The following is a 455,285-nucleotide window of genomic DNA, read 5'->3' as shown; positions in this document are numbered from 1 at the left end:
TCGAATGGGACCATTTCGGCGCGTAGGTCGCACTGCGGTTCGACGCGCGGTATCGCCACGCGAACAGCAGCGTGAGCAGGATCACCGGCACCACGACGAGCAGCATGGCCCCCGTCGCGGTGGCGATCAGCGACTTCTCCGCGACGCCGACGCTGCCTTTCGGGTCCAGGACCGTGAGATTGCACCCCGAAAGAGAAACGACCAGTCCGGTCCCGAGAGGTATTAACAACCTTTTGAAGGCTTTTCTGTCTAGCATGTTTGCCCGATTTCCGTTGAACCACCTTGGACATACTTCCAACACATTCGCATCGCAAAAAATCGCCACGCAAAATGCACCCGTATAGCGTATGCCGCGCAATTCTACGGAACGGCCGACGGGCCAAATTTGATCCGCGCCAAGGAAATCCCTACCGCGACAAATATCGCTTACGCAGGGCGACGTTACGACGCGGCTTTCTTTCAGTTTTCTTTCGAAGAACAAGAACATCCCGCTGCGGGCCGCAGCACAAGGTCGCGGAATGGGCTGCCAACGGCCGCCGGAGACGCCGGACAGCCATTCGCGAGCATCCGTTTTAATCGCCCGGATTAATACGGCAGGACGAATAATTACGACAGTCCGGGATGAAATCCGGACTCGAAAAATCCGATAACGCAATAAACAAGATTCAGCGCCGTTTCATAAACAGACGCGAATAGACCATTCATTGTCAACGCCTGTTTTTTATTCACAATTTGTCGCAGATCAATATCAATATATTTTTATCCGGTTGACCATTCTCGCGTCATCCGTCGCCTGCATCATCGTCGGACGACCGCCACCCTGGCCGTCTGGCCGGTTGGCGAAACAAAACGCTTGCGCTATCGTCACGGATTCCCGACGCGCCGCCCCTTCCCGACGCCCATGAGCCCCGCTTCCCGCGCCCCGTCCTCCCCGCCCGCCGACCAGCCGGAAATCCCCGACAAGCCGGGTGATTCGTACGTCCAGTCGTTCGCGCGCGGGCTGTCGGTGATCCGCGCGTTCAACGCGGACCGGCCCGAGCAGACGCTGACCGACGTCGCCAGCGCGACCGGCCTCACGCGCGCGGGCGCGCGGCGCATCCTGCTGACGCTGCAGACGCTCGGCTACGTCGAGACCGAAGGCCGGCTGTTCCGCCTGACACCGAAGATCCTCGACCTCGGCTTCGCGTACCTGACGTCGATGCCGTTCTGGAATCTCGCGGAACCGGTGATGGAGGAACTGTCCGCGCAGGTGCACGAAAGCTGCTCGGCGGCGGTGCTCGACCGCACCGAGATCGTCTACGTGCTGCGCGTGCCGACGCACAAGATCATGACGATCAACCTGTCGATCGGCAGCCGGCTGCCCGCGTACTGCACGTCGATGGGCCGCGTGCTGCTGTCCGCGCTCGACGGGCCGACGCTCGATGCGACGCTCGGCTCGTCGCCGCTCTATGCGCACACGCCGCGCACCGTCACCGACAAGGACGAACTGAAGAAGGTCATCGCGCAGGTCCGCGAGCAGGGCTGGGCGATCGTCGATCAGGAACTGGAAGGCGGCCTCATTTCGCTGTCCGCGCCGATCCGCAACCGCCAGGGGCGCATCATCGCGGCGATGAACATCAGCGGCAACGCGCAGCGCACGTCCGCGAAGCAGATGGTGAAGGCCTTCCTCGAACCGCTTCAGCAGGCCGCGGCGCGCGTGTCGGGCATGATCGCGCTGCGCACCTGAAGCCGCAGCCGCGACGTCACACGCGCAGTCGTTTCAGCCGGCCTGCGCGAACACCTGCACGAGCCAGTCCGCGAACGTCCGCACGCGCAGCGACAGTTGCCGGTTCTGCGGATACAGCACGGACACCGGCATCGACGGCGGCGGGCAATCGGGCAGCAACTGGCGCAACTCGCCGTTCGCGAGCCGCTCGCGGATGGGGTAGCGCGGCACCTGCACGATGCCGAGCCCCGCGAGCGCCGAGCCGGTATAGAGCGCCGCGCTGTTGACCGCGACCGGTCCCGGCAGCGTTACGCGCCGGATGCCGTCCGGCGTCGCGAATTCGAGCGGATGCGGCCGGCCGCTCGCCGGCGACAGGTAATTGACCGCGTGATGGCCGTCGGCCAGTTCGTCGATCGACGCCGGATCGCCATGGCGTTCGATATAGACCGGGCTCGCGCAGGTGACCTGATCGAGCAGCGCGACGCGCCGCGCGATCATCGACGAATTCGCCAGTTCCCCCGCGCGCAGCACGCAATCGACGCCCTCGCGAACCAGATCGACGTACTGGTCGCCCGAGCCGATGGACACCTCGATGCGCGGATAACGCGCGAGAAACGCCGGCAGCCGCGGCACGACGAAGTGATTCGCGAGCGTCTCCTGCACGTTCACGCGCAGCAGGCCCTTCGGGTCGGTGTCGCGAAAGCCCTCCTCGGTTTCCTCCAGGTCGGCGAGCAGCCGCACGCAACGCTGGTAATACGCGTCGCCGTCGAGCGTCGGCTTCACCTGGCGCGTCGTGCGTTCGAGCAGCCGCACGCCGAGCCGCGCTTCGAGACGCTTGATCGAGTTCGTGACGGTCGCGCGCGGCAGGTTCAGATCCTCGGCCGCCTGCGTGAAGCTGCGGCGATCGACGATGCGCGTGAATATCTGCATCTCCTGGAAGCGGTCCAATGGCGGCCTCGGGCGGGATCGTGAAGGGCTGACCTGGTCGGGTCCATGTTCTCACGATCGCCCGGCCGCCAAAAAACCCTGCGCCCCTTGGACCGCCCAGCGTTCGACCACCGTCGGGTCAACCGCGCGCGATCCGCCGCACCACGTCGACGAACGCGCCGCCCGCATCGTCGAGCTTGCCGCCGTTCTCGACGGTCACGAGCGACGCGCCGTCCGGCAGCACGAACGGCGCGCTGCGCGCGAGCCGCGCCGCGATCTCGTCGCGCGTCTCCCGCGCGCGCGCGGCGAGCCGCGCGGCCAGCACGTGCGGCGGCGCGGTCACGTGCACGACGGTCATCCGCGGATAACGCGCGAGCGCGTCGCCGACATACGCGCGCGACCCGTTCACGACGACCGTGCAGCCGAGCGCGAGCCACGGGTCGATCTCGATGCCGATCCCGTAACGCAGCATGTGGCTGCGCCATTGCAGCGCGAACAGCCCGCACCGCGAACGCGCGTCGAACTCCGCGTCGGTCAGCGCGACGTGGTTCTCGCCGCCGCCTTCCGGACGCGTGATGTAGCGATGCGCGAACACGACGCCGTCGTCCGCGACGCGGCCGCGCGCATAACCCAGCAGCGAATCCTTGCCGACACCGGACGGCCCCATCACGTAGATCAGCCGTTCGCTCATGCGTCGGCCTCCGTGGGCAAGCCGAACGGCACGCGACGCCACAGCACGAACGGCGCGCCCGGCTCCGGCTCGACATACAGCGCCGCGCCATGCACCGGCAGCGCGCCGGGCGGCTGCATCCGCGTGTTCCATGCGTCGACTAGCAATGCGCGCTCGCGCGCGTCGTCCAGCGAATCGGACAGCGTCATGTGAAACCGGAACTCGTCGAATACGTACGGATAGCCCCATTGCTCGACCAGCTCGCGCTGCCGCGCGGTGAGCTTCGCTTCGAGCCGCCGCGCGAGATCGGCGGCGGTCGGCGCCGCGCGCAACGGCGCGAGCGCGCGCAGCGCAGCGGACGCCAGTTCGCGCAGCGCGGCCTCGCCGTCGTCGTCCGCCGGCCGCAGCGCGACGAACGAGCCGATCGTCGCCGCGTCGACCGGTACGTCGAACCGGCCGCGCGTCGCGGCCCAGCGCGACGCCGCATCGAACAGCGCATCGGGCGTCACGCCGGGCGCGAGACGGAAGGGCGCGACGAGCGTCGCGTGCCAGCCGTAGCGTTGCGGCGCGACGGTCAATGCGGATAACGAACGGTCGAGTCCGTCCAGTTGCGGCGGAACGAGCGTCGCGCCGCTTTCGGGATCGCGGCCGAGCCACGCGCAGCCCGCGCGCCACCATGCCGAATCGCGCGGCGGCGCGTAGTAGAGCGCGAACCGCGCGCACTCCGGCCAGTCCGCGACGGATGCAGCCATCGATGCCGTCGCGCTCACAGGTCGTGCTCCACCATCAACTGCACGCGATCGGCCGCGAAGTGCGTGATCCCGTACTTGATCGGCACGCCGTCCAGATCGACGTCCACGTTCTCGACCCACAGCACCGGCTGCTGCCGGTTGATGTTCAGCCGCCGCGAGACTTCCGGCTCCGGCAGCACGCTGCCGATGCGGCTCCACTTGCGCAGATAGTCGGTGACGCCGAATTCGGCGAGCGCCTTCGACGTGCTGTCGACCTTCTCCATCACGGCCGGCAGGTCCGCGAAGCGCGCCGCCGGATACCAGCTGCGCGCATACGTGAGCGGCACGCCGTCCGACTCGTGCAGCGTCTCGACCCGATAGACCAGTGCGCCCGCACGCAGCCCGAGCGCCTTCGCGACGGTCGGGTCCGCCTTCACGCGCGACGCCGCCAGCAGCTTGCCCACCGCCGAATGCTGCTGGCGCTTCAGGTTCTCGGTAAAGCGCGTGCGCTTGCCGATCGAATAATCGATCGCGCCGGGCTGCACGAACGTGCCGCGCCCCTGCTCGACGCTGACGAGGCCGAGCGCCGCGAGGCCGAGCATCGCGCGACGCACCGTATGGCGGTTCACGTCGAAGCGCTTCGCCAGTTCGCCTTCGCTCGGCAGGCGGCCATCTTCTCCGAAGCCGCTCGCGGCGATCTCCGCTGCAAGGATCTGCTCGATCTGACGCCACACCGCCACGCCTGCGCCGCGCTCCAGTTGCGTGCTGCGCGGCGCTTCGTCGTTCGATGTCATGGTGCTGTCATTCCCCTCGGTTTCAATTACGGTTCCCTCGCATTGTAGTGCGCAGGGCGTGATGGAAATATGAAAACGTCCGCCGCGTCCGCGCGGGTCGATTGTATCTCTAGTCGTCTAGACGTTTAGATGAATAGATGGTCAAATAGCGGCGTTCGCGCAACACGTTCGACACGCCTTTTTGACCCGTTCACGACACAGGAGCTCCGATGAACGCAACTTCCGGTCCCTCCTCCGCAGCGGCGCGGCGCGCGTGGATGGCCGTCTTCGCGCGCACGCCGCGCGCCGAACTCGAAGCGGCGCTCGACGCCGCGCTCGAAGGGGCCGCGCCGCCCGCCTTCGACTGGCTGCGCCCGCCGCAAACCGGGCTCGCGATGGTGCGCGGGCGCATCGGCGGCACCGGCGATGCGTTCAACCTCGGCGAGGCGACCGTCACGCGCGCGACGCTGCGGCTGCGCGGTGACAGCGAGGCCGGCACGGTCGGCGTCGCGTGCCATCTCGGCCGCGACAAGCGCCGCGCGGAACTGGCCGCGCTCGCCGATGCGCTGCTGCAAATGCCCGAACGTCATTCTCGTCTGCATGAGCGGCTCGTCGAGCCGCTCGCGGCGCGCATCGCCGATGCCCGCGCGGCGCAGCGCGAACAGACCGCGAGCACGCGCGTCGAATTCTTCACGATGGTCCGGGGGGACGCATGAACCAGCAACCGACCCAACCCGCTTCGCGCGTGTCGCTGGACGCGCTCGCGCCGGGTTTCGCGGACCCGGTCCACGACACGCAGGCGGTGTTCCGCGCGTTGCTCGACGCGCTCGCGCGGCCGGGTTCGATCGGCACGATCGAGACGCCGCTGCCGGCCGCCGATGCGAACGGCGTCGCGCGCGCCGGGCTCGCCGCGTGCGCATCGCTGCTCGCGCTGTGCGATTACGCGACGCCGGTATGGCTCGCGCAGCCGGACCCGGCGCTCGCCGCCGCGCTGCGCTTTCACGCGGACGCGCCGTTCGCCGCGAGCGCGGCCGACGCGGCGTTCGTCTACGTACACGATGCCGCCGCGCTGCCGCCGCTCGATGCGTTCCATTGCGGCACGCCGGAATCGCCGGAAACGTCCGCGACGGTGCTCGTGCGCGTCGACGCGCTGACCGGCGGCGCGCCGCGCACGCTGAGCGGCCCCGGCATCGACGGCACGCGGATCATCGCGCCGGCCGGCCTGCCCGCGCGCTTCTGGCCGGAGCGCGCGGCGCTCGCGCCGCTCTTTCCGTGCGGCCTCGATTTTTATCTCGTCTGCGGCGCGTCGCTGATCGGGCTGCCGCGCACGACTCACGTGGAGATCCGCTGATGTACGTCGCCGTCAAGGGAGGGGAGCGCGCGATCGAAGCGTCGTGGCGCGCGCTCGACGAAGCGCGCCGCGGCGATCCGCGCGTGCCGGAACTGAGCGTGGCGCAGATTCGCGGCCAGTTGCGCCTCGCGGTCGCGCGGGTGATGACCGAAGGCTCGGTGTACGACGAAGAACTCGCCGCGCTCGCGATCAAGCAGGCGGCCGGCGATCTCGTCGAGGCGATCTTCCTGCTGCGCGCGTACCGGACGACGCTGCCGCGCTTCGGCTACACGCAGCCGGTCGATACGGAGCGGATGCACGTCGAGCGCCGCATCTCCGCGACGTTCAAGGACGTGCCGGGCGGACAGGTGCTCGGGCCGACCTACGACTACACGCAGCGGCTGCTCGATTTCGCGCTGCTCGCGGAACGCGGCGATGCGGCGGACGAGGTGGCCAGCACCTCCGCGCCCGACGCACGCACCCAACCCGAACCGATGCCGCGCGTCGTCGCGCTGCTCGACAAGGAAGGGCTGATCGAACAGGAAACGCCGACCCCGGACGCACCGGAACCCGGCGACCTGTCGCGCGAGCCGCTGTCGTTCCCGGCCGACCGCCCGACGCGCCTGCAAAACCTCGCGCGCGGCGACGAAGGTTTCCTGCTGTCGATGGGTTACGCGACGCAGCGCGGTTACGCGCACACGCACCCGTTCGCGGGCGAGATCCGCTTCGGCACGGTCGCGGTCGAGATGGAACTGGACGAACTCGGCGAGGCCGTCGAGATCGGCGAGATCGAGCTGACCGAATGCCAGATGATCAACCAGTTCGCGGGCAGCAAGGCACTGCCGCCGACGTTCACGCAAGGCTACGGACTCGCGTTCGGCCATGCGGAGCGCAAGGCGATGGCAATGGCGCTCGTCGATCGCGCGCTGCGCGCCGACGAACTGGGCGAGACGCTCGCGTCGCCGACCCAGGACATCGAGTTCATGCTGTCGCATAGCGACAACGTCGAGGCGTCCGGTTTCGTCCAGCATCTGAAGCTGCCGCATTACGTCGATTTCCAGTCCGAACTCGAACTCGTGCGCCGCCTGCGCGCCGAACATCGCGCGAACGCGCTCGACGGAGAAGCCGCATGAACGCCCCCGACCACGCGCTCGCGCCGGCCGCGCAGCCCAGCCCGCCACGCGACACGCAGGCCGAAGGCTACAACTTCGCGTACCTCGACGAACAGACGAAGCGGATGATCCGCCGCGCGCTGCTGAAGGCGGTCGCGGTGCCGGGTTACCAGGTGCCGTTCGCGTCGCGCGAGATGCCGCTGCCGTACGGCTGGGGCACCGGCGGCATCCAGGTGACGGCCGCGATCATCGGCGCGAACGACACGCTGAAGGTGATCGACCAGGGCTCCGACGACACGACGAACGCCGTGAACATCCGTCGCTTCTTCGCGCGCACGGCCGGCGTCGCGACGACGCGCAGCACGCGCGACGCGACCATCATCCAGACCCGCCACCGGATTCCCGAAACGCCGCTGACCGAAGCGCAGATCCTCGTGTACCAGGTGCCGATGCCCGAGCCGCTGTACCGGCTGGAGCCGCGCGTCGCCGAGTGCAGGAAGCTGCACTCGCTCGCTGATTACGGCCTCATCAGCGTGAAGCTGTACGAGGACATCGTACGCCACGGCAGCATCGCGACCACCTATGATTATCCGGTCACGGTGAACGGCCGTTATCTCACGTCGCCGTCGCCGATCCCGAAGTTCGACAACCCGAAGCTGCACATGAACCCCGCGCTGCAACTGTTCGGCGCGGGCCGCGAGCGGCGCCTCTACGCGATTCCGCCGTACACGCCGGTGAAGAGCCTCGATTTCGACGATCATCCGTTCGAGGTGCAGCGCTGGCAGCACGCGTGCGCGCTGTGCGGATCGCGCGACAGCTTCCTCGACGAGATGATCGTCGACGACGCGGGCAAGCGGATGTTCGTATGCTCGGACAGCGACTATTGCCACGAGCGCCGCGAACAGGCGGACGCGGCATCGACCGGAGAAAACGCATGACGCCCCTGATGAGCGCACGCCATCTGACGAAGCAGTACGGCGGCCGCAACGGCTGCCGCGACGTGAGCTTCGACCTGTATCCGGGCGAGGTGCTGTGCATCGTCGGCGAGTCCGGTTCCGGCAAGACGACGCTGCTTAACACGCTCGCGCTGCGCACCGAGGCCGATGCCGGCGAATTGCGTTATGCCGATGCGAACGGCGGGACACTCGACCTGCTGACGCTGTCCGAGCCGCGCCGCCGGATGCTCGCGCGCACCGAATGGGGCTTCGTGCAGCAGAATCCGCGCGATGGACTGCGCGCGGGCGTGTCGGCCGGCGCGAACATCGGCGAGCCGCTGATGGCGGTCGGCGCGCGGCACTACGGACGCATCCGCGAAACCGCGACGCAATGGATGCAGCGCGTCGAACTCGACGCCGCGCGCATCGACGAATTGCCGGCCGCGTTCTCGGGCGGCATGCAGCAGCGGTTGCAGATCGCGCGCAATCTGGTGACCGGGCCGCGCCTCGTATTCATGGACGAGCCGACCGCCGGCCTCGACGTGTCGGTGCAGGCGCGCCTGCTCGACCTGCTGCGCACGCTGACGACCACGCTGCATCTGTCGGTGCTGATCGTCACGCACGACATCGGCGTCGCGCGGCTGCTCGCGCACCGGCTGATGGTGATGCAGGGCGGCGCCGTCGTCGAATCCGGCCTCACCGACCAGGTGCTCGACGATCCGCAGCACCCGTACACGCAGACGCTGGTGGCCTCCGTGCTGCCGGTCTAGGACGAGCGATCACGATGACCCACGACACTGCACCACTCACCAGCAACGTCGCCGCGACGCGCGCGTTCGTCGAACGGCCGGCGCTGATGCTGCGCGCCGAGCGCGTGCGCAAGACCTTCACGCTGCACGGCCAGGGTGGCATCCGCATCGACGCGCTCGCGGGCGTGTCGCTCGACGTCGAGCGCGGCGAATGCGTAGTGCTCGCCGGCCCGTCCGGCGCGGGCAAGAGCACGCTGCTGCGCTGCCTGTACGGCAACTATCTGGCGAGCGGCGGCTCGATCGCGATCCGCGACGACGACGCGCCGCTCAAGCATCTGGAGATCACGACCGCCGCGCCGCACGACGTGCTGCGGCTGCGCCGCAACGTGGTCGGCTACGTGAGCCAGTTCCTGCGCGTGATCCCGCGCGTGCCGACGCTCGACGTCGTGGCCGCGCCGCTGACCGTGCGCGGCATCGCGAATGACGAAGCGCGCGAGCGCGCGGCCACGCTGCTCGCGCGGCTCAACGTGCCGCAACGGCTGTGGCCGCTCGCGCCCGCGACGTTCTCAGGCGGCGAGCAGCAGCGCGTGAACATCGCGCGCGGGCTGATCGCCGGCCATCGCGTGCTGTTGCTCGACGAACCGACCGCGTCGCTCGACGCGAAGAACCGCGAAGTGGTCGCGCAACTGATCGACGAGGCGCGCGAACGCGGCGCCGCGATCGTCGGCGTGTTCCACGACGAGGACACGCGCAGCCGCGTCGCGACGCGTTTCATGACCCTGAGCGCGCCGCATGCCGAAGCGGCGCTCACCGAACCTGCCTGACTGCCCCTGATACGGAGCCCTGCGATGTTGATCAAGAACGCTCGCATCGTGACGCGAGACGAAGTTTTCACCGGCACGCTGCGCGTCGAGGACGGCCGGATCGCCGACCTGTCGCGCGGCACGACGTCCGCGCGCGAAGCCGAGGACTGGGATGGCGACTATCTGCTGCCCGGCCTCGTCGAACTGCACACCGACAACCTGGAGAAGCACCTCGCGCCGCGTCCCGGCGTGTTGTGGAACATCGACGCGGCGTTCGTGATCCACGACGCGCAGGTCGCGGCGGCCGGCATCACGACGGTGTTCGATGCGCTCGCGATCGGCACGCGGCTGTCGGTCGGGGTGCGCGGCCGCGACGTGCAGATGCAGTCGGCGGACGCGCTCGCGCGCTTCTCGCAGAAGAAGCTGCTGCGCGCCGACCACTTCCTGCATCTGCGCTGCGAGATTGCGACGTCCGACGTGGTCGAGCTGTTCGACACGCTGAGCCCGCATCCGCTGATGCGCCTCGCGTCGGTGATGGATCACACGCCGGGTCAGCGCCAGTGGCACGACCGCACGCAATGGCGCCGTTATCAGGAACGCCACGGCAAGTGGACCGACGAGCAGGCGGAGACGACGCTCGCCGAACTCGCGGACGAGCAGCAGCGTTTCGCGGAGATGCACCGGCGCGAGATCGTCGAACGCTGCGCGGCGCGCGGCATCCCGCTCGCGAGCCACGACGACACGCTGGTCGAGCACGTCGAGCAGGCGGCCGCCGAAGGGATCGCACTGGCCGAATTCCCGACCACCCGCGCCGCCGCCGAGGAAGCGCACCGGCGCGGCATCGCGACGGTCATGGGCGCGCCGAACGTCGTGCGCGGCGGCTCGCATTCGGGCAACGTGTCCGCGCTCGAACTCGCACAGGCGGGGCTGCTCGACATCCTGTCGTCGGACTACGTGCCGTCGAGCCTCTTGACCGCCGCGTTCGACCTTGTCGGCAAGGTCGACTGGACGCTGCCGCGCGCGGTCGCGACGGTGTCCGCGGAGCCCGCGCGCAAGGCCGGGCTGAACGACCGCGGCGCGATCGAGCCGGGACTGCGCGCGGACTTCGTGCGCGTGACCATGCTCGACGCGCTGCCGGTGCCGCGCGCGACGTGGCGCGAAGGGACGCGGGTCGTCTGACTCACGCCTCGCCCTGTCCCCTCTCCTCATCCGGATGGGGGCGGCGGCAGCCCTCGCGCCGTCGCCGGCCGGCCGCCGCTTCCAGCCTCGGGGACGACCCGGCGGACAAGGCCGGCAGACGCCCCGACGAGCGGCCCTGCGAACGGCCTCATACGCGGACCGACCGTGCTTTTTTTCATGTCATAATGCCCCGCCTTTCGCGCCGGCCCCCCGGCGGCGGCGCTGCCGGCTGTTGTTGCGGGGCATCGGACCTCCCGTTCGCGCACCCCGAACGACGGCGCGGCGCCGGGTCGCGTCGCGCGTGGCGGAGCGCGGCCGGGCGGGCATCGGCGGCCTGGGCCGCAACGCCCGCTAGAGGCCTTGCTCGGGCGCTATCCGGTATTACACTAGCTACGCCGCATTTTTGGCCTGGTAAGCTTGGCGCGCCGCCGACCACTGGCCGGCGGCGCCGAAGAAGTCCAGACGCAAGCTGCGCCGGACCATGCGCTGCGGCGGCCGTGGCCGCACGCGGCGCTTATTGAACCATCCCGAGGAGTACACATAGTGAAGAAACTGCTTGCCGCCCTGTCGGTTGCCCTGCTTGCCGTGTCGGCGGGCGCCGCCCATGCGAAGGACTGGACCACCGTCCGCTTTGGCGTTGACGCCAGCTATGCGCCGTTCGAATCGAAGGCGCCGGATGGCAAGGTAGTCGGCTTCGACATCGACCTGGGCAACGAAATCTGCCGCCGCCTGAACGCCAAGTGCGTGTGGGTCGAGCAGGATTTCGACGGCATGATCCCCGCGCTGAAGGCGAAGAAGTTCGACGGCGTGCTGTCGTCGATGACGATCACGCCGCAGCGTTCGGAACAGATCGCGTTCTCCGCGAAGCTGTTCAACACGCCGACGCGCCTCGTCGCGAAGAAGGGCACGAGCTTCCAGCCGACCGCTGATTCGCTGAAGGGCAAGTCGGTCGGCGTCGAGCAGGGCACGATCCAGGAAACCTACGCGAAGACCAACTGGGCGCCGAAGGGCGTGAACGTGGTCCCGTACCAGAACCAGGACCAGGTCTATGCCGACCTGCTGTCGGGCCGTCTGGACGCTGCGCTGCAGGATGAAGTGCAGGCCGACCTCGGCTTCCTGAAGACCCCGCGCGGCGCGGGTTACCAGTTCGCCGGCGCGGAAATCCCGACCGGCGCGGCGGCCATCGGCCTGCGCAAGGAAGACACCGACCTGAAGACCAAGATCGACAAGGCAATCGCCGACATGATCAAGGACGGCACGTACAAGAAGATCGAAGCGAAGTATTTCGACTTCGACGTGTACGGCGGCTGATCAACGCTGCATCGGCGTGTCGCGCGGCGCTTCGTGCCGCGCGCCCTCCGTCTGACGGGCCTCGCATCGCGAGGCCCGTTTGCATTCCGGCCGCACCGCTTTGTCGGCTAAGATCGGGGGAACCGGCCCGCGACGGGCTTCGCCCACCGTCAACCTCCACGCGTTTCGCGGCCTCGTTCCGCGGCGCGCCACGACCATGCACATCCGCAACCATCCGCTGACCGCGCCCACCCTCGGCACGAGCCGCCAGATCACGAGTTTCCACTATGGGCCGGGCGGCGGCCAGAAGGTCTATATCCAGTCGTCGGTGCACGCGGACGAACTGCCCGCGATGCTGGTCGCCTGGGCGCTGCGGCGGCGCTTCGCGGCGCTCGAAGCGCAGGGGCGGATACGCGGCGAGATCGTCGTCGTGCCGGTACCGAATCCGATCGGGCTGAACCAGCATCTGTTCGGCCATCTGTATGGCCGGTTCGATGCGGGCAGCGGGCAGAACTTCAACCGCAACTTCCACGACCTGGCGTCGCTCGTGCCGGCGCAGATCGATTCGCAACTGGGCAGCGACGCGAACGCGAACCGCGACGCGATCCGCGCGGCGATCGGCGACGCGCTGCGCGCGCTGCAGCCGGTCAGCGAACTCGATTCGCAGCGGGTCGCGCTGCAACGGCTGTCGTACGACGCGGACATCGTGCTGGACCTGCATTGCGACCTCGAAGCGGCGCTGCACCTCTATACGACGCGCGATCTGTGGCCGGACGTCGAGCCGCTCGCGCGCTACCTGGACGCGAAGGCGTCGCTGCTCGTGCTGAACTCGATCGGCAATCCGTTCGAGGAGATCCACAGCTTCTGCTGGTCGCGGCTGCGCGAACGCTTCGGCGCGCGCTTTCCGATTCCGCTCGCGACGATTTCGGTGACCATCGAGTTTCGCGGCCAGCGCGACGTGTCGTATGACCTCGCGGAACGCGACGCGCAGGCGATCGTCGAGTACCTCACGCAGCGCGGCGTGATCGACGGCGAGCCGGCCGCATTGCCGCCGCTCGCGTTCGAGCCGACGCCGCTCGCCGGCACCGAGCCGATCGTCGCGCCGGCGAGCGGCGTGCTCGTGTTCCGCGCGGAGCCCGGCGCATGGATCGACGCGGGCCAGCCGGTCGCTGACCTCGTGGACCCGCTGACCGACGACGTCGTCACGCTGTGCGGGACCGTCAGCGGCGTGCTGTACGCGCGTCACGGCACGCGCTTCGCGACGGCCGGCATGGAAGTCGCGCGCATCGCCGGCGACCGGCCGATCCGCACCGGGTCGTTGCTGTCGCAATAGCGCGCGGCCGGCGGCGGACTCGCTCATGTCCGCCGCTCATATAACGCGGCCGATAATCAGTAATCCGGAATCAGGCGAATTGTCGAATCGCCATTGCGCCTAATTCCGGATCGCGCCACACCCCGCATGCACGCGTCATTTGATGACACCGATCAATCAATTTCATTCACTATTAAAAGGCAATCAAAGAACAGGAATTCCGATAAGCCGACAAGAAGAATGAAAAGGCGAAAATCTTATAAAGAAAAACCCTCGAATCGCCGCTATCCCGGCTGCTTTAAATCCTCTTTAAAGCCACGTGCGACAAGGCATTGCACCAATTCCCACGCCGACAATCCCCCTGTCGCGTCCGCACCACAGTATCGAGACATTCCCGAACGTTAGCCTTACTGTCACATTCGTTTCGCTGATCGCCCTTACATTCAGCCCGTCGCGCAACCGGCCATCCCGTCATGGGCGGAGCCGCAACATTCATCAACCCCGGAGAATGAGTTGAAAAAGAAAATCCTGACCACCGCTATTCTTGCGTCAATCGCGGGCGCCGCCCACGCACAAAGCAGCGTCACGCTGTATGGCCTCATCGATGCCGGTATCAGCTACGTGAGCAATGTGAAGACCGCCACGGGCAGCAGCCACGCATTCCAGTACGGCGACGGCGTCGCATCGGGCAGCCGTTGGGGCCTGCGCGGCTCGGAGGACCTGGGCGGCGGCCTGAAGGCGATCTTCGTGCTCGAAAGCGGCTTCAACAGCGGCAACGGCACGTCGGGCCAGGGCGGCGCGCTGTTCGGCCGTCAAGCGTTCGTGGGCCTCACGAAGGACAACATCGGTTCGATCACGTTGGGCCGTCAATACTCGCTCAGCACGGACGTGCTCGGTTCGAACTACTCGACCGGCGGCAACACGGCCGCGGGTAACTACGCTTACCACGTGAACGACGTCGACCAGCTGACGTCGAGCCGTATCAACAACTCGGTGAAGTTCCAGAGCGCGAACTTCGCGGGCCTCACGTTCGGCGCGTTGTACGGCTTCTCGAACACGGCAGGCGCATTCGCGGGCTCGCCGGGCACCGGCGCGACGCTGACGGGCGGCTCGTCGCGCACGTACAGCTTCGGCGCGAACTACGCGTACGGTCCGTTCAGCGTCGGCGCTGCGTACACGGACATCACGTACCCGGGTCAAGTCACGCCGGCGTTCTCGACGTCGCTCGCGAACTTCGCGACGGCCGCGGGCACGGGCAACCAGATCCGCGAACTGCGCACGTTCGGCGTCGGCGGCCGTTACGTCGTCGGCCCGGCAACCCTGTGGGCGTTGTGGACCAACACGCTGTTCTCGCCGGTCATCGGTTCGTCGACGCTGTACAACGCGTACGAAGTCGGCGGCAAGTACGCGGTCACGTCGGCTCTGTCGGGCGCGCTCGGCTACACGTACTCGCGCGCTTCGGGCCTCGCGAACGGCCACTGGAACCAGGTCAACGCAGCGATCGACTACGCGCTCAGCAAGCGCACGGACGTGTACCTGCTCGGCATCTACCAGGAAGCGTCGGGTTCGGCCAACGGCACGCCGCTGCAAGCGCAGATCGGCTCGTCGGCTTCGAGCTTCTTCCAGCCGTCGGGCACGGGCTCGGACAACCAGGTCGCTGTCCGCGTCGGCATCCGCCACAAGTTCTGATCGCCATGCAAAGGCCGGCGAAGTCCGCCGGCTCCGCGAAAAAGCGCCCCTCGGGGCGCTTTTTTCATGTCTGCGATCTCCGTGCGGCGGCGCGGCGCTTCCTCTGCCACGCGCGCTTCTGGTACGCTGCGCGCTTTCCCCCGCACGGCTCGAATCGATGGAACTCCCCTTCAACGAACGCGGCGTCTCGGTCACGCGCACCGCGCTGTCCGTCGCCGGCCAGGTCTTTCCGCTGCGCGACGTCGAGGACCTGCGCGTCGTCACGGTCCCGCGCAACCGCACGGTGCCGACGATCCTGTCTCTGATCGGCGTCGCGGGCTTCGCGGCCGGCATAGGGTTCGGCTCCGCGGTCGCGATCGTTTGCGGCCTGATGATGATCGTCGTCGGCTGGCTCACGTGGATCACGCAGGACGTCACGCACCGGCTGATCGTCGTGTCAGGCGGCGAGCAGCGCGAGGCGCTGTCGAGCGTCGAACTCGCGTTCGTCGAACGCGTCGCGGACGTGATCCGCGGCGCAATGGCCGGCAAGGGCGACGCGGCGGCGCGGCCCGCGCAATAAGCGCGGCGGGCCACGCGCGCCGCACTGCGGCAGGCGGTTCCGGCTAACCGAGTTCGACCGGCTTCACGCGCCAGATGTCGCGCGCGTATTCGGCAATCGCGCGATCCGACGAGAACATGCCCATTCCCGCGACGTTCTCGATCGCGCTCGCGGTCCACGACGGCACGTCGACGAAACGGCGGTCGACCGCCTCCTGCGCTTCGACGAACGCCGCGAAGTCCGCCAGCACCATGTAGTGATCGCCCCAGTCCACGAGCGTGTGGAAGATGTCCGAGAAGCGCGCGGGGTCGCCCGGCGAGAAGAAGCCGGTGCGGATCTGGTCGAGCGCCATGCGAAGCTCGGCGTTCTGCTCGTAAAACTGCCGCGGACGATAACCGGCCGAGCGCAGTCCGTCGACCTGATCCGCGGTATGCCCGAAGATGAAGATGTGCTCGGGGCCGACCGAATCGCAGATCTCGATGTTCGCGCCGTCGAGCGTGCCGATCGTCAGCGCGCCGTTCAGCGCGAGCTTCATGTTGCCGGTGCCGGACGCCTCGGTGCCCGCGGTCGAAATCTGCTCGGACAGGTTCGCGGCCGGGATCAGCAGCTCCGCGAGGCTCACGCCGTAGTTCGGCACGAACACGACCTTCAGCCGGTCGCCGACGATCGGATCGTGATTGACCTTCGCGGCGACGTCGTTGATGAGCTTGATGATGGTCTTCGCCATCCGGTACGCGGACGCCGCCTTGCCCGCGAACAGCACGACGCGCGGCGTCCATTCGCGCTGCGGCTCCGCGCGGATGCGGTTGTAGCGGACGATCACGTGCAGCACGTTCAGCAGTTGCCGCTTGTATTCGTGGATGCGCTTCACCTGCATGTCGAACAGCGCATCGGGATCGAACGTCAGCCCCGTGTGATGCGCAAGCCGATGCGCGAGCCGCACCTTGTTGCTGCGCTTCGCGGCGCGGAACGCTTCCTCGAACGACGCATCGCCGCGCAGCTTGCGCAGCGCGCCGAGTTCGAACAGGTCGGCGCGCCAGCGCGGGCCGATCGCGTCGTCGATCAGCCCCGCGAGCGACGGGCTCGCCTGCGCGAGCCAGCGGCGCGGCGTGATGCCGTTCGTCACGTTCGTGAAGCGGTCCGGAAAGAGCCGCGCGAAGTCGCTGAAGATGTCGCGCGTCATCAGTTGCGAATGCAGCTTCGACACGCCGTTCACCTTGTGGCTCGCGACGATCGCGAGGTACGCCATCCGCACGCGGCGCTGCCCGTATTCGTCGACGAGCGAGATGCGGCGGATCATTTCCGGATCGTGCGCGCCGCCTTCGCTCGCCTTGCGCAGGAACTCCGCGTTGATGTCGAAGATGATCTCCAGATGCCGCGGCAGCATCCGCGAGAGCAGTTCGACATCCCAGGTTTCGAGCGCCTCGGGCATCAGCGTGTGATTCGTGTACGAGAACACCTGCTGCACGTGCGCGAGCGCCTTGTCCCACGGCACGCGATGGATGTCGACCAGCAGCCGCATCAGTTCCGGAATGGCGAGCACCGGATGCGTATCGTTCAGATGCACGGCGACCTTCTCCGAGAAGCGGCCGAACGTGCTGTGCGTGCGCAGATAACGGCGGATCAGGTCCTGCATCGTTGCCGACACGAAGAAATATTCCTGGCGCAGACGCAGTTCGCGGCCCGCCATCGTCGAGTCGTCCGGATACAGCAGCCGCGACACGTTCTCCGACGCGTTGCGCGTCTCGACCGCGCGCTGATAGTCGCCCTGGTTGAACGCGGAGAGGTCCAGTTCCTCGGGCGCGCGCGCGGACCATAACCGCAGCGTGTTCGTCGCGCTGGTCGCGAAGCCGGGAATCACGGTGTCGTAAGCGGTCGCGTTCACGTGCTGCGTGTCGACCCATTCGACGTGGCCGTCGCGCTGCACGGTGCGGCCGCCGAAGTGCACCGGATACTGGATCTCCGGACGCGGAAACTCCCACGGATTGCCCGAGCGCAGCCAGTAGTCCGGCGTCTCGACCTGCTCGCCGTCGACGATCTGCTGGCGGAACATCCCGTACTCGTAGCGGATGCCGTAGCCGAAGCCCGGCACGCCGAGCGTCGCCATCGAATCGAGGAAGCAGGCGGCGAGCCGGCCGAGGCCGCCGTTGCCGAGCGCGGCGTCCGGTTCGAGATCGATCAGCGCCTCCATGTCGACGCCGACGCCGGCGAGCGCCTCCTTCATCGGTTCGTAGATGCCGAGCGCAAGCAGCGCGTTCGTGAAAGTCCGGCCGATCAGGAATTCCATCGACAGGTAATACACACGTTTGACGTCCTGCTCGTACTGGCGGCGCGTGGTGGACATCCAGCGCGCGACGAGCCGGTCGCGAACCGCGAGCGCGGCCGCATGCAGCCAGTCCTGCGGACGGGCCGCGACGGCATCCTTGCCGACGCCGTACATCAGGCGGTTGGAGAGGGAGCGGCGCAACGCGTCGACGCTGCTGTTGAGCTGATCGACCTCCAGATCCACTGCTGTCATCGATTGACTCCGGGAAAAGCGGCGCGGATGCGCACGTGTTCTCGGCTGCGCGGCCGGTTCGGGGGCGGAGGACGAGCTGGCCCGGCGCGCAGGTGAGCTTGCAGAGTAGGACATTTTGGCGGTACACGGCGCTGCGGCAAAAAACGGCGGGGGCAAGGTGAGTCGAAGTGGGGGCTCACCTGGGGGCTTAGGACGTGGCGGCGGCGGTGCCGGGGCCGGCGGCTGCCGGCCTGGTGACTGAAGCCGGCAAGCGGCAGCAGCGCCGGAGTCGCGCGGCCGCGATGGGGGTGGCGACGGTCACTCCAATTGCCGGCGGCAGGCACAGCCGGTTTCGTCGTGAACGACACCGCTTGTGACACGCGGCAAGGGCCAGCCCCTTCGATTTTCAGGTCGCATTTGCGTTCGACTACGCGGCGCGGGGTGGACAGTTAGTTGCATAAAAACCGCGTCCCCCTCCGGTGCCGTCTTACATTTCCCCCACGCACTTCAGCAACCGCTGCAAAATTGGCCGTCGTCTGCAACAATCGCGGGATCGAATGATCCACGGCGTCCGCCCGACGCGGACGCCCGCACGTCGCCCCGCCGCCGCGCCTGGCGCGCGCGGCGGCGCCTTCCGACCAGAGTCCGCCTTGTCCGAAACCTGCACCCCGTCGCGCGAGACCCCGCTCGCCGATGCGCCGATGTCCGCCAGGAACCGCCGCGCGATGGGCGCGGTGATGCTCGCGGTCGCGCTCGCGACCCTCGACACCGCGATCGCGAACACCGCGCTGCCCGCGATCGCCGCCGATCTGCACGCGGCCCCGGCCGCCTCGGTGTGGATCATCAACGCGTACCAGCTCGCGATGGTCGCGACGCTGCTGCCGCTCGCCGCGCTCGGCGACATCATCGGCCACCGGCGCATCTACATCAGCGGGCTCGCGATCTTCACGCTCGCGTCACTCGCGTGCGCGGTCGCGCCGACGCTGACGACGCTGACCGCCGCGCGCGTGCTGCAAGGGCTTGGCGCGAGCGCGATCATGAGCGTGAACACCGCGCTGATCCGCTTCCTGTTCCCGCCGCACCGGCTCGGGCGCGGCCTCGGGCTGAACGCGCTGGTGGTCGGCGTGTCGTTCGCGATCGGGCCGACGATCGCGTCGCTGATCCTCGCGACGGCAAACTGGCCGTGGCTGTTCGCGATCAACGTGCCGCTCGGCGCAATCGCGCTCGCGTTCGCGATGCCCGCGCTGCCGCACACCGCGCAGGGCAAACACGCGTTCGACCCGGTCGCCGCGCTGCTGAACGTCATCACGTTCGCCGCGCTGATCTTCGCGCTCGGCGAGGCGGCGCAGCGCGCGCCGGGCGCGGAGGTGCTGATCGCGGCGGCGATCGCGCTCGGGTTCGGCGCGCTGCTGATCTGGCGCGAGGCGGGCCACCCGGCGCCGATGCTGCCGGTGGATCTGTTCCGGCTGCCGGTGTTCACGCTGTCCGCGGTCACGGCGGTCTGCTCGTTCGCCGCGCAGGGGCTCGCGTTCGTATCGCTGCCGTTCTACTTCGAGGACGTGCTCGGGCGCAGCCAGGTCGAGACCGGCTTCCTGATGACGCCGTGGCCGGTCGTCGTCGCGGCCGCCGCGCCCATCGCGGGACGGCTGTCCGACCGTTATCCGCCGGGACTGCTCGGCGGCATCGGGCTCGCGATCCTGTCGGCGGGGATGGCGTCGCTCGCGCTGATGCCCGCGCACCCGTCGGTGACGGACATCGCCGTGCGGATGGCCGTCTGCGGCGCGGGTTTCGGATTCTTCCAGTCGCCGAACCTGAAGGCGCTGATGGCGAGCGCGCCGCCAGAACGCAGCGGCGGCGCGAGCGGCATCATCGCGACCGCCCGGCTGCTCGGCCAGACGACCGGCGCGGCGCTGGTCGCGCTGTGCTTCGGGATTGCCGGCAAGCATGGGCCGACGCTCGCGCTGAGCGCCGGCGCGGTGTTCGCGGGCGCGGCAAGCGTCGCCAGCGGGCTGCGGCTCTTCGCGCCGTCGCATCGCGCGGGGGTGTTTCAGAAGTAGCGCCGGACAAGGCGGCGGGAATCGCCGCTCCGCAGCGCCCCGTGAAACCGCCGCCCGTATCCGTCGCGCGGGCGGCCCAGGGATCAACGACGGTGCAAGCCGTCGTGCTTCAACGCGCGAAATACGCCTTCACGGCCGCGACGACCGTGTCGATCTCGGCCGCCGACACGTCCAGATGCGTGACGAACCGCGACGCATACAGCATCTGCGTGAGAATGCCCCGCTCCTTCAGATACGCTTCGAGCGGCGCGCAATGCGCCTGCGGGAACTGCGCGAACACCATGTTCGTCGCGTGCGACAGCACCTTCACCTCCGCGATGTCCGCCAGCCCGGCCGCGAGACGCGCGGCGTTCGCGTGGTCGTCCGCGAGGCGTTCGACGTTGTGGTCGAGCGCGTACAGGCACGCGCCCGCGAGCACGCCGGCCTGCCGCATCCCGCCGCCGAGCACCTTGCGCCAGCGGTGCGCGACGTCGATCAGCGCGCGGCTGCCGACCAGCACCGAACCGACCGGCGTGCCGAGCCCCTTCGAAAAGCAGATCGACACCGAGTCGAAGCCGGCCGTCAGCGCCGCCAGCGGCTGCCCGGACGCGACCGCCGCGTTGAACACGCGCGCGCCGTCGAGGTGCGTGGACAGCCCGCGGCCGTGCGTGAAGCGCGTCGCCTCGTCGACGTATGCGGCCGGCAACACCTTGCCGCCGATCGTGTTTTCGAGCGCGAGGAGGCGCGTGCGCGCGAAGTGATCGTCGAGCGGCTTGATCGCGGCGGCGATCCGGTCGAGCGGGATCGAGCCGTCGTCCGCGTTGTCGATCGGCTGCGGCTGAATGCTGCCGAGCACCGCCGCGCCGCCGCCCTCGTATTTGTACGTGTGCGCGGCCTGGCCGACGATGTATTCGTCGCCGCGCGCGCAGTGCGCCATCAGCGCGGCGAGGTTGCTCTGCGTGCCGCTCGGGAAGAACAGCCCGGCTTCCTTGCCCGCCAGCTCGGCGACGCGCGCCTGAAGGCGCAGCACGGTCGGGTCGTCGCCCCAGACGTCGTCGCCGGTTTCGGCGCGGGTCATCGCGTCGAGCATCGCCGGGCTCGGGCGGGTTACGGTGTCGCTGCGCAGATCGATCATGCGATGGAGTCCTCGTAATGGAAGCGGCGCGCGAAACGCGTCGCGGCGAACATCGCCGCGCGCGGGCTGCGCCGCCCGGAAAGCGTCGAGTGTATTTTCAAATGCGGGGGGCGCGCAATTCGCGAACGAAATGCAATGGCGGAAATTCGCGCGGCGACGGCGCGACAGGAACGGCTCACGTAAGAGCCGCGGCACGGCCGCCCGCCGAAGCGACCGTTATTTCGGCAGCAACGCGAGCGGATCGACCGGCTTGCCGTCCGCGCGCACCTCGAACTGGACGCCCGCGACGCCGCGCGAATCGACGCCCATCTCGGCGATCGGCTGCCCCTGCACGACGGCTTCGTCCTCGTTGACGAGCAACTTGCCGTTGTGGCCATACGCGGTGACGACCGAATCGTTGTGCTTGATGATGATGAGCGGCCCGTAGGCCTCGATGCCGGTCCCCGCATAAACGACGCGGCCTGCGGCGGCGGCCTTCACCGGCTGGCCGGCGACGCCGCCGATCAGGATGCCGGTCGATTTGCCCGGCACGAAGTTCTGCACCACCGGCCCGCGCACCGGCCACTGCAACGGGATGGACGGCACGGGCACCGGCGCCGCGACGCCGGCGACGCCCGACGCGGGTCCGGGCACAGCGGCCTGCGGCGCGGGGAGGCGCAGCGGCACGCCCGCGACCGGCGGCGCGACCCGCAGCACCTGGCCCGGCACCACCGGCGCGTCGGTCGGCAGCTGGTTCCAGGCGGCGATGTCCTGCGGCCGCTGGCCGTACGCGCCGGCGATCCGCGACAGCGTATCGCCGGGATTGACCCGGTAGTAGCCCGCCGGCACGCCGGTCGACGAGACCGGCTGCGGCGCCGTGCTGCCTCCCCAAGGGGTCAGCGTGCAGGCGCTCGCCAGCAACGCCACCGTGGCCAGCGCCGCATATGCGCCCAGCTTTCGCCGTTGTCGATTCATGTTGCTGATCCTCGCTACGTGTCGATGCGGGTTCGATCACGGGCCGCGGACGTTCGTTCGCGCGAGCCTCACGCCGCACGCCGCGCCCGGCGTTGGCAGCCGTGCAAAGGGAGAACGGCCCCCATTATATCGTCGCCCCTCGCGACGCCCCCGCTTCCGGCCGCTGCGGCCCGCCAACATTGATTACCCGGCATGCTGGCCTATACTCGGTCGTGCTGCCCTTCGAACAATGACATCTCTGGCGCGTCCCACCGCTGCGGTCCCACATTCGTGAGGAATCGAGGATGAACAAGGCCACCTTCCTGTCAGTGCAGCTCAATGTCGAAGACGTCGCAGCATCGCCGGGCCTCGTCGAGTTGTTGAACAACCATCTGGTCTTTGCGGCGGACGTCGCCGAGGCGGCCGACGAGCTGGTGCAGTTCGCCAGCGTTGCGCGGCTCGCGAGCGGCGTCGAGGCGACCGTCGAAATTCCGGCCGTCGTGATCGAACGCCTGCGGGACGCGCTCGACACGCTGAGCGGCTATGACGAAACCTGGCTTTTCGCGCTCGAACCGAGCCGCGCGCTGTTCGACGACATCGCACGTCGGCAGCGCATGCTGCATTAGGTCCGCTCAAGCCGTCGGACCCGGCGCCGGCCCGCGGCCGCGCCGCCGTCCGCGTCGTTCCGCACGCCAGCCGCCGCCCGCACTCCGCGCAGCCGGGCGACATCGCCCGTTGGCGTGCCTTTCTGGGGGATTTGCCGTGAAAACATTCCTGAACCGCCGTCATGTCGCGCTCGCCGGCACGCCGTCCCACCTCGTCGCCGTCGCTCAGCCGCCGCAACCCGCCGCCGCCGAACCGGCGGTCGAGCCCGCCGCCGAAGAAGAACCTCCGGACGAGGCCGCCGAATCGGCCCGCCCCGTCCCGACGCTGCGTGCGGTCGCGGTCGTGCCGTCGCAGGTGAACGGGCGGCCGGTGCGCATCGCGGACGGCAACGAGTTCGCGGCGCTCGCGGCCGGCAACGAACTGACGACGTTTCGCGTGTTCCGCAGCTTCGATTACGCGGTCAGCCTGCAATTTCACGCGAAGGAGCTGACGTACTACGTCGCGCTGCATCAGGACAGCGTGCTGTGGCGCGCGCTGAAAGCCGCCGACCTCGACGCGGCCGGCGCCGTGTTCCGGCATCTGGAGGAGCAGGCGACGCGCCTCGCGGACGGCGAAGCGCGCCGCGCCCAGCTGCTCGCGCAGAACGAGCAGTTGGTGAAGCAGATCGAGGAGTCCGAGGCGCTCGCGGAGCGGCTGCGCAACGACTTGCAGCGCCACGCGTCGCAGGAGCATCTGGTGACGGCGCGTCAGCATCAGGTGCGCAAGGAGGTCGCGCAACTGGAAGCGCAACGGATCGCCGCGCAGGCACAACTGAACAAGGCGCACCGGATGATTCACCAGTTGAGCGTCGCGACGAACGAAGGCGTGCCGCACCTGCCCGGACGATGACGCTGCGCGTTGCGCACGAAAAAACGCGGGCCGGATAACCGGCCCGCGCTTGGGTGTCGATGCGCGGCGAACCGCGCGGATACTGCTTCGTTACCGCTTAATGGCCGAAAAACACGGCCTGTTGCGGACGAACCTGAGCCGGCTGCACCGCCTGACCGGCTGCCGACGTACCAGCCGCCGGGGCGCCGTAACCGCTCGTGTTCGCCTGGGCCAGCTTCTGCTCGTTGACGCGCTGTTCCGCTGCCTGCAGATCTTCCGGGTAGTTGACCTGGTTTTCAGCCGGCGAGTACCCCGCCTTTTCCAGTTGGACCAGTTCTGCGCGGACTTGCGCACGCGTCAGCGGTTGCGCGGTCTGCGCGAACGAAATTGCCGGAACGACGAGCGCGGCTGCAACGACAACTGCGGGAATGAACTTGCTCATGATCCTTACCTCCGTCTGTTTTTGTAGGCTTAGAACACCATGTCCGTCAGCCGTTAACTACAGTTTAAGGATCACCGTCACTAGGTACAAACCCTATTTCCGCTATATACCGTTACAAAATCCGTAACAAAGGCCGTCGGCCCACAACCTGAATCCACGATTCGCCCGCGCCGCGCAACGACTCGCTCGCCCGCTCAGGCCCACTCGGCGTGGAAACTGCCCGGCTTGTCGGTCCGCTCGAACGTGTGTGCGCCGAAGAAGTCGCGCTGAGCTTGCACCAGGTTCGCCGGCAGCCGTTCCGACCGGTAGCCGTCGAAATACGCGACCGCCGACGAGAACGCCGGCACCGGCACGCCCGCCGCGATCGCCGCCGTCACCACGTCGCGCAGCGCGGCCTGGTAGTTCGCCGCGACGTCGCGGAAATACGGATCGAGCAGCAGGTTCGCGAGTTGCGGATCGTGCGCATACGCGTCGGTGATCTTCTGCAGGAAACGCGCGCGGATGATGCAGCCGGCCCGGAAAATCTTCGCGATCGTCCCGTATTGCAGGTCCCACTTGTACTCGTCCGATGCCGCGCGCAGTTGCGCGAAGCCCTGGGCATACGAGATCACCTTGCTCAGATACAGCGCGCGCCGCACCGCTTCGATAAACGCCGCCCGGTCGCCGGCGAGCGGCTTCGCGGCCGGCCCCGACAGCACCTTGCTCGCCGCGACCCGCTGCGTCTTCAGCGACGACAGCACGCGCGCGAACACCGACTCGGTGATCAGCGGCAGCGGCACGCCGAGGTCGAGCGCGTTCTGGCTCGTCCACTTGCCGGTGCCTTTCTGCGCCGCGCGATCGAGAATCACGTCGACCAGATCGTTGCCGGTCTCGTCGTCCTTCTTGCCGAAAATTTTCGAGGTGATCTCGATCAGGTAGCTGTCGAGTTCGCCGCTGTTCCACTCGGTATAGACGTCGCCGAGTTCCTTGTTCGTCAGCCCCGCCACCTGCTTGAGCACCGCGTAGCTTTCGGCGATCAGCTGCATGTCGCCGTACTCGATTCCGTTGTGCACCATCTTTACGTAATGGCCCGCGCCGTCCGGTCCCATGTACGCGACGCACGGCTCGCCGTCCGGCGCCTTCGCGGCGATCTCGGTGAGGATCGGCGCAACCAGATCGTAAGCGTCGCGCTGGCCGCCCGGCATGATCGACGGCCCCTTCAGCGCGCCTTCCTCGCCGCCCGACACGCCCGTGCCGATGAAGTGCAGCCCCGCCTTCGCGAGTTCCTGGTTGCGGCGGATCGTGTCCGTGAAGTGCGTGTTGCCGCCGTCGATCAGGATGTCGCCCTGGTCGAGCAGCGGCTTCAGCGACGCGATCGTCGCGTCGGTCGCCTCGCCGGCCTTCACCATCAGCAGGATGCGGCGCGGCTTTTCGAGCGACGCGACGAATTCTTCCAGCGTGTAAGCCGGCACCAGCTTGCGATCGGGAAACTCCGCGATCAGCTCATCGGTTTTTTCGCGGCTGCGGTTGAACACCGACACCGCATGACCCCGGCTTTCGATGTTGAGCGCCAGATTGCGACCCATCACGGCCAGTCCCACCACGCCGATTGCCTGCTTGCTCATGTCGATTCTCCACTAAAACGGTGACGCGATTCGCGTCGGGTCGTGCAAGGATAAGGGAAACGGCCGCGAAGCGTCGGCGGCTGTTTCCGCCGCGCGCTAGCGCTTCCTGAACACGAGGCTGAAATTGTTCGCCGGCATCGCGATGCACGGTTCGCTGTCGAAACCGGCCGCCGCCGCGAGCGCCTCCACGGCTTCCATGTTCCGCACGCCCCATGTGGGATTGCGCATGCGCAGGTCCTCGTCGAACGCCGCGTTGCTCGGCGCGGTGTGCTCGCCGTGACGGCGGTACGGCCCGTACAGCACCAGCACGCCGCCCGCGCCGAGCAGCGCGCCCGCGCCTTCCATCAACGCTTCGGTGGCCGCCCACGGCGCGATGTGGATCATGTTGATGCAGACGATCGCATCGGCCGCGCCGACCGGCCACGGCAGATGGCGCACGTCGAGATCGAGCGGCTCGCGCAGGTTCGCGAGGCCGCTGTGTGCGCGCCATGCGGAAATCGACGCCCGCGCGCGCGGATCGGCGTCGCTCGGCTGCCATTCGATCGCGGGCAGCGCGGCCGAGAAAAAAGCCGCGTGCTGGCCGGTGCCGCTCGCGATCTCCAGCACGAGGCCGGTTGGCGGCAATGCGCGCCGCAGCACGTCGAGGATCGGCGCGGCGTTGCGCTCGACGGCGGGCGCGGCCTGGCGCGCGTCGGAAGAAGAAGTCGTCATCGCGGTGAACTCAATAGAGACTGGTTTTCATGCGCTGCGCGAGGTCGGCGTCATACGCGCGCGCGTCGAACGACTCGCCGTTGATGCGCCGGTGCATGTCGCCCGCGCTCGGCAGTTGCGAACGCTCGACGTGCCGCGCCGGGTCCCACAGCTTCGAGCGCGCGATCGCCTTCGAGCAGTGGAAGTACACCGAATCGACGTCGATCATCAGCACCGAGCGTGGCGGCTTGCCGTCGACGGCGAAGCTTTCCAGCAGCGCCGGATCGTTCGCGATGCGGCCGCGCCCGTTCACGCGCAGCGTCTCGCCGACGCCAGGCACGACGAACAGCAGCGCGACGTGCGGCTTTGCGACGACGTTGCGCAGACTGTCGATCCGGTTGTTGCCGATGCGGTCCGGCAGCGCGAGCGTGCGCTCGTTGACGATCCGCACGAAGCCGGGCGCGTCGCCGCGCGGCGAGCAGTCGAGCCCGTCCGGCCCTGCGGTGGCTAGCACGACGAACGGGGAAAGCTCGATGAAACGCCGGTAGTCTGCGTTTACGTAGTTGATTTCCTTGCGCACTGCCCGCTCATGCGGTTCGCCGTAGAGGGCTTCGAGTTCTGTGATCGTTGTCAGCATGGCCGCTGGTCTCGTGTGTCGATCCGAGTTAGCGCTTCAGCGCTTACTCGGATCCCATGCAAAGCTGTCGACCGGAGTTAGCGCTTTAGCGCTTATTCCGGTCCCATGCAAAGCTGTCGACCAGAGTTAGCGCTTTAGCGCTTACTCCGGTCCCATGCAAAGCTGTCGACCCGAGTTAGCGCTTCAGCGCTGACCCGGATCCCATGCAAAGCTGTCGACCCGAGTAAGCGCTTCAGCGCTTACTCGGGTCCCATGCAAAGCCGTCAATCGAAGCCAGCACTTCGGCACCCACTCCGATCCCATGCACGATGGTTGCTGCTGCTGCGGCGGCCCACATCGACGAAGCCTCCGGCCGAACGACGAATCGATCCAGCATTGACCACGCACACCGGCAAAGCCGCGGCCAGTGCACCCGCACCGAACCTCACCCCGCACCCGTAACGCGATCAACAAGCGCATCGAGCGTCGCCGCGCACGGCGCCTCGACCTTCAGCGCAAGCATCGGATCGGCGCGGGTCCGGCCGAGATTGATCGCGGCGACCGGCTTGCCGAGCTTCTGCGCCCACACGCAGAAACGATAGCCCGAATACACCATCAGCGACGAGCCGACGACGAGCACCGCGTCCGCCGCATCGAGCGCGCCGGACGCCGCCGCGACGCGCTCGCGCGGCACGTTCTCGCCGAAGAACACGACCGACGGCTTCAGCATCCCGCCGCACACAGCGCAGGTCGGCACGTCGAACGCGTTCGCGCCGTCGAAGTCGAAATGCGCGTCGCCGTCCGCGGCCGGCTCGGCGTTCGCGCCGGCCAGTTCGGGATTGCGCGCTTCGAGCATCGGCTGGATCGACTCGCGCGTGTACTGCGCGCCGCAAGCGAGGCAATGCACGTGGCCGATGCTGCCGTGCAGTTCGATCACGTCGCGGCTGCCCGCGCGCTGGTGCAGCCCATCCACGTTCTGCGTGACGAGCGCCTGCACGCGCTGCGCCGCTTCGAGCCGCGCGAGCGCGCGATGCGCGCCGTTCGGCTGCGCGAGCCCGACGGTCGGCCAGCCGATCAGGCTGCGCGCCCAGTAGCGCCGGCGCGACTGCTCGGAGCCGAGAAATTCCTGCAATGTGATCGGCGGCGAACGTTTCCACTCGCCGTTCTCGTCGCGATAGCCGGGGATGCCCGAGTCGGTGCTGATGCCCGCGCCGGTCAGCACGAAGAGGCGCGGGTGACGCTCGACAAACGCATGGAGCGCGTCGAGGGATGCGGAATCGCGGATGGCGGCGGACAACGTGGCTTCGGTCATGGCGGCGGCAATGCGGTGAAACGGTCGGCCTCGCGGGTCGTCGGGCGGCGCGCGCGACGCGAGGCGGTACGTGTGGCGTCAGCGACGCGGCTTGCGCGTCCGGCCGACGGCGCTGTCGCGGCGCTCCGCAGCGCGTGCTTCCCACGCGGCCAGCGCGTCGCGATAGCGGTCGAGCGCGTCTTCATACAGATCGAACACGCACGGTATGCAACCGCTGTGACAGCACTCGTCGTCGCCTGGACGCACGGGCGGCTGCGGGCGCGGATCGTCGTCGGGACAGGAACGCGGTGGCATCGTGGAGAAAACGGGCGCGTCGCGGCGGGCCGGGGTCAAGTATACGGGAGCGCGAAAAAACCGGCTGGCCGCGTGTTGCGGCCGCCGGCGCATCGTTCGCGCAGCATCCGGCCCGCCGGAACGGACGGCGGATCAGCCGCGGCCGACAAACGGCATCTTCGTCGCCATGATCGTCATGAACTGCACGTTCGTCGCGAGCGGCAGTTGCGCCATCTGAAGCACCGCGTCGGCGACGTGCTCGACGTCCATCAGCGGCTCGACCGCGATTTCGCCGTTCGCCTGCGGCACGCCGCGCGCCATCCGCTCGGCCATCTCGGTCGCCGCGTTGCCGATGTCGATCTGCCCGCACGCGATGTCGTAGCGCCGCCCGTCGAGCGACACCGACTTCGTGAGCCCGGTGATCGCGTGTTTCGTCGCGGTGTACGCGATGCTGAACGGCCGCGGCGCATGCGCGGAGATCGAGCCGTTGTTGATGATGCGGCCGCCGCGCGGCGACTGCGTCTTCATCAGCGCGAACGCCGCGCGCGTGCACAGGAACACGCCGGTCAGGTTCGTGTCGACGACCGAGCGCCAGTCGTCGATCGACAGCTCGTCGATATCGACGGCCGGCGCGTTGCGCCCCGCATTGTTGAACAGCACGTCGAGCCGGCCGTAGCGCGAGCGGACCGTGTTGAACAGCGCGTCGACGCTCGCCGCGTCGGCCACGTCGCACGGCACCGCGAGCGCGTCGTGGCCCTCGCCGCGCGCTTCGTCGGCCAGCGCGTCGAGCGGCGCGGCGCGGCGTCCCGCGAGCACGACGCGGTAGCCGTGCCGGTACAGCTTTTTCGCGCAGGCGCGGCCGATGCCGCTGCCCGCGCCGGTCACGAGCGCCACCCTGGTCTGCGGCTGGCCGCTGCTATCGCCAGTATCGTTGCTCATCGAATCGGTCCTCGTCGTGCGCGACCGCCGCGCTCAGTCGAGCGGACGGTCGTTCGGGTTGTCGAACAGTTCCTTCAGCCGCGCGGACATCGGCAGCCCGAGCACGATGCCGCGCGACGGAATCGGCGACTCGAACCACTGCCGGTACAGTTGCGCGGCCTCGCCGGAACGCTGCATCTTCGCGATCGTGTCGTCGGCGATCTGCTTCAGGGCCGGGTCGCCGCGCCGGAACATGCACGCATAGACCTCGAACACGGTCGGCGCGCCGACGATCGCATAACCGCCCGGATCGGGCGCGGTGGCCTTCGCACCATACAGCAGCGGTTCGTCCATGACAAACGCGACCGCGCGGCCGTTCTTCACTTCGTCGAACGACGCCGCATGGCTCTTCGCGGCGAGGATCGTCATGTTCATCCCGCGCGCGGCGTTCCATTGGCGCAGCATCCGCTCCTGCGACGTGCTGGCGGTCGTCACGACCGTGCGGCCGGCGAGGTCCTGAAAGTCCTTCACCGGCGAGCCCTGCTTCACGAGCATCCGCACGCCGTATTCGAAGATGCTGTTCGAGAACGCCATGTACGCGTCGCGGTCGCGCGTGTGCGCGGTCGCGCCGCATTCGAAGTCGATGGTGCCGTTCTGCACGAGCGAGCTGCGCGTCTGCGGCGTGACGATCACCTCGCGCACCGTCAGCGACGGCATGCCGAGCGACTCGCGGATCGCGTCGACGATGCGCAGCGCGATCGCATGCGAATAACCGACCGCGCGATGGCTGCCGTCGTAATACGAGAACGGCACCGCCATCTCGCGCACGCCGATCGTCACCGTGCCCGTTTCGCGGATCCTGCGCAGCGCCGGGCTGCCGGATTCGTCGTAATCGTCCGCGTGCGCAGCCGGCAGGCAGGCGCACGCCAGCGCGAACAGCGCGGCTTTGACGGCCAGTTTCAAACAGCCTCTCCTTGTGATGCCCTTTTCGTTGGCGGGATTCGTTGCAAGACGACGCGGCGGGTCCGTGACTGGCCGCCGCCGTCAAAAAACTGTCGCATTGTACTGGCGACGCCGCGCATCGCGAACCCGGCGAAAGGCGCCGCCCTTTTATCGCGAGGCGGTCGCGCGGCGGCGCGCCGGTGAACGCGCGGTCGCCCCTTCGAGGCAACGCAGCTTTAGCGACAGCGCCGGTCGGTCAGCCACGCGCATCGTTCCTTTCGTCGTACTGGCGAGTGCGCGCCGGGTCGATCCGTGCGTGCGCGTACCGGGACGTTCAGATGCGAAAGTCCGCCGCCATGTCGTCGTCGGTGCGCGCTTCGAGCGCGCCGCTGCGCACGGCCTTCAGGAACGCGTCGTAATCGCGCTCGACCTGGTCCGCGTACGCGAACGCATAACCGGTCAGCGCGTCGGCGAACTGGTCGCTGCGCCCGATGTATGCGGCGATCTCGACCGCCGCGTTGCCGGCCCTCGCATGCGCACGCGCGAGCGACCAGCCGCACAGCCGCGCGTAGTCGGTCAGCAGCGCGCTGTCGAGCAACTCGATGTCCGCCGACAGCTTCATGTCGCGCAGATGTCTGAAGTAGAAGTGCCGGCCCGCCGGCCCCGTGGACCAGCCGAGGAAGGTGTCGTTCGCGGCCTGCAGCAGCCGCTGCCCTTCGACGACGCGCTCGCCCTCGTGCTTCGGCGCGGGCGAGCGGAAGTACTGCGCGATCACCGAGCGGCGCGCCTCCTTGATCTGCAGGAACAGCGGATGTTCGCGGCGATCGACCGCGAGCAGCACGAAGCAGCGCGTGCCGACGCTGCCGACGCCGACCACCTTGAACACGAAATCCTGCACGACGAAGTGGCCGAGCAGTTCGCGGCGATCGTGCAGCAGCGTCTTCAGATAACCGTCGTACAGCTTGCCGACCTGACGCCGGCCGTTGCCAGGCCCGAACCAGTCGTCCTCCGCGTCGAACAGCGCGCTCACGCCGTTCACATGGAACAGCGACGGCGGCGCGTCACGGAGCGTCCAGTGATCGCCGCTGCGCTGCGTGAGCCGGTCCAGCATGCTTTCGTGCGTGCGGCCGGCCGCCTTTTCCATGCCGCGCCGGATCAGCCGGCGCGCCTCGGGCGTCAGCGCGGTCTCGATCATCCGGTCGAACGTGATCTTCTCGTACCAGAGTTCGAGCGCGCCGTATTCCGCGTACTGCCGCATGCGGTCGCGATACTCGTTGACCGCCGACATCACGAGCGTCTCCGCGACGCCGCGCGAATAACGCATGTGCCGCGCAGCGACCACGAAGCTCGCGACAAGCCGCTTCAGGTCCCATTCCCACGGGCCGGGCGACACTTCGTCGAAGTCGTTCAGGTCGAACACCAGTTGCCGTTCGGGCGTGGCGAACGCGCCGAAGTTCAGCAGATGCGCGTCACCGCAGATCGGTATCGCCATGCCGGTGTTCGGCACGAGGCTCAGGTCGTGCGCCTGCATGAGCGCGCTGCCGCGAAAGAACGCGAGCGGCGACGCGAGCATGCGCCCATAGCGCAGCGGCACGAGCTTGCGCACGCGGCCCTCGCTGCTCGCGCGCAGCAATTCGAGCGGATCGCGTTCGAGCGGCCCGATGTGCCGGTGGACCGACCGCTTCGCGTGTTCGCGCGCCGCGCGGCCGACCGCTTCGCGCTCGGCAATGATGCCCATCTTCATGCGCTGCTTCTCCGTTCGTGTGAAAACGATGGACCGCCCGGCAGCGACGCGCCGGCGACGGCCGCCGGCTGCGCCGCGGACTGCCCGCGTATTTAAGCGTGCGGACCCGGTTCGCGCAAGCCGCAGGCTCGCCGCGATGCCGCGGGCATGCCGATCGCATGCCCGCGGCGCACGGTCCGTCGCTTCGCCGCGACAACGGACGCCCGACAACCGCCCATCCGGACGGCCGGTCGTGTACCGTACGGCGATGGCGTCCGCCCGCGAAACGCGTTGCGCGCTCCGGCTCCGTCTGCCCGCCCTGGTGAGCTTAGTGAGGCCATCGATGACCGTCAGCGTCTATGCCACCCTCGTCGCCGCGTCGCTGGTGCTGCTGCTCGGCAACCGCCTGCTCGCGTGGATTCCGCAACTGCGCGCATGGACGATCCCGGAGCCGGTCGCCGGCGGCCTCGTCGTCGCGCTGGTACTGCTCGCGTTGCATGCGTTCGCGCATTTCGACGTGCGCTTCGACACCGCGCTGCAAACCCCGCTGATGTTCACGTTCTTCGCGACCATCGGGCTGAACGCGAAACTCGCGAGCCTGAAGCAGGGCGGCCCGGTGCTGGTGCGGTTCCTCGCAGTCGTGGTCGGGCTGCTGATCCTGCAGAACGTCGTCGGCGTCGGCCTGGCGCTCGCGTTCGGCATCGATCCGCTCTATGGCCTGCTCGGCGGCTCGGTGTCGCTCGCGGGCGGACACGGCACCGGCGCCGCGTGGGGCGCGGTGTTCACCGAGCACCACGGGCTGCAATCGGCGACCGAGGCCGCGATCGCGTGCGCGACATTCGGGCTCGTGATGGGCGGCATTCTCGGCGGCCCGGTCGCGCAGCGGCTGATGAAGCGGCTCGGCAGCGCGAGCGCGCCCGCCGATACCGAAACACACGCGCCCGACGCCTATGCGTTCGAGGAGCCGCGGACCGAACAGGCGACGACGCCGGCCGCGTTCATCGACACGGTGATGCTGATCGCGTTCAGCCTGTGGGTCGGCGAACTGATCTCCGATGCGATTGCCGGCTCGGCTTTCGAACTGCCGACGTTCGTCTGCGTGCTGTTCGTCGCGGTGCTGGTGTCGAACGGCCTCGCGTGGGCCGGCAAGCCAGTGGCCGCCCATGCGGTCGCGCTGATCGCGAACGTGAGCCTCGCGCTGTTCCTCGCGATGGCGCTGATGACGCTGCGCCTGTGGGACCTCGCGGCGCTCGCGCTGCCGGTCGCGACGATCCTGCTCGCGCAGACGGTGATGATGGTCGTCTATGCGTTCTACGTGACGTTCCGCGCGATGGGTTCGGACTACGACGCGGTCGTGCTGACGGCCGGCCACTGCGGTTTCGGCCTCGGCGCGACGCCGACCGCGATCGCGAACATGCAGGCGGTGACCGCGCGCTTCGGCCATTCGCACCTCGCGTTTCTGATCGTGCCGATGGTCGCCGCGTTCTTCATCGACATCGCGAATGCGATCGTGATCCAGCTATTCCTGAGGCTTCCGGTGTTCCATTGACGCGACGGCGTTTGGCTAGAATCGCAGCGTCCACGCCGCGCGCGTCCCGCCCTCCGCGTCGAACCTCATGTCCGTCACCGCCTGGCTCTTTTTCCTGCCCGCGTGCTTCGCGCTCAACATGGCGCCGGGGCCGAACAACCTGCTGTCGATCAACGTGGCCGCGCGTTATGGCTTCATGCGCGCGTTCGTCGGCGGCGCGGGACGGCTCGTATCGTTCGCCGCGATGATCGCGCTCGCGGCCACCGGTCTCGCGGTCGTGCTGCGCGCGTCGGAAGCGGTGTTCTTCGCGATCAAGCTGGCAGGCGCAGCGTATCTGGTGTGGCTCGCGATCCAGTTATGGCGCAGCGACGCCGCGCCGGCCGGCATCGCGCTCGACGGCGACGCATCATTCGCGCGGATCGCGTGGCGCGAGTGCCTCGTCGCGGCCGGCAACCCGAAGGCGATCCTCGTGTTCACCGCGTTCCTGCCGCAGTTCGTCGACGTCGCGAAGCCGATGGCCGCGCAGTTCGCGGTGCTCGGCGCAAGTTTCCTCGCGCTCGAAGGGGTCGCGATCGCGCTGTACTCGCTCGCCGGCGCGTTCCTCGGCCGCTGGCTCACGCAGACCGCGGTGCGCCGCTGGTTCAACCGCTGCTGCGGCGCGTTCCTCGGACTGATCGGCGCGGGCTTTCTGCTCGTGCGCCGCGTGTGATCGTGCACGCCGTTTCATAAGCGATCGTTAATGCTCCTTTCGATAAACTTTAACTGTCGTTAATCGACGACGCCCCCTATGCTGGAATCATCGCCCGCCTGACCGGCGAGCGGCCGCGTTTTGGCCGTTCGCCGCGCGGCCGGCACGCGGTTTCCAACGTCATTGGGGTTTCACCATGAAGATCTGCATTTTCGGAGCCGGCGCGATCGGCGCGATGATGGGCATCCAGCTCGCACGGGCGGGCGCGGACGTGAGCTTCGTCGCGCGCGGGCCGCATCTCGCCGCGATGCGCGAACGCGGGCCGCGTCTGTTGATGGACGGCGAGGAATACACGGCCAACGTGCGCTGCACATCGGACCCGCGCGAACTCGGCGTGCAGGACGTCGTGATCGTCACGCTGAAGGCGCATTCGGTGGCCGGCGTGATCGACTCGATGCAGCCGCTGCTCGGCAAGCACACCGCGATCGTCACCGGCACCAATGGCATTCCTTACTGGTACTTCCACCAGCACGGCGGCAGGTTCGCCGGCACGCGGCTCGAAAGCATCGATCCGGACGGCTCGCAATGGACCCGTCTCGGACCGGAACGCGCGATCGGCTGCGTGCTGTATCCGGCCGCGGACATCGTCGAGCCGGGCGTCATCCGGCATGTGTACGGCAAGAAGTTTCCGCTCGGCGAGCCGTCCGGCGAACGCACGCCGCGCATCCAGCAACTGCACGACGCGATGCAGGCGGCCGGCTTCGACGCGCCGATCCGCGACGACATCCGCAACGAAATCTGGCTGAAGCTGTGGGGCAACCTGTGCTTCAACCCGATCAGCGCGCTCACGCACGCGACGCTCGACGTAATCACCGGCGACCCGGCCACGCGCTCGGTCGCGCGCACGATGATGCTGGAAGCAAAGCAGATCGCCGAGCAGTTCGGCGTGCATTTCCGCGTCGACGTGGAGCGGCGCATCGACGGCGCGGGCGCGGTCGGCGCGCACAAGACGTCGACGCTGGTCGATCTGGAGCACAAGCGGCCGCTGGAGATCGATCCGCTGCTGACGGTCGTGCAGGAGATGGGCCGCCTCGTCGGCGAACCCACGCCGACGATCGACGTCGTGCTCGCGCTGGTCAAGCAGCGTGAACGGATCATGTTGCAGGCAGCGTAAACGCGGAAAAGGATGGCGGCTCGCGCGGCCATCCCTCGGTGGACTTCGCCGGACAAAAACGAAAGCGGACCGTCTGGAGCGGTCCGCTTTCGTTTTATGGGCTGACGTGGATCGTCGGATCACTACGTTGACCGGCGACGGCGGACATTTCATCCGCCAGCCGCTCGCTACGCCGTCCGCGCCTCCGGCTGCGCGCCGCAGGCTTCGCGATCCTGAAGATCGTCGTCTCCCGCGTGCAACGCCGGGTCCGAAGCAACCGGCGCGCGCGCGCCGTCCGCGACGAACTGCGTCCACGCGGCCTGCGCGCACGGCCGCAGCGAACGGTAGCGCCGCCGCACCAGCATCGTCGTCACCATCACCGCCGGCTGGATCACGCGCGCGACCAGCGGCGCCTCCGGCGCGGGCCAGTGGCACCACGGCGTCTGCGGCGCGTCGCCGGCGCAGACCGGCAGGATGCCGACGCCGAGCCCGAGTTCCGCCATCCGCATGACGCCCGCCACGTGCGCGAATTCCTGTAGCGGCCGGCCGTCGGGCCGATGCATCGCGAGCGCGCGCATCACCGCGTTGCGGCAACCCGCGTCGCGATTCAGCGTGACGAGCGGCACGTCCGCGAGATCGCTCCACGCGAGTCCGCCGCGTTGCGCGAGCGGATGCTGCGCGGGCAGCACCGCGCACAGCGGGGTCGCCGCGAGCGGCTGCACGTCGAGGTTCCCGCAGGCAAACGGCACGGTCTCCGCGACGATCCCGAAGTCCACCTCGCCCTGCTCGACCGCCTGCAGCACCGCCGCCTGCGGAAGATCCTGAAGCTGCATCGTCAGCGAAGGAAACGCGGCCGCGCAGCGCGCAAGCGCGGCCGGCACCCAACCCGACGACAGCACCGGATTGCTCGCGACGACAACCACGCCGGTATGCGCCTGATGCGCGTCGCGCCCTTCGTGCAGCGCCATGTCGATCTCGTCGAGCAGGCGGCCGATGCGCCGCTCGAAGCCGCTGCCCGCGAGCGTCAGTTCGACCTGGCGCGTCGTGCGGTCGAACAGCTTCAGATCGACGGCCTCTTCGAGTTCGCGCACGCAGCGGCTGACCGCCGACTGCGTGAGCCCGAATTCGCGCGCGGCGCGCGTGAAGCTGCGCGCCCGCGCGACCGCGACGAACACCTTCAGTTGCTGGAGCGACACGTTCATCGTCATACGCCGGCTCCGCTGGTCATGTGCGCCGCGTCACTCGCCGGTCTGCGACAGTCGGGACGACGCGCTCGTGCCGATGGTCGCGGCCGCCGCCGTTGACGCGATCGGCGAATCGGCCGATTCGATCAGGCGTTGACGCATCGGCGCGAGGATGAACTTCGCCGACACGCCGGCCGCGATGGTGATGACGGCCGCCGCGATGAACACCGCGCTCCAGCCGCCGGTCGTCGCGAGCACCGACGCGATCGGCACCAGCAGCGACGCGGTCCCCTTCGCGGTGTACAGCGTGCCCGCGTTCGACGCGGCGTACTTGCTGCCGAACGTGTCCGCGCAGATCGCCGGGAAGATCGAGAAGATCTCGCCCCAGAACAGGAAGATCAGCGCGGCGAAGAACATGAACGCATACGGATTCGTGCCGAAGTGCATCATGCCGAGCAGCGCGACGCCCTCGCCGACGAAGATGATGAACATCGCGTTCTCGCGGCCGATCTTGTCCGACACGAAGCCGCACAGCGGACGCGTGAAGCCGTTGCAGATGTTGTCGATCGACAGCGTCAGCGTGAGCAGCGGCAGGGTCGTCAGGCCGAACACGCTCATCGGAATCCGCGCGAGGCCCCAGTCCTTCGCGATCGGCCCGATCTGCGCGGTCGCCATCAGGCCGCCGGCGGCGACCGCGACGAACGCGACATACATCACCCAGAACACCGGCTGCTTGACCATCTGGCCCGGCGTGTAGTCGATGCGCGTCATCAGGCGGCGGCCCGGCGCGACCTTCATGCGCGGCGACGGCTTGACCAGCAGGAACGCGAGCACGAAGATCGCGATGCCCTGGATGATGCCGAACACGAAGAACGCATGCTCGTAACCGGAGCGCGTGATCATGTTCGCGATCGGAATCACCGTGACGGCCGCGCCCGCGCCGAAGCCGGCCGCGGTCAGACCGGCCGCGAGGCCGCGCCGGTCCGGAAACCACTTGAGCGCGTTGCCGACGCAGGTGCCGTAAACGCCGGCCGCGCCGATGCCCGCGATCACCGCCGACACGTACAGCATCGGCAGCGTCGTCAGGTACGAGTTCATCACCCAGGACAGGCCCGCGCAGATCGCGCCGACGGCCACGACGGGACGCGGACCGAAGCGGTCCACGAGCCAGCCTTCGAGCGGCACGAGCCACGTCTCGGTCAGGATGAAGATCGAAAACGCTAGCTGGATCGACGCTTCGCCCCACTGGTGCCGCGCGTTCATCGGCGCGACGAACAGGGTCCATGCGTACTGCAGGTTCGCCACCAGCGCCATGCACAGCATGCCGATGACCAGTTGCCACCAGCGACTCGTCCAGAACGGGCCGTTGTCGCTCCGCTGACTGATTGCATTCATGTCACTTGTCTCCGCTATCCATTCATCGCAGCCAGCGTGATTGCCGGTCTGCATAGACTCCGACTTATGGTTTTAATTTCCACCTTTTCCTGCGTATTTTTTTATTCGTCTGCCATATCGAAAATCCGCATTGAAATTCCCGATCCAGCATTCATCCCACTTACTGCGTTTTTTCTTCTACCTCCGTTGTCCCGCTGACCCGATCAGCTTTTTATCCGCTGTTTTAAGGGCTTTTTCCTAGGCGTTAACCCGAACGATCGCATTGCATTCGGACTCCTTTCAACTCATGCTAGGGTCATTGCTCAATTACTCATAATTAAAGTTTGTTATTATGTCGATTCACGTTCCTTTATGGATCGGCCATGACAATGAGAAACGCGACGCTGCGCCAGTTGAAGGTTTTCGAAACCGTGGCGCGCCATCTCAGTTTTTCCCGCGCCGCGGAAGAACTGCATCTGACCCAGCCGGCCGTCTCCACCCAGGTTCGCCAGCTCGAAGAACACGCGGGGCTGCCGCTCTTCGAGCAGCTCGGCAAGAAGATCTACCTGACGCCGGCCGGCACCGAGATGCTTCATTACAGCCGCGCGATCATCCAGCAGTTCCACGAAGCCGACGAGGCGATGAGCCAGTTGAAGGGCGTGTCCGGCGGCAAGCTGAACGTCGCGGTCATCAGCGCGGGCGATTACTTCTTTCCGCGGCTGCTCGCGGAGTTCACGCGCCGCTACGCGGGCGTTACGCTGAATCTGTCCGTTCATAACCGCGAGGAACTGCTGCACCAGCTGGCGACGAACCAGACCGATCTCGCGGTGATGGTGCGGCCGCCGCACTCGACCGACGCGGTCAACGAGCCGTTCGCGCCGCATCCGTACGTGATCGTCGCGGCGCCCACGCACCCGTTCGCACACAAGCGGAACATCAAGCTCAGCGCGCTGGCGAACGAGGCGTTCATCGTCCGCGAACGCGGCTCGGACACGTGGAATTCGATGGAGGAAGGCTTCGCGGGCCGGCTCACGAACCTGAAGATCGCAATGGAGATCAAGAGCACGGAAACGATCAAGCAGGCCGTGATCGCGGGGATGGGAATCGCGTTCCTGTCCGCGCATACGATCAGCCTCGAACGGCAGGTCGGACACCTGACCGTGCTCGACGTCGAAGGCTTTCCGGTGATGCTGAACTGGTACGTCGTGCACCGGAAGAACAAGCGCCTGCCGCCGGTCGCGCTCGCGTTCAAGCGGTTCCTGATGGAAGAAGGCGCGCCGCTCATCCAGCACATCACGCGCGTGACGGAATCGAGCTTCCATAAATAAGTGCCTATGCATCCGCTGTGATGCTTTAGCCATTGTGAATCCAGCGTGCCGACGCCCGCCGCGAAAGCGGTTCGGGGCGACGTCGCCGGCGACTCGTCCTCATTGCTCCGCGCCCGCGCGAACACCTGCGCCAGCTGCCACGGCGTGCGGGCAGCGCGCTGCGATGCGGCTTCTTGGTTTGCGAGCGTCATCGTCCGGGCGGTCAACGCGCCCTCCCGCCGTCGTGCCGCGCCGTGCCGCCGTAACGGTTCCTGCGACGGCGCGGCAAAGCCGGCGCCCCTGCGTGATGCGCGTCGAATCGGCCGGGACCGTGCGCCGCGACGGGCAGCAGGCACGCGGCGTCGAACGTTTCGCCGCCGCACGCGGCCACCAGCAGTTCCTCCGGAATACCCGCGAGACCCGGGCGAACCCACGAAACGCCGTCCGTTCGCGGAGTGCCGATGCGCAAGCCGGCAGCCGGCAGCGAACGCAGCGCGGCGCCGACGTGCGGTCCCGCGATCCACCGGACGCCGACCGCCGCCGCGAGTCCGGCTGCCGCGATCAACGCGGCGAACCGGAATTGCGGGGACGCTTCCGCCGTCACGAAACCGTATGCGAGCGCCACGCCGAGCGTCAGTGCGAGGCCGTACGTGATGCGATCGTCGAATGTCGCGCGCGTCGCCCGGCGATATGCGCCGTGGCGGCGGTCGCGGTCGATCCCGACGAACCGGACGCTCGCCGCCGCCGCGAGCACGAATGCGCCGAACGACACCGCCAGATAGAGTGCGCCGCGTTCGAGGACGTCGGCTGGCGGAAAGGAAAGCTGAACCGCGAGGCCGCCGGCCAGCACCGCACTACCGGCGACGCAACCGGTGATCGAAACGGGAAGCCCATGAACGCGCGCCGGACGAGGCCGGCGTGCGAGCCACGCGCCGCATAACGCACCCGCGCCGGTCGAGGCCGCCGCGTGCGCGAAATGCGAAGCCCCCGCCTCCGAGAGAATCAGCGGCGCGGCGAGCAGCATCGCGACGCACGTCACGCGCGTGCGAACCGCCTGCCGTCGCGCTGCGTCCCGGCGATGACCGCAGCGCGGCTTCGGCCCGCGAACGTCGCGCGGCGCACGCGGCGCAACGGCTGTCGCCAGTTGCGCAAGCGCGCCGAGCAGCCACGCGAACAGCAGCGCGCCGCCCAGCCATCCGATGTCGCCCGCCAGCAGCTCCGGCATGTCTCCTCCTCGCCGTGTCGTCGTCTCGTCGCCGCGCGGCGGGCTCAGGCCGCGCCTTCGACGGCCGCCGCCGCTTCGGCTTCGCCGCTCGACACGGCCAGCGTGTTGACCAGCGCGCCGATCCCGTCGATCGACACCTCGACCGTTGCGCCGTCTCCGATCGAGCCGACGCCAAGCGACGTGCCGCACGCGATCACGTCGCCCGGTTCGAGCGTCATGTCCCGCGAGATCAGGCTGACCTGCTGCGCGGGCGTGAACACCATGTCGTCGAGCGGATAGTTCTGCCGCTCGACGCCGTCGAGCTTCGTCACCACGCGCGCGCTGCGCCAGTCGAAGCCCGACACGATCGCCGGGCCGATGCAACAGAACGTATCGAAACCTTTTGCGCGGCACCATTGCGGGAAGTGCGGATTCTCGTTCAGCAGTCCTGCGGCCGTGACGTCGTTGACGATCGTGTAGCCGAAGATCGCGGCCTCGGCTTCGTCGAGACTCGCGTTGCTGCAACGCTTGCCGATCACGATGCCCAGTTCTCCTTCGAACACGATCTTTCCCGCATAGTGGGCAGGACGGCGAATCGGCTGCTGCGAGCCGATCACCGATTCGGCCGGCTTCAGCAGAAAAAGCGGATGCTCGGGCACCGGCTTTTCGAGCTTCGCGGCGAGCGCGTGGAAGTTGTTCCACAGTGCGACGACCTTGCCGGGCGCGCACGGCGCAACCGGCGTCAGCGTGCGCAACGACAGCACCGCGCCGGTCGGCACCGGCGCATGCAGGCTTTCGTACTCGTGCAGATAACTGTTTTCGACGCGGCCGAACACGATACGGCCATCGTTCGACATCAGGCGCATCCAGGTAGTCATGCTTCGCTCCATCGGAACCGTGAACCGCGCGATCCCGCATCTTCGTCGTTCGCAACAGGCGCCGCCGCGGGCAACGCGGCCGGCGCCGCGTTCCTCAGATCGCGCCGGCCTCCTTCAGCATGCGGATCTCGTCGGCGGAGTAGCCGAACTCGGCCATCACCTCGTCCGTGTGTTCGCCGAGCAGCGGCGAGCGCGTGACGTCGGTCGGGCTGTCGGACAGCTTGATCGGATTGCCGACGGTCAGATACTTGCCGCGCACCGGATGATCGACCTCGACGATCGTGCCGCTCGCGCGCAAAGACTCGTCGGTCGCGATCTCCTTCATCGACAGGATCGGGCCGCACGGAATGTCGTAGCGGTTCAGCACGGCCATCGCGTCGAACTTGGTCCGCTGCATCGTCCAGTGCTCGATCTCGGCGAAGATTTCCTTCAGATGCGGCAGCCGCGCGCCCGGCGTCGCGTAGCGCGGATCGTCGATCCACTCCTCGCGGCCGATCAGCTTGCAGATCCGGTCCCACACCGGCGCCTGCGCGATGAAGTAGATATAAGCGTTCGGGTCGGTCTCCCAGCCCTTGCACTTCAGGATCCAGCCCGGCTGGCCGCCGCCCGACGCGTTGCCGGCGCGCGGCACCGCCTCGCCGAAACCGTCGTTCGGATATTGCGGGTACTCCTTCATGACGCCGGTGCGTTCGAGCCGCTGCTGGTCGCGCAGCTTCACGCGGCACAGGTTCAGCACGCCGTCCTGCATCGCGGCCAGCACCTTCTGGCCGCGGCCCGTCTGCACGCGCTGGTACAGCGCGGTGACGATGCCGAGCGCGAGATGCAGCCCGGTGCCGCTGTCGCCGATCTGCGCGCCGCTGACGACCGGCGGACCGTCGTGGAACCCGGTCGTCGACGCCGCGCCGCCGACGCACTGCGCGACGTTCTCGTACACCTTGCAGTCCTGGTACGGCCCCGGGCCGAAACCCTTCACCGACGCGACGATCATCCGCGGGTTCAGCGACTGGATGTGCTCCCACGTGAAGCCCATCCGGTCCAGCGCGCCGGGCGCGAAATTCTCGACCAGCACATCGGACTCGCGGATCAGCCGTTCGAGCACCCGCTTGCCGAACGGATTCTTCGTGTCGATCGTGACCGAACGCTTGTTGCTGTTCAGCATCGTGAAATACAGGCTGTCCGCGTCGGGAATGTCGCGTAGCTGTTCACGCGTGATATCGCCCGCGCCCGCGCGCTCGATCTTGATCACGTCGGCGCCGAACCATGCAAGCAGTTGCGTGCAGGTCGGGCCGGACTGTACGTGCGTGAAATCGAGAATGCGCACGCCATCCAGTGCCTTGCCCATGGGTATGTCTCCTTGTTCGTCGTGGCCGGGCGAGTTGTGGGGCAGTCTTGGGGGACGTTCCTGTGATGCTTGCGGCGTCCGCTTGCACGAACGTCGCCTCGTTGGACAATACGGTATGTGATATATCAAAGTCAGGCAAGCTGGAATTTGCCCTTGCCCAATCCGCTGAAAAACGGCTGAAACGTCCGTGGTGTAAGGGATTGAAGGACTACGCGCGGCTTTTGCGCGACGCACACAAGGGAAAACCCCGACCGACTGATATGCCAGATGGGGTGTGTGTCGGAATGGGCGGCGTCTGCCGCGATGGGCACCGGCGGATTCGGTGGCGCAAATAAAAACGGGGAGCCTCGCAAGGCTCCCCGCTTCGATACGGCGCTGCTGATGACGCTATGCAATCAGTCCAGAAAATCGCAATGCGCCTCGACGTGCGCGGCGAGATCCAGCGAGTGCTGCCGGACGAGCCTTTCGGCCAGTTCGGTGTCGCGCTTTTCGAGCGCCTCGATGATCCGCAGGTGATCAACGATCGAACGCGACGCGCGGTCGCTTTGCGAGATCGTCATCCGCCGGATCGCCCGGACGTGAATGAAGATGTTCTTGATGGTCTCAAGGATCAGTTGCGACTTCGACAGTTCGACGATCGCCTGATGGAACGCGATGTTCGCGTCCGAATACTCGGCGATGTGCTCGGCCGGCGTGCTGTCGCGGAAATCGTCGAACATGTGGCGCAGTTTCGCGATTTCGGTGTCGGTCGCATGGATCGTCGCGAGGCGCGCGGCCATGCTTTCGAGCGCGGCCCACATCTGGATCATCTCGACGATCTCGCGCTTGCTCTTGCGCACGATGTAGATGCCGCGCCGCGGCACCATGCGCAGGAAGCCTTCCTGTTCGAGCAGCGTCATCGCCTCGCGAACCGGCGTACGGCTCACGCCGAGCGTTTCGCTCAGCACGCGCTCGTCGAGCCGGATCTCGTCGCGAGACTGATAGATGTCCGCGTCCGCGATCGCCTGGCGCAGCATCGCATACGCCTGGTCACGCAGGCTCGCGCTCGCGTTGATCGGCTGGAGCGCGAGCGTGAGCGTCGGGCTTTGCGAGCCCGCGGTGGGAACGACTACTTCAGTTGGAAGTTCTGACGACATTCATTGCCTCTTTGCGGACCTTCGGGCGGTACGCCGCCTGAGTGACCGGCCGCGCCTCGCCCAGACCGACAAACCGGCCGTTCCCCGCTCGCTCGACGACGGACTGCGGCAGCCACTTCGCGAGCAATACGGTTGCAGCCGAACCCAAACCAATGACAGCCACGCTGAATACAGCAAGAGATACGAGATCCATTTGAAACTCCGCACCATTGAGTGATCGAATGACTCAATGATATGGTGCGGCGCGACAAAAATCAATATTTCGTATGTGATATATCAGATGCTGTCGCTTCTGCGCAACGCGGGCTCCCGGCGCTCACCCCAAGAAAACGAAGCGCCCCGACGATTGCCCGAAAACAAACCATCCTAGATACAAACCTGGCACGCCGGCAAGTCCGCCGACTGGCACATCCGCCGATTCGTGCGATTCGTGCACCATTTTCCGTTGACACGGATCAGGATTTCACCACACACTAGGTTCATGCGCACCTCCACCCTCATCGCCATCGCGATTAATAACCCGATGCATGCCCGACCGGGCAGGCCATCGGGGACGTGTGCGCATTAGCAGTCTTTTGTAGTGATGCAAACACAAGGCCCCACCGGCATGGATGGGGCCTTTGTCGTATCTGGGGGTGAGGCTCCGTCCCTGTCGGTTCAATATCGACGGAGAACAAGATGGACGAAGCATCCCAGCAGCAGCCCGGCTCGCGTTTCCGCGCAGATCAATCCGTTCCCGCTTTCGTCGCGCGCGACGCGGTGGCCAACGCGCGCCGAATCGCGCCGGCCGCTCACGCGTCGTCGCCGGAAAACGCGGCGGAGCGTGCGCCGCATCCGGGCCACGGCATCGACCCGCGCGGCCTGCCGCGCAACGACAACACGATGCCGACGCTGTCGATCCGCTTCTCCGTCCATCCGAACAGCACGATTACGTGGAAGATTTCGGCCGACTCGACGCTGCTGGTCTGCCACGAGCGGATCTGGCTCACGCGCGTGCGCTCGCCGTACGACCACTGGCTCGGTTCCGGCGACACGATCCGGCTGCAGCGCGGCGAACGCATCTGGCTCAGCACCGACGCGGACGAACCGGCGCGCGTGTCGCTGACGAGCGCATGGAGCCGCAGACGCTCGACGGCGCTGCACTGGGTCGAATGGCTCGCCGGATGGCCGGCCGCGCTGATGTGGCGCCGCGCGCGTTGACGGCGCGGGCGCCGGCGCGTCGCGAGACATCCCGCGCCGACGCTGAAACGACGACGCCGGGCGTCCGCTCACGCGGCGCGCCCGGCGTCTTTCCCCTGGTTCGCAGCCAGCTCCGGCAGCGTCCAGAATCTCAGAATTTGTGCCGCAGCCCGAGATTCACCATCGTCTGCGAGCCGGTCCCCGCGTACCCGTACGAGCCGATCGACGCCTGCGCGGGCGTCGAGCCGCCCGCGCCGTCGCCCGTTTCGCCGCTCGCGTGCTGCCATGCGGCCGTCAGATACAGATCGGTCCGTTTCGACAGGTTGTAGTCCGCGCCGATCGACACCTGGTGGTAGGTCGCCGTCGTGTCGCCGTTCGCGTGCGTGTAGCTGTAGCCGACCCCGAGCAGCATCGCCGGCGACGCCTGATAGTTCAGGAAACCCTGGCCGGTGTTGTACTTCTGCGTGCTGAAGAACCTCGAACTGCCGTCCGGCGCGTACTGCGCGTTGCTGTAGCCGAGGCCGAACGTAAACGGCCCGAGCGCGTACTGCGCGGCCGCGCGCGCGATCGACAGCGAATGCGCGGACGCATACCCCGCGTTGATCGGCCCGTCGAACGTACCGTCCGACGTGCTGGTCCAGCCGTCGGTCCGCACGCCGGCGACCGCCTGGCTGTTCGCCGCGAAGAAGTAGCCGCCCGCCAGCGCGAGCGGGCCGTTCGTGTACGCGACCGCCGCCGAATACGATTGCTGCGAACCGGTCGAGCCGGCGATGCCGCCGAACGAGTACATCGCGGCGATCTGCAGGCCGTTCCAGACCGGTGTCGTGTATTTGACCGCGTTGTTCACGCGGAAGCTGTTGTCGTAGTTGTCGACGTCGCCGGCCGTCGCGAACGCGGACCCGAAGTAGTTGTCCGCGGTGATCCCCTGCACGAGATCGATCAGCGGATCGTACTGGCGGCCGAGCGTCAGCGTGCCGTACTGGTCGGCCGCGAGCCCGACGAACGCCTGCCGGCCGAACATCCGGCCGCTCTGGCCGGACGCGCCGGTGGACGGATTGAAGCCGTTTTCCAGCTGGAAGATCGCTTTCAGGCCGCCGCCGAGGTCCTCCGCCCCCTTGATCCCCCAGCGCGACCCGGACAGGTTGCCGAAACTGCTGTTGCCGAGCGCCCACAGGTTGTCGCTGCCGGCCGCGTGGTGAACGTAGGTGATCGACGTGTCGATGGTGCCGTAAAGCGTGACGCTGGTCTGCGCGTGGACCAAGCCTGCCGCCCCCAGCGCAGCGAGCGAGAACGAAGTCAAGACTGATCGTTTCATCTGTTTCTCCTGACGCCGAAAGACGGTTGACGAAAAGAGACTAGTCCCGCGCCCGAATAAAAGAAAAACAATCAAATACGGGCGTATCGGATTGGTAACAGTCGATTAAATTAGTCAGCATCTGTTTCATAAGCCTTTGTTTCATATGGGGAAGTAATTTCCACCCATCCGTTCCCGCCTGAAAATGAATCCCTAATTTCCTCGCTGCGATTCCGACGATTTGCAGCGCTGTTCGTCACTTCAATTCGACCCCGAAAAACTCATTGCCGCAAAAATCCGGATAATCGGGCACCGGCGACGCCCCCCACCGGTGCTCACGCCCCACTTCGGCGAGCGTTCGGCACCGGATCGGCGCGCGGCCGGTCAACCGCCTCCCCTGCCCAAACGTTTGTGCTTTACCAAACGATTACGTTTGCCTGCACGGTTGCTGAAGCAGCCGGCCGAACAACGACAAACAAACCGTGATGCCGCCGCCGGGGACGCCGTTTCGGTGCCGCCACGGCATCGAAAGCTCGCCTCGCACATGCTTGATCCTTTTCCCTCGCGCACGGCTCGCCTAGCCGACGCGCTGCGGCGCCGGACAGACGCGCTGCGTCTGCAACGGTTCGCCGCGCCCGCGGTCGCCATCGGCATCTGCGCGCTGCTGCTCGTGGTGTTCCAGCACCTGTCCCAGACCGTCGATTACCGCTCGGTGATCCGCCAGTTGTGGCAACTGACGCCCGCGCAATGGATCGGCGCACTCGCGGCCACCGCGCTCAGCTACGCCGCGCTGATCGGGCGCGACGCAGTCGGCCTGCGCCACCTCGAAGCGCGCGTGTCGCGTGCGGCGCTGTTCGTCGGCGCGACCGCCGGCTCCGCGCTCGGCAACGTGACCGGCTTCGGCGCGCTGACCGGGGGGGCGGTGCGCTGCCGGGTGTACGGGGGCGCGGGCGTCACGCCCGCGCAGGTCGGCAAGATGACGGTGTTCACCGGCGTGACGCTCGCGCTGGCGCTCGCGTTGATGACCGCGCTCGGGATGATCGGCGCGGCCGATACGCTGTCCGGCCTGCTGCGGTTGCCGCCGGCCGCGCTGCGCTGGATCGGCGGCGCGACGCTCGCGCTCGGCGCGGCGATGATCGCCGCGTGCCCGGCCGCCGCCCGCGAGGTCCAGTTGTCGAGCCGCCGCTGGCTGCGCTTCACGGTGCCCGCGCGCCGCGATCTGGTCGCGCAGTTGCTGCTCGCCGTGGTCGACGTGGCCGGCGCGGGGCTCGCGCTGTGGGCGGTGCTGCCGCACGCGCAGGTCGGTTTCCTCGACTTCCTGACCGTCTATTCGGCCGCGATGCTGCTCGGCCTGATCGGCCACACGCCCGGCGGCATCGGCGTGTTCGAGGCCGCGATGGTCTTTGCGCTCGGCGGCAGCGTGCCGACGCCGCACGTGTTAGCCGCGCTGCTCGCGTACCGCGCGATCTATTTCGGCGCGCCGCTCGCGCTGTCCGCCGCGCTGCTCGCCGGCTTCGAGGGCCGCGCGCTGAAGACACCGCTCGGCGCCGCGCTCGCCCGGCGCGGCGCGGACGGCGTGTCGCAACTCGCGCCGCTGTTCCTCGCGATCGTCACGTTCGTCACCGGCAGCATGCTCGTGATCTCCGGCGCAACGCCCGCGTTCGCGCGCCGCATCGCGCTGCTGCAAACGTTTCTGCCGCTGTGGGTGCTCGAAAGCTCGCAACTGCTCGGCAGCCTGTTCGGCGTGCTGCTGCTGTTCGTCGCGCGCGGGCTGCTGCGCCGGCTCGACGCCGCGTGGTGGTTCGCGCTGATCCTCGCGGTCGTGAACCTCGCGCTGTCGCTCACGAAGGGACTCGCATTCGTCGAGGCCGGCGTGCTGACCGTGCTGATCGCGCTGCTGATCGCGACGCGCGGCCGCTTCGACCGTCATTCGTCGCTGTTCGCCGAACGCTTCACGCCGGGCTGGCTCGCATCGGTCGGCTGCGTGATCGCGCTTGCCGTCTGGGTGCTGCTGTTCGCGTTCCGCGACGTCCAGTATTCGCAGCATCTGTGGTGGCAGTTCGCGTTCGACGGCCGCGCGCCGCGCGCGCTGCGCGCGACGCTCGGCGCGGGCCTGTTCGCCGCCGCGCTCGCGTGCTGGCAGTTGCTGCGGCCGGCCGCCGGCCGCTTCGTGATGCCCGCGAGCGAAGACCTCGTCGAAGCCGCGCGGATCGTCCGCGCCCAGGAACGCAGCGACGCCGGCCTCGCGCTGATGGGCGACAAGAGCTTCCTGTTCTCCGCGTCGCGCAACGCGTTCCTGATGTACGCGAAGCGCGGCCGCACCTGGGCCGCGCTGCACGATCCGGTCGGCCCGCGCAGCGAATGGGCGGCGCTGATCCGCGAGTTCGTCACGCTCGCGCACGCGCACGGCGGCCGCGCGGCGTTCTACCAGGTGCGCGCGGACGCGCTGCCGCTCTATCTCGACGCGGGCCTCACGCTGATGAAGCTCGGCGAGGAGGCGCATATCGCACTGCCCGAATTCGATCTGAAAGGCTCGCACCGCTCGCATCTGCGTTACGCGCTGAAGCGCGGCGAGCGCGACGGCTTCTCGTTCGAACTGATCGACCCGGACCGGATCGCGGCGAACCTGCCGGTGCTGCGCGAGATTTCCGACGCGTGGCTCGAAGGCCGCGACGCGCGCGAGAAAAGCTTCTCGGTCGCCGCGTTCGACGACAACTATCTCGCCGCGCAGTCCGTGCTGCTGGTGCGCCAGAACGACAGGCCGCTCGCGTTCGTCACGTTCATGACGACCGATCTGCATACCGAAGCGACCGTCGGCGTGATGCGCCATCAGCCGGACGCGTCGCCGTATGCGATGGAATATCTGTTCACGCAGCTTGCGCTGCATCTGAAGGCGGCCGGGTTCCAGTCGTTGAGCCTCGGCATCGCGCCGCTGTCGGGGATGCAGCCGACTCCGCTCGCATCGCCGTGGCACCGCATTGCGGGTTTCGTCTGGCGCTTCGGCGGCCGTTTCTACAATTTCCGGGGGCTGCGCGGCTTCAAGAACAAGTTTCAGCCGCGCTGGGAACCGCGTTATCTGGCCGCCTCCGGTTCGATCGGCGTGTTCATCACCCTCGCCGATCTTTCGTTGCTGGCTGGAGGCTGGCGTTCATGACTCTTCGTTCTCTCGCGCTGCCGTGGATCGCCACGGCAGCGTTCCTCGCATGCGCGCTCGATGCGTCGGCCGCAGCCGCCGCGACGCCGTCCAATGCGCCCGGTGCAGCCGGTATGTCCGAACAGGCAGCCGTCGCCGGCGGCCGCTACGGCAACGTATCGGTGACGAAGCCGGCCGGCCCGATGCTCGGCTTCGCGGTGCTGTTCTCCGCCGGCGACCACTGGACGCCGGCCGACCAGGCAAACGCCGATGCGCTCGCACAGCGCGGCGCAATGGTGGTCGGCGTCGATACGGCGCGCTACGCGGCCAATCTCGCGGCGGTCAAGACCGAAACCTGCCACAAGCTGTACAGCGACGCCGAAGCGATCAGCCACCAGCTCGAACGCCAGCAGGAGTCGAGCCGCTACTTCGCGCCGATCGCGATCGGCAGCGGCCAGGGTGGTCTCGTCGCCGCGCGGCTGCTCGCGCAGGCGCCGGCGAACACGGTCGCAGGCGCGGTGTCGCTCGATCCGGCCACGACGCTCGATCCGCGCTTTGCGCCGTGTCCGGCCGACCCGACGCTGAGCCGCGGCGCCGGTCTGCCCGGCTTCTTCGAACAGGGCGTCACGCGCGTGGGCACGCAGGCGGCAACATCCGCATCGGCGCCGCGCGGGTTCGCGCCGAACCTGCCGATCGCGGACAAGCTCGTCGCGCTCACCGCGCCGCATCTGCGCGAGCTGACGGAAACGGACGGCGACGTGTCCGACCTGCCGCTCGTCGAACTGCCGGCCGCGCACCCGACCGACATGCTCGCGGTCGTGATCTCCGGTGACGGCGGCTGGCGCGATCTCGACAAGACGATCGCGGAGGCGTTGCAGAAGGACGGGATCTCGGTGGTCGGCTGGGACGCGCTGCGTTATTTCTGGAGCGAGAAAACGCCTGCGCAGACGAGCCACGACCTCGCGCGCGTGCTTCAGGCATATAGCGCGCGCTGGCACGCGAAGCACATCGCGCTGGTCGGTTATTCGTTCGGCGCGGACGTGATGCCGTTCGCGTACAACCGCTTGCCGGAAGCGTTGCGCGCGAAGGTGTCGTACATGTCGCTGCTCGGCTTCGCGCCCGACGCGGACTTCCAGGTTCGCGTGACCGGCTGGCTCGGGATGCCCGCGAGCGAAAACGCATTGCCGGTGAAGCCGGAACTCGCGAAGGTGCCGCCGTCGATCGTGCAATGCGTGTACGGCGAGAACGAGACCGATACGCTGTGTCCGTCGCTCGCGAACACCGGCATCGACGTCGTGCGCACGACCGGCAGCCATCATTTCGACGGCGACTACAGCGCGCTCGCTGCGCGGATCATCGCCGGCTGGAGAAAGGAAATCGCCGCGCGAAGCTGATTGCGCAGGCCACGTCGATACTTACAGTCCATCCCCACGAAATGAAGCCAGCAATCCATTCAGAAAAATAACTTTGCATTACTTTTAGCTTTCTAATATAACGAAGGCACATGTCGCGATCTCCGCTATCTCGCACATGCCTCAGCCCGCAATCTTCAGTATTGGCGGGCTTTTTTTCGTCCTTTCGGCGCATCAACGAACAGCTTTCAAAAACCATTCGAATCAATAAAAAGGCTGGTGAAAACCCCACTGCGTCTTTCGCTTGACTTACTTGATATATCACATACTGTGTAAACCGCTGTTAGCAAAACGACAGTAGAAACGGTTGCGGAGAAGCCGCTTCGGCCCCGCGGACAAGCGAGTGCAATGCGAAGGCAATGCCAAAGGAGACAACTCATGGAACAGCGTCACGGAGAGGCGTCGCGGTTTGCGTCGCCATGGGTGCAGTTGGTGTTCGGCGTCATCTGCATGGCGATGATCGCCAACATGCAGTACGGATGGACGTTGTTCGTCAATCCGATCAATGAAAAGCATCAATGGGGACGCGCGGCCATTCAGGTCGCTTTCACGATCTTCGTCGTGACGGAAACGTGGCTCGTGCCGGTCGAAGGTTATCTGGTCGACAAGTTCGGGCCGAAGCCGGTCGTGGTCAGCGGCGGCGTGTTGTGCGCGCTCGCGTGGGTGCTCAACTCGATGGCGTCGTCGCTGTCGATGCTCTATGTCGGGGCGGCGGTCGGCGGGATCGGCGCGGGCGCGGTGTACGGCACGTGCGTCGGCAACGCGCTGAAGTGGTTCCCTGACCGGCGCGGACTCGCCGCCGGGATCACCGCCGCCGGCTTCGGCGCGGGCTCGGCGGCGACCGTGATCCCGATCGCGAACATGATCAAGCACCACGGTTATGAAGCGACGTTCCTGTGGTTCGGGCTCGGCCAGGGTCTCGTCGTGTTCGTACTCGGCCTCGCGCTCGTCGCTCCGCCTTCGACGCTGCTCGCGCCGGTGAAGAACGCGATGAAGCGCATGGTCTATAACGCCGGTCCGCGCGAGGTCCTTTCATCGCCGATCTTCTGGGTGATGTACGCGATGTTCGTGATGATGGCCGCCGGCGGCCTGATGGCGACCGCGCAGCTCGGGCCGATCGCGAAGGACTTCGGCCTGCAGGACACGCCCGTGTCGCTGATCGGCCTCACGCTGCCCGCGCTGACGTTCGCGCTTGCAATCGACCGCGTGCTGAACGGCCTCACGCGGCCGTTCTTCGGCTGGGTGTCCGACCGCATCGGGCGCGAGAACACGATGTTCGTCGCGTTCGCGATCGAAGCGTTCGGGATCGTGCTGCTGTCGCGCTACGGGCATTCGCCGGTCGCGTTCGTGGTGCTGACCGGCATCGTGTTCTTCGCGTGGGGCGAAATCTACAGCCTGTTCCCCGCGACCTGCGGCGACACGTTCGGTCCGAAGTTCGCGGCGACGAACGCCGGGCTGCTGTACACCGCGAAAGGCACGGCCGCGCTGCTGGTGCCGCTGTCTAGCGTCATTACCGCGGCGACCGGCAGCTGGCATGCGGTGTTCATGCTCGCGTCGGCGATGGCGGGCCTGTCCGCATTGATGGCGCTGTTCGTGTTGAAGCCATTGCGCAACGCGCATCGGCAAAAACATGCGAACGACGGAGAAGCACCGGTCGAACTGCCGTCTTATGGCGGGCCGGTCGTTCAGAAGTGACGGCGACGGCCGGTTATCCGGCAACGTCGTAAACGAAAAAAGCGCCGGCTTGTCGAAAGCCGGCGCCTTGTTTTGTGCTGCCACTGCGACAGGCGGCTACACCGCCCGTCTTGCGCGCGATTACGCGACCGTCGCGTTCGCCGCCGCCGTCGCGTCTTCCTCGCGCTCGGCCGACGAGCGGATCAGGTACTCGAACGCGCCGAGCGATGCCTTCGCGCCTTCGCCGACCGCGATCACGATCTGCTTGAACGGCACCGTCGTCACGTCGCCCGCGGCGAACACGCCCGGCACCGACGTCTGGCCCTTCGCATCGACTTCGATCTCGCCGTGCTTCGACAGCGCGAGCGTGCCCTTCAGCCATTCGGTGTTCGGCACGAGGCCGATCTGCACGAACACACCTTCGAGTTCGACGTGGCGACGCTCGCCGGTGCTGCGTTCGAGATAGGTCAGGCCGGTCACCTTCTGGCCGTCGCCGATGATCTCGGTCGTCTGCGCCTGGGTATGCACGGTCACGTTGGGCAGGCTGCGCAGCTTGCGTTGCAGCACTTCGTCCGCGCGCAACTGGTCGCCGAACTCCAGCAGCGTCACGTGACTGACGATGCCCGCGAGGTCGATCGCCGCTTCGACGCCGGAGTTGCCGCCGCCGATCACCGACACGCGCTTGCCCTTGAACAGCGGACCGTCGCAGTGCGGGCAGTACGCCACGCCCTTGTTGCGGTATTCCTGCTCGCCCGGCACGTCCACGTTGCGCCAGCGCGCGCCGGTCGCGAGGATCACGCTATGCGCGCGCAGCGTCGCGCCGCTTTCGGTCTGCACTTCGACGACCTTGCCCGGCACGAGCTTCGCCGCGCGCTGCGTGTTCATGATGTCCACGTCGTAGGCGCGCACGTGGGCTTCGAGCGCCGCCGCGAACTTCGGCCCTTCCGTTTCCTGCACCGAGACGAAGTTCTCGATCGCCAGCGTGTCGTTCACCTGGCCGCCGAAACGCTCCGACAGCACGCCGGTGCGGATGCCCTTGCGCGCCGCGTAGATCGCCGCCGCCGCGCCCGCCGGGCCGCCGCCGACCACCAGCACGTCGAAAATTTCCTTCGCGTTCAGCTTGTCGGCTGCACGCGCGCTCGCGCCGGTGTCCAGCTTCTGCAGGATTTCCTCGACGCCCATCCGGCCCTGGCCGAACACTTCGCCGTTCAGATAGACGGTCGGCACGGCCATGATCTGGCGCGCTTCGACTTCGCCCTGGAACAGCGCGCCGTCGATCGCGACGTGGCGGATGCGCGGATTCACGACCGACATCGCGTTCAGCGCCTGCACGACGTCCGGGCAGTTCTGGCACGACAGCGACATGTACGTTTCGAACACGTAGTCACCGTCGAGGTGGCGGATCTGTTCGATCACATCCGCTTCGATCTTCGCCGGGTAGCCGCCGACCTGCAGCAGCGCCAGCACGAGCGACGTGAATTCGTGACCCATCGGGATCGCCGCAAAGGTCACTTCGACGTCGCTGTTCACACGGCGCAGCTTGAACGACGGGACGCGCGCGTCGCCGGCTTCGGCGCCACGGCTCTCGACGTACGCAATCTGCGCCGACGATTCTTCGATGTCCTTCAGCAGCCCGCGCATTTCCTGCGACTTTGCGCCGTCGTCCAGGAACGCAACGATTTCGATCGGCTGCGTGATCCGCTCCATGTAGCTTTTCAGTTGCGTCTTGAGGTTGGCGTCAAGCATGATTATTTTCCGACTTGTAGGTAACAGGAAGAAACCGCGACTGCTCAATACTGCTAATCAACTTTCGTGGCTGGCGAACCGGGATTCGCCGGCCGGGCCGGCCCTGGTGGGCCGGTCCGCAGCGGCTGGAAACCGGTGCGAAGCAACTGCCATCGCGCCGGCCTCTCGTTACAACCCGCTTAGATCTTGCCGACGAGGTCCAGCGACGGCTTCAGCGTTTCCGCGCCTTCTTGCCACTTCGCCGGGCACACTTCGCCCGGGTGCGATGCGACGTATTGCGCTGCCTTGACCTTGCGGAGCAGTTCCGACGCGTCGCGGCCGATGCCGTTGTCGTGGATTTCGCACAGCTTGATGTCGCCTTCCGGGTTGATCAGGAACGTGCCGCGCAGTGCGAGACCTTCTTCCTCGATCATCACTTCGAAGTTGCGGGTGATCGCGCCGGTCGGATCGCCGATCATCGTGTACTCGACCTTCTTGATCGCGTCCGACGTGTCGTGCCATGCCTTGTGGGCGAAGTGGGTGTCCGTCGAAACCGAGTAGATTTCAACGCCCAGCTTCTGGAATTGGGCGTAGTTGTCAGCGAGGTCTTCCAGCTCGGTCGGGCACACGAACGTGAAGTCGGCCGGATAGAACACGAACACCGACCACTTGCCCTTCAGATCCGCATCGCTAACGTCGATGAACTTGCCGTTCTTGAGTGCGGTTGCCTTGAACGGCTTGACTTTCGTGTTGATCAGAGACATGCGTTGTTTCCTTACGCTGGGTTGGAAAAGGTATGGACGAAGATTAAGGGAATCACGTCCATTTGAAAAATTGGTTGCTTGTATGACGGGCATTGGCTGTCACTATCGCCCGCTTGCCGCCGCGGCCCCGGCCCCGCGCAACCCCCGGGGCGTCGAGCATACAACGAAAGTGCGACAACGCGCGTCACGCGCCGAAACCCGCATCGGACGGTCGCCGCGGCGTTCGCCGACCCACGCGCCCACCCGGGCCGCATCTGCCGTTCCAGATAGCGGCCGCGCGCCCGATTTGCAACAGGGCCGCATCACGCGTCGGCGGGGCGAGAATTCGCGTCGCCATTCCCGAGCCGCGCGCGCAAAAACTGTGCGAATGCACGGATTGTCACCGATCCCTCGCGGTGCTGGGGATAAACGACGTGCAGCGCGCTCGGCGGCGGCCGCCACTCCGGCAGCACCTCGACCAGTTGCCCGGCCGCCATCGCGCCGCCGACGATGAAGTCCGGCAGCAGCGCGATCCCCAGCCCGGCGATCGCGGCGTCGCGGATCAGCTCGCCGTTGTTCGCGCGCAGCGGCCCGTGCACGTCGAACGTCGTATTCACGCCGTCGACGACGAACGTCCACGCGGCCCGCCCCTCCTGCCCATAAGGCAGGCACGCGTGGCGCTCCAGTTCCGCTGGCGTCGCCGGCGCGCGCCGCCGCTTCCGGTAATCGGGGCTGCAACACGCGATCATCCGCACGTCCGCGAGCTTCTGCGCGATCAGCGTCGAATCCGCAAGACGGCCGATCCGCAGCGCCATGTCGAAACCCTCGCCGACCACGTCCACGACGCGGTCGCTCAGATCCATGTCGAAGCGGACGTCCGGATGCGCGCGCAGGAACTCCGCGACCAGCGGGGACAGATGCGTCATCCCGAACGACATCGGCGCGCTCACCCGCAGCAGGCCGCGCGGTTCCGAGCGGCGCGCGGACATCGCCTGCTCCGCGTCCGCGACGTCCGCGAGAATCCGCTTCGCCCGCTCGTAGAACGCCTGGCCGAGGTCGGTCACGGCGAGCTTGCGCGTATTGCGCACCAGCAGCCGCACGCCGAGGCTCGCTTCGAGCGCGGCCACGCGCCGGCTGACGAACTGCTTCGACAGCCGCAGCCGGTTCGCGGCGGCCGTGAAATTGCCCGCGTCGACCGTCGTCACGAAAATCCGCATGTCGTCGAATTGCATTCGGGTAAAGCCCCCGGGGTTAAGCCTCTATTGTCCACTTCAGCGTGACGCTGATTCCATATTCGACGTCATTATAGTCATCCGGATTGACCTACACTGCTTGACATCCAATCCACACAGATCCACGGAGGTCGAGATGGTTGAAATCAGGCAGGCATCGCAACGCGGCCGCGGCGAACACGGCTGGCTCAGCTCGCGCCATACGTTCTCGTTCGCGAACTACTACGATCCGAAGCAGGTCGGCTTTTCGGACCTGCTCGTGATCAACGACGATCGCGTCGCACCGGCGCGCGGCTTCGGCAAGCACCCGCACCGCGACATGGAGATTTTCTCGTACGTGCTGGAAGGCGCGCTGGAACATAAGGACTCGATGGGGACGGGTTCGGTGATCGTCCCCGGCGACGTGCAGCTGATGAGCGCCGGCACCGGCGTCGCGCACAGCGAGTTCAACCACTCGCCGAGCGAAGGGGTGCATTTCCTGCAGATCTGGATCGCGCCGGCGCAAATGGGCGCCGAACCGCGCTACCAGCAGAAGCACATCGCGGACGACGAGAAGCGCGGCAAGCTGCGCCTCGTGCTGTCGCCGGACGGCGCGGAAGACTCGCTGCAACTGCGCCAGGACGCGCGCGTGTATGCGGGCCGCTTCGACGGCGCGGAGACCGCGGCGCTCGAACTGGACGCGGGGCGCTACGCTTACGTGCACGTCGCGCGCGGCAGCGTGACGGTGAACGGCGTCGCGATGACCGAAGGCGACGGCGCGCGCCTCCGCGACGAACGGCTGCTGACGTTCACGGACGGCCACGACGCCGAAGTGCTGGTGTTCGACCTGCGCAACAACGAAGTCTCGGAATTGTGGTCATAACCGGCCGCATCGACTGACCGGAATGAGCGACGGCGGGACGCAATCCCCGCCGCCGCCCGGACATACAAGGGCGCATCGCCCAGACACAGACATACGGAGAGAAAACATGAGATACAACCTGTTCGGTCGAGGCAACGACGTCGTGCTGCTCGTTGCCCGCGTGCTGCTCGCGGCGCTGTTCGTGCTGTTCGGCTGGAGCAAGCTGACCGGCTTCAGCGGCACGGTCGGCTACATGGCGTCGGTCGGCGCGCCCGCGCCGATGCTGTCGGCGATCATCGCGGTCGTGATGGAGTTTTTCGTCGGCCTGCTGATCGTGGCCGGCTTCTATACGCGTCCGCTCGCGGTGCTGCTCGCGCTCTACACGATCGGCACCGCGCTGATCGGCCACCATTTCTGGACGATGACCGGCGCCGACCAGATGGCCAACATGATCAACTTCTACAAGAACGTGAGCATCGCGGGCGGTTTGCTCGCGCTCGCGGTGACCGGTCCGGGCCGCTTGTCGGTCGACCGGCAGTAACAGGCCGCGCGCCGGCCGCGGCGACGCGAGGCGAAACAAAGCGGGACGCCCGACGCGTCCCGCTTTTTCGTTGTCCGCCTCTCCGGCGATGCGGCGCGGACGGCGGGACTTGTTATGCTCCGGTATCGCATCCCGCCTGCCGCCGCCCGATGAACGAGCCTCAAGACAACCTGATCGCGTACCTGACGACGCTGCAACATTCGTGGAGCAGCGCGCTCAAGCGCCTGCCGCTGAAAAGCCGCGCCGCGCAGGGCGTGCTGATGGCGATCCGCGTGGTCAGCGGCGCGGGGCTCGCTTACGGAATCGGCCTCGCGCTGCACACCCAGCAGGCGTTCTGGGCGGCGATCACCGCGATCGCCGTATCGCAGCAGAACTACTCCGACATGTTGAGCCAGTCGCGCGACCAGGTGATCGGCGCGGCGGCCGGCGGCGTCTGCGGGTTCGCGGCCGCGACGTTCGGCGCGGGCAATCTCGGCGCGTACCTCGTCGCGCTCGCGGTCGTGATCGTCGGCTGCTGGCTGCTGAAGGTCGGCACCGCCGCGCGGCTCGGCGGCATCACGACGACGATCGTGATGCTCGTCCCCGCGCAAGGCCCGGCATGGGACATCGCGCTCGTGCGCTTCGCCGAGGTGACGATCGGGATGGCGTGCGCGCTGCCGGTCGGCTGGCTCGTGTCGTACGCGGAGCGCCGCTGGCTGGAGGCGGTCGGCGCGCTGCCAACCAGCGGGAAATAGTCCATCTCCTGACGCGCGCCAATCGGCACGGCTGGCGCGGCGATAATCGTCGTCCGGCGTGCGGCCGATCGCAGCAAGCGGCTTCGATCCGGCCCGCGCCCTGCGCGCGGTCAACCAGCCGGCGCGCCGGTCCGCGCGAAATCGTGCGACACTCGCGGCCCGCGCCGCCACGCATTTGCATGCGGACGGCGCCCGATCTTTCGACCACGACCGCACGAACCGCACCATGACTTCCTCGAATCAGACTCCGGCCACCGTTTCGTCCTCCTCGCGCAAATCGCTGACGCTGATCCAGTTCCTCTCGCTGATCGCGTTCGGCGGCGTCGCGGCGTCGCTGCTGCTCAAGCTGTTCGTCTGAACGCGCGACGCGACAGGGCGGCGGCCATCACCCCGATTTACCCATGTACAAAAAAGGCGTTGCCCTCGAAATCCAGTTTTCCCCCGAGCGTCTGAACGACGGGGCCGGCGATCCGTACTGGATCGACCTCAGCGCCGACGAGGCCGCCGCGCTGCTGAACACGCTGCAAACGCAGCTCGGCAGACACGCGGCCGGTACCGCCGCGCCACTCGTCGTCACGCTGGACGAACCGAAGGACGCGTCGGCGGAAACACCCGCCGACGCGAGCACCCGCAACGAAACCGCCTCGACCGCAGCCGACGACGGCTTCAAGCAATGGGTCTGCGTGATCTGCGGCTGGGTGTACGACGAAGCGGCCGGCGCGCCCGACGACGGCCTGCCGCCCGGCACCCGCTGGGCCGACGTGCCAGACGACTGGCGCTGCCCGCTGTGCGACGTCGGCAAGGAAGACTTCGCGCTCGTCGAGTTCTGAACGGGCTGCACGCACGCCGACCGCACGGCGCATCGGGCCGCGCCGCGCGTCTCGACGATGTTCAGGTACAGCGTCGCCGGTTCGAGGCACGCGCCAGTCGCCTGCTGCCCGACCATGCTCCGGTAGATTTCCTCCCACGGCGTCTGGTTCTTCAGCGCGGGCGGCTACCACGCGGCGCGGCGCGCGGTCATGCCGGAATCGGACGGGTCGTCGAACCAGCGGCGGCTGCGCAGCCGGTGCGGCGGACTGGACCAGGCGGTGGAAGCGGGAACGTGAGCGGAAGCGGATGCGTCGGGAGCGGCTTTGGGCTGCATGTCGTGCGTCTCCTCGTATCTCGTGGCGGACCGGTCGGAACCCGCCGACGCTCCCGCGACGCGGCGCATCTTGCAAGCCGGCGCCGCCGGCGCGTCAGCCGTGCGGCGCGGGTCCCGAGGTCGGCTTCGCGCCGCCGGGCGCAAGCTGCGTGTAGACGCTCTCCGCGATCGCGAGCAGCTTCGCGCTGTCGATGCCGCCCGACACCGAATAGCCGAAATCGCCGTCGATCCAGTAGAACACGTTGACCGGGCCGTCCTTGTACAACTGGAACGCGGTCACGTCCGACGGCGCCTTGCGGTGCGAGATGCACAGCGTGACGCGCATCCCGCCGCGATCGCGATACATGTACTGCGCGACCGGCCCGTCCTTGCCGGGCAGCATCCGCCCGCCCATCAGTTCGAGCCCGACCGACGTCAGCACCGGCGCGGGCATGCTGGTGCCGAGCTGCCGCGACAGCCACGACGGCATCTCGTGCTCGCGGTCCGCGCCGACCTCGACCGGCCGCACCACGTCCGGCGCGTAGACGACGTGCGCGAGCGCGGACTGCCGCGCGAACATCCGGACGTTGTCCGCGTCCATGCTCGCGACGCGCACCGCCGGATCGCCGCGCTGCGCGACCACCGTGTCGCGCATCCCGTTGAAGCCCGCGCCGAGCCCGATGCCGAGCGCGAGCGCCGCCGCGAGGCCGCCCGCCTGCATCGCGAAGCGCGGCCAGTTGACCGCGTCGCGCCAGCGCCGCTTCCGCTCGATCCGCAGACGCGACGGCACCGGCTCGTCCAGCACGCGATCGTAGCGGTCGCGCAGCATGCCGTTCAGCGCGAAATAATCGCCGACGCGCGCGGCCTCGGCCGGATTGCGTTCGAGCCACGCCTCGACCTGCGCGCGCCGCTCGCCGGCGAGCGTGCCGTCCACGTACGCTTGCAGGTCCTCTTCGCGGACCGTATCGGGCTGTTCGTTCATCACTTCACCTTCGGTTTCGCGCCGGGTTGCGCGCCGCCCTTCCCCCATCGACCGCACGCGCCGCGCCGCTGTGTCCCCGCGCCGATGGACTCGGGGACGCGATGCCGCACGACGGCCGGGAACCGCCCTGGCGCGGCGGTTTAAAACCCGTCGTCGATCCGCAAACACGCGGGCGCATCATTTTATTCCGTCGGCCGTCGCGCGCGCGAAACGGCCGTTCCGTCGCCGCCAGCGGAACCGCACTACAATGCATGCCGTCCGATGTACAGGTGTATGGTCCGGTTCCAACATGTCCCTCTTTAAGCGCGTTGCCCCTCTTCTGCTGTTCCCGCTCGTCGTCGCGCTCGGCGCGTGCTCGTCGACGAAGCCGAAGTTCCAGGACGATCAGTTGTTCAGCAACTCGTCCGGCCCGTTCGCGCGCAACTTCGACTTCGCGAGCACCGACGCGTGCGAGGCCGCGCGGCGCGCGCTGCTGAGCCAGGGCTACATGACGACGATGACGCGCAACGACACCGTCGACGCGAGCAAGAACTTCCAGCCGGCCAGCGATTCGCACATCGTCGTCGAGGTCCATGTGGTCTGCACGGCGGGCGATGCGTCGAATACGAGCGTCGTGTACGTGAACGCGGTGCAGAACGGTTATGCGCTGAAGAAAAGCGATACGTCGGCGAGCGTGGGGCTGTCGATCTTCGGGTCGCTGTCGCTGCCGATCCGCTCGAACAGCGACGCGATGGTCAAGATTTCGAGCGAGACGATCCAGTCGGGCTCGTTCTACGACCGCTTCTTCGACCTGGTGACCCGTTATCTGCGCACGTCCGCGCGCAGCGAGCCGGTGCCGGGACAAAGCGGCGCGATCCAGATCACGCCGCTGCCGCCGCCGGTGAGTCCCGCGCCGGCCGTCGCGGTGGTCACGCCGCAGACGCCTGCTGCCGCGCTCGCGAGCCGGTCGGTTGCGCCGATCGTGGGGGTTGCTGCGGGTTCGGCTGAGGTAAATACGCCGGTGCGCGACGACAGCCACGGTGCCACGCCGACCGCTTCCGCAATCACTGCGAATGCGGCAACTCAAACGCCTGCAACGAACGACGGCCACAACGCCGCACCGCTACCGGCCCTCGCCGCCGAAACCACTACGGCACTGCAACCGGTTGCCGGCACGACCGGCGCGGGGCTGCTCCCCGGCATCGGTGAACCGCCGATGCTGACCGCGCCGGCGACCCTCGCCACGACGACCGTTGCGCCGGCACCGACTTCCGCGCGGGCATCCGCCGGACAAGCGCTTAACGCGCCTGCCGCTACGGCAAATGGCACGACCACCGCCGCAACGCCGACGCCGGGTCCTTCCGCGACCGCCGCTTCGTCAACCACGCCGTAACAGGCACGCAGGCAGGAACGCGCTTCGCCTTCGACACGCGCGCTTCGTCAACCTCAAAGTAGATAACGGCCGGTCCCGGCAATCAATCGCCGCCGGCCCTCACGGCGTCCCCATTGCCCGACGACCGCGCCCCAGCCGCGCGCAGAATCATCTTCACGACCTCTTCGGTCGTCGCGTCGAACGCCGCCGCCGTCAGCGCGCGTTTACCCGCAAGCGCGCGGATCTGCGCATCGAAGTCCGCGTAGTGCTGCGTCGTCGCCCAGATCATGAACAGCAGCGTGCGCGGCTCGACCGGCGCGAGCAGCCCCTGCGCGATCCACCGGTCGATCAGCGTCACGCGCGTTTCCATCCACGGCTTCACGCGTTCGAGCAGGATGTCCTGCATGTGCGCCGCGCCGCTGATGATCTCGTTCGCCCACACCTTCGAGCCGAGCGGCCGCCGCCGCGCGAGCGCCATCTTCGCGCGCACGTAGCCGCCGAGCGCGGCGACCGGATCGTCGCTCGCATCGAACGTGTTCGCCGCCGCGTTCCATTCCGCGAACACGTCGTCGAGCACGCGCCAGTACAGCGCGAGCTTGGTCGGGAAGTAGTAATGCAGGTTCGCCTTCGGCAGCCCCGCGCGCTCGGCGATCAACGCGGTGCTCGCGCCTTCGAAGCCGCGCTCCGCGAACACCGCCTCCGCGCATGCGAGCAGTTGCGATTCGTTCGACGCGCGGATCGACGCCTTGCGGCGGCGCGGCGCGCGCGGCGTTGCGTCGCCGTCCGCGCGGGAAGCACTCGCGACGCTCGCTGCGGGCATGGTCGAATCGTCGTCGCGCATGGCTTTCGTTCCGGTCTCAGTAGGTCTTCGCATCGGGGCGGCGCGCGGCTGCGCGGCGCGATGCCGGCTCCATTGTAGTCGCACGCCCTGTGCGCACGCGCGCAACCCATGCCGGTCGCAGGGCGGTTCCGTTCGCGTGGCGCAGCATCGATGGCACGGTTCTCGCTCGTATTACCGCATTGAATTCGCGTCGTTTATCGCCTACAACCTGTCCAATCGGACAGGATACGGGAAAGCGGCCGGTGAGCTTTCGAACCGCTGTCCGGCTCATGCACCGCCTACGCGCGACACGCCCCAGATGATGACGGAGATGCACTCTTTCTGAACACGACTCAAGCGTTGCGCGAGTTGTCGCGCGACGCGTCGACCTTGACGGAGAACCGCATGAACGCAGTAACCGAAGCCGCGCTGACGACCGCGATCCACGTGAACGGGCAGCGCCTGTGGGACAGCCTGATGGAGATGGCGAAGATCGGCGCGACCGACAAGGGCGGCGTCTGCCGGCTCGCGCTGACCGATCTCGACAAGGCCGGGCGCGACCTGATCGTCGGCTGGGCGAAGGAAGCCGGCTGCACGGTCAGCATCGACCAGATGGGCAACGTGTTCATGCGCCGCGCCGGCCGCAACAACGACCTCGCGCCGGTGATGACCGGCTCGCACGCGGATTCGCAGCCGACCGGCGGCCGCTTCGACGGCATCTACGGCGTGATGGGCGGCCTCGAAGTGATCCGCTCGCTGAACGACCACGGCATCGAGACCGAGCGCCCGATCGAAACCGTGATCTGGACCAACGAGGAAGGCTCGCGCTTCGCGCCGGCGATGGTCGCGTCCGGCGTGTTCGCGGGCGTGTTCGATCTCGACTACGGGCTGTCGCGCAAGGACGTGGACGGCAAGACGATCGGCGACGAGCTGAAGCGCATCGGCTATGCGGGCGACCTGCCGTGCGGCGGCCGCCAGATCCATGCGGCGTTCGAACTGCACATCGAGCAGGGGCCGATCCTCGAAGCGGAGAAGAAGACCATCGGCGTCGTCACCGACGCGCAGGGTCAGCGCTGGTACGAAGTCGTGCTGACCGGCCAGGAGGCGCATGCCGGCCCGACGCCGATGCCGCGCCGCCGCGACGCGCTGCTCGGCGCGTCGCGCGTCGTGCAGCTGGTCAACGAGATCGGGCTGCGCCACGCGCCGCTCGCGTGCGCGACGGTCGGCATGATGCAGGTGTACCCGAACTCGCGCAACGTGATTCCGGGCCGCGTGTTCTTCACCGTCGATTTCCGCCACCCGCTCGACGACGTGCTCGCGAAGATGGACGCCGAACTGCGCGAAGGCATCGCGAAGATCGCGGAAGCCGGCAAGCTGGATGCGCAGGTCGAGCAGATTTTCTATTACGCGCCGGTGCCGTTCGACAGCGCGTGCGTGCAGTCGGTGCGCGCGGCGGCCGAACGCTTCGGTTATCCGCATCGCGACATCGTGTCGGGCGCGGGTCACGACGCATGTTATCTCGCGACGGTCGCGCCGACGTCGATGGTGTTCGTGCCATGCATCGACGGCATCAGCCACAACGAGATCGAGGACGCGACGATCGAGTGGATCGAGGCCGGCGCGAACGTGCTGCTGCACGCGATGCTCGAACGCGCGAACGAGCCCGGATAAGCGCCGCACAGGCGCAACGCCGGGCCGCCGACACCGGTCCCGGCGCCAACCGCATCGCTCATAGCGTGATACCCGGTCCCGGCTGCTTCGATGCAGCCGGGTGGTCCGTTGCATTCGTCAATTCGTTCGTCGATTCATGTTCCCAGACTCACGCCCCGACAGGAGCCCCGGATGTCCCAGCCTCTGAACGACAACAAGCGCAGCGCCGGCATCGCAGCCGGCCGCCTGAGCGCGGAGCAGCTCGGCTGCAACTTCGCGGACGTCGCGCCGCCGCTGTCGGCCGGCGAGGCGCTCGCCGCCGCCGACCGCTGCCACTACTGCTACGACGCGCCGTGCGTCGCCGCGTGCCCGACCGGCATCGACATACCCAGCTTCATCCGCAAGATCGGCAACGACAACCTGCGCGGCGCGGCGCGCGACATCCTTTCCGCGAATCCGCTCGGCGGCATGTGCGCGCGCGTGTGCCCGACCGAGATCCTGTGCGAAGGCGCATGCGTGCGGAATCATCAGGATCGCAAACCGGTGCAGATCGGCGCACTGCAACGTTATGCGACCGATCATCAGATGGCGCGCGAGGCGGACGGCGCGCCGCCGTTGTTTCGCCGCGCGCCCGACACCGGGCGCAGCGTCGCGGTGGTCGGCGCGGGTCCGGCCGGGCTCGCGTGCGCGCATACGCTCGCGCTCGCCGGCCATCGCGTGACGGTGTTCGACGCGCATGAGCAAGCGGGCGGCCTCAACGAATACGGGATCGCCGCGTACAAGACCGTCGACGGTTTCGCGCAGCGCGAAGTGCAATGGCTGCTGTCGGTCGGCGGCATCGAGATCCGCAACGGCCAGCGGCTCGGCGCGGACCTCACGCTCGACCAGCTTCAGCAGGCGTTCGACGCGGTGTTCGTCGGCGTCGGCCTCGGCGGCACGCATGCGCTCGCGATCGAAGGCGAAACGCTCGACGGCGTGCAGGACGCGGTCGATTTCATCGAGCGGCTGCGCAGCGCCGACGACCTGGCGACGCTGCCGGTCGGCCGCAACGTGGTCGTGATCGGCGGCGGCAACACCGCGATCGACGCGGCCGTGCAAAGCCGCAAGCTCGGCGCGGAAAACGTCGCGCTCGTGTACCGCCGGGGCGGCGCGCAGATGAGCGCGACGTGGGCCGAACAGGATTACGCGCGCAGCGAAGGCGTGACGATCGTCGAGTGGGCGAAGCCCGCGCGGATCGTCGGCGACGCTGGCCGCGCGGTCGCAGTCGAGTTCGAACGCACGGCGCTCGATGCGGGCAGCAAGCTCACCGGCACCGGAGAGACGCTGCGGATCGACGCGGACATGGTGTTGAAGGCAATCGGCCAGAAACTCGTCGCAGCCGGGCTCGACGGCCTGCAGACGACGGCGGACGGCGCGCGGATCGCGATCGACGCGAACGGCGCGACGTCGCGCAACGGCGTGTGGGCGGGCGGCGACTGCGCGGGCCACGGCGCGATAGACCTGACCGTGCAGGCGGTGCAGGACGGCAAGCTCGCCGCGCGTGCGATCGATCGCTGGCTCGCGTCGCAGTCCGCGCAGGCCGCATAGGCACGATAAGAACGCTCCCCCGCATACCGACATAACGAACGAAGCCCCCACAACAACCATCCTGCATGGGACCTGGGTAAGCGCATGGGACCGGAGTAAGCGCTGAAGCGCCAACTCCGGTCGACACGCTAACCCGGGTCGACACGGAGTCAACATCATGGCCGATCTGCGCTGCACCATCGCCGGCATCACGTCCCCGAATCCGTTCTGGCTCGCATCCGCGCCGCCGACCGACAAGGCCTACAACGTCAACCGCGCGTTCGAGGCGGGCTGGGGCGGCGTCGTCTGGAAGACGCTCGGCCTCGACCCGCACGTCGTCAACGTCAGCTCGCGCTACGGCGCCACCACCTATCGCGGCCAGCGCATGGCCGGCCTGAACAACATCGAACTCATCACCGACCGGCCGCTCGACGTGAACCTGCGCGAGATCGAGCAGGTAAAGCGCGACTGGCCGGACCGCGCGCTGATCGTGTCGCTGATGGTCCCGTGCAACGAGCACGACTGGAAGGGGATCCTCAAGCAAGTGGAAGACACCGGCGCGGACGCGGTCGAACTGAACTTCGGCTGTCCGCACGGGATGAGCGAGCGCGGCATGGGCGCGGCGGTCGGCCAGGTGCCCGAGTACGTCGAGATGGTCACGCGCTGGGTGAAGGAAGGCACGCGCCTGCCGTGCCTCGTGAAGCTCACGCCGAACATCACCGACATCCGCCTCGGCTCGCGCGCCGCGCACGCGGGCGGCGCGGACGGCGTATCGCTCATCAACACGATCAACTCGATTGTCGGCGTCGATCTGGACGCGATGTCGCCGCTGCCGATGGTGGACGGCAAAGGCACGCACGGCGGCTACTGCGGCCCCGCCGTGAAGCCGATCGCACTGAACATGGTCGCGGAAATCGCGCGCGACCCGCAGACCCACGGCCTGCCGATCTCCGGCATCGGCGGCATCTCGGACTGGCGCGACGCGGCCGAATTCATCGTGCTCGGCGCGGGCAGCGTGCAGGTCTGCACCGCCGCGATGCACTACGGCTTTCGCATCGTCGACGACATGATCGACGGCCTGTCGAACTGGATGGACGACAAGGGTTACGCGAACCTCGACGCGGTGCGCGGCCGCGCGGTGCCGAACGTGACCGACTGGCAGTACCTGAACCTGAACTACGACATCAAGGCGCGCATCGACCAGGACCGCTGCATCCAGTGCGGCCTGTGCCACATCGCGTGCGAGGACACGTCGCACCAGGCGATCACCGCGACGCGCGAGGGAGCGCGCCACTTCGAGGTGGTCGATGCGAACTGCGTCGGGTGCAATTTATGCATGCACGTGTGCCCGGTCGAGCAGTGCATCACGATGGAACGCGTCGACACCGCGCGCTACGCGAACTGGACCACTCACCCGAACAACCCGGCGCGCGTCGCCGATCCGAAGGCCGCCTGAGCCCCGGCTAAACCCCATAAATCCCACCCAACGACAAAGGCACGGAGAATCCCCACCATGAGTCAGCCAGCGATGACCGGCGACACCGCCGCGCGCCATAGCGACAGCGATCTGTACAACGACGACCTCGCGCCGACCGGCGTCGCGCAGCGCACGTGGCGCTGGTATCACTTCGCGGCGCTGTGGGTCGGGATGGTGATGAACATCGCGTCGTACATGCTCGCGGCCGGCCTGACCGAGCAGGGCATGTCGCCGTGGCAGGCGGTGGCGACCGTGCTGCTCGGCAACCTGATCGTGCTCGTGCCGATGCTGCTGATCGGCCACGCGGGCGCGAAGCACGGCATCCCGTACGCGGTGCTGGTGCGCTCGTCGTTCGGCACCCAGGGCGCGAAGCTGCCCGCGCTGCTGCGCGCGATCGTCGCGTGCGGCTGGTACGGCATCCAGACGTGGCTCGGCGGCAGCGCGATCTACACGCTCGCGAACATCCTCACGGGCAACGCGCTCGTCGGCGAGGCGCTGCCGGTGATCGGCATCTCGGTCGGCCAGGCCGCGTGTTTCCTCGTGTTCTGGGCGCTGCAACTGTACTTCATCGTGCGCGGCACCGACTCGATCCGCTGGCTCGAAAGCTGGTCCGCGCCGATCAAGGTGGTGATGTGCGCGGCGCTCGTCTGGTGGGCGTATTCGCGGGCAGGCGGCTTCGGCGCGATGCTGTCGCAGCCGTCGCAGTTCGTCGCGGGCGGCAAGAAGGCGGGCCTGTTCTGGGCGACGTTCTGGCCGGGACTCACCGCGATGGTCGGCTTCTGGGCGACGCTCGCGCTGAACATCCCCGACTTCACGCGCTTCGCGAAGACGCAGCGCGACCAGATGATCGGCCAGGCGATCGGTCTGCCGATCCCGATGGCGATGCTGTCGGTGGTGTCGGTCGTCGTCACGTCGGCGACCGTCGTGATCTACGGCCGCGCGATCTGGGACCCGATCGACCTGACGAGCCGGATGGAAGGCATCGGCGTCGGCACCGCGCTCGTGATCCTCACGCTCGACACGATGTGCTGCAATCTCGCGGCGAACCTCGTCGGCCCGGCGTACGACTTTTCGAGCCTGTGGCCGAAGGGCATCTCGTACAAGGTCGGCGGCATCATTACCGCGACCATCGCGATCGTGATGATGCCGTGGAAGATCCTCGCGACCACCCAGGGCTACATCTTCACGTGGCTCGTCGGTTATTCGGCGCTGCTCGGGCCGGTCGCCGGCATCATGATGGTCGATTATTTCCTCGTGCGCGCGACGCGACTCGACACCACGCAACTGTTCGACGAAAACGGCGAATACGCGTATGTGAACGGCTGGAATCCGGCCGCCGTCGTCGCGCTGATCGCGGGCGTGCTGCCGAATCTGCCGGGTTTCCTGAACGTCGCGTTCCCGACCGCGTTCCCGTCGGTGCCGGATGCGTTCAAGGGGCTCTACACGTATGCGTGGTTCGTCGGCCTCGCCATCGCGGCACTCGTGTACGGCGTGCTGATGAAGCTCGGCAAGAGCCGCAGCCCGAGCATCGCGAGCGCGTGAACACCGTGCATCACCCCGCATACGGGCGCGGCCTTCGTACTGGCCGCGCCCGCAATGGCGGAATCATTCACTGAAGGAGACAACCCATCATGGCGATCCTGATTCGAGGCGGCACGGTCATCGACGCGGACAAGACCTGGCGCGCGGACGTGCTGTGCGACAACGGCGCGATCGCGCAGATCGGCGCGGACCTCGACGCGCCGGCCGGCGCGACCGTCGTCGACGCGGGCGGCCAGTATGTGATGCCGGGCGGCATCGACCCGCACACGCACATGGAACTGCCGTTCATGGGCACGACCGCGAGCGACGACTTCTACACCGGCACTGCGGCGGGCCTCGCGGGCGGCACGACGTCGATCATCGACTTCGTGATTCCGAACCCGAAGCAGCCGCTGATGGATGCGTTCCGCGAATGGCGCGGCTGGGCGGAGAAGGCCGCGGCCGACTACGCGTTCCACGTCGCGGTGACGTGGTGGGACGAATCCGTGCATCGCGACATGGGGCTGCTCGTGAACGAGCACGGCGTGTCGAGCTTCAAGCACTTCATGGCGTACAAGAACGCGATCATGGCCGACGACGAGATCCTCGTGAACAGCTTCACGCGTTCGCTCGAACTCGGCGCGCTGCCGACCGTGCACGCGGAGAACGGCGAACTCGTGTTCCAGTTGCAGCGCCAGTTGCTCGCGCGCGGCTTCACCGGGCCGGAGGCGCATCCGCTGTCGCGGCCGCCCGAGGTCGAGGGCGAGGCCGCGAACCGCGCGATCCGCATCGCGCAGGTGCTCGGCGTGCCGGTGTACATCGTGCACGTGTCCGCGAAGGATGCGCTCGAAGCGATCGCCCGCGCGCGCGGCGAAGGGCAGCGCGTGTTCGGCGAAGTGCTCGCCGGCCATCTGGTGATCGACGAATCGGTGTACCGCGATCCCGACTGGACGCGCGCCGCCGCGCACGTGATGAGCCCGCCGTTTCGCTCGAAGGAGCATCGCGACGCGTTGTGGCGCGGCTTGCAGGGCGGCCTGCTGCATACGACCGCGACCGATCACTGCGTGTTCTGCGCGTCGCAGAAGGCGATGGGCCGCAGCGACTTCACGAAGATTCCGAACGGCTGCGGCGGCGTCGAGGACCGGATGGCGGTGCTGTGGGACCAGGGCGTCAACACCGGCCGCCTGACGCCGAACGAGTTCGTGCGCGTCACGTCGACGAACGCCGCGCAGATTTTCAACCTGTATCCGCGCAAGGGCGCGGTCGAGGTCGGCGCGGACGCGGACCTCGTCGTGTGGGACCCGCAGGCGACGCGGACGATCTCGGTGAACACGCATCATCAGAACGTGGACTTCAACGTGTTCGAGGGAATGACGGTGCGCGGCGTGCCGACCCACACGATCTCGCAGGGCGAACTGGTGTGGGCCGACGGCGATCTGCGCGCGCGGCGCGGCGCGGGGCGGTATCTGAAGCGGCCCGCGAATCCGGGGTACTTCGCGGCGTCGCGGCTTGCGAAAAGCCTGAAGGAAACGCAGCCGATCCGTCGCGAGGGTGACTGATCGGGCTCGCTGCGGGCGCGCCGTCGTTCACGCAACGGTGCGCCCGACGCGTCGCATGTCAGGCGGCCGCGAGCCGCCCCGCCTCGCGTTCGCCCGTCTGCGCGACCGGCGCAGGCGCGCCGCGCAGCGCGCCTTCGCGCGCGTGGCGAATCGCATCGAGCAGCACGTCGTGCGCGCCGATGTGATTCGCGAGCAGCAGGATCAGTTGCGCGTTCGCGGACTGGCTCTGCGCATCGTCGAGGTCGCGGTGCAGGTCGATCAGCGCCTCGTAGAAATCGTCCGGACGCGCGAGGTTCGGTTCGATGTTCAGCATCGTGTCTCCTTGTCCGTTCATGCGGTGCCGGCCACGCACAACGCGCGCTTCAGCGCGCGTTCGACGCGTTCCGCGTCCGCGTCGCGCCAGCGCGCGCAGACGTGCTGGTCCGGGCGGATCAGATAAAACGTGCCGGGCCGCGCGTCGTAACGCGATGCGGCCAGGCCCTCGCGATCGCGCACGACCGTCGCCGCATCGGGCAAGCCTTCCGGCTGCGCCGCATCGTCTTCGAGCACGACGACGAGCCGCAGCGGCGCCGCTTGCTGCGCGATCCGTTGCAGCGTCTGCGGATCGGGCCGCGTGGACGCATCGCAGAACAGCAGGCCGGTGAACTGCTGCCCGAGCTTCGACAGCAGCCAGCCCGGCGTTCCGTCGATCGCTTCGACCGGCGCGTCGCTGCACGGCGCGCCAGGCGTCATCGGCCCGGCGAACGCGTCGTCGTCCGGCGTGTTGAGCATCGAATCCGCCAGCACCGCCGGCACCGACAGCCGCCCGCTGTTCACCAGTTGCCGCGCGAACGGATGCTCGCGCGCGAGCGTCAGCACCGCGTCGCGAAACACGCGGCTCACCGGACTCTTCGGCGTGATGAAGTCGGTCGAGCGCGTCGAGTTGCGCAGGTTCTCGTCGGCCGCGTATTCGCGTTCGCTCGCATACGTGTCGAGCAACGCGTCGGACGCACGGCCGTCGAGCACCATCGCAAGTTTCCACGCGAGATTCTCCGCGTCCTGGAAGCCGCTGTTCGCGCCGCGCGCGCCGAACGGCGACACGAGGTGCGCCGAGTCGCCCGCGAACAGCACGTTGCCGTGCCGGAAGCGATCCATCCGCAGGCACGAGAACGTGTAGATGCTGACCCACTCCAGTTCGAACTTCACGTCGGGGCCGAGCAGCGCGCGCACGCGCGGAATCACGCGCTCCGGCGTCTTTTCTAGCACCGGGTCCGCATCCCAGCCCAACTGGAAGTCGATGCGCCACACGTTGTCCGGCTGCCGGTGCAGCAGCACCGACTGGTTCGGATGGAACGGCGGATCGAACCAGAACCAGCGTTCGGTCGGGAAGTCCGCTTCCATCTTCACGTCCGCGATCAGGAAGCGGTCGCGGAACGTGCGGCCATGGCTGTCGAGACCCATCGCCTTGCGCAGCGGACTGCGCGAGCCGTCGCACGCGACCACGTAGCGCGCGCGCAGCGTGTACGGGCCGTCCGGCGTATCGACGGTCAGCGCGACGTGCGCGTCGGCCGCGCCCGGCTCGCCGCGCTGCGCGATCTCCGTCACGCGGTTTTTCCAGCGGATTTCGAGGTTCGGCAGTTCGCGCGCGCGCTCCAGCAGAAACCCTTCGACGTAATACTGCTGAAGGTTCACGAACGCGGGCCGCCGATGGCCGCTGTCCGGCAGCAGGTTGAACGTGTACACGAGTTCGTCCTGGCGGAACACCTTGCCGACGTTCCAGCTCACGCCCTTGTCCACCATCCGGTCGCCGCAGCCGAGCCGGTCGAAGATGTCGAGCGAACGCTTCGAAAAGCAGATCGCGCGCGAGCCGGTGGACAGCGTGCAGTCGTCGTCCACCAGCACGACCGGCACGCCCTGCTGCGCGAGGTCGATCGCGGTCGCAAGGCCGACCGGCCCCGCGCCGACCACCGCGACCGGATGCGTGAACGCCGCGTCCGCCGCTGCCGCGTGCTGCTGCTCGCGGCAGCGCGCGTAGTCGAACGTCAGCGTCTGATAATCGATCATTCGTTTGTCTCCTGCCAGGGTCGCGGCCGTTTCTAAAACCTCGGCCGTCGGGGCTTCGCGTCAGTCCTGCAACGCGGCCCACATCTCCTTGTCGCGCTGCGCGGTCCAGATGCGCGGATGCACGATGCCGCTCGCCTCATCGTAGGCGCGCGACACGTCGAACGGCAGGCAGTGCTCGTAGATGAACACGTGGCCGAACTTCGGGTCCATCGCTTCGCGCGCGAGCGCCATCGCGTCCTTCAGGTCGAGCTTGCGTTCGACCGCGCCGCGCGCCTGCGCGAGCAGCGTCGTCACGAAGTCCTTCGTGTAGTCGAGGCCCTGGTTCACTTCGTCCGGCGTCAGGAGCGCGGGGCCGCGGCCCGGCACCAGCTTCTGCGCGCCGAGCGCGCGCAGCGCTTCGAGCGTCGCGGGCCATTCGGCCAGTTGCGCGTCGCCGCAGTAGCACGCGGCTTCGTATTCGACGAGGTCGCCGGAGAACAGCACTTTCTGCGACGGCAGCCACACGATCGTGTCGCCCTTCGTATGGCCCGCGCCGACGTGCGCGATCTTCACTTCGAGCTTGCCGAGATAAAGCGTGATCTCGCGTTCGAACACGAGCGTGGGCCACGTGAGGCCCGGCACCGTCTCGACGCCCGCGAACAGGCGCGGGAAACGCTCGATCTCCGACTTCATGTCGGCCTCGCCGCGCTCGACGATCATCTCGTACGTGCCGCGGCTCGCGATGATCTGCTGCGCGCCCTCCGCGAAATACGCGGACGCGCCGAGCACGCGCACCGCATGGTAGTGCGACAGCACTACGTACTTGATCGGCTTGTCGGTAACGGTGCGGATCTTCGCGATCAGGTCCTGCGCCATCGCGGGCGTCGCGGTCGTATCGACGATCAGCACGCCATCGTCGCCGATGATGACGCCCGAGTTCGGGTCGCCCTCGGTCGTGTACGCGTACGCGTTTTCAGAAAGCTGCGTGAACGTGACCTGCTTTTCTTCGAGGTCGGCCTGGGATGCGAACGCCTTTGCCATCGTCTGTCTCCGTGGGGAACGCGAGGCGAGCGCGCGGCATCGCGGGGTCGATGACCATGCCGGTTTTGTCTCGCCCCGTTTCGATTAGTGACCGCTGTTCTGCCGGGGTGAGGCCATCATAGGCCGTCGCCGTTTTATTTGTCAATGACGAACTGTATCGTCATACACTAATCATTCGACGACGCACGGCCGCCCGGCCGGCGCTCCGGTTCGGCTAACATGGAGCCCCTTTTCAACTCATCTGCCCGAGACCTCGCGTGAAGAACCGACGCAGCCCGCCCACGCCCGCCGCCGCGCCGCCAGCGAAGCCGCAACGCGGCATCCAGAGCGTCGAGGTCGGCGGCCGGCTGCTGCGCGCGCTCGCAGCGGCGCGCGCGCCGCTCGCGCCGTCCGACCTCGCGGCGAGCGGCGAACTGGCGCCGGGCCAGGCGCATGCGTATCTGGTGAGCCTCGCGCGGCTCGGGCTCGTGAAGCGCGACGCGCTGTCCGGGCGTTACGAGCCGGGGCCGCTCGCGCTGCGGCTTGCGCTGCTGCGCGTCGAGCAGCAGCCGGCGCTGCGCGCCGCGGTGCCGCGCGCGGCCGCGCTCGCGCAGAGACTCGGATGCAGCGTCGCGCTGTGCATCGCCGGGCCGCAAGGGCCGACGATCGTCCGCTACGAGCACGCGAGCCTGCCGCTGCATGTGAACCTGCACGTCGGCACGGTGATGTCGCTGCCGGCAACCTCGACCGGCCGCGTGTTCTGCGCGTTCGCCGCGCCCGACGCGCTGCGCGCGATGTGGGACAACCAGGCCGCGCAACCCGCGTATTCGGGCGAGCAGGACGTGTCCGCATCGCATGCGGACGATGCCGCGTTCGCGGCGGCGCTCGACACGATCCGCGCGCGCGGCCTCGAACGCAGCGTCGATGCGCCGAGCCCGGGCGTCAGCAGCGTATGCGTGCCGGTGCTCGACGATGAACGCGGACTCGCGATGACGCTGACCGCGATCGGCGCGACCGGCTCGCTCGACGTGCGCTGGAACGGCGACGTCGCGCGCGCGTTGCGCGATGCGGCGCGGGAGATCGCAGCGAACGCGTCTGCCGATGCGATGGCATTCGACGGTGGCGCGCGACGCGGCGCGCCACGGTGGACGACGCCAGCGGATAACGACGGCGCGACGATCGAAAACGAAACCGAAACCGACGTTTCGAACAAACCGCAACGCGGAATCCAGTCGCTCGACATCACCGGCGAGTTGCTCGCCGCGCTCGTCGCGGCCGGCGAGCCGCTGACGCTGCGCGACCTCGCGGCGCGCGCGGGAATGCCGCCGGCGAAGGCGTTTCCGCATCTCGTGAGCCTGCAGAAGACCGGCCTGCTCGGCCGCGACGACGCGGGCCGCTTCGAGGCCGGACCGCTCGGCCTCGAACTCGGCTTGCTCGGCCTCGCGCGGCTGTCGCCGGTGCGCGAGGCCGATGCGGAATTGACTTCGCTCGCGGCGGCGACCGGCATGAGCGTCGCGCTCGCGGTGCCGGGACCGCTCGGGCCGACCGTCGTGCGGCTCGAAGAAGCGGCGCGGCCGCTGCACGTGAGCCTGCGCGCGGGGACGGTGATGTCGCTCGTAAACACCGCGATCGGGCGCGTGTTCGCCGCATATCTGGACGACGACGTGCGCGCGGCGCTGCTCGCGCAGGACGGCTTGCGGCTTGCGGGGCTTGCCGGAAACGATGCGATTCCGGACGACTATCCCGCCACCCTCGCACGCATCCGCTCGCGGGGCGTCGACACCGCGCTCGACAAACCGGTGCCGGGCATCAGCACCATCGCCGCGCCGGTGTTCGACCACACCGGCGACGTGTGTCTCGTGATCGCGGTGATGGGGACTTCGCAAAGCTTCGACAGCGCGGTCGACGGGTCGCCCGCGCAAATGCTCGCGGCCGCCGCGCAGCGGTTGTCGCGAAGGTTCGGGTTCATCTGACCAGGCGTTCGGCATCTTGAACCGCGGGCGAATCGGGCTATGCTTGCGTGCCATGCCGGCTTACCGGCCACCCGCAAAAAAACGCGTCAACCCATCGCCAGCCCGACCATGAGTCAACAACGCCCATCGCACAAACCGCTGCGCCCGCGCAAAGCGCCGAGCCAGACGCGCTCCGGGGAGACCGTCGCGTCGATCATCGAGGCCGCGGCACAGGTACTCGAAACGGAAGGCTTCGAGGGGTTCAACACGAACGCGGTCGCGCGGCGCGCGGGCGTCAGCATCGGATCGCTGTATCAGTATTTCCCCGGCAAGGACGCGTTGACCGTCGCGCTGATCCGGCGCGAAGCACAGCGGTTCTATGACGACGCGGCCGTCGCGCTGACGAAGCGCAGCGGCAAGGCCGCGCTCGAATATTTCATCAGCGCGTCGGTGCGGCAGCAGTTGCAGCGCCCGATGCTGGCGCGGCTTCTCGACCTCGAAGAAAGCCGCCCCGCGCTGCGCGACGAAGTGGGCGGCCCGGCATTCAACGCGCTGGTCGTCACGATCATCAAACGCGCGCGACCGACACACAAATGCCCGGAGATCGCGGCGGGCGACCTGCTCGCGATCATCCGCGGCATGGCCGATGCCGCCGGCGAACGCGGAGAGCGCGACATCGAGCATCTCGAACACCGCTTGCGCGCAGCCGTTTTCGGCTATCTGTCGCGGACCGGCTCGGACTGAACGCGCGGCAGCGCAGATCGAAATGCGAGCAATGCGACGCGCCGGCCAGGGCGATCCCTCGAACGGCCTGCGGGCCGGCGCGGGTTTCCGGGCCGCTCGCCGCGCGCGTCCAATGCGAGTTGTTGAATGTGAGCTATTGCTTATATTCTGACGTCATCGGGCGGGGCATCGGGCCGCCGCCGTTCTTTCCGTGAGAAACCGACGATGACTGACGTTATCAAGAGCATGAAGCTCAATCACCTGAGCTTCCCTTCCGCCGACACTGCCGCCACCGCGCGGTTCTTCGAGCATTACCTCGGCTTCACGATCGCGGGGACGTGGGACAACTCGTATATCCTCAAGCGCCCCGGCTTCGACGTGGTGATCGACCACGTGAGCGGCGACGAGCCCGCGTGGCCGAAGGCGTTTCATGCCGGGTTCGAATTGCCGAGCTTCGACGCGGTCCGCGAACTGTACGAGCGTTTCAAGGCCGACGGCGTCGAGATGGAAACCGACATCTTCAACAACGGACGCGGCTCGCGCTTCTTTTGCCGCGCGCCGGGCGGCGTGATGTTCGAACTGAACACGCGCTCGGACGCCGCGCCGGAATATCGCGGCACGTTCGACGATTGAACGGCGGCGGCGCGGCTGGCAATGCGCGCGTGACAAAGACCTCGAACGCCATGGGGCGCCGCCATCGAAAGGCGGCTCCCCATGCCTCCCGCTTCCTCCACCACGGCGGCAAGCAGGAGCCTGAACGCGGCGCAACCGATTCCGCCACTCGTGCGATCATCCTCCCCACGCGCCGCGTCGCTTCCGCTCCTGTCTCACGCACCCGGCCGGTCCCACGAACGCAGCCCCCTCGCCCAACCCACGCCGAGCCGCAACAGACAGCCAACGCGCACCGACCGCCCCATGACCGCCCCTGCCGCCGTTCCGACATCGAACCGTCCGCGCCAGATCGCCGACCTGCCGAGCCCGCGAGGCGTCCCGCTGCTCGGCAACCTGCTCCAGCTGTCCCCCGCGCGCCTGCACCTGATCCTCGAACGCTGGGCCGAACAGCTTGGCACGCCGTACCGCTTCCAGGTCGGCGCGATCCCGATCACCGTATGGACGGATCCCGAACTGATCCAGTCGATCATGCGCGAGCGCCCGCACCGCTACCGCCGTTATCAGCCGATCGAAACCGTGCTCGAAGAGATCGGCTGCAACGGCCTCTTCTCGGCCGAAGGCGCGGCGTGGGAGCCGCAGCGCAGACTCGTGATGCAGGCGCTGTCGATCCCGCACGTCAAGGCGTTTTATCCGACGCTCGCAGACATCACCGAACGGCTGCGCCGCCGCTGGCTGCGCGCGGCCGAACGCGGCGACACCGTCGAGATGACCGACGACCTGAAACGCTACACAGTGGACGTGACGAGCGCGCTCGCGTTCGGCGAAGACCCGCGCACGCTGGAGCAGGAGCACGGCGTGATCCAGGAGCATCTCGAACGGATCCTGCCGGCGGTGATGGGCCGCATCAACGCGCTGTTTCCGTACTGGCGCTACGTGAAGCTGCCGCGCGACCGCCAGCTCGACCAGTCGCTCGTGGAAATCCATCGCTACGTGCGCGCGATGATGCAGCGCGCCCGCGACCGGATGCGCGACGAGCCGTCCGACACGCCGCGCAACCTGCTCGAAGCGATGCTCGCGCAGCAGCAGGAGCCGGGCTCGACGATCACCGACGACCACATCTCCGCGAACGTGCTGACGCTGCTGCTCGCGGGCGAGGACACGACCGCCGATTCGATCGCATGGACGCTGCCGTATCTCGCCGCCGACGCGCCGTTGCAGCAGCAGCTGGGCGACGAAGCGCGGCGCGTGCTGGGCGGCGCGCCGGTCTGCCCGGACTATGCGGCGCTGAAGGACCTCGACCTGTTCGAGGCGGTCTGCATCGAGGCGACGCGTCTGCGGCCGGTCGCGGCCGTGCATTCGTTCGAGCCGCTGGAGGACGTGTGCGTCGGCGGCGTCGCGCTGCCGAAAGGCACGCGGATGTTCTTCGTCGCGCGCCCCGCGATGCTCGATCCGAAGCACTTCGCCGATCCGCAACGCTACGACCCGGCCCGCTGGCTGCATCGCCACGAACGCGACGGCAGCGAGGCGCACGACGTGCGCGCGTACCTTCAGTTCGGCGCGGGGCCGCGCGTGTGTCCGGGCCGGCATCTCGCGACGGTCGAAATGCGGCTCGTGCTGTCGATGCTGATGAACGAATTCACGATCGAACTCGCGACGGACGTCGCGAACATCCAGGAAGTGTCCGCGTTCACGATGGTGCCGGACACGATGCCGGTGAAGCTGAAGCGGCGACGCGGCTGACGTTTCGCGTCACATCGCGTCACGCGCCATCCGGCGCGCTGGTCTCGCGTTCGTCGCCGCTGCGCTCCTGCGCGTCGCGCATCTTCTTCAACGCGTTCGGCGCGAGCCTTAGCGCGATGCCGATCGCGAGCGCGTCGATCACGGAAAGATGCACGAGCCGCGACACGCCCGGCGCATGCGGCTCGGATGGCGCGGGCACGCGCAGCAGCAGCGGAATGTCGACGACCCACGCGAGCCGCGAGCCGGCGTTCGTCAGCGCGATCGTCGTCGCGCCGCGCTCTTTCGCGATCTGGATGCTCTCGTTCACCTCGACGCTGCGCCCGGACTGCGAGATCGCGAACGCGACGTCGCCCGGCTCCATCAGCCCCGCGTAGAGCCGCTGAAGATGGCCGTCGACGAACGCGCTCGCCGCGATGTCGAGCCGCAGCATCCGCAGCGCGGCGTCCTGCGCGACGATGCCGGACCCGGTGCCGACGCCGAAGAAATACACGCGCCGCGCGCGGCCGAGCGCGGCGATCGCCGCTTCCACGACCGCCGGGTCGAGCGACGCGCGCGCGTGCGCGATGCCCTGCACGACCGCGTCCGCGACCTTGTCGAGCAGCGTGCCGATCCCGTCGTCGCTCGCGACTTCCGCCGACGCATACGGCAGCCCGCCCGCCGCGCTCTGCGCAAGCTGCATCTTGAAGTCGCGCAGCCCGTGCGCGCCCACCGCGCGGCAAAAGCGCGTGACCGACGGCTCGGACACGTCCGCGCGCTGCGCGAGTTCGGTGATGCTCGCGCGCATCGCGAAGTCCACGTCGCCGAGCACCATGTCGGCGACCTTGCGCTCGGCGGGCCGCAGCGACTCGGCCACGTCGCGGATGTGATGGATCAGATTAGAGACCGGCAACCTGGATTTCCCGTTGGTTTCCTGAGGCGTCCCGCGCGGCGGCGGGCGGGCTTTCAGCGGCGCGGGTCCGCGTGCGGGCCGGCAGCGCGTCGGGCCATGCCGCTCATTGGAGCCGCGCTTCGGGCCGCGCTTCGGGCCCCGCTTCGGGCCCCGCTTCGTGCTTCGTTTCGAGCCGCTTTCCGCTGTCGGTGTCGAACAGGTGCAGGTGCGCCGCCGGCAGGCCGAGCATCATACGCTGCCCCGGCTCGATCGCCGGGCGCTCGCGGGTCGTCACGCACCAGCTTTCGCCGCCTATTTTCCCGTACAGGTGCGTCTCCGCGCCAGTCGGCTCGATCACGTCGACGCCGAACGGCACGTCGCCGCCCGCGACGACGTGCTCGGGCCGGATGCCGAGGGTCACGCGCGCGCCGGCCGGCGCCGCTCCCTCCGGCAGCGGAATGCGCACGCCGTCGGGCAGCACGAGCGCGAGGCCGCGCGCGTCGCTCATCGCCTCGCCCGCCGCGAAGTTCATCGACGGCGAGCCGAGAAAGCTCGCGACGAACAGGTTGCCGGGCCGGTCGTACAGTTCGAGCGGCCGGCCGATCTGTTCGATGCGGCCCGCGTTCATCACGACGATGCGGTCGGCCATCGTCATCGCCTCGATCTGGTCGTGCGTCACGTAGACGACGGTGTTGCGCAGCCGCTGATGCAGCGCCTTGATCTCGGTGCGCATCTGCACGCGCAGCTTCGCGTCGAGGTTCGACAGCGGCTCGTCGAACAGGAACAGCGCCGGCTCGCGCACCACCGCGCGGCCCATCGCGACGCGCTGCCGCTGGCCGCCGGACAGCGCGCGCGGCAGCCGCTCCAGGTAGTTCGACAGGTTCAGCATCTTCGCGGCGGCCTCGATGCGCGGCTTGAACGTCTCGCTGCGCTCCTTGCGGATGCGCGGGCCGAACGCGATGTTGTCGTACACCGACAGGTGCGGATACAGCGCGTAGCTCTGGAACACCATCGACACGTTGCGCTGCTGCGGCGGCAGCCCGTTCGCGCGCGTGCCGCCGATCGTCAGGTCGCCGCCGCTGATCTCCTCCAGCCCCGCGATCATCCGCATCAGCGTGGTCTTGCCGCAGCCGGACGGGCCGACCAGCACGACGAACTCGCCGTCGTCGATGTCGAGGTCGACGCCGTGCACGACCTGGGTGTCGCCATAGCGTTTGAAAATGCCGTTCAGTTGTACCGCTGCCATGCTGTCCTCGTTGACCTTGTTGCCGCGTTTATGCCGCTCGCCTTTGCCTTCGACGCTGCGCCTGCCCGGCCCGCCGCCGCGCTCACAGCGGATCGAGCGTGAGTTCGTTCGCCATCAGCCGGTTGCCCGCCATCAGCCCCGCGTCCACCGGCAGCGCGACGCCGGTGATGACGCGCGCCAGCGGCGACGCGAGAAACTGCACCGCGTCCGCGATGTCGTCGGGCGTCGCGACGTCGCCGAGCGGATACCACTTCTTCAACTGCTCGAACACGTCCGGGTTGCGCTCGACGCGCGCGCGCCACGCGGGCGTCTTCACGGTGCCGGGGCACACGATGTTCGCGCGGATCCCGTACTGGCCGAGTTCGATCGCGAGCGCCTTCGTGAAGCTGACCAGCCCGGCCTTCGCGGCGCTGTACGCCGGATGCCCGAGCGCAGTCAGTCCGTTCACCGAGCCGACCAGCACCAGCACGCCGGTCCGCCGTTCGATCATCGACGCCCGCACCGCCTCGACCGTGTAGTAGGTGCCGTTCAGGTTCAGCTCGACGTCGCGCCGCCACGCGGCCGCGTCGGTATGCGCGAGCGTCGTGCCGAGCGCGCCGCCCGCGTTCGCGACCGCGACGTCCACCGGCCCGCGCGCGGCCACCGCGCGCGCGACGGCGTCGTGCACGGCCGCCGCATCCGCGACGTCGGCTGCAAGCGGCTCGACCTGCGCGCCGCCGAGTTCCGCGGCGAGCGCGTTGACGCCCGCCGCGTCGCGGTCGAGCGCGAGCACCGTGTCGCCGGCGTCGACGAACCGCCTGCACAGCGCACTGCCGATCCCGCCGCACGCGCCCGTCACCAGCACTACCCGGCCCATGTCCGTTTCCCTCGAAAAAACGCGCGGCGCCGAACGCCGCTGCGCTGTAAATTTCCAACATCGCCGCTGCCGGCGGCCCTGCCCGATCTGTCGCCCCGCCGGCCGGCGCTTTGCTGCGGCGCGTGAATTACCCCTGTTTTACAGCATGTTAGGCAAAACACGCACACAAAAACAATATCGTGATTCCCAGGTGACAAGGTTTTTTTCGTCCTGTAGGATTTTTTCAAACAACGTAACCCAGCGGCCGGGGCAACGGCGCGGATCCACCACCCAGCAACCATCTTGCATGGGATCGGAGTAAGCGCCGAAGCGCTAACTCCAATCGACACAGGAGATAAAACAATGGCGTTTCAGGCACGTGCATCCTCAGCGCTCGGCAAGCTCGCCGCCGCGCTCGCGCTCGCGGGCATCGCCGTCGCGGCGCACGCGGACACGATCCGCGTGACCGTCGCGCACTACAGCGACGCGACCGCACCGTACTTCGAAAAAATGGCGAAGCAGTTCGAGGCCGCGAACCCCGGCACGACGGTGAAGATCGAGGACGTGAACTGGGACACGCTGCAGCAGAAGCTGCAGACGGATATCTCCGGCGGCGCGAACGCCGACCTCGCGATCGTCGGCACGCGCTGGCTGCTCGACTTCGTGAAGGACGACATCGCCGAGCCGCTCGACGGCTACATGGACGCGAACTTCAAGGCGCGCTTCATCGGCCCGTTCCTCGCGCCGAGCCAGATCGACGGCAAGACCTATGGGCTGCCGATCGCCGCCTCCGCGCGCGGGCTGTACTACAACAAGGAGCTGCTCGCGTCGGTCGGTTATCCGAACGGCCCGAAGACGTGGAACGACGTGATCGACGCGTCGAAGAAGCTGAAGGCGAAGGGCGTCGCCGGCTTCGGCCTGCAAGGCAAGGAGATCGAAACCGACGTCTACTATTACTACGCGCTGTGGACGAACGGCGGCGACGTGATCGGCAAGGACCACAAGGCCGCGTTCAACTCGCCGGCCGGCATCAAGGCCGCGACGCTGTACAAGACGCTGATCGACGACGGTCTCACGCAGCCGGGCGTGACCGGCTACAGCCGCGAGGACGTGCAGAACCTGTTCAAGCAGGGCCGCGTCGCGATGGTGATCTCCGCGCCGTTCCTCGCGAAGCAGCTGAAGAAGGAAGCGCCGAACCTGAAGTACGGGATCGACCCGCTGCCGGTCGGCACGAACGGCGCGACCTACGCGGTCACCGACTCGATCATGATGTTCAAGAACTCGAAGTCGAAGAAGACCGCGTGGAAGTTCCTCGATTATCTGTTCACGAAGGCCCCGCGCGTCGAGTTCACGAGCACCGAGGGTTTCCTGCCGACGACGAAGGCGGAAGCGGCCGACCCGGCGTTCAACGATCCGGACACGAAGGCGTTCATCGCGCTGTTGCCGCAGGCGCGCTTCGCGCCGACGGTGACCGGCTGGGAGGACACCGCGAAGGCCGTGACGAGCGGGATGCAGGCGGTGTACCTCGGCAAGGCGAAGCCGGCCGACGCGCTGAACCAGGCCGCCGCCGACGCGAACAAGTCGCTCGGGCAGTAACGGGCGCCACGGGGCGCGGCGCGCGCGGCGCAATCCGCGCGCGCCGCGCCCGCAGCCCCTCGGCCCCTCAGCCCGGATACGCAACAGCAGTGAAACCAGAAGCACCGACATGACTACGGGTCCCCTCCGGCGCGCCGGCCCGCCGGCCGCCGACGCCCCCGATCCTCCCCGCGAGCGCCCACGCATGAGCCGTTCCCCCCGCGCCGCCGTCGCGCCCCGCGCGCCGTGGCTGCTGATCGTGCCGAGCCTCGTGCTCGCGCTGTTCATCATCAGCTATCCGATCTTCAACATCGTGTACCAGTCGCTGCATGAGGTATCGCGCTTCGGCGCGATCCGCGGCTTCTCCGGGTTGCAGAATTTCTACAACGTATTCGAGGACCCGGGCTTCATCGGCTCGCTGAAGCGCACCGTCGTGTGGACCGTGTTCGTCGTCGGCGGCACGGTGCTGATCTCGGTGCCGGTCGCGCTGGTGCTGAACCAGGACTTCTACGGCCGCGGCCTCGCGCGCACGATCGTGATGCTGCCGTGGTCCGTGTCGTTGACGATGACCGCCGTCGTATGGCGCTGGGCGTTCAACGACGACTATGGGATGGTCAACGTGACGTTGCAGCGCCTCGGCCTCACGTCGGGGCCGATCCACTGGCTCGCGACGCCCGAACTCGCGTTCCCGGTCGAGATCGCGGTCGGCATTCTGGTGTCGATCCCGTTCACGACGACGATCCTGCTCGGCGGGCTGTCGTCGGTGCCGGGCGACATCTACGAAGCCGCGCGCATCGACGGCGCGAGCGCATGGCAGCAGTTCCGGCTGCTCACGCTGCCGCTGCTCAAGCCGTTCATCAACATGACGATCCTGCTGAACGTGATCTACGTGTTCAACTCGTTCCCGATCATCTGGGTGATGACCCAGGGCGGCCCCGACGACAGCACGCACATCCTCGTCACCTACCTGTACGAACTCGGCTTCCGGCTCGGCCGGCCCGGCGAGGCGGCGGCCGTGTCGCTCATCATGCTCGCGGTGCTGTTCTCGTTCTCGCTCGTGTATCTGCGCGTGCAGGGCAGACGCGGCGGCGAACAGGGAGAACCCGCATGAACCGCAAGCTCAAACGCTCGCTGTGGTGCTGGCTGGCGCTCGCGCCGCTCGTCGTCGTGATCCTGTTTCCGTTCGCGGTGATGTTCTTCACGTCGGTGAAACCCGCGTCCGAGGTGTTCGTCTATCCGGCGCGCTGGCTGCCGGTCCAGTGGCGCTGGCAGAACTACGTCGACATGTGGGACGCCGCGAATTTCGGCGTCGCGCTGCGCAACAGCACGGTCATCAGCCTGCTGTCCACGCTGCTCGCGCTCGCGGTCAGCCTGCCGGCCGCATATGCGCTCGCGCGCTTCCCGTTTCGCGGGCGCGGCCTGTACCGGCAGTTCCTGCTGATCACGCAGATGCTGTCGCCGATCCTGCTGGTGGTCGGGCTGTTCCGGCTCGCCGCGATGATTCCGTACGGCGACGGCAACCTCGTCGATTCGAAGCTCGGCGTGATCGTGTCGTATGCGGCGTTCAACATCGCGTTCGCGGTGTGGATGCTGTCGTCGTACTTCCAGACGGTACCGCGCGACCTCGAAGAATCCGCGTGGCTCGAAGGATGCAGCCGCACCGGCGCGGTGTTCCGCGTGTTCCTGCCGCTCGCGGTGCCGGCGGTCGTCGTCACGTCGATCTTCACGTTCATCAGCGCGTGGAACGAGTTCGCGGTGGTCTATACGCTGATCCGCTCGCCGGAGAACAAGACCCTGACCGTGCAGGTCACCGACATGGTGGCCGGCAAGTACACGGTCGAATGGCAACTGGTGATGGCCGCGACGCTCGCCGCCACCTTGCCGGTGTCGATCGTGTTCGCGTGGCTGCAGCGTTACATGGTGAAGGGGCTCGCGCTCGGCGCGGTGAAATGAAGAAGCGGGGCCGCGCGGCCCCGCTTCTGTGCGCCGCTGCGTCGGACACGGCGGCGGGGAAAACCGGATGCGGCGTCGCAACGACGCCGATGGGTGACGCGGTCAATCAAATGCCGCCGTGTAAATCCCGGCGACTACTTCCCGAGTTCATGACCGATCACGCCGCCGGCCACCGCGCCGCCGACCGTGCCGACCGCGCTGCCGTTGGTCGCCTTGTTGCCGACATAACCGCCGGCCGCCGCGCCGCCCAGCGTGCAGGCGCCCAATGCGGCAAGGCTGACGAGTGCGATTGCCGCGCTGCTGCGTCGAAGCCAGTTCATCGTTCGTGCCTCCTGAGTCGTGAGCCAACGCCAGGGGTTCAGCAAGCGTCGTGCCGCGCGGCCGGCGTCGGCACAATCAGCTGCCGTGGTGCAGGTGCAGCAGCAGCACGGTCAGCGTGACGAGCGAGCCGACCGTCGACAGCAGGATCGTGCGCGACGTGATGTGCGCCTCGCGCCGGTAATACTCCGCGAGCATGAACGGCCCGGTGCCGGTCGGCAGCGCGGCGAGCAGCACCGCGATCTGCGCGAGTTGCGCCGGCAATGCGAACACCCGCACCGCGAGCCACCATGTGAACAGCGGCTGCACGACGAGCTTCACGCCGGTCAAGCCCCACGACTCGCGCCGCACCGGCGCGCCGCCGCCGCGCTCCGCGAGAAAGAGGCCAAGGCTCACGAGCGCGCACGGGCTCGCCGCGCCGCCGAGCAGCTTCAGGAATGTCTCGGCGCTCGCGGGCAGCGTCAGATGCGCGCCGGACACGACCGCGCCGAGCGCCGGCGCGACGAGCAGCGGATTGCGCGCGAGCGAGCGCGCGACCTTCAGCGCGAGCCGGTGCACGCGGCGCTCGTTTTGCAGCCCGGTTTCGATCAGCACGATCGCCACGGCGAACAGCACGCAGACGACGAGGATCGTCGCGATCGTCGTCGGCGTGAGGCTCGCGGGGCCGAACGCGATCATCGCGAGCGGGAAGCCGACGTAGCCGGTGTTCGGATAGGCGGCGGCGATGCCGTCGATGCTCGCGTCCGCGAGCGGCCGGCCGCTCGCGAGCCGCACGGCGAGCACGACGACGAACACGACCGCGCACGCTAGGCCGAACGTGGCGACGAACGCCGGCTGATACAGCTCGTGCCATGTCGCGTGCGCGAGCGTGTCGAACAGCAGCGCGGGCAGCGCGAGCCACACGACGAAGCGGTTCAGTTCGGAGGCGGAAGCCGGCCCGAGCACGCCGAAGCGGCGCGACGCGAAACCCGCGAAGATCAGCCCGAACACGGGCAGCAGGATCGAAACGGTGGAGAGCATCGAAATACGGTGATGGCGCACGCCGTCCGTTCGAGGACAGCGCGCGTGGCATTGCAGGAGGCGCGACGCGGGAAAAGGCGGCGCTCAGTCCATCGCCGCATGGCCCGCATCGGCCGAACCGCCGCCCGATGGGCGGATCAGCATCAGCAGCGGAATCACGACCAGCGTGGCGACGAACATCATCTTGAAGTCGTTCAGATACGCGATCATCTGCGCCTGCTGCGTGATCTGCTGGTTCAGCAGCGCCATATCGTAACGCGAACCGTCCGCGAGCATCGGCTGGATCGCGGGATTGAACACCGTCACATTCGCGGCGAGGTCCGAATGCGCGATCTGCGTGCCGCGCGTGACGAACGTCTGCACGATCGAGATGCCGATGCTGCTGCCGATGTTGCGCATCAGGCTGTACGTCGCGGTGCCGTCCGCGCGCAGTTGCGGCGTCAGCGTCGAGAACGTCAGGGCGGACAGCGGCACGAACACGAAACCGAGCCCGAAACCCTGCACGACGCCGGGCCACACGATGTCGGACGGCGACAGCACGATCGTGTACTGCATCATCTGCCACAGCGCGTATGCGGACACGAGGAAGCCGAACAGCAGCAGCACGCGCGCGTCGATGCGCCGGAGCAGCCGCCCGGCGATCAGCATCGCGATCATCGTGCCCGCGCCGCTCGGCGCGGTGACGAGGCCGGTTGTCGCGACCGGATAACCCATCAGGTTCTGCAGCATCGGCGGCAGCAGCGCGCGCGTCGCGTACAGCACCGCGCCGATCACGAAGATGAAGAACGTGCCGGTCGCGAAGTTGCGGTCCTTCAGCAACTGATAGCGAAAGAACGTGTCCGGCCCGGACGTCGCCGTGTGCACGATGAAGAACGCGAAGCTGATGACCGTGACGAGCGCCTCGATGCGGATTTCGAGCGAGTTGAACCAGTCGAGCTGCTCGCCGCGATCGAGCAGCGCCTGCAGCGCGCCGATCGCGAGCGCGAGCGTCGCGAAGCCGAACAGGTCGAAGCGGATCTGCTTCAGCGGCTCGCGCGCCGGCAGGAACGTCGAGACGCCGAACAGCGCGAACGCGCCGATCGGCACGTTGATGAAGAACACCCAGCGCCAGTTGTAGCTGTCGGTGAGCCAGCCGCCGAGCGTCGGGCCGAGCACCGGTCCGACCATCACGCCCATCCCCCACACCGCCATCGCCTGGCCCTGCTTCTCGCGCGGGTTGATGTCGAGCAGGATCGACTGCGACAGCGGCACCAGCGACGCGCCGAACAGCCCCTGCGCGAGCCGCGACGCGACGATCTCGCCGAGCGTTTCGGACAGCCCGCACAGCGCGGACGCGACCGTGAAGCCCGCGATCGCGACGCCGAGCAGCCGCTTCACGCCCATCTGGTCCGCGAGCCAGCCGGTCAGCGGCGTCGCGATCGCGGCGGCGACGATGTACGACGTGAGCACCCACGTGATCTCGTCCTGCGACGCGGACAGCGCCCCCTGCATGTGCGGCAGCGCGACGTTGGCGATCGTGCTGTCGAGCGTCTGGATCAGCGTGGCGAGCATGATCGACAGCGTGATCATGCCGCGATTGAGCGGCGCGGCCTCGGCGGCCTGCGGGACTGCGGTCATCGTGATCAGGAGTGCGCGCGAAAATGATAAGCCGGCTTATTATACGGATCGACCCTGCGCGCGCAATCGGTAAAGGCGTTATGGGGCTGCACGCGACGGCCCGGCTTGCCGTCCCATGCTTTCAACGGGCTGTCGATGCGCGCGGCTTGCGCCCGATAGGCGCGTGCCGCCGCCGCGACGCCGCTTCGCGCGCCGCCCGTATAATCGGCGCATGACTTTCGACCTCGAAAAACGCTTCGGCTTCTTGATCGCCGAAGTGGGCCGGTTGTACGGCAAGCGCTACGACGACCTCGCGCGCGCGTCGCTCGAACTGACGCGCGCGCAGTGCCGCGTGATCGCGTATCTCGCGCATTACGGCGACCTGAACCAGGCGAGTCTCGCGGAGGTGCTGGACGTCGCGCCGATCTCGGCGGGCCGGCTGGTCGAGCGGCTGGAGGAAGGCGGCTGGGTCGTGCGCACCGAGAACCCGAACGACCGCCGCGAGCTTCAGGTGAGCCTGACGAAGAAAGCGTCGGCGGTGCTGACGCGCGCGAGGCGCGTCGGCGACGAAGTGGCGGCGGAAGCCCTCGCGGGCTTCACGCCGGAAGAGGCGGACCAGTTTTCGGCAATGCTCCAGCGGGTGCGCTCGAATCTCGGGCCGCTGGTCGAACGCTGACGCGCGCCTGCTCTCCCATGGCTCGTTCTATCGAGAGTCGAAGCCGGGGGCGCTACCCGGCCATTCCCGCCGGAAAAAAGTCCCGAATGTCGGCCACCTCCGCGCCGCCGATCTGGGCGGCCAGCAGATGCAGCACGCGCGCATCGAAAAGCGGGAGCGGGACCAGATGGTCGGGCTGCGGTTCACAAAGCTTGTCCGAAGCAGCCATGCTCAAACAGCTTCGGCACACCATCGGGCGGTGCTCGTAGATTCCGCATTTGCCGCCCTTGCCCGATGGAAGGCTCGCGTCTTCGACCAGAAAAGGGCAGGGCCACGCGTAACCGTGCCCGATCTTCGGCCGTAACGGGGTGGGGGTGGCGGAAGCCGCATGGCGGGCCGTCTGCGCCGGCGGCGCCTTCGGCTCAACGCCGATCGCTGCGCCGATCAGCTTTGCCTCCAGAAACGAAAGAGAGACGGGCGCGTAGCAGCAATGCGAACAATGGTTCGTCGCACAGGCCGATAGCGACTGCGCAAGCTGGTTGATGCGATCGGCCAGCTTGCGCAGCCATGCCATGCGGGTTTCGCGCGGCAGTTTCCCGTCTTGCGTCGCATTGACCAGCATGGTCAGTGTTGGACGGTCGGCATCCAGCCTTTGCTGGACTGTTTCCTCCTGCGAGCGGGCAAAGGCAACGGCTTTTTCATGCTCGGCGCGCAACTCTTCAGGCAGGTCGGGCAAGGCCCGCGCCGCCTGTGCGTCGGCACGTTGACGTCCTTCAGCAAGGATCTGCTCGATATGTGCGATGGTCAAAATAGTTCTTGTATAAGGTTTCGCCTGCGAGACCCACGCCGACCTGTCGGCGTTTGCAGGTTATAGGGGGCGCGGATAGCATGCTCCGGACATCTTTCATCAGTTTGAAAACCGATCGAAAGCGTACCCAGACAGATCGTCCCAGGCAAGGCTCCAGCAGGAGCACCGAGAACTATTTCGGGGGATGCGGGATAGCTGCCGGTTCAGCGCCGGCAAGCACCGGACGATCGTCGTCGGCGCTCCGAAAATGCTGATGGCACGGGCAGGTCGCGGTGACTGCCTGACACGCGCTAACGCAGGCGGATCAGCGTGGACTTCAGTTCCGTGTATTTTTCGAGCGCGTGCAACGACTTGTCGCGACCGTTGCCCGACTGCCTGTAGCCGCCGAACGGGAAGTTCATGTCGCCGCCTTCGTCGTAGCAGTTCACCCACACGGTGCCCGCGCGCAGGCGGCGCGAGATTTCATGCGCGCTCGTCAGGTTCGACGTCCACACGGCAGCGGCAAGACCGTATTCGCTGTCGTTCGCGATGCGCACCGCGTCGTCGACCGAATCGAACACGATCACCGACAGCACCGGCCCGAAGATTTCCTCGCGCGCGATCCGCGTATCGTGCGGCGTCTCGAACACGGTCGGCTCGACGTAATAGCCGCCGCTATTGATGCGCACGCGCTCGCCGCCGAACAGCAGTTTCGCTTCCTTGCGGCCCGCTTCGATATAACCGAGCACGCGGTCCAGTTGCACCTTGTCGACGATCGCGCCCATCGACACGTCCGGGTCGAGCGGATTGCCCGGCTTGTACGAACGCGCGGCTTCGGTGAGCTTTTCCAGGAGGGCGTCCTTGATGTCGCGATGCACGAGCAGACGCGAACCCGCGGTGCACATCTCGCCCATGTTGTAGAAGATCGCGCTGGCCGCGGCCTTTGCGGCACGATCGAGGTCCGGGCAATCCGGCAGCACGATGTTCGGCGACTTGCCGCCGAGTTCGAGCCAGACGCGTTTCAGGTTCGACTGCCCCGCGTATTGCATGATCTGCTTGCCGACCGCGGTCGAACCGGTGAACGCGAGGCAATCGACGTCGCTGTGCAGCGCGAGCAGCTTGCCCGGTTCGCCGCCGCCCGGCAGCACGTTGAACACGCCGGACGGAATGCCCGCTTCGTGCGCAAGCTGCGCGATGCGGATCGCGCTCAACGGTGACTTCTCCGAAGGCTTCAGCACGACGCTGTTGCCCGCCGCGAGCGCGGGCGCGAACTTCCACGACGCCATCAGGATCGGGAAATTCCACGGCACGACCGCCGCGACCACGCCGATCGGCTCGCGCGTGACGAGGCCGACCAGATGATGATCGGCCGGCACCACTTCGCCGCCCACCTTGTCGATCGCTTCGGCAAACCATTCGACGCAATAGGCCGCGCCCGGCACGTCGACGGTCGTCGTGTCGCCGATCGGCTTGCCTGCATCGAGCGTTTCGAGCAGCGCGATTTCGTCCCGATGTTCGCGTATCAGCGCGGCCCAGCGCAGCAGGATCGCCTTGCGTTTGCGCGGATTCAGCCCGGCCCACACCTGCATATCGAATGCGCGGCGCGCGGCGGCCACCGCTTCGTCCACATCCACTGCGCCGCAGTCCGCGATGTTCGCGATCGTGCGGCCGTCGATCGGGCTCACGCAGTCGAACGTGCGCCCCGAATAGGCGTCGCGATACGCGCCGCCGATGAACGCGCGCCCTTCGATGCCGAGCGTCGCGGCCTTGTCCTGCCAATATGCAAGCGTTCTCTTTTCCATCGGGATGCCTCGATGCGGGCAGACTTCCGTTCGAACAGACAGCGATTCGCAAGCCGTGTCACTGGTTGCGGCATTCGTCATTCTAGACAGCTTCCGTGTCGTTCCATCGACGGGAAAACCCGTGCGCGGCGGCAACGCATGCGGCAATGCGCGATGAATCCGGTTCGGTAAGCCAGTTGAAAAAAACATTGACGCAACGACTGGCTCGTATATCCTGAACGGCAGGTCAACATCGGTTCGCGCGATGTTTGCATCGATGCGAACCTGATGGATCTCGCCTCGGCTCATGAAGCATCCGCTGCATTCTTCGCGGCGCGCGAGCCGGGCATCCCGAGCACAACAACCAGCGAGTGTAATCGTGAGAGTCCGTGGCCTTCTGGTCGGGTGGAATCGTAGCCATGCGAGGTGTCTTCGCGATGACTGCGCCGCCTTCGCCGACGGCAGTAGCGGCAGGCTTGCCTCTCGCCTGTACCCGTCGTCATCAGCGTCTGCCGTCCTGTCGCGCCGGTTCGTCCGGCGTCGCAATGCCCTGTTCGCGCGCGCGTTCGTCGCGATCCATGCAGACGGCGTTGCATCGCTGTTGCCCTAGCGCCTCTTTCTTCATTGCGGTTCGTCGCCTGCGCCGGCTGGTTCGCGCAGCGTCGGCACTCGTCCGCACGCGGCCCGCACGCGCACGCCTCGATACCGTCGCGCCGCATCACGGCGCGAAACGCACCGCCTACCTGATCTCCACGCGCAGCGCGATGCGTTAGCGTCGCTCACGCGTCGTAACGGCACGCGGCGCTGCGTATGCACGGCCGCAAGCCCTGTCGAGTCCGCAGCGCGATCGCGACGCCATTCGCGTCACTTCGCATTGCGGGTCATGCAGACCCTCGCAGAAAGAAAACGTTAGCCATGCAAACCACCCCGCTGGTCGGCGTCACGGCCGACCGCACCGTGATCGGCGCGCACGCGTCGCACGTTGCCGGCGAGAAGTACCTCGCCGCCGTCACCGACGGCGCCCACGCGCTCGCCTTCGTGCTGCCCGCGCTCGGCGAGCGCCAGCCCGTCGCGAACGTGCTCGCCGCCGTCGACGGCCTGCTCTTCACCGGCAGCTATTCGAACGTCGAGCCGCACCGCTACGGCGGCGCACCGGGTGAGCCCACCCTGCACGACCCCCACCGCGACGCCACCACCCTCCCGCTGCTGCGCGCCGCCATCGACGCCGGCATCCCCGTGCTCGCCATCTGCCGCGGCTTCCAGGAGCTGAACGTCGCCTTCGGCGGCACGCTCCACCAGCAGGTCCACGCCGTCGACGGCCTCGCCGATCACCGCGAGAACAAGGCCGATCCGCTCGACCTCCAGTACGCGCCTTCGCATCCGGTCTCGCTCGTGTCCGGCGGCCTGCTGCAACGGCTGGCGGGCGGCGCGGCCGACGCCCGCGTCAACTCGCTGCACGGCCAGGGCATCGACCGCCTCGGTGCCGGCCTCGCCGCCGAAGCCGTTGCGCCCGATGGCCTGATCGAAGCGGTCAGCGTCGCCGGCTCGCCCGCGTTCGCGCTCGGCGTGCAGTGGCACCCCGAGTGGCAGCACGCTCGCGATGCGCTCTCCACCGCGATCTTCCGCGCCTTCGGCGACGCCTGCCGCGCGCGCCTCGCGCAGCGCCTGCGCACCGCCGCCCATGTATAGGCCCGCGCCCCCCGAACTCCCGAGAACCGACATGCACGACATCGACGAATTCCTCCGCAAGCATCACATCACCGAGATCGAGGCCATCATCCCCGACATGGCCGGCATCGCCCGCGGCAAGATCATCCCGCGCAGCAAGTTCGAGTCCGGCGAATCCATGCGCCTGCCCCAGGCCGTCATGATCCAGACCGTCACCGGCGACTATCCCGACGACGGCAGCCTCACCGGCGTCACCGACCCCGACATGGTCTGCGTGCCCGACTCCTCCACCATCCGCATCATCCCGTGGGCGGTCGATCCCACCGCCCAGGTCATCCACGACTGCGTGCACTTCGACGGCACCCCGGTCGAGATCTCCCCGCGCCGCGTGCTGCGCCGCGTGCTCGAACTCTACGAGGCCCGCGGCTGGAAACCGGTGGTCGCCCCGGAACTGGAGTTCTACCTGGTCGACATGAACAAGGACCCGGACCTGCCGCTCGCGCCGCCCATCGGCCGCACCGGCCGCCCGGAGACCGGCCGCCAGGCCTATTCCATCGAGGCGGTCAACGAGTTCGACCCGCTGTTCGAGGACATCTACGAGTACTGCGACATCCAGGGGCTCGAAGTCGACACGCTGATCCACGAGGTCGGCGCCGCCCAGATGGAGATCAACTTCCTGCACGGCGATCCGCTCAACCTCGCCGACCGCGTGTTCCTCTTCAAGCGCACGGTGCGCGAGGCGGCGCTGCGCCACCACATGTACGCGACCTTCATGGCCAAGCCGATGGAGAACGAGCCCGGCTCCGCAATGCACGTGCACCAGAGCCTGGTGAGCGCCGAAACCGGCCAGAACCTGTTCACCGGCGCGGACGGCCAGGCGACCGACCTCTTTCACGGCTACATCGCCGGGCTGCAGAAGTACACCCCGGCGCTGATGCCTATCTTCGCGCCGTACATCAACTCGTACCGCCGCCTGTCGCGCTTCATGGCCGCGCCGATCAACGTCGCGTGGGGCTACGACAACCGCACGGTGGGTTTCCGCGTGCCGCACTCGTCGCCGGCCGCGCGCCGCGTCGAGAACCGCATCCCGGGCGTCGACTGCAATCCGTATCTGGCGATGGCCGCCACGCTCGCGGCCGGTTATCTCGGCATGACGCAGCACCTGAAGCCCTCCGAGCCGCTGTCGAGCGACGGCTACGCGCTGCCCTACCAGCTGCCGCGCAACCTGGAGGAGGGGCTCACGCTGATGGGCTCGTGCGAGCCGCTCAAGGACATCCTCGGCGAGAAGTTCGTGCGCGCGTACCTGGCGCTGAAGGAAACCGAATACGAGGCGTTTTTCCGGGTCATCAGCTCGTGGGAACGCCGTCACCTGCTGCTGCACGTCTGAACCGGAGACCGGACATGAACGACCGTACCCAAACGACGCCGCGCACTACCGCCGGCTACCGCGCGCTCGACGCCGCGCATCACATCCACCCGTTCTCGGACATGGGCGCGCTCAACCGCGACGGCAGCCGCGTGATCGTGAAGGCCGACGGGGTCTATCTGTGGGACTCGGAGGGCCAGCGCATCATCGACGGCATGGCCGGGCTGTGGTGCGTGAACGTCGGCTACGGCCGGCGCGAACTGGCCGGGGCGGCCTATGCGCAGATGCTGGAACTGCCGTACTACAACACGTTCTTCAAGACCACCCATCCGCCGGTGATCGAACTCTCGGCGCTGCTCGCGCAGGTCACGCCGGCGGGGTTCAACCGCTTCTTCTACTGCAACAGCGGTTCGGAGGGCAACGACACGGTGCTGCGCATCGTGCACCAGTACTGGCTCACGCAGGGCAAGGCCTCGAAGAAGTACGTGATCTCGCGGAAGAACGCGTATCACGGCTCGACGATCGCGGGCGCCACGCTCGGCGGGATGGGCTACATGCACGAGCAGATGCCGTCGAAGGTCGAGCACGTCGTGCATATCGACCAGCCGTATTACTTCGGCGAGGCGGCCGAGGGCGTGACGCCGGAGGCGTTCGGGCTGGAGCGGGCGCGGCAGCTCGAAGCGAAGATCCTCGAACTGGGCGCGGAGAACGTCGCGGCGTTCATCGGCGAGCCGTTCCAGGGCGCGGGCGGGGTGATCTTCCCGCCGTCGACGTACTGGCCGGAGATCCAGCGGATCTGCCGCAAATACGACGTGCTGCTGGTGGCCGACGAGGTGATCGGCGGGTTCGGGCGCACCGGCGAGTGGTTCGCGCACCAGCATTTCGGTTTCGAGCCGGACCTGATGACGCTCGCGAAGGGACTCACGAGCGGCTACGTGCCGATGGGGGCGGTGGCGCTGCACGACCGGATCGCGGACGCGATCATCGCGCACGGCGAGTTCAATCATGGCCTCACGTACTCAGGGCATCCGGTGGCGGCGGCGGTGGCGGTCGCGAACCTGACGCTGCTGCGCGACGGCGGGATCGTCGAAAAGGTGAAGTCGGATACCGGGCCGTACTTCCAGCGGGTGCTGCGCGAGACGTTCGAAGGCCATCCGGTCGTGGGCGAGATCGCGGGCGCGGGGCTGGTCGCGGGAATTCAGCTCGCGGCCGATCCGAAGGCGCGGAAACGCTTCGAAAACGGCGGCGAGGTCGGCACGCTGTGCCGCGACTTCTGCTTCAACGGCAACCTCATCATGCGCGCCACCGGCGACCGCATGCTGCTCTCGCCGCCGCTCGTCGTCACCCGTGCCGAGATCGACGAGATCGTCGCGAAAGCGAAGAGCGCGATTGATTCGACCGCGAAGGCGCTCGGCCTGCTGTAACGCCGACGCTGTCGCAGCGATTCAATGCAGCGTCAGTGCGCGCACCGGCACGCAGACAGGGGCGCCGACCCAGCGGCCGGCGTCCGGATCGTACACGGCCCAATGCTCGACGTCGGGCGCGTCGCGCGTCGATGCCGTATCCGCGAGCACCGCTTCCAGCATGCGCGCGAATGCAACGTCGCTCATCGCGTCGATCCGGTCGAACGTCGCGTCGAGCGACGTCGCGCCGATGCCGAGCCACTCCGCGCGCATGAATTCGAACGCCCACTGGTTGAAGCTGAACGTGGTTTCGCCGACGTCGTCGCCGACTTCGAACGACACCTCGAAGAACCGCACGCGCGGCGCGCCTTCCGCGACGACGAGCGCGCCCGCGTCGTCGGTCGCGAAGCCGAATGCGAGTTCGCAGTTCATCCTGCCGCCGAGTTCGCGGATGTGCTCGCGCAGTCCGAACGCATGGAGCGGCACGCATTGCCAGTTGTTGCTGTCGTCGCGGCCGTGATGCCGGTTGCGCAGCGCCGCGTACTGCGTCGCTCGGCAACAAGGCCGGTCTGGTGACGCCTGCGAAGGCGCGCGGAAACGGAAACCTGGTTGAAGCGCTCGCGCTGCATCTGTGGCCGACGCCGACCGCCGGCGATACCGGTGCGCGTTCGGGGCGTTACGCGCAGGGCGGGACGCCGCTTGGTTACGCGGCGCGCTTTCCCGCGCCGATGAAAACGGACGCGGCCGGCGCGTCACCCGGCCGGTATCGACGGAAAGCCCCGCAACTTTGCTGTTACGCGGACGGCGGCCCGCTCAATCCTGCATGAGTCGAATGGTTGATGGGCTGGCCGAACGGCTGGACCGACCTGGCACCGCTCGATGCCGCGCATTTCGATGCGTGGAAACGCGAGAACGGCCCACAAGCCGCTCGCGCGGTTGATCCGTGGTTCAGCGGCGACGCGGGACGCCAGCGGCGCCGGATTCGTGCCGCGCATGGCGCAAACGAAGGTTCCGCAGCGGGCGAAGCGAATCGAAGCGCTCGGCAATGGACAGGTTCCGCACGTCGTCGTGCAGGCGTGGGCGGCGCTCCGCGACGGTGCTGCGGCGAATGACGACGCTTGCGGACCGGACGCGCCGCAGCTTGCGGCCGGGGAGCAATCATGAACCATCGGCAACGCGACGAACGCCTGCACCACGCGGACCATCTGCGCGCGCGAGCACTGCACGACCTCGCACGGGCGCGCGAAGCGCTCGCGCTCATTCGCGACATTGCGGAGTGTCCGCCCGTGGCCGACAGCCTGCCGAATATCGCACGAGTTGCGCGCGCGGCGCTCGCGGGCGCGACGCCGCCCGATCCGTGCTTTCTCCACGGCGAAGAACACCAGGAGCGTATGCCGTGAACGATCACGAAACAGGTACGAAGCGCGCGCACGCGCACCGCGTCACACTCAGCGACCAGGTACGCGCCGAAGCGCTGCGCCGCGGGGGTGCGTGGCCGTCCCTCGCGGATGAATGCGCGCGACAGGCCGAACGCTGGTACGGACACAAGCCATGCAGGGGCGAAGACCTCGCGCTGGTGTTCTCGCAGGTGTTCCGCGCGGAGTAGTCGCGATGCGTGCAGACCTCGTGCCATTTATCATCCACGGCCCGGCGCAAATCTGTTTCAGCGGCGGGCGGACTAGCGGTTTCATGCTGCATGAAATCCTGTGCGCGAACCACGGTTTGCCGGCGGACTGCTTCGTGGTGTTCCAGAACACCGGCAAGGAACGTGAGGAAACGCTGGCGTTCATTGACGAGTGCGCGCGACGGTGGGGCGTGCCGGTAACGTGGCTGGAATGGACCGGTTCATTGAGGGTAAGCCGCAACGTTTCTGTACGTATCGCATCGTGACGTTGGGAACGGCGGCTCGTCATGGCGAGCCGTTCGCCGCGCTTACGCGTGCCGTGAACATGCTGCCGAATCCGGTTGCGCGGCTCTGCACGATCAATCTCAAGATGCGCGCGAGTAGCGCATTCATGCACACGCATGGCTTCGGAGAGTGGGACAGTGTAATGGGTATCCGCGCCGATGAACCGCGACGCGTGGCACGCATGCTCGATCCGGCGCGGGACAACTCAAACGGTATTCCGGTATTACCGCTCGCGCGTGCCAACGTCACGAAGGGCGACGTACTCGCATTCTGGCGCACGCAGCCTTTCGACCTCCAGCTCGATCCGCAGGGCGACTTCGGTAATTGCGATTGCTGCTTTCTGAAAGCGCGTCACAAGATCGTGCGCGCGCTCATCGCGGAGCCGTGGCGGGCCGATTGGTGGATCGAACAGGAAAGCGCGGAACACGGCGCGACGTTTCGCAATGACAGGCCGCCGTATCGCGACCTGAAACGCGAAGCGCTTTTCTACGCGCGCCAGATTCCGCTGGATCTGGAAGACGCCGACGAAGCGCCGCTCGTTGACTGCTTTTGTGGTGACTGACGCAATGGCAAGCGCGCCCGTTATCATCGGTAGCGCGACGCTGTATTGTGCCGATTGCCTCGATGTGCTGCCGACGCTTGCGCGCGTCGATGCCGTGATCGCCGATCCGCCGTACTGCATCCCGCATAGATTCGGCATGCAGAAACATAGGGATGGTGGACTGCGGACCCTTCAGTTTGCGTGGGACGATGCGGCCTTGCGTGAAACAGTAATTGAGGCGGTGAAAACCTGTGCGCGACTGTCCGATACTCAATTCTGGTTTTGTGGACTGCATCAGGCGTCGCTCGTGGCGGATGCACTTCTCGAAGCTGGCATGACCCCGAAGCCTGCCGCATGGGTCAAACTGTCCCCGCCACCCGCGATGAAAGGTAACTGGTGGCCTAGCGGATTCGAACTGGCTGTGTATGCCTATCGACGCGGTGCGTGGTTCGGTGACGCGAACAGCAGGCGTTCGAACGTCTTTAGGTTCGATAGCTACCGGTACGGCCAGCCGGGAAAGGAAGCGCACCCGACACAAAAATCGCTAAAACTCATGCGTTTCATTGTCGGTTCACTCGCAAGGCCGGGCGGCATGGTGCTCGACCCATTCATGGGTTCGGGAACAACGGGCGTAGCTGCGGTCGAACAGGGCCGCGCATTCGTCGGTATGGAACGCGAACGGCCATACTTTGAAATAGCTTGCAGGCGCATCGAAGACGCGCAGCGCCAAAGAATGCTATTCGAGCACACAAGTGAACGGCAATCGTGAATGCCCCTGTCATCATCGGCCCCGCGACGCTGTATTGCGGCGACGCGCTCGCGATCCTGCCGCAGTTATCGGGCGTAGACGCACTGCTCACCGATCCGCCTTACTCGTCGGGCGGCCAGTTCCGTTCCGACCGGATGGGCGACCCGCGCCGGAAATACTTCCCGAACGATTCGCGCGCGCGAACGCTGCCGGATTTCAGCGGTGACAACCGCGATCAACGCGCGTTCTCGTATTGGGCGGCGCTATGGTCGGCCGCTGCATTGCAGGCGTGCAGGCCTGGGGCGTTCGGCATGTTCTTTACCGACTGGCGACAGCTTCCGGCGTCAACGGATTACATGCAGGCAGGCGGATGGGTATGGCGCGGCATCGTGCCGTGGTGCAAGCCCGACGCACGGCCGCAACTCGGCCGCTTTACGGCTCAATGTGAATACGTGATATGGGGAACGGCGGGCGCGTTACCGCCCGATGCTTCGGGAAAAGCGATACCCGGATTTTACGAGTGCGTCGCGCCACGCGACCGGGTACACGTCACGCAGAAGCCGTTACCGTTGCTGCGCGAACTGTTGCGCGTCGTGCCGTCCGGCGCGCTGGTGCTCGACCCGTTCATGGGTTCGGCCTCAACCGGAGTCGCATGCCTGCAAACCGGGCGGCGATTCGTTGGCGTCGAACTTGATCCGGGAAACTTCGAAACGGCATGCGGGCGCATCGAAGACGCACACCGGCAAGGGTTGTTGTTCGACGCAACGGCCAACACGCAGGAACAGGCGCGGCTGACGCTGGGATAAAGAACCCTTTAATCGGTCGTGCGGTAGTTTCGCTTAAAGACGACGCGATCTTTAAACACCTTTTGCAGGCACGCATAAATCCCGCCGAACACCATAAACCCGGCAATTGTGCCGACAACCGCGCCGCCGTTCATGCCATTGCCGACATACAGGCCCGCTATCGTCGCCGCAATCAGGCCGACCGCAAGCAATTTCTCCGGTATACCGTAATGCAATTCAGCAGCGCAGCCAGTACAAACGTGCGCGCCCCGTGGAACTTGAGTGAGGCAATGTGGACATTGAAGCATTAGACATACTCCTGACAGGAGATTGTATTGAAATGCGAACACTCGTTATGCTGGTCCGCATAGGTTATTACTACGCGGCCGAGCCTAGCGAATGATTCGATTTACCGCAATCGAACAGGTTAGAGAACGCGTGGGAGGATCAACGATCTTGCATCGTCAAGATTTGCAGTTTCCCGCAAGCGCTACGTAGGAACAGGCGCGGCTGACGCTCGAATGAAAACCCCGCCGAAGCGGGGCGTGCATAGTGTGCGTACCGGATAGAAACTACTGCGCACGCGGTGGGTCTATTTCAATAGAGTCGAGCATTTCTGTAATGGAAGTAGTCGCCCGCAGATCGTCGCCGGTTATTTGCCGATGGTGACTATCGAAAAACTCAATTTTCGTATCTATAACTAGGGTAATTGGGGTGTCGCCGGTAGGGCTGTGCCAGATCGCCTGAAATTTGTACGGTCCCATTCGCGCACCACCCATATGTGGCATTGTCGGGCTATCTACCCGAATTCCCCATCCGGCGTCAGTCACCGAAAAAGATTGCAATATGAATTTTTTGAATTGTGGTCGCTCATTTAGCATCGGAACAATATCTTCCTTAAAGCTAACGGACCCGTCTGCATAGGCAGCCGGGACGGCAATCAATCCTGTAGCCACAATTACCAATCCCTGCGCAAAAAGTCGATTTATCATTAATCAAATCCCAATATACTTAACCTTTCTCTGCGTATTATTCACCGAGCCGTTTTCCCATGTAGCCTGAACCGCAGCACCGGCGCCCACAAAATTATCAATATGATGACCGATAATGGCACTGCCGGTATCATCTCCGAAACGCAATCCAACCATTTCGATGTCAACTTGTGCGCGCTTCGGTATGATCCTCGGATCAATTGCTATCGAATGATTCTCTCTAACAGGACCGTATGCCCCTTGCACTGAGTCAGTGTACATAAAGGCTACACCGTCTGGGTTGTCAAGATAGTCACGATTTCCATGACTATTCCGATGCCAACCTGAATGCACCTGCGTCGGTCTAATGTACCTCCCGTTGGACGCCTTGCCTGTACCCTGCATTACCACGCCACGCGCGCCGTAGAGAAAATCGCGTTTGTGATAGTCATTCGTGCCGTGAGCAAGAACTGACTCGCCTGAAAAGTCACTCTCAAAACAAACGTGATACCCTGTTATAAGGAATGTACTCTCATACCACGCGTCTTTTAGAGTAACAGACAACGCGATGGCCGTTATATCAGCGTCGGCAACAGTAAGCGATAGGATTCCAGGTTCGCGCGATTCAAGAATGACCATTGCACAACCGTTCGAATCAGTCGGCCCTGATAGCCGAACAGTATCGCTAGTGCGATTGCTTTTTACAGTAAAACTGCGGCCCGATAGGGCAACACCGCCGCGACTTTCCACCGTCGCTTTGATCGGCAGATGATAGAGAATCTTCCCATGTTGTACGTGCGCACTTGATGGAATCATAGGTAATTTGTCGCCGTACTTGTTATCGGGAATCTCCCACGCCAATACGTTCGCCGCGATCTGAACCACAACACACGAATCGGGGTTCGTATTTGTGCATGCGGTGTCGTGAACCGTCACATAGTTAGTGCTATCCGGCATTCTTATTTCTCCACTTGAAGTTTCAGGCTTGATGCACTTCGCGTAATCACGCGTTCGGTTTGCCCGCCTGCGTTCGTTGTTCCAGTTATCACCCGCTCTCCATCAACGACGATCCGGTAACGCACAGCGGCGAGTGGTCGGCGGGCGTCATCAACCAAAGTAAATTGCTCATCGTATGGCGCAGTTTGCTCAACTCTAGATGGCGATTTCGCTACAGTAGAATGCTCGGTATTCGTATTTTTATGAACGAAGCACTTGGCGTCCGAAGCGGCGATTACGCGATTCTTTCCGCACGGGCATAGAACAGGATCGTTATCAAGCACAACCCGCGTTCCACGGTTCCGCATTTTGTCGCCGGTTCCGTGCATCGGCCACGATCCCTTGCAGTTGCCGCAAGTTGCGTGTTCGCCGTCCAGGGCTAGTTTTTTCCCTTTATCGTGAATCATCGCTTTTAATGCAATGACACGCCCGCCAGTCGTTGTAGCGTCGCTGTCCCTTACTACGGGAATTCGCATCATTCGCTCCCGGCAATTTCGAGTATTAGCCGCCTTGCTGCGTCCGTTGCGATTCGTTGCGTCATTCCCTGCGAGTCGGTTACTCCACTAGCTACAACCTCTGAGCCTATGAGAACACGATACGGTAGATTCGCGCACGGCTTACCATCGCTACTTTTGAGTGTGTATTGCTGGTCATAGATAAGGGCCGTAGGCGGCGACGCGACGGACGGTTCGCCGTCGCTTTCGGAATAGAAGGCGTTAGAAGAGCCGGCGGCAAAAACGATATTTTTTCCGCAGGGACAGAGAACGCGATCACCGTCTTTCACATACGGTACGCCGCCGTCCATCCAGTCGCTGGCAGTGCCATAGATCGGCCAGGCACCCTCGCAGTTTCCGCACGTCGCCTTATTCTCTTTTCGAGCGTATGCCTTGCCTTTTTCGTTAAAAAAACCGCTATAGCCGAACACAACTCCGCCAGTAGAAGTGCGGTCCCCATCGGCGACCAGTCGATCTGACATTTCTTGTCTCCTGTTCAACGCTCGATTTCAAGCGTTAGGTTTTGGCTCCCGTTTGTCACAATGCGCTGCGTCTGTCCATTCGGGCCAGTTACGCCGCTTGCAACCACATTCAAGCCAATACGCGCGCGATAGCGGATATTGCGCAATGGGTGCCCTTCGGTATCGGTGAGGGTGAAACGTTCGTCGTAAGACAGTACGGCGTTAGCGGCGCTCGCGCGTGTGGTTTGTTGGCTTATATCGCCGCCATCTTCAATGATCCAGTTTCGCCCATATCGCGCGATGACCTGGGGCCGTTCGGGACACTTGCAGAGAACATAATCGCCGCCGACCGCCTGGCGTCGCCCCCCATTCTCCAGGTCTATCAATCGGTGTTCGTTGCTAACACGCGCGCCGCCCATAATTGTTCCCGTGCTATTGCACTTCTCGCAGTGAGCCTTGTCTCCGATAAACGCCATGCTCCTTTCGCGGCCGTCTGGATCGTCAATAAAGCACGACTTGCTCCACGCGTAGACGCGGCTATTCGGGCCGCTTGTAAGCGGATCGCCGTCCACAATTGCGTAATAGACGGACATCGTTAGTCCTTTTGCTTAGTGTGCAACGTCGAGATACAGGCGCTTCGTGCCATCTGTGGTAACGCGTTGCGTCTTTCCGCGAGCATCGGTAACGCCGCTAAGAACGGTTTCAGCATTAACACGCACGCGATAACGGACACCCGCAAGCGGGCGTCCGTGTGAATCAGCAAGCGTGTATTGCTCGTCGTATGTCGCGGTTTCGCGCATCGCAACACGGCGCGCTTCGGCGGCTTTACGCGCCTCGTATTCTTCGGCCATGTCATCGCACCATGACTCGCCCGCCAGCTTCGCGACGATACGGGGCGGCGTTGCGCAGTTGCAAAGGACGATATCGCCATCCGCCGCCGTTTCGCCCATAAAGTTGATACGGCGCGGACCGCCTGACTTGGCAATCGTGCCGATGCTGTTGCAAGCCTCGCAATACGCGCTGCCACCGATTAGTGCGACCTGCCGGCCGCCATTGCCCCATGCGCAAATAGGCCCGCTGTAGGGTTCGATTTGGCCGCCCGTATCGAGTTGATCGCCGACGACTGCAATACGACGCATCATGCTTGCCCCCTTACTGGCGCGTCGGTGCGACGCCGTGCTCGTCAACGGGAACGAAACTCGTTGACGTGCGCGGCTCGCGGTGCGGGCTGTCCGTAATCATGTCGCCGTTGTCCAGCAAGCTACCGACAACGGCAAAGCCCATTTCGGTATTGCCTGGCATGCCGATGCCGGTAATGATGCGTGCGCGGGTTCCGTCCTCGTACTCGACAAAATCGCCAATGCTCGCGGCCTTGCGGTGCGTTCCGTCGACATCCCATTCGCTTGATACCTCGCGCACCATGCCACCCCGTGCGGTAGTTGCGCCGAAAACGGCAAAGCGCGCGACCGGCTTGCACGGCGGCGCTACCCAGGCCGGATCGAATAGCCCCTCTATCTGCTTACCTTCTTCAAGGAAAATGCCCGTGTCCAGTTCCGCCCAAAGGGTTTTAACAATGCGGTCGCCGTTACTCAGGCGACTGCCAACGAGTGCATACGGCGAGCCTTTGCAGGTAGCGGCATATCCCGCACCGTCGATAATCACGGCTTCCGCGCCGTCACGGTACGTCACCACGTCGCCGACGCATGCAATGGGAAGGCCCGCGAGTTTTCCCGCGCTCCCGGTCGATACACGCCCGCCGCGTTCGGTGAGCGCGCCCACGGTAGCGAAGCGGTAAAGCGTTCCTTTGCGTTCCGGTTTCGACATTTCGTAATCTCCTGATTCAGGAAAGCGCCTTTGGCGCAGGTTGCGCGTGAGCGTGCAGCTAAATCACGCCCTGATTCTTGATCGGTTGCCGGTTCCCCCAACCACATAGGTTAAGAATCGTTAAACACTGACCCCAATTCATGCGGTACGAATAAACCCAATGAAATTTGACATTCGCCAAAACGTGTCTAAGATGGCGATTAATTCGGATGGTGTTGGTCTCTACCGAATTCCTGAAACCCGCTACGGCGGGTTTTTGCATTTCTGGACTGTTCCCGATCCGGGCGGATTTCCGACCATGCGCGTTATCTATTCGAACCACGCGGCGGCATTGCGCGATGCGTTGCGCCATACCGTCGAGCGCGGGGGCATGTCGTCGCTCGGCGTGCTGCACCAGGGCGTGCCGTCCGAATCGACGCTGACCGGCACCGACGCGACCGCACAGGCCGGGTGTATCCGCCGCCAGTTGGACCGCCTCGCGCCCCTGTCGCGCGCGCTGCTCGTCGTGGCGTATGCGCCGCCCGCGCTGCGGTGTTCGTGCGGGTCGCGCTGCTGCTCGGGGAGTTACCCGAATCCCGAATGGAACGAAGCGATGCGCGTGATACTCGCGCACGTCGCGCCGCTGCTCGCCGGGCATGCCGCCAATGAAAAGCTGCACCGCGCGATCATTGCGAACGCACTGACACGCACGCGCGAAACGGCGGTGAGCCTCGCGGAACGCTGCGGCGTGAACCGTCATACGGTCGCCGCGTACGTCGCGATCATTGAGGCGGATCTCGTCGGAAACCGGCACGTTGCGGGCCGCCTGGACAATGCGGTTGCACGCATTGATACGCTGCTGCGTGAGGCGGGCATCGTCGCCGACGACATGCAGGCACAGGCGGCGTGACGCTACGGAACCAGCAGTTCCAGTTCGGCTATGCGCATGGTGAGCGTGTGAATCCGCTCCCAAAGCCGCTGATTCTCGGACTCTGATTCGACCAGGCGGTTAACCAGATCGTCGCGGCTGTAGTCGGTCGGAAAGATGCGCCGCTGCGGTTCGGCGGGCGCTCACGCGCGAAGGCGAACCAATCGCGCTCGCAGAGGAACGCACGGCGACTTTCGCAAACTGGCTGTCGATCCGCGCGTGTTCGCCAACCATCGAAGAACAGAGCCGTATCGCAAGCGCCTATGCGCAGTCCGACCAGCGGCGCGCGTCGGTTGCCTGTCCTCACTGCGGACACCGGCAATTTCCGGAATTCTTCGCGCATGTGAAGTGGGCGCGCGATCCGGACGACGAAACGCGGCATCTGCCGAAGACCGCGCGCATTTACTGCGAAGCGTGCGGCGCGGCGTGGAGTGAAGCGCAACGGCTGCGCGCGCTCGCACCAGACCGCCGGTCAGCCGAGCCGGTCAACCGCGTTGCCTCACGGCCGTCGGTTCGAGGCGCACGAAGCAGACGACCGATGTCTTGTCCGCGTGTCGCGTTCGAGGAGCGGCATCCGGCACGCATCGCTTTTCACGGGCACATTCGGAATCGCGTTGTGTTCAGGCATCGCGGGCACATCGGCCGATGCGCGGCTCGTGGAAGTTCACGCAGCAGGTGGCGGCACAACGCGGTGACGTCATTCTGTCCTTCGACGTCCGTCTTCGAGTCTTTGAACTGTGGCTTCTGTGCCTCCCGCCATCGTCTGTCATGGGGAAAGTCGCGCAGACCGGGCGTTCATGCGTTGCGGCGGGGGCCGGACCGGCGCGCCGAACCCTCAATCTGGAAGCGGTCCTATCGGGTTCAAGCCCGCCGATAACCGACCCATTCGTTACGCTCATCGAATCAATCCGCCGATGCGCGAACGACCATTTGCACAAACGCTATTGAAGCGGCCGCACCATGCGAATCGCCCACTTGCGTCCGCGCGAACTCATCCTAGACTTGAACATTCCCTCCTCCTGCCCGCCAGCGACTACACCATGCGACTCACGATCCTGATCAACGGCTCCGACCCGACCGTCAACCACGATTACGCAGTGCTCTGGCTCGACACCGAACAGCAGCGGTGGTCGCGCGAATCGCATGCGGGCATCGAACTGCCCGAATGGGGCGAACTGCGCGACACCGGCGGCGTGACAACGCTGTGCGCGCCGAGCGCGGACAAGCCGCTGTGCACATTGAGCGGACTGCACGTGGACCGGCGCCAGCAGGTGAGTACGTCACAGGGCGACGCGACGTGGTCGTGCGAGCTGTCGCATGCGCCGATGAACGGCTACTGGCGGCTGCAGGCCGTCGATCGCCAGCCGATCCGCGCGGAGCATTCGCTGTTCGCGGATTGAGCGGTGCGGGGCGTTGCCCTCTCGATCTCTCCAGCTACCCATCGTTACACGCTGACGCTGCGCGGCGCATTGCGCCACGCAGCGGACTTCCGTTGTCCGAAGAAAAATCGAACGGTCGCGCTGCATGACGCAGGCGGAAACACAAGCCGCCCGAACGCATCCGGGCGTCGCACTCCGCGCATGACGCGCGACAATCCGCGCGCCCGCCTCCTCGCCCCTCTCTGACCCGCCTCCGCCGACACCGCCGCGCGCGTTGGGCAATCGCGCACCCGCCCGCTATACTGGCGGGCCGCCGATTTCCCCATGCCCGCTTTTGCAGATGAAGAAGCTGTTTGCGTGTCTGTTGATGGCCGCCGCGAGCCATGTTTTCGCCGCGCCGCCGTGTTCCCGGTTCGTCCCCGACGGCCAGTTCCCCACCCTCTCGAATGCGCGCATGGCGCCGAAGACCCGCGTGCTGTGTTACGCGGACTTCGTCGTGCTGCATTCGGGCGTCACGCATGGGCCGCTGTGGTCGGCCGAGCACCTGACGCGCGACCACCTGGACGCCGCGAAGGAGATGACGCGCACGAACCGCTTCTTCGAGGACGACCGGCTGCCGCCCGGCGAAGGCGCGACGCTAGCCGACTACAGGCGCAGCGGCTTCGACCGCGGTCACATGAGCCCGGCTGGCAACCGCTGGAACCCGGAGGCGATGGCGCAGTCGTTCTCGCTCGCGAACATCGTCCCGCAGAACCGCGAGAACAACCAGCGCCTGTGGTCGCGGCTCGAAACCGCGGTGCGGCGGATCACATCGAAGGACGGCGACGCGTATGTCGTCACCGGCCCGCTGTTTTCCGGCTCGCAGTTGCAGACGATCGGAGCGTCGCGCGTGTTCGTGCCAACGCAGTTGTTCAAGGTGGTCTACGTGCCGTCGCGGCGGGTCGCGTTCGCGATCGTCGCCGACAACGTGTCGACGAACCGCTACGATATCCGCACGGTGCACGAACTCGAAGCGGCGAGCGGCATCCGCTTCCCCGGCATTCCGGAGAACCTGAAGGACCAGCGCCCAGGAGGACTAAAAGGTGTTTGACGCATACGCGAACGACGACGACGTGCTGAACGTGCAAGGCGACGCGCTGACGGTGGCGAACGGCCGGACGGCCGTGCGGATCGCCGGCGAACTGGCGCTCACGCGCGACAGGCGCGGCCTCGCGGCCGCGCTCGCGCTGAAGGCCGCGCTCGACAGCGTGGTGGCCCGCCTGCAGGCCGATCCGCATCTGCCCGCGAAAGTCGCGGACGAACCGGACGCGAAACCCGGCGTCATCGACAATCCATTCAACTGACAGCTAACCAGCGCGCGGCCGTTCACGCCGGAACGGCGTGCCCTCGCCCGCGCTCCCCGCGCGGGCCATCAGCGTGTTCGACGGCGGCGTCTCACATCGCGCCGCCAGCCGCGTGGGCCATCGGCGGCATCGGCACGGTGCCGCGAATCCACGGATGGTCGGCAAGCGCCGCCATCTCGCGATCGCCCCGGCTGTCGCCATACGCGTACAGCGTGCGCGGCGCCCGTTCGCCCCACCACGCGCGCAGCCGCGCGGACTTCTCCGGCCCCCAGCAGTTCCTGCCCGCCAGCCGGCCGGTATAAGCGCCGTCGCGCCATTCGAGTTCGCTGGCTAACACCGTGTCGATGCCGGCCGACGCCGCCCACTTGCGCAGATACAGCGACGGCGACGCGCTGACCAGCACCACCTCGTGACCGAGCGCCTGATGCTCGCGGATGCGCGCGAGCATGTCGTCGCGCAGCAGCGCGGGCAGCCGCTCGCGGACGAACCGGTCGGCGGCGGCGTCGAGCGTCTCGAAGCGCGCCGGGCCGAGCGCCGCGAACAGGAAACGCGCCTTCGCGCGGCCACGGTCGGCAAGCCGCAGCGGTACGCCGGCGATCGACGGCAGGCAGCGCAGCGCGGCCAGCACGAACCGCGCGGGGCCGGCCGCATGCAGCACGAATGCGCGAAAACTGTCCGACGTGGTGATGGTGCCGTCGAAGTCGAAGGCGGCGACGATGCGGTCGGTCATCGGGGGAATCCGGTCATGGCGATCACGGCCGGGATGGCCGGGAGAAGGAGATACGGGACATTGTCGGTGCAAACCGGAAGTATCGGCAATCCGCGCGGCTGCTTAGATTGATCGTTACGATCAATCTGTATACGCATCGATCAACATCGCAACGCTGGGGCGTAGAGCGCGCCCTCTATGTCTGTCCGCAGCCGCGCCGTCTCGGGTAATCTGCGCGGATCGGCAGCACACAACAACCCGGAGACGGAGCGGCGCCCATGAAAACCCTGACCGATCAACTGGCGCAATACGCCGCCTATCACCGCGACCGCCGCAACATCGCGACCCACTTCGTCGGCATTCCGCTGATCGTCGTCGCGCTCGCGATCCTGCTGTCGCGGCCCGCGTGGACTCCGGCCGCATGGCCGGTCGCGCTGTCGCCCGCGTGGCTGCTGTTCGGCGCGGCGACGCTCTATTACCTGGCGCTCGACGTGTCGCTCGGCATCGCGATGGCGGTCGTGTCGGCGGCGTGCGTCGCGTCCGGCGCGTGGTTCGCGCAGCAATCCACGACATGGTGGCTCGGCGGCGGCATCGGCCTGTTCGTGATCGGCTGGGTGTTCCAGTTCGTCGGGCATGCGGCTTACGAGCATCGCAAGCCCGCGTTCGTCGACGACGTGATCGGGTTGCTGATCGGCCCGCTGTTCGTGCTCGCGGAAGCGTTGTTCAGCGCCGGCTGGCGGCCCGCGCTGCGCGCCGCGATCGACGCGAAGGCCGGGCCGGCGCGCGCTGCGGGTCACGAAGCGCGCGCCGGACGCACGCCCCGCACCGGTCATCGCTAGAAAAATGCGCGGCGTCGACGCCGTGCGCGGCTCATCGCGACAACCGCACCAGCCGCGCGCTATGCAGCGCGACGAGCGCGACCGCGAGCCAGATCGGCACGTAGGTCGCAAGCTGGCGCGCATTCAGATGCTCGCCGAGCAGCGTCACCGACACGACGATAAGCAGCACCGGCTCGACATACCCGAGGATGCCGAACAGCGCCATCGGCAGCATCCGGCTCGCCTTCAGCCACGACGCGAGCGCCAGCGTGCTCAACACGCCGAGTCCGGGCAGCAGCACGAACGTCAACAGCGCGCGGCCTTCGAGCAGCGCGAACGAGCCGCCCGCATACGCCTGAAACACGGCGAACGGAAACAGCAGCGTCATCTCGACCGCGAACGCGGTCATCGGATCGACGCGCAGCCGGCGACGCAGCATGAAATACGGCGGATAACCGATCATCACCAGCACCGTCGGCCACGAAAACGCATGTGTCGCCCACAGTTCGTGCGCGACGCCGGCCGCCGCGCACGCGACCGCGGCCCACTGCAAACCGTCGAGCCGCTCGTGATAGTGGAAGCGTCCGACCAGCACCATCATGAGCGGCAGCAGGAAATAGCCAAGCGACACTTCGAGCATCCGCCCGTGCAGCGGCGCCCACAGGAACACCCACAACTGCGAGCCGAGCAGCGCGGCGGTCACGGCGAGCGAAAGCGCGACGCGCGGCTCCGCGCGCATCCGCGCGACGAGCGCGCGGAACTGCGGCCAGCGTCCGCGCAGCGCGATCAGCAGCAGCGCGCCCGGCACCGTCCAGACCACGCGCCACGCGAAGATGTCGAGGCCGCCGAGCGGCCGCAGTAGCAACGTGTAGGCGGAAAGCAGCGCGAACAGCGCCGACGCGCCGACCGAAAACGCGAGGCCGCGTCCGTAATCGAACTGGTTCATCGAATCGGCGGCGCGAACAGCGGACAAGAAGGCAGGGAAAACACCAGGGCGGTCGCGGACGGACCCCGTGGACAAGCGTTGTTCGTCATCGGATGTAAAGGTTTTCACCGGCGGTCGTGCGCCGCCGCTACTGGCCGCCGGCCGTGCTGCCGCCGCGACGCAGCCGGCATTCTAGACCGGTTGCGCGATGCGCGGGCATGCGCCGTGCTGCTACGGGGGGCATCGCGGCGCAGCGCGAATCGGCCCGTGCGGATCGCGCCGCGATGGACTAGAACGTAAGTCTCGCGTTCCGGCGCGCGTCGTCGGCAAGCGCGCAACCGTCACCCGCGTTACTCTGCATCCCGCCCTGCCATTCATCCATCCCGGAGCCCGCATGATCCGTCCCGCGCCCCATCCCGCGCCTCTACCCGCCGTCGCCAGCGGCTTCGCCGCCGACGTCCGCGCCGGCCTCACGCACGCGCCGCAGAAGGAACTGCCGTCGAAATACCTGTACGACGAAGTCGGCTCCGCGCTGTTCGAAGTGATCACCGTATTGCCCGAATACGGCGTGACGCGCGCGGAAGAACGCCTGCTCGCGCGTCACGCGGCCGACATCGTCGGCGAGTTGTCGTCCGACGTGACGGTCGCGGAACTCGGCAGCGGCAGCGGCCGCAAGACCCGCCGCATTCTCGAAGCGTTGTGCCGCCGGCAGCCAACGTCGTATTGCCCGATCGAGATCTCGCGCGCGGCGCTGCAACTCTGCCGCCGCGAACTCGGCGACATCGAGCGCATCTCGATCGTCGGCTACGAGCGCGACTATCTCGCGGGCCTCGCGGAAGTCAGCCGCCAGCGCGCGGACGGCGAGCGGCTGCTGGTGCTGTTTCTCGGCAGCACGATCGGCAACTTCGCGCGGCTCGCGGCGACGCGCTTCCTGCGCGACATCCGCGCGATGCTGAAAAGCGGCGACACGCTGCTGCTCGGCACCGACCTCGTGAAGCCGGTCGAGACGCTGCTCGACGCGTACGACGACCCGATCGGCGCGACCGCCGCGTTCAACCTGAACCTGCTCGCGCGGATCAACCGGGAACTCGACGCGGACTTCGACCTCGACGCATTCGAGCACGTCGCGCGCTTCAATCCCGATGCGCGCAGCGTCGAGATGCATCTGCGCGCGAAGCGGCGCGTCGAAGCGCACGTGCGCGCGGCGGCGTTGTCGGTATCGCTCGAAGCCGGCGAGACGATCTGGACCGAAAGCAGCCACAAGTACCACGCCGACGAGATTCCGGCGATCGCGGCCGACGCCGGGTTCGAATGCCGGCGTCAGTGGGTCGAGAAGGAATGGGGGTTCGCGGAAAGCCTGCTCGCGGTGAAGTAGCCGGCAACCGCGCGGATTCCGGCGACGAAGCGACGGCGAAGCGACGGCGAAGCGACGGCGAAGCGACGGCGAAGCGACGGCGAAGCAACGACGAAGCAACGACGAAGCAACGACGAAGCAACGACAAAGCGGCGGCGTTGCGCGCGCGTCAGTGCTGCTCGAAGCGTTCGTAACGCTTGTCGCTCGACCGCTCCTCGCTGACCAGATCGGTCACGCGCGCGGCAGGCGGCCCGCGCCGCAGCCATGACAGCATCCGGTCGATCTCGTTCGCCGGCCCCTGGATCACCGCCTCGACCGAGCCGTCTTCGAGATTGGCCACGTAGCCGCGAATGCGCAGCGCGTGCGCCTGTCTCACCGTGGCGTGGCGAAAGCCCACGCCCTGCACCGTGCCGCGCACGCGCACGTAGTACGTTTCGATGCGCGAATCCAGATCAGGTCCGGTCATCGTTCTCTCCTCTTTCCCATTTCGGTACGCTCTTCAGGGCGGCATTGTAATCGTCCTCTCCCGCGTGCGCCGGGGCGGCCGCATCCTGCACGCGCGGGTGCATCGCCGGTACATCCAATCGCCCGCATCCGTGCGCGGCGGTTGCCGCGGCGCACGCCGCGAGCGCCGCGCGCCACGTACAATCCGTGCCACACCGACTCCGGGCGGCGCGTCTCGCCGCCGTCCGCCACCGACCATGGAAGCGAATCCCGAATGACCGATTCCCAACGCGATCTCGTGCTGATCACCGGCGCGTCCGGCTTCGTCGGCTCGGCCGTCGCCCGCATCGCGCAGCAGAAGGGCTTTGCGGTGCGCGTGCTGGTGCGCCCGACGAGCCCGCGCACCAACGTCGAGACCCTCGACGCGCAGATCGTGACCGGCGACATGCGCGACGTCGCGTCGATGCGCACGGCGCTCGCCGGCGTGCGCTACCTGTTCCACGTCGCGGCCGACTACCGGCTGTGGGCGCCGGACCCGCACGAGATCGAGCGCGCGAACCTCGAAGGCGCGGAAGCGACGATGCGCGCGGCGCTCGACGCGGGCGTCGAGCGGATCGTCTACACGAGCAGCGTCGCGACGCTGAAGGTGACGGGTTCGGGCGCATCGGTGGACGAGACGTCGCCGCTGAAAGCCGATCAGGCGATCGGCGTGTACAAGCGCAGCAAGGTGCTCGCGGAACGCGCGGTCGAGCGGATGATCGAGCAGGACGGACTGCCGGCGGTGATCGTGAATCCGTCGACGCCGATCGGCCCGCGCGACGTGAAGCCGACACCGACCGGCCGCATCATCGTCGAGGCGGCGACCGGCAAGATTCCGGCGTTCGTCGATACGGGACTCAACCTCGTGCACGTGGACGACGTCGCGGCCGGGCATTTTCTCGCGCTGGAGCGCGGGCGCATCGGCGAACGCTACATCCTCGGCGGCGAGAACCTGCCGCTCCAGCAGATGCTCGCGGACATCGCCGGCATGGTCGGCCGCAAGCCGCCGACCATCGCGCTGCCGCGCTGGCCGCTATATCCGCTCGCGCTCGGCGCGGAAGCGGTCGCGCATTTCACGAAGCGCGAGCCGTTCGTCACCGTGGACGCGCTGAAGATGTCGAAGAACAAGATGTACTTCACGTCCGCGAAGGCGGAACGCGAACTCGGCTATCGCGCGCGGCCGTATCGCGAAGGGCTGAAGGACGCGCTCGACTGGTTCCGCGCGGCCGGTTATCTGAACGCGTGAGCGGGCGGCGACGGCGAGCGGTTCCGTACCGATCGCGTGCCGATCGCGCAATTTGTTACAACTTTTGTTGCAACATGCGCGCAACGGCGCGGGACGCAGCCGCGCTGCGAGCGGGTAAAATCGCGGGTCTTACCTGAAGAAGCCTCGCATGAATCTTGAAGACCAGATCGGCGCGCTCGAAGCGGGCGTCGATCAGCTCATCCAGGTCGCCGCCGCGGCGCCTGCCGCGCAGTCCGCCGAACCGGCGTCCGTAGCCATAGAACAGCCTGCCGTTATTCCCGAAACGTCCGCCGACGCGGTAACCGAACAGCCGGCTGGCGTGAACACGCCGGTCGAGGCCGCGGAAACGGCCGTCGCGATTCCGTCGCACGACGACGACGCCACGGCCGAAACATCCGCGCCTGACAGTGAAACCGCCGTGGCCGTTGCGGAAGCCGAAACCGCAGACGCAACCGCCGCCGAGCCGCCGACGCTCCAGGTCGGCCGTCCGTCGCAGAACGAAATCACGATGACGATCGGCGGGCAGACGGTGTCGCTGCACCCGATGCAGGTCGGTCAACTGATCGAGGAACTGGCGAACGCGCGCGCGTCGATGCTGCCGGAGCCGCCGCCCGACATTCCGCCGGGCTGGCGCTTCGCGTCGACGCGCAATCCGGTGATGGCGGTGCAGAAGCAGTCGAACGGCGACCGTCTGCTGGTGATGCGCCATACCGGCCACGGCTGGGTGCCGTTCACGTTCTCGCCGGACATGGTGATCCAGATGTACATGATGCTGACGCAGCGTTAACGCGCCGGCATCGTTTCACGCCGGGGCCGCCGGATCGCGCGGCTCCCGATAGCACGCACGGCGCGGCGGTCAGCGCCCCTGCACCGGCGCCTGCACGCGCGCCTTCCACTGCCCGCCCTTGCCGCGCCAGAAGCGCCACGCGGACGCGAACGTCGCGCCGACGTAGAACAGCGCGACGAGCGGCAGGAACGGCGCCCACAGCGGCGAGCGCCGGTAATAGCCGAGCATCGGCGCATACGCGCAGCACATCGCGGCCCATGCAAGCCACGCGGGCCAGCCCTTCGGCCCGAGCACGAGCGCGACAACGGGGGGCGCCAGATAGATGATCGCCATTCCCGCGAGCGTGCCGGCCAGTTGCCACGCCGAATAGTGCAGCTGCGTGAACGCGGTGCGCGCGATCATGTTCCAGATGTCCTTCCAGCTATCGTACGGACGCAGCGACACGCTGCGCGCGGCGACGTCGAGCCGGATCGGATGCCGGCCGCTGCCGCGATGCTTGATGCGCGCGGCGAGGCTGCAATCGTCGATCAGTTCCGCACGGATCGACTCGATGCCGCCCGCCTCTTCGAGCGCCGTCCGGCGCACCAGCATGCAGCCGCCGGCCGCCGCGGCGGTCCGGTTGCGCGGGTTGTTGACCCACGAGAACGGGTACAGCTTCGCGAAGAAGAACACGAACGCCGGAATCAGCGCCTTTTCCCACAACGAGTCGCAGCGCAGCCGCACCATCAGCGAGACGAGGTCGCGGCCTTCCGCGATGGCGCGCGCGACGAGTTGCGTGAGCGCGTCGGCCGGATGGCCGATGTCCGCGTCGGTCAGCAGCAGGTAGTCGGCCGGCAGCCCGAGCGTGCGCACCGCGTCGATCCCCTGCGACTGCGCCCACACCTTGCCGGACCAGCCCGGTGGCAGCGGCTTCGCCGTCACGACCGTCAGCTTTTCCGGGCATTGCAGCCGCAGCGCGGCCGCGCGCGCCGCATCGGCGGTGCCGTCGGTGCTGTGGTCGTCGATCACGATCACGTGGAAATCGCCCGCGTAGTCCTGCGTCAGCAGCGACGCGACCGCCTCGCCGATCGCGTCGGCCTCGTTGCGCGCCGGCACCACGGCGACGGCCGCCGGCCAGCCGCCTTCCGGCGCGACGGCCGCGACCGGCTCGGCCGGGCGGGCGCGCCAGAAGCCGCCGCGCGCGAACAGCAGCACGCACCAGATCAAGAGGGACAGACAGGACAGCGCAAACAGGATGGTCGTGATCATGCATTACCCTCGATCGACGGCAGACGCGCGCCGACGCGCCGCGACAGCCACATCGCCGCCGTGCGCAACAGAATGATCGCCCAGTCGGCTGCGTGCAGCGCCGGGCGGTTGTAGAAAACGTCGTAGTCGGCGTGCTCGATGCGGTCCAGCACCCGCAGCGCGCCGTGCACGACGCTGCACAGCTCCAGCCCGAAACGGCCCGGCACGCGCAGCGCGAGCGGCGCGCCGCGCACGATCAGCGCACGCGCGTGCGCGATTTCGTGGCGCATCAGCGCGCGCCACGCGTCGTCGACAATGCCGGCCGCGATGTGCGCCTCGGACACGCCGAAGCGCCGCCGCTCCGCGAGCGGCAGGTACACGCGGCCGCGCTGCCAGTCGGTCGGAATGTCCCGCAGCAGGCTGACCAGTTGCAGGCCGGTGCAGATCGAATCGGAATCGGCCAGATTTTCCGGCGTCGCGGCGCCGATCAGGCGCAGCATCAGCTCCCCGACCGGATTCGCGGACCGGCTGCAATAGTCGAGCAGCGACGGCCGGTCCGCATAGCGCATGGTGTCGACGTCCTGCTCGAACGCCGACACCAGCTCGTAGAACGGTTCCAGCGGCAGCCCGTGGCGCCGCACCGCGTCCGCGAGTTTTGCGAACAGCGTCGGATGCACCGGCGCGGCGCGGCCGCGCGCGACCGCGTCGAGGCCCGCGCGGAAATCCGCGAGCCGCGCGTGGCGCTCGGGCGGACTCCAGTCGCCTTCGTCTGCGATCTCGGCGGCGGTGCGGACGACGTGATAGATCACGCCAACCGGGGCGCGCAGCGCCTTCGGCAGCAAAACGCCCGCGACCGGGAAATTTTCGTAGTGGTCGGCTTCCATCAACGGGGTTACAGGAGTGGTTTTTACCCGGCTGGCCGCTGATGGCCGACGGGATGGGTATTCTAAAGGGTTCGCGCGCCGTGGTGCATTGCGTCACGGCAGGAGGCCCTTCCGGCCGGCCGTCGCGTGGACGCCGCAGTCGGTGCGTGGTCCAGCAAACGGACGGCGATAAGGTTAAAATGCGCGTTTTGTCCTGGTGCGCCGGTCCCAAACCGGCAATATGCACCTCTTTAATATTGATGGTCGCGGCGATAAAGTCACATTTACCGGCTTCTTCGAAACCCGCGTCAGTCGGAGTTCGCCATCCTATGCGAGTCATCCTTGCCCAGCCCCGCGGCTTTTGTGCGGGGGTTGTTCGCGCAATCGAAATCGTCGATCGCGCATTGCAGAAACACGGCGCGCCGGTCTACGTGCGCCATGAAATTGTCCACAACCGTCACGTGGTCGAAAATCTGCGCAACAAGGGCGCCCGTTTCGTGGAAGAGCTGGATGAAGTGCCGGCAGGCGCAGTCGCCATTTTCAGCGCGCACGGCGTCGCAAAGACCGTCGAGCGCGCCGCCGACGAACGCAGCCTCGACGTGCTCGACGCCACCTGCCCGCTCGTCACGAAGGTTCACGTGCAGGGTCGCCAGTACGTCGCGGCGGGCCGCACGCTGATCCTGATCGGCCACGCCGGCCACCCGGAAGTCGAAGGCACGATCGGCCAGATTCCCGGCACCGTGCTGCTCGTGCAGAGCGAAGCCGAGGTCGCGACGCTCGATCTGCCGCTCGACGCGCCGCTCGCGTACGTCACGCAGACGACGCTGTCGGTCGACGACACCCGTGGCATCATCGATGCGCTGCTCGCGCGCTTCACCGACATCGTCGGCCCCGACACGCGCGACATCTGCTACGCGACGCAGAACCGCCAGGCGGCGGTGCGCGATCTGTCCACGCAGGTGGACGTGCTGCTGGTGGTCGGCGCGACGAACAGCTCGAATTCGAACCGGCTGCGCGAAATCGGCAGCGAAACGGGCGTGCCGAGCTACCTCGTCGCGGACGGGTCCGAAGTGAAGGTCGAATGGTTCGCCAACGCGCAGACGGTCGGCATCACCGCCGGCGCGTCGGCGCCCGAAGAAATGGTCGAAAACGTCATCGACGCACTGCGCGCGCTGGGTCCGGTCGAAGTGTCGACGATGGAAGGCCGCGAAGAAAAAGTCGAGTTCAAGCTGCCGACGAAGCTGCTGCAGCCGCTCGTTGCCCGCGAAGTTTAAGGAGGACACCTTGTCTATTCCGCTGCTACAGAAAGTCCGCGTTGGCGCGTATATCGCCCGCCAGCATTTCGGCGGCAACAAGCGCTACCCGCTCGCGCTGATGCTCGAACCGCTGTTCCGCTGCAATCTCGCCTGCAATGGCTGCGGCAAGATCGATTATCCGGATCCGATCCTGAACCAGCGCCTGTCGCTCGCCGAATGCCTCGAAGCCGTCGACGAATGCGGCGCGCCGGTCGTCTCGATCGCCGGCGGCGAACCGCTGCTGCACAAGGAAATGCCGCAGATCGTGAAGGGCATCATGGCGCGCAAGAAGTTCGTGTACCTGTGCACGAACGCGCTGCTGATGGAAAAGAAGATGGACGACTACGAGCCGAGCCCGTATTTCGTCTGGTCGGTCCACCTGGACGGCGACCGCGAGGCGCACGACCATTCGGTGTCGCAGGAAGGCACGTACGACAAGGCCGTCGCGGCGATCAAGGAAGCGAAGCGCCGCGGCTTCCGCGTGAACATCAACTGCACGCTGTTCAACGACGCGGTGCCGGAGCGCGTCGCGAAGTTCTTCGACACGCTCGGCCCGATCGGCGTCGACGGCATCACGGTGTCGCCGGGCTACGCGTACGAACGCGCGCCGGACCAGCAGCACTTCCTGAACCGCGACAAGACGAAGAAGCTGTTCCGCGAAATCTTCAAGCGCGGCAACAACGGCAAGAACTGGTCGTTCAGCCAGTCGAGCCTGTTCCTCGACTTCCTCGCGGGCAACCAGACCTACGAATGCACGCCGTGGGGCAACCCGGCGCGCACGGTGTTCGGCTGGCAGAAGCCGTGTTACCTGGTCGGCGAAGGTTACGTGAAGACCTTCAAGGAGCTGATGGAAACCACCGACTGGGACAAGTACGGCACCGGCAACTACGAGAAGTGCGCGGACTGCATGGTCCACTGCGGCTTCGAGGCGACCGCCGTGATGGACACGGTCGCGCACCCGCTGAAGGCGCTAAAGGTGTCGCTGACCGGCCCGCGGACCAAAGGCGCGTTCGCGAAGGACATCCCGCTCGAAGGCCAGCGGCCCGCCGAGTACGTGTTCTCGCGCCACGTCGAGATCAAGCTCGAGGAGATCAAGGTCGCCGCGCAGACGAAGAAGCCGGCGACGGTCGCCGCGCATTGAGTCCGCCGCGCCGCCTCGCAGGCGGCGCATGCTTCGCGCACCGGAAAGGGCGCAACGGTTCGTTCCGTTGCGCCCTTTCTCTTTTCCGTTCCGGTTACGCGCCGCTACGGGCCGCATGAAAAAAGCGCAACGGCCTGTCGACCGTCGCGCTTTTCTTTTCCTTCGTCCGCCCAATTCCGATTCAGGCGGACGGTTTCAGGCCCGCCATCAGCAGCACTTGCCCGCGCCGGACCCGTACCGCGCGTTCTGACGCTCGCGGAAGAACTCCTCGTACGTCATCACGGGCCGGTCCGGATGCGTCGCGCGCAGGTGCGCGACGTAACCGTCGTAGTCCGGCAGGCCGACCATCAGCCGCATCGCCTGGCCAAGGTAACGGCCGGCGGTCTGAACGTTGTCACGCAGTCCGGTGAACATCGTGCGCTCCTTTATCAATGCGCGGCGCCCGCGCGCGAGACGACGCCGCCGACCGGCATCGGCTCGTACGGCGCTTCCTTCACGGTCGGACGATCGATGCGGCGCGCGCGAACGATCGCGATCAGCCCGTACACGACGACCGCGACGACCACGAAGATGAACAGCGCGGACAGCCCCGCATCGACGTAGTCGTTGAAGATCATCTGCTGCATCTGCTCGACCGACTTCGCCGGCGCGACGATCTTGCCGTCCGCGAGCGCCGCCGACAGCTTCGACGCGTGCGCGACGAAACTCACCTTCGGGTCGGCCGAGAAGATCTTCTGCGAGCCGGCGGTCAGCGTGCAGATGAGCAGCCACAGCGTCGGCGCGGCGGTCACCCACGCGTAGCGTTCGCGCTTCATCTTGAACAGCACGACGGTGCCGAGCATCAGCGCGATGCCCGCGAGCATCTGGTTCGAGATGCCGAACAGCGGCCACAGCGTATTGATGCCGCCGAGCGGATCGACGACGCCCTGATACAGGAAGTAGCCCCACGCGGCGACGCACAGGCCGGTCGCGATCAGGTTGGCCGGCAGCGATTCGGTGCGCTTGAGCGACGGATGGAACGTGCCGAGCAGATCCTGCAGCATGAAGCGGCCCGCGCGCGTGCCCGCATCGACCGCGGTCAGGATGAACAGCGCCTCGAACAGGATCGCGAAGTGATACCAGAACGCCATCATCGCCTGGCCGCCGATCACCTGGTGCAGGATCTGCGCCATGCCGACCGCCAGCGTCGGCGCGCCGCCGGCGCGCGACACGATCGTCGTTTCGCCGACCGCCTGCGCGGTCTGCGTGAGCATGTCGGGCGTCAGCACGAAGCCCCACTGGCCGACCGTGTGCGCAACGGCGTCCGGCGTCGTGCCGAGCACCGCGAGCGGCGCGTTCATCGCGAAGTACACGCCCGGCTCGATCACCGACGCGGCGACGAGCGCCATGATCGCGACGAACGACTCCATCAGCATGCCGCCGTAGCCGATGAAGCGCGCGTTGGTTTCGTTGTCGAGCAGCTTCGGCGTCGTGCCCGACGAGATCAGCGCGTGGAAGCCCGACACCGAACCGCACGCGATCGTGATGAACAGGAACGGGAACAGGTTGCCCGACCACACCGGACCGGAGCCGTCGACGAACTTCGTCAGCGCCGGCATCTTCAGTTCCGGCGCGACGATCAGGATGCCGACCGCGAGCGCGACGATCGTGCCGATCTTCAGGAACGTGGACAGGTAATCGCGCGGCGCGAGCAGCAGCCACACCGGCAGCACCGATGCGACGAAGCCGTAGCCGATCAGGATCCACGTCAGTTGCGTGCCGGTGAACGTGAACCACGCGGCGAGTTCCGGCGAATCGTGCACGGTCTGGCCGAACGCGATCGACGCCATCAGCAGCACGAAGCCGATGATCGACACTTCGCCGATCCTGCCCGGGCGGATGAAGCGCAGATAGACGCCCATGAACAGCGCGATCGGAATCGTCGCGGCGACGGTGAACGTGCCCCACGGCGAATTCGTCAGCGCCTTCACGACGATCAGCGCGAGCACCGCGAGGATGATGATCATGATCAGGAACGTGCCGAACAGCGCGATCACGCCGGGGATCGGCCCGAGTTCCATCTTCACGAGGTCGCCGAGCGAGCGGCCGTCACGGCGCGTCGAGATGAACAGCACGACGAAGTCCTGCACCGCGCCCGCGAACACGACGCCCGCGAGAATCCACAGCATGCCGGGCAGATAACCCATCTGCGCGGCGAGCACCGGACCGACCAGCGGACCCGCGCCCGCGATCGCCGCGAAGTGGTGACCGAACAGCACGATGCGATTCGTCGGCACGTAGTCGAGGCCGTCGTTGTAGCGCACGGCCGGCGTCATCCGCAGGCCGTCGAGTTGCAGCACCTTGCTGGCGATGAAGCGGCTATAGAAGCGGTAGGCGATCAGGTATACGCAGATCGCGCAGATCACGATCCATAACGCGCTGACCCGCTCGCCTTGCGCGAGCGCGATGGTGCCGAACGCGAACGCGCCAAGCAGCGCGACAAGCGTCCAGACGACGAAACTGGAAGTCCGATTCATGGCGTCTCCTGTTTGTGATTATCTGAATGCCCGGCATGGGACCGGGCCCCGCGCGCCGCCGGTGTGTTGCATCGTAGCGTAACGCGGCGCGGCGCATGGCGAAGGTGCGCCATGCTGTGGGCGTGTAGTATTCGCTTTCGCCCAGTTAGCGACAAGCGGACAATTACGTAACCGCTCTACGTACTACTACGTAGAGTGCCGCGCTTCTACGATGAATCTCAAGACGAAGATCTTTCTGCTCGCGGTCGTGCCGTTCCTCGCGGCCATCGCCGGCATCGGAATCGGCGTGCGGCAGCAGGCCACCGCGCTTGCGGCGACGCAACACTCGACGATGCAGGCGGCGTACCTGTCAAGCAAGGAAATCGAGCTTCGCCATTATGTGGACCTCGCAACCAGTGCGATCGCGCCGTTGTACGACGCGTCGCGCGCACCGGGCGCGGACGTCGACGCGCTGCGGCAGCAGGCGCTCGCGGTGCTGCAGAAAATGGACTTCGGCCCCGACGGTTATTTCTTCGTGTACGACATGCACGGCCGCTCGCTGATGCACCCGCGCGAGCCGGATCTCGTCGGCCGCAACCTGTGGGACCTGCGCGACCCGGCCGGCGCGCTGACGATCCAGCAACTGATCGCGGCCGCGTCGCACGGCGGCGGCTACGTGCGCTACACGTGGCGGCGGCCGTCCACTGGCTGGCTCGCGCCGAAGCTCGGTTACGTCGTGCCGCTCGAACGCTGGGGCTGGATGGTCGGCACCGGCATCTATCTGGACGACGTCGATTCGACGCTCGCGCGGATCGACCAGCGCGCGTCCGCGAACATCGAAAGCACGCTGCAATGGCTCGGCGTGATCGCGCTCACGGGCGTCGGCGTGATCGCGCTCGGCGCGCTGGTGCTGAACGTCAGCGAATACCGGAGTACCGACGCAAAGCTGAAGCGGCTCGCGCAGCAGGTCGTCGAGTCGCAGGAGAACGAGCGCGCGCGGCTGTCGCGCGAACTGCACGACGGGATCAGCCAGATGCTGGTGTCGGTGAAGCTGCTGCTCGAATCGGCGCTCGCGCAGATCGAACGCAGCGGCACGCGCGTGCCCGCGGCGGAAACCTCGCTCGCGACCGGCCTCGCGCGGCTCGGCGACACGCTGCGCGAGGTGCGCCGCATCTCGCACGCGCTGCGCCCGGCGATGCTCGACGACCTCGGCCTCGCCGCCGCGCTCGAACAGTTGACGCGCGAACTGAGCGAGGAAGCCGGCATCGAGATCGGTTTCACGCAGATCGCGCACACGCACGCGGCGCCGCTGCCGGACGCGGTGAACACGATGCTGTTCCGGATCGCGCAGGAGGCGCTGACGAACATCGTGCGGCACGCCGAGGCGGCGCGCGCGGCGCTGACGCTCGAAGTGTCGTCGCGCGGCGCGACGCTGACGATCGCGGACAACGGCCGCGGCTTCGACGTCGAGGAAACCCAGGCCGACCCCCGCACGGGGATGGGGCTGCGCAACATGCGCGAGCGCCTCGAAAAATTCGGCGGCACGCTGGCGCTCGGCTCGCAGCCGGGGCATACGATCGTCACCGCGTGGGTGCCGCTCTCCACGGGGAAAGGAGCAACATGAACGACTTCGCAAAACCGGCGCGCATCGTGCTGGTGGACGATCATCCGCTGGTGCGCGACGGCCTGCGCGCACGGCTCGAAGCGGTCCCGGGCCTGAAGGTCGCCGGCGAGGCGGGCAACGCGGACGAGGCGCTCGCGCTCGCGGAATCGATCGAGCCGGACCTCGTGCTGATGGACATCGGCATGCAGGGGATGAACGGCATCGCGCTCGCGGGCGTGTTCCACGAACGCTTTCCGGCGATCCGCGTGCTGATGCTGTCGATGCACGACAACGTCGAGTACGTGACGCAGGCGGTGCGCGCGGGTGCGAGCGGCTACGTGCTGAAGGACTCGCCGGCGACCGAGATCATCCGCGCGATCGAGGCGGTGCTCGCGGGGCAGACATTCTTCAGCGCGGGGCTCGGCGCGCGGATGATCCAGGCGTCCGCGATGCAGACGCCGATCGAGCGCCTGACGCCGCGCGAGCGCGACATCCTCGATGCGCTTGCGGAAGGGTTGTCGAGCAAGCAGATCGCGCAGCGCAACGGGCTGTCGGTGCGCACGGTCGAGACGCACCGGCTGAACCTGAAGCGCAAGCTCGACATCGAGGGTCAGGCGGAGCTGATCAAGTTCGCGGTGGAGAACCGCAGGAAGGGATGAGGGCGGCGCGGCCGCCCCTCGAACGACAGCGCGGCGTTCAGCCGGCGCCGCGCGTGTTGTGGTCGATCAGGTACTTGATCAGCCCGTCGATGCCGCCCTTCGCGATCTGGTCGGCGAACTGCGTCTGATACACCTGGATCAGCCACGCGCCCATCATGTTGATGTCGTAGATTTTCCAGCCCGACGCGGCGCGCGTGAGCCGGTAGTCGATCGCGTCGTCGCCGCCGTTGCTGATGACGTGGGACTGCACGACCGCGTCCTTCGCGTTCGCCGCCGTGTTCGACGGCAGGAATTTGAACGTCACCTGCTGGTCGCGCAGTTGCGACAGCGACGCCGCGTAGGTTCTCACCAGTAGTTGCTGGAACTGCTGGTACAACTGTTGCTGCTGCTCCGGCGTCGCGGTCGCCCACGCCTTGCCGATCGCGATGCGCGTCGTGCGCTGGAAGTCCGTGGACGGCACGAAGTGCGTTTCGACGACACTGGTGATTTTCGCCATGTCGCCGCCGCGCGCCTGCGGGTCGGCCTTCATCGCGGTCACGGTGCCTTCGACCGCGGCGCGGACGACGGCGTCCGGCGAGCTTTGCGCGAAAGCGGCGCCCGACACGCAGGCGGCCGCGAGAAAAGCTGTCAAATAACGTTTCATACGCTGATCGGAGCAGATGGTTTCGACACCGGAACGACGGCAGGCCGAACGATCCGGCAGGCCAGTATACCGGCTTTGCCGGATCGGCCTCGCGTACGCAAGCCGCGCTCGCGGACCCGGGGCCGGTATACTTGTGCGCTTCGTGCCAAAAACGCCGTCTTTGACAGGGCCCCCTCGCCTGTATGCTGAAGCCATTCATCGTTCACCTCGTCGCCTGGTCGGTGCGCCGCGCGGCGTGGGTCATCGCACTCGCCCTCGTGCTCGCCGCGCTGAGCGGCCTGTACGTCGCGAAACATTTCAAGATCAACACGGACGTGAGCGGACTGGTCGAGAACGACGCCCGGTGGTCCGCGCTCAGCACGGCGATCGACGACGCGTTCCCGCAGCGCGGCCAGTCGCTGCTCGTCGTCGTCGAAGCCGATGCGCCGGAACTGGCGGACGCCGCCGCGAACCGGCTCGCGGACGCGCTGAAGCAGGATTCGAGCGAGTTCGGCGCGGTCTCGCAGCCGGCCGGCGGGCCGTTCTTCGAGCATAACGGGCTGCTGTTCCCGCCGGTCGCGACCGTGCTGTCGACGACCGGCCAGCTGGTGCAGGCGCGCCCGCTCGTGAACCAGCTCGCGAAAGACCCGAGCCTGACCGGCCTCGCCGGCACGCTGACGACGACGCTGCTGCTGCCGCTGCAGATCGGCCAGGTGAAGCTGCCGGACATGGCGCATCTGCTCGGCTCGTCGGCGGACGTCGTGGACCGCGTGCTCGCCGGCCAGCCGGCCGCGTTCTCGTGGCGCGCGCTGGTCGACAAGGACGTCGCGACCCATCCGGCGTTCTCGTTCGTCACCGTGCAGCCGGTCGTCAACTACGGCGCGCTGCGCGCCGGCGCGAACGCGAGCGCCGCGATCCGCGCGACGGCGGCGTCGCTGCATCTCGATCGCGAGTTCGGCGCGCGCGTGCGCCTGACCGGCGAGCAGCCGCTTGCGGACGAGGAATTCGCGTCCGTCGAAGACGGCGCCGCGCTGAACGGCGCGCTGACGGTGCTCGTCGTGCTCGTGATCCTGTGGCTCGCGCTGCGCTCCGGCAAGCTGATCGGCGCGGTACTGATCACGCTCGTCGTCGGCCTCGTGATCACGTCCGCGCTCGGCCTGATGATGGTCGGCGCGCTGAACATGCTGTCGGTCGCGTTCATGGTGCTGTTCGTCGGGCTCGGCGTCGATTTCGGCGTGCAGTTCGGCGTCAAGTATCGCGAGGAGCGGCACCAGGACGACCGGCTCGACGCCGCGCTGCTGAAAACGGCGCGGCTGATCGGGGTGCCGCTGACGCTCGCCGCCGTCGCCGTCGCCGAAAGCTTCTTTTCGTTCCTGCCGACCGCGTACCGCGGCGTGTCCGAACTCGGCAAGATCGCCGGCGTCGGGATGTTCGTCGCGTACTTCGCGAACATGACGCTGCTGCCGGCGCTGATCAGCGTGTTCAAGCCGCGCGGCGAGCCGGCCGCGCCGGGCTTCGCGTTCCTCGCGCCGGTCGACGCGTATCTCGCGACGCACCGCAAGCCGGTGCTGATCGGCACGCTGATCGTCGTGATCGGCGCGTCGCCGCTGCTGCTGCACCTGCGCTTCGACTTCAATCCGCTGCATCTGAAAGACCCGCATACCGAGTCGATGGCGACGTTGATCGCGCTGAAGAACTCGCCGGTCATCTCGATCAACGACGTCAGCGTGCTCGCGCCATCGCTCGAAGAGGCGGACCGGATCGCCGCGCGCCTCGCGAAGCTGCCCGAGGTCGGCCGCACGACGACGCTCTCGACGCTGATCCCCGCCGACCAGCAGCAGAAGATGATGCTGATCGCGAGCGCGGCGCAGCAATTGCTGCCGGTGCTGCAACAGCAGCCGGCGCCGGCGGCGACCGACGAGGTGCGCGTCGCCACGTTGAAGCGCGCGGCGAGCCAGTTGTCGCTCGCGGCCGACGATCATCCGGGGCCGGGCGCGGCTGAAGCGAAGCATCTGTCGGCATCGCTGACGAAGCTCGCGAACGCGGACGCGGCGACCCGCGACCGCGCGGAGCAGGCGTTCGGCACGACGCTGCGGCTCGCGCTGGGCCAGCTGGAGCGGCTGTTGCAGCCGGCCGGGATCACCCGCGAGACGCTGCCGCCGGCGATGGTCCGCGACTGGGTCGCGCCGGACGGCAAGGCGCTCGTCGATATCTCGCCGCGCGTGCCGCCGGGCGTGGATCCGGGCGACGACACGCTGCTCGCGCGCTTCGCGCACGCGGTGAAGGCGGCGGAGCCGGGCGCGATCGGCGGGCCGATCTCGATCCTGCATTCGGCGGATACGATCATCAAGGCGTTCCTGCAGGCGGCCGTCTGGGCGGTGCTGCTGATCACCGTGCTGCTGTGGATCACGCTGCGCCACTTCGGCGACGTGCTGCGCACGCTGATTCCGCTGCTGGTGTCCGCGCTGGTGACGCTGGAACTGACGGTCGTGCTGGGCATCCAGCTGAACTTCGCGAACATCATCGCGCTGCCGCTGATGCTCGGCGTCGGCGTCGCGTTCAAGATTTATTTCGTGATGGCATGGCGCTCGGGCCAGACCGGCCTGCTGCATTCGAGCCTCACGCACGCGGTGCTGTTCAGCGCCGCGACGACGGCGACGGCGTTCGGCAGCCTGTGGCTGTCGCACCATCCGGGCACGTCGAGCATGGGCAAGCTGCTCGCGCTGTCACTGCTCTGCACACTGATCGGCGCCGTGGTGTTCCAGCCGGTGCTGATGGGCACGCCGCGCGCGAAACGCGCGCGCCCGCAAACGCAAGGGATCGACCAATGAAGAACCATAAGGCCGCGATGGCCACCGCGGCAGCCTGCCTGACCCTGTTGACGGCCGGTTGCGCGACGGGTCCCGACCGCAAGCCGGGCGACCCGCTGGAACCGATGAACCGCGTGATCTTCAAGGTCAACGACACGGTGGACCGCACGATCGCGCAGCCGGTCGCGAAGGGCTACCAGAAAGTCACGCCGGAGCCGCTGCGCCAGGCGATCACGAACTTCTTCTCGAACCTCGGCGACGTCAGCAACTTCGCGAACAGCGTGCTGCAACTGAAGGCCACCGAAGCCGCCGAGAGCCTGATGCGGATCGTGATGAACACGACGTTCGGCCTCGGCGGCCTGCTCGACTTCGCGACCGAGGCCGGGCTGCCGAAGCACCACGAGGACTTCGGGCTGACGCTCGGGCGCTACGGAATTCCGGCCGGGCCGTACCTCGTGCTGCCGCTGTTCGGCCCGAGTTCGGTGCGCGACGGGATCGGCATGGGCGTGGACGTGAAGTTCAACGTACTGAACTACATCGACCCGCCGGTGCGCAATCCGCTGTACGTGACGCAGTTCGTCAGCGCGCGTGCGGACATGCTCGGCGCGACGGACCTGCTGCAACAGGCGGCGCTCGACAAATATTCGTTCGTGCGCGACGCGTACCGGCAGCAGCGCGAGGCGCTGTTGCGCGGCGGGTCGGGCGCTTCGACGCCGCTGCCCGATTACGGCGATCCGGGCGACGGAGGCGACAGCGGGACGGACGGCGCGGCGAATGGTACGAGCGGCGCGAACGGCGCAAATGCGGCCGGCGGCGCGGCCGGGGCGGAAGCCGGTGCGGGTGCGGCCGCCGCGGCGGGGACAGCCGGCGCTGTGCCGGCCGGGGGCTCCGCCGCGCCTGCGTCGGAACCGGCGGCGGCGCCTGCGGGCGCTTCCGAGCCAGCGGCGCCTGGCGCAGCGTCCGCGCCGTCGGCGGCTTCGGCCCCGGCGGCCAAGGCGCCGGCGCAATCGTCGGGCAGCGGCGCGGCGCAAGCGCCGGCTCCCGCGTCCGCGCCGACCACTGCGCCCTGACCTCGCGCAACGGGCGGCAACCCGACCGCCCCGGCGCGTAAAAAACCCCGGCAGGCGATATCCGCCTGCCGGGGTTTTTTGATTCGCCGTCGCGCCAGCGCGACGTCAAACGTCAGTGGGCCGCTTCGCGCTCGGCGGCCGGTTCCGCGACGCCGGTGACGGTCTGCCGATAACGCTCGTACGCCTCGTCCGCATAGCGGATCTGTTCGCGGCCGTGCGGCGCCGGGTTGCCCGCTTCGTCGAGGTTCACGAACACCATCCGCTCGACGGTCAGGATCTTCTTGCGCGTGATCTTGTTGCGCACTTCGCAGCGCAGCGTGATCGACGTGCGGCCGAAGTGCGTCGCCGTCATCCCGAGTTCGATGATGTCGCCCTGGCGCGCCGAACTGACGAAATTGATTTCCGACATGAACTTCGTCACGACGCGCTGGTTGTCCAGCTGGCAGATCGCGTAGATCGCCGCTTCTTCGTCGATCCAGCGCAGCAGGCTGCCGCCGAACAGCGTGCCGTTAGGATTCAGGTCTTCGGGCTTCACCCATTTCCGCGTGTGAAAGTTCATCTCTGGCATCCGTTCTGAAGTGATTCCACCCCGGCCTCAGTCGAAACCAAGGTTAACACCTAAAATCATACCATACGGATATAGGGTTAACCCCGATCAAAGCAAGAGAGGCAAAAATGCACTAGCGGCACGGTATGTTGCGGCTACAGAACGCCCGCGCGGCCCAGCACGCGGCGCGCTTCGATGAGCGTCGCGCGCGCCGCGCGCGCGTCGGCGGCCACCTGCAATAGCGCGCCGAGCTGCGCCGGTTGGCACGCGAGTTCGCGCAGCACCGGCAGGATCGCGGTCCGGCCGTCGTCGCGCAACCCGGCGGTCGCGGCGGACGGCAAGCTGCGCCACGCCGGATCGACGATCGCGCGACACACCGCGAACGGCACGCCGTGCGCGGCGGCGGCGGCCGCCGCGACGTGCGATTCCATATCCACCGCGAGCGCGCCGCCGGTCGAGCGGAACAACGCGTCCTTCGCGGCCGCGCCGGTCACCGGGGCGGCGACGGTCGCCTCGACGCCGCGCCGCATCTTCGCGGCGAGCGGCGACGCGCCCAGCGCGCCGGCCAGACGCCCGGTCCACGCGGAATCGGTCGCGACGCGGCCGAACGGCCCGTCGATCGCATCGGCAATCACCAGCGTGCCGGGCGGCAGGTCCGGCGCGAGGCCGCCCGCGGTGCCGAAGCTGATCACCCCCGACGCGCCGCGCGCGAGCGCGGCCGTCAGCGCGCGTTCGAGCAGGTCGGCGCGCGCGGCGAACACCGTCTCGACGCCTTCGCCGCGCGCGATCTTCGCCTCGAACGCCATTCCGGCGACCACGACCACCGGCCGCGCCCGACGCTCCGGGCGCATGGGGAAACTATCCACCGTCACATCCCGACCGTCACGCGAGTCGAGCCGTCGCGCTTCAGATTGCGGTAGCGGGCGAGCGCCCACAGCGGGAAGAACTTGCGATACCCGTGGTAGCGCAGATAGAACACGCGCGGGAAGCCCGTCGCGGTGAAACGCTCCTCGTCCCACAGGCCATGGTCGCGCTGCGTCGCCTGCAGCCACGCGATGCCGCGCGCGACCGCCGGATGGTTGACCGCGCCCGCCGCCATCAGCCCAAGCAGCGCCCATGCGGTCTGCGATGCGGTGCTCGCCGCCGGCTCATAACCGCGATAGTCGAGCTTGTAGCTCGTGCCGTCCTCGCCCCAGCCGCCGTCCTCGTTCTGGATCGCGACGAGCCACTGCACCGCGCGCTTCATCCGCGGATCGTCGTGCGGCAGGCCGCCCGCGTTCAGCGCGCACAGCGCGGTCCACGTGCCGTAGATGTAGTTCATCCCCCAGCGGCCGTACCAGCTGCCGTCCGCTTCCTGCTCCTTCAGCAGATAGTCGTACGCGCGGCGGGCCGGCTCGCTCGCGGCCGGCAGTTCGCCGATCTGCGCGAGCATCGACAGGCAGCGGCCCGACACGTCGGCGGTCGGCGGATCGAGCAGCGCGCCGTGGTCGGAGAACGGGATGTTGTTCAGGTAGTACTGGGTGTTTTCCGGCTCGAACGCGCCCCAGCCGCCGTCGCTGCTCTGCATCCCGACGACCCATTCGCGCGCGCGCGCGATCGATTCTTCGTAGGCGGACGACTTGTCCAGCGTGTCCACGCGCTGCATCGCCATCGCGACGACCGCCGTGTCGTCGACGTCCGGATAGTGCGGGTTCGCGTACTGGAACGCCCAGCCGCCGGGCCGCACGTCCGGCCGGCGCGAGATCCAGTCGCCGCGCACGTCGAGGATCTGCAGCGGGCGCAGCCAGTCGAGACCGCGCCGCACGGCCGCCTCGGCGCGCGGATCGCCGGTTTCGAGCAGCGCGTGCGCGGCGAGCGACGTATCCCACACCGGCGACAGGCACGGCTGGCAGTACGCTTCGTCGTCGTGGACGACCAGCAGCTTCTCGACCGACTGGCGCGCGATCGCGCGATGCGGGTGGTCGGCCGGGTAGCCGAGCACGTCGTACATCATCACCGCGTTCGCCATCGCCGGGAAAATCGCGCCGAGGCCGTCTTCTCCGTTCAGCCGCTCGTCGACGAACGCGACCGCCGCGTCGATCGCGCGCTGGCGCAGGTAGGTCGGGAACAGCGGGTCGGTGACGCGCAGCACGCCGTCCACCGCGCGGAAGAATGAGAACCAGCCCTTGCTCTGGTGCGGCGCGCGCGGCGACAGCCCGACCGTCACAGGCGCGCAGCGGAACAGCTCGTCGATGCGCACGCCGCGCGGATTGCGCGCGACCGGCCGCTTCGCGTTCAGCACCAGCAGCGGCACGATCACCGTGCGCGCCCAGTACGACACCTTCGACAGGTGGAACGGAAACCACTTCGGCAGCAGCGTGATCTCGACCGGCATCATCGGCACCGCGTACCACGACACGACGCCGAACAGCGCGAGCAGGATCCGCGTGAACACGTTCGACGCTTCCGCGCCGCCCGCCGCGAGAATCGCGCTGCGCGCGCGGACCATGTGCGCCGCGTCGTCGGCGTCGCCAATCATCTTCAGCGCGAAATACGCCTTCACGCTCGCGCTGACGTCCATCGCGCCGTCGGTAAACAGCGGCCAGCCGCCGTCCGGCAGCTGGATGCGCCGCAGGTAGCGCGCGATCTTGCGCTCCAGTTCGAGGTTCGCGGTCTCGCCGAGGTAGTGGACGAGCAGCACGTATTCGGCCGGAATCGTCGCGTCGGCTTCCAGTTCGTACACCCAGTGGCCGTCCGGCTTCTGCGCGGCGAGCAGCGCGTCGGTCGCGCGCGCAACCGACGCTTCGAGCGGATCGGCGGGCGCGGTCGGCGCGGCCAGTGCAGCCGGTGCATCGGCTTCGACAACGATCGGCGCGATATCCGCGGCGGCGACTCCTTCGATCAGGTCCGTCGCGCGTTCAGACGCGTCGGACGACAGGGGGTGGGATAAATCGTTCATCGGCGTTCCAGTGGTACGGTGAGGAGCCGATCCGCGGCCTTGCGGCCGGAGCGGATCGCACCCTCGATCGTCGCCGGCAGACCGGTAGCCGTCCAGTCGCCTGCGAGCATCAGATTGTTCCAGCGCGTGCGGGTTGCGGGCCGGCGCAGTTCCTCGTCGGGCAGCGCGGCGAAGGTCGCCTGCCGTTCGGTCGCGACCTGCCACGTCGGCATCGGGTCGGCCGGCAGCGACGTGGCGCCGGCGACGTCGGCCCACACGCGCCGCGCCAGTTCGTCGGGCGGCAGGTCCGCGAGCGCGTCCGCGCCGCCGATCGTCGCCGACAGCCGCCCGTCCAGGCCGAACAGGCGGCCGGCGGTGCCGTTCACGAGCATCGTCAGCGGCCCGAGACCGGTCGGCGGTTCGGCCGCGAAATGCACGTTGACGATCGCGCTCGCGCGGCGCGGCGTCTCTACGTCCGGCACCAGCGCGCGCGCCGCGTCCGGCGGCACCGCGAGCACGACCGCCTCGTTGGCGCCGAGCGCGACCGGGCCGTCGTCGAAATGCAGCGCGGCCACGCGCGACGACGCGCCGTCGAACGCGATGGACTTCAGCGGCGCGTTGAGCCGGATCGCCGCGCCGCCGTGCTGCAGCATCCGCAGCGCCGGATCGACGAACGCGCTGCCGACGCCGTTGCGCGCGACGAGCGGCCGGCACGCCTCGCCGCCGGCCACGAAGGTTTCGCGCACGAACGCGGCGGCCAGTTCCGCGCTCGCGTCGCGCGGCTCGACATTCAGCGCGGCGAGCAAAAACGGCCGCCACAGGCGGTTCCACAGCACGCCTTCGCAGCGCATCGTCTGCGCGAGCGTGCGGCCCGGTTTCGCGAACCACAGCGGCAGCAGCGACAGATAATCGGCCGCGCGCGTGCCCGGCACCCGGGCGTTCGGATCGAACGCCCACAGCGGCAGGCGGCCGTTCGACACGCGCAGCGTCCAGCGCGCGCGCACCGCGAGATCGACGAACGCGTACTCCGCCCGCTCGGGGCCGGCCAGTTCGTCGGCGGCGCCGATCGTGCGCACGTAGTCGAGCGTCGCATGGCTGCCCGACATCACCACGTGGTTGCCGCTATCGACGGTCGCGCCGAGCGTCCGGTCGTAGTAGGAACGGCAGCGGCCGCCCGCGTGGCCCGCGGCTTCGTGCAGCGTCACCTGGACGCCGCGCCGCTGAAGCTGGACCGCCGCTGCGAGGCCGGCGAGGCCGGCGCCCACCACGTGGACGAGCCGTGGCATCAAAACAGCGCGTACCGCGCGACGATCCACATCAGACGCGCCTTCGGCTTGCGAACCTTGGTGCGCGGCAGGTCGAAGCCGCGCTCGACCGTGCGCTCCAGCAGACACCGGTAGACGCCCGACATGATCCGCGGCGCCTTCACCTGCGCGCGCGGCGACGCGTCCATAATCGCGTCCGACTCGGCGAAATGGCGTTTCGCGCGTTCGACGAGCGTCGCGCACACGCGCGGCAGCGACGGATCGGCGGCGATCCCGTGCGGGTCGCCGATCGCGATGCCCTCGCGCGCGAGCAGTTCGCGCGGCAGGTAGCAGCGGTGGATGTCCGCGTCCTCGTCGATGTCGCGCAGGATGTTCGTCAGTTGCAGCGCGCGGCCCAGATGGTGCGACAGCGCGCGCCCCGGCTCGTCCTCCATCCCGAAAATCCTCACCGACAGACGGCCCGCCGCGCTCGCGACGCGGTCGCAATAGAGGTCGAGCGTCGCCTCGTCCGGCGCGCAGATGTCGGCGGCGGCGTCCATCGCCATCCCGTCGATCATCGCGTGGAAGTCGTCGCGCTGCAGCTGGAACGTGTGGATATGGCGCGTCAGCGCGGCGAGCGACGCGGGCGGCGTCCCGGCGTAACACGCGTCGATGTCCGCGCGCCATGCGTCGAGCGCCGCCGCGCGTTCGGCGCGCGGGCGGTCGCTGTCCGCGATGTCGTCGACCGCGCGGCAGAACGCGTAAACCTGGTACATCGCGTCGCGCTGCGCCGCGGGCAGGATCCGCATCGCCAGATAGAACGAGCTGCCGGACGTCACGGCGGCTGCGTCGGTTTGTTGTGTATCGTCCACGACGAGGTTGGAAACGGCCAAGACGATCTCCGCTGGGGGCACCCGCTCCGGGCGTTCAGATATTCGGGCCCGCGTCGCGCGGGTCGCCCGCGCGCGCGGACACGCGCGGGGCATCGGCTTCGGGAACGTCCCGTCCCCAAGACCGAAAACGGGCAAAAGTATACCAACCTTTGCCCGCAGTCGCAGTCGAACGCCGGTCGAGCCCGGAGCGGCGGCGGCTCAGGCGATCGCGACCGAGCGGTTGCGCCCCTGGCGCTTCGCGCTGTAGAGCGCGGCGTCAGCTTCGTGGATCAACGCGTCACAGCCGCTCACGCCGGCCCGGGCGGTGGCCGCGCCGACGCTCGCGGTCACCGGGACGGTCACGCCGTGCACCTCGACCGGCGCATCGCCGATCGTATGGCGAATCTTCTCCGCGACGAGGATCGCGTCGTCGAGCGGCGTCGCCGGCAGCAGCAGCGCGAACTCCTCGCCGCCGAAGCGCCCGAACGTGTCCTCCTTGCGCACGACGCCCTCGACGCGCTGCGCCATCACGCGCAGCACCGCGTCGCCGGCCACGTGGCCGAACTGGTCGTTGATCTTCTTGAAGTGGTCGAGATCGAACAGCAGCACCGACAGTTCGCCGCCATGGCGCTGCCAGCGCGAGAATTCCTCGTGCAGCCGCGCCTCGAAAAAGCGCCGGTTCGCGATGCCGGTCAGCCCGTCGCGGTCCGCGTATTCCTGCAGCTTCGCGACGGCCTCCTCGCGCTCGCGCTGCATGATGCTCAGATGCGTGACGTCGGACACGGTCACGCAGACCGCGACCACTTCGCGCTCGCGCATCAGCGGCATGAACGTGCAGTCCTGCTGCATGTAGTCCACGCCGCCGGTGATCGGCCGGTCGTGGTCGAAACGGAACAGGTACGGCCGCTGCTGCCACGAGCTGAACGCAAAGCTGCCGAGCCGGAACACGCTTTCGACCTTGCGCGCGAGCCACGCCTGCGGCAGGTCCGGGAACGGCTCGAACAGCGGACGGCCGATCACCTGCTCCGGTCCGAGCCCGCTGTGGTCCGCCATGAACCGGTTCCACATCAGCACGTTCAGCGAGCGATCCACGACGAAAATGCCGAAACCGACCCGTTCGACGACGAGATCGGACAACGAAGGCAGTGCGGCGTCGAGAGTCATATGTCGTGCAGAAGCGTATCGAGCGCGCGGCTCACGTTGCGGATCGACTCCTCGTCCATCAGCATCACCAGATGCGCGCGGAACCGCTCGTCCTCCAGCGTGAAATTGACCTCGATGAGGAGCGCCATGTCCCATACGAGCGTGTCGGTGCGGAACACGTCGTCGAGCGGAATCCTGTCGCCGAGCAGGTCCGGCGGCGAAAACACCGGCATGCGGCCGAGGTGTTCGAGGATCGACGACACGCATGCGCCGGTGATCAGGTTCGCGACGTCGAACACCAGTTCCTCGACCTCGATCATGTCGTCGTTGCCGTCGACCGGCTGCGCATAGGAGTCCTGCAGCAGCACGCCGAGATCCGCGATCTCGGTGCTGCGGCAGATCACCAGCGCCTCGCCCTTGATCTCCGAGCGAAAGCCCTGGCGCACCGCGGTCACCATGTCGTCGATGCCGGTCATTTCGCGCAGCGTGTCGGCCGCTTCGTCGACCCGGACGACGCGCACGCGCGGCACCGACAGTTCGATGAACGCGTTCAGCAGTCCCGACAGCCGCGTCGCCGCCTGGCCCATCCCCATGTTGGCGATTTCCTGCAGCGCATCGCGCTGAATTTCCGAGAGGACACTATCAGGCATACAACCCGTACTCCTTCAGGATGGGCAGCAGCGCTTCGGGGGTGACGGGCTTCGCGACGAACGCAACCGCGCCGAGCGCCCGCACGCGTTCCTGCGCGAGCGGCTGAACATCGGCCGACACGACGATCACGAACGCGTTGAGGTCTTCGCGCCGGATGGTTTCGAGCACCTGAAAACCGGTCAACTCGGGCATCGTGAGGTCGAGAAACAGAACCGCCGCGCGGCCGGCGCGGTACAGTTCGAGCGCCTCCCGGCCGTTCGACGCGTACGAAATCTCGACGTCCCAGTCGGGCGGCAACGCTTTCGTCAGCACCTTGCGGGCAAGCAGGGAATCGTCGGCGATCACAATGGGCAAAGGCATGAGCGAGCAGAACCGGTCGTAAGACGAAAACGCGCAGCGCCGTTCTGGTTTACGGCCTCGCGCGGACTTTCTTCATGCGCCGGGCATCGGCGCGACGCAGAAGCCGGGCGGGTAATAAGACGAGCGGGAACGACGAGCGGCATGCAGCAATCCGGCCCCGGCGCATCGAGCGCGCCGGTCTGTGCGCGCGGCAGGCGCCGATTGACCGGCGACCGCGACGACAAGGCCCTGCATGTCCAGTTGTCCACCCCGTAGTGGAACCCGTGCGGCTGCACGTGCGGCCCGGAAGCCGCGCGGCAACGGCGTCCGACGGTGGGCGGACGCGTGATTTTGGCGTGGCGAAGATTCTCGATTCAAAGCTGGCGGAATGCAACTCGCCGAAATTGGGATTCCGGATAAAAACGACTCACCGGGTACGGTTTCGAAAAATAATTCCTCCATTCGTCGGACGAAAGCCGATAATCGTCCCCTTATTTACGTTTGCGCTTCCGGCTTTTTCGCGGAATTGAGGCCACCCAGGCAAAACCGGCTGGCCGATGCAGAACGACCGTGCCGCCAGCCGCAGGCGATGCACGGCGGTCGTTTATGATGGCGAAAGCGCTTGCGCCCTACCCGTTCTTTTTTGCCCATGAATCCTGACCGGCCTGCCCCGCCCGCCGACCGCCCGATCGAGCCGCCGCGCAGCGACGACGCGCCGTTTCCCGCCGCGCCCGGCCACGATTTCGCGGTGCGGCGCCGGACGCTGATCGCGCTGCTCGTCGCCGCGATCGTGCTGCCGTGCGTGTACGTCGCCGCGATGGCGTACAGCGACCTGAGCACGCGCGAGGCCGATGCGACCGACGCGACGCTGCGCACCGTGCGCGTCGCGGAAGAGCATGCGCTGAAGGTGTTCGACATGAACGAGGCGCTCGACGCGCGCATCGTCGATCTCGTGCAGGGCCTCGACGACGAGGGCATCCGCGCGAACGAAGCGGAGATCCACGCGAAGCTCGACGCGATCGGCGGCGGTTATCCGCAGATCGCGTCGGTGTCGATCTTCGGCAGCGACGGCGACCTGCTCACCAGCAGCCGCTTCGCGCTGGTGCCGCCGGTTTCGATCTCGCAGCGCGACGACTTCGTCGGCATCCGCGACGGCCGCGTGATCGATCACGTGTCACGCGTAATGTACGGCAAGGTCAGCGGCGAAACCGTGTTCAACATGGGCGTCGCGCGCCGCGACGAACAAGGCGCGTTCGCCGGCATCGTGTCGGTCGCGCTGCGGCCCGGTTATTTCAGTTCGTTCTACCGCGATCTGCTCGGCGCGGCGTCGCCGATGGCGATGGGGCTGATCCGCAGCGACGGCGCGATCCTCGCGTATTACCCGACGCGCGCCAGCAGCCCGGACACGATCGACGCGAAGTCGCCGTTCGGCCTGGCGCTCGCGCGCGGCAGCGAAGCCGGCGTGGTCCGCATCCACTCGCCGGTCGCCGACGACAACCTGATCCTTGCCTACCGCCGGGTCGGGTCGTATCCGGTGTACGTGTCGTGCGGCTACCGCACCTCCGCGATCTGGGCCGCGTGGTACCGGCACCTGACGGTGCTGCTGCTGTCGATGTTCACGCCGTCGATCGCGCTGTGGGCGGTGATCTGGCTGTCACTACGCCGCCTCGCGGCCGAGGAGGAGGCGTGGGAGCGCTGGCAGGCGGAAGCATCGATGCGCCGCTCGATCGAGTCCGCGTACCGGCAGTCGCGCAAGATGGAGGCGCTCGGCAACCTGGTCGGCAGCGTGGCGCACGACTTCAACAACCTGCTGATGATCGTTTCGGCGAACGTACAGATCGCGCGGCGGCGCGGCGCGGCGGGCTTCGAGCGTGAACTGTCCGCGATGGAGCGCGCGCTGAAGAGCGGCCAGTCGCTGACGCGCCAGCTGCTCGGCGTCGCGCGCAAGCAGCCGCTGCGCAACGAGACGATCCACGTCGGACGCTGGCTGCCCGCCTGCCGCGAACTGCTGCGCGCGTCGCTCGGCGCGAAGGTGTCGCTCGTGATCGACGTGAACGACGACGTGTGGCCGATCCTCGTCGACGTCGCGGAACTCGAACTGGCGCTGATCAACCTCGCCGTCAACGCGCGCGACGCAATGCCGAACGGCGGCCGCTTCACGGTCCGCGCGCGCAACATCGGCTTCCGGCCCGGCGAGGGTTTCCCGCTCGACGGCGATTTCGTGCAGTTGTCGCTGGAGGACACCGGCGTCGGCATGGCGCCGGACGTGCTCGCCCGCGCGTTCGAGCCGCTTTATACGACGAAGCCGAAGGGCATGGGCACCGGGCTCGGGCTGCCGCAGGTGTTCGCATTCTGCGAACGCTCGGGCGGGCTCGCGGCGATCGACAGCGCGATCGGCGCGGGGACATCGGTGCATCTGTATCTGCCGCGCGCGCTCGCCGCGCCGGTCGCGGAGCGGCCCGCGCCGCCGCGGCCCGACGTCGTGCGGCCGCAGCACGGGCTTCGCGTGCTGCTGGTCGAGGACAACGACGAAGTAGCCGCCGGGACCGAGGCGCTATTGCAGATGATGGGCCATCAGGTGACCTGCGTAAGCGACGCGGCGGGCGCGTTGCAGCGGATCGACGCGACGCGGGCGACCGGTGCGCACGACGAGATCGGCGAGATCGCGGAAGGCTCGCCGCCGCCGTTCGACCTCGTGATCTCCGATATCCACATGCCGGGGACGATGAACGGGATCGATCTCGCGGAAGCGGTGCAGCAGATGAAGCCTAAGCTGCCGGTGATCCTCGTGACCGGTTACGCGGAGGAACTGGAGCGCGCGCGCAACGTCGACGTGCGCGTGCTGTCGAAGCCGTTCGACATCGCGCTGCTCGAACGCATGCTGGAAGAGATCCGGCGCGATCAGGCGCCCGGCTCGCGGCCGCGCGGGAACGTCGAACGCGACACGACGTTGTAAAAGCGACGTCGATGACGTACCGGGCAACACGCCCGGTTTTTCCGTCCCGCCGCGCCCATTGGGCCGCGGGCGTTCCGGCACGGCCGTTGCACAAAGGCAGGAACTCGCGACGCGCGATTCCGCCCGATGCCGCGAGTCCGCGACACGGATCGCGAAGGAGCAAGCCATGCGACAGATCGTGACCGGTCTCTACGAGACCTACGACGACGCGCGGCGCGCGCAGGACGCGCTGCTGCTGAAGGGATTCGCCGTCACCGACATCGAATTGCCGGTGCCGGGTTCCGCGGCGGACACCGCCACGGGCGGCGCGCACGGCGGTGGGCTGATAGCCGGCATCGAACGCTTCGTTGCCAGCCTGTTTTCGGGCAGCCATGCGCCGTCGGCCACGCCGGATCCCACGGGTACGTCGGCATCGGACGAAGCTGCGCGCGCGGCGTCGTTACGGTTCGCACTGCAACGCGGCGCGGTGCTGATCGGCGTGCGCGTGTTGGACGATGCGCATGCGGCGGTCGCCCGCGACACGCTGGTCCAGCAGCAGGCGATTCAGGTCGATACACACGCGTCCGACTGGCGGCTCGCCGCGCCCGATCCCGACACGATGCGCGAGCATTCGGCGCTCGACGAACTCGGGATCGGCGGGATTGCGGACGCGCTCCGCGGCAAGCACGGCGAAACGGCATCGGCGACTGCCGTGCCGGACGACGCAACGCTGCGCGCGCGTTACGACGCGCTTCGCGAGACCGAGCCGCCGCCCTCGCCTCCGGGCCGGCCCGACGACGACGCGGCAGTGACCGCGTTGACATCGGCGAGCGCACCCGGCGCGGGCGCGGTGATGAGCGGCGGCGTCGGCGAACGAGACGTGTCTGCCTCAGCGCAGCCGCTGGAAACACCGGACGAGTACGTCGAATACGAAGAGGATTTTCGCGGCCACCATGCGGCGCGCTATAGCGAGGACGACGTGCCGTTCGAGCGGTATCAGAATGCGTACCGCTATGGCGCGGGGCTCGCACAGGACGCTCAGTATCAGGACCGCTCGTGGGACGACATCGAACCGGACGCGCGCCGCGGCTGGGAAACGCTGACGCCGGGCATCGCGCCCCTTGCTGCGTGGCACGACGTACGCGATGCGGTACGGCACGGATGGGAACGCGCGACTGGCCGAACTGGCAGCGAGTGATCGGGTATCGCGCCTAACGTGCGATCTGGCGCTTGACCCAGACGGAGTAGCGATCGACGAAAGTTTGCAGGAACTTCCGGGTGCTTTCGTCGAGGATCGCGCCGCTTTCGCCGATCTTCGAGGCATCGTGCTTGATGAACATCTCAGGCTGGCCGAGTAACGCGACGTCGAGATACGCGAGCACGTTCCTCAGATGCTGCTGCGCGAGCGCCGTGCCGGTCGCTCCCGGCGACGTGCCGAGCACCGCGCCCGGCTTGCCGCTCCACGCGCTCTTGCCCCAGGGCCGCGAGCCCCAGTCGAGCGCGTTTTTAAGTACGCCGGGGATCGGCCGGTTGTATTCGGGCGTGACGAACAGCAAGGCGTCGGACGATTCGATCTGCTGCTTGAAACGGAACGCGACGTCGGGAAAATCGGCATCGTAGTCCTGACAATAGAGCGGCAATGCGCCGATATCGACGAAGTCGAACGCGAAATCGGCCGGCGCAAGCGAGATGACCGCGCGGGCGAGTTGTCTGTTGAATGAGTCTTTCCGCAGGCTGCCGACTACAACGGCTATTTGACAGGTCATTTCTGTCCCCGGTTACGCGCTTGAAGCGCGGTAGATCGAGGGTTCCATGATAGGCAAACCGCGGGGAAGGTTTGTCAGGCGCGCACAGCCATGCTGTGGATAAGCGGCCGACTTGCTACGTTATCCACAATTTCCGGGGACAACCTTGTGGAAAACATCGCCGCAACGGCGGCCTGGCGGGGCTTTAATCGGGGTTCGAGTTCGATGGGTTGGCCAGTTTGGCAGCGGGCCGCCCCCTTCTTCGGGCACTGTTTTTGTTTTTATCGTTTGAATTCTTTCCGGTCGTACGTGCTGCGCTTTGGCATGGCGCGCAGCACGCCCGCACCGCTCAATGACCGAAAAACACGTTGCAGTACGACGCCGGCCCGGTGCACTCCGATTGAGACGGCGTATCCGCGCGAGCGACGCTGAAAGTAGCAGCAAACAGCGCGGACGAGGCAATCAAGACAGCAACGAGGCGTTTCATGGCGATACTCCGGATCTGGTGAAGCCGATCGACGAATTTCGATCGTGAGCGGGAGCATAACGATCGAAATTTTGAGTAAAAACCCCATGAAACGGAAGATATTTGGTCGGGATTGGTAATAATCCGGAAGGGCTGGGAGCGGGAGATTTGCGCCGGGGCCGGTCTCAGGCCCGCCAAGGCTAGTATAAGAAGGACTGGCAACTTGGTGAATCAATTGTCGCCGCGCGCTGTTTTTTCATAATCAGCAAAAATCAGTTGCGACTGTTGAAGGAATGATCGACGTCCGCGGTTTCGCTCACGCGGCTGGTTGATTCTGTCTATCGATGAACAATTTATATAAATCGAACAGGTTTTTACCGGCGCCCATTCTTTTAGGGTTCCGGAGTCGCGTGTTTGGACGGCTTCATGGGTCGCAGATGCCGAAAGGCATCTGCGGACTTCATCACTCGAAAAGGCTCGCAATATTTTCCGGCGGACGACCGATCACGGCACGACCAGCACGTACAACGATCGGCCGTTGCAGCAGAATCGGATGTTTGGCAATCGCCTCGTAAATTTGGTTATCCGTTACGTCTGATGTATCGATACCGGCGTCGCCATATTCAGCCTCGTTGCTGCGAACCATTTCCAGAATGGGGCAGCCGAGCATCCGATGTAAATCGGCTAATTGCTGAACAGTCAGCGGCTGCTTGAGATATTCGATAACGTTGACCGTTTCTCCGCTCGCTCGACAGGCTTCCTCGACGAGACTGCATGCTGCACGCGACTTGGAGCAGCGCGGGTTGTGATAGATGGTGATCATGGGCCTAAAACGATAGCAAGTTGGACGACGACACTCTGGTGAGCGCGATGGAGAATTTTAGGGCAATGGCTGCTCGATGCTCGATCCGATCTGGAATGTCGCCAAGTCCACGGAATACAGCCTTTACGGAATTCGCCCCCGCCGTCCCGCAAGAACAATACATCTTTGCTGCGGACTCCCGATACGAGCTGCCTGTGCAACCGGCGGACACGTCGCCTGAATTTATGCGCATAAGGACGAGCTATCGTGTGCGCCCCTGAAGAACGTTCGTTCCGGCAACCGCTAACCAATGTTGCGAGGCGACGCTCCCTGATGCCGCTTTATGCGCATAAACCCCTGCCGATTGACCAACTTGTAGTTACACGACAACGAAAATCATTGAATTGAAATTCATCCACGGTAAAATCCGTCGATCGGAAAAGGAGAACTCCAATTGGCGGCAGAGATCATCGCAGTCACTCAACAGAAGGGCGGTGTCGGCAAAAGTACGATAGCCATGCATCTGGGCGCGGCCTTTCACGAAAAGGGGAAGAGGGTCCTCGTTGTCGATGCCGACGGTCAAAATACGCTGATTCATTGGGCTAGCGCATCGATCGACGGCGACACCGGCATTCCTTTTCCAGTCGTCAATCTTGCGGAAGCCGGTGGGCAGATTCACCGCGAGATCAAAAAATTCATCGGAGACTACGACATCATCGTGGTCGATTGCCCGCCGTCGATTACCGAGAAAGTGTCCGGCGTCGTGCTGCTTGCGGCATCGGTCGCGGTAATCCCAACGTCATCTTCGCCCGCGGACTATTGGTCCAGTGTCGGCCTCGTCAAGCTGATCCAGCAAGCACAGGTAATGAACGAGGATCTCCGCGCGGTATTCCTTCTGAACAAAACCGAGGAAAAGCGAATGTTGACCCGCGAGTTGAAGCGTGCGCTGGAAGAACTCGGCTTCCCGCTCCTGAAAACCCAGATACCGACTCGCGAAGCCTATAAGCAGGCCATGGCGCTCGGCCAAACCGTTCTTCAGATGAACGACCGCGGCGCAAAACTCGCCAGTTTCGAAATCCGGGCGTGCGCGGACGAGATCGCCGCGCTGCTTCCGTGACTTTATGCGCATAAAGGACCCTGAATGAAACCCTCTCAGTTCGCAAAAGGCTTCCAGGCGCGGCCGGATATCACCAGCAGCGAAAAACGCACGGCGCTCGATCGACTCAATGCGATCGATGGACTCGTGCAAGAGAAATCGCAGACTCGCAGCACGTTGAACCAGCCCAGCCCGCCGGAAGTGACCACTCCTGGGGTCGACGCCGCCGCCGAAATTCCAATCGAAAACGAATCAGCAGAATATCGTGCGTGGCGCGTCGAGCACGGCTATCGCCCGGGTCAGGTTATTGAACTCCCGCTCAAAGCCATCAAGCCCAGTCCGTTCAATCCGCGGCATTTCTACCTGAAATCGTCGATCGCCGAACTGGCCGTGAATCTTGCGAAGCAGGGGCAGCAGCAAGCCATTCACGTCATTCCTGACTATGGGAATCCGGGCAATTATTTCGTCAGCGACGGCGGCCGCCGTGTCCGTGCGCTGAAAGAAGCGAACAAGGAAACCGTGAAGGCGATCGTCATCGATCTGCCGATCGGCATTGAAAGCTACAAGCTGGGCTACGACCTCAACGTCCAGCGCGACTCGCAAACAGTCTTCGATAATGCGGTGGTCTGGAGGCGTTTTCTGGACGAAAGCCACTTTCAAAGTCAGAAAGAGCTGGCGGAGCATCTGGGGCTCGACGAATCGACGGTCGCTGTTGCGCTATCGATCGCTAAACTGCCCGAAGTGGTCATGCAGGAGATGGTGGCAAGAACGGATCGGTTCGGCTCGAACATGGCCTACCAGGTCGGCCGCTATCACACCGCGCGCGGCACGGATGCGACGCTACGCCTGATCAACCGGATCCTGTCCGATGATCTGAGCACGCGTCAGGTCGCGGACATCGTGAAGGGAAGGGCAAACACGCAGGAAAGCCCGAAACCCGCCGGCCGGCAGCGCTATGCACAGCGCCTCGAAATCAAGCTTGATGGCGCGTCAGTCGGCGACCTGAAATCCTATGGGGACGATCGGCTCGAACTACGGCTAAAGGGACTGTCAAAAGAGCGCCGGGACGACATCCTTCGGCAAATCGAACAGATACTTCAGGCGAAGTAACGAGATAACTCAGAGCAATTTTTGGATGGGCGATACAGGCCCATCCCAGCAGGCCACCCGCCCGACTCTGCTGTCGCAGCGAAGGTGGCCGCTATCCTCTTAGTTACAACGAAATAAAATCACGCAGCCCGAGACTGGCTCAGCGTAAAGGCGAGAAGGTCGCCATCCGTCGGATCTCCCCATGTTTTGCGGGCAAGCCAGTCGAAAAATGCCGTTTCAGCCAGCTTCGACTCCAGTCCACGGCGACGCCAATCGGTGCGCAAATGAGCCCCCAGCCCGGGCAACTCATCCGACTCGAACGACTGACGCGCCAATTCGCGCTCGACCTCGCCTTGCTCGTCGTAGAGAGCCTGCGCTTCCCGTCGCCGGTACGCCGAGTACTCACCGAGAAGACGAGCCTTCAGATCGTCCGCCGGCGCAGCACCCGCCGCAATGGCCTTACCGCCCACGGCAGCCGCAGACGGCGCCTCTTCAACCGGCGGCGCGTAACCCTTCTTCAACGCATCCTTGAACAGCGCCGGGGCACTGCGAACTGGCGGCAGTGTGGTGCTCCGCATTCGCTGCTCGGTCATCTGCAATGCGGCACGAATCCGGTTCTCCTCGCTGTCCGCATACAGCGATTGCGCTTCCTTCAGCGGGATGCCGATCTTCACCATGCGATCGACCAGCGTACTGTCGAACACATTCGGATGTTCGTCGAGCGCCAGCATCGGCTGCTTCCGCTCGGTCACGCGAAACTGGATTTCCGCGACGCGCCGCCCTTCACGATGCTCGATCAACTCGACGAAGATGTTCGTCACCGCGTTCACTTCGGCGATCGCCGGCCGCAGGTAATCGCGCTTGAAGTATTTGTATTCGCGCTTGGCCTCGTCGCCCGCCTCGGTGTCGGGCGTACCGGACAGAATCGGCCGCCACCATTCCCACGTCTCACGCATCGTGAGATGACTGGGATTAGTCAGGTAACGAACGCAAATCTCGTACAGCGCGAGACCCGCGCTGCTGCGCAACTGACTCTGGAACTGGAGGCTCAAACGCGCGTACTGAACCGGATCGAGCAGCTTCTTCTTGATCTTCGGCGCGAACGAAAACTCGACCCAGACGCGACGCGTTGCCGGATCTTCGAGGATTTCCGCGTCCGCGATCAGCGTCGAGATCCCCCACTTGCGCCCGGGCTTCTGGCTGGACGTCCCCTGGCTCCATTCGACCTGCACCGACACCATGCGACGCAGATGCTCCTTGACGAGCGCAGTATCGTTGGAATCGAACGCCGAGTTGGCCACGATATCGGACAGAAGCGCGCGATAGGTGTCCCCCGACTCGTCGGCCTGCTGGGCGACCGCGAGCAGCACGTTGAACAGCTTGCGGGTCAACAGCGTGATCTTGCCGCTCTTCGGTTGAATCGCAATCGCCTCGACGGCCTTGCGCAATTCCGCCGAACTGGGGCTTACCACATCGGTTTTCTTCACGCGCTTCGTGGCCATGCGTCGGATCGAGGAGAGATTTTCGCGAAAGGATACCGCCTGTGGTGATAGGCGTCTATAGGGGTACTCTCACCATTGCGGGTGAATCGCTGCTGCGATGGAAAACTCACCGCGGGTCGATCCTGCAAAGGCTCACCGTCAACGTGGACGTGGATTTGCACGAAGCTTTGCAGGTTGCGGCTAGCGATGACCCAGGGTCATTTGCCCTTCAGTCAAATGGTGTCGATCGATTCCTGTATTGACTCACCTAAAAATTTCTTGCCGCAACGGCACTCTGCGTCACATTTTTTTAGCCGCAGTCTCATCTGAAACAGTCTGCCTGTTGGGTCGGCCACGCAAAAACCTGCCCAGGAACGCTGCAAAATTCATCGAACCCACCCACGACCAACTCCGGACGTCGTCCGAACCAGCAAGCACACCCCAAACGTTTCCATCGAGCACCCCGCAGCGTCATCGGCAGCAGCCGGATTGAGAACTCCCGAAAATCCTCACCGTTATCCGCCTACGAGGCCTATCCCACGTGCCTCTCTCCAGTTTATTGCTATCCGTGAACGGGTTTGGGCTCCCGGAAAACCTCACCTACAGACTGGAAGAGCGTCCGCAGCGCCCACCAGAACCGCCTCCCGAAAAAGCTCACAGTAGAACTGTAATGAGCAAAAAATCAATGGATTCCGCAGCTTATCCACAAACACGCCGTCACCCACACCGGATGTCCTTCCCGGAAACGCTCACCGTTAAAGAAGACAGACGACATCGAAAGGCTCGTACCGACCAGGCAAGCGTCCTCCTGAAAATGCTCACCATCCGAACCCATCCCCGCTTGGCGACTCTCTCGCAGTTCACCGTAATTCGGGCTTTCCAGCGCAGCGACCACGAATTTGCTCCTGAAAAGGCTCACCGTTCAACGACGACACCCTATTGCAGCATCCCGAAAATCCTCACCTTAACGGATCGGGACACTTCAAATGAGGGTTGCGAGAAGTGTGTCGCAATGGCCCCGCAAAAGCTCACCTCAAGCCTGGCGCACCAGGCCGGCGCCCATCGCGGCACCTCTTCTCAGGCCGAACATCCCGCCTGGCTACTCCTGCAAACACTCACCTCAACGCCAAAACGAGCCCAAACAGGCCGAATTTCCAGCCGAAATCCCGAAGAGGCTCACCCACAACCGGCATTTTTTCCCGTTTTAGCTCACCTCATGCTCAAAACGACGGCACAACCCGGCCCAAAACGACCCTGTTCAACGTTCCCGTATCCTCTCACGACAGAAAATCAGCTCGATCGCTGGACATTCCCACTACGAAGCGCAGTTCGCCGGCGGTCCCCCCGAAAACGCTCACCTGTCGTCAGCTCATCGAAAACAGCGGGTCCTGAACCCGCTCACGTCCTGTCCCGCAGTGGCTCACCCAGGTCCCCGAACCCCATCACTGAGACGTCCCGTAGCGCCTCACCTTCTATCCTGCAAAGCTTCACCTTGTCTGCCGGAAAGCCTTGCTGGATAAGGCTTAGCCGTGGCGTTAACGTCTTTAACCAGTATCAAGGGTGTTTACTTTTATTACTCTCAACACCGAGACCCGCGAGTTTTCCTGAGGACAAAGCCTCCAGACGCCACCGCGCCGGAACTGCGCTTCCGTGAAACATTCGACGAACAAGGACCAGATCGAAAAGTTTTATAAAGATCAATCGGTTATCAATCGATGTTCACTTTGTTTCACGACTTCTGGAACACGATGTAGATCTGGACGAGCGAGAATCCACCATCGGCGATATTTCAAGCCTGCAGCAACAGCAATCGCATCGAAAGGTAACAAATAAAACGTATTTTGTTATTATCGATCCGTTTATACGCTCAGCAGGCAAGCCATGGCTATCGACGATGATCGTCACGCGATTCGCGAAGAACTGGAAGAACTGAAAAAAAACGGCGCCCGCCGCCAGGAACTGTCCATCCATGCCTGCAAGCGCCTGTTCTTCGACCTCGGTATCCGGCCGTCGATGGCGACAGTCCGTGAACTGACCCAGACCGGCAGCGCCAGTGACATTCCGAAAGACATCGAACTCTTCTGGCAGCGGATTCGCACCGCGTCCAAAGTCCGCATCGGCGCGGGAACACTACCGCCAACATTGCAGGAAAAAGCTGGCGAACTACTCGGTGCGTTGTTCGACGAAGCACTCGCGCATGCTCACACCGCGTTCGAAGCCGAACGAGCCGATCTCGACGCAGACCGCACGAAGGCCGCGCAGGACGTCCGCGATGCCGAAGCGCGTCGCGCCGCAGCCGACGAAATCCTGCAACGCAGCGAAGCACGTGCCGAAGCAGCATGGACCCGGGTCCGCGAACTGGAAAGCCAGCTCGCCGCGTCCGCGGCTCAAGGCGTGTTCCATCACGACGGTTTACAAACAACCGTTCGCAAACTCGAAGCGGAAAACGAAGCGCTACACAAGCGGATCGACACCGAGCAGGCAACCAACGCGAGCTTGCGCGACCGGATCGACGCGCTGCACGAGGACATGCGCAAAAGCACCGAGCACTATGCGCAGCAGATCAAGGATGCATTGGCCGAAGCCGAGCGACGCGTAAAACCGATGCTCGTTGAACTGGACTCGCTGCGCTCGATGGCATCGACGTGGCAAGCCGGTCAGCGCGAAGCCAGCAGAAAGGAATTCGATTTCATCCAGCAACTGGCGAGCGCAAAGGCCCGTGCCGACCGGCTCGACGCGCAGTTGCGCGAGCGATCCGACGAAATCGACGCGTTGACCCGCCAGGTAACCCGGCTGCGAGGTCAGCAGAACGTCGATGCGTCGGTTGCCGCCGTGTTATGCGAACTCGCGGCCGCCGGCCGGTTGAACGAAGAAGAACTTGCACGAATCGGCACGGCGGTGGATGGCCACGTCGAGCTGCCTGCGCATTGCCCGAAGTGCCGCGACGGCGAACCGGAGCTTTCACAGGTGGGCGAGCATTATGAGCTGTCGTGTCCGGAATGCGAGCATTCCTCCGGAGCGGGCAATTCGCGGCTCGAAGCCGTTACCCGGTTTTTGCAGGGTAACGGAGAACCGACTGTCGCGTGAAGCAGCACAAAACGAAAGATCAGTGAGCGTTTACGGGAGCGCTCACACAGGCAAGAGGTGAGGTTCTTCAGGAGCCAAAACTGGCACACCAGCACCGGAGTGCCATACGCAGCAACGCTTAGCCGGCCGGCACGGTCGATCGTTTTCCCGCTGCTTGCGCCTCGCGCTCCACCCAGATTTGCCACGCCCGATGCAGGCGGCCCGCCGAAATCGGTTGCATGAAGCCAAGCCACTTGCCGACCTGATCCGGCGACGTCCCCTGTTCGAAGAGGTCGGCCGCGAACGAATTGCGCAACGTCTGCGGGCTCGCGCGTTCCGTGCGATCGTCCGCGAGCCCCGCGGTTTCCAGCAGCGAGTCGACCGCGCGCAGGATCGTCGCCTTGTGCATCGGCCGTCCGGACGGTGAACCGGGAAACACGAGGGTCCCCGGCAATCCCGCGAGGCGGCGCTCCGCAAGCCACGCGGCCAGTACGCTGACCGCGAACGGCGCCAGATGCGTGGTGCGCGTGAACGCCGGATTCGCGGATTCGATCGTGATCCACGGCATATGCGGCGTCACGCAGTCGAGTGAAAGCGCGATCGCATCGCCGGTCTTGAGCCCGCCGCCGAGAAACGCCGCCACCAGCGCGCGGTCGCGTCGTTCGCGCCAGCGTTTCGCGGCCGATGGTTCGTCGAGCGGCGCGAGCAGATGCGCGATCAGCGTCGCGCGCTCGGACGGCGAAAGAAAGCTGGTCGGCGCGTTGTCCTTCGCGTTGCGCCATTCGGCTTCGCCGTCCTGCGCGATGAACCGGGCCGGATTGGTGGACGCGAGTTCGATCTCGCGGACGTGATCGAGCACCCGTTCGATCAGCCGCAGATACCTCGCCCGCTGGGGTTTGCGCACGTCGAGGCCGGCGACGAACTCGGCGATCGTCGCGGTATCGACGGTCTTGAGCGTCTTGCGCCGGACCTTGAGCCAGTCGAGAAAGCGACCCCACTGCACGCGATAGACGTCGGCCGACGAGCGGCGAAACTGTTGCGCGGCTAGCCACGCGTCGAACGCGCCGGCGGGATTGTGCAGCCAGTCGTCGCGTTGCTGGTCGAACAGGTCTTTGGACGGTTGCGGAGCGACCATGTTTATCAATCTCTATCAATCCGTTAGTTGCGCTGGTGATGCGCGAAGAATACCCGAAGTGGATTCTTCACGCGGGCTGGACGAACGCGTATCGGCGAACTGCAAAGAAAGGCGCAGGCCGCTTCAGCCGCCCCATGCGCGAGACCGCCGCCGGCCCCGGTTCGCTCGCGTCCGTTCGCTGGCTGCCTGCGCGACCCGCGCCGCTTCCTCGTACGCGGTCACCGCAAACGCGAACACCGCCGGCAGTACATTCGACCGCCCGAAGTCCACCGGCTCGTCGGTCTCCGGCCACGCGAAGCCGTCAGGCCGCTGGAACAGCCCGAGCAGCATTGCGTCGTGACGGCTCGCGAAGCCGAGGTCGGAGAGCGCCTCGGCCTCGATGGCGTGCAGCAGCCGCCACGTCAGCGGCACTTGCTGCACGATGTAGCGTTGCGCAATATGCCGGACGATATGTTCGAGGTCGCGCGCGGCCGACTGATAGCGCAGCGCGGCGAGGTCGTGTTCGTTCGGGGTCTGCATCGGCGTGCTCCGGTCGATCGGCTCAATGACTGTATAAATATACAGTATCGGGCGCCGTCGCCCAACCCCGTCGCGACGGACGACGCGATCCGGTCAGCCGTGAATCACGACCAGCAGTGCGCGCGCGTCGCCTTTGCCCGCATTGCGGATCGCATGCGGCTGATCGGCGACGTACCGCGCGGTGTCGGCGGTTTTCAGCCGTTGAGCCGAGCCGGCCGCCTCGACGTCGATCGTCCCTTGCAACACCGTCAGGTGTTCACGCGTGCCGGGTTCGTGGGCGCTGGACACCAGCGCGCCGCCCGGTTTCAGCGTCAGCTCGTACCATTCGAAGTGGCCGGCCAGTTCGATCGGCCCCCACACGCGCAACTGATAACCGGCATCCTGTCCGTGCAGCGTCGGAATGTCGTGCGGACCGGCCACCGCAATCGCATCCGGCTGCTTCGGCGCGGCGAACAGCGAATCGAGCTTCACGCCGAGCGCGTTCGTGAGCCGCCACGCGACCGCGATCGTCGGGTTCGCCTTGTCGCGCTCGATTTCGGACAGCATCGATTTCGACACGCCGGCCGCCCTCGACAGATCGTCGAGCGTCATCCGGCGTTCGCTGCGCAGCCGCTGAATCTGCTCGCCGACGCGCGGCGGCGCGGCCGGTGTTGCGGCAGCCGGCGCGCTCGCCGGAGTGGAGACGGCCGCCGACGCGGTGGCGCGCGGCTTGCGGGTGCTTGCCATTTGCAGGTCCATCGTTTAGAGTGCGTTCGATATCTCGAACTTAAATTCGGAAAATCGAAAATTTCCGGTAAGGCTGACGGCGACTATAGCAGATAGCGGGCCGCGGCCGTCCCTGTCAGGAGCCCGTCCCATGTCTATCCCGTACCTCGCGCATCTGCGCGCGACGCTCGACCAGATCCGCGCCGATGGTTTCTACAAGAGCGAGCGCGTGATCGCGACGCCGCAGTCGTCGGAGATCCGTCTCGCCGGCGGTTCCGGCGTGCTGAACTTCTGCGCGAACAATTATCTCGGCCTCGCGGACGACGCGCGCCTGATCGCGGCCGCGAAGGACGGCCTCGATCGCGACGGTTTCGGCATGGCGTCGGTGCGCTTCATCTGCGGCACGCAGACGGTCCACAAGGAACTCGAAAGCGCGCTCGCCGCGTTCCTGCAGACCGACGACTGCATCCTCTATTCGAGCTGCTTCGACGCGAACGGCGGTCTGTTCGAAACGCTGCTCGACGACGCCGACGCGATCATCAGCGACGAACTCAATCACGCGAGCATCATCGACGGCGTGCGTCTGTCGAAGGCGAAACGCTACCGCTACCGCAACAACGACCTCGCGGATCTCGAAGCGAAGCTGCGCGAGGCCGACGCGGCCGGCGCGCGCTACAAGCTGATCGCGACCGACGGCGTGTTCTCGATGGACGGCATCATCGCGGACCTCGCCGGCATCTGCGATCTCGCGGACCGCTACGGCGCGCTCGTGATGGTCGACGACTCGCACGCGGTCGGCTTCATCGGCGAGCACGGCCGCGGCACGCCCGAGCATTGCGGCGTCGCGCAGCGCGTCGATATCGTGACCGGCACGCTCGGCAAGGCGCTCGGCGGCGCATCGGGCGGCTACGTCGCCGCGCGCAGGGAGATCGTCGAACTGCTGCGCCAACGCTCGCGTCCGTATCTGTTCTCGAACTCGCTTGCGCCGAGCATCGCGGCCGCGTCGCTGAAGGTGCTCGATCTGATCGCAAGCGAAGAGGGCGCCGCGCTGCGCTCGCGCGTGCGCGCGAACGGCGCGCATTTCCGCCGTGAGATGAGCGCGCTCGGCTTCACGCTCGTGCCGGGCGAGCATCCGATCATTCCGGTGATGCTCGGCGACGCGCAGGTCGCGTCGAAGATGGCTGACGCGCTGCTGCACGAAGGCGTGTACGTGATCGGCTTTTCGTATCCGGTCGTGCCGAAGGGCCGCGCGCGCATCCGCACGCAGATGAGCGCCGCGCATACGCCGGAACAGGTCGATCAGGCCGTCGCCGCGTTCGCCCGCGTGGGCCGGCAGCTCGGCGTCATTTAAGAACACGAAGAAACGACATGAAAGCACTCGCCAAACTCGAACGCGCGCCGGGCCTTACGTTGACCCGCGTGAAGAAACCCGAGGTCGGGCACAACGACGTGATGATCCGCATCCGTCGCACCGCGATCTGCGGCACCGACATTCATATCTGGAAGTGGGACGACTGGGCGCAGAAGACGATTCCGGTGCCGATGCACGTCGGTCACGAATACGTCGGCGAGATCGTCGAGATGGGCCAGGAGGTGCGCGGCTTCGCGATCGGCGATCGCGTGTCCGGCGAAGGACACATCACCTGCGGCTTCTGCCGCAACTGTCGCGCGGGGCGCCGGCATCTGTGCCGCAACACGGTCGGCGTCGGCGTGAACCGCGAGGGCGCGTTCGCCGAATATCTGGTGATTCCCGCGTTCAACGCGTTCAGGATTCCGCCTGAAATCTCCGACGATCTCGCCGCGATCTTCGATCCGTTCGGCAACGCCACGCATACCGCGCTGTCGTTCAATCTTGTCGGCGAGGACGTGCTGATCACCGGCGCGGGGCCGATCGGCATCATGGCGGTCGCGATCGCGAAACACGTCGGCGCGCGCAACGTCGTGATCACCGACGTCAATGACTACCGGCTCGAACTCGCGCGCAAGATGGGAGCGACGCGCGCGGTCAACGTGTCGCGCGAATCGCTGCGCGACGTGATGACGGACCTGCAGATGACCGAAGGCTTCGACGTGGGCCTCGAAATGTCCGGCGTGCCGAGCGCGTTCACCGCGCTGCTCGAAGCGATGAACCACGGCGGCAAGGTCGCGCTGCTCGGCATTCCGCCCGCGCAGACCGCGATCGACTGGAACCAGGTGATCTTCAAGGGGCTGGAGATCAAGGGCATCTACGGGCGCGAGATGTTCGAGACCTGGTACAAGATGGTCGCGATGCTGCAAAGCGGGCTCGACCTGTCGCCGATCATCACGCATCGCTTCGCCGTGGACGACTACGAAAAAGGCTTCGCGGCGATGCTGTCCGGCGAGAGCGGCAAGGTGATCCTCGACTGGACCGCCTGATTCGCCTGATTCTCCGGATTCGCGCGACCTAGCCGCCGTTGCCCGGCGCGGCGGCCGGCTGTTCGAACTCGGCCTCGATGCGCACCGCCACGTCGTCGCCGACCGCCGGGAACCACGTCGCCAGACCGAACTGCGCGCGGCTGAAACGGCCATGCGCGGAAAAGCCGAGTGTCGGCTGTTTCGTCAGCGGATTCGGAGCATAACCGTTGAACGTCACGTCGAGCGTGACCGGCCGCGTGACGCCGTGTATCGTCAGATCGCCGGTCAGCGTGCCGCGCGCGTCGCCGGTGCGCTCGAAGCGCGTGCTGACGAAGCGGATCTGCGGATACTGCGCGACGTCCAGCATGTCCTTTCCTTTCACGAGCCGGTCGAGGATCGGCACGTTCGTATCGAGACTCGTCGCTTCGATCGTCGCTTCGACCGACGAACGATCCATCCCGCCCTCACGCCAGTCGAGTTGCGCGCTTACGCGGTCGAAACGCATCACGAAGCGCGAATAACCGAAGTGCTCGACGTCGAACGTCACGGTCCAATGATGCGGGTCGAGTTCGTAGCGGCCGACCGGCACCGCGGATTCGACGCTGCTGACGCTATGCGTGACCACGCGCAGCGGCGTGCACGCGGTCAGCGCGCAGGCGGCCCAGATCGCCGCATGGACGACGCCGCGCCCGACGCGTGCGCGAACGTTTCGAACGGTTGAAGCGGCCGGCTGGCGCATCACGCACTCCTCTCCTGAACGGAACGCACACGATAGCGCACCTCGCGCATTTGCGCATGCGCTCGCCCGGCGCTTGACAACGGAGAATGATCGTTCTACATTCGCGCCATGGAGAACGATCGTTCCACCTGAATGACGTTCCGCCGATGCCTGGTTTTTTTGCCGACCGATGCGGGAAATCCCTTGAACAAGTCCACGTCTTCTTCCGACACCGCGCAGCCCGATGCGCGCGAACGCCTGCTCGCCGCCGCCGAGGCGCTGGTCTACGCGGGCGGCATCCATGCGACCGGCGTCGACGCGATCGTCCGCACGGCGGGCGCCGCGCGCAAGAGCTTCTATACGTGGTTCGAATCGAAGGACGCGCTCGTCGCCGAGGCGCTGCGCCGGCGCGACGAGCGCTGGATGCGCTGGTTCATCGACGGCACGCTCGGTCGCGGCCGCACGCCGCGCGCGCGTCTCGTCGCGATGTTCGACGTGCTGCGCGAATGGTTCGTGTCCGACGGCTTCCACGGCTGCGCGTTTCTGAACGCGGCCGGCGAGACCGCGTCGCCGGACGATCCGGTGCGCATCGTCGCGCGCGAGCACAAGGAGCGTCTGCTTGCCTTCGTGCGCGAGCAGTGCGATGAGTTCGCCGCGTCGATCGACGCCGACCGGCGGTTAGCCGCGCGGCTCGCGCGTCAGTGGCTGATCCTGATCGACGGCGCGATCGGTGTCGCGCTCGTCAGCGGCGATGCCGACGCGGCGCTCGATGCGCGCGCGGCCGCCCAGCAGTTGCTCGAAGCGGCGTCCAGCCGCTCCGCCATGCGGCCGTCTGTGCGACGCGCCGCCCGTCACCCAGGAGAGAAAGCATGAGCGATGCAGTCGAAGTCCGTCCGCCGGTCCCGCCCTTCACGCGCGAGACCGCCATCCAGAAAGTGCGGGCCGCCGAGGATGGCTGGAACACGCGCGATCCGCAGCGCGTGTCGCTCGCGTACACGCCGGACAGCGTCTGGCGCAACCGCGCGGAATTCGTGACGGGCCGCGCGGCGATCGTGGAATTCCTCGCGCGCAAGTGGGCGCGCGAACTCGACTACCGGCTGATCAAGGAACTGTGGGCGGTGACGGACAACCGGATCGCCGTGCGTTTCGCCTACGAGTGGCACGACGATTCGCATAACTGGTATCGCTCGTACGGCAACGAGAACTGGGAGTTCGACGCAAACGGGCTGATGGCGCATCGTCATGCGTGCATCAACGACCTGCCGATCCGCGAAGCCGACCGCCTGTTCCACTGGCCGCTCGGCCGCCGTCCGGACGATCATCCGGGACTCAGCGACCTCGGCCTTTGATGCACGGCCGGATTCATCCGGCCGACTCATGGGTCGGGTACGATCACGGGCTGCGTCTGCTGCCCGCGACGGACCGCGATCCGAATGGATGCTCCATCGCATGGGCCGCGCCATGCGGTACAGTGCGCGACGCGCATTTCGATCAAGGCGCTGCCGGCGAACCGGCCGGCGCGGGACCGGCGATGGAGACTACATGCATTCACGGTGCAACAGCGGTGGCAACGCAATCATAAAGAAACTGAAAGCTGCGATGGCCGCGGCCGTGCTGCTCGGCGCCGCTGCGCACGCGCAAGCCGCGAACTGGTGCGGAGCCGGTTTGTGGGCCGACGCGATGGTCGCCTCGTATCACATCAATCCGGACAAGGACAAGGACTTCGAGCAGTTCAATCCGGGTCTCGGCGTCGAATGCTGGCCGAGCGATCAATGGGCGTTGACCGTCGGCGGGTTTCGCAACTCGCTGCGGCGGCCGTCGTGGTACGGCGGCGCGGTATGGGCGCCCGAGTTCCTGCACTGGGGTTTCGTGCGGCTTGCCGCGATGGGCGGGATCATCTCCGGCTACAACTACGGCAACTGGGGCCTCGGCCACAACCATTCGATCGGACCGGTGGCCGCGCCGGTCGTGATGTTCGCGTATAAGCGCGTCGGGCTGAACGTGATCGTCGTGCCGCCGATTCCTTCCGACGATCTGCCATTCACGCTCGGGTTTCAGTTGAAGGTCAGGTTCTGAGGCGAAGGCGTCGAAGCCGTCTCGCTGAAAACCTGGGGATCCGTATCATCTTCGCCATTTTCGGTTCTGCCGGGCGAAGGTGAGAACTTTCGGGATCGAGCGGAAAAGGGCGGTAATTCGCATATGGCCGCGACGAAAACCCCTGGAAAAACAGGGGTTTGCTCGTATCGGCTCGAATGCCGCATCGCGCATGGGTGAGGTTTTTCGGGAGACTCCACGGCCCGAATGCGACTAACTGGGTGTGGCAAACGTTGTCGTCGTCAGGTGAGTGTCTGCGGGAACCCGGCTTCACCTTCCTCGTCGCCGTTGTTCAAAAGTCGTCGACGTAATGGCGGTTTTGGTTCCGCCGCCGGTTGCCGCATCGCCGCGCGCGTCGGTCAACGGACCGCAACAGGTGAGCGTTTCCGGGAGGACCGCATCAAAGCGTTTTCCGCCCGAAACGCGGTATATTGATCGGCGACGTCAGGCAGTCGGCGCGTGCGGCAGCCGGCGCATCCGGCGACGAAATCAGCTTCGCATGTCCGCACGGCGGATCTGCTTTTTTCCGTCGCGGGCGCTGCCTCTCCGCTTTCTTTTCCCGCCGCAATCCCACCTGGCGCATGGTCCGCTACGGAGTCCCGCTATGGGCATCATCGACTGGCTATGGCCGCGCCGAACCGGCGCGGAAAAGCCTCGCGAATCGCAACATATCCACGCCATGATCGAGCGCCTGCTGGTGCTCAGTCCGTCGCTGCGCCTCGCGCGGCATTACCGCACGCGTCTCGCGCCGGCGCTCGGCACGTCGTTCGACTACGTGCGCGGCCTCGTGCAGCAGATGCCGGCCGCGCACGAAGCCAGCGCCGCGACGTGGATGACGAACCCGTACATCCATGCGTTCTTTGCCGCGCCGGACGACGTCCCGCACGCGTTGAGCCGCTCGCCGGAACTGCATGCGTGGTTCGACCGCCATCCGCTCGCGCGCGAGACGTATGCGGTGCTCGCGATGGCGATGATGGAGCGTCACGTGCTCGGCGTCGAGCAGCACGGCGACATGGTGCATGCGGACGTCGTGCGCACGACGCTCAGCTTCGACGACCATCAGGTGCGCGTGTGCGGCGAGACGGAAGCGGATCTGCGCGAGCACATCGTGAAGCGCGTGGTCGAACAGATCGCGCTCGAAGGGCTCGCGCAGATCGGCGCGGACGAATCGCGGCGCGATGCGCTCGAAGAAGAGCGCGCGCTGCTGAGAACCCGGCTCCAGTTGCTCACGCGGCAGGGCGCGGGCACCGGCGAGATGCTCGGCGAACGCCGGCTCGAAAACCTGACGGAACTCGCGCACCTGCAGGCCGAGATCGACGCGAACGAGCGCAAGCTGGCCGCGCTCGGCCTCAAGACCGACGCGCTCGAACACGAACTCGACGTGATCTGCGACGTGCTTGCGCATCCGCAGACGTACACGCATGTCGAAACGAAGCGGGTGCGGCTCGATCCGATGAACGTGGTCGTCGAGGGCGACGGCGATCCGCGCGTGCATGCGGAGATCGAATTCCCGCTCGCGCGGATACCGGCGAGCCCGCTCGGCGAGCGGGCGTTTACGCTGGTGCGCTTCGCGCGCGCGGACCTGTTGCCGATGCCGAATCTGCTCGACGAAGGCGCGCGGTTCGTGATCTGACGCGGCCGGGATGGGCCGAAGGTGAGTATTTTCGGGACCATCCGCTGGGTGATGGATGGAAGCGATGCGCTTGCACCCGTGCGTTACGCGGCGTGCCCCCGTTTCGATGTGAGACGGATTGCGATGCCTGTTTTAAGCGGTTTTTTCCGCGCATCCGATCGGACGCACACGCGTTAATGCGTGCCGTGCGCCCGGCTGAACGATCCGACGCCTGTCACACGGACGTAAAGGTGAGTGTTTCCGGGAGCAGGGTGGCGACGGCTGCCCGCCGGCCTGGCGGGCGCTCTGAAAGCCCCATTTGACGGGGCTTTCAGCACGACGGCCTGCGCGGCTCAATGCGGGTTTATCACCGTTAGGTGAGCCTTTTCAGGAGCGCCGGTTCTCAGCTTCCGGCCGCCCATATCGACACGCCACCCGGATCGATCGCAAAACGCAGCGCATCGGCCGCCATGATCGGCGCGTCTTCTGCCGCGATGTCGAACGACTCGCCGCCGACTTCGACCGTCACGTAACGATCGCCATGACGCAGCGTCCCGCCGCCGATCGAACCGGCATACGCGCCGTCCGGCGTCGCGCGCAGCGCCCGCGGCGACACCCGCCACATCACGCGCGTGCCGGTCGCAAGCGAACGGTCGGCGGTTGCAAGCACGAGCCCGCCGGCGGTCTGGATCTCGCCCGCCGCGCGCACCACGCCTTCGCCGATGTTGTGCAGCCCGAGCAGATCGGCGACGCGCAACGTCGCCGGCCGCTCGAACACCGCGTGAACCGACCCGGCCTGCAGCACGCGTCCGTGCTCGATCACGATCACTTCGTCGGCGAGTTGCGCGGCTTCGTCCGGATCGTGCGTGACGATCACCGTGACCGCCGCGATCTCCTGCTGCAACGCGCGCAGCGACTGTTGCAGCCGACGCCGTCGCGGCGTGTCGAGCGCGGCGAACGGCTCGTCGAACAGCAGCAGTTGACTGTGCCGCGTGAGCGCGCGCGCGAGCGCGACGCGCTGGCGTTGCCCGAACGAAAGCTCGCGCGGCAGCCGCGTGGTCAGCGTGCTCAAACCGAGATGCTCGATCCAGTAACGCGCGCTTGCGGCGTCCGCATCGACCGGAAACGCGAGTTGCTGCGTCACTGTCATGTGCGGAAAGAGGCCGTAGTCCTGCGGCATGTAGCCGATCTGCCTGCGCTCCGGCGGCAGCGCGCCGAGGTCGGTGCGGCCGAGCGTGACCGAGCCGGCGTCGTTCGGCTCCAGCCCCGCGATGATTCGCAGCGCAAGCGACTTGCCGGACCCGGATGGCCCGATGATCGCGAGACGCCGCGTCGCCGGACGCCACGTCACGTCGAGACTGAACGCGCCGAGCCGGCGCTTGATGTCGAACGCGAGACGCAGTTCGTCGATGTCGGCCGGCAATGCGGCGGCGACGGGCGCCGCGGGTTCGTCGCCGTTGTCGTGCGGCACGACACCCGCCGCCGACATCCGCGTATTGCGGCTGTACACCGACAGCACCGCGCAGACCACCGCGATCGCGAGCGTCGGCAACAGCAGCGGCATCATCGCGGGCAGCCCCTGGCTGCCGAACACCACATACGTAAACACCGGCAGCGAGTACGGGTGATACGCGACCATCACCGTCGCGCCGAACTCGCCGAACGCGCGCAGCCACGCGAGCGCGAGGCCCGCGCGGATCGCCGGCCATGCGACCGGCAGCGTCGCGCGAAAGAAGCGGCTGCCCGCGCGATGGCCGAGCGTCGCGGCCACGTCGTCGTAGACCGGATCGACGGCCGAGAACGCCGAGCGCGCGGCGACGATCAGGAACGGCGCGGCGACGAACGTCTCCGCGAGCACGATGCCGGTGAACGAATCGGTCAGCGTGCCGCCGGACAGCATGCCCACGGGGCTATACGGGCCGAGCAGGAACAGCAGCAGCACGCCGCTCGTGAGCGGCGGCAGCGCGAGCGGCAACTGCACGACGAAGCCGAGCAGCTCGACCGCGCGCGACTGCGAACGCGCGAGCCAGTAGCCGAGCGGCACGCCGCCGATCAGGATCACGAGCGTCGCGACGCTCGCGCTCGCGACCGACACGCCGACCGCCGATCCGGTCGCGCGCCAGTCCACGCCTGCCCAGTCGGCGCGGCCGATCTCCGGGATGCTGGCGATGAACGGCGCGCACAGATAGACGGCGAGCAGCGCGGCCAGCCATAACAGCGGCCGCGCGGGCGCACGACTCATTGCTGGGCGGCGTCGATGACGGCCTGCACCGAGGCGGGAATGCTCTGCGCGTTGCCCGTGACGCCCGGCCGGACGACGTCGACGCCGTGGTCGGCGAGCAGCTTGCGGCCTTCGGCGCTCAACAGGAAGTTGACGAAGCGCGCGGCGCCGGCGCTGTTCGGCGCGTCGTTGAGGATCGTCAGCGTGTAGCTCGCCTTGATCTTCAGTTCGGGCGCCGGGTGGATCGACGGGATCTTCAGGTCCGACGTCTCGGTCGAGTAGAAGAAGCCCGCGTCGAGCTGGCCCGACTGAAGGCGGCCGACCAGCGTTTCCTCGGGCAGCACCTGCGCGGGATTCTCCGGCGCGCCGAGCGTCTTCTCGACGAGGTCCGGCTGGTGATACTGCTCGGCGGCCTTCGTCATCAGTTCGACGGTGAACGCGCCCTTCGGGTCGAGCTTCGGATCGGTGCGGCCGATGCGCAGGCCCGGCTCGCGCAGCACCTGATCCCACTGCTTCGTGCGGAAGTCGTTCGCAAAGCGGCTCTTCGGGTTATAGCCGATCAGCAGCGGCGATTCCGCGAAGTTCACGTACCACGTCACGCGGTTGCCGTTCGCTTCGCCCATCAGGGTCGTGTTGACCTTCGGGCTCGCGCTGATGAACACGTCGCCGCGCCGCAGGCCGCCCTTGATCTCGTTCGCGATCTTGTTCGAGCCGGCCGCGTATCCCTTGAAGTGCAGGCCGGTTTCCTTCTCGAACGCCGGGCCGACGCTGCGCTCCATCAGGTTCACGAGCGAACCCGCGTACAGCACGTTCACATCGGTTTCGTCGGCTGACGCGACGCCGGCGCCCATCACGCCGGCCACTACGACAACAGATGCCAGAAGCTTGCGGATCATGTCCTGTACCCCGTACCGTTATAAAGGTGGATATATTACGATGGCTGGACGGTTTCATGCAGCCGTCCGGATGAAGGGGGAGCGGCGCATGCGACCGCACGAGCCGCGTGCGCGCCGCTACACTGACGTCTTTCAACCGTGCAAGGGGCCATCCCTTGCGGCGACGTCCCGAGGAGATCTTCATGCGAACCAGTGCCCGCAACCACTTCAACGGCCAGGTGAGCGCCGTGAAACCCGGCGCCGTCAACGACGAAATCACGCTGCGCATCGATTCCGGCCTGGAACTCGTCGCGATCATCACGCACGGCAGCGCGGCGTCGCTCGGCCTCGCGGCCGGCAAGCCGGCATTCGCGCTCGTGAAGGCGTCGTCGGTGATCGTGCTGATCGACGGCGACGGCAGCAACGTGTCCACGCGCAACCGCATCGCCGGCGCCATCGCGTCGGTCGAGAAGGGCGCGGTGAACGCCGAGGTCGTGATCGCCGCGCCGGGCGGCGCGCAGATCGCGGCGATCGTCACGAACGACAGCGTCGATCGCCTCGGGCTCGCGGCGGGCAAGCCGGCGACCGCGCTGTTCAAGGCGTCGAGCGTGATCGTCGGCGTCGACGACTGACATGGCCGAAGCGCGCGGCGGCCCGACTTCGAACGTCACGGCGGCCGTCGCCGCGCGTTGCGACGAACTGGCCGGCGGCGCGCAACGCGCACGGTCGAGCGACGCGCGGCTTTTCGCGCGTCTCGTCGCGGCCCGCGAGGTGCGCGGCGAACTGGCGTTGCTCGGGTTGTCGCCGCGGCAGCTTGCGGGGGTGTTCGGGCGTCACTTCGCTGCCGGCGCGCAGCCGTTGCCGACGGCGGACGAGGTGACCGTGATCGTCGACGAACGATATGCGGCGTTCGTCGTCGCGATGCAGTCGTTATTGATGGGCTTCGCGTCGCCGGACGTCGATCGCGACGACATGGCCGCTATCGCGACGATCGTCGCGCATGCGTGCCTGCGGCCCGATCATCTGTGGCGCGACCTCGGCCTCGGCGGCCGCGACGACGTCACCGCGATGCTCGACCGCTTTTTTCCGGCGCTGGTCGCGCGCAACGTCGACGGGATGCGCTGGAAGAAATTCCTCGCCCGCGAACTCGCGCTGGCGACCGGCGCGACACCGGGGCCATCGCCCGGCTGTCCCGGCTGCGAGGACTTCGGCTTCTGCTTTCCGGCGGCTCATTGACCCGTCGATCGGACGCGCCACACCGGTAGGGCGCGCGCCGCCCATCGTGTATCCTTTCGCGCATGACCCAATCTGCTCACGATCCGGACATGCCCGCCCGCAAGGGGCCTGTCGTGCGCTTTCGCATGCGCATCATGCAGGACGACACCATCGCGCTCGGGCCAGGCAAGGTATCGCTGCTCGAAGCCGTGCGCGAACACGGTTCGATCTCGGCGGCCGCGCGCAGCCTGAACATGTCGTACCGGCGCGCATGGCTGCTGATGGACGAACTGAACCGCGCGCTGAAATCGCCGGCGACGATATCGGGACATGGCGGGCAGAGCGGCGGCGGCAGCGCGCTGACGCCGGTCGGCGAAGAGATCATCCGGCTCTATCGCGACATCGAAACGCGCGCGGCCGCCGCGTGCGCGCCGGAAATCAACGCGCTGACGAAGCTCGTGCGGCGTTAAAAGCCTGAGAGGCCGCCCCGTTGCGGTTAGCCGTGACGCAGGCAGAAGCGCGACACCGGCACGGCGACGGGCATCGCGGTGACGCCCGTATAAAGCCGCGACATCAATTCGACGAAGCTCGCGACGCTCGCGGTCCGCAGCGGATGATATGCGACCTGATGCCGGTCGCAGACGCGCTTCAGCATGTTCATCGAATCGTGGTCGACGCAGTCGACCGGGAACACCGCGAGGTCGGCACCGGCCAGCGCGGATGCGAGCAGCCCCTTGCGATCCTCGATGCCGCCGTCGTGCACGGTCAGTTCGCCGCCCGCCGACTCGACCCAGCGTTTCAGCGCGTGGTTCGAACTGGGCCGTCCGCCGACATAGACGATGCGCCGGCCCCTCAGCGCGTCGCGCCATGCGGGCTGGCCGGCGTCGGTCCGGTCCGCTTCGTCGTTCTGCTGCATCGCCTGTTCGACCGCGTGCGCTTCCGCGCGCAGCGCGTCGATCAGCGCGCGCGCTTCGTCGAGCTGCGTGCGCAGCGTGCGGGCCGTTGCTTCGTCCGCCGCCGCGCGCTGTTCGGCCGCTTCGCGCCGGTTCGTGTGCAGCGCGAGCCGTGCGTCGCGCGCGGCCAGCGCCTCGCGCAGCGACGCGACTTCCGCTTCGAGACGTTCGTCGTCCGCCGAAGGACGGGCGGCCGGCTGCGCCAGGTGTGCTTCGAGCGCGTTGCGGGCCGCGTCGCGCTCCACGCTCATCTGCTGCAACCGCACCTGCTGCCGGTCGATCTTCGAGCGCAGTTCCGCGTTCTCCGCTTCGAGCGCGACGAGACGGCGGATGTCCGCGCGATTCGCCGCGCCGACCAGATGCGACAGCATATGCAGTTCGCCGAACGCGGCCTGCCGCACTTCCATCGTCGCGCACGGGTGGATCATCAGCGCCCAGTACGCGGGCGGGATGTCGCCGCTCGCGAGCGACTCGTTCCACAGCGCGAGCAGCGCTTCGGCGTCGCGCGCGGAGGCGAAGCGGCGCACCGCGCCCGCATAACGCGTGTCGAGCGCCTTTTGCAGCGCCTTGCCGCCGGCGCCGCCGTGAATCGCGAGTTCGACCGCCGCGTGATGGATTTCGAGGTCGGTTGCGCGATGCGGATCGAGCGGCGTGAACTTCGGCACGAGCTTGCGCAGTTCGTGCGTGCTGAGACACGTGCCGATGATCGAGCAGTGCAGATGCGCATCCAGATCGGACAGACGCGTGCGGTGGTGTTTCGCGCGTTTCAGTTCGGCCTCGGACGGGCCGCAGCAGGCGTCGTCCGCGGCGCGGGCGAAGGCGCGGAGGTGGGGTGCGTCGTCCGGCGACGCGGTGCCCGGCGTGCGGGCAAGGCGGAACGGCGGTGCGTGCATGATGACCTCTGATCCGGTCGAAGCTCGAAACGATTGCGCGCGCCGGGGCTGGAAACCGTCAGGATCTGGCGCGCATCGAGTCCGAAATATACCACAGGATATAACGATAAAAAGTCCGCTGCTGCGGGCGGCGGCGCTGGCATCGGGAGCGGCGGATTACGGTGAAGCAGGCGCGTCCGCGTGCGTTTCGACGGTCGTGATCGCGGCGGGCGAAGCAGCCGTCACCGTCGCCGTCTGCGGCGCGCGCCGCAGCGGCGGACGCGGGGCGGCCGGCGCATGCCGGTGCTGTTCGAGCACGTGCTCGACGCACAGTCCGACGAACGTCGCGTCGATGCGCTCCAGTTCGGCGGCCGTCCGGCGCATCGCGTCGCAATCGTGGCTGAGCGTGTCGAAGAAGATCGCGTCGCGCCGCTGTTCGAGCCGGCGCGCATCGCGGATCGCGCGCTTCAGTTCGCGGCGGCGCGCGAAACTCGCGGTGTCGAGCTGCCGCGCGAGCGTCGACAGCAGCGGCTGCAACGACGCGGCGTCGCCGGCCTCGGCGACCGCGGGCGTCTCCGTGCCCGCCGCGAACATCAGCACGAAACGATGCACGCTGCCGCGCAGTTGCCGGAAGCCGTCGATCACGTCGCGGATCGCTTCCGCGCGCTCCCGGCTCGACGCCGGCCGCAGCGTGACGATCTTCGCCGGCAGGCCGTCCTGCTGCCACGCAATGGCGGCCGGCATCCCGACGGTTCCGCGTTCGCTGCTGTCCAACCTGCCCCCTCTTGCCGATTCGCAATCCGTAATCCACGGGTTCCGCGCTCGCCGCGAAACGCACCGATGTATTCTATAGGATATAACGATGCGCGCGGGCTCGCGCGAACCGCTCGGCCGGATCGCGCCGGTTGCACTAAACTTGTCGCCCTTCGGCCACTTTCCGCATCCGGTTTCGCGCTGCCCGCCCATCCATGAATCCGTCCTCCCCGGCTCCCGACGACGACCCCGCCGGCGCGTTCGAACGCGCCGCGCCGCCCGCGCTGATGCGCAACCGCGCGTTCCAGCGCTTCTGGGGGGCGCGCGTGCTGTCGTCGCTGTCGTTCCAGATGCTCGCGGTCGCGATGGGCTGGCACATCTATGCGCTCACGCACAGCGCGTTCGCGCTCGGCCTCGTCGGCCTCGCGCAGTTCCTGCCGATGTTCGTGCTGACGCTCGTCGTGGGCCACGTCGCGGACCGCTACGACCGGCGGCGCATCGCCGCGATCTGTCAGGGCGTCGAAAGCGTCGCTGCGCTGGTGTTCGCGTGGGGCACGTTCGGCGGCTGGCTGAGCGCGCCGCTGATCTATCTGCTCGCGGCGTGCGTCGGCGCGGCGCGCGCATTCGAGTCGCCGGCGATCTCGTCGCTGCTGCCGGGCGTCGTGCCGCGCCCGCAACTGCCGCAGGCGACCGCGTGGGCGACGGCCGCGAACCAGACCGCGCAGATCGTCGGCCCCGCGTTCGGCGGCCTGCTGTACGGGATCGGCGCGGGGCCGGCGTATCTCGCGTGCGCGCTGTCGTTTGCGCTGGCCGCCGCGCTCGTCGTCACGATTCCGTTGCAGACGAAACCGGCGTCGCGCGCGCCGGTCACGCTCGAATCGGTGTTCTCGGGCATCGCGTTCATCCGCTCGCAGCCGGTGATTCTCGGCGCGCTGTCGCTCGACCTGTTCGCGGTGCTGTTCGGCGGCGCGACCGCGCTGCTGCCGGTGTTCGCGCGCGACATCCTGCATGCGGGGCCGATCGAACTCGGGCTGCTGCGCTCCGCGTCGGCGGTCGGCGCGCTGGCCGGCACGATCTGGCTCGCGCATTTCCCGCTGCGGCGGCGGCCGGGCGCCGCGATGTTCGGCGGCGTGATCGTGTTCGGGCTTGCGACGGTCGCGTTCGGGCTGTCGCACAGCCTGATCGTGTCGCTGGTCGCGCTCGCGCTGCTCGGCGCGTCGGACGTGGTCAGCGTCGTCGTGCGGCTGTCGCTCGTGCAGTTGCGCACGCCGGACGAAATGCTCGGGCGCGTCAGCGCGGTCAATTCGCTGTTCATCGGCACGTCGAACCAGCTCGGCGAATTCGAGTCGGGCGTGACGGCCGGATGGTGGGGGGCGCAGCGCGCGGTGCTGATCGGCGGGCTCGCGACGATCGGCGTCGCGCTGCTGTGGATGAAGCTGTTTCCCGAACTGCGCGGCACGCGCTCGCTGGAGCGCGAGGAGCCGACGCCGACGACGGCCGGCGCATAGCGTGGCGTGACGGGGTGGCGCGCGGGCCGGATGCGGCGGCTCCCTGTGCATGGATGGCGTGGTCCCGAGGTCACGGCAGGCCGCACTCGGCCGATCTGGCGGCGACCCGTGCCGCATGAGCACGCGGAAGGGGTCGCCAGAAGCCGCGCCGCCGCCGCGCGACGCCAGAACGCGGCCTCTGCGCACCGTGACCGCGCGCACGTTGGCCGTTCGGCCACGCTGGCGCGGCCCGCGTTTCCCGGTATCCTTCTACCGACATTCACCCGCCGCGCATCCGTTCCGGCCGCGCGATCTTTCGAACCGTCTTTCATGCAACCGTCGATGCCCCTGCTGCGGAGCGCGTCATGCGCGTAGGCCGCCCGGTCAAGGCGCTGCCGCAGCCGACCTGCGATTACTGCGGCGAGCGGGCCGCGCTCGCGCGCTACGGCGACGAAGCGTACCCGTATCGCGAGGACCACGGCCCGCTGTGGATCTGCGCCGCCTGCGAAGCGTGGATCGGCGTGCACGCGCGCAGCACGCGCAACGTGCCGCTCGGCCGGCTCGCGAACGGCGCGCTGCGCGACGCGAAGAGCCGGCTGCACGACGCGCTGGAGCCGCTCGTCGCCGCGAAGGTGCGGCGCGACGGCGTCAATCCGTTCGAGGCGCGCGGCAAGGCGGTCCGCTGGCTCGCGGACGAACTCGGCTTCGAACTCGCGAGCCCGTCGCTCCATCTGCTGTCGCTCGAACAGTGCGAACAGGCGATCGCGCATATCGACGCGTTCGTCGCCGCGCGGCGCGCGAAAGGCGACGAACGCTGACGCGTTTCGTCCGGCGCGCGGGCGAGGTTTCATTCCGGTTGAATCGTTTGCGCGGGGCACCTTAATCTTTCCGCGCGCGGTGCCGTTAATGCACCTGATCCGATTCTTCCGTGTCCCCTGACCATGACCATTCCGTTTCAGCGTTCGTCTGGGAACGCCCGCGCGCGGCGCAGCAAGACCATGCTGCTGCCGATTCCGCGCGCGACCGCGGACGGGCTCGCGCTGCAGGTGCATCTCGCACTGTCCGCGCTGCGCGGCGGGTACGCGACGGGCAACGACGCGCAGACGCTGCTGCAGACCCAGGTGCTCGTCCTGTCGATCGTCAATGCGGGTTACGGCGAACTGACGCCGGAGGAGGCGAGCCGCGCGGACGACGCGCTGCTCGCCTGCTTCGAGCGCGGCGGCCGCGAAGGCGCGTGGCGCCTCGACGACGAGGCTTTCGATGCGCTTGCACGCATCGTGACGGTGTACGACGGCCAGTTGCGGTCGGCTCCGCTATGGGTATTGACGGACGCGAGCGAGCGGCTCGACCGGATCGGCGCAGGCGAAAACGCGCAGCGCAAACAGGCCTGACGGCGGCGTGTGCGTGGGCTGCTGCGCGGCCGTGCGCGCCCCGTTCGGGGCCGGTGTGGCGGCATTGGCACGGGATTTGACGCGGAGTGCGAATCGTGTTGACTTCCGGCTGTGTGCGTGACTAAAATTCGCCGGTCTTAACAAAAGGGGCTGACGCCTTGGACAGTAGCTGTAGTCGATCTTCGAACAGTTTCGCTGCCTGATTGGCAGGACGTCCGCGCTCCCTTTCCATAGCCGCCGTCTTGCCAGTGAGGCAGATGGTGCGCGTCCAGCAGTATTTCCTCGTGCATCTTAATTAGCGTCATCCGGACGCGGCCGCGTTTCGCGCGTGCGTTCGGCTGGCATCGTGTCGTGGGCCTTGTGTCCGCGGCGGTGTTCGTCCGCGTTCGCTCGCGGGCCGGCGTCGTTGCGCCGGCGATGCGGGCGGGCCTTAAGCGCGTCGTCGATGCGCGATGGAGGTTCCGATGTCCGACAGTGACAGTTATCCGTTATGCCGCTTCCTTGTTTCGTTTGCGAAGGAAAGCGAGTAGCCGTTTGCCGTTGCGCGTGAATCGCGCCGCCACCAGGTCTGCTGGCTTTCCGATAAAAACCGCGTCGCTTGCGACGCTTCGGAGAATCAGCATGAACTTCGGTCTGCTTGTCTCGCACCTGCCCCGCCAGTTGCCCGAACCGCTTCCCCCATCCGATGCCGGCCATGTCCGGTCCGCCGCCACGCCTGCGCCGTCCGCGCCGATGCACGGCGGGCGTTCGCTCGCCGATCGCTGGCGACGCCTGAAAGCACGCGTGTTCGCGGTCTGACCGGCCGTCGCGCGCGGATGTCCCGTCCGGACCCGCCGGACGGTCCCGCGCGCGGCGACGTCCGGATGCTTCATCCAATCATCGGGGTTTTCGACATGAATTCGCTCAACCGTTCAATGCGAACGAACCGCCGCGCGCCGTGCCGCGCCTGCGCCGGGCCGCGCGCCGGAGGCCAGTGATGGAATTCGGTTTCAACCTGAACCGCACGGCCAACGCATCCGCGTGGCGCGTGCTGCCGAACCGCTGGGACTTCGTCGCGTTCCCGCTGATCATCTGCCTGCTCGCGATGGCCGCAATCGGCTTTCACGAGTCGATGGCCCCCATCTCGACGCTGAGCGCGCAGCCGATCTCGCTCGATCCGTCGAACCTGCCCGAATACGCGATGCGCACCACGCTGCGCATGCTCGCGGCGATGATCGCGTCGCTCGTCTTTACGCTGGGGTACGGCACGCTCGCCGCGAAAAGCCGCCGCGCCGCGCAGGTGCTCGTGCCGATCCTCGACATCCTGCAGTCGGTGCCGGTGCTCGGCTATATCTCGTTCACGGTGACGTTTTTCCTCGCGCTGTTTCCGTCGCGCGTGCTCGGGGCCGAACTCGCGGCGATCTTCGCGATCTTCACGAGCCAGGCGTGGAACATGACGTTCAGCTTCTACCAGTCGCTGCGCACGGTGCCGCGCGATCTGGACGAGGTGTCGAAAGGCTTTCACCTGACCGGCTGGCAACGCTTCTGGAAGCTGGAGGTGCCGTTCTCGATGCCGGGGCTCATCTGGAACATGATGATGTCGATGTCGGGCGGGTGGTTCTTCGTGGTGGCGTCGGAAGCGATCACGGTCGGCAACCACACGATCACGCTGCCGGGGATCGGCGCATATCTGGCGCAGGCGATCGCGGACAAGAACCTGCATGCGATCGGCTGGGTGATCCTGACGATGGTGGTGGTGATCCTCGCGTATGACCAGTTGCTGTTTCGTCCGCTGGTCGCGTGGGCGGACAAGTTCCGGATGGAAAACACGAGTTCGGGCAACGCGCCGGAATCGTGGCTGCTGGATCTGATCCGCCGCACGCGGCTGATTCACCGCCTGCTGGTGCCGGCCGGCTGGCTGCTCGCGAACGCGGCGCGCGTGCCGCTGCGCGTGCGCATGCCGAAGGCGCTGCCCGCCGCGCGGGTGCGGAGCAGCGCGGCGTCGCGCACCGGCGATATCGTGTGGATGACCTTCGTGCTCGTGCTGACGGTGTTCGTCGTGTGGCGCGTCGTCGGTTACGTGCGCACCGGCGTCACGCTCGATGAAATCGGTCACGTGCTCGTGCTCGGCTTGATTACGCTGCTGCGCGTCGTCGTGCTGATCGCGATCGCATCGGTGATCTGGGTGCCGCTCGGCGTGCTGATCGGGCTGCGTCCGGCGCTTGCCGAAAAGATCCAGCCGCTCGCGCAGTTCCTCGCCGCGTTCCCGGCGAACCTGCTGTTCCCGGCGTTCGTCGTCGTGATCGTGCGTTTCCATCTGAATCCGGACGTATGGCTGTCGCCGCTGATCGTGCTCGGCACGCAGTGGTACATCCTGTTCAACGTGATTGCGGGGGCGAGCGCCTATCCGAACGACTATCGCGAAGCGGCGACGAACTTCCGCATTCGCGGCTGGCAGTGGTGGCGTCAGGCGATCCTGCCGGGCATCTTCCCTTACTACATCACCGGCGCGATCACCGCGTCGGGCGGCGCGTGGAACGCGAGCATCGTCGCGGAATACGTGCAGTGGGGCGACACGAAGGTCGCCGCGCACGGCCTCGGCGCGTACATCGCGCAGATGACCGCCGCCGGCGACTACCCGAAGATCATTCTCGGGATCGCGGTGATGTCGCTGTTCGTCACGCTGTTCAACCGCCTGCTGTGGCGGCCGATGTATACCCATGCCGAGTCCCGGCTCCGGCTCGATTGAGAGTAAACGGCCATGCTGAATCCTGAAATCATCTCTCCCGACCTGCTGCCGCGGCGGCCGCGCCTCGGCGACGAAGTGCTGTCGGTGCGCCACGTGAGCCGCGGTTTCGACGACTACCAGAACGGCCGGCTCGTACTCGACGACGCGAACCTGTCACTGCGCGAAGGCGAAATCGTCGGGCTGCTCGGCCGCTCCGGCTCCGGCAAGTCGACGCTGTTGCGCATCATCTCCGGTCTGATCGAGCCCACGTCGGGCGAAGTCGACTGGCTCGGCAAGCCGCTGAAGGGGCCGGCCGAAGGCGTCGCGATGGTGTTCCAGACCTTCGCGCTGTTCCCGTGGCTGACCGTGTTGCAGAACGTCGAATCCGGCCTCGAAGCACAGGGCGTCGGCGCGCGCGAGCGGCGCGAACGCGCGCTTGCGGCGATCGACCTGATCGGCCTCGACGGTTTCGAAAACGCGTATCCGCGCGAACTGTCGGGCGGCATGCGTCAGCGCGTCGGTTTCGCGCGTGCGCTGGTCGTCGATCCGACGCTGCTGCTGATGGACGAACCGTTCTCCGCGCTCGACGTGCTGACCGCCGAGACGCTGCGCACCGATATGCTCGACCTGTGGACGCAGGGGCGTCTGCCGATCAAGTCCGTGCTGATCGTCACGCACAACATCGAGGAAGCGGTGTTCATGTGCGACCGGATTCTGGTGCTGTCGTCGAACCCGGGGCGCGTGGTCGCGGAAATCAAGGTGCCGTTCAGGCATCCGCGCAATCGTCTGGACCCGGCGTTCCGCCGCCTGGTGGACGACATCTACGCGAAGATGACGACCCGCGACGTCGAGGACGCGACGAAGAAGCGTCTCGAAGTGGGCAGCCGCCTGCCGGACGTGTCGACGAATCTGATGGCGGGTCTGATCGAGACCGTCGCGGCCGCGCCGTACCATGGCCGCGCGGACATGCCGGAGATCGCGCGTTCGCTGCATCTCCAGGTGGACGACCTGTTCCCGATCGCGGAGATGCTGCAACTGCTCGGCTTCGCGGACGTGCGCGAGGGCGACGTGCTGCTGACGCCGCCCGCGCGCGTGTTCGCGGAACTGGACACGCAGGCGCGCAAGACGATGTTCGCCGAGCATCTGCTGCGGCATGTGCCGCTCGCCGCGCGGATCAGGAAGGTGCTGAACGAGCGGCCGGGACATCGCGCGCCGCGCGTGCGCTTCGAGCAGGAACTGGAGGACTTCCTGTCCGACGTGATTGCCGAACAGACGCTCGATACCGTGATCGACTGGGGCCGTTACGGCGAGATCTTTTCGTATAACGACCAGACCGGGATTTTCAGTCTCGCGGATGTCGAGGCTTGAGGTTTGATACTTGAAACACGCATCGCCGCAACGGCGGTGCGTGGCAAGCGTGGCCGCATATTCCGCGTCACGAAGCCGAAAGCCATCGGCTTTTACGTGCAGTAAAAACAGCCCCCCGCGAACGCGCGATTAAAGGTGAGGGATTTCGGGACCCGCCCGCGTCTCGCGAAAGCCGCTTCGCCCCCCACACGTAGGTCATTGATTGGACTGGAAAGTCCGTCGCGCCGACGATCCGGCCGCGCTGGCCGGACCGCCTCAAGGTGAGGATTTTCGGGACCCTCGGCGGTGAGTCGGGACCACAATCGGCACGCACCCCCGACCCCGCATCAAAGCGACGGCTTGCTGCCCGGCGACGTGCCGCGCGCGTCGGTCGTCGAGCCGGACGGCGATTCCGCGTCCTTCGTCGCGCGGGCCGCCTGACCCGCATGATCGGGCGCGGCCTCCCGGCCGTCACGACCATCGCCCGAGCGCCGTTCGACATCGCCGCCGCGCTCCGCCGCATCGCCATTGCCGCCCGGCAGCCCGACGATGAAGTTGCGCTGCGGATTCGCCAGTTCGATGCCGCGTTCGGCAAAGCGGTCGAGCACGCGCCGGTTGAATTCGCGCTGCACCGACCAGCGCGTCGAGTCCGTGCACTGGATCTGCCCGACCAGCGTCACGTTCGCGCCGTCCACCTGGTCGATGCCCCAGTACGCGAAGTCGCTCAGGATGCCCTTGCCGAACGCCTCGTCGGCGCGCAGTGCCGCGCCGATGTCGTTCAGCGTGTCGACCGCGCGCTTCACGTCCGCGCCGTGCGCGATCACCACCTTCACCGCCGCGTTGCCGATGCCGCGATTGGTATTGTTCACGGTCGTGACCGAACTGAACGGCACCGTGTACAACGAGCCGTCGCCGCCGCGCAGCCGCACCGTGCGGATCGACAGGAACTCCACGGTGCCGGACACGCCCGCGACCGTCACCCAGTCGCCGACCTGCATCGCGTTTTCGGTCAGCAGGAAGATGCCGGTGATGAAGTCCTGCACCAGCTTCTGCGAGCCGAAGCCGAGCGCGACGCCGAAGATGCTCGCGCCCGCGACGAGCGGCCCGGTGTTCACGCCGAGCTGGCTCAGCGCGGTCAGCCCGACGACCACGAGGATCGCGACGAGCAGCGACGTGCGCAGCATCGGCAGCAGCGTGCGCAGCCGCGCGGCGCGCACGTAGTCGCCCGCGTGCGTCCAGTTTTCGAGGCGTCGTTCGGCGGCGACGTTCACGGTTTCCCAGATCACGATCGCGACGACGATCGCGATCGCGATCGTGAGCAGCGCGGAACTGAGCAGCCGCCCGATCTGCGCGCTGACGAACAGCCGGCCGAGCTGGATGCCCCACACGTGCAGCAGCACGTCGAGGGTGACGAGCCAGATCGCGATCGTCAGCAGCCGCCGCAGGATCGGGTAATAGCGATACGCGCGGCGCTGGCCGATCGACATGTTCTCGCGGTTGCCGAGCGGATCGAAGATGCGGCCGAGCGCGCCGAGCGCGACGATCGCGACCACGCGCGCGCCGAGCAGCACCGCGAGCGACAGGCCGCCCGCGCGCATCAGCGCCGGATAACCGCCGCGCAGATCGAGCGCCCAGGCGAGCCACAGCGCGATCACGATGAAGATCGCGACGCCGGCCCACACGTCCGCGAACCAGTGCGCGAGGTATTCGAGCGAGCGGCGCTTGAACGTCGCGCGGCGAATCGCGGTCGCGACCGGACGCCGGCAGCGCAGGATCGCAATCGCGAGCAGCAGGTGGCCGACGAGCGCGACAATCTTCACGAGCGCGAGGTGCGCGTCCTCTGTCATGCCGAGCTGCACCGCGCCGTTCAGCGCGCCGCCGACGCCGCCGACGATCACGAGCCACGTCGCCCAGCGTTGCGCGAACGCGGCCGATTCGTTGGACAGCGGCATCAGCCGCAGCGCGGCCGTGTTCGGCGCGAACAGCAGCCCGCACAGCACGAGCACGATCCGGCAGATCACATACGTATCGACCAGTTCGCCGACCGCGGCGGCAGGCGCCGCGTCGTCGGGACCGGTCATCAGCGACAGGATGCCGGCCGCGACGAGGCCGAACGCGACGACCGGCAGCAGCGCGAGCAGCCCGGCGAACAACGCGGCGGGCAGACGTTGCAGCAGCGTCCAGTGCCGCGCGCCGAGCAGCCGGTGACGCTCGCGACGCGCGCGGGACTCGGCCGTCTCGTGGTCCGGTTCGGGTTTGTCGGGCGTCGTCAGGTTGGCGTCCGCTTCGTCGGCGGACGCCGTGGATCCGGACGGTGGCGGGGCGGCGGGTTTCGCGGCGTCGTCGTTCGTTGCGCTGTCGAGCGCGGTTTTCGAGCGGGCCGCCTCGCTCGCGTCATGCGCGCGAATCTCGGCGCGGCGCGCGGCGGTTTCCGCCTGCCGCAACGCGGCTTCGAGCTTCACGTCCGCCGAATGCGCCGCCATCGACGCGATCGCGCGCACCGGTCTGCCGGCGAAACGGCGCACCAGCCATTCGAGCAGCAGCGCCGGCGCCAGCGTGACGAACAGCACGCGCAGCAGATCGACCAGCAGCGCGCGGCCCTCCGGCGTATGCAGCTTGCCGTTCCACCAGTCGCGCGCCGACGCGAGGTTCGACAGCGCGCTCCGCGAATGCAGCAGGCGTTCGCCGATCATGCGCGCGCTGTGCGCCGCGTGCGACGACAGTTGCAGCACGAGGCCGTTCGAGCGCAGCGCCTCGACCAGCGGCGCGGATGCCGCAGCGGGAGCCGACGCGGCGGCGGGGCTCGCGGCGGCCGGCGCGGAAGCGGGCGTCGCGAGCGCGCCGGCCGCCGCGATCGCGCGCAGCGTGTCCTCGACGTGCGCGCGCTGCGTCGGGTCGTCGAGCACGCGCAGCGCGGAGCGGGCCTGCTCGGGCGTCAGCACGACGGGCGCGGCGGGATTCGTGGGGCTCGTCGGACTGGCGGCGGCCGGCGCGGCGCTCGCTGGCGCCGCGCACAGCACGGCGGCGAGCAGCGCGAGGATCAGCGCGGCGAGGGCCGCGCGAAAGGATCGGAGACGGATGAAGTCGGGCGTCCTTGGCATGAGTGGATGAGTGGATGGGTCGAACGTCGGTAAACGGATGCCGGCCGCGCAGGCCGGGCAGGCAGTCGATGCGGCGGCGCAAATTCCATGCCGCCGGCGGCGCAAGCGTTGTGTCGCGCGTGGGAGCGTCAAGTATGCCGTGTAATGCGGTCGATGGGGCGGCGGACCGCGCCGCCGCGGGCGTTTGCGTCGCGAGTAAAGTCGCAACTAACGGTCCAGACCGGCCCACGCCAACCGGCAGAAACGACATCCGCAATGACGAACCGGCGAGCAGCGAAATTAGTCGGTGATGCTGACGGAAAAGACCGCACGCAGCACGGCTGGCAAGAAAGAATCAGGGGGTCACCCAGGACTCTCCCTGGCCGCGCCACACGGGCGGCCCGGACGGCTGAAGCCGGAATTTAATTCAGTGGCGCGCCGCCCGCCGCCAATGCTACCGTTGGCACGACAACGACAAAATGCCGGCCTGGGCGGCCACGGTCCGGCACGAGGAGAGCGCATGGACAGCATCACCCTGGACGACGTCCACAAAGACAAACTGAGTCGCACGCAACTGATCTTCGCGGCCACGATCGGCAACGCACTCGAATTCTTCGACTTCACCGTCTACAGCTTTTTCGCGCTGACGATCGGCAAGCTGTTCTTCCCGACGATGTCGAGTTACGGACAACTGCTCGCGTCGGTCGCGACGTTCGGCGTCGGTTTCGTGATGCGGCCGCTCGGCGGCATCGTGATCGGCGCATATGCGGATCGCGCGGGCCGCAAGCCCGCGATGACGCTGACGATCTTCATGATGGCGCTCGGCTGCATGCTGATCGGCCTCGCGCCGACGTATGCGCAGATCGGCGTCGCCGCGCCGGTGCTGATCGTGTTCGCGCGGCTGCTGCAAGGTTTCTCGGCGGGCGGCGAGGTCGGCGCGTCGACGACGTTGCTGATCGAGGCCGCCACGCCCGCGAACCGCGGTTTTTTCGGCAGCCTCCAGTTCGCGAGCCAGGGCATCGGCGTGTCGATCGGCGCGCTGGTCGCGGGGGTGCTGACCGCGTTGTTGTCCACCGAGGCGATGCTCGCATGGGGCTGGCGCATTCCGTTCCTGCTCGGCGTCGCGATCGCGCCGATCGGGCTGCGGATCCGCCGCCGTCTCGACGAACAGGCGCCGCACGCGGACAGCGTCGCGCGCCAGCCGGTGGTCGACGTGCTGCGCGACCACGGCGACCGCGCGCTGCTCGGCGTGCTGCTGACGATCGGCACGACGGTGACCGCCTACGTGGTCACGTTCTACATGCCGACCTACGCGATCCACGAACTGCACGTGCCCGCGCCGACCGCGCTGCTCGCGGGCCTCGTGTCCGGCGTCGTCACGTTCGTCGTCGCGCCGGTGTCGGGGCTGCTGAGCGACCGCCTGAGCCGCCGCGCGCTGATCTTCTGGCCGCGCGTCGCGGTCGTGATCGCGATCTATCCGGCGTTCCTGTGGCTTGCGAGCGAGCCCGGCCCGACGCGGCTGCTGGTGACGGTCGGCGGCCTGAGCGTGCTGCTCGCGCTGCAGGCCGCGCCGTCGATCACGATGCTGCCGGAGATGTTCCCGCGCGCGGTGCGCGCGACCGGAATGGCGATCGTGTACAGCGTCGGCGTCGCGCTGTTCGGCGGCTTCGCGCAGACGATCGCGACGTGGCTGATCCGCGCGACCGGCAACGTGCTCGCGCCCGCGTGGTACGTGATGGGATGCGTCGCGCTGTCGTGCGCGGCGCTGCCGTTCATCCGCGATCTGACGGGGTTGCCGCTCGACGATTGAGGCCGGACGCCGCTACCGCATCTCCCCTTGCGCGACGCCGCTGTTCGCCGCGCTGATCGACGTGCCGGCCTCGCCGGTCACCAGCCGGTCGATATCCGCGAGCGAGCCGATCACCGCGCGCTGTCCCGACTGTCGCGCGAAGGCGCAAGCGGCTTCCACCTTCGGCCCCATCGATCCCGCCGCGAAATGCACCGCCGCGAGCGAGTCCGGATGCGCGCGTCGGACCGGCCGCGCGTCGGGCTTGCCCCAGTCCAGATACACGCCGTCCACGTCGGTCGCGATCACGAACAGGTCCGCGCCGACCTCGTGCGCGAGCAGCGCGGCGCTGCGGTCCTTGTCGACGACCGCTTCGATCCCGTGATGCTGGCCGTCCGCGTCGGCCGTCACCGGAATCCCGCCGCCGCCCGCGCAGATCACGACCGCGCGCTGCGTGAGCAGCGCGCGCACCGGCTCGATTTCGAGGAAGCGCAGCGGCCGCGGGCTCGCGACCACGCGGCGGTAGCCGTCGCCGTCCTGCGCGACGGTCCAGCCGTTCGCCTGCGCGGCGCTGGCCGCATCGTTCTGCGTGAGCATTGGCCCGACCGGCTTGTCGGGCCGTTTGAACGCGGGATCGTTCGCATCGACCTCGACCATCGTCAGGAGCGTCGCGACCGGCCGTGATGCGGGCAACCGGTTGCGCAGTTCCAGTTCGATCAGGTAGCCGATCATCCCTTCGGTCTCCGCATCGAGCACGTCGAGCGGAAAACGCCCGGACGCCGGCGCGCTGCCGCCGAGCGTCGCGAGCAGGCCGACCTGCGGCCCGTTGCCGTGCACGATCACGAGTTCGTTGCCTTGCGCGACCGCCGCGATCCGCGCGGCGGCGAGCTTCACGTTGCGCAACTGCGCGCCGGGGCTCACCGCCTCGCCGCGCCTGAGCAGGGCGTTTCCGCCGAGAGCGACCACGATGCGCATGACCGTTCTCCTAGCCCGCGAGCGTCGCGACGAGCACCGCCTTGATCGTGTGCAGCCGGTTCTCCGCCTGCTCGAATACGATCGATGCGTCGGACTCGAACACCTCGTCGGTCACCTCGACGCCGTCCGTGAGCCCGTACTGCTCCGCAAGCTGCTTGCCGACCTCCGTATGCGAATCGTGGAACGCGGGCAGGCAGTGCATGAACTTCACGCGCGGATTGCCGCTCTTCGCGAGCAGCGCCGCGTTCACCTGGTACGGCAGCAGCGCGTTGATCCGCTCGCCCCACTTCTCCGGCGGCTCGCCCATCGACACCCACACGTCCGTGTACACGAAGTCCGCGCCCTTCACGGCATCGTCCGGCTTGTCGGTCAGCGTGAGGCGCGCGCCGGTCTTGGCGGCGGTCGCGCGGCATTGCTCGATCAGCTCGTCGTGCGGCCACAGGTTGCGCGGCGCGCACAGCCGCACGTCCATGCCGAGCTTCGCGCCGACGATCAGCAGCGAGTTGCCGGTGTTGTTGCGCGCGTCGCCGATGTAGCAGTACGCGATCTCGTGCAGCGGCTTGTCGCTGTGCTCGGCCATCGTCAGCACGTCGGCGAGCATCTGCGTCGGGTGGAACTCGTCGGTCAGCCCGTTGTAGACCGGCACGCCCGCATACTTCGCGAGTTCCTCGACGATCTCCTGCCCGTAGCCGCGATACTCGATCGCGTCGTACATGCGGCCGAGCACGCGCGCGGTGTCCTTCATCGACTCCTTATGGCCGATCTGCGAGCCGGTCGGGTCGATGTACGTGACGTGCGCGCCCTGGTCGTGCGCGGCGACCTCGAACGCGCAGCGCGTGCGCGTCGAGGTTTTTTCGAAGATCAGCGCGATGTTCTTGCCGGTCAGGCGCGGCACTTCGGTGCCGGCGTAGCGCGCGCGCTTCAGGTCGCGCGACAGGTCGAGCAGGTAGCGGATCTGGCGCGGCGTGTAGTCGGTCAGCGTCAGATAGCTGCGATTGTGTACGTTGAACATGATGGTTTCCGTTCCTTCGTTCGTCGGATGGCGCGCGGGCTCAGATCGCGATCGGGTCGCGCGCGACCGGGCAACTGAGGCAATGGCTGCCGCCGCGCCCGCGCCCGAGTTCGCCGCCGGGAATCTCGATCACGTCGACGCCGGCCTGGCGCATCTTGCGGTTCGTGTACGTGTTGCGGTCGTACGCGAGCACGACGCGGCGGTCGAGCGCGAGCACGTTGTTGCCGTCGTCCCACTGCTCGCGCTCGCTTTCGTAGCGGTCGCCGCCCGTCGTCAGCACGCGCAGCGAGCCGACGCCGAGCGCGTTCGCGACCACGTCGAGAAACTTGCCCTCGTGGCGCTCGTAGCGGATCTGCCCGAGTTCGTCGCCAGGGTACAGGCTCGTGCAGCGGATCTCGTCGGCGACGTCCGGGTAGATGCTGACGAAATCGACGTCGAGGAACGAGAACACGGTGTCCAGATGCATCGCCGAGCGCGACTTCGGGAACTGGCACGCGATCACGCGTTTCGCGCCGTTGCCGGCGAACAGCGCGCGCGCGACCTGGGTCACGGCCTGCGGGCTGGAGCGTTCGCCCATCCCGATCAGCACGACGCCGTTGCCGATCGCCATCACGTCGCCGCCTTCGAGCGTCTGCGCGCCATGGTCCTCGTCCGGGTTGCCCCACCACGTGCGGACCTTGTCCGCGAAGCGCGGATGGAACGCGTAGACGGCCGCGAGCAGCAGCGTTTCCTTGCGGCGCGCGGGCCAGAACATCGGATGCAGCGTGACGCCGCCGTAGACCCACGCGCTCGGATCGCGCTGGAAGATCAGGTTCACGAGCGGCGGGATCACGAAGTCCGAGCGCTCCAGATAACCGCCGAACAGCCCGCGCGCGTCGAACGGCAGTTCCGACTTCGCGATGCCGCCGATCAGCGCCTCGGACAACTGCTGCGCGGGCATGTCTTCGAGCCACAGCCGCAGTTCGCGCAGCATGCCGGTGCCGACTTCCTCCTCGGTGACGCGGCGGTCGAGAATCCAGTCGCGCGCGTTCGCGTCGAGGCACACTTCCGCGAGCAGGTGCTGGAATTCGAGCACTTCGACGCCCTGCTGGCGCAGCACCTGCATGAACGTGTGATGATCCTCGATCGCCTTGTCGACCCAGATCACGTCGTCGAACAGCAGGGTGCCGCAGTTCGCGGGCGTGAGCCGCCGGTGCGCGAGTCCCGGCGAGCACACCATCACGGTGCGCAGTTTGCCGGCTTCCGAATGAACGCCGAAAGTCATCGCGGTTTCTCCTGAAAAGGGTTATCCGGTCACGACGTAGGTGTAGAGCCGCGTGCGGCCGTCGCTTCCGGTCTTGCGGTAGATGCCCTGGATCTCGTTCTCGAAACCCGGAAACCGGTTGCCGGCTTCCTCGAACATCCGGAAATAGTCGAGCATTGGTTTCGCGCGTTCGTCGTAACGTTCGCCCGGCACGACGACGCCGATCCCCGGCGGATAAACGAGCGCGAGCGTCGCCGCGATGCGGCCTTCGATCTGGTCGATCGGCAGCAGCTCGACGTCGTTGCGCACCAGCGCGTGCATCGCTTCCTGCGGCGGCATCGCGGGCTCGGGGAAATGGTCCGCGCCGAACTGCTCGCGTTGCAGCCGGCTCACGTCGCATTCGCGGTAGAACGCGTGCATCTGCGCGCACAGGTCGCGCAGGCCGATGCCCACATACCGCTCGCGATGCGCGGCGACGAACGACGGAATCACTTCGTCGAGCGGCGCGTTGTCGTCGTGCAACTGCTTGAAGCGCACCAGCGCGGACAGCAGCGTGCCGGCTTTCGACGATTCGAGCCCCGGCGTCAGCAGGAACAGGATGCTGTTCAGGTCGTTCTTTTCCGGCACGATGCGCCGCTCGCGCAGGAATTGCGCGAGCACCGACGCCGGAATGCCGTGGTCCGCGTAACGGCCGCTCGCGCGGTCGAAACCCGGCGTCAGCAGCGTCAGCTTGTTCGGGTCGGTCATCGCGTAGCCGGGCGCGAGCGCGCCGAAGCCGTGCCACGCTTCATCGGGCGCGAGTTCCCAGTAGCGCGCGTCCGACGCCAGTGCTTCGGTCGGCACGTCCTCCCAGCGTTGCAGCACCGTCGAGCGGCCCGATCCGGACGACGTGGGCGACGCAGCCGCCGGCACCACCGCCGGCACGAACGGATCGAAGAACCAGCGCCGCGCCGGGTCGGTTTCCGCCGCTTCGTATTCGTCGCGCAGCGCGCGGATCTTCTTGCGCAGTTCGATGCCGAGCCGGATCGTGTCGTCCCACAGCACCTCGCCGGAGCGGCCGCGCATCATCTGCGCGCCGACGTCGAGCGACGCGAACAGCGGATAGAACGGCGACGTCGACGAGTGCTGCATGAACATCTCGTTGAAGCGCCGGTGGCTGACCTGGCGGCGCTGGCCGTCGAGGTGAGAATCCTTCACGTGGATCTGCGACGCCTGCGAGAAACCGGCTAGCTGCTTGTGCGTGGACTGCGTCGCGATGATCCCCGGCGCGTTCGCGTCGAGCCCTGCGACGCCCATCGCGAAGCGCCCGCGAAACAGCGGATGGAACTTCATGAATCCGGCCCACGCCTCGTCGAACAGGATGTACTCGCACAGCGGGCCGAGTTTTTCGACCAGCGTCTGCGCGCTGTAGATCGTGCCGTCGTACGTGCATTGCTCGATCACCGCGACGCGGAACGGCTTTTCCCTGCGCCATGCGTCCGGGTCCTTCACGAGCGGATGGCGGCGGATCGCTTCGCGAATCCGCGTTTCGTCGAGCGCCGCGAAGTCGATCGGGCCGATCAGCCCGTGCGCGTTGCGCGTGGTCGGCAGATAGACCGGAATGCCGCCGCCGAGCAGCAGCGCGCCGTGATGCGCGGCCTTGTGGTTGTTGCGGTCGAACAGCACGAGGTCGCCCGGCGCGACGAGCGCGGTCAACGCAATCTTGTTCGACGTGGACGTGCCGTTCAGCACGAAGTAGGTCCGCTCCGCGCCGAAGATCCGCGCGGCCGCCTTCTGCGCGGCGAGCGCCGGCCCTTCGTGCACCAGCAGATCGCCCAGGCCGACCACCGAGTTGTCGAGGTCGTTGCGGAACACCGCCTCGCCGAGATGCTTGACGAACGCGCGGCCGACCGGGCTCTTCTGGTAGAACACGCCGCCGTTGTGGCCGGGGCAGGTCCACATCTGGTTCGCCTCGTCCGCGTAATCGACCATCGCGCCGAAGAACGGCGTTTTCAGCGACTCCGCGTAACCGCGCAGATGGCTCGCGAGATTGCGCGCGACGAACTCCGGCGTGTCCTCCTCGATGAACACGTAGCCGGTCACCTGGCCCAGCACGCGCACCGGAATCTCGTCGAGCCGGTGGCGCTCCGCGAGGATGAACACCGGCACGTCGAGGCCGCGTTCGCGCACGAACTGCACGAACGTCTCCACCTCGTTTTCCGGCTCCGCGAGCGACCATTCGACGACGATGCAGCCGATCGTCGCATTGCCGCGCACGGCGGAGCAGGCGTCGGCGGTGGTCGCCATCAGCGTGACGCCGTAGCCGAGCCGGCCGAGTTCGTCGATCACGCCGCGCAGCCGCGACGACGGGAAGCTCTGCGGCTGCGGCGCCGCACAGCAGAACAGGAAGTCGAACAAACGATCGTATGACATGGCAGGTCCTCGAAGTGGCGGGCGCGTCAGCCGATCGACACGACGCCCTTCGCGAACAGCACGAACGCGATCACGGCGACGACGAACAGCACGATCGCGGCGACGCGTTCGCGGCCCGTGAACACCGGCCCCTGCGGGTCCTTCTCGCGCTGCGCGTACCAGAACACCGGAATGCCGACGACGAAGAAGATCGTGGACATCAGCAGGTAGGTCGGGCCGGCCGCGTACAGCAGCCACGCGGAATAGACGGTGCCGAGCACGCCGGTCCACAGCGACGCGCGCTTGCCTTCGCCCGTGTGGACCTGGAAGTTCTTCTGCACCGCGCACCGCCACAGGAAGCCGGTGCTCGCGAGATACGGCGGCAGGATCATCACGCCGGCGACGCTGATGAGCCAGATCCATGCGTCGTGCGCGAACAGCACGACGAACATCATCACCTGCATCACCGCGCTCGACAGCCACAGCGACGGCGCGGCCGCGTGGTGGCGGTTTTCATGCGACAGCACGCGCGGGAAGATGTTGTCCTTCGCGGCCGCGTACGGCAGTTCCGCGACCAGCACGGTCCACGCGAGCCAGCAGCTCAGCACCGAGAACAGCAGCGCGACGACGACGAAGATCGCGCCCCAGTGGCCGACGAGTTGCTGAAGCACGTACGCGGACGACGGGTTCTGCAGGCCGGCGAGCTGGTGCTGCGACATCACGCCGAACGGCAGCGCGGACAGCAGGAAATACAGCGTCGTGCAGACCGCGAGGCCGATGAACGTCGCGGTGCCGACCTGGTGCTGGTTGCGCGCGCGGTCCGACACGACGACCGCCCCCTCGATGCCGATGAACACCCACAGCGTGACGAGCATCGTGCTCTTGACCTGCGCGAGCGTGCTGCCGAGGTGCTGCTGCTGGCCCCACACGTCGAACGAGAAATGCCCCTTCTGGAAGAACAGCGCGATCACGACGATCGCGACCGACAGCGTGATGATGTTCACGACGCTCGCCATCGTGTTCAGGATCGCGGTCCGCTTCACGCCGGACAGCACCATGAAGTGCATCGCCCAGATCAGCAGCGAGCCGCCGACGATCGACTGCCAGTTCTTGCCGTCGAGCGACGGAAAGAAGTAGCCGAGCGTCTGCATGATGAGTACCGCGAACGCGACGTTGCCGAACGCGGAACTGAGCCAGTAGCCCCACGCCATCTCGAAGCCGGCGAACTTGCCGAAGCCTTCGCGCGCATACGAATAGATGCCGGCGGTGAGGTCGGGGCGCTGGTCCGCGAGCGTGCGGAACGAGTTCGACAGGAAGAACATGCCGACCAGCGTGACGACCCACGCGATCGCGATCGCGCCGAGGCCCGCGCCCGCGGCCATGTTCTGCGGCAGGTTGAACGCGCCGCCGCCGATCATCGAGCCGACGACGATGCCGCTCAGCAGCAGCAGGCCGAGCTTGCGGGTATCCGGCCCGCCGCCCGACGCCGTGGGTTTCGCGGGGACCGGCGGCGTGCCGGACACGGCGGGCTTCTCTGCTGTAGGTTGACTCATTGCAGTTCTCCGGGTGGGTGGGACCGGCGGCATCGGGTCGATGGCCGGAGCGGTCGCGGGGCTTGCGGGTTTATCGGTTCGACGCGGGCGGCTCGGGCTGCGGCCGTGCGACGACGTTCACGCGGTACGCGCCGTCGTCCACTTCGACGCCGTGGATGTCGTGCGTGAAACCGGGGAACGCGTGGTCGAACGTTTCGAGCGCCTTCAGGTAAGCGAGCACCGGGCCGTCGGCCGGGCCCGCGTTCTCGCCGGGCATCAGCAGCGGAATGCCGGGCGGATACGGAACGACGCCGGTCGCGACGGTGCGGTTGGCGAGGCCGTCGAGCGTGACCGTCTCGACGTTGCCCTTCACGAGTCTTTCGTAGGCCTGCACCGGGCTCAGGTCCGGCGACGGCAGCATCGAGAACGCGTGCGCGAGCCGGTCGGTCGAGCGCAGCGCGCGCATCGTGTCGAACATCGCGGCCGCGAGATCCTTCAGGCCGAGACTGCCGTAACGCGCCGGATACGCGCGCGCGAGCGACGGCAGCACCTGTTCGAGCGGCGCGTTGTTGTCGTAGTCGCGGCGGAAGTCGAGCAGCGCGTTCGCGAGCGTGCCCCACTTGCCCTTCGTCACGCCCATCGAGAACAGGAACAGGATCGTGAAGTCGGTGGTCTTTTCGACGACGATCCCGCGCTGGTCCAGGTAGCTCGTGACGATGCAGGCCGGGATGCCGGTCGCGGCCAGTTCGCCGCTTTGCTCGACGCCGGGCGTGACGATCGACACCTTGATCGGGTCCAGCATGCAGTAGTCCGCGTCGAGACCGTCGAAGCCGTGCCACGCGTCGCCGGCGTTCAGCGTCCAGCACGACGGGTCGGTCGCGAGGCGCTGCGGGTCCGCGAGATGGAACGGCACAGGGCCGGTCGCTTCCTGCACCACCGGCGGCTGCCACGCGTTGAAGAACCATTCGCCGCGCGCCGCGAACTCCGCGTTCAGGCGCGACATCATCTGGCGGAACGCGATGGCCTCGTGGATCGACTCCGACGTCAGCGCGCGGCCGCCGGGGCCGTCCATCATCGCGGCGCTCACGTCGTTCGACGCGATGATCGCGTATTGCGGCGAGGTGGACGCGTGCATCATGAACGCCTCGTTGAAGCGCGCATGCTCGATCGGCCGGCGGCCGTCGCGCACGTGGATCATCGACGCCTGCGACAGCGCGGCGAGCAGCTTGTGCGTCGACTGCGTCGAGAACACGGTGGGCCGCGACGCGTCGTGGTCCTTCGGCTCGCCGTGCATCGCAAAGCGGCGCTCGTACAGCGGATTGAAGCGCGCGTAGCCGTACCACGCCTCGTCGAAGTGCAGCCGGTCCACGCTCTGGCCGAGCAGCGCCTCGACGCGCGCGACGTCATAACAGAGGCCGTCGTAGGTCGAGTTCGTGATGATCGCGTGCACCGGCGTCGGGTCGATGCCGTCGCGCACGAGCGGGTTCGACGCGATGGCGTCCTTCAGCGCGGCCGGCGTCAGCCGCGACGGCGGAATCGGGCCGATGATCCCGTAGCGGTTGCGGGTCGGCAGCAGGTAGGTCGGGATCGCGCCGGACAGCGTCATCGCGTGCTCGACCGACTTGTGGCAGTTGCGGTCGCACAGCGCGATCTGGTCGCGCGTGACGCTCGCCATCAGGATCACGCGGTTCGACGTGGACGAGCCGTTCGTCACGTAGTAGGTCCGATGCGCGCCGAACACGCGCGCCGCGTAACGCTCGCCTTCGCCGATCGGCCCGGAATGGTCGAGCAGCGAACCGAGTTCGCCGACCGAGATCGACAGGTCCGAGCGGAACAGCTCCTCGCCGAAGAAGCTGAAGAACGCGCGGCCGACCGGCGACTTCAGGAACGCGGTGCCGCCCGTGTGGCCGGGCGTGTGCCACGAATATTCGTACACCTGCGAGAACTCGACGAGCGCGCGGAACATCGGCGGCAGCACGTGCTCGCGATAGCGGCCGATCGCGGCGGCAATCCGGCCGCCGATGAAGTCCGGCGAATCGTCGTACAGCCAGATGAAGTCGTCGGCCTTTTCCATCGCGTCGGCCGGGACCGACGACGCCGCGTGGCGGTTCGCGAGCAGGAACACCGGCAGCGTCGCGCTGCGCGCGCGGGCCTCGTCCAGCACCGCGAGCGCACCCGCATGCTCGGGATCGTCGTGCAGGTCCCAGTCGAGCAGCACGCACTGGATCGACGCGTCCGCGCCGAGCACGGCGCGCGCGTCGTCGGCGGAGTTAGAGCGGATCACGTCGATCCGGCGTTCGGCGAGGTCTTCCGCAAGCACGCGCGCGGCACGGCCCGCCGACGTGTCGTCGGCCAGTTCGTTGCTGACGAGCAGCGCGCGCATCGGGAAGCGATCGGTGATGGTCCGGATCATGTCGGAGGCTCCTTCCGGTCGGCCGTCGCGAAGCGGCGGGATCGGGTGTCGACGGACAGCGTTTGGGTATCCCGATGTCTTGTTCCGCTTTTCGTACAGACGCATCGGATTCTTCTGGCCGTACGATAAGAGTCGCCGCGCGCCCGCGATTGATTTGAGTCAAGCGTGGTGCGGGGGGCATGAACGGAATGCGGCGGAGAACGCGCAAAGGCCCGACAGGCGGGCCTTCGTATTTCGGATCGCTTAGTGCGTCTGGATCGGGATCAGGCAGGCAATCGCATGGATTGCCTGCGTGGCCGCCCGATGCTGCGATGCGGGAGTGGCGGATGGGGCGCCAATGCGGAACGGGTCACGTGAAAGACGCGTTCGAGGTGCGCGTCAGCGACGACGCGAACCGGCTTCAACGCGCGTCGGGCTTGAACCGTCGCGCGAGTGCGTTTGCTGAACGACTCAACAGACCGACGTCGGTGCCGACCGCGACGAACGTCGCGCCTGCTTGCAGATAATCGTCCGCGAGCGCGGGGTCCGCGGTCAGCACGCCGGCCGCTTTTCCGCATTCGCGCACGGCGTGGATGCCTTCGACGATCGCGCGGCGCACCGGCTCCGCGCCGGTCTGGCCGATCAGCCCCATCGACGCGCTCAGGTCCGCCGGGCCGAAGAACACGCCGTCGACGCCGTCCACCGACGCGATTGCCGCGAGGTTCGCCAACGCGGTCGTCGTTTCCGCCTGCACGAGCACGCATAACTCGTCGGCGGCGGTGCGCGGGTAGTCGGCAAGCGTATTCCAGCGCGACGCGCGCGCAATCGCGCTGCCGACGCCGCGAATGCCGTGCGGCGGATAACGCGTGGCGGCGACGGCCGCGCGCGCGTCGTCGGCGTCGTCGACCATCGGGATCAGCAGCGACTGCGCGCCGATGTCGAGCAGTTGCTTGATGAGCGCGCTGTCGTTGCGCACCGGCCGCGCGACCGGATGCGACGGATACGGCGCGACCGCCTGCAACTGCGCGAGCATGCTGCGCACGTCGTTCGGCGCGTGTTCGCCGTCGATCAGCAGCCAGTCGAAGCCGGCGGTCGCGAGCAGTTCGGTGACGTACGGATCGGCGAGCGCGGCCCACAGGCCGATCTGCGGACGGCTTTGCGCGAGCGCGCGCTTGAAGGGATTGGCGGGTGCGGGCATGTTCGTCGGGGGCCGTCTGGAGATCAGATGAAGTTGAAGCCGATGCCGCCGAGCGGCCCGTAATCGGCATGGAATGTGTCGCCGGCGACGGCCGGTATCGGCGCGGTGAACGAGCCGCTCAGGATCACGTCGCCCGCTTCGAGCGATTCGTCGTGGCGCGCGACGCGGTTCGCGAGCCACGCGACGCCGGTCGCCGGATGGTTGAGCACCGCCGCCGCGAGCCCGCTTTCCTCGATCGCGCCGTTCCTGTATAGCAGCGCGCCGACCCAGCGCAGATCGACGTCGAGCGGCCGCACCGGACGGCCGCCGAGCACGACGCCCGCGTTCGCCGCGAAGTCGGAGATCGTGTCGAACACCTTGCGCGGGGCCTTCGTTTCGCGGTCGAACTGCTCGATGCGCGCGTCGATGATCTCGATCGCGGGCGTCACGTACGCGGTCGCGTCGAGCACGTCGAACAACGTGACGCCCGGCCCCTTCAGCGGGCGGCTCAGCACGAACGCCAGTTCCACTTCGATGCGCGGCGCGATGAAGCGGTCCGCGCGGATGTCCGTGCCGGCCTCGATGAACATGCTGTCGAGCAGCGGCGCGTAGTCCGGCTCGTCGATCTGCGACGAGCGCTGCATCGCGCGCGACGTGAGGCCGATCTTGCGGCCCTTGATCGTATGGCCGGCCGCGAGCTTCAGCTTCACCCACTCGCGCTGGATCGCGTAGCCGTCGTCGATCGTCATGTCGGGATACGCGCGCGAGAAGTGGCGCAACTGCGTGCGCGTGCGTTCCGCGTGGTCGAGCTGCGCGGCCAGTTCGCGGCGGGTTTGCGGGTCTAGCATGGCGGGGTCCTGGGTGGCGGGCGGCGTGCGACGTGCGGTCAGGTTTTCAGGCGGGCGTGCAGGTTGTTGTGCTTCCACGATCCTGCTTCGCTGAACTCGGCGATTTCGAGCGACAGCGCCAGTCCGCGCTGCGCGAAGTCGTTTTCGAAGTGGCGTTTGATCGCGTCGAACAGCGCGTCGCCGGTCGCCTTGCGCACGGCCGGCGAGCGGCCCGCGGCGATCTTCAGGCAGCCATGCACGAACGCGTTGTCCGGCGCGCCGTCCGCGACGAAGTAGTGGTCGCAGCGCAGCGCGCGCGTGCGGATGCCGCCGCGCGGATAAACGCGCGCGCCGGTTTCGTCGCGCTGTGCATCGAGCACGTGCGCGAGCGTTTCGCACAGGCGATAGAGGCTTGCGTCGTCGGCCAGGTTCGCGCTGTATTCGAGTGTCAGGTGAGGCATCGCGTGGTTCTCCGATCCCATGCAGGTTCAGGCAGCGGCCGGCAGCGGCATGACGGGCAGCACCGCATTGATCTGCCCGGTGCCCGAACTGCCGAAGTACGGCGTGACGATGTCCGCGCGGCCTTCGTAGCGGTCCCAGCCGAGCGCGCCGAGCAGCATCGCGGTGTCGTGCATGCCGCCTTCGCCCCAGCATTTGTCGTTGTACATCGGCAGCATTGCGCAGAACGTCTTCCAGTCGCCTTGTTCCCACAGCGATACGACGTGCCGGTCGGTCTGTTCGAGGAACGGGTCCCAGACCTTGTGCATGAACGTTTCGGCGGTGCCGTTGTTCGCGAAGTGATGACTGAGCGAGCCGCTCGCGAGGATCGCGACGGTGCCGTCGTAGTGGTCCTCGATGGCGCGGCGCACCGCGAGGCCGAAGCGCGCGCTCGTCGCGAGGTCGTGCCACATGCACCAGCCGGCGACCGACACCGTGCGGAAATGCTGGTCGCCGTTCATGTAGCGCATCGGCACCAGCGTGCCGTATTGGGGCGCGAGCGTCGTTTCGCTGTGCGCGCGGGTCTTGATGCCCATGCCGTTCGCGACGTCCGCGATCGTCTGGCCGAGCGCGACGTTGCCCGGATACGCGTATGGCATGTTGCGGATGAAGTGCGGCAGCTCGTTGCTTGTATAGACGCCTTCGAAGTGCGGCGCGCAGTTGATGTGATATTCGCTGTTCACGAGCCAGTGCACGTCGAACACGACGATCGTGTCCACGTCCAGTTCGCGGCAGCGCCGGCCGATTTCGCGGTGGCCGTCGATGGCGGCTTGCCGGCAGCCTTTGTGCGGGCCGTCGAGTTCGGACAGATATAGCGACGGTACGTGAGTGACCTTTGCTGCCAGCGCGAGTTTGCCCATCGCGTGTGTCTCCTGTGTCGATCGGAGTTAGCGCTTCAGCGCTTACTCCGATCCCATGCAAAGCTGTCGATCCGGAGTTAGCGCTTCAGCGCTTACTCCGATCCCATGCAAGGCGGTCGATCGGAGTTAGCGCTTCAGCGCTTACTCCGATCCCATGCAAAGCGGTCGATCCGGAGTTAGCTCTTTAGCGCTTACTCCGATCCCATGCAAAGCGGTCGATCCGGAGTTAGCGCTTCAGCGCTTACTCCGATCCCATAAAGATGCCTGCTGTCTGTTCTGTCGTGTTTACCGCATCTCCGCAGCCGGGCGAGTCCGTCACACGCCCCAGCGCGGAATGTGATGCGAGCCGAGCGACAGGCAGACGTTCTTCGGTTCGAGAAACACCTCGTAGCTCCACGTGCCGCCTTCGCGGCCGACGCCGGACGCCTTGGTGCCGCCGAACGGCTGGCGCAGGTCGCGCACGTTCTGGCTGTTCACGAAACACATGCCGGCTTCGATCGCGGCGGCGACGCGGTGCGCGCGGCCCGCGTCTCCGGTCCACACGTAGCTCGACAGCCCGTACGCGATGTCGTTCGACAGCCGGATCGCATCGGCTTCGTCGTCGAACGGAATCAGGCACGCCACCGGGCCGAAGATTTCCTCCTGCGCGATCCGCATCCGGTTGTCCACGTCGACGAACACGGTCGGCGCGACGAAGTTGCCGTGCTTCAGCGCGTCGGGCAGCGTGGGCATATCGAGCCCGCCGCACGCGAGCGTCGCGCCTTCCTTCGGCCCGAGTTCGATGTAGCTGCGCACCTTCGCGAGATGCGCGGGCGAGATCATCGGCCCGACGATCGTCTTTTCGTCGAGCGGATCGCCGACCGCGACGCGCTTCGCGCGCTCGACGAAGCGTTCCGCGAACGTCGCGTAGATCGACCGCTGCACGAGGATGCGCGAGCCGGCCGTGCAGCGTTCGCCGTTGTTCGAGAAGATCATGAACACGGCCGCGTCGAGCGCGCGTTCGAAGTCGGCGTCGTCGAAGATCACGAACGGCGACTTGCCGCCGAGTTCCATCGAAAACTTCTTCAGGCCCGCGGCCTGCACGATGCGGTTGCCGGTCGCGGTCGAGCCGGTGAACGACACCGCGCGCACGTCCGGATGCGCGACGAGCGGCTCGCCGGCCTCCTTGCCGTAACCGTGCACGACGTTCAGCACGCCGGCCGGGATGCCCGCTTCGAGCGCGAGCCGGCCGAGCATCGACGCGGTGAGCGGCGACAGCTCGCTCATCTTCAGCACCGCCGTGTTGCCGAACGCGAGACACGGCGCGACCTTCCACGTCGCGGTCATGAACGGCACGTTCCACGGCGAGATCAGCGCGCACACGCCGACCGGATGGAACAGCGTGTAGTTCAGGTGCGTCGCGGTCGGGTAGGTGTGGCCGTCCACCGCCGTGCAGACTTCCGCGAAGTAGCTGAAGTTGTCGGCCGCGCGCGGCACCAGTTGCTTGCCGGTCTGCGAGATTGTCTGGCCGGTGTCGTTGGTCTCCGTCTGCGCGATTTCCGGCACGTTCTTCGCGATCAGTTCGCCGAGGCGGCGGATCAGCTTCGCGCGTTCGCTCGCGGGTTTCGCGGCCCACGCGGGAAACGCGTCCTTCGCGGCAGCGACCGCCAGCGCGATTTCGTCCGCGCCGCCGCGCGCGACTTCGGCGAGCACGCCTTGCGTGGCCGGGTTCACGGTTTCGAAGTAGTCGCGCGACGCGTGCGCGCGGCCGTCGATCAGATGTTCGATTCGCATGCCGTTGAGGTTCCTCGATGGTCGGGTCGGTCAGCCGCGCGCGAAGTCGGCGTCCGACGCGATCGTGTTCACGAGACGGCCGAGGCCGTCGATCTCGCACGCCACTTCGTCGCCGGCGTTTACGTTGACGACGCCTTCCGGCGTGCCGGTCAGGATCACGTCGCCGGGCGCGAGCGTCATGAAGCCGCTCAGGTATTCGATCAGTTCGGGAATGCCGGTGACGAGGTCGCGCGTGTTGCCGCGCTGCTTCAGTTCGCCGTTGACCCATGTGCGCAGTTCGAGCGAGCCGACGTCGGCGACGTCCGCCGCATCGACGAGCCACGGGCCGAGCACGGTGCCGCCGTCGCGGTTTTTTACCCGCAGGTTCGGGCGGTAGTAGTTTTCGAGGTAGTCGCGGATCGCGTAGTCGTTCGCGATCGTATAGCCGGCGACGTATTGCATCGCGTCCGCGCGCTTCACGTTGCGCGCGACGCGGCCGATCACGACCGCCAGTTCGCACTCGTAGTGCATGAACGTGACGTCGGCCGGACGCCGCGTATCACCGCGATGGCCGATCACGCCGCCCGGTCCCTTCAGGAACACCAGTGGCTCTTCCTGCTTCGAAAACTGAAGCTCCTTCGCGTGTTCCGCGTAGTTGAGGCCGAGCGCGAAGATCGTGCCGGGCTCGAACGGCGGCAGCCACACGACCTCGTGTTCGTCGCGGACGCGGCCGTCCGCGAGCCGCACGCGGTCGCCGTCCGGCGTCGCTTCGTGGATCGCGCCTGCATAGGCGACGCGGCCGCGTTTCATGGTTCGGCTCCTTCGCGCGCGGCGACGAACGCGATGTCGAGCGGCGGCCAGTCCGCGAGGGTCAGCGTCGCGTGCTCGCCCGCATGCGCGACCGGCGCGCGGTGCGGGACGCCGAGCGTCAGCACGTCGCCGGCCGCGAGCGTCATGAAGTCGGTCACGTCCGCGAGCAGTTGCGCGACGCCGCGTATCGACGTCGCGGTGCTGGCGGTAAACGTCGGGCGGCCTTCGATGCCGACCGCGATCGGCAGCGCGTCGGGATGGGCGACGTGGCGCTTCGCGAGCACCGCGGGGCCGATCACGCAGAAGCGGTCGCGCGCGCGAAAGCGCACCGACGGGCGATACACGTTGTCGTGCGGCACGCACAGGTCCGCGACCAGCGTATAGCCGGCGATATAGTCGAACGCGTCGGCCTTCGCGACGCGCGACGCGGTTCGCCCGATCACGATGCCGAGCGACGCGCCGACCTGTACGCCGTTCTCGTCGTCCGGCACGTCGACCCGCGCGCGATGGCCGGCGAGCGTGTTGCGCGGCTTCAGATACAGGATCGGCGCTTTCGGCGGTGCCTTGTATGGCGCGGCGTTGACCGCGTCGCCCAGCGCGGCGAGCGCGTCGCGGTCGTTCAGCAGCGTGCCGTACACCGCGCCGCTCACCGGCGCGCGGCAACGCACGCCGGCCGCGAGCGCCGCGCGTGCGGATGCCGCATCGACGTCGCGCGGCAGCGGCTCGCCTTCGACGTGCAGCAGATGATCGGCTACGGAAAACATGAGTGGCGTCGTCGTCGCATAAACACTAACATGTTAGCGATGGTGCGCCTGCTACCATCCGGAGTCAATCGCGAGCCGGTGGGTTCGCGGGTTTTTCCTGGGTCAAGAATCGTTTCCGAACGAAGCCAACATGTCCGGTTCCTCGTCGTCCGCCACGCGGGTTCGGCACCGCAATCTGCCGATGCTGCTGCTGCGCGCCCGCGAAAAAATGATGGAGCGCTTTCGCCCGCTGATCACCGCGCACGGGCTCACCGAGCAGCAGTGGCGCGTGATTCGCGCGTTGAACGAAAGCGGGCCGCTGGAGCCGCGGCAGATTTCCGACCTGTGCACGATATCGAGTCCGAGCATGGCGGGCGTGCTCGCACGGATGGAGACGCTTGGACTCGTCACGAAGGAACGCTTCGCTGACGACCAGCGGCGCGTGCTCGTCACGCTGACGAAGAAGAGCCATCAGCTCGTGAAGGCGATTTCGAAGGAGCTGGAGGCGCGGTATAGCGCGCTGGAGCGGGAGGTCGGGCCGGAGGTGGTGGAGCGCGTGTATCGCGCGATCGACGATCTGCTGGCCGGGCTCGAATGACGGCGGGCACGTCGGTTGCGATCGCGTGCTGCCGTCGAGGGTGAGGATTTTCGGGAGCCGGCCGTCGTCGAGCCGGCAAACGTCGTTACGCGTTCGGAGCGAGCGCGGCGAAGGCGTCCGCGAGTTCGGCCGCGTTCGTCGGGCGCACGACGCGCGCGACTTCCGCGCCGTCGCGCAGGAACACGAGCGTCGGCCATAACTTCACGCGGAACGAGCGGCCGAGCGGGCGGCCCGGACCGTCTTCGACCTTGAGATGCCGCACGTCGGCGTGCGGCGCGAACGCTTCGGCAATCAGCGGCTGCGCGCCGCGGCAGTAGCCGCACCAGTCGGTGCCGAACTCCAGCACCGCGAGGCCGGCGAGCGAATCGATTTCGGCGCGCGTCGGCGCGGTCGTGGCATAGGGGGCGGGGGTACTCATCGCGAATCCTTCCGTTGACATGCCTCCTACGATACCGCATCGGTTCGAAGCGTTCAGCGCGTGCTTCGGCCGGTGCCGGGTTGCGGCACGATGGCGCACGAAAATGCAAAGGTGAGGTAATTCGGGAGTGAGGCATGAGCGCCGGGGGGCGCGCACCTTTGGGCGGTTTGGCGTTTGCGAATCGTCGTGCCGTCTAGACAACGCAAAGAAAAAAGACCTTGAAAACAAGGGGTAAACGGTGTTCGGCAGAATGTTCGTGGCGTCGCTTGTCGCTGAACGGGAACGACGCCGGACGCCGTGCGGAGTCAGAGGTGAGCGTTTTCGGGAGTGTCCGGACGCGCTTGCATCAGGGCGTCTTCGCCGGGGTGCAGTGTCCGGATGAGAGGCGGGCTTTCACATCGGAGCCTTGTTTTAAAGGGTTTTTTTACTGAGGCGAAGATGCGGCGACCTGATGTCGAGCCCACGTGCGAAGCCGGTCGCAGTTCAAAGGTGAGAAGATCCGGGAGCGCCGCGGCCGGTCGAATGGACGGCCGCACGCGATCGGTATATAACTCCGGGAAAGGTTTTTTTCGCATTCGCGCCACAGGGAGAGACAGTTCATCATGACGAGCGATGGTTCGCAAAAGCCGGAAACCCAACCGCAGGACGACGTGCAACCCCAGGCCCGTCCGGACCTGGAGCACTTGAATGCCGCGTTCACGCACGTGGACGAAGGGCTGCAATCGGGCAACATCGCGGCGGGTGCGGCGAAGGGCATCCTGTACAGCCTGATCGAAACGCTCGGCGCGCTGGTCGGCGATCCGGATCTGCCGGAACACGCCCGTTCCGGCTACGAAGGGCTCCTCGAAGCGGCGCGCGAATTGCGCGTGAAGGTGGATCGCTGAGCGACGGCTAACGGGCACGGCAGGCGGCGCGGTAAAAGTCCGCGCGTCGCCTCGACCGCCCGAGCGTTCAGGCTTCGCGCAGCGCCGCCGCGAGTTCCGGCGGCGCTGCGCCGATCTCCAGTTGCGGCGTGCCGTGCCAGTCCGCGCACCGCTGCAACGCGCGCCGCAGATCGCCGGCGAGCCGTCCGCTGACGCGCACGCCCGGCTCCAGATGCAGCGATTTCAGTTCGAACACCTGCTGCGCGCGATGCGCTTTCGCATCGACGCGTCCGACAAGCCGACCCCGGCTCAGGATCGGCAGCACGAAGTAGCCGTACTTGCGCTTCGCGGCCGGCACATAACATTCGATCGCATAGTCGAAGCCGAACAGCGCGTTCGCGCGCTTGCGGTCCCACACGACCGGATCGAACGGCGACAGCAGTGTTGTCACCGTCGAAACCAGCTTGCCGTTCTCCGCGTCGTCGATCGACGCGGCGAGGTCGCGATGCACGAACGCATCGAGCTTCCAGCCCTCGACGCGCACCGGCCTCAGTTCGCCGGCGTCCGCGAGCGCGTGCAGCGCATCCGTATACGGACGACGCGGCAGCCGGTAATAGTCGGCGACCCAGTCCGCGCGCACGATGCCTAGCGCGCGGCACGTGCGGATCAGCAGTTCCCGTTCGGCGTCCGCGCGCGGCGGCAGATCGCGTGCATCGTTCCAGCCGGGCAGCACCCGTTCGGCGACGTCGTACACGCGCTGAAAGTTGCGCCGCTCCGCCACCATCAGCTCGCCGGTCGTGAACAGCACTTCGAGGTGCCGCTTCTCCGGCTTCCAGTCCCACCAGCCATTGCCCTTGTCGCCGGCCGCGCGCGCAAAGTCGGCCGAACGCACCGGCCCGCTTTCGCGAATCCGCGCGAGCAGCGCGTCGATCTCCTGCTGATGCTTCGCATGCCAGTCGGCCGCGTATTTCCAGCCCATGCCGGCCGGGTCGAGCATCCGGTGGCGCAGCAGCCGGTAGTCGTCGATCGGCACGAAACAAGCTTCGTGCGACCAGTATTCGAACAGCCGGCCTGCCGCGAGATGCTGGTCGAGCCACTGCGGATCGTATGCGCCGACGCGGCTGAACAGCACGAAATACGGGCTGCGCGCGACCACGTGGATCGTGTCGATCTGCAATTGCGCCATGCGCCGGATCGCGTCGAGCACGTCGTCCTTCGTCGCCTTGCGGCGCGGCGGCGCGATCAGCCCCTGCGCGGCGAGATGCAGCGTGCGCGCGGCCGCGATCGGCAGCGTGACGGCGTCCGCACGCGCGCCGCGCGGCGTCGCCGCGGGCGGCGAGCCGGAAGCGAGCGACGTTGCGACGTCACGCACGGGCGGTCGCCGCTTCGCTGGTCATCGCGGCCAGCAGTTGATGGATCTGCGAAACGACCGCCGCGCCTTCGCCGACGGCCGCCGCGACGCGCTTCGTCGAGCCGGCGCGCGCATCGCCGATCGCGTACACGCCTTCGACCGACGTCGCGAGATCGCACGTCGATCCGCCGGGGCCGTTGCCAGTCAGCACGAAGCCGTTCGCGTCGAGCGCGACGCCGCAGCTGCTGAGCCAGTCGGTGTTCGGATTCGCGCCGGTGAACAGGAACAGATGGCGTGCATCGAACTGGCGGGTGCCGTCCGCGCCCGGCGACTTCAGGCGGATCGACGCGAGGCCCGCGTCGTCCTCGTCGAGCGCGCCGATCTCGGCGCGCGGATGCACGCTCACGTTCGGCAGCGACGCGATGCGGTCGATCAGGTAGCGCGACATCGTCGATTCGAAGCCGCTCTTGCGGATCAGCACGTCGATATGGCGCACGTGCGACGACAGATAGACGATCGCCTGGCCCGCCGAATTGCCACCGCCGACCAGCACGACGTTCTCCTGCTTGCACAGCTTCGCTTCGACCGGCGACGCCCAGTAATAGATGCCGCGCCCTTCGAGGCGGTCGAGGCCGGTCAGCGCGGGCCGCCGGTACACCGCGCCGCTCGCGATCACGACCGTATGCGCGCACACGCTGCCGCTGCCCGTTTCGAGCCGGCGTGGATACGCGTCGCAGCGCAGCGACTTCACCTTCACCGGAATCGCGATGTGCGCGCCGAACTTCTGCGCCTGCACGAACGCCCGGCCGGCGAGCGCCTGGCCCGAGATGCCGGTCGGAAAGCCGAGATAGTTTTCGATCCGCGAACTCGCGCCGGCCTGGCCGCCGGGGGCGCGCGCGTCGAGCACGATCACCGACAGGCCTTCCGATGCCGCGTAAACGGCGGTCGCCAGCCCCGCCGGTCCCGCGCCGACCACCGCGACGTCGTACACGCGGCTGCCGTCGAGTTCGGGCAGCAGGCCGAGGCAGGTCGCGAGTTCGGGCGCGGCAGGATGGTGCAGCACCGAGCCGTCCGGACAGATCACGAGCGGCAGGTCTTCGGGCCGCGCGGCGAAGCGGTCGATCACGCAGCGCATGCTTTCGTCGCGTTCGTCGAGCACCGAGTACGGATGCGCGTTGCGCGACAGGAAGCCTTGCAGCGCCAGCAGCGCGGGGTCGTCGTGCCGGCCGACGAGGATCGGGCCGCCCGCGCCTTTTTCGATCAGCGACACGCGGCGCAGGATCAGCGAGCGCACGATCCGCTCGCCGAGTTCGGCTTCCGCGACGATCGCCGCGCGCAGTTGCTCGGGCCGGATCAAGAGCGCGTCGACCGGTTCGAGCGCGACGCCGTCGACGAGCGCGGGTCCGCCGGACAGTTGCCCGACTTCCGCGAGAAACACGCCGCGCCCGTGCACCGCGATCAGCCGTTCGCGCCCGAGTCCGTCGCGCTGGAAAATCTTCACCATGCCGGACAGCAGCACGAACATGCCGGGGCCGGCTTCGCCGGTGCGGAACAGCAGGTCGCCTTCGCGCCAGTGCCCGATTTCGCCGAAGCGGCGCAACCGGTCGATCTCGTCGTCGGCCAGCACCGGGAACATCTGGTGGCGGCGCGTCGCGATCGTCGAGAACGGCGCGTCGGCCGGCGGCGGCTGCGTGTCCGCGTGACGGGTGTCGGCGTCGATGATCGTGTCCATCTGACGGCTCTCCTTGTGCGCGCGGACCGGCGGTCCGCCGCTCATGGCGCGAGTGGCGCGACGGCGGCGCGCGGCGCGGTGCGAACTAGACGGGTTTCGGCGAAACGTCGACCGGGACTTCGGCGGCCGGATGGGCGATGAGCGGTTCGAGCGTGCGGCCCGCGTCGCGCCACGCGTCGATGCCGCCGAGCAGCGGCACGACGTCGGCGAAGCCGGCTTCGGCAAGCTGCTTCGCCATCCACGCGGCCGACACTTCGTTCGGGCACGAGCAGTAGATCACGAGCTTGCGGTCGGGCGGGTATTTCGACACGATCTCGTCGAGCTGCCGTTCGTCCGCGAACAGCGCGCCCGGAATGATGTACGGATCGAGCTTGCGCTTCTCGTGCGAGCGGATGTCGAACACGACCGGCGGCGGCTGGTTCTGCATCGCGCGATGCAGGTCGTCCACGGTGATGCGCGCGTTCGCGAGCTTCTTGAGCAACTGGCGGCGGCGCTGCCAGCGCCACGCCGCATAGAGGAGCAGCAGCACCGCGACGACGACCGCCGTCATGCGGCCGAGGTGGCTTGCGCCGGCCATCAGCATGTCGATCTGCGGCGCGAACAGCACGCCGATCGCGAGGCCGGTGCCGGCCCACAGCGCGGCGCCGATGCCGTCGAAGGTCAGGAACTGCCGGTACGGCGTGCCCATCGCGCCGGCCATCGGCACGGACACGATCGACAGCCCCGGAATGAACTTCGCGACCGCGAGCACGCGCACGCCCCAGCGGCCGAAGAAGCGTTCGGTCTTCTTCACGCAGGTATCGCGCGACAGCGACAGCCTGCACAACGTGTTCAGCGTGTTGCCGCCGTACAGCCGGCCCGCGAGGAACCACACGCTGTCGCCGATCAGCGTCGCGAAGATCGACAGCACGAGCACCGGCGCGACCTGCTGGCCGATCGATCCCGGATGCATCGCGGCCATCGCGCCGAACAGCACGAGCGCGGGCATCGCCGGCACGGGCAGTCCGAGCGATCCGGCCAGCACGTTCGCGAACACCAGCGCAGGCCCATATTGCGCGACGAGGTCATGTAGCATCGGCTTACTTCCGTCGCCGTCGAGGTGGCGGTGAGTGAGAGAGTAACCCAACGATTATGGACGTATTCGCCGGGCGTGCAAGCAGATCGTCGGCGGCGACGCGCGACCGGAAAACCGCGCGGCGCAACCTGCCGACCTGCGTGTGACGACCCCGGCGCAACCCGTTCAGGCCGGAACGAAACCTGACGCGACGACTAACCCTCGCGTCGCGATGCGGGGAACACGCGGACGATGCCGCTCTCGCGCGTCACCGGCTGTGCGATTCGCATCAGCGGCTGTGCGATTCCCCCGGCAGTTCCGCGCCCTGGGCGCGGATGGCCGCGATCAACTCTGCCGGCGTGATTTCGTAACGCACTTCCCGGTGGATGCCTGGCTTGCGCTCGTCGACCTCGATCAGCAGGATGCTCTTGCCATCCGCCGTCGATTCGAGCCGCAGCGAACGCAATTCGCGCCCGGTCGCGTCGTCATGCTCGGTGAGCAGGGTCATGTTTCCAGAAGACCCGGTCGTGCGCATTTGATGTTGTCCTCATGCGTGGTGTGGTCGAGCCATTGTACGGAGTCGGCCGCGCGCCGTCTTTCGATCAGTGAGCGCAGACGCACGCTGGCTGCCGGCGATGGCCGGCAAGCCAGTGTAACGCGAGTCCCGGGTTCTTCGCGCCTTTTTGCGCGCCCAGCAACAGTGCATGCCGCGTCGCCCGGCCGTCATGGGGATGACGCGGCCGTATGTTTGTCGGGCTGCCGGTTCGTTGCCGTGGCACGCTTCGCGCGTCGGTCTTTTTACTGTCGCCATCGGCCACGACGCGCAAAGAAAAACGGCCTGCGCGGACAGGTCCGGCAGACCGCTTAAACGCCGTTGTTACTCGGGTCAGCAGGCCCACATGCAGGTGCTGACGATCGCATCGTGCCGGCGCGGGTCCGCGCTGTCGAGATGGGACTTACGCCGATCTTTCAGACCAATCGGCGCTCGTCTCATTCATCGCGGCGGTACTACGATGCCGTCGTCGCGCGTCACGCCGCGACCGGGTCGGTGCGCCGGCGCGGCGCGGAGGCCGTCGAAGCCCGCGCGACCGTCGGCGTGCCGCCGACACTGAAGAGCCGCACCGCTTCGTCGAGCACGTCCGCCTGGTCCGCGAGCCGCTGGGCGGTCGCGGCGGCCTGCTCGACGAGCGCCGCGTTCTGCTGCGTCGCGCTGTCGAGATGCGACACCGCCTGATTCACCTGGCGGATGCCTTCGGCCTGTTCGCCGCTCGCGTTCGCGACCTCGACGATGATCGACGACACGCGGCTCACCGCTTCGTCGATGTTGCGCATCTGCGCGGTGGTGCGCGCGACCAGTTCGGTGCCTTGCGCGATCTCGGTGACGCTCTCCTCGACGACCTGCTTGATCTCCTTCGCCGATGCCGCGCAGCGTTGCGCGAGCATCCGCACCTCGCCGGCGACCACCGCGAACGAGCGGCCCGCCTCGCCCGCGCGCGCGGCTTCGACCGCCGCGTTCAGCGCGAGGATGTTGGTCTGGAACGCGATGCCGTCGATCACGCCGGTGATGTCCGCGATCCGGCGCGACGCATCGGTGATGCCGACCATCGTCTGCTCGACCTGTCCCGCGATCGAGCCGCCTTCGGCCGCCGCGGCCTGCGCGTCGCGGGCCAGGTCGAGCGCGCGCGTGCTCGCGTCCGCGTTGGCCTGCACGGTGGTCGTCAGTTGCTCCATCGTCGCGGCGGTTTCTTCGAGCGACGCCGCCTGCAACTCGGTGCGCCGCGCGAGGTCGACGTTGCCGCTCGATATCTCGCGTGCGGCGGTCAGCATGCCGTCGATCTGCGAGCGCACGTCGAACACGATCGCGGTGAGGTTCGCCTGCAACTGGTTCAGCGCCTGCAGCACGTCGCCGAGATCGTCGCGGCTCGCGACGGCCATCTGCGCGGTGAGGTCGCCGGCGGCCATCCGCGCCGACACCGCCGAAATCTGATGCAGCGGCGTGCGCAGATGCCCGGCGGTTTGCAGCCACGCGAACGCGCTGCATGCGCTCGCGACCGCGAATGCGATCCAGAACGGCGCGGGCGGCACGCCCTGCCACGACGCGAACGCGGCGACCGCGAGCGCGACCGGGATCGCCGCGTAGCCGATCGCCGCGCGCGTCGCGACCGGGATGCGCAGCAGCGACGCGATCGCGCCGGCGGCACCGGTGCGCACGACTTCGCCGCGGCGTAGCTGGTGGCCGCGCAGACGGCCTTCGCGCAGCTTCGTGTACAGCCCCTCGGCGCTGCGGATCTCGTCGCGCGACGGCTTCACGCGCACGCTCAGATAACCGACCACCTGGCCGCGCTCCGCGACCGGCGTGACGTTCGCGCGGACCCAGTAGTGGTCGCCGTTCTTGCGGCGGTTCTTCACGAGCGCGGTCCATGGGCGGCCCGCGCGTATCGTGTCCCACATGTCCGCGAACGCTTCGCGCGGCATGTCCGGGTGACGGATGATGTTGTGCGGCTCGCCGATCAGTTCTTCCTTCGTGTAGCCGGATACGGAGACGAAAGCGGGATTGCAGTACTGGATGCGGCCTTTCAGGTCGGTCGCCGAGACGAGCATCTGGTCAGCCGGATAGTCGTATTCCTGCTGTGAGACAGGCTGGTTGTTGCGCATGAGGTTCCTTGCAAGGGTGGGCCGTGCGGGCGGCCCGACAATGCCGTCAATTCTTAACGGCATTTCCCCTGGCGACTTTAGGGTTTTGCCGGTAAGGGTATTTCCGGGCATCTGCAAAAAAGCGTTGCGCGTCAAGGCGATGGAGACGAATCAGCCGGACTGTTCACAGGCTTGTCCACCAAAACTGTGGACAACCTCGCGCCGCGCATGGCCTGCCTGCAATGCGTCGCGGCCTTGCGATCCGTTTTGCATCAAGGACATGCGGGGGTTTTCCAGGCGTTGCCCACAGGGCTGTGAACAATTTTTGTGGACAAGATCGCGCCGTCGCTGCCGCTTGCGCGACACGAATTGAGCGCCGCGCGATAACCGTTTTGCATCAACGCGTTGGCCCGGGTCTCCAGCGGTTACCCACAGCGTTCTGAACAGAAGTTGGGGATAACCGGCGCGGTTCGTCGTGCATCGGCTCGCTGCGCATCGCGCCACGTAGATCGGCGCGCCGATGCTCGGTATTACTGATCGAATCCGCTCGCAGCGACAGACGCCGGCGCATCAGAACAGATGCATCATCCCGACGTAAGCGCCGGTCTGCGACTGGCCGGCCATCGGACTCGTGCCCGGGTCCGCATCGCGCGGCGTCGCGAACACCGAGAACGTGCCGTTCGCGCTGTTGCGCACATAGGCGACCGTGCCGTACAGGAACGTGCGGCGGCTCAGGTTGTAGGTCGTGCCGAGCGCGTACAGCATCGCGTGGCTCGACGGATCGTGCGCCACGTCGCCTTCGCCGTCCCCGACCCTGATGTAGAAGCCCGCCGCGGTGACGGCCCAGTTCGCCGTCGCCTGGTAGGTCGCGCCGAGCCAGTAGTGATCGGCGCTGTCGGCGAGGCCGGTCGGCGTATCGGGCGCCGCGTAGTGCGTATAGGCCGCCTGGATCTTGAACTTCTGCACGCGCACGTTCGCGCCGACGAAGTATTCGCGCGATGCGGTGAAGATGTTGCTCAGCCGGCCGCTCGAATCGCGCAGTTCGTCGTAGATGCCGCGCAGGTCGAACAGGTTCGAGTGATAACTGAGCATGATGCCGTTCGAGCGGCCGAACTCGCCGGGCGCGCCCGCGTTGAAGTTGCCCGGCTGGTTGCCGAACGCGTATTGCCCCTGCACGTCGAAACCGTGAAAGACCGGGCTGTGATATTCGACGTTGTTGCTGGTCTGCTGCCAGTTGCGGCCGCGCACGAGCGACGCGGACGACACCGCCTGCTGCACGAACGGATCGAATTCCCATACGCCGTCGCTGTCGATGAACAGGTTGCGGCCGGCCTGCAATTGCCCCCACGTTTCGTCTTTCAGGCCGACGTAGGCGCGCCGCGAGAACAGGCGGCCGCCGCCGGTCGTGCCGTTCATTATCTGCAACGCGGTTTCCAGGTTGAACAGCGCGGAGAGGCCGCCGCCGAGGTCTTCGGCGCCGCGCAGGCCGAGCATGCTGGTGCCCCAGTCGCCGCCTTCGGCGCTCCAGCGGGACGAGCTGCCGCCGTTGCCGTTCGCGATGTGGTTCAGGTATTCGATGCCGCCGTCGAGGCGGCCATACAGCGTGACGCTCGATTGGGCGGAGGCGGCGGCGGGTCCGGCCGCGAGCAACGCGGCGAGAACGGTGTTGCGGGTTTTGCGCAGTTTCATGAGCGGCTCTCGGGTTAAAAGCGATTCATGGTTTCCGCGAAGCTCAGCCACCCGCCGGCACGCTGCGATGCGGCTGCCGGGCCATTATAGGAGCTATGTCGAAACCGGGCGGGGCGAGCCAGAACGCATAACTGGCGGGCTCGCGCCCGATGTGCGCTTCATGCCGACAGATGAAAGCGCGGTGCAGGCATCGGGGCAATCTCCGGAAACTTCGGTATCCGGATGAATGAAGAAGCAGCTATCCACCACGTGGAATGAAACGGATGCCGGATAGTGCCGGCCGTTGCCGTCGCGAAGGAAGTCCGGCAGAAAGCGTCGAAAAGGAGCTTAAAAAGCTTTCTAAATAATTACGTTATTCGATCTATAAATTACAAAATACTTCCATTTAGGTAATTTTCTGAAACAACTCCAGTGTTGTTTAAAAGTTCCATGAGGTTGAAACAAAAAGAAACACATGAAATGATACCGATTCTCATTTACTTCAATAACCCATAGCCAGCCCGGCGTTGTTCGGTTTTTCGAGAGCAGCCGCCCAGCCAGCAAAAGTATCCGGGCCGTTCGCGCGCCGTTTCGCGGGAGCGCGGGCCGGGTCACCTCTGTCGGATTGGATCCACATGCTCAACAAGACGCCGCTCGCAAGCGCGCTAGCGCTGGCTTTTGCCATACCTTTCGCCACCCCGGTCATGGCGCAGACTGCGCCGCAGCCGTCCACGCCGCCGGCCCAGGCCGCGCAATCCGCGCCGGCCGCTGCGGAAAACTCGACGCTGCCGACGATCTCGGTGTCCGGCCAGGCCGCGCAGCAGGATTTCCAGGCGGAGCAGTCGACCGTCGGCGCGAAGACCCCGACCGCGCTGCGTGACATCCCGCAATCGGTCACGGTGATCAACCGCTCGCTGCTGCAATCGCAAGGCGTCACGTCGTTCCAGGACGCGCTGCGCAACGCGCCCGGCATCACGATCGGCGGCGCCGAAGGCGGCCAGATCGGCAACAACATCAACCTGCGCGGCTTCACCGCGCAGAACGACATCTACCTCGACGGCTTCCGCGATCGCAACCAGTATTACCGCGACACGTTCAACCTCGAAGCGATCGAAGTGCTGTACGGCCCGTCGTCGATGCTGTTCGGCCGCGGCTCGACCGGCGGCGTCATCAACCAGGTGTCGAAGAAGGCGAACCTGACGCCGTCCACCGAAGTGTCCGGCACGCTCGGCACCGACGACCGCTATCGCACGACCATCGACGTGAACCGCCCGATCGGCGACCACGCGGCGTTCCGCATCAACGCGTTCGGCCAGTCGATGGGCACCGGCCGCGACGAGATGCGCAACAAGGACTACGGCATCGCGCCGTCGGTGCGCTTCGGCATCGGCACGCCGACCGAGATCACGCTGTCCGCGCTGATCCAGCACAACCGCGACATGCCGGACTACGGCATTCCCGCGCTGAACGGCCATCCGGCGCCGGTGTCGCGCGACACGTTCTACGGGCTGACCGACGACCGCACGATCCAGGACGTGCAGACGCTGTCCGCGCGCATCGAGCACAAGTTCTCCGACGATCTGAAGATCAGCAACCAGACGCAGTTCTCGCACTCGCGCACCGACGCGCGCGAAACGGCGCCGGGCGCGGTGCTGACCGGCCCGCTGTCGACCAGCCCCGCGCTGTCGAACGGCAACTACACGAACCTGCCGCTCTCCGATCTGTACGTGCGTCTCGCGAGCCACGATCGGGTGATCGACAACAACTCGCTGTACAACGACTCGATGGTCCAGTACCGGTTCAACCTCGGTCCGGTCCGCAACGACGTCATTGCCGGCGTCGAACTCGGCCACGAGACTTACACGAACCAGGCATCGTCGCGCACCAACCTGCCGGTCGTGTCGCTCGTCAATCCGCAGTACACGTCGACGCCCGGCAACGTGATCGAGAACCCCGGCAACCGCGCGGAATCCGGCGCGAACGAATTCGCCGCATACGTGAACGACACGCTGTCGCTCGGCCAGCACTGGAAGCTGATCGGCGGCGCGCGCTGGGATCGCTTCCAGGCGCACATCGACAACACGGTCAGCGCGCCGGCCTATGCGAGCCAGACCAACTACTTCACCAGCGTGCGGGCCGGCGCGATCTACCAGCCGACCGACTGGCAGTCGTACTACTTCTCGTACGGCACGTCGTTCGACCCGTCGCTGGAGGCGCTGACCGTCACGAACGCCACGCAGAATCTCTCGCCGGAAAGCACGAAGTCGTACGAAGTCGGCAGCAAGTGGGATCTGTTCGGCGGCAACCTGTCGGTGAACTCGGCGTTCTTCCAGCAGGAAATGGACAACGCGCGCACCCAGGTGTCGTCGACCGAATACGAACTCGAAGGCGACATCCGCGTGCGCGGCTTCCAGACCGGCGTGACCGGCCACATCACGAACAAGTGGCAGGTGTTCGGCGCGTACACGTACATGGACGGCACGATCCTGAAGGCGCTCGACGGCACCCAGGGCAAGACGCCGGCGAACACGCCGCGCAACACGCTGACGCTGTGGACCACGTATGCGTTCACGCCGCACTGGGAAGTCGGCGGCGGCCCGACGTACATGTCGTCGCGTTATGCCGCGCCGAACAACTACGTGCAGGTCGGCGGCTACACGCGCTGGGATGCGACGGCCGCGTATCACGAGAAAAAGTGGGACGTGCGCCTGAACCTGCTGAACCTGACCAACAAGTTCTACTACGACTCGCTGATCCAGTCGGACGGCGGTCGTTCGGTGCCGGGCATCGGCCGCACGTTCCTCGCGACGTTCGACTACCGGCTGTAAGCGCCGGCGCCGCGCGGCGCGCGCGGCGGGCGGCGCGTCCCGTACCATGCGGGATTCGCGCGCTCGCCGGGCGCGCCGCACGGCAACAAGGAAACGACGATGCTTTTACAGATCCCGAACGTATTGACGCCCGAGCAGGTGACGGCGGTGCGGCAGCGGCTCGACAACGCTGGCGACGCCTGGGTGGACGGCCGCGCGACGGCCGGCTACCAGGGCGCGCCGGTCAAGCACAACCAGCAGATCGCCGAGCACACGCCGATTGCGCGCGAACTCGGCGACGTCGTGCTGGCGGCGCTCGAACGCAATCCGCTTTTCATCAGCGCGGCGCTGCCGAATCAGGTGTATCCGCCGCTCTTCAACCGTTACTCGGGCGGCATGACGTTCGGCAGCCACGTCGACGGCGCGGTGCGCGTGCTGCCGAACGGCGTGAAGCTGCGCACCGACGTGTCCGCGACGCTGTTCCTGTCCGATCCGTCCGAATACGACGGCGGCGAACTCGTGATCGAGGACACCTACGGCGTGCAGCAGGTGAAGCTGCCGGCCGGCGACATGGTCGTTTATCCGGCGACCAGCCTGCATCAGGTGACGCCCATCACGCGCGGCATGCGCGTCGGCTGCTTCTTCTGGGTGCAGAGCCTCGTGCGCAACGACACGCAGCGCGCGCTGCTGTTCGACATGGACACCGCGATCCAGCGGCTGAACGCAAGCGGCGCGGACGATCAGGCGCGCCGCAGCCTCGTCGGCTGCTATCACAATCTTTTGCGTATCTGGAGTGAGACGTGAGCGTCCCCGACACCCTCGACGCCGCCGCCGATGCGGCATGGCGCGACGAACGCGCGAAGCGTTCGCGCCGCGCGACCTTCATCAAGTGGCTGCGCAAGGTGCACGGCTGGGTCGGCCTGTGGGGCGCCGCGCTCGGCCTGCTGTTCGGCGTGACCGGCTTCGTGATGAACCATCGCGGCGAGCCGCTGCGCATCTCGACCGGCGCGCCGCAGGTGACGACCGTGCAGCTGAAGGTGCCGGACCCGGCGCCGGACACGCCGCGCGACCTCGCGAAGTGGCTGCGCTCGCAGAAGGAACTGCGTCTGCCCGAGAAGATGGGCCGCGTGCAGAAGGAGCCGGAGCGGCCGGTTGCCTGGGGCGACCGCGAGACCACGCAGCCCGAGCACTGGCAACTGACGTTCGCCGCGCCGAACGAAAGCGTGAGCGCCGAGTACTGGGTCGGCAACGACTACGTGACGCTCAAGCGCAACAACAACTCGTTCATGGCGACGCTGACGAACCTGCATAAAGGCGTCGGCATGAGCATCGGCTGGGTGCTGCTCGTCGATACGCTCGCGGGCGCGCTGATCCTGCTGTCGCTGACCGGCGTGCTGCTGTGGACCGAGCTGAACAAGCGCAAGACGGTCGGCGCGGTGCTCGTGATCGGGTCGATCGTCGCGGCGGTTTGCCTGGGGCTCGCGTAGGCACGCGCTTCGCGATCGTGAACGGGTGGCCGCGTCAGCGCGCGGCCTTTGCGTCTTGCGCGGTTTTTACGTCGCCGAGGCGGCGCGCGAGATAGTCGATCAGCACGCGCACCTTCGGCGGCAGGAAACGGTTCGGCGGATACAGCAGCCACACCGGCCCCATGTACGCGCGCGCTTCGAACGTCCAGTCCGCGAGCACCTGAACCAGTTCGCCGCGCTTTAACGCATCGGTGGCCGCGAAGTCGGGCAGGCTCGCGATCCCCCAGTCCTGCAACGCCGCTTCGAGCCGCGCGCCCGCGTGATTGGCGGCGTAGCGGCCTTTCACCTCGACCGTTTGGGTCTGCGCGCCGCGCATCAGACGCCAGCGGTTGTCGTCGGCGGTTTCCCCGAGATAGAGGCAGTCGTGCTGCGCGAGATCGCGCGGCGCGCCCGGCGTGCCGCGCGCGTGCAGATACGCGGGCGACGCGCACAGCAGCCAGCGCACCGAACCGAGCTGCCGGCCCGCGAGGCCGGGCGGCGGCGTGCGCGTCGGCCGGATCACGACGTCGATGCCGTCGCGCAGCGGATCGACGTCGCGGTCGGTGAACATCAGTTGCACGTCCACGTCGGTGTATTCGCGCAGGAAATCCGGGATCAGCGGATGGATCACCGTCTTCGCATACGCGGTCGGCGCGCCAAGACTCACGCGTCCCTGCGGCTTGCCCGCCAGTTGCCCCGCCGCGTCGACCGCTTCCGCCGCCGCGCCGACCATGTCCCGGCAGTAGCGATAGACCTCCGCACCCGATTCGGTCACGCGGACCTGGCGCGTCGAGCGTTCGAGCAGACGCGTGCCGAGCGCTTCTTCGAGCCGCTTGATCTGCCGGCTGACCGTCGATGGCGTGCTGCCTAGCTGGCGCGCGGCGAGCGAGAAATTGCCCGCGTCGACGACGCGCGCGAACGTCGCCATGTCGGGCAGCAGCGCGAAGAGTTCGGTGGGATTCATCGTGGGCGCATCGTGGGTGTTTTCGCGGCCGATCTGTGCATTCGCGACATCGAAGCTGTGCGCGTGGACCCGATTATCGCGGCACGCGCAACACCGGACAATAGCCGCATTCCCGATCGAAGAGGTGTGCAATGTCGAAAAAACAGGCGCAGTTGCTGCGCGCGTCCGATCTGCTGCTGCTCGCGGTGGCGCTGGTGTGGGGGACGAGTTACGGCGTCGTCAAGCACGCGCTCGCGTTTTATCCGGTGCTCGGGCTGCTGGCGCTGCGCTTCGGCCTGACGTTCGTGCTGCTGTCGCCGTCGCTGCGCGCGCTGCGCGACGCGCGGCGGCGCTCGCTGGCCGGCGTGTTCGGCGCGGGTGTGCTGCTGTTCGGCATTTTCGTCTGCGAGACGTTCGGCGTGATGCTCACGCAGGCGTCGAACGCCGCGTTCCTGATCAGCCTGTGCGTCGTGCTGACGCCGCTCGTCGAATGGGCGGTGTTGCAGCGGCGGCCGACGCGCGTCGAGTGGGGCGCGGTCGCGCTGTCGCTCGCGGGCGCGTGGCTGCTGAGCGGCGGCGCGTTCGTGCCGAACCGCGGCGACGCGCTGGTGCTGCTCGCCGCGCTGCTGCGCGCGCTGAACGTGTGCGTGACGAAACGCGTGATGCGCGATCCCGCGTTGAAGCCGCTGGCGGTGACCGCCGTGCAGGCGGGCGTCGTGTCGTTCGGCAGCGTGGCCGTCGCGTTGCTGTTCGCGCCCGCGCAGTGGCAACCGCTGCCGTCGTTCGGCGCGCATGGGGCGTTCTGGGCGAGCGTGCTGTATCTCGTGATCGCCTGCACGCTGTTCGCGTTCTTCGTGCAGAACTACGCGGTGAGCCGCAGCAGCGCGACGCGCGTCGCGCTGCTGATGGGCAGCGAGCCGGCATTCGGCGCGCTGTTCGCGTGCGTGTGGCTGGGCGAGCGTCTGCCGGTGTCCGCATGGCTCGGCGGCGCGCTGATCGTCGTTGCATCGCTGCTCGCGACGGTGCGGTGGAGCCGGGCCGCGTCGGGCGACACGGCAGGCGGCGCGGCGCCGGCGCTCGAAGGTTGAATGGGGCGATGGAATAACCGCGAAGGGGATTTTCCGGGTCTTATTCGGCGCGAACGGCGCGAAGTTGCTTCCGCAATTAATTGCTCCCGATCAATGTCGTTTTTTTGAGCATTTTCCGCACGCTGCTGGTTTATTCGATGCCGATTTTCCGTCGCCGACGTTTCGCGCGAAGGCCCGGAAAACGGCGTCCCGGCGGCAAATTCCTTCGATGAATAAGCACTCGCTTAATAAGACCGCGCTATTGCTCGTTTGCGCAAACGTTTTCGACGGTTATTTGTAAATTAATTAAAGGTTTTGGGGTTGCTCACCGTTAGCGGAGTCAGGGAATTGACATAAAAACGTCGGGGCAAAATACGAATGAACCACGCATACAGACTGGTGTGGAACCAGGTCTTCAGCAGTTGGGTAGCGGTTCCCGAGACCGCGCGGGGGAGAACGAAGGGGACGGGGCGCAAGCTGGCGGTCGCGGCGTTGTCGCTGTCCGCGGTCGCGGCGCATGCGGCGCCGACCGGCGGCCAGGTGGTGTCCGGCAGCGCGCAGATCAGCAGTGCGGGCCATACGACGACGATCACGCAGTCGAGCCAGAACGTGTCGTTGAACTGGAGCAGCTTCAACGTCGGCTCGCAGGAAACGGTGAACTTCCGGCAGCCGTCGGCATCGGCGATCGCGGTCAACCGCATCTTCGACACGAGCGGCACGCGCATCCTCGGGCATCTGAACGCCAACGGCCAGGTGTACCTGATCAACCCGAACGGCATCCTGTTCGGCAAGGGCGCGCAGGTCAACGTCGGCGGCCTCGTGGCCTCGACGCTGGACGTCGACGACGCGAGCCTCGCGGGCGGCCGCCGGTCGTTCAGCGGCAACGGCACCGGCAGCGTGGTCAACCAGGGCGTCATCACGGCGGCGGACGGCGGCTACGTCGCGCTGCTCGGCAATCACGTCGGCAACGAAGGGACGATCGTCGCGCGGCTCGGCACCGTGGGCCTCGGCGCGGGCAGCGCGATCACGCTGAATTTCGACGGCAGCAGCCTCGTCGGCATGCAGGTGGATCGCAGCACGCTGGACAATCTCGCGGCGAACGGCGGCCTGATCCAGGCGGACGGCGGCACGGTCGTGATGACGGCCGGCGCGAAGGACGCGCTGCTCGCGAGCGTGGTGAACAACACGGGCGTCGTCGAGGCGCGCACGGTCGAGGACCACGACGGCTCGATCACGCTGCTCGGCGGCATGACGGCGGGGACGGTGAACGTCGGCGGCACGCTGGACGCGAGCGCGCCCACGGGCGGCAACGGCGGCGCGATCGAGTCCAGCGCGGCGTCGGTCAAGGTGGCGGCCGGCGCGCGCGTGACGACGCACGCGGCGGACGGCGTGACCGGCTCGTGGCTGATCGATCCGACCGACTTCACGGTGGCCGCGAGCGGCGGCGACATGACGGGCGCGGCGCTCGGCGCGGCGCTCGAAAACAACAACTTCCAGGTGCAGAGCACGGCCGGCGCGAGCGCCGGCAGCGGCGACATCAACATCAACGACGCCGTGTCGTGGGACGCCGCGACGACGCTGACGTTGAGCGCGCAACGCAACATCACCATCAACCAGAGCATCACGGCGACCAGCGCGAACGGGAAGCTCGCGTTGCAATACGGACTCGGCGCGGTGAGCGCGGGCAACACGGCGACGTACAACGTGAACGCGCCGGTGAACCTGCAGGCCGGGAACAACTTCAGCACGCAGCTGGGCAGCGACGGCGCGGTCGTGCAGTACACGGTGATCACGAGCCTCGGCAGCCAGGGCAGCGTGACCGGCACCGACCTGCAGGGGATCAATGGGAATCTCGCGGGCAACTATGCGCTCGGCGGCGACATCGATGCGAGCAGCACGGCGGGGTGGAACGGCGGGGCGGGGTTCGCGCCGATAGGGAACAACTCCGGCTCCGGGAGTTTTACCGGCAGCTTCGAAGGTTTGGGGCATGTGATCAACGGACTCGCCATCGACGTTTCCGCCACCAATGCCAGTTCTTTGGGCATCGGACTCTTCGGCATGGTGGGCAGTGGCGGAGTGGTTCGCGATGTCGGACTGACCGGTGCGAGCGTTTCCGTTGGCGCGGACAATACGGATATCGATTACGACTACAACTACATTGGCGGCCTCGTCGGCATCAATGAAGGCACGATCGTGAACAGCTATGTGACCGGCAGCGTCACTAGCGCGAACGAGGGAATGATCGGTGGCCTGGTGGGAGAGAATGTCGGCACGATCGTCGGCAGCCATTCGACGGCTAGCGTGGCGGGAGGCACGGCTGACAGCAGCAACGATATTTTCGGCGACGAAATGTATGTCGGCGGTCTCGTGGGGTATAACGGCGGCTCGATCGCTAACAGCTATGCGACGGGCAGTGTCTCCGCCGGCAACAGCCGGACCAACGACTATTACTATTATGCGTACATCGGCGGGCTGGTCGGCGTCAACGAGGGGCCGCTCAGCAACAGTTATGCGACGGGCAGTGTCAGCGCCGATGCTGGCGTCAACGGTGGCGGGAATGTCGGCGGCCTCGCCGGCTATAACGACAGCATCGTCAGCAACAGCTATTCGACTGGAGCGGTCAATGTCGACAGTGTGGACGTTGCCGGCGGCCTGATTGGCGTGAACTACGGAACGGTCAGCAACAGCTATTCGACTGGAGCGGTCAATGGCGGTAGTGCCGGCTCTGTCGGCGGCCTGATCGGCTCGGGTTTCGGAACCGTGACCGGCAGCTTCTGGAACACCGATACTTCGGGGCAGGCTACGTCAGCAGCTGGCGGCGTCGGCCTGACCACGCAGCAGATGCAGACCCAGTCGAGCTACGCCGGCGCGGGCTGGGACTTCGCCAGCACGTGGGTGATGTACGACGGCTACACCAATCCGCTGCTGCGCTCGTTCATGACGACATTGGTCGTTACCGCGAACGACGCGCACAAGACCTACGACGGCATCGGCTACTCGGGCGGCAACGGCGTCACCTATTCGGTCACGCCCAACGCCGACAACCTGCTCGGCACGCTCGGCTACAGCGGCACGTCGCAGGGCGCGACCGACGTCAGCGCCGGCGGCTATACGATCACGGCAGGCGGCCTCTATTCGAACCAGCAGGGTTACATCATCGTCTATCAGGGCGGCACGCTGACGATCGATCCGAAGACGTTGACGGTGACGGCCGGCACGGCGACGAAGACCTACGACGGCACCACGGCCGTCACGTTGACCGGCAGCGCGCTCACGGGCGTGGTGGGCTCGGACGACGTCGCGTTGACCGGCAACTTCGCGTCGGCGAACGCGGGCAACAACATCGGCGTGACGCTGGCGCTGACCGGCGCGAAGGCGGACGACTACACGTTCGCGCAGGGCGCGGATCCGACCGGCAGCATCACGCCGAAGACGCTGACGGTGAGCGGCACGACGGCGGCCGGCAAGGTGTACGACGGCACGACGTCGGCGACGCTGAGCGGCGGTTTGCTGTCGGGCGTGGTGGGCGACGACGCGGTGACGCTGTCGCAGTCGGGCGACTTCGCGACGAAGAACGTGGGCAGCAACATCGGCGTGACGGCGAGCGATACGCTGGCTGGCACGGATGCCGGCAATTACGTGCTGCAACAGCCTGCGCATCTGTCCGGCAACATCACGCCGGCGACGCTGACGGTGGGCGGCACGACGGTCGCGGGCAAGGTGTACGACGGCACGACGTCGGCGACGCTGAACGGCGGCGCGCTGTCGGGCGTGATCGGCGGCGACGCGGTGACGCTGTCGCAGTCGGGCACTTTCGCAACGAAGAACGTCGGCAGCAACATCGGCGTGACGGCGAGCGATACGCTGGCGGGCACGGATGCCGGCAATTACGTGCTGCAACAGCCTGCGCATCTGTCCGGCAACATCACGCCGGCGACGCTGACGGTGAGCGGTGCGACCGTGGCCGACAAGGTCTACGACGGTACGACGTCGGCGACGTTGAGCGGCGGCGCGCTGTCGGGTCTGTTTGGTTCGGATGCGGTGACGCTGTCGCAATCGGGCAGCTTCGCGACGAAGAATGTCGGCAATGGCATCGCGGTGACGACGGCCGACGCCCTATCGGGCGCGGATGCGGGCAACTACGTGCTGCAACAGCCGACCGGCCTCGCAGGCAACATCACCCCAGCGACGCTGACGGTCAGCGGCACGACGGTCGCGGGCAAGGTCTACGACGGCACGACGTCGGCGACGTTGAATGGCGGCGCGCTGTCCGGCGTGATCGGCGGCGACGCCGTGGCGCTGTCGCAATCGGGCAGCTTCGCGACGAAGAACGTGGGCAGCAACATCGGCGTGACGGCGAGCGATACGCTGGCTGGCACGGATGCCGGCAATTACGTGCTGCAACAGCCTGCGCATCTGTCCGGCAACATCACGCCGGCGACGCTGACGGTGAGCGGCACGACGGTCGCGGACAAGGTGTACGACGGCACGACGTCGGCGACGTTGAACGGTGGCTCGCTGTCGGGTCTATTCGGTTCGGACGCCGTGGCGCTGTCTCAATCGGGCACCTTCGCGACGAAGAACGTCGGCACCAACATCGCGGTAACGACGGCCGATGCGCTGTCGGGTGCGGATGCCGGCAACTACGTGCTGCAACAGCCGATCGGCCTCGCAGGCAACATCACCCCGGCGACGCTGACGGTCAGCGGCACGACGGTCGCGGGCAAGGTCTATGACGGCACGACGTCGGCGACGTTGAACGGCGGCGCGCTGTCGGGCGTGATCGGCGGCGACGCCGTGGCGCTGTCTCAATCAGGCACGTTCACGACGAAGAACGTCGGCGCCAACGTCGCGATAACGACGGCCGACGCCCTGTCGGGTGCGGACGCGGGCAACTACGTGCTGCAACAGCCGACCGGCCTCGCAGCCAACATCACCCCGGCGACGCTGACGGTCAGCGGCACGACGGTCGCGGGCAAGGTCTATGACGGCACGACGTCGGCGACGTTGAACGGCGGCGCGCTGTCGGGCGTGATCGGCGGCGACGCGGTGACGCTGTCGCAGTCGGGCAGCTTCGCGACGAAGAACGCCGGCAGCAACATCGGCGTGACGGCGAGCGATACGCTGGCGGGCACGGATGCCGGCAACTACGTGCTGCAACAGCCGACCGGCCTCGCCGCCAGCATCACCCCGGCGACGCTGACCTACACGGCCGCCCCGACGACCCAGACCGTGGGCGCAAGGTCGTTCAACCTGTCCGGCACGGTGACCGGCTTCGTCGGCGGCGACACGCAGGCCGGCGCGACGTCGGGCACGCTGAACTGGACGACGGCTGCGGGGAACCAGCCCGGCAGCTATGCAGTCGACGGCCGCGGCCTGAGCGCGCAGAACTACGTGTTCACGCAGGCCGCGTCCAACGCGACGGCGCTGACGCTGATGCCGGTCGCCGCGCTGCCGCCCGCGCTGACCAACGCGATCGCTCAACTGCTCGTCCCGGTGGGGGCGAACTTCAGCGCCGGTCAGTTCGGCTACGTGCCAGCGCCGACGATCGTGCCGGCGCTGGTAGCCGCCGCTCCGTCCATGACTGTGACGCCGGGGCCGAGTGCGCCGCCGCCGCCCACCGCGACGTTCTCGATCGGCAACAACGGCACGCTGCAAATCCAGAACTTCGGCGTCAATCTGCCGGAGATGGTGGTCGGCCTCCAATAACAACAAGCACAAGCACTTATTTATGAAACACCAGGTTGCAACACGCATCGCGCTGAGGCCGGTCCTGCTCGCCCTGGCGGGGGTGCTGCCGTCCTTCGCGTCCTATGCCGCCGGCCCCGCGCTGCCGGGCGCCGGTACGCTGCTCCAGCAGGCGCAGCCGCCGGCCGCGCCGGTCGCGCCGTCGAACGACACCGGCCTCACGATCGAGCGGCCCGCCGCCGGCGCGCTGCCGCCGAGCACCGCGTTCCCCGTCGAGCACGTCGAGATCGCGGGCAACACGTCGATCGCGACGCCGGTGCTGCACGCGCTCGTCGCGGACGCCGAAGGGAAAAAACTCACGCTGCCCGAACTGGGCGACCTCGCGCGGCGCATCACCGACTACTATCACGCGCACGGCTTCCCGCTGGCGCGCGCGATCGTTCCGCAGCAGACCATCCAGGGCGGCACGGTGCGCATCGACGTGATCGAGGCGCGCTTCGGCAGCGTCGTGCTGAACAACGGCAGCCGCGTGAGCGACCGCCTGCTGAATGCGACGCTCGGCGGCCTGCAGTCGGGCGCGGTCGTGACCGACGCGGATCTGGACCGCAGCCTGCTGCTGCTTTCCGACATTCCCGGCCTCGGCGTCACCGCGACGCTGAAGCCCGGCGCGCAGGTCGGCACGTCGGACCTCGTCGTCGGCACGTCGCCGCAGCCGCTGGTGACGGGCAGCGCGAACGTCGACAACAGCGGCGACCGGGCGACCGGCCGCGCGCGGTTCGGCGCGGCGGTCAACGTGATCAACCCGCTGCATCTGGGCGACGTGTTCAGCGTGAGCGGGCTCACGTCGGGCCGCGACATGAACTACGGGCGCGTGTCGTACGACGCGCTGCTCAACGGCGCGGGCACGCGCGCCGGGGTTTCGTATTCGGCGCTGCGCTACCGGCTCGGCGGCGACCTGTCGCCGCTCGGCGCGAGCGGCGACGCGCAGGTCGCGAGCGTGTGGGCGAAGCATCCGTTCGTGCGCAGCCGCAACCTCAACGTGTACGGGCAGCTCGGTTACGACCACCTGATGCTCGACGACGACATCGACACCGCCGGCATCCGCACGAAACGCCATCTGGACAACGTGACGGCGGCCCTGTCCGGCGACGTGCGCGACAGTCTGCTCGCGGGTGCGGTGACGCTGTGGAACGCGAGCTGGACCTACGGTCACGTGAGCTTCGGCAACGCGGACGCGGAGTCGAGCGACGCGGGCAGCGCGGACACCCAGGGCGGTTTCTCGAAGTGGAACCTCGGCGTCACGCGGCTGCAGGGGCTCAGCGCCAGCGACACGCTGTACGTGAGCGTGTCGGGCCAGTGGTCGTCGGCGAACCTCGATTCGTCGCAGCGGCTCATCGCGGGCGGCCCGACCTCGGTACGCGCATACGATACCGACGCGATCTCCGCCGACACCGGCTACCTGTTCACCGCCGAGTTGCGCCACTCGTTCGCGACGACGCCGATCGGCCAGTGGCAGGCGGTCGCGTTCGTCGATGCGGCGCACGTCGCGGTGAACCGCCACGTATTCGCGGGCGGGTCGAACAGCGCGAATCTCGGCGGCGTCGGGGTCGGCGTCAACTGGATCGGGCCGTACAACCTGAGCGCGAGCGCGTCGCTGGCGGTGCCGGTCGGCGGGCGTCCGGAACTCGCGGGCAGCACTGCGTCCGCGCGCGCGTGGTTCACGCTCGCGAAGGGGTTCTGAGGCCGGCCCCCGCGCCGGCCCGCGTCTCATGTCGCGGGCCGGCCGGTCCGGATGATGAAGCGGGTCAGCGCGTCGGACGAATCGTCCGGCGCGTCGCGCGCGGTATCGAGCGCGAGCGCCGGCGCGGTCGGCGGCTCGTACGGCGACGACACATCGGTGAATTCGGCCAGCGCGCCGCGCTGCGCCTTCGCATAAGTCCCTTCGGATCGCGCCGCTGGCACACCGGCAACGGGCAGTCGCTGTAGACCTCGAAGCAGTCGGCGGGCGAGATGCGCTGCCGCGCGAGTTCGCGCGCGGCCCGCGTCGGCGAGACGAGCGCCGCGAGCACGATGATCCGCTGATCGGGCAGCAGGGCCGCCGCCTTCGCGATGCGGCGGACATTCTCGTGGCGATCGCCGATCGAGAAGCCGAGGTCCGCGCACAGGCCGAGCCGCATGTTGCCGCCGTCGAGCACGGCGGCCCGCATGCCGACGTCGTACAGCCGCTTGTCCGTCGCATACGCGATCGTCGATTTCCCCGCTCCGGGCAGCGCGGTCAGCCAGAACACCGCGCCGCGATGTCCGTTGCGGGCTGCGCGCGGCCGACGGCGGACGTCTGCCGGACGACGTTGGGTCCGCCCGGGCTTATCGCTTCGCGTCCTTTGCGGCGGCATCGGCGCCGCGCGGGTGCTGCGGGTAATAACGCTCGTAGAACCACGCATACGCACTCTCGATCTGCCGCTGGATGCGCGCCGGAATCTCGTGTTGGGCCGGCGGCGCGATGCGCGGCGAGCGCCGGTGCGGGTACTTCATCCGGTAGTGGCTGTCGCTCTCGTGCGGCCCGACGTCGAGCTGCTCGGGCGCGATCTCGAACGGCGCCATGCCGAGCCACGCGAACAGATGCGACATGCACGCAGCCGGCTGCGCCATCAGATCCTCGAAGCGCAGCACGTAGAGCCGCTCGCGCGCGGCCGCGGGCAGGTCCGGTATCGCGTGCAGACCGACCAGCGGCATGCCGATCGTCTTGTCCTTCGCGAACAGCATGTCGGCGCGGCCGAGGCGGTCGTAATCGGCCAGCCGGTCGATGAAGTCGAGCAGGATCGTGCGCTGGTGCTGCGCCTCGATCGAGCCGTACACCTGCCCGAGTTCGCGAACGCACACGATGAGCTTCGCGTCCGGTTCCAGGTTCAGGAGCAGTTCGACGGTCTGAAGCCAGCCGCGATTCTTGTCCACGACGACGCTTTGCGTGCAGTCGTGATACCAGCCGCGCAGGAAACTGCGCATCGACGCCGCCAGATGCGCGTAGCTGCGCTCGAACGAATGATCGAGCTGCGACAGGAAAAACGAATCGTCGCTGACCATGCGGCGGATGCCGACCAGCATGTTGCATAGCGGCGAGCTGTGTCCTTCGCAATGGATGTCCGGGTGCTGCGCGAGCAGCTGGCACAGCAGAGTGGAGCCCGCGCGCGGAAGGCCCGTCACTCCGACGAATTGAGGCATCGGTGGTTCTTTGTCGGGTGGTCGGTGGCGGCTGGCTGGCCGCATGGCGTCGATGATTTTACTGCGATATGGCGCGGGGTCGGGAACGGCTGGAATGGGCGCCGGTTGCCTGGGTCCGGGTTGTGTCGGGATGCGTGCTTTCCCTTTTCGTGACGGTCTATTCGCTTCGCCATCCGAACGATTGAAAAGCGGCTCCATGGCGAAGCTGACGCCGACCGGAGCCAGTCACATGGCTGCTTCCGTCCCGCTCGATTTCCGCTTCACCGAAGCAGTGTTGCATCGAGATCAAATCTGCACCGGGAAAAAAATAATAATGACGGCCATCGCGTCCTGTGACAGCTTTTCCATCGAATAAAGACCGAACCTTGCATGTCACGCATGAAAGTCGAATATCGAACAAACGGATAACCGTTCTATTTTCGGAGACCGTAGCGAATCGCCTGCCGATAATGCGCGCATTACGCAGGAACGCCACCGCTGCAATCGTTTAAGCCGCTGCGATTGTTCGCCCGATGCGGCCAATCCCCGGTGTTTCGTCGTGGAAAATGAAAAAATGTGATTGCCCCATCACAAATCCGGCATGCGTCGCGGCGTCGCGCGCCGCTGATCGTGACAGGATCATTTGTTCATCTACCGGTCATACTCCGCCGTCAATAATCTCGACTCGAATAAATGATCCGGTCTGCCGAAGGCGCGCGCGAACAAGGTTGTCGAGAATGTTCGCCCGGTGGGGCCGGGTACGGGGAGTTACACATGACCATCCGTCATCGCATCACGTTATTGGTCGTCCTGATGTTCGTCGCATTGATGTCCATCGGGGGTTACGCGGTCTATCAGACCCGCCGCAGCGCAACGGAAGTTCGCTCGGTCACTCAGGGGGTCGTGCCGAGCGCACTGGCTTCCGCCGATCTTGTCTCCCAACTGAAGGACGTACAGCTCGCGACGATGACGCTCGTCTACGCGCCGGACGTGAACATGGTTTCGCAGGCGCAGGACGAACTGAAGGCGAAGCAGAAGACGCTCAGCGACGCGCTCGACGTGCAGGGCAGCGCGGCCGCGAGCCACGCGCAGGTCGGCCTCGTCGCGCAGGCGCGCGAAAGCCTCGCGAACTACTTCTCGGCGATCGCGGACACCGCGAAGATGAAGGCCGAGGGCAAGAACGAGATGGCCCAGGCGTTCCTGTTCGCGAACGTCGCGCAGTACCGCGACGAACTCGAAGGCATCGTCACCACGCTGCGCGTCGAGAAGAACCGCCAGAAGGACGATGCGATCAAGTCGCTGAACGACATGCTGTCCACGACGACGAGCGCGATCGCCGGCGTGACGGGCGGCGCGGTGCTGCTGCTGACGGTGATCGGCCTCCTGCTGTATCGCCAGATCACGCAGCCGCTGACGCGGATGCAGTCGATGATGAGCGAGATCGCGTCGAACCAGGACTTCACGCGCCGCGTGCCGGTGGGCCGGATGGACGAGATCGGCCATTCGATCGTCGCGTTCAACGGGATGATCGAGAAGATCCAGCAAAGCTCCGCGCAACTGAAGCGCAAGACCGCCGACATCCAGGCGATGCTGCAGAACATGCAGCAGGGCATCCTGACGATCGTCGACGGCGCGCAGATCCACGCCGAATACTCCGCGTACCTCGAAGCGATCTTCGAGACGAACGAGATCGCCGGCCAGCCGGTGATGGACCTCGTGTTCTCGCACACCGACCTCGACGCGAACGCGCTGTCGCAGGTGGACGCGGCGATCTACGCGTGTCTCGGCGAGGACAGCATCAACTTCGCGTTCAACCAGCATCTGCTCGTGAACGAAATCACGCGCACCATGCCGGACGGCCGCAAGAAGATCCTCGACCTGAGCTGGTCCGCGATCACCGACGAAACCGACACCGTCGTGCGCCTGATGCTGTGCGTGCGCGACGTGACCGAACTGCGCGAACTGGCCGCCGAGGCCGGCGAGCAGAAGCGCCAGCTCGAAATGATCGGCGAGATCCTGTCGGTCAGCGAAGAGAAGTTCCATCACTTCGTCGAAAGCTCGACCAGCTTCATCCAGCAGAACGAGCGGATCATCAGCCAGGACGCGTGCCCGGACAGCGCGGCGATCGCCGAACTGTTCCGCAACATGCACACGATCAAGGGCAATGCGCGCACCTACCGCTTCCAGCATCTGACTGGCGTCGCGCACGAGGCCGAGCAGCGTTACGACGCGCTGCGCCGCGGCGAGCCGCTCGACGACGGTGGGTGGGACCCGCAGGCGCTGATCGACGATCTCGCGCGCGTGAAGGAGGCGCTCACGCACTACGCGACGATCAACGAGGTGAGCCTCGGGCGCAAGTCCGCGAGCCAGGCCGGGCTCGACACGAGCCGCTTCGTGCCGGTCGAGCGCGAGGCGATCGACGCAAGCCTGCGTCAGATCGAGCACGCCGACGTCAGCGACCTGAAGTCGATGCAGGCCATGCGCGAGGCGGTGCGCCACACGCTGCGCCTGTTCGGCACCGAGCGCGTGGACGACATGCTGTCCGGCGTGCTGGATTCGCTGCCGTCGCTCGCGAAGGAACTGGGCAAGGCCGAGCCGGTCGTGCGGATCGACGATCACGGCTACCGGCTGCGCAGCGAAGCCGGCCCGACGCTGACGAACGTGTTCGTGCACCTGCTGCGCAACTCGATCGACCACGGCATCGAAAAGCCGGACGAGCGCGCGGTGGTCGCGAAACCCTCGGCCGGCACGATCCTGCTCGACGTGAACGTCGCGTCCGGCGACGGCACGCTGCAGATCACGCTCGGCGACGACGGCCGCGGCCTGGCGCTCGCGCGCATTCGCGGCATCGCGGTCGAACGCGGCTGGATCGACGCGGACGCGGAGATCGCCGACGAAGAGGTCGCGGAATTCATCTTCCGTTCGGGCTTCTCGACCGCGAGCGCGGTGACGGACGTGTCCGGCCGCGGCGTCGGCATGGACGCGGTGCGCGACTTCCTCACCCGCGAAGGCGGCCGCATCGCGCTGCACTTCGTGGACGGCAAGCGCGGCGCGGCGTACCGCCGCTTCGAAACGATCGTGACGCTGCCGGGCCGCTGGGCCGTCGGCACCGCGGGTCTCGCACCCGCGCCCGTGCGCGCGGCCGGCGCGTCGCAGGCCGAGACGCTGGCCTGACCGTAACCCGGAGATCACGCGTGGCAGCACAGTACTGGATGGCGGTGGGGGCGGCGGTCGCGCTGGCGGCGCTCGTCGCGGCAGGGTGGTACGCACGCGGGCAGGCGCGGCTCGCGCGGCAGCGCGAAGCCGAAGCGGCCGGGCAGCGCGACGCGCTCGCGCGGGCCGAAACGCTGCATCGCGAACAGCTCGACGCGGCGGGCCGCGAGCGCGACGCGCTGGCCGGGCAGGCTGCGCAACTCAGCGACGATCTCGCGCAGCAGCACGCGCGGCTCGACGAACTGCGCGGCGAACTCGAAAGCGCGCTCGCGCGCAGCGGCGACGCATTGCAGCGCGCGTCGCGCATCGCGGACGAAGCCGCGCGGCTGCGGCGCTTCGCGGACACGTTCGAACGCTGGCACGAGCAGATGACGTCGCTGATGGCGCAGAACCACGACATGCACCAGAAGAACCACGAACTGTCGTCGATCGTGAGTCACGTGCTGATCGTGTCGCTGAACGCGTCGATCGAGGCGGCGCGCGCGGGCGCGGCGGGCCGCGGCTTTTCGATCGTCGCGAGCGAGGTGCGTTCGCTCGCGTCGCGCTCGCAGGAATTGTCGAAGAGCTATCGCGACAGCCTGAACCGCAACGATCTGGTGACCGCCGCGACGTTCCAGGACATCCAGGCGGGCGGCAAGATGATGGCCGCGTCGCTCGCCAGCGTCGAGGCGCTCGCGAACCAGCTTCACTCGGCGTTCGGGCAGGTCGGCACGTGATCAGCGAACGCGCGAAGGAAAGCCTCGGCCGCATCTTCTCCGGCGCGGCGCGCTCGCGGCTGCCGGCGCGCGACGGCGATCCGTGCGAGGTCGTCGAGTTGCGCGGCGAGCCTCCGCCGCACGCGCAGGTCGTCGTGCTGACCATCTCGTCGATGCAGTTCCGCCTGCTGCTGCTGCTGCATTTCGACGACGACGCGCCGATGCGCGACTACTACGTCGGCGAGGCCGAACGCACGCTGACCGAGGCGTTCATGGAAGTCGCGAACCTGTGTTGCGGCGCGATGAACCAGCAACTGGTCCAGCATTTCGCCGATCTCGGGATGTCGACGCCGTATGCGCTCAGCAGCGCGTGCGTGCCGTATCTCGTGACGCTGAAGCCGAACTACGTGGCGAGGTACGACGTGACGATCAACGGCGCGGTGCGGGTCGGCGCGACGTTGTGCGTATGCGCGAGCGCGCCGATCGATTTTGACGCGGGCGAGTCCGTCGAGGCGGACAGCGGCGGCGAACTCGAACTCTTTTGATGCGGCGTTCGTGGCGCCGCGAAGTTGGGGAGGAAGTGAATCATGAGTACGAGCCGGCTCGTCAGCAAGATACTCGTGCTCGACGCGCGCGACGACGAAATGCAGTCGCTGTCGCGCCTGTGCGACGAGCATAACCTGATCGGCATCGCGGTGCGCAGGGAAGACCTCGCCACCGCGCTCGCCGAGCATACGGACCTGGGCGCGGTGCTGCTCGCGGGCGACTATGGCGGCTCGCCGGCCGACAGCGCCGCGCTCGCCGCGCAACTCGGCGCGCTGCGCCCCGAACTGCCGGTGATCGTGCAGCGGCCGGGCGAGCGCGAGTCCGGCGAACTGCCGGCCGCGCTGCGCAAGCTGCGCGCGAGCTACGCCGCGAACGATCCGGAAAGCCTGCGCTCCGTGATCGACGAGCACGTGTTCGGTCTCCGGTTTCCGGACTCGCTGGTGAGCGGCATCATCGAGATCACGACGACGCGGCTGAGCAGCCTGTTCCCGTCGCTCACGGTGGATACCGAGCCGCCGTCGATCGTGCGCGACCGGATCATCTTCGGCGAGGTGTTCAGCCTGATTCCGCTCGAAGGCTCGTGGTGCCGCGGCTACATGCTGATGCAGGCCGAAGAGGAGCCGCTGCTCGCGATGCTCGGTGGCGTGGCGGCGCGCGAGCGCGGGGCCGGCGAGACCGGCGAGGCGAACGGGACCGGCGAAATGAGCGAGGCCGACTTCCGCGAACTGAACAGCGTGCTCGGCGAACTGACGAACCTCGTGTGGGGCGCGTTCAAGAACCGCTATCTCGGCGAGCCGCTGGTCGCCGGCTCGCGGCCGCTCGTGCAGGTGCCGCTGCTCGTCAATCACCGTCATCGCTACATCTCGTTCGGCTCCGACAATCCGCAACTGCGCTTCCGCTACCGGCTGTCCGACGTGGAGGCCGGCCGCGACGTCGTGATCGACCAGCGTTTCGTGTTCAGCCTGAGCTGGTCGCCGGAAGATTTCGACGAGAACGACGCAGCCGACGACGCGCTCGCGAGCGGCGAACTGGATCTCTTTTGACGCAGGCGTCGCGAACGACGCAAAAGGAAACACAAATGGCGAAGATTCTGGTGGTGGACGATTCGAGCACGGTGCGCGACGAAGTCGCCGGCTTCCTGCGGCGCAACGGGCTGGACGTGGACACGGCGGTGGACGGCAAGGACGGCCTCGCGAAGCTGCGCTCGAACCCGGGCGTGAAGCTGGTCGTCAGCGACGTGAACATGCCGAACATGGATGGCCTCACGATGGTCGAGAAGATCCGCAGCGAACTCGCGAACACGTCGGTGAACGTCATCATGCTGACGACGGAAAGCAGCCCGGCGATGAAGGAGCGCGGCAAGGCGGCCGGCGTGAAGGGCTGGATCGTGAAGCCGTTCAAGGGCGACGCGGTGCTGGAGACGTTTCGCAAGCTCGCCGGCTGAGTCAGGCCGTGCGCGTTCGCGTGCGCCGTTAGGCAATTTTCTTCAATACCGCCCGCAGGCGGTCCTCTACGCTCATTGCCGGATTCATCGCAACGAGCGTAGAGGACCCCTGTGAGTCATTCCCTTTCGATGGCCGCGTTCGCGCTGGCCACGTCCATCACCCCCGGCCCCGTCAACCTGATCGCGCTCGGCGCGGGTGCGCGTTACGGGCTGCGCGCGAGCCTGCGGCACGTGACCGGCGCGACGGCCGGTTTCGTGCTGCTGCTGTTGCTGATCGGGCTGGGCCTGCACGAACTGCTGACGCGCTGGCCGCTGCTGACGCATGCGATCCAGTGGGCCGGCGTCGCGTTCCTGCTGTACGTCGCATACCGGCTTGCCGCCGACGACGGACAGCTTGCCGATGCGGGCGGCGACAACGGCCCGTCGATGCTGGTCGGCGCGACGATGCAATGGCTGAACCCGAAAGCCTGGCTCGCGTCGATCGCGGGGATGGGCGCGTTCGCGACGTCCGGCGAACGCGTGCTCGTGTGGCAGTTCGCGGCGATCTACTTCGTTGTCTGCTTCGCGTCGATCGCTTGCTGGGCGTGGGCCGGCGCGTCGCTGCGGCACGTATTGCGCGAGCCGGCGCGGGTGCGTTGCGTGAACCGCGCGATGGCGCTGCTGCTCGCGGCGAGCGGCGTGTATCTGCTTGTTGCGTGAATCGCGTGAATCGTTCCAATCGCGCGCGCGGGCGGCGCGTTCAGCCGCGATACTGACCGGGCGTCGCCGCGACGAACTGGCGGAACGCGCGTTGCAGATGCGCCTGGTCCGCGAAACCCGCTTCGGCCGCGACGTCGGCGATCGCATGGCCGCGCCGCAACTGCGCGCGGCTGAATTCGATGCGCCGGTTCACCATGTACGCATGCGGCGTCATCCCATAACGCGCCTTGAACGCGCGCACCAGGTACGACGCGGACAGATTCGCGGCCGCGCAGATGTCGTCGAGCTTCAGCGCGTGCGTGTAGTTGTCGTCGATGTATTCGGCTGCGCGCGCGAGGCGGTGGTTCGGCTCGCTGCGCGGCGACGGCTCGGGATTCAGCGCGCGCAGCAGCGTCGAGAAATAGCCGATCGTCGCGCCGTGGCCGCGCAGCGTGTCGGTGCGCGCGTCGGGGGCGGTGAGCAGCGCATGCAGCTGGTTCAGTCCCGCGAACAGGTCGGCGCGCATCGTCCACGTCGTCCGGAACGGGCGGAATTCGCGGTGCGCGCCGGAATCTGCTTCGGCCGTTTCGTGCTGCAACGACGCGAGCCAGTCGACGTCGACGTAGAACATCCGGTACGCCCACGGCGCGGATTCGGCCGGATTGCACGCATGCACGGTGTCCGGATTGATGACGACCACCGCGCCCGCGCCGATGTGTTCGAGCGCGCGGCCGTTCAGGTAGGTGCTGTGACCGCCGGTCACGGCGCCGATCGAGAACGTGCTGTGCGCGTGGCGGCCATAGCGGACCTTGCGGCCGTCGGCGATCGCGCGCGCCTCGACGAACGGCAGTGCGTCGTCGCGCCAGAACGTGGGCAGGGCGGCGGGCGATGTGGCGTGGGTCACGTGCGAGGCCTCGGGTTGAGCGACGCGCACAGTGTAGTACGCGCCGCGCCGGGGTTCACAGTTGCCGGTAGTAGAACGTCGTCGCGCAGAATCCGCCGGCGGGCAGCAGCGCATAGTCCGGCACGGTACCCGCGCGCTGCCAGCCGGCGCGCGCGTACAGCCGCTCCGCGTCGCCGCCGGTGACCGTATCGAGCACCAGCACCGACTTGCCCGCGTCGCGCGCAATATCGTCGACGGCGGCCATCAACTGCTGCGCGATTCCGCGCCTGCGTGCGCGGCGATGCACGAGCATTTTCGCGACGTCCGCGCGATGCGGCTGGTTCTCCGGCTGCGCGACGATCAATTGCACCGTGCCGACGATCGTGCCGTCGGGTTCCTCGGCGACCAGCAGGATGCGCTCGCCGCGTTCGACGCCGTCCGCGACGCCGCGCCAGAACGAACGCGCGCGCTCGCGCGACAGCGGCAGCATGAAGCTGACCGACGCGCCGCCTTCGACGCAGTCGATCAGCACGTCCGCGAGCGCATCGACGCATGCGGCGGCTTCGTTCGCGCCGAGCCGGCGCACGGTGACGGTGTCGGTCATGCGGGTCTCCTGCGGCGCGCGGACGGCACGGTGGTCAGCGCGACCAGATAACGGGCCGCGCGGCGGCCGGGGTTGCTGAACACGATCGGCGCATCGACGCGCATCGACAGGCAGTCGCCGGTTTCGAGCCGCCATGTTGTGCCGGCGACGGTCAGCTCCATCGCGCCTTCGATGACCCACACCTGCTGATGGATCTCGACGTCGCGCGGGCCGGTGTCATACGCGACGCGCTGGCCGGCCGGGAAGCGCACCTCGACCAGTTGCAGCGGCGAATCGGCGGATGCGGACAGGTTGCGGCGCGTGTAGCCCGACTCGGGATCGGTCCACACCGGCTGCGTCGCGGCGCGCGACAGCGGCGACGGTTGCGCGTCGGGGGCCGCGTCGTCGGGCGCGGCGTCGAACAGCGACGCGAGCGCGACGCCGAGCGCCGTCGCGAGGCGGTCGAGCACCGCGGCGGTCGGGCTGCTTTCGCCGCGCTCGATCAGCGAGATCGCGGAGCGGCTGACGCCGCTTCGTTCGGCCAGCGCATCGAGCGACAGCCCGCGTTCGGCGCGCAGCGCGCGCACGCGGCGCGCGAGGAGAAGGTTCACGTCCATGTGTTCCAGTATAGTGGATAAAAAAATCCAGTAAACAGGAACGAAGACATGACCGTTCAACTCCGCACGCGAGCCTTCTCCGGATCGTAGAAGATCGGCGCCGCCACCCGTGCATCGATGCGCTTCTGCTGCCCGTCGAGCTTACCGATCTGCACGACGGTGCCGGCCTCGGCGTAACCGACGTCGAGCCGGCACAGCGCGACCTGCCTGCCGGTCAGCGGCGAACGGGTTGCACTGGTCACCACGCCGATCTGCGCGCGGCCGTCGTGCACGCAGTCGCCGTGGCCCGCCGGCTCGTTGCCGTCGAGTTCCAGCCCGACGAGCCTGCGTTGCGGATGCGCGCTCCGCCGCAGCAACGCGTCGCGGCCGATGAAGTCGTCGGTCTTGGTCCTAAGCGGCACGCAGAAGCCGATGCCCGCTTCGAACGGATCGGTCTCGTCGCTGAATTCGTGGCCGGCGAACGCGAGGCCCGCTTCGATGCGCAGGGTGTCCAGCGCGTCGAAACCCAGCGGCACGAGGCCGTGCGGCTGGCCGGCGGCCCACACGCGATCCCAGACGGCCGGCGCATGGTCCGGATGGCACCAGATCTCGTAGCCGAGTTCGCCGGTGTAGCCGGTGCGGCTCACGATCACCGGATGGCCGTCGTAGCCGTCGAGCCGTCCGACGAGGAAGCGGAACCAGCCGAGCGTGTCGAGCGACGGCTGGGTGCCGGGCGTCCAGATCAACGGTTGCAGGATCGCGCGGCTTTGCGGGCCTTGCAGCGCGACGTTGTGAATCTGCGCGGACGCCGACTTGATCCACACCTTCATGCCGAGTTTTTGCGCCTGCTCGCGCAGCCAGATGCCGGCGAAGTCCTCGCCGCAGATCCAGCGGAAATTGTCCGGGCCGAAGCGCATCAGCGTGCCGTCGTCGAGCATGCCGCCGTGCGGATAGCACATGGCCGAATACACGACCTGCCCGACCGCGAGGCGGCGCACGTCGCGCGTCAGGCAGTATTGCAGCAGCGCCTCGGCGTCGGGGCCGATCACGTCGAACTTGCGCAGCGCGGACAGGTCCATGATCGCCGCGCGCTCGCGGCAGCCGTAATACTCGTCGATCGGGCCGTAGCCTTCGAACTGTGTCGGCAGCCACCAGCCGCGATAGTCGGTGAAGCGTTTCGTCAGCGCGGCGGTGCGCGGGTGAAAGCCGGATTCGCGGGTCAGCACCGCGGGCGCGTCCGGCGTGGATCGGAGGGCGAGGGACACGGAAAAGCGCTCCTTGCTCGAATAGGTGCGAACCTGGATGTCGGTCGGATTCCAGCCGTTGGCCGGGTCGATGTCGTCGGGACACGACGTGCTGACGCAGACGAGGTCCTTCAGCGCGCGCAGCAGCACATAGTCGCCGGGCCGGGACCACGGCTCGTCTAGCGTGATCTGCTGGCCGGCGTCGATGCCGGTGTTGAAAAAGAAGTTGATCGCGGGCCATCCCGGACGCGCCGGGACGCCGAACGCTTCGAGCGCGGCGCTGATGTTGTCGCTGCAATTGGCATGGCCGGGGTAGCCCTGCGCGTCGTAGTACCGGGCGGTGCAGGCGAGCGCGAACGAATCGTGCCGGCCGACCGTATCGCGCACGACTTCGAGCATCGGCTGCATGTTGCGGTCATAAAAGCGCGAAAAGAGACCGGGGGCCGGGTATGCGCTGCCGTTGAGCGTGCGCGTGACCGTCGGGTCGAGATCGACGACCTCGCCGTGTCCGAGCGCCGCGAGATCGAACGCGACGAAGTCCGAGCACTGGCGTCCGGCCACGTCGACGATCTGCACATATTCGCCGGCCTTGACGGTGTAGGCGATAGCGGTGCCGGGCGGGACCACGAAGTCCGCGAGCGGCTCGGCCAGCGGCTCGGGCGCGCGCGGCTTGTCCGACGGCTGCGCGCGCCGGACGACGATTTCGAGTTCGGTGGGCTGCCGGCCCGGCGCGTCGAGCGGCGCGTGCACGCCCGGGGCCGCGATCAGCGCGACGACGGATTCGCGCGCGGTGAAGCTGCGCGCGTGGCCGGCGGGGGTGTCGGACGGCCACAGCGCGGCGCTCGCGGGCAACCGGTCCGGCGACAGGCCGAGTCGTGCGATGTGCGCCGGCGCGCGCTCCAGCAGCCCGGCGATGAACGTAGCCTGCGGGTCCGCCGTCAGCCCGAGCGCGTCCAGTGCGCAGCCGCCGTGCGTCGCGTGCAGCGCGAGCAACTCGGCCGGTTGCAGCCCTTCCACGTCGATCACGCGCAGTTCGTCGCCGGGTTGCAGTTCGACGACGCCCAGCTCGCCGCCCGCCACGCGGGAGCGTTCATGATCGGCTGACAAGGCGGGTTCATACGGTCGCGAGACGGACGGCGGGCGCGGTGTCATGCGTGTCTCCCTCATTCAGCCGGCCCTGGCCAGTTCGGCCGGCGTGCTGAGATACGCCTCCATCGAGTCGTCCAGCGCCTTGACCCACGGCGTATGGTGCGGCGGCGACTGCGTGCCGGTCATCAGCGACCGGTACGACTTGTCGCGATAGCCCATGATGTTCTCGTGCTTGTCATGCTTCCATTCGAGGAACGTGCGGTTGACGCCGGGAATGTCGAAGCTCGGGTAGTCGGTCGCGTCGATCAGTTCCTGGATGTAGCTGCCCTGGAACTCGAACATCTGCTGATTGGTGACCAGCGTTTCCTCGCGCGCGCGCCACGCGAGATTCTCCGCGTGCATCGCGTCGCGTTCGGGCAGCGCGATGCGCCCGAGAATCACGTCGCGCGCGTACCACGCCTGCGCGTCGAACATGTTGAACGAGTACCACAGGTCCTGCATGCCGAGATAGATCATCTGCGGGTTGTTTTCCCAGAACACCCCTTTGTACAGGTCGAGCGGCCACAGGCGGTTGTTCGTCTGCAAACGCAGGCTGTCCGGCAGGAACGGGAAGTGGTGCTTGTAGCCGGTGCACAGGATGATCGCGTCGATCTTCTTGCGGCTGCCGTCCGCGAAGTGGGCGGTGTTGCCGTCCACGCGTTCGAGCAGCGGCTTTTCCTCCCAGCTCGGCGGCCACTGGTAGCCCATCGGCGCGCTCCGGTAGCAGCTCGTGATGCTGCGCGCGCCGTACTTGTAGCATTGCGAGCCGATGTCCTCGGCCGAATAGCTGCTGCCGATCAGCAGGATGTCCTTGCCGCGGAATTCCATCGCGTCGCGGAAGTCGTGTGCGTGCAGGATGCGCCCCTTGAACGTGTCGAAGCCCGGGAACGTCGGCGCATGCGGCGTCGAGAAGTGGCCGCACGCGTTGACCACGTAGTCGAACTCCTCCGCGTAGCTGCGATCCGTGCCGAAGTCGTGCACCGTCACCGTGAAGCGGCGCGTCGCGGCGTCGAAGCTGACGTTGCGCACGACGGTATCGAAGCGGATGTACCTGCGCACGCCGGCCTTCTCGACGCGGCCCTTGATGTAGTCCCACAGCACCGCGCGCGGCGGGTACGACGCGATCGGCTTGCCGAAGTGCTCCTCGAACGTGTAGTCCGCGAATTCGAGGCATTCCTTCGGTCCGTTCGACCACAGGTAGCGGTACATGCTGCCGTGCACCGGCTCGCCGTGTTCGTCGGTGCCGGTGCGCCATGTGTAGTTCCACATGCCGCCCCAGTCGGACTGTTTCTCGAAGCAGACGAGTTCGGGGATCTCCGCGCCGCCGGCTTCGGCGGACTGGAACGCGCGGAGTTGCGCGAGGCCGGACGGCCCTGCGCCGATGATTGCAACACGTTGGTTCATGTCGGTTTCCTTGGTTCGGCAAGCGTGAGTGGGGCGCAGCGCATCAGGCGGCGATCGCGTCGCGCATCGCCTGCTGGCGCACCGCGGCGGCGATCGTGTTTTTCATCAGGAACGCAATGGTCATCGGGCCGACGCCGCCGGGCACGGGCGTGATCGCGCCGGCGACCGGCGCCACGCTGTCGAAATCGACGTCGCCCACCAGCTTCGGCTGGCCGTCGATCTCGATGCGGTTGATGCCGACGTCGATGACGATCGCGCCTGGCTTGATCCAGCCGGCGTCGAGCAGGCGCGGCCGGCCGACGGCCGCGACCACGATGTCGGCCTGCCGGCACAGCGCGGCGGCATTCGTGCTGCGCGAATGCACGACCGTCACCGAGCAGTTCGCCTGGAGCAGCAGCGCGGCCATCGGCTTGCCGACGATGTTCGAGCGGCCGACCACGACTGCGTGTTTGCCGCTCAGGTCGCCCGCGACCTGCCGCAGCAGATGCAGGCAGCCGTTCGGCGTGCACGGCGCGAGGGTCGCGTCGCCGAGCACGAGCTGGCCGACGTTGGCCGGATGGAAGCCGTCCACGTCTTTCGCGGGTGCGATCGCGTCGATCACCGCGTGTTCGTCGAGCCCGGCGGGCAGCGGCATCTGCACGAGAATGCCGTGCACCGCCGGATCGGCGTTGAGTGCCGCGATCAGCGTCAGCAGCGTGTCCTCGCTCGTGTTGGCCGGCAGCCGGTGCTCGACCGACTCGATGCCGGTTTCGCGCGCGCGCAGCACCTTGTTGCGCACGTACACGTCGCTCGCCGGATCGTCGCCGACCAGCACCACCGCGAGGCACGGCGCGCAGCCCTGCTCGCGCAGCCGCTCGACGTCGTCCCGCAGCGAGTCGAGCACGCGCGCGGCTTCGGCCTTGCCGTCGATCCGTTGCGCGGCGCTCATCGGAAGATCACCGTGCGATGCTGGTTCAGGAAAACGCGGTGCTCGGTGTGATACCGGACCGCCCGCGACAGCGCGACCGTCTCCGTGTCGCGGCCCACCGCCACCAGGTCCTCGGGCTGGAACACGTGATCGACGCGCTGCACTTCCTGCTCGATGATCGGCCCTTCGTCGAGATCCGACGTTACGTAGTGGGCGGTCGCGCCGATCAGCTTCACGCCGCGCTCGAATGCCTGGTGATACGGTTTCGCGCCCTTGAAGCCGGGCAAGAACGAGTGGTGGATGTTGATCGCGCGGCCCGCGAGCTGCCTGCACAGATCGTTCGACAGGATCTGCATGTAGCGCGCGAGCACGACCAGTTCGGTGCCGGTCTCCTCGACGATGCGCATCAGCTCGGCTTCCTGCTGCGCCTTGGTTTCGGGCGTGACCGGCAGATAGACGAAGCGGATGCCTTCGCGCTCGGCCATCGGCCGCAGGTCGAGATGGTTCGACACGACGGCGGTGATCCGCATCCGCAGTTCGCCTTTATGCAGGCGGTACAGCAGGTCGGACAGGCAGTGGTCGAACTTGCTGACCATCAGCAGCACCTTCATGCGCTCGTCGGTGCCGGTCAGCTTCCATTGCATCGAGAAGTCGTTCGCGATGCTGGAGAAGTCGCGCCGCACGCGCTCGACGTCGCCTTTCGCGCCTTCGTTGAAGCGGAAGACGGCGCGCATGAAGAAGGTGCCGCTGGTCTGGTCGTCGAACTGCGCAAGCTCGCTGATGTAGCAGTGCGACGACGCGAGATACGACGTGACGGCGGCCACGATGCCGGACGTGGCCGGGCAACTGACCGTAAGGACGTAGTTCTGGCTCACAGCGTGAATCCTTGAGTGTGGGCGTAAGGGAAGCAGGCCGGGCGCGCGGCGCGCGCGCCGGCGGCCCGCGAAAAGGACGCTTGCCGCCTAGCCGATGGCGGTCCGCTTCTTCTTGTCCGGATCGTCGAACGGCAGCAGCGCCGCGTGCGCGCGGGCTTCGATGCTGCCGCGCACCTCCAGCGGCGTGCCGGCCGCCGCCTGCGCGACGGACAGGCGCGCGATAGCGAGCGAACGGCCCGTCAGCCGCGAGTACATCCCGCAGGTGATGACGCCGACCGGTTTGCCGTCGTGCCACAGCGTGTCCCCGGCCTGGGTGGTTTTTTGCGCGTCGATCTCGACGCCGAAGATCCTGAAACGCTCCTTGCCCGCGAGCCGGAAATGCTCGGCCGCGCCGCAGAAATCGGTCTTGTCCGGCGAAACGGTGAAGTCGAGGCCGAGTTCCCACAGCGTGTCGCCGGCCTTTTCGTCGGCGAAGGGATACATCTCCGAGTTGTCGTACGGATAGAACAGCAGATAACTTTCGACGCGCAGCCAGTCGAGCGCGGTGAACGCGCACGGCACGATGCCGAACGGCTTGCCTTTATCGAGGATGGCGTCCCAGATCAGCGGCGCATCGGCGGCCTTGCAGAAGATCTCGTAGCCGCGCTCGCCGGTGTAGCCGGTGCGCGAGATCATGACCGGCCGGCCGAACAGGCGCGTTTGCAGATGGTGGAAGTACGGCAGGTCGCGGATGCCCGGCACGTGCTCCGCGAGGAACTCGACGGCGGCCGGCCCTTGCAGCGACAGGTCGTGCAGGTCGTCGTCGAACAGCACGGCGACCTGGCGGCCCTGCGCCGAGCGGACGAGGCGCTCGTAACCCGTGCCCGCGCCATGCACGACCATGAACGCGTTAGGACCGGTGCGATAGACGATGCAGTCGTCGATGAACTTGCCGTCCTCGTTGAGGAGGGTCGCGTAGACGGATTTGCCCGGATAGAGCTTGCCGATGTCGCGCGTGGTGGCCCAGTTCAGCAGGCTTTCCGCGTGCGGGCCGACGTAATGGACCTTCTTCAGTCCCGAGACGTCCATCAGGCCGGCTTTCGTGCGGATCGCTTCGTGATGGTCGGCGAGGTCGCTGGCATAGGTCCATGCGGTGCCCATGCCGTTCCAGTCTTCGAGGTTCGAGCCGAGCGCGCGATGCCGGTCGGCGAGTGCGGAAATGCGCCATGAATGTGCCATGCTGGGTGCTCCGACGGATGAGTTTTATCGAATGAAAAGACGCGGGTCAGCGGTCGAACTGGCCGAGCCAGTCGACCAGCGTCGCGCGGTAGCGGGACATGCCCTTGTATTCGGCGACCGGCTCGGGCAGGTCGCGCAGCACGCGGTGCAGACGGCGCGCCCACGCCGGATTCGTGACGAGGTCGGCCATGCTGCACAGGTAGGTGCGGATGCTGAACATCAGCGCGTTGCTGCGCGGCAGGCGCGCCATGAACTGCAATTCGACGCGCAGGTGCACGACGCGGCCGACGTTCTCCGGCGTGACCTGGCCGCGTTCGCTGCCCCACGTGTGCCAGGTCTCGGACGACGTGTCGAGCCGCGGGTTGATGGTCAGCGTCCAGTTCAGCCGCCGCACCGGGCTGCCGGGCTGGATGCCCAGCAGATACTTCAGCGCGCGGTCGAACACGCCCATCTGATGCGCGAGCGGCACCGGCGAATGCCACTGCTTGAAGCTCATGCCCGCATCGAAGGCGAGCGACCAGTCCGCGGGGCCGGTCACGACGCCGGCGTCCATGAACAGGTCGCCGTCGCGCTGGTCGAGCAGCGCGATGTCGCCCTGCGTCTGCCGCATCACGTATTCGAGCGGCCCGTACGGCAGCGTGGCGGCGTCGCCGAACGTGAAGGTCTGTTGCAGGTCGAGCGCGCGGTTGGTCCAGCGCCACCGGTCGCCGTCGTATTCGAGCGAGAACCACTCGGGATAGTCGGCCGCGAGGTGATGCATGATCATGTCGAGCGCGTCCCACGACGCCGTTTCCATATGCGGCATCACGATGCAGCGGCGCGGGTCCTGTTCCAGCACGAGCGCGCGCTCGGCGGCTTCGGAGCGGTAGTGCTCGTCGATGTCGAAGTGATGCTCGAACACCGAGCCGGGATCGCGGGGCGTCGCGGGCTCGATGTTGACCGAGTACATGTACCTGTCGTCGGGGAACGGAAACGGGAAGCGGGCGATCGCGCGCTCGCTGTTGCGGTACGTGAAGTCGCCGCGATAGGTCTGCGCGGGTTTGATGGATACGCTCATGGCTTCGCTCTTCCTACAGGTCGAGAGTGAGAGTGGCGCCGCAGGCGCGCGAGACGCACGGCATCAGATGCGTGGCCCGTTCGTCGGGACTCAGGACCGAGTCGCGATGTTCGATGTCGCCTTCCAGATGCGGCGTGATGCATTGCCCGCATGCGCCGCCGCGGCACAGATTCGGCACGTCGATGCCGGCGGCTTCGAGTGCTTCGAGCAGGCTCTGGTCTGCGCCGACGTCGATGCTCAGGCCGCTGCGGCGCAGCGTGGCCTTGAACGGCGTGCCCGGCGCGGGCGCGGCGAACGCTTCCCAGTGCAGCCGGCTTGCGGGCCAGCCGAGCGTTTCCGCCGCGCGGCGCACGTCCGACAGCAGCCGCTGCGGACCGCACACGTAGACGTGCGCGCCGAGCGGCCGCCCGGTCAGCACGCGGGCCGCGTCGAATCTCGCGTGCCGGCCGTCGTAGCGGTGCAGGCGCGCGCCGAGCCGGGCGTCGAGTTCGTCGAGATACGCGTCGGTGAGGCCCGGCCGGTACGCGTAGTGCAGTTCGAAATCGGCGTGGCGGCGTTCGAGTTCCGCGATATGCGCGAGGAACGGCGTGATGCCGATGCCGCCCGCCACGAGGATGTGGGTCCGGCAGCCGGCGTTCAGCGCGAACAGGTTGGCCGGCGCGGAAACGCGCAGCGTCATGCCCGGCTCGATGCATTCATGCACGAACGCGGAGCCGCCGCGAGACGGCTCCTGACGACGCACCGCGATGCGCCATGCGCTGCGATCCGCGGGGTCGCCCAGCAGCGAATACGCGTTGCGGTACGCGCGTTCGCCGTCGTTCATCCAGAGCTGGATGTGGCTGCCGGCCGAGAACGCCGGCAGTTCCCCGGCAACCGGCGCGAGCGTCAGTTCGCGCACGACGGGCGTGAGCGGGCGGATCGCGGCAACGCGAACGTCGAGCGTGTTCATGCGCGGTTCTCCGCATAAGGCGTGTCGGGATTCGCGCAGCCGCCGAAATACGCGCCCAGCAGCGGCGAAAAATGCTGCCGCACCGCGAGGCGCAGGCCGCAGCCCGCACAGGTCACCTCGTCTTGCGACGGGTAGTCGTGCGTGCCGCCGCAATGCACGCAATAGACCGCGCGGCGCGCGCGGGACGCGTCCGCCTGGATTTCCTCGCCGCGCAGGCCGGACGCGGTCAGGATCGGGCGCATGCGCCAGATGAAGGCTTCGTCGCCGCACAGATAAACGCGCAGGCCGACCTCGCCTGCTTCGGCCAGGTGCTGCCGCACGGACTGTTCGAGCGACCGTTTGCTATGGAAGCACTGCGTGGCGATGCCGGTCAGTTGCACGGGCTCGCCCAGCAGACGTGCGCTGGCGCGGGTCGACTCCATTAGCTCTCCGATGAATGCGGCGTGCGCATCCAGTGCATCGGACTGCGCGATCAGCAGATGGGCCGTGCCGCGCGCATCGAACTGCAACGGCGCGTAGCGCGGCAGGCTGTGAAGTGGGTGGGCAGGGCTGGACTGCATGGCAAGGTCTCGCGAAAAAGGCGGCATCGATGTTTCAACCGGGTGCGTTTCTGTCCCGGAAACGAGCGTCTGCCTCATCGAAGGGCGTCGCGGCGGCGGCGCGTTTCGTCGGCTTCGTCATTTCCCATTGGGAAACATGGTTTCTTGCCAGTAATCCCGCTTCAATCCGGAAGACGAGGTATGCCCAAAGGGGTAGCCGCCGCGCGGCGCGCGAACGGCACGGTATTTGCGTGCGGTTGCCCCGGTTTTCCCGCCCGAAAACGACCCTGAACGACCCCGACACGATCCCAATACGACCCGTGACCCCGGACGCCTGCCTCACAGAAAGCGCCTTTCCGCAGACCGACGTAACCGCGCTGCCCGCGCAGTTGCGCGACGTGCTGCTGAACTGCCTGCTGGGACTGCTGGCCGGCTCGACGCGGCAGCAGGTCTTGCAGACGCTGGTCGCGCAACTCGCCAGCGGGCTGCCCGGCGGCAACGCGATGCTGGTCGCGGGCGGCGGGAACGGCGGCCCGCAGACCGGCGCGGACGGGCGTTGCACGGGCGGAGTCGCGTGCCTGCTGACCGGAGCGGCGCCCGGCACCGCCGCGTGGTGTGCCGATTGCCGCTGCGCGGCCGATTGCGCGCGAGCCGTGCGGCCGCTGGCCGGCGAGCGGCTGGTGCTGGACGTCGCGGCGCCGGTCGAGCCGTCGTTTCTGGCGGGCATCGACTGCGTCGCGGATGCGCTCGATCGCGCGCTCGAACTGACCGGCGACGCGGCAGCGTCGGCATCGCGCCGCGCCCCCGGCGAAACCGGGGCGCTGACGCGCGAACTGCACGATTCGGTCGCGCAGCAACTCGGTTTCATGTCGCTGCTGGTGGCGCGGCTTCAGCAGGGCGCGGGCGCCGATCCGGTGCTGGCCGAACTGCGCACGATGACGACGCGGCTGCAACGCCAGGTGCGCGAACTCATCACGAGCGCGCGGCTCACGCTCGACGGCCGTTCGTTGCAGCAGGCGCTGGCCGAATCGGTGGCGGAGTTCTCGCGCCGCTGCGACGTCGTGTTCGAACTGGACAACCGGCTGCCCGACCTGCGGCTCGAACCCGGTGCCGAACTGCACCTCCTGCAGATCGTGCGCGAGGCGCTGTCGAACGTCGTGCGCCACGCGCAGGCGCGGCACGCATGGGTCGAACTGCGCGCGAGCCGCGGTGGCTTCCAGGTCAGCGTGATGGACGACGGCGTGGGTCTCGGCCTCGGCTCGGCCGGCGAGAATCACTACGGTCTCAATATCCTGCACGAACGCGCCCGCGCGATCGGCGCCGCGCTGACGATCGGCGCGGGCGCGTCGGGCGGCACCCGCGTGCATCTTTTCGTACCCCGCAACCTGCCAGGCAAGGAGCCCAGCCGATGAATCCGGCCACGATGCTGCTGATCGACGATCACCCGCTGTTCAGGCGGGGACTGGCGGAATTTTTCAACGCGACCGGCGAATTCCATGTGGTCGGCGAGGCGTCGGGCGGCCGCCAGGGCATCTCGCTCGCGTGGCAACTGAAGCCGGCACTGGTGCTGATCGATCTGCACATGCCGGGGCTCGACGGGCTTCAGGTGCTGGACGAACTGAAGCAGCTGGAACTGGACTGCGTGAAGGTGCTGCTGAGCGCAGCGATGGACCGCACCGAACTGCGCGCCGCGATGCGGCTGGGCGCGAACGGCTACATGCTGAAGGAGTCGGAGCCGGAGATGCTGCTGGCCTACGTGCGCAGTTGCATGCAGGGCGTGATGGTGTTCGACGACGACCTTGCGCGCTTGCTGGCCGACGAGCAGGACAGCGCCGGCGAGACGACTCACGCGCGCCTGTCGGGACTGACCGTGCGCGAGGCGCAGACGCTGACGCTGATCGCCGAGGGCATGAGCAACAAGCAGATCGCGCGGCAGCTCGGGATCAGCGACGGGACGGTGAAGGTGTACGTGAAAAACCTGCTGCGCAAGCGGGATGCGAAAACGCGGCTTGAACTGGCTGCGTCCGTGCATCGCCGCGGGCTGGATCAACCACAGGAAGTGGCGGGCGATGAACTCCAATAGCGATGGCAGCGAGACCATGGACCGTGTATCGGGCCGGCTGCCCGGCGCGGATGCGTTTCCCGTCGCGTTGCTCCAGATCGATGCGGGCGGCCGGGTGCGCGGCTGCAACGCGGCATGGATCGACGCGCTGGAAGCGCCCGCGCCCGATGCGCCGATGGCCGGTTACCTGCACCCGGAAGACCGTGCAATCTGGAGCGGCATGCTGCAACGCCTGACGCAGGGCGGCGCGGCGACGGCGCGCGAGCGTCTGCGGCTCGTGCATCCGGACGGCCGGCTGCTTTGGTGCGACGTCTCCGTGCGCGGCGTCGACGACGGCTTTTATGTCGCGCTGGCGGACATCACGCAGGAACGCCGCCGCGAGACGTCGACCCAGGTGCATCTGCGCAGCGTGCTGGGGCTGCTCGACAGTCTGCCGGGGCTGATCTATCGCGGCCGCAACAACCGGCTCTGGACGATGGAGTTCATCAGCGCGGGTTGCGAAGCCGTCACCGGTTATCCGCGGGAATGGTTTCTCGACAGCCACGAGAACACGTTCGGCCAGTTGATCGTGCCCGAGGACGCCGATTACGTGTGGAGCGGCGTGCAGGAGGCGCTGGCCGCGCGCGGCGTGTTCGATCTGCGCTATCGGATCCGTTGCGCGGACGGCAACGTCAAGCAGGTGTGGGAAACGGGTGTCGGCATCTATTCGGCGAGCGGCGAAGTGCTTGGCGTGGAAGGCGTGATCTTCGAAGTGCGGCCCTGTTATCGGGGCGGGGCGTTCTAGAGCGTGTTAGGCACTTTCATCCAAACCTGGTAACCTGGCAGGATGCCAGAACGCAAACCCTACCCGACGGATGTTTCGGATGAGGAATGGAGCTTCGCTGCTCCGTACCTCATCTTGATGAGTGAAGACGCGCCGCAGCGCCGATACGAACTGCGCGAAATGTTCAACGCATTGCGCTGGATGGCGCGGGCCGGTGCATCGTGGCGCATGCTGCCGACCAACTTCCCGCCGTGGGAGATGGTCTACCAGCAAACTCAGCGCTGGCTCAACGCGGGTTGCTTCGAGGCGATGGTCAACGATTTGCGCTCGGTGCTGCGCGTGGCACAGGAGCGCCAGGGCCAGCCCAGTGCGGTTATCCTGGATGGCCGCACGTTGCAGTCCACGTGTGAGAGCGGTCCGCGCGCGGGCTATGACGGTCACAAACGCAAGCGGGGCAGCAAGGTTCATATGGCCGTCGACACACTGGGCCTGCTGCTCGCGGTCCACATTACGCCAGCCAACGAGCAGGAGCGTGCGCAGGTGGGCGAACTGGCACGTCAGGTTCAGCATGTCACTGGCCAGACGGTGAAGCTCGCCTTTGCAGACCAGGGCTATACGGGTGACGCGGCTGCACGGGCCGCACGTGACGAAGGCATGGAATTGCAGGTCATCAAGTTGCCCGAGGCGAAAAAGGGCTTCGTGCTGCTGCCGCGTCGCTGGGTGGTCGAGCGCAGCTTCGGATGGCTCAACCGCTTCCGGCGGCTGGCACGCGACTACGAGCGCCTGCCTGAAACCCTGGCGGGTTTGCACTTCGTCGTCTTTGCCATGCTCATGCTCGTCCATGCTGCGCCCATTATCCAAAGTGCCTAACACGCTCTAGAAAAAAGCGCCTCGCGTTACGCGAGGCGCTTTTCACCCTTCGGTCGGACCGGCAGGTTCAAGGCGCGAGCATGTACGTGACGGCCACCACGACGACGCCGAGCGCGAGCGTCGCATACGGCAGGTAGCCCGCCTTGCGCGTCGGCTGCTGGCCCGACAGTTCCATGTCTTCCAGCATCTGGTCCGGGAAGCGGCCCTTGTCGGTCACGTAGTGACGCCACAGGAACACGGGCACGATCAGCGCGGCGAAGATCAGCCCGGACTTGAGCGTGCCGGCTCCCCACACGCTCGATCCGAAGCCCATCAGCGCGAGATTCACGAACGACAGCAGCGTGCCGGCGACGATCAGCCAGGTCGGCGCGCGGAACGGACGCGTCCACGCCGAACGGTCGATCCGGTGGATCCACGCGGCGTTCAGGTTCAGGAAGTTGAAGATGATGTAGCCGACGTTCGACATCGCGAGGACCACCGTGTAATCGGACATCAGCAGCAGGAACAGGTTGAACGCGAGGTCGGTCCACATCGCCCGCGTCGGCGCGCCGTGTCCGTTCACGTGGGACAGGTACTTCGGCAGCCAGCCGTCGACCGACGCCTGGTACAGCGTGCGCGACGAACCCGCCATCGACGTCATGATCGCAAGCACGAGCGCGAACACCAGCATCGGCTTCAGGATGTATTCGCCCCACGCGCCGACGTGCACGATCTTCGCCATCGCCTCGGCCACGCCCATGCCGCTGTAGATGCCGGGCGACAGCACGCCGTCGTAGACCGCCGCCTGCGTGACGTTGCCCGCGGCGTCCCTGACTTCCGGCGTGACGAGCTGACCGAGTCCGAGCGCGCCCTGGAAGGCCAGCGGCACCATCGTGAAGAACACGATGCAAAGCAGGCCGGAATACAGGATGGCCTTCACGGTGTCGCGGCGCGGGTCGCGGAATTCGCGCGTGTAGCAGACCGCCGTTTCGAAGCCATAGGTGGACCACGCGGCGATGAACAGGCCGCCCGCCATCAGTTGCAGCCCCGCCGCATTCCACGTGCCGTTGATTACATGCCCCGCCGCGTCCTTCGCGAGCGGATACAGCGGCAGCAGATTGGCCCTCGGCAGATCGCCGCTCAGGATCGGATAAACGCCGACGATCAGCAGCGGCAGCAGCGCCGCGATGGCGAGGATCATCTGGAGTTTCGCCGCCTGCAGGATGCCGCGATGCTGGATCGCGAACGCGGCCAGCAGGATGATCGCGCCGATGATGAAGGTCGCGTTGATGCGCAGCGTGAGGCCGCTCGCGAGCCATCCGAGATCGAGCAGCGTGAGTTGCCACGTGTTGATCGCGGCGGTCGGCGCGAACAGCATGTTGAGCACGTAGCCCGCGCCCATGCCCGAGCCGATCGCGAGCACCGGCGACCACGCGAACCAGTTGCACCAGACCGACAGCGGGGCCAGCAGCTTGCTGTAGCGCACCCACGCGATCGCGCCGTACACCGATGCGCCGCCCGACTTGTGCGGGAACAGCCCCGCGATTTCCGCATACGAGAACGCCTGGAGGAAGCCGAAGCCGATCGAGATCATCCAGATGATCCAGGACGGCTTGCCGACCGTCGCGGCGATCGAGCCGATGGAAAACAGCACGAGCGCCGGCACGCCGCTGGCGACCCAGAACGCGCCTGTCCAGCCGATCTTTCGCTGCAGACCGGCCGTTTCTGTCTGGAGACCAGATAAATCTTCCTGAACTCCGCTGTTGATTGAACTCATTATTTGTCTCCGACGGTACGCGAACTGGCTCGCGCATGCAGACGATCATCAGCCAATAAATCCGGATCAACCGTTATGAGGAGGTACCCCTTCGGAGGGAGTCGGTTTCATCGACGCACGAGCGGAATTTGCGGGGAAAAAAGCGAAGCGGGGCATGCCGGCCTTGTGCCGGCATGCCCCGCGCGGATGCGGAAAGGGAATCACATGTTCGGATAATTCGGCCCGCCGCCGCCCTCGGGCGTGACCCAGACGATGTTCTGCGTCGGGTCCTTGATATCGCAGGTCTTGCAGTGCACGCAGTTCTGCGCGTTGATGACGAGGCGCTCGCTGCCGTCGTCGTTCTTCACGAACTCGTACACCGCGGCCGGGCAGTAACGTCCCTCCGGACCCGCATAGGTGCGCAGGTTCACGTCCACCGGCACGCTTGCGTCCTTCAGCGTCAGGTGCGCAGGCTGGTTCTCCTCGTGGTTCGTGTTCGAGATGAACACCGACGACAGCCGGTCGAACGTCAGCTTGCCGTCCGGCTTCGGATACTCGATCGGCTTGCTCTGCGACGCGGGTTTCAGCATCTCGTGATCGCGATGCTGGTGATGCAGCGTCCACGGCACGTTGCCGCCGAGCAGCTTCTGCTCGATGCCGACCATCAGCGTGCCCAGATACAGGCCCTTGCTCATCCACTGCTTGAAATTGCGCGCGCGGTACAGTTCGCCGTGCAGCCACGACTGTCTGAACGCCTCCGGATACGCGGCCAGTTCGTCGTTCTGGCGGCCGGCCTGCACCGCGTCGAACGCCGCTTCGGCCGCGAGCATGCCGGTCTTGATCGCCGCGTGCGAGCCCTTGATCCGCGACGCGTTCAGGAACCCCGCGTCGTCGCCGACCAGCGCGCCGCCCGGGAACACCAGTTTCGGCAGCGACATCAGCCCGCCGGCGGTGATCGCGCGCGCGCCGTACGACACGCGCTTGCCGCCTTCGAGGAACTTGCGGATTTCCGGATGCGTCTTGTAGCGCTGGAATTCCTCGAACGGCGACAGGTACGGATTCGTATAACCGAGGCCGACGACGAAGCCGACCATCACCTGGTTGTTGTCGATGTGATAGAGGAACGAGCCGCCGTAGGTCTGCGAGTCGAGCGGCCAGCCGGCGGTGTGGATCACGAGGCCGGGCTGGTGTTTCGCCGGATCGATCTCCCACAGTTCCTTGATGCCGATGCCGTACACCTGCGGGTCCGCGTCGCGGTTGAGCTTCAGCTTCTCCTGCAGCTGGCGGCCGAGGTGGCCGCGCGCGCCTTCGCAGAACAGCGTGTACTTCGCGTGCAGTTCCATGCCGAGCTGGAAGTTTTCGGTCGGTTGACCGTCCTTGCCGATGCCCATGTTGCCGGTCGCGACGCCCTTCACGGAACCGTCATCGTTGTACAGCACTTCGGCGGCGGGAAAACCGGGGAAAATCTCGACGCCGAGCGCCTCGGCCTGCTGGCCCAGCCAGCGCGTGACGTTCGCGAGGCTGACGACGTAGTTGCCGTGGTTCTTGAAGTTGTCCGGCAGCGCCCAGTTCGGCACGGGCTTCGCGCTGGTCTCCGACAGGAACAGGAAGCGGTCCTCGGTGACGGGCACGGTGAGCGGCGCGCCTTTTTCCTTCCAGTCGGGGATGAGTTCGTTGATGGCGCGGGGGTCCATCACCGCGCCGGAGAGGATATGCGCCCCGATTTCCGAGCCTTTTTCCAGCACGCACACGCCGATTTCGACGCCCTTGTCCTGCGCCAGCTGCTTCAGGCGGATCGCCGCCGACAGCCCGGCCGGGCCGCCGCCGACGATCACCACGTCGTATTCCATCGATTCGCGCGGGCCGTATTGCTCGATGAGCATGGGATGACTCATGGTTCCTGGGTGGGGGGCGCGCCGGTTCAGGCGCTCGCGGTTTCCGCGGTTTCGATCGCGATAGAAGCCAGCAGCGTGTTCGAGCCAGCGTCGGCGGGGCTGAGTTCAAGGCGGCCAGCGTGGCCGTCGAGCCGCAATGCGTGAAGCGGCGCGAGCGTTATTCCGCCGTCGCCAGGCTGCGCGCCGCGAACCAGCCACGCGCCGCCGAGGCTGACGAGAAAGTGCGTCTGCGCAGGCTCCCGGATCGCGTCGTGCGACACGACCTCGACCCGCGCGCGGCAGCGGCCGCGACGCGTCATCACGTTCAGCGCGTGCGCCTCGCCGGCCGGCATGTCGATCCACACGTGCAGATCGCCGGAGAAATGCACGGGTTGCCCCAGCCGCGCGTGCAGCGAACCGTGCTGCAACTGGAGTTCGACGGATTCCTGGTCGATCAGGATGAACGTGCGATCGATGCCGGGAAACTGCGAGAAGCGCGACGGCCCGTTCAGCGTGGCGATACTGACGCGCCATGCGGTTTCGCCGTCCGCATCGTTGCAGCGTCCGAGCGTGCGGGTCGCGCCGCTGCCGTTGGCCCAGGCCTCGGCGGCGAGCGCGAGACAGTCGATGCGCGCGGCGTCGCTCATGCGACGGCCCCGATGCGCGCCTCCAGCTGGCCGACGACGTCGAACAGATCGCCGACCACGCCGATGTCGGCCACCGAGAAGATCGGCGCATCCGGGTCCTTGTTGACCGCGACGATCAGCTTCGCGTCCTTCATCCCGGCCAGGTGCTGGATCGCGCCGGAGATGCCGAACGCGAGATAGACGTCGGGCGCGACGATCTTGCCGGTCTGACCCACCTGGGCCGTGTTCGGCGCATAACCGGCATCGACCGCGGCGCGCGACGCGCCGAGCGCGGCGCCGAGCCGGTCCGCCAGGTTCCCCAGCCGCTCCATGTTCTCCTTCGAGCCGAGCCCGCGGCCGCCCGACACCACGAAGCGGGCGCTCGACAGGTCGCGGCCGGACTGCCCGGCCGCGCGGCGTTCGACGAGCCGCGTGCCGCCGAACGGCTCGACGGGATCGAGCGTCACGAGTCCGGCCGCGCCGCCCGTCGCGGAAGCGGGCGCGAACGACGACGCGCGGATCGTCGCGAAGAGCGGCACGCTGCCTGTCGCGACCGTCGCCAGCACGCTGCCCGCGTACAGGCCGCGCACGACGTGGGTGCTGTCGGGGAAGGCGATCACGTCGGCGACGAACGCCGCGCCGGTCAGCGCGGCCGCTCGCGGCAGCGCGCCGCGTCCGGGCGTGCGGTGCGCCGCGACGATCGTCGAGTAATCGCCGGCCAGCGCCCGCAGTTGCCGCGCGATGGTCTCCGGCGTAAGCGTGTCGGGTGCGCCGGCCTGCGCGACCAGCACGCGTTCGATGCCGGCCACCTGCGCCGCCGGTTCAGCGGATTGCGCGTCGAACACCAGCAGATCGACCGGAGCGCCGCGCTGCGCGGCGGCCGTGACCGCGCGCAGCGTCGTTTCGCTGACCGAGCCGTGATCCAGTTCGGCGAGAACGAGCGTTTTCATGTTCAGGCTCCTGCGTGAGCGAAGACGTTGCGGCCGGCCAGCGCGTCGATCAGCGCGGCGGCGTCGGGCACCTTGATACCGGCGGCGCGCGCCGGCGGATCGCTGACGCGCACCACGTCGAACCGTGACCCGGGCGCGACGCCGAGCGTGTCGGCCGCGATCGTCGCGAGCGGCTTCTGCTTGGCCTTCATGAGGTTCGGCAGCGTGACGTGGCGCGGTTCCGCGAGGCGCAGGTCGGCGCTGATGACGGCCGGGCCGTCGAGTTTCCAGACCGCCGTGCCGGCGTCGTCCCCGCAGGTGACGAGCCAGCCGTCGGCATCCGCTTCGAGCGCGCTCGCGTTGAGCGCCTGCGGCCAGTCGAGCAGGCCCGCGAGCATCGCGGCGACGCCGCCGATGTCGTCGTCGATCGCCTGCTTGCCGCACAGGATCAGGTCGCATGCGTTGCCGGCGAGCCATGCGTGCAGCAGTTGCGCGATCGACAGCGAATCCGGCGCGGCGTCGCCGGTGTCGATCAGCACGGCGTCGTCGGCGCCCATCGCGAGCGCCGTGCGCAGCACGTCCTGCGCGACCGCCCTGCCGCAGGTGAGCACCGTGACGCGCGTGGCGACGCCGGCTTCCTTCAGGCGCAGCGCGCGTTCGAGCGCGCATTCGTCGAACGGATTCAGCGACATCTTCAGGCCGGTCGTTTCGACCGCGCCGCTGCTGTTGACGCGCACGCGCACGTTCGGATCGACCACGCGCTTGACCGGTACGAGGATACGTTTCGTCATGATGGACGCGCCTCCTTCACGACACGGCGCCGAGGCCGTACTGGCCGACCAGCAGCCTGCCGCTGTCGAAGCGCGACAGCGCGTACGGTTCGAGCATCACGTCGGTCGGCAGGCCGAGCGCGTGTTGCGCGAGCAGCTTGCCGACGCCCGGCGACAGCTTGAAGCCGTGGCCGGAAAAACCGAAGCCGACAGTCAGACCCTCGACGCCTTCGACGCCGCCGAGCACCGGGTTCCAGTCGGGCGTGACGTCGTAGACGCCGGTCCATGACGACGCGAGGCCGGCGGTTTCGTACGCGGGGAAACGCTCCGCGACCTGCGCGCCCACTTCGACTACGTAATCGAGCGAGATCTCGCCCTGCTCGGTTTCGGGCGCGGCGAGCGTCTCGCCGGTCACGCCTTCGGACGCGAGCATCTGGCGGCCGCCGTAGCTGCGGTAGTACATCATGCCGGGCGAGCCGAGATCCTTGAAGACCGGCATGTCGAACGTATAGGGCGCGTCGCATTCGAGGGCGAGCACGGTGTGGCGCTCGGGCTTGACCGGCAGCGTCACGCCGGCCCACGCGGCCATTTCCGGCGTCCAGATGTTCTGCGTGCTGATCAGCATCCCGCACGAGAACTTGCCGGCGGTGGTGTCGATGCCGGTGATCCGCCGGCCTTCGCGCGCGATGCCCGTCACCCGCGCGCCTTCGACGATCTTCACTCCGCGGCGGCGGGCCGAACGGGCGAAGCTCGACGCGACGAGGTAGGCGTCCGCGAAGCCCGCCTCGGGCTCGAAGCCGATCAGCGCGGCGTCGTCTAGCTGCGCGATCGGCAGGCGCTCTCTGGCCTGCGCCGCGTCCAGCAGTTGCACTTCGATGCCCATGTCCCGTTGTGCGTTGAGCGCGGCGCGCAGCGGTTCGAGCTTGTCGCCCTCGGGCGAACTGATCAGGTAGCCGCACTTGACGAGGCCGCACGACGCCTCTTCGTCGCCCAGATAGTCGGCGAAGTTGTTGAACGCCCACCACGACGCGCGGGCCAGTTCGACGTTCTGCCGGACCGAATAGTGCGTGCGCAGGATGCCGGACGATTGGGACGTCGTGCCGGCGCCGATCGTGCCTTGTTCGACGACCAGCACGCTTTTCGCGCCGAGCGCCGCGAGATGATGCGCGACCGATGTGCCGATCACGCCGGCGCCGATCACGATGTAGTCGTAGTGCTCCATGAAGTGCTCTCCGTCAGGAGGTGAGGATGGAGCGGATTCTAGAGACGGAAAAATCGGCGGACCGCAGCATCAGAATAACTTATGGCCGTGGGCGGGAATCGCTCATTCTGATGGCGTGCAATCCCGGACGGAGCATCATGCGTGGCCCGTTGGCGGGCTCCTGAACATCGTTATCGCGGCGTGCGCGTATCGACGCTGCGATCGACGGGGCCAGCAACGCATCGGCCGGCCGCGATTGCATAAGCCGTGCTGATGACGTTCCGCCACCCGCCTACCGTTTTAGTGCGGGCGCGCACCGGCGTGTATCGCGAGACTGCACTACGCGTACACATCGGGGCGTGCGAAAGGGAAATGGCAGGCGTGGGGCAATGGGGTTTCGTGCGCGCAGAGGGTTTATCTACAGGAAACTTTGTTTCCCAAAGGTAAATGTGGCACGGAGCTTGCCTTAGCTGGCGGGTACTTCGGTCGATTCGCGTCTGCGGATGAACGAAGCCCCACAGGCGGCGCGCCGAAGTTTCGACTGAACGTGCCGGATGCGGCGCGGAAAGGTCGGCGAGGGGTTCGAGGAATTTGCGTTTCGGTCGGCAGGCCGCATGAGTGGCGCGACCCGCGCGCAGCAGTCGGGCGGCCGGGGCAGTCAGCGGCTTGAACCGTTTCAATATCCGATGGTGTGGCACAGGAGAAGTGATGAATCTCAGCGATTCGAGCAGTCTGCCGGCCTACGAGCTGGGCCAGGTCCCCCGGTTCGCGTCGGCGGAGGAGGCGCAGGCCTTTCTGTCCGCGAAGGGCGTCAAATACGTGCTGGCGCAGTTCGTCGACATCCACGGCGTGGCGAAGGCGAAGTCGGTCCCGCTCGCGCATCTGAAGACGGTGCTCAACGAAGGGGCCGGGTTCGCCGGTTTTGCGATCTGGGGTGTCGGGATCGAGCCAAACGGCCCGGATTTCATGGCGGTCGGCGACCTCTCGACGCTGACGCCGGTGCCGTGGCAGCCGGGCCTCGCGCGGATCGTCTGCGAAGGCCACGTGGACGGTGACGCGTGGGCCTACGACTCGCGCGTGACGTTGAAGAAGCAGGTCGAACGCCTTTCCGCGCGCGGCTGGACGCTTTTTACCGGGCTCGAACCGGAATTCTCGCTGCTCAAGCGGTCGGTTTCCGGCGAACTGGTGCCGTGCGATCCGGGCGACACGCTCGCGAAACCCTGCTACGACTACAAGGGGCTGTCCCGCACGCGCGCGTACCTCGAAAAGCTGACCGAGGTGCTGCGCGAAGTCGGCATCGACGTCTATCAGATCGACCACGAGGACGCGAACGGCCAGTTCGAGATCAACTACACGTACACCGATTGCCTGACGTCGTGCGATCACTACGTGTTCTTCAAGATGGCCGCGTCGGAACTCGCGAACGAGTTCGGGATGATCTGCTCGTTCATGCCGAAGCCGTTCGCGAACCGGCCCGGTAACGGCATGCATATGCACATGTCGATCGGCGACGGCCGTCGCAACCTGTTTTCGGACAAAACCGATCCGTCCGGCATGGGGCTGTCGAAGCTGGCGTACCAGTTCACCGCCGGGCTGCTCGCGCATGCGCCGGCGCTCGCGGCGCTGTGCAACCCGACGGTCAACTCGTACAAGCGGCTCGTCGTCGGCCGTTCGCTGACCGGCGCGACATGGGCGCCGGCTTATATCAGCTACGGCGACAACAACCGCTCGACGATGGTGCGCGTGCCGGGCGAGCGCATCGAACTGCGTCTGCCGGACGGCTCGTGCAATCCGTATCTGGCGACCGCCGCGGTGATCGCGGCGGGCCTCGACGGCGTCGAGCGCGAGCTGTCGCCGGGCGATCCGGCCAACGAAAACCTCTATACGTGGTCGCCCGAAAAGCTCGCTGCGCACGGCATCGGCGTGCTGCCGCAGAACCTCGAACAGGCAATCGACGCGCTGGAGGCCGACACGCTGATCCGTGATGCGCTCGGCCCGGTCGCGGACGAATTCATCAAGCTCAAGCGCATGGAGTGGCTCGAATACATGCGTCACGTATCGGATTGGGAACTGAAGAGCTACCTGGAATTTTTCTGAGGAGAAACATCATGTGCGGAATTGTCGGGCTGCTGGTGAAAACACCGGCGCTGCGCGAGCGGCTGGGCGAACTGATGGTGCCGATGCTGATCGGCATGACCGAGCGCGGCCCGGACTCTGCGGGTCTCGCCGTGTTCGGCCACGAAGCGGAGGGCAGCCATCGCAAGATCAGCGTTTACTCGGGCTTTACGGAAGAAGGCGAGCATTTCGCGTGGCCGGTGCTGGTCGATGCGCTGAACGGCGCGCTCGGCACGTCGGCGACGGCGCAGGTGAAGGGCAATCATGCGGTGCTGACGACCGACGAGGTCGAAACGACGAAACGCTGGCTGCACGCGAATCATCCGAATCTGTACGTGCTGTCGGTGGGGCGCGCGATGGATCTGTACAAGGACGTCGGCACGCCGGCCCAGGTGGCCGAACGTTATGGGTTCAGGAACCTGAGCGGCACGCACCTCGTCGGCCACACGCGGATGGCGACCGAGTCGGCGGTGACGCCGGACCGCGCGCACCCGTTCACGGCCGGCGAGGACTTCTGCCTCGTGCACAACGGCTCGCTGTCGAACCCGTACGGCGTGCGCCGCAAGCTGGAGCCGCAGGGCATCCACTTCGACACCGACAACGACACCGAGGCCGCGTGCCGCTTCCTCGAATGGCGGCTGCGCGAAGGCGACACGCTGCCCGCGGCGTTGCAGAAAGGCTTCGAGGAACTGGACGGCTTCTACACGTTCCTGATGGGCACGGCCGACGAACTCGCGCTGATCCGCGACCCGTTCGCATGCAAGCCGGCGGTGGTCGCGGAGAACGACGACTACGTGGCGATCGCGTCGGAGTTCCGCTCGCTCGCGCATCTGCCGGACATCCGCAACGCGAAGGTATTCGAACCCGCTCCCGAGGAGATGTATGTATGGAAAGCCTGACGTTTGACCTCGAAAACGGCTCGGTGCGCGCGCTGAACCAGCATCTGCACGGCGCGCCGGAACAGCTCGCGAACACCAAGGTCACGGTGACTTCGCCGAACGGCGCGCACAACATCGCGGTCGGCGTGAACGCCGCGTGCGAGGTGACGATCGACGGCCACGCCGGCTACTACGCGGGCGGCATGAACCAGCTCGCGACGATCATCGTCGAAGGGAGCGCCGGCACCGGCGTCGCCGAGAACATGATGAGCGGCAAGGTGCACGTGCGCGGTTTCGCGTCGAACGGCGCGGGCGCATCGGCGCACGGCGGGCTGCTCGTGATCGACGGCGACGCGGGCCTGCGCTGCGGGATCTCGCTGAAGGGCGGCGACATCGTGGTCGGCGGCTCGGTCGGCAGTTTCTCCGCGTTCATGGCGCAGGCGGGGCGCATGGTCGTGTGCGGCGACGCGGGCGACGCGTTCGGCGACTCGCTGTACGAAGCGGTGCTGTATGTGAAGGGCGAAGTGAAGTCGCTCGGCGCGGACGCGCGGTTCGAGCCGATGACGGCGGCGGATCTCGACGCGGTCGCGACGCTGCTCGCGGCGGCCGGCCTCGATCACGATCCGAAGTCGTTCAGGCGGATCGCGTCGGCGCGCACGCTGTATCACTGGAACGCGGAAGCGGACCAGCAATATTGATCCCGCGGCTCGTGCGTCACGGAACACAACGTTTTCCCCGGAAGGTTCTCATGGAAACCAGACCAGTACATTTCGCCCGGCTGCAGCAGGAAGAGTCGCACGGGTTCGACCGCAAGACGATCGACTACATTCATACCGCCGCGCAGCGCGGTCTGTACGAAATTCGCGGCCTCGGCGCGAAGAGCAAACTGCCGCATTTCGACGACCTGGTGTTTCTCGGCGCGTCGCTGTCGCGTTATCCGCTCGAAGGCTATCGCGAGAAGTGCACGACGAAGACGGTGCTCGGCACGCGCTTCGCGACGAAGCCGATCGAGCTGGACATCCCGATCACCATTGCGGGGATGAGCTTCGGCGCGCTGTCCGCGAACGTGAAGGAGGCGCTCGGCCGCGCGGCCACCGCCACCGGCACGTCGACCACGACCGGCGACGGCGGCATGACCCAGGAGGAGCGCCTGTCGTCGAAGATGCTCGTCTATCAATGCCTGCCGTCGCGCTACGGCTTCAACCCGGACGACGTGCGCCGCGCCGATGCGATCGAAGTGGTGATCGGCCAGGGCGCGAAACCGGGCGGCGGCGGCATGCTGCTCGGGCAGAAGGTGAATCCGCGCGTCGCCTCGATGCGCACGCTGCCGGCCGGCGTCGATCAACGCTCGGCGTGCCGCCACCCGGACTGGACCGGGCCGGACGATCTCGCGATCAAGATCCAGGAACTGCGCGAACTGACCGACTGGGAAAAGCCGATCTACGTGAAGGTCGCGGCCACCCGCACGTTCAACGACGTGAAGCTGGCCGTGCATGCGGGCGCGGACGTGGTGGTGATCGACGGAATGCAGGGCGGCACGGCCGCGACGCAGACCTGCTTCATCGAGAACGTCGGCATTCCGACGCTCGCGGCGGTGCGCCAGGCGGTGGATGCGCTCGACGACCTGAACATGAAGGGCAAGGTGCAACTGATCGTGTCGGGCGGCATCCGCACCGGCGCGGACGTCGCGAAGGCGCTCGCGCTCGGCGCGGACGCGGTGTCGATCGGCCAGGGCGTGCTGATGGCGCTCGGCTGCAACAGCGATACGTATTACCAGAACGGCGCGCTGCATCCGGCCGAAGCGGAATACGCGGCGCTGAACACCGCGCCGGGTTACTGCCATCACTGCCACACCGGCAAGTGTCCGGTCGGCGTGACGACCCAGGACGAGGTGCTGGAAAAGCGTCTCGAACCGGAAGAAGGCGCGCGCCGCGTCCGCAACTATCTGAAGACGCTGAACATGGAACTCACGACGATCGCACGCGCGTGCGGCAAGCAGAATGTGCATCACCTGGAGCCGGAGGACCTCGTCGCGCTGACGATCGAGGCGGCCGCGATGGCCCGCGTGCCGCTGGCGGGCACGAACTGGATTCCCGGCCAGCCGGGTTGAGGCAACCGCGGTTCCGCGCATGCCGCGCGAGGGGCGGCATGCGCGATCACGCGGATTTCTACGCGGTATCGAGTATCGAGGCCATCGAAAAAATACAGGGAGCGCACATGAAACTGATCGTCGCCATCATCAAGCCGTTCAAGCTCGAAGACGTCCGCGAGGGATTGTCCGCGCTGGGCGTATCGGGGATCACCGTGACCGAGGTGAGGGGCTTCGGCCGCCAGAAAGGGCACACGGAACTGTATCGCGGCGCGGAGTATGCGGTCGATTTCCAGCCGAAAGTGAAAGTCGAAATCGCCGTGGCGGACGATTTCGTCGACCGGGTTGTCGAGGCCGTGGAGCAGTCCGCGAGGACCGGCAAGATCGGCGACGGCAAGGTCTTTGTCCTGCCGCTCGAACAGGCGGTGCGGATCCGTACCGGCGAAACGGGCGGCGACGCGCTGTGATCCGGGCGTCGCCCGAGGTGGCTCCGGCGGCATGGTGACGACGCGGCACGCCGGTCGCTGACCGTCCACGGCGCTTCACCAGGCGGACGCCGGCTGCCCGCTGGCGCGCTTGCGGCCGCACCGCTTTTCATGCAGCGCATCGTGCGTTCGCGCGCGATTCCATTCCTCACCGCGTGACCGATCCATGACCGAGGTTGTCGATTCCCCCGCCGCCGTGACCGCGCAGCTCGAAGTGATGCTCAGCATCACCGGGCGCATCAACGGATGCCTGTACCGCTGCCTGAACGACGCGTCGTACACGAGCATCTACATCAGCGATTCCGTCGAGGCGTTCAGCGGTTATCCGCCGTCCGCGTTTACGTCGAGCCGCACGATCTCGCTGACCGCGATGATCTGCCAGGAGGACATCGCGCACGTGGTCGAGAGGGTCGACGCCGCGCTGGAGCGGCGCGAGTCGTGGACGATCGACTATCGGGTGCGGACCGCGTCCGGCGAGATCAAGTGGGTGCGCGAGATCGGCGGCGGCGTGTTCTCCGTCGCGGGCGAACTGCTTTATCTCGAAGGCATCATCATCGGCGTCGAGGCCGAGCGCGCCGCCGAGATCAGGAACCAGGAGCGGCTGCGCAACGTGGTCGCGAGCACCGGCAACATTCTGACCGACGCGGACGAGATCCTGCGAACGATCCGCATCCTGTCGCTGCTGTCGTTCAACGCGCGCGTCGAGGCGGCTCGCGCGGGCGAAGCGGGTCGCGGGTTCGCGGTCGTTGCGAGCGAGATGAAATCGCTCGCCGACAGCACCGATGCACTGGCCAAGCGGATCGCGCAGAACGTCAAGGCCGTGCGCGAGGCGATGAAGCAGTGAGCCAGCCGACGCGATGCGTCGCGCTTCGCGAAAATTCCGCGCGTCCGCATGCTACAAAAACTCACGCATGGCAAGCCGGAAACAATTCGCGCGGCCCTCAATGTGTTTCGCACGCAGCCGATAAAAGAATCAGTGCCGCAGCGGTCAGTATGTCTCCGCCCGCTGCTTCCGGCACAGACACAAGATATTCGTTGATGCGCACAACTATGAGAGGTGGCGTGTGTTCAGGTCGAAACGCTTCAGCCTGAGAGCCCGTCTCGTCACGTTGACGGGGCTGATCGTCGCTGCCGGTTTTTGCGTCGGCATTGCGGTGCTGACGTGGCAGTCCGGGCAATCGCAGCGGGACTCGGCGTCGCTGCTCGCGAACCAGATCGCGCAGACGACCTCCGGCGAGATTCGCAACCAGCTCGAAGGGGCGTTTCGCATCTCGCATGCGCTGGCCGATGCGATGGCCGCCGTGCACGAACAGGCTGATCCCAGCCGCCCGACCGCGGACGCGATCATGCGCCGGATCGCGGAGTCGAATCCCGATTACGTCGACGTATGGACCGGGTGGGAGCCCAACGCATTCGACGGCAAGGACAGCGAGTTCGTCAACAAGCCGGGGACGGACGCAAGCGGCCGTTATCTGACGCTGTGGACCCGCGCGTCCGGCAAGCTCGCGCTCGACGTGTCGCCCGACTACGACGATCCCTCCGCGCAGGGCGACTGGTACCAGCAGCCGAAGAAATCCGGACACGACATCCTGACCGAACCGACGAAGTACACGTTGTCCGGCGTCGACGTGGTGATGATCAGCACCTGCGTGCCGATCGTCATCGACGGCAAGTTCGTCGGCGTCGCCGGCGTGGACGTCGCGATCTCGAACATGCAGCAGCATATCCAGAGCCTGCATCCGTACGGCACCGGTTATGTGAGCCTGATTTCCGCGAAGGGCGTTTATGTGGCCGACGGCAGCCCGCAAGGACTGGCCGGCAAGCAGATCGGTGCGGCCGGCATCGGTGCGGCCGGCGTCGGTGCGGCCGGCATCGGCGCGGAGGAGGCCGCCGCTGTCCACGACGGTCGCGAACGGGTCGCGTGGACGAACGATCCGACGCTCGGCCGGGTGCTGCGCGTGTATCGGCCGGTGTCGATCGGCGGGACCCAGACCTCGTGGATGGTGGCGGTCACGTTGCCCGAGCAGGTCGTGATGGCGGCGGTCTGGAAACAGCGGCTCGTGGCGCTCGCGCTCGGCGTGTGCACGGTCGTCGTCGTGTCGCTCGTGCTGATGCTCGTGCTCGAACGGGCCGTGCTGCGTCCGCTCGGCGGCGAGCCCGGCGATGCGACGCGGCTCGCGAACGAGATCGCAGCCGGCAATCTGCGCGCCGAAGCGCACGTGAGGCCCGGCGACACCGTGAGCCTGATGTACGCGCTCGTCACGATGAAGAACCAGCTTGCCCGCATCGTGCAGGGCATCAAGGTGTCGAGCGAATCGATCACCGTGGCGGCCGTCCAGATCGCGGCGGGCAATTCCGACCTGTCGTCGCGCACCGAGGAACAGGCGGCGTCGCTAGGCGAAACCGCGTCGAGCATGGACGAACTGACCGGCGCGGTGCATCACAACGCGGACAACGCGCGGCAGGCCGCGACGATGGCCGGGTCGGCGTCGGGCCTCGCGCAGCGCGGCGGTCAGGTGGTCGGTCAGATGGTCGACACGATGACCGGCATCTCCGACAGCTCCGCGCGCGTCGCGGAGATCATCGCGGTCATCGAAGGCATCGCATTCCAGACCAATATCCTCGCGTTGAACGCGGCGGTGGAAGCAGCGCGGGCCGGCGAGCAGGGACGCGGATTCGCCGTGGTCGCGAGCGAGGTGCGTTCGCTCGCGCAGCGTTCGGCGACGGCGGCGAAGGAAATCAAGGATCTGATCGGCGAATCGGTCGGCCGGGTGGAGGCGGGGTCGAAGCTGGTGCACGAGGCGGGACGCACGATCGGCGAGATCGTCGAGTCGATCACGAAGGTCACCGACATCGTGCAGGAAATCGCCAGCGCGTCGGAGGAGCAGAACAACGGGATCACCCAGGTCAATCAGGCGGTCGCGCAGATGGACCAGGTGACGCAGCAGAACGCGGCGCTCGTCGAGGAGGCCGCCGCTGCGGCCCAGTCGATGAGCGAGCAGGCGCAGGCGCTGCGCTCGGCCGTCGCGGTCTTTCAGACGAACGGCGCGGACGGCTTGCCGGCCGGCCCGCGAGGGCAGAGCGCATCGCGGCCGACCCAAAAGGCTCCGGCTCTTCCGGCCCGGAAGACGGTGGCGCCAAACCGGAAGGGTGCGGTCGTCGAAGCCGTCGAGGCGACCACGGACGCGTGGGAGAAATTCTGAGCCGCCGATAAAAAAAGACCCTGCATGCGCGGCGCGGCCGCGCATGCAGGGTGGCGGAGATCGATACGCCGGCGGCGCGCCGTTCAGGCTGCGATGGCCTCGGCCCCGGTTTCCGCGTTTGCGTCGACGCTCGCGTTCACGCGCGCGCTCAACAGCACCGGAATCGACTTCGACGTCGGCGTTCCCGCGCCGTCCGCGATCGACGACAGCGGCACGAGCGGATTCGTTTCCGGGTAATACGCGCCGAGGCAGCCGCGCGGAATGTCGTATTCGACCAGCAGGAAGTCCTCGACGTGCCGCTCGACGCCGTCGTCCCACACGCTCGTGATGTCCACGCGCTGGCCGGCCTCGAAACCGAGCATCGCGAGGTCGTCGCGGTTCGCGAACAGCACGCGGCGTTGACCGTACACGCCGCGATAACGGTCGTCGAGCCCGTAGATCGTCGTGTTGTACTGGTCGTGCGAGCGTGTCGTCATCAGCGTCAGGAGGCGCTCGCCGTGCTCCGCGCGGGCGCGGTGGATCGGCGTGTCGAGCGCGATCGGATGCACGACGAACTGCGCCTTGCCGCTCGGCGTTTTCCACACGCGGTCGCGCGACGCGACGCCGAGGTGGAACCCGCCCGGCTGCTTCAGCCGTTCGTTGTAGCGCTCGAAACCGTCGAACACCTGCTCGATGCCGTCGCGGATCAGCGCGTAGTCGGCCGCGAGCGCGAGCCAGTCCACCTTCGCGCTGCCGAGCGTCGCGTGCGCCATCCGCGCGACGATCGCGATCTCGGACAGCAGGTTCGGCGACGCGGGCCGGTTCATCCCGTACGAGATGTGGACCATGCTCATCGAGTCCTCGACGCTGACGCCTTGCGGCACGCCGTTCTGCAGGTCGATCTCGGTGCGGCCGAGCGTCGGCAGGATCAGCGCGTCGCGGCCGTGCACGAGGTGGCTGCGGTTCAGCTTCGTCGTGATGTGCACGGTGAGGTCGCACGAGCGCATCGCGTCCCACGTGCGCGGCGTGTCCGGCGTCGCGATCGAGAAGTTGCCGCCGAGGCCGATGAACACCTTCACGCGGCCTTCGAGCATCGCGTGAATCGTCTCGACCACGTCGTAGCCGTGCTCGCGCGGCGGTTCGAAGTCGTAGGCCTTGCCGAGCCGGTCGAGGAACGCCTGGGTCGGCTTCTCCTCGATGCCGACCGTGCGGTCGCCCTGCACGTTCGAGTGGCCGCGCACCGGGCACAGGCCCGCGCCGCGCCGGCCGATGTTGCCGCGCATCATCATCAGGTTCGACAGCAACTGCACGGTCGGCACCGAGTTCTTGTGCTGCGTGAGGCCCATCCCCCACGTCGAGATCACCGCGCGGCCCTTCACGTAGATGTCCGCGAGCTTCAGCACTTCGTCGAGCGGCACGCCCGCTTCGGCGACGATCGTGTCCCAGCTTTCCGCGCGCAGATCGGCCGCGAACGCGTCGAAGCCGACCGTGTGCTGCGCGATGAATTCGACGTCGAGCACGCGTTCGGCGCCGGCCGCGAGCGCGGCGTCGTCGAGTTCGATCACGCGCTTCGCGACGCCCTTGATCAGCGCGAAGTCGCCGCCGATCTTCGGCCGGATGAACACGGAGCTGATCTTCGTGCCGTTCGGCGACAGCATGTCGAGCGCGTGCTGCGGGCTCGCGAAGCGTTCCAGCCCGCGCTCGCGCAGCGGGTTGATCGACACGATCGTCGCGCCGCGCTTCGCGCATTCGCGCAGTTCGCCGAGCATCCGCGGATGGTTCGTCGCCGGGTTCTGGCCGAACAGCAGCAGGGTGTCCGCGTGCTCGAAGTCGTCGAGCGTGACGGTGCCCTTGCCGATGCCGACGGTGCCGGGCAGCCCGCGGCTCGTCGCCTCGTGGCACATGTTCGAGCAGTCCGGGAAGTTGTTCGTGCCGTACATCCGCACGAACAGCTGGTACAGAAACGCGGCCTCGTTGCTCGCGCGGCCCGACGTGTAGAACGCCGCGCGGTTCGGGTCGTCGAGCGCGTTCAGGTGGCGCGCGATCAGCGCGAACGCGTCGTTCCATTCGATCGGCACGTAGCGGTCGCGCGCCGCGTCGTACACGAGCGGGTCGGTCAGGCGGCCGTGCTGCTCCAGTTCATAGTCGGACTGGGCCATCAGTTCGGTGACGGTGTGCTCGTCGAAGAACGCGGGCGTCACGCGTTTGCTGGTCGCCTCCGCCGCGACGGCCTTCACGCCGTTTTCGCAGAACTCGAAGGTCGACGCGTGCTCGCGGTCCGGCCACGCGCAGCCCGGGCAGTCGAAGCCGTTCGGCTGGTTCTGCGCGAGCAGCGTCCGGTAGTTGCCGCCCGCGACCTTCTCCTTGATGAGATTGATCGCGACGTACTTGAGCGCGCCCCAGCCGGCGGCGGGGTGGGTGTAGGGCTCGATGCGGGCTTCGGGTTTCTTCATGATGCGGTCGGAATGGACGGTGTGGCCGATGACCGCAGCGTACTGTGTTCCCCGACGCGCGGAGATCACAGAAAAACCGAAAGCGGAGGAGTACAGTTGCGGCGATTTGTCATAGACTGCGGGAATTGACTTTTCCGCGCCCGAGCCGCCACCCCTGTGACCCGCTACGAAACGCTTGCCGACGAAATCGAGGCCGCCGTGCAGCGCGGCGTGTTCGGCGCGGGCGAGCGGGTGCTGTCGGTGCGGCGCGCGAGCCGCCAGTACGGCGTCAGCATCAAGACCGTGCTGCATGCGTATGCGCTGCTGGAGAGCCGCGGCGTGATCGAGTCGCGGCCGCAGTCCGGTTACTTCGTGCGCGGCCGCGCGAACGGCCACGCGCCGGGCGGCGCGGCTGGTCCCGCGGCCGCCGGCAGCGGCAACCCAGGCAGCGCGGGCGGCAGCGGCGCGCGGCGCGCGGCGAAGCCGCCGCCCGCCGCGCCGACCCCGGCGCCCGCGCAGGTGGACGTGAGCCGCCTCGTGCTGTCCACGCTGCGCAACATCCGCGTGCAGGACGCGGTGCCGCTCGGCTCGCCGTACCCGGACCCGTCGCTGTACCCGTGGCGGCGGATCAACCAGTACGCGAACGCGATCGCGCGCCGCCACGCGAGCTGGAACCTGATCGACGACCTGCCGCCCGGCAATCCCGAACTGATCCGGCAGATCGCGCGCCGTTACGCGGAGAACGGCGCGCCGGTCGATCCGGACGAGATCGTCGTGACCGTCGGCGCGACCGAGGCGATCAACCTGAGCCTGCAGGCGGTCGCGAAGCCGGGCGACACGGTGGCGGTCGAGTCGCCGACCTATTACGCGATGCTGCACGCGATCGAGCGGCTCGGGATGCGCGCGATCGAGGTGCCGACGCATCCGGCGCTCGGCATCGACCTCGACGCGCTCGCGCGCGTCGTGGCGCGCCAGAAGATCGCCGCGTGCATGGTGATGCCGAACTTCCAGAACCCGCTCGGCTTCCAGATGCCCGACGAGCGCAAGGCGCAACTGGTCGAACTGCTTGGCGCGCGCGAGATTCCGGTGATCGAGAACGACGTGTACCAGGAGCTTTATTTCGGCGACACGCGGCCGTCGACGCTGAAGCGCTTCGACACGCGGGGCCTCGTGCTGCATTGCGCGTCGTTCTCGAAGAGCCTGTCCGCGTCGTACCGGATCGGCTGGGCGATGCCGGGGCGCTTTCGCGCGCAGGTCGAGAAGCTGAAGTTCCTGAACACGCTGACGACGCCGTCGGTGCCGCAGGTCGCGCTCGCGGATTATCTGCGCCACGACGGCTACGATCGCCACCTGCGCCGGCTGCGCCGCTTCTACCGGCAGCAGGCGCGGCTGATGAGCGCGATGGTGCTGCGCTTCTTCCCGGCCGGCACGCAGGTGTCGGAGCCGCAGGGCGGTTACGTGCTGTGGGTCGAACTGCCGGCGCGGATCGACTCGATGCGGCTCTACGAGGCGGCGCTTGCGCGCGGCGTGACGATCGGGCCGGGTTACATGTTCTCGATGCGCAACGACTTTCACCATTTCATCCGGCTCAACTACAGCTACCCGTGGACCTCGCAGACCGAGGCGGCGCTGAAGATGCTGGGCGAACTGGTCGCGTCGATGGCGTAGCGCGAAGCGGCCAATGACGGCAGCAACCATCTTGCATGGGATCGGGGTAAGCGCTGAAGCGTCAGCTCTGGTCGACAGCTTTGCATGGGATCGGAGTAAGCGCTAAAGCGCCAACTCCGATCGACAGCTCTGCATGGGACCCGAGTAAGCGCTGAAGCGCCAACTCTGGTCGACAGCTCTGCATGGGACCAGAGTAAGCGCTAAAGCGCTAACTCTGGTCGACAGCTTTGCATGGGATCGGAGTAAGCGCTGAAGCGCCAACTCCGATCGACAGCTTTGCATGGGACCAGAGTAAGCGCTGAAGCGCTAACTCTGGCCGACAGGAGACGAGAGACATGAACGACGAAGTCGATCCGGTACTGGTGGCGGTGCTCGCGCAGCTGTGGCGCGCGCAGCAGGAGACGCCGGGCAAGGCATGGTCGCTGGCGAAGCTGGCGAAGCAGGCAGGCGTGCCAATGAGCGCGCTGCGCCGGCAACTGACCGCGCTGGTGGACGACGGGCTCGTCGTGACGACGCTGGCGGAGAACGGCACCGGCACCGCGGGATTGAGCGAGGACGGGCGCGCGTTCTGTGCGGAGGTGTTCGGCGGCGACGGCCCGGACGACACGCCGTGAGCGCCTTGCCGCCGCCGGCTCGATGCGCGCGGATGCGGTAAGCTGCGCGACCTGAACGGAAGACCGCTTCCGCATTTTCATTACAAGGCGGTTCATATGGACTACGTCGATACCCTGCGCATCTTCCGCTCCGTGGTCGAGGCGCGCAGCTTCACGCGCGCGGCCGACATGCACGGCCTCACGACGCCAGTCGTGTCGCGCGCAATCGCGCGGCTCGAAAAGCGGCTCGGCAACCGGCTCTTTCACCGGACGACGCGCGCGGTGTCGCTGACCGAAGCCGCCGAGCAGTTCTACGACGGCTGCTGCCGCGTGCTCGACGACCTCGACTCGCTGGAGGCCAACGCGACCGGTCAGGGCCGCGAGGCGGGCGGCGTGCTGCGGCTCGTCGCGCACACGACGGCGACCGTGAACCGCCTCGTGCCGCTGATATCGAGCTTCAAGCGCGCGCATCCGAAGGTCGGCCTCGACGTGACGCTGACCGAGCGCCCCGTCGATCTGGTCGCGGACGGCTACGACCTCGGCATCGTGCTGCCGTTCATGCTGAACAACGACACGACCGTCACGCGGCTGCTCGAACGCATTCCGCTGTCACTGGTGACGACGCCGGGTTACCTCGAATCGCATCCGATGCCGACTCACCCGGAGCAACTGGCGGAGCACACGTTCGTGACGATGCCGTCGTCGCTGCGCAAGCCGGTGCTGACGTTCCGCGTCGGCAACGAAGACCTGACCGTGCCGCTGCGGCACGAGGTCGTGTCGAACAACCCGGTGTTCAATCGCGAGATGGTGCTGCAAGGTTTCGGCATCGGGATACTGCCGGTCGTGCTCGCGCGCGAGGAGATCGCCGCGGGGCGGCTCGTCACGGTGCTCGACGACTTCCCGATCGTCAACGGCGCGATCGAAATCCGCCTCGCGTATACGACGCGCACGCTGCTGCCCGCGAAAGTCCGCGCGTTCATCGACCATGCGACCGGCTTCTTCGGCCAGGTCGTGCAGCCGCCCGCGGCCGACGAATGAGCGCGCCGCCGCGATTGTTGTCGCGGCGGTCACAATCTGATGACGCACCGGATGCTTGCCCGAAACAGGGCGGGTCCGCATAATCTGTGCGTATGCACACTCAGTCACCCGAGCACGACGATTGTTTTGCCGTTCGCCAGGCCGCGCGGCATCTGTCGCAACTGTACGAACGGCATCTTTCGGCGGCCGGGTTGACGCCGACGCAGTTCAGCATCCTCGGCGCGCTCGGCAGGGCGGCGAGCCTGACGATGGTCGAACTGGCCGGCGCGATGGTGATGGAACGCACGACGCTCGTGCGCGCGCTGCGGCCGCTGCTGCGCGCCGGCCTCGTCGCGGATGCGGCCGACGCCGCGTGTCCGCGCCGCCGGCAGTTGACGCTGACGCCGGAAGGCCGCGCGCGGCTCGGCGAAGCCGCGGTGCACTGGCGCGCCGCACAGGACGAATTCGAGCGCCGTTTCGGCGCGCGCCGCGCCGCATGGCTGCGGCGCGAGCTGTTTCGCGTCACGCGCGCGATGTCTCGCAGTTGAACGAAGGGCAGCACGCGGTCTTTGCGTGCGTTTTTTTGCATTCTTGTTAGTGCATATACACAGGGAAACGTCATGTCGAGTCCTTCCACCCCCGTCGCCGGCCAGCAGCCGGACGCGACCCAGGCCGCGGGCCGCCGCACGCCGTGGATGGCGATCGCGCTCGGCGCGGTCGTGCTGGTGCTGGCCGCCGCCGCGAGCTACTGGTATTTCGTGCTGCGCTTCGAGCAGAGCACCGACGACGCGTACGTCGGCGGCAACGTGACGGTGATGGCGCCGCGCGTGAACGGCTTCGTCGCGGAGATCCTCGTGCGCGACAACCAGTTCGTGCATGCGAACCAGGTGCTGATCCGGCTCGACTCGCGCGACTACGACGCGAAGCTCGCGCAGGCGGACGCCGAGGTGCGCAGCGCGCGCGCCGCCGTCGCGGAGTTGCAGGCGCGGCAGACGTTGCAGACCGCGATCATCGACCAGCATCAGGCCGAGCAGCGCGCGTCCGATGCGGAGCTGACGCGCAGCACGCAGGACCGTCAGCGTTATCGGGAACTCGTGAAGGACGACGCGGTATCGGACCAACTGGTCGAACGCGCGGACGCCGATTACGCGAAGGCGCGCGCGTCGGTGCAGCAGAGCGGCGCGACCGTGCTCGCCGCGCAGCGCGAGTTGCAGGTGCTGGCCGCGCAGATCGCGGATGCCGACGCGCGTGTCGCGACCGCCGAAGCGAACCGGCGTCTCGCCGCGCTGAACGTCGAATATACGACGATCCGCTCGCCGGTGGACGGCTACATCGGCAACCGCACCGCGCGCGTCGGGATGCTCGCGAACGTCGGCTCGCCGCTGTTGACCGTCGTGCCGTCGTCGGACCTGTGGGTCGATGCGAACTTCAAGGAGGACCAGTTGCGCCGGATGCACGCGGGCGACCGCGCGGACGTCGCACTCGACGCGTCGGGCGAGCCGCTGCACGGCCGCGTCGAAAGCCTCGCGCCCGCGACTGGCGCGACATTCAGCGTGCTGCCGCCGGAGAACGCGACCGGCAACTTCACGAAGATCGTGCAGCGCGTGCCGGTGCGGGTGAGGCTCGACGTGCCGCGCGGGATGGAGGGCGTGTTGCGGCCGGGGCTGTCCGCGACCGTGACGGTGCATCTCGGCGATAACAGCGGCAGCGGCGACAGCGGCGGTGCGCCGGTGTCCGCCGCCCATTGACCGGACCGGGGAGGCTGTCATGAGCGCCACGCAAACCCTCGACGCCGTCGCGTCGCCGCCGAAGCCGAACGTCGCCGCGCCGCATCTGCAACCGGTCGGCCAGCGCGTGCTCGCGTTCTCGCTGATGTGCGTCGGCTTCTTCATGGCGACGCTCGACATCCAGATCGTCGCGTCGTCGCTGCGCGAGATCGGCGGCGGGCTGTCCGCGAGCCAGGACGAACTGTCGTGGGTGCAGACCGCGTATCTGATTGCGGAGATCATGGTGATCCCGATGTCCGGCTGGCTGTCGAAGGTATTCTCGACGCGCTGGCTGTTCGCCGGCTCCGCGCTCGGCTTCACGATCACGAGCATGCTGTGCGGCCTCGCATGGGACATCAACTCGATGATCGTGTTCCGCGCGTTGCAGGGCGCGCTCGGCGCGGCGATGATCCCCACCGTGTTCACGACCGCGTTCATGCTGTTTCCGGGCCGGCAGCGGCTGATCGCGTCGACGACGATCGGCGCGCTCGCGTCGCTCGCGCCGACCATCGGCCCGGTGATCGGCGGCTGGATCACCGAGCAGTGGTCGTGGCACTGGCTGTTCTATCTGAACGTCGCGCCCGGCATCGCGGTGACGCTGCTCGTGCCGAAGTACGTGCACGTCGACGAGCCGGACCTGTCGCTGCTCAAACGCGGCGACTACGTCGGCATCGTGCTGATGTGCGGCTTCCTCGGCTGCCTCGAATACCTGCTCGAAGAAGGCCCGCGCCGCAACTGGTTCGGTGACGGCGCGATCCTCGGCTGTACCTGGGTCTCGGCGATCTGCGGGTTCCTGTTCATCGTCCACGCGCTCACCGCGAAAGATCCGATCATCGATCTGCGCGCGCTCGCGGTGCGCAACTTCGGGATCGGCAGCCTGCTGTCGTTCGTGACCGGCATCGGCATCTTCGTGTCGGTGTTCCTGACGCCGCTGTTCCTCGCCGAAGTGCGCGGCTTCAGCGCGTTGCAGATCGGGCTCGCGCTGCTGTCGGTCGGCGTGTTCCAGCTGCTCGCGCTCGCCGCGTATGCGTTCTCGACGCGCTTCGTCGACATGCGGCTGCTGCTGCTGTTCGGGCTGTGCTGCTTCGGCCTCGGCTGCTACCTGTACGTGCCGCTCACGCACGACTGGGGCTGGCAGCAACTGCTGCTGCCGCAGGCGCTGCGCGGCATCGGCCAGCAGTTCGCGGTGCCGCCGATCGTCACGATGGCGCTCGGCTCGCTGCCGCCGTCGCGCCTTAAATCCGCGAGCGGCCTCTTCAACCTGATGCGCAATCTCGGCGGCGCGATAGGCATCGCGGTCAGCGCGACGATGCTGAACGACCGGCTGAACTTCCACTATCTGCGGCTCAACGAGAGCGTCACGCAGGGCGCGCCGCAGGTCGAGTCGCTGCTCGGCGGGCAGACGCGCTACTGGACATCCGTCGCGGGCAACGCGCTCGACGTCGCGCACGCGAGCCTCGCGCAACTGCACGCGCTGGTGATGCGCGAGGCGCTCGTGATGACGTTCTCCGATACGTTCTTCGTGCTCGCGCTGTGTTTCGTCGTCGCGATCGTGAGCGTCGCGTTCTCGCGGCCGATCGCGTTCACGCCGCCGCCGGCCGACGCCCATTGAGGTCTTTCATGCATCGATCATCGAATCCGGCGCGCGGCGCGCGCACCGTTCTCGCCGCGGCGGCGTCCGCGCTCGCCGCCGCGCTGCTCGCCGCGTGCGCGGTGCAGCCCGCGACGCACGCGAATCTCGCGGACACTGTCGGCGCGACCGCGCCGGCCGCATGGCGCATCGACGCGCCGCAGGACGCCGTCGACGCGCGGACGTGGTGGGCGCAGTTCGGCGACGCGACGCTGAACGATCTGGTCGCGACCGTGCTGACCGGCAACCTCGACATCCAGGCCGCCGCCGAGCGCGTCAAGCAGGCCGACGCGATCACGAAGCAGCGTCGCGCGGTGCTGCTGCCCCAGCTCGACTTCACCGCGCAGGCGGTCAACGAGCGGCAGAACACGCCGCCGCCGCTCGGTTACGTGCGCCAGGCGGGCGCGGGACTCGCTCTGAGTTGGGCGCCGGACGTGTTCGGCGGCGAGCGGCTCGACCTGCTCGCGGCCCAGGCGAACCTGGTCGGGCAACAGCACGCGCTCGACGCGGTGCGGCTCGCGCTCGCGGCGAACACCGCGTCCGCGTATGTCGATCTGCGCTGGGCGCAGGCGGAACTGAAGATCCTCCGGGACAACACGTCGATCCGCGAACGCGCGCTGCAACTGACGCGGCAGCGCCTGAAATTCGGGCTGTCGACGCAGCTCGACGTCGCGCGCGCGCAGACCCAGCTCGACGAACTCCAGGCGCGGATACCGCGCGCGCAGGCGACGATCGATCATCAACTGAACCTGATCGCGATCTATACCGGCCGCACGCCCGAATCGGTCGCGACGCTCGCGCTCGCGACACCCGCGCCGGTGCCGGCGGCGGCCGGTTCGGTGCCGCAACTGCTGCCGTCGCAGGCGTTGCTGCGCCGGCCCGACGTGCTGGCCGCCTACGCGACCGTGCAGCAGCGCGCGGCCGAGGTCGGCGTCGCGCGCGCGGACCGCTATCCGAAGTTCTCGCTGAACCTGACCGACGGCATTCTCGCGTCGTCGTACCTCGGTCTGCCGACGCTGACCGACAACCTGTTCGGCGCGGCGTTGAGCGCGACGAGCCCGATCTTCAACGCGGGGCGCATCACCGCGGAGATCGGCCAGAGCGAGAGCCGGATGCGCGAGTCGCAACTGAACCTGCGCCAGACGCTGCTTCAGGCGCTGCGCGAAGTGGAGGACAGCCGCAGCGACCTGGTCAGCGCGACCACGCAGACGCAGCACCTGACCGACGCGGTTGCGTCGTCCGGGCAGGCGCTGACGCTCGCGAACCGGCTGTACAAGGGCGGCGCGACCGACTTCCTCGACGTGCTGACCGCGCAGCAGACCTATCTGGCCGACGCGGAACTGCTGAACCAGGCGCAGCGCGAGCACGCGCTCGCGGCGGTCGCGTTGTACCGGTCGCTCGGCGGCGGATGGAGCGAGCACGGCGACGTCATCGCGCCCGACGCGGTGGCGGCGCGCGATTGACGCTCGACGCGAACCCGAAGCGAACCCGGCGTCACGTATGCGCGGCCGCCCGCCATTGCGCGGGCGTCATGCCGACATGCCGCTTGAACACGCGCTGGAACGCGGCGTCCGACTGATAACCGACCGTCTCGCCGATCTCCGCGACCGGTGCGTTGCCTTGCGCGAGCAGCCGGCCCGCGAGCGTCATCCGGATGTCGGTGAGCACGTCGGCCGCCGAGCGGCCGATCGCTTCGTCGAAGTGACGCACGAACGTCGCGCGCGACATGTGGCACAGGTCGGCGAGTTCCGGCAGCGTCCACGGCTTGCCCGGCTCGTCGAACATCGCGCTGATCGCCGGTTGCAGACGCGGCCGCTGCGCGAGCGCGAGCAGCCCGCGCGGCGGCGCATCGCTGTCGCTCGCGAAACGCAGCGTCAGCGCGAACAGCGCCCCGGACAGATGATTGACCAGCGATTCGCCGCCCGGCGCTGCGTCGAGCGCTTCGTCGCGCATCAGCGTAACGAGCCGCGCGAGGCGGTCGGACGGCCCCTCGCCGTCGCGTTGACTGTGCACGACGAGGCGCGCGGGAAGGTTCTCGCGCAGCAGCCGCTGCGGCACTGCGGGCAGCAGGAAACGGCCGCACAGCAGATCCGCGGGCGCGCGTTCGCTGCCGTTCGTCGCGACCGTGATGCCGTTCGCGACCCGCAGGTCCATCGGCGCGGGCGTCTCGCCGCTGCCGTCGTGCAGCACGTGCGCGGCGCCCGACGGGAACAGCACGATGTCGCCGGCCGATAGCGGCGTTAGCGTGCCGTCGTCGTTCTGCACGACGGCGTGGCCGCTCAACAGCACGTGATAGGCGATCTCGCGCGCGTCGGTGGCGGGGCCGTCGATGCGCCACGGCGAACCGAAATGGCAGCGCACGTCGAGGCGGCCGGAAACGGGCATCAGCGAAAGCAGGCGGCTCAGCAGATCCATGGGTTCGTGGCAGAAGCGTGAGAAGGCGTGAGACGTTCGAGCATGAATTCGCGCCATTCTGGCATTAAAAGCGCGCGGCCGCGCGCCTACACTGCTTCCATGCCGTCGACGATGGCTAGCGGTTCGAACCGCTCCCACCCCCCGTTCAAAGGAGTCGATCATGTCCCGTCTTTCCTCGCTCAAGCCTGAAGCCGCCACCGGTGCAACTGCCGAACTGTTCGCGAAGATCCGCAAGGCGGTCGGCAAGGTGCCGAACGCCTACGCGACGATCGGCACGCACAGCCCCGAGGCGCTCGGCGCGATGCTCGCCGTCGATGGCGTCGTCGCGTCCGGCACGCTGTCGAAGCCGGACATCGAAACGATCAAGCTGGCGGTCAGCGAAGTGGCGGGCTGCGATTACTGTCTCGCCGCGCATACGCTCGCGGGCAAGTTCGCGGGGCTGTCGCCGGAAACGATGAAGCATGTCCGCGCGGGCGAACCGACCGGCGACGCGAAGCGCGACGCGCTCGTGCGTTTCGTGCGGGCGCTCGTCGGCACGCGCGGCACGGTGCCGGAAAACGAGGTCGCGGCGATTCGCGAAGCGGGCTACAGCGAACGTCAGTTGATCGAAATTGCGCTCGCGATCACGTCGATCACGTTCACGAATCTCGTGAACCGGCTGAACGATACGACGCTCGACTTCCCGGCGGTTGCGTGACGGCGACGCGGGCCGCGGCCTGCCGACGCGCACGATGCAGCGAATGCGCGACGCCGCCGCCGGCCCGTAACGGCTTACACACTCTGTTACCAGACGAGCCTCCTCAAGCGGACGATGCCAAGGTATTCTTCGCCGCAAGCTCGCTGAAAGACTCCGCGCGGCGGAACGATAGCCGCGCTGCACGATACGGAGTCTCGGCGGGCCTCGGATATTTGCGGAGAGGACAATACGACATGTGGAACAGGATGGCTTCGACGATGGCGGCCGCCGCGTTGACGGTGGCAACGGCGACAGCGGCGCTGCCGGCAGCGGCTAACGGTTTGAACAATGCGCTGGGCGGCGCGCTCGGCGGCGTCGCCGGCGCGGCGGTGGGCGGCGCGGTCGGCGGCAGCACCGGTTCGGTGATCGGCGGCGCGATCGGCGGCGGCGCGGGCGGCGCGCTCACTTCGCATCGCCGCGATCGCACCGGCGCGATCATCGGCGGCGCGGTCGGCGGCGGCGCGGGGACGGCGGCCGGCAACGCGATGGGCGGCCCGGCGGGCGGCCTGATCGGCGCGGCGGTCGGCGGCGGCGCGGGCGCGGCGCTCGGCGGCAACATCTCGCGCAATTCGCATCCGGAGCGCGCTTCGTATCATCGTCGCGCGAAGCATCATCGTCATTACTGACCGGTGTTCGTGCGGCAGCCGCGTTCGCATCGAACGCGGCTGCCTGTCGATCGAGGTTCGCGTCACACGGCGGTCATAACCGCGCCGCCTTTCTTCATCGCTAGCCGGCATCCCGGCCGCGCTTCCCGCTAACTCCCGATACGGCGTCGTGTCGCGTTCGACGGACTCGTCGACGCGGGTATGCTACGTTTACATCAGTGCATATGCATAGATGGGGCGCGTTTGGCGTTCCGCCTTGCATCCGTTAATCGAGCCGCATCCGCGTTTCGCACGCGATGCGCCGCTCACACCCTGTCGGAGAGAACACGATGAGCACACGCGAAATAGTCCTTTGTCAGCCGGTGCGGACCGCGATCGGCGCATTCAACGGCACGTTCAAGAGCGTGAGCGCGACGGAACTCGGCGCGGCCGCCGTGCGCGCGACGCTCGCCCGCGCGGGGCTCGACGCGGCCCAGCTCGGCTCGGTCGTGCTCGGCAACGTCGTGCAGGCCGGCAACCGGATGAACCCGGCGCGCCAGGCGGCGGTGCACGGCGGCGTGCCGGTGTCGGTGCCGGCGCTGACCGTGAACCGCGTATGCGGGTCCGGCGCGCAGGCGATCGCGAGCGCCGCGCAGGAGGTGCTGCTCGGCCTCACCGACGTCGCGCTCGCGGGCGGCATGGAGAACATGGACCGCGCGCCCTATCTGCTCGACGGCGGCCGCTGGGGCTACCGGATGGGCAACGCGGAGATTCACGACAGCATGCTGCGCGACGGCCTCGTCGATGCGTTCTCGAACGAGCATTCGGGCTGGCACACCGAGGATCTCGTCGCCGAGACGAAGCTGACGCGCGACGCGCAGGACCGCTGGGCCGCGCGTTCGCAGCAGCGTTTCGCGGCTGCGCAGGCGGCGGGGCGCTTCAAGGAAGAGATCGTCGCGGTGGACGTGAAGGGCAAAAAGGGCGTCGAGTCGTTCGCGACCGACGAGGCGCCGCGTCCGGACACGACGTTCGAGACGCTTGCGAAGCTGCGGCCCGCGTTTCGTCCGGACGGAACGATCACGGCCGGCAACGCGCCGGGGCTGAACAGCGCGGCGTCCGCGATGCTGGTGGCCGAACGCGGCTTCGCCGAAGCGAAGGGGCTGACGCCGATGGTGAAGCTCGTCGCGTATGGCGTCGGCGCGGTCGAGCCGGGGATGTTCGGCCTCGGCCCGGTGCCGGCCGTGCAGCTTGCGTTGCGGCGCGCGGGCTGGTCGCTCGGCGACGTCGAGCGCTTCGAGATCAACGAGGCGTTCGCGGCGGTGCCGCTCGCGGTGATGCAGAAGCTTGGCATTCCGGAAGACATCGTGAACGTCGAGGGCGGCGCGATCGCGCACGGTCATCCGATCGGCGCGACCGGCGCGATCCTGACGACGCGCCTCGCGCATTCGATGCAGCGCGACGGCATCCGCCGCGGGATCGTCACGCTGTGCATCGGCGGCGGGCAGGGTATCGCGCTCGCGCTCGAAAAAGTATGATGGCGGGATGCGTGTGTAACCAGTAGACGAGAGTAGACGAGGAACGGCGGCCATGACGAAGCGGGTGACCCGGGAGGAATGCAACTGTTTTGCGCTGAGGCAGGCGTCGCGTTTCGTGACGCAACTGTACGAGCGCCATCTGTCGCCGGCCGGGCTCACCGCCGCGCAGTTCACGATCCTGTCGCGCCTGAGCCGCGCGCCCGGCGCGACCGCCGCCGAACTGGCGGACGATCTGGTGATGGACCGCACGACCGTCGTCCGCGCCTTGAAGCCGTTGCAGCGCGATGCGCTCGTCGTCGCGGCGGCCGCGCCGCACGATGCGCGTACGTTCGCGTTCCGCCTGTCCGCCGCGGGCCAGCGGCGCTTCGAGAAGGCGCATGCGCTGTGGCTCGAAGCGCAGGCCGAGTTCGAGCAGTTCCTGAAGCGCGATCGCGCGAAGGCGCTGCGCTCGGAACTGTTCGCGCTGACGAAGGCGGCCGCCGCCTGAGCGTTTGCCGTCATCGTTTCGCCGGAATGGCGCGCTTTGGGCGCGCCATTTTTTTGGGTGCCAGCCCGGTTCCCCGATCTGTCGCGAAAATGGCATCATGAGCGCACTGGAGTCTGACGCAGCGCCGCCGGGTCCTCATGAAACGACATCGATCGCCTCCGCCGCATTTCCTGCGCGACCACACGCATCCCGCCTGGCGCGACGTCGCGATGACGTCGCTGCCGGTCGCGCTGTTCTGCGCGCTGGTCGTCGCGCTCGTCGTCTGGTTCGTCGATCCCGCGCCGCCGCGCACCGTCACCATCAGCGCCGGCCCCGCCGACAGTTCGTTCATGCAGGTCGCCGACGAATACCGCAAGGTGCTCGCGCGCAACGGCGTCACGCTGAGGGTGCTCGAATCGGAAGGCTCGGTGCAGAACCTGCGACGTCTGCTCGACCCGAAGCAGCGCGTCGATCTCGCGCTCGTGCAGGGCGGCGTCGCGGGCGGCATCGATACGTCGTCGCTGATGTCGCTCGGCAGCGTGTTCTATCTGCCGCTCGTCGTGTTCTATCGCGGCACGGGGCTCACGCAACTGTCGCAACTCGAAGGCCGGCGCATCGCCGTCGGCCGCGAAGGCAGCGGCACGCGGCTGCTGTCGCTGAAGCTGCTGGAGGCGAACGGCATCGAGCCGGACGGCGCGACGACGCTGCTGCCGCTCGACGGTCTCGCGGCCGCGACGCAACTGGTGTCGGGCAACGTCGACGCCGCGTTTCTCAGCGGCGATTCCGCGACGCGCGCGCTGATGCTGCGCCTGCTCGCGATCCCCGGCATCTCGGTGATGAGCTTCGACGAAGCGAGCGCGTATACGCGGCTCTTTCCGTATCTGGAAGGGATCGACCTGCCGCCCGGCGTGCTCGACCTGCGCCGCCGGATTCCGCCGGACACCGTGCATCTGATCGGCCCGACCGTCGAGATCGTCGCGCGCGATACGCTGCATCCGGCCATTTCCGATCTCGTGATCGAGGCTGCCTATGAAGTCAACGGGATGCCGGGCCTGTTGCAGCGCGCGGGCGAGTTTCCGAATTCCGATGCGCACGACTACCGGATCAGCGAGGACGCGACGCGCTATTACCGTTCCGGCAAGAGCTTCCTGTACCGGACGCTGCCGTTCTGGCTCGCGAGCGTCACCGACCGCCTGCTGGTGGTCGTGCTGCCGCTCGCCGTGCTGCTGATTCCGGCGTTGCGGATGATTCCGTCGCTGTACCGCTGGCGCGTGCGCTCGCGGATCTACCGTTATTACGGGTCGCTGATCGCGATCGAGCGCGATGCGTTGAAACACAAGAGCGAAGAAGAACGGCGCGCGCTGCTCGCGGAACTCGACGAGATCGAGCAGTCGCTGAACACGCTGCGCATGCCGCTCGCGTATGCGGACGCGTTTTACGTGCTGCGCGAGCATATCGGCTTCGTGCGCCGTCATCTACAGACGCACGAGCCCGTGCATTCCTGAGTCGCGTATCGCGCCGCTCGGGTATCGTCCGGATGGCGAAGCGTTTTGCAAGCTTTTCCGCCACCATTGGACGCGCGGCCGATTGCAGCGCATCGCGGATTCGCCACGTTTTCGTCGCCGGATGCCGATAGTCCGGCCGGCGTCACGGCGGCGCGCAACCCGGTTTGCTAACATGCGCGGGCGGTCTGGCTGCGGCTCCTGATGACGGAGCGCGCAGCGGACGCTGGCCGGTTGGCAGCGACGGAGGCCGCAATGGCGTTCTTTCCACGGCATGCCGCCCGTTGCGCGGCGCGGTGCCGTATGCGTGCGTGCGCCGGCCGGGAACGGCAATTGCTCACCGGTGGTCGCACAATCATTTCGAGTGGAGAAAAACGATGCAAAGACGCAATTTCGTTCTGAAAGTCGCGGCCGCCGTTGCAGCAGGGAGCCTGGTACTCAGCGGGTGCACGATGACGCCGGGTTCGGACAACACTGCGAGCACCGACATATCGAAGCGCCGCTCGATCGACGCCAACGTCGACGCGACGCTGACGCGGCTCTTCTCGACCGTCGCCGGTTCGCGCGAACTCGTCGCGAAGGCGCGCGGCGTGCTGGTGTTCCCGTCCGTGCTCCAGGCCGGCTTCATCGTCGGCGGCCAGTACGGCGAGGGCGCGCTGCGCGTCGGCGGCAGTTCGGTCGGCTACTACAGCACCGTGTCCGGATCGTTCGGATTGCAGGCGGGCGCGCAGTCGAAGGCGGTCATCTTCCTGTTCATGACGCAGGATGCGCTCGACAAATTCCGCAGTTCGGATGGCTGGTCGGTCGGCGCGGATGCGTCGGTCGCGCTCGTGAAGGTCGGTGCGAACGGCGCGGTCGACACGAATACCGCGACGTCGCCGGTCGAGGTGTTCGTGCTGACGAACGCGGGTCTGATGGGCGACGTATCGCTCGCAGGCACGAAGGTCACGCGCCTGAAGATCTGACGCGCGGCAGACGGCTGCGCGGAGGGCAGGCCGCGCACGCGCAGGCGATCGAGCCTTGCGCGTGCGCGGCCTTTTGTGTTCTGGACGGCGTGCGCCAGTGGCTCGATGCACGCGGCGCAGCCGTTTCGGGGCCGCGCGCGATGCCGGCGGTGCCGTCAGTCCGCGCCGCTCATTGCGCCTGCCCGCTGCGCTGCGGCGCCTTCGCGGCCCCGCTCGTCAGCCGATACAGCCACCAGCCAGCCACCATCGCCGGCAGAAAATAAAGCGTCTCGACGTTCGGCGCGGCAAGCTGCGCGATAGCCGGCCCCGGACAATACCCGGCGATCCCCCAGCCGATCCCGAACAGCAGCGCGCCGCCGAGCAGCGGCTTATCGATGGCCCGCTTCGCGGGCAGCTCGAACGACGCCGCGAAAAGCGGCGACGCGCGCCGCCGCGCGAGGCGAAACCCGATCGTCGCGACCACCACCGCGCCGCCCAGCACGAAGATCAGGCTCGGGTCCCAATGCCCGGCGACGTCGAGAAAACCGAGCACCTTCAGCGGACGGGTCATGCCCGACAACGCGAGTCCAAAGCCGAACAGCAGCCCGCTCGCGAGGCTCGCCAGCCGATAACGCGCGGATTTCATCAACTCACCCCGATCGCGTGCCGCACGACCCACGTCGTCGCGATGCCGGCGGCGAGGAACGTCGCCGTCGCGGCGGCCGAGCGCGGCGACAGCCGCGCGAGTCCGCATACGCCGTGGCCGCTGGTGCAGCCGCGCGCGAGCGCGGTGCCGTAGCCGACCGCGAGCCCGGCGGCGACGAGCAGCAGCGGCGGAAAACCGGCCCGCGCGTGCGGCACGGCCGCCACCTGTGCGGCGGGACCGGCGAACGCGTAAAACAGCCATGCGCCGGCGATCAGCCCGACGATGAACAGCGCGCGCCAGACGAATTCGCTAACGCCGTTCGACAACAGCCCGCGCGCGATGCCGCTGATGCCGGCGATGCGCCCGGTCGTCCACAGCAGCAGCGTGGCCGACGCGCCGATCAGCACGCCGCCCGCGAGCGCGGACCACGGAGTGAAAGTTTCCATCGAAAGATTCCAGGCACCGCGCAAGCGGCGAAACGGGGAGTCGTCAGCGGCAGGTGGAGCGCCGCCGTCCGACGCGTCCCCGGATCGTAGCGCAGAACTAGAACTGCTTGCCGAAGCCGAAGCCGACCACGTCTTCCGCGAGGTGCACGCTCACGTTGCCGCCGCCGAACGAAGCGGGAATCGCGTTGTCGCCGCTCACGGTCTTGCGGAACGCATGGCCGTAGAAGAAGCTGAACGACGAATGGCTTGCGGTCTGCCACGTCGCGCCGAGGGTCGCCTGGTCCTGCACGACGCCCGGCGCGAGGATGTTCAGGAAGGTCTCCGACGACGCGACCGGCTGGCTCGAATGGCTGTAGCCCGCGCGCAGCGTCAGGTGCGGATTCACCTGCCAGGTGGTGCCGAACTTCACGACGTTCGTGTTGCGCCAGCCGAAACCCGGCCCGTTCGCGGAGCCGAGCAGGTTGCCGCCGGACAGGTTCGCGAGCGGATTCGCGATCGACGCGACGTTGCCGTACAGGATGCGCTGGAAGTCCGCGGCGACCGTCCACGCAGGCGTCACGCGATACGCGACGCCGAAGCCGAAGTTCTCCGGGATGTCGAACGAGCCGCCGTCCGCGAACAAGCCCTTGTAGCGGTCGAAGCGGCCATGGATCTTCGACGCCCACGTCGCGCCGACCGTCAGTTGCTGCGTGATCTGGCCGGTGTAGCCGAAGTGCACGCCGACGCCGACGGTCGTGTCCGCGCCCTGGTTCGTCACGTTGTCCGGCGCAGTGGACAACGCGGTGAACGGTTGCAGTCCGCTCGCGGTGAAGCGCTGCCACGCGATGTTCAGGCCGACGCCGAATGCGTGGCGGTCCGCGAGCTTGTACGCGATCGTCGGCGACAGGAACACCTGTTCGAGATCGACCCCCGCCGAGCCGCTCGCGCCGAACGCCTTGAACGGATTGTCCGCGTAGCCGGTGTCGAGGCCGCCGTTCGCATAGAGCGCGAGGCCCGCATAGACGTTCGGCGCGACCTGCTGCGTGTAGCCGACCTCGGGCAGCGCGAAGATCGAACGGTTGTTGCCGCGATAGTGCCCATCGACGCCGAAGCCGTTGCCGGTCACGTCGGCGCCGCGGTCGGGGAAAAACAGGCTCACGTCGGCGTCGAGACGGTTGCCGACGAACGCGATGCCCGCCGGGTTCGCGGCAGCGGCGAGCGCGTCCTGCGGCAGCGCGATGCCGACGCCCGCGACGCCTTGCGAGGCGATCCCGTAGCCGTTGGAAAAGTAGCCGTTCGTCGCGAAGGCGAGCGAAGGCAAAACGAGTGTCGCGGCTGCCGCCGCGCGCAGAGTCGTGTTCGGTCTCACGTGGTGCTTACCCTGTGTCGTTATGGATGGGGCTTGTTATGCGACACAGCGTACTGAAACAGCACGATCGGACGAACCAACCGATTCGACTAAGCTTATTTATCGGGCGGAATGTGCGGACGGGTACGGGTATCGTTGCCGATGCAACCGGGCGCGGCGCTCGCTGCCCGCTAAGGCAGCGTCCCCTTCGACCCGAACAGCCGGACCTGCGTGGCGCGGCCGAACTGGCTCGCTCCCGCCAGCCCTTTCTTGTACAGCGACGCGAGCACTGGCTCCAGATGATTCGCGATCACCCACGACAGCACGACCATCGCGATCATCACGAACGGGCGCGTGTCGATCGTCAGGTGCAGCCGGTTCTCGAACAGCTTGATCGCCGAGTAGCCGGTGTTCTGATGCACGAGATAAAGCGGGTAGCTGGTGCGGCCGAGCCGCGCGAACAGGCGCGCGACACGCGGCCGCCGCTCGGTCCTGACGAATGCGACGAACACGACCAGCACGACCGCGAATATCGCGAAGCCCGTCTCGATGCCGACCTGCGGCTCGTGCATCAGCTTCGACACGATGTTCGCGATCCGGTGGCAGCGGAACGCGGCGATCACGCACGCGACGAGCAGCGCGAGACCGATCGCCCAGCTACGCCTTTTCTCGACGAGCAACAGATACAGCAGCAGGCCGATCGCGAAGAACGACGCGTATTCGCCGAGCGCATACGACACGTCGCCGAGGTCGCCGACGGCCGGGTCGTAGATCGACAGCAGCGCGAGCACGATCGCGTCGTACGCGATCAGCAGCAGCGCGATCCGGAAGACGTTGCGCCGGATGTCGACGAAGCACGCGGCGACGAAGATCAGCGCATAGAAGATCACCTCGAAGCGCAGCGACCAGTACGCCCAGTCCATGCCGTCATGAAACGCGAGCGGAAAGATCAGCACCGACGCGAGATAGTCGGACAGGTCCACGCCGCGCGGCGACAGCATCGCGACGGCGAGCGTGATCGTCGCGCAGACGACGAGGCACGGACCGAGGCGCACGATCCGCCCGAACAGAAAATCGACCGGCTTCCGGTTGATGGCGGACGCGATGATGATGAAGCCGCTGACGATGAAAAAGACTTCGACGGTGAACGACGCATAACGAAAGCCGGGGAACTCGACCGGCATCGAATGCGTGACGCCCGCGTGCGGCGCGAAATAGTAGTAGTGCCACGCCATGGTCAGAAACGCCAGCATGAAGCGAAGAATCTCCAGATAGTCGATTCTCGTCCGTGCAGCGTCGATCGTGTTCGCATCCATCCGAACCGCCCTTTATTGTTGCCGCCATCGTTGACCGGGCATGACGAATCCGGGCAAAGGTGTTGTTGTTGGTCGGTTCCGACATGGTTTGCGGCGAGAGTAACGCGCCTTTTTGCCCCGGTTTGTGGGTTCCCTAACGAAGCGAGTTAATCGGTTGCTGAAAATATTCGGGGCGTATCGGGTCGCCGCCGATGCGGCGCGCGCACAAACTCCGCGAGCCAGGGCGCCGCAGCGTGAGCGTCATCTTCCGCGTTGTTGACCGCTGCATCGCAGCGCGAATCCGCTTTGGAGCGCATGCTGAATTTATGCCGTCATCCTAAGGGAAATTCCTCACCGGATACATCAGACGTCTGATGTATATTGCCGTTGACCCGCCCACCGGAAGCCGCCATGCGACTGAGCGTCGATCGTTCGATGAGCGACAAGATCCAGGACTCGCTGCTGTCGATGATCCGCGAGCGGGCGCTGAAGCCGGGGGACCAGATACCGACGGAAATCGAGCTATGCGACCTGCTCGGCGTCGGCCGTTCGAGCCTGCGCGAAGCGGTCGCGCAGATGATCTCGCACGGGCTGCTCACGCGCGTGCAGGGCAAGGGCACGTTCGTCAGACAGATTGCGCTGAAGCTGCACGGCGGCCTCGATGATCTGATGTCCGTGACCGACATGATCCGCAGCGTCGGCGCGGTGCCTTCGACGAGCCGCATCGATGTGAAGCCGATCGCCGCGTCCGGGGACCTCGCGCACAAGCTCGGGCTCGAAGTCGGCGACGCGTGCGTGCAGATCGAGCGCGTGCGCCGCGCGGACGACGCGATCGCCGCGTACTGCATCGACATCGTGCCGAAGGCAGTGTTCGACGCGGGGCCGCTCGGCGAGTCGCTGTTCGGCTCGCTGGCGCGTGCAGGCATCCGGTTGTCGCACACGCACAGTTCGATCCAGCCGACGATCCTGACGCCGCGCGACCTGCCGGAGCTTCAGGACGGTTTCGGGCTTTTCCTGCTGATCGACGAAGTGGATTTCGACCAGACCGGCCGCGCGGTCTGCTACAGCAACGACTACTACAACAGCAGCATCTTCAGATTCGACCTGGTACGCAAGCGGCGCTAGGCGGTCCGCGCCATCCCCATCGTCATCCGTTCGTCCGGACAGGGAACACCGATGGAATTCGAAGCGTTTAGCCCTTCAGAACTGGCGGCTTACCTGAAGCGGATACCGGTGGTGAGCGCGCTGCTCGGCGACGGCGAACTGGAGGTCGTCGAGGTCGGCGACGGCAACCTGAACTACGTGTACTTCGTCAGCAACGCGGCCGCGCCGCAGCGCAGCGTCGTCGTCAAGCAGGCGCCGCCGTTCCTGCGCCTCGTCGGCGACGCATGGCCGCTGCGGCGCGAGCGGATGGAACGCGAGGTGGCCGCGCTGCGCCGTTTCGGCGCGCTGTGTCCGCAGCACGTGCCGCAGGTGTATCACGCGGACAGCGGCCTCTATCTGATGGTGATTCAGCGGCTCGCGTCGCATCGCGTGCTGCGCGGCGGGCTGATCGACGGCATCGTGTATCCGCGGCTCGCGGAGCACATGGCGTCGTATCTCGCGCGCACGCTGTTCTTCGGCTCGGACCTGTATCTCGCGCCGGACGCGAAAAAAGCAGCGGTCGCCGCGGACATCAACAGCGAACTGTGCAAGATCACCGAGGACCTGGTGTTCACGTTCCCGTTCGGCGAGCATCCGTCGAACGCATACAGCGCCGCGCTGCCGGCGGCCGCGATCGCGCGGCTGCGCGAGCACGAACCGCTGCGCGTCGCGGCCGCGCAGATGAAGTGGGCGTTCATGAATCACGCGGAAACGCTCGTGCACGGCGACCTGCACACCGGCTCGATCATGGTCAACGAGACCGACACTTACGTGATCGATCCGGAGTTCGCGTTCTACGGGCCGATCGGTTTCGACGTCGGCGCGCTGCTCGCGAACCTGCTGCTCGCGTATTACGCGCAGGACTGGCACGAACGCCGGCGCGGCCGCGATCCGCAGGTCTATCAAGGCTGGCTGCTCGATCAGGCCGTGCTGGTCTGGAACGGCTTCGCGGAGAAGTTCGCGGGCCTGTGGCGCGGGCATGAACGCGACAGCGGCCGCGCGTTCGTCGGCGGCGCGGCCGACGCGCCGGCCGCCGAGGCGTTCCGGCAACGCTTCATGCAGCGGCTGTTCGCGGACACGCTCGGTTTCGCGGGCTGCAAGATGATTCGCCGGATCGTCGGGATGGCGAAGGTCGCGGACATCACGCGCATCGCGGACGACGCGGTGCGCGCGCAGATCGAGGTGCGCTGCCTGCGGCTCGCGGAGGCGCTGCTGGTGCAGCGCGACGCGTTCGCGTCGATCGGCGAGGTGGTCGAACTCACGGCGCGGCTGCGCGCACAACCGGGGTTCGACGCATGAGCGACACGGCCGAAACGACTGTCATCGGGGGACAACGCATGACCGCTCACGTACCGCACGCGCCGCACGTACCGCACGCACCGCACGTATCGCCGTCGGCGCTGCCGCCGACGATCGAATGGCGCGACGACACGCTGTACCTGCTCGACCAGACGCGTCTGCCCCAGACCTGCGCGGTCGAGGCGGCGACGACGGTCGAAGCGGTATGGCGCGCGATTCGCGAACTGCGCGTGCGCGGCGCGCCGGCGATCGGCGTCGCGGCCGCGTACGGGCTGTGCGTCGCGATGCAGCCAGAGCGCGGGCTGGCGCGCGACGCGTTCGTCGCGCGGCTCGAACAGCAGGCCGCGTATCTGGACTCCGCGCGGCCGACCGCGGTGAACCTGCGCTGGGCGCTGAACCGGATGCTCGACGTCGCGAGGCGTTCGGCCGCGAGCGATGCGGCTGGGCTCTACGCGCAACTCGTGGACGAAGCGACGCGCATCCATCGCGAGGACCAGGCGCTGTGCGAAGGGATCGGCGAATACGGCCTGCCGCTGATCCGCGCGGGCGCGGGCGTGCTCACGCACTGCAACGCGGGCGCGCTCGCGACGACCGGCATCGGCACCGCGACCGCGCCGCTCTATCGCGCGCATCGCGACGGCGTCGCGTTCCGCGTCTATGCGGACGAGACCCGCCCGCTGTTGCAGGGCGCGCGCCTCACCGCATACGAACTGCATCGCGGGGGCCTCGACGTGACGCTGATCGCTGACGGCATGGCCGCGTCGATGATGGCGCAGGGGCTCGTCGATCTGGTGATCGTCGGCACCGACCGCGTCGCGGCGAACGGCGACTTCGCGAACAAGATCGGCACGCTCGGCGTCGCGATCGCCGCGCGCCACTTCGGCATTCCGTTCTACGTCGCGTGTCCGTCGTCGACGCTCGATCTCGCGACCGCGCGCGGCGCGGACATCGTGATCGAGGAGCGGCGCGGCGACGAGGTCACGCATCACGGCGGCCGCGCGATGGCGCCGGACGGCGTGCGCGTGCGCAACCCCGCGTTCGACGTGACGCCGCATGAACTCGTGACCGGCTTCATCACCGAACTCGGCATCGTGCATGCGCCGTTCGAAGCGAGTTTCAAAGAACGCTTCGCGACTGGCGTTGCGACACCCGCCGCGTCGCCGGGAGCGTCCGCATGAACCCGCCGGACGAAACCGCGCTGCGGCGGCAGGTGATCGACACCGCGCTCGCGATGGGCCGCCTCGGCATCAACCAGGGGACGTCCGGCAACGTCAGCGCGCGCTGGTCAGACGGCCTGCTGATTACGCCGAGCGGCGTGCCGTACGACGCGTTGACGCCGGAGCGCATCGTCTGGCTGCCGCTTGACGTGCGCGACGACGATCCGTTGTTCGCGGCGCGGCGGCCGTCGTCCGAGTGGCGCATTCACCGCGACGTGCTGCGCTCGCGGCCGGAGATCGGCGCGGTCGTGCATACGCACTCGAATGCGGCGACCGCGCTGTCGATTCACGGACGAGGGATTCCCGCGCATCACTACATGGTCGCGGCGGCGGGCGGCAACTCGATTCGCTGCGCGCCGTATGCGACGTTCGGCAGCCAGGCGCTGTCCGACCATGCCATCGACGCGCTGCGCGGGCGCAGCGCGTGCCTGCTCGCGCATCACGGCGTGCTCGCGCTCGGCGCGAACCTCGATCGTGCGCTGTGGCTCGCGAACGAGGTCGAGGTGCTCGCGCGGCAGTATCTGCTCGCGGCGCAACTGGGCGAGCCGCCGTTATTGAGCGACGCGCAGATGGACGAAGTGATCGAACGGTTCAAAGGATACGGCCTGCACAGGTAGGCGCGGGCCGGCGTCAGGAGCGGCACAGGAGGCAGTCCATGCGGTAGAGGCTCGGCGGCGCTGCGTCGCCGGCGGATCACAACTTCAAGAACGGAGACAGTCATGGCGTTGAGTTCAGCAGGATTCGACGGATGGTCGAGAGTCGGTGCGTCGGCCGCCACCCTGGTGCTGTGCGCCGCCGCGGTGCTCAGCGGCTGCTCGAAGAGCGAATCGCCGTCGTCGGGCGCGAGCGCGTCGGGGGCATCCGCGGCGAGCGCGCCCGAAGCCGCAGCGAGCGCGCCGGCAGCGACGGCCGCCGCCGCGCCCGCGTCGCCGGCCGCGCCGGCGGGCGGCAAGCTGAAGGTCGGCTTCTCGATCGCGACACTGAACAACGCGTTTTTCGTCGGGCTGAAGTCCGGCGTCGAGCGCGGCGCGAAGGAGCAGGGTTTCGACCTCGTGCAGACGAACGCAAACGGCGACGCGCAGCAGCAGGTGAACGACGCGATGAACCTGTTGAGCCAGGGGGTGAACGCGCTGGTGCTGAATCCGATCGACTCGAAGGCGATCATCCCGGCCGTGCAGAAGGCGAACCAGATGAACGTGGCGGTGTTCATGCTCGATCGCGGCTCGGACGGCGGCACGGTCACGTCGTTCGTCGCGTCGGACAACGTCGCGCTCGGCCGCGCCGGCGCGCAGTGGATCGCGGTGCAGCTCAAGCAGCGTTACGGCAGCGAGAAGGGCAACGTGGTGGACCTGATCGGCCTCGTCGGCACGACCGCCGCGACCGACCGCGAAAAGGGCTTCAGCGAGGAGATCGCGAAGTATCCGGACATCAAGGTGGTGGCGCGGCAGGAAGGCGGCTTCGATCAGGAGAAGTCGCTGAACGCGATGACGAACATCCTGCAGAAATATCCGCAGATCGACGCGGTATTCGGCGCGAACGACGACAACACGGTCGGCGCGGAGAAGGCGATCGACAACGCGGGCCGCTACCACCCGCCCGGCGACAACGCGCACATCCTCGTGATCGGCGCGGACGGCACGGCGCAGGCGCTGTCCGCGATCCGCGCAGGCAAGCAGGACGCGACGATCTCGCAGAACCCGATCGGGATGGCCGCGAAGGCGATGAGCTTCATCACCGACCACGCGGCGAACAAGGACGTCCCCGCGAACTACGCGTGGCCGACGCACCTGATCGACAAGTCGAACATCGATTCGGACGAGACGAAGCAGTACGGTCTCTGGTCGCTCGAAGTGAGCCAGTAGGTCCGGTCGTTCAACGCGCCGGCCGGGCTTGCCGCGAGGCGGGGCCGGCCGGCAGGACGCACGCATGAAACGCGAACCAGGTTCAGTGCTGCATCCGGGCAGCGGGGCGCTCAAGCCGCCGCCGCTGCTGCGGATGAGCGGCATCGTGAAGAGTTTTCCCGGCGTGAAGGCATTGCGCGGCGTGAGCCTCGAACTGCACGCCGGCCACGTGATGGCGATCGTCGGCGAGAACGGCGCGGGCAAGTCGTCGCTGATCAAGACGCTGTCCGGCGCATACGAGCCGGACGAAGGGACGATCGAGATCGACGGCCGGCCGCTCGCGCGCGGCACCCAGGCGGCGATCGACGCCGGCGTCGCGGTGATCTACCAGGAGCTTTCGCTCGTCAACGACATGACGGTCGCGGAGAACCTGTTCCTTGGCCGCATGCCCGCGCGCCATGGCCTCGTGCGGCAGCGCGACGCGAACGCGATGGCGCGCGACGCGCTCGCGCAGGTCGGCCTCGACCACGTCGCGCCGTGGACCCGGTTGGGCGACCTGCCGCTGAACGTGCGGCAACTGGTCGAGGTCGCGAAGGCGCTCGCGCGCGACGCGCGCATCCTCGTGATGGACGAGCCGACCGCCGCGCTCCAGCACGACGACATCGCGAACCTGTACGCGGTCGTGCGAAGGCTGCGCGCGGCGGGGATGGGGATCATCTTCATCTCGCACCATCTCGATGAGGTGTTCGAACTCGCGGACTCGGCGGTCGTGATGCGCGACGGCGCGACGGTCGGCGCGCGGCCGATGGCCGACTGGACCGAGGCCGATCTGGTGCAGGCGATGGTCGCGCGCAACCTCGATTCGTTTTATCCGTGGGAGCCGCGTCCGTATGGCGACGTGGTGCTCGAAGCGAAGCACCTCGCGAGCGCGCCGGTGTTGCGCGACGCGAGTTTCGCGGTGCGCGCGGGCGAGATCGTCGGGATCGGCGGCATCGCGGGCGCGGGCCGCACCGAACTGCTGAAGACGATCTGCGGCGCGCTGCCGGCGACCGGCGGCGAACTGTTCGTGCGCGGCCGCCGGACCGCGATCCGCTCGCCCGCGCACGGCGTGCGGCACGGCATCGTGTACACCGCCGAGGATCGCAAGCTCGAAGGGCTGGTGCTCGATGCGAGCATCGAGGAGAACGTCGCGCTGTCGAGCCTGCGCGCGCTGTCGAAGGCCGGTTTCGTGCGCGCCGCGCGAAAGCGCCGGCTCGCGCACGACGCGAGCGAACGGTTCTCGGTGCGCGCGGCGTCGGTCACGCAGACGACCGGCAGCCTGTCCGGCGGCAACCAGCAGAAGGTGATCCTCGGCCGCGCGACCGCGACGCAGCCGTCGGTGATCCTGCTCGACGAGCCGACGCGCGGCATCGACGTCGGCGCGAAAACCGAGATCTACGCGCACGTCGTCGCGATGGCGCGCGCGGGCGCGGCGGTGCTGATGGTCAGCTCGGAGCTGCCGGAGCTGCTCGGCATGTCGGACCGCGTGCTCGTGATGTATCGCGGCAGCATCGTGGCCGAGGTGCCGCGCGAACGCGCCGACTCGGAGACGATCGTTCAATGGGCCACTACCGGAGTCGGAGCATGACGTCGACCACTGCGAACCGCCGCCAGGAAACCGAATCGCTGCAACGGCGCTTCGTGCGCCAGTTGCGCAGCGGGCTCGGGCCGCTGATCGCCGCGCTGGTGCTGATCTGCATCGCGCTGTCGGTCGCGTCGCCGGAGTTCCTGACGACCAGCACGCTCACCAACATCATGGTGCAGGTGTCCGTCGTCGGCATCGCGGCGGTCGGCGGCACGTTCGTCATCATCACGTCGGGCATCGACCTGTCGGTCGGCTCGCTCGTCGCGCTGACCGGCATGGTCGCCGCCGCCGCGATGGCCGGTTCGCCCGCTGGCGCGATCGGCTTGGGCGTCGCGGGCCTCGCGATCGCGCTCGCGGTCGGCGCGTTCGTCGGCGCGTTGAACGGGCTCGCGGTCGCGTGGCTGCGGCTCGTGCCGTTCATCGTCACGCTCGCGATGATGGCGATGGCGCGCGGCCTCACGCTCGCGATCTCGGACGGCCGCACGAAGTTCGACTTCCCGAACGTGTTCACCGCGTTCGGCGCGAAGACGCTCGCCGGGTTGCCCGCGCCGATGCTCGTGATGCTCGCGGTGTTCATCGCGGGCCACGTGCTGCTGCGCAAGACGCCGTTCGGGCATCAGGTCTACGCGGTCGGCGGCAACAAGGAGGCCGCGCGGCTCGCGGGCATTCCGGTGAACCGCGTGATCTTCCTCACGTACACGCTCGCTGGAATCACCGCCGCGATCGCGGGCATCGTGCTCGCCGGGCGGCTCAATTCCGCGCTGCCGTCGGCCGCGAACGGGCTGGAATTGCAGGTGATCGCGGGGATCGTGATCGGCGGCACGTCGCTCGCGGGCGGGCGCGGCTCGATCGTCGGCACGTTCATCGGCGTCGTGCTGATCGGCGTCATCAACGTCGGGTTGTCGCTGCTCGGCGTGAACCCGTTCTGGACGCAGTTCATCCAGGGCGGCGTGATTTTCGCGGCCGTGCTGCTCGACGCGCTGAGCCAGCGGCGCAAGCATTGATCGCAGCGCGCGGCGCGTGCGCCGCGCATGTTCAACCGTCGGCGCGCGGGTCTTGCGCCGGGTACAGGAGGCACCGACGTGAAGAAGATCATCAACCATCCCGATCATTTCGTCGATGAAATGATCGACGCGCTGCTGCTCGCCCATCCGGGCTGGGTGAAGGCGGTGACGGCCGACCGCCGCGCGCTGGTGCGCGCGGACGGTTCGCGCGACGGCAAGGTCGGCATCGTGACGGGCGGCGGCTCGGGTCATCTGCCGGGTTTTCTCGGCTACGTCGGGCGCGGACTCGCGAGCGGCGTCGCGGTCGGCAACGTGTTCTCGTCGCCGTCGTCCGAGCAGATCTACGAAGCGACGAAGGCCGTGAACGGCGGCGCGGGCGTGCTGTACCTGTACGGCAACTACGGCGGCGACGTGTTCAACTTCGACCTGGCGGCGGACCTCGCGGAAGCGGACGGCATCGACACGCGCACCGTGCTCGTCAGCGACGACGTCGCGTCCGCGCCGGCCGAGCGCCGGCAGGAGCGGCGCGGCGTGGCTGGCATGGTGTTCGGCTTCAAGTGCGCGGGCGCGGCGGCCGAACGCGGCGATTCGCTCGACGACGTCGCGCGGATCGCCGCGAAGGCGAACGGCGCGACGCGCACGATGGGCGTCGGCCTGTCGCCGACGATCCTGCCGGCCGCCGGCAAGCCGACCTTCACGCTGCCGGACGGCGAGATGGAGATCGGCATCGGCATTCACGGCGAGCCCGGCACGCATCGCGGCAAGCTCGAAAGCGCGGACGCGATCGCGGACCGGCTCGCGGGCGAAGTGCTGCGCGACCTCGGCGCGCCCGCGCGCTCGCGCGTCGCGCTGCTCGTCAACGGGCTCGGCGCGACGCCGCTCGAAGAACTGTATCTGCTGTACCGGCGCGCGGCGGGCGCGATCGCGGCGGCGGGCCTGACGGTCGCGCGGTCGTACGTCGGCGAATACGTGACGAGCCTCGAAATGGCGGGTGCGTCGATCACCGCGATGCTGCTCGACGACGAACTCGAAACGCTGCTCGAAGCGCCGGCCCGCTCGCCGTTCTGGCGCGAAGGATGGCCGACCGCTGGAGGCGTGCAATGAGCGTATCGGCCGATCAACTGCGCGCGTGGCTGATCCACGCGCTCGAAGCGATGCCCGCGCACGAGGATGCGCTGCGCGACCTCGACGCCGCGCTCGGCGACGGCGACCTCGGGATCACCGTGCGCAAGGGCTCGGCGGCGGTCGTCGATGCGTTCGCGGCGCTGCCGCCCGGCGCGACGATCACCGAGATGCTGCTCGCGGCGGGCAAGGCGTTCTCGACCGCGAATCCGTCGACGTTCGCGGCGCTCGTCGGCGGCGGGCTGATCGCCGGCGCGAAGGCGGCGGCGGGCAAGGACGCGCTCGGCAAGGCGGATGCGCTCGCGATCGGCCGCGCGATCGCCGCGCGGATCGCGGATCGCGGCAAGGCGGTGCCGGGCGACAAGACGGTGCTCGATGCGCTGGGGCCTAGCCTCGATGCGCTGGAGGCGTCGGATGGCGATACCGCGACGCTGCTCGCGGCGATGATCGAGACCGCGTCGCGGCAGGTCAGCGAGACGGCCGCGCTGCAATCGCGGCGCGGGCGCGCGGCGTGGGTGCAGGAGCGCAGCATCGGCCACGCGGACCCGGGGGCGACGGCTTATCTGCTGTTTCTGCAGGCCTTGCGCGGGACGATGGGGGCGGTGTGAGCGGCGGCGGTTGGACGTGCTTCGCCTGGTGTGCGATGGCGTCAATCGTCTTTGGGCGCAGGCGTCAGATCGAGGTACGGCTTAAGGTCGGGCTTGTACTCGGCGAGCACGCTCAACACGGCAGCGCCGAAGCGTCGTGCGAATTCGTCGTCTACGCGATCGTCGAAGTCTTCGAGTACGACGGGAATATCGAGCTTGCCCTGAATGAGCGGTTCGATCTTCGTTTCATCGACGACGTTGCAGATCACCATTTTCCGCTCGGCGTCGTACCTGACCACGATGGTGCTGGGGGGACGTGTAGTCATATCGGTCGGGTGTATCCCATGCAGAGGTTGTAGTTGAGTCGGGCCTGGACGATGCACATATCGACGCCGCGAACGCCGCCCATCATGCGCGCGAACAGACGGCAGTCGGCTTCGTCCCGCTCCCACTGCGCAAAGCATGCTTCTTTTTGCGTCGGGGTTAAAGCGGCGAGATTCCGGATGCGATCGTTCGATGCCTCCGGCGGGTAGCTGAACGGCCTCACATTGCCAGGAGGCGTTGAACCGGATGTTGTGACAGGAATGGCAGCAACGTTCTGCGCCATCCGTCGGACAGGATCGTACGGAGCCCGCGCCGAAGCAGGAGGACGGGCCGCATCGCGAGGCCGTTTCCTGCTGCCCTCCCGTATCGCGTCGACACACGCGCGCAACTCGTTACGGTCCGGGGCGAATATCACGCCGCCGTCTCGCACTGCCTCGTACAGCGCGCGGGCGACCTGACGGGTGTTCATCGTGTACATCCTGTCGTAACGGGTGCGGCTGCGCCCAAGCACGGCCCGCAGATCATGATCGGCCGCCGACAACAACGACTCGGGCTTGCGGTTCTCCAGGAACGACGCGTGGGCGGCGCGCATCGCCGTCAGAAGGGCGTCGTATTCGTCGCGGGACAGGGCGGGATTGTGCGCACTGGCGGGAAACCGGTAGTGGCCGACGAGATCGAACGTCAGCGGGTCATGCAGGCGCAGATAGATCGATTCGCGGACGCTCCGCCAGAAATGATGCCTCTACCGCGAGTCGTCAAACGCGGTCGGCGGGCCGGGACGAAGTCCGACGTGATTCAACGCAGGCTCCCACACTGTGTTTTGAGTGAGCGTTTCGCGACTGATGTCGCAAGTCCGGCGCGTATACGAACACGGATCGTGGGTCGCGCCGCGGACGGGCGCGCGCGAGTTGCTGACATGGATCGACCGAACGGCGCTGTTTTATGTCGCGAGCATTACTTCGCTCATGCGAGCGGCCGCTTTTGCCAGATTCAGCGGACCCCTGTTTGTCGGCGTTGTCGCTTGCAGGCACGTACTGTTGAATCGAACGAACCGGCGCAGCCCCGTCACCCTCCACGCCGCTGCGCAATCCGCCCCGCCAACTCCCGCGCCTCGTCCGCCGCCGCCTCCCTCGCGCCGTGATCGACGTCCGGCCCGAACAGCGTTTTCTGCACGACGATCGCGTGCACGTCGGCCACGCCGATGAACTTCAGCCACTTCTCCACATACGGCCGCTGCAAGTCGAATTCCGCGGCCGGCGTGCCGGACGCCGACTGCGCGTCGTAATCGAGCCCGCGCGCATAAACGGCCACCGCCGTCTTGCCGTTCAGCATCCCTGCGAGTCCGCGCGCCGGATCGAACGTGAACAGGATGTCCTTCTGCGACACGAGGTCGATGAACTGCTTCAGCTTGTACGGAATCCCGAAGTTCCACAGCGGCACTGACAGCACGATCACGTCCGCGCGATGCAGATGCGCGGCCAGTTCGCGCAGCGTGCGCCACGCGTTTTCCTGGGCCGGCGTCAGCGGCGCGCCGGCGAGCCCTGCGTATTTCGCGTCGAGCGCCTCCGCGCCGAACTCGGGCAGCGCGCCGCTCCACAGGTCGAGCGTCGTCACTTCGGTGTCCGGCCGCGCGGCGCGAAAACGCTCGATGAAACCGCGCGCGACTTCGATCGACGCCGAGCGCGTCTTGCGCGGCGACGCCTCGATATGCAGGAGAGTGGTCATGGTCGGCTCCGGGTGACAACGGTGCGCCGATTGCAACATATCCGCGCGCGGAATATAAATCGATTATTCCGACATCATTCATTGCGAGCCACGATATATGCTCGATCCGCTGCTGTTGCGCACGTTCGTCGCGGTCGTCGACGAGGACGGTTTCGGCCGCGCGGCCGCCCGGCTGCATCTGACGCAGTCGGCGGTCAGCGGCCATCTGCGGCGGCTCGAAGACCAGCTCGGCAAGCCGCTGATCCGCCGCACCACGCGCTCGCTCGAACTGACGCCCGACGGCGAGCGGCTGATCGCGTATGCGCGCGCGATCCTCGCGCTGAGCCGCGACGCGCTCGCGGACCTGACGCGCACGCCGTTTCGCGGCCGGCTGCGGATCGGCGTGTCCGAGGACTTCGCGGACCTGCGGACGATGGGCGTGCTGCATGCGTTCGCGTCGCGCCACCCGGACGTCGGGATCGACGTGCAGATGGGCATTCCGGGCGCGCTGCTGCCGCTGTTGCGCGCGGGCAGCCTCGACATGGTGATCGGCTCGCATTGCGAGGCGAACGAGCCGGGGCGGCTGTTATGGCGCGAGCCGCTGGTATGGGCCGCCGCCGCGCACGCGAGCGCGGTGCTGCCCGCGCCGCTGCCGCTCGCGCTGTTTCCGGAGCCGTGTCCGTATCGCGAGGCGGCGCTCGCCCGGCTCGCGCAGGCCGGCCGCGCGCAGCGCATCGCGATGGTCTGCACGAGCAATGCGAGCCTCGCGGCGGCGGTGCTGTCCGGTTTCGCGATCGCGCCGCTGCCCGCGAGCCAGTTGCGCGGCGGGATGGTCGCGCTGCGCGGCGACAGCGGGCTGCCGCCGCTGCCGGATGCGGAGTTCAGGCTGTTCGTGTCCGCGCATGGCGACGCGGCGATGCTCGGCGCGCTTGCCGATGCGATCGAGGAGAGAAGCGGGCTGCGCGCGGCGGATCGAGCGCGCGAGCCGCGCATGTAAAAAGGGCGACGCGTGTTGCGTCGCCCTCGTTCGGTACCGGCCGCTCTGCGCGAAGAATCAGCAGCCCGTCTGCTTCACGCGTTCCACCGCGAGGCCGAACGCGGGCCGCAGCTTCGTGCCGATCACGTTGCCGAAGAACGCGGCGACGACCCACAGCCAGCCGTGCAGGCTGCCCGACACGATCCCGCTGAAGTACGCGCCGATGTTGCAGCCGTAAGCGAGGCGCGCGCCGTAGCCGAGCAGCAGCCCGCCGACGATCGCCGCGATCAGCGAGCGCAGCGGCACGCGCCACACCGGCGCGTAGCGGCCCGCGAGCGACGCGGCGGCCATCGCGCCGAGCACGATGCCGATGTCCATCACCGTCGTCACGTCGTGGCTGACCGGCGCGGCGAGTGCGGCCGCGTTGGGGCCGGCCGTCCAGTATTTCCAGTTCGCGACGTCGACGCCGAACGCGGCGAACGCCTTCGCGCCCCACAGCGCGAACGCGGACGTCACGCCCCACGGACGGCCGGACAGCGCGAGCGTCGCGAAGTTGAGGATCGCGAGCGCGACCGCGCCGGCGACGAGCGGCCACGGCCCGTGCAGCCACGGCGACGCGTGCGGCGCACGCTCCGTCTCGTTCACGAGGCGGCCGTGACGGCGCTTCTCGATCAGCACGGTCAGCGCGGCGATCGCCGCGAACACGGCGAGGTTCAGCGCGATTGCCGGGCCGACGCCGAGCGCCGTCACGAGCGACAGCGGCTTCAGCGACGGCAGCGCGGTCCAGAACGGCATGTGCGCGGTCGCGATCACCGAGCCGACGATGAACGCGGCGAGCGTGACGATCATCCGCGTGCTGCCGCCGCCGACCGTGTACAGCGTGCCGGACGCGCAGCCGCCGCCCAGTTGCATGCCGATCCCGAACAGGAACGCGCCGACGATCACCGACGTGCCGGCCGGCGACACGAGGCCCGTCACCGGATGCCCGAACAACGAACCGGCCGAGAGCGCCGGGAAGAACAGCAGCACGCCGATCGCGAGCATCACCATCTGCGCGCGCAGGCCGGCGCCGCGGCCGTCCGCGATGAACACGCGCCACGCGGACGTGAAGCCGAACGCCGCGTGATACAGCATGAGCCCGAGCAGCACGCCGACGACGTACAGCGCGGCCTGCGTCGCGCTGACCGTCTGCGCGAGCCAGACCGTGCCGAGCACGACGAGCAGCAGCGCGATGCCGAGCGGTTTCGGATTGAGGTTGACGAGGCGGCGCGGCGCGCGGCCGAGCGGCGTGGACAGATCGGACATGATGAGAGCGGGGCGGACGCCCGGCGGCGCGAATGCGGCGGACCGGCGAAACGGAGCCGTCGCGGCGCGGGCGTGAGGTGCCGCGAAATAGCGAGGAAACCGCAAAGTATACCGGTAAATACGAAGCCGCCCCGGACGCCCCTTTCGGCGGAACGGGAAAGGGCGGCGCGAGCCTTGGGGCCATCCCGCAGCCGCTTGAGGAAAGCCGTCTGAAAGACGCGGCACCGGCTTTCCCATTTACCGGGACGTTGTCCCTTTTTTCACGCGCGGGTCATGGATATCCCCTATTCGGGGTTGTCGCCGGGCGGCCGATGTCTCGCAGAGTGGCAACGCTTCCACTGCCACGCGCAGACTCACGCTACGGACAATTCATGATCAAGAACCTCACCATTCGCGGTGGTCTCACGCTCGTCATCGGTCTTTTCATTGCGTTCCTGCTGGCCGTGATCGGCGTGGCCTATGGCGCGCTGAAGCTGACCAACGATAGCTTGCGCGAAGCGCAGCACGGCGCGGCGTCGCTGGCGTCGCTGAAGACGAGTTCGGAGAAGCTGTTGCAGGTGCGTCTCGAACTCGCGAGTTATGAGACGCGCTTCAGCGCCGGCAAGGCGACGGATGCGATGCTCGAACACGCGCACCGCACGCTGACGACGTCCACCGACGAATTCCGCCGCTACGCCGGCGGCCCGTTCGCGGATGCGGACGAGGCGCGGCTTGCGGGGACCGTCGCGCAGGCGCGCGCGGCGCTGGTCGAGAAGGCGCTGGAGCCCGAGTACAAGGCGATGCAGGACTACGACTTCAACACGTTCCGCACGATCCAGGGCGAGACCGCGGACCAGTATTACGGCGTGTACGCGACCGCAATCGACGCGCTCGAACAGTGGCACGCCGCGCGGCAGAAGCGCGAGGCGGACGAGGCGGTGCAGCGTTTTCGCGTGTCGCTGGCCGTGTTCGGCGCGATCGGCGTGATCGGCATCGCGATCGGGCTCATCGCGCGCGCAGGGCTCGCCGCGTCGGTCGTGAAGCCGGTCGATCAGGCGATCCGCCATTTCGAGCGGATCGCGGCCGGCGACCTGACCGTCGGCGTGGAAGTGCACTCGCGCAACGAAATGGGCCGGCTGCTCGGCGCGCTGGTGCGGATGCGCGACGGCCTCGTGCAGACCGTGTCGCGCGTGCGCGGCGGCACCGAACAGATCGCGCGCGGCGCGAACGAGATCGCCGCCGGCAACGCGGACCTGTCGGGCCGCACGTCGCAGCAGGCGGCCGCGTTGCAGCAGACGGCCGCGAGCCTCGAACAGTTGTCGGCGGCGGTGCGCAACAACGCGGCGAGCGCGAAGGAGGCGAACGGGCTCGCGCAGGGCGCGCTCGACACCGTGTCGCGCGGCACCGAGTCGGTGGTCCGCGTCGCGGAGACGATGAGCGACATCTCGACGTCGTCGCGCAAGGTGGCGGACATCACCGGGATCATCGAGGGGATCGCGTTCCAGACCAACATCCTCGCGTTGAACGCGGCGGTCGAAGCCGCGCGCGCGGGCGAGGAGGGACGCGGCTTCGCGGTGGTCGCGTCCGAGGTGCGCAGCCTCGCGCAGCGTTCGGGCACGGCGGCGAAGGAGATCAAGGCGCTGATCGAGGAGTCGGGCGCGTCGGTCGAGCAGGGCACGAAGCTCGTCGACGACGCGCGCCACACGATGGAACAGGCGCGCGGCGCGGTGGATCGCGTGAGCGGGATCATGCGCGAGATCGAGGCGGCGACGCACGAGCAGAGCGACGGAATCGAGCAGCTGAATCGCGCGGTGGCGCAGATCGACGAGGTGACGCAGCGGAATGCGGCGCTGGTCGAGGAGTCGGCGTCCGCGGCGCAGGCGTTGCAGATGCAGGCGGATGGACTGCGGGAGGCGGTGTCGGCGTTCAGGACGGAAGCGGGTGCCGACGGGTATTACGGCGAGGCGGATGACGGGCGGCGGGTCGGGGATGTGGTTGCGGCGGATGGTGGGGCCGGGAATGTGCGGGCGGTGATGGCGTAGGCAGCCGGACGATGGCCGTTGCGGTCGTTTTTTTGGGGGCAGCCGCTCCATGCCAGGATCACCCGACACATAAAACACGCCGACGAGCGGACACCCCGTCTTGCGGCTTTTACTCTTTCAATCGCTACGCTCAATCTGCATGTACGCAGCCGCCTCGCCTCCTTCGAAATCGCGCTGAAAACCCTCGACCTGTTCGCGGAAGCCGAAGCGTCGAAGGCCGACGTCGGCGTCGCGTTGCAGGCGTATCTGACACGCACTTACGGCGACATCGCATCGCTTCGGCATCGGCGGAGTCGGGTGCGAATCTGCAAAGGCATTGATGCCGAGGAAAGCGTCCATCTCGTGGACGGCGCATCCACGGATCGCAGTGCGATCAACGGGCACTTCGTGCGGCATGTGTCGGGCGCGCTGCAAGCCGGATCGTTCGTCGGAATGGCCACGCACGATGAAGCATTGATCGACTCGCTGATTACGCTGATCCGGCGCGAGCAGATCGAGCCGAACCGTTTCGAGTTTCAGATGCTTCCCGGCGTATGCGAGCCGTTGCGGGAGCGTTTGCGTTCGATGGGTTTCCCCGTGCGCGTCTATGTTCCATACGGTCGCGACTGGTATGGATACAGCACGCGGCGCATCAGGGAGAATCCGCGTATCGCCGGTTACGTGATACGCGCGCGCTGTTTGGCCTGTTTGGCGGTAGCTGACATCACGCGCGCGGCCCTTTGGGAAGCGAGTCTGTCGAGGGCCGCGTCGTTCCCCCTGCGTGAACCGCAGCGGACGTTCAACGTATTGAAATCAGAATGTCAGCCATGCGTTAATCCACTCCGCCAGCAGTAACACACGTTCACGAGCGTATCGCACAACCTGGGGTAGTCTGTCGGCAGCGGTTCAGCAGCGACGGGTCGTCGTATCGGCTCAGCCGGTACGACGACGGTTATTGCGCCAGACGGAGGGTATGACTGTGGCTACGAAGAACGGCGGTACGCTGTATGTCTTGCAGGCACGTCCACCGGCGATCATTGCATTGTCGCCGGACGGTTCGCACGAGGTCGTGCTCGCAAACCTGACACGCACGCCCGACGGCATCAAGGTCGATGCCGAAACCCAGATGGTCTACTGGACCAACATGGGAACCGGCATTCACCTGATCGACGGCGATCCGGCTTCCGGCGCGATTCCGCCGAACGACGGCACGATCGAAAGCGCGAAGCTCGACGGCAGCGGGCATCGCGTGCTGGTGCCTTCCGGCATGGCCGGAACGCCGAAGGAACTCGTGCTCGACATGGACGAAGGCCACCTGTACTGGTGCGATCGCGAAGGCATGCGCGTGATGCGCGCGCGGCTGGACGGCACGGAGGTGACCGAACTCGTGCGCACCGGGAATTTCCCGCAGGATACGGCCGACGCAACCCGCCATTGCGTCGGCATCGTGCTGGACAAGGCAAACGGGCATCTCTACTGGACGCAGAAGGGACCGCCGGACGCCGGCGAAGGCCGCATCTTCAGGGCGGCGATCGAACTGCCGTCGGGTGCCGCGCCCGATGGGCGTCCTGACGTCGAATGCCTGCTCGCGGACCTGCCCGAGCCGATCGATCTCGACATCGACCACCGCGACGGCATGCTCTACTGGACGGATCGCGGCGACGATACGCACGACGGAAACACGCTCAATCGCGCGAGGATCACGGCGGCTGGACTGGTCGATCGCGAGGTGCTCGCCCGCGAACTGAAGGAGGGCATCGGCGTGTCTCTCGACGCGCCGGGGCGTCGCGCCTTCGTGACCGATCTCGGTGGCAACGTGCGGGAGCTGGACCTCGATACGAAGCACGAGTCGCACTTCACCACGGTTGCTCATCTGGGACCGTTGACCGGTATCGACTACGCGGAAATCTAAGGTCGAGCCTGTGGAACTGCCCGTGGGGACACGGGCAGTTCTGCCGTTTCGCGGCCGCGCGTTACGCCAATGCCTGTTCGCTTGCGGATGCAGCCATTGGCGTCGTCGCGGAGAAAGGGCGGTTATTCGCCGGTCTCCCTTCGATGCGTGGCTGATGACCGTCGCGATGGTTGCACGGATGGCAGACGCCTGTAGAGGCCGCCGTTGCTCTTTCGCTCCATGCGATCGAGGTGCCTCGCCCGCGTTATTCGCGACGCGTCGTCATCGTTCAACCACTGTTATTGGTGCGCGGCCGGCGACACCACGCTCGGCGTCGCCAGCGTGTTGTTGCTCTTCGGCGCGCTGGTGCCGGAGGTCGAGTCGCTGTTCGTGCTGCTCGGCAGGCCCGAATTCGGCGCGCGAGCGGGCATGCCGCTGTCCGAGTTGGGGGCGCCCGGTGTGCCGTAGCCGCCCGTTGCGCCGTTCACCTGGTTCGCCGGGCTGGCGGTGCTGCCCGCCGAACCCCCGCCGCTTGAGCCGCCGGCCGCCTGTGCATAAACGCCGCCCGACAGCGCGAGTGCCGCGGCGGCCGCGATCAGTCTGCTGGTTGCCTTGTTCATGATCCGTTACTCCTTCCGTGATGGGACTCGAATATCAACGCAGACGGTCGCCGCCTGCTTGACCATGAATGGGCGCAACTACCGTGCCGCGGGTTTTTATCTGCACGGCGCGATGACGCAGTTAGATGTGCTGCGGTACATCCATCCTTAGACTGCGGGCGTGCATCGACAGAGGGCAGGCTGCCTCGGTGAGCGTGTTCGCCCCCAACTTCCTTCCGCAACCCGACGATGACGCTTCCGTGAAGCGTTTTTTCGCGCCCGCATTCGTGTCGGAAAACTAAATTTACAGACTCCGATTGCTCTGCTTACGGCAGCCAGTCACGATGTTTTGTCACATTACAAAAATAGACTTCAAAAAATTACAGTTTCAATACTCGAAAAACGCAAATGTCAGGATGAGCGGTCTTCGGACGCATCTGACTTTCAATGTTTACGAGTAGGAGTCGTCGTTTGCCGGGGACACCGGGTGTCGTGCGGGCGGTCGGAATGCCGCGCGGACAGCATGCGTGCGTCGCCGGCGGGAAGCCGCGTGTTGACGTTCGATCACCCCAAACCCAATGAAGAAGAACCACACCATGACTCTTTCGCGGACCCGTATTTCCTGTCTGTTGCTCGCGCTCGTCGGCGGCGCGGCCCTGACCGCCTGCGGCGGCGGCGACGATTCCACTTCCGCTCCGGCGGCGCCGACGGCGCTGAAGACGCTCGACGGCAACCCGCCGCTCGTGATCGGCCACCGCGGCCTGCCGGGCCTCTATCCCGAGGAGACGCAGGTGTCGTACGAGGCGGCCGCCGATGCCGGCGCCGATTCGCTTGAGGAAGATCTGCACCTGTCGAAGGACTGCGTGCTCGTGGTCCGCCACAACCCCTGGCTCAGTGACAACACCAACGTGGCGGACGTGGCCAAAACCAACGCCGCCGTGGCCGCGCGCAAGCGCACGGTGCCGGGCGTGCGCGTGCCGGTCAAGTGGGCCACCACGGCGACCACCGGCCCGTCGAGTTATCTGAGCGACCTGACCGATCCGGCCGATCCGACGTCGGTGCTGAAGTCGCTGATCGTCGATGGCGAAGATCACACCAACGACTGGGCCATCACCGACTTCACGGTGGCCGAACTGAAGCAGTGGATTCGCGGCACGACGTTCGATGCAAAGGACGTGCGCCCGACGGAGCTGAACGGTCAGTTCCCGGTCCTGACGATGCAGGAGGTGTACGACATCGCGCGCGCGAAGTCGGCCGTCACGGGCAAGGCGTTCACGATCTATCCGGAAGCGAAGAATCCGGTGTGGAACAACGAGCAGGCGATCGCCAACGGCTGCGGCGCGGCCGGCACGCGTCCGTTCGAGGAAGCCATCATTCGATTCCTGAACGACAACAACCTGAACAGCCATACCGCGCCGGTGCTCGTGCAGAGCTTCGATCCGGCCAGCCTGAAGTATCTGCGCTCGCGCGGCGTGCAGACGCGCATGGTGCAATTGATCGACGGCAACGGCGTCAACTACCAGACGGGCGAGATGATCTACCAGACCAACGACGACTACGCGTTTGTCGACGGCCGTCCGTATAGCTGGACCGTCGACGGCGATCCGCGCTGGTTCGGCGACATGCTCACGCCGGCCGGCCTGGCGGAAATCAAGACCTACGCCGATGGCGTCGGCCCGTGGAAGCCGCAGGTGTTCGCGTGGAAGGTGACGCCGTGGAAGGACAAGAACGCCGACGGCTCGGCCTACACCGGCTCGCTCGCCGACGTGAATTCGGTCGAACCGACGAGCCTGATCGCCGACGCGCACAAGGCTGGCCTGTTCGTGCACTCGTACACGTTCCGCAATGAGGAGCGCTACCTGCCCGGCAAGTACAAGGGCGACCCGATCGGCGAATATCTCGACGCATACCGCGCCGGCATCGATGGCGTGTTCTCGGACTTCGCGAACACGGCCGTGGCCGCGCGCTCGCAGTACCTGAAGGAAACCGACCGCTGAATCTCGCGCGCCGCGCTGCCTGCTTCGGTCGCCGGCGGCAGGGCATGTGCCGCGCCGGTCCCGCCGGACTTTCCCGGCGTCCGTCGAGCCGATCAGGAAAACACCGTCACTCGCAGAGTGACGGTGTTTTTTTCGGGAATGATGCCGCGAGCCTGCGATAGCGTTCAACGTTGGCCTGCTTACTCTGGTCCCATGCAAGATGGTTGCTGTCAAGCAGTTGAGTCCAGCCAGCCCAACGGTGCCGCAAACGGATCGCTTCGGAACTGCGCATGTCCGATTCCGATCGGACGCTTGCGCGGAAAGTCCTGGCGCCCACGGGCGGCGGAGCCGGCGAGTACGCGCGCAAGATCAAGCTGGACCAGGTCAGCGAACGCCTCATCACGACGTCCGCGCCCGCAAGCGCCATTAGCGCGGAACTCGGGTTCGGCTGCGTTCACGGCTCGAACCGGCATGGACCGTTTCAGCGCGCGCCGATCATCATCGGAATGGCCGCGAGGACCATCAGCACGGCTGTCGGGGCGTGAATGCCGAAGGCGCTTTTAGCGGAGCCTTTCGCTGCAAGTATGACCAGCATGTCGCCGACCGGGATGACGGTTTCCACGAGCAGGATGAGGCCGATTTCGCGCGGGGCGCCCCACGCGATGAACGCGAGGACGGTCAATCCCGATGCAATGTCGCGCACTCCCTTGAGGCGAAGCCACCACGCGACGTTGGCGCCGTTTTCAGGAAGCGGCAGGCCGAAACTGCGGGTCGCGGCCATTGGGTTCGCAAGATATTGGGCGCCGATCGCGATGATCGCGAGAGCCAGAAGCAGCGCCAGTCCGACAGCAAGCCAATGCATCGCAATGTCCCAGGGTCGTTGTAGCCGTGGAATATAATCTAGCATTGCTAGTTTATCAAGCTTCCGTATCATCACGACGCAGAGGGCCGTCCCGGTCCGGGGGATCGAAGGTTGAGTATTGTCGAGAGGAAAGGCCGGCAGCGGGCCGAACGCGAGTCCCGCATTGTCGCGGCAGCGCGCGCGATCGCGGAGCGCGAAGGATGGGATGCGGTGACGATCCGCCGCCTGGCCGACGAGATCGAATACAGCCAGCCGGTCCTCTATTCACATTTCGAGAACAGGGACGCGATCGTTACGGCGGTTGCAGTCGAGGGTTTTCAGGAGATCACGGCTGCGCTTCGGGATGCGGCGCGCGGATCGGCCGGGCAACAAAACGCGCTCGAAAACGTCGCCGTCGCCTATCTCGACTTTGCCGCGCGTCGTCCGGCGCTCTACGAGGCCATGTTTGTCCTTCCGACCGACCTGCGGTTCGCTGAAGCCGAAGCCCGGCCGGAACTACGGGCCGCTTTCGACGCGCTTGCGGCGGTCGTGACACCGTTCTGCGTCGATGTCGATGCCGTCACCGAGACTTTTTGGGCGGTGCTTCACGGGCTCGCCGAACTCGAACGTTCGGGGCGCATCAGACCCGGCGCGCGCGTTGAACGGATTGGGCTTGTTGTGCGGGCGATTGTTGTTTCCCGGAGCGGCGCTTCCGGCCACGGGGGCATGAGCGAAGGCGAGTAATCGACAGGCTGCGCGGCCGACACCCGATCGCCCTTGCGTGATACGGGCCGGCTCCATCGACGCCGGCCGAAAGGCTGCCACGCGGCCCATTTACCGCCACACAAAAAAACGGCGCCGCAGGCCATCGGCCCGCAGCGCCATTCCGTGCTGCTACGGCGAAAACAACCCGCCGCAGTCCGGCACCACGCTTACATCTGCACGGTGTCGGCCACTTCCTTGAAGTCTTCGATCTGGTCGAAGTTCATGTACTTGTAGATCTTGTCGCTGTTGGCGTTGAGCACGCCGATGTCGGCCATGTACTCGTCCTTCGTCGGGATCTTGCCCAGACGCGAGCAGATCGCCGCCAGTTCCGCCGAGCCGAGGTACACGTTCGTGTTCTTGCCCAGGCGGTTCGGGAAGTTGCGGGTCGACGTCGACATGACCGTCGCGCCTTCGCGCACCTGCGCCTGGTTGCCCATGCACAGCGAGCAGCCCGGCATTTCGGTACGCGCGCCGGCCGTGCCGAACACGCCGTAATGGCCTTCCTCGGTCAGCTGCTTCTGGTCCATCTTGGTCGGCGGGGCGACCCACAGCTTGACCGGAATGTCGCGCTTGCCTTCCAGCAGCTTCGACGCGGCACGGAAGTGACCGATGTTGGTCATGCACGAGCCGATGAACACTTCGTCGATCTTCGCGCCGGCCACGTCCGACAGCGTCTTCACGTCGTCCGGATCGTTCGGGCAGGCCACGATCGGCTCGTGGATGTCGGCCAGGTCGATCTCGATGACGGCGGCGTATTCAGCATCCGCATCCGGCGACAGCAGTTGCGGGTCGGCCAGCCACTGCTCCATCGCCGCGATGCGGCGTTGCAGGCTGCGCGGGTCCTGGTAGCCTTCGGCGATCATCCACTTCAGCAGCGTGACGTTGCTGTTCAGGTACTCGATGATCGGTTCCTTGTTCAGGTGCACCGTGCAGCCGGCGGCCGAACGTTCGGCGGACGCATCCGACAGTTCGAACGCCTGTTCGACCTTCAGATCGGGCAGACCTTCGATTTCGAGAATGCGGCCGGAGAAGATGTTCTTCTTGCCCTGCTTGGCGACCGTCAGCATGCCTTGCTTGATCGCGTACAGCGGAATCGCGTTGACGAGGTCGCGCAGCGTCACGCCCGGCTGCATCTTGCCCTTGAAGCGGACCAGCACCGATTCCGGCATGTCGAGCGGCATCGTGCCGGTGGCGGCCGCGAAGGCGACGAGACCCGAACCGGCCGGGAAGCTGATGCCGATCGGGAAGCGCGTGTGCGAGTCGCCGCCGGTGCCGACGGTGTCGGGCAGCAGCATGCGGTTCAGCCACGAGTGGATCACGCCGTCGCCCGGACGCAGCGCGATGCCGCCGCGGGTGCTGATGAAGTTCGGCAGCGTGTGGTGCGTCTTCACGTCCACCGGCTTCGGATAAGCGGCGGTGTGGCAGAACGACTGCATCACGAGGTCGGCCGAGAAGCCGAGGCACGCCAGATCCTTCAGTTCGTCGCGGGTCATCGGGCCGGTGGTGTCCTGCGAGCCGACCGAGGTCATCTTCGGTTCGCAGTACGTGCCCGGACGGACGCCCTGGCCTTCCGGCAGGCCGCACGCACGGCCGACCATCTTCTGCGCCAGCGAGAAGCCCTTGCCGCTGTCGGCCGGCTGATGCGGCAGGCGGAACAGCGTCGACGGAGCGAGACCCAGCGCCTCGCGCGCCTTGGCGGTCAGGCCGCGGCCGATGATGAGCGGAATGCGGCCGCCGGCGCGCACTTCGTCGAACAGCACGTCGGACTTGACCTGGAACTCGGCGATCACTTCGCCGTTCTTCAGGGCCTTGCCTTCGTACGGGCGCAGTTCGACCACGTCGCCCATTTCCATCTTCGACACGTCGAGTTCGATCGGCAGCGCGCCGGCGTCTTCCATCGTGTTGTAGAAGATCGGGGCGATCTTGCCGCCGAGGCACACGCCGCCGAAACGCTTGTTCGGGACGAACGGGATGTCCTCGCCGGTGAACCACAGCACCGAGTTGGTGGCCGACTTGCGCGAGGAGCCGGTGCCGACCACGTCGCCCACGTACGCGACCAGGTGGCCCTTTTCCTTCAGCGATTCGATGAACTTGACCGGGCCGCGCTTGCCGTCCTCTTCCGGCGTGATGCCGGGACGGGCGTTCTTCAGCATCGCCAGCGCGTGCAGCGGGATGTCCGGACGGGTGGTGGCGTCCGGGGCCGGCGACAGGTCGTCGGTGTTGGTTTCGCCCGTCACCTTGAACACGGTGACGGTCAGGCTTTGCGGCACTTCCGGACGGCTGGTGAACCATTCGGCGTCGGCCCAGCTTTGCAGCACGGCCTTGGCGTGCGCGTTGCCCTTGTCGGCCAGTTCCTTCACGTCGTGGAACTGGTCGAACATCAGCAGGGTTTTCTTCAGCGCGTCGGCGGCCACGACGGCGACCGCGTCGTCGGACAGCAGCTCGATCAGCGGCTGGATGTTGTAGCCGCCGAGCATCGTGCCGAGCAGTTCGGTCGCGCGCTCGCGCGAGATCAGCGGGCACGCGGTCTGGCCTTTCGCCACGGCCGCCAGGAAGCCGGCCTTCACGCGGGCGGCTTCGTCCACGCCTGCCGGCACGCGGTGGGTGATCAGGTCGAGCAGGGTCTGCTCTTCGCCGGCGGGCGGATTCGTCAGCAGCTCCACCAGTTCGGCGGTCTGCTGGGCTGTCAGCGGCAGGGGGGGAATACCGAGCGCGGCGCGGGCGGCCACGTGAGCACGAAAGTTTTCAAGCATGGGGGGACCTGCTGATATGCGTTTGAGGGGAAGGCTGTTCAGGCGCTCCGAGGCTGTTCCGGACACGGCTTCGACCGCGATTTTAATCGCAGTGCCGGGTAGCGTCAAATGTCTTATGTCTTATATAAGAGTTGCGCGTCGGAGGCACGCGATCGCGACCGTCTTGCCGCGAAGCGGATGACCCGATCGCAGAAGGGAGATCGTCAGACATGGGCCAGGCCGCCATCGACGGTGATCTTCTCGCCGGTGATGTACGACGATGCGTCCGACGCGAGCAACCGCACCGTTTGCGCGATCTCGCGCGCCTCTCCCCACCGGCCCATCGGCAGCATCGACGCGATGTAATCGCGCACTGCCGGGTCATCGGTCGCCGCAGCGGTCGGCGGCGTTCGGGTGGCGCCGGACGTCAGCACGTGCACCCTGATGCGGCGCGCGAGGAGGTCTACGATCCGCTGCGTCTGCTGTTATGCGCGATTGGCAGTACGACGGCGGGTCCCTCCACGCCGACGCAGAACCGGCCGTCGAGTGAGCCTCGGTTTATTCCCCGTTGAATGCAGGTGCCGCGGGACTTCATCGAGCGCCGTGCGCGATTTCGCCGAACACCGCAGCGTGCTTTTGCGGGGGCGCGCGCCAGTATTGCGGGGGCGCTTCGACGGTGGCGCCGAGCGTCGCCGCCGCGTGCCATGCCCAGCGCGGGTCGTAGAGCATGGCCCGGGCGATCGCCACGGCGTCCGCCTGGCCGCTGGCGACGATTGCCTCGGCTTGCTGCGCGTCCGTGATGAGACCGACGGAGAAAACCGCCGCGCCGCTTGCCTCCTTGATCTGGCTGGCGAACGGCACCTGGTAGCCCGGGCCTGGCGTGATCTTCTGACGGGGCGAGATGCCGCCCGACGAAACGTCGATCCAGCCGACGCCGCGCGTCTTGAGCGCCTTCGCGAACTCGATGGTTTGCGCCACGTCCCAGCCGCCGTCGATCCAGTCGGTTGCGGAAACCTTGACGCCGAGAGGCTTGTGCTTCGGCCACACCGCGCGCACCGCGTCATAAACCTCCAGCGGATAACGCATGCGATTCGCGAGCGTCCCGCCGTATTCATCGGTCCGCCTGTTCGAGACCGGCGACAGGAATTCGTGCAGCAGATAGCCGTGCGCGCAATGCAGTTCGATCGCGTCGATGCCAAGCCGCTCCGCGCGCCGCGCGGCCGCTACGAATGCGTCGCGAATGCGGATCATCCCTTCGCGGTCCAGTTCGCGCGGCAATTCCTCGCCGTCTTTCGTCGCAACCGCCGACGGCGCGTCGGTGATCCAGCCGCCGTCGGCCAGCGCAATCTGCTGGCCGCCTTTCCACGGCACTTCACTCGAAGCCTTGCGCCCTGCATGGCCGAGCTGGATCGCGAGGCGAATGCCGGAATGCCGGCGCACCTCGTCGACGACGTGCTTGAGCGCCGCCTCGGTTTCGTCGTCCCACAGTCCCAGGTCGCCAGGGGTAATGCGGCCATCCGGCTCGACTGCCGTGGCTTCGATGCAAAGCAATCCCGCCCCCGACACGGCCAGTCCGCCCAGGTGAATCAGATGCCACGAGGTGGCTTTGCCGTTGTCCGCGACGTACTGGCACATCGGCGAGACAACGACCCGGTTCGGAAGCCTGAGGCCGCCAAGCTCGATAGGGGAAAACAGAATGCTCATTTTCGTCCTGCCTCTGTGAAGTCCGATGCAAATGCTGCTATTGGTTGTCGGTAAGGCGCTCGCGGCTGCCTGTGACCGCGTCGCGCCGCTGACGGCGGCGACACCCGCGGCCCTGTCGCCGGGCGCAAGCAACCGGCGACATTCGGAGACCGCAACCGGCTTTATGCGGCCGTGCGTCCGCCGTTGACCCTGAGGATTTCGCCGGTCATGAAACTCGCTTTCGGCGACGCGACGAACACGATCGCGTCCGCGATCTCCTCCGGCGTTCCCGCACGCCTGAGCGGCACGGTGGCGAGCATGGCCAGCTTGTTTTCTTCGGAGCCCGTTATCCGGTCGAGCATTTCCGTTTGTATGGGGCCGGGCGCCACGGCGTTCACGCGCACTCCGAAAGCGGCGGCCTCAAGTGCGGCGGACTTCGTCAGACCCTCGACGGCGTGCTTGCTGGCAACGTAGAGCGCATTCTTTGCCGCTCCCCGGATACCCATCGTCGACGACACATTGACGATGCTCCCGCTGCCTTGAGCCGACATTGCCCGAAGTTCGTGCTTGACGGCGAGCAGCGTGCCTAGCACGTTGGCGTCGAAAATGGACGCGTAGGCATCGACGGTCTGTTCGACGATCGGCGTAGGTTGACCCTCATGGCCCGCGCTGTTGACCGCGATATCGAGACGGCCGAAGCGAGCCGTCGTGCGTTCGACGAGGGCCTGCACCTCCGCTTCAAAACGGACGTCGGCCTGTACGAACTCCGCTTCGGCGCCGAGCGAACGCAGTTCTGCGGCGAGCTTCTCGCCGTCTTCCGCGCGACGGCCGGAGACGACCAGCCGGGCTTTCTCCTTCGCGAAAGCGATGGCGGTCGCGCGACCGATGCCGGAAAGCGCCCCGGTAACGAGCACCACGGGTGAATCATTCATTTCGGATCCTTTCGATGTGACAGGTTTCGAGTCTTGCCGTATCCGGGCCGACGCCGGCGCGTTACAGCGCGACGGTCGCCGCAATCCGGCTTGAGCGTTGACTGGTCCTTCCCGACATGGCGTGCGGAACCGCCTTTAGTGACTCGTGTTTCGCGGCGACTCGAAGAAGGCCTTCGAGTCGCCGCATCATGACGAGGCACGAGGCGGTTCGTACCGCGTCAGGCGCTATATCCGCCGTCGACGGGAATGACCGCCCCGGTAATGAAGCTCGCCGCCGGGCTTGCGACGAAAGCGATCACCGACGCAATCTCCTCCGGGCGACCGAACCGGCCCAGCGCGGTTGCGGCCGCCTGTGCCTCGGCGAAGGCGCTGCTGTCGGGGTTCATCTCGGTGTTGGTCGAGCCGGTTCCGATGGCGTTGACCGTAATGCCCTTCGGACCCAGATCCCGGGCGGCGCCCTTCGTGTAGCCTTCGATCGCGCGCTTCGTTGCGCTGTAGTCGGCAAGGCCCGGCCAGGTGGACCGCAGGGCGAGGGCAGAAGATACCGAGATGATCCGGCCGCCTTCGCCCATCACCCGCGAGGCTTCGCGAATGGCGGTCACCACCGCCTCGTAATTGATCCGCAGTTGCCGCTCGAACCCGGATGTGTCGGTGGTTTCGGCCACGGTACCCGTTTCGAAAACGGCGGCGTTGTTGACCAGGATATCGATCTTGCCGAAGCGCCTGACGACCTCCGCGATCAATCCCTTGACCTCGGCGGCGTGCGCCTGGTCGGCCTTCAACGCGACAGCCTTGCCACCGGATGCTTCGATCTTCGCGATGACTTCCTTTGCCTGTGCTTCGCTGCTGGAATAGCTGATCGCTACGGTCGCCCCTGCGGACGCGAGCTGGATAGCCGTTGCGGCGCCGATGCCGCGCGAACCCCCGGTAACGAGAGCGATCTTTCCTTCGAGCGTGTTTGCCATTTTGATGTCCATACGGGTTGTGGGCGCGTCGTGCCTGCATAGGCCCGTCGTTCGCCCCGTTACGATGGGTGGCGGAGCCGGCGCTTTCCATGGAGCCGCGAATGACCGACTTCGCTGCCTCGATGCGCGCTGCCCGTATCGCCGGGTCGGGAAATCTCCCTGCTGCGATCCACCGATAGCCGCACAGTACAGGCACGTCCACCTACGCGTCTAATCAATGATTCGCGGGTGTAACATCACTCTGGATGATGAATTTGAGTTAGCCGGCTATGAAAGACATCGACCTCCATCTGGTTTCAATCTTCGATGCCGTGATGACCGAAGGGTCCGTCACGAAAGCCGCTGACCGCCTCGCGATGACGCAGTCCGCCGTCAGCAACGCGATCGCCCGGATGCGCGTGGTTTGGGGCGATCCGCTGTTCGTGAGGTCCGGGCGTGGCATCAAGGCCTCCGCCCGCGCGCAGGCGCTTTGGCGTGAAATTCAGGAGCCGCTCGCTGCCATCCGCATGGCGGCGTTGCCGGCGCCGTTCGATGCGGCGACGTCGGCACGCGCATTCCGGGTCGCCGTGACCGATTACATGTCGGGCGCGCTGTGGCCGCGCCTTCGTCAGCACATCGAGGCATACGCTCCCCAGGTTCGGCTCCTCGCCGTGCCTTACACCAGCCAGGAAACGGGTTCGCAGCTCAGGGACAACGACATCGACATCTGCATCGGCGGGCTGCAGCATATGGGCGACGATGTCCGGCTGCAGCGGCTCTTCAGCGAAAGCTGGGTCTGCGCGATGAGAGCCGACCATCCCCTTGCGAAAATGCCGCTTTCCGAAGAGGATTTTCTCGGCGCGGATCATCTCCTCGTCTCCCTTTCCGGAGATCCGGCTGGTATCGCGGACGCGGCGCTCGAACGCATCGGCAAGCGTCGTCGGGTGGCGATGACGTTGAACAATTTTGCGGGTGCGCCGTCACTGCTTCTTGCGTCCAGCCTGATCAGCGTGCTGCCTGCGGGCGTTGTGCGTACCCACGCCCTCAGGGAACAGATTTACGCCTGCGACGTACCCCTCGATATTCCTCGATTCGACTGTCAAATGGCCTGGCATAGTCGAAACGATCGCGAATCGGCGCACCGATGGATGCGCTCGCTCATCATCCAGACCTGCGGCCGGATATGGGATGCAGCCGCGTAACTGTCCGCGGCACCTGATGCGTGGCTGGCGGCTCATTCCATTGGAGCGTGAGGTGTTTATACCGCGCGTCGGATCTTCAAGTCCTTGAGACAAGCTGCGAAGACCTGATACGACCTGAAGTGCGTCGTCGCGGCGAAGGACCGCGATCGATGGCACCTTGGGTCGTGGAAATGGCAACGCCAGTGACTGTCGCTGGCCGGGAGCCGCCTGCCGGAAAGCGCGTACCCCTAAAAGCCTGAAACTTTCATCCTGCCGGCCGCAAGCTCCATCCAACTCCAACGCCTCATCCCCGCGCCCCACAGAGCCCCCCTTGAGTTCCCCTTTTTGACCACCGAAACTCTCGACAAACGGGCCGGCCCCACCCGCCCACCGAAGCGAGCAAACAAGGCCATGCAAATCTGCATCCTGGGCGGCGGCGTGATCGGCGTGACGACCGCCTGGTATCTCGCCCGCGACGGCCATCGGGTCACGCTGGTCGAACGTCATCCGGAGGTGGCGCGGGAAACCAGCCGCGCAAACGGCGGCCAGTTGAGCTACCGCTACGTCGCGCCGCTAGCCGATCCGTCGGTGCTGCCGAAACTCCCGCACTGGCTGCTGGCGCGCGATTCCGCATTGCGCTTCGTGCCGCGTCTCGACGTCCAGCAGTGGCGCTGGTGCATCGCGTTCCTGCGCGCCTGCACGACCGCGCAGAGCCGCCGCACCACCGCCGAACTGCTCGGCCTCGGCATGCTGAGCCAGCAGTTGATGCACGAACTGGTCGCCGCCGAGCCCCTCGCGTTCGACTACGTGCGCAACGGCAAGCTGGTCGTCTATCGCGACGCCGCCGCGTTCGACGGCGCGCGTCGTCAGGCGGACTATCAGGCGCAGTTCGGCTGCGTGCAGCACGCCCTGGACGGCCCCGCGTGCGTCGCGCTTGAACCGGCGCTCGCGCACGTCGGCGACCGGCTGGCCGGCGGCATCCATACGCCCGGCGAGGAAGCGGGCGACTGCGACCGGTTCACGCGCGGCCTCGCAGGCGCGGCCGCGCGCGACGGAGTCGAACTGAAGCTCGGCGTCGAACTGACCGGCCTGCGCGTGAAAGGTCATCGCGTGACGGCTGCGGCGACGTCGGCCGGCGATCTCGAAGCGGACGCGTTCGTCATCTGCCTCGGCTTCCGGAGCCAGCCGCTCCTCGCGTCGCTCGACGTGCACGTGCCGGTCTATCCGCTGAAGGGCTACAGCCTCACGGTGCCGGCCGCGCCGGGACGCGGCGCGCCGCGCGTGTCGGTGACGGACGCGCATCACAAGGTCGTCTACGCGCCGCTCGGCGAGCAACTGCGGATCGCCGGCATGGTCGATCTGACCGGCACGCGCGCGGACGCGGACCACGAGCGCATCGCGTTGCTCGCGCGTCAGGCGCGCGACACGTTCCCGGACGCGGGCGACTACGACGCGGCGTCCGCGTGGACCGGCATGCGTCCGGCGACGCCGGACAGCAAGCCGGTGATCGGCCCGACGCCTTACCGCAACCTGTGGCTGAACACCGGCCACGGCGCGCTCGGCTTCACGCTCGCGTGCGGCAGCGCGCGCGTGCTGGCGGACCGGATCGCCGGCCGCGAGCCGCCGCTCGACGCCGACGCGTTCGCGCCGGGCCGCTGAGCGCAGCCCGCCTTTCTTTTCAACTTCGTACTGTCGGGAGGACGCACGATGGGCAACATCAGGAAGTTCGGGGCGTTGGCGCTGGTCGGGCTGTCGATCGCGGGTGCCCACGGGCAGGAACTGACCGGCACGCTGAAGAAGATTCACGACAACGGCGTGATCGTGCTCGGCACGCGCGAGTCGTCGATTCCGTTCTCGTACTACGACGCGAACCAGAATGTGGTCGGTTATTCGCAGGAGATCGCGCTGAAGATCGTCGATGCGGTGAAGCAGAAACTCGGCGCGCCGGAGTTGCGTGTGAAGACGATTCCGATCACGTCGCAGAACCGGATTCCGCTCGTGCAGAACGGCACGATCGACATCGAGTGCGGTTCGACGACGAACACGTTCGAGCGCGAGAACCAGGCGGCGTTTTCAAATAGCTTCTTCCTGTACGGGATCCGCTTCATCACGCGCAAGGACTCGGGCGTGAAGGACTTCGCGGACCTCGCGGGCAAGACGGTCGCGACGACGGCGGGCACGTCCGACGAACGCCTGCTGCGCAAGATGAACGAGGAGAAGCACATGAACATGACGATCATCAGCGCGAAGGACCACGCGGAGTCGTTCATGAACGTGACGACCGGCCGCGCGGTCGCGTTCGTGATGGACGAGCCGCTCCTGTACGGCGAGCGCGCGAAGTCGAAGGACGCGGCCGATTACGTGGTGACCGGCACGCCGCCGGTGTCGGAGAACTACGCGTGCATGTTCCGCCGCGAGGACCCCGAGTTCAAGGCGCTGGTGGACGACACGATCGCGAGGATGCAGACGTCCGGCGAAATGGCGAAGCTGTACGCGAAGTGGTTCACGCAGCCGATTCCGCCGAACGGGATGAACCTGCAATATCCGCTGTCCGCGGAGATGAAGGACCTGTTCGCGCACCCGAACGACAAGGCGCTCGACTGAGCGCGGCGCAGCGGGCCGGCGGCCATGCGCGGGTCCGCTGCGGTTGCGTCATTGCAGCGTCTGCCCGTCGCCCTTCAGCACCACGCTGCTGCGTCCGTCGACGCCGACCGGCACTTCGCCGCGCACGGTCGCGCGCCGCACGACGCGGCGCGCGTCGCCGTAGTCGTTGATCGCGTAGTGCTGCGTCGCGCGGTTGTCCCAGATCGCGACGTCGCCCTGTTGCCAGCTCCAGCGCACGGTGTTTTCGAGCCGCGTCACGTGCTCGTGGAAGACCTGCAGCAGATGCGCGGAATCATGCTGCGAAAGCCCCTTGATCCGCTGCACGAAGTGGCCGAGCACGAGCGTGCGTTCGCCGGTCTCCGGGTGCACGCGCACGACCGGATGCTCGGTCTCGTAGACCGTCGACGTGAACACTTCGCGATAACGCTTGAGTTGCGCGCTGTCCGCTTCGACGTGCGACGACGCGTAGTCGTAGGCGTTGGTATGCAGCGCCCACAGCGTATCCGCGAGCCGGCGCAGCGGTTCCGGCAGATGCTCGTAAGCGGCGGCGGTGTTCGCCCACACCGTGTCGCCGCCGAACGGCGGAATCACGACCCCGCGCAGGATCGACACCTTCGGGTACGCATCGACGAACGTGACGTCGGTGTGCCACGAATTCGCGCGCGCGCCGTGCAGCGAGTCGAGTTCGAGCAGGCTGCCGCCTTCGACGGACGGCACGGTCGGATGCGCGACGGTGTCGCCGAAGCGGCGCGCGAACGCTTCCTGTGCGGCATCGTCGAGATGATGCTGGCCGCGGAAGAACAGCACCTTGTGGCGCAGCAGCGCCGCGTTGATCGCGTCGAACGTGCGCGCATCGAGATCGGCGGAGAGCCGCACGCCGTCGATGCGCGCGCCGATGCGGCCCGCGACCGGATGCAGGTCGAGCGCATCCGTGCCGGCCGTGCGATGGGCGGCCGCGGCGTGAGGCGAAGCGTCGGAACGGGTGGCCTGAACGTCGGACATCGTGAGTCTCCTCGGGACGGTGGGGAACGCCCATTCAAGCAGGGTCGCGCCGGGAGAAGAACCGATCAATTGTGCGAAGCTAAGCGGGGTGGTCGGCGCTATCGATAGCAGCATTCGTGCTTTGATCGCGCGGTGCGCCGCCTCGGAATGCGGCGTCGAAAACGAAAATGACGCAGACCGCGCGGGCGGACTGCGTCATCGTCGATGTGCGTTGGTAGGCTCGATTGGATTCGAACCAACGACCCCCACCATGTCAAGGTGGTGCTCTAACCAACTGAGCTACGAGCCTGTCGAGGCGCGAATTATAGAGAGACTCGCGCGGGCGTGCAAGCGTTCGCGCGAGTCTTTTCGGGTTTTTGCTTTTTTCTCGTTACGCGCCGCGCGCGAGCGCGCGCAGGTTCTGCTGCGGGTCCGCGAGCACGTCGCGCGAGAGGCGCGCGCGCCTCGCGATCAGCTCCTTTGCGCTGCGCATGTCGCGGCCCTGGTTCACGGTGATCGCGGCGACGAGCGCGCCTTCATGATCGACGCCGAACAGCATGCATGGCGGCGCATCGAGCGAGCCGCGCGCGATCCACTCGGGCGCGGCCATGTCGCCGGCGAACTGCACGTTCAGCCCGCACTGGTCGGTCCAGAACCACGGCACTGCATTCGCTTCCGGCGCGATGCCGAGCATCGTGCGCGCGGCGGTCACCGCCTGGTCCTTCGCGTTTTCCCACGTCTCGCGCCGCAGAGTGCGGCCGCTCGCATCGTTCCATTGGCTCGCGACGTCGCCGGCCGCGTAGACGTGCGGATTCGACGTGCGGCACTGCGCGTTTATCACGATGCCGTTGTTCACGTCGAGGCCGGCCGCCAGCGCGAGCGCGGTGTCCGGTTCGACGCCGATTCCGTAGATCACCGCGTCGCCCGCGATCCGCGTGCCGTTCTTCAGCGTCAGCACGATGTCGCCGTTCGCGCGTTCCGCGCGTTCGAGCGGCGCATCGAGATGCAGCACGACGCCGCGCGCGCGATGCACGTCGCACAGATGGCGGTTCAGCACCGGCGGCGAGCAGCGCATCATCGCGAGCGGCGCCTGTTCGATCACCGTCACGTGCGCGCCGAGGTCGGTCGCGCTCGATGCGAGTTCGAGGCCGATCACGCCCGCGCCGACCAGCAGCACGCGGCGGCCCGGTTGCAGCACCGGCAGCAGCCGGCGCGCGTCGTCGAGCGTGCGCAGCGTGTAGACGTCGTCGCCGAGCGCGTCGAGCATCGGCAGCCGGCGCGCGCGCGCGCCGGTTGCGATCAGCAGCTTGTCGTACGCAAGCGTTTCGCCGTTCGTCAGCGTGACGGTGCGCGCGTTCGCGTCGATCGCGTCGGCGGCGACGCCGAGCTTCAGTTCGATCGCGTGCTGCGCGTAGAAGTCGTCCGGATGGATCGCGCAGCGCGTGGCGTCCGGCTTCAGCAGCACGTCCTTCGACAGCGGCGGCCGCTCGTATGGCGGATGCGGTTCGTCGCCGACCAGCACGATGCGGCCTTCGAACTTCTGTTGCCGCAGTTCGGCGGCGGCGATCGCGCCGGCCTGGCCCGCGCCGACGATCACGATGGTGGAAGCGTTCATCGCAGGGAGTCCGTTACAGATGCAGGCCGCCGGCCGCATGACGGATGCCGCGAATGCCGAGGCCCGCATCCGCGTTGATCATCACGCCGGACAACGTGCGGTTGTTCGCGCGCGACGCGAGCAGCACGAACGGGCCGGTGAAGTCGGCGGGGGACGGGAAGAACTGGAGCGGCAGGATGCCCGCGATCGCTTCGGGCGTGCGCGAATCCATGATCCGCAGATCCTGCTGGCCGAGCGAAGCGGGGCCGCGCAGATCGCTCGCCATCCCGCACGGGCCGACGCCGTTCACGCGGACCTTCGGCGCGAGTTCGTACGCGAGCTGGCGGATGATGCCGACCGCCGCGTGTTTGCTCGCGGTGTACAGCGGGCCGCCGCCGCCCGGATAAAACGCGGAGTTCGACAGCGTGAAGATCATGCCGCCCTCGGACGCGATCAGCGCGCGCGACGCGGCTTTCGCGCCGAGCAGGTAGCCCTTCACGTTGATCGAGAAGAGTTCGCCAAAGCCGTTGTCGAGCTGTTCGGGCGAAAGATCGACGAGGCTCGAACCGTGATCCCAGATCGCCGCGTTGCCGATGAACGTGTCGAGCTTGCCGAACGTGTCGACCGCGGTCGCGACCGCGCGCTCGTTATCGGCATACGACGTCACGTCGCCCTGCACGGCGGCGACGCGCGCGCCGAAGCGTTCGCGCAAGGCAGCGACCTTGTCGGCGGAGCGTTCGAGCACGCAGACGGAAGCGCCTTCGTCGAGAAAGCGTTCGACGAGCGCGAGGCCGAGGCCCGAGCCGCCGCCGGTAATCAGCGCGACTTCGCCGTCGAGCCAGCGGGTGGACGCGGTCATGGCGCCTCCGGCACGTCGACGTACACCGCGCCGTCGAGCAGCACGATCGGGTAGGTCTTCAGCGGTTCGGTGGCCGGCTGGCACAGCGCGGCGCCGGTCTTCAGGCAGAAGCGCGCTGCGTGCAGCGGACATTCGACGGTGCCGTCGTCCTCGACGTAACCGTCGGACATCGACGCATTGCCGTGGCTGCAACGGTCGTTCAGCGCGAACAGTTCGCCGCCGACCCTGAACACCGCGATCGCCTCGGACGGACCGTCCACCTTGATCGCTTCGCCATCGGACAACGCGTCGTCCTGGCAGACAAATAGATGGGCCATGATCAGAAAAGCACACTCAGGTTATGCGACGACAGTGTCGCCTGGTCCAGCGTGATCTCGCGGCGGCACACGAGCCAGCCGTGCGGATTCGCGTCGCGGCGCACGCGGTCGTCGCGGCGGCCGACGTAGAACGTCTCGTCGCGTTCCTTCTGCGCGCGGTACAGCAGATAGTTCACGCGCACGTCGAATTCGCCGGGCGTGCCGGTGGACTGCACGCGCACGTTCGTCACCAGGTGGCGCGTGCGCGACGGCGGCTCCTCGGCCCACGCCATGCCGGTTTCGAGCCGCGCGATGCGGCGTTCGAGCTGGAAGCGCGTGTCGTTGAAGATCCACGTGGTCGGCGGCTGCACGCCGCGGCGGCGGTCGCGCGTCTGCGCGTTGACGGTCGTGCGCATCGTGTAGCGGATGTCGTCGGACATCAGCGCGAGCCAGTCGCGGAACAGCCAGTCGTCCAGCAGTTCGGCTTCGCGATACAGGAACTGCTCGACTTCGTGGTGCAGTTCGAGCGGCACGTTCGTCACGGGGCGGATTTCGGCGACGTCGCTCATTTCAGCACCTCCGCCTCGTACTGCTTCGTGCGGTCGAGCACTTCGTCCCAGCTATCGGACGTCAGCAGGTCGGCCCAGCGGCGGTACATGCCGCGCGCCGCCGTCTCCGAGAAGATGTAGTTCGTCACGCCGGGGATGCCGTCGTCGCGCACGCGCTCGTTGCCGAGACCCATCTCGACGATCAGCTTCGTGTTGCGCGCGCGCTTGCCGCGCAGCACCTTCTGGATTTCGACCCAGTTCTCCGAGTCGTCCTGTTCGAGGAAGCCGGCCGGGCCGAACGCGCGTGTCGCGCTGCGCTCGAAGGCGGCCTTGACGTCGTCGGACGCGTCCTTGTCCGCGATGCAGAACGCCCACACCTCGACCTGGTTCGGCCCGCGCGGATGCCACACGCGCAGCGTCGCGGTGCCGTTCAGCCACGACATCGTCGGGAACAGGTTGTTGTGGCCCGCGAGCCGCAGCGCGCGCACCTTGCCGAGCCGCGCTTCGGCTTCTGCATAGGTATCGCGGAAGTATTGCGACACCTCGCCGTCCACCCACACGTTCGCGTCCGGCTGTTCGGTGAAGAAAAAGCCGCTGCCGTGGCCGGCCTGGCCGTACTGGAGCGCATCCTTCGCGGTCTCCCAGACGGGCCGCGCGGTTTGCCCCGCGCCGAGCGCCTTGTCGCCTTCGCCTTCTTTCGCGCCGAGCACCTGCACCGCCGACGCGTGCGAGAACAGCGCGTGATACTGGTCGCTCGCGAACTGCTCGGCCGGGAATTTCCAGTTGCAGTCGATCACCCATTTGTGCACGCCGCCGATGATCTCGGTGCCGCCTTCGCGACGGTCCAGCACGCCGTCGAGATACCACGCGATGTCGCCCATGTACGCTTCGAGGTCCGGCGCGCTCGCGTCCCAGTTGCCGAACACGAGGCCCTTGTACACGGTCACGCGTGTGACCTCCTGCAAGCCGAGTTTTTCCTTGCACAGGCCGTGCGGATACGCGCGCGGTTCGAGCGGCACGTCGATCAGCGCGCCGTCGACGCCGTACGACCAGCCGTGATACGGACACGTGAACGCACGCGTGTTGCCGCAGTCAGCGAAGCTCACGCGCATCGAGCGATGGCGGCACTGGTTCAGGAACGCCTTGATCGAGCCGTCCTTCTGCCGGACGACGACGACCGGGTCCTCGCCCATGTACGTGTTGAAGAAATCGCCGGCTTTCGGAATCTGGCTGACGTGCGCGAGGAACAGCCAGCAACGGCCGAAGATCCGTTCCAGTTCGAGTTCGTAGATCGCGGGGTCGGTGTAGATCGACGACGTGACGCGGCCTTCGCGCGCGTCCACCAATGCATCGATGTCGATGGGTGCGGACATTCGTGTCTCCTCCGTTGGAAGCATTCCTGCGTGGGAATGACGCGGATGATCGTTGCGCTTGAGACCGAAGTGAAATATTTTGTTTGTTTGCTTTAAGACATCCGGGCGATAACAAGGCATGGAACTTCGTCACTTGCGCTACTTCATCGCGGTCGCCGACGAGCTGAGCTTCACGCGCGCGGCGCTTCGCCTGCACACCGCGCAGCCGTCGCTGAGCCAGCAGATCCGCAATCTCGAAGACGAAGTCGGCACGCCGCTGCTGGAGCGCACGCGCCGCAAGGTCGAACTGACCGAGGCCGGTACGGTGTTTCTCGCGGAGGCCCGGCTGGTGGTCGCGCAGGCGGACCGCGCGGTCGCCCGCGCGCGCCAGGTCGCGCAGCAGGGGCGCGCGACGGTGACGATCGGTTTCGTGCCGGCCGCGGAGATCAGGGTTTTCCCGGCGATTCTGCCGCGTCTGCGGCTGCGCTTTCCGGACGTGAACGTCGAGTTGCGCAGCCTGCCGACCGCCGACCAGGAAGAGGCGCTGCAGCGCGGCGAGATCGACGTCGCGTTCATGCGTTATCCGGTCCGTTCGGCGGACCTGACGAGCGAAGTGGTGCTGGTCGAGCCGCTCGTCGTGCTGCTGCCGTCGTCGCATCCGCTCGCGAAGCTGGAACGCATCCCGCCGGAAAAGCTCGACGGCGAGCCGTTCATCAGCACGCATCCGCATTTTTCCGGACAGGTGTACAGCGTCGTCGAAGCGTATTTCGACGCGCACAAGCTGCACCGCAACGTCGCGCAGGTCGCGACGAACATCCTGCTGAACCTGAACCTCGTCGGGATGGGGCTCGGTTACGCGCTGCTGCCCGCGTACGCGGCATCGCTGACGAGCAGCGCGATCTGCGCGCGGCCGCTCGAAGGCGAGCCGCCGCGCGTCGAACTGCTGATGGTGTCGCGCGCGCCGCCGCATCCGGCGGAACTGGCGGGGCTGTTCGAACTCGTCCGCGAGCACGTCGCGCCGGAATGAGACGCCGCGCGTCTAGATTCCCGGCGCGTCGCGCGGGGCCGGCGTCCGGGCCTGCGTTTCCAGCGCGCTCACCATCTCGTCGGCCGCGCGCTGCAACTCCGGCACGAAGCGCCGTGTCGCCTCGGCCGGGCTGATCGCCTGTTCGAGGTAGATCACGTTCAGGCTCGCGAGCACGCGGCCGCCGGACTGGATCGCGACCGCCAGCGCGCCGATCTTGCGCTGGTCCGCCCAGTCGCCGTGATTCGAGCCGAAGCCGTCCGCGCGCGTCTGCCGGATCAGGTTGCGCACGTAGGTCTCGTCGAGCGCGAGCTTCTGCTGCTGCTCGCCGCCCGCGCCCGAGCGCAGCACTTCGAGGATGTCGTCGCGCTCCGCGTCCGGGCAGGTCGCGAAATACACGCGGCCCGCGGCCGTCAGCAGGATCGGCAGCCGCCGCCCGACCATCGAGCGGTGAAATGACAGCGGGCTGAAGCGGTGCGTCGTCTCGCGGATGATCATCGCGTCGCCGTCCGGCGTCGTCAGGTCGGACGGCCACACGACGCGCTGCATCAAACGGCCCATCACCGGCGGCGCGATCGTCGCGACCAGTTCGTCGTCGGTGAATCCCTCGCTTAGCGCGCGCACGTCGAGCGTCAGCCGGAAGCTGTCGTCCGACGCGCTGCGGCGCACGAATTTCTCGTCGACCAGGGTTTCCAGCAGGCGGCGCACCGTGGTCCGGTGCAGGCCGGTCGCCTCGCTCAACTGCTGGCTCGTCGCCCGGCCATTCTCCATCGCGTTCAGCGCCCGAAGCACCTGCAGGCCGCGCGCCAGTCCCCGTACGTTCGCATACTTGTTCATGCCGAAAAGTCTTTAAAAATCATCTGCGTGCATTCTATGCACATTTCTCAAAAATTGTTGAGGACGCATCTGGCCGCGCCTAGACTCGCTCGAAAATCAGAGTCAAGGAGACGCACGTGTCCGATCGACGCAGATCAACGTTTCACTGCATTCCCGGTCGCCCGAGCAGCCGCGCTTCCGTCGCACGACGCACGCGCCGGCTTTCGCGCGGCGCCGCCTGACTCGTACCGAACGAAAGCCGTCACGCCGCCGCGCGCAGCCCGCGCGGAACGGCAAGCACCGCATGACGCGCGCAACGCGCGCCGTGCCCGAAGGAGACATATGAGCGCCACCCCCGCCCCGACGGCCGAGACCGGCCGTTCCCGCACCGTGATCACCGACGTCGCGATTATCGGCGCCGGCCCGGTCGGCCTGATGATCGCCAACATTCTCGGCCTGCAGGGCGTCAGCGTCACGCTGGTCGAGCGGCTCGATCAGATCATCGACTATCCGCGCGCGATCGGCCTCGACGACGAGGCGCTGCGCGTGTTCCAGTCGGTCGGCCTCGCGGACGAACTGCTGCCGCATACGACGCCGGACCACTGGATGCGCTTCGTCACGAAGGACGGCCACTGCTTCGCGTCGATCGAGCCGCGCACCGACGAGTTCGGCTGGCCGCGCCGCAACGCGTTTCTGCAGCCGGTCGCGGACCAGGTGCTGTACGAAGGGCTGAAGCGTTTCCCGCACGTGCAGGTGCTGTTCGGCCATGCGGTCGAAGGATTTTCGCAGGACGCGGATGGCGTGACGATCGACGCCGCCGATGCGAACGGCGCGCGCGTCGCGATCCGCGCCGCTTACATGGTCGGCGCGGACGGCGGCAACAGCTTCGTGCGCCGCGCGCTGAACGTGCCGTTCGAAGGCCGCACCAAGCCGAACCAGTGGATCGTCGTGGACGTGCGCAACGACCCGATCGGGTCGCCGCACATCTACATGCATTGCGACCACGAGCGGCCGTACGTGTCGGCCGCGCTGCCGCACGGCATCCGCCGCTTCGAGTTCATGGTGATGCCGGGCGAGACCGAAGAGGAACTGTCGAAGCCGGAGAACATGGCCGCGCTGATCCGCAAGGTCGTCGCCGATCCGGACAAGGTCGATTACATTCGCAAGCGCGTCTATACGCACAACGCGCGGCTCGCGGAAACGTTCCGCGTCGACCGCATCCTGCTCGCGGGCGACGCCGCGCACATCATGCCGGTGTGGCAGGGGCAGGGCTACAACAGCGGCATCCGCGACGCGAACAACCTCGGCTGGAAGCTCGCGATGGTCGCAAAGGGCGTCGCCGGCTCGCGCCTGCTGGACACCTACACGGTCGAGCGCCGCGCGCACGCGCGCTCGATGATCCACCTGTCCGAAGTGGCCGGCGACATCTTCGCGCCGACCACCGCGTTCGGCCGCCGCTTTCGCGATGCGTTCGTGCGCACGTTCAACGTGTTCCCGTCGGTGAAGCGTTATTTCGTCGAAATGCGCTTCAAGCCGATGCCGCGCTACGAATCGGGCGTCGTGCTGCTGCCGGAGCAGAAGCATAACGGCGGCTGGCTCGCGCGGGTGCTCGAACGCTCGGGCAACTCCGCGCCGGGCCGCCTGCTCGGGCTGATGAGCGAGAAGCGCGATTCGTTCCTCGGCCAGCTTGCCTACGGCCGCGACCGGCTCGCGGACTCGCCGGTCGGCCGCATGTTCATCCAGCCGCGCGTGCGCAACGCGGACGGCAATGTCGTGCTGCTCGACGACGCGATCGGCAACGGCTTCGTCGTGCTCGGCTGGGGCGCGGACCCGACGTTCGGGCTGACCCCGCATGCGCGCGCGCTCGCGGAAAAACTCGGTGTGCGCTTCGTGATCGCGAAGCCGGACGTGCAGCTTCGGCACACCGACGACGTGCCGGCGGGCGTGCTCGCGATCGGCGACGCGACCGGCCGCCTGAAGGACTGGTTCACCCGCATTCCGCAGTCGGTCGTGCTGCTGCGCCCGGACCGCTTCGTCGCGGGCGTGTGCTCGCCGCAGCAGGTGTCCGATTCGATCGTCGAACTCGCGGGCAAGCTCGGCCTGACCGACGTGGCGCGCGCGGACGCCCCCGTCCCCACGCCGGCTGCGCGCCCCGCGCGCGACGGCATTGCAGTCGCCCAAACAGCAGGAGCATGAGGATGCCGATTCACCTCGAATGTCTTTCCCACACGCCGTTGCACGGCTACTTCGATCCGGCGCAGGACGTCGTCGCCGAAGTGGAGCGCGTGATGGCCGCCGCGCGCGAACGCGTGCGCGCGTACGAACCCGAACTGATCGTCGTGTTCGCGCCGGACCACTTCAACGGCTTCTTCTACGACATGATGCCGCCGTTCTGCATCGGCGCGGCCGCGACCGCGATCGGCGACTTCAAGAGCCTCGCGGGCCGGCTGCCGGTGCCGGACGACCTCGCGCTCGCGCTGACCGAAAGCGTGCTTGCGGCGGACATCGACGTCGCGGTGTCGTACCGGATGCAGGTGGACCACGGCTGCGCGCAGGCGCTCGAAGAACTGACGGGCGGGCTCGACCGTTATCCGGTGATCCCCGTGTTCATCAACTCGGTCGCGCCGCCGATGGCGACGCTGCGCCGCGCGCGGCTGCTCGGCGACGCGATCGGCCGCTTTATGTCGCGGACCGGCAAGCGCGTGCTCGTCGTCGGTTCGGGCGGCATCTCGCACGAACCGCCGGTGCCGGAACTGATCGGCGCGACGGAAGAAGTCGCGGAACGCCTGATCGCCGGACGCAACCCGACGCCGGAATCGCGCGCCGCGCGCCAGGCGCGCACCGTGGCCGCCGCGCAGGCGTTCACCGCCGGCGACAGCCGCCTGCATCCGCTGAATCCCGAGTGGGACCGCGCGTTCCTCGCGCGCCTCGCGTCGGGCGAACTGACCGCCGTTGACGGCATGACCAACGAGGCGATCACGCGCGACGGCGGCAAGTCCGCACACGAGATCCGCACGTGGGTCGCCGCGTTCGGCACGCTCGCCGCATACGGCCCGTATCGCGCGTCGCTCGATTATTACCGCGCGATCCCCGAGTGGATCGCCGGTTTCGCCACCATGCACGCCACGCCGTCGACCGCGCTCGCGGCGGCCGCGTGAGCCGAACGAACCGGATCAAGGAGAACCCGATGTCCGACCAGACTCTCGTGAAGACCCTCGCCGCGCGGCTGCGCGACGCCGAGGCTTCACGCAGCACGATTGCGCCGGTGCGCGGCGAGATCGCCATCGACGATATCGCGACCGCGTACGCGGTGCAGCAGGCCAACGTCGATGCGCGCGTCGCGAACGGCGAGCGCATCGTCGGCCGCAAGATCGGCCTCACGTCGCTCGCGGTGCAGAAGCAGCTCGGCGTCGATCAGCCGGACTTCGGCGCGCTGTTCGCGGCCATGGCCTATGGCGACAGCGAGCCGATGCCTTTGGCGAAGCTGATCCAGCCGAAGGTCGAAGCGGAAATCGCGCTGGTGCTGGAGCGCGACCTCACGCACGAGAAGCACACGTTCGTCGACATCCTGCGCGCGAGCGCGTATGCGCTGGCTGCAATCGAGGTCGTCGACAGCCGCATCCAGAACTGGGACATCCGCTTCGTCGACACCGTGTCGGACAACGCGTCGAGCGCTCTGTTCGTGCTCGGCAGCCGGCCGGTGCCGCTGTCGCAGCTCGACCTGACCGCGTGCGCGATGACGCTGGAGCGCGACGGCGAAGTGCTGTCGCGCGGCAACGGCGCCGCGTGTCTCGGCAACCCGCTCAATGCGGCCGTGTGGCTCGCGGACCGCATGGTCCGGCTCGGCACGCCGCTGCGCGCGGGCGATGTCGTGCTGACCGGCGCGCTCGGCCCGATGGTGGCCGTCAAGGAACCGGGCACATTCACCGCCCAGATCGAAGGACTCGGCAGCGTCCGCGCGACGTTCGCCAGCTAAAGGGAAAACACACATGGCTTCCGAAAAACTGAAGGCGGCGATCATCGGCTCGGGCAACATCGGCACCGACCTGATGATCAAGATCCTGCGCAACGCCAAACACCTCGAAATGGGCGCGATGGTCGGCATCGACCCGGCGTCCGACGGCCTCGCGCGCGCCGCGCGCCTCGGCGTCGCCACCACCCACGAGGGCGTCGAAGGGTTGACGCGCCTGCCGGTGTTCGGCGACATCGACTTCGTGTTCGACGCGACTTCGGCGGGCGCGCACGTGAAGAACGACGCGTTCCTGCGCACGCTCAAGCCCGGCATCCGCGTGATCGACCTGACGCCGGCCGCGATCGGCCCGTACTGCGTGCCGGTCGTGAACCTGGCCGCGCAGCTGGATGCGCTGAACGTGAACATGGTCACCTGCGGCGGCCAGGCGACGATTCCGGTGGTCGCGGCGGTGTCGAAGGTCGCGAAGGTCCACTACGGCGAGATCGTCGCGTCGATCAGCAGCAAGTCGGCGGGACCGGGCACGCGCGCGAACATCGACGAGTTCACCGAGACCACGTCGAAGGCGATCGAGGTGGTCGGCGGCGCGGTCAAGGGCAAGGCGATCATCGTGCTGAACCCGGCCGAGCCGCCGGTGATGATGCGCGACACCGTCTATACGCTGTCCGACCTCGCGGACCTCGACCGCATCGAGGCGTCGATCGAGGAAACGGTGCGCGCGGTGAACGCGTACGTGCCGGGTTATCGCCTGAAGCAGAAGGTGCAGTTCGACGAGATTCCGGCGAATGTGCCGCTGAACGTGCCGGGCCTTGGCCGCTTCAGCGGGCTGAAGACGTCGGTGTTCATCGAAGTGGAGGGCGCGGCCCATTACCTGCCGGCGTATGCCGGCAATCTCGACATCATGACTTCCGCCGCGCTCGCGACTGCCGAACGCATGGCGCAGTCGCTGCTTCAGGGAGCGCACGCATGACCACCACTGCCACTAACAAGAAGCTGTACATCTCCGACGTGACGCTGCGCGACGGCAGCCACGCGATCCGCCACCAGTATTCGATCAAGAACGTGCAGGACATCGCGCGCGCGCTCGACGCCGCGAAGGTGGACAGCATCGAGGTCGCGCATGGCGACGGCCTGCAGGGGTCGAGCTTCAACTACGGCTTTGGCGCGCACAGCGACCTGGAATGGATCGGCGCGGTGGCCGACGTGGTGAAGCACGCGAAGATCGCGACGCTGCTGCTGCCGGGCATCGGCACGATCCACGATCTGAAGGCCGCGTACGACGCGGGCGCGCGCGTGGTGCGGGTGGCGACGCACTGCACCGAGGCGGACATCTCGAAGCAGCACATCGAGTACGCGCGCGAACTCGGGATGGATACCGTCGGTTTCCTGATGATGAGCCACATGACGACGCCGGAGAAGCTGGCGGTCGAGGCGAAGAAGATGGAGAGCTACGGCGCGACCTGCATCTACGTGGTGGACTCGGGCGGCGCGCTGAACATGAACGACGTGCGCGACCGGTTCCGCGCGTTCAAGAGCGTGCTCAAGCCCGAGACTGAAACCGGCATGCACGCGCACCACAACCTGTCGCTGGGCGTGGCGAACTCGATCGTCGCGGTGGAAGAGGGTTGCGACCGGATCGACGCGTCGCTGGCGGGGATGGGCGCGGGCGCGGGCAACGCGCCGCTCGAAGTGTTCATCGCGGCGGCGGAACGCCTCGGCTGGAATCACGGCACCGATCTGTACACGCTGATGGACGCGGCCGACGACATCGTGCGTCCGTTGCAGGACCGGCCGGTGCGGGTGGATCGCGAGACGCTGGCGCTCGGTTATGCGGGCGTGTATTCGAGCTTCCTGCGGCACTCGGAGGTGGCGGCGAAGAAGTACGGCCTCAAGACGGTGGACATTCTCGTCGAACTGGGTAAGCGCCGGATGGTCGGCGGCCAGGAGGACATGATCGTCGACGTCGCGCTCGATTTGAAGAAACGGACGGAAGCCGCACAGCAATAAACCCGGCAGTAAAAAACCAGGCGCGCAGCGGCCGGACGCTTCGGCGTCCGCCGCTGCGCGACACACGACAGCCGCCGGCAAGAGCGGCTCATTCAGGATAAATCGGAGACTTTTGATGAACACGTCACGGACGGGTCGCGCGGAAACAGCCGGCGCGAAGAGAGGGATCAGCACGATCGGGCTGTGCCTTGCGATCGCGTTGCTGGAGGGGCTGGACCTGCAATCGGCGGGCGTCGCCGGGCCGCGCATGGCGAAGGAGTTTTCGCTCGCGGTCGCGCAGATGGGCTGGGCGTTCAGCGCGGGCGCGATCGGGCTGTTGCCCGGCGCGGCGCTCGGCGGACGCTTCGCCGACTGGTTCGGCCGCAAGCGCGTGCTGATGGTGTCGGTCGCGCTGTTCGGCGTGTTCTCGCTCGCGACGACGCAGGTGTGGAGCTTCGAAAGCCTGCTCGTCGCGCGTTTGCTGACGGGCCTGGGCCTCGGCGCGGCGATGCCGAACCTGATCGCGCTGTGCTCGGAAGCCGCGCCCGCGCATCAGCGCGGCACCGCGGTCGGCGCGATGTACTGCGGGATGCCGTTCGGCGCGGCGCTCGCGGCGGTGATCGGCATCGTCAGCACGGACGCGGGCGGCTGGCGGCACGTGTTCTACGTCGGCGGCTTCGGTCCGCTGCTGATGGTGCCGCTGCTCGCGATCTTCCTGCGCGAGTCCGAGCAGTTCGTCGAGACGAGGTCGGCGTCCGGCTCGCTGGCCGCGACGCCGGGCGTCGCCGACGCGCTGTGGCGTCACGGCCGCGCGCGCACGACCCTCGCGTTGTGGGTCAGTTATCTCGGCACGCTGATCGTGCTGTATTTCCTGATGAACTGGCTGCCGTCGATGGTGCTGTCGCGCGGGTTGTCGCATACGCAGGCCGGCGTCGTGCTGATGATGTTCAACATCGGCGGCGGCATCGGCGCGATCGGCATCGCGAACGTGATGGACCGCTTCGGGCGGCGCGGCACGGTGGTCGGGATGTACGTCGGGATCGCGCTCGCGCTCGGGGCGCTCGCCGGCTCGGCCGGCGCGACGTCGATGGCGGTCGGCGGCCTGCTGTGCGGGTTGTTCCTCGTCGGCGGGCAGTCGGTGCTGTACGCGCTCGCGGGCCACGCGTATCCGACCGAGGTGCGCGGCACCGGCGTCGGCGCGGCGGTCGCGGTCGGGCGGCTCGGCTCGATCTTGGGGCCGCTCGTCGCCGGGCAACTGTTCGCGCTCGGGCAGAGCGCATCGATGCTGGTCGCGGCGAGCATTCCGCTGATCGTGATCGCGGCGCTCGCAGCGTTGACGGTGGTCGGCGCGTTCGCGTCGCGCCGCCGCGACGGCGACGCGGTGTTCGACACGCGCGGCATCTGAATTTGGCGGAAGGGGCGCGCGCTCCTTCCATAACGGTTTCTGGAAAACAGGAAGGTCATCATGACTGCGACTGCACAGGCGATTACGGAAGCATCGACGAGCCGGTTCTTGACGGTGAAGGACGGCGACGTCGAACTGAAGATCCACTACAACGACGCGGGCGCGGGCGCCGAGACGGTCGTGATGCTGCACGGCTCGGGGCCGGGCGCGAGCGGCTGGGCGAACTTCAACCGCAACATCGAGCCGCTCGTCGCGGCTGGCTACCGCGTGATCCTGATGGACTGCCCGGGCTGGAGCAAGAGCGATCCGATCGTCTGCACGAGTTCGCGCTCGGAGCTGAACGGCCGCGTGCTGAAGAGCCTCGTCGATGCGCTCGACATTCCGCGCGTGCATATCCTCGGCAATTCGATGGGCGGCCATAGCGCGGTCGCGTTCGCGCTCGCGAACCCGCAGCGCGTCGGCAAGCTGGTGCTGATGGGCGGCGGCACCGGCGGCCCGAGCCAGTTCGTGCCGATGCCGACCGAAGGGATCAAGCTGCTGCAAGGGCTGTACCGCGATCCGACGATCGAGAACCTGAAGCGGATGATGAGCGTGTTCGTGTACGACTCCAGCTCGCTGACCGAGGACCTGATGCAGACGCGCCTCGACAACATGCTTGCGCGCCGCGATCACCTGGAGAACTTCGTGAAGAGCCTCGCGGCGAATCCGAAGCAGTTCACCGACTACGGCCCGCGCCTCGGCGAGATCGCCGCGCCGGCGCTCGTGATCTGGGGCCGCGACGACCGTTTCGTGCCGATGGACATCGGCCTGCGGCTGATCGCCGGCATGCAGAACGCGCAACTGCACGTGTTCAACCGCTGCGGTCACTGGGCGCAGTGGGAGCACGCGGATGCGTTCAACCGGATGGTGCTCGACTTCCTCCAGCATTGATAGCGACCCGGCCCGGCGGGCGGCGTCTGCCGTCCGCCGGGCCGTCGCCAGTCCCGCGCGGCGATGTGACACGTACGGAAACGTCCGCCGCGACCGCAGCCGCGCAATGCGGGCCTGCGTCAGGTCATTCCCGATGACCGATAGTTTGCATACCTCGAATTAAACCCCTTGATAATCCGCCGCGCATATCACGCTTTCGAATTGGCACTTAATTCCTTTGAACGGCCAGACAATTGCCATTCAAATTGATGCGGAATTTGCTGCAAATTGAAATGCCATCATTGTTGCCGGCGAATCTGTGTTTTTAATCCAACAATTCCGGCCACGTTACGCGCCGTCGTGAATCCGGAGGACTACACTGGCGGCCTGTGATCGCGCTGGCGGCCTGCGGCGGCCGGACGCGGCGCTTGAAGTTAAATGGACGCCTTCTAGAATGTCGTGAACGGGAATTCGATGCGCGCCGCGCCGGCCGAAGCCGGCGACAAATCGCGCATTAGCGGTTTTCCCGTTCGCATCAGGGCGTTCTTCATGCTTTTTTGCCTCGGTTCGAATATGAGGAGAGAACATGAAGCGAATGCCGTACCGGATTGATTCGACAGCGGCTTTCCCGGCGGCCAATGCCGCGGGTAGCGGCGCAATCCGGTTTTCCGGGCCGCAGGCGCGCGCGGCGCAGGCGGGACAATACGACAGACAGCATCGATGACGACCGGCTTTCGCGAATGCGCGAGGGCAGCGCGTTCAGGTCGCAGGACGGCAGACAACGAAACGGAGACGATAAGGGGCATCGGCCGGGGAGGCGGCCGCAACGGTTCGACACGACAAGAACCGGTTGATGCGACGAGAGGAAGCCACGGCGCCGCGGCAGTACAGGCGGCGGATATCGGGACGCAATTCTCGGGTACTGTCCAGGAGTCATAAAGCATGAGAAAGAACCTTTTGGCCGCAGGCGTCATCGGCCTTTTTGCCGCCACGGCGGCTCACGCGCAGAGCAGCGTCACGCTGTACGGTTCCCTCGACGCCGGCATTGCTTTTGTGAACAACGTGCAGGGCGGCCATGCGTGGCTGCAGAGCACGAGCGCGATATCCAGCACGTACTTCGGCCTGCGCGGCGCAGAGGACCTCGGCGGCGGGCTGAAGGCGATCTTCACGTTGGAGAGCGGCTTCAACCTGAACAACGGCGCGCTCGCGAACGACGGCGCGCTGTTCAGCCGCCAGGCTTTCGTCGGGTTGCAGAGCAACCAATACGGCGCGCTGACATTGGGCCGCCAGTACGACTCGGTGGTCGACTATCTGTCGCCGCTGGCGGCGGCCGGTCAGGGCTTCGGCAACAATCTCGCGGGCCACCCGTACGACAACGACAACCTTGCCGCGACGTACTCGCTGCGCAACACGATCAAGTACGCGAGCCCGAACTACTCCGGCTTCCAGTTCGGCGGCCTGTACGGTTTCAGCAACTCGGGAGAGTTCGCGAACAACCGCTCGTGGAGCGTCGGCGTGTCGTACGGCAACGGGCCGTTCAGTCTCGCAGCCGGCTACCTGCAACTGAACAACGACCCGAACACGACGTTCAATCCGAACGGCTCGCTGTCGGCCGCGAACGCGAACATCGTCGCGGCGACCCAGCGCACCTACGGCGTCGGCGGCAACTACACGTACGGACCGTTCAAGGTCGGCCTCGTGTGGACGCGCTCGCAGTTCTTCAACCTCGCGGGCATCGCGAGCGGCGGCATCTCGCCGTCGATCACGAGCGGGCTCGGGATGAACATCAACAACTACGAAATCAACGGCACGTACAGCCTGACGCCGGCGCTCGCCCTGCTTGGTTCGTACACGTTCTCGGACGGCAAGACGAGCGGCATGCCGAGCAGCGGCAGACCGAAGTGGCATACCGGGATGCTGGCCGTCGACTATTCGCTGAGCCGCCGCACCGACGTGTATCTCGCCGGCGTGTACCAGCACGCGACCGGCTCGCTCGGGCTGAACGACGACGGCTCAGTGGCGTCGAACGTCGCGGCGATCAACACGATCGGACCGTCGTCGACGCAGAACCAGGTGGCCGCGACGGTCGGGCTGCGTCACCGCTTCTGAACCACGCGGGACGTGCGCCGGACGTGGTTGTCCGGCATTTCGCGATGGAGGCGCGCATCGGATGCGAGTCCGATGCGCGTTTTGTTTTGCTGTGGTGAAGGAAGGGCGGCGATGCGTGCCGGCGCTCAGTCGCCGCCGGCGGGTTGTTCGGAGGCCTGCTGAAGCCGGCGAAGCTGCGCGGCCAGCTCGTCGACGTAGGCGTCGTTCATTCCGAATCCGGCGAGCGACGCCTGCAAGCGGAACACGTATTCGGCGTTGCTGCCGAGCATCCCGGACGCGCCGACGATCATCGGCGCGATGCACGCGGCGCTGCTGTCCTCGCAATGGTGGACGTGCGCCGGCTCGGACACGAACACGATGACGGTGATGGCGCTGCCGTCCGCAAGCTGCGCCTTCGACCAGATCGGCCGGTACGCGCCGGTCACCATCTCGCGCGTCCACAGGATCCGCAGTTCGTGTTCGAGCTTCATTTCCGGCAGTTTCAGCGCGACGCCCTGCGTGAGCCCGCCCGGTTCGAGCGACAGCATGCGGCCCGGACGCTCGGGACTGCCGCGCCCGGCGATCAGGCTCATGCAGAAGCTGCGATGCCAGCCGTGCAGCGTCGCGGCCTCGCGCCGCTCGATCTCCGCGAGCGGATTCCAGATCAGCGAACCGTAGCCGAACACCCACACGTCGCCGGCATCCGGCCGCGCGGCGAGCGTCTGCGCGAGCGAGCGGTCGATCCGCTCCTGGGTCCACAGAAGACCGGTCGGCAGCGATTCGAAGCTACGGAGGTAGGCGCCCGAGCAGAGAGCGTCCCGATTCAGCATCGACATGGTGTTGGAGTCACGGTAAGCGGTGTTGGCGTTTCGGCAAGCGGGCGGGGCGACACGCGCCGCTTCTTCGCTGGACGACAGTATCGGATAATGCGCGCCGCCAATAAACCGGGCGGGCGGCGACGGTCTGTAGTCGTCCGCGCGACAATCGGCTTGCGTTTGCCGGCCGCGCGCGGTAAAAGGGAGCCCCGCGATCAGGCGCGCGTCCGTATCTCACGCGCGGGCCTTCGGCCCATATCCGAAGCGGGCCGCGCTCGCCATTCTTGCCGATCCGTTAGTCATCCGATTGTTCGTCTGCCGCAATAAGTGATTTCGAGTCCGCGAGCTTTATCGCCCACGGCGAAATCATTACCCTTGCCGCTCGCGCTGGCCGTCCCCGAAACCGGCCGTCCGCGCGTTGCGCAGGGCGTTTCTTCCAGCCGCCCGCGCGTTCCCACCCGTTGCTGTCCCACGTCGCATCGCAGGCGCTTGCCGAAGCTGTTTCGAAATGACGGTGGTTCCGGGTTCTCGGTCATGGAGAAACACAGATGGCTATCGCCGCAATCGTGGTCAGCTTCGTCGTGACGTTCCTCGGCGGTCCGACGCTGATCGACAGGATGTCTCAGCATCAGCAGCCGGCCGCGCAGGCCGGTGTCGTCGCGCAGCCCGCGCAGTCGCCGGCGGAAGCCGCGGCGGCGAGCACCGTCGTCGTCGCCGCGCGCGTCGAATCATAACGGGGGTTGTCTGTGCATATGCAACGCAATCCCGTGCAGCGGGTTTCCATTCGCCGGCCGTTCGCGGCGGTCGCCGCCGCGCTCGCTTCGCTGCTCGCGCTGGCCGGTTGTGCGTCCGCCCCGCAGCATCACGCGGGCGACCCGTTCGAGCCGATGAACCGCGCGGTGTTCTCGTTCAACGAGGGCCTCGACCAGCACGTCGCGAAGCCGGTTGCGACCGGCTACACGAAGATCACGCCGCAGCCGCTGCGCGAGGCGATCAGCAACGTGTTCTCGAATCTCGGCGACGTCGGCAACTTCGCGAACGACCTGCTGCAACTGAAGGTCACCGACGCAACCGAGGACCTGATGCGCGTCGCGTTCAACACGACGTTCGGCCTTGGCGGGCTGATCGACTGGGCGTCGGCGGCGGGGCTGCCGAAGCATCAGCAGGACTTCGGGTTGACGCTCGGCCATTACGGCGTGCCGGCCGGCCCGTATCTCGTGCTGCCGCTGTTCGGCCCGAGTTCGGTGCGCGACGCGAGCGGCTGGGTGGTTTCGAGCGCGGCGTCGCCGACCACGTATCTGACGGCGAGCGCGAGCGTGCCGATCTACGGCGCGAACGTCGTCAGTTCGCGCGCGGACATGCTCGGCGCGACGAACCTGCTCGAACAGGCGGCGCTCGACAAATACAGCTTCGTGCGCGACGCGTATACGCAGCGGCGCGCGTATCTGATCGACGGCGGCAGCAAACTGCCTGCGTACGGCGACGATGACGACAACGACAACGACAACGACGATGCGGCGAGCGCCAACGCTGCGGCCCCCGGCGACGCCGCGCCGCGCGTCGAAGGCGCGATCGCGTCGGCACCGGCGGAAGCGCGTGACGGACCCGGGCAACCGGCCGTCGCGGTCCGGCGGTGACGGACGATGCGCCGGCCGATCCCATCGGAACCTGAACGGATGAATGAATTCTTGACCCTGAACGCCGCGACGACCTGCATGGCCGTCGACGAAGCGTGTGTCGTATGCGGATCCGCGGACCTGCTCGTCGAGACCGGCGCGTGCGCCGGCGCGGGCATCGAGTTCGCACGCGGCGCGCGCCCGCGCGACCCCGCGCCGGAGACGGCCGATGAAGCCGTTGTCACCTGCAACGATTGCGGGATCACCTATGCGACCGGCGCGAATGCGCGCCCGCGGCCGATGCGCGTTTGACGCGAGGCCGCTCACTGGCCCTGTCCCGGTGCCGTCGCTGACTTTGGCGTGGCCCCGGATTTTGCGGCGCGTCTTGCCGGCGCGCTCGCGGCCCGGTTAATAAACCGGGCTTTTTTTCGTCGCGCGGAGCCGTAGCTGTACGCGCAAGCTCCGCCCGCGAATCGTTCGTTATCCAGTAGAACCCGGCCCCGATGCTGACAGGCGGCCGTCGCGATCATTTCGTGCGACTGTCCATTGCGGCTGAACAGTCAATTCGTCGTCAGCCGGTTTATCGCGACGGCCTCTGCCTTCAGACTTCATCCATCGGCGCGTTGCGCCGTCGAAACCGTTCTGGAGGATCGTGCCGTGAAAAGCATCGTCAAAGCAGCATCCGTTGCCGTCGCCCTGATCGTTCCCGCGCTGTCGTTCGCGCAGACCGCGCAGCCGCTCACGCGCGCCGAGGTCCGCGCGGAGCAGGCCGCGTATGCGAAGGCCGGCTTCAACCCCGCGCGGATGAATCCGCAAACCTGGGTCACCGATGTGCAGGCCGCCAGCGCGCGCGTCGCCGCGCAACGGCAGGCCGCCGCCGAGACGGTCGGCTTCGGGCCGTCCGTCGATGGCACGTCGCAGAGCGGCGGCGCGGCTTCGGCCGCGCGTTAAAAGCGGTGCGGCGCGCGGGAATGACCGCGTGGGCAGCATCGGCCGTTGCGTTCGTTTCGGTCCCGCACTATCGTGGTCGACGGATGCCGCGCGCGTCGTCGCGCGGCCGACCACCGGGGAGACGGGATGCGGCGACCAACGGCCATCGGGTTCGATGACGCACGACGTCTGCGCCGCGCGCTCGTCTACGCGTTGTGTGTGACGCTCGGCATGGCGTCCTTCGCGCGGACCGCATCCGCGCAGGCGTCGTCCCCTTCCTCTTCGCATGAGCCGGCGCGCAAGAACTGGTACGGCGATCCGTTCTTCTCGCTGTCGTCCACGGCGGACGGCGCGTGTCCGCTGCCGCTCGGCCCACGGATGACCCGCGCCGAAGCCGACGACGACGCGCATTACCGCGTCGAGCGCGGCACCAGTTGCTGGCTCGCGCATCGCTGCACGAAGCCGAATTCGTATCTGTACGACGCCGACATCGCGACGGCGATCCGCAAGCGGATGCACGACGCGCCGGTGCTTGCGCGCACGAGCATCTGGATCACCGTGCAGCGGCGCTTCGTGTACGCGGACGGCTGCGTGCCCGACGGCTTCGACCGGCAGGCGCTGCAACGGCAACTGGAAGCGATTCCGGACGTCGAGCGGGTATTCGTGCGCGTGACGCCGAACCCGCGCGCGCTGTTGCCTTATCCCACACTCCCGGCGTTTCCCACGCCTCGCCCGCCTGCCGCGCCCGGCTGATGCGGCTTTCCGGCCAGTCGCCGCGCAGCGGGCGCGCGGCATGGCACAATCGCGTGTCGAAAAACCAGAAAAACCCATCGGGGTGATCCATGACACGCATTCGCTCGTTGTTGATCCGCCATCGCAGCACGTCGCTTGCGGCTGGCGCCTGCGCGCTGCTCGCGGCGCTGTCCGCGTGCAGCAGCGGCCCGCCGCTGTTCCTGTCGGACGGGCGGCCGACCCAGCAGGTCCAGTGTCCGGCGTCCGGCGACCGCGATTCGTGCGTGCAGCAGGCGCGCGCGCGATGCGGCGAAGGCGGCTACGACACCGTCGATCAGTTGAACAACAACGGCGTCTACACGCTCGTGTTCGCGTGCCGCGCGCACTGACGTTGCACGCGGCGGACCGCGCGTCGGCCAGCCGGTCCGCCGCATCTTGCATGCGACAGGCCGCTGGCCGTATGATTCGCGTCTGCCGTCACCGCATCGCGCATTCGCTTTAGACGGCGCGAAATCGCAATCGAAGGGCGGCCATCGCTTCAGGCCGCCGCATTCACCCGTTCCATGCGCCGTTTTTACTTCCGATTTGCCGGCATCGACGTCGCCGGTCTGGACTTCGTTTGCAATCCCGCAAGGCCGGTTATTGCCGGCGCGGCAGCATCCACTTATTGCATCAGCGGATTTTCTGGCGCTGTTCAATAAACGCTTGTGTCGCGTTTTCATGGATGCTGCATATCTTTCTGTAAATTTCCCGCGCTTGCTTTTTGCAAGCTGCGGTTAATCGGCTGTTTGAGCGCTTAACTGGACTGCGACTGGTATGCATGACCGGCCGCGATTCCGTGCGGCAACCCACCGACTGGCGCCGGGCAGGCGCTTATCGTATACCGGTGCTGGCACGGCGCTTAATGGATCGACGGCGTATTTATTGCCGGTCTGGCGCATCCGTTTAAGAAAAACGGGAATTTTTTTCCAGTGCATGAGGTAGTCAGTCAATTGGCAGGCGTAATCGAAGCAACGTGAAATATATTGGTCGGCAATTTCCCGGGGGCAGAGATGAATCACCACCAACTCGAAAAAGACATTCAGCATCTGGAGCACGTCATCAGCCGGCTTTCCGGCGCGGACCGCATTCCGCTTTCGTACTGGCGCAACCGCGTCGATTCCGTGCTGACCGCGGAACTGGTGCCGTCTCAGGCATTGAGGGTGAAGCGGATCAATGAAGCGCTTAGTGCGCTCGAAGCGCGTACCCGGCAGGAAAGCTAAGCGATCCGACAGGTCCACGCATTTGCTTGATCGCACATCGGCACAAGAATCCGGCACTTTTGGTGACAGTCCGGGTCACAATAGCGTTATCGACCCCGATTGGAGATCGTCTTTCATGCCGAGCTACAAGCAACTGACCGCCCAGCTGGAAAAACTGCATAAAGAAGTCGCGGCAGCGCGCGAGAAGGAAATCGCCGACGCGATTGCGGATATCCGGGCGAAGATCGCCGAATACGACATCACGCCGGAGGAACTCGGCTTTTCGAGCCGTCCGGCGAACGGTGCGCGCAAGCGCCCGCTGCCGCCGCGCTATCGCAATCCGAAGACGGGCGAAACATGGAGCGGCCGTGGCCGTGCGCCGGGCTGGCTGGCCGGCAAGAATCGCGACCGTTTCCTCATCAAGGACTAACGCGGATTCGAAGGTGGCAAGCGGCGCGGCGATGCAGGGTCGCCGCGCCGCTTGCCGTTTGCGGGTTGGTTCGCGACATCGCTTCAGGCTCGACGCGAGCCGTCCCGTAAATACTCACCTTTCGTTTCGCACTGTCGTGCAGGCACGCGTCAGCACGACGATGCGGACCGCTGTCCGGTCGACACAGGTGTCGGCCAATCTACAGCGCCGCGCAAGCGAGATCGAACGGAAACCCCTGTTTTTAAGGCTTCTCTTGCGTTCGGCCGGCGGATCCGGACGTCACGGGCGCATGACGCGCGAGCCGCCGCGCAACCGGGCAACGCGCTTGTGGACCGCTGATTTCGCGTCCGTCCGGGCCTTCCCGAAAAGCCTCACCTTTCGCTCGCGACGCATTGGCCCTACACGCATGCACGGCACTTTGGGCCGCCGTCCGAAATGCCGTGTATCATTCGTCCCCGACGCTGTTCCATGCGGGCGTCCCTGCAGAAACGACCGTCCGTTCGCTACTCGCGCCGACCGGCCTGCGTACCCCGCACGCTCACGCGAACCAGCGCCGCCGCGCCCGCCGCACGCAGCCAGCCTGCCGCCGCGAGGCTGCCCGAATTCCATTGAATGCCCAGCCCGATGTCAGTCTCCGAACTCAGACGCCGCCGCACGTTTGCGGTCATTTCCCACCCGGACGCGGGCAAGACCACGCTCACGGAAAAGCTGCTGCTGTTTTCCGGCGCGATCCAGATCGCGGGCACCGTGAAGGGCAAGAAAAGCGGCCGCTTTGCGACGTCCGACTGGATGGAGATCGAAAAGCAGCGCGGCATCTCGGTCGCGAGTTCGGTGATGCAGTTCGAGTACGGCGAAGCAGTGATCAACCTGCTCGACACGCCGGGCCACGAGGACTTCTCCGAGGACACGTACCGCGTGTTGACCGCCGTCGATGCGGCGGTGATGGTGATCGACGGCGCGAACGGCGTCGAAGCGCAGACGCTGAAGCTGCTCGAAGTGTGCCGCAGCCGCAAGACGCCGATCCTCACGTTCATCAACAAGCTCGACCGCGAAGTGCGCGAGCCGCTCGACCTGCTCGACGAGATCGAACAGCATCTCGGCGTGTCCGCGGTGCCGTTCACGTGGCCGATCGGGATGGGCAAGGAGTTCCAGGGCGTCTATGACGTGCAGCGCGACCAGGTGCGCGTGTTCCGCGCCGGCGCCGACACGATGGGCGGCGCGGTGGAAACGCTGCAGCACATCACGGACGAGGAAGGCGAGCGCCGCTTCGGTTATCACTGGAAGCGCACCAAGGAAGAGGTCGAACTGATTACCGGCGCGACGCCGACGTTCGACCGCGACGCGTTCCTCGCCGGCGAGCAGTCGCCGGTGCTGTTCGGCTCCGCGATCAACAACTTCGGCGTGAAGGAAATTCTCGATGCGCTCGTCGATCTCGCGCCGCCGCCGTCCGCGCGGATGACCGTGCAGCGCCCGGTCGAGCCGGACGAGCCGAAGTTCACCGGCGTCGTGTTCAAGGTGCAGGCGAACATGGACCTCGCGCACCGCGACCGCGTCGCGTTCATCCGCGTGTGTTCGGGCCGCTTCGAGCGCGGCATGCAGTTGAAGGTCACGCGCAACAACAAGACGTTCCGCGCGAACAACGTCGTGAGCTTCCTGTCACAGCGTCGCGAGACGGTGGCGGAGGCGTACCCCGGCGACATCATCGGGATACCGAATCACGGCACGCTGAGCCTCGGCGACACGCTGACCGAAGGCGAGGACCTGCAGTTCGTCGGCCTGCCGTTCTTCGCGCCGGAAATCTTCCAGACCATCGAGGTGGTCGATCCGATGCGCGCGAAGCAGCTTGGCGAAGCACTGAAGCAGCTCGGCGAGGAAGGCGCGATCCAGGTGTTCCGGCCGATGCACGGCGGCGCGATGATTCTCGGCGCGGTCGGCCAGCTTCAGTTCGAAGTCGTGTCGCACCGGCTGTCGGCCGAGTACAAGGTGGCCGTGCGGATCATGCCCGCGCGCTACCGGATGTCGCGCTGGGTCACGTGCGACGACGCGGGCGAACTGCGCCGCTTCACCGACGCCTACGCGGCGCGGATGGCGTTCGACGCGTCGAACGCGCCGACCTATCTCGCGTCGCACGTCTCCGAGATCGAGGTCGCGCAGAAAGCGTGGCCGAAGATCGTGTTCAACGAACTGCGCGAGCATTCGGGCGCGCCGTTCCGCAAGGCGATGTGACGCCCGCCGCGCGGCGCTCCAGCGTCGAACGGCGACCCGACATCGCCCATGCGCTCGTGCCCCAGGCGCATCGATCGCGCATCCTCCGCGCCACCCCGCGCCACCCCGCGCGAGCGCAAGCCCCGCAGGCGAAATCCACGCGGCGCCTTCACAGTTCGCCTATCCTGACACCTGACGTCCATTAGCGCGCCGCGCTTGCGGCGCGCGTTCCCGCGACCAGGCAGGAGACCACGTGACAGTACGCAATCTCGATGCGGTGTTTCAACCGAAGTCCGTCGCCGTGATCGGCGCGTCGCGGCGGCCCGGCAGCATCGGCAACATGGTGTGGCAGCGGCTGATCGAAGGCGGTTTCAAAGGCCCGCTGTGGCCGGTCAATCCCAAATATACGCATGACGACGACGGCTTCGACGGCCGCGCGGTGCTCGCCGATGCCGGCGATCTGCCCGCGCCGCCGACCGTCGCGGTGATCTGCACGCGGCCGGCCACGTGGCCTGCGCTCGTGCACCGGCTCGGCGGGATGGGCACGCGCGCGGCGATCCTCGTGGGCGAAGCGCGCACCGACGACGACCGAGCCGACCTGCGTCACGCGCTCGCGGCCGCGCGGCCGCATCTGCTGCGGATCGTCGGCCCCGGCAGCGTCGGCGCGCTCACGCCCGCGCTGAACGCGCAGCTCGGCGCGGCCGCCTGCGTCGCGCGGCCGGGCGGCGTCGCGTGGGTGTCGCAGTCGAATGCATTGACGAACGCGGTGTTGTGCTGGGCCGCCGCACGCGGCCTCGGTTTCTCGCATGCGATCGCGCTCGGCGACGAGGCCGACGTCGATGCGGGCGACGTGCTCGACTATCTCGCGAGCGACCCCGGCACGCGCGCGATCCTGCTCGAAGTCGATACGGTGCGCGCGGCGCGCAAGTTCATGTCGGCCGCTCGCGCGGCGGCGCGCAACAAGCCGGTGCTCGCGCTGCGCAGCGGCCGCGGCGAGCCGGGCGACGCGCTTTATACGGCCGCGTTCCGGCGCGCGGGGATGGTGCGCGTCGATACGCTCGACGACTTGCTGGACGAAATCGAGACGCTCGGTGTCGGCCGCGTTGCCGCGAGCGACACCGCGACCTTGATTACGAGCGATCGCGGCGTCGCGGCGGTCGCGCGCGACGCGTTCGGCGAGGCGGGCGACACGCTCGCACAATGGGACGACGCCGCGCTCGCCGCGATCAAGGCCGCGTTGCCGCGCGCGCAGGCGGGCAATCCGCTGCTGCTCGGCGACGATGCGAAGCCGGAGCATTTCGGCCTCGCGCTCGAAACGCTCGGCACGCATCGCTCGACCGGCACCGCGTTCGTCGTGCATGCGCCGACGCACAGCGCGCCGGTCGAGGCGGTCGCGCGCATGTTGATCGACAGGCAGCGTTTTGCGTATCGCGGGTTGCTCGCGAGTTTCTTCGGCGGCGTCGATGCGAAAACGCGCGACCTGCTGCACGCGCATGGGATTCCGGTGCATACCACGCCGTGGCGGCTCGCGCGCGCGTTCGGACGTCTCGTCGATTACCGGCTCGGCCGCGAACTGCTGATGCAGACGCCGGAAGGGATGCCCGCGAGCGGCGCGGACGCGATCGAGGCCGCGCAGACGCAGGCGCGCGCGGCGCTCGCGACGGGCGACGGCGAACTGACCGGTGACGCGGCCGCGAAGCTGCTCGGCTGGTTCGGGCTCGAAACGCTGACGCCGCCGCGCGACGGGAACGCGACCGACGCGGCAGCCAAGCAGGAAACCGCGAAGCCGATCGTCGACGTGAGCGTCGAATTCCGCGACGACGAGAACTTCGGCCCGGTGTTCCACTTCGTCGCGCCGTCGGCGGACGGCGTGTCGCCGCCATTGCGCGTGTATGGGCTGCCGCCGCTGAACCCGGTGCTGTCGCGCGACATCGTCGCGCAGTCGCCTTATGTGCGGCGCGTGCCGCCGGCCGCGACGCTCGCCGCGGTGACGGAACTGTCGCAGGCGGTGTGCGAGGTGCGCGAGATCGTCGGTATGCAGTTGACGCTGCGCGTGCTGCCGCTGCACACGGTCGTCGTCGCGCCGCGCATCCGGCTTGCGGCCACGCGCAGCCGTTTCGCGATCGTGCCGTATCCGCGCCGCCTCGAAGAAACGGTCGACTGGGACGGCCAGCGGCTGACGGTCCGACCGATCCGTCCGGAGGACGAGGAGCAGCATCGCGCGTTCGTCGAGTCGATGACGCCGGACGATCTGCGGCTGCGGTTTTTCTCGGCGGTGCGCAGCCTCGATCACTCGCAGCTCGCGCGGATGACGCAGATCGACTACGACCGCGAGATGGCGTTCGTCGCGACGGTCGTCGATGCGGACGGCAAGCCGCGCACGCTCGGCGTCGTGCGTGCGGTTGCGGACCCGGACAACGAGACGGCCGAGTTCGCGGTGACGGTGCTGTCGGGGCTGAAGGGGCGTGGACTCGGGCGTCTGCTGATGGAGCGCATCATCGCGTATGCGCGCTCGCGCGGCACGCACTGGCTGCTCGGCGAGGCGTTGCGCGAGAACTCCGGGATGATTGCGCTCGCGCGTGCGAGCGGCTTCACGGTCACCCCGACCGACGACCCGGGTGTCGTCGGGTTCAGGATGGCGCTGGATTGAATACGCAACGGGACGCGGCGCGGGCCGCTCCCGTGCGATCACGCTGCGTCAGCCCGCGAGCTTCGCGAGCGCGTCGTCCACCTGGCCGCGCGCGAGCGACAGTTCTTCGAGCCACGCGGGTGCGTACTGCGCGCCGGTTTCCTTTTCGAGCCGCGCGATCGTGGCCGCGCAGCGCGCCGTGTCCTTCGGCGTCGCGATGAAGCTCTTCACCGACTGGCCGCCCGTGAACGCATCGAACAGCGGCGTGCGGATTTCCTCCGGCAGCGCGCGTGTCCATTGGTACACCTTGCCGTTGAGCGTCAGCGACGGCGGCAGCACGCGCTCTTTCTTCGTCGCCGGGATCAGGCCGAAGTTGCGCGCCGCGTCGCCGATCTGCTCGGGCGTGAAAAGCTCGTCCGGCGTGATGCCGAACTGCGCGATCGCGTTTTCGATCGTCTGCATCGCGGCCGCGCGGTCGTCGCGCTTCTTCTGCGCGCGCGCAACGATGTCGCGCAGTTCGTCGGCCTCTTCGGCCGTGATCGTGAAGCTCGCCTGCTTCTGTTGAAGCTCGGAAAAACGCTGGAATTCCTGGTCGGTCAGAAGTTTCGCCATGAGGTGTGTCGAACGCGGGCGCAGGTGAAGCCGGCGCGCCGGTATTGGAAAGGGGCGCACATTCTAACGGTTCGCGCGGTTGCGTTCCAGTTGCGGGCGGGGCGTGGGTGGTTCGCGGCCGGTTGCTGTCGGTTCATGGCTTGATGGCGGGCAAGTCGGGAACTGTGAGCAAATGTCCGAAAGGGCGGGAACGACAATTACTGTCAATTCTCCGGTTTGAACAATCCATCGCAAAACGCTGAATTCCAGGTTCTTTTATGATCTGCCAGTCGTACAGGTGGAGGAATAGCCTTTGGATTGCAATTCAGCATAAGGGGAAAACGGGAATAAATCATATTGAGTCGGCATCGTCGTTGTCCGGGTGCATCACCTGAAATTACGCCGATGGATATGTGAAATTTACCGATGAATGGGGATTTGAATAATAGAATGAATGACGCATATAATTACCAGGGTCATGGAAACCTCACACCCGCCGAGCTGTTCCTGTTTATCGCGGTAGCTGAAATATGCGATCAGCTCGATATTGACGATGTGGAGGCTGTCATACTAATTCTGTCCGGGCTTCCGTTTCTACCCACGAGAGCCAAACCTATGGGAGCAACAAAAGGCACGTCCGTCGCCTCCGCCATGTCCAGGTCACTGTTCAGGTACGAACTCAAGCGCAAGGTGCTGCCCACATTTACACTGAATGGCATCAGGCGACTCAGGTGGATTCTGACGCACCGGTTAAGCGTGTTTGTCGGTAGGACCATCCCGGGCGTCGGCTGGATACTGTTGGCAAATGACGTTTATAAAATCACGTACCATACACTCGTGAAATACAATCGAATCGTCATGCCTGAAGACAGGGTGTTTTGATGGAAAATCGTTCATGGGAAAGCCTGGAGTCGTTCGTCAGGAGGGAGGCTTGCCTCTCATCGAAAATAGCGATTACGCCGGATATGTCCGTCGAAGGCGATCTAGGCCAGCAAGGGGACGAAGCCGATTTTTTTATGCAACGGTTCTTTGAGGCTTTCGGTATAGAAAGAGGAGATTACGACTTCCATCGATACTTTTTGATGGAGGGGGAAGGCATTCTGTATCACTTTCTTGTCAAATACGTGATGAGAAGAAGGCACTGTTTAAAAAGAGAACCGCTAACAGTCGGCATGCTTCATGAGGCCTTGCTCAACGGCAAATGGAGCGCTGGGGCACTGTCGTCACACGACCAGGGTTCGTCGCCTTCTGCCCACTAACGTTGCAGGGCCGAGGGGAGGATTGTGCAGACGGTCCGCAGGTGGACCGCCGCCGCTCCGCTACGCCTTCCCCCCCGCCGCCGCCTCCGGCTCGCGAAACACCGACAGTTCATCGACGGTCTTGCGCAGCATCCCGGTCGCATCGTCGAGCGACGGCGCGACGTATTCGTCGATCCGCTTCAGGAACGGGCACGTGAGCGCCGCGATCGCCTGGCCCGACGGCCCGAGCACCGGGAACGTCACGTCGGTCACGCCGAATATCTGCTGGCTGTCCTTGCGCGAGAAACCCGCCTTGCGGATCCGCGCGCACGCGGCCGACAGCGCCGCGTGGTCGATCGTCACCTCGCCCTTCACCTTCGTGTGCTCCGCGAGCATGTGCGCGCTTTGCTCCGGCGTCTGGTACGCGAGGATCGTGCGCCCCGAACTCGTATCGACGAGGCCGACCCGCGAGCCCAGCCGCACCGAAATGCCCCACGTGCCGGGGCCGTCCACCTGCGCGATCACCAGCAGGTTGCCGCGGTCGTACACCGCGAGATGGCACGACTGCTCCGCGTCGTTCGCGAAACGCTGCATCAGCGGCAGCGCCTGCGCGATCAGGCGCTCCATCGGCGGATGCCGGTGCGCGAGCGCGAACAGCTTCAGGCTCAGCGTGTAGCGGTCGCCGGCCTCGGAGCGCGTCACGTATTGCCGCGCGACGAGCCGCTCCAGCATCCGGTAGATCTCGCTCGCGTTGCGGCCGAGCGCCTTCGTGATCTCCGCGCGCGTCAGCCCGCCCTGCTGTTCCGCGAGCAGTTCGAGGATGTCGAGCCCCTTGTCGAGCGCGGGCGCGCGGTAGCGGTCCGCGTCGTCGCGGGCGTCGCGGGCGTCGGATTCGCCGCTGGTCGTAGCCTGGTCGTCCATCTTCTGTCGTCGGTTTCCGGTGGCGTTTTTCATTCGATTGTCCGGCGCATGAGTGTAGGCCCGCGGCCCAGGGAAAGCACGGACGCATGGTGCGCCGCACAGTCCTTGACCTTGTGGAGTCCGTATATGAATAATACGTTCATTGGTGAATGAACGTGCACCAATGTCGGAAAGTCGGGAAAACGGCAGTTGAAACGACGCGCAGGCCGTCCCGCAAGGCAGCCCGCAATACGGATGTTTCACGACGACACAATCAACAACCATCTTGGATGGGATCGGCGCAGGCGCTGAAGCGCCCACGCCGATCGACAGGAGACAGACATGGCGTTCGCATCGGGGCCGTTCACGGCCCGCCGCTTCACGGGAACCGCGGCTCGCGCCGCTCGACAGGCCGCGGCGCGCGCGGCCGGCGCGGCGAAGGGCTTCGGCATCGCCGCCGCGTGCGCGGCCGCGCTCGCATCGTCCGGCGCGGCAGGCGCGGCCGAAAGCGGCAAGGTGGGCCTCGGCCTGCCGCTTCTCACGTCGCCGTTCTGGCAGTCGTACAACAACTATCTGACCGTGTACGCGAAGGAGATGGGCATCGACATCCTCGCGCCCGTCAACTCGAACAACGACCCCGCGCAGCAGATCACCGACATGAACAACATGGTGAATCTCGGCGCGAAGGGCATCGTGGTCGGGCCGATCGATTCGGCCGCGATCAGCCGTGCGCTGACGAACGCGTCGCAGAAGGACGTGAAGGTGGTCGCGGTGGACGTCGCGCCGACGCAGGGCCAGGTCGCGATGGTCGTGCGCGCGGACAACCACGCATACGGCGAAAAGGCGTGCCGCTACATCGGCGAGCACGTGAAGTCGGGCAAGGTGGTGCAGATCATGGGCGACCTCGCGTCGGTGAACGGCCGCGACCGCAGCGAGGCGTTCCGCGCGTGCCTGAAGAGCTATCCGGGCCTGTCGCTGCTGGAGATTCCGGCCGGCTGGAAGGGCGACGTCGCGGCGAGCGCGCTCGACAGCCTGCTGACCGCGAACCCGGACGTGAAGGCGATCTACATGCAGGCGGGCGGCGTGTACCTGTCGCCGACGCTGCAGACGCTGCGCCGCAAGCAGTTGCTGGTGCCGGCCGGCGACGCGAAGCACATCGTGATCGTGAGCAACGACGGGATTCCGCAGGAGTTCGACGCGATCCGCAAGGGCGAGATCGACGCGACCGTATCGCAGCCGGCGGACCTGTATGCGAAGTACGGGCTGTACTACATCAAGGCGGCGCTCGAAGGCAAGACGTTCAAGCCGGGCAAGACCGATCACGACAGCACGATCATCCAGCTTCAGCCGGGGATTCTCGAAGACCAGTTGCCGGCGCCGCTCGTGACGAAGCAGAACGTCGACGACAAGAACCTGTGGGGCAACACGATCAAATGAGCGATCGGGCCATGCTGGAAAGCGCGGTGGGGGACGTTCCCCGGATCGTTCCGCAGGGGCTTGCCCCCGTCGTCGAAGCGGTCGGCGTCACGAAGCGTTTCGGCTCGACCGCCGCGCTGCGCGACGTCAGCCTGCGCGTGACGGCCGGCGAGTCGCACGCGCTCGTCGGCCGCAACGGCGCGGGCAAGTCCACGCTCGTGTCGATCCTCACCGGGTTGCGCCGTCCGGACGAGGGCGTCGTGAAGTTCGGCGGCGAGGCCGCGCCGTCGATCGCGGACCGCGACGCATGGCGCGAGCGCGTTGCGTGCGTGTATCAGCACTCGACGATCATCCGCGACCTGAGCGTGGCCGAGAACCTGTTCATCAACCGTCAGCCGCGCCGGCGCGGCGTGATCGACTGGCCGGCGATGCGCCGCGACGCGCGCGCGTTGCTCGACCACTGGCGCATCGACGTGCGCGAGGACGCGCGCGCCGGCGACCTGACCGTCGAGGCGCGGCAACTGGTCGAGATCGCGCGGGCGCTGTCGTACGGCGCGCGTTTCATCATCCTCGACGAGCCGACCGCGCAACTCGACGGCGAGGAAATCAAGCGGCTCTTTCGCCGTATCGACGAACTGCAACGCGACGGCGTCACGTTCCTGTTCATCTCGCACCACTTGCAGGAGGTGTACGAGATCTGCCAGGCGGTGACGGTGCTGCGCGACGCGCGCCACATCGTCAGCGCGCCGGTTTCGGAATTGCCGCGCGAGCGGCTGATCGAGGCGATGACCGGCGAGCGCGGCGGCCTGAACGTTGCCGACGCGGCCGCGCGCGAACCGCTGCCCGCCGACGCGCCGCTCGCGCTCGACGTGCGCGGCCTCGCGGGCCACGATTATCACGACGTGTCGTTCGCGCTGAAGCGCGGCGAGGTCGTCGGGCTGACGGGCGCGACGAGCAGCGGCCGCACGAGCGTCGGCGAGGCGATCGCCGGCCTCGACACGCCGCGCGCCGGAGAAGTCCGCGTGGACGGCCGTGCATTGAGGCTTGGCGACGTGAAGGCCGCGCTCGCGAACGGCATCGGCTGCGTGCCGAAGGACCGCCATCACGAAGGGCTGGTGCTGTCGCAGTCGGTCGCGGAGAACGCGTCGATGACGATCGTGCGCCTGCTCGGCCGCTTCGGCATCGCGCCGCCCGCGAAGAAAAACGCGTTCGGCCGCAGGATGATCGACGCGCTCGGCATCGTCGCGCAGGGACCGGAGCATGTGGTGTCCGGGCTGTCGGGCGGCAACCAGCAGAAGGTCGTGATGGCGCGCGCGCTGGCGAGCGATCCGGACGTGCTGGTGCTGATCGACCCGACCGCCGGCGTGGACGTGAAATCGAAGGAGGCGCTGCTGTCCGTGGTGGACCGCGTGCGCGACGAAGGCAAGGCGGTGCTGGTCGTGTCGAGCGAACTCGACGACCTGCGCACCTGCGACCGCGTGCTCGTGATGTTCCGCGGGCGCGTCGTCGCCGAATTTCCGGCCGGCTGGCAGGATCACGAACTGATTGCATCCGTTGAAGGAGTCGATCTCCATGAAGCCTAGTGTTTCGACGCCGGCGTTCGCGACCGCCGGCTCCGACCCGGCGGCCGCGCAGAAGGGCCGCGCCGGACCGCGCATCGAACTCGCCCGGCTGCGCGACTTCGCGCTGCTGCCTGCGCTCGTGCTGCTGATCGTGATCGGCGCGTTCGTGAGCCCGAGCTTTCTGACGAAGGCGAACCTCATCAGCGTGCTCGGCGCATCGGCCGCGCTCGCGCTCGTCGTGCTCGCGGAATCGCTGATCGTGCTGACCGGCAAGTTCGACCTGTCGCTCGAATCGACGGTCGGCATCGCGCCGGCGGTCGGCGCGATGCTCGTGATGCCGGCCGCGTCCGCCGGTTTCGGGCTGCAATGGCCGGCGTTCGCGGGGCTTGCCGCGATCGTCGTGGTCGGCGCGCTGATCGGCTACGTGAACGGCTTCCTCGTCGTGCGGCTGCGCCTGAATGCGTTCATCGTCACGCTCGCGATGCTGATCGTGCTGCGCGGGATGCTGGTCGGCGCGACCAAGGGCGGCACGCTGTTCGACATGCCGCCGTCGTTCTTCACGCTCGCGACGACGATCGTGCTCGGGCTGCCGCTGTCGGTGTGGCTCGCGGCCGCCGCGTTCGCCGTCGCCGCGTTCATGCTGCGCTACCACCGGCTCGGCCGCGCGCTCTATGCGATCGGCGGCAATCCGGACGCGGCGCGCGCGGCGGGCATCAGCGTCGAGCGCATTACGTGGGGCGTGTTCGTGCTCGGCAGCATCCTCGCGGCGATCGGCGGCCTGATCGTGACCGGCTACGTCGGCGCGATCAACGCGAACCAGGGCAACGGGATGATCTTCACCGTGTTCGCGGCGGCGGTGATCGGCGGCATCTCGCTCGACGGCGGCAGAGGCACGATGTTCGGCGCGCTGTCCGGCGTGCTGCTGCTCGGCGTCGTGCAGAACCTGCTGACGCTCGCACAGGTGCCGTCGTTCTGGATCCAGGCGATCTACGGCGCGATCATCCTCGGCTCGCTGATGGTCGCGCGCCTCGCGGGCGGCGAAGGCCAGAACTGAGCATTCAACGGAGAACCATCTTGAGCCGCCGTACCCAGCATACCGACGCGCGCCTGCTGCTGTTGAGCCCCGACGACAACTGCCTGATCGCGGCGGCGCGGCTCGCGGCCGGCGAGACGGTCGAGATCGAGGGCGAGCGCGTGACGTTCGCGAAGACCGTCGAACTCGGCCACAAGGTCGCGCGCCGCGCGCTCGCGAAGGACGACAAGGTGGTCCGCTACGGCGCGCCGATCGGCCACGTGACGGCGGCGGTCGCGCGCGGCGAGCATCTGCACACGCACAACCTCGAAAGCGATTATCTGCCCACCTATACGCACGACGCGGGCCACGAGTTCGTGCATCACTGACGCGGCGCGAGCCGCACGCAGGAAACCGTCATGAACGACGCAGCGAAGCAAGTCCCCTTGGGGGGCGCAGCGAAGGACAACGCAGTCAGCACGCCGCGCGCCGCGGCACAACCGCCGATGCTCGAAGGCTGGCTTCGCAGCGACGGCCGCAAGGGCATCCGCAACGTGGTCGCGGTCGCGTATCTGGTCGAATGCGCGCATCACGTCGCGCGCGAGATCGCCGCGCAGTTCCGCGAGCCGTTCGACGCGTTCGGCGACGACGCGTCCACCTCCGGCGAACCGCACGAGCCGCCGGTGCATCTGATCGGCTTTCCTGGTTGCTTTCCGAACAGCTACGCGGAGAAGATGCTCGCGCGGCTCGCGACGCATCCGAACGTCGGCGCGGTTCTGTTCGTGTCGCTCGGCTGCGAGAGCATGAACAAGCACTATCTCGCGGACCTCGTGCGCGACAGCGGCCGGCCGGTCGAGGTGCTGACGATCCAGGAGAAGGGCGGCACGCGCAGCACGATCCAGTACGGCGTGGACTGGGTGCGCGGCGCGCGCGCGCAACTGGCCGTGCAGCGCAGGGTGCCGATGCGGCTCGACGAACTCATTGTCGGCACGATCTGCGGCGGTTCGGACGGCACGAGCGGGATCACCGCGAACCCGGCGGTGGGCCGCGCGTTCGACCTGCTGATCGACGCGGGCGCGAGCTGCATCTTCGAGGAAACCGGCGAACTGGTCGGCTGCGAGTACCACATGAAGAACCGCGCGGCGCGGCCCGAACTCGGCGACGAGATCGTCGCGTCCGTCGCGAAGGCCGCTCGCTACTACTCGATTCTCGGTCACGGGTCGTTCGCGGTCGGCAATGCGGACGGCGGGCTCACGACCCAGGAGGAGAAGTCGCTCGGCGCGTATGCGAAGAGCGGCGCGTCGCCGATCGTCGGCATCGTGAAGCCCGGCGACGTGCCGCCGACCGGCGGCCTCTATCTGCTCGACGTGGTGCCGGACGGCGAGCCGCGTTTCGGCTTCCCGAACATCAGCGACAACGCGGAGATCGCGGAGCTGATCGCGTGTGGCGCGCACGTGATCCTGTTCACGACCGGGCGCGGGTCGGTGGTCGGGTCGGCCATCTCGCCGGTCGTCAAGGTGTGCGCGAATCCGCTCACGTACCGCAACCTGTCCGGCGACATGGACGTGGATGCGGGCCGCATCCTCGAAGGCCACGCGACGCTCGACGAGGTGGGCCGCGAGGTGTTCGAGCGGACCGTGGCCGTCGCGGGCGGCGCGCGCTCGAAGTCGGAGTCGCTCGGGCATCAGGAATTCATTCTCACGTACAAGACGTTCGAGCCGGTTGGGCCGGCGTGTTTGCCGGCGAGTGCGCGGGTGGCGGTTGTGGAGATCGCGGCGCATTGAAGTGGGGGTAGGCCGGCAGTCGGTGAGCCGGGCGGCCGCAGGACGGCACGACGAGGTACGGCAATCGAACGGCATCGGATGGACGATGATTGCGTGAACTCGCGCGGCGGCCAGCGAGAACCTAACCCCGACCGCCGCCATTTCGCATGGAATTGGAGTAAGCGCTAAAGCGCTAACTCGGACCGATACAACCGGAGACCCCCCGCATGTCGCAGCCGTCCCAGCCTGACCCGACCCAGATCGCCCAGCGCCGCCGCATCGGCCGCACGGCGCTCGAAGTCACCGCGCTGTCGCTCGGCACCGCGCCGCTCGGCGGCCTCTATCGCGACCTCACCGAAGAAGAAGCGCAGGCAACCGTCGATGCCGCATGGAACGCGGGCATCCGCTTCTTCGACACCGCGCCGCACTACGGCCACACGAAAGCCGAGCATCGGCTCGGCGCCGCGCTGCGGCGTCATCCGCGCGGCGACTACGTGCTGTCCACCAAGGTCGGCCGCCGCTTCGTGCCGCGCACGCATCCGGACGACGGCAGCGAGGGCTGGCAAAACCCGCTGCCGTTCGAGGCGATCTACGACTACACCTACGACGGCATCCTGCGTTCGTTCGAGGACAGCCAGCAGCGGCTCGGCATCACCGACATCGACATCCTGCTCGTGCACGACATCGGCCGCTTCACGCACGGCGACCGTCATCCGCACTACTGGCAGCAGTTGACCGGGGGCGGCTTTCGCGCGCTCGACGAACTGCGCTCGCGCGGCGCGGTGAAGGCGATCGGCTTCGGCGTGAACGAGCGCGAAGTGATCCTCGACGCGATCCGCGAATTCGACATCGACTGCGCGCTGCTCGCCGGACGCTACACGCTGCTCGAACAGGCGCCGCTCGACGACCTGCTGCCGAAGTGCATCGAGCGCGGCGTCAGCATCCTGCTTGGCGGCGCGTTCAATTCGGGGATTCTCGCGCACGGCGTCGAGGGCGATCGCAAGTTCAACTACGGCGCCGCGCCGCCCGACGTGATCGAGCGCGTCGCGCGGCTCGAAGCGGTGTGCCGCGCGCACGGCGTGCCGCTCGCGGCCGCCGCGCTGCAATTCCCGTATGCGCATCCGGCCGTCGCGACCGTGCTGAACGGCGCGCGCAGCGTCGCGGAGTTGCAGGAGAACGTCGCGTCGTTCGCGCAGCCGATCCCGTCCGCGCTGTGGACGGCGCTGCGCGACGAAGGGCTGCTCGACGCGCGCGCGCCGGCGCCGCGAGCTTGACATGGCGACGCCCCGCCCGCTGCTCCCCGACGTGCAGATCGACGCGCACCAGCACTACTGGGACCCGGCGCGCGGCGATTACGGCTGGCTTACGCCGTCGCTGACCGCGCTGTTCCGTCCGTTCGGCCCCGCCGATCTCGCGCCGCTGCGCGCGGATGCCGGTATCGCGAGGACGGTCGTCGTGCAGGCCGCGCAGACCATCGACGAAACGCGTTATCTGCTGAAGCTCGCGCATGGCGACGCGTCGATCGCGGGTGTCGTCGGCTGGGTGCCGCTCGACGATCCGGCCGCGCCGGCGCTGATCGACGAACTCGCGCGCGAGCCGAAGCTGAAGGCCGTGCGGCCCATGTTGCAGGACCTGCCCGACGACGACTGGATCGCGACCGCGCCGACCGCGCGCGCGATCGACGCGCTGATCGCGCACGACCTCGCGTTCGATGCGTTGATCTTCACGCGTCACGCGGCGGCGCTCGAAACGTTTCTGAAGCGGCACCCGGCGCTGCGCGTGGTGATCGACCACGGCGCGAAGCCGCCGATCCGCGACGGCAACGCGGGTTGGACCGCATGGGCCGATGCGATCGCGCGGCTCGCGCATTATCCGCAGGTGTGCTGCAAGCTGTCCGGCCTCGCCACCGAGTCCGGACCCGGCTGGGACGACGCGACGCTGCGGCCATGGGTCGGGCATCTGCTCGCGTCGTTCGGCGCGCATCGGCTGCTGTGGGGCAGCGACTGGCCGGTGCTGAACCTGAACGGCGACTACGAACGGTGGCACGCGTGCGCGCACCGGCTGCTCGCCGCGCTGTCCGACGCCGAGCGCGCCGCGGTGTTCGGCGCGAACGCGGCCGCGTTCTACCGGCTATGATCGGTCGGGCGCAAATCGAGATTTCGTCAACCGGATTTTCGTCAACCGAATCCGGCGGCGCGCGCATCCCGGTACGTCCGGCATCGCGCCGCCACGATTCAGACTGGAGTGGCAGATGGCAGACAGGGGACAACGACTGGCCGGCAAGACGGCCTTGATTACGGCGGCGGGACAGGGCATCGGCCTCGCGACCGCCGAACTGTTCGCGAGCGAAGGCGCGCGCGTGATCGCGACCGACCTCCGCATCGACGGGCTCGCCGCGCTGCCGGTCGAGGCGCGCCAACTCGACGTGCGCGACGGCGCGGCGATCGGCGCGCTCGCGCGCGAACTCGGCACGATCGACGTGCTGTTCAACTGCGCGGGTTTCGTGCACGCGGGCTCGATCCTCGAAGCGAGCGAGGACGACTGGGACTTCGCGTTCGACCTGAACGTGAAGGCGATGTACCGGACCATCCGCGCGTTCCTGCCGGCGATGCTGGAGAAGGGCGCGGGGTCGATCATCAACATGTCGTCGGCGGCGTCGAGCGTGAAGGGCGTGCCGAACCGCTGCGTTTACGGCGCATCGAAGGCGGCTGTGATAGGGTTGACGAAGTCGGTCGCGGCCGACTTCGTGACGCGCGGCATCCGCTGCAACGCGATCTGCCCCGGCACCGTCGCGTCGCCGTCGCTGGCGGCGCGCATCGCGGAGCAGGCGCGCGCGCAAGGCACGAGCGTCGACGAGGCGCGCGCCGCGTTCGTCGCGCGCCAGCCGATGGGGCGCGTCGGCAGCGCGGCGGAGATCGCGGCGCTCGCGCTGTATCTCGCGTCCGACGAGTCGTCGTTCACGACCGGCCAGGCGCACGTGATCGACGGCGGCTGGGTGAACTGATCCGACCTGATCCGACCGGCTGGTCCCGCTGGCGGCGCGCGCCGCCCGGCAACCTCTCACGGACAATCGCAAACAAGGAAACGCACAACATGAAACTGCTTCGCTTTGGGCCGCAAGGCCAGGAGAAACCGGGCCTCGTCGACGCGGACGGCCGCATCCGCTCGCTCGAAGGCAAGGTGGCCGACATCGCGGGCGACGCGCTGTCGGACGCGGCCCTCGCGCAACTGCGCGCGATCGATCCGAAGTCGCTGCCGCTCGTCGAAGGCAATCCGCGCATCGGCGCGTGCGTCGGCAGCATCGGCAAGATGGTCTGCATCGGCCTGAACTACGCGGACCACGCGGCCGAAGCCGGGATGCCGGTGCCAACCGAGCCGGTCGTGTTCAACAAGTGGACGAGCGCGATCGTCGGCCCGAACGACGACATCGAGATTCCGCGCGGCTCGACCAAGACCGACTGGGAAGTCGAACTGGGCGTCGTGATCGGCAAGTACGCGAAGAACGTGAACGAGGCGAACGCGCTCGACTACGTGGCCGGCTACTGCGTGATCAACGACGTGTCCGAGCGCGAATGGCAGATCGAGCGCGGCGGCCAGTGGGACAAGGGCAAGGGTTTCGACACGTTCGGCCCGACCGGCCCGTGGCTCGTCACGCGCGACGAGGTGCCCGATCCGCAGAACCTCGACCTGTGGCTCGACGTGGACGGCCATCGCTACCAGAACGGCAGCACGCGCACGATGATCTTTCCGGTCGCGAAACTCGTGTCGTACCTGTCGCAGTGCATGAGCCTGCAGCCGGGCGACGTGATCTCGACCGGCACGCCGCCGGGCGTCGGCATGGGCATCAAGCCGTCGCCGGTGTTCCTGAAGGCGGGGCAGACGGTGCGCCTCGGCATCCAGGGCCTCGGCGAGCAGCAGCAGAAGACGCGCGCGGCGGAATAAGCGGCGTGCAGGTTGGCGGTTGCGGGCCATTCGCGCTCGCGACCGCGGCGGGTCGCCGGTTCTCTCCGGCATCCGTCACAGGCAGGCATGCAATCCGCGCGTGCCTGCTGGATTCATCTCCGTTTCAGCGAATTCGCCGCATCGACTCCCTCGAAGGCGGAATCGTTTTCAACCGATGCGCGCCGACGCGGACCGTTCGTCGAGATCGGACATCCGGATGACCGTTCCCTGCGCGAGCGCGACGAGCCGCTCGTCGCCATCCTCCATCACGAACACGCTGCACTGGCAGGTGGCCTGCTGGCGTCCCGCATGGACCACATAGGCGCGCGCGACCAGCGTGCCGCCGAGCGCCGGCCGCAGATAGTTGATCTTGTATTCGCCGGTGACGACGCGCGGCCCGAGTGCGAGCGCGCCGGCAAACGTTAGCGCGTTGTCCGCGAGATAGCTGATCACGCCGCCGTGCACGAAACCATGCTGCTGCTTGAGTTCGTCGCGCACCGGCAGGCACAGCGTCAGCTCGTTCGAGCCGGCGTGCGTCAGTTCGGTGCCGAGCAGCACGCTGAACGGCTGCGCATGCAGCGCGCCGCGCGCGCGATCCACGAGGTCTGTCATCGTCGGAGTCCATCGGGCCTGTGCCCGCATCGTTTCCTAACCACTCTAGGAAGCCCGTTGCGGCAACGTCAAGGTAATTCGGATGTAAAGAACGCCGCGATGCGGTCGCGGCGGTTCGCGGATTTTTTTACGAAGCCTCCTCAAGCGCCCGGCGGGTGCGCCGTTAACGCAGCCTGGCCGCGGGTGCGATCCACTCGCGCAGTTTGTTTTTTTCCCTACCGGGTGCTCAAGATGTTCAGCAAGATCAGGGTCTCGACCGGCCTGTTATGTGTCCTCGTCGCTTTTTGCGTGTTGCAACTCATCACGGAGGGCCTGGGCTGGTGGTCGCTGACCAGCACCCATGCCGACGTCGACGACCTGTCGAGCGTCGCGCTGCGCCAGACCAACTCGATCGACGAAACGACCCAGCACCTGATGGACGCGCGGCTGAACCTCGCGCGCGCCGGCACCCGGATCGTGCGCGGCGGCACCGTGCCGGCCGACATCATCGCGCACGCGCGCGAGGAACTCGATCAGGCGGCGCGTTCGTTCGACGCGTTCACGGGCACGCCGCAGATCAGCGACGACGACCGCGCGCGCGTCGCCGCGCTCGCGCCGCGTTATCAGACGCTGCACACCGCGCTCGGCCAGCTTGCGCAGTATCTGGAGTCGAACAATTTGCAGGCGTATCTGGACCAGCCGACGCAGTCGTATCAGGACGCGTATCTGGCCGAACTCGCGAGCTTCGTGAAGTTCAGCAACGCGGCGTCGCGCGCGTCGCTCGATTCGATCGACGCGCGGCTCGCGCTGTTCCGCGTCGTCAGCGCCGCGACGCTCGCGGTGCTGGTCGTGCTCGCGGCCTGCGTGTACGCCGGGCTGCGCCGCGGCGTGGTCGCGCCGCTCGAAGAGGCGGGGCAGCATTTCGAGCGCATCGCGCGCGGCCGCCTCGACGAGCGCATCGCGCCGCGCGGCAGCAACGAGATCGGCCGGCTGTTCCATGGGCTCGCGGCGATGCAGGCGAGCCTCGCGCGCACCGTGCACGCGGTGCGCGAATCGGCCGACTCGATCCACACCGGCGCGAACGAGATCGCGGCGGGCAACACCGACCTGTCCGCGCGCACCGAGAGCCAGGCCGCGTCGCTGGAGGAAACCGCCGCGAGCATGGAGCAGTTGACCGGCACCGTGCGCAACACGGCGGACAACGCGCACGAGGCGAACGTGCTCGCGGAAAGCGCGCTCGACGCGACGTCGCGCGGCAGCGGCGTCGTGAACGGCGTGGTCGAGCGGATGCACGGGATCGCGCAAAGCTCGGACCGCATCGCGGAGATCATCGGCGTGATCGACGGGATCGCGTTCCAGACCAACATCCTCGCGCTGAACGCGGCGGTCGAGGCCGCGCGCGCGGGCGAACAGGGGCGCGGGTTCGCGGTGGTCGCGGGCGAGGTGCGCGCGCTCGCGCAGCGCAGCGCGCAGTCCGCGAAGGAGATCAAGACGCTCATCAGCGAATCGGTCGAGCAGATTCGCGGCGGCTCGGAACTCGTCGGCCAGGCGGGCGGCGCGATGCGCGAGGTCAGCGAGTCGATCTCGCGCGTCGCGCAGATGATGGCGGGCATCAGCGCGTCGTCGCGCGAGCAGAGCGCCGGCATCGAGCAGGTGAACCAGGCGGTGTCGCAGATGGATCAGATGACGCAGCAGAACGCGGCGCTCGTGGAGGAAGCCGCGGCGGCGGCCGCGTCGCTGTATCAGCAGACGGAGCAGTTGAAGGACGCGGTGGCCGCGTTCGTGATCTCGCCGGCGGTGCTGGCGGACGGCGATGCGCTCGCGCCGGCGGCGCGTTCGCGCGTGGAGCCGGCGCGGAAGTTCGCGGCGGTTTGAGCGGGGGTTTGAGCGGGCGAGGGCGTCGCGCCGTGCGGGCTCGTGCGGCGGTTTAGCGAGGGGTTGGCCGCTTGCGCCTGGGTGTGCGGGGCGGCCAACGGCTCTATACGTCGATGGCCGGCGCTTGGTCCGATACGTCGTTTCAGCGGCGCGGGGAGGGAGCGTTTCGTTTCATGCCGCGTGGGGAGGCAGGCGGTGTTTCAGTCGTAGAAACGCTGGCATTTCCAGCTTTCCATCGCACTGCATCAACAGCCGGCGCTCACGCCGGCAACGCCTGATACGCGGTCAGCAGGTGATACGGCGTCGTGGACGGCATGTCCGCGCGCGCGACCTCGCCGGCCGCATTCCTGCATTCGACCCATCCGCGCGGCGTGAGAAAGCGCGCCGCGAAGCACCCGATCTGCGCGGGCAGCGTCGCCTGCACGGCCGCGTCGCGATGCGTCGCAATCGCGCGTAGATACTCGGTCTGCGCCCAGATCCGCTGCGTCGCGTCGATCACGTTGCCTTGCTCGTCGAGCGCCGCGCAGACCGCGCCGCTCGCCGGGTCCACGCCTTGCTGCACGGCGAACGCGAACGCGCGCGTCAGATGCGCGTCGAGGCCCGATGCGCCGAGCCGGCCGCCTGCCTGCGCCGCCAGCCAGAACCATTCGAACTGATGGCCCGGTTCGAGCCGGTTGTCCGCGTCGCCGACCGGCAACTCCGCGATGCAGCCCGTCGGCGTATGCAGGAAGGTCCGCGTGACCGCTTCGATCACGCGCGTGATCGCGGTGTCGAACGCGGCGTCGCCGGTGGCGTCGCGCGCGAGCAGCCACGCTTCGGTCAGATGCATCAGCGGGTTCTGCAACGGCGCGGCGCTCACGTTCGCGAAGCCGGCGTCGAGCGCCGCGTTCAACAGGCCGTCGCTGGCCGCGAAACGATCGACGATCAGCGCGGACGTGCGATGGACGACGTCGAACGCGTCGCCGACGCCGAAGCGCCGGCCATACGCGGCGCACGCGAACACGACGAACGCGTGCGTATAGAGGTCCTTTGTCGTGTCGAGCGGCGCGCCCTGCGGATCGACGCTATAGAACCAGCCGCCGCGCTCGCGGTCCCCGAAACGCATCAGCGCGTCGAACAGCGTATGCGCGTGCGCGGCGTCGCCGGCCTGCGAGAACACGTAGAGCTGGCGCGCGCACGCCATCGCGCGATAACGCGTGACGGGCAGCGGCTGCTGGCCGTTCGCATCGAGCGCCTCGTACGGCAGGCGCAATGCGGCGTCGAAACCCGGACCGCGCCAGAGCGGCAGCACGGTGCGGTCGAAGTGATCGCGCAGTCCGGCTGCGCTGGTGATTGCGTTCATCGGTGATGCGTTCGGTGACGGGCGCGGCCCGCCGTCGAACGGGTAACGGGACGGTGCCCGCGATTGTACGGTAGTACGGCAGTACGGCACGCGCGCGAGGCACGGTCCGCGGCTGCGGCTCGTGCCGCCGGCCCGGGCGGAGTACGATGCAACGCTTGCCGTGTCGATGAGCCGCGCGGCGATTGCTGCCGGTCCGCATTCGCCGCGAGGCCGTGCGCGTATCGCGCGGTTCAACCAGGGACAACAACAGGCCGAACGACGCGGCGGCCCTGCGCCGCCGCATTGGGAAAAGGAGGGGTGATGCTGGGTAATGTCGAACTCATTTCGCGGCTCGTGCTGGCCGCGGCGCTGGGCAGCGTGATCGGTTTCGAGCGCGAGCGGCTCTCGTGGGCGGCCGGGCTGCGCACGCACATGCTGGTGTGCGTCGGCTCCGCGCTGATCATGATCGTGTCGGCGTTCGGCTTCGCGGACGTGCTGTCCGACGAGCACGTCGTGCTCGATCCGTCGCGGGTCGCGGCGCAGGTCGTGTCCGGCATCGGCTTTCTCGGCGCGGGGTCGATCCTGCTGCGCGGCGAGATCGTGCGCGGGCTCACGACGGCGGCGAGCCTGTGGTCGGTCGCGGCGATCGGGCTTGCGGTCGGCGGCGGGCTGTACACGGCGTCGCTCGCCGCGACGATCATCATCCTGTTGATCCTCGCGGGGGTGAAGCCGCTGGAGCGGCGCTTCATCTCCGCGAAGCAGCGCCGCCAGTTGACGCTGCTGGTCGAGCGCGGCTCGCTGACGTTCCATTCGCTGGACGCCGCGCTCGGCACGTCGAGCCCGCGCGTGAAGCAGTTCGTGCTGCAGCAGAGCGACGACAGGGAGAGCGTCGACGAAGTGATCATCACGCTGAGCCGCGTATCGCAGCCCGAATACGACGCGATCTGCGCGGCGCTGCGCAGGCTGCCGGGCGTGAGGGAATTCCGCGAGGACGGCCCGCGCAATTGAGCCGGGGCGTGATTGCGCGGAGGACCGGGCCAGCCATCCGCATGGGCGTCCGCGCCCGGTTTGCGGCGCGAAAAAACGCGCGTCCCGATGCGCGCGGCCGTGAGACAATGCGGTCCCCGAAAAACGCATCCAGACCCGCGCGGCGCTTTCGCATGACCGTCGCGCGCGGCGATCGCATCGTTTTCCCATGGCAGATTCCGCAGATTTCGCAGCCCCCCGTCATTCGCGCGTTTCGCGCGGCGCGTCGTCGAAGCGCCGCGCCGAACCCGCGTCGTCCGTTTCCGCCGATACCGAAAACAAGCTCGCGCGCGCGGTGCAGTCCGCGCAGCGCCTCGCGCAACTTAGCGACGTGCCGCGCGACGACAGCACGCTCGACATGTTCCCCGACGACCCGACTCACGCGCTCGTGCAGGCGATGACGATCGACGTGCGACAAGGCACCCCGTCGGGTTTCGAGTTGCCGGAAGTCGTGCGGGTGGCGGTCGAGGCGGCGCAGGGCGCGAATGATGCGCCGGCGGCTGCGGCGGCCTCGCCGAAGCGGACTGCGCTGCGGTCGAAGGGCGCGGCGGCAGTCGCCGCGGGTAGCGATGAAACGGCGGAGGCGAAACGCGCGGACGATCGGGACGCTGAGGCGGCGCAGACGGCGGAAGCGGTGACCGGAGACGAAGCGCCGGTCCTGCCGGAAGCGAACGCGCCGGAAGCCGACGCGTCGATGTCGCCCGGCAGGGCAACCGCGCAGGCGCGCGCGGCGCGAGCGTCGACCGCGCACCGGACGGCGGATGCGGCAACGGCCGTGTCTACCGGCGACGCGACGGCGGCTGACGCGTCGCAATCGAACGCCACGCTTTTCCCGGCAGAAAAAGAAACGGAGACGCCCTCGACGGTTGCCGTTGCGGACGTTTCGTCGTCGCCGGCAGACCCGGCGGCTTCGCAAGAGCATGGCGCGGCAGCCGCGCCCGAAGCCGGCGAAGCCGCACCCCGGACCAACCCCGCAACCCGACCCGCTGCCGCCGAGCCGTCCGCCCAACACGTTCAGCCCGCGCCGCGCGGCGCGCGCGCGCCCATCGCGACACCCGAACTGGACCGCGCCCGCGCGACCGCGTTCGCGGATACCGTCGATGCGCTGTACGGCGTGATCGCGGACCAGCGCCGCGCGGCGGCCGACCTGACGCGCCGGATGAAATGGATGCTCGCGATCGTCGCGGGCGCGCTGCTGGTGACGGTCGGCGTCGGCATTACGCAGACGCTGCTGCTGTCGCGGCTCGCGCGCGATGCCGCCGCACAGCAGCAACGCACGGACCGGATGATGCAGACCCAGCAGGCCGCGCTCGCGAGCATGCTGGAGCGCGTGACGACGCCCGCCGCTCCGTCTGCGCCGACGCCGGCTACTGCCGCGCCGGTTCCGCCCGCTGCCGCGCGTCCGGTCGCGCCGACCCCCGCGCCGCGCCATCCGCACCCGCATCGCGCGCATCCGCCGACCCGCTGACGGCGCGCGAACTCATCCGGCCCCGGAATTAATTTGGCCTATGCGTTGTATTGATGCAACGCATCAGGCCGTCAAAGCCTTGTCAGGCGGGGCATCGCATTTTTTTGCTGCGATGCACTAGCGCCGAACCAAGGGATAACCCTATAATTCGTTCCTAGGGAAAACCCTTAGCCGCTTACACAACCGGGAGTCGCCATGAGCTTTATCCTCGCACTGTTCCAGAAGGTGACCGACCTCTTCGCTTCGCCTTATCTGCCGATGGATTCGGATTATTCGTACGAAGCGCGCCACCGCGAAGCGGAGCGCGTTCGCCGTTCGCACTACGCGCCGTTCGGCGTGCCGCGCGACTAAGTTCGCCGCGCCGCCTCATCCGGCAAGCAAGGCCGGCCCCCGTTCGGGGGCCGGCCTTTTGCGTTTACGGCTCGCGCTTGGCGGCGCTATCCTGCCGCGTTGAATGGCAACAGAACGAACGACGAGGCGCGACCGACATGACGACTCCTACCGCAATCCCCGACGCAACCTCCGCAATCGTGGCAGCCGTGGCCGGCACCGGCCTGATGGGCGTCGGCATCGCGACGCAGTGCGCGCTGTACGGCTACCGGACGCTCGTCCACGACGTGGACCCCGCGCGGCTCGCGTCCGTCGCCGTGAAGGCGGGCGCGGTGCTCGACGAACTGATCGACGCCGGACGCATCGACGGCGACGCGAAAGCCGACGCGCTCGCGCGGATCGAGACGCACGCGAGCCTCGACGCGCTGGCGCCCGCGCGGTTCGTGTTCGAGGCGGTGCCGGAGGTGCTCGACGTCAAGCACCGGCTGTATGCGCAACTGGGCGACGTGCTCGCGGACGACGCGATCGTCGCGAGCAACACCAGCGGCTTCGAGCCGGACCGGCTCGTCGCGCCGCTGCGCGGTCCTGAGCGTTTCCTGATCGCGCATTTCTGGAATCCGCCGCACGTGATTCCGCTTGTCGAGGTGGTCCCCGGCAGCGCGACCGCGCCGGACGTCACGCAGCACACCGTCGCGATGATGAGCGCGATCGGCATGGAGCCGGTCGTGCTCGCGAAGGCGATCCCCGGTTTCATCGGCAACCGGCTGCAGTTCGCGGTGCTGCGCGAGGCGCTGAACATCGTCCGCCTGGGCGCGGCGACGCCGGAAGTCGTCGACCGCGTGATGAAGGCGTCGCTCGGCCGGCGCTGGAGCGTCGTCGGGCCGTTCGAGGGGGCGGACCTGGGCGGTCTCGACACGTTCGTCGACGTCGCGACGCATCTGCTGCCCGAACTCGCGACCGACGACCGCGTGATCGACCTGCTGCGCGAGCAGGTGGACGCGGGCCGCGTCGGCGTGCGCAGCGGCGCGGGTTTCCACGAGTGGGACGACGCGCGCATCGACCGGCTGAAGGCCGCGCGCCGCAAGCTGATCGAGGACCGTTGACGCGCCGGCTGCACAGCTTGCGTCGCACACCTGAAAACCGTTACGGATCAGCGGTCTGCCGCGGATATGCGCAGCTTGTCCACACGGCTCTCAACAAAAACTGTGGATAACGTGCACGGCGCGAACGGGCTGCCTGCGCCGTCGCGTCACGCGAATATCCGTTGCGCGTCAACGGGATGCCGAGGTTGTCCGATGGTTGCCCACAGGGCTCTCAACAGAAACTGTGGAAAAGCCCGCGTGGCATGCCGCCATTCACGCGTGCTTTGCGCGCGTCGGCAGCGTCCGACGAAAACACTTATCCTTCAACGCGTTGATCCGCGTGTGCGAAGGTTTTCCACAGGCTTATCGACAAATCCTGGGGACAACTGGCGACCGGCCGGCCCCCTCATCCAACCGCTTCGATCATGACCGACACCTACTTCTACGACCCGGCCGCCGGCCACGGGCTGCCGCACGATCCGTTCAAGGCGATCGTCGCGCCGCGCGTGATCGGCTGGATCTCGACGCGCGCCGCGAACGGCGCGCTGAATCTCGCGCCCTACAGCTTCTTCGGCGCGTTCGCGACGTTCCCGCCGATCATCGGCTTTTCGAGCGAAGGCCATAAGGACAGCATCACGAACATCGAGGCGACCGGCGAATTCGTGTGGAACTTCACGTCGCGCGCGCTCGCCGAGCAGATGAACCGCACGTCCGCGCCGGTCGCGCCGGACGTCGACGAATTCGCGCTCGCGGGGCTCACGCCCGCGCCGGGGCGCAACGTGTCGGTGCCGCATGTCGCGGAGGCGCCGGCCGCGCTCGAATGCCGGCTGTTGCAGATCGTGCGGCTGCATACGCTCGACGGCCAGCCGCTGGACAACTGGCTCGCGCTCGGCCAGGTGGTCGGCGTGCACATCCAGAACGCGTACCTGAAGGACGGCCTGTTCGACACGCAGGCCGCGCAGCCGGTGATGCGCGCGGGTTATCTCGCGGACTATGCGCAGATCGGCGAGAAATTCCAGATGTACCGGCCGAAGGCGTGACCGTTTGAAGTGACGAAGCCAGCGGCCGCATGCGGCCCCGGCTTCGCTCATCCGGCGCTTGCGCGCGGACCGCGCGGCAAGCACCGGATCAAGCCCCGCGCGTCAGAAGCGCGCGCGCAGCCCGGCCGTCGCGACGACCTGGTTCGCGGTCGACGACGCGCCGCCCGCCGTGTTGATGAACGCGACGTAGTTATGCCCGGACGCGTGCTGGTACATCGCTTCCGCATACAGGTCGGTGCGCTTCGACAGCTTGTACACCGCCTGCAGATCGACCTGGTGCCACTTCGGGTCCGCGCCGAACGTCGACGTCTGATCGACGTGGCCGTCGGTGTACGTGTACGCGATGCCGAGGTTCACGTGCGGCGTCAGCACGTAGCGGCCGTTCACTTCGTAGTTGTTGAAGCTCACGTCGCCGCCCGTCGAGCCGAACGACGTCGAGCCTGCGTACTCGCTGCGCGTGAACACAAAACCCGCCGTTGCCGGGCCGAACGTGTAGTTGATGCCGCCGCCGAACGAGCGCATCCGGTCCGCGCCGAGCGCGAAACCGCCCTTGCCGTTCGCGGTCGATTCCGCGAGATCGACCGCGCCGGGGCTGCTCGCCGTCGCGCCGGTCGTGCCGTTCAGTTGCAGGTAACCGCCGGCGATCGCGAGCGGGCCGTTGTTGTAGCTCGCGCCGAAGCTGTATGCGCGGTTCGCCGCAAAGTCAGTCTGGTTCGAGAACGCGTACAGCGCGCCGAACTTGAGGCCCGCGTAGTTGTTGCTCGTGTACTTCACCGCGTTGCTGATCCGCAGCGAGTGGTTCAGGTTGTCGTTGTCGAACGGGTGCGCGAAGCCGGTGTCGCCGAACGTGCCGGCCGTCGCGGACAGCGGCGCGACGTAGTCGACGAGCGAGTCGTACTGGCGGCCGAGCGTCAGCATGCCGAACTGGTCGCTCGCGAGGCCGACGAACGCCTGGCGGCCGAACATCCGGCCGTCCTGGCCGAGCTTGCCGTTTTGCACGTTGAAGCCGTTTTCGAGCACGAACAGCGCCTTCAGGCCGCCGCCCAGGTCCTCGCTGCCGCGCACGCCGAAGCGGCTGCCGTTGACGTTGCCGCTCGTCGCCTGCCACAGCGCGCCGCTCGTCTTGCCGCTCGCGACGTTGTTCGTGTACATGAGGCCGGCGTCGATCAGCCCGTACAGCGTGACCGAGCTTTGCGCATGCGCGGAAGAAGCGACGAGCGAGGCCGCGACGGCGGCGGCGAGCGAAATCTTGTTTTTCACGGGGGAACTCCTGTCTGGATGTTTCGCAGCGGACAAAAAAACTGCGAGTGGAGTGTAGGGACCCCGCGTCCCCGGAAAACCCGCTGTGACTGGAGAGGATTGTTACAGCGCGCATTGCCCCGGTTTCATCGCCGCGTCACATTGAGTGCGGCCGCCGCTTTCGATGTTTGCCGATTTTCGATAACACCTCGATTAATGGCTTCTTAACATGGGTCGCATCGACGGGTCCGGGCCTGCGCCCGGGCCGTCACATCGGGGAGAATCCAGTGAAAGCAGAGTCGAAGGGCCAGCAAGGCGGCAAGGCCGTGCATCACGAGCTGAAGCAGACGCTCGGCACGTGGCAGTTGTGGGGGATCGCGGTCGGCCTCGTGATCTCCGGCGAGTATTTCGGCTGGAGCTACGGCTGGGCGAGCGCCGGCACGCTCGGTTTCGTGATTACCGCGCTGTTCGTCGCGGCGATGTACACGACGTTCATCTTCAGCTTCACCGAGCTGACCACGTCGATTCCGCACGCGGGCGGGCCGTTCGCGTATGCGCGGCGCGCGTTCGGGCCGGTCGGCGGGTATATCGCGGGCGCGGCGACGCTGGTCGAGTTCCTGTTCGCGCCGCCCGCGATCGCGCTCGCGATCGGCGCGTACCTGCACGTGCAGTTCCCCGGCCTCGAACCGAAGCACGCGGCAATGGGCGCGTATCTGGTGTTCATGGCGCTCAACATCCTCGGCGTGCAGGTCGCCGCGACGTTCGAGCTGTGCGTGACGCTGCTCGCGATCTTCGAATTGCTGGTGTTCATGGGCGTCGTGTCGCCGGGCTTCCAGTGGGCGAACTTCACGAAGGGCGGCTGGGCCGGCGCGGATCACTTCAGCATCGGCTCGTTTCATGGGATGTTCGCGGCGATTCCGTTCGCGATCTGGTTCTTCCTCGCGATCGAAGGCGTCGCGATGGCGGCCGAGGAAGCGAAGAATCCGAAACGTTCGATTCCGATCGCCTATGTTGCCGGCATCGTGACGCTCGTCCTGCTCGCGATCGGCGTGATGGTGTTCGCGGGCGCGGCCGGCGACTGGACGAAGCTGTCGAACATCAACGACCCGCTGCCGCAGGCGATGAAGTTCATCGTCGGCTCGAACAGCGGCTGGCTCCACATGCTCGTGTGGCTCGGCCTGTTCGGCCTCGTCGCGTCGTTCCACGGGATCATCATCGGCTATTCGCGGCAGATCTTCGCGCTTGCGCGCTCCGGTTACCTGCCCGAATGGCTCGCGAAGGTGCACCCGCGCTTCAAGACCCCGCATCGCGCGATTCTCGCGGGCGGCGTGGTCGGCATCGCGGCGATCTACAGCGACGAACTCGTGCAGTTCGCCGGGCAGACGCTGACCGCGAACATCGTGACGATGTCGGTGTTCGGCGCTATCGTGATGTACATCGTCAGCATGCTCGCGCTGTTCAAGCTGCGCCGCGCGGAACCGACGATGGAGCGCCCGTTCCGCGCGCCGATGTTCCCGTTGTTCCCGGCGTTCGCGCTGGTCGCGGCGGCGATCTCGCTCGCGACGATGGTGTACTTCAACTTCGAGGTGGCGATCGTGTTCGCGGTATTCATGGCGATCGGCTATGGTTATTTCATCGCGACGCGGCATCAGCGTGACGGCGCGGTCGCCGATACGCTGGTCGGGGAGTAACGGCCCGCGCATCGCGCCGCCGCTGGGTGAACAGCGGCATGCGGCGTGCGCAGCAGGCCGCAGGCAGTGAGCGCGGACACGCCGTCCGCGCGACTTGCGCCGCGCCTTCGGGCGCGGCGCCGGAGCAATCGCAATGAGCTATACCGAGACGATCGGCAGCCGCACCTACCGCTTCGCCGATCTCAAGACGCTGCTCGCGAAGGCGAGCCCGCTGCGTTCCGGCGACCAGCTTGCCGGCATCGCGGCGGCGAGCGAGGAGGAGCGCGTCGCCGCGAAGATGGCGCTCGCGCAGACGCCGCTGCGCGCGTTCCTGAACGACGCGCTGATCCCGTACGAAAGCGACGAGGTCACGCGGCTGATCGTCGACGGCCATTCGCGCGACGCGTTCGCGGAGATCGCGCATCTGACTGTCGGCGATTTCCGCGACTGGCTGCTGGCGACGTCGACCGGCAGCGACGCGCTCGTGCGGATCGCGGCGGGCCTCACGCCGGAGATGGTCGCGGCGGTGTCGAAGCTGATGCGCAACCAGGACCTGATCGCGGTCGCGAAGAAGCGCCCGGTCGTCACGCGCTTTCGCAACACCATCGGCCTGCCGGGGCGCCTGTCGGTGCGGTTGCAGCCGAACCATCCGACCGACGACGTGAAGGGCATCGCCGCGTCGATGCTCGACGGCCTGATGTACGGCTGCGGCGACGCGGTGATCGGCATCAATCCGGCGACCGACAGCCTTGCGGCGATCACGAAGCTGCTCGTGATGATCGACGAGTTCCGCGAGCGTTATCGCGTGCCGACGCAGTCGTGCGTGCTCACGCACGTGACGAACACCATTGCCGCGATCGAGCAGGGCGCGCCGGTCGATCTGGTGTTCCAGTCGATCGCCGGCACCGAGCAGGCGAACGCGGGTTTCGGCATTTCGCTCGCGCTGCTGAAGGAGGCGCGCGAAGCGGCGCTGTCGCTGAAGCGCGGCACCGTCGGCGACAACGTGATGTACTTCGAGACCGGCCAGGGCAGCGCGCTGTCCGCGAACGCGCATCACGGCGTCGATCAGCAGACCTGCGAAGTGCGCGCGTACGCGGTCGCGCGCGCGTTCGATCCGCTGCTGACCAACACCGTGGTCGGCTTCATCGGCCCCGAGTATCTGTACGACGGCAAGCAGATCACGCGCGCGGGCCTCGAAGACCATTTCTGCGGCAAGCTGCTCGGCGTGCCGATGGGCTGCGACATCTGCTATACGAACCACGCGGAAGCGGACCAGGACGACATGGACAACCTGCTGACGCTGCTCGGCGTCGCGGGGATCAACTTCATCATGGGCATCCCGGGCGCGGACGACGTGATGCTGAACTACCAGAGCACGTCGTTCCACGACGCGCTGTACGTGCGCGACGTGCTGGGCCTGCGCCGCGCGCCGGAATTCGAGGAGTGGCTGGAGTCGATGCGGATCGCGGACGCGCGCGGCGCGCTGCTGCCCGCGTCGCCGAACCAGCCGCTGCTCGAAGGCGCTCGCCAATGGATGGCGGCCGGATGAGCGACTCGATCGAAAAGAATCCGTGGTACGCGCTCCGGCAATTCACGCCCGCGCGGATCGCGCTCGGCCGCGCGGGCAACGGCGTGCCGACCGCGCCGCTGCTCGCGTTCAATCTGTCGCATGCGCAGGCGCGCGACGCGGTGCATCATCCGCTCGACGCTAACGCGCTGCACGATGAGCTGCATATGCGCGGATTCGCGTCGCTCGACGCGCACAGCGCCGCGCCGGATCGCGCGCATTATCTGCGGCGGCCGGACCTCGGGCGGCGGCTGTCCGACGACAGCCGCGCTGCGCTGAAGCGCGCGGCGAACGACGCGCAGGCCGCGCCGGACGTCGTGTTCGTGATCGCGGACGGGCTGTCGGCGCTCGCCGCGTCGCGCCAGGCGGTGCCGCTGCTCGTCGAGACCTGCGCGCGGCTCACGGACTGGAACGTCGGGCCGGTGGTCGTCGCGCGGCAGTCGCGCGTCGCGCTCGGCGACGAGATCGGCGAGTTGCTCGGCGCGAAGTTCGTCGCGATGCTGATCGGCGAGCGGCCGGGGCTCAGTTCGCCGGACAGCCTCGGCGTGTATCTCACGTATGCGCCGAAGCTCGGCCGCAGCGACGCGGAGCGCAACTGCATTTCGAACGTGCGTCCCGAAGGGCTCGGTTATGCGGCGGCCGCGCACAAGCTGCATTACCTGCTCACGCATGCGCGGCGGCTCGGGCTGACCGGCGTCGGGCTGAAGGACGACAGCGATGCGCTGCTCGAACGCGAGCCCGTCCGCGATGCCGTCGAAGCGCCGCGCGCGGATGCGTGACCGGTTGCGGGCGCACGGATCGCGCGGGCCGCATGTGCCGCACGTGCTGTTACGCGTTGCGCATGCGGACGCAGGGATGCACCGGCGCGGCGCGCCGATGCCCGGATGCGGGCGCTCGATGCGACGCGGCTTCGATGGACGAGCGCGTTTGCATAGGATCGCAGAACGCCTGCTGCGTAGGGTTCACGCGGGTTCGCACGGCGTTTTCGCGCGCGAGTCGCGTCGCGATAATGTTCCGGCACAGGTCTTGCAGCGATGCACGATCGCGCGGCGGCGCGCGCGGCGCCTTGCGGCCATGACGACGCGAATCGGCCGCCGCGCGCTTCGGCCGTGCGGGCGGCTGCATGCCGCGCGCGCCAGCCGGCGATCCGGCGGCCCGGTTTCCCTTGACTGTCTGCCATGACGAGCGACCCTTCCAGCCTCGACGCCGATACGACGACTTCGTCCTCCGCCACTGCGCGGGGCGAGTCCGTTCGCGTGATGACGTCGGTCGCGCACGACGCGGACGAGCAGGCGCGCAACCTGCACGGCTGGCGGCAGACCTACGACCAGTTGAGCGCAGGCTGCTTCACCGGCGCATTGACCGAACTGTTCCTCGACCGGATGACGGTGTTCCGCGAAGCGACGAGCCATGCGCTTCGGCAGACGTGCGAAGTGCAGTCCGATTCGTACTGGTTCGGCATTCCACTGTGCCGCGAGGGCACCGGCCGCGTCGATGCGAACGTGATCGGCGATCACGCCCTCGCGGTGCGGCCGGGCGGCGTCGAGTTCGAACTGATTACGCCGGCCGACTACGAGTTCTTCGGCATCGTCGTGAACGGCGACATGCTGCGGCAGTACGCGGCCGAAGTCGAGCATCTGGGGCTGACCGACACGGTGCCGCACGCGGCGGTCGTGCCGGTCGACGGCGGGCACAAGGTACAACTGTGCGTGTCGCTGCGGCGGATGCTCGACGACGGCGCGGCGCTCGACGTACCGCTGTCCGGCTTCGCGCGCAGCAATCTGCAGGCGTCGGTGCTGGCCGCGCTGTTCGATCTGTGCTCGCCGGAACACGCGTTTCAGCCGGCGGTCGCGTCGCAGCGGCGTCAGGCGATCGTGTCCGATGCGCGCGGCTACGTGCTCGCGAACCGCGACCGTCCGGTCGGCGTACCCGAACTGTGCGAGCAGTTGCACGTGAGCCGGCGCACGCTGCAATACTGCTTTCAGGACGTGCTCGGCATGTCGCCGGCCGCGTATCTGCGCGCGATCCGGCTGAACGGCGCGCGCCGCGACCTGTGCGACGGCGGCCGCACGCATTCGGTGAAGGACGTGGCCGCCGCCTGGGGCTTCTGGCATCTGAGCCAGTTTGCGACCGACTACCGGCGGCTGTTCGGCGTGCGGCCTTCGGAGACGCTGCAACGGGCGATGGCGGGGGCACGCTAACGGGCGTCGGCGCGCGGTGTTTGCGACGAGCGCCGGCAATAGCGCGGCCGCCCGGAATCCGGTTGCCGGCGACTAACCGGATGACCGGGGTGAACGAAGCGCCGCGGCGTGCCAGCACAGACGCGCCGACGCTTTGCTCCGCTCGCATCACGGCGGTTCGCGCGAAGCGCAGCCTGCGCCCCGCACCGGCACTCGCTAGCCCTCGCACTGCGCGCCTCAACAGGCCCCCACGTCGCGCGCGCCGCCCAATCGCCGGAATACGCGGCGAATTTGATACGATGCACGCTTTTCCAGCCGATTCCTGCCTGCGTGAAGCGTTACGTGTCGTCCGTCCGCGACCATTGCTCGACATGGTTCGCCCGCCTGAAGTCCGCCGCCGCGGCGTCGGCCGCGCGGCTTCAGCCTCTCGCCGCTGCCCTTTGTGTCACGCTGAAGCCGCTCGTCGCGGCCGCATGGCAGCGTCTGCGGCATCCGACGCGGCGCGGCGTGCTGATCGCGATGGCCGCGCTGCCGGCGCTCTTCGTGCTGTACGTGCTCGTGCTGATCCCGTTCACGCCGGGCATCGGCGACATCCGCAAGGCGCGCGTCGATCGCCCCGCGCAGATCCTGTCTGCCGACGGCAAGCTGCTCGCCGAATTCAAGCCGTCGAACCGCGAATGGGTGCCGCTTGCGCAGATCTCGCCGCACATGATCGACGCGCTGATCGCGACCGAGGATCACCGCTTCTACGAGCACCACGGGATCGACTGGCGGCGCACCGCCGGCGCGGCGCTGCATACGTTCTCCGGCGACCGCCAGGGCGGCTCGACGATCACGCAGCAGCTCGCGCGCAACCTGTATCCGGACGAAGTCGGCCGCGCGCCGACGCTCACGCGCAAGCTGAAGGAAGCGATCACCGCATTGAAGATCGAGGCGGTGTACAGCAAGCCGCAGATCCTGGAGACGTATCTGAACACGGTGCCGTTCCTGTACAACGCGTACGGGATCGAGATGGCGTCGCGCACCTACTTCGACCGCTCGGCCGATCAGCTCGACATCCTGCAGGCCGCGACGCTGACCGGCATGCTGAAGGGCAACAGCTACTACAACCCGGTCATCAATCCGGAGCGCGCGTTGCAGCGGCGCAATACCGTGCTCGCGCAGATGGTGAAGTACGGCAAGCTGTCCGAAGCCGACTACGCGCGGCTGAAGGGCAAGCCGCTGCGCGTCGATTTCGAGCGGCAGACCGAGCCGCCCGGCCCCGCGCCGCATTTCGCGCAGCAGTTGCGCAAGTGGCTGATCGCGTGGGCCGACCGCAACGACTACAACATCTATTCGGACGGCCTGATCGTTCGCACGACGATCGACTCGCGATTGCAGTCGATGGCGACCGCCGCGCTCACGCAGCACGGCAACCAGTTGCAGTCGATCGCGAACGGCGCATGGAGCGGACGTTCCGGCTGCTCGGCGGGCAACGACCTGTTCCGCACGTTCATCCGCGAGACGCCGGACTATCGCGCCGCGCGCGACGCCGGGCAGCCGGACGCCGATGCGATCGCGCATCTCGCGTCGGACCACGGGTTCATGCGCGCGCTGTGCAAGAGCAAGACCGACGTGCAGGCCGGGTTTCTCGCGATCGATCCGCGCAACGGCCAGATCAAGGCGTGGGTCGGCAGCCGCGACTTCGCGAACGAGCCGTTCGACCACGTGCAGCAGGCCCGCCGTCAGCCGGGTTCGACGTTCAAGCCGTTCGTGTACGGCGCGGCGTTCGCGCAGGGCGCGAAGCCGGCCGACACGTTCATCGACCAGCCGGTCGAGATTCCGCTCGCGGGCGGCGAGGTGTGGCAGCCGACCGACGACGTGTCGCCGAGCGGCAAGCCGGTCACGCTGCGCGACGCGCTCGCGTATTCGCGCAACCGGATCACCGCGCAACTGATGATGCAGGTCGGGCCGGACCGCGTCGCGCGGCTCGCGCGCGCGATGGGCGTGCGCGACAGCCGGCTCGACGCGGTGCCGTCGCTCGCGCTCGGCACGAGCCCGGTCACGCTGAAGGAGATGGTGTCCGCGTACGGCACGATCGCGAACGACGGCTCGTATCTCGAACCGCGGATGATTACGCGCATCGAGGACAGCAGCGGCGACGTGCTCGCGGAGTTCGCGCCGGCGTCGCCGGAACGTGCGCTGCCGGTCGCGGCGGACCGCACGCTGCTCGACACGATGCGCGACGTCGTGAATCGCGGCACCGGGTCGAGCATCCGGTCGCGCTTCGGGATTCGCGCAGATGTCGCCGGCAAGACCGGCACCACGCAGGACAACACGGACGGCTGGTTCATCCTGATGAGCCCGCAACTGGTCGCGGGCGCATGGGTCGGTTTCGACGACGGCCGCGTGACGCTCGGCAGCGACTACTGGGGGCAGGGCGCGCGCAGCGCGCTGCCGATCGTCGGCGACTTCTTCCAGCGCGCGCTGCGCTCGCGGCTCGTCGATCCGCGTGCGCGCTTCACGACCGACGTCGAGCCGGGCGCGTTCGAGATGTTCCGCGAGAAGCTGCGCGCGTGGATCGACGTGCTGTTCGCGTCGCACGAGCACAAGCCGCAGACGCCGGCCGCTCCGGTGCGCCGCGCGCCGCCGGCGCGGCCGGCTCCGGCTCCGGTGCCCGCGCCTGTGCCGTCGGCCCCGTCGGCGGCTAGCGCACCCGAGACGCCGGCTTTCGAAGCCGCGCCGCCAGCGCGCCCGCTCGGCGTGCCGCCGATCATCGGGCCGGCGAGCGCGCCGCAAGGCGAGTCGCCGTTCCCGTCGCAGGAGCCGGCGCTTGCGCCGACACCGACGCCCGACGCGCCGGAGCCAATGCCGGCGACGGGCGATGACGGTGCGCAGCAGGGCGCTGCGCCGATGCAGGATCACTGACGCGGAATGAATCGGTGGGATTGGCGGATCGCGTGGTTCCGCGACTGTCGAGGATGGTCAGTGTGATGCCGTTCGATGGGCGGCTGACGTTTCCGGTTCGTCGCCGGATATAGCGGACTGTCTGCCCATCCCATCATTCAACTGGCATTTATGGAATAGATGTCGCGTAGAAGATTATTTTGCTGATTCTGTTTTGTATTGCTCCGTGTGTCCTCGTGAATCAGTAATGCCACGCAAAAATTCGCTGGACGGCAGGTAAGTCGTGCGGCACCCGTTAATAAAACTGGGCGACTGTATCCGGTGTTTCAGGCGTTGCTCCACTGGGCCGGCCCCAGGCTGAACACGGAATCTCCCTGTGAATCACTTGCCTGTCTCGTCTGCTTCCAGCATCTTCGGATTAAAGGAAACAGCGGCAAGGCAGTCAGGGTGACGCTCCGTAAAGCCAAACGACAGCTTTCCCCACTCTTCGAGCGTGGTATAGCCCATCATTTCGTCCGGCGAGTGTCCATGCGGCACGTTAGTTATATTAAGCATGCTGTAATGCGACCGCACTGCATCCAGACCGATGCATTCGCCATCCAGATCGAGTACCAGAAAACCGGGGTGTCCTTCTTTGTGCCTGATACGCAAATCGACGTTACTGATGACTGCACCGTCCGACAGTTTGACGGGACCACCGGTATAGAACTGGAATGCTGTGTTCTGGATCGGGTTTCCGCTGGTATCTTTCACGACGAGGCGAGTCGAAAGCACGGTTTCCACCTTCGCTTTTGTGAATGGAATCTGCCGCGCCAGCGCGTCGATAGCCTGCCAGATTGTCATCGTCGGTTGCGTCGTCATCTGTGTGCCCTCGTTACGTTGTCCATGCGCCAGGCTGCAACCGGCAAGGCCGATCAATACACCGAGCATCGTAAGTGACCTGTGCAGGTTACCTGCCGGGTGGGTTCGCCAGATCATAGGCCGCTCCGTAATAGTCGCTGTAGGTCTGTCCGGTCGTGGACGTGATTTCGTTTCCGAATACCCTGCTGATCGCCTCGCGACAGGCGGCGGCGTCGCCGTCTTTCAGGTACACGTCATAGGCCCGGTTGTACGCCGAATAATTTCCGCCCGCGACACCAATATCGATTCCGCTATTCGAAAGGATTTCGCGCTGGACCCGGATATTGTTCATCGTCGCCGCAGCTTCGTCGCGTAACGTACTCTGCACGTACGCCGCGCGCGATGACAGGTCTTGCTGATAGAGGTAGGTCGCATGTCCGACTTCATGCGACAGAACCTGCGCATACGCCGCAGAATTATTTTTGAGGTTTTCATCGAGAACAATGACGTTCTTGATATCACGAATCGCATACGATCCACCGCCCAATTTACCGTAGCGAATTTCCCAGCCGTCGTCGCCAAGTTTTTTCAGTTCGTCCTGCAAGCTCGGAGACCTGGAAACAAGTGCGTTCACATCGGGTCCGGCTTCCTCCTCCATGAACTGACTGACCGGAGCCGGCGCAATGCCCGGTGTCTTGCCGTAAAGCACTTCAGTGGGCGAACGGAGTCGGGCACGGCTGGCCGCACCGCGCGACGATCGCTTCTTGTTCCGGTCCGCCAGGATCTCGTGCACGCACGCGTGCAGTTCGTCGCGGTCCGGGACGAATGCAATGCGACCGTCTTTCACTTCCTCATAGAGCGCCCTGGCAACCTCCTGCGTATGCATCTGGTGCATGCCGTGCCGGTAGTTGCTGCTACGCCCAAGCGCGGCGCGCAGGTCATGATCGGCTTCCGACAACAGCCTGCAGCCATCAAGAAAGGCGATGCGGGCGACGTGCATCGCGGTTACAAGGGCATCGTATTCCTCGCGTCCTATGTCGCTTTCGCCCCTGCGAGTCGCGAAGCAGTAATGCCTGGCAATATTGACGTCTTGCGTTGCTTTGAGATTCAGGTAAATCGAGTTTCTAACGCTTCGCCTGAAGTGATGTCTATATTTCGGGTCGCCGCTGCCCTGCGGTGGTGCGGCGTAACTAAATCCAAAACGGTATTCTTGCATGGCTCATCATTGAAGTAGTTGCGCTGTTAACGATTGAAGAGCGCAGGCATCCAGCTTCGACATGAAAAACACCGACGAAACGGGATCGCTGCTGCCCGGCCACTGGCGCGATTATTGAATTCATAAAACTTTTTTTGTGATTCGCATATTGAAATCAAAAAAACCATATGTCGTATCGATGCCTGCCGTTGTGCCCGATGAATGCACTTGTATCGACCTGCTGAAAGTAGATCGGCCAGAACAGGCCGTCATCTGATTGGGAACCGTTTGTGCCCAATCGCAGCATCAAGCGGACTGAGGATAGGAGCAGATATAGCGGATGCTCTCACTGCGATCAAAGCTGAAACGATATTTGCAGCGTCGGAGATTTGACCTTGTTTAGTCAAGCGGACGAACGCAATGAAGCTCGTGAATTAACCGATTCTGACAAATGAGTGATGCGTGACGCATTATTCGATTGTCCGCATAGGTCATGCAGACAATCGGCGCGGCCGCCATCGCACGTTTCTGGCGTCACCGATTTTTAGAAAAATTTGGGCGAGCAGGCTCATGAGTTGGCGAGTACAACTCGCCGTGCAATTCGATAGGGTCGCGCATCTTCGATTCGATGCGCTTCATATCTGCGTCTCGATGGAGTACGGAAATCGAAGGCGTTGCGGCTCAACAGGAAACAATCAGGCAGTCCGGCAATCTTGTCGTCTGACGCACGGGCGACCGGCCTTGCTAGTCCGGCAGCGCCAGCCGGTCAGTATCGACCGCGTGGAGCGCATTCATGTCGAGCCGTGTCCGCGAGAATTTGCGTTTGCCCGTCCAGGTAAGCATCGCAGCGGCATAGGCGAACGGAGCCATTGCAGCCGATATCTTGCGCTCTCACTGAGCGACCGGACCGATGCGTGGAGATGCGCCGCGCGAGAAATTATCCACAGCTTTCGGGGATAGATCTGTGGGTAACATCTGGGTAATCCACGCATGCCATTGATGCGAAAAGCAGAAAGACGCCGGCGCGCATCGAAGGCAAGCCGCCAGGGATACGGGCTTGTCCACAGTTTTCGTGGACCACAACGCATTTTGATCTACTGGTCACGGGAGCAGCCGATGCGGCCGGCTTGCGCCCGGTACCCGGCGAGGGCCTCGGCCTCGAAGAAATCAACCGGGCAATCCGCAAGGCGTCCCGCAAAGACCCGCCCACGGGTCACACGAGCAAGCTGGCTTCTCAATCGCCCGTCTCCACCTTGAACATGCTGACGAGCTGCGTGAGCCGCGCCGCCTGCTCGTGCAGCGCGCCGGCCGCGCGCTCGGCCTCGCCGACGAGCTTCGCGTTCTGCTGCGTCGCGTCGCCGATCTGCGTGACCGCGAGATTCACCTGTTCGATGCCGCCCGACTGTTCGCGCGACGCGTTCGTGATCTCGCCGATGATCGTGCGCACTTCCTCGACGCGCGCGACGATGTCGCGCATCGTCGTGCTCGCCTCGCCGGCGATCCGGTAGCCGGTATCGACGGTGGCCGACGACTCCGTGATCAGCGCCTCGATCTCCTTCACCGCCGCCGCGCTGCGCTGCGCGAGCGCGCGCACCTCGGACGCGACCACCGCGAAACCCTTGCCGTGCTCGCCGGCGCGCGCCGCTTCGACCGCCGCGTTCAGCGCGAGGATGTTGGTCTGGAACGCGATCCCCTCGATCACGCCGGTGATGTCCGCGATCTTCTGCGACGAGCGGCTGATGTCCGTCATCGTCTCGACCACGCGCTCGACCGCGCGGCCGCCGTCGAGCGCCGCGTCGGCCGCGCCGGTGACGACGGTGTTCGCGCGGATCGCATGGTCCGCGTTCTGCTGGACCGTCGACGTGATCTGCTCCATGCTCGCGGCGGTCTGTTCGAGGCTGCTCGCCTGGGTCGCGATCCGCGACGCGATTTCGCCGCTGCCCGCCGCGATCCGCGCGGTGCCTTCGGTCATCTGCGCGGACGCGCCGCGCACCTGCGCGACGATGCTCGCGAGCCCTTCGCCGATGCCGTCGATCGCATGCGTCAGGCGGCCGATCTCGTCCGCGCCGTCGCCGTGCGCCGCTGCGGCGCCGCGCGGGCCGCCGATCCGCACGCTCAGGTCGCCGGCCGCGAGCCGGCCGGCCGCGTGCGCGGCGGCGTCGAGCGGCCGGCTGACGAGCCGCCGCGCCGCGAACACCGACAGCGCCGCGAACACGAGCACGAGCAGCAGCCCGACGACCGCGAAGCGGTTGCGGGTAGCCGTGACGCCGGCCATGATCTCGTCGCGCGGCGCGACGCCGCCGACGAGCCATTGCCACTCCGGCACCGACACGAACGACACGAGCTTCGCGCGCGGCGACGTTTCGCCGAGCGTCGCGTCTGCGGCGGCGTATTCGATCTCGCCGTCGTGCGCGGCGAGCATCTGCGTGTAGGGGCCGTTCGCGTCGTCGAAGTGCTTGCCGGCGGCGGCCGGATGCACGATGAACTGGCCGCGAGTCGGGCCGTTCGATGCGTCGAGCACGAAGTAATACCCGGTGTCGCCGATCTTCAGCTTGCCGATGCCGGCCTTCACCGCGGCGATCTGGTCGGTCACGTCGACGCCGACGAACAGCGCGCCGATCACGCGGCCGCTTGCGTCCGCCACCGGCCGGTACTGCGTGATGTACTGCTTGCCGAACAGCGTCGCGAGGCCGGTGAAGCTCTTGCCCGCCATCACGGGTCCGTATGCGGGACCCTTGCGGTCGAGCAGCGTGCCGATCGCGCGCGAGCCGTCCTGCTTCTTCAGCGACGTGGTCACGCGCACGAAGTCGTCGCCGGTGCGCGCGAACACGGTCGAGATCGCGCCGCTGCGTTGCAGGAACTGGTCGGGGATCGAGAAATCGAGGTTCAGCACCTTGTCGCCGGCCTTGAAGGTCGGCGTCGCGGTGCCGGCGATGTCGATCTTCTGCGTGTCGTCGAGCGCGAAGTCGGGCGGCAGGAAGCTCGCGAACATCGTCATCGCGCGATCGACCTCGGCTGCGAGCGCATGGTCGAACAACGCGATCATCGCGGCGATCGAGCGATCCTTTTCGGCGATGCGCGTGCGCACCTGATCGCTGATCTGCTCGCCGGCCGCCTGCGTGAGCGCCCACGTGAACGCGGCGAAGATCGCGACGACGAGCGCGCACGACAGCAAAGCGAGACGTACACCGACGCTCAACCGGCGCAGGAAGGAAAAGCTCATAAAACGGTTCCGGGTTGATGTGGGGACGGCACGGCGTGACGCCGTTTCGATTAATTACGGCAGCCGGGACCGATCCTTGGGGCTTTCTGCAAACGATTGCGAAGGCAACGGAGGGGTGTTTTTGGCGAAGATGCGCGGAGAAGCGGGGTGGGGCGGCGCGGGAGGCCCGCTGGCCGGGCGGTCCAGCGGGCGATGTGCAGTTCGATGCGAGGTTCGATGCGCGGGTGTCAGGCGTCGCCGCGCCAGGTCCGCAGCAGCAGTGCGTTCGTGACGACGCTGACGCTCGAAAACGCCATCGCGGCCCCCGCGAGCATCGGGTTCAGCAGCCCGAACGCGGCGAGCGGAATGCCGATCAGGTTGTAGACGAACGCCCAGAACAGGTTCTGCTGGATCTTGCGCCACGTGCGCCGCGAGATGTCGATTGCCGCCGCAACGAGCGTCGGGTCGCCGCGCATCAGCGTGATGCCCGCTGCATGCATCGCGACGTCGGTGCCGGTCGCCATCGCGATGCCGATGTCGGCGGCCGCGAGCGCGGGCGCGTCGTTGATGCCGTCGCCCGCCATCGCGACGATGCCGCCGCTGCGCATCTTCAGGTCGCGGATCGTGCGCGCCTTGTCGTCGGGCAGCACCTGCGCGTGCACGTCGTCGATGCCCAGCTCGCGCGCGACCGCCGCCGCGCTGCCCGCGTTGTCGCCGGTCACGAGCACGCTGCGCACGTTCATCCGCCGCAGCCGGTCGATCGCCGCGCGCGCGCCGGGCTTCACCGTGTCGCCGAACGCGAGCAGCGCGAGCACCGCGTCCGATCCGTTACGCATACCGATCAGCCACGACACCGTGTTGCCCGCGCGTTCCAGTTCCTGCGCGCGTTGCGCAAGCGCGGGCGGCAGCGCGAGTTCGAGTTCGTCGACCCAGCGGCGGCTGCCGATCGCGATTCGCTGACCGTTCACGTCGGCCTCGACGCCGCGGCCCGGCACCGCGCGCGCATGGACGGCGGCCGGCAGCGGCGCGCCTGCATGCGATGCTTCGAACGCTTTGACGACCGCCTTCGCGAGCGGATGGTCGCTCTGCTGCTGCACGGCGGCTGCGAGCGCGAGCGCGTCGTCGCGCGCGACGCCGTCGGCGGTCTCGAACGCGGTCAGCGACGGCTGGCCGAGCGTCAGCGTGCCGGTCTTGTCGAACGCGACCACGCTGATGTTGTGCGCGGTCTCCAGCGCTTCGGCGTCCTTGATGAGCACGCCGTGCCGCGCGGCGACGCCGGTGCCGGCCATGATCGCAGCGGGCGTCGCGAGGCCGAGCGCGCACGGGCATGCGATCACCAGCACCGCGACCGCGTTCAGGATCGCGGTCTCCGCGGGCGCGCCCGCGAGCAGCCAGCCGGCGAGCGTGACGGCCGCGACGACGAGGATCGCCGGCACGAACACCGCGCTCACGCGATCGACGAGCCGCTGGATCGGCGCTTTCTCCGCCTGTGCGCTTTCGACGAGCCGGATGATGCGCGCGAGCGTCGTTTCCGCGCCGATCGCGGTCGTGCGCACCGCGATCGCGCCTTCGCCGTTGATCGAGCCGGCGGTGACCGGCTGGTCCGGCTCCTTCGGCACCGGCAGGCTTTCGCCGGTGATCAGCGATTCGTCGACGTGGCTGCGGCCTTCGAGCACGATGCCGTCGACCGGCATCCGCTCGCCGGGCCGCACGGCCACGACGGTGCCGACGCGCACCTGCGAAAGCGGCACGTCGCGCTCGACGCCGTCGATGCGGATGCGCGCGCGATCGGGCCGCAGCGCGTTCAGCGCGCGAATGGCGTCGGTGGTCTGCCGTTTGGCGCGCGCTTCGAGCCACTTGCCGAAGCGCACGAGCGTGATGACGACCGCCGACGCCTCGAAGTACAGGTGCGCGGCGTCGCCCGGATGCGCGAGCATCGCATACACGCTGACGCCGTAGGCGGCCGAGCTGCCGAGCGCGACCAGCAGGTCCATGTTGCCCGCGCCCGCGCGGACCGCCTTCCATGCGGCGCGATAGAAGCGCGCGCCGAACCCGAACTGCACGAGCGACGCGAGCACGAACTGGACGGACGCCGGCAGCATCCCGTGCAGGCCGAGCGGATGGGCGACCATCGGCACGACGAGCGGCACGGTCAGCGCGGCCGCGATCAGGACCGCCGACAGTTCGCGCTGCGTTTCGTCACGGGCTTTCTTCGTTCCGTCGGCGGGCGGCGGTTCGTCGGTTGCGACAGGCGTTGCTTCGTAGCCGGCCTTCGTGACCGCCGCGACCAACTGGTCCATCAACTCGCCGGTCAGCGGCGCGCGCAGGTTCACGGTGGCTTGCTCGGTCGCGAGGTTGACCGACGCGCCGGTGACGTCCGCGACGCGCGACAGCGCCTTCTCGACGCGGTTCGCGCACGACGCGCAGGTCATGCCGCCGATCGTGAGCATGGCCGTCTCGGTTGCGACCGGCACCGCCTCGTAGCCGGCCTTCGCGACCGCGGCTTCGAGCTGGTCCGGGCTCACGCTGCCGTCGGCCTCGACGGTCGCCTTCTCCGTCGCGAGGTTCACCGACGCGCGTGCGACGCCCGGCACTTTCGCGAGCGCTTTTTCGACGCGCGTCGCGCACGCGGCGCAGGTCATGCCGTGGATTTCGAATTCCGCGATGGCGGTGTCGGTGCGGTCGGCGACGAGCGGGTCGTTCATGGTCGGGATGCGGGAAGCGCAAAAGAAGCAATGGTCGGCAGTATCTACGTTCCCAACGTGGGAAGGTCAAGGGCGACGATGCGCGCGTGCGCGGCGCGGCGAGAGGGAGGGCAACCGCCGCATCCGGCGAGCGGAGGACGGCGGGCGGTTATATGCGCTTTATGCGTGTTTCATGAACGGCACGATCGGACGGCTTGCGCAGTACGCGTGCGGCAACGGACCTGACCGGCCGCCGCCGTTTCCGAACCCGCGCCGCTACGCGTCCGGCGACGCATCGAGCATCGCCTGCCCGACCGCGTGCTGCGCGTCCGAGTCGCGCGCCAGCAGCGTGTCGGCCGCGCCGCGGATGTCGGGCAGCGCCTTGTTCTGACTGAGCTTCCACTTGCCGGTGAGCTTCGTCACCTCGATCTCGATGCCGACGATCGCGCCGAGCATCTGCGCGATGTAGTCGGGCGGCGCGTCGCCCATCTTCCACGGCGTCGGCTCGCCGGCCTCCATCCGCCGCGTGAGGCGCGCAACGAGTCCGCGCAGGAACGCCTCGTCGTCGTGCACGACGATCCGGCCGTGTGCATGCACGACCATGTAGTTGTAGGTCGGCACCTGCCGGTGCGTTTCGTGCTTGCTCGGATACCATGTCGGCGAGATGTACGCGGCCGGCCCCTGGAAGATCACGAGCGCGTCCGGCGCGGCGGCGGCCTCCTGCCAGAGCGGATTCGCGCGCGCGACGTGCGCGCGCAGCGTGCCGAACGGCCCGCGCGCCGGTTCGTATTCGAACGGCAGATGGTTCGCGTCGAGCCCGTGCGGGCCATGCGTGACGAGTGCGCCGAACGGCTGCGCGGCGATCAGCGCGTCGAGCGCTTCGCGGCGGTTTGCTTCGAAATGGGCGGGCAGATACATGAGCGGCGAGTTCCGGAAGGGAAGGAAGGCGGGCGGCAGGCGTCCGTTACCCACAACAGTCATAGGGCATAACGCACAATTGCAGCGTCCACGGGCTTTTCACGCCCCGATGCGGACGATACGATACATCCCGGCGGCATCGGAGTCATGCAGCGCGCGCATACCGAAAGCCCGGGGGGCTGTGCGTCGTGTCGGCGCCGGTCGACGTCATTCCATGAATTGCCAGCTTCGCATAATCAACGAATGATAAAAACTCGTCGAGCGTTTCGCCCGTTCTACCTCGCCTGCGTTGCGCTCGCAGGCGTCGCGTTCATCGCCGGGTGCGCATCCGCGCCGGGCGTCGTACCGAAAAGCACGGGCTGGGTGAAGGACGAAGTATCCGATTCCTACGTGTTCGGCTATCCGCTGGTGCTGATGGACGTCGCGCGCGAAGCCGCGACCGGCTCCGGGCCGGGACAGGCCGAGGTCAACACGCTGCGCCACGCGCAGGCGCTGCCGCCGGTCGGCTCGGCGAGTCCGCCCGCGCCGAATCTCGACACGCTCAGTTCGAGCGGCTGGCTCGATCTCGGCAGCGAGCCGGTGCTCGTCGCGCTGCCCGACTCGCGCGGCCGCTACATGGACGTGCGCGCGCTCGACATGTGGACCAACGTGGTTTGGTCGAGCGGCGCGCAGCCCGGCGCGCGAGCGAATGGCATCAAGGCGCAAACGATTGCGTTCGTGCCGGCCGGCTGGAAGGGCGACCTGCCGGCGCGCGCGCAGCGCGTCGAGGTGCCGAGCCGCTACGTGTGGCTGCTGGTGCGGATCCAGACGCACGGCGGCGACCTCGCGGCGATCCGCAAGCTGCAACGGGGCATCCGTGTCGCGCCGCTGTCACAGTACGCGGCCAGCGGCGCGCGCGGCGGCGGACGCGGCGACCCGGCGGCGTCCGGCGCGACCGCGAGCGGCGATCCGGTCGCGCCCGGCTCGCCGCGCGAGAAGGTCGCGGCGCTCGACGCGGGCGGCTTCTTCGACCGTCTCGCGCAGGCGCTGGAGGACAACCCGCCGGTGCCCGACGACCCGCACGCGCTGAAGATCCTCGGCGACCTCGGCGTGCATCCGGGCGATCCGGTCGCGCTGCCGTCCGGCGCGAGCGACGCGCTCGCGGCGGGTCTCGCGGACGGCCGCGAGCGGGTCGCGACGCCGCCGTCGAACCTGCTCGCGGGCAACGGCTGGCTGTGGGTCGGCGACAACGCGGGCAACTACGGTCCCGACTACGCGCTGCGCGCGTACACCGCGTATGCGCAGCCGGGCCTCGGCACGCGCGACGACGAGGTGCGCGCGCGCGTGAGCGTCGACAGCGACGGCCATCCGCTGAACGGCGCGAACCGCTACGTGATCCACTTCACGCCGAAGCAGCTGCCGCCGGTGCGCGGTTTCTGGTCGATCACCGCGTACACGACGAGCGGCGCGCTCGACGAAGACATGCCGGTGCGCATCGCGTTCGGCGACCGCAACGGCGCGCGCCGCAATCGTGACGGCTCGCTCGACGTGCATGTGTCGGCGGAGCGGCAGAAGGCGGGCAACTGGGTGCCGACGCCGCACGGCGACTTCCAGCTCGTGCTGCGGATGTACGCGCCGAAGCGCGAGGCGACCGACGGCAGCTGGCAGCCGCCGGCCGTCGAGCGGCAGTGATGCGCGGCGGCGATCGGGGGGCGATCGGGCGGTAATCGCGGAGCGAGCGTTGCCGCTCCCGCGCGGGCGGCCGCGAAACCGGGCGTCGTAGCGGCTATGTAAGCTCGACGTAACCGGTCCGGCGCGGCGCGCGGCGACGGTTGCCCGCCACCCCCGCATCGCTGTCAGACCGCGATGTAGCGCGGGTGCGAAGCCTGTCATCCGTCACCCGCCGCATCGCGTCTTCCAGGCCCTTTTCGTCGCCCGAATCCGCCGTCGCGATGTCATGCGGACGACGGCTTTTCAGGCGTTCGTCACGGCATCCCGCCTATACTTCCGGCTGTCGGGCTCTCCCCAGCCAGTCCCTGTCCCATCCCTCGCGGCGTGCGTTTGGCCGCGTCACCGGCAAGTGAGCATGGCAAGCATCAACAAGGCAACGCTGACTTCTTCGCTGCAATCCGTGCGCGCCGTCGCGCGCGCGCCCCGCACCCGCCGCATCGTCATCGGCGTCGCTATCTTCGTCGTCGTATTCGGGCTGCTCGGCTTCTTCGCCGCGCCGCCGCTGATCCGCAGCATCGCCGCGCAGCAGCTCGGCAAACAGCTCGACCGCCCGGTCACGATCGGCCGCATCGCGCTCAACCCGTACACGCTGAATCTCGAAGCCGACCGCGTGCATATCGGCGAGCGCGGCGGCAACGGCAATTTCTTCGACGTCGAGCGCCTCGTCGTGCGCGCGTCGTGGGCGTCGCTCTTTCGCGCGGCGCCGATCGTCAACGAGGTGCGGCTCGATTCGCCGCGCCTCGCGATCGTGCGGCTCGACGCGCAGCGTTTCAACTTCACCGACCTGATCGAGAAATTCGCGTCGACGCCGTCGCAGCCCGGCAGCAAGTCCACGCCGTTTTCGGTGTCGAACATCCGCATCGAGAACGGCCGCATCGACTTCGACGACCGCCTGCTGAACGAGAAGCACGTGATCGACCGCTGGTCGGTCGGCATTCCGTTCATCGCGACGCTGCCGTCGAAGACCGACATCTTCGTCGAGCCGCTGCTGCGCGCGCGGATCGACGGCAACACGACGCTCGCGATCGACGGGCGCACGAAGCCGTTCGCCGCGTCGCGCGAATCGGAGGTCACGCTGCGGATCGACGCGCTCGACGTGCCGCGCCTCCTCACCTATGCGCCGACGAAACTGCCGGTCGCGGTGCACGCGGGCAAGCTGTCCACCGACCTGAAGCTCGCGTTCGTGATGTCCGGCGAGAAGCCGTCGCTGCGCGTGTCCGGTACTGCCGACCTGAACGGCGTCGATACCGCCGACGCGCGCACCGGTTCGCCGTTCTTCGCGGCGCGCGGGCTGCACGTCGCCGCGTCGTCGCTCGAACCGTTCGGCGGCGCGTACCGGTTCGACGAGATCCGGCTCGACGGGCCGGACGTGCATCTCGCGCGCGACAAGGCCGGCGTGCTGAGCGTGCAGCAGATGTTCGCGCAGCCGGCGGGCGCGCCCGCTTCCGCGCCAGCGGCGGGCGGCGCGCAGCAGGCCGCCGCGTTGCCTGCGTCGGGGGCGACGGCCGCTGTGCCGCCGTCCGCATCGGGCCGCGCCGCTGCGCCGGCCGTGCAATCGCCGGCGGCGGGCAGCACCGCCACGGCCACCGCTGCCGCCGCTACGCAGCCGCCCGCGTCCGCTACGACCGCCGCCGCCGCGCCGCCGCCCGCATCGGGCAGCACGTCCACGGCCGCCGGGTCGGCAATGCCCGACGTATCGATCCGCCGCTTCACGCTGACCGACGGCACCGTGCGGCTGCGCGACGAGTCGACCGCGCAGCCGGTCGATCTGGTGTATTCGAACGTCGCCGCGACGCTCACGAACTTCTCGACGGTCGCGAAGCCGGTCGCGCAATACACGTTCTCGACCGCCGTGCCGGACGGCGGCTCGATCGCCGCGTCGGGTTCGTTCGGCTTCGCCGCGAAAACCGCCGACGCGAAGATCACCGTCCAGGCGCTGTCGCTGCCGCGTCTGCAACCGTATCTGGACGGCGTGAGCGCCGCGCAGATCGTCGACGGCAAGCTCGGCGCGGACACGACGCTGAATGCGAACTGGGGCGTGTCGCCGGTCGCGTTGCAGGTCGGCCAGAGCACGCTGAACCTGCAATCGCTGAAGGTGACGACGCGCGGCGCGAAAGCGCCGTCGATCGCGCTCGCGCAGGGCCAGTTGCAGGTGACGAAAGTCGACGTTGCCGCGCGCGACGCGCAGATCGCGGCCGTCGACGCGACCGGGCTCGACGTGAACGTCGAGCGCCGCAAGGACGGCAGCATCGACCTCGCGCAACTGGCCGGCAGTCCGCACGAGGCCGCGCCGCCGCGCGCCGCCGCGCGCGCGCAGAAGAAGCCGGCCGAAGCAGCGGCGCCGGCCTGGCACTACCGGATCGACGAACTGAACCTGAAGGACAGCGCCGTCAACTTCACCGACAGCACGACGCCGCGTCCGGTGAAGGTCAGCGTGTCGCCGCTGCAACTGAAGGTGCAGAAGATCAGCGACGACCTCGGCCGCCCGCTGCCGGTCGAACTGAAGGCGACGCTGAACCGCAAGGGCACGTTGTCGATCGATGGCGACGTGAACCCGACGCCGCTGAAAACGACGCTGAAGATCGACGCGAACCGGCTCGACGCGGCCGCGTTCGAGCCGTATTTCGGCAGCCAGCTGAACGCGGTGATCGCGAGCGCGCTGCTGAACGCGAAGGGGCAACTGGCGGTTACGCAGGGCAAGGCGCTGACGGCGAGTTATCGCGGCGACGCGGCGCTCGTCGACGTGCGGATGCTCGACAAGGCGACGTCCGATCCGTTCGCCGGCTGGCGCTCGCTCGAACTGTCGAACCTGAAGGCGAATTACGACGAACAGAAGGGCGCCGACGTGGATGCGCGGCGCGTGACGTTCGCGGGCTTCTACGGGCGCGTGCTGCTCGATCCGCAGGGGCGGCTGAACCTGACCGACGTCGTCGCGAAGCCGGGCGACGGCGGCACGCAGTCGCTGACGCGCGACAAGAGCGGCAAGGAGCCGATTCCGCTGACGCCGCAAAAGACGGCGGGGGCGGCCGGCGCAGCTTCCGCGACGGTGGCCGGCGCGTCCACGCCCGCCGCGGTCGCGGTTACTGCCGACGCCGCCTCCGGGTCGCCGGCCGCCGCATCGGCGGCGCTGCCCGCATCCGGCGCGAACGCCGTCGCGGCCGCGCAGCCGTCGTCGCCAAGTGCGCCGGTGCGGCTGCATTTCGGGCAACTGGTGTTGCAGAACGGCAGCGTGAATTACACGGACAACTTCATCAAGCCGAACTACACCGCCGACCTCGTGCAGATCCATGGCACGGTCGGCGCGTTCGGCACGCAGTCCACGACGCCCGCGCCGGTGGACGTGTCCGCGAAACTCGCCGCGAACGGGCCGATCACGATCAAGGGCAGCGTGAATCCGCTGATCGCGAAGCCGTCGCTCGACGTGACCGCGGCCGCGCACGACATCGAACTGACGAACCTGACGCCGTACGCGACGAAGTACGCGGGTTATCCGATCACGAAGGGCAAGCTGAACGTCGATCTGCACTACCAGTTGGCGAACGATCAACTGACCGCGAACAACCACCTGTTCATCGACCAGCTCACGTTCGGCGACCACGTCGACAACGACACCGCGACGAAGCTGCCGGTGCGGCTCGCGATCTCGCTGCTGAAGAACCGCAACGGCGAGATCGACGTGAACATTCCGGTGTCCGGCTCGCTGTCGAACCCGGAGTTCAGCATCGGCGGGCTGATCTGGCATGCGGTGCTGAACCTGATCGCGAAGGCGGTGACCGCGCCGTTCTCGCTGCTCGCGAACGCGTTCGGCGGCAACGGTCAGGAACTCGGTTATGTCGAATTCCCGGCCGGAACCGCGACGCTGAGCGACGCGGACGACAAGAAGCTCGACACGATCGCGAAGGCGCTCGCGGACAAGCCGTCGGTGAAGATCGACCTGATCGGCCGCGTCGATCCGGCCGTCGATACGCCCGCGCTGCGCGAGCAGTACGTCGATCGCCTCGTGCGCCAGCAGAAGGTGAAGGACACCGTCGGCAACGGCGAGAGCGTCGATCCGATGTCGATCAAGGTGGACGACAAGGAATACGAGAAATACCTGTCCCGTGCCTATAAGGCGGCGGACTTCAGGAAGCCGCGCAACATGATCGGCCTGACGAAGTCGCTGCCCGTCGACGACATGAAGCAGGCGATCGCGGAACATGCGCCGGTCGACGACGCGGCGCTGCGCGGCCTCGCGCAGCAGCGCGCGCAGGCGGTTCAGCAGTACTTCGAAGGGAAGGTCGATGCGAGCCGCGTGTTCGTCGTCGCGCCGAAGCTCGACGCGAAGGGCATCGACGACAAAGGCGCGACGACGCGCGTGGACTTCGGGCTCAAGTAACGCGGGCGCGGCCGTCCCGACTCGCGCCGCGAATACTGCGCCGGCTGCTTCGGCTCAGGCGGTGCGCCGGCTGCGCGCGCCGCGTGCCGCGCGGCCGAACGCATGCTCTTCGATCACCTTCGCGAGCGTTGCGAACGCCGGGCCGATCTGCTCGTTCGGCACGCAGGCGTAGCCGGTCAGCAGGCCCTTGCGCGTGGGCTGGCCGCTGTAATACGACGCGAGCGGCCGCACGATCACGCCGGCTTCATACGACGCGGCCGTCACCGCGCGGTCGTCGCAGCCTTCCGGCAAGCCGAGCACGAAATGCAGGCCCGCTTCGTCGCCCATCACCGGCAGCGCGTCGCCGAAGTGCTGCGTGACCGCGTCGATCAGCAACTGCCGCCGCTCGCCGTACAGCGCGCGCATCCGGCGCACGTGCGACGTCAGATGGCCGTCCATGATGAACTCCGCGAGCACCGCCTGCTGCATCAACTGGCCTTCGCGATACAGCTCCGCGACGCCGGTGCGGAACGCATCGACCATATGTTCCGGCACGACCATGTAGCCGATCCGCAGCCCCGGAAACAGCGTCTTGCCGAGACTGCCGACATAGATCACCTGGCCCGCGTCGTCGAGCCCCTGTAACGACGCGAGCGGCCGGCTGCCGTAGCGGAACTCGCTGTCGTAGTCGTCCTCGATGATCCATACCTTGTGCTGCCGCGCGTATTCGAGCAGCGTGCGGCGGCGCGCGAGGCTCATCACCATGCCGAGCGGATACTGATGCGACGGCGTGACGAGCGCGAGCCGCGGCGGGTTGCGCAGGTCGCGCTCGCCGGGGTTCAGCCCCTCCGCATCGACCGGCACCGGCGCGAGCTTCAGCCCCGACGATTGCAGCACGCTGCGCACGCCCCAGTAGCACGGTTCCTCGACCCACGCGCGGTCGCCGACGTCGGTGAGCAACCGCACGGTCAGGTCGATCGACTGATGGATGCCGGTCGTGATGACGATCTGGTCCGGCGTGCAGCGCACCGAGCGCGCGACGCGCAGATAGTCGGACAGCGCGCGCCGCAGCGGACGATAACCGCCGCCCGGCGCGTAGGTGAGCAGATCATGGTTTGCAGACTTCCATAACCGCGCTTGCAGGCGGCTCCACGTGCGCGCCGGAAACTCCGCGACGTCCGGCACGCCGGGCATGAACGCGCCCCATTGTTTCGCGGACACGCCCGCCTCGTCGATCAGCCGCTGCCCGCGCACCGACATCCCGCCGCGCGGGAACGTGCTGACCGGCGCGTCGGCCGCGGCCTTCGGATCGCACGCGGCCGGACGCGGCGCGAGCGCCTCGGCGTCCGGGCGCGTGTCCGCGACGTAGGTGCCGCTGCCGGTCGTCGAGATCACGTAACCCTCGGCGCTCAACTGGTCGTACACGTGCAGCACCGTGTTGCGCGCGATGCCGAGGTCGGTCGCGAGCGTGCGCGAACTCGGCAGCTTCGTGCCGGCCGCGAGCTGGCCGGTCAGGACCGCCTGCTGCATCAGGCTCAGAAGCTGGCGATAGACCGGCTCGCCGGACGTCCTGTCGAGCCGCGCGAGGATCCAGTCGAAGAGCAGCACCGTGTCCAAGTGGTTCTATCCTGAATAATGAAATGGTTCCCTATTGTAGAGCCGTGACCGGCTATAGTGATCCGCACGATTCGACCGGGCCCTGTCGCAACGCAGCACGGCGTCCGTCGGAACAGCCATGTTCAGCATCGACAGAAGGAGACAGCGGCGATGGACAAGACAGACGTGATCGTCAGCTTCCGCGGGGTGCGCAAGACCTATGACGGCGAAACCCTCGTCGTCCGCCACCTCGATCTTGATATTTATCAAGGTGAGTTTCTGACCCTGCTCGGCCCGTCGGGCTCGGGCAAGACCACCTGCCTGATGATGCTCGCCGGCTTCGAGTTTCCGACCGGCGGCGAGATCCGTCTCGACGGCCAGTTGCTGAACAACGTGCCGCCGCACAAGCGCAACATCGGCATGGTGTTCCAGAACTACGCGCTGTTCCCGCACCTGACCGTCGAGCAGAACGTCGCGTATCCGCTCGGCGTGCGCAAGGTGCCGGCCGCCGAACGCGCGCAGCGCGTGAACGACGCGCTGAAGATGGTCCGCATGGAAGGTTTCGCGAAACGCTATCCGGCGCAACTGTCGGGCGGCCAGCAGCAGCGGATCGCGCTCGCGCGCGCACTCGTGTTCCAGCCGAAGCTGGTGCTGATGGACGAGCCGCTCGGCGCGCTCGACAAGCAGTTGCGCGAACACATGCAGTACGAACTGAAGTCGCTGCACGAGAAGCTCGGCGTCACGTTCGTGTACGTGACGCACGACCAGGGCGAGGCGCTGACGATGTCGGACCGCGTCGCGGTGTTCGACAAGGGCATCGTCCAGCAGATCGACACGGTGGACCGGCTGTACGAGACGCCGTGCAACGAGTTCGTCGCGAACTTCATCGGCGACAGCAACCGGCTGCGCGGCACGATCACGTCGACTGACGGCGAGTTCTGCGAAGTGAGCCTCGCGGACGGCACGCGGCTCGTCGGCCGCAACGTCGGCGGCGCGCAGCAGGGCGCCGCCGCGATCGCGTGCATCCGCCCCGAGCGGATGCGGCTCGCGGCGGGCGCCGCGCGCGGCGGCTCCAACACGCTCGCGGGCGAAGCGCGCGGGCTCATCTATTTCGGCGACCACGTGCGGATGCGCTGCGGGCTGCCGCAACAGGACGAGTGCTTCGTGAAGGTGCCGCTCGGCACCGACGCGCTCGACACGTTCGCGCCCGGCCAGCCGGTCGCGCTCGAATTCGCGCCCGAGCATCTGCGCGTCTTTGCCTGACGGGCTGGACCAGCCCGCATCATCACAACCATCAACGAGAAGGGAACACACCATGATCAAGATCGGCAACCTGCGCGCGGCGACCCTCGCGGCCTCGCTCGCCTTCGCGTTCGGCGCGGCGCACGCGGCGGAACTGACTGTCGTGAACTTCGGCGGTGCGAACGGCGACGCGCAGAAGGCGGCGTTCAACGAGCCGTTCCAGACGCAGACCGGCAACAAGGTGACCGCCGTCGAATACAACGGCGAGCAGGCGAAAGTGAAGGCGATGGTCGAGGCGAAGCACGTGAACTGGGACGTGGTCGAGGTCGAGACCGGCGACATCGCGCGCGGCTGCGACGAAGGGCTGTACGAGAAGCTCGACTGGTCGAAGCTCGGCAACAAGGCGGACATCATCAAGGCCGCGCAGCAGCCGTGCGGCGCGGGCATCTTCGTGTGGTCCACGGCGCTCGCGTACAACGGCGACCGCCTGAAGACCGCGCCGGCCGGCTGGGCCGACTTCTGGGACGTGAAGAAATTCCCGGGCAAGCGCGGGATGCGCAAGGGCGCGCAATACAACCTGGAATTCGCGCTGATGGCCGACGGCGTCGCGCCGCAGGACGTGTACAAGGTGCTCGCGACGAAGGCGGGCCAGGACCGCGCGTTCAAGAAGCTCGACGAGCTGAAGCCGAACATCCAGTGGTGGGAGGCGGGCGCGCAGCCGCCGCAGTTCCTCGTCGCCGGCGACGTCGTGATGTCGACCGCGTACAACGGCCGGATCGACGCCGCGCAGCGCGAAGGGAAGAACCTGAAGGTCGTGTGGAACGGCAGCATCTACGATCTCGACTACTGGGCGATTCCGAAGGGCACGCCGAACAAGGCGCTCGCCGAGCAGTACATCGCGTACACGCTGTCGCCGAAGCCGCAGCAGGACTACGCGAAGCACATCGCGTACGGCCCGGTGAACATGAGCGCGGTGAAGTCGCTCGACACGACGACGCTGTCGAACCTGCCGAACTCGCCGGCCAACGGCAAGAACGCGGTGCAGCAGAACCTGACGTTCTGGACCGATCACGGCGACGAACTGGAGCAGCGGTTCGCGTCGTGGGCCGCGAAGTAACGCAGCCGCTTTCGCGGCGGCGCGCGCGCCCTGGGTGAGGGAGCAGCGTGCCGCTCGCGATCACGGTCGCCCGCGCGCGGCGATGCAGGTTCGAACGCGCACGGGCGGCTGCCGTATCGCAGGAGACAGGGTTTGACGACGATGACAACCGTGACGATGGGCGCCGACCCGAGCCGCGACTCGACGGCTCAACTGAAGCGCGAGCTGCGCGCCGCGCAGGCGAGAAAACGCGCGATGGCGCTGCTGCTGATCGCGCCGCTTGCGATCTTTCTGCTGCTGATCTTCGTCGTGCCGATCGCCGCGCTGCTGACGCGCGCGGTGCAGAACCCGGAGGTCGCGACCGCGCTGCCGCAGACGGTCGCCGCGCTGCGGACCTGGGACCGCAAAAGCGCGCCGCCGGACGCCGCGTTCGCCGCGCTCGCGACCGATCTGCTCGCGGTGCAGGAAGGCGACGCGATGGGCGCGCTCGCGCGGCGGCTGAACGTCGAGATTCCGGGTTTCCGTTCGCTGGTCGCGAAAACGGCGCGCGCGATGCCGCTCGCGGACGACGACGGCCATCCGCTGAAGCTGACGCCCGGCCAGACCCGCGCGAAGCTGGTCGAACTGGACGACCGCTGGAACGACGTCGCGTACTGGCAGGCGATCGCGAAGAACAGCGGCCGTTATTCGGCGTTTTATCTGCTCGCGTCGCTCGATCACCGGCAGGACGCGTTCGGCAACATCACGGCCTCGGACCCGGAGCAGCAGATCTACCTGTCGGTGTTCGCGCGCACGTTCGTGATCGGCGCGGTCGTCACCGGCCTGGCGCTGCTGCTCGGCTTTCCGCTCGCGTACTGGATCTCGACGCTGTCCGCGCGCCGCGCCAACCTCGTGATGATCCTCGTGCTGATTCCGTTCTGGACGTCGATCCTCGTGCGCGTCGCCGCGTGGATCGTGATCCTGCAGACCGAAGGGCTCGTGAACCGCGCGCTGCTCGGCAGCGGGCTGATCTCGTCGCCGCTCGCGCTGCTGTTCAACCGCACCGGCGTCTACATCTCGATGACGCACATCCTGCTGCCGTTCATGGTGCTGCCGCTCTACAGCGTGATGAAGTCGATCCCGCCGACCTACCAGCGCGCGGCGGTGTCGCTCGGCAGCCATCCGTTCGCCGCGTTCTGGCGCGTGTACGTGCCGCAGACGTATCCGGGCATCGGCGCGGGCGTGCTGCTGGTGTTCATCCTCGCGATCGGCTACTACATCACGCCGGCGCTGCTCGGCGGCCCCGGCGACCAGATGGTCAGCTACTACGTCGCCTACTTCACGAACGTGTCGATCAACTGGGGGATGGCGTGCGCGCTCGGCGCGCTGCTGCTCGCGGCGACGCTCGTGCTGTACGTCGTGTACGGGCGCCTCACGCGCACGCAACTGAGCCTCGGCTGAACGCCACACGGAAGACCACGCGATGAAACTCGCCAAGCCTCGCCTGCCCCTTTTCGCGCCGCACACGTCCGCCGTCGAGCGCGTGTGGTACTTCACGCTGCGCGGCCTCGCGGTGCTGACGCTGCTGTACCTGATCCTGCCGGTGCTCGCGATCGTGCCGCTGTCGTTCTCGTCGAGCACGTTCCTTGTGTATCCGATTCCGGGCTGGTCGCTGCGCTGGTATCAGAACCTCGTGATGTCCGACGAATGGCGGAACGCCGCGAAGAACAGCTTCATCGTCGGGCCGGCCGCGACCGTCGTCGCGACGGTGCTCGGCACGCTCGCGGCGGTCGGGCTCACGAAAGCCGAGTTCCGCGGCAAGGCGCTGCTGATGGCGGTGCTGATTTCGCCGATGATCGTGCCGGTCGTGGTGGTCGGCGTCGGCATGTATCTGTTCTTCGCGCCGCTCGGGCTCGCGAACACGTATATCGGGCTGATTCTCGCGCACGCGTCGCTCGGCGTGCCGTTCGTCGTGACGACCGTCGCGGCGACCTTGCAGGGCTTCAATCACAACCTCGTGCGCGCGAGCCTGTCGCTCGGCGCGAACCCGCTGTCGACGTTCTTCCGGATCACGCTGCCGGTGATCGCGCCGGGCGTGATCTCGGGCGCGCTGTTCGCGTTCGCGACGTCGTTCGACGAAGTGGTCGTCACGCTGTTCCTCGCGGGCGCGGACCAGACGACGCTGCCGCGCCAGATGTTCACCGGCATCCGCGAGAACATCAGCCCGACGATCGCCGCGCTCGCGACGATCCTGATCGTGTTCTCGACCGGCCTGCTGCTTGCGCTCGAATGGCTGCGCGGGCGCAATGCGGCGCGCGCGGTGAGGGCGTGAGCCGGCGGCGCTGGTTTCGTGCCCGGCCGCCGCGGCGGCCCGCGTTGTCGGCGCGGCCCCCCGCGCCGCGGTGTGCGCCGCACCGGCCGCGCGGGGTGCGGCGACGGTCGTATCCGTGAAGTGATGGAGCGACGGGACGGTGCGCATCGGCGTTAGGGTGCGCACGGTTTCGTGTGAGCGTTCCATCGCTGCTGCGGCCAGCCGGATTGTTTCCTCATCCGTAGTCGACTCGTCGATCGTTTCGCGATCGCGTTGACGCATGTGTCCGGTAATCGGTCATGCTGCGTTCGAAAACCCTCCTTTCGTGTCCGCTTCCGGTCCAGGCGCGGCACGCCTCATGAAGATCCCCTGCGCAACCCTCTGAGCGTCCCGCGACGCGCTTGCCGACGCGGGCTGCCCACACCGGGCGGGTCCGCTTCGTCGGCTTCGCAGCGGCAACGTCGAAAGGCAGTTGAGTCCGCAAACACTGCTGATTCGCGGACTTACTTAATTCGGTTGCGTGTCGCGCGTCATCGTCTGCATCGTCACGAAAAACGGTAGCGCGTTGCTGCAAGCGGCTGTGCGCCTGCGACATGCGATTCGGCGCGCACTGTCGCAGCGGCTCCAGGCACCCTCATTGCACTGACGGGGCCGCGTGCCCGGCTTCCGGTCGCGCGGCGTGTCGCATGTGAAGCATTGACGCAACAGGGAGGCGTCGATGCTGCGACGGGTCTAACTACTCTGCGCTGCGCCGATCCAGCGATTCGCGACCAACGGGGAAGTCCGCTCATGGGCCGATGCGGTTTCGGAACAGTCCTATATGAAACGACCTGTGGCTCCCCCAGCCTGTTGGTTTCGCGCCCGGAGGCGCCGGTTAACGAGCCTGGCCAGAATGGAAAAAACAATGAAGCGCATCGTCGTCGTCGATGACCATCCGATCGTAGTCAAGATGCTGTCCAACGTATTGAATGCCGACTACGAACTGGTAGGCGAGAGCGGCGACGGAGAGGAGGCGCTGCATCTCGTGCAGACGCTGAAGCCGGATCTCGTGATACTCGATCTCGAACTGCCGAAGCTCGACGGGCTGTCGGTGATCCGCGCGATTCGCGCGAAGCATCCGGAAACACGCGTGCTCGTGCTGTCCGCCAAACCCGAGCAGGTGATGGCGAACCACACGCGCATCGCCGGCGCGAACGGCTACGTGAGCAAGAGCCGCGGCATCGAGGAACTGTGCAGCGTCGTCAGAGCCGTGCTGCTCGGCTACGACTGCTTCCCGGCCGGCAGTTGCGACGGCGGCCGCGACGTCGCGCTGAACGGGCTGTCGCCGCGCGAGATCGAGGTGCTGCAATACCTCGCGCGCGGGATGAGCAACAAGAGCATCGCCGCGCGTCTCGGCCTGAGCGACAAGACCGTCAGCACCTATAAGACCCGCGTGCTCGACAAGCTCGGCGTGTCGTCGCTCGCGGCGCTGATCGAATACGCGACGCTGAACAACCTGATCGACTGATCCGCGTTGCGCGCTTGCCGGCGTCGCGTCCGGCCGCGCGCAACGCAGCAGTAAAACCGCGAAAAAAAAGCCCGACTCGCGTCGGGCTTCCAAGTGTGACGGCATCCGTTGCCGGATGCCGCACCTGCAAAAACTTACGCCGCCAGCAGCGAGCGCAGCACGAACGGCAGAATCCCGCCGTGCTTGTAGTAGTCCACTTCGATCGGCGTATCGATGCGCAGCAGAACCGGCACGCGCTGCGTGCTGCCGTCCTTGCGATGGATCACGAGCGTCACTTCCTGTTGCGGCTTGAAGTTGTCGCCGAGGCCTTCGACGTCGTACGTTTCTTCGCCGGTGATGCCGAGCGACTGCACGCTGTCCGAACCCTTGAACTGCAGCGGCAGCACACCCATGCCGACGAGGTTCGAACGGTGGATCCGCTCGAAGCTGCGTGCGACCACGGCCTTCACGCCGAGCAGTTGCGTGCCCTTCGCGGCCCAGTCGCGCGACGAGCCGGTGCCGTACTCTTCGCCCGCGAACACGACGGTCGGCGTGCCTTCGTCGATGTACTTCATCGCCGCGTCGTAGATCGACAGTTGTTCGCCGCCCGGCTGGTGGATCGTCAGGCCGCCTTCGACGCGCGTGCCGTCCGCCTTCACCGGGATCATCAGGTTCTTGATCCGCACGTTCGCGAAGGTGCCGCGCATCATCACGTCGTGGTTGCCGCGGCGCGAGCCGTAGCTGTTGAAGTCGGCCTTCTGCACGCCGTTCGCCTTCAGCCACTTGCCGGCCGGCGAGTCTTCCTTGATCGAGCCCGCCGGGCTGATGTGGTCGGTCGTCACCGAGTCGCCGAAGATGCCGAGCGCGCGCGCGCCTTTCACCTGCGGGATCGACGCGGCCGGCGTCATCGAGAAGTGGTCGCCGAAGAACGGCGGCTCGGCGATGTACGTCGACTTCGGCCAGTTATAGACCTGGCCTTCGGCGCCTTCGATCTTGCTCCACAGGTCGCCCTTCTTCGTCAACTGCGCGTAGTTCTGCTGGAACGCGTCGGCGTCCAGCGCGAACTTCAGCAGCGCGTTGACTTCGTCGCTGGTCGGCCAGATGTCGCCGAGGTAGATGTCCTTGCCGCCCTTGCCCTGGCCGACCGGCTCGGTCATCAGGTCGCGCGTGATGTTGCCGGCGATCGCGTATGCGACGACGAGCGGCGGCGACGCGAGGAAGTTCGCGCGGATGTTCGGGTGGATGCGCGCCTCGAAGTTGCGGTTGCCGGACAGCACCGCTGCCGCGACGACGTCGTTCTTCGTGATGGCTTCGTTCAGCGCCGGCGTCAGGTCGCCCGCGTTGCCGATGCAGGTCGTGCAGCCGTATGCGGCGACTTCGAAGCCGAGTTTCGACAGGTACGGCAGCAGGCCGGTCTTCGTCAGGTACTCGGTGACGATGCGCGACCCCGGGGCGAGCGACGTCTTGATGTGCGGCGCGACCGTCAGGCCGGCTTCGACCGCCTTCTTCGCGAGCAGGCCGGCCGCGAGCAGCACGCTCGGGTTCGACGTGTTCGTGCACGACGTGATCGCTGCGATCAGCACGTCGCCGTTGTGCAGCTTCACGCCATCCGACGTCGTGTATTCGGCGTCGAGGTCGTCCGCCTTCTTCGCGAAGCCGTTTTCCGCGACCGGCTTCGAGAACAGGTCGGAGAACGTCGACTTCACGTTGCCGATCTCGATGCGGTCCTGCGGACGCTTCGGGCCGGCGAGCGACGGCGCGACGGTGAGGAGGTCGAGGGTCAGCGTCTTCGTGTAGTCGATGTCGCCGGCCTTCGGAATGCCGTACAGCTCCTGCGCCTTGAAGTAGTTCTTGAACGCGGCGATTTCGGCTTCAGTGCGGCCCGTGCCCTTGAAGTAGTCGATCGTCTTGTCGTCGACCGGGAAGAAGCCCATCGTCGCGCCGTATTCCGGCGCCATGTTGCCGATCGTCGCGCGGTCCGGCAGCGACAGCGACGCGGTGCCTTCGCCGAAGAACTCGACGAACTTGCCGACGACCTTTTCCTTGCGCAGCAGTTCGGTGATCGTCAGCACGAGATCGGTCGCGGTGACGCCTTCGCGCAGCTTGCCCTTCAGTTCGACGCCGACGACGTCCGGCGTCAGGAAGTACACCGGCTGGCCGAGCATGCCCGCTTCGGCCTCGATGCCGCCGACGCCCCAGCCGACCACGCCGATGCCGTTGATCATCGTCGTGTGGCTATCGGTGCCGACGAGGCTGTCCGGGTAGTACACGGTGTCGGCGCCGTCGGCCTTCTTGTGGACGCCGCGAGCCAGATATTCGAGGTTCACCTGGTGGACGATGCCGACGCCCGGCGGCACGACCTTGAACGTGTCGAACGCCTGCATGCCCCACTTCATGAACTGGTAGCGCTCGTTGTTGCGCTGGAATTCCAGCTTCATGTTCAGGTCGAGCGCGTCCTTCTGGCGGAAGTAGTCGATCTGCACCGAGTGGTCGACCACGAGGTCCACCGGCACGAGCGGTTCGATCGCCTTCGGGTCCTTGCCCGCGCGTTCCGCGACGCCGCGCATCGCGGCGATGTCGGCGAGCAGCGGCACGCCGGTGAAGTCCTGCAGCACGACGCGCGACACGACGAACGGAATCTCGTCCACGCGCGCGGCAGTCGGTTTCCAGTTCGCGAGTTGCTCGATGTGCTCTTCCGCGATTTTCTTGCCGTCGTAGTTACGCAGCACGGATTCAAGCACGATACGGATCGAGACCGGCAGACGGTTAATCTTCACGCCGAGCTGCTTGCCGAGCTGCGGCAGCGAGTAGAACTTGCCTTTGCCGGAGCCGCTGTCGAATTCCTTGAGCGTTTTATGGAGGTTGTGGGCCATGGTGTTTTCCTTCGTTTAATCGCGGAAATTTACGCGTTGCGACACGCTTCTCTTACACTTGGTTCAGGTTGCTCAAATCACGTACAGATCGACGTATTCGTTCACCGGCATGGCTTCGAGCCGCGCCGCATCGAGCGATGCGTCGAGAATCATCTGCTGCTGCTTCGCGGGGAAGCGGCGCGCGAGATTGGTCCGGAATTTTTCGATCAGCAGCGGGATGCCTTCCTGCCGGCGTCGCTTATGGCCGATCGGGTATTCGACCAGCACTTCGTCGAACCGCGTGCCGTCGCCGAACTCGACGGTCAGCGCGTTCGCGATCGAACGCTTGTCCGGGTCGTGGTAGTCCTTCGTCAACTGCGGGTCTTCGACACAGGTCGTTTTCGCGCGCAGCGCGTCGATGCGCGGGTCGCGCGCGACCGTGTCCTCGTAGTCGGCGGCGGTCAGGCGGCCGAAGATCAGCGGCACGGCGACCATGTACTGGATGCAGTGGTCGCGGTCCGCCGGGTTGTCGAGCGGGCCTTGTTTGTCGATGATGCGGATCGCCGCCTCGTGCGTGCGGATCGTGATCCGGGTGATGTCCTCGACGCGGCGGCCCTCGGCCGCGAGCCGGCCGTGCAGCGTCAGCGCCGCCTCGGCGGCGGTCTGCGCGTGGAATTCGGCCGGGAATGAAATCTTGAACAGCACGTTTTCCATCACGTACGTGCCGTATGGGCGCTGGAAGCGGAACGGCCTGCCGTCGAACAGCACGTCGTAGAAGCCCCAGGTTTTAGCGGTCAGCACCGACGGATAGCCCATCTCGCCGGTTTTCGCGATCAGCGCGAGGCGCACCGCGCGCGACGTCGCGTCGCCCGCCGCCCACGACTTGCGCGAGCCGGTATTCGGCGCGTGGCGGTAGGTGCGCAGCGCGTGGCCGTCGACCATCGCGAGCGACACCGCGTTGATCAGCTCGTCGCGCGTGAGGCCGAGCAACTGGCCGACCACCGCGGTCGATGCGAGCTTGACCAGCAGCACGTGGTCGAGTCCGACCTTGTTGAACGAGTTTTCGAGCGCGATGCAGCCCTGGATCTCGTGCGCCTTCACCATGCCGACGAGCACGTCCTTCATCGTCAGCGGCGCCTTGCCGGCCGCGATCGCGGTGCGCGACAGCCAGTCTGCGGTCGCGAGGATGCCGCCGAGGTTGTCCGACGGATGGCCCCATTCGGCGGCGAGCCACGTGTCGTTGAAATCGAGCCAGCGGATCATCGCGCCGATGTTGAACGCGGCGGCGACCGGGTCGAGCTGGAACGAGGTGCCCGGCACCCTGGCGCCGTGCGGGACGAGCGTGCCCGGCACGACGGGGCCGAGCAGCTTCGTGCACGCGGGGTAGGAAAGCGCCTCAAGTCCGCAGCCGAGCGTGTCGATCAGGCAGTGACGCGCGGTCTCCAGCGCCAGCGCGCTTTCGACGCGATAGCCCAGGACATGGTCGACGATATCGACCAGGACCTGGTCCGGCGCGGGCCGGACGTTGGAGGACGGAGCGGACATCGAGGCGCTTCCGGCGGCGTTATTGACCGACCGCGCGGTTCAGCGAGTTCGACTGCGTCGCGGCCGGCGCGCCTTGCGCCATCGCAACGGTCTTGCACTCGTCGGCGAGACGCGAGCCGTCCTTGTCCGAGAACAGCATCGCCTTCGTCGGGATCACGACGAGGTCGAGGCCGCTCGCGGCGTCGTGGAAGCGGTCGGCGCCGGTCGTGGTCGGCTGGCGCGGCAGGTTGTAGTTCTTGTCCGCCCAGTGCACGGTGACGATCTGGTCACGCTTCATGTCGCCCTTCATGTCGAACGCCAGGCCTTCCGCGCACGACCACTTTTCCGAGCCGTCCGGCACCGGATCGACCTTCGCTTCGCGAGCCGGGTTCGGCTTGCGCTTGATCAGACGGTTTTTCGGGGCCGGACGCTTGGCCGTCGCCTTTTTGGCGGCCGGTTTGGCGGCCGGTTTGGTGGTGCCCGACGCGGATTGTGCGACGGCTTCGGTCGCGCCGAGCATCATCGTCGAGGACAGAGCGCCCACTACGGCGGCGATCAGGAGTTTCTTCATGGAGATAAACCTTTCAATTTCCAGTCGGTTGAACAGTGCGCGGACGCGTCTGCGCCCGCCAGTTTGCACTGCGCGCGCCCCGGAAGCGCGCAGCGGTCGCTATTTTCGCCTATTTAACGGCACGAACCGCAAGTTTTCCGGTCCGGTGTAGTTTGCGCTGGGCCGGATGATCTTGTTGTCGACACGCTGCTCGATGATGTGCGCGGCCCAGCCGGCGGTGCGCGAGATCACGAAGATCGGCGTGAACATCGCCGTCGGCACGCCCATCATGTGGTACGACACCGCGCTGAACCAGTCCAGATTCGGGAACATCTTCTTCGCGTCCCACATCACCGCTTCGAGCCGTTCCGCGACGTCGAACAGCTTCGTGTTCGACTGCTCCTTCGACAGCTTCTTCGCGACGTCCTTGATGACCTTGTTGCGCGGGTCCGAGATCGTGTAGACCGGGTGGCCGAAGCCGATCACCACTTCCTTGCGCTCGACGCGCGCGCGGATGTCCGCCTCGGCGTCGTCGGGCGTTTCGTAGCGCGACTGCACCTCGAACGCGACCTCGTTCGCGCCGCCGTGCTTCGGGCCGCGCAGCGCGCCGATCGCGCCGGTGATCGCGGAATACAGGTCCGAACCCGTGCCGGCGATCACGCGCGCGGTGAACGTCGATGCGTTGAACTCGTGTTCCGCGTACAGGTTCAGCGACACGTGCATCGCGTCGACCCACGACTTCGACGGTGCCTCGCCGTGCAGCAGATGCAGGAAATGGCCGCCGATCGAGTCGTCGTCGGTTTCGACCTCGATGCGTCTGCCGTTGTGCGAGTAGTGGTACCAGTAGAGCAGCATCGAGCCGAGCGACGCCATCAGGCGGTCGGCGATGTCGCGCGCGCCGGGCAGGTTGTGGTCGTCCTTCTCGGGCAGCACGGTGCCGAGCACGGACACGCCGGTGCGCATCACGTCCATCGGATGCGCGGACGCGGGCACCCATTCGAGCGCGGCCTTCACGTTGGCGGGCAGGCCGCGCAAGGCCTTGAGCTTGATCTTGTAGGCGGCGAGTTCGGCGGCGTTCGGCAGCTTGCCGTGCACCAGCAGGTGGGCGATTTCCTCGAATTCGCAGTTGCCGGCGAGATCGAGGATGTCGTAGCCGCGGTAGTGCAGGTCGTTGCCGGTGCGTCCGACCGTGCACAGCGCGGTGTTGCCGGCGGCCACGCCGGACAGCGCGACCGATTTTTTCGGTTTGAAGGTGCTGACCTTTGCTTCGGTTGCTTCGCTCATGACGCTCGTGTCTCCTCGGGGGATCACAGAATCACTTCTTCGGGCTGTCCGCCTGCGGGGCTTCCTTCGTGGCATCCCCAGCGGGGACGTGCTTCGCTGCGTCCCCCAGGGGGACTTGCTTCGCGGCGAACAGCGCGTCGAGCTTCTGCTCGTACGCGTGATAGCCGATGCTGTCGTACAGTTCCGCGCGCGTCTGCATCGTATCGACGACCGCCTTCTGCGTGCCGTCGCGGCGGATCGCGTGGTACACGTTCTTGGCCGCCCGGTTCATCGCGCGGAACGCGGACAGCGGGTACAGCACGAGCGACACGTCCGCGCCGCGCAGTTCCTCGACGGTGAAGAGCGGCGTCGAGCCGAATTCGGTGATGTTCGCGAGCACCGGCACCTTCACCGCCTGTGCGAACTGCCGGTACATGCCGAGTTCGGTCATCGCTTCCGGGAAGATCATGTCCGCGCCGGCCTCGACGCACGCGCACGCGCGGTCCATCGCCGCCTGCAGCCCATCGACCGCGAGCGCGTCGGTGCGGGCCATGATGACGAAGTCCGGGTCGGTGCGCGCATCGACCGCCGCCTTGATCCGGTCGACCATCTCGCCGGCCGATACGATCGCCTTGCCGGGCCGGTGGCCGCAGCGTTTCGCGCCGACCTGGTCCTCGATGTGCATTGCGCCCGCGCCAGCCTTCGTCAGCGACTTCACGGTGCGCGCGATGTTGAACGCGGACGGGCCGAAGCCGGTATCGACGTCCACCAGCAGCGGCAGGTCGCAGACGTCGGTGATCCGGCGCACGTCGGTCAGCACGTCGTCGAGCGTCGAGATGCCGAGGTCCGGCAGGCCGAGCGAGCCGGCCGACACGCCGCCGCCGGACACGTAGATCGCCTTGAACCCGGCGCGCTGCGCGAGCAGCGCGTGGTTCGCGTTGATCGCGCCGACCACCTGCAGCGGCTTTTCGTTCGCGACGGCCGCGCGGAACGCGGCGCCGGCGGATCGATACGACGGGGACGTGGTCATCGCGCGGACTCCGGTGAGAAGAGCGGTGCGGCGTCGGCCGGCACCGGGCGGCCCGTCGAGCGGGCGCGGCGCAGCACCGACCAGTAATAGCGGTAGCTCGCGCGGTCGTGCAACGTGTCGCCGTGCCGCGTCGGTCCCCATTGCGCGGACTGCGCGGCGAGCAGGATTTCGGCGGCCGTCGCGATTTCTTCGTCGCGCGGCGCGAACGCGGCGACGATCGCCGGGATCTGCGCCGGATGGATGCTCCACATCCGCGTGTAGCCGAACTCGTTGCGCGCGCGGGCCGCGTCGCTTGCGACGACGTCCATGTCGCGCACCTCGGTCGTCACGTTGTGCGACGGCACCCGGCCGTTCGCGTGGCACGCGGCGGCAATTTCGAGCTTCGCGCGGCGCACGAGCGGGTGATCGAACTGGCCGGGCGAGCGCATCGCGGTGTCGGGAATCGCGCCGTCGTGCGCGGACACGAAGTCCATCAACCCGAAGCTGATCGCCTCGACGCCGCGCAGCGCGGCCAGCTCGAACACCCGCGCGAGCGCGCCGTGCGTCTCGACCAGCACCTGCACCGGAACCGGTTGCGCGATGCCGAGTTCGACCCGCGTCGCCTCGATGAACGCGACCATCTCGGCCGCGTCGGCGACCGCGCGGATCTTCGGCAGCGTGACGTAAGCGGGCGCCCGCTTCGCGGCGCGCAGGATCAGGCGGACGTCGTCGCGCCAGTGCGGATGGTGGAAATCGTGGATGCGCACGCCGACGCGGCCGAAGCGGTCGTGCTCGCCGCCGACGAACGACGCGACGAGTTCCGCGTGCTCCGCCTCGCGGCCGACCTGCGCGCCGTCCTCGCAGTCGAGCGTCACGTCGAACACCGGCCCGAGCTGCTGCTGCAGCGCGAGCGACTTCAGCATCAGTTTTTCGCTGCCGGCGTAGTGATCGCACACGGGCAGCACGGTCGGCGGCGCTTCGCCGTCAAACAGCACTTCGGCGGGAGTGAGGGCGCGCATCTTCGGCGTCAGGGGGTCGAGGGTTGGGGAAACAGCCTGATTCGGATGCGCTCTGCGACGCGCGGCGGGTCGCCACGGCGGCTTCCGCCGCCGCCGGGCCGCTCGCGCGGCGTCTTGCAGAGCGCGTCCGGATCAGGCGTGCGGTTCGCGCCGGCCGGCTGGCCGGACGCAAACGATACCGCACGCCGCCCGATCGCGCACAAAAAAACCGGAACCCGCCGCGAAGCAACGGTGTTCCGGTTCGTGTGCATCCGCGATCAGCCGAGCAGATGCTGGACGCCGTCGCGCTCTTCGAGCAGCTCGTTCAGCGTGCCGTCCATCTTCTCGCGCGAGAACGCGTCGATTTCGAGGCCCTCGACGCGCTTGTACTCGCCGTTTTCGGTGATCACCGGCACGCCGTAGATGATGTCTTCGGGGATGCCGTACGAGCCGTCCGACGGAATGCCCATCGTGACCCACTTGCCGTTCGAGCCGAGCACCCAGTCACGCACATGGTCGATTGCCGCGTTCGCCGCCGACGCCGCCGACGACAGGCCGCGCGCTTCGATGATCGCCGCGCCGCGCTTGCCGACGGTCGGGATGAACGTGTTGCGGTTCCATTCGTCGTCGTTGATCAGCTTCGTCAGCGACTGGCCTTCGACGGTCGCGAAACGGAAGTCCGGGTACATCGTCGGCGAGTGGTTGCCCCACACCGCGAGCTTCTCGATCGACGCGACCGGCTTGCCCGACTTCGCGGCCAGTTGCGACAGCGCGCGGTTGTGGTCCAGACGCAGCATGGCCGTGAAGTTCTTCTTCGGCAGATCCGGCGCCGACTTCATCGCGATGTACGCGTTCGTGTTCGCCGGGTTGCCGACGACCAGCACCTTCACGTCGCGGCTTGCGACGTCGTTCAGCGCCTTACCCTGGACCGTGAAGATTTCGGCGTTCGCCGACAGCAGGTCCTTGCGCTCCATGCCCTTCGAGCGCGGACGCGCCCCGACCAGCAGCGCGACGTCGGCGTCCTTGAACGCGACCTTCGGATCGTCGGTGACCACGACGCCCGCGAGCAGCGGGAACGCGCAGTCTTCCAGTTCCATCACGACGCCTTTGACGGCGGCTTGCGCTTGCGGCAGATCGAGCAGTTGCAGGATGACGGGCTGGTCCTTGCCGAGCAGATCGCCGTTGGCGATGCGGAACAGCAGGGAGTAACCGATCTGACCTGCGGCGCCGGTGACGGCAACGCGCTTTGCGGGCTTAGCCATTGAGAAATCTCCAGGAGTGTGCGTTAGACGCCAGGGTAAAACGCCATTCTATATGCGCGTTACGCGAAGCGTTCGTGAAACCGGCGGCTTTGCCGCGCGTGCGCAGCGGACCCGAAAGTCCCGCCGCGCGCGGGCGGCGCGGCCGCCATGCCGATTAACCTGTGCGACCGGGCGAAGGAGAAAGCGGGCAGCGCCGGACGGAGCGCGTGACGCTGGCCGCCCGCGTGTGCCGACTCCTGCAACAGCTCGTGTGGGGCCGGGTCCGCGGGGCGGAACCGAACCGCTACTGCGTGTGAGGACAGCATGATGCAGAGCGGCCTGCGGTGCTTCGCGCCGCGTGCGCGGCAACCATCGAATTGCCCGCAAACCCTTGCTCGACCGGGAGTGTAGGAGTCGACCCCGGCAAAGTCAACATTATCTTATGTCTTATATAAGACATATGTATTCCGGCGGAAAGGGTAGACGACCAGGGGCCTTTATGTTGAAATGCGCGCCATGACAGCGAACCCGGCGAGCAACGCGAATTCCCCTGCCCAGGAGGGCGGCGCAACCGCGCCGGCCTCTTCGCCGACGTTCAGCCCGCTTTACCAGCAGATCAAGGGGCTCATTACGCAGAGCCTCGAATCCGGCGAATGGAAGCCCGGTGAAATCATCCCCAGCGAAGTCGAACTGGCCGGCCGCTACAAGGTGAGCCAGGGGACCGTGCGCAAGGCGATCGACGAGCTGGCTGCCGAGAACCTGCTGGTGCGCCGCCAGGGCAAGGGCACGTTCGTCGCCACGCACAACGAGGAGCGGGCTCAGTTTCGCTTCCTTAGATTGCTGGCAGATGACGGCGTCGAGCATCCGCACGTGAGCCGCCTGCTCGAATGCCGCCGGCTGCGCGCGTCCGCCGACATCGCGCGCCAGCTCGACCTGAAGCCCGCCGATCCGGTGGTGCTGATCCGCCGGCTGCTGGCGTTCGACGGCGAGACGACCGTGCTCGACGAAATCTGGCTGCCGGGCGTCGTGTTCCGCGGCCTGACGCTCGAACGGCTGTCCGACTACAAGGGGCCGCTCTACGCGATGTTCGAGACGGAGTTCGGCACGCGGATGATCCGTGCGTCGGAGAAGATCCGCGCGGTGGCCGCCGAGCCGTCCGTCGCCGACCTGCTCGGCGTGCCGGCCGGTTTTCCGCTGCTGTCCGTCGAGCGCGTGTCGTATACCTATGGCGACCGTCCGGTCGAAGTGCGTCGTGGATGGTATGTCACAACCGGGTATTACTATCAGAATGACTTGAGTTGAAAGGCGTTTGTGCGTATCGCGCGCATTGCGCGGCGGCACGCCGTTATTACGCGGATTGCAGCGGACCTCGTCACCGTTTTCGCTGCAGCGCGATATAAAAAGGCGCTAAAATCGCGGATTAGTGTGACTACATAGTAGGGGTCTAGCATGGCTGAAGCCGTAAAAAAACCGAGGCCGGAATACCGGAACATCGGGATCGGGCAGATATTGCTCTCATACCGTCTGCCGCTCGCCGGACGCGTATCGATCGGCCACCGCGTCAGCGGCGCGCTGATGTTCATATTCCTGCCTTTCCTGCTGTTTCTGTTCGACCAGAGCCTCACCTCCGAACTCAGCTTCGAAGTATTCAGGGGCTTCCTCTCCAACGTCATCGTCAAGCTCGTCGTGCTGGTGCTCGGCTGGGCGTTCCTGTTTCACTTCTGCGCAGGCGTGCGGCACCTGTTCATGGACTTCAGCCACAGCCTGACCACTAAAGAAAACGGCAAGAAGACGTCGCTCGTCGTCGTGACCGTTTCGTCGATCCTCACGATCGCCCTCGCGGCGAAACTCTTCGGAGCGTTCTGAAAAAATGTCTGCCAACAACGGAATCGGCCCGAAGCGTCTTGTCGTCGGCGCTCATTACGGCCTGCGCGACTGGATCGCGCAACGTGCGACCGCCGTCATCATGGCGATCTACACGGTGATCCTGCTCGTCTGGTTCTTCGGCGCGCACGACTTTTCTTATGAAGGCTGGGCGTCGATCTTCTCCGCACAGTGGATGAAACTCGCGACGTTCGTCACGTTGCTCGCGCTGTTCTATCACGCGTGGGTCGGCGTGCGCGACATCTGGATGGACTACATCAAGCCGGTCGGCCTGCGCATCACGCTGGACGTGCTGACGATCGCCTGGCTGCTGGGCAGCCTCGGCTACGCCGCGCAGATTCTCTGGAGAGTGTAAAAGAATGGCTGCAATCAAGAATTCTCTGCCGCGTCGCAAGTTCGACGTGGTCATCGTCGGCGCAGGCGGCTCGGGGATGCGCGCTTCGCTGCAACTGGCGCGCGCCGGCCTGTCGGTCTGCGTGCTGTCGAAGGTGTTCCCGACCCGCTCGCACACGGTCGCCGCGCAAGGCGGCATCGGCGCGTCGCTCGGCAACATGAGCGAAGACAACTGGCACTTCCACTTCTACGACACGATCAAGGGTTCCGACTGGCTCGGCGACCAGGACGCGATCGAGTTCATGTGCCGTGAAGCGCCGCACGCCGTCTACGAACTGGAACACTTCGGCATGCCGTTCGACCGCAACGCGGACGGCACGATCTACCAGCGCCCGTTCGGCGGCCACACCGCGAACTACGGCGAGAAGCCGGTCCAGCGCGCGTGCGCGGCGGCCGACCGTACCGGCCACGCGCTGCTGCACACGCTGTACCAGCAGAACGTCGCGGCGAAGACGCAGTTCTTCGTCGAATGGATGGCGCTCGACCTGATCCGCGACGCGGACGGCGACGTGCTCGGCGTGACCGCGCTCGAAATGGAAACGGGCGACGTGTACATCCTCGAAGGCAAGACCACGCTGTTCGCCACGGGCGGCGCGGGCCGGATCTTCGCGGCGTCGACCAACGCGTTCATCAACACGGGCGACGGCCTCGGCATGGCGGCCCGCTCGGGCGTCGCGCTGCAGGACATGGAGTTCTGGCAGTTCCACCCGACCGGCGTGGCCGGCGCGGGCGTGCTGATCACCGAAGGCGTGCGCGGCGAGGGCGGCATTCTGCGCAACTCGAACGGCGAACGCTTCATGGAGCGCTACGCGCCGACGCTGAAGGATCTGGCGCCGCGCGACTTCGTCTCGCGCTCGATGGACCAGGAAATCAAGGAAGGCCGCGGCGTCGGTCCGAACAAGGACCACGTGCTGCTCGACCTGTCGCACATCGGCGCCGAGACGATCATGAAGCGTCTGCCGTCGATCCGCGAAATCGCGCTGAAATTCGCGAACGTCGACTGCATCAAGGAGCCGATTCCGGTCATTCCGACCATCCATTACCAGATGGGCGGCATCCCGACGAACATCCACGGCCAGGTCGTGGGCACGTCGAAGGGTCATGAAGATCCGATCAACGGCTTCTACGCAGTGGGCGAATGCTCGTGCGTGTCGGTGCACGGCGCGAACCGTCTCGGCACGAACTCGCTGCTCGACCTCGTGGTGTTCGGCCGTGCGGCCGGCAACCACATCGTCAAGCACGTGAAGGAACAGAAGGAGCACAAGCCGCTGCCGGCCGACGCCGCCGACTTCGCGCTGTCGCGTCTCGCGGCGCTCGAAAGCTCCAGTTCGGGCGAGTACGCGCAAAACGTGGCGAACGAGATCCGCGGCACGATGCAGAAGCACGCGGGCGTGTTCCGTACGTCGGCGCTGCTGGAAGAAGGCGTGAAGGAAATCGCGCAGGTGTCCGAGCGCGTGAAGCACATCCACCTGAAGGACAAGTCGAAGGTGTTCAACACCGCGCGCGTCGAAGCGCTCGAAGTGGCGAACCTGATCGAGGTGGCGCGCGCGACGATGGTGTCCGCGGAAGCGCGCAAGGAAAGCCGTGGTGCGCACGCGCACAACGACTACGAGCATCGCGACGACGAAAACTGGCTGCGCCACACGCTGTGGTACAGCGACGACAACCGCCTCGAATACAAGCCGGTTCACATGCAACCGCTGACCGTCGAATCGGTGCCGCCGAAGGCGCGTACGTTCTAAGCGAAAGCCAGTCAAAAGGAATCGGAAATGGCCAAACGAATTTTTGAAGTCTACCGCTACGATCCGGACAAGGACGCGGCGCCGCGCATGCAGACGTACGAACTGGAAATCGAGCATGAACGCATGCTGCTCGACGCGCTGGTCAAGCTGAAGGCGCTGGACGAAACGCTGTCGTTCCGCCGCTCGTGCCGCGAAGGCGTCTGCGGCTCGGACGCGATGAACATCAACGGCAAGAACGGCCTCGCGTGCCTGACGAACCTGAACGAACTGCCGCAGAAGATCGTGCTGCGTCCGCTGCCGGGCCTGCCCGTCGTGCGCGACCTGATCTGCGACTTCACGCAGTTCTTCAACCAGTACCACTCGATCAAGCCGTACCTGATCAACGACACGCCGCCGCCCGAGAAGGAGCGTCTGCAGTCGCCGGAACAGCGCGACGAACTCGATGGTCTGTATGAATGTATCCTGTGCGCTAGCTGCTCGACGTCGTGCCCGAGCTTCTGGTGGAACCCGGACAAGTTCGTCGGCCCGGCAGGCCTGCTGCAGGCTTACCGCTTTATCGCGGACAGCCGCGACGAAGCCACCGGCGCGCGTCTCGACAACCTCGAAGACCCGTACCGCCTGTTCCGCTGCCACACGATCATGAACTGCGTCGACGTCTGCCCGAAGGGTCTGAACCCGACGAAGGCGATCGGCAAGATCAAGGAACTGATGGTTCGCCGCGCAGTGTGAGCGAGATGGAACCGGACTCGCATCAAGCCGACCCCCATCGCCGCGCGCGCCTTCGCTGGCGCGCGCGGCGCGGCCTGCTCGAAAACGATCTGATTTTCGAGCGTTTTTTCAGCCGCTACGAGCATGACCTCAGCGACGCCGACGTAGGCGCGCTCACGCGCCTCTTCGAACTGAGCGATAACGACCTGATGGACTTGCTGCTCGCACGCAAGGAACCGGAAGGCGACCTTGCCGGCCCGGACGTAAGACGGGTGCTGGAGTTGCTTCGACATGTCTGAAGCGCAGCGCGGGAGGCGCAGCGCAAGATGGCGTGCAAACTATATCGAAAACCCGTTTTAATCTTCGATTGAGGATGTGCTATGACCCCGTCAGATGTAAAAGCCACGCTATCGTTCAGCGATAACTCGCCGAGCGTCGAACTGCCGATCTACAAGGGCTCGATGGGCCCGGACGTGATCGACATCCGCAAACTGTACGGCCAGACCGGCAAGTTCACGTACGACCCGGGCTTCATGTCGACGGCGTCGTGCAACTCGGCGATCACCTACATCGACGGTGACAAGGGCGAACTGCTGTATCGCGGCTACCCGATCGACAACCTCGCGCAGAACGCCGACTTCCTCGAAACCTGCTACCTGCTGCTGAAGGACGAGCTGCCGACGCAGGCGCAGAAGGACGAATTCGTGAAGACCGTCACGAGCCACACGATGGTTCACGAGCAGATGCAGTTCTTCTTCCGCGGCTTCCGTCGCGACGCGCACCCGATGGCGATTCTGGTCGCCGCGGTCGGCGCGCTGTCCGCGTTCTACCACGACTCGCTCGACATCAATAACCCGCGTCACCGCGAAGTCTCCGCGATCCGCATGATCGCGAAGCTGCCGACGCTGGTCGCGATGGCGTACAAGTACAGCATCGGCCAGCCGTTCGTGTACCCGCGCAACGACCTGTCGTACAGCGCGAACTTCATGCGGATGATGTTCTCGAATCCGTGCGAAGAGTACCAGGTGAACGACGTGCTGGTGCGTGCGCTCGACCGCATCCTGATCCTGCACGCTGACCACGAGCAGAACGCGTCGACGTCGACCGTGCGTCTCGCCGGTTCGTCGGGCGCGAACCCGTTCGCGTGTATCGCGGCCGGCATCGCGTGTCTGTGGGGTCCGGCGCACGGAGGTGCGAACGAAGCCGCGCTGAACATGCTCGAAGAGATCGGCTCGGTCGACAAGATCCCCGAGTTCATCAAGCAGGTGAAGGACAAGAATTCCGGCGTGAAGCTGATGGGCTTCGGCCATCGCGTGTACAAGAACTACGACCCGCGTGCGAAGCTGATGCGCGAGACGTGCTACGAAGTGTTGAACGAACTGGGCCTGCACGACGACCCGCTGTTCAAGCTCGCGATGGAACTCGAAAAGATCGCGCTGGAAGACGAATACTTCGTGTCGCGCAAGCTGTACCCGAACGTCGATTTCTACTCGGGCATCGTGCAGCGCGCGCTGGGCATCCCGACGTCGATGTTCACCTGCATCTTCGCGATGGCGCGCACGGTCGGCTGGATCGGCCAGTGGAACGAAATGATCGCAGATCCGGAACAGAAGATCGGCCGTCCGCGTCAGCTGTTCATCGGCCATACGCCGCGCGAAGCGAAGCCGATTTCGCAACGTTAAGCGGAGTCGCTGCGGCGCGCGGGCCTTGTGGCTCGCGCGGCCGGTCAGCGGTTCGATACGCCCCGACGGGTTTGCCCGGTCGGGGCGTTTGTTTTTGGCGGGTTCGCGGAAGGGAGTGGGGGCAGGATTCATCTTCCGCTCCTATCGTGTTTCCGATTGCCTGGCAGTATCGATGCATCGCATGCAGTTCACTCCAGATTCACCCCGTCCATTCATTCCTTTTCAATCAACCAGCCAATTTCATTTCCGGTGCCATCCGGTCCCAACTCGTCTCGCCCAATCCCATCCTTCGATGGGCCGATACGGCCAGGCGTAACGGCGCAAACCGACGGTCCGGACAGACGGGCACAAAAAGGCCGACCCGTGAGGATCGGTTTTTGCGTTCGCGGCGCACAGGTAGCGCGCTATTTGTACTCGTCAATCTCTATTGTTCCGCCCATCATTTCTATCATGGCCCGGATATCCGACGGCACGTCGGGCACGCGGTCGCCCGCATCGTTCATCCAGTAACACCACAGTGCCAGCTTTGCGCCTTGCTCCTGAAGCAGATCGCGCAGATCGCTGCGCGGCAAGCCGAGGCGTTCCACAAGGTAGCGTAAATGCGGTTCAAGCGAACCGCTATGCACCGCCGTTTTGCTCCCTACACCCCAAAGACCAAGGCGGCCCGGTACACGGCTTAACCGTCCGGCGGGCGTCACGAATGGCTGTCCTTTGGTAATGGCAATATCCGGTTCAATGCCGAAATACCCGGACCAGAATGCCGGCGCGATTGAATCGCCGGAAATGTAGATCGTTGCGTTTGCTAGTTGGTCGTCTTTCTTCGTACCGGTCTTAGTCCGCCCAATCATGAAAATTCCCGATGTAGCTGCCTTTAAAGTAAACATCCCCGTTATCGTGCCAGATAACGTTATCGGATGGTCCAAGGCCATTGGCCGGTTTGAATACGTGCAGGATCGCGCTGAACGTCTTACGATCGTAGCCCAGCATTTTTGCCGCGTAGTCTGGATTTCCCGTGCTGGCGGCGAGTTCTTCCGTAACGTCAGCCAGACTATCCGGTACGTACTCAAATGTTTGCGCGTTGCCGAGCGGAGTTGAACTACCCAATGCGTCTTCAACAAGACTATCCGCTTTGGTCATCGCACCGCCGCTCGCTGCGGCCCCAAGGGCGGGCAGCGGATCGAGTATCGCGCCCAGTCCCACTCTACGCGTCGACGATGCCACGGCACCCAGTTCGCCGTTCGCCCGCTGGAGCGCCTGGAATTCGGCAAGCGTCAGCACTTTTTCCTGAACAGCGTAACTGCCACTTCCGCCCGTCCCCGACCCGTTCAGCGGGCCGGGAGTCGGTCGCGATACGCGTGGCAAGCCCCGGTATTCACGATTCACGACCGGAATCAGCGTTTCACGACGCACCGCTTCGCACAGCACGCGCCGGATGCTGTCGTTGTCGTCTGGCTGGTCGTAGCGCCACAGATACTGATGCTCCCTCAGAAACGCGCAGATATCATCCAGTGCCCTGTTTCCCGTGATCGTCCGCAAGTCCCAGTCAAGCCGGAAGTAACCGATAAAGGTCCGCCGGTCCTCGTCCAGTTGCCGTCTCGCATCCTCTTCCCACAGTCGGCGCTTTTCGGCTTCATCGGGTTCCCGTGCGTTCCATGACGACGAGCGCCACCGGTTATAGCCGGCGTTCGGATAGAGCGCGCGCGTTGCCATGTCGCCATAGCCGCGCCGCATCATGTCACCGTACTGCGGCCCGGGAATCAGCGTGCATTGCCAGCCGTTTTGAAGCGGTACATCAAGCGTGTTCCATATCATAGGCATCGGCCCCTGTGCGCGAGAGGAGCCGTATATCTAACGGAACGGATGAATATCATCCATGATCGTCCACAACCTTTTGCGCTGGCACACCGCGTTATTGCGCACCGCGCCTGACTTCGGCCTGCGATTCACCACGGCCGCGCGCACGAACGCGACCCACCGACGCCGCCGCGCGATCAAACCCATCCGTCGATCTTCAGCTCGCTAGCCCGCTCGGCTTCTTCGCGCGACACATCGCGCACGGTCTGCACGAAGCTCCACAGGTGGCCTTCGGGATCGATCGCGACATACACGCGGTCGCCATAGAACTGGTCTTCGGGTTCGCGCACGATCTTCGCGCCGGCCGCGCGCGCCCGTTCGCAATGCGCGTCGAGGCCGTCGTGCAATTGCACATGCACCGACTGCGTATTGCGGCCGTCGACGGCCGCCGGGCTCGTCGACGGCATGCCTGGCCACTCGCCGCAAACCATCAGATAACCGTCGCCGAAGCGCATTTCCGAATGACAGAGGCGGCCGCTGTCGTCGCTAACGACGAACTGCCGCGTAAAGCCGAACGCCTTTTCGAGCCAGTCCAGCGCAGCGAACGGATCGCGGTAGTAGACGGCGGAGCCGAACGTCGGACGCCGAAATGTTTCGCTCATCGCCCTCTCCTTTGCGGAATCGGAGAGCACCATTTAACACCCGCCGCGCACATCGTGCGAGCGCCGCGCGGCACGACGATTGCGATTGCCGTAGCAACGGCGAATCCGCGGCGCGCACCGCTGCCGCCACTTCATCCACGCTCCATCCACGCAACACGCATTGACGGAGAACATCATGCAGCGTTTCGAACACAAGGTCGTGATCGTCACCGGCGCGGGCTCGGGCATCGGCGCGGCTACCGCGCAACGTTTCTCGGAAGAACGCGCGAACGTCGTGCTCGCCGGCCGCACGCGCGAGAAGCTTGAGGCCGTCGCCGCGACAATGCCAGTCGAACGCACGCACGTGCAGGTGACCGACGTGCGCCGGCTGTCCGACGTCGCGAGCCTCGTCGCGGCCGCGATCGGGCGGTTCGGCCGGCTCGACGTGCTGGTGAACAATGCGGGCATCGCGCCGACGGGGCCGCTCGACCAGGCCGGCGTCGACGCATGGAACGACGTGATCGCGACCGACCTGACCGGCGTGTTCTACGGCACGCGCGAAGCGTTTCCGCATCTGAAGGCGACGCGCGGGTCGATCGTGAACCTGTCGTCGGTGTCGGGCATCGGCGGCGATTGGGGGATGAGTTTCTACAACGCGGCGAAAGGCGCGGTCACGAACTTCACGCGCTCGTGCGCGATGGACTTCGCGGCGGCCGGCGTGCGCGTGAACGCGGTCTGCCCGACGCTGACGTACACGGACCTGACGAAAGCCATGTTCGACGACGACGCGCTGATCGACCGGTTTCGCGAGCGCATTCCGCTCGGCCGCCACGCGCAGCCGGAAGAGATCGCGGCGGTGATCGCGTTCCTCGCAAGCGACGACGCGCGTTTCGTGACCGGCGTGAACCTGCCGGTGGACGGCGGACTGTCCGCGTCGAACGGGCAGCCGAAGCAGGCATGAGCGTCGCGCATGGGTCGGGGGATCCGTGCGCGCCGGGAACGCGATTCGCTTCGGCATCGCAACCGTTCCAGTGAAGGAGTGGCCGATGGCTCGAATAATCGAAGAATTCCGGCAGTTCGCGGTGCAGGGAAACGTGATGGGTCTAGCGGTCGGCGTGATTATCGGCGGCGCGTTTTCCGGCATCGTCAGTTCGGTGGTGAAGGACCTCATCATGCCGGTCGTCGGCGTCGTGACCGGCGGCCTCGATTTCTCGAACCGGTTCATCCGGATCGGCCCTATCCCCGCGACGTTCCAGGGTAATCCGGATTCCTATAAGGCCCTTCAGGCGGCCGGCGTTTCCGCGACGAACTGAAGAAGCAGCGCCAGCACGTTTGACGTATCGCGTGCAGCCGTCGCGCGATCCGGATGCCTTATGATGGAACGTCCCCGCTTCCATCAGGGCGTTCCATGTTCGCTGCGAATTCGTTGCACCGGCGCCTGAGCCTCGCGCTCGGCGCACTCGCGATAGTGGTCGGCATTCTCGGCGCGCTCGGCACGTTCGTCGTCGTGCGCGGCCTCGCGAGCGAGTTCAATGCGAGCCTGCGCGACGCCGCCTCGCACATCCGCGCGGGCACCACGCATCCGGCCACGCTGCCGGGCGGCGCGAACGACGACCTCGTCGTGCAGATCTGGTCCGCCGACGACGGCGCGGCGCCGGGCCGGTCGAGCAACTTCGCGCTCGGTCTGCCGAAAACCCCGGCGGGCTTCACGTCGATCGAGCACGCGGGCGACACGTGGGACGTGTTCGCGCTCGCGGCCGGCGACGAGTTTTTCCAGGTCGCCGAATCGCGCAGCGTGCGCAACCGCAATGCGATCCGCGTCGCGTTCTGGAGCCTGCTGCCGGTGCTCGCGCTGCTGCCCCTCCTCGCGTTGACGATCGCGGCGACGGTGCGCATGTCGCTGCGTCCGCTCGACCGGATCGGCCGCCGCGCCGCGCGGATCGACCTGCACAACCTGCAACCGCTGAAGGTGGACAAGGCGCCCGAGGAACTGCGGCCGTTCCTCGATTCGATCAACCGGATGATCGAGCGGCTGTCCGCGCTCGTGCACTCGGAGCGCAAGTTCATCGCGGACGCCGCGCACGAACTGCGCTCGCCGATTTCCGCGATGCAACTGCAGATCGACAACCTGCGCGCCGCGCCGCCGGACCAGTACGACGAGCGGCTGGAAGAACTGCGGCGCGGAATCGGGCGTGCGGCGTCGCTGGTGTCGCAACTGCTCGGCCTCGCGCGCGCCGAGATCGGCCGCGCGGAGCGGACGCTCGCGGACGTGTCGCTGTCGCGCGTCGTGACCGACGTGGTCGCGGACCTGCTGCCGCTCGCGTATGCGCGCGGCGTCGATCTCGGCGTCGTGCAGCTGGACGACGCGACCGTGCGCGCGGTCGAGGCCGACATGCGCGTGCTGGTGCGCAATCTGATCGACAACGCGATCCGCTACGGCGGACACGGCGCGAACGTCGACGTCGCGGTGCGCGCAGAGCCGCACGGCGTCACGATCGAAGTGACGGACGACGGCCCCGGCATCGCGGACGCGGACCTGCCGCGCGTGTTCGACCGCTTCTTCCGCGCGGGCGTGACGGACGCCGAAGGCAGCGGCTTAGGCCTCGCGATCGCGCAGACGCTGGCCGCGAGTTACGCGGGACGCGTGACGGTCGCGAACCGCGCGGACGGCCGGACCGGCGTCGTCGCGCGCATCGAATTGCCGCGCGCGTAGCGGCGTCGCCACGGAGAAACCGGATGCGGATCCTGCTGATCGAAGACGACCTGCTGATCGGGCCGGCGCTGCTGCGCGCGCTGAAGGACGCGTCGTACAGCGTCGATTGGGTGCGCACCGGCGAGGCCGGGCGCGCGGCGGTGCGCGACGGCTCGTACACGGCGATCCTGCTCGACCTCGGTCTCGCGGATGCGAACGGGCTCGACGTGCTCGCCGGCCTGCGCGCGGCGAACGACACGACGCCGGTGCTGATCGTCACCGCGCGCGACGACGTCGATACGCGCGTGCAAGGTCTCGACCTCGGCGCGGACGATTACCTCGTGAAGCCGTTCGACAGCAAGGAACTGCTCGCGCGGATTCGCGCGGTCGTGCGCCGCAAGGCGGGGTTCGCGTCCGCGACGATGCAGGGCGGCCGCGCGTCGCTCGACATGAACGCGCGCCGGCTCACATTCGACGGACAGACCGGTGAATTATCGGCGCGCGAGTATGCGCTGCTGCTCGCGTTGATGGAGCGTCCCGGCGCGATCCTGTCGCGCCAGCAGCTCGAAGAACGGATGTACGGCTGGGGCGAGGAAGTGGAGAGCAACGCCGTCGACGCGGTGATCTACGGGGTGCGTCGCAAGTTCGGGCATGCGGTGATCCGCAACGTGCGCGGACTCGGCTGGACGATCGGCGAATGAGCGCGGCGGGCGCGTGTATTGCGCCCGCCGCCCGTTACGCCGCAGGGGCTGAAGCCGCCGCTCACGACACCGCATGCGGCAGCGGCCTGACCTGCCACGCAAGCGACAGCACCGCCAGCATCTGCGCTTCGCTTTCGCTCACGTGCCGGTCCGCGTTGATCGCCGTGCGGCACAGCGCGAGCACTTCGGCCCGCAGCACCGGGTCCTGCAATTCCTGCATCACCTGCTGCATGACGTCCGAGTCGAGCTTGCACGCATCGGTCCAGTTCAGATGCGAGCCCGCGAGCAGGTCTTCGCACAGCCCCTGAAGGATCGAGCCGAATTCGCCCGGCTTCAGGCCGAGCCGGTCCGCGATCCGCTCGCGGGAAAGCGCGACGAGTTCGTCGCTGCTGAGGTGGCCGTCCGCGAGCAGCGAGATCGCGACGATCCGGCCTGCTGCCTGCGGGCTGTTGCACGAGTAAGTACGCATGACGGTAAGTGTCCTTGAGTGGTTGAAGCGTTGGAACGGGGTGCCGGTGCCGTGGCGCGCTCAGTCGAACAGCTCGCCGAGCCACGATTTGCGGCGGCGCCCGTAGCGGTCGCGCGAGTCGTGCGAATCTCGTGAATCGCGCGAACTGTGCGAGTTGTGTGAGTACGGCGACTCGCGGCGCTGCTCGTCGTCGCGGTCGCGTGCCGCGCCGCGTTCGATCAGCCGGTCGAGTTCGCTGCGATCGAGCCAGACGCCGCGGCATTGCGGGCAGTAGTCGATCTCGATGCCCTGACGCTCCGCAAGCGTCAGCGTGACGTCGGCGCAGTGGGGACATTTCATGAGGCGCTCCATGGTGGACGAAAACCCGGCGCGGCGCGCGACGTGCGCGCCGCATCCATGAAACGCATCGTATCGACGCAGAATGAGCGAAGAATGAGGCGGCGCTGTCTGGCGTTCAGCGCGCGTCCGGATGCCCGCCGGGACGCGTCTTCAAGAGCGACGCCACGACGCCGCCGGCCAGCAGCGCGGCCGTCACGCCGAGGCTCAGCGTCGCCGGAATCTTGCCGACGATGCCGACGAGGAAGATCTTCGCGCCGATGAACACGAGCACCAGCGCGAGCGCGTGCTTCAGGTAGTGGAAGCGGTGCGCGATCGCCGCGAGCGCGAAGAACAGCGCGCGCAGCCCCAGCACCGCGAAGATGTTGCTCGTGTACACGATGAACGGATCGGTCGTGATCGAGAAGATCGCCGGGATCGAATCGACCGCGAAGATCAGGTCCGCGAACTCGATCGTCAGCAGCGCGACGAGCAGAGGCGTCGCCCACAGCGCCGGCTTGCCGGTGACCGGATGCGCGCGGCGCACGACGAACGCACGGCCTTCGGGCGCGTCGGTGATCGGCATCGCGCGACGCAGCACGCGCAGCACCGGACTGCCGTCGATGCCCGGCTCCTGCTTCGACGTCACGAGCATCCGGATGCCGGTCGCCGCGAGGAACACGCCGAACACGTACAGCACCCAGTCGAAACGCGCGACGAGCGCCGCACCGAGCCCGACCATGATCGCGCGCAGCACCAGCACGCCGACGATCCCCCAGAACAGCACGCGATGCTGATACTGGCGCGGCACCGCGAGCGCGGTGAAGATCGACGCGATCACGAACACGTTGTCGAGCGACAGCGATTTTTCGATCAGATAGCCGGTCAGGTACTGCGTCGCCGGTTCGGCGCCGAGCTGCCACCACAGGAACGCGCCGAACAGCAGGCCGATCGCGATGTAGCCGAACGACAGCCACAGGCTTTCGCGAATGCCGATCTCGTGGTCGTCGCGATGCAGGACGCCGAGGTCGAGCACCAGCAGCGCGACCACGATCGCGGCGAACGCGACCCACAGCCATGCGGGTTGACCGAGAAAGAGGGTGGTGGCGAGCGGCGCGAGCATCGGGCGGCGAGTCCTTCGGTTGAGGGCTGAAGTGGCCGCGCCGGTTTCGTCGTGCCCTGCGCGGCGAGGCGTGGACGGACGGCGGGCGTTGCGCGAGATTGCACCGCTCGCGCCTCGCCCGCCGTTCACGGCACAGCGTACCCCCCGAAAATGAGCGCGGAGTGAGCCGCGCGTGTCAGAACTGATAGTTGATCGACACGTCGCAGACGCCGCCCGTCTTCGTCTGCGTGATCGGGCTGCGCGCGGCGCTGCCGAGCAGCCGCTTGAGCGCGCCGTCCGCGCTGACGAACCAGTGCTTGTTCACGAAGTAGATCATCGTGATGCCGAAGCCGGCCGACTTCAGACCGGCGCTCGCGCCGTACTGGCGGTAGCGCGACGCGGCCGCCTGCTGCGCGTTCACGCCGAACCAGCTGTTCATGTACGTCGAGTCCGCGAACGACACCGACGGGCCGGCGAACCAGTAGAACTTCTCGGAGCTGCCGGGCAGCGGCATGTACGCGCCGAGGTCCGCGATCCAGCCGTTCGAGCCGCCGAAGCTGCGCGTGACCGCCGCGCGGAACACGAGCGGAAAGTCCTTCGACACCACGTAGTCGGCCGCGATCTTCATGGCGGGCGCCGGGTTGATGTTGCCGAGTCCGTTCAGACGCGACGGGTCGTCGTGGCCGCGCCGCCCGAGGTCGTAGACCGCCGCGACGCTCATGCGCCAGTTCGGTCCGCGCAGCACGTTCACGCCGATCCCTTCGCCGGTGGACACGAACGCGAGGTCCTTGTAGCGGAGGTCGACGCTCGGGCCGGCAAGCACGCGGTTGCGGTCCGAGCCGTCGTAGCGCGGCGCGAACGTCATCCCGACGCCGAGCCGCGCCTGCCAGTCCGGGATCTGCGTCTGGTACAGCTTCTGGAGCGGGATGCCCGCTGAATATTGCCATTCGCCGAGCGGCGACGGCGTTTGCGCGCGCACGTCCGGTGCGGCGGCGAACGCGCAGGCCGCGACGGCGAGCGCGGCGGGCAAGCCGGTGCGCCGCGCGGTCGCGCCGCGAGCGCGCGGGTTGCCGTCCGGTCGAATGAGTATTGCCCGCGCGTTGCCGATGGTTAGCGCCATGACATCTCCGATGTGCCAGATTAGCCGCGACGTGCCGCCGGCATGATCGGCCGGCCACCCCTCATCGAACCACAAACGCTGCAAACGTGCAGACGCGGCGGCCGGAATCAGCAAACGGTATGCCTGGGCGGGGAGTGACGATGAGGCGATGCGACGCGGTACGCGGGTCGGGCAGCGCGTTCCGTTATGGCGAGCGGGGAGGCCTTGAGCGAGGCGGGAAGAAGAGAGAAAACAGCGTGCGGCGACCCGGCGCGGCGCAGGCGTCGATCGCCCGCCGTCGCGCCCGATTGCACCGCATGCGTCAGCTGCCGAAATACAGGTTGCAGAAGCTCGCCGGACCGACGCAGGCGGACGGCTTCGCGCCGGACGTCGGCATCGGCATCCGCGCGCCGGATGCGGACGAACTGCCGAGCGGCACGCCGCCCATGGCGTCGTTGGTCTGCTGTGCGTTGTTTTCCGCAGCGACCTTTGCTTCGGCGGCCAGGATGTCGGACGGGTAGTTCGCGTCGTCGCCGGCCGACGGACGATAGCCGGCCTGTTCAAGCTGGATCAACTCCGCGCGGACCTGGGCGCGGGTCAGCGGTGCGGACGTGGTTTGGGCGAACGTCACGGCGGGAGCGGCGAGTGCGCCGACGACAGCGAGGATGGCAAGTGCTTTCATGATGAGACTCCTGTGATGAAGGTAAAAACTCGATGAAACGATGGTGATGAACCGACGGCTTCGACCGTTGGAATCAGTTGCCGAAGTACGGCGTGCAGAACCCGGCGGGACCGACGCAGTCCGCCGTGCTGCCCGGCATCCGGACGGTTGCGCGCTCGACATTCGACGGACCGCCCGACGCGCTCGTGCCAGAGACGCCCGCGCCGACGCCGTCCGCGCGGCCCTGCGACTGATGCGCGAACTGCTGCGCGAAAACCGGGCTCACGTCCGGATACGACGTGTCGCTGACGAAGCGCGAGCCGTTCTCTTCGGCCTGGATCAGTTGCTGCTGCACTTCGGCGCGCGTGAGTCCCTGGGCCGATGCGGCGGTGACGGCGCCCACGGATGCGAGAGCGATGAAGGCGGCGGTTATTGCATGACGGATTTTCATTTGGGTTCCTTAATAAGGAATTGAGTTGTTCGGTGACTGCATCTCGGCAAACATGGGTTGCGGTCATCTATTCCATTGCCTGCGCATCGATCTCTTCGTTGCCATGGCCCGGTGATTCATCAGGGCCGAACAGGACATCAGCTGCTGCGGGCAGGCGTCCATCGCGGTCGTTGCCGTGGTTTTGCGAACCGGCTCGATGAACCGGTCGCGAGGCCCGGCGCGTGCAGCGAGGACATGGCACGTAGAACCGCGGACCGCCGCGATTTATTCCCATGTTTTTCGATCGCCCGTTGTCGGGAATAATCTGGCGTGGTGCGTGTTTGCCCGTCCGTAACGAGCCTTTGTCCATCATCGTGAAAGATTTCCCTCCCCACTCCGACCGGCCGCTGTCCGAAACCGACCTTCAGGCGTTTGCTGACGGACTGCTTACGCCCGGCCGCGCCGAGCGGGTCGATGCGTATCTGAAGCAGCGGCCGCGCGAGGCCCACCGCGTCGCGTTCTACGGCCGGCTGAACGCGCAGATCCGCGACGCGTTCCCGGCCACCGACGAGCCGCTGCCGCGCGGCGCGGGCCAGCCCGCGGGCGGCCGGCTGTCCCGCGCGTGGCGGCGGCTGGCCGCGCGGGTGTCGCCCGGTCTCGTCGCGCTGGTGTTCGCCGCGGCGGCGGCGGGCGGCTGGATGGCCGCGTTCGACGTGTCCGCGATGGCGCTGAACGACGCCGCGCTGATGGCGCTGATGGACCCGACCGCCGGCCGCGACCGGCAACACGCGCCGTCGCCGGTGGAGGCCGCCGCCGCGCCGAATCTCGCGTCGGTCGGGATGCGGCTCGTGTCGGTCGGCTCGATGAAGGTCGGCCTCGTCGCGCGCGCGTCTCGCTACGTGTACCAGAGCCGCAACGGCGCGCCGGTCGTGCTGATGAGCGCGCCGTCGCTGAACCTGCCGCCGCGTCCGCAGTGGATCGCGCATCGCGTCGGCTCGTATCGATTGCTGATGTGGACGCACGTCGCGCGCCGCTACGTGATCGCCGGCGACGCGACGACCCCGGGTATGATGCGCGCCGCCGACGCGGTGACGGACGCGCACAATGAACCATGACGCAGCCGGGCGCCCCAGCGCCCAGGCCCTCGACGCCAGCCGCGCAGCGCTGCGGCGGGCGTGACGAACCGTAACAGGCACACACCATGGATGTTCGCGAACAGTTATATGAGCACGTCCCGCGATTGCGGCGTTATGCGCGCGCGCTGATCAGCAACCGGGAACTGGCCGACGATCTCGTGCAGGACACGCTGGAGCGCGCGCTGAGCCGCCATACGCAGTTCCAGGCCGGCACGGACCTGCGCGCGTGGCTCTTCACGATCATGCACAACATCTTCGTGAACCAGGTGCGCAAGGCGTCGACGCGCTCGGTGCACGTGTCGATCGACGACGACGAATTCCACGACGCCGACGTGTCGGTGCCCGCGAGCCAGACGAATTCGCTCGAAGTGCGCGATCTCGACTACGCGTTGCAGCGGCTGTCGGCCGACCAGCGCGAGGTCGTGCTGCTGGTCGGGCTGGAGGAAATGAGCTACACGGACGTCGCGATCGCGCTCGACATTCCGATCGGCACCGTGATGTCGCGGCTGTCGCGCGGCCGCGAGCGCCTGCGCGCGCTGATGGCCGGGACCCAGCAAGGCACGAAGCTGAAGGTGGTGCGATGAGCGACCAGAACCACACGATCGGCGACGACGATCTGCACGCATACGTGGACGGCACGCTGACCGGCGACCGCCGGCGCGCGGTCGAGGACGCGCTGGAGCGCGACCCGAGCCTGGCCGCGCGGGTCAGCGACTACTTTTCGCTGAACGACATGTTCCATCAGCGTTACGACCGGATCCTGCGCGAGCCGGTGCCGCCGCGCCTGCAGCCGCCCGCGCCGAAGCGGCGCTGGCTGTCGGCCGCGAACGCGTCGCGTTATGCGGGGCTGGCGGCCGCGCTGGTGGTCGGCATCGGGATCGGCACCTTCACGCAGATGGGGCGCGCGCCGGCGCTGCCCGGCACGGACGGCCGGTTCGCGCAGACCGCGAGCGCCGACGGCGGCGACGCCGGTTTTGCGCGCGAGGCCGCGATCGCGCACGTCGTCTACATGCCGACGGTGCAGCGGCCCGCGAGCATGGACGTCGATCGCGAGGAGGACCTGACGCGCTGGATGGCGAACCAGCTCGGCACCGGCACGCACGCGCCGATGCTGACCGCGAGCGGCTTCCAGCTGACCGGCGGACGGATGCTGCCGGGCGCGGATGGCTCGGTCGTCGAGTACATGTACCGCAACGCGGCCGGCGAGCGGGTCACGATCTGCATCACGCCGCGCAAGACCGACGCGAGCACCGCCGCGTTCCAGTTCTACCAGGACGGCCCGGTGAAGGTCTATTACTGGGCGGACGGCAAGTTCGGTTATGCGGTGTCCGGCGGCATCGCGCGCGACGCGCTGCTGCACGTATCGCACGACGTCTATGCGCAGTTGACCGGCAGGACCTGATTCGCGGCTCGCGGAACGAGGCCGCCGCGCGCGTGAGGCGCGCGGCGGCCTTTTGTTTTCCGGCGGCGCGAACGGGCCGCAAAGTTCGTCATTTTTTCGTAATGACCGGGTAACCGGGCTGTTGGAGCCCGCTTCTTAGACTGGCATCACGCTGTACCCCCAACCCTTTGTTTTCAACCGATGCCGATTCAAGGAGCCTTGCCATGAAGATTTCCGCTTTCCGTTCCGTCGCCGCCCAGGCCGCCGCCGCGCTCTGCGTGTTCACCGCCGCCACCGCGCCCGCGCTCGCCGCGCCCGTCAAGAACATCGTGCTCGTGCACGGCGCGTTCGTCGGCGGCGCCGGCTGGCGTCCGGTGTACGACATCCTGACGAAAGACGGCTACAACGTGACGCTCGTGCAGGAGCCGCTGACGTCGTTCAACGACGACGTGACCGCGACGAAGCGCGTGCTCGACAGCCTGAACGGCCCGTGCGTGCTGGTCGGCCACAGCTACGGCGGCGCGATCGTCACCGAGGCCGGCAACGACGGGCACGTGAAGTCGCTCGTCTATATCGCCGCGCACGCGCTCGACGCGGGCGAAACCGAGGTCGGCAACGGCAAGAAGTATCCGAACTCGCTCGGCGGCGCGGTCGTCAAGACGCCGGACAACTTCCTGTACCTGAACCCGGCCGACTATCCGGCGGACTTCGCGGCCGACCTGCCGCGCGCGCAGGCCGAGTTCGAGGCGCACGCGCAGATGCCGACCGCCGCCGCCGTGTTCACCGCGCAGATCGACGACCCGGCGTGGAAGAAAAAGCCGAGCTGGTATATGGTCGCGAAAGCGGACAAGATCATCAATCCGGACCTCGAACGGATGTATGCGGCGCGTGCGCATTCGCACACGGTCGAGATCGCCGGCGCGAGCCACTCGGTGTACGAATCGCATCCGAAGCAGGTCGCCGCGCTGATCGAACAGGCGGCGCAGCAGTCGGATCAATAAGCGGCGGGCAGTCGATCCCCGGCCGGCGGCGCAGCGGCACGCGCCGCCGGCCTGCGACACTGGCGTTCCGCTCATCGCGAACGCTCACTCTTCCACGCGGCAGCGAAGACATGAGAATCCTGGTCATCGAAGACGAGACGAAAACCGGCGACTACCTGTTCGACGGTTTGACGGAGGCCGGCTACGTCGTCGACGTCGCGAACAACGGCATCGACGGGTTGCACATGGCGCAGGAGATGCGCTACGACCTGATTCTGCTCGACGTGATGATGCCGCAGATGGACGGCTGGACCGTGATGACGAAGCTCGGCGCGCGCACCAGCACGCCGGTGCTGTTCCTCAGCGCGCGCGGCACGCTCGAAGACCGGCTGAAGGGCCTCGACCTCGGCGCGGACGACTATCTGGTGAAGCCGTTCTCGTTCGCGGAACTGCTCGCGCGCATCCGCATCATCCTGCGGCGCGGGCAGCCGCAGAAGCAGGAGGACGAGGTGCTCGAAGTCGGCGACCTGCGCATCGACGTGCCGAAGCGGCGCGTCGAGCGCGGCGGCGCGCGCATTACGCTGACGAACAAGGAATTCAACCTGCTGTACTTCTTCGCGCAGAACCAGGGGCAGGTGCTGTCGCGCGCGCTGATCGCGTCGCGCGTGTGGGACATGAACTTCGACAGCGACACCAACGTCGTGGACGTCGCGGTGCGGCGGCTGCGGCAGAAGATCGACGAGCCGTTCGCGGTGCGGCTCATCCATACGGTGCACGGCGTCGGCTACCGCTGCGAGCACGAAGCATGACGCGCGTGTCGCTGTCGACGCGCATCGCGCTGCTGTTCGCGCTGCTCGTGTTCGGCGCTATGGCCGCGCTCGGCTTCGTGCTGTACCGGCAACTGGAGACGCAGTTGATGGTGCGCGACGACGCGGCGCTCGTCACGCGCGTCGATCAGTTGCGCACGCTGATGAACGACGTGGACGTGCGCGCGCTGATCCGCGAGAAGCCGCATCTGTTCGCGAACATGCTCGGCAACACCGAGTCGCTGCTGGTCGTCGGTTTTGCGGGCGAGACGCCGCTGCTCGCGGTGAATCCGGGCCATGCCGCCGTGCCGGACGTGACGCCGGTGCCGGCGGACATGGCGCTGTCGCTCGGCGCGGTGCATCACGCGCGGATGGACGACGGCACGCCGTTCATCTACGTCGCGGCGGCCGCGCACGACATCGGCGGGCCGCGCGAACTGCGGATCGTATCCGGCCGCATGATGACGGAGCGCACGCGGATGCTGCGCGACTACCGCAGCCGGATTCTGCTGTCCGCGTCGGTGGCCGCCGTGATCGCCGCGCTGCTCGCGTTCTGGCTCGCGCGGCGCGGAATGTCGCCGCTGCGGCGGCTCGCGGCGCAGACCGCGTCGATCGGCGTCGGCACGCTGTCCACGCGGATCGACCGGCGCAACGTGCCGCCGGAACTGGACGCGCTGATCCGCGCGTTCAACGCGATGCTCGACCGGCTGGAGCGCGGCTTCATGCAACTGACCCAGGTGTCCGCCGACATGGCGCACGATTTGCGCACGCCGATCGGCAACCTGCTCGGGCAGACCGAGGTCGGGCTGAGCCAGCCGCGCGACAGCGTCTATTACCAGCGGCTGCTCGGCTCGAACTACGAGGAGTTGCAGCGGATGTCGAAGATGATCGACAACATGCTGTTCCTCGCGCGCGCCGAACACGCGGACCACGCGATCGAGCGCAGGGAACTGCCGCTCGACGACGAATTCGAGCGGATGGCCGGTTATTTCGAAGGGCTCGCGGAAGAGCGCGACGTGCGGCTCGAATGGCACGCGGACGGCCGCATCTGGGCCGATCCGCTGCTGCTGCGCCGCGCGCTCGCGAACCTGCTCGCGAACGCGGTGCGTTACGCGGATGCGGGCAGCGCGATCTCGACGGTCGCGCGGCAGGGGCCGGAGGGCACGACGCTCTACGTCGAGAATCGCGGGCCGACGATCGAGCCGATGCATCTGGAGCGGCTGTTCGACCGCTTCTATCGCGCGGACGCGTCGCGGCAGCGTTCGTCGGAATCGAGCGGACTCGGGCTGTCGATCGTGCGCAGCATCATGACGCTGCACGGCGGCTCGTGGGCCGCGACGAGCGCCGACGGTCTCACGCGCTTCACGCTGGTGTTTCCGCGCCGGCCGGATTGAGCGTCACGGGTTGCGGCGGCGGCCGTCGCGATTCTCCGCGTCGCAGACCGTGCGGATGATCGACGCGAGCGCGCGCGCGGCCGGCGTGCGCGCCTCCCGCGCGCGCCACAGGATGCCCGGCGAGCGCATCGGCGTCGGGCTTTCGAGCGGCACGATCCGCACGTCGTCGCGGCGGCTCGCGTGTTCGGACACGATCGCCGCGATGCCGGTCGTGCTGACCAGTTCGATCATCGGCGCGATCGCGTTCATCTCCGCGACGACGACCGGCGTCGCGTTCGCCATCGCGAAGCATTCGTCGAGCACCGCGCGCGTCGCGAACGTGCGCGGCAGCAGCACCATCCGCTGCTGATGCAGTTCGGACATCCGCACGAAGCGGCGGCGCGCGAACGGATGTCCGGCGCCGACCGCCAGCACCATCTCCTCGGTGTACAGCGGCTCGAAGCGCAGCGGCAGCGCGTCGTGCGGCTTGTACGTGACGCCGATGTCGAGGTCGCCGCGCAGCAGCGCCTGCGCGATGCCGTCGCCGGTCATCTCCAGCACGTCCACGCGCACCGACGGATGCCGGTCGAGAAACAGCGACACGCAGCGCGGCACGATCCGCATGTTGAACGTGTGCGTCGCGCCGATCCGCACGATGCCGGTCATCTCTTCCGCCGCGAGGCGCACGGTCGACACGCCGTCGTCCACTTCGCGCAGCGCGTTGCGCACGCGCTCCAGAAACAGCTCGCCGGACTCGGTCATCGTCACGCGCCGGCCTTCGCGCTCGAACAGCCGGCAGCCGAGTTCGTCCTCAAGCTGGCGGATCTGGTGCGACAGCGTCGATTGCGTGACGTGCACCTTCTGCGATGCGACGGTGAAGCTCAGATGCTCGGCGACGGCAACGAAGTAGCGCAGGTGGCGAAGTTCCATGGGGGGCGGCGGTGGATTGCGACGGGTGGCGGGGTTTCGCATCGATGGCATCGATCGAAAGGCAGTTGAAAATACCATTTTTTATCGATGGCCACACTGTCTTACACTGCCCGCAATCCAGACCGCTGCCGCGAGCGGAGACCTCGCGGACAGCCCAGCAAGCAGGCATCCATCATGAAAATCGGCAAGGAAACCGTTCCGCGCACGTCGATCTCGACGTCGAATGCGCAGACCATCGTGGTTCGCGGCAAGGATCTCGCGCGCGAACTGATCGGCCAGATCTCGTTCACCGACTACTTCTATCTGCTCGTGACCGGCTCGACGCCGACGCCGGCCATCACGGCCGTGCTCGACGCGACGCTCGTCGCGATTGCCGAACACGGCCTCGTGCCGAGCGTGCAGGCGAGCCGGATGACGTTCGCGGCCGCGCCGGACGCATTGCAGGGCGCGGTCGCGGCCGGCATTCTCGGCTGCGGGTCGGTGATCCTCGGCGCGTCCGAAGCGTGCGGCAAGCTGCTCGACGACGTGCGCCGCCACGCGGCGGACGGCAACGGCGACCTGTCCGAAGCGGCGTTCGCGGTGGTCACCCGCTATCGCGCGGAACGGCGCGCGGTGCCCGGTTACGGCCATCCGCTGCACAAGGCGCGCGACCCGCGCGTCGGCGCGCTGTTCGCGGTCGCGGAGCGCCACGGCGCGGACATGACGTACGTGCGGATCGCCGAGGCGATCGAAGCCGTGCTGCCCGACATCTACGGCAAGCCGCTGATGCTGAACGTGTCGGCCGCGATTCCGGCCGTGCTGCTCGGCGTCGGTTTCCCGCTCGGCGCGCTGAAGGGCGTGCCGATCCTCGCGCGCACCGCCGGCCTGATCGGCCATCTGACCGAGGAGCTGTCGCGTTCGATCGGCTTCGCGCTGTCGTATCAGGCGACCCGCGACGTGGTGTACGACGGCGACGCGCCGGCAGGCTTCGAGCCCGGCGCCTGACGTCCGGAACGATTCGACAGCCGCGCCGCCCGCGTGCGCGGCTTATTCAGTGGAGCAGTGGCATGGCAAAAGTTCTCGAAGGCGTTCGCGTCCTCGAACAGGGCACCTTCATCACCGGACCGGCGGCGGGCATGCTGCTCGGCGACCTCGGCGCGGACGTCGTGAAGATCGAGCAGCCGGGCGCGGGCGATCCGTTCCGCGCGTTCAAGGGCGGCCTCTACAGCCCGCACTATCAGACCTACAACCGCAACAAGCGCAGCGTGACGCTGAACACGAAGGACGACGCGGACCTCGCGCTGTTCGACGAGATGATCCGCGACGCCGACGTGTACATCCAGAACTTCCGGCCCGGCGCGGCGGACCGGCTGAACGCCGGTTACGAGCGGCTGCGCGAGATCAATCCGCGTCTGATCTACTGCGCGATCAGCGGCTTCGGGCAGACCGGGCCGGCGGCCGGGCGGCCTGCGTACGATTCGGTCGCGCAGGCGGCGAGCGGTTTTCTCGGGCTGCTGATCAATCCGGCGAACCCGCGCGTGGTCGGCCCCGCGATCGCCGACTCGCTGACCGGCTTCTACGCGGCGTATGGCATTCTCGGCGCGCTGCACGAGCGGCATCGCACCGGCGTCGGCCGCAAGGTCGAGGTGTCGATGCTCGAAGCGATGAGCCACTTCAACCTCGACGCGTTCACGCATTACTACTCGGCCGGCGAACTGATGGGGCCGTACAGCCGGCCGAGCGTGTCGCAGTCATACGTGATGCAGTGCGCGGACGGCAAGTGGCTCGCGCTGCACATGTCGTCGCCGGAGAAGTTCTGGACGGGCCTCGCGGAAGCGATCGAGCAGCCGACGCTGTTGCAGGACCCGCGTTTCGCGGACCGCGCCGGACGCATCGCGAACCAGGAGGCGCTGATCGACGTGCTCGGCGCGGCGTTCGCGACGCGCAGCCGCGCGGACTGGTGCGCGCGGCTCGAACGCAACGACGTGCCGCATGCGCCGATGTACGACGCGAGCGAGGCGCTCGACGATCCGCAGGCGCGCCACCTCGAACTGCTGGTCGAGACGACGCATCCGCAGATGGGCCGCTTCCGCACGGTGCGCCCGCCGGTGTCGTTCGACGGCGAGCGCACGACCGACGTCGTCGCGCCGCCGACGCTCGGCGAGCATAACGACGCGGTGCTCGAACCGCTGCGCGCGCGGCTGCGCGAGCGCGGCGAAGCGGCGTCGGCGGCAACGGCGTCCGGCGCGCTCGAAGACAGCGCGGCGGCGTGATCCGCGCGGCGGCGGCCGCGACCCATAATCAAACGATCGACGGAGACAACCGAAATGGAAACGACACGAGGCGCGCTCGCGCAGGACGGGCTGTCCGGCCCGCTGGCGGCGCACGGGGGCCACGCGGCCGTGGACGCGGAGAAGGTGTTCGCGCGCATCGCGAAGCGGCTGATCCCGTTCCTGTTCCTGTGCTACGTGCTGAACTACATCGACCGCGTGAACATCAGCTTCGCGCACCTGCAGTTCCGCGCCGACATCGGCTTGACCGAGGCGTCGTACGGCCTCGGCGTCGGCGTGTTCTACATCGGCTACGTCCTGTTCGAGGTGCCGAGCAACCTTCTGCTGCGCCGCATCGGGCCGCGCCGCACGATCGCGCGGATCATGGTGCTGTGGGGCCTCGTGTCCGTGTCGATGATGTTCGTGCGCAACCCGACGCAGTTCTACATCGCGCGTATCGCGCTCGGCATCGCGGAAGCGGGCTTCTTTCCCGGCATCGTGTATTACCTCACGTCGTGGTTCCCGGACCGTCATCGCGCGAAGGTGTTGTCCGCGTTCGTACTGGGCATCGCGGTGGCCGGCATCACCGGCGGCCCGGTCTCCGGCTGGATCCTGAGCCACGCGGACGGCTGGCACACGCTGCGCGCGTGGCAGTGGCTGTTCCTGCTCGAAGGCGTGCCGCCGGTGCTCGTCGGGTTGTGCGCGCTGTGGTATCTGCCCGATTCGGCGTCGACTGCGACGTGGCTGTCCGCCGACGAAAAGGCGCTCGTCGCGCGCGAACTCGAAAGCCACGGCCACGCGAACGACAGGCGGATCGGCCACTTCGGCGCCGCGCTGCGCGACTGGCGCGTGTATGCGTGCGCGTTCGGCTACTTCACGATCACGTGGGCGGGCAGCGTGCTGAACTTCTGGGCGCCGTCGGTGATCCGCCAGGCCGGCGTCGCGAATCCGTGGCACATCGGGCTGGTATCGGCGGTGCCGTATTTCGTCGGCGCGATCGGCATGGTGCTGGTCGGCCGTCATTCGGATGCGACCAACGAGCGGCGGCTCCACTTCGCCGGCTGCGCGCTGATCGCGGCGGCCGGCGCGGTGCTGCTCGGCACCGCGCACGCGTCGTTCGTGCCGGCGATCGCCGGGCTCGCGCTCGTCGCGATCGGTTATCTGACCTGCACCGCGATCTTCTGGACGATCCCCGCGACGTTCCTGTCCGGCACCGCGTCGGCGGGCTCGATCGCGCTGATTTCGAGCATCGGGCAACTCGGCAGCCTGAGCGCGCCGACCGCGATCGGCGCGTTGACCGCGGCCACGCACGACATCAGCGCGGGTTCGTATCTGGCCGCCGCGGTGCTTGCCTTCGGAGCGGTGACGATCGCGGTGTCGATGCGCAGGCTCGAACGCTGATCGAATCCACGGACAACGCAAGAACAACAACACGACCACGATGCGATTCAATCCGAAACGATGGGCGCGCGCCGCGACGCGATGCGCGGCCGCGCTGCTTGCGTGCGCGGCGATCGCGCCGGCCGTCGCGCACCAGGTGGACACCAATGCGCCGCTGACGCTGAAGGACGAAGGCAGCTTCTTCGTCGGCGGCCGCGATCTCGCGTCCGATACGCTGTCGACGCTGCCGCAGGCGGACCCGAACGGCACCGTCACCGTCGAGCAGATGTACGTGCAGTACCAGATACCGGCGCACGCGAAGGCGCCTTCGCTGGTGCTGATCCACGGCTGCTGCCTGACCGGCGCGACGTGGGAGACGACGCCGGACGGCCGCATGGGCTGGGCGCAATACTTCGCGCGCAGCGGTTATCCGGTGTACGTGATCGACCAGGCGGGGCGCGGGCGCTCGGCGGCCAATGCGGTGTCGATCGGCGGCGTGCGGTCGGGACGCCTGCCGCCCGACGCGCTGCCGGCCGGGTTCTTCGTCGGCCGCGAGTTCGCGTGGACGCTGTTCCGCTTCGGGCCGAAGTATCCGCAGGCGTATCCGGGCATGCAGTTTCCGCTGGAGGCGCAGCAGCAGTTCTGGAAGCAGATGGTGCCCGACTGGGCGTACTCGATGGGGACGCCGAACCCGACGGTGCCGTCGCTCGGGCAACTCGCCGCGCGCCTGAAAAAGACGGTGCTGGTCAGCCATTCGCAGTCGGGCATCTATCCGTTCCAGACGCTTGCGTCGGGCGCGAGCGGCGTGGCCGCGATCGTCGCGGTCGAGCCGACCGCCTGCCCGGCGGCGACCGGCGACGTGAGCGTCTATACGCGCGTGCCGGTGCTGCTGCTGTACGGCGACTTCATCGCGCAGTCGGCGTGGGCGCCGCGTTATGCCGCGTGCCGGTCGTTCGCGGACGCGGTGAATCAGGCGGGCGGCCATGTCGACGTGGTGTCGACGACCGACCTCGGCATGCACGGCAACACGCACATGATGATGCAGGACCGCAACAACCTGGAGATCGCCGACTTCATCACCGGCTGGGTCGGCCGCAACGTGCATTAGCGTCACGGCGCCCACGCGTCGCCGAACTCCGGTTCCGCGAGCGCGTCGTCCGCCGCTTCGGCTTCGGTCTCGGGCGTGGCGAGCAACGGTTCGTGCGAGCGTTCGGGCGCGTTCACCACGGGGCCAGGTTTTTTGCCGATGCCGTCGTCGATCCGTTGCACGACGTACGGAAAAAACGGGTTCGACGCGATGCGGAACATCGAGTCGAGCGTGAAGATCAGCGTGCCGCGCTCGCCGCGCACGGACAGCGTGCCGAGGTTCGCGTTGAAGTTCTCGTCGGTGCCGGGATGGGTTCCGTACAGCGGGTCCGTGACCGGGAACGGAATCGCGACGTGGGACAGCGAGAAGATGTCCGGCGGATAGTCGAGGTGGAGCGGCTCGACGTGTTCTGTCGTCGTGCCGGCGTCGATCGTGCGCGCGACGGTCGCGTCCGTGTCCGGGCTGGCGTTCTCGATCACGGTGGTCCGGTAGTTCTGCGGTCCGCGCCGCAGCAGCCGGCCGAGCGCGCCATACGACGCGGCGCGCAGGAAGGTGCGGAAGCGGACGTCGCGGTTGATGTCGAACAGCACGATCTCGCTGCCGTTCTCGGGCAGCCGGTCGTATAGCGTGGACATCACCGCGGGCGAGCTGACCGTGAAGTCGATCACCGACTGGAACGTCAGCAGCGGCGGCAGGGCGGCGAGGCGGTTGTCGCGGGCGAGCCGTCCGATCTGTTCGCGCAGCGCGTCGGTCAGCAGGTACGCCTGGCGCGCGCCGTTGACCGGGAACGAGTTGTACTTGAACGGGTTGAACTCGGGCACGATGCCGAGCCACGCCGCCTTCGCGAACGCGGGCAGCACGGACGGCAGTCCGGCGAAACCCGCGAAGCGCGCGAACCGCGTCACGCCGATCATCGGCGAGATCAGGATCACGCGGGTCGGGCGCGTCAGCGTGTCGTCCTCGATCGCGTCGAGCGCGTATTGCAGCGCGAGCGCGCCGCCGTTCGAGAAGCCGACCAGTTCCAGCGGCTTGTCGGGGCCGATGCGCCGCCGCGCCTCGCGCACCGCGAGCCGGGTCGCGGCGGTCCAGTCGCGCCATTCGACCGAGGTCAGCGCGGCCGGCACGGTGCCGTGGCCGGGCAGCCGGATGCCGATCGCGACGAAGCCGCGATCGCGATAGTTGCGCGCGATGTGCCTCAGGCTGTACGGCGAATCGGTCAGCCCGTGCAGCAGCACGACCGCGCCGGCCGGCTCGCGTTGCGGTTCGAGGATGTACGAGCGGTTCCAGTCCTGCGCGAAGTGTTCCGGATAGATCGGCGAGCCTTCGTAGTAGCGGTTCGACGCGATGCGTTCGGCGGGGGCGATCTTCTCGACGACGTGCGTGCGGACGTCGTCGAAGAGGCGGTTCTCCGCCGCGAGGTAGCCGTTCCAGTCGGCGGCGTCGATCTCCTTCGCGGTCATCTCGCGCGGCACGTACGTGTGCCAGACCGACAGGCCGGGACCGCGCTGCGAATCCCACGCGCGAAACCCGAGCGCGGCGACGGCCAGCAGCACGACGATCGACACGCTTATCTTCAACAGCCTGGATACGGTGCGCCGCATGGTGATCCTCGGGTCGGGATGGCTCGCTTTCCGCCGCTTTCCGCCTCGATCGCGTCGCGACCGGCAGCGGGTTCGATTGGGAACGGGCGGAAAGAGCGGAAAGATCGAGTAAGGCACGGACGGCCGGCATCGGCAGCAAACCGGCCCTCGCCATGTTGCCGCGTTGCCCGCTTCGCGTCCATGGCGGCGGCGCACGGGTACGCTGCGATGGCTTTGGCGACAACGCAGCGCGCACGGCTGGCGGCGAGCTTATGCGGATTCGATGGGGAAGAGGATCGAGGCGGCGAGGCGATCGCCTGGCGATGCCAGGCAAATGCCGATGACGGAAGCGGTTGGACGCCGCGTGGAAAACGCGGCGGTTTACGATCGAGCGACCGGGCGTCGTCGGGCCAGCGACGCCGTCCGCGACGTCCGGCGCGGGGACAACGAATCTTTCTTTGCTGCGCGTGCGACGCGCGTTATCGCGTGCCGTGCATGCCGCCCGCGATGCCGCCGGCGACGCCGCCGATCGCGGCCCCCGTCCACGCGTTGCCGCCCGCGATGGCCGCGATGCCCGCGCCGCCCGCCGCGCCGAGGCCCGCGCCGCTCATCATCCCCTGCTGCTGGGGCGTCATGTTCGTGCACGCGATCGCGACCGGCACTGCGCCGACGGCCACGATCCAGGGAAGTCGTTTCATGGTCGCTCTCCGTTACGGGTTCTTCTTCAGGCCGGGCTGCACGATCTGAAACCACAGGGTTTCGATCACCGGATGCTGGATCATCGTCGGATTGGCCGCATACCAGACGTCGAGCTGCTGGCGCACGCCGTCGAGCGTCTGCCCCTGCATGCCCTTCGTGAAGCGCGGCGCGATAGCCTGGCTGTCGGATGGCGGATTGGCACCGTAATACGCGCGTTCGACGTCGAGCAGGTTGGCAATGCCGATCAGATACGCCTTCTTCACGTCGTCCGACGACACGACCCATTGCTCGCCAGTGACGATCGGGATGCCCTGCGCGTGCGCGCCGTTGGCGGGCAACGCGAGCGTCAGGAAAGTCAGGGACAGCAGCATACGTCGTTGTGGTTTGGTCGCCATCATGCACTCCATGGAAGTTATGCGCTCCAGCTCGTTGCCGCCGGTCGCGGCCGGCGGTGTCAAACCCGGGTGTCGGTCATCGGCCTGTGTCGCGCGGCTCCTTGATCGGGGACGCAAGGTGCCGCGAGCTTTCGATGCGTAACGGCTCGCGCAAACGATGCGCGTGTTGGGCGGAGAAGAACGGGATGCAACGATGGGGATCGACGGAGGCGGCGATGCGCAAGCGCGCGCAAACGGCCTTGAAAGACGGGAAGCCCGGGATTGAAATTCCGCTCACGGTGGATGGCCCTCGAAAAGTTTCGACAGCGATGCATGCAGCGGTTTTGCGGCGCGGCGTTTGTGATCCCGTTTGTGATCCCGCTTGTGCTCCGATGGAGCGGCGCGACGCGCAGGGTGTAGAGGAGTCTAGGACGTTTTTCTTAAATTCCCAGGATAGCGGGCCGGCTGCGCGCGCCGCCCGGCGGGGCCGTCCGGCAACGGCTTCGTTCACAATCCCGTGCGTCGTTTCCGCTTTTGGCCGGGTTCGATCGGGCTCGATTGCGCGCATCGCGAAGCCGCCATGATGTCCGCTTTACGCCGATCAAACCCGCCGCCGCTCGCCGCCTTCACGTCCGCGCTACCGGGTAACGCCGATACAGGTATCGCCACTACCACCCAACTTACTGTTTCTTATCGGTTTTTCCCCGAGGGGGCGAGCATCCCGCGGCACTTGCGTGGCATAATTGCCCGACAACGCATTGCCCCGCAGTCATTCAATCCCCGCACATCATGGCAAAGACTCTCTACGACAAATTGTGGGACTCCCATGTGGTCCACACCGAAGAAGACGGCACGACGCTTCTCTATATCGACCGTCATCTGCTGCACGAAGTCACGAGCCCGCAGGCCTTCGAGGGGCTGAAGCTCGCCGGGCGCCCGGTCTGGCGCATCAGCGCGAACCTCGCGGTATCCGACCATAACGTGCCGACCACCGACCGCACGCACGGGATCGCCGATCCGGTGTCGAAGCTGCAGGTCGATACGCTCGACACGAACTGCGACGCGTTCGGCATCACGCAGTTCAAGATGAACGACCAGCGCCAGGGCATCGTGCACATCGTCGGGCCGGAGCAGGGCGCGACGCTGCCGGGCATGACGATCGTCTGCGGCGACTCGCACACGTCCACGCACGGCGCGTTCGGCGCGCTCGCGCACGGCATCGGCACGTCCGAGGTCGAGCACGTGCTCGCGACGCAGACGCTGCTGCAGAAGAAGAGCAAGAACATGCTCGTGAAGGTCGAAGGCCCGCTGCCGCGCGGCTGCACCGCGAAGGACATCGTGCTCGCGATCATCGGCAAGATCGGCACCGCCGGCGGCACCGGCTACGCGATCGAGTTCGGCGGTTCGACGATCCGCGCGCTGTCGATGGAAGGCCGGATGACGGTCTGCAACATGGCGATCGAAGCGGGCGCGCGCGCCGGCATGGTCGCGGTGGACGACACGACGGTCGAGTACCTGAAGAACCGTCCGTTCACGCCGCAGGGCGCGGAATGGGACCAGGCGGCCGCGTACTGGAAGACGTTCCGCTCGGACGACGGTGCGCAGTTCGATCGCGTGATCGAACTGAACGCGGCCGAAATCGTGCCGCAGGTCACGTGGGGCACGTCGCCGGAAATGGTCACGGCGATCGACAGCCGCGTGCCGGACCCCGAGCGCGAGAAGGACCCGGTCAAGCGCGACGCGATGGAACGCGCGCTGCAATACATGGCGCTCGAACCGAACACGCCGATCGAGTCGATCAAGCCGGACAAGATCTTCATCGGCTCGTGCACGAACGCGCGCATCGAGGATCTGCGCGCCGCCGCGTATGTGGTGAAGAAGCTCGGCCGCCGCGTCGCGGCGAACATCCGTCTCGCGATGGTCGTGCCGGGCTCGGGTCTCGTGAAGGCGCAGGCGGAACGCGAAGGGCTCGACAAGGTCTTTACCGACGCGGGTTTCGAATGGCGCGAGCCGGGCTGCTCGATGTGCCTCGCGATGAACGCGGACCGGCTGGAGCCGGGCGAGCGTTGCGCGTCGACGTCGAACCGCAATTTCGAAGGCCGTCAGGGCGCGGGCGGACGCACGCACCTGGTGAGCCCGGCGATGGCGGCCGCGGCAGCGATCGAAGGGCATTTCGTGGACATTCGCAAGCTTGGGTAACGATATGAAAGTACGGACGTTCTGGCGCGGCGTGGCGCTCTTTCTGCTGACCGGCGCGCTGGTCGCGCTGACCGGCTGCAACACGGTGGCCGGGTTTGGCCAGGACATCAGCAGTTCGGCGCGCACGGTGCAGCACGCGCTGTAACGCAGGCGGACAAATCGCCGGCGGCCGCCGTCCCGGTGGGGATGCGCGGGCCGCTCACAGGATCACGGATCATGGATAAATTCATTGTGCACACCGGCGTCGTCGCGCCGCTCGATCGCGAGAACGTGGACACCGACGCGATCATTCCGAAGCAGTTCCTGAAGTCGATCAAGCGCACCGGCTTCGGCCCGAACGCGTTCGACGAATGGCGCTATCTGGACCACGGCGAGCCGGGTCAGGACAACTCGAAGCGTCCGCTGAACCCGGACTTCGTGCTGAACCAGCCGCGCTACCAGGGCGCGTCGGTCCTGCTCGCGCGCAAGAACTTCGGCTGCGGCAGCTCGCGTGAGCACGCGCCATGGGCGCTTCAGCAATACGGTTTCCGCGCGCTGATCGCGCCGAGTTTCGCGGACATCTTCTACAACAACTGCTTCAAGAACGGCGTGCTGCCGATCGTGCTGTCCGAGCAGCAGGTCGATCACCTGTTCAACGAGACCTATGCGTTCAACGGCTTCAAGCTGACGATCGATCTCGACGCGCAGGTCGTGCGCACCACGGACGGCTCGGCCGAATACCCGTTCGAAGTCGCCGCGTTCCGCCGCTACTGCCTGCTGAACGGCTTCGACGACATCGGCCTCACGCTGCGCCACGCGGACAAGATCCGCCAGTACGAAGCGGAGCGCCTCGCGCGCCAGCCGTGGCTGAACCACCGCATCGTCGGATGACGGGCTTACCCAACGTATAACGGATTACAGCGAGGAAACATCGGATGAAGATTGCAGTGCTGCCGGGCGACGGCATCGGCCCCGAGATCGTCAACGAAGCCGTGAAGGTGCTGAACGCGCTCGGCGAAAAATTCGAACTGGAAGAAGCGCCGGTCGGCGGCGCGGGTTACGAGGCGAGCGGCCATCCGCTGCCGGACGCGACGCTCGCGCTCGCGAAGGCGGCGGACGCGATCCTGTTCGGCGCGGTCGGCGACTGGAAATACGACTCGCTGGAGCGCGCGCTGCGTCCTGAGCAGGCGATTCTCGGGCTGCGCAAGCATCTGCAACTGTTCGCGAACTTCCGCCCGGCGATCTGCTATCCGCAATTGACCGGCGCATCGTCCCTGAAGCCCGAGATCGTGTCGGGCCTCGACATCCTGATCGTGCGCGAACTGAACGGCGACATCTACTTCGGCTCGCCGCGCGGCACGCGCGAAGCGCCGGACGGTCCGTTCGCGGGCGCGCGCGAAGGCTTCGACACGATGCGCTATTCGGAGCCGGAAGTGCGCCGCATCGCGCACGTCGCGTTCCAGGCCGCGCAGAAGCGCGCGAAGAAGCTGACGTCGGTGGACAAGGCGAACGTGCTCGAAACGTCCCAGTTGTGGAAGGACGTGATGATCGAAGTCGCGAAGGAATATCCGGACGTCGAGCTGTCGCACATGTACGTGGACAACGCGGCGATGCAACTGGTGAAGGCGCCGAAGGCCTTCGACGTGGTCGTGACCGGCAACATGTTCGGCGACATCCTGTCGGACGAGGCCGCGATGCTGACCGGCTCGATCGGGATGCTGCCGTCCGCGTCGCTCGACGCGAACAACAAGGGGTTGTACGAGCCGTCGCACGGCTCCGCGCCGGACATCGCGGGCAAGGGCATCGCGAATCCGCTCGCGACGATCCTGTCGGCCGCGATGATGCTGCGCTACTCGCTGAACCGCGCGGAGCAGGCGGACCGCATCGAGGGCGCGGTGAAGAAGGTGCTGGAGCAGGGTTATCGCACCGCCGACATCGTGACGCCGGGCTGCACGCAGGTCGGCACGGCGGCGATGGGCGACGCGGTGGTCGCGGCGCTGTAACCGCGGTAAAAGCGTAGTAAAAAGCGGGGCGACGACGTCAAGCCGTCGTCGTCCGACGCGAGGATCGCCCGCATGGCGGTCCTCGAAAACAACGGTTGTTGCGCGCCGCTACGGTGCGTAGACGCCACAAGCGGCGTTGCGAGCCTGGCCGTAAACAGGCGGTTTTCGTGTAGACTGTGCCGATGGCGACGATCCCCCAGATCACCTCGATTTCGAAATTTCACGGCGACACCATCGCCCGTGTGATTTCGCACGCCTTCGCCACGATCAAAACGATTACCACCAAAACGATCATCAAGCGTTGATCGTCCGTCGTGCCCGCTCATCTTCCCCGCGCGGTCACTGCGGGCGACAGATGCGGGGAAGTGTCCAATTCAAGGGTTAGTCATGAACGTAGGTCTCGTAGGTTGGCGCGGCATGGTCGGCAGCGTGCTGATGCAGCGCATGCAGGAAGAACGCGATTTCGACCTGATCGAACCGGTGTTTTTCAGCACCAGCAACGCAGGCGGCGCAGCGCCGTCGTTCGCCAAAAACGAGACGAAGCTCAAGGATGCGAACAGCATCGACGAGCTGAAGAAGTGCGACGCGATCATCACCTGCCAGGGCGGCGACTACACGAACGACGTGTATCCGAAGCTGCGCGCGGCGGGCTGGAACGGCTACTGGATCGACGCGGCGTCGGCGCTGCGGATGAAGGACGACGCGGTCATCATCCTCGACCCGGTGAACCTCGACGTGATCAGGAACGCGCTGGTCAAAGGCCAGAAGGACTTCGTCGGCGGCAACTGCACGGTCAGCCTGATGCTGATGGCGCTCGGCGGCCTGTTCCGCGAGAACCTGATCGACTGGATGACCGCGATGACGTACCAGGCGGCGTCGGGCGCGGGCGCGCAGAACATGCGCGAGCTGCTGCAACAGATGGGCACGCTGTACGGCGCGGCGAAGGAAGACCTCGCGAACCCGTCGTCGGCGATCCTCGACATCGACCGCCGCGTGCTGGCCGCGATGAACAGCGACCGGATGCCGACCGACCACTTCGGCGTGCCGCTCGCCGGCTCGCTGATTCCGTGGATCGACAAGGATCTCGGCAACGGCATGTCGAAGGAAGAGTGGAAGGGCGGCGCGGAAACCAACAAGATCCTCGGCAAGCCGGCGATGGGCGAACCGGGTTCGATCCCCGTCGACGGCCTGTGCGTGCGGATCGGCGCGATGCGCTGCCACTCGCAGGCGCTGACGATCAAGCTGAAGAAGGACGTGCCGCTCGACGAGATCGACGGCATCATCGCGTCCGCGAACGACTGGGTGAAGGTCGTGCCGAACGAGCGCGAAGCGTCGATGCGCGACCTGTCGCCGGCCGTCGTGACCGGCACGCTGACGGTGCCGGTCGGCCGCCTGCGCAAGCTCGCGATGGGCGGCGAGTACCTGTCGGCGTTCACGGTCGGCGACCAGCTGCTGTGGGGGGCGGCGGAGCCGCTTCGCCGCATGTTGCGGATTCTGCTCGACAAGTGAATCCTTTAAACTACGCGGTCATGGCGCGTAGGTATCGTTGAAACAGGGGTCGAAAAAAGCGCCGCGCCAGTCGCGGCGCTTTTTTATTGCGTACCGCGCGGCTGTTCATTCGCTTCGGTTCAAGGCATCACTTCAAATCGAGAGCACCGCGACCGCGGTGCGCCAGGGCTTCTGATGATCGTTAGATTCGGTTCTGTAACCGTCGCGCCGGCGCGACGTGCGGCGTTCGCCGCGGTCGCGGCGGCGCTATTCGCGTCGGCCGGCATTCAATCCGCGCTGGCGGCCGAGGCCGCGGGCGGCGCGTCCGCGCCCGCGTCGGCAGGCCACTATACGGTCCGCGTCGGCCAGTCGTTGAACGACGTCGCCGCGGAGCTTGCGCAGACGCGCGATCCGGCGACGCTTGGCCGCGTCAGCCGCGCGCTGTTCGACGCGAACCCTGACGCGTTCATGAAGCACGGCGGGATCAAGGATCCGAGCCGGCTGAAGATCGGCGCGGTGCTGAACGTGCCGGCGATGGCGGAGATTCCGGGCGGGGCGGCGTCGGAGCCGGCTGCGGCTTCGACTCCCGCTCCCGCTCCGGTTTCGTCGGCGGCGGCAACTACGGCTGCTGCGCCGGCAGCGGCCGCGAAGGCGGGCGGGGCTTCGGCTGCGGTCGCCGGCAGCGCGCCCGCGCCGGCCGTATCGGCTGCGTCGCCGGCGGCTGCGGCATCTGCTCCTGTCACGGCTGCGGCCGGCGCGTCCGCTCCGGCGACAGCCGCGGTTGCCGGTTCGTCGGCCGCGCAGGCGTCCGCCGCCTCTTCCGCGCAGCCGGTGTCGGCGGCTGCCGCTGCGAGCCCGACCAGCGCGGCGGCGGTGGCGGGCGCGAGCGTGCCGGCTGCGTCGTCGGGTCCGGCCGCGCCGGAAGCTTCCGCGAGCGATGCGCAACACGTGTGGTCCGGCGCGATCCAGGCCGCGCCGGCTGGCGCGTCGTCGGGCGCGGCAGCGGCGAACGCGGCGTCGGCCGCGCATCCGCAGGCGCCGGTGTCGAGCATCCAGGAACTGCTTGCGCTGAAGAACCGCGTGCTGATGGCGCTGCAAAAGCACGGCATCGGCAAGCCCGCGCAGTCGGCGGTCGGCGCGCCAGCGGCTGCGCCAGCGCAGGGCAACGCCACGAGCGGCGCGGCGGCGGCGCCCATCGTCAATACGTCGCGCAGCGGCAATCCCATGGCCGATTTGCCGCCAGTCGTGATCGGCGTGACGGCGGCGATCGGCGCGGTCGTGCTCGCGCTGCTGCTCGGCCGCGCGCTGCGCCGTCGCAAGCCCGGATCGCCGCGATCCGATGAGGGCAACGGTCCGTCGCCGGAACCGACCGGTGGCGGTGACGCTCGCGTTGCCGATGCGGTGCCGGAGCCGAAGTCGCGTGAGCCGGTGTTGTCGCCGGTGACGCCGGCTGTCGTGGCGGCCACGGCGGCGGGCGTGGCCGCGGCCGCGTCGTCGGCCGAAGCCGAGCCGCAGCACGACGAAACGCTCGACCCCGCGACGGATGCCGCCGGCTTTGCCGCCGCGACGTCGCTCGGCGCGGATGCGCTGCCGCCGACGCTGTTCGAGTCGCCGCACGGCGTGCCGCTGTCCGACGAACGCGAGCCGGCCGTCCCCGATGCACCTGTTCCCGACACGCACGCAGAGCACGCCGAGCCGCAGGTTCGCGGCGAGGAGCCGGGCGAGCCCGAGACGCTGGCGGACGCAACCCGCGCGGCGAGTTTCGAAGCTGCGGCGGCGCTCGGCGCATCTGCGCTGCCGCCGGAGAGCCTCGAAACGGCGTGGGTGGACGCCGCCGCAGCGGAATTCGCGCCGCACGCGGAAACCGAACCGCAGATCGAGCCGCCCGCGCCGCAGGAGCCGGAAGCGAGCGAGCCGCTGGAGCCGTATCAGCCGGAAGAGCCGGTTGCCGCTGTCGAACCCGCGCCGCCAGCCGTCGAGCCCGAGCAGCCCATCGCTCCGGCGGAAGTAGCCGCGCCGATCGCCGAAGCCGCAACCGAATCGCCGGCCGCTACGCCGGCCGACTTCCCGACCGACGCTGTCGCCGCGCTCGACACGCTGGACATGCCGCTGCCGCCGCGCACCGGCGAGCCGGTGTCGGCCGCGCCGCTGTCGTCGGAGCCGGTTGCGTCGCCGGAGACGACCGAACGCCACGCCGTGCCGCTGCACGAGCCGTCCGCGCCGGCGGCCGGCGGCGAGATCGAGGCCGGCACGACCGGCGCGGGCTCGATCGCCGGTCTGGGCGCCGCGCGTTTCGGCACGCTGTCGCTCGACTTCGATCTGAACCTGCCGCCGGATTCGGCCGAGCCGCTGCCGGTGTTCACGCCCGAACAACTGGCGCGGATCGCGCGCAACAAGCTCGATCTCGCGAACGAGTACATCGCGCTCGGCGACCTGGCGGGCGCGCGCGCGCTGATCACCGAGGTGATCGAGTCGAACGACCACGCGACGCGCGCCGACGCGCAGGCGCTCCTCGCGACGCTCGCGCCGCTCTCGTGACGCGGTCCGTATGCGTATCGCGCTAGGCATCCTGTACGACGGAGCGGCGTTCTGCGGATGGCAGTCGCAGCCGCACGGCAAGACGGTGCAGGATGCGCTGGAGCGCGCGCTGCGCGAGTTCGCGTGCGTGCCGCTGGCGACCGTCGTCGCGGGCCGCACCGACACCGGCGTGCACGGACTCGGCCAGGTCGTCCATTTCGACACCGACCTCGACCGCACGGCGTTCTCGTGGGTGCGCGGCACGAACGCATTCCTGCCGCCGACGGTCGCCGTGCAGTGGGCGCAGCCGATGCCGGATGCCTTCCACGCGCGCTTCTCGGCGTTCGAGCGCACGTACTACTACGTGCTGTACGTGCATCCGGTGCGTTCGCCGATGCTTACCGGCCGCGCGGGCTGGATCCACACGCCGCTCGACGTCGACGCGATGCGCGCCGCCGCCGGTTGCCTGATCGGCGAGCACGACTTTTCCGCGTTCCGCTCGTCCGAGTGCCAGGCGAAGACGCCGGTCAAGCACCTGTACCAGATCGACATCCGGCCGCAGGGCGACTTCATCCATTTCCGCTTTCGCGCGAATGCGTTCCTGCATCACATGGTGCGCAACCTGATGGGATGCCTCGTCGCGGTCGGGCGCGGGCGCTATCCGGCGGCGTGGCTCGCGGACGTGCTCGCGGGCCGCGACCGCACGCGCGCCGCGCCGACGTTCATGCCGGACGGCCTGTATCTCGCGCGGGTAGGATATCCTGACGAATTCGCGGTTCCGGCGCCGCACACCGGCAGCGTGCCGTGGAGCGCGGTGTGGGCCGACGATGATCCGCCGCGTGATCTGCGCGCCAGCTAGATCCGCACAGATCCGCCGTCCACCGCGAGCCAAACGCAGAACCCCGATTCGCCAGCACCGACACCATCCGTACACGCCATGACTTCAGCCGATCTGCCCGCCCCGCACGACGCCGCCGCTTCCGACCGCGCACCGGCGGCGCATCGCACGCGCATCAAGCTGTGCGGGTTGTCCACGCCCGAGTCCGTCGCGCACGCGATCGCGCTCGGCGCAGACGCGATCGGCCTCGTGTTCTATCCGCCGAGCCCGCGCTCGGTCAGCATTGCACAGGCGGTCGAGCTGACCCGCGAGATTCCGCCGTTCGTGTCCGTGGTTGGCCTGTTCGTGAACGCGACGCCGCAATGGATCGGCGAGGTCGCGAGCAACGTATCGCTGACGCTGTTGCAGTTCCACGGCGACGAGACCCCCGGGCAGTGCGAATCGCTCGCGTCGGTTGCCGGTTTGCCCTGGTTGCGCGCGCTGCGCGTCGCGCCGGATACTCGCGAGGCCGATTTGATAGAATCGGCACACCGTTATTCATCGGCCAGCGGCCTGCTGTTCGACACCCATGTCGACGGCTACGGCGGCGGCGGAAAGGTCTTCGATTGGTCACTTATTCCCGCAGGGCTCGCGCGTCGGGCCGTTTTGAGTGGTGGGTTGAACGCGCAAAACGTCAGTGAGGCGATCCGCCAGGTGCGCCCGTTCGCTGTCGATGTCTCCAGTGGCATCGAAGTGCCGGGCGCCAAGGGCGTGAAGGATCACGCCCGCATGGCGGCGTTCGTGAGCGCGGTGCGCGAAGCGGACGCTCAGTGACCCAGTGGGACGATTCCGGCAGTCAATGCGCTCGCGCAATGCGGCGCGCGCTGCCGGTTCTCTGAGAGTGACTCATGTATAACTTGCCCGATGAACGGGGCCATTTCGGCCCGTATGGCGGCGTGTTCGTCGCCGAAACGCTGATGCAGGCGATCGACGAACTGCGCGGCGCCTATGCGAAATACCAGCACGATCCCGAGTTCGTCGCCGAATACCAGCGCGAGCTGAAGCATTTCGTCGGCCGTCCGTCGCCGGTCTATCACGCCGAACGCTGGAGCACGCTGCTCGGCGGCGCGCAGATTTATCTGAAGCGCGAAGACCTGAACCACACCGGCGCGCACAAGATCAACAACGTGATCGGCCAGGCGCTGCTTGCGAAGCGCATGGGCAAGCCGCGCGTGATCGCGGAAACCGGCGCGGGCCAGCACGGCGTCGCGACGGCGACGATCGCCGCGCGTTTCGGGATGGAATGCGTCGTCTACATGGGCGCGGAGGACGTGAAGCGCCAGGCGGCGAACGTGTACCGGATGAAGCTGCTGGGCGCGACCGTCGTGCCGGTCGAGTCCGGCTCGCGCACGCTGAAGGACGCGCTGAACGAGGCGATGCGCGACTGGGTGACGAACGTCGAGAACACGTTCTACATCATCGGCACCGTGGCCGGCCCGCACCCGTATCCGATGATGGTGCGCGACTTCCAGCGCGTGATCGGCGACGAATGCCGCGTCCAGATGCCCGAAATGACCGGCCGCCAGCCGGATGCGGTGATCGCGAGCGTCGGCGGCGGTTCGAACGCGATGGGGATCTTCTACCCATACATCGACGACACGGCGGTGCAGCTGATCGGCGTCGAGGCGGCCGGCGACGGCATCGAAACCGGCCGTCACGCGGCGTCGCTGACCGGCGGCACGCCGGGCGTGCTGCACGGCAACCGCACCTATCTCTTGCAGGACGACGACGGCCAGATCATCGAGACGCATTCGATCTCCGCCGGCCTCGACTATCCGGGCGTCGGCCCCGAGCACGCGTGGCTGAAGGACAGCGGCCGCGCGCAATACGTGCCGATTACCGACGAAGAGGCGCTGAAGGCGTTCCACGACTGCTGCCGGATCGAGGGCATCATCCCGGCGCTCGAATCGAGCCACGCGCTCGCGTATGCGACGAAGCTCGCCCCGACCTTGCCGAAGGAGAAGATCCTGCTGGTGAACCTGTCGGGCCGCGGCGACAAGGACATGCATACGGTCGCCGAGCGCTCGGGCCTTCGGTTCTGACTGGCGTGACGATGCGCGACGAGTTCGACGAGCCGCAACCCCCGGCGCCGTGCGGCGCGCCGGCGGACGCCGACGCGGGTGCGGGTGCCGTGGCGGCTGCCGCCGTGCAGCCGCCGTCCGCGCCAGCGCCGCTGCTCGCGACGGTGCCGGACGGCATCCGCCTCCTGAACCGCGATTTCCTGACCGATGCGGCGAACCTGCCGGACGCGTCAATCGACCTGATCGTCGCGGACCCGCCGTACGGCCTCGGCAAGGACTACGGCAACGATTCGGACATGCGCTCCGGCGAGGACTTCCTTGCGTGGACCCGCGCCTGGCTGGAGCTGGCGATCCCGAAGCTCAAGCCGTCCGGCTCGCTGTACGTGTTCTGCACGTGGCAGTACGCGCCCGAGATCTTCGTGTTCCTGAAGTCGAGGCTCACGATGATCAACGAGATCGTCTGGGACCGGCGCGTGCCGAGCATGGGCGGCACGACGCGCCGGTTCACGTCGGTTCACGACAACATCGGCTTTTTCGCGGTGTCGAAGAATTATTATTTCGACCTCGATCCCGTCCGCATCCCGTACGATGCCGTCACGAAGAAAGCGCGTTCGCGAAAAATATTCGAAGGCAGCAGGTGGCTGGAACTCGGCTACAACCCGAAGGACGTCTGGTCCGTGTCGCGCCTGCACCGGCAGCATGCGGAGCGGGTCGATCACCCGACCCAGAAGCCTTTGGAGATCGTCGAGCGGATGGTGCTCGCGAGCTGCCCGCCGGGCGGCCGCGTGCTGGACCCGTTCATGGGCAGCGGCACCACCGCGGTCGCCTGCGCGCGTCAGCAGCGCGAATTCGTCGGCTATGAAATCAACGAAAGCTATTGCGCGATCGCGCGCGAGCGCGTGAGCGCGGCGGGGTCGTCCGCCGTGCCCGCGTCCGCCGCGGGGCCGGTCGCGGCTGGCGCTTGAGCCGCCGCCGCGCGGTTGTCGCGCAATGCATTTAACAGAGGACTTAACGATGTCCCGTATCAAGAACACGTTCGACGCGCTGGCTGCCCAGCGCAGGAAAGGCCTGATCCCGTTCATCACCGCCGGCGACCCCGATCCGGCGCGCACCGTCGAATTCATGCACGCGCTCGCCGCCGGCGGCGCGGACGTGATCGAACTCGGCGTGCCGTTCTCCGACCCGATGGCCGACGGCCCGGTGATCCAGCAGTCGTCCGAGCGCGCGCTCGCGAAGGGCGTGTCGCTGCGGCACGTGCTCGCGGACGTGAAGCGTTTCCGCGCAACGGACGACCGCACGCCGGTCGTGCTGATGGGTTACGCGAACCCGATCGAGCGGATGGGCGCCGACGCGTTCGCGGCGGCCGCGAAGGACGCCGGCGTCGACGGCGTGCTGATCGTCGATTACCCGCCCGAGGAATCGGTGGGTTTCGCCGCGAAGATGCGCGAGGCCGGCATTGATCCGATCTTCCTGCTCGCGCCGACCTCCACCGACGGGCGGATCGCGGAAGTCGGCCGCGCGGCGAGCGGCTATGTGTACTACGTGTCGCTGAAGGGCGTGACCGGCGCCGGAAATCTGGACGTTTCCAGCATCGCGGGTAAAATCCCGGCCATCAAGGCGCACGTGCCGCTGCCGGTCGGGGTCGGATTCGGCATCCGCGACGCGCAGACGGCCGCCGCGGTCGCCGAAGTGGCCGATGCGGTCGTGATCGGCAGCCGGATCGTGCAGTTGCTGCAACAGACCGCGCCGGACGCGGCGGTCGCGACGCTCACGCAGTTCATCGCGGACATTCGACGCGCGATCGACGGCGTAGCGGCCGGTACGCGGTAAAATCCGCTTTTCGCCATGCGCGGCCGGGGTCGGACCCGCCGCGCCGCGCATCACGAAGGTCAATGAAGGAAACGTCAATGAGCTGGCTCGACAAACTGCTGCCGCCAAAAATCAAGCAAACCGATCCGAAGAGCCGCAAGGGCATTCCGGAAGGGCTGTGGATCAAGTGCCCGAACTGCGAGGCGGTGTTGTATCGCAACGACGTCGAGGCGAACCAGCACGTCTGCCCGAAATGCGACCACCACATGCGGATCGGCTCGCGCGAGCGGCTCGACGCGCTGCTCGACCCGGAAGGCCGCTATGAGATCGGCCAGGAAATCATCCCGGTCGACGCGCTGAAGTTCAAGGACAGCCGCAAGTACCCGGAGCGCCTGAAAGAGGCGATGGAAGAGACCGGCGAAACCGACGCGATGGTCGTGATGGGCGGCGCGATCCATACGCTGCCGGTCGTGGTCGCGTGTTTCGAGTTCTCGTTCATGGGCGGCTCGATGGGTTCGGTGGTCGGCGAGCGTTTCGTGCGCGGCGTGCAGAACGCGATCGAGCAGCAGGTGCCGTTCATCTGCTTCACCGCATCGGGCGGCGCGCGGATGCAGGAGAGCCTGCTGTCGCTGATGCAGATGGCCAAGACCACCGCGATGCTGACGAAGCTCGCCGAAGCGAAGCTGCCGTTCATCTCGGTGCTGACCGATCCGACGATGGGTGGCGTGTCCGCGAGTTTCGCGTTCCTCGGCGACGTCGTGATCGCCGAACCGAAGGCGCTGATCGGCTTCGCCGGCCCGCGCGTGATCGAGCAGACGGTGCGCGAGAAGCTGCCGGAAGGTTTCCAGCGCGCGGAATTCCTGATGCAGAAGGGCGCGATCGACATGATCGTCGACCGCCGCAAGCTGCGCGAGGAGATCGCGCAACTGATCGCGCTGCTGTCGCGCCAGCCCGCCGACGCGGTGGCCTGACACCCGAGCCGTGCCGGGCGCCGCGCGTCGCGCGCGGCCCCGTCCTTCGCGCGCCGCGAGCGAAAGCAAGCGGCGCGTTGTCATTTCCGGGATAATCCGGGTTTTCGCGGAGCCTGGCTCCGCGACTCCGCCGACGGCAATGCCCGCTTTCTTCCGCCCAACCCGAATCGTTCGATGAGTACCTTTCCCAGCCTCGACGCGTGGCTCACGCATCTCGAATCCGCGCATCCGGTCGGCATCGACATGGGGCTCCACCGGATCCGCCAGGTGAAGGACGCGCTGCAGCTGCGCTTCGACTGCCCGATCTTCACGGTCGGCGGCACGAACGGGAAGGGCTCGACCTGCGCGATCCTCGAAGCGATCCTGCTGAAAGCCGGCTACCGGGTCGGCTGCCATACGTCGCCGCATCTGCTGTCGTTCAACGAGCGCGCGCGAATCGACGGCGAGCAGGCGTCCGACGACGATCTGCTGCCGCATTTCGAGGCGGTCGAGGCCGCGCGGCTGTCGCTCGCGCAGCCGGTGTCGCTCACGTACTTCGAATTCACGACGCTCGCGATCATGCATCTGTTCGCGTCGCGCGGACTCGATGCGGCGATCTTCGAAGTGGGCCTCGGCGGCCGGCTCGACGCGGTGAACGTGCTCGACACCGACTGCGCGATCATCACGAGCATCGACATCGACCACACCGAATATCTCGGCGACACGCGCGAGAAGATCGCGCTGGAGAAGGCCGGCGTTTTCCGCGCGGGCAAGCCGGCGATCTGCGCCGATCCGATGGCGCCGCACACGCTGATCGACTACGCGGACGAGGTCGACGCCGATCTGTGGCTGTTCGGCCGCGATTTCCGCTACGAAGGGCAGGCGGGCAGCGAGCGCCAGCAGTGGAGCTACGTCGGCCGCACGATGCGGCGCTCGGCGCTCGCGTACCCGGCGCTGCGCGGCGCGAACCAGTTGATCAACACGTCGGCCGCGCTCGCGGGCCTCGAAGCGATGCGCGACCGGCTGCCGGTGTCCGCGCAGGACATCCGCCTCGGCCTCGCGAACGTCGAGCTGCCGGGACGCTTCCAGGTGCTGCCGGGCAAGCCGTCGGTCGTGCTCGACGTCGGCCACAATCCGCATGCGGCGGCGGTGCTCGGGCAGAATCTCGGCAGCATGGGCTATTTTCCGTACACCTACGCGGTGTTCGGCTCGATGCGGGACAAGGACATCGCGGGCGTGATCGGCCAGTTGAAGGGCGAGATCGATCACTGGTGCGTGACGACGCTGCCGGGACCGCGCGGCGCGAGCGCAGAGCAGCTTGAGGCGGCGCTGCGCGACGCGGGCGTGGCGGACGGGCCGGACAGCAGCGTTACGCGCTACGAAGCGCCTGCGCTCGCGTTCCAACATGCGCTAAAACACGCAACCGAAAATGATAGAATCGTGGTTTTCGGCAGTTTCCTTACGGTCGCGGGCGTGATGGCCTGGCGTAAATCGCAGCAGCACTGACGCAATCGCGGCCCGTCTCTCGCAAGTCGTGACGCAACGGCGACGTAAACGCAGCGGCGCAGAAGCGGAATAGAAGCGGAGCAAAAAGCAGCCACACATGGGAATTTTTTCGTTCGGCAAGAAAGACGAAGCGCCCGCGCGGCGTGGCTCCAACGCTGGCGCGAGCCGCCGGAGCAACCAGGGCGCGCGCGTCGAGCGGCGCAGCCGCCGTCCGGACCGGTCGAGCGATGCCGAGGCGATGCTGCTCGACCCGACGCTGCCGGAAAAGCAGCGCGCGCGTCGCCGCCTCGTCGGCGCGATCGCGCTGGTGATCGCGGCGGTCATCGTGCTGCCGATGATCCTCGATTCGCATCCGAAACCCGTCACCGACGACATCGCGATCGACATTCCGAGCCGCCCCGCGCCGAAGGCGCCGGCCGACGACGATGCCGAGGACACCCAGGCGGGCGTCGCGCCGGACAATCCGCCGGCGGCCGAAGCCGCGCTCGGCGCGTCGGGCCTCTCGACGGCCGGCAATGCGCCGGCACCCGCCGCCGCGCAGAAATCCGCCCCGTCATCGACGCAAACCGCGCAGGCCACGCCGCCTGCCGCACCCGCAAAACAATCCGCACCCGCCAAACCGCCAGCCCAGACGCGCGCGGACAACACGCCGCCCGCCGCCAAGCCGGCACAGCGCGCGCCGGCCGCGACGACCGCGCAGCGCCAGGCCGCGCCGTCCGATACCGACGTCGAGCCGAATTCGTCGTCATCCGACGACGCGGGCACGCCGTCTGCGCCGCCGGGTGCGCGTTACGCGCTGCAACTCGGCTCGTTCCCGGACGACGCGAGCGCGCGCAGCTGGGCGACGAAGTTGAAAGCGGCAGGCGTACCCGTATATACCGAGCACCGCAAACAGCCGGACGGCACGACGCGCACGCTGTTGCGCGCAGGGCCGTTCGCGGACCGCGCGGCGGCGTCGGCGGCGATCGCGAAGGTGCGGGCGGCCGGCCTCGGGTCGGGTTCGAACGGCGGCGGCGCGGAATAACCTGCCGATGTTCACCGCATTCGACTACGCTGTATTGGCGGTGATCGGCCTGTCGGCGCTGCGCGGAGCATGGCGCGGGTTCGTCGGCGAGATATTCGGGCTGATCGGCTGGATCGCCGCGTTCATCGTCGCGTGCCGTTTCGTCGATCACGTGGTGCCGTGGATTCCGGCGAACTGGCCGGGCGGCGGGCTGACCCAGTGGCTGCTCGCGTTCGCGCTGATCGTGATCGGCGTGGTGCTGGTGGCGAGCGTCGCGAACGCGCTGTTGACCCGGCTCGTGACGGCGAGCGGACTGTCCGGCGTGGACCGGTCGCTCGGCATGATGTTCGGCCTCGTGCGAGGTGTCGTGCTGGTGCTGGTTCTGGTCGTCCTCGGCGGCTTGACCGAACTGCCCCAGCAGAATTTCTGGCGCGATGCGCTGCTGCGGCCGTATGCCGAGCAGGGCGTGCGCGAACTGAAGCCGCTGCTGCCCGACCCGCTGGCCGCATACGTGCACGTATGACGTGCGGTATGCGGCGCCGTGACGGACCCGCAGCCCCGCGGTGCGTAGCCGGATCCCGCCCGGCCGCCGCAATCGATTTCGCTTTCTTGAAGGACCTGCCATGTGCGGCATCGTAGGCGTAGTTTCCCGCTCTCCCGTCAACCAGCTCATCTATGACAGCCTGCTGCTGCTGCAGCATCGCGGTCAGGACGCGGCCGGCATCGCCACCGCGGACGGCAGCACTTTCCACATGCACAAGGCGAACGGCATGGTGCGCGACGTGTTCCGCACGCGCAACATGCGCAGCTTGCCCGGCACCAGCGGCATCGGCCAGGTGCGCTACCCGACGGCCGGTTCCGCGTCGAGCGAAGAGGAGGCCCAGCCGTTCTACGTGAACGCGCCGTTCGGCATCATCCTCGCGCACAACGGCAACCTGACCAACTGGCCGCAGCTGAAGGAAGAGATGTTCCGCGTCGATCGCCGGCACATCAACACCAACTCCGACACCGAAGTGCTGCTCAACGTGCTTGCGCACGAAGTGCAGCTTGCGAGTTCCGGCCTGCAACTGGATCCGGCGGCGCTCTTCAAGGCGGTGTCCGGCGTGCATCGCCGCGTGCGCGGCTCGTATGCGATCGTGTCGCTGATCGCCGGTTACGGGCTGCTTGCGTTCCGCGATCCGTTCGGCATCCGTCCGCTGTGCATCGGCAAGCTCGAAACGCCGGAAGGCACCGAATGGATGGTCGCGTCGGAGTCGGTCGCGCTCGAAGGCATCGGCTTCGAGTTCGTCCGCGACGTCGAGCCGGGCGAGGCGGTATTCGTCGACTTCGAAGGCAACCTCCACGCGCAGCAATGCGCGGAGAAACCGAGCCTCAACCCGTGCATCTTCGAACTCGTGTACCTTGCGCGTCCGGACTCGGTGCTCGACGGCGTGCCGGTCTACAACGCGCGCCTGCGGATGGGCGACTATCTCGCGGAGAAGATCCGCCGCGTGCTGCCGGACGTGAAGATCGACGTCGTGATGCCGATTCCCGATTCGTCGCGCCCGGCCGCGATGCAGGTCGCCGCGAAACTCGGCGTCGAGTATCGCGAAGGCTTCTTCAAGAACCGCTACGTCGGCCGCACGTTCATCATGCCGGGCCAGGCCATGCGCAAGAAGTCGGTGCGCCAGAAGCTGAACGCGATGGGCATCGAGTTCAAGGGCAAGAACGTGCTCATCATCGACGATTCGATCGTGCGCGGCACCACCTCGCAGGAAATCGTGCAGATGGCGCGCGACGCGGGCGCGAGCAAGGTGATCTTCGCGTCGGCCGCGCCGCCGGTGAAGTATCCGAACGTGTACGGCATCGACATGCCGACGCGCGGCGAGCTGGTCGCGCACGGCCGCACCGACGAGGAAGTGGCGCGCATCATCGGCGCGGATCACCTCGTGTATCAGGACGTCCGCGACCTGAAGCAGGCGATTCGCGACATCAACCCGGCGCTGAAGGGCTTCGAGGCGTCGTGCTTCGACGGCGACTACATCACCGGCGACGTGACGACCGCGTATCTCGACCGTGTCGAAACCGCGCGGCTCGCGCCGTCCGCGCAGTCGGACCGCGACGCGGCCAGCGACGCGATGGACGGCGGCGCGCGTTCGCAACTGCACCTGCAACTGTCGGTCGAGTAAGCGCGGCGCGAGCCCGCGTCGACGAACGAGGATTGCGGCGGCCGCGCGTGCGGGCCGCGATCCCGTGATAGGATACGGGCTTGCGTCGATTTGATCTCAGCTTGCGGACGCGGGGCAACCCAAAACAGCTAAAGCGACCGGCGCCGAAGTGCAGCAAACGACGCCCGACGCTCACCGCTGACCGGTAACCCGAATCCACCAAAGCCCGCTTCTGCCGACGCAAAGCGGGCTTTTTTGTTGCCTTCCCGCCTCGCCGGCCTGCCACGGAACTACAACGAACATGGACGATACCTTCAATTTCGACACCCTTGCCGTGCGCTCGGGGTCGCTGCGCAGCAACTTCAACGAGCATTCGGAGGCGCTGTTCCTCACGTCGAGCTTCTGCTTCGCGAACGCGGCCGAAGCCGCGGAACGCTTCAAGAATTCCGAGGACTCATACACGTACTCGCGTTTCACGAACCCGACCGTCACGATGTTCCAGGACCGGCTCGCGGCGCTGGAAGGCGGCGAGGCGTGCATGGCGACCGCCTCGGGGATGGCCGCGATCATGTCGGTCGTGATGTCGGCCTTGCAGGCCGGCGACCACATCGTCAGTTCGCAGAGCCTGTTCGGCTCGACGCTCGGCATGTTCTCGCAGATCTTCAGCAAGTTCGGCATCGCGACGACGTTCGTCGATCCGACCGACCTCGACGCATGGAAAAACGCGGTGCGGCCCGAGACGAAGATGTTCTTCCTCGAAACGCCGTCGAACCCGCTGACCGAGGTCGCGGACATCGAGGCGATCGGCAAGATAGCGAAGGCCGCGAACGCGCTGTTCGTCGTCGACAACTGTTTCTGCAGCCCGGCGTTGCAGCAGCCGCTGAAGCTCGGCGCGGACGTCGTGATGCACTCGGCGACCAAGTTTCTCGACGGCCAGGGCCGCGTGCTCGGCGGCGCGCTGGTGGGCTCGCGCAAATTCATCATGGAAAAGGTGTTCCCGTTCGTGCGCAGCGCGGGGCCGACGCTGTCCGCGTTCAACGCGTGGGTGCTGCTGAAGGGGATGGAGACGCTGTCGCTGCGCGTCGAGAAGCAGTCGTCGAACGCGCTCGAAGTCGCGAGCTGGCTCGAAACGCATCCGGCCGTGAAGCGGGTGTTTTATCCGGGGCTGGCGTCGCATCCGCAGCACGCGCTCGCGATGCGTCAGCAGAAGGCGGGCGGCGCGATCGTGTCGTTCGAGCTGAAGGGCGACACGCCGGAAGCGCAGCGCGAGAACGCATGGCGCGTGATCGACAGCACGAAGATCTGCTCGATCACCGGCAACCTCGGCGACACGCGCACGACGATCACCCATCCGGCGACGACGACGCACGGCCGCATCACGCCGGAAGCGCGCGCGGCGGCGGGCATCACCGAAGGGCTGATCCGCCTCGCGGTCGGGTTGGAGAACGCGCAGGACATCCGCACCGATCTCGCGCGCGGGCTCGACGCGGCGGCTTGATCGCCGCGACCTGAATCCACGTTCCGCGCGGTCGGCGGACAATGAAAAACCGCCGAAAGGCGGTTTTTTTACGTGTACGGTTTGCCGGCCGATGCGGACCGCGGCGCATCGCGCGCGCCGCTCAATGCGCGGGCAGCGCGCGCCATTGCCCCGGCGCGACGCCGAAGCGCCGCGTGAACGCATGTGTGAACGCGCTCTGGTCGCCGAAGCCGACTTCGAGCGCGACGTCCGTCAGCGTATGGCGCGGGTCCGCGAGCAGCGTGATCGCGGTGTCGAGCCGCAGCCGTTGCAGATAACGATGCGGCGTTTCGCCGAACGCCTCGATGAACAGCTCGTGGAAGCGCCGCATCCCGAAGCCGCAATGCGCGGCGAGATCCGCGATCCGCAGCGGCTCCGCGAGATGCGCGCGCAGCCAGCGGTCGATCCGCGCGAAGTCGAGGCCCATCGCCGCGCGGGCCGCATCGCCCGGCTCGATGCCGGTCTGCGACAGCATCGCCGCGCACAGCCGCGCGGACGCGTCCCAGTGGAACCGGCGCGCGCCCATGCCGTCGTCGCCGTGAGGCTTCGCGGCGACGGCCGCGCGCCGCGCGATCTGCCGGACCAGTTCGGTGAACGACGGATCGATCCGCACCGCGCGCGCCTCGTCGAACAGCCGCGCCGGCACCGCGAGCGACGCGGCCGGCAGGTCGAGCACCAGTTGCCGGTTCTCGCCGATGCCCGCGTAGTCGTGCCGCGCGCCCGCCGGCACCAGCCACGCCGACCGGAAGTCGATGCATGCGCCGACACCGTCGACGGCCATCTGCATCGCGCCGTCGAGGCCGAGCACGACCTGGTGGAAGTCGTGCAGGTCGGTGGCCTCGTCCGCGCCGTAGCGGCGCAGCTCGACGCCGGGCGCGGTGACGGGGCCGTGGTGGTGCGGGTTCATCGCGGCACGCGAATTGCTGCGCGTTCGCTCAGACGTCGAGCAGTTCGACTTCGAACACGAGCGTCGCATTCGGCGGAATCACGCCGCCTGCGCCGCGCGCGCCGTAACCGAGTTGCGGCGGGATCGTCAGACGGCGCACGCCGCCGACCTTCATCCCCTGCACGCCCTCGTCCCAGCCCTTGATGACCATGCCGCCGCCGAGCACGAAGTCGAACGGGTCGTTGCGGTCCTTGCTCGAATCGAATTTCTGGCCGTCCGTCAGCCAGCCGGTGTAGTGGACGCTGACGGTTTGTCCCGCGCGTGCTTCGTCGCCGCTGCCTTCGGTCAGATCCTCGTACTTGAGGCCGGATGCGGTGGTCACGATAGACATGGGTTTTCCTCGATCGGATGGTGTGAAACCGCCATTGTAGGCGCTTTGCTCACCAGGACCCATTGCCGCAGCCCGCGTGCCGCTGCCTATAATGAGGCTGTTTTTTCGCCGCCCGCCATGGGCGCTAACGAGGACATCGATGGCGACGACTTCTCCGTCCCGCTCCGAACGCATCGCGCATCTCTGCTCGGTGGTCGCGCTGTTCATGCGCGACCACGTGCTGTCGCGGGTCTCGCACGATCTGCGCAGCCCGCTGAACGCGATCCATAGCTGGGCGTACGTGCTGGAGCGCAAGATCGACAGCGCGGACCCGGCCGCGCAGCGCGCGATCGACGGGATTCGCACCGGCGTCGAGCAGCAGGTGCAACTGCTCGAAACGATCGTCGACACGACGCGCAACGAGACGCGCCAGTTGCCGGTGGCGCGCGAGCCGTTCCCCGCCGACGCGATGATCAACGACGCCATTGACGACGCGCGCATCGCGCTCGCCGACGCGCGCGGCGTGACGATCGACGCGCGCGGGATGCCGTGCGGCGGCACGATCGACGGCGACATCGAGCGCTGCGGGCAGGCGCTGTGGCTGATGCTCGTGTTCGCGGCCGAGGCCAGCGCGCGCCACGCGACGATCGTGCTCGACGTCGCGGAGGAAGCGAGCCAGATAAGGCTCGCGGTTGGTTTTACAGCGACCATGCAGGCGCTGACGGACGCCGCCGTCCCGCACCGGCTCGAAGCGTTCGCGCGCACGCAGGCGTGCCAGCCGCAGGAGACCGGCCGCGCCGCGTGGGTGCTCGCGCTGTGCCAGCGCGTCGCCGAAGCGCATGGCGGCCGCTTCGAAGCCGAGCCGCTGAAAGACGGCGCGCCGGCGACGCTCACGCTGCGGCTGCCGATTCGGCCGGCATAGCGGCTCCCTTCATCGGCCGCCGGCGGCACCGGCCTGACCCGTGCGGCCTGCCCATTCCCGCGCGCGGCCCGTCCGCTGCACGCCGCGTCAACGTTTCGCTGGACCGCTCCGGCCTTTCATCATTCTTTCGCGCCTTATACTGAGCGCTTTGTTTCGCCGGAGCCTTTTGTCTTGATCCAGGTTATCGCCCTCGTCGGCGCGCTGCTGCTCGTTGCCCTCAACGGTTTTTTCGTCGCGGCCGAATTCGGTCTCGTGAAGCTGCGCCAGACGCGCGTGCAGAGCCTCGCCGCGCAGCACGGCATGCGCGGCAGGCTGCTCGCGAAGGTGCATACGCAGCTCGACGCGTATCTGTCCGCGTGCCAGCTCGGCATCACGCTCGCGTCGCTCGGCCTCGGCTGGATCGGCGAACCCGCGTTCGCGCAACTGATCGAACCGCTGTTCGCCGTGCTCGGCGTGACGTCGCCGCAACTGATCCACGGTATCTCGCTGCTGTTCGCGTTCTCCGCGATCTCGTTCCTGCACATCGTCGTCGGCGAGCTTGCGCCGAAGTCGCTCGCGATCCGCGAGGCCGAACGCGTCGGCCTGTGGACCGCCGCGCCGCTGTACGGCTTCTACTGGCTGATGTATCCGGCGATCTGGCTGCTGAACACGAGCGCGGCCGCGGTGCTGCGGCTCACGGGACTGTCGTCGGAGCACGGCACCGACGCGCATTATTCGACCGAGGAACTGAAGCTGATCCTGCGCAGCCGCCGCGCCAGCGCGGCGGCCGAAGGCCGCGATGCAACGGGCCGCGCGGCGCAGCCGGCCGCGGACGCGTACAACGCCGACGAATGGAACACGCTCGCACATTCGCTCGACTTCTCGCGGCTCACGGTGTCCGACCTCGCGCGCCCCGCGCACGAACTGGTCGGGCTGCGCCGCGACCTGCCGCTTTCCGAGAACATGCAGATCGTCGCGCGCCATCGCTTCAGCCGTTATCCGCTGTTCGAGAACGCGTCCGGCGAGCGCGTGGTCGGCCTGATCCATCTGAAGGACCTGCTGCTCGCGCGCGAGGCCGGTCATCCGCTCGACGATCTCGCGCGTTACGCGCGGCCGGTGCAGTACGTGAATCCGGGGATGCCGGCGCTCGCGCTGTTCCGCCGCTTCCGCAAGGGCGCGCCGCATCTCGCGCTGGTCGGCCGCAAGGGCTCGCGTCCGATCGGCTTTCTGACGCTCGACAATCTGCTCGGCGCGCTCGTCGGGCAGATTCACGACGAGTTCCACCAGGGCGACAACGACTGGACCCGGATGGACGACGGCACGCTGATGGGCAAGGGCAGCCTGCCGGTGGTGTCGCTGGAACAGGCGCTCGGCATCGACATCGACGAAGGGCGCGCGGAATCGGTCGGCGGCCTCGTGATCCATGCGCTGAACGACCTGCCGACCGAAGGGCAGCGCGTGTCGTTCGACCGTTTCGACATCGTCGTGAAGCGGATGAAGGGGCCGCGCATCGTGCTGGTGCGCGTGTATCCGAAGGACCTCGACGACGAAGGCGGTTGAGCGCCGCTTACGTTGCTTTCGTCTTCGTCTTCGGTTTCGGCGCGAGGTTCGACAGCACCGCGACCGGCAGCGCCGCGAGCACGTCGCGCACCGCGACGACACGCGTGCGCGGGATCGTCGGCGACGCGTCGCTCAGCCAGTCGTGCCAGCGCGCGTCCGCGAAGCCGGGCGGCAGTTCGATCGCCGTGTCGCCCCAGCGGTCGGCCGCGACGAGCGGCAACGCGCTGTCTTCGAGCAGCGGCGTCGCGAGCCGCGTGCCGATCACGACCGCGCGTTCGTCGCCGTGCTGGCGCGCGAACGCAATCACGCGCGCCGCGTGCTCGCCGTGCACGGCGAGCGGCAGATACGCGCCGTCGCGCAGCAGCGATGGCGCGCGGGTCCGCAGCGCGAGCAGCCGCTGCACGATGCCGAGTTTCACGCGCGCGTCGCGCCATTGCGCGAGCCGCGCGGACGGCGGATCGTCCCCCAGCGCCGCGGCGCGTTGCGCGTAATCGACCGGTCGCCGGTTGTCCGGATCGACGAGGCTGAAGTCCCATAGCTCGGTGCCTTGATACAGGTCCGGCACGCCCGGCGACGTGATTCGCAGCGTCGTCTGCAGCAGCGAGTTCGACACGCCGGCCGGCGCGATCCGCGCGACGAACGTTTCGAGTTCGTGCAGGAAGCCGTCGCGCCGCTGCGGCGCGAGGATGTCGAACAGGAAGTCGCGACAGCCGGCCTCGTAGGCTTCGTCCGGCGCGAGCCAGTTCGTGCGCCGCTTCGCTTCGCGCAGCGCCTTCAACTGCCATTGCGCGACGCGTTCCGCGAGGGCGCGCACGCCCGCTTCGTCGCCCGCCGCGAGGTCCGGCGGCCAGCAGCCGACCAGCGTCTGGTACAGCATCGCCTCGGCTTCCGGTCCCGGCGCCCAGTCGGTCGAACCCAGCGGCGAATTCACGTTGCCGTTGCGGCGATGCGGCTGGTTCAGCGTGGACCACGCGCGCAGCGTCGCG

At 67.3% G+C, this 455,285-nt stretch carries 410 protein-coding genes, 1 tRNA gene and 4 pseudogenes (2 of these 415 running past the window's edge); 235 read left to right on the top strand and 180 right to left on the bottom strand.

Annotated features, from left to right (window positions below; all coding sequences use genetic code 11):
- A protein-coding gene (gene cyoA / locus BLV92_RS22375; protein ID WP_090549006.1) for a ubiquinol oxidase subunit II crosses the window boundary here: on the bottom strand, positions 1-256 show its 5' end (the start). 635 nt of this gene lie to the left of the window's left edge; the window shows 256 of its 891 coding nt (coding positions 1-256); the start codon lies at positions 254-256; its stop codon lies beyond the left edge, outside the window.
- 645 nt (positions 257-901) lie between these two features.
- On the opposite strand from cyoA, the gene BLV92_RS22370 reads away from it, so the two are divergent.
- Positions 902-1,726, top strand: coding sequence for an IclR family transcriptional regulator (locus BLV92_RS22370; protein WP_090549003.1), 825 nt, complete (start codon positions 902-904; stop codon positions 1,724-1,726).
- Between the two features lie 33 nt (positions 1,727-1,759).
- Here BLV92_RS22370 and BLV92_RS22365 read toward each other — a convergent pair whose 3' ends face one another.
- From BLV92_RS22365 to phnF, 4 genes are all read right to left on the bottom strand, one after another.
- Positions 1,760-2,653: a LysR family transcriptional regulator gene (locus tag BLV92_RS22365; RefSeq protein ID WP_090549000.1), complete on the bottom strand. Its 894-nt coding sequence runs from the start codon at positions 2,651-2,653 to the stop codon at positions 1,760-1,762.
- Between the two features lie 118 nt (positions 2,654-2,771).
- Positions 2,772-3,323, bottom strand: a complete 552-nt coding sequence (phnN, locus tag BLV92_RS22360; RefSeq protein WP_090548998.1) for a phosphonate metabolism protein/1,5-bisphosphokinase (PRPP-forming) PhnN — start codon at positions 3,321-3,323, stop codon at positions 2,772-2,774.
- Positions 3,320-4,054, bottom strand: coding sequence for a DUF1045 domain-containing protein (locus BLV92_RS22355; protein WP_090551332.1), 735 nt, complete (start codon positions 4,052-4,054; stop codon positions 3,320-3,322). Before BLV92_RS22355 ends, phnN begins: the two co-directional genes overlap by 4 nt.
- 14 nt (positions 4,055-4,068) lie before the next feature.
- On the bottom strand, positions 4,069-4,827 hold the full coding sequence (gene phnF / locus BLV92_RS22350) for a phosphonate metabolism transcriptional regulator PhnF (RefSeq protein ID WP_090548995.1): 759 nt from the start codon (positions 4,825-4,827) through the stop codon (positions 4,069-4,071).
- Positions 4,828-5,036: 209 nt separating this feature from the next.
- Between phnF and phnG the strand changes: the two genes are divergently transcribed.
- The 11 genes from phnG to BLV92_RS22295 all read left to right on the top strand — a co-directional run bounded on the left by phnG (position 5,037) and on the right by BLV92_RS22295 (position 15,764).
- Positions 5,037-5,522 carry a phosphonate C-P lyase system protein PhnG gene (gene phnG / locus BLV92_RS22345; RefSeq protein ID WP_090548992.1) on the top strand — a complete coding sequence of 162 codons (486 nt, stop codon included), beginning with the start codon at positions 5,037-5,039 and terminating at the stop codon, positions 5,520-5,522.
- Positions 5,519-6,157, top strand: coding sequence for a phosphonate C-P lyase system protein PhnH (gene phnH, locus BLV92_RS22340; protein ID WP_090548990.1), 639 nt, complete (start codon positions 5,519-5,521; stop codon positions 6,155-6,157). The genes phnG and phnH overlap by 4 nt, the downstream gene beginning before the upstream one ends.
- Complete coding sequence (locus BLV92_RS22335) at positions 6,157-7,269, top strand: carbon-phosphorus lyase complex subunit (RefSeq protein ID WP_090548987.1); 1,113 nt, start codon at positions 6,157-6,159, stop codon at positions 7,267-7,269. The genes phnH and BLV92_RS22335 overlap by 1 nt, the downstream gene beginning before the upstream one ends.
- Entirely contained in the window at positions 7,266-8,186 is a 921-nt protein-coding gene (locus BLV92_RS22330; RefSeq protein ID WP_090548984.1) for an alpha-D-ribose 1-methylphosphonate 5-phosphate C-P-lyase PhnJ, read from the top strand. The genes BLV92_RS22335 and BLV92_RS22330 overlap by 4 nt, the downstream gene beginning before the upstream one ends.
- Positions 8,183-8,953 carry a phosphonate C-P lyase system protein PhnK gene (phnK, locus tag BLV92_RS22325; protein ID WP_090548981.1) on the top strand — a complete coding sequence of 257 codons (771 nt, stop codon included), beginning with the start codon at positions 8,183-8,185 and terminating at the stop codon, positions 8,951-8,953. The genes BLV92_RS22330 and phnK overlap by 4 nt, the downstream gene beginning before the upstream one ends.
- Positions 8,954-8,967: 14 nt before the next feature.
- A complete protein-coding gene (phnL, locus tag BLV92_RS22320; protein WP_090548978.1) occupies positions 8,968-9,756 on the top strand; it encodes a phosphonate C-P lyase system protein PhnL in 789 nt (262 codons plus the stop codon).
- Positions 9,757-9,780: 24 nt separating this feature from the next.
- Positions 9,781-10,914: an alpha-D-ribose 1-methylphosphonate 5-triphosphate diphosphatase gene (locus BLV92_RS22315; protein ID WP_090548975.1), complete on the top strand. Its 1,134-nt coding sequence runs from the start codon at positions 9,781-9,783 to the stop codon at positions 10,912-10,914.
- Positions 10,915-11,457: 543 nt separating this feature from the next.
- On the top strand, positions 11,458-12,225 hold the full coding sequence (locus BLV92_RS22310) for an ABC transporter substrate-binding protein (protein ID WP_090548972.1): 768 nt from the start codon (positions 11,458-11,460) through the stop codon (positions 12,223-12,225).
- A 196-nt stretch (positions 12,226-12,421) separates the two neighbouring features.
- Positions 12,422-13,537, top strand: coding sequence for a succinylglutamate desuccinylase/aspartoacylase family protein (locus BLV92_RS22305; RefSeq protein ID WP_090548969.1), 1,116 nt, complete (start codon positions 12,422-12,424; stop codon positions 13,535-13,537).
- Positions 13,538-14,029: 492 nt separating this feature from the next.
- Positions 14,030-15,205, top strand: coding sequence for a porin (locus BLV92_RS22300; protein WP_090548966.1), 1,176 nt, complete (start codon positions 14,030-14,032; stop codon positions 15,203-15,205).
- A 157-nt stretch (positions 15,206-15,362) separates the two neighbouring features.
- Entirely contained in the window at positions 15,363-15,764 is a 402-nt protein-coding gene (locus BLV92_RS22295; RefSeq protein ID WP_090548963.1) for a DUF6232 family protein, read from the top strand.
- A 43-nt stretch (positions 15,765-15,807) separates the two neighbouring features.
- Here BLV92_RS22295 and BLV92_RS22290 read toward each other — a convergent pair whose 3' ends face one another.
- The gene (locus tag BLV92_RS22290; protein ID WP_090548960.1) at positions 15,808-18,261 is read right to left on the bottom strand and encodes a glycogen/starch/alpha-glucan phosphorylase; all 2,454 of its coding nucleotides are present in this window, start codon (positions 18,259-18,261) and stop codon (positions 15,808-15,810) included.
- Between the two features lie 680 nt (positions 18,262-18,941).
- Here BLV92_RS22290 and BLV92_RS22285 point away from each other — a divergent pair.
- On the top strand, positions 18,942-20,297 hold the full coding sequence (locus BLV92_RS22285; RefSeq protein ID WP_090548957.1) for an MFS transporter: 1,356 nt from the start codon (positions 18,942-18,944) through the stop codon (positions 20,295-20,297).
- A 109-nt stretch (positions 20,298-20,406) separates the two neighbouring features.
- Here BLV92_RS22285 and ltaE read toward each other — a convergent pair whose 3' ends face one another.
- Both ltaE and BLV92_RS22275 read right to left on the bottom strand, forming a co-directional pair.
- Complete coding sequence (ltaE, locus tag BLV92_RS22280) at positions 20,407-21,411, bottom strand: low-specificity L-threonine aldolase (RefSeq protein WP_090548954.1); 1,005 nt, start codon at positions 21,409-21,411, stop codon at positions 20,407-20,409.
- A gap of 216 nt (positions 21,412-21,627) precedes the next feature.
- Positions 21,628-22,365, bottom strand: coding sequence for a peptidoglycan DD-metalloendopeptidase family protein (locus BLV92_RS22275; RefSeq protein WP_090548951.1), 738 nt, complete (start codon positions 22,363-22,365; stop codon positions 21,628-21,630).
- A 284-nt stretch (positions 22,366-22,649) separates the two neighbouring features.
- On the opposite strand from BLV92_RS22275, the gene BLV92_RS22270 reads away from it, so the two are divergent.
- Together BLV92_RS22270 and BLV92_RS22265 are read left to right on the top strand one after the other, a co-directional pair.
- Positions 22,650-22,970 carry a hypothetical protein gene (locus tag BLV92_RS22270; RefSeq protein ID WP_090548950.1) on the top strand — a complete coding sequence of 107 codons (321 nt, stop codon included), beginning with the start codon at positions 22,650-22,652 and terminating at the stop codon, positions 22,968-22,970.
- A gap of 136 nt (positions 22,971-23,106) precedes the next feature.
- Positions 23,107-23,838, top strand: coding sequence for a DUF2968 domain-containing protein (locus BLV92_RS22265; protein WP_090548948.1), 732 nt, complete (start codon positions 23,107-23,109; stop codon positions 23,836-23,838).
- Between the two features lie 97 nt (positions 23,839-23,935).
- On the opposite strand, the gene BLV92_RS22260 is transcribed toward BLV92_RS22265, so the two are convergent.
- The 9 genes from BLV92_RS22260 to BLV92_RS22220 all read right to left on the bottom strand — a co-directional run bounded on the left by BLV92_RS22260 (position 23,936) and on the right by BLV92_RS22220 (position 32,358).
- Complete coding sequence (locus BLV92_RS22260) at positions 23,936-24,259, bottom strand: DUF4148 domain-containing protein (RefSeq protein ID WP_090548941.1); 324 nt, start codon at positions 24,257-24,259, stop codon at positions 23,936-23,938.
- Between the two features lie 194 nt (positions 24,260-24,453).
- On the bottom strand, positions 24,454-25,863 hold the full coding sequence (gndA, locus tag BLV92_RS22255; protein WP_090548939.1) for an NADP-dependent phosphogluconate dehydrogenase: 1,410 nt from the start codon (positions 25,861-25,863) through the stop codon (positions 24,454-24,456).
- Positions 25,864-25,959: 96 nt separating this feature from the next.
- Complete coding sequence (locus BLV92_RS22250; RefSeq protein WP_090548936.1) at positions 25,960-26,574, bottom strand: DUF938 domain-containing protein; 615 nt, start codon at positions 26,572-26,574, stop codon at positions 25,960-25,962.
- 10 nt (positions 26,575-26,584) lie between these two features.
- Positions 26,585-27,190 carry a pyridoxamine 5'-phosphate oxidase family protein gene (locus BLV92_RS22245; RefSeq protein WP_090548933.1) on the bottom strand — a complete coding sequence of 202 codons (606 nt, stop codon included), beginning with the start codon at positions 27,188-27,190 and terminating at the stop codon, positions 26,585-26,587.
- A gap of 424 nt (positions 27,191-27,614) precedes the next feature.
- Positions 27,615-28,481, bottom strand: coding sequence for an NAD-dependent protein deacetylase (locus BLV92_RS22240; protein ID WP_090548930.1), 867 nt, complete (start codon positions 28,479-28,481; stop codon positions 27,615-27,617).
- Between the two features lie 78 nt (positions 28,482-28,559).
- A complete protein-coding gene (locus tag BLV92_RS22235; RefSeq protein ID WP_090548927.1) occupies positions 28,560-28,775 on the bottom strand; it encodes an oxidoreductase-like domain-containing protein in 216 nt (71 codons plus the stop codon).
- A gap of 132 nt (positions 28,776-28,907) precedes the next feature.
- Complete coding sequence (locus tag BLV92_RS22230) at positions 28,908-29,693, bottom strand: SDR family oxidoreductase (protein ID WP_090548924.1); 786 nt, start codon at positions 29,691-29,693, stop codon at positions 28,908-28,910.
- Between the two features lie 33 nt (positions 29,694-29,726).
- Complete coding sequence (locus BLV92_RS22225; protein WP_090548916.1) at positions 29,727-30,635, bottom strand: transporter substrate-binding domain-containing protein; 909 nt, start codon at positions 30,633-30,635, stop codon at positions 29,727-29,729.
- Positions 30,636-30,948: 313 nt separating this feature from the next.
- Positions 30,949-32,358, bottom strand: coding sequence for a DUF2252 domain-containing protein (locus BLV92_RS22220; protein WP_090548914.1), 1,410 nt, complete (start codon positions 32,356-32,358; stop codon positions 30,949-30,951).
- 322 nt (positions 32,359-32,680) lie between these two features.
- Here BLV92_RS22220 and gltS point away from each other — a divergent pair, with 322 nt between their 5' ends.
- From gltS to BLV92_RS22205, 3 genes are all read left to right on the top strand, one after another.
- Positions 32,681-33,886, top strand: coding sequence for a sodium/glutamate symporter (gltS, locus tag BLV92_RS22215; protein ID WP_090548913.1), 1,206 nt, complete (start codon positions 32,681-32,683; stop codon positions 33,884-33,886).
- A 67-nt stretch (positions 33,887-33,953) separates the two neighbouring features.
- The gene (locus BLV92_RS22210; protein ID WP_090548910.1) at positions 33,954-34,574 is read left to right on the top strand and encodes a LysE family translocator; all 621 of its coding nucleotides are present in this window, start codon (positions 33,954-33,956) and stop codon (positions 34,572-34,574) included.
- A gap of 175 nt (positions 34,575-34,749) precedes the next feature.
- Entirely contained in the window at positions 34,750-35,727 is a 978-nt protein-coding gene (locus BLV92_RS22205; protein ID WP_090548907.1) for a 2-dehydropantoate 2-reductase, read from the top strand.
- 167 nt (positions 35,728-35,894) lie between these two features.
- Here the strand turns inward: BLV92_RS22205 and BLV92_RS22200 are convergent, their stop codons facing one another.
- Positions 35,895-36,908: a LysR family transcriptional regulator gene (locus BLV92_RS22200; protein WP_090551329.1), complete on the bottom strand. Its 1,014-nt coding sequence runs from the start codon at positions 36,906-36,908 to the stop codon at positions 35,895-35,897.
- 36 nt (positions 36,909-36,944) lie between these two features.
- Positions 36,945-38,285, bottom strand: coding sequence for an oxalate/formate MFS antiporter (gene oxlT, locus BLV92_RS22195; protein WP_090548904.1), 1,341 nt, complete (start codon positions 38,283-38,285; stop codon positions 36,945-36,947).
- Between the two features lie 362 nt (positions 38,286-38,647).
- Here oxlT (BLV92_RS22195) and BLV92_RS22190 point away from each other — a divergent pair, with 362 nt between their 5' ends.
- Complete coding sequence (locus BLV92_RS22190) at positions 38,648-39,592, top strand: LysR family transcriptional regulator (RefSeq protein ID WP_090548901.1); 945 nt, start codon at positions 38,648-38,650, stop codon at positions 39,590-39,592.
- Between the two features lie 202 nt (positions 39,593-39,794).
- On the opposite strand, the gene BLV92_RS22185 is transcribed toward BLV92_RS22190, so the two are convergent.
- The 5 genes from BLV92_RS22185 to BLV92_RS22165 all read right to left on the bottom strand — a co-directional run bounded on the left by BLV92_RS22185 (position 39,795) and on the right by BLV92_RS22165 (position 44,324).
- The gene (locus BLV92_RS22185; RefSeq protein WP_090548898.1) at positions 39,795-40,796 is read right to left on the bottom strand and encodes a hypothetical protein; all 1,002 of its coding nucleotides are present in this window, start codon (positions 40,794-40,796) and stop codon (positions 39,795-39,797) included.
- A gap of 44 nt (positions 40,797-40,840) precedes the next feature.
- Positions 40,841-41,653 (bottom strand): fumarylacetoacetate hydrolase family protein, encoded by an 813-nt coding sequence (locus BLV92_RS22180; RefSeq protein ID WP_090548895.1) that lies wholly within the window; start codon positions 41,651-41,653, stop codon positions 40,841-40,843.
- A gap of 94 nt (positions 41,654-41,747) precedes the next feature.
- Positions 41,748-42,995, bottom strand: coding sequence for a formyl-CoA transferase (gene frc / locus BLV92_RS22175; protein ID WP_090548892.1), 1,248 nt, complete (start codon positions 42,993-42,995; stop codon positions 41,748-41,750).
- Between the two features lie 395 nt (positions 42,996-43,390).
- A complete protein-coding gene (locus BLV92_RS22170) occupies positions 43,391-44,131 on the bottom strand; it encodes a GntR family transcriptional regulator (RefSeq protein ID WP_090548889.1) in 741 nt (246 codons plus the stop codon).
- Positions 44,109-44,324: a hypothetical protein gene (locus BLV92_RS22165; protein WP_090548887.1), complete on the bottom strand. Its 216-nt coding sequence runs from the start codon at positions 44,322-44,324 to the stop codon at positions 44,109-44,111. Before BLV92_RS22165 ends, BLV92_RS22170 begins: the two co-directional genes overlap by 23 nt.
- Before the next feature lie 485 nt (positions 44,325-44,809).
- On the opposite strand from BLV92_RS22165, the gene BLV92_RS32685 reads away from it, so the two are divergent.
- Entirely contained in the window at positions 44,810-45,331 is a 522-nt protein-coding gene (locus tag BLV92_RS32685; protein ID WP_244283889.1) for a DUF2917 domain-containing protein, read from the top strand.
- Positions 45,332-45,461: 130 nt separating this feature from the next.
- Here BLV92_RS32685 and BLV92_RS22155 read toward each other — a convergent pair whose 3' ends face one another.
- Positions 45,462-46,625 (bottom strand): porin, encoded by a 1,164-nt coding sequence (locus tag BLV92_RS22155; RefSeq protein ID WP_090548884.1) that lies wholly within the window; start codon positions 46,623-46,625, stop codon positions 45,462-45,464.
- 523 nt (positions 46,626-47,148) lie between these two features.
- Between BLV92_RS22155 and mprF the strand changes: the two genes are divergently transcribed.
- The 3 genes from mprF (at position 47,149) to oxlT (BLV92_RS22140) (ending at position 52,844) form a co-directional block, all read left to right on the top strand.
- A complete protein-coding gene (mprF, locus tag BLV92_RS22150; RefSeq protein WP_090548882.1) occupies positions 47,149-49,758 on the top strand; it encodes a bifunctional lysylphosphatidylglycerol flippase/synthetase MprF in 2,610 nt (869 codons plus the stop codon).
- Entirely contained in the window at positions 49,755-51,131 is a 1,377-nt protein-coding gene (locus BLV92_RS22145) for an AcvB/VirJ family lysyl-phosphatidylglycerol hydrolase (RefSeq protein ID WP_090548879.1), read from the top strand. The genes mprF and BLV92_RS22145 overlap by 4 nt, the downstream gene beginning before the upstream one ends.
- 396 nt (positions 51,132-51,527) lie before the next feature.
- Positions 51,528-52,844, top strand: a complete 1,317-nt coding sequence (oxlT, locus tag BLV92_RS22140; RefSeq protein ID WP_090548875.1) for an oxalate/formate MFS antiporter — start codon at positions 51,528-51,530, stop codon at positions 52,842-52,844.
- Between the two features lie 120 nt (positions 52,845-52,964).
- Here the strand turns inward: oxlT (BLV92_RS22140) and ahpF are convergent, their stop codons facing one another.
- The 3 genes from ahpF to BLV92_RS22125 form a co-directional block, all read right to left on the bottom strand.
- Positions 52,965-54,569 (bottom strand): alkyl hydroperoxide reductase subunit F, encoded by a 1,605-nt coding sequence (ahpF, locus tag BLV92_RS22135; RefSeq protein WP_090548872.1) that lies wholly within the window; start codon positions 54,567-54,569, stop codon positions 52,965-52,967.
- A gap of 179 nt (positions 54,570-54,748) precedes the next feature.
- Positions 54,749-55,312: an alkyl hydroperoxide reductase subunit C gene (gene ahpC / locus BLV92_RS22130; protein ID WP_090548869.1), complete on the bottom strand. Its 564-nt coding sequence runs from the start codon at positions 55,310-55,312 to the stop codon at positions 54,749-54,751.
- Between the two features lie 302 nt (positions 55,313-55,614).
- The gene (locus tag BLV92_RS22125) at positions 55,615-56,523 is read right to left on the bottom strand and encodes a LysR family transcriptional regulator (protein ID WP_090548866.1); all 909 of its coding nucleotides are present in this window, start codon (positions 56,521-56,523) and stop codon (positions 55,615-55,617) included.
- Between the two features lie 136 nt (positions 56,524-56,659).
- Between BLV92_RS22125 and BLV92_RS22120 the strand changes: the two genes are divergently transcribed.
- The 5 genes from BLV92_RS22120 (at position 56,660) to BLV92_RS22100 (ending at position 59,469) form a co-directional block, all read left to right on the top strand.
- Positions 56,660-57,385, top strand: coding sequence for a pirin family protein (locus BLV92_RS22120; protein ID WP_090548863.1), 726 nt, complete (start codon positions 56,660-56,662; stop codon positions 57,383-57,385).
- A gap of 106 nt (positions 57,386-57,491) precedes the next feature.
- Positions 57,492-57,905: a DoxX family protein gene (locus BLV92_RS22115; protein ID WP_090548860.1), complete on the top strand. Its 414-nt coding sequence runs from the start codon at positions 57,492-57,494 to the stop codon at positions 57,903-57,905.
- 149 nt (positions 57,906-58,054) lie between these two features.
- Positions 58,055-58,639, top strand: coding sequence for an FUSC family protein (locus tag BLV92_RS22110; RefSeq protein ID WP_090548857.1), 585 nt, complete (start codon positions 58,055-58,057; stop codon positions 58,637-58,639).
- A gap of 58 nt (positions 58,640-58,697) precedes the next feature.
- Positions 58,698-58,997: a hypothetical protein gene (locus BLV92_RS22105; RefSeq protein WP_090548854.1), complete on the top strand. Its 300-nt coding sequence runs from the start codon at positions 58,698-58,700 to the stop codon at positions 58,995-58,997.
- Positions 58,998-59,040: 43 nt separating this feature from the next.
- Entirely contained in the window at positions 59,041-59,469 is a 429-nt protein-coding gene (locus BLV92_RS22100) for a rubredoxin (protein ID WP_090548851.1), read from the top strand.
- A 164-nt stretch (positions 59,470-59,633) separates the two neighbouring features.
- On the opposite strand, the gene BLV92_RS32180 is transcribed toward BLV92_RS22100, so the two are convergent.
- Together BLV92_RS32180 and BLV92_RS22095 are read right to left on the bottom strand one after the other, a co-directional pair.
- On the bottom strand, positions 59,634-59,783 hold the full coding sequence (locus tag BLV92_RS32180; protein ID WP_167627103.1) for a hypothetical protein: 150 nt from the start codon (positions 59,781-59,783) through the stop codon (positions 59,634-59,636).
- 94 nt (positions 59,784-59,877) lie between these two features.
- Positions 59,878-60,744, bottom strand: a complete 867-nt coding sequence (locus tag BLV92_RS22095; protein ID WP_090548848.1) for an anti-sigma factor family protein — start codon at positions 60,742-60,744, stop codon at positions 59,878-59,880.
- A gap of 289 nt (positions 60,745-61,033) precedes the next feature.
- Between BLV92_RS22095 and BLV92_RS22090 the strand changes: the two genes are divergently transcribed.
- Entirely contained in the window at positions 61,034-62,116 is a 1,083-nt protein-coding gene (locus tag BLV92_RS22090) for a DUF2242 domain-containing protein (RefSeq protein WP_090548845.1), read from the top strand.
- A gap of 82 nt (positions 62,117-62,198) precedes the next feature.
- On the opposite strand, the gene BLV92_RS22085 is transcribed toward BLV92_RS22090, so the two are convergent.
- Entirely contained in the window at positions 62,199-62,936 is a 738-nt protein-coding gene (locus tag BLV92_RS22085; RefSeq protein WP_090548842.1) for a TetR/AcrR family transcriptional regulator, read from the bottom strand.
- Positions 62,937-63,320: 384 nt separating this feature from the next.
- On the opposite strand from BLV92_RS22085, the gene BLV92_RS22080 reads away from it, so the two are divergent.
- From BLV92_RS22080 to hydA, 5 genes are all read left to right on the top strand, one after another.
- Positions 63,321-64,586, top strand: coding sequence for a Zn-dependent hydrolase (locus tag BLV92_RS22080; protein ID WP_090551324.1), 1,266 nt, complete (start codon positions 63,321-63,323; stop codon positions 64,584-64,586).
- A gap of 171 nt (positions 64,587-64,757) precedes the next feature.
- Positions 64,758-66,152: an NAD(P)-dependent oxidoreductase gene (locus tag BLV92_RS22075; protein ID WP_090548839.1), complete on the top strand. Its 1,395-nt coding sequence runs from the start codon at positions 64,758-64,760 to the stop codon at positions 66,150-66,152.
- A 157-nt stretch (positions 66,153-66,309) separates the two neighbouring features.
- On the top strand, positions 66,310-67,587 hold the full coding sequence (gene preA / locus BLV92_RS22070) for an NAD-dependent dihydropyrimidine dehydrogenase subunit PreA (protein ID WP_090548836.1): 1,278 nt from the start codon (positions 66,310-66,312) through the stop codon (positions 67,585-67,587).
- A gap of 57 nt (positions 67,588-67,644) precedes the next feature.
- Positions 67,645-69,150, top strand: coding sequence for an NCS1 family nucleobase:cation symporter-1 (locus tag BLV92_RS22065; RefSeq protein WP_177197951.1), 1,506 nt, complete (start codon positions 67,645-67,647; stop codon positions 69,148-69,150).
- An 89-nt stretch (positions 69,151-69,239) separates the two neighbouring features.
- Positions 69,240-70,688, top strand: coding sequence for a dihydropyrimidinase (hydA, locus tag BLV92_RS22060; protein WP_090548830.1), 1,449 nt, complete (start codon positions 69,240-69,242; stop codon positions 70,686-70,688).
- Positions 70,689-70,746: 58 nt separating this feature from the next.
- On the opposite strand, the gene BLV92_RS22055 is transcribed toward hydA, so the two are convergent.
- Genes BLV92_RS22055 through BLV92_RS22045 form a run of 3 tightly spaced genes read right to left on the bottom strand, consistent with a single transcriptional unit; the run spans position 70,747 to position 73,751 of the window.
- Entirely contained in the window at positions 70,747-71,001 is a 255-nt protein-coding gene (locus tag BLV92_RS22055; RefSeq protein ID WP_090548827.1) for a DUF2783 domain-containing protein, read from the bottom strand.
- 17 nt (positions 71,002-71,018) lie between these two features.
- Positions 71,019-72,731 carry an FAD-dependent oxidoreductase gene (locus tag BLV92_RS22050; RefSeq protein ID WP_090548823.1) on the bottom strand — a complete coding sequence of 571 codons (1,713 nt, stop codon included), beginning with the start codon at positions 72,729-72,731 and terminating at the stop codon, positions 71,019-71,021.
- 60 nt (positions 72,732-72,791) lie between these two features.
- Positions 72,792-73,751: an MBL fold metallo-hydrolase gene (locus BLV92_RS22045; RefSeq protein WP_090548817.1), complete on the bottom strand. Its 960-nt coding sequence runs from the start codon at positions 73,749-73,751 to the stop codon at positions 72,792-72,794.
- 257 nt (positions 73,752-74,008) lie between these two features.
- Here BLV92_RS22045 and BLV92_RS22040 point away from each other — a divergent pair, with 257 nt between their 5' ends.
- The 4 genes from BLV92_RS22040 to BLV92_RS22025 all read left to right on the top strand — a co-directional run bounded on the left by BLV92_RS22040 (position 74,009) and on the right by BLV92_RS22025 (position 78,757).
- Positions 74,009-75,703, top strand: a complete 1,695-nt coding sequence (locus BLV92_RS22040) for an IclR family transcriptional regulator domain-containing protein (RefSeq protein WP_090548814.1) — start codon at positions 74,009-74,011, stop codon at positions 75,701-75,703.
- A 108-nt stretch (positions 75,704-75,811) separates the two neighbouring features.
- Positions 75,812-76,426, top strand: a complete 615-nt coding sequence (locus tag BLV92_RS22035; RefSeq protein ID WP_090548811.1) for a TetR/AcrR family transcriptional regulator — start codon at positions 75,812-75,814, stop codon at positions 76,424-76,426.
- A gap of 204 nt (positions 76,427-76,630) precedes the next feature.
- Complete coding sequence (locus BLV92_RS22030) at positions 76,631-77,038, top strand: VOC family protein (RefSeq protein ID WP_177197952.1); 408 nt, start codon at positions 76,631-76,633, stop codon at positions 77,036-77,038.
- Positions 77,039-77,320: 282 nt separating this feature from the next.
- On the top strand, positions 77,321-78,757 hold the full coding sequence (locus BLV92_RS22025) for a cytochrome P450 (protein ID WP_090548805.1): 1,437 nt from the start codon (positions 77,321-77,323) through the stop codon (positions 78,755-78,757).
- A 19-nt stretch (positions 78,758-78,776) separates the two neighbouring features.
- On the opposite strand, the gene BLV92_RS22020 is transcribed toward BLV92_RS22025, so the two are convergent.
- The 3 genes from BLV92_RS22020 to BLV92_RS22010 all read right to left on the bottom strand — a co-directional run bounded on the left by BLV92_RS22020 (position 78,777) and on the right by BLV92_RS22010 (position 81,727).
- Positions 78,777-79,646 (bottom strand): MurR/RpiR family transcriptional regulator, encoded by an 870-nt coding sequence (locus BLV92_RS22020; protein WP_090548802.1) that lies wholly within the window; start codon positions 79,644-79,646, stop codon positions 78,777-78,779.
- Positions 79,647-79,749: 103 nt separating this feature from the next.
- The gene (locus tag BLV92_RS22015; RefSeq protein ID WP_090548799.1) at positions 79,750-80,871 is read right to left on the bottom strand and encodes an ABC transporter ATP-binding protein; all 1,122 of its coding nucleotides are present in this window, start codon (positions 80,869-80,871) and stop codon (positions 79,750-79,752) included.
- A gap of 82 nt (positions 80,872-80,953) precedes the next feature.
- Positions 80,954-81,727, bottom strand: coding sequence for an SDR family oxidoreductase (locus tag BLV92_RS22010; protein WP_090548796.1), 774 nt, complete (start codon positions 81,725-81,727; stop codon positions 80,954-80,956).
- A gap of 342 nt (positions 81,728-82,069) precedes the next feature.
- Here BLV92_RS22010 and BLV92_RS22005 point away from each other — a divergent pair, with 342 nt between their 5' ends.
- From BLV92_RS22005 to BLV92_RS21995, 3 genes are all read left to right on the top strand, one after another.
- The gene (locus BLV92_RS22005) at positions 82,070-83,302 is read left to right on the top strand and encodes an ABC transporter substrate-binding protein (protein WP_090548793.1); all 1,233 of its coding nucleotides are present in this window, start codon (positions 82,070-82,072) and stop codon (positions 83,300-83,302) included.
- A 184-nt stretch (positions 83,303-83,486) separates the two neighbouring features.
- Positions 83,487-84,392 (top strand): carbohydrate ABC transporter permease, encoded by a 906-nt coding sequence (locus BLV92_RS22000; RefSeq protein WP_090548790.1) that lies wholly within the window; start codon positions 83,487-83,489, stop codon positions 84,390-84,392.
- Entirely contained in the window at positions 84,389-85,234 is an 846-nt protein-coding gene (locus tag BLV92_RS21995; RefSeq protein ID WP_090548787.1) for a carbohydrate ABC transporter permease, read from the top strand. Before BLV92_RS22000 ends, BLV92_RS21995 begins: the two co-directional genes overlap by 4 nt.
- A 134-nt stretch (positions 85,235-85,368) precedes the next feature.
- On the opposite strand, the gene BLV92_RS21990 is transcribed toward BLV92_RS21995, so the two are convergent.
- The 3 genes from BLV92_RS21990 to BLV92_RS21980 all read right to left on the bottom strand — a co-directional run bounded on the left by BLV92_RS21990 (position 85,369) and on the right by BLV92_RS21980 (position 88,141).
- Positions 85,369-85,554 (bottom strand): glycine zipper 2TM domain-containing protein, encoded by a 186-nt coding sequence (locus BLV92_RS21990; protein ID WP_090548782.1) that lies wholly within the window; start codon positions 85,552-85,554, stop codon positions 85,369-85,371.
- Between the two features lie 76 nt (positions 85,555-85,630).
- Positions 85,631-86,572, bottom strand: a complete 942-nt coding sequence (locus tag BLV92_RS21985) for an AEC family transporter (RefSeq protein WP_090548779.1) — start codon at positions 86,570-86,572, stop codon at positions 85,631-85,633.
- 84 nt (positions 86,573-86,656) lie between these two features.
- Positions 86,657-88,141: a DHA2 family efflux MFS transporter permease subunit gene (locus tag BLV92_RS21980; protein ID WP_177197954.1), complete on the bottom strand. Its 1,485-nt coding sequence runs from the start codon at positions 88,139-88,141 to the stop codon at positions 86,657-86,659.
- A 259-nt stretch (positions 88,142-88,400) separates the two neighbouring features.
- On the opposite strand from BLV92_RS21980, the gene BLV92_RS21975 reads away from it, so the two are divergent.
- Complete coding sequence (locus tag BLV92_RS21975) at positions 88,401-88,844, top strand: MarR family winged helix-turn-helix transcriptional regulator (RefSeq protein ID WP_090551320.1); 444 nt, start codon at positions 88,401-88,403, stop codon at positions 88,842-88,844.
- A 52-nt stretch (positions 88,845-88,896) separates the two neighbouring features.
- Here BLV92_RS21975 and BLV92_RS21970 read toward each other — a convergent pair whose 3' ends face one another.
- Positions 88,897-89,631 (bottom strand): YkgJ family cysteine cluster protein, encoded by a 735-nt coding sequence (locus BLV92_RS21970; RefSeq protein WP_090548776.1) that lies wholly within the window; start codon positions 89,629-89,631, stop codon positions 88,897-88,899.
- Between the two features lie 290 nt (positions 89,632-89,921).
- Positions 89,922-91,412 (bottom strand): aldehyde dehydrogenase, encoded by a 1,491-nt coding sequence (locus BLV92_RS21965; protein WP_090548773.1) that lies wholly within the window; start codon positions 91,410-91,412, stop codon positions 89,922-89,924.
- A gap of 894 nt (positions 91,413-92,306) precedes the next feature.
- Here BLV92_RS21965 and BLV92_RS21955 point away from each other — a divergent pair.
- From BLV92_RS21955 to BLV92_RS21945, 3 genes are read left to right on the top strand one after another with little or no spacing between them, the layout of a single operon-like run.
- Positions 92,307-93,080 (top strand): gamma-glutamyl-gamma-aminobutyrate hydrolase family protein, encoded by a 774-nt coding sequence (locus BLV92_RS21955; protein ID WP_090548770.1) that lies wholly within the window; start codon positions 92,307-92,309, stop codon positions 93,078-93,080.
- Positions 93,081-93,111: 31 nt separating this feature from the next.
- Positions 93,112-94,446, top strand: coding sequence for a glutamine synthetase family protein (locus BLV92_RS21950; protein ID WP_090548767.1), 1,335 nt, complete (start codon positions 93,112-93,114; stop codon positions 94,444-94,446).
- Positions 94,447-94,460: 14 nt separating this feature from the next.
- A complete protein-coding gene (locus tag BLV92_RS21945; protein WP_090548764.1) occupies positions 94,461-95,849 on the top strand; it encodes an aspartate aminotransferase family protein in 1,389 nt (462 codons plus the stop codon).
- Positions 95,850-95,870: 21 nt separating this feature from the next.
- On the opposite strand, the gene BLV92_RS21940 is transcribed toward BLV92_RS21945, so the two are convergent.
- Entirely contained in the window at positions 95,871-96,314 is a 444-nt protein-coding gene (locus BLV92_RS21940; RefSeq protein ID WP_090548761.1) for a hypothetical protein, read from the bottom strand.
- Positions 96,315-96,707: 393 nt separating this feature from the next.
- On the opposite strand from BLV92_RS21940, the gene BLV92_RS32175 reads away from it, so the two are divergent.
- From BLV92_RS32175 to BLV92_RS32375, 7 genes are read left to right on the top strand one after another with little or no spacing between them, the layout of a single operon-like run.
- Entirely contained in the window at positions 96,708-96,992 is a 285-nt protein-coding gene (locus tag BLV92_RS32175; protein ID WP_167627130.1) for a hypothetical protein, read from the top strand.
- Complete coding sequence (locus BLV92_RS21925) at positions 96,989-97,228, top strand: hypothetical protein (protein ID WP_090548752.1); 240 nt, start codon at positions 96,989-96,991, stop codon at positions 97,226-97,228. The genes BLV92_RS32175 and BLV92_RS21925 overlap by 4 nt, the downstream gene beginning before the upstream one ends.
- Complete coding sequence (locus BLV92_RS21920) at positions 97,225-97,434, top strand: hypothetical protein (RefSeq protein ID WP_090548749.1); 210 nt, start codon at positions 97,225-97,227, stop codon at positions 97,432-97,434. The genes BLV92_RS21925 and BLV92_RS21920 overlap by 4 nt, the downstream gene beginning before the upstream one ends.
- Positions 97,435-97,439: 5 nt before the next feature.
- Positions 97,440-97,718: an adenine nucleotide alpha hydrolase family protein gene (locus BLV92_RS32675; RefSeq protein ID WP_244283888.1), complete on the top strand. Its 279-nt coding sequence runs from the start codon at positions 97,440-97,442 to the stop codon at positions 97,716-97,718.
- The gene (locus tag BLV92_RS21915) at positions 97,664-98,299 is read left to right on the top strand and encodes a hypothetical protein (protein WP_244283887.1); all 636 of its coding nucleotides are present in this window, start codon (positions 97,664-97,666) and stop codon (positions 98,297-98,299) included. Before BLV92_RS32675 ends, BLV92_RS21915 begins: the two co-directional genes overlap by 55 nt.
- A complete protein-coding gene (locus tag BLV92_RS21910) occupies positions 98,277-99,047 on the top strand; it encodes a DNA-methyltransferase (RefSeq protein ID WP_143040716.1) in 771 nt (256 codons plus the stop codon). Before BLV92_RS21915 ends, BLV92_RS21910 begins: the two co-directional genes overlap by 23 nt.
- On the top strand, positions 99,044-99,832 hold the full coding sequence (locus tag BLV92_RS32375; RefSeq protein WP_090548743.1) for a DNA-methyltransferase: 789 nt from the start codon (positions 99,044-99,046) through the stop codon (positions 99,830-99,832). Before BLV92_RS21910 ends, BLV92_RS32375 begins: the two co-directional genes overlap by 4 nt.
- Before the next feature lie 8 nt (positions 99,833-99,840).
- On the opposite strand, the gene BLV92_RS21900 is transcribed toward BLV92_RS32375, so the two are convergent.
- The 8 genes from BLV92_RS21900 to BLV92_RS21880 form a co-directional block, all read right to left on the bottom strand.
- Positions 99,841-100,119 carry a hypothetical protein gene (locus tag BLV92_RS21900; protein ID WP_143040715.1) on the bottom strand — a complete coding sequence of 93 codons (279 nt, stop codon included), beginning with the start codon at positions 100,117-100,119 and terminating at the stop codon, positions 99,841-99,843.
- 264 nt (positions 100,120-100,383) lie between these two features.
- Positions 100,384-100,803: a hypothetical protein gene (locus BLV92_RS31720; RefSeq protein WP_143040714.1), complete on the bottom strand. Its 420-nt coding sequence runs from the start codon at positions 100,801-100,803 to the stop codon at positions 100,384-100,386.
- Positions 100,804-100,806: 3 nt separating this feature from the next.
- On the bottom strand, positions 100,807-101,739 hold the full coding sequence (locus BLV92_RS21895) for a 3D domain-containing protein (RefSeq protein WP_090548737.1): 933 nt from the start codon (positions 101,737-101,739) through the stop codon (positions 100,807-100,809).
- A 2-nt stretch (positions 101,740-101,741) separates the two neighbouring features.
- Positions 101,742-102,254 (bottom strand): PAAR domain-containing protein, encoded by a 513-nt coding sequence (locus tag BLV92_RS32370; RefSeq protein WP_177197994.1) that lies wholly within the window; start codon positions 102,252-102,254, stop codon positions 101,742-101,744.
- Positions 102,254-102,754 carry a PAAR domain-containing protein gene (locus BLV92_RS31715; protein ID WP_110332512.1) on the bottom strand — a complete coding sequence of 167 codons (501 nt, stop codon included), beginning with the start codon at positions 102,752-102,754 and terminating at the stop codon, positions 102,254-102,256. The genes BLV92_RS32370 and BLV92_RS31715 overlap by 1 nt, the downstream gene beginning before the upstream one ends.
- Before the next feature lie 14 nt (positions 102,755-102,768).
- Positions 102,769-103,326, bottom strand: coding sequence for a PAAR domain-containing protein (locus BLV92_RS31710; protein WP_143040713.1), 558 nt, complete (start codon positions 103,324-103,326; stop codon positions 102,769-102,771).
- A gap of 15 nt (positions 103,327-103,341) precedes the next feature.
- Positions 103,342-103,875, bottom strand: coding sequence for a PAAR domain-containing protein (locus BLV92_RS32670; RefSeq protein WP_244283886.1), 534 nt, complete (start codon positions 103,873-103,875; stop codon positions 103,342-103,344).
- 10 nt (positions 103,876-103,885) lie between these two features.
- Positions 103,886-104,557 (bottom strand): PAAR domain-containing protein, encoded by a 672-nt coding sequence (locus tag BLV92_RS21880; RefSeq protein ID WP_110332511.1) that lies wholly within the window; start codon positions 104,555-104,557, stop codon positions 103,886-103,888.
- Positions 104,558-104,717: 160 nt separating this feature from the next.
- On the opposite strand from BLV92_RS21880, the gene BLV92_RS21875 reads away from it, so the two are divergent.
- The 5 genes and pseudogenes from BLV92_RS21875 to BLV92_RS21855 all read left to right on the top strand — a co-directional run bounded on the left by BLV92_RS21875 (position 104,718) and on the right by BLV92_RS21855 (position 108,186).
- On the top strand, positions 104,718-105,446 hold the full coding sequence (locus tag BLV92_RS21875; protein WP_143040712.1) for a hypothetical protein: 729 nt from the start codon (positions 104,718-104,720) through the stop codon (positions 105,444-105,446).
- 166 nt (positions 105,447-105,612) lie between these two features.
- A pseudogene (locus BLV92_RS33125) lies at positions 105,613-106,341 on the top strand (phage terminase large subunit family protein); the annotation flags it as partial.
- 163 nt (positions 106,342-106,504) lie between these two features.
- Entirely contained in the window at positions 106,505-106,864 is a 360-nt protein-coding gene (locus BLV92_RS21865; RefSeq protein ID WP_090548729.1) for a DUF3564 domain-containing protein, read from the top strand.
- 319 nt (positions 106,865-107,183) lie between these two features.
- Positions 107,184-107,933, top strand: a complete 750-nt coding sequence (locus BLV92_RS21860) for a DNA/RNA non-specific endonuclease (RefSeq protein ID WP_090548726.1) — start codon at positions 107,184-107,186, stop codon at positions 107,931-107,933.
- Positions 107,926-108,186: a hypothetical protein gene (locus BLV92_RS21855; RefSeq protein ID WP_090548724.1), complete on the top strand. Its 261-nt coding sequence runs from the start codon at positions 107,926-107,928 to the stop codon at positions 108,184-108,186. The genes BLV92_RS21860 and BLV92_RS21855 overlap by 8 nt, the downstream gene beginning before the upstream one ends.
- A 91-nt stretch (positions 108,187-108,277) precedes the next feature.
- On the opposite strand, the gene BLV92_RS21850 is transcribed toward BLV92_RS21855, so the two are convergent.
- Positions 108,278-108,916 (bottom strand): HAD family hydrolase, encoded by a 639-nt coding sequence (locus tag BLV92_RS21850; protein WP_090548721.1) that lies wholly within the window; start codon positions 108,914-108,916, stop codon positions 108,278-108,280.
- A 257-nt stretch (positions 108,917-109,173) separates the two neighbouring features.
- Here BLV92_RS21850 and BLV92_RS21845 point away from each other — a divergent pair, with 257 nt between their 5' ends.
- Positions 109,174-109,734: an Mpo1 family 2-hydroxy fatty acid dioxygenase gene (locus tag BLV92_RS21845; protein WP_090548717.1), complete on the top strand. Its 561-nt coding sequence runs from the start codon at positions 109,174-109,176 to the stop codon at positions 109,732-109,734.
- Between the two features lie 31 nt (positions 109,735-109,765).
- Here BLV92_RS21845 and rarD read toward each other — a convergent pair whose 3' ends face one another.
- The gene (gene rarD / locus BLV92_RS21840) at positions 109,766-110,659 is read right to left on the bottom strand and encodes an EamA family transporter RarD (RefSeq protein WP_090548714.1); all 894 of its coding nucleotides are present in this window, start codon (positions 110,657-110,659) and stop codon (positions 109,766-109,768) included.
- A gap of 373 nt (positions 110,660-111,032) precedes the next feature.
- On the opposite strand from rarD, the gene egtD reads away from it, so the two are divergent.
- Entirely contained in the window at positions 111,033-112,013 is a 981-nt protein-coding gene (gene egtD, locus BLV92_RS21835; RefSeq protein WP_090548711.1) for an L-histidine N(alpha)-methyltransferase, read from the top strand.
- A gap of 148 nt (positions 112,014-112,161) precedes the next feature.
- Here egtD and BLV92_RS21830 read toward each other — a convergent pair whose 3' ends face one another.
- The gene (locus tag BLV92_RS21830; protein ID WP_090548708.1) at positions 112,162-112,458 is read right to left on the bottom strand and encodes an acylphosphatase; all 297 of its coding nucleotides are present in this window, start codon (positions 112,456-112,458) and stop codon (positions 112,162-112,164) included.
- 252 nt (positions 112,459-112,710) lie between these two features.
- Between BLV92_RS21830 and hpnA the strand changes: the two genes are divergently transcribed.
- The gene (gene hpnA, locus BLV92_RS21825; protein WP_090548705.1) at positions 112,711-113,721 is read left to right on the top strand and encodes a hopanoid-associated sugar epimerase; all 1,011 of its coding nucleotides are present in this window, start codon (positions 112,711-112,713) and stop codon (positions 113,719-113,721) included.
- Between the two features lie 148 nt (positions 113,722-113,869).
- A complete protein-coding gene (locus tag BLV92_RS21820) occupies positions 113,870-114,508 on the top strand; it encodes a hypothetical protein (RefSeq protein WP_090548702.1) in 639 nt (212 codons plus the stop codon).
- A gap of 69 nt (positions 114,509-114,577) precedes the next feature.
- Here the strand turns inward: BLV92_RS21820 and BLV92_RS21815 are convergent, their stop codons facing one another.
- Together BLV92_RS21815 and hpnC are read right to left on the bottom strand one after the other, a co-directional pair.
- Positions 114,578-115,756: a glycosyltransferase gene (locus BLV92_RS21815; RefSeq protein ID WP_090548700.1), complete on the bottom strand. Its 1,179-nt coding sequence runs from the start codon at positions 115,754-115,756 to the stop codon at positions 114,578-114,580.
- Positions 115,753-116,619, bottom strand: coding sequence for a squalene synthase HpnC (gene hpnC, locus BLV92_RS21810; RefSeq protein ID WP_090548697.1), 867 nt, complete (start codon positions 116,617-116,619; stop codon positions 115,753-115,755). The genes BLV92_RS21815 and hpnC overlap by 4 nt, the downstream gene beginning before the upstream one ends.
- Positions 116,620-116,927: 308 nt before the next feature.
- Between hpnC and ispH the strand changes: the two genes are divergently transcribed.
- Positions 116,928-117,872, top strand: coding sequence for a 4-hydroxy-3-methylbut-2-enyl diphosphate reductase (ispH, locus tag BLV92_RS21805; protein ID WP_090548695.1), 945 nt, complete (start codon positions 116,928-116,930; stop codon positions 117,870-117,872).
- A gap of 10 nt (positions 117,873-117,882) precedes the next feature.
- Positions 117,883-119,034 carry an adenosyl-hopene transferase HpnH gene (gene hpnH, locus BLV92_RS21800; RefSeq protein WP_090548692.1) on the top strand — a complete coding sequence of 384 codons (1,152 nt, stop codon included), beginning with the start codon at positions 117,883-117,885 and terminating at the stop codon, positions 119,032-119,034.
- A gap of 207 nt (positions 119,035-119,241) precedes the next feature.
- Here the strand turns inward: hpnH and BLV92_RS21795 are convergent, their stop codons facing one another.
- Positions 119,242-119,448 carry a YbdD/YjiX family protein gene (locus BLV92_RS21795; protein WP_090548690.1) on the bottom strand — a complete coding sequence of 69 codons (207 nt, stop codon included), beginning with the start codon at positions 119,446-119,448 and terminating at the stop codon, positions 119,242-119,244.
- A 14-nt stretch (positions 119,449-119,462) separates the two neighbouring features.
- Positions 119,463-121,550 (bottom strand): carbon starvation CstA family protein, encoded by a 2,088-nt coding sequence (locus tag BLV92_RS21790; RefSeq protein WP_090548687.1) that lies wholly within the window; start codon positions 121,548-121,550, stop codon positions 119,463-119,465.
- Positions 121,551-121,761: 211 nt separating this feature from the next.
- On the opposite strand from BLV92_RS21790, the gene BLV92_RS21785 reads away from it, so the two are divergent.
- Positions 121,762-123,153, top strand: a complete 1,392-nt coding sequence (locus BLV92_RS21785; RefSeq protein WP_090548685.1) for a cache domain-containing protein — start codon at positions 121,762-121,764, stop codon at positions 123,151-123,153.
- Positions 123,150-123,791 (top strand): response regulator, encoded by a 642-nt coding sequence (locus BLV92_RS21780; RefSeq protein WP_090548682.1) that lies wholly within the window; start codon positions 123,150-123,152, stop codon positions 123,789-123,791. The genes BLV92_RS21785 and BLV92_RS21780 overlap by 4 nt, the downstream gene beginning before the upstream one ends.
- A gap of 37 nt (positions 123,792-123,828) precedes the next feature.
- Here BLV92_RS21780 and BLV92_RS21775 read toward each other — a convergent pair whose 3' ends face one another.
- On the bottom strand, positions 123,829-124,434 hold the full coding sequence (locus BLV92_RS21775; protein WP_090548679.1) for an MlaC/ttg2D family ABC transporter substrate-binding protein: 606 nt from the start codon (positions 124,432-124,434) through the stop codon (positions 123,829-123,831).
- Positions 124,435-124,616: 182 nt separating this feature from the next.
- On the opposite strand from BLV92_RS21775, the gene hpnN reads away from it, so the two are divergent.
- Both hpnN and BLV92_RS21765 read left to right on the top strand, forming a co-directional pair.
- Positions 124,617-127,244: a hopanoid transporter HpnN gene (gene hpnN, locus BLV92_RS21770; RefSeq protein WP_090548678.1), complete on the top strand. Its 2,628-nt coding sequence runs from the start codon at positions 124,617-124,619 to the stop codon at positions 127,242-127,244.
- The gene (locus BLV92_RS21765; RefSeq protein ID WP_090548675.1) at positions 127,241-128,293 is read left to right on the top strand and encodes an MlaA family lipoprotein; all 1,053 of its coding nucleotides are present in this window, start codon (positions 127,241-127,243) and stop codon (positions 128,291-128,293) included. The genes hpnN and BLV92_RS21765 overlap by 4 nt, the downstream gene beginning before the upstream one ends.
- 112 nt (positions 128,294-128,405) lie before the next feature.
- Here the strand turns inward: BLV92_RS21765 and BLV92_RS21760 are convergent, their stop codons facing one another.
- From BLV92_RS21760 to BLV92_RS21725, 8 genes are all read right to left on the bottom strand, one after another.
- Positions 128,406-128,852: an acyl-CoA thioesterase gene (locus BLV92_RS21760; protein ID WP_090548673.1), complete on the bottom strand. Its 447-nt coding sequence runs from the start codon at positions 128,850-128,852 to the stop codon at positions 128,406-128,408.
- A gap of 143 nt (positions 128,853-128,995) precedes the next feature.
- On the bottom strand, positions 128,996-129,691 hold the full coding sequence (locus BLV92_RS21755; protein ID WP_090548671.1) for a phosphorylase: 696 nt from the start codon (positions 129,689-129,691) through the stop codon (positions 128,996-128,998).
- A gap of 17 nt (positions 129,692-129,708) precedes the next feature.
- Positions 129,709-131,778 (bottom strand): squalene--hopene cyclase, encoded by a 2,070-nt coding sequence (gene shc, locus BLV92_RS21750; protein ID WP_090548669.1) that lies wholly within the window; start codon positions 131,776-131,778, stop codon positions 129,709-129,711.
- The gene (gene hpnE, locus BLV92_RS21745) at positions 131,775-133,043 is read right to left on the bottom strand and encodes a hydroxysqualene dehydroxylase HpnE (RefSeq protein ID WP_090548666.1); all 1,269 of its coding nucleotides are present in this window, start codon (positions 133,041-133,043) and stop codon (positions 131,775-131,777) included. The genes shc and hpnE overlap by 4 nt, the downstream gene beginning before the upstream one ends.
- A complete protein-coding gene (hpnD, locus tag BLV92_RS21740) occupies positions 133,043-133,894 on the bottom strand; it encodes a presqualene diphosphate synthase HpnD (RefSeq protein WP_090548663.1) in 852 nt (283 codons plus the stop codon). Before hpnD ends, hpnE begins: the two co-directional genes overlap by 1 nt.
- Before the next feature lie 198 nt (positions 133,895-134,092).
- Positions 134,093-135,037 (bottom strand): GGDEF domain-containing protein, encoded by a 945-nt coding sequence (locus tag BLV92_RS21735; protein ID WP_090548661.1) that lies wholly within the window; start codon positions 135,035-135,037, stop codon positions 134,093-134,095.
- Positions 135,034-135,666: a chemotaxis protein CheC gene (locus BLV92_RS21730; RefSeq protein WP_090548658.1), complete on the bottom strand. Its 633-nt coding sequence runs from the start codon at positions 135,664-135,666 to the stop codon at positions 135,034-135,036. The genes BLV92_RS21735 and BLV92_RS21730 overlap by 4 nt, the downstream gene beginning before the upstream one ends.
- Entirely contained in the window at positions 135,659-136,027 is a 369-nt protein-coding gene (locus BLV92_RS21725; protein ID WP_090548657.1) for a response regulator, read from the bottom strand. The genes BLV92_RS21730 and BLV92_RS21725 overlap by 8 nt, the downstream gene beginning before the upstream one ends.
- Positions 136,028-136,655: 628 nt before the next feature.
- On the opposite strand from BLV92_RS21725, the gene BLV92_RS21720 reads away from it, so the two are divergent.
- Together BLV92_RS21720 and BLV92_RS21715 are read left to right on the top strand one after the other, a co-directional pair.
- A complete protein-coding gene (locus BLV92_RS21720; RefSeq protein ID WP_090548654.1) occupies positions 136,656-138,962 on the top strand; it encodes a hybrid sensor histidine kinase/response regulator in 2,307 nt (768 codons plus the stop codon).
- Between the two features lie 166 nt (positions 138,963-139,128).
- Positions 139,129-140,139, top strand: a complete 1,011-nt coding sequence (locus BLV92_RS21715) for a hypothetical protein (protein WP_090548651.1) — start codon at positions 139,129-139,131, stop codon at positions 140,137-140,139.
- Between the two features lie 13 nt (positions 140,140-140,152).
- Here BLV92_RS21715 and BLV92_RS21710 read toward each other — a convergent pair whose 3' ends face one another.
- From BLV92_RS21710 to arsC, 3 genes are all read right to left on the bottom strand, one after another.
- Positions 140,153-140,707: an NADPH-dependent FMN reductase gene (locus BLV92_RS21710; RefSeq protein ID WP_090548649.1), complete on the bottom strand. Its 555-nt coding sequence runs from the start codon at positions 140,705-140,707 to the stop codon at positions 140,153-140,155.
- Between the two features lie 328 nt (positions 140,708-141,035).
- Positions 141,036-141,173 carry a hypothetical protein gene (locus tag BLV92_RS32165; protein WP_167627129.1) on the bottom strand — a complete coding sequence of 46 codons (138 nt, stop codon included), beginning with the start codon at positions 141,171-141,173 and terminating at the stop codon, positions 141,036-141,038.
- A 442-nt stretch (positions 141,174-141,615) separates the two neighbouring features.
- Entirely contained in the window at positions 141,616-141,975 is a 360-nt protein-coding gene (arsC, locus tag BLV92_RS21705; RefSeq protein WP_090548646.1) for an arsenate reductase (glutaredoxin), read from the bottom strand.
- A 433-nt stretch (positions 141,976-142,408) separates the two neighbouring features.
- Between arsC and parA the strand changes: the two genes are divergently transcribed.
- From parA to BLV92_RS21695, 3 genes and pseudogenes are all read left to right on the top strand, one after another.
- Positions 142,409-143,071: a ParA family partition ATPase gene (gene parA / locus BLV92_RS21700; RefSeq protein WP_090548644.1), complete on the top strand. Its 663-nt coding sequence runs from the start codon at positions 142,409-142,411 to the stop codon at positions 143,069-143,071.
- Positions 143,072-143,095: 24 nt separating this feature from the next.
- Positions 143,096-143,204 (top strand): annotated as a pseudogene (locus BLV92_RS33120) (ParB/RepB/Spo0J family partition protein); the annotation flags it as partial.
- Positions 143,205-143,260: 56 nt separating this feature from the next.
- A pseudogene (locus BLV92_RS21695) lies at positions 143,261-144,160 on the top strand (ParB/RepB/Spo0J family partition protein); the annotation flags it as partial.
- Between the two features lie 119 nt (positions 144,161-144,279).
- On the opposite strand, the gene BLV92_RS21690 reads toward BLV92_RS21695, so the two are convergent.
- Positions 144,280-145,641: a replication initiation protein gene (locus tag BLV92_RS21690; RefSeq protein ID WP_090548637.1), complete on the bottom strand. Its 1,362-nt coding sequence runs from the start codon at positions 145,639-145,641 to the stop codon at positions 144,280-144,282.
- Between the two features lie 1,860 nt (positions 145,642-147,501).
- Here BLV92_RS21690 and BLV92_RS21685 point away from each other — a divergent pair.
- Positions 147,502-148,707, top strand: a complete 1,206-nt coding sequence (locus BLV92_RS21685) for a DNA-binding protein (protein ID WP_090548636.1) — start codon at positions 147,502-147,504, stop codon at positions 148,705-148,707.
- Positions 148,708-148,825: 118 nt separating this feature from the next.
- Here BLV92_RS21685 and BLV92_RS21680 read toward each other — a convergent pair whose 3' ends face one another.
- The 3 genes from BLV92_RS21680 to BLV92_RS21670 form a co-directional block, all read right to left on the bottom strand.
- Positions 148,826-149,821 carry a tyrosine-type recombinase/integrase gene (locus BLV92_RS21680; RefSeq protein WP_090548633.1) on the bottom strand — a complete coding sequence of 332 codons (996 nt, stop codon included), beginning with the start codon at positions 149,819-149,821 and terminating at the stop codon, positions 148,826-148,828.
- Between the two features lie 123 nt (positions 149,822-149,944).
- Positions 149,945-150,340 carry a DUF2471 family protein gene (locus tag BLV92_RS21675; RefSeq protein ID WP_090548631.1) on the bottom strand — a complete coding sequence of 132 codons (396 nt, stop codon included), beginning with the start codon at positions 150,338-150,340 and terminating at the stop codon, positions 149,945-149,947.
- 93 nt (positions 150,341-150,433) lie between these two features.
- Positions 150,434-151,066, bottom strand: a complete 633-nt coding sequence (locus BLV92_RS21670; protein ID WP_373681909.1) for a helix-turn-helix domain-containing protein — start codon at positions 151,064-151,066, stop codon at positions 150,434-150,436.
- 130 nt (positions 151,067-151,196) lie between these two features.
- Here BLV92_RS21670 and BLV92_RS21665 point away from each other — a divergent pair, with 130 nt between their 5' ends.
- Complete coding sequence (locus tag BLV92_RS21665; protein WP_090548626.1) at positions 151,197-152,396, top strand: glycine C-acetyltransferase; 1,200 nt, start codon at positions 151,197-151,199, stop codon at positions 152,394-152,396.
- A 17-nt stretch (positions 152,397-152,413) separates the two neighbouring features.
- Positions 152,414-153,442 carry an L-threonine 3-dehydrogenase gene (gene tdh, locus BLV92_RS21660; RefSeq protein ID WP_090548623.1) on the top strand — a complete coding sequence of 343 codons (1,029 nt, stop codon included), beginning with the start codon at positions 152,414-152,416 and terminating at the stop codon, positions 153,440-153,442.
- Between the two features lie 28 nt (positions 153,443-153,470).
- Here the strand turns inward: tdh and BLV92_RS21655 are convergent, their stop codons facing one another.
- Positions 153,471-154,160, bottom strand: coding sequence for a YceI family protein (locus BLV92_RS21655; protein WP_090548621.1), 690 nt, complete (start codon positions 154,158-154,160; stop codon positions 153,471-153,473).
- 183 nt (positions 154,161-154,343) lie between these two features.
- Here BLV92_RS21655 and BLV92_RS21650 point away from each other — a divergent pair, with 183 nt between their 5' ends.
- The 4 genes from BLV92_RS21650 (at position 154,344) to BLV92_RS21635 (ending at position 157,866) form a co-directional block, all read left to right on the top strand.
- Complete coding sequence (locus tag BLV92_RS21650; protein WP_244283885.1) at positions 154,344-155,012, top strand: TetR/AcrR family transcriptional regulator; 669 nt, start codon at positions 154,344-154,346, stop codon at positions 155,010-155,012.
- Positions 155,009-155,488, top strand: a complete 480-nt coding sequence (locus tag BLV92_RS21645) for a nuclear transport factor 2 family protein (protein ID WP_090548614.1) — start codon at positions 155,009-155,011, stop codon at positions 155,486-155,488. The genes BLV92_RS21650 and BLV92_RS21645 overlap by 4 nt, the downstream gene beginning before the upstream one ends.
- 250 nt (positions 155,489-155,738) lie before the next feature.
- Positions 155,739-156,215, top strand: a complete 477-nt coding sequence (locus tag BLV92_RS21640) for a hypothetical protein (RefSeq protein WP_243842744.1) — start codon at positions 155,739-155,741, stop codon at positions 156,213-156,215.
- A gap of 622 nt (positions 156,216-156,837) precedes the next feature.
- Complete coding sequence (locus tag BLV92_RS21635) at positions 156,838-157,866, top strand: hypothetical protein (RefSeq protein WP_090548609.1); 1,029 nt, start codon at positions 156,838-156,840, stop codon at positions 157,864-157,866.
- 382 nt (positions 157,867-158,248) lie between these two features.
- Here BLV92_RS21635 and BLV92_RS21630 read toward each other — a convergent pair whose 3' ends face one another.
- Together BLV92_RS21630 and BLV92_RS21625 are read right to left on the bottom strand one after the other, a co-directional pair.
- Entirely contained in the window at positions 158,249-160,087 is a 1,839-nt protein-coding gene (locus BLV92_RS21630) for an ABC transporter ATP-binding protein/permease (RefSeq protein ID WP_090548607.1), read from the bottom strand.
- Positions 160,084-160,962: an extracellular solute-binding protein gene (locus BLV92_RS21625; RefSeq protein WP_090548604.1), complete on the bottom strand. Its 879-nt coding sequence runs from the start codon at positions 160,960-160,962 to the stop codon at positions 160,084-160,086. Before BLV92_RS21625 ends, BLV92_RS21630 begins: the two co-directional genes overlap by 4 nt.
- A 182-nt stretch (positions 160,963-161,144) precedes the next feature.
- Between BLV92_RS21625 and BLV92_RS21620 the strand changes: the two genes are divergently transcribed.
- The 3 genes from BLV92_RS21620 to BLV92_RS21610 all read left to right on the top strand — a co-directional run bounded on the left by BLV92_RS21620 (position 161,145) and on the right by BLV92_RS21610 (position 162,626).
- Entirely contained in the window at positions 161,145-161,573 is a 429-nt protein-coding gene (locus tag BLV92_RS21620; RefSeq protein ID WP_090548602.1) for a TOBE domain-containing protein, read from the top strand.
- Position 161,574: 1 nt separating this feature from the next.
- Positions 161,575-162,177, top strand: coding sequence for a nitrogen fixation protein NifQ (locus tag BLV92_RS21615; protein ID WP_090548599.1), 603 nt, complete (start codon positions 161,575-161,577; stop codon positions 162,175-162,177).
- A gap of 125 nt (positions 162,178-162,302) precedes the next feature.
- Positions 162,303-162,626 carry a winged helix-turn-helix domain-containing protein gene (locus BLV92_RS21610; RefSeq protein WP_090551314.1) on the top strand — a complete coding sequence of 108 codons (324 nt, stop codon included), beginning with the start codon at positions 162,303-162,305 and terminating at the stop codon, positions 162,624-162,626.
- Between the two features lie 26 nt (positions 162,627-162,652).
- Here the strand turns inward: BLV92_RS21610 and BLV92_RS21605 are convergent, their stop codons facing one another.
- Together BLV92_RS21605 and BLV92_RS21600 are read right to left on the bottom strand one after the other, a co-directional pair.
- On the bottom strand, positions 162,653-164,002 hold the full coding sequence (locus BLV92_RS21605; protein ID WP_090548596.1) for a DUF2325 domain-containing protein: 1,350 nt from the start codon (positions 164,000-164,002) through the stop codon (positions 162,653-162,655).
- 156 nt (positions 164,003-164,158) lie between these two features.
- Positions 164,159-164,725 carry a hypothetical protein gene (locus BLV92_RS21600; protein WP_134170951.1) on the bottom strand — a complete coding sequence of 189 codons (567 nt, stop codon included), beginning with the start codon at positions 164,723-164,725 and terminating at the stop codon, positions 164,159-164,161.
- A 224-nt stretch (positions 164,726-164,949) separates the two neighbouring features.
- Here BLV92_RS21600 and BLV92_RS21595 point away from each other — a divergent pair, with 224 nt between their 5' ends.
- From BLV92_RS21595 to BLV92_RS21575, 6 genes are all read left to right on the top strand, one after another.
- Positions 164,950-166,242 (top strand): MFS transporter, encoded by a 1,293-nt coding sequence (locus BLV92_RS21595; RefSeq protein ID WP_177197995.1) that lies wholly within the window; start codon positions 164,950-164,952, stop codon positions 166,240-166,242.
- A 344-nt stretch (positions 166,243-166,586) separates the two neighbouring features.
- Positions 166,587-167,039, top strand: coding sequence for a zinc-finger-containing protein (locus tag BLV92_RS21590; RefSeq protein WP_090548591.1), 453 nt, complete (start codon positions 166,587-166,589; stop codon positions 167,037-167,039).
- Between the two features lie 180 nt (positions 167,040-167,219).
- On the top strand, positions 167,220-167,612 hold the full coding sequence (locus BLV92_RS21585; RefSeq protein ID WP_243844094.1) for a hypothetical protein: 393 nt from the start codon (positions 167,220-167,222) through the stop codon (positions 167,610-167,612).
- Between the two features lie 621 nt (positions 167,613-168,233).
- Positions 168,234-168,410: a hypothetical protein gene (locus BLV92_RS32160; RefSeq protein WP_167627128.1), complete on the top strand. Its 177-nt coding sequence runs from the start codon at positions 168,234-168,236 to the stop codon at positions 168,408-168,410.
- Between the two features lie 178 nt (positions 168,411-168,588).
- On the top strand, positions 168,589-170,340 hold the full coding sequence (locus BLV92_RS21580) for an ABC transporter permease (protein WP_090548585.1): 1,752 nt from the start codon (positions 168,589-168,591) through the stop codon (positions 170,338-170,340).
- Between the two features lie 12 nt (positions 170,341-170,352).
- A complete protein-coding gene (locus tag BLV92_RS21575) occupies positions 170,353-171,687 on the top strand; it encodes an ABC transporter ATP-binding protein (RefSeq protein ID WP_090548583.1) in 1,335 nt (444 codons plus the stop codon).
- Between the two features lie 326 nt (positions 171,688-172,013).
- On the opposite strand, the gene BLV92_RS21570 is transcribed toward BLV92_RS21575, so the two are convergent.
- Complete coding sequence (locus BLV92_RS21570; protein ID WP_090548581.1) at positions 172,014-174,767, bottom strand: mechanosensitive ion channel domain-containing protein; 2,754 nt, start codon at positions 174,765-174,767, stop codon at positions 172,014-172,016.
- A gap of 499 nt (positions 174,768-175,266) precedes the next feature.
- Here BLV92_RS21570 and BLV92_RS21565 point away from each other — a divergent pair, with 499 nt between their 5' ends.
- Positions 175,267-176,556, top strand: coding sequence for an MFS transporter (locus BLV92_RS21565; protein WP_090548578.1), 1,290 nt, complete (start codon positions 175,267-175,269; stop codon positions 176,554-176,556).
- A 12-nt stretch (positions 176,557-176,568) separates the two neighbouring features.
- Here the strand turns inward: BLV92_RS21565 and BLV92_RS21560 are convergent, their stop codons facing one another.
- The 13 genes from BLV92_RS21560 to BLV92_RS21495 form a co-directional block, all read right to left on the bottom strand.
- Positions 176,569-177,507, bottom strand: coding sequence for a carbamate kinase (locus BLV92_RS21560; RefSeq protein ID WP_090548575.1), 939 nt, complete (start codon positions 177,505-177,507; stop codon positions 176,569-176,571).
- 10 nt (positions 177,508-177,517) lie between these two features.
- On the bottom strand, positions 177,518-178,522 hold the full coding sequence (locus BLV92_RS21555) for an ornithine carbamoyltransferase (RefSeq protein ID WP_090548572.1): 1,005 nt from the start codon (positions 178,520-178,522) through the stop codon (positions 177,518-177,520).
- A 37-nt stretch (positions 178,523-178,559) separates the two neighbouring features.
- On the bottom strand, positions 178,560-179,783 hold the full coding sequence (locus tag BLV92_RS21550) for an arginine deiminase (RefSeq protein WP_090548571.1): 1,224 nt from the start codon (positions 179,781-179,783) through the stop codon (positions 178,560-178,562).
- 21 nt (positions 179,784-179,804) lie between these two features.
- Positions 179,805-182,174 carry an Orn/Lys/Arg family decarboxylase gene (locus BLV92_RS21545; RefSeq protein ID WP_090548568.1) on the bottom strand — a complete coding sequence of 790 codons (2,370 nt, stop codon included), beginning with the start codon at positions 182,172-182,174 and terminating at the stop codon, positions 179,805-179,807.
- Between the two features lie 26 nt (positions 182,175-182,200).
- Complete coding sequence (locus tag BLV92_RS21540) at positions 182,201-183,706, bottom strand: basic amino acid/polyamine antiporter (RefSeq protein WP_090548566.1); 1,506 nt, start codon at positions 183,704-183,706, stop codon at positions 182,201-182,203.
- 70 nt (positions 183,707-183,776) lie between these two features.
- The gene (locus tag BLV92_RS21535) at positions 183,777-186,098 is read right to left on the bottom strand and encodes an Orn/Lys/Arg family decarboxylase (RefSeq protein ID WP_244283884.1); all 2,322 of its coding nucleotides are present in this window, start codon (positions 186,096-186,098) and stop codon (positions 183,777-183,779) included.
- Between the two features lie 400 nt (positions 186,099-186,498).
- Positions 186,499-187,275: a 4-hydroxy-2-oxoheptanedioate aldolase gene (gene hpaI, locus BLV92_RS21530; RefSeq protein WP_090548563.1), complete on the bottom strand. Its 777-nt coding sequence runs from the start codon at positions 187,273-187,275 to the stop codon at positions 186,499-186,501.
- Between the two features lie 23 nt (positions 187,276-187,298).
- Positions 187,299-188,102, bottom strand: a complete 804-nt coding sequence (hpaH, locus tag BLV92_RS21525) for a 2-oxo-hept-4-ene-1,7-dioate hydratase (RefSeq protein ID WP_090548561.1) — start codon at positions 188,100-188,102, stop codon at positions 187,299-187,301.
- A 38-nt stretch (positions 188,103-188,140) separates the two neighbouring features.
- Positions 188,141-188,542, bottom strand: a complete 402-nt coding sequence (locus BLV92_RS21520) for a 5-carboxymethyl-2-hydroxymuconate Delta-isomerase (protein ID WP_090551306.1) — start codon at positions 188,540-188,542, stop codon at positions 188,141-188,143.
- A gap of 27 nt (positions 188,543-188,569) precedes the next feature.
- A complete protein-coding gene (gene hpaD / locus BLV92_RS21515) occupies positions 188,570-189,439 on the bottom strand; it encodes a 3,4-dihydroxyphenylacetate 2,3-dioxygenase (protein ID WP_090548558.1) in 870 nt (289 codons plus the stop codon).
- Positions 189,440-189,754: 315 nt separating this feature from the next.
- Positions 189,755-191,212, bottom strand: coding sequence for a 5-carboxymethyl-2-hydroxymuconate semialdehyde dehydrogenase (gene hpaE / locus BLV92_RS21505; RefSeq protein WP_090548556.1), 1,458 nt, complete (start codon positions 191,210-191,212; stop codon positions 189,755-189,757).
- A 30-nt stretch (positions 191,213-191,242) separates the two neighbouring features.
- The gene (locus BLV92_RS21500; protein WP_090548554.1) at positions 191,243-192,001 is read right to left on the bottom strand and encodes a fumarylacetoacetate hydrolase family protein; all 759 of its coding nucleotides are present in this window, start codon (positions 191,999-192,001) and stop codon (positions 191,243-191,245) included.
- Positions 191,998-192,765, bottom strand: coding sequence for a fumarylacetoacetate hydrolase family protein (locus BLV92_RS21495; protein WP_090548553.1), 768 nt, complete (start codon positions 192,763-192,765; stop codon positions 191,998-192,000). Before BLV92_RS21495 ends, BLV92_RS21500 begins: the two co-directional genes overlap by 4 nt.
- Before the next feature lie 181 nt (positions 192,766-192,946).
- On the opposite strand from BLV92_RS21495, the gene hpaR reads away from it, so the two are divergent.
- Positions 192,947-193,342, top strand: a complete 396-nt coding sequence (hpaR, locus tag BLV92_RS21490) for a homoprotocatechuate degradation operon regulator HpaR (protein WP_090551303.1) — start codon at positions 192,947-192,949, stop codon at positions 193,340-193,342.
- Between the two features lie 85 nt (positions 193,343-193,427).
- Here hpaR and BLV92_RS21485 read toward each other — a convergent pair whose 3' ends face one another.
- Positions 193,428-193,760, bottom strand: coding sequence for a thioredoxin family protein (locus tag BLV92_RS21485; protein ID WP_090548550.1), 333 nt, complete (start codon positions 193,758-193,760; stop codon positions 193,428-193,430).
- A 602-nt stretch (positions 193,761-194,362) separates the two neighbouring features.
- Here BLV92_RS21485 and BLV92_RS21480 point away from each other — a divergent pair.
- A complete protein-coding gene (locus tag BLV92_RS21480; protein ID WP_243844092.1) occupies positions 194,363-194,644 on the top strand; it encodes a hypothetical protein in 282 nt (93 codons plus the stop codon).
- A gap of 67 nt (positions 194,645-194,711) precedes the next feature.
- On the opposite strand, the gene BLV92_RS21475 is transcribed toward BLV92_RS21480, so the two are convergent.
- The 6 genes from BLV92_RS21475 to BLV92_RS21450 all read right to left on the bottom strand — a co-directional run bounded on the left by BLV92_RS21475 (position 194,712) and on the right by BLV92_RS21450 (position 203,083).
- Complete coding sequence (locus BLV92_RS21475) at positions 194,712-195,914, bottom strand: winged helix-turn-helix domain-containing protein (RefSeq protein ID WP_090551300.1); 1,203 nt, start codon at positions 195,912-195,914, stop codon at positions 194,712-194,714.
- Between the two features lie 73 nt (positions 195,915-195,987).
- Positions 195,988-197,706 (bottom strand): FAD-dependent oxidoreductase, encoded by a 1,719-nt coding sequence (locus tag BLV92_RS21470; RefSeq protein WP_090548548.1) that lies wholly within the window; start codon positions 197,704-197,706, stop codon positions 195,988-195,990.
- Between the two features lie 85 nt (positions 197,707-197,791).
- A complete protein-coding gene (locus tag BLV92_RS21465; RefSeq protein ID WP_090548545.1) occupies positions 197,792-198,781 on the bottom strand; it encodes a DedA family protein/thiosulfate sulfurtransferase GlpE in 990 nt (329 codons plus the stop codon).
- A gap of 268 nt (positions 198,782-199,049) precedes the next feature.
- On the bottom strand, positions 199,050-199,295 hold the full coding sequence (locus BLV92_RS21460) for a hypothetical protein (protein ID WP_090548542.1): 246 nt from the start codon (positions 199,293-199,295) through the stop codon (positions 199,050-199,052).
- A 494-nt stretch (positions 199,296-199,789) separates the two neighbouring features.
- A complete protein-coding gene (locus BLV92_RS21455) occupies positions 199,790-201,415 on the bottom strand; it encodes a methyl-accepting chemotaxis protein (protein WP_090548539.1) in 1,626 nt (541 codons plus the stop codon).
- 549 nt (positions 201,416-201,964) lie between these two features.
- Positions 201,965-203,083 carry a porin gene (locus tag BLV92_RS21450; RefSeq protein WP_090548537.1) on the bottom strand — a complete coding sequence of 373 codons (1,119 nt, stop codon included), beginning with the start codon at positions 203,081-203,083 and terminating at the stop codon, positions 201,965-201,967.
- 614 nt (positions 203,084-203,697) lie between these two features.
- Here BLV92_RS21450 and BLV92_RS21445 point away from each other — a divergent pair.
- The 3 genes from BLV92_RS21445 to BLV92_RS21435 all read left to right on the top strand — a co-directional run bounded on the left by BLV92_RS21445 (position 203,698) and on the right by BLV92_RS21435 (position 207,356).
- Complete coding sequence (locus BLV92_RS21445; RefSeq protein WP_090548535.1) at positions 203,698-205,890, top strand: TonB-dependent receptor; 2,193 nt, start codon at positions 203,698-203,700, stop codon at positions 205,888-205,890.
- A 99-nt stretch (positions 205,891-205,989) separates the two neighbouring features.
- Positions 205,990-206,673, top strand: coding sequence for a Fe2+-dependent dioxygenase (locus tag BLV92_RS21440; protein ID WP_090548532.1), 684 nt, complete (start codon positions 205,990-205,992; stop codon positions 206,671-206,673).
- A complete protein-coding gene (locus BLV92_RS21435) occupies positions 206,670-207,356 on the top strand; it encodes a PepSY-associated TM helix domain-containing protein (protein ID WP_090548530.1) in 687 nt (228 codons plus the stop codon). Before BLV92_RS21440 ends, BLV92_RS21435 begins: the two co-directional genes overlap by 4 nt.
- Before the next feature lie 34 nt (positions 207,357-207,390).
- On the opposite strand, the gene BLV92_RS21430 is transcribed toward BLV92_RS21435, so the two are convergent.
- Positions 207,391-208,338, bottom strand: coding sequence for a LysR family transcriptional regulator (locus tag BLV92_RS21430; RefSeq protein WP_090548529.1), 948 nt, complete (start codon positions 208,336-208,338; stop codon positions 207,391-207,393).
- A 131-nt stretch (positions 208,339-208,469) separates the two neighbouring features.
- Between BLV92_RS21430 and BLV92_RS21425 the strand changes: the two genes are divergently transcribed.
- From BLV92_RS21425 to BLV92_RS21415, 3 genes are all read left to right on the top strand, one after another.
- Positions 208,470-209,405, top strand: a complete 936-nt coding sequence (locus tag BLV92_RS21425) for a DMT family transporter (RefSeq protein ID WP_090548526.1) — start codon at positions 208,470-208,472, stop codon at positions 209,403-209,405.
- Positions 209,406-209,762: 357 nt separating this feature from the next.
- Positions 209,763-215,093 carry a YDG domain-containing protein gene (locus tag BLV92_RS21420; RefSeq protein WP_090548524.1) on the top strand — a complete coding sequence of 1,777 codons (5,331 nt, stop codon included), beginning with the start codon at positions 209,763-209,765 and terminating at the stop codon, positions 215,091-215,093.
- Positions 215,094-215,115: 22 nt separating this feature from the next.
- Complete coding sequence (locus BLV92_RS21415; RefSeq protein WP_090548523.1) at positions 215,116-216,813, top strand: ShlB/FhaC/HecB family hemolysin secretion/activation protein; 1,698 nt, start codon at positions 215,116-215,118, stop codon at positions 216,811-216,813.
- A gap of 64 nt (positions 216,814-216,877) precedes the next feature.
- On the opposite strand, the gene cysC is transcribed toward BLV92_RS21415, so the two are convergent.
- Both cysC and BLV92_RS21405 read right to left on the bottom strand, forming a co-directional pair.
- Positions 216,878-217,465 (bottom strand): adenylyl-sulfate kinase, encoded by a 588-nt coding sequence (gene cysC, locus BLV92_RS21410; RefSeq protein ID WP_177197993.1) that lies wholly within the window; start codon positions 217,463-217,465, stop codon positions 216,878-216,880.
- On the bottom strand, positions 217,437-218,291 hold the full coding sequence (locus tag BLV92_RS21405; RefSeq protein WP_090548510.1) for a sulfotransferase family protein: 855 nt from the start codon (positions 218,289-218,291) through the stop codon (positions 217,437-217,439). The genes cysC and BLV92_RS21405 overlap by 29 nt, the downstream gene beginning before the upstream one ends.
- Positions 218,292-218,334: 43 nt before the next feature.
- On the opposite strand from BLV92_RS21405, the gene BLV92_RS31705 reads away from it, so the two are divergent.
- The 7 genes from BLV92_RS31705 (at position 218,335) to BLV92_RS21375 (ending at position 224,867) form a co-directional block, all read left to right on the top strand.
- Positions 218,335-218,646 carry a hypothetical protein gene (locus BLV92_RS31705; protein ID WP_143040710.1) on the top strand — a complete coding sequence of 104 codons (312 nt, stop codon included), beginning with the start codon at positions 218,335-218,337 and terminating at the stop codon, positions 218,644-218,646.
- Between the two features lie 398 nt (positions 218,647-219,044).
- The gene (locus BLV92_RS21400) at positions 219,045-221,444 is read left to right on the top strand and encodes a HAMP domain-containing protein (RefSeq protein WP_090548508.1); all 2,400 of its coding nucleotides are present in this window, start codon (positions 219,045-219,047) and stop codon (positions 221,442-221,444) included.
- Positions 221,445-221,464: 20 nt separating this feature from the next.
- Positions 221,465-222,199: a methyl-accepting chemotaxis protein gene (locus BLV92_RS21395; protein ID WP_243844088.1), complete on the top strand. Its 735-nt coding sequence runs from the start codon at positions 221,465-221,467 to the stop codon at positions 222,197-222,199.
- Positions 222,196-222,723 carry a hypothetical protein gene (locus tag BLV92_RS21390; RefSeq protein ID WP_090548494.1) on the top strand — a complete coding sequence of 176 codons (528 nt, stop codon included), beginning with the start codon at positions 222,196-222,198 and terminating at the stop codon, positions 222,721-222,723. The genes BLV92_RS21395 and BLV92_RS21390 overlap by 4 nt, the downstream gene beginning before the upstream one ends.
- 42 nt (positions 222,724-222,765) lie before the next feature.
- On the top strand, positions 222,766-223,767 hold the full coding sequence (locus BLV92_RS21385; RefSeq protein ID WP_090548492.1) for a chemotaxis protein CheX: 1,002 nt from the start codon (positions 222,766-222,768) through the stop codon (positions 223,765-223,767).
- 35 nt (positions 223,768-223,802) lie between these two features.
- On the top strand, positions 223,803-224,168 hold the full coding sequence (locus BLV92_RS21380; RefSeq protein WP_090548490.1) for a response regulator: 366 nt from the start codon (positions 223,803-223,805) through the stop codon (positions 224,166-224,168).
- 111 nt (positions 224,169-224,279) lie between these two features.
- Positions 224,280-224,867: a LysE family translocator gene (locus BLV92_RS21375; RefSeq protein WP_090548488.1), complete on the top strand. Its 588-nt coding sequence runs from the start codon at positions 224,280-224,282 to the stop codon at positions 224,865-224,867.
- Between the two features lie 40 nt (positions 224,868-224,907).
- Here BLV92_RS21375 and BLV92_RS21370 read toward each other — a convergent pair whose 3' ends face one another.
- The 11 genes from BLV92_RS21370 to BLV92_RS21320 all read right to left on the bottom strand — a co-directional run bounded on the left by BLV92_RS21370 (position 224,908) and on the right by BLV92_RS21320 (position 236,328).
- Positions 224,908-225,750: a helix-turn-helix transcriptional regulator gene (locus BLV92_RS21370; protein ID WP_244283882.1), complete on the bottom strand. Its 843-nt coding sequence runs from the start codon at positions 225,748-225,750 to the stop codon at positions 224,908-224,910.
- Positions 225,751-225,805: 55 nt separating this feature from the next.
- Positions 225,806-226,333 carry a GNAT family N-acetyltransferase gene (locus BLV92_RS21365; protein WP_090548482.1) on the bottom strand — a complete coding sequence of 176 codons (528 nt, stop codon included), beginning with the start codon at positions 226,331-226,333 and terminating at the stop codon, positions 225,806-225,808.
- Positions 226,330-226,929: a helix-turn-helix domain-containing protein gene (locus BLV92_RS21360; RefSeq protein ID WP_090548476.1), complete on the bottom strand. Its 600-nt coding sequence runs from the start codon at positions 226,927-226,929 to the stop codon at positions 226,330-226,332. Before BLV92_RS21360 ends, BLV92_RS21365 begins: the two co-directional genes overlap by 4 nt.
- A 56-nt stretch (positions 226,930-226,985) precedes the next feature.
- Positions 226,986-229,259 carry a trimethylamine N-oxide demethylase gene (locus BLV92_RS21355; protein WP_244283881.1) on the bottom strand — a complete coding sequence of 758 codons (2,274 nt, stop codon included), beginning with the start codon at positions 229,257-229,259 and terminating at the stop codon, positions 226,986-226,988.
- Positions 229,260-229,319: 60 nt separating this feature from the next.
- A complete protein-coding gene (locus BLV92_RS21350) occupies positions 229,320-230,684 on the bottom strand; it encodes an NAD(P)-binding domain-containing protein (RefSeq protein ID WP_090548473.1) in 1,365 nt (454 codons plus the stop codon).
- A 43-nt stretch (positions 230,685-230,727) separates the two neighbouring features.
- Positions 230,728-231,612, bottom strand: a complete 885-nt coding sequence (gene folD, locus BLV92_RS21345; RefSeq protein ID WP_090548472.1) for a bifunctional methylenetetrahydrofolate dehydrogenase/methenyltetrahydrofolate cyclohydrolase FolD — start codon at positions 231,610-231,612, stop codon at positions 230,728-230,730.
- A complete protein-coding gene (gene purU, locus BLV92_RS21340) occupies positions 231,609-232,466 on the bottom strand; it encodes a formyltetrahydrofolate deformylase (protein ID WP_208862129.1) in 858 nt (285 codons plus the stop codon). The genes folD and purU overlap by 4 nt, the downstream gene beginning before the upstream one ends.
- 87 nt (positions 232,467-232,553) lie before the next feature.
- Positions 232,554-233,684, bottom strand: a complete 1,131-nt coding sequence (locus BLV92_RS21335) for an aminomethyl transferase family protein (RefSeq protein WP_090548469.1) — start codon at positions 233,682-233,684, stop codon at positions 232,554-232,556.
- Positions 233,685-233,730: 46 nt separating this feature from the next.
- Positions 233,731-234,741, bottom strand: a complete 1,011-nt coding sequence (locus BLV92_RS21330; RefSeq protein WP_090548468.1) for a heme-dependent oxidative N-demethylase family protein — start codon at positions 234,739-234,741, stop codon at positions 233,731-233,733.
- Between the two features lie 13 nt (positions 234,742-234,754).
- Positions 234,755-235,690, bottom strand: a complete 936-nt coding sequence (locus BLV92_RS21325; RefSeq protein WP_090548467.1) for a PDR/VanB family oxidoreductase — start codon at positions 235,688-235,690, stop codon at positions 234,755-234,757.
- Positions 235,687-236,328: a dimethylamine monooxygenase subunit DmmA family protein gene (locus BLV92_RS21320; protein WP_134046980.1), complete on the bottom strand. Its 642-nt coding sequence runs from the start codon at positions 236,326-236,328 to the stop codon at positions 235,687-235,689. Before BLV92_RS21320 ends, BLV92_RS21325 begins: the two co-directional genes overlap by 4 nt.
- 221 nt (positions 236,329-236,549) lie before the next feature.
- On the opposite strand from BLV92_RS21320, the gene BLV92_RS21315 reads away from it, so the two are divergent.
- From BLV92_RS21315 to BLV92_RS21300, 4 genes are read left to right on the top strand one after another with little or no spacing between them, the layout of a single operon-like run.
- Positions 236,550-237,641 carry a sensor histidine kinase gene (locus BLV92_RS21315; protein WP_208862128.1) on the top strand — a complete coding sequence of 364 codons (1,092 nt, stop codon included), beginning with the start codon at positions 236,550-236,552 and terminating at the stop codon, positions 237,639-237,641.
- Positions 237,638-238,312, top strand: a complete 675-nt coding sequence (locus BLV92_RS21310) for a response regulator (RefSeq protein WP_090548465.1) — start codon at positions 237,638-237,640, stop codon at positions 238,310-238,312. Before BLV92_RS21315 ends, BLV92_RS21310 begins: the two co-directional genes overlap by 4 nt.
- A complete protein-coding gene (locus BLV92_RS21305; RefSeq protein WP_244283880.1) occupies positions 238,299-239,075 on the top strand; it encodes a PAS domain-containing protein in 777 nt (258 codons plus the stop codon). Before BLV92_RS21310 ends, BLV92_RS21305 begins: the two co-directional genes overlap by 14 nt.
- A 42-nt stretch (positions 239,076-239,117) precedes the next feature.
- Entirely contained in the window at positions 239,118-239,924 is an 807-nt protein-coding gene (locus tag BLV92_RS21300; protein WP_090548459.1) for an IS5 family transposase, read from the top strand.
- 67 nt (positions 239,925-239,991) lie between these two features.
- Here the strand turns inward: BLV92_RS21300 and BLV92_RS21295 are convergent, their stop codons facing one another.
- From BLV92_RS21295 to BLV92_RS21270, 6 genes are all read right to left on the bottom strand, one after another.
- Positions 239,992-241,680 (bottom strand): APC family permease, encoded by a 1,689-nt coding sequence (locus tag BLV92_RS21295; protein ID WP_244283879.1) that lies wholly within the window; start codon positions 241,678-241,680, stop codon positions 239,992-239,994.
- Positions 241,681-241,880: 200 nt separating this feature from the next.
- Positions 241,881-243,554 carry an electron transfer flavoprotein-ubiquinone oxidoreductase gene (locus tag BLV92_RS21290; protein ID WP_090548457.1) on the bottom strand — a complete coding sequence of 558 codons (1,674 nt, stop codon included), beginning with the start codon at positions 243,552-243,554 and terminating at the stop codon, positions 241,881-241,883.
- A gap of 26 nt (positions 243,555-243,580) precedes the next feature.
- Positions 243,581-244,180: a HutD/Ves family protein gene (locus BLV92_RS21285; protein ID WP_090548455.1), complete on the bottom strand. Its 600-nt coding sequence runs from the start codon at positions 244,178-244,180 to the stop codon at positions 243,581-243,583.
- Positions 244,177-245,109: an electron transfer flavoprotein subunit alpha/FixB family protein gene (locus BLV92_RS21280; protein WP_090548454.1), complete on the bottom strand. Its 933-nt coding sequence runs from the start codon at positions 245,107-245,109 to the stop codon at positions 244,177-244,179. The genes BLV92_RS21285 and BLV92_RS21280 overlap by 4 nt, the downstream gene beginning before the upstream one ends.
- A gap of 2 nt (positions 245,110-245,111) precedes the next feature.
- Positions 245,112-245,879, bottom strand: coding sequence for an electron transfer flavoprotein subunit beta/FixA family protein (locus BLV92_RS21275; RefSeq protein WP_090548453.1), 768 nt, complete (start codon positions 245,877-245,879; stop codon positions 245,112-245,114).
- Between the two features lie 16 nt (positions 245,880-245,895).
- Complete coding sequence (locus BLV92_RS21270) at positions 245,896-247,080, bottom strand: NAD(P)/FAD-dependent oxidoreductase (protein WP_090548451.1); 1,185 nt, start codon at positions 247,078-247,080, stop codon at positions 245,896-245,898.
- A gap of 687 nt (positions 247,081-247,767) precedes the next feature.
- Between BLV92_RS21270 and glnT the strand changes: the two genes are divergently transcribed.
- The 7 genes from glnT (at position 247,768) to BLV92_RS31695 (ending at position 255,829) form a co-directional block, all read left to right on the top strand.
- The gene (gene glnT / locus BLV92_RS21265) at positions 247,768-249,156 is read left to right on the top strand and encodes a type III glutamate--ammonia ligase (protein WP_090548450.1); all 1,389 of its coding nucleotides are present in this window, start codon (positions 247,768-247,770) and stop codon (positions 249,154-249,156) included.
- Between the two features lie 11 nt (positions 249,157-249,167).
- Positions 249,168-250,073 (top strand): class II glutamine amidotransferase domain-containing protein, encoded by a 906-nt coding sequence (locus BLV92_RS21260; protein ID WP_090548448.1) that lies wholly within the window; start codon positions 249,168-249,170, stop codon positions 250,071-250,073.
- The gene (locus tag BLV92_RS21255; RefSeq protein WP_090548447.1) at positions 250,061-250,750 is read left to right on the top strand and encodes a GltB/FmdC/FwdC-like GXGXG domain-containing protein; all 690 of its coding nucleotides are present in this window, start codon (positions 250,061-250,063) and stop codon (positions 250,748-250,750) included. The genes BLV92_RS21260 and BLV92_RS21255 overlap by 13 nt, the downstream gene beginning before the upstream one ends.
- A 50-nt stretch (positions 250,751-250,800) precedes the next feature.
- Positions 250,801-252,162 (top strand): FMN-binding glutamate synthase family protein, encoded by a 1,362-nt coding sequence (locus tag BLV92_RS21250; protein ID WP_090548445.1) that lies wholly within the window; start codon positions 250,801-250,803, stop codon positions 252,160-252,162.
- A 107-nt stretch (positions 252,163-252,269) separates the two neighbouring features.
- A complete protein-coding gene (locus BLV92_RS21245; RefSeq protein ID WP_090548444.1) occupies positions 252,270-252,608 on the top strand; it encodes a P-II family nitrogen regulator in 339 nt (112 codons plus the stop codon).
- Between the two features lie 184 nt (positions 252,609-252,792).
- On the top strand, positions 252,793-253,470 hold the full coding sequence (locus BLV92_RS32940) for a methyl-accepting chemotaxis protein (protein WP_090548443.1): 678 nt from the start codon (positions 252,793-252,795) through the stop codon (positions 253,468-253,470).
- Positions 253,471-253,918: 448 nt separating this feature from the next.
- Positions 253,919-255,829: a methyl-accepting chemotaxis protein gene (locus tag BLV92_RS31695; protein ID WP_425287926.1), complete on the top strand. Its 1,911-nt coding sequence runs from the start codon at positions 253,919-253,921 to the stop codon at positions 255,827-255,829.
- Between the two features lie 83 nt (positions 255,830-255,912).
- On the opposite strand, the gene BLV92_RS21230 is transcribed toward BLV92_RS31695, so the two are convergent.
- Positions 255,913-258,261 carry an FdhF/YdeP family oxidoreductase gene (locus BLV92_RS21230; protein WP_090548442.1) on the bottom strand — a complete coding sequence of 783 codons (2,349 nt, stop codon included), beginning with the start codon at positions 258,259-258,261 and terminating at the stop codon, positions 255,913-255,915.
- 156 nt (positions 258,262-258,417) lie between these two features.
- Here BLV92_RS21230 and BLV92_RS21225 point away from each other — a divergent pair, with 156 nt between their 5' ends.
- The 7 genes from BLV92_RS21225 to BLV92_RS21195 all read left to right on the top strand — a co-directional run bounded on the left by BLV92_RS21225 (position 258,418) and on the right by BLV92_RS21195 (position 266,377).
- A complete protein-coding gene (locus BLV92_RS21225; protein WP_090548441.1) occupies positions 258,418-259,908 on the top strand; it encodes an aminotransferase-like domain-containing protein in 1,491 nt (496 codons plus the stop codon).
- Between the two features lie 335 nt (positions 259,909-260,243).
- On the top strand, positions 260,244-260,522 hold the full coding sequence (locus BLV92_RS21220; protein ID WP_090548440.1) for a helix-turn-helix domain-containing protein: 279 nt from the start codon (positions 260,244-260,246) through the stop codon (positions 260,520-260,522).
- Between the two features lie 96 nt (positions 260,523-260,618).
- Positions 260,619-261,539, top strand: coding sequence for a LysR family transcriptional regulator (locus BLV92_RS21215; RefSeq protein WP_090548439.1), 921 nt, complete (start codon positions 260,619-260,621; stop codon positions 261,537-261,539).
- Positions 261,540-261,631: 92 nt separating this feature from the next.
- The gene (locus tag BLV92_RS21210; RefSeq protein WP_090548438.1) at positions 261,632-262,066 is read left to right on the top strand and encodes a MarR family winged helix-turn-helix transcriptional regulator; all 435 of its coding nucleotides are present in this window, start codon (positions 261,632-261,634) and stop codon (positions 262,064-262,066) included.
- A gap of 72 nt (positions 262,067-262,138) precedes the next feature.
- The gene (locus tag BLV92_RS21205; protein ID WP_090548436.1) at positions 262,139-263,266 is read left to right on the top strand and encodes an HlyD family secretion protein; all 1,128 of its coding nucleotides are present in this window, start codon (positions 262,139-262,141) and stop codon (positions 263,264-263,266) included.
- Between the two features lie 19 nt (positions 263,267-263,285).
- The gene (locus BLV92_RS21200) at positions 263,286-264,896 is read left to right on the top strand and encodes a DHA2 family efflux MFS transporter permease subunit (protein ID WP_090548435.1); all 1,611 of its coding nucleotides are present in this window, start codon (positions 263,286-263,288) and stop codon (positions 264,894-264,896) included.
- Positions 264,897-264,904: 8 nt separating this feature from the next.
- A complete protein-coding gene (locus BLV92_RS21195; protein WP_090548434.1) occupies positions 264,905-266,377 on the top strand; it encodes an efflux transporter outer membrane subunit in 1,473 nt (490 codons plus the stop codon).
- Between the two features lie 31 nt (positions 266,378-266,408).
- On the opposite strand, the gene BLV92_RS21190 is transcribed toward BLV92_RS21195, so the two are convergent.
- Entirely contained in the window at positions 266,409-267,329 is a 921-nt protein-coding gene (locus tag BLV92_RS21190; RefSeq protein ID WP_090548428.1) for an AraC family transcriptional regulator, read from the bottom strand.
- 160 nt (positions 267,330-267,489) lie between these two features.
- Between BLV92_RS21190 and BLV92_RS21185 the strand changes: the two genes are divergently transcribed.
- The 6 genes from BLV92_RS21185 to BLV92_RS21160 all read left to right on the top strand — a co-directional run bounded on the left by BLV92_RS21185 (position 267,490) and on the right by BLV92_RS21160 (position 273,117).
- The gene (locus BLV92_RS21185; RefSeq protein ID WP_090548426.1) at positions 267,490-268,026 is read left to right on the top strand and encodes a carboxymuconolactone decarboxylase family protein; all 537 of its coding nucleotides are present in this window, start codon (positions 267,490-267,492) and stop codon (positions 268,024-268,026) included.
- Positions 268,027-268,259: 233 nt separating this feature from the next.
- Complete coding sequence (locus tag BLV92_RS21180) at positions 268,260-268,691, top strand: hypothetical protein (RefSeq protein ID WP_090548424.1); 432 nt, start codon at positions 268,260-268,262, stop codon at positions 268,689-268,691.
- Between the two features lie 308 nt (positions 268,692-268,999).
- Positions 269,000-270,184: a thiolase family protein gene (locus tag BLV92_RS21175; RefSeq protein ID WP_090548423.1), complete on the top strand. Its 1,185-nt coding sequence runs from the start codon at positions 269,000-269,002 to the stop codon at positions 270,182-270,184.
- Positions 270,185-270,236: 52 nt separating this feature from the next.
- On the top strand, positions 270,237-270,671 hold the full coding sequence (locus BLV92_RS21170) for a MarR family winged helix-turn-helix transcriptional regulator (protein ID WP_090548421.1): 435 nt from the start codon (positions 270,237-270,239) through the stop codon (positions 270,669-270,671).
- Positions 270,672-270,808: 137 nt separating this feature from the next.
- Positions 270,809-272,155 (top strand): TAXI family TRAP transporter solute-binding subunit, encoded by a 1,347-nt coding sequence (locus tag BLV92_RS21165; RefSeq protein WP_090548420.1) that lies wholly within the window; start codon positions 270,809-270,811, stop codon positions 272,153-272,155.
- Between the two features lie 374 nt (positions 272,156-272,529).
- On the top strand, positions 272,530-273,117 hold the full coding sequence (locus tag BLV92_RS21160) for a BPSL1445 family SYLF domain-containing lipoprotein (protein WP_090548419.1): 588 nt from the start codon (positions 272,530-272,532) through the stop codon (positions 273,115-273,117).
- A gap of 169 nt (positions 273,118-273,286) precedes the next feature.
- Here BLV92_RS21160 and BLV92_RS21155 read toward each other — a convergent pair whose 3' ends face one another.
- The 4 genes from BLV92_RS21155 to BLV92_RS21140 all read right to left on the bottom strand — a co-directional run bounded on the left by BLV92_RS21155 (position 273,287) and on the right by BLV92_RS21140 (position 276,831).
- Positions 273,287-273,742: a YeeE/YedE family protein gene (locus tag BLV92_RS21155; protein ID WP_090548418.1), complete on the bottom strand. Its 456-nt coding sequence runs from the start codon at positions 273,740-273,742 to the stop codon at positions 273,287-273,289.
- Positions 273,742-274,188, bottom strand: coding sequence for a YeeE/YedE family protein (locus tag BLV92_RS21150; protein ID WP_090548416.1), 447 nt, complete (start codon positions 274,186-274,188; stop codon positions 273,742-273,744). The genes BLV92_RS21155 and BLV92_RS21150 overlap by 1 nt, the downstream gene beginning before the upstream one ends.
- Positions 274,189-274,285: 97 nt before the next feature.
- Positions 274,286-275,488 carry an OmpP1/FadL family transporter gene (locus tag BLV92_RS21145; RefSeq protein ID WP_244283878.1) on the bottom strand — a complete coding sequence of 401 codons (1,203 nt, stop codon included), beginning with the start codon at positions 275,486-275,488 and terminating at the stop codon, positions 274,286-274,288.
- Positions 275,489-275,706: 218 nt separating this feature from the next.
- Positions 275,707-276,831 carry an acyltransferase family protein gene (locus tag BLV92_RS21140; protein WP_090548414.1) on the bottom strand — a complete coding sequence of 375 codons (1,125 nt, stop codon included), beginning with the start codon at positions 276,829-276,831 and terminating at the stop codon, positions 275,707-275,709.
- Positions 276,832-277,245: 414 nt separating this feature from the next.
- Between BLV92_RS21140 and BLV92_RS21135 the strand changes: the two genes are divergently transcribed.
- The 9 genes from BLV92_RS21135 (at position 277,246) to BLV92_RS21095 (ending at position 286,668) form a co-directional block, all read left to right on the top strand.
- Positions 277,246-277,935 carry a GntR family transcriptional regulator gene (locus BLV92_RS21135; RefSeq protein WP_243842657.1) on the top strand — a complete coding sequence of 230 codons (690 nt, stop codon included), beginning with the start codon at positions 277,246-277,248 and terminating at the stop codon, positions 277,933-277,935.
- A gap of 51 nt (positions 277,936-277,986) precedes the next feature.
- Entirely contained in the window at positions 277,987-279,252 is a 1,266-nt protein-coding gene (mtnK, locus tag BLV92_RS21130) for an S-methyl-5-thioribose kinase (RefSeq protein ID WP_090548411.1), read from the top strand.
- Between the two features lie 38 nt (positions 279,253-279,290).
- Positions 279,291-280,430 carry an S-methyl-5-thioribose-1-phosphate isomerase gene (gene mtnA / locus BLV92_RS21125; RefSeq protein ID WP_090548410.1) on the top strand — a complete coding sequence of 380 codons (1,140 nt, stop codon included), beginning with the start codon at positions 279,291-279,293 and terminating at the stop codon, positions 280,428-280,430.
- The gene (locus tag BLV92_RS21120) at positions 280,427-281,086 is read left to right on the top strand and encodes an L-fuculose-phosphate aldolase (RefSeq protein WP_090548409.1); all 660 of its coding nucleotides are present in this window, start codon (positions 280,427-280,429) and stop codon (positions 281,084-281,086) included. The genes mtnA and BLV92_RS21120 overlap by 4 nt, the downstream gene beginning before the upstream one ends.
- Positions 281,087-281,188: 102 nt before the next feature.
- On the top strand, positions 281,189-282,331 hold the full coding sequence (locus BLV92_RS21115; protein WP_090548407.1) for a sugar ABC transporter substrate-binding protein: 1,143 nt from the start codon (positions 281,189-281,191) through the stop codon (positions 282,329-282,331).
- Between the two features lie 64 nt (positions 282,332-282,395).
- Positions 282,396-283,937, top strand: a complete 1,542-nt coding sequence (locus BLV92_RS21110) for a sugar ABC transporter ATP-binding protein (RefSeq protein WP_090548406.1) — start codon at positions 282,396-282,398, stop codon at positions 283,935-283,937.
- Positions 283,934-284,938 carry an ABC transporter permease gene (locus BLV92_RS21105; protein ID WP_090548404.1) on the top strand — a complete coding sequence of 335 codons (1,005 nt, stop codon included), beginning with the start codon at positions 283,934-283,936 and terminating at the stop codon, positions 284,936-284,938. The genes BLV92_RS21110 and BLV92_RS21105 overlap by 4 nt, the downstream gene beginning before the upstream one ends.
- 78 nt (positions 284,939-285,016) lie before the next feature.
- Positions 285,017-286,042 (top strand): dihydroxyacetone kinase subunit DhaK, encoded by a 1,026-nt coding sequence (locus BLV92_RS21100; protein WP_090548403.1) that lies wholly within the window; start codon positions 285,017-285,019, stop codon positions 286,040-286,042.
- On the top strand, positions 286,039-286,668 hold the full coding sequence (locus BLV92_RS21095; protein ID WP_090548401.1) for a DAK2 domain-containing protein: 630 nt from the start codon (positions 286,039-286,041) through the stop codon (positions 286,666-286,668). Before BLV92_RS21100 ends, BLV92_RS21095 begins: the two co-directional genes overlap by 4 nt.
- Before the next feature lie 41 nt (positions 286,669-286,709).
- Here the strand turns inward: BLV92_RS21095 and BLV92_RS21090 are convergent, their stop codons facing one another.
- The 3 genes from BLV92_RS21090 to BLV92_RS21080 form a co-directional block, all read right to left on the bottom strand.
- Positions 286,710-286,919, bottom strand: a complete 210-nt coding sequence (locus tag BLV92_RS21090; RefSeq protein WP_243842658.1) for a hypothetical protein — start codon at positions 286,917-286,919, stop codon at positions 286,710-286,712.
- Positions 286,920-286,969: 50 nt separating this feature from the next.
- A complete protein-coding gene (locus tag BLV92_RS21085) occupies positions 286,970-287,563 on the bottom strand; it encodes a hypothetical protein (RefSeq protein ID WP_090548399.1) in 594 nt (197 codons plus the stop codon).
- Between the two features lie 473 nt (positions 287,564-288,036).
- On the bottom strand, positions 288,037-288,696 hold the full coding sequence (locus BLV92_RS21080; protein ID WP_090548398.1) for an FMN-dependent NADH-azoreductase: 660 nt from the start codon (positions 288,694-288,696) through the stop codon (positions 288,037-288,039).
- 97 nt (positions 288,697-288,793) lie between these two features.
- On the opposite strand from BLV92_RS21080, the gene BLV92_RS21075 reads away from it, so the two are divergent.
- Positions 288,794-289,672: a LysR substrate-binding domain-containing protein gene (locus tag BLV92_RS21075; protein WP_090548397.1), complete on the top strand. Its 879-nt coding sequence runs from the start codon at positions 288,794-288,796 to the stop codon at positions 289,670-289,672.
- A 57-nt stretch (positions 289,673-289,729) separates the two neighbouring features.
- On the opposite strand, the gene BLV92_RS21070 is transcribed toward BLV92_RS21075, so the two are convergent.
- Positions 289,730-290,956: a YeeE/YedE family protein gene (locus tag BLV92_RS21070; protein ID WP_090548396.1), complete on the bottom strand. Its 1,227-nt coding sequence runs from the start codon at positions 290,954-290,956 to the stop codon at positions 289,730-289,732.
- A gap of 371 nt (positions 290,957-291,327) precedes the next feature.
- On the opposite strand from BLV92_RS21070, the gene BLV92_RS21065 reads away from it, so the two are divergent.
- The 3 genes from BLV92_RS21065 to BLV92_RS21055 all read left to right on the top strand — a co-directional run bounded on the left by BLV92_RS21065 (position 291,328) and on the right by BLV92_RS21055 (position 294,868).
- Complete coding sequence (locus tag BLV92_RS21065) at positions 291,328-292,977, top strand: methyl-accepting chemotaxis protein (protein WP_090548395.1); 1,650 nt, start codon at positions 291,328-291,330, stop codon at positions 292,975-292,977.
- Between the two features lie 18 nt (positions 292,978-292,995).
- Positions 292,996-293,811 (top strand): proline dehydrogenase family protein, encoded by an 816-nt coding sequence (locus BLV92_RS21060; protein WP_090548394.1) that lies wholly within the window; start codon positions 292,996-292,998, stop codon positions 293,809-293,811.
- A gap of 118 nt (positions 293,812-293,929) precedes the next feature.
- The gene (locus BLV92_RS21055; RefSeq protein WP_309147468.1) at positions 293,930-294,868 is read left to right on the top strand and encodes an SMP-30/gluconolactonase/LRE family protein; all 939 of its coding nucleotides are present in this window, start codon (positions 293,930-293,932) and stop codon (positions 294,866-294,868) included.
- A 278-nt stretch (positions 294,869-295,146) separates the two neighbouring features.
- Here the strand turns inward: BLV92_RS21055 and BLV92_RS21050 are convergent, their stop codons facing one another.
- The gene (locus tag BLV92_RS21050; RefSeq protein ID WP_090548392.1) at positions 295,147-295,467 is read right to left on the bottom strand and encodes a hypothetical protein; all 321 of its coding nucleotides are present in this window, start codon (positions 295,465-295,467) and stop codon (positions 295,147-295,149) included.
- Positions 295,468-296,042: 575 nt separating this feature from the next.
- Here BLV92_RS21050 and BLV92_RS21045 point away from each other — a divergent pair.
- Positions 296,043-297,443 carry a glycerophosphodiester phosphodiesterase family protein gene (locus BLV92_RS21045; RefSeq protein ID WP_090551288.1) on the top strand — a complete coding sequence of 467 codons (1,401 nt, stop codon included), beginning with the start codon at positions 296,043-296,045 and terminating at the stop codon, positions 297,441-297,443.
- A gap of 460 nt (positions 297,444-297,903) precedes the next feature.
- Here the strand turns inward: BLV92_RS21045 and BLV92_RS21035 are convergent, their stop codons facing one another.
- Positions 297,904-298,284: a DUF4267 domain-containing protein gene (locus tag BLV92_RS21035; protein ID WP_090548391.1), complete on the bottom strand. Its 381-nt coding sequence runs from the start codon at positions 298,282-298,284 to the stop codon at positions 297,904-297,906.
- A 111-nt stretch (positions 298,285-298,395) separates the two neighbouring features.
- Between BLV92_RS21035 and BLV92_RS21030 the strand changes: the two genes are divergently transcribed.
- Positions 298,396-299,007 (top strand): TetR/AcrR family transcriptional regulator, encoded by a 612-nt coding sequence (locus BLV92_RS21030; RefSeq protein WP_090548390.1) that lies wholly within the window; start codon positions 298,396-298,398, stop codon positions 299,005-299,007.
- Between the two features lie 188 nt (positions 299,008-299,195).
- On the opposite strand, the gene acnB is transcribed toward BLV92_RS21030, so the two are convergent.
- The 5 genes from acnB to BLV92_RS21005 all read right to left on the bottom strand — a co-directional run bounded on the left by acnB (position 299,196) and on the right by BLV92_RS21005 (position 305,340).
- Positions 299,196-301,781, bottom strand: coding sequence for a bifunctional aconitate hydratase 2/2-methylisocitrate dehydratase (acnB, locus tag BLV92_RS21025; RefSeq protein WP_090548389.1), 2,586 nt, complete (start codon positions 301,779-301,781; stop codon positions 299,196-299,198).
- A 203-nt stretch (positions 301,782-301,984) separates the two neighbouring features.
- A complete protein-coding gene (locus BLV92_RS21020) occupies positions 301,985-302,230 on the bottom strand; it encodes an SDR family oxidoreductase (RefSeq protein ID WP_090548388.1) in 246 nt (81 codons plus the stop codon).
- 121 nt (positions 302,231-302,351) lie between these two features.
- Positions 302,352-303,464 (bottom strand): NADH:flavin oxidoreductase/NADH oxidase, encoded by a 1,113-nt coding sequence (locus tag BLV92_RS21015; RefSeq protein ID WP_090548387.1) that lies wholly within the window; start codon positions 303,462-303,464, stop codon positions 302,352-302,354.
- Between the two features lie 161 nt (positions 303,465-303,625).
- A complete protein-coding gene (locus BLV92_RS21010) occupies positions 303,626-304,375 on the bottom strand; it encodes an SDR family NAD(P)-dependent oxidoreductase (protein ID WP_090548386.1) in 750 nt (249 codons plus the stop codon).
- 218 nt (positions 304,376-304,593) lie between these two features.
- Positions 304,594-305,340 carry an SDR family NAD(P)-dependent oxidoreductase gene (locus BLV92_RS21005; RefSeq protein ID WP_090551286.1) on the bottom strand — a complete coding sequence of 249 codons (747 nt, stop codon included), beginning with the start codon at positions 305,338-305,340 and terminating at the stop codon, positions 304,594-304,596.
- Positions 305,341-305,609: 269 nt separating this feature from the next.
- On the opposite strand from BLV92_RS21005, the gene BLV92_RS21000 reads away from it, so the two are divergent.
- The 3 genes from BLV92_RS21000 (at position 305,610) to BLV92_RS20990 (ending at position 309,104) form a co-directional block, all read left to right on the top strand.
- Entirely contained in the window at positions 305,610-306,521 is a 912-nt protein-coding gene (locus tag BLV92_RS21000) for a LysR family transcriptional regulator (protein ID WP_090548385.1), read from the top strand.
- A 324-nt stretch (positions 306,522-306,845) separates the two neighbouring features.
- On the top strand, positions 306,846-308,159 hold the full coding sequence (locus BLV92_RS20995; RefSeq protein WP_256216325.1) for a D-amino acid dehydrogenase: 1,314 nt from the start codon (positions 306,846-306,848) through the stop codon (positions 308,157-308,159).
- A 48-nt stretch (positions 308,160-308,207) separates the two neighbouring features.
- Complete coding sequence (locus tag BLV92_RS20990) at positions 308,208-309,104, top strand: glutamate/aspartate ABC transporter substrate-binding protein (protein WP_090548382.1); 897 nt, start codon at positions 308,208-308,210, stop codon at positions 309,102-309,104.
- 48 nt (positions 309,105-309,152) lie between these two features.
- Here the strand turns inward: BLV92_RS20990 and BLV92_RS20985 are convergent, their stop codons facing one another.
- The 7 genes from BLV92_RS20985 to hcaE all read right to left on the bottom strand — a co-directional run bounded on the left by BLV92_RS20985 (position 309,153) and on the right by hcaE (position 314,755).
- A complete protein-coding gene (locus BLV92_RS20985) occupies positions 309,153-310,106 on the bottom strand; it encodes a TauD/TfdA dioxygenase family protein (RefSeq protein WP_090548380.1) in 954 nt (317 codons plus the stop codon).
- 212 nt (positions 310,107-310,318) lie between these two features.
- A tRNA-Val gene (locus BLV92_RS20980) sits at positions 310,319-310,395 on the bottom strand.
- Positions 310,396-310,476: 81 nt separating this feature from the next.
- Positions 310,477-311,700, bottom strand: a complete 1,224-nt coding sequence (gene hcaD, locus BLV92_RS20975) for a 3-phenylpropionate/cinnamic acid dioxygenase ferredoxin--NAD(+) reductase subunit (protein WP_090548379.1) — start codon at positions 311,698-311,700, stop codon at positions 310,477-310,479.
- A gap of 13 nt (positions 311,701-311,713) precedes the next feature.
- On the bottom strand, positions 311,714-312,538 hold the full coding sequence (gene hcaB, locus BLV92_RS20970; RefSeq protein WP_090548375.1) for a 3-phenylpropionate-dihydrodiol/cinnamic acid-dihydrodiol dehydrogenase: 825 nt from the start codon (positions 312,536-312,538) through the stop codon (positions 311,714-311,716).
- The gene (gene hcaC / locus BLV92_RS20965; protein WP_090548373.1) at positions 312,535-312,855 is read right to left on the bottom strand and encodes a 3-phenylpropionate/cinnamic acid dioxygenase ferredoxin subunit; all 321 of its coding nucleotides are present in this window, start codon (positions 312,853-312,855) and stop codon (positions 312,535-312,537) included. The genes hcaB and hcaC overlap by 4 nt, the downstream gene beginning before the upstream one ends.
- 2 nt (positions 312,856-312,857) lie before the next feature.
- The gene (gene hcaF / locus BLV92_RS20960; RefSeq protein ID WP_090548372.1) at positions 312,858-313,403 is read right to left on the bottom strand and encodes a 3-phenylpropionate/cinnamic acid dioxygenase subunit beta; all 546 of its coding nucleotides are present in this window, start codon (positions 313,401-313,403) and stop codon (positions 312,858-312,860) included.
- Entirely contained in the window at positions 313,400-314,755 is a 1,356-nt protein-coding gene (gene hcaE, locus BLV92_RS20955) for a 3-phenylpropionate/cinnamic acid dioxygenase subunit alpha (protein ID WP_090548370.1), read from the bottom strand. The genes hcaF and hcaE overlap by 4 nt, the downstream gene beginning before the upstream one ends.
- Positions 314,756-314,873: 118 nt before the next feature.
- Between hcaE and hcaR the strand changes: the two genes are divergently transcribed.
- Positions 314,874-315,761: a DNA-binding transcriptional regulator HcaR gene (gene hcaR, locus BLV92_RS20950; protein WP_090548368.1), complete on the top strand. Its 888-nt coding sequence runs from the start codon at positions 314,874-314,876 to the stop codon at positions 315,759-315,761.
- Positions 315,762-315,773: 12 nt separating this feature from the next.
- Here hcaR and BLV92_RS20945 read toward each other — a convergent pair whose 3' ends face one another.
- A complete protein-coding gene (locus BLV92_RS20945) occupies positions 315,774-316,595 on the bottom strand; it encodes a DNA-binding transcriptional regulator (RefSeq protein ID WP_090548367.1) in 822 nt (273 codons plus the stop codon).
- A gap of 321 nt (positions 316,596-316,916) precedes the next feature.
- On the opposite strand from BLV92_RS20945, the gene BLV92_RS20940 reads away from it, so the two are divergent.
- The 8 genes from BLV92_RS20940 to BLV92_RS20905 all read left to right on the top strand — a co-directional run bounded on the left by BLV92_RS20940 (position 316,917) and on the right by BLV92_RS20905 (position 326,953).
- Entirely contained in the window at positions 316,917-318,770 is a 1,854-nt protein-coding gene (locus tag BLV92_RS20940) for a bifunctional 3-(3-hydroxy-phenyl)propionate/3-hydroxycinnamic acid hydroxylase (RefSeq protein WP_090548365.1), read from the top strand.
- A 2-nt stretch (positions 318,771-318,772) separates the two neighbouring features.
- Positions 318,773-319,732, top strand: a complete 960-nt coding sequence (locus tag BLV92_RS20935; protein ID WP_090548364.1) for a 3-carboxyethylcatechol 2,3-dioxygenase — start codon at positions 318,773-318,775, stop codon at positions 319,730-319,732.
- Between the two features lie 29 nt (positions 319,733-319,761).
- Positions 319,762-320,550: a 2-keto-4-pentenoate hydratase gene (gene mhpD, locus BLV92_RS20930; RefSeq protein ID WP_090551284.1), complete on the top strand. Its 789-nt coding sequence runs from the start codon at positions 319,762-319,764 to the stop codon at positions 320,548-320,550.
- A 13-nt stretch (positions 320,551-320,563) separates the two neighbouring features.
- On the top strand, positions 320,564-321,514 hold the full coding sequence (locus BLV92_RS20925; protein WP_090548362.1) for an acetaldehyde dehydrogenase (acetylating): 951 nt from the start codon (positions 320,564-320,566) through the stop codon (positions 321,512-321,514).
- Entirely contained in the window at positions 321,511-322,551 is a 1,041-nt protein-coding gene (dmpG, locus tag BLV92_RS20920; protein WP_090548360.1) for a 4-hydroxy-2-oxovalerate aldolase, read from the top strand. Before BLV92_RS20925 ends, dmpG begins: the two co-directional genes overlap by 4 nt.
- Before the next feature lie 115 nt (positions 322,552-322,666).
- Positions 322,667-323,935, top strand: a complete 1,269-nt coding sequence (gene mhpT, locus BLV92_RS20915) for a 3-(3-hydroxy-phenyl)propionate transporter MhpT (RefSeq protein ID WP_090548359.1) — start codon at positions 322,667-322,669, stop codon at positions 323,933-323,935.
- 60 nt (positions 323,936-323,995) lie between these two features.
- The gene (locus BLV92_RS20910; RefSeq protein WP_090548358.1) at positions 323,996-324,865 is read left to right on the top strand and encodes an alpha/beta fold hydrolase; all 870 of its coding nucleotides are present in this window, start codon (positions 323,996-323,998) and stop codon (positions 324,863-324,865) included.
- A gap of 921 nt (positions 324,866-325,786) precedes the next feature.
- Positions 325,787-326,953, top strand: a complete 1,167-nt coding sequence (locus BLV92_RS20905; RefSeq protein WP_090548356.1) for a porin — start codon at positions 325,787-325,789, stop codon at positions 326,951-326,953.
- Positions 326,954-327,078: 125 nt separating this feature from the next.
- Here the strand turns inward: BLV92_RS20905 and BLV92_RS20900 are convergent, their stop codons facing one another.
- On the bottom strand, positions 327,079-327,762 hold the full coding sequence (locus BLV92_RS20900) for a gamma-glutamylcyclotransferase (protein ID WP_090551281.1): 684 nt from the start codon (positions 327,760-327,762) through the stop codon (positions 327,079-327,081).
- A gap of 533 nt (positions 327,763-328,295) precedes the next feature.
- Here BLV92_RS20900 and BLV92_RS20895 point away from each other — a divergent pair.
- From BLV92_RS20895 to BLV92_RS20850, 10 genes are all read left to right on the top strand, one after another.
- Complete coding sequence (locus BLV92_RS20895) at positions 328,296-328,481, top strand: hypothetical protein (protein WP_090548355.1); 186 nt, start codon at positions 328,296-328,298, stop codon at positions 328,479-328,481.
- 18 nt (positions 328,482-328,499) lie between these two features.
- Positions 328,500-329,384, top strand: coding sequence for an MlaA family lipoprotein (locus BLV92_RS20890; RefSeq protein ID WP_090548353.1), 885 nt, complete (start codon positions 328,500-328,502; stop codon positions 329,382-329,384).
- A 6-nt stretch (positions 329,385-329,390) separates the two neighbouring features.
- Positions 329,391-329,675: a hypothetical protein gene (locus tag BLV92_RS20885; RefSeq protein ID WP_143040709.1), complete on the top strand. Its 285-nt coding sequence runs from the start codon at positions 329,391-329,393 to the stop codon at positions 329,673-329,675.
- 345 nt (positions 329,676-330,020) lie between these two features.
- Positions 330,021-330,314: a DUF4148 domain-containing protein gene (locus tag BLV92_RS20880; protein WP_090548350.1), complete on the top strand. Its 294-nt coding sequence runs from the start codon at positions 330,021-330,023 to the stop codon at positions 330,312-330,314.
- A gap of 210 nt (positions 330,315-330,524) precedes the next feature.
- A complete protein-coding gene (locus tag BLV92_RS20875) occupies positions 330,525-331,046 on the top strand; it encodes a BON domain-containing protein (protein ID WP_090551279.1) in 522 nt (173 codons plus the stop codon).
- 89 nt (positions 331,047-331,135) lie between these two features.
- Positions 331,136-331,414 (top strand): hypothetical protein, encoded by a 279-nt coding sequence (locus BLV92_RS20870; protein WP_090548348.1) that lies wholly within the window; start codon positions 331,136-331,138, stop codon positions 331,412-331,414.
- A 663-nt stretch (positions 331,415-332,077) separates the two neighbouring features.
- On the top strand, positions 332,078-332,287 hold the full coding sequence (locus tag BLV92_RS20865; protein ID WP_090551276.1) for a hypothetical protein: 210 nt from the start codon (positions 332,078-332,080) through the stop codon (positions 332,285-332,287).
- Positions 332,288-332,402: 115 nt separating this feature from the next.
- Positions 332,403-332,696, top strand: coding sequence for an H-NS histone family protein (locus BLV92_RS20860; protein WP_090548347.1), 294 nt, complete (start codon positions 332,403-332,405; stop codon positions 332,694-332,696).
- 624 nt (positions 332,697-333,320) lie between these two features.
- Complete coding sequence (locus tag BLV92_RS20855; RefSeq protein ID WP_090548345.1) at positions 333,321-334,922, top strand: peptide chain release factor 3; 1,602 nt, start codon at positions 333,321-333,323, stop codon at positions 334,920-334,922.
- Between the two features lie 232 nt (positions 334,923-335,154).
- The gene (locus tag BLV92_RS20850; RefSeq protein WP_090548344.1) at positions 335,155-337,551 is read left to right on the top strand and encodes a GNAT family N-acetyltransferase; all 2,397 of its coding nucleotides are present in this window, start codon (positions 335,155-335,157) and stop codon (positions 337,549-337,551) included.
- A gap of 48 nt (positions 337,552-337,599) precedes the next feature.
- Here BLV92_RS20850 and BLV92_RS20845 read toward each other — a convergent pair whose 3' ends face one another.
- Entirely contained in the window at positions 337,600-338,142 is a 543-nt protein-coding gene (locus tag BLV92_RS20845; protein WP_090548342.1) for a hypothetical protein, read from the bottom strand.
- 429 nt (positions 338,143-338,571) lie between these two features.
- Between BLV92_RS20845 and BLV92_RS20840 the strand changes: the two genes are divergently transcribed.
- Both BLV92_RS20840 and BLV92_RS20835 read left to right on the top strand, forming a co-directional pair.
- Positions 338,572-339,003, top strand: a complete 432-nt coding sequence (locus BLV92_RS20840) for an STM2901 family protein (protein ID WP_177197990.1) — start codon at positions 338,572-338,574, stop codon at positions 339,001-339,003.
- Entirely contained in the window at positions 339,003-339,380 is a 378-nt protein-coding gene (locus BLV92_RS20835) for a DUF1493 family protein (protein WP_090548339.1), read from the top strand. Before BLV92_RS20840 ends, BLV92_RS20835 begins: the two co-directional genes overlap by 1 nt.
- Positions 339,381-339,440: 60 nt before the next feature.
- Here BLV92_RS20835 and BLV92_RS20830 read toward each other — a convergent pair whose 3' ends face one another.
- Positions 339,441-340,280: an IclR family transcriptional regulator gene (locus tag BLV92_RS20830; RefSeq protein ID WP_090548337.1), complete on the bottom strand. Its 840-nt coding sequence runs from the start codon at positions 340,278-340,280 to the stop codon at positions 339,441-339,443.
- 321 nt (positions 340,281-340,601) lie between these two features.
- On the opposite strand from BLV92_RS20830, the gene BLV92_RS20825 reads away from it, so the two are divergent.
- From BLV92_RS20825 to BLV92_RS20785, 9 genes are all read left to right on the top strand, one after another.
- The gene (locus BLV92_RS20825; protein WP_090548336.1) at positions 340,602-341,696 is read left to right on the top strand and encodes a sugar ABC transporter substrate-binding protein; all 1,095 of its coding nucleotides are present in this window, start codon (positions 340,602-340,604) and stop codon (positions 341,694-341,696) included.
- Between the two features lie 26 nt (positions 341,697-341,722).
- Positions 341,723-343,258 carry a sugar ABC transporter ATP-binding protein gene (locus BLV92_RS20820; protein WP_373681907.1) on the top strand — a complete coding sequence of 512 codons (1,536 nt, stop codon included), beginning with the start codon at positions 341,723-341,725 and terminating at the stop codon, positions 343,256-343,258.
- Positions 343,248-344,291: an ABC transporter permease gene (locus BLV92_RS20815; protein ID WP_090548333.1), complete on the top strand. Its 1,044-nt coding sequence runs from the start codon at positions 343,248-343,250 to the stop codon at positions 344,289-344,291. The genes BLV92_RS20820 and BLV92_RS20815 overlap by 11 nt, the downstream gene beginning before the upstream one ends.
- Positions 344,292-344,311: 20 nt before the next feature.
- Positions 344,312-344,638 (top strand): UxaA family hydrolase, encoded by a 327-nt coding sequence (locus tag BLV92_RS20810; protein ID WP_090548331.1) that lies wholly within the window; start codon positions 344,312-344,314, stop codon positions 344,636-344,638.
- A 117-nt stretch (positions 344,639-344,755) separates the two neighbouring features.
- Complete coding sequence (locus tag BLV92_RS20805; protein WP_090551274.1) at positions 344,756-346,033, top strand: UxaA family hydrolase; 1,278 nt, start codon at positions 344,756-344,758, stop codon at positions 346,031-346,033.
- A 206-nt stretch (positions 346,034-346,239) separates the two neighbouring features.
- Positions 346,240-347,286: an aldo/keto reductase gene (locus BLV92_RS20800; protein WP_090548330.1), complete on the top strand. Its 1,047-nt coding sequence runs from the start codon at positions 346,240-346,242 to the stop codon at positions 347,284-347,286.
- Positions 347,287-347,317: 31 nt separating this feature from the next.
- Positions 347,318-348,148, top strand: coding sequence for an amidohydrolase family protein (locus BLV92_RS20795; RefSeq protein ID WP_090551272.1), 831 nt, complete (start codon positions 347,318-347,320; stop codon positions 348,146-348,148).
- A gap of 115 nt (positions 348,149-348,263) precedes the next feature.
- The gene (locus BLV92_RS20790; RefSeq protein ID WP_090548328.1) at positions 348,264-349,016 is read left to right on the top strand and encodes an SDR family oxidoreductase; all 753 of its coding nucleotides are present in this window, start codon (positions 348,264-348,266) and stop codon (positions 349,014-349,016) included.
- An 89-nt stretch (positions 349,017-349,105) separates the two neighbouring features.
- Positions 349,106-349,954, top strand: coding sequence for an ureidoglycolate lyase (locus BLV92_RS20785; RefSeq protein ID WP_090548326.1), 849 nt, complete (start codon positions 349,106-349,108; stop codon positions 349,952-349,954).
- 168 nt (positions 349,955-350,122) lie between these two features.
- Here BLV92_RS20785 and BLV92_RS20780 read toward each other — a convergent pair whose 3' ends face one another.
- The gene (locus tag BLV92_RS20780) at positions 350,123-350,566 is read right to left on the bottom strand and encodes a PaaI family thioesterase (RefSeq protein WP_090548325.1); all 444 of its coding nucleotides are present in this window, start codon (positions 350,564-350,566) and stop codon (positions 350,123-350,125) included.
- 231 nt (positions 350,567-350,797) lie between these two features.
- Here BLV92_RS20780 and BLV92_RS20775 point away from each other — a divergent pair, with 231 nt between their 5' ends.
- Positions 350,798-352,420, top strand: coding sequence for a methyl-accepting chemotaxis protein (locus tag BLV92_RS20775; RefSeq protein WP_090551270.1), 1,623 nt, complete (start codon positions 350,798-350,800; stop codon positions 352,418-352,420).
- Between the two features lie 259 nt (positions 352,421-352,679).
- On the opposite strand, the gene BLV92_RS20770 is transcribed toward BLV92_RS20775, so the two are convergent.
- On the bottom strand, positions 352,680-353,762 hold the full coding sequence (locus tag BLV92_RS20770) for an AGE family epimerase/isomerase (RefSeq protein ID WP_090548323.1): 1,083 nt from the start codon (positions 353,760-353,762) through the stop codon (positions 352,680-352,682).
- Positions 353,763-354,062: 300 nt separating this feature from the next.
- Here BLV92_RS20770 and BLV92_RS20765 point away from each other — a divergent pair, with 300 nt between their 5' ends.
- From BLV92_RS20765 to BLV92_RS20750, 5 genes are all read left to right on the top strand, one after another.
- Positions 354,063-354,749, top strand: a complete 687-nt coding sequence (locus BLV92_RS20765; protein ID WP_090548321.1) for an MgtC/SapB family protein — start codon at positions 354,063-354,065, stop codon at positions 354,747-354,749.
- A gap of 187 nt (positions 354,750-354,936) precedes the next feature.
- Positions 354,937-356,235, top strand: coding sequence for a hypothetical protein (locus BLV92_RS20760; protein WP_090548320.1), 1,299 nt, complete (start codon positions 354,937-354,939; stop codon positions 356,233-356,235).
- Positions 356,236-356,430: 195 nt separating this feature from the next.
- On the top strand, positions 356,431-356,586 hold the full coding sequence (locus tag BLV92_RS32155; RefSeq protein ID WP_166676678.1) for a hypothetical protein: 156 nt from the start codon (positions 356,431-356,433) through the stop codon (positions 356,584-356,586).
- A gap of 137 nt (positions 356,587-356,723) precedes the next feature.
- On the top strand, positions 356,724-357,668 hold the full coding sequence (locus BLV92_RS20755) for a 3-hydroxyacyl-CoA dehydrogenase family protein (protein ID WP_090548318.1): 945 nt from the start codon (positions 356,724-356,726) through the stop codon (positions 357,666-357,668).
- Positions 357,669-358,072: 404 nt separating this feature from the next.
- On the top strand, positions 358,073-358,687 hold the full coding sequence (locus BLV92_RS20750; RefSeq protein WP_090548316.1) for a flavin reductase family protein: 615 nt from the start codon (positions 358,073-358,075) through the stop codon (positions 358,685-358,687).
- A 102-nt stretch (positions 358,688-358,789) separates the two neighbouring features.
- Here the strand turns inward: BLV92_RS20750 and BLV92_RS20745 are convergent, their stop codons facing one another.
- Complete coding sequence (locus tag BLV92_RS20745; protein WP_090548315.1) at positions 358,790-359,947, bottom strand: porin; 1,158 nt, start codon at positions 359,945-359,947, stop codon at positions 358,790-358,792.
- A 266-nt stretch (positions 359,948-360,213) separates the two neighbouring features.
- Here BLV92_RS20745 and eat point away from each other — a divergent pair, with 266 nt between their 5' ends.
- From eat to BLV92_RS20715, 5 genes are all read left to right on the top strand, one after another.
- Positions 360,214-361,617: an ethanolamine permease gene (gene eat / locus BLV92_RS20740; protein ID WP_090548313.1), complete on the top strand. Its 1,404-nt coding sequence runs from the start codon at positions 360,214-360,216 to the stop codon at positions 361,615-361,617.
- A 133-nt stretch (positions 361,618-361,750) separates the two neighbouring features.
- Positions 361,751-363,145, top strand: coding sequence for an ethanolamine ammonia-lyase subunit EutB (locus BLV92_RS20735; protein ID WP_090548312.1), 1,395 nt, complete (start codon positions 361,751-361,753; stop codon positions 363,143-363,145).
- Positions 363,142-363,942, top strand: coding sequence for an ethanolamine ammonia-lyase subunit EutC (eutC, locus tag BLV92_RS20730; RefSeq protein WP_090551268.1), 801 nt, complete (start codon positions 363,142-363,144; stop codon positions 363,940-363,942). The genes BLV92_RS20735 and eutC overlap by 4 nt, the downstream gene beginning before the upstream one ends.
- 399 nt (positions 363,943-364,341) lie before the next feature.
- Complete coding sequence (locus BLV92_RS20720; protein ID WP_090548308.1) at positions 364,342-365,364, top strand: helix-turn-helix domain-containing protein; 1,023 nt, start codon at positions 364,342-364,344, stop codon at positions 365,362-365,364.
- 321 nt (positions 365,365-365,685) lie between these two features.
- Positions 365,686-368,250 (top strand): penicillin-binding protein 1A, encoded by a 2,565-nt coding sequence (locus BLV92_RS20715; protein ID WP_244283876.1) that lies wholly within the window; start codon positions 365,686-365,688, stop codon positions 368,248-368,250.
- A gap of 360 nt (positions 368,251-368,610) precedes the next feature.
- On the opposite strand, the gene BLV92_RS20710 is transcribed toward BLV92_RS20715, so the two are convergent.
- From BLV92_RS20710 to BLV92_RS20690, 5 genes are all read right to left on the bottom strand, one after another.
- Positions 368,611-369,207 carry a hypothetical protein gene (locus tag BLV92_RS20710; RefSeq protein WP_244283875.1) on the bottom strand — a complete coding sequence of 199 codons (597 nt, stop codon included), beginning with the start codon at positions 369,205-369,207 and terminating at the stop codon, positions 368,611-368,613.
- The gene (locus BLV92_RS20705) at positions 369,179-370,285 is read right to left on the bottom strand and encodes a hypothetical protein (protein WP_143040708.1); all 1,107 of its coding nucleotides are present in this window, start codon (positions 370,283-370,285) and stop codon (positions 369,179-369,181) included. The genes BLV92_RS20710 and BLV92_RS20705 overlap by 29 nt, the downstream gene beginning before the upstream one ends.
- 1,213 nt (positions 370,286-371,498) lie before the next feature.
- Positions 371,499-373,487 (bottom strand): methyl-accepting chemotaxis protein, encoded by a 1,989-nt coding sequence (locus tag BLV92_RS20700; protein ID WP_090548305.1) that lies wholly within the window; start codon positions 373,485-373,487, stop codon positions 371,499-371,501.
- A gap of 227 nt (positions 373,488-373,714) precedes the next feature.
- Positions 373,715-376,171, bottom strand: a complete 2,457-nt coding sequence (locus BLV92_RS20695; RefSeq protein ID WP_090548304.1) for a heavy metal translocating P-type ATPase — start codon at positions 376,169-376,171, stop codon at positions 373,715-373,717.
- Positions 376,172-376,426: 255 nt separating this feature from the next.
- A complete protein-coding gene (locus tag BLV92_RS20690; RefSeq protein WP_090548302.1) occupies positions 376,427-377,068 on the bottom strand; it encodes an FMN-binding negative transcriptional regulator in 642 nt (213 codons plus the stop codon).
- 243 nt (positions 377,069-377,311) lie between these two features.
- Between BLV92_RS20690 and BLV92_RS20685 the strand changes: the two genes are divergently transcribed.
- Positions 377,312-378,739, top strand: a complete 1,428-nt coding sequence (locus tag BLV92_RS20685) for a DUF1254 domain-containing protein (protein ID WP_090548301.1) — start codon at positions 377,312-377,314, stop codon at positions 378,737-378,739.
- 394 nt (positions 378,740-379,133) lie between these two features.
- Positions 379,134-383,153 carry a DUF748 domain-containing protein gene (locus BLV92_RS20680; RefSeq protein WP_090548299.1) on the top strand — a complete coding sequence of 1,340 codons (4,020 nt, stop codon included), beginning with the start codon at positions 379,134-379,136 and terminating at the stop codon, positions 383,151-383,153.
- A 54-nt stretch (positions 383,154-383,207) separates the two neighbouring features.
- Here the strand turns inward: BLV92_RS20680 and pdxR are convergent, their stop codons facing one another.
- A complete protein-coding gene (gene pdxR / locus BLV92_RS20675) occupies positions 383,208-384,749 on the bottom strand; it encodes a MocR-like pyridoxine biosynthesis transcription factor PdxR (RefSeq protein WP_090548298.1) in 1,542 nt (513 codons plus the stop codon).
- Positions 384,750-384,899: 150 nt separating this feature from the next.
- Between pdxR and BLV92_RS20670 the strand changes: the two genes are divergently transcribed.
- From BLV92_RS20670 to BLV92_RS20650, 5 genes are all read left to right on the top strand, one after another.
- A complete protein-coding gene (locus BLV92_RS20670; RefSeq protein WP_090548296.1) occupies positions 384,900-385,991 on the top strand; it encodes an ABC transporter ATP-binding protein in 1,092 nt (363 codons plus the stop codon).
- A 52-nt stretch (positions 385,992-386,043) separates the two neighbouring features.
- Positions 386,044-387,087 carry an ABC transporter substrate-binding protein gene (locus BLV92_RS20665; RefSeq protein WP_090548295.1) on the top strand — a complete coding sequence of 348 codons (1,044 nt, stop codon included), beginning with the start codon at positions 386,044-386,046 and terminating at the stop codon, positions 387,085-387,087.
- A gap of 141 nt (positions 387,088-387,228) precedes the next feature.
- Positions 387,229-388,506, top strand: coding sequence for an ABC transporter permease (locus BLV92_RS20660; RefSeq protein WP_090551262.1), 1,278 nt, complete (start codon positions 387,229-387,231; stop codon positions 388,504-388,506).
- Between the two features lie 22 nt (positions 388,507-388,528).
- Positions 388,529-389,377 carry an ABC transporter permease gene (locus BLV92_RS20655; protein ID WP_090548293.1) on the top strand — a complete coding sequence of 283 codons (849 nt, stop codon included), beginning with the start codon at positions 388,529-388,531 and terminating at the stop codon, positions 389,375-389,377.
- An 883-nt stretch (positions 389,378-390,260) separates the two neighbouring features.
- Positions 390,261-390,863, top strand: coding sequence for a response regulator transcription factor (locus BLV92_RS20650; RefSeq protein WP_090548292.1), 603 nt, complete (start codon positions 390,261-390,263; stop codon positions 390,861-390,863).
- 134 nt (positions 390,864-390,997) lie between these two features.
- Here the strand turns inward: BLV92_RS20650 and acnA are convergent, their stop codons facing one another.
- The 7 genes from acnA to BLV92_RS20615 form a co-directional block, all read right to left on the bottom strand.
- Positions 390,998-393,715, bottom strand: coding sequence for an aconitate hydratase AcnA (acnA, locus tag BLV92_RS20645; protein WP_090548290.1), 2,718 nt, complete (start codon positions 393,713-393,715; stop codon positions 390,998-391,000).
- Positions 393,716-393,787: 72 nt separating this feature from the next.
- Entirely contained in the window at positions 393,788-395,239 is a 1,452-nt protein-coding gene (locus BLV92_RS20640; protein WP_090548289.1) for a bifunctional 2-methylcitrate dehydratase/aconitate hydratase, read from the bottom strand.
- Between the two features lie 19 nt (positions 395,240-395,258).
- Positions 395,259-395,789: a hypothetical protein gene (locus tag BLV92_RS20635; protein WP_090548287.1), complete on the bottom strand. Its 531-nt coding sequence runs from the start codon at positions 395,787-395,789 to the stop codon at positions 395,259-395,261.
- Positions 395,790-395,888: 99 nt separating this feature from the next.
- Positions 395,889-397,052, bottom strand: a complete 1,164-nt coding sequence (prpC, locus tag BLV92_RS20630) for a bifunctional 2-methylcitrate synthase/citrate synthase (protein WP_090548286.1) — start codon at positions 397,050-397,052, stop codon at positions 395,889-395,891.
- 31 nt (positions 397,053-397,083) lie between these two features.
- Positions 397,084-398,061: a methylisocitrate lyase gene (gene prpB / locus BLV92_RS20625; RefSeq protein WP_244283874.1), complete on the bottom strand. Its 978-nt coding sequence runs from the start codon at positions 398,059-398,061 to the stop codon at positions 397,084-397,086.
- On the bottom strand, positions 398,058-399,059 hold the full coding sequence (locus BLV92_RS20620) for an HpcH/HpaI aldolase/citrate lyase family protein (protein ID WP_090548284.1): 1,002 nt from the start codon (positions 399,057-399,059) through the stop codon (positions 398,058-398,060). Before BLV92_RS20620 ends, prpB begins: the two co-directional genes overlap by 4 nt.
- A 257-nt stretch (positions 399,060-399,316) precedes the next feature.
- Positions 399,317-400,300, bottom strand: coding sequence for a malate dehydrogenase (locus BLV92_RS20615; protein WP_090548283.1), 984 nt, complete (start codon positions 400,298-400,300; stop codon positions 399,317-399,319).
- Between the two features lie 495 nt (positions 400,301-400,795).
- On the opposite strand from BLV92_RS20615, the gene BLV92_RS20605 reads away from it, so the two are divergent.
- From BLV92_RS20605 to gltA, 7 genes are all read left to right on the top strand, one after another.
- Positions 400,796-401,581, top strand: coding sequence for a GntR family transcriptional regulator (locus tag BLV92_RS20605; RefSeq protein WP_090548279.1), 786 nt, complete (start codon positions 400,796-400,798; stop codon positions 401,579-401,581).
- A gap of 147 nt (positions 401,582-401,728) precedes the next feature.
- Complete coding sequence (sdhC, locus tag BLV92_RS20600; RefSeq protein WP_090548278.1) at positions 401,729-402,145, top strand: succinate dehydrogenase, cytochrome b556 subunit; 417 nt, start codon at positions 401,729-401,731, stop codon at positions 402,143-402,145.
- Positions 402,146-402,149: 4 nt separating this feature from the next.
- Positions 402,150-402,518: a succinate dehydrogenase, hydrophobic membrane anchor protein gene (gene sdhD / locus BLV92_RS20595; RefSeq protein ID WP_090548276.1), complete on the top strand. Its 369-nt coding sequence runs from the start codon at positions 402,150-402,152 to the stop codon at positions 402,516-402,518.
- Positions 402,519-402,522: 4 nt separating this feature from the next.
- A complete protein-coding gene (gene sdhA, locus BLV92_RS20590) occupies positions 402,523-404,298 on the top strand; it encodes a succinate dehydrogenase flavoprotein subunit (RefSeq protein ID WP_090548275.1) in 1,776 nt (591 codons plus the stop codon).
- Positions 404,299-404,325: 27 nt separating this feature from the next.
- Positions 404,326-405,027: a succinate dehydrogenase iron-sulfur subunit gene (locus BLV92_RS20585; RefSeq protein ID WP_090548273.1), complete on the top strand. Its 702-nt coding sequence runs from the start codon at positions 404,326-404,328 to the stop codon at positions 405,025-405,027.
- A gap of 5 nt (positions 405,028-405,032) precedes the next feature.
- Complete coding sequence (locus tag BLV92_RS20580; RefSeq protein ID WP_090548271.1) at positions 405,033-405,305, top strand: FAD assembly factor SdhE; 273 nt, start codon at positions 405,033-405,035, stop codon at positions 405,303-405,305.
- 81 nt (positions 405,306-405,386) lie between these two features.
- Positions 405,387-406,688, top strand: a complete 1,302-nt coding sequence (gltA, locus tag BLV92_RS20575) for a citrate synthase (RefSeq protein WP_090548270.1) — start codon at positions 405,387-405,389, stop codon at positions 406,686-406,688.
- A 404-nt stretch (positions 406,689-407,092) separates the two neighbouring features.
- Here the strand turns inward: gltA and BLV92_RS20570 are convergent, their stop codons facing one another.
- The 3 genes from BLV92_RS20570 to BLV92_RS20560 form a co-directional block, all read right to left on the bottom strand.
- Complete coding sequence (locus tag BLV92_RS20570) at positions 407,093-407,536, bottom strand: DUF4279 domain-containing protein (protein WP_090548269.1); 444 nt, start codon at positions 407,534-407,536, stop codon at positions 407,093-407,095.
- The gene (locus tag BLV92_RS32655) at positions 407,520-408,500 is read right to left on the bottom strand and encodes a hypothetical protein (protein WP_244283873.1); all 981 of its coding nucleotides are present in this window, start codon (positions 408,498-408,500) and stop codon (positions 407,520-407,522) included. The genes BLV92_RS20570 and BLV92_RS32655 overlap by 17 nt, the downstream gene beginning before the upstream one ends.
- Before the next feature lie 179 nt (positions 408,501-408,679).
- On the bottom strand, positions 408,680-409,144 hold the full coding sequence (locus tag BLV92_RS20560) for a VOC family protein (protein ID WP_090548267.1): 465 nt from the start codon (positions 409,142-409,144) through the stop codon (positions 408,680-408,682).
- Positions 409,145-409,319: 175 nt separating this feature from the next.
- On the opposite strand from BLV92_RS20560, the gene budC reads away from it, so the two are divergent.
- From budC to BLV92_RS20540, 4 genes and pseudogenes are all read left to right on the top strand, one after another.
- Entirely contained in the window at positions 409,320-410,084 is a 765-nt protein-coding gene (gene budC, locus BLV92_RS20555; protein WP_090551258.1) for a meso-2,3-butanediol dehydrogenase, read from the top strand.
- Positions 410,085-410,169: 85 nt separating this feature from the next.
- Positions 410,170-410,427, top strand: a pseudogene (locus tag BLV92_RS20550) (MscL family protein); the annotation flags it as partial.
- 104 nt (positions 410,428-410,531) lie between these two features.
- Positions 410,532-411,836, top strand: coding sequence for a sensor histidine kinase (locus BLV92_RS20545; protein WP_244283872.1), 1,305 nt, complete (start codon positions 410,532-410,534; stop codon positions 411,834-411,836).
- Positions 411,837-411,859: 23 nt separating this feature from the next.
- Positions 411,860-412,516, top strand: a complete 657-nt coding sequence (locus BLV92_RS20540) for a response regulator transcription factor (RefSeq protein WP_090548263.1) — start codon at positions 411,860-411,862, stop codon at positions 412,514-412,516.
- 61 nt (positions 412,517-412,577) lie between these two features.
- Here BLV92_RS20540 and BLV92_RS20535 read toward each other — a convergent pair whose 3' ends face one another.
- The 6 genes from BLV92_RS20535 to BLV92_RS20510 all read right to left on the bottom strand — a co-directional run bounded on the left by BLV92_RS20535 (position 412,578) and on the right by BLV92_RS20510 (position 416,613).
- On the bottom strand, positions 412,578-412,985 hold the full coding sequence (locus tag BLV92_RS20535; RefSeq protein ID WP_090548261.1) for a tellurite resistance TerB family protein: 408 nt from the start codon (positions 412,983-412,985) through the stop codon (positions 412,578-412,580).
- 60 nt (positions 412,986-413,045) lie between these two features.
- Complete coding sequence (locus BLV92_RS20530) at positions 413,046-413,324, bottom strand: TFIIB-type zinc ribbon-containing protein (RefSeq protein ID WP_090548259.1); 279 nt, start codon at positions 413,322-413,324, stop codon at positions 413,046-413,048.
- 115 nt (positions 413,325-413,439) lie between these two features.
- Positions 413,440-414,423, bottom strand: coding sequence for a TerC family protein (locus tag BLV92_RS20525; RefSeq protein ID WP_090548258.1), 984 nt, complete (start codon positions 414,421-414,423; stop codon positions 413,440-413,442).
- Between the two features lie 175 nt (positions 414,424-414,598).
- Positions 414,599-415,522 (bottom strand): MipA/OmpV family protein, encoded by a 924-nt coding sequence (locus BLV92_RS20520; RefSeq protein ID WP_090548256.1) that lies wholly within the window; start codon positions 415,520-415,522, stop codon positions 414,599-414,601.
- Positions 415,523-415,823: 301 nt separating this feature from the next.
- On the bottom strand, positions 415,824-416,183 hold the full coding sequence (locus BLV92_RS20515; RefSeq protein WP_090548255.1) for a DUF4148 domain-containing protein: 360 nt from the start codon (positions 416,181-416,183) through the stop codon (positions 415,824-415,826).
- 73 nt (positions 416,184-416,256) lie between these two features.
- Positions 416,257-416,613, bottom strand: a complete 357-nt coding sequence (locus tag BLV92_RS20510) for a DUF4148 domain-containing protein (protein WP_090548253.1) — start codon at positions 416,611-416,613, stop codon at positions 416,257-416,259.
- A 341-nt stretch (positions 416,614-416,954) separates the two neighbouring features.
- Between BLV92_RS20510 and BLV92_RS20505 the strand changes: the two genes are divergently transcribed.
- From BLV92_RS20505 to BLV92_RS20480, 6 genes are all read left to right on the top strand, one after another.
- The gene (locus BLV92_RS20505; protein WP_244283871.1) at positions 416,955-417,707 is read left to right on the top strand and encodes an anti-sigma factor family protein; all 753 of its coding nucleotides are present in this window, start codon (positions 416,955-416,957) and stop codon (positions 417,705-417,707) included.
- Between the two features lie 86 nt (positions 417,708-417,793).
- Positions 417,794-418,312 carry an RNA polymerase sigma factor gene (locus BLV92_RS20500; RefSeq protein ID WP_090548251.1) on the top strand — a complete coding sequence of 173 codons (519 nt, stop codon included), beginning with the start codon at positions 417,794-417,796 and terminating at the stop codon, positions 418,310-418,312.
- On the top strand, positions 418,309-419,130 hold the full coding sequence (locus BLV92_RS20495) for an anti-sigma factor family protein (RefSeq protein WP_090548250.1): 822 nt from the start codon (positions 418,309-418,311) through the stop codon (positions 419,128-419,130). Before BLV92_RS20500 ends, BLV92_RS20495 begins: the two co-directional genes overlap by 4 nt.
- 203 nt (positions 419,131-419,333) lie before the next feature.
- Entirely contained in the window at positions 419,334-420,110 is a 777-nt protein-coding gene (locus tag BLV92_RS20490; protein WP_090548248.1) for an alpha/beta fold hydrolase, read from the top strand.
- A 110-nt stretch (positions 420,111-420,220) separates the two neighbouring features.
- A complete protein-coding gene (locus BLV92_RS20485; RefSeq protein WP_090548247.1) occupies positions 420,221-420,898 on the top strand; it encodes a heavy metal response regulator transcription factor in 678 nt (225 codons plus the stop codon).
- Entirely contained in the window at positions 420,895-422,289 is a 1,395-nt protein-coding gene (locus BLV92_RS20480; RefSeq protein ID WP_090548245.1) for a heavy metal sensor histidine kinase, read from the top strand. Before BLV92_RS20485 ends, BLV92_RS20480 begins: the two co-directional genes overlap by 4 nt.
- Positions 422,290-422,292: 3 nt before the next feature.
- Here BLV92_RS20480 and BLV92_RS20475 read toward each other — a convergent pair whose 3' ends face one another.
- Entirely contained in the window at positions 422,293-423,198 is a 906-nt protein-coding gene (locus BLV92_RS20475) for a LysR substrate-binding domain-containing protein (protein ID WP_090548244.1), read from the bottom strand.
- Positions 423,199-423,372: 174 nt separating this feature from the next.
- Here BLV92_RS20475 and BLV92_RS20470 point away from each other — a divergent pair, with 174 nt between their 5' ends.
- From BLV92_RS20470 to BLV92_RS20455, 4 genes are all read left to right on the top strand, one after another.
- Positions 423,373-424,182 carry a citryl-CoA lyase gene (locus tag BLV92_RS20470; RefSeq protein ID WP_090548242.1) on the top strand — a complete coding sequence of 270 codons (810 nt, stop codon included), beginning with the start codon at positions 423,373-423,375 and terminating at the stop codon, positions 424,180-424,182.
- 62 nt (positions 424,183-424,244) lie between these two features.
- On the top strand, positions 424,245-425,450 hold the full coding sequence (locus BLV92_RS20465; RefSeq protein WP_090548241.1) for a CaiB/BaiF CoA transferase family protein: 1,206 nt from the start codon (positions 424,245-424,247) through the stop codon (positions 425,448-425,450).
- Positions 425,451-425,504: 54 nt separating this feature from the next.
- Positions 425,505-426,848 (top strand): MFS transporter, encoded by a 1,344-nt coding sequence (locus BLV92_RS20460; protein WP_090548239.1) that lies wholly within the window; start codon positions 425,505-425,507, stop codon positions 426,846-426,848.
- A gap of 40 nt (positions 426,849-426,888) precedes the next feature.
- Positions 426,889-427,935, top strand: a complete 1,047-nt coding sequence (locus BLV92_RS20455) for an alpha/beta hydrolase family protein (protein WP_244283870.1) — start codon at positions 426,889-426,891, stop codon at positions 427,933-427,935.
- A gap of 2 nt (positions 427,936-427,937) precedes the next feature.
- On the opposite strand, the gene BLV92_RS20450 is transcribed toward BLV92_RS20455, so the two are convergent.
- The 3 genes from BLV92_RS20450 to BLV92_RS20440 all read right to left on the bottom strand — a co-directional run bounded on the left by BLV92_RS20450 (position 427,938) and on the right by BLV92_RS20440 (position 430,564).
- The gene (locus tag BLV92_RS20450; protein WP_090548238.1) at positions 427,938-429,515 is read right to left on the bottom strand and encodes an alpha/beta hydrolase; all 1,578 of its coding nucleotides are present in this window, start codon (positions 429,513-429,515) and stop codon (positions 427,938-427,940) included.
- Positions 429,516-429,973: 458 nt separating this feature from the next.
- Positions 429,974-430,192: a hypothetical protein gene (locus BLV92_RS20445; protein ID WP_090548236.1), complete on the bottom strand. Its 219-nt coding sequence runs from the start codon at positions 430,190-430,192 to the stop codon at positions 429,974-429,976.
- A 12-nt stretch (positions 430,193-430,204) separates the two neighbouring features.
- Positions 430,205-430,564, bottom strand: coding sequence for a hypothetical protein (locus BLV92_RS20440; protein ID WP_243843801.1), 360 nt, complete (start codon positions 430,562-430,564; stop codon positions 430,205-430,207).
- 792 nt (positions 430,565-431,356) lie between these two features.
- Here BLV92_RS20440 and leuC point away from each other — a divergent pair.
- From leuC to BLV92_RS20360, 18 genes are all read left to right on the top strand, one after another.
- A complete protein-coding gene (gene leuC / locus BLV92_RS20435) occupies positions 431,357-432,766 on the top strand; it encodes a 3-isopropylmalate dehydratase large subunit (protein ID WP_090548233.1) in 1,410 nt (469 codons plus the stop codon).
- A 4-nt stretch (positions 432,767-432,770) separates the two neighbouring features.
- Positions 432,771-432,911: an entericidin A/B family lipoprotein gene (locus BLV92_RS31680; protein WP_110332454.1), complete on the top strand. Its 141-nt coding sequence runs from the start codon at positions 432,771-432,773 to the stop codon at positions 432,909-432,911.
- 71 nt (positions 432,912-432,982) lie between these two features.
- Positions 432,983-433,636, top strand: a complete 654-nt coding sequence (gene leuD, locus BLV92_RS20430) for a 3-isopropylmalate dehydratase small subunit (RefSeq protein ID WP_090548231.1) — start codon at positions 432,983-432,985, stop codon at positions 433,634-433,636.
- A 44-nt stretch (positions 433,637-433,680) separates the two neighbouring features.
- A complete protein-coding gene (leuB, locus tag BLV92_RS20425; RefSeq protein WP_090548230.1) occupies positions 433,681-434,748 on the top strand; it encodes a 3-isopropylmalate dehydrogenase in 1,068 nt (355 codons plus the stop codon).
- Positions 434,749-434,930: 182 nt separating this feature from the next.
- Positions 434,931-435,053, top strand: coding sequence for a hypothetical protein (locus BLV92_RS32935; RefSeq protein WP_256216110.1), 123 nt, complete (start codon positions 434,931-434,933; stop codon positions 435,051-435,053).
- Positions 435,054-435,135: 82 nt separating this feature from the next.
- On the top strand, positions 435,136-436,257 hold the full coding sequence (gene asd / locus BLV92_RS20420; RefSeq protein WP_090548228.1) for an aspartate-semialdehyde dehydrogenase: 1,122 nt from the start codon (positions 435,136-435,138) through the stop codon (positions 436,255-436,257).
- A 174-nt stretch (positions 436,258-436,431) separates the two neighbouring features.
- On the top strand, positions 436,432-438,774 hold the full coding sequence (locus tag BLV92_RS20415; RefSeq protein ID WP_090548226.1) for a FimV/HubP family polar landmark protein: 2,343 nt from the start codon (positions 436,432-436,434) through the stop codon (positions 438,772-438,774).
- Positions 438,775-438,784: 10 nt separating this feature from the next.
- Positions 438,785-439,612: a tRNA pseudouridine(38-40) synthase TruA gene (truA, locus tag BLV92_RS20410; RefSeq protein ID WP_090548224.1), complete on the top strand. Its 828-nt coding sequence runs from the start codon at positions 438,785-438,787 to the stop codon at positions 439,610-439,612.
- A 78-nt stretch (positions 439,613-439,690) separates the two neighbouring features.
- Positions 439,691-440,404, top strand: a complete 714-nt coding sequence (locus tag BLV92_RS20405) for a phosphoribosylanthranilate isomerase (RefSeq protein WP_090548223.1) — start codon at positions 439,691-439,693, stop codon at positions 440,402-440,404.
- A 74-nt stretch (positions 440,405-440,478) separates the two neighbouring features.
- Positions 440,479-441,672 (top strand): tryptophan synthase subunit beta, encoded by a 1,194-nt coding sequence (gene trpB / locus BLV92_RS20400; protein WP_090548221.1) that lies wholly within the window; start codon positions 440,479-440,481, stop codon positions 441,670-441,672.
- Between the two features lie 11 nt (positions 441,673-441,683).
- Positions 441,684-442,616 (top strand): DNA-methyltransferase, encoded by a 933-nt coding sequence (locus BLV92_RS20395; RefSeq protein ID WP_090548220.1) that lies wholly within the window; start codon positions 441,684-441,686, stop codon positions 442,614-442,616.
- A gap of 49 nt (positions 442,617-442,665) precedes the next feature.
- The gene (gene trpA, locus BLV92_RS20390; protein WP_090548218.1) at positions 442,666-443,481 is read left to right on the top strand and encodes a tryptophan synthase subunit alpha; all 816 of its coding nucleotides are present in this window, start codon (positions 442,666-442,668) and stop codon (positions 443,479-443,481) included.
- 77 nt (positions 443,482-443,558) lie between these two features.
- Positions 443,559-444,431: an acetyl-CoA carboxylase, carboxyltransferase subunit beta gene (gene accD / locus BLV92_RS20385; protein ID WP_090548216.1), complete on the top strand. Its 873-nt coding sequence runs from the start codon at positions 443,559-443,561 to the stop codon at positions 444,429-444,431.
- 174 nt (positions 444,432-444,605) lie between these two features.
- Complete coding sequence (gene folC / locus BLV92_RS20380; RefSeq protein WP_090548215.1) at positions 444,606-445,916, top strand: bifunctional tetrahydrofolate synthase/dihydrofolate synthase; 1,311 nt, start codon at positions 444,606-444,608, stop codon at positions 445,914-445,916.
- A gap of 97 nt (positions 445,917-446,013) precedes the next feature.
- Positions 446,014-446,940: an SPOR domain-containing protein gene (locus tag BLV92_RS20375; protein WP_090548213.1), complete on the top strand. Its 927-nt coding sequence runs from the start codon at positions 446,014-446,016 to the stop codon at positions 446,938-446,940.
- 7 nt (positions 446,941-446,947) lie between these two features.
- On the top strand, positions 446,948-447,442 hold the full coding sequence (locus tag BLV92_RS20370; RefSeq protein WP_090548211.1) for a CvpA family protein: 495 nt from the start codon (positions 446,948-446,950) through the stop codon (positions 447,440-447,442).
- A 100-nt stretch (positions 447,443-447,542) separates the two neighbouring features.
- Positions 447,543-449,087, top strand: coding sequence for an amidophosphoribosyltransferase (gene purF, locus BLV92_RS20365; protein ID WP_090548210.1), 1,545 nt, complete (start codon positions 447,543-447,545; stop codon positions 449,085-449,087).
- Positions 449,088-449,367: 280 nt separating this feature from the next.
- Positions 449,368-450,564 carry an O-succinylhomoserine sulfhydrylase gene (locus tag BLV92_RS20360; protein WP_090548208.1) on the top strand — a complete coding sequence of 399 codons (1,197 nt, stop codon included), beginning with the start codon at positions 449,368-449,370 and terminating at the stop codon, positions 450,562-450,564.
- A 121-nt stretch (positions 450,565-450,685) separates the two neighbouring features.
- On the opposite strand, the gene BLV92_RS20355 is transcribed toward BLV92_RS20360, so the two are convergent.
- The gene (locus BLV92_RS20355; RefSeq protein ID WP_090548207.1) at positions 450,686-451,489 is read right to left on the bottom strand and encodes an AraC family transcriptional regulator; all 804 of its coding nucleotides are present in this window, start codon (positions 451,487-451,489) and stop codon (positions 450,686-450,688) included.
- 28 nt (positions 451,490-451,517) lie between these two features.
- On the bottom strand, positions 451,518-451,859 hold the full coding sequence (locus BLV92_RS20350) for an FKBP-type peptidyl-prolyl cis-trans isomerase (RefSeq protein WP_090548205.1): 342 nt from the start codon (positions 451,857-451,859) through the stop codon (positions 451,518-451,520).
- Positions 451,860-451,998: 139 nt separating this feature from the next.
- Between BLV92_RS20350 and BLV92_RS20345 the strand changes: the two genes are divergently transcribed.
- Both BLV92_RS20345 and BLV92_RS20340 read left to right on the top strand, forming a co-directional pair.
- Positions 451,999-452,760, top strand: coding sequence for a sensor histidine kinase (locus BLV92_RS20345; protein WP_090548203.1), 762 nt, complete (start codon positions 451,999-452,001; stop codon positions 452,758-452,760).
- 171 nt (positions 452,761-452,931) lie between these two features.
- Positions 452,932-454,299, top strand: coding sequence for a hemolysin family protein (locus tag BLV92_RS20340; protein WP_090548201.1), 1,368 nt, complete (start codon positions 452,932-452,934; stop codon positions 454,297-454,299).
- A gap of 7 nt (positions 454,300-454,306) precedes the next feature.
- On the opposite strand, the gene treY is transcribed toward BLV92_RS20340, so the two are convergent.
- Positions 454,307-455,285 carry the end of a malto-oligosyltrehalose synthase gene (gene treY, locus BLV92_RS20335; RefSeq protein WP_090548199.1) on the bottom strand. 2,036 nt of this gene lie beyond the right edge of the window, so only the last 979 of its 3,015 coding nucleotides appear in the window; its start codon lies beyond the right edge, outside the window — the gene reads right to left on this strand; it ends in the stop codon at positions 454,307-454,309.

It is taken from the genome of Paraburkholderia caballeronis (assembly GCF_900104845.1).
GTDB lineage: Bacteria > Pseudomonadota > Gammaproteobacteria > Burkholderiales > Burkholderiaceae > Paraburkholderia > Paraburkholderia caballeronis.
The sequence above is the reverse complement of the archived record's forward strand: the minus strand, read 5'-3'. Positions and strand labels throughout refer to the sequence as shown.

What these genes read in the sequence shown, in the direction of transcription:
- BLV92_RS22115 (WP_090548860.1), top strand. Translation starts at nt 57,492, where the DNA reads ATGAGATACAACCTGTTCGGTCGAGGCAACGACGTCGTGCTGCTCGTT.
- BLV92_RS20990 (WP_090548382.1), top strand. Translation starts at nt 308,208, where the DNA reads ATGGGCAACATCAGGAAGTTCGGGGCGTTGGCGCTGGTCGGGCTGTCG.
- BLV92_RS22230 (WP_090548924.1), bottom strand. Translation starts at nt 29,693, where the DNA reads ATGAGCAACGATACTGGCGATAGCAGCGGCCAGCCGCAGACCAGGGTG.
- BLV92_RS21670 (WP_373681909.1), bottom strand. Translation starts at nt 151,066, where the DNA reads ATGGCAAGCACCCGCAAGCCGCGCGCCACCGCGTCGGCGGCCGTCTCC.
- acnB (WP_090548389.1), bottom strand. Translation starts at nt 301,781, where the DNA reads ATGCTTGAAAACTTTCGTGCTCACGTGGCCGCCCGCGCCGCGCTCGGT.
- BLV92_RS22370 (WP_090549003.1), top strand. Translation starts at nt 902, where the DNA reads ATGAGCCCCGCTTCCCGCGCCCCGTCCTCCCCGCCCGCCGACCAGCCG.
- BLV92_RS20585 (WP_090548273.1), top strand. Translation starts at nt 404,326, where the DNA reads ATGGCCAAACGAATTTTTGAAGTCTACCGCTACGATCCGGACAAGGAC.
- BLV92_RS21775 (WP_090548679.1), bottom strand. Translation starts at nt 124,434, where the DNA reads ATGAAACGTTATTTGACAGCTTTTCTCGCGGCCGCCTGCGTGTCGGGC.
- BLV92_RS21035 (WP_090548391.1), bottom strand. Translation starts at nt 298,284, where the DNA reads ATGCATTGGCTTGCTGTCGGACTGGCGCTGCTTCTGGCTCTCGCGATC.
- BLV92_RS31715 (WP_110332512.1), bottom strand. Translation starts at nt 102,754, where the DNA reads ATGTCAGATCGACTGGTCGCCGATGGGGACCGCACTTCTACTGGCGGA.
- BLV92_RS21945 (WP_090548764.1), top strand. Translation starts at nt 94,461, where the DNA reads ATGAACGACCGTACCCAAACGACGCCGCGCACTACCGCCGGCTACCGC.
- BLV92_RS20700 (WP_090548305.1), bottom strand. Translation starts at nt 373,487, where the DNA reads ATGAGCTTTTCCTTCCTGCGCCGGTTGAGCGTCGGTGTACGTCTCGCT.
- BLV92_RS20375 (WP_090548213.1), top strand. Translation starts at nt 446,014, where the DNA reads ATGGGAATTTTTTCGTTCGGCAAGAAAGACGAAGCGCCCGCGCGGCGT.
- BLV92_RS20750 (WP_090548316.1), top strand. Translation starts at nt 358,073, where the DNA reads ATGACCGACACCTACTTCTACGACCCGGCCGCCGGCCACGGGCTGCCG.
- BLV92_RS21675 (WP_090548631.1), bottom strand. Translation starts at nt 150,340, where the DNA reads ATGCAGACCCCGAACGAACACGACCTCGCCGCGCTGCGCTATCAGTCG.
- oxlT (WP_090548904.1), bottom strand. Translation starts at nt 38,285, where the DNA reads ATGAATGCAATCAGTCAGCGGAGCGACAACGGCCCGTTCTGGACGAGT.
- BLV92_RS21055 (WP_309147468.1), top strand. Translation starts at nt 293,930, where the DNA reads ATGACTGTGGCTACGAAGAACGGCGGTACGCTGTATGTCTTGCAGGCA.
- BLV92_RS21215 (WP_090548439.1), top strand. Translation starts at nt 260,619, where the DNA reads ATGGACTACGTCGATACCCTGCGCATCTTCCGCTCCGTGGTCGAGGCG.
- hcaF (WP_090548372.1), bottom strand. Translation starts at nt 313,403, where the DNA reads ATGAGCGACGTCGCCGAAATCCGCCCCGTGACGAACGTGCCGCTCGAA.
- BLV92_RS21470 (WP_090548548.1), bottom strand. Translation starts at nt 197,706, where the DNA reads ATGGACACGATCATCGACGCCGACACCCGTCACGCGGACACGCAGCCG.
- BLV92_RS21785 (WP_090548685.1), top strand. Translation starts at nt 121,762, where the DNA reads ATGAATCTCAAGACGAAGATCTTTCTGCTCGCGGTCGTGCCGTTCCTC.
- phnG (WP_090548992.1), top strand. Translation starts at nt 5,037, where the DNA reads ATGAACGCAACTTCCGGTCCCTCCTCCGCAGCGGCGCGGCGCGCGTGG.
- BLV92_RS20825 (WP_090548336.1), top strand. Translation starts at nt 340,602, where the DNA reads ATGGCGTTCGCATCGGGGCCGTTCACGGCCCGCCGCTTCACGGGAACC.
- BLV92_RS21250 (WP_090548445.1), top strand. Translation starts at nt 250,801, where the DNA reads ATGGAAACCAGACCAGTACATTTCGCCCGGCTGCAGCAGGAAGAGTCG.
- BLV92_RS21820 (WP_090548702.1), top strand. Translation starts at nt 113,870, where the DNA reads ATGAATCTTGAAGACCAGATCGGCGCGCTCGAAGCGGGCGTCGATCAG.
- BLV92_RS22170 (WP_090548889.1), bottom strand. Translation starts at nt 44,131, where the DNA reads ATGTCGTCAGAACTTCCAACTGAAGTAGTCGTTCCCACCGCGGGCTCG.
- BLV92_RS21790 (WP_090548687.1), bottom strand. Translation starts at nt 121,550, where the DNA reads ATGAATCGGACTTCCAGTTTCGTCGTCTGGACGCTTGTCGCGCTGCTT.
- BLV92_RS21595 (WP_177197995.1), top strand. Translation starts at nt 164,950, where the DNA reads ATGAATCCGTCCTCCCCGGCTCCCGACGACGACCCCGCCGGCGCGTTC.
- trpB (WP_090548221.1), top strand. Translation starts at nt 440,479, where the DNA reads ATGTATAACTTGCCCGATGAACGGGGCCATTTCGGCCCGTATGGCGGC.
- BLV92_RS21690 (WP_090548637.1), bottom strand. Translation starts at nt 145,641, where the DNA reads ATGGCCACGAAGCGCGTGAAGAAAACCGATGTGGTAAGCCCCAGTTCG.
- accD (WP_090548216.1), top strand. Translation starts at nt 443,559, where the DNA reads ATGAGCTGGCTCGACAAACTGCTGCCGCCAAAAATCAAGCAAACCGAT.
- BLV92_RS20835 (WP_090548339.1), top strand. Translation starts at nt 339,003, where the DNA reads ATGGAAAATCGTTCATGGGAAAGCCTGGAGTCGTTCGTCAGGAGGGAG.
- BLV92_RS21830 (WP_090548708.1), bottom strand. Translation starts at nt 112,458, where the DNA reads ATGACCGGACCTGATCTGGATTCGCGCATCGAAACGTACTACGTGCGC.
- BLV92_RS21285 (WP_090548455.1), bottom strand. Translation starts at nt 244,180, where the DNA reads ATGAGCGACGCCGCGCGCATCGACTGTCTCGCGCTCGCCGCCGAGGCC.
- BLV92_RS21135 (WP_243842657.1), top strand. Translation starts at nt 277,246, where the DNA reads ATGAGCGACAAGATCCAGGACTCGCTGCTGTCGATGATCCGCGAGCGG.
- BLV92_RS22355 (WP_090551332.1), bottom strand. Translation starts at nt 4,054, where the DNA reads ATGGCTGCATCCGTCGCGGACTGGCCGGAGTGCGCGCGGTTCGCGCTC.
- BLV92_RS21110 (WP_090548406.1), top strand. Translation starts at nt 282,396, where the DNA reads ATGAAACGCGAACCAGGTTCAGTGCTGCATCCGGGCAGCGGGGCGCTC.
- BLV92_RS20685 (WP_090548301.1), top strand. Translation starts at nt 377,312, where the DNA reads ATGATAAAAACTCGTCGAGCGTTTCGCCCGTTCTACCTCGCCTGCGTT.
- BLV92_RS20870 (WP_090548348.1), top strand. Translation starts at nt 331,136, where the DNA reads ATGACACGCATTCGCTCGTTGTTGATCCGCCATCGCAGCACGTCGCTT.
- BLV92_RS21045 (WP_090551288.1), top strand. Translation starts at nt 296,043, where the DNA reads ATGACTCTTTCGCGGACCCGTATTTCCTGTCTGTTGCTCGCGCTCGTC.
- BLV92_RS20735 (WP_090548312.1), top strand. Translation starts at nt 361,751, where the DNA reads ATGAGCTATACCGAGACGATCGGCAGCCGCACCTACCGCTTCGCCGAT.
- BLV92_RS21860 (WP_090548726.1), top strand. Translation starts at nt 107,184, where the DNA reads ATGAAGAAGCTGTTTGCGTGTCTGTTGATGGCCGCCGCGAGCCATGTT.
- BLV92_RS20895 (WP_090548355.1), top strand. Translation starts at nt 328,296, where the DNA reads ATGGCTATCGCCGCAATCGTGGTCAGCTTCGTCGTGACGTTCCTCGGC.
- BLV92_RS21665 (WP_090548626.1), top strand. Translation starts at nt 151,197, where the DNA reads ATGTCTATCCCGTACCTCGCGCATCTGCGCGCGACGCTCGACCAGATC.
- gndA (WP_090548939.1), bottom strand. Translation starts at nt 25,863, where the DNA reads ATGAGCAAGCAGGCAATCGGCGTGGTGGGACTGGCCGTGATGGGTCGC.
- BLV92_RS20665 (WP_090548295.1), top strand. Translation starts at nt 386,044, where the DNA reads ATGATCAAGATCGGCAACCTGCGCGCGGCGACCCTCGCGGCCTCGCTC.
- hcaE (WP_090548370.1), bottom strand. Translation starts at nt 314,755, where the DNA reads ATGTCCGCACCCATCGACATCGATGCATTGGTGGACGCGCGCGAAGGC.
- BLV92_RS20815 (WP_090548333.1), top strand. Translation starts at nt 343,248, where the DNA reads ATGAAGCCTAGTGTTTCGACGCCGGCGTTCGCGACCGCCGGCTCCGAC.
- BLV92_RS20450 (WP_090548238.1), bottom strand. Translation starts at nt 429,515, where the DNA reads ATGCGGCGCACCGTATCCAGGCTGTTGAAGATAAGCGTGTCGATCGTC.
- BLV92_RS21150 (WP_090548416.1), bottom strand. Translation starts at nt 274,188, where the DNA reads ATGGAAACTTTCACTCCGTGGTCCGCGCTCGCGGGCGGCGTGCTGATC.
- BLV92_RS20775 (WP_090551270.1), top strand. Translation starts at nt 350,798, where the DNA reads ATGTTCAGCAAGATCAGGGTCTCGACCGGCCTGTTATGTGTCCTCGTC.
- hpaR (WP_090551303.1), top strand. Translation starts at nt 192,947, where the DNA reads ATGCTGCTGCTGCGCGCCCGCGAAAAAATGATGGAGCGCTTTCGCCCG.
- sdhD (WP_090548276.1), top strand. Translation starts at nt 402,150, where the DNA reads ATGTCTGCCAACAACGGAATCGGCCCGAAGCGTCTTGTCGTCGGCGCT.
- BLV92_RS32175 (WP_167627130.1), top strand. Translation starts at nt 96,708, where the DNA reads ATGCCGCGCATTTCGATGCGTGGAAACGCGAGAACGGCCCACAAGCCG.
- asd (WP_090548228.1), top strand. Translation starts at nt 435,136, where the DNA reads ATGAACGTAGGTCTCGTAGGTTGGCGCGGCATGGTCGGCAGCGTGCTG.
- hpaH (WP_090548561.1), bottom strand. Translation starts at nt 188,102, where the DNA reads ATGCTAGACCCGCAAACCCGCCGCGAACTGGCCGCGCAGCTCGACCAC.
- shc (WP_090548669.1), bottom strand. Translation starts at nt 131,778, where the DNA reads ATGAACGATTTATCCCACCCCCTGTCGTCCGACGCGTCTGAACGCGCG.
- BLV92_RS21360 (WP_090548476.1), bottom strand. Translation starts at nt 226,929, where the DNA reads ATGGACGTGAACCTTCTCCTCGCGCGCCGCGTGCGCGCGCTGCGCGCC.
- BLV92_RS20445 (WP_090548236.1), bottom strand. Translation starts at nt 430,192, where the DNA reads ATGAAACGACTTCCCTGGATCGTGGCCGTCGGCGCAGTGCCGGTCGCG.
- BLV92_RS21815 (WP_090548700.1), bottom strand. Translation starts at nt 115,756, where the DNA reads ATGATCACGACCATCCTGTTTGCGCTGTCCTGTCTGTCCCTCTTGATC.
- BLV92_RS21455 (WP_090548539.1), bottom strand. Translation starts at nt 201,415, where the DNA reads ATGCGCAACAACCAGCCTGTCTCACAGCAGGAATACGACTATCCGGCT.
- phnL (WP_090548978.1), top strand. Translation starts at nt 8,968, where the DNA reads ATGACCCACGACACTGCACCACTCACCAGCAACGTCGCCGCGACGCGC.
- BLV92_RS21765 (WP_090548675.1), top strand. Translation starts at nt 127,241, where the DNA reads ATGAAGAACCATAAGGCCGCGATGGCCACCGCGGCAGCCTGCCTGACC.
- folC (WP_090548215.1), top strand. Translation starts at nt 444,606, where the DNA reads ATGAGTACCTTTCCCAGCCTCGACGCGTGGCTCACGCATCTCGAATCC.
- BLV92_RS32935 (WP_256216110.1), top strand. Translation starts at nt 434,931, where the DNA reads ATGGCGACGATCCCCCAGATCACCTCGATTTCGAAATTTCACGGCGAC.
- BLV92_RS20540 (WP_090548263.1), top strand. Translation starts at nt 411,860, where the DNA reads ATGCGGATCCTGCTGATCGAAGACGACCTGCTGATCGGGCCGGCGCTG.
- BLV92_RS21580 (WP_090548585.1), top strand. Translation starts at nt 168,589, where the DNA reads ATGGAATTCGGTTTCAACCTGAACCGCACGGCCAACGCATCCGCGTGG.
- dmpG (WP_090548360.1), top strand. Translation starts at nt 321,511, where the DNA reads ATGACCACCACTGCCACTAACAAGAAGCTGTACATCTCCGACGTGACG.
- hpaD (WP_090548558.1), bottom strand. Translation starts at nt 189,439, where the DNA reads ATGGGCAAACTCGCGCTGGCAGCAAAGGTCACTCACGTACCGTCGCTA.
- BLV92_RS21965 (WP_090548773.1), bottom strand. Translation starts at nt 91,412, where the DNA reads ATGGAAAAGAGAACGCTTGCATATTGGCAGGACAAGGCCGCGACGCTC.
- BLV92_RS20790 (WP_090548328.1), top strand. Translation starts at nt 348,264, where the DNA reads ATGGCAGACAGGGGACAACGACTGGCCGGCAAGACGGCCTTGATTACG.
- hcaC (WP_090548373.1), bottom strand. Translation starts at nt 312,855, where the DNA reads ATGGCCCATCTATTTGTCTGCCAGGACGACGCGTTGTCCGATGGCGAA.
- BLV92_RS21245 (WP_090548444.1), top strand. Translation starts at nt 252,270, where the DNA reads ATGAAACTGATCGTCGCCATCATCAAGCCGTTCAAGCTCGAAGACGTC.
- BLV92_RS21565 (WP_090548578.1), top strand. Translation starts at nt 175,267, where the DNA reads ATGGACAGCATCACCCTGGACGACGTCCACAAAGACAAACTGAGTCGC.
- BLV92_RS22185 (WP_090548898.1), bottom strand. Translation starts at nt 40,796, where the DNA reads ATGCCGGAGCTGCTGGCGGGCGACATCGGATGGCTGGGCGGCGCGCTG.
- BLV92_RS22120 (WP_090548863.1), top strand. Translation starts at nt 56,660, where the DNA reads ATGGTTGAAATCAGGCAGGCATCGCAACGCGGCCGCGGCGAACACGGC.
- BLV92_RS21170 (WP_090548421.1), top strand. Translation starts at nt 270,237, where the DNA reads ATGACGAAGCGGGTGACCCGGGAGGAATGCAACTGTTTTGCGCTGAGG.
- BLV92_RS21630 (WP_090548607.1), bottom strand. Translation starts at nt 160,087, where the DNA reads ATGAGTCGTGCGCCCGCGCGGCCGCTGTTATGGCTGGCCGCGCTGCTC.
- BLV92_RS21655 (WP_090548621.1), bottom strand. Translation starts at nt 154,160, where the DNA reads ATGCGCCAGCCGGCCGCTTCAACCGTTCGAAACGTTCGCGCACGCGTC.
- phnH (WP_090548990.1), top strand. Translation starts at nt 5,519, where the DNA reads ATGAACCAGCAACCGACCCAACCCGCTTCGCGCGTGTCGCTGGACGCG.
- leuD (WP_090548231.1), top strand. Translation starts at nt 432,983, where the DNA reads ATGGATAAATTCATTGTGCACACCGGCGTCGTCGCGCCGCTCGATCGC.
- BLV92_RS20475 (WP_090548244.1), bottom strand. Translation starts at nt 423,198, where the DNA reads ATGGAACTTCGCCACCTGCGCTACTTCGTTGCCGTCGCCGAGCATCTG.
- egtD (WP_090548711.1), top strand. Translation starts at nt 111,033, where the DNA reads ATGATCCGTCCCGCGCCCCATCCCGCGCCTCTACCCGCCGTCGCCAGC.
- BLV92_RS21900 (WP_143040715.1), bottom strand. Translation starts at nt 100,119, where the DNA reads ATGCTTCAATGTCCACATTGCCTCACTCAAGTTCCACGGGGCGCGCAC.
- BLV92_RS22200 (WP_090551329.1), bottom strand. Translation starts at nt 36,908, where the DNA reads ATGAACGTGTCGCTCCAGCAACTGAAGGTGTTCGTCGCGGTCGCGCGG.
- BLV92_RS21325 (WP_090548467.1), bottom strand. Translation starts at nt 235,690, where the DNA reads ATGAACACGCTCGACGTTCGCGTTGCCGCGATCCGCCCGCTCACGCCC.
- ispH (WP_090548695.1), top strand. Translation starts at nt 116,928, where the DNA reads ATGCGAGTCATCCTTGCCCAGCCCCGCGGCTTTTGTGCGGGGGTTGTT.
- hcaR (WP_090548368.1), top strand. Translation starts at nt 314,874, where the DNA reads ATGGAACTTCGTCACTTGCGCTACTTCATCGCGGTCGCCGACGAGCTG.
- BLV92_RS22075 (WP_090548839.1), top strand. Translation starts at nt 64,758, where the DNA reads ATGTCCCAGCCTCTGAACGACAACAAGCGCAGCGCCGGCATCGCAGCC.
- BLV92_RS21985 (WP_090548779.1), bottom strand. Translation starts at nt 86,572, where the DNA reads ATGCTCTCCACCGTTTCGATCCTGCTGCCCGTGTTCGGGCTGATCTTC.
- BLV92_RS20760 (WP_090548320.1), top strand. Translation starts at nt 354,937, where the DNA reads ATGGCAGATTCCGCAGATTTCGCAGCCCCCCGTCATTCGCGCGTTTCG.
- BLV92_RS20560 (WP_090548267.1), bottom strand. Translation starts at nt 409,144, where the DNA reads ATGAGCGAAACATTTCGGCGTCCGACGTTCGGCTCCGCCGTCTACTAC.
- BLV92_RS21975 (WP_090551320.1), top strand. Translation starts at nt 88,401, where the DNA reads ATGACTTTCGACCTCGAAAAACGCTTCGGCTTCTTGATCGCCGAAGTG.
- BLV92_RS22080 (WP_090551324.1), top strand. Translation starts at nt 63,321, where the DNA reads ATGAACGCAGTAACCGAAGCCGCGCTGACGACCGCGATCCACGTGAAC.
- phnK (WP_090548981.1), top strand. Translation starts at nt 8,183, where the DNA reads ATGACGCCCCTGATGAGCGCACGCCATCTGACGAAGCAGTACGGCGGC.
- ahpF (WP_090548872.1), bottom strand. Translation starts at nt 54,569, where the DNA reads ATGCTTGACGCCAACCTCAAGACGCAACTGAAAAGCTACATGGAGCGG.
- BLV92_RS31695 (WP_425287926.1), top strand. Translation starts at nt 253,919, where the DNA reads ATGGCCGCCGTGCACGAACAGGCTGATCCCAGCCGCCCGACCGCGGAC.
- BLV92_RS21350 (WP_090548473.1), bottom strand. Translation starts at nt 230,684, where the DNA reads ATGAACCAACGTGTTGCAATCATCGGCGCAGGGCCGTCCGGCCTCGCG.
- BLV92_RS22010 (WP_090548796.1), bottom strand. Translation starts at nt 81,727, where the DNA reads ATGGGCCGGGTAGTGCTGGTGACGGGCGCGTGCGGCGGGATCGGCAGT.
- BLV92_RS21090 (WP_243842658.1), bottom strand. Translation starts at nt 286,919, where the DNA reads ATGGTGATCTGCAACGTCGTCGATGAAACGAAGATCGAACCGCTCATT.
- frc (WP_090548892.1), bottom strand. Translation starts at nt 42,995, where the DNA reads ATGGGCAAGGCACTGGATGGCGTGCGCATTCTCGATTTCACGCACGTA.
- BLV92_RS22205 (WP_090548907.1), top strand. Translation starts at nt 34,750, where the DNA reads ATGAAGATCTGCATTTTCGGAGCCGGCGCGATCGGCGCGATGATGGGC.
- mhpT (WP_090548359.1), top strand. Translation starts at nt 322,667, where the DNA reads ATGAACACGTCACGGACGGGTCGCGCGGAAACAGCCGGCGCGAAGAGA.
- BLV92_RS32155 (WP_166676678.1), top strand. Translation starts at nt 356,431, where the DNA reads ATGAGCTTTATCCTCGCACTGTTCCAGAAGGTGACCGACCTCTTCGCT.
- BLV92_RS22155 (WP_090548884.1), bottom strand. Translation starts at nt 46,625, where the DNA reads ATGAAACGATCAGTCTTGACTTCGTTCTCGCTCGCTGCGCTGGGGGCG.
- BLV92_RS22095 (WP_090548848.1), bottom strand. Translation starts at nt 60,744, where the DNA reads ATGAACGAACAGCCCGATACGGTCCGCGAAGAGGACCTGCAAGCGTAC.
- BLV92_RS32180 (WP_167627103.1), bottom strand. Translation starts at nt 59,783, where the DNA reads ATGCAGCCCAAAGCCGCTCCCGACGCATCCGCTTCCGCTCACGTTCCC.
- BLV92_RS21915 (WP_244283887.1), top strand. Translation starts at nt 97,664, where the DNA reads ATGGACCGGTTCATTGAGGGTAAGCCGCAACGTTTCTGTACGTATCGC.
- BLV92_RS22110 (WP_090548857.1), top strand. Translation starts at nt 58,055, where the DNA reads ATGAACGAGCCTCAAGACAACCTGATCGCGTACCTGACGACGCTGCAA.
- BLV92_RS22030 (WP_177197952.1), top strand. Translation starts at nt 76,631, where the DNA reads ATGACTGACGTTATCAAGAGCATGAAGCTCAATCACCTGAGCTTCCCT.
- BLV92_RS21730 (WP_090548658.1), bottom strand. Translation starts at nt 135,666, where the DNA reads ATGCCTGATAGTGTCCTCTCGGAAATTCAGCGCGATGCGCTGCAGGAA.
- BLV92_RS21980 (WP_177197954.1), bottom strand. Translation starts at nt 88,141, where the DNA reads ATGATCACGCTGTCGATCATGCTCGCCACGCTGATCCAGACGCTCGAC.
- BLV92_RS22235 (WP_090548927.1), bottom strand. Translation starts at nt 28,775, where the DNA reads ATGCCACCGCGTTCCTGTCCCGACGACGATCCGCGCCCGCAGCCGCCC.
- BLV92_RS21160 (WP_090548419.1), top strand. Translation starts at nt 272,530, where the DNA reads ATGCAAAGACGCAATTTCGTTCTGAAAGTCGCGGCCGCCGTTGCAGCA.
- BLV92_RS20440 (WP_243843801.1), bottom strand. Translation starts at nt 430,564, where the DNA reads ATGCTGCTGTCCCTGACTTTCCTGACGCTCGCGTTGCCCGCCAACGGC.
- budC (WP_090551258.1), top strand. Translation starts at nt 409,320, where the DNA reads ATGCAGCGTTTCGAACACAAGGTCGTGATCGTCACCGGCGCGGGCTCG.
- BLV92_RS20580 (WP_090548271.1), top strand. Translation starts at nt 405,033, where the DNA reads ATGGAACCGGACTCGCATCAAGCCGACCCCCATCGCCGCGCGCGCCTT.
- BLV92_RS21210 (WP_090548438.1), top strand. Translation starts at nt 261,632, where the DNA reads ATGCACACTCAGTCACCCGAGCACGACGATTGTTTTGCCGTTCGCCAG.
- BLV92_RS21380 (WP_090548490.1), top strand. Translation starts at nt 223,803, where the DNA reads ATGGCGAAGATTCTGGTGGTGGACGATTCGAGCACGGTGCGCGACGAA.
- BLV92_RS21865 (WP_090548729.1), top strand. Translation starts at nt 106,505, where the DNA reads ATGCGACTCACGATCCTGATCAACGGCTCCGACCCGACCGTCAACCAC.
- BLV92_RS21450 (WP_090548537.1), bottom strand. Translation starts at nt 203,083, where the DNA reads ATGAAACTGCGCAAAACCCGCAACACCGTTCTCGCCGCGTTGCTCGCG.
- BLV92_RS20925 (WP_090548362.1), top strand. Translation starts at nt 320,564, where the DNA reads ATGGCTTCCGAAAAACTGAAGGCGGCGATCATCGGCTCGGGCAACATC.
- BLV92_RS21280 (WP_090548454.1), bottom strand. Translation starts at nt 245,109, where the DNA reads ATGAAAACGCTCGTTCTCGCCGAACTGGATCACGGCTCGGTCAGCGAA.
- BLV92_RS20800 (WP_090548330.1), top strand. Translation starts at nt 346,240, where the DNA reads ATGTCGCAGCCGTCCCAGCCTGACCCGACCCAGATCGCCCAGCGCCGC.
- mtnK (WP_090548411.1), top strand. Translation starts at nt 277,987, where the DNA reads ATGGAATTCGAAGCGTTTAGCCCTTCAGAACTGGCGGCTTACCTGAAG.
- folD (WP_090548472.1), bottom strand. Translation starts at nt 231,612, where the DNA reads ATGAGCGCCGCGCAACGGATCGACGGCAAGGCCGAAGCCGCGCGCGTG.
- BLV92_RS31710 (WP_143040713.1), bottom strand. Translation starts at nt 103,326, where the DNA reads ATGTCCGTCTATTACGCAATTGTGGACGGCGATCCGCTTACAAGCGGC.
- BLV92_RS21990 (WP_090548782.1), bottom strand. Translation starts at nt 85,554, where the DNA reads ATGAACTGGCTTCGACGCAGCAGCGCGGCAATCGCACTCGTCAGCCTT.
- BLV92_RS21875 (WP_143040712.1), top strand. Translation starts at nt 104,718, where the DNA reads ATGAAATTTGACATTCGCCAAAACGTGTCTAAGATGGCGATTAATTCG.
- BLV92_RS21005 (WP_090551286.1), bottom strand. Translation starts at nt 305,340, where the DNA reads ATGGCAAACACGCTCGAAGGAAAGATCGCTCTCGTTACCGGGGGTTCG.
- BLV92_RS21710 (WP_090548649.1), bottom strand. Translation starts at nt 140,707, where the DNA reads ATGACCTGTCAAATAGCCGTTGTAGTCGGCAGCCTGCGGAAAGACTCA.
- BLV92_RS20830 (WP_090548337.1), bottom strand. Translation starts at nt 340,280, where the DNA reads ATGGACGACCAGGCTACGACCAGCGGCGAATCCGACGCCCGCGACGCC.
- hpnA (WP_090548705.1), top strand. Translation starts at nt 112,711, where the DNA reads ATGACCGATTCCCAACGCGATCTCGTGCTGATCACCGGCGCGTCCGGC.
- BLV92_RS21365 (WP_090548482.1), bottom strand. Translation starts at nt 226,333, where the DNA reads ATGACCGACACCGTCACCGTGCGCCGGCTCGGCGCGAACGAAGCCGCC.
- BLV92_RS32160 (WP_167627128.1), top strand. Translation starts at nt 168,234, where the DNA reads ATGAACTTCGGTCTGCTTGTCTCGCACCTGCCCCGCCAGTTGCCCGAA.
- BLV92_RS22270 (WP_090548950.1), top strand. Translation starts at nt 22,650, where the DNA reads ATGAACAAGGCCACCTTCCTGTCAGTGCAGCTCAATGTCGAAGACGTC.
- BLV92_RS20355 (WP_090548207.1), bottom strand. Translation starts at nt 451,489, where the DNA reads ATGAACCCGCACCACCACGGCCCCGTCACCGCGCCCGGCGTCGAGCTG.
- sdhA (WP_090548275.1), top strand. Translation starts at nt 402,523, where the DNA reads ATGGCTGCAATCAAGAATTCTCTGCCGCGTCGCAAGTTCGACGTGGTC.
- BLV92_RS21140 (WP_090548414.1), bottom strand. Translation starts at nt 276,831, where the DNA reads ATGGATGCGAACACGATCGACGCTGCACGGACGAGAATCGACTATCTG.
- BLV92_RS21400 (WP_090548508.1), top strand. Translation starts at nt 219,045, where the DNA reads ATGACCATCCGTCATCGCATCACGTTATTGGTCGTCCTGATGTTCGTC.
- BLV92_RS20395 (WP_090548220.1), top strand. Translation starts at nt 441,684, where the DNA reads ATGCGCGACGAGTTCGACGAGCCGCAACCCCCGGCGCCGTGCGGCGCG.
- BLV92_RS21120 (WP_090548409.1), top strand. Translation starts at nt 280,427, where the DNA reads ATGAACCCGCCGGACGAAACCGCGCTGCGGCGGCAGGTGATCGACACC.
- BLV92_RS20785 (WP_090548326.1), top strand. Translation starts at nt 349,106, where the DNA reads ATGAAACTGCTTCGCTTTGGGCCGCAAGGCCAGGAGAAACCGGGCCTC.
- BLV92_RS22250 (WP_090548936.1), bottom strand. Translation starts at nt 26,574, where the DNA reads ATGACGACTTCTTCTTCCGACGCGCGCCAGGCCGCGCCCGCCGTCGAG.
- hydA (WP_090548830.1), top strand. Translation starts at nt 69,240, where the DNA reads ATGGCGATCCTGATTCGAGGCGGCACGGTCATCGACGCGGACAAGACC.
- BLV92_RS21575 (WP_090548583.1), top strand. Translation starts at nt 170,353, where the DNA reads ATGCTGAATCCTGAAATCATCTCTCCCGACCTGCTGCCGCGGCGGCCG.
- BLV92_RS20615 (WP_090548283.1), bottom strand. Translation starts at nt 400,300, where the DNA reads ATGGCTAAGCCCGCAAAGCGCGTTGCCGTCACCGGCGCCGCAGGTCAG.
- BLV92_RS21205 (WP_090548436.1), top strand. Translation starts at nt 262,139, where the DNA reads ATGTCGAGTCCTTCCACCCCCGTCGCCGGCCAGCAGCCGGACGCGACC.
- BLV92_RS20635 (WP_090548287.1), bottom strand. Translation starts at nt 395,789, where the DNA reads ATGAAGAAACTCCTGATCGCCGCCGTAGTGGGCGCTCTGTCCTCGACG.
- BLV92_RS20875 (WP_090551279.1), top strand. Translation starts at nt 330,525, where the DNA reads ATGGCGTCCTTCGCGCGGACCGCATCCGCGCAGGCGTCGTCCCCTTCC.
- prpC (WP_090548286.1), bottom strand. Translation starts at nt 397,052, where the DNA reads ATGAGCGAAGCAACCGAAGCAAAGGTCAGCACCTTCAAACCGAAAAAA.
- BLV92_RS21270 (WP_090548451.1), bottom strand. Translation starts at nt 247,080, where the DNA reads ATGGAGCACTACGACTACATCGTGATCGGCGCCGGCGTGATCGGCACA.
- BLV92_RS21725 (WP_090548657.1), bottom strand. Translation starts at nt 136,027, where the DNA reads ATGCCTTTGCCCATTGTGATCGCCGACGATTCCCTGCTTGCCCGCAAG.
- BLV92_RS21760 (WP_090548673.1), bottom strand. Translation starts at nt 128,852, where the DNA reads ATGAACTTTCACACGCGGAAATGGGTGAAGCCCGAAGACCTGAATCCT.
- mhpD (WP_090551284.1), top strand. Translation starts at nt 319,762, where the DNA reads ATGTCCGACCAGACTCTCGTGAAGACCCTCGCCGCGCGGCTGCGCGAC.
- leuC (WP_090548233.1), top strand. Translation starts at nt 431,357, where the DNA reads ATGGCAAAGACTCTCTACGACAAATTGTGGGACTCCCATGTGGTCCAC.
- BLV92_RS22240 (WP_090548930.1), bottom strand. Translation starts at nt 28,481, where the DNA reads ATGACCGAAGCCACGTTGTCCGCCGCCATCCGCGATTCCGCATCCCTC.
- ahpC (WP_090548869.1), bottom strand. Translation starts at nt 55,312, where the DNA reads ATGTCTCTGATCAACACGAAAGTCAAGCCGTTCAAGGCAACCGCACTC.
- BLV92_RS21105 (WP_090548404.1), top strand. Translation starts at nt 283,934, where the DNA reads ATGACGTCGACCACTGCGAACCGCCGCCAGGAAACCGAATCGCTGCAA.
- BLV92_RS21405 (WP_090548510.1), bottom strand. Translation starts at nt 218,291, where the DNA reads ATGCCTCAATTCGTCGGAGTGACGGGCCTTCCGCGCGCGGGCTCCACT.
- BLV92_RS20500 (WP_090548251.1), top strand. Translation starts at nt 417,794, where the DNA reads ATGGATGTTCGCGAACAGTTATATGAGCACGTCCCGCGATTGCGGCGT.
- BLV92_RS20860 (WP_090548347.1), top strand. Translation starts at nt 332,403, where the DNA reads ATGCCGAGCTACAAGCAACTGACCGCCCAGCTGGAAAAACTGCATAAA.
- BLV92_RS22145 (WP_090548879.1), top strand. Translation starts at nt 49,755, where the DNA reads ATGACTCTTCGTTCTCTCGCGCTGCCGTGGATCGCCACGGCAGCGTTC.
- BLV92_RS22190 (WP_090548901.1), top strand. Translation starts at nt 38,648, where the DNA reads ATGACAATGAGAAACGCGACGCTGCGCCAGTTGAAGGTTTTCGAAACC.
- BLV92_RS20570 (WP_090548269.1), bottom strand. Translation starts at nt 407,536, where the DNA reads ATGATTGGGCGGACTAAGACCGGTACGAAGAAAGACGACCAACTAGCA.
- cysC (WP_177197993.1), bottom strand. Translation starts at nt 217,465, where the DNA reads ATGCCGCCGCAAAGGACGCGAAGCGATAAGCCCGGGCGGACCCAACGT.
- BLV92_RS20720 (WP_090548308.1), top strand. Translation starts at nt 364,342, where the DNA reads ATGACGAGCGACCCTTCCAGCCTCGACGCCGATACGACGACTTCGTCC.
- BLV92_RS21540 (WP_090548566.1), bottom strand. Translation starts at nt 183,706, where the DNA reads ATGAGTCAACCTACAGCAGAGAAGCCCGCCGTGTCCGGCACGCCGCCG.
- hpnN (WP_090548678.1), top strand. Translation starts at nt 124,617, where the DNA reads ATGCTGAAGCCATTCATCGTTCACCTCGTCGCCTGGTCGGTGCGCCGC.
- BLV92_RS20770 (WP_090548323.1), bottom strand. Translation starts at nt 353,762, where the DNA reads ATGAACGCAATCACCAGCGCAGCCGGACTGCGCGATCACTTCGACCGC.
- BLV92_RS21465 (WP_090548545.1), bottom strand. Translation starts at nt 198,781, where the DNA reads ATGCTACATGACCTCGTCGCGCAATATGGGCCTGCGCTGGTGTTCGCG.
- BLV92_RS21200 (WP_090548435.1), top strand. Translation starts at nt 263,286, where the DNA reads ATGAGCGCCACGCAAACCCTCGACGCCGTCGCGTCGCCGCCGAAGCCG.
- BLV92_RS21720 (WP_090548654.1), top strand. Translation starts at nt 136,656, where the DNA reads ATGAATCCTGACCGGCCTGCCCCGCCCGCCGACCGCCCGATCGAGCCG.
- BLV92_RS20405 (WP_090548223.1), top strand. Translation starts at nt 439,691, where the DNA reads ATGACTTCAGCCGATCTGCCCGCCCCGCACGACGCCGCCGCTTCCGAC.
- BLV92_RS20455 (WP_244283870.1), top strand. Translation starts at nt 426,889, where the DNA reads ATGCGATTCAATCCGAAACGATGGGCGCGCGCCGCGACGCGATGCGCG.
- BLV92_RS20680 (WP_090548299.1), top strand. Translation starts at nt 379,134, where the DNA reads ATGGCAAGCATCAACAAGGCAACGCTGACTTCTTCGCTGCAATCCGTG.
- BLV92_RS20845 (WP_090548342.1), bottom strand. Translation starts at nt 338,142, where the DNA reads ATGGCGAAACTTCTGACCGACCAGGAATTCCAGCGTTTTTCCGAGCTT.
- BLV92_RS21010 (WP_090548386.1), bottom strand. Translation starts at nt 304,375, where the DNA reads ATGAATGATTCACCCGTGGTGCTCGTTACCGGGGCGCTTTCCGGCATC.
- BLV92_RS21845 (WP_090548717.1), top strand. Translation starts at nt 109,174, where the DNA reads ATGAAAACCCTGACCGATCAACTGGCGCAATACGCCGCCTATCACCGC.
- acnA (WP_090548290.1), bottom strand. Translation starts at nt 393,715, where the DNA reads ATGGCCCACAACCTCCATAAAACGCTCAAGGAATTCGACAGCGGCTCC.
- BLV92_RS32675 (WP_244283888.1), top strand. Translation starts at nt 97,440, where the DNA reads ATGCGTGCAGACCTCGTGCCATTTATCATCCACGGCCCGGCGCAAATC.
- BLV92_RS22285 (WP_090548957.1), top strand. Translation starts at nt 18,942, where the DNA reads ATGTCCGCCAGGAACCGCCGCGCGATGGGCGCGGTGATGCTCGCGGTC.
- BLV92_RS22295 (WP_090548963.1), top strand. Translation starts at nt 15,363, where the DNA reads ATGGAACTCCCCTTCAACGAACGCGGCGTCTCGGTCACGCGCACCGCG.
- BLV92_RS21310 (WP_090548465.1), top strand. Translation starts at nt 237,638, where the DNA reads ATGAATCCGGCCACGATGCTGCTGATCGACGATCACCCGCTGTTCAGG.
- BLV92_RS20370 (WP_090548211.1), top strand. Translation starts at nt 446,948, where the DNA reads ATGTTCACCGCATTCGACTACGCTGTATTGGCGGTGATCGGCCTGTCG.
- BLV92_RS21685 (WP_090548636.1), top strand. Translation starts at nt 147,502, where the DNA reads ATGGCTATCGACGATGATCGTCACGCGATTCGCGAAGAACTGGAAGAA.
- gltA (WP_090548270.1), top strand. Translation starts at nt 405,387, where the DNA reads ATGACCCCGTCAGATGTAAAAGCCACGCTATCGTTCAGCGATAACTCG.
- BLV92_RS21635 (WP_090548609.1), top strand. Translation starts at nt 156,838, where the DNA reads ATGGGCATCATCGACTGGCTATGGCCGCGCCGAACCGGCGCGGAAAAG.
- glnT (WP_090548450.1), top strand. Translation starts at nt 247,768, where the DNA reads ATGAATCTCAGCGATTCGAGCAGTCTGCCGGCCTACGAGCTGGGCCAG.
- BLV92_RS20350 (WP_090548205.1), bottom strand. Translation starts at nt 451,859, where the DNA reads ATGTCTATCGTGACCACCGCATCCGGCCTCAAGTACGAGGATCTGACC.
- BLV92_RS21260 (WP_090548448.1), top strand. Translation starts at nt 249,168, where the DNA reads ATGTGCGGAATTGTCGGGCTGCTGGTGAAAACACCGGCGCTGCGCGAG.
- BLV92_RS20495 (WP_090548250.1), top strand. Translation starts at nt 418,309, where the DNA reads ATGAGCGACCAGAACCACACGATCGGCGACGACGATCTGCACGCATAC.
- BLV92_RS21000 (WP_090548385.1), top strand. Translation starts at nt 305,610, where the DNA reads ATGAAAGACATCGACCTCCATCTGGTTTCAATCTTCGATGCCGTGATG.
- trpA (WP_090548218.1), top strand. Translation starts at nt 442,666, where the DNA reads ATGTCCCGTATCAAGAACACGTTCGACGCGCTGGCTGCCCAGCGCAGG.
- BLV92_RS21195 (WP_090548434.1), top strand. Translation starts at nt 264,905, where the DNA reads ATGCATCGATCATCGAATCCGGCGCGCGGCGCGCGCACCGTTCTCGCC.
- BLV92_RS22025 (WP_090548805.1), top strand. Translation starts at nt 77,321, where the DNA reads ATGACCGCCCCTGCCGCCGTTCCGACATCGAACCGTCCGCGCCAGATC.
- BLV92_RS21445 (WP_090548535.1), top strand. Translation starts at nt 203,698, where the DNA reads ATGCTCAACAAGACGCCGCTCGCAAGCGCGCTAGCGCTGGCTTTTGCC.
- BLV92_RS21385 (WP_090548492.1), top strand. Translation starts at nt 222,766, where the DNA reads ATGAGTACGAGCCGGCTCGTCAGCAAGATACTCGTGCTCGACGCGCGC.
- BLV92_RS20415 (WP_090548226.1), top strand. Translation starts at nt 436,432, where the DNA reads ATGATCGTTAGATTCGGTTCTGTAACCGTCGCGCCGGCGCGACGTGCG.
- BLV92_RS21495 (WP_090548553.1), bottom strand. Translation starts at nt 192,765, where the DNA reads ATGTTTTCCGTAGCCGATCATCTGCTGCACGTCGAAGGCGAGCCGCTG.
- BLV92_RS21600 (WP_134170951.1), bottom strand. Translation starts at nt 164,725, where the DNA reads ATGCCGGCCGCCATTGCGTGGCAGCAGGACGGCCTGCCGGCGAAGATC.
- BLV92_RS32670 (WP_244283886.1), bottom strand. Translation starts at nt 103,875, where the DNA reads ATGATGCGTCGTATTGCAGTCGTCGGCGATCAACTCGATACGGGCGGC.
- BLV92_RS20865 (WP_090551276.1), top strand. Translation starts at nt 332,078, where the DNA reads ATGAATCACCACCAACTCGAAAAAGACATTCAGCATCTGGAGCACGTC.
- BLV92_RS20605 (WP_090548279.1), top strand. Translation starts at nt 400,796, where the DNA reads ATGACAGCGAACCCGGCGAGCAACGCGAATTCCCCTGCCCAGGAGGGC.
- BLV92_RS20640 (WP_090548289.1), bottom strand. Translation starts at nt 395,239, where the DNA reads ATGTCCGCTCCGTCCTCCAACGTCCGGCCCGCGCCGGACCAGGTCCTG.
- BLV92_RS20525 (WP_090548258.1), bottom strand. Translation starts at nt 414,423, where the DNA reads ATGCTCGCGCCGCTCGCCACCACCCTCTTTCTCGGTCAACCCGCATGG.
- BLV92_RS21190 (WP_090548428.1), bottom strand. Translation starts at nt 267,329, where the DNA reads ATGGATCTGCTGAGCCGCCTGCTTTCGCTGATGCCCGTTTCCGGCCGC.
- phnN (WP_090548998.1), bottom strand. Translation starts at nt 3,323, where the DNA reads ATGAGCGAACGGCTGATCTACGTGATGGGGCCGTCCGGTGTCGGCAAG.
- BLV92_RS21175 (WP_090548423.1), top strand. Translation starts at nt 269,000, where the DNA reads ATGAGCACACGCGAAATAGTCCTTTGTCAGCCGGTGCGGACCGCGATC.
- BLV92_RS21185 (WP_090548426.1), top strand. Translation starts at nt 267,490, where the DNA reads ATGTCCCGTCTTTCCTCGCTCAAGCCTGAAGCCGCCACCGGTGCAACT.
- BLV92_RS22290 (WP_090548960.1), bottom strand. Translation starts at nt 18,261, where the DNA reads ATGACAGCAGTGGATCTGGAGGTCGATCAGCTCAACAGCAGCGTCGAC.
- BLV92_RS32685 (WP_244283889.1), top strand. Translation starts at nt 44,810, where the DNA reads ATGGACGAAGCATCCCAGCAGCAGCCCGGCTCGCGTTTCCGCGCAGAT.
- BLV92_RS21610 (WP_090551314.1), top strand. Translation starts at nt 162,303, where the DNA reads ATGCGCATCATGCAGGACGACACCATCGCGCTCGGGCCAGGCAAGGTA.
- BLV92_RS21640 (WP_243842744.1), top strand. Translation starts at nt 155,739, where the DNA reads ATGGCCGCGGCCGTGCTGCTCGGCGCCGCTGCGCACGCGCAAGCCGCG.
- BLV92_RS21015 (WP_090548387.1), bottom strand. Translation starts at nt 303,464, where the DNA reads ATGAGCATTCTGTTTTCCCCTATCGAGCTTGGCGGCCTCAGGCTTCCG.
- purF (WP_090548210.1), top strand. Translation starts at nt 447,543, where the DNA reads ATGTGCGGCATCGTAGGCGTAGTTTCCCGCTCTCCCGTCAACCAGCTC.
- BLV92_RS20530 (WP_090548259.1), bottom strand. Translation starts at nt 413,324, where the DNA reads ATGAAATGTCCCCACTGCGCCGACGTCACGCTGACGCTTGCGGAGCGT.
- BLV92_RS20690 (WP_090548302.1), bottom strand. Translation starts at nt 377,068, where the DNA reads ATGTATCTGCCCGCCCATTTCGAAGCAAACCGCCGCGAAGCGCTCGAC.
- BLV92_RS20910 (WP_090548358.1), top strand. Translation starts at nt 323,996, where the DNA reads ATGACTGCGACTGCACAGGCGATTACGGAAGCATCGACGAGCCGGTTC.
- BLV92_RS20360 (WP_090548208.1), top strand. Translation starts at nt 449,368, where the DNA reads ATGGACGATACCTTCAATTTCGACACCCTTGCCGTGCGCTCGGGGTCG.
- BLV92_RS21330 (WP_090548468.1), bottom strand. Translation starts at nt 234,741, where the DNA reads ATGAGCGTATCCATCAAACCCGCGCAGACCTATCGCGGCGACTTCACG.
- BLV92_RS21680 (WP_090548633.1), bottom strand. Translation starts at nt 149,821, where the DNA reads ATGGTCGCTCCGCAACCGTCCAAAGACCTGTTCGACCAGCAACGCGAC.
- BLV92_RS20510 (WP_090548253.1), bottom strand. Translation starts at nt 416,613, where the DNA reads ATGAAAATCCGTCATGCAATAACCGCCGCCTTCATCGCTCTCGCATCC.
- BLV92_RS21950 (WP_090548767.1), top strand. Translation starts at nt 93,112, where the DNA reads ATGCACGACATCGACGAATTCCTCCGCAAGCATCACATCACCGAGATC.
- gltS (WP_090548913.1), top strand. Translation starts at nt 32,681, where the DNA reads ATGACCGTCAGCGTCTATGCCACCCTCGTCGCCGCGTCGCTGGTGCTG.
- BLV92_RS20490 (WP_090548248.1), top strand. Translation starts at nt 419,334, where the DNA reads ATGAAGATTTCCGCTTTCCGTTCCGTCGCCGCCCAGGCCGCCGCCGCG.
- BLV92_RS22015 (WP_090548799.1), bottom strand. Translation starts at nt 80,871, where the DNA reads ATGGCAGCGGTACAACTGAACGGCATTTTCAAACGCTATGGCGACACC.
- BLV92_RS22220 (WP_090548914.1), bottom strand. Translation starts at nt 32,358, where the DNA reads ATGAAGATGGGCATCATTGCCGAGCGCGAAGCGGTCGGCCGCGCGGCG.
- BLV92_RS20480 (WP_090548245.1), top strand. Translation starts at nt 420,895, where the DNA reads ATGACGCGCGTGTCGCTGTCGACGCGCATCGCGCTGCTGTTCGCGCTG.
- BLV92_RS22305 (WP_090548969.1), top strand. Translation starts at nt 12,422, where the DNA reads ATGCACATCCGCAACCATCCGCTGACCGCGCCCACCCTCGGCACGAGC.
- BLV92_RS22165 (WP_090548887.1), bottom strand. Translation starts at nt 44,324, where the DNA reads ATGGATCTCGTATCTCTTGCTGTATTCAGCGTGGCTGTCATTGGTTTG.
- BLV92_RS20620 (WP_090548284.1), bottom strand. Translation starts at nt 399,059, where the DNA reads ATGCGCGCCCTCACTCCCGCCGAAGTGCTGTTTGACGGCGAAGCGCCG.
- BLV92_RS20485 (WP_090548247.1), top strand. Translation starts at nt 420,221, where the DNA reads ATGAGAATCCTGGTCATCGAAGACGAGACGAAAACCGGCGACTACCTG.
- BLV92_RS22045 (WP_090548817.1), bottom strand. Translation starts at nt 73,751, where the DNA reads ATGGCAAAGGCGTTCGCATCCCAGGCCGACCTCGAAGAAAAGCAGGTC.
- BLV92_RS22330 (WP_090548984.1), top strand. Translation starts at nt 7,266, where the DNA reads ATGAACGCCCCCGACCACGCGCTCGCGCCGGCCGCGCAGCCCAGCCCG.
- BLV92_RS20890 (WP_090548353.1), top strand. Translation starts at nt 328,500, where the DNA reads ATGCAACGCAATCCCGTGCAGCGGGTTTCCATTCGCCGGCCGTTCGCG.
- BLV92_RS21065 (WP_090548395.1), top strand. Translation starts at nt 291,328, where the DNA reads ATGATCAAGAACCTCACCATTCGCGGTGGTCTCACGCTCGTCATCGGT.
- BLV92_RS20900 (WP_090551281.1), bottom strand. Translation starts at nt 327,762, where the DNA reads ATGCTGAATCGGGACGCTCTCTGCTCGGGCGCCTACCTCCGTAGCTTC.
- BLV92_RS21535 (WP_244283884.1), bottom strand. Translation starts at nt 186,098, where the DNA reads ATGATCCGGACCATCACCGATCGCTTCCCGATGCGCGCGCTGCTCGTC.
- BLV92_RS21500 (WP_090548554.1), bottom strand. Translation starts at nt 192,001, where the DNA reads ATGAAACGCGGCCGCGTCGCCTATGCAGGCGCGATCCACGAAGCGACG.
- BLV92_RS20515 (WP_090548255.1), bottom strand. Translation starts at nt 416,183, where the DNA reads ATGAAAGCACTTGCCATCCTCGCTGTCGTCGGCGCACTCGCCGCTCCC.
- BLV92_RS20710 (WP_244283875.1), bottom strand. Translation starts at nt 369,207, where the DNA reads ATGATCTGGCGAACCCACCCGGCAGGTAACCTGCACAGGTCACTTACG.
- BLV92_RS21545 (WP_090548568.1), bottom strand. Translation starts at nt 182,174, where the DNA reads ATGTCATACGATCGTTTGTTCGACTTCCTGTTCTGCTGTGCGGCGCCG.
- BLV92_RS22100 (WP_090548851.1), top strand. Translation starts at nt 59,041, where the DNA reads ATGTACAAAAAAGGCGTTGCCCTCGAAATCCAGTTTTCCCCCGAGCGT.
- BLV92_RS20940 (WP_090548365.1), top strand. Translation starts at nt 316,917, where the DNA reads ATGAGCGCCACCCCCGCCCCGACGGCCGAGACCGGCCGTTCCCGCACC.
- BLV92_RS21230 (WP_090548442.1), bottom strand. Translation starts at nt 258,261, where the DNA reads ATGAAGAAACCCGAAGCCCGCATCGAGCCCTACACCCACCCCGCCGCC.
- BLV92_RS20945 (WP_090548367.1), bottom strand. Translation starts at nt 316,595, where the DNA reads ATGAACAAGTATGCGAACGTACGGGGACTGGCGCGCGGCCTGCAGGTG.
- BLV92_RS21305 (WP_244283880.1), top strand. Translation starts at nt 238,299, where the DNA reads ATGAACTCCAATAGCGATGGCAGCGAGACCATGGACCGTGTATCGGGC.
- BLV92_RS32940 (WP_090548443.1), top strand. Translation starts at nt 252,793, where the DNA reads ATGACCGAGGTTGTCGATTCCCCCGCCGCCGTGACCGCGCAGCTCGAA.
- BLV92_RS20805 (WP_090551274.1), top strand. Translation starts at nt 344,756, where the DNA reads ATGCTCGAAGGCTGGCTTCGCAGCGACGGCCGCAAGGGCATCCGCAAC.
- BLV92_RS21795 (WP_090548690.1), bottom strand. Translation starts at nt 119,448, where the DNA reads ATGTTCACCGGACTGCGTGACAACGTTCAGACCGCCGGCCGTTACCTT.
- BLV92_RS32165 (WP_167627129.1), bottom strand. Translation starts at nt 141,173, where the DNA reads ATGAAACGCCTCGTTGCTGTCTTGATTGCCTCGTCCGCGCTGTTTGCT.
- BLV92_RS21850 (WP_090548721.1), bottom strand. Translation starts at nt 108,916, where the DNA reads ATGACCGACCGCATCGTCGCCGCCTTCGACTTCGACGGCACCATCACC.
- BLV92_RS21295 (WP_244283879.1), bottom strand. Translation starts at nt 241,680, where the DNA reads ATGAGTTCAATCAACAGCGGAGTTCAGGAAGATTTATCTGGTCTCCAG.
- BLV92_RS20985 (WP_090548380.1), bottom strand. Translation starts at nt 310,106, where the DNA reads ATGTCCGACGTTCAGGCCACCCGTTCCGACGCTTCGCCTCACGCCGCG.
- BLV92_RS22260 (WP_090548941.1), bottom strand. Translation starts at nt 24,259, where the DNA reads ATGAGCAAGTTCATTCCCGCAGTTGTCGTTGCAGCCGCGCTCGTCGTT.
- BLV92_RS21115 (WP_090548407.1), top strand. Translation starts at nt 281,189, where the DNA reads ATGGCGTTGAGTTCAGCAGGATTCGACGGATGGTCGAGAGTCGGTGCG.
- BLV92_RS21425 (WP_090548526.1), top strand. Translation starts at nt 208,470, where the DNA reads ATGTCGAAAAAACAGGCGCAGTTGCTGCGCGCGTCCGATCTGCTGCTG.
- BLV92_RS21420 (WP_090548524.1), top strand. Translation starts at nt 209,763, where the DNA reads ATGAACCACGCATACAGACTGGTGTGGAACCAGGTCTTCAGCAGTTGG.
- BLV92_RS21180 (WP_090548424.1), top strand. Translation starts at nt 268,260, where the DNA reads ATGTGGAACAGGATGGCTTCGACGATGGCGGCCGCCGCGTTGACGGTG.
- BLV92_RS21955 (WP_090548770.1), top strand. Translation starts at nt 92,307, where the DNA reads ATGCAAACCACCCCGCTGGTCGGCGTCACGGCCGACCGCACCGTGATC.
- BLV92_RS21320 (WP_134046980.1), bottom strand. Translation starts at nt 236,328, where the DNA reads ATGAGGCAGACGCTCGTTTCCGGGACAGAAACGCACCCGGTTGAAACA.
- phnF (WP_090548995.1), bottom strand. Translation starts at nt 4,827, where the DNA reads ATGACATCGAACGACGAAGCGCCGCGCAGCACGCAACTGGAGCGCGGC.
- tdh (WP_090548623.1), top strand. Translation starts at nt 152,414, where the DNA reads ATGAAAGCACTCGCCAAACTCGAACGCGCGCCGGGCCTTACGTTGACC.
- BLV92_RS22335 (WP_090548987.1), top strand. Translation starts at nt 6,157, where the DNA reads ATGTACGTCGCCGTCAAGGGAGGGGAGCGCGCGATCGAAGCGTCGTGG.
- BLV92_RS22065 (WP_177197951.1), top strand. Translation starts at nt 67,645, where the DNA reads ATGAGTCAGCCAGCGATGACCGGCGACACCGCCGCGCGCCATAGCGAC.
- BLV92_RS21780 (WP_090548682.1), top strand. Translation starts at nt 123,150, where the DNA reads ATGAACGACTTCGCAAAACCGGCGCGCATCGTGCTGGTGGACGATCAT.
- BLV92_RS21165 (WP_090548420.1), top strand. Translation starts at nt 270,809, where the DNA reads ATGAAACGACATCGATCGCCTCCGCCGCATTTCCTGCGCGACCACACG.
- BLV92_RS20765 (WP_090548321.1), top strand. Translation starts at nt 354,063, where the DNA reads ATGCTGGGTAATGTCGAACTCATTTCGCGGCTCGTGCTGGCCGCGGCG.
- BLV92_RS21995 (WP_090548787.1), top strand. Translation starts at nt 84,389, where the DNA reads ATGAACCGCAAGCTCAAACGCTCGCTGTGGTGCTGGCTGGCGCTCGCG.
- BLV92_RS21300 (WP_090548459.1), top strand. Translation starts at nt 239,118, where the DNA reads ATGCCAGAACGCAAACCCTACCCGACGGATGTTTCGGATGAGGAATGG.
- hpnE (WP_090548666.1), bottom strand. Translation starts at nt 133,043, where the DNA reads ATGCCACGGCTCGTCCACGTGGTGGGCGCCGGCCTCGCCGGCCTCGCA.
- BLV92_RS22035 (WP_090548811.1), top strand. Translation starts at nt 75,812, where the DNA reads ATGAGTCAACAACGCCCATCGCACAAACCGCTGCGCCCGCGCAAAGCG.
- BLV92_RS20345 (WP_090548203.1), top strand. Translation starts at nt 451,999, where the DNA reads ATGGCGACGACTTCTCCGTCCCGCTCCGAACGCATCGCGCATCTCTGC.
- BLV92_RS21440 (WP_090548532.1), top strand. Translation starts at nt 205,990, where the DNA reads ATGCTTTTACAGATCCCGAACGTATTGACGCCCGAGCAGGTGACGGCG.
- BLV92_RS22275 (WP_090548951.1), bottom strand. Translation starts at nt 22,365, where the DNA reads ATGAATCGACAACGGCGAAAGCTGGGCGCATATGCGGCGCTGGCCACG.
- BLV92_RS21735 (WP_090548661.1), bottom strand. Translation starts at nt 135,037, where the DNA reads ATGACTCTCGACGCCGCACTGCCTTCGTTGTCCGATCTCGTCGTCGAA.
- BLV92_RS21275 (WP_090548453.1), bottom strand. Translation starts at nt 245,879, where the DNA reads ATGACGAAACGTATCCTCGTACCGGTCAAGCGCGTGGTCGATCCGAAC.
- BLV92_RS21415 (WP_090548523.1), top strand. Translation starts at nt 215,116, where the DNA reads ATGAAACACCAGGTTGCAACACGCATCGCGCTGAGGCCGGTCCTGCTC.
- BLV92_RS31680 (WP_110332454.1), top strand. Translation starts at nt 432,771, where the DNA reads ATGAAAGTACGGACGTTCTGGCGCGGCGTGGCGCTCTTTCTGCTGACC.
- BLV92_RS21585 (WP_243844094.1), top strand. Translation starts at nt 167,220, where the DNA reads ATGCTGCTGCCGATTCCGCGCGCGACCGCGGACGGGCTCGCGCTGCAG.
- prpB (WP_244283874.1), bottom strand. Translation starts at nt 398,061, where the DNA reads ATGACCACGTCCCCGTCGTATCGATCCGCCGGCGCCGCGTTCCGCGCG.
- leuB (WP_090548230.1), top strand. Translation starts at nt 433,681, where the DNA reads ATGAAGATTGCAGTGCTGCCGGGCGACGGCATCGGCCCCGAGATCGTC.
- BLV92_RS21590 (WP_090548591.1), top strand. Translation starts at nt 166,587, where the DNA reads ATGCGCGTAGGCCGCCCGGTCAAGGCGCTGCCGCAGCCGACCTGCGAT.
- BLV92_RS21925 (WP_090548752.1), top strand. Translation starts at nt 96,989, where the DNA reads ATGAACCATCGGCAACGCGACGAACGCCTGCACCACGCGGACCATCTG.
- BLV92_RS21620 (WP_090548602.1), top strand. Translation starts at nt 161,145, where the DNA reads ATGCGAACCAGTGCCCGCAACCACTTCAACGGCCAGGTGAGCGCCGTG.
- ltaE (WP_090548954.1), bottom strand. Translation starts at nt 21,411, where the DNA reads ATGATCGATCTGCGCAGCGACACCGTAACCCGCCCGAGCCCGGCGATG.
- hpaI (WP_090548563.1), bottom strand. Translation starts at nt 187,275, where the DNA reads ATGCCCGCACCCGCCAATCCCTTCAAGCGCGCGCTCGCGCAAAGCCGT.
- BLV92_RS22085 (WP_090548842.1), bottom strand. Translation starts at nt 62,936, where the DNA reads ATGCGCGACGACGATTCGACCATGCCCGCAGCGAGCGTCGCGAGTGCT.
- hcaD (WP_090548379.1), bottom strand. Translation starts at nt 311,700, where the DNA reads ATGAACGCTTCCACCATCGTGATCGTCGGCGCGGGCCAGGCCGGCGCG.
- hpnC (WP_090548697.1), bottom strand. Translation starts at nt 116,619, where the DNA reads ATGGAAGCCGACCACTACGAAAATTTCCCGGTCGCGGGCGTTTTGCTG.
- BLV92_RS21255 (WP_090548447.1), top strand. Translation starts at nt 250,061, where the DNA reads ATGGAAAGCCTGACGTTTGACCTCGAAAACGGCTCGGTGCGCGCGCTG.
- BLV92_RS20885 (WP_143040709.1), top strand. Translation starts at nt 329,391, where the DNA reads ATGCGCCGGCCGATCCCATCGGAACCTGAACGGATGAATGAATTCTTG.
- preA (WP_090548836.1), top strand. Translation starts at nt 66,310, where the DNA reads ATGGCCGATCTGCGCTGCACCATCGCCGGCATCACGTCCCCGAATCCG.
- BLV92_RS21155 (WP_090548418.1), bottom strand. Translation starts at nt 273,742, where the DNA reads ATGAAATCCGCGCGTTATCGGCTGGCGAGCCTCGCGAGCGGGCTGCTG.
- mprF (WP_090548882.1), top strand. Translation starts at nt 47,149, where the DNA reads ATGCTTGATCCTTTTCCCTCGCGCACGGCTCGCCTAGCCGACGCGCTG.
- BLV92_RS32370 (WP_177197994.1), bottom strand. Translation starts at nt 102,254, where the DNA reads ATGCGAATTCCCGTAGTAAGGGACAGCGACGCTACAACGACTGGCGGG.
- BLV92_RS21070 (WP_090548396.1), bottom strand. Translation starts at nt 290,956, where the DNA reads ATGTCCGATCTGTCCACGCCGCTCGGCCGCGCGCCGCGCCGCCTCGTC.
- BLV92_RS20470 (WP_090548242.1), top strand. Translation starts at nt 423,373, where the DNA reads ATGAAAATCGGCAAGGAAACCGTTCCGCGCACGTCGATCTCGACGTCG.
- hcaB (WP_090548375.1), bottom strand. Translation starts at nt 312,538, where the DNA reads ATGACCGCGTCCACCCGCTGGCTCGACGGCGAAGTCGCGCTGATTACC.
- BLV92_RS22055 (WP_090548827.1), bottom strand. Translation starts at nt 71,001, where the DNA reads ATGCTGAACATCGAACCGAACCTCGCGCGTCCGGACGATTTCTACGAG.
- eutC (WP_090551268.1), top strand. Translation starts at nt 363,142, where the DNA reads ATGAGCGACTCGATCGAAAAGAATCCGTGGTACGCGCTCCGGCAATTC.
- mtnA (WP_090548410.1), top strand. Translation starts at nt 279,291, where the DNA reads ATGACCGCTCACGTACCGCACGCGCCGCACGTACCGCACGCACCGCAC.
- oxlT (WP_090548875.1), top strand. Translation starts at nt 51,528, where the DNA reads ATGGAACAGCGTCACGGAGAGGCGTCGCGGTTTGCGTCGCCATGGGTG.
- BLV92_RS32655 (WP_244283873.1), bottom strand. Translation starts at nt 408,500, where the DNA reads ATGATATGGAACACGCTTGATGTACCGCTTCAAAACGGCTGGCAATGC.
- BLV92_RS20460 (WP_090548239.1), top strand. Translation starts at nt 425,505, where the DNA reads ATGGAAACGACACGAGGCGCGCTCGCGCAGGACGGGCTGTCCGGCCCG.
- BLV92_RS20545 (WP_244283872.1), top strand. Translation starts at nt 410,532, where the DNA reads ATGTTCGCTGCGAATTCGTTGCACCGGCGCCTGAGCCTCGCGCTCGGC.
- BLV92_RS21645 (WP_090548614.1), top strand. Translation starts at nt 155,009, where the DNA reads ATGAGCGATGCAGTCGAAGTCCGTCCGCCGGTCCCGCCCTTCACGCGC.
- BLV92_RS22050 (WP_090548823.1), bottom strand. Translation starts at nt 72,731, where the DNA reads ATGATCGATTATCAGACGCTGACGTTCGACTACGCGCGCTGCCGCGAG.
- BLV92_RS21050 (WP_090548392.1), bottom strand. Translation starts at nt 295,467, where the DNA reads ATGAACAAGGCAACCAGCAGACTGATCGCGGCCGCCGCGGCACTCGCG.
- BLV92_RS22005 (WP_090548793.1), top strand. Translation starts at nt 82,070, where the DNA reads ATGGCGTTTCAGGCACGTGCATCCTCAGCGCTCGGCAAGCTCGCCGCC.
- BLV92_RS21755 (WP_090548671.1), bottom strand. Translation starts at nt 129,691, where the DNA reads ATGCGCCCGGAGCGTCGGGCGCGGCCGGTGGTCGTGGTCGCCGGAATG.
- BLV92_RS21430 (WP_090548529.1), bottom strand. Translation starts at nt 208,338, where the DNA reads ATGAATCCCACCGAACTCTTCGCGCTGCTGCCCGACATGGCGACGTTC.
- arsC (WP_090548646.1), bottom strand. Translation starts at nt 141,975, where the DNA reads ATGATCACCATCTATCACAACCCGCGCTGCTCCAAGTCGCGTGCAGCA.
- BLV92_RS22125 (WP_090548866.1), bottom strand. Translation starts at nt 56,523, where the DNA reads ATGCAATTCGACGACATGCGGATTTTCGTGACGACGGTCGACGCGGGC.
- truA (WP_090548224.1), top strand. Translation starts at nt 438,785, where the DNA reads ATGCGTATCGCGCTAGGCATCCTGTACGACGGAGCGGCGTTCTGCGGA.
- BLV92_RS22315 (WP_090548975.1), top strand. Translation starts at nt 9,781, where the DNA reads ATGTTGATCAAGAACGCTCGCATCGTGACGCGAGACGAAGTTTTCACC.
- BLV92_RS21560 (WP_090548575.1), bottom strand. Translation starts at nt 177,507, where the DNA reads ATGCGCATCGTGGTCGCTCTCGGCGGAAACGCCCTGCTCAGGCGCGGC.
- BLV92_RS21220 (WP_090548440.1), top strand. Translation starts at nt 260,244, where the DNA reads ATGAACGACGAAGTCGATCCGGTACTGGTGGCGGTGCTCGCGCAGCTG.
- sdhC (WP_090548278.1), top strand. Translation starts at nt 401,729, where the DNA reads ATGGCTGAAGCCGTAAAAAAACCGAGGCCGGAATACCGGAACATCGGG.
- BLV92_RS20520 (WP_090548256.1), bottom strand. Translation starts at nt 415,522, where the DNA reads ATGGCGCTAACCATCGGCAACGCGCGGGCAATACTCATTCGACCGGAC.
- BLV92_RS22210 (WP_090548910.1), top strand. Translation starts at nt 33,954, where the DNA reads ATGTCCGTCACCGCCTGGCTCTTTTTCCTGCCCGCGTGCTTCGCGCTC.
- BLV92_RS21075 (WP_090548397.1), top strand. Translation starts at nt 288,794, where the DNA reads ATGCTCGATCCGCTGCTGTTGCGCACGTTCGTCGCGGTCGTCGACGAG.
- BLV92_RS21485 (WP_090548550.1), bottom strand. Translation starts at nt 193,760, where the DNA reads ATGAGTACCCCCGCCCCCTATGCCACGACCGCGCCGACGCGCGCCGAA.
- BLV92_RS21085 (WP_090548399.1), bottom strand. Translation starts at nt 287,563, where the DNA reads ATGCGCGCCGCCCACGCGTCGTTCCTGGAGAACCGCAAGCCCGAGTCG.
- BLV92_RS20935 (WP_090548364.1), top strand. Translation starts at nt 318,773, where the DNA reads ATGCCGATTCACCTCGAATGTCTTTCCCACACGCCGTTGCACGGCTAC.
- BLV92_RS20905 (WP_090548356.1), top strand. Translation starts at nt 325,787, where the DNA reads ATGAGAAAGAACCTTTTGGCCGCAGGCGTCATCGGCCTTTTTGCCGCC.
- BLV92_RS20755 (WP_090548318.1), top strand. Translation starts at nt 356,724, where the DNA reads ATGACGACTCCTACCGCAATCCCCGACGCAACCTCCGCAATCGTGGCA.
- BLV92_RS20840 (WP_177197990.1), top strand. Translation starts at nt 338,572, where the DNA reads ATGAATGACGCATATAATTACCAGGGTCATGGAAACCTCACACCCGCC.
- hpaE (WP_090548556.1), bottom strand. Translation starts at nt 191,212, where the DNA reads ATGCGAATCGAACATCTGATCGACGGCCGCGCGCACGCGTCGCGCGAC.
- BLV92_RS22090 (WP_090548845.1), top strand. Translation starts at nt 61,034, where the DNA reads ATGTCCCTCTTTAAGCGCGTTGCCCCTCTTCTGCTGTTCCCGCTCGTC.
- BLV92_RS20855 (WP_090548345.1), top strand. Translation starts at nt 333,321, where the DNA reads ATGTCAGTCTCCGAACTCAGACGCCGCCGCACGTTTGCGGTCATTTCC.
- BLV92_RS21480 (WP_243844092.1), top strand. Translation starts at nt 194,363, where the DNA reads ATGACGAGCGATGGTTCGCAAAAGCCGGAAACCCAACCGCAGGACGAC.
- BLV92_RS21080 (WP_090548398.1), bottom strand. Translation starts at nt 288,696, where the DNA reads ATGACCACTCTCCTGCATATCGAGGCGTCGCCGCGCAAGACGCGCTCG.
- BLV92_RS21895 (WP_090548737.1), bottom strand. Translation starts at nt 101,739, where the DNA reads ATGCCGGATAGCACTAACTATGTGACGGTTCACGACACCGCATGCACA.
- BLV92_RS20695 (WP_090548304.1), bottom strand. Translation starts at nt 376,171, where the DNA reads ATGAACGACCCGCTCGTCGCCGACCGCACCGACACCGCCATCGCGGAA.
- BLV92_RS20670 (WP_090548296.1), top strand. Translation starts at nt 384,900, where the DNA reads ATGGACAAGACAGACGTGATCGTCAGCTTCCGCGGGGTGCGCAAGACC.
- BLV92_RS20655 (WP_090548293.1), top strand. Translation starts at nt 388,529, where the DNA reads ATGAAACTCGCCAAGCCTCGCCTGCCCCTTTTCGCGCCGCACACGTCC.
- BLV92_RS22180 (WP_090548895.1), bottom strand. Translation starts at nt 41,653, where the DNA reads ATGACTACCTGGATGCGCCTGATGTCGAACGATGGCCGTATCGTGTTC.
- BLV92_RS21290 (WP_090548457.1), bottom strand. Translation starts at nt 243,554, where the DNA reads ATGAGTCATCCCATGCTCATCGAGCAATACGGCCCGCGCGAATCGATG.
- BLV92_RS22000 (WP_090548790.1), top strand. Translation starts at nt 83,487, where the DNA reads ATGAGCCGTTCCCCCCGCGCCGCCGTCGCGCCCCGCGCGCCGTGGCTG.
- BLV92_RS21625 (WP_090548604.1), bottom strand. Translation starts at nt 160,962, where the DNA reads ATGATCCGCAAGCTTCTGGCATCTGTTGTCGTAGTGGCCGGCGTGATG.
- BLV92_RS20465 (WP_090548241.1), top strand. Translation starts at nt 424,245, where the DNA reads ATGGCAAAAGTTCTCGAAGGCGTTCGCGTCCTCGAACAGGGCACCTTC.
- BLV92_RS20705 (WP_143040708.1), bottom strand. Translation starts at nt 370,285, where the DNA reads ATGCAAGAATACCGTTTTGGATTTAGTTACGCCGCACCACCGCAGGGC.
- BLV92_RS22245 (WP_090548933.1), bottom strand. Translation starts at nt 27,190, where the DNA reads ATGCTGACAACGATCACAGAACTCGAAGCCCTCTACGGCGAACCGCAT.
- BLV92_RS21605 (WP_090548596.1), bottom strand. Translation starts at nt 164,002, where the DNA reads ATGCACGCACCGCCGTTCCGCCTTGCCCGCACGCCGGGCACCGCGTCG.
- BLV92_RS21550 (WP_090548571.1), bottom strand. Translation starts at nt 179,783, where the DNA reads ATGACTTTCGGCGTTCATTCGGAAGCCGGCAAACTGCGCACCGTGATG.
- BLV92_RS21095 (WP_090548401.1), top strand. Translation starts at nt 286,039, where the DNA reads ATGAGCGTATCGGCCGATCAACTGCGCGCGTGGCTGATCCACGCGCTC.
- BLV92_RS20650 (WP_090548292.1), top strand. Translation starts at nt 390,261, where the DNA reads ATGAAGCGCATCGTCGTCGTCGATGACCATCCGATCGTAGTCAAGATG.
- rarD (WP_090548714.1), bottom strand. Translation starts at nt 110,659, where the DNA reads ATGAACCAGTTCGATTACGGACGCGGCCTCGCGTTTTCGGTCGGCGCG.
- BLV92_RS31720 (WP_143040714.1), bottom strand. Translation starts at nt 100,803, where the DNA reads ATGATAAATCGACTTTTTGCGCAGGGATTGGTAATTGTGGCTACAGGA.
- BLV92_RS21715 (WP_090548651.1), top strand. Translation starts at nt 139,129, where the DNA reads ATGCGACAGATCGTGACCGGTCTCTACGAGACCTACGACGACGCGCGG.
- BLV92_RS21880 (WP_110332511.1), bottom strand. Translation starts at nt 104,557, where the DNA reads ATGTCGAAACCGGAACGCAAAGGAACGCTTTACCGCTTCGCTACCGTG.
- BLV92_RS21615 (WP_090548599.1), top strand. Translation starts at nt 161,575, where the DNA reads ATGGCCGAAGCGCGCGGCGGCCCGACTTCGAACGTCACGGCGGCCGTC.
- BLV92_RS20660 (WP_090551262.1), top strand. Translation starts at nt 387,229, where the DNA reads ATGACAACCGTGACGATGGGCGCCGACCCGAGCCGCGACTCGACGGCT.
- BLV92_RS21335 (WP_090548469.1), bottom strand. Translation starts at nt 233,684, where the DNA reads ATGGCACATTCATGGCGCATTTCCGCACTCGCCGACCGGCATCGCGCG.
- BLV92_RS21570 (WP_090548581.1), bottom strand. Translation starts at nt 174,767, where the DNA reads ATGCCAAGGACGCCCGACTTCATCCGTCTCCGATCCTTTCGCGCGGCC.
- BLV92_RS21520 (WP_090551306.1), bottom strand. Translation starts at nt 188,542, where the DNA reads ATGCCTCACCTGACACTCGAATACAGCGCGAACCTGGCCGACGACGCA.
- BLV92_RS31705 (WP_143040710.1), top strand. Translation starts at nt 218,335, where the DNA reads ATGGCGTCGATGATTTTACTGCGATATGGCGCGGGGTCGGGAACGGCT.
- BLV92_RS20535 (WP_090548261.1), bottom strand. Translation starts at nt 412,985, where the DNA reads ATGCGTACTTACTCGTGCAACAGCCCGCAGGCAGCAGGCCGGATCGTC.
- BLV92_RS20780 (WP_090548325.1), bottom strand. Translation starts at nt 350,566, where the DNA reads ATGACAGACCTCGTGGATCGCGCGCGCGGCGCGCTGCATGCGCAGCCG.
- BLV92_RS21460 (WP_090548542.1), bottom strand. Translation starts at nt 199,295, where the DNA reads ATGCGCACGACCGGGTCTTCTGGAAACATGACCCTGCTCACCGAGCAT.